Here is a 443,869-nt window from a genome sequence, read left to right on the forward strand (position 1 = left end):
GTGATCGCCCCGCTGATCGGCCCGGCCCTCGACCGGCTGCAGCGCGGCCGCCGGATCGCGCTGGCGGCGTCCTTCGCGTTGCGCACCGTCCTGGCCCTGCTGCTGGTCTTCAACTTCGACAGCTGGGCCCTGTATCCCTGCGCGCTCGGGATGATGGTGCTGAGCAAGTCGTTCTCGGTGCTCAAGAGCGCGGTCACCCCACGGGTCCTGCCACCCGACATCGACCTGGTGCGCACCAACTCGCGGCTGACGGTGTTCGGGCTGATCGGCGGCACGATCGTCGCCGGCGGCGTCGCCGGCGTCGTGGCGTTCGCGTTCGGTTCCGCCGGGGCGTTGTGGCTGACCGCCGCGATCACCGCGTTCGGCGCCTACCTGAGCATGCGCATCCCGGCGTGGGTGGAGGTCACCGAGGGCGAGGTCCCCGCGACGATCGCGTACCACGGCGACGACGCGGTCACCGAGGTCATCACCCGCGAGCAGCAGGAGGCGTTCACGCCCAGCACGCGCAGACAGCCGCTGGGCCGCGCCACCGTCACCGGCCTGTGGGGCAACAGCACGATCCGCGTCCTGACCGGATTCCTCACCCTCTACGTCGCCTTCGTCGCGAAGTCGCGCACCGAGCACGAGCCGCTCGTGCAGGCCGCGATGCTCGGCCTCGTCGGCGCGGCCGCGGCGATCGGCAACTTCGCCGGCAACGCGGCCGGCGCCCGCCTCAAGCTCGGCCGGCCCGCGGTGATCGTGCTGCGCTGCACGGCCGCGGTGACCGCGATCGCGGTCGTCGCCGCCGTCACCGACAGCCTGCTCACCGCCGCGCTGGCGACCCTGGTCGCGGCCGGGGCGAGCGCGCTGGCGAAGGTGTCCCTCGACGCGTCCCTGCAGCAGGACCTGCCCGAGGAATCCATCGCGTCCGGCTTCGGCCGCTCCGAGACGGTCCTGCAACTGAGCTGGGTGGTCGGCGGCGCGCTCGGCGTGCTGCTGCCGACGACGTACTGGATCGGTTTCACCGTCGTCTCGGTCGTGCTGGTGCTCGGCCTGATCCAGACGTACCTGACGTACCGTGGCCGCACGTTGCTGCCGGGCCTCGGCGGCAAGCGCCCCGAGCACGTCAACCAGGAAGCCCCCGTCGGCCACGGCCCGAGGCGAACCGGCTCCCGAGCCGACTGAACACCGCACCCGCCACCGCGGCGGGGACGTAGAACGAGAAACGGAATGCGATGACCCTGCAAGCCCGGACGAAGAAGATCCTCGTGATGGTGGTCGTGGTCGTGTTGATCGCGGCCGCCGGCCTCGCCGCGGTCGTCACGGTGCTCGTCCGCAACGCGCCCGAGACCCTGCCCACGATCACCGCCTACGCGCACGGCAACTCCGTCCGGGTCGACGCCGGGGTCTGCGACTCGAGCATGCGGTGTGCGGATCTCGAGGTCGCCAACCTGCCGGTCCCGCCGGGCTCCCCGCTCGAGTTGTCGCTGCCGAAGGACATCGCGGACGGCAACTGGCGGCTCAACGTCCAGTTCGGCGACCCGCGCACCGGTGAGGTGTTCGAGGGGTACCGCGACTACACGGCCGGCGAGGCGTACGCGGTGACGGTCCCCACCCGCGAGCACGAGCAGCTGCTGGGCGTGATCATCCAGCAGCCGTCGCAGCGGGACTTCGCCCCGATGTGGGCGATCCAGACGCTGCCGGAGCTGCCCGCGGTCGCGCAGTAGCGACACCGAACGCAGCGAGCCCCCGGTCACCGGACCGGGGGCTCGCTGTCGTCGGGCCTGTCGTCAGCGGTCGAGTTCGCGCGCGACGGCCCGCACCACCTCGGAGATCCGCTGCGCGGTCTTGCGGTCCGGGTACTTGCCCTTGCGCAGGTCGGGCTGGACCTTCGCCTCCAGCAGCGTGATCATGTCCTCGACCATGCCGTGCAGTTCGTCGGGGGTGTGCTTGCGGACCGTCTCGTCCCGCCGCACTGCGCCCTGACGCAGCGTCGGCGCCGGGTCGAGCACCTTCAGGCTCAGGGCCTGCGGTCCGCGACGGCCCGCGGCCATCCCGAACTCCACCCGCTGCCCGGCCTTGAGTCCCTCGACCCCCGCGGGCAGCGCGGACGACCGGACGTAGACGTCCTCCCCCTCGTCCTGGGAGAGGAAGCCGAAGCCCTTCTCAACGTCGTACCACTTCACCTTGCCGGTAGGCACTGTGTCACCTGCTCATCCATGTCCGTGTCTCACGACCCCATGGTCAATCGACCACATAAACGAACGCGCCCCACCGTGTGTGGGACGCGATGCCCCGCAGTCTACCCCCGCGTGCCCTTCACGGGCACATGGGTTTGCGGGCGATACCGTGGACATGTGGCCCCCGAAATCCCCGGCAGCGAGCCTGCCTCCGGCACCCCGTCCCCCGCCGGCGGCACCGCTCTGCTGCGCGTCGCACTCGCCCTGTTCTTCGTCGGTCTGCTCGCGATCGTCGCGATCTTCGTGGTCCACGCGACCGACCACACCCCCGGTCTCGCCCTGTACCTGGTGGCGATGGCCTGCCCGATCGGGTTCCTGCTCGGCATCGTGTCCGCCCTGCGGGCCGGGCGACGCGTTCGAGGAGAGGAGTAACAGTGAGACTGATCCTCAACATCATCTGGCTCGTCTTCGGCGGGCTGTGGCTGGCGCTCGGCTACTTCGTCGCCGGCGTGCTGTGCTGCATCCTGATCATCACGATCCCGTTCGGCATCGCCGCGTTCCGGATCGGGCTGTACGCGCTGTGGCCGTTCGGCAAGACCGTCGTCGACAAACCGACCTCCGGTGTCGGATCCCTGATCGGCAACGTCATCTGGCTGGTGCTGTGCGGCATCTGGCTGGCCATCGGACACGTGGTGAGCGCGATCGCGATGGCGATCACGATCATCGGCATCCCGCTCGCCCTCGCGAATCTGAAGATGATCCCGATCTCGCTGATGCCGCTCGGCAAGGAGATCGTCGACGTCCGGTCGACACAAGGCAGCCAACCCGGCTACAGCGCATGATCCGCCCGCCCCGCATCGTCCCGGATGCGGGGCGGACACTGCCAAGCCACCCACTGTTCCTCGGCACGCTCGCGGTCCTCGCCGCGGCCGTCGTCATCGCCCACGACCGCGTCGTCCCGCTCGGTCAGCCGCTGTGGGGGTTCTTCCGCAACGGCCTGGACCTGCTCGTCTACCGCAGCGGCGGCGCCACCGTGCTGACCGGCGCGGGACTCTACGACCACGCCCTGCACGGCGGCATGTGGTGGACCTATCCCCCGTTCTCGGCGGTGTTGTTCGCCCCGCTGCGGGTCTTCTCGCCGGAGATGACGACCCTGCTCGGCGGTCTGGTCAACTTCGCCGCCCTCTACCTCGTCGTGGTGCTGTGCTGGCGACTGCTCGGCTACCGCACCGACCGCACCCTGTACCTGGCCGGCGGCCTGCTCACCGTGATCGTGAGCTGGCTCGAGCCGGTGCGGACCACCATCTGGCTCGGCCAGGTCAACCTGCTGCTGATGCTGCTGATCCTGTGGGACCTGGGCCGACCCGAGGGCAGCAGGCTGCGGGGTGTCGGGGTCGGGATCGCGGCGGGGATCAAGCTGACGCCCGCCCTGTTCGTCGTGCACCTGCTCGTCACCCGGCAGTGGCGGGCGGCTGCGACCGCGGTCGGCGGGCTTGCCGCGACGGTGGCCGTCGGGTTCGCGGTGATCTTCTCGGACTCGCGCGCCTACTGGACCGGGACGCTCTGGCACTCGACGCGGATCGGGGAGACGGCCTGGCCGGCGAACCAGGCGGCATCGGGGGTGCTCGCCCGGTGGCTGCACACCGCCGAGCCGCCGCGACTGCTGTGGCTGGCCGTCGCCCTGGCGCTGGCCGTGCTGGGCCTGGCAGCGGCGCGTCTCGCCCACCTGCGCGGTCTGGAACTGCTCGCGACCACGCTGTGCGGTCTCACCTCCAGCGCGGTGTCGCCGTTCTCCTGGGGGCACCACTGGGTGTGGTTCGTGCCGCTGCTGATCCTGGCCGTGGACCGCGCGCTGCGGGCCGGTCGGGCGACGGCGTGGCTGCTGCCCGTCGCGATCGTCGTCCCGTTGTTGTGCTGGGCGCACCGGTTCCCGGACGGGGTCTACGCGATCGGCCTGTTCATGATTCCGACGTCGCCGACGCTGGCCCCGATCTTCAGCGCGGTGTATCCGCTGATGTTCGTCGCGGTCGCGGTCGGGACGCTGATCGCGATGGCCCGAGCGGGTCGCGCGGAGGGCCAGGTCAGCATCGACAACTCTTGTGATCTGCCTCACATAACGGTTGGATCACGGGGCGGTCTCGGACGAGCAGCGACCACCTGACCTGCGCAAACGCCACCAATCTCGGGCGAAACGCCGACGAACACGCCGGTGACGGATGAGGTGACTCACCGCGGTCGGCCACGTACGGTCATCTCCGGTCGGTGTTCCGGCCAGTCCGGACCGCCGCGCCAAACCTTGTCCCGCGGAACGGATTCCCACGGAAGAACCCAGGGACGAGGACGGGGGACCCACGTCCCCAGTGGACACCGGGAGGCGAGCAACCGGCCTTCCTTGGGGTGAAGCCGCTTTTCGCGCCGATCACGGAGCGATCACGGCCGGGCAACCTCTCAGCCCGAACCCGACAGCTGACCTCGCAGGCGCGTGCGGAGAGGAAACCTCCATGAGCGCTGGACGCCATCGCAAGCCCACGAACACTCGTAAGACCGCCGCCAAGGTCGTCGTCACCACCGCCGTGTTCGGTGCAGCGGGCGCGGCCTTCGCGGCCCCCGCAGGCGCCGCCCCGGACTCCGACTGGGACCGGCTGGCCCAGTGCGAGGCCGGCGGCAACTGGTCCATCAACACCGGCAACGGCTTCCAGGGCGGCCTCCAGTTCTCCCCCAGCACCTGGACCTCGCACGGCGGCGGCCAGTACGCCGCGACGGCCAACCAGGCCACCCGTGAGCAGCAGATCGCGGTCGCCGAGAAGGTCCTCGCCTCGCAGGGTTGGGGCGCGTGGCCGTCCTGCTCCGCCAGCCTCGGACTGACCAGCTCGCCGACCCAGCGCACCGCCCCGGCCGCGAAGGTCGAGACCCCGGCGCCGGCGCCCGCCCAGACTCCGGACGTCACCAGCGTCCCGACCACCCACGGCACCGCCGACGTGCTCGACCGGCTCGACAGCACCCTCGAGGACATCAAGGCGCGCGGCATCGCGATCGACCCGCAGATCGCCGCGATCTACGACCAGGCCAAGCTCAACCCGCAGGTCATCGACTTCCTCACGACCTACGCTCCGCTCGTCGCCCAGCGCTGAGCCCCCGAACACGGAAGAAGGGCCCCGCACCGATTCGGTGCGGGGCCCTTCTGGTCGTCGGACCGGTCGTCAGCGGTTGACGACGGTCTGGGGGTGAAGGTAGGGAAGCTCCGACACCGGCCGCGGGAACTCGGTGTCCTCACCGAACGGGGAGAGCCCACCGGAACGGGTCGAGGAGAGTTCGGTGACCGCGTGGTCCCCTTCCTCGAGGTGCTTCGGCCAGCCGGGATCAACGTACTGCTTGCTCGAATTGTTAGCCACGAGGCCATTTTGACACCGAGCCTGTATCGCGTACAGCCCAGGTCACTAATCTGAGATGCGATGACCGCCACCGATCCCTCGACCGACAGCCTGGCCACCTGGCTGAGCGCCCGCAGCGACAGCGAACTGGCGGGGCTGCTGCGGCTGCGGCCCGACCTCGCGGTCCCGCCACCGGCGAATCTGTCGGTGCTGGCGGCGCGGGCCGAGCAGCGCGCATCGGTGCTGCGTGTCGCCGACGACCTGAGCGTGCTCGAGCTCACCCTGATCGGTCTGCTCGCGCGCGAGGGGGCCGGCGAGTCGGGCGTGCGGCGGGAACAGCTCACCGATGCGGTCGCGGGCCGGGCGCCGGTCAAGGCCGTGGACCGGGCCCTGACCGTGCTGCGGGAGCGGGCACTGGTGTGGGGCACGACACTGTTGCGCGTGACGCCGGCGGCCCGGGAGGCGGTCGGGTGGCGGATCGACCCGGCGACGACCTCGATGTCCGCCGAGCAGATCTCCGCGACGCTGGCGGAGCTGACCGACGCCGAACGCCGACTGATCGACACCCTCGCGACGAGTTCTCCGATCGGCCGCACCCGCGACGCCGCACCGGGCACGCCGCCGGATCGTCCCGTGCAGCGGCTCCTGTCGCTGGGCCTGCTCTCCTGGCTGGACGAACAGACCGTCGAGCTTCCGTTCCAGGTCGGTCAGGCGCTGCGCGGCGAGACCGTGACCGATCCGACCGTGCTGACCCCGCCGCCGGTGCGCACCCACAAACACAAGACCGCCGAGACGAACGCCGCCGCGGCGGGCGAGGCGCTGGAACTGATCCGGCACTGCGAGGCCCTGCTCGCGGCCCTCGGCGACCATCCGGCGCCCGCACTCAAGGCCGGTGGGCTCGGGGTACGGGAGATCCGCCGGCTCGCGAAGGTCGCGGGCGTCGACGACACCCGGATCAGCCTGCTCGTCGAACTGCTCGCCGCCGCCGGCCTGGTGTCGAGCGGCATCCCCGAACCGCTGCCCGCCGCGGACACCGGCGACGACTACTGGGCTCCGACCTCCGCCGCCGACTCGTGGCTCGACGCATCCCCGGCGCACCGGTGGCAGCTGCTTGCGCAGACGTGGCTCGAGCTGCCACGGCGACCGTGGGTGGTGGGTCTGCGCGACCACGGGGACAAGCCGATCGCGGCACTGTCGGACGAGGTGCGCGCCTCGGGCGCCCCGCGGGACCGGCGATTCGTCCTCGACGTCGTCGCCGAGCTCGGGACGGGGGTCGGATCGGACGCGGCCGACGTCGCGGCGGTGGTGGCGTGGCGGCGTCCCCGCTGGTCGGCACGGCTGGGTGCGTCGGCGATCGAGCACACCCTCGCGGAGGCGACCGCAGTCGGGTTCCTCGGCCGGGGCGCGCTGTCGTCCCCCGGCCGCAGCCTGCTGCACGGCGCTCCCCCGGAGTCCGTGCTCGCCGAGATGACGTCGGCCCTGCCGACACCGATCGACTACGTGCTGGTGCAGGCGGACCTGACGGTGGTCGCGCCGGGGCCGCTGGTCCCGGACCTGCTCGAGCAGGTCACCCTGGTCGCCGACGTCGAGTCCGCGGGTGCCGCGACCGTGTACCGGGTCGGCGAGGCGAGCGTCCGGCGGGCCCTGGACGCAGGCCGCACCGCGGCCGAACTGCACACCCTGTTCACGACTCACTCGAAGACGCCGGTGCCGCAGTCGCTGACGTACCTGATCGACGACGTCGCGCGACGGCACGGCCGGCTGCGGGCCGGGATCGCGCGGTCGTTCGTGCGCTGCGACGACCCGGCGATGCTGGCGGAGGTGCTGGCGTCCCCGGTGGCCGAACCGCTCGCGCTGCGCGCGCTGGCACCGACGGTGGCGATCTCGCAGGCATCCCTCGGCGAGGTGCTCGACCAGTTGCGCGCCGCCGGGTTCGCCCCCGCCGGCGAGGACTCCTCGGGCGCGATCGTCGACCTGCGATCGCGGGGAGCGCGGGTGCCGAAACGCCGGTCCCGCGGTACCCGCCGGATCCCGGCGCCCCCGACCGACGAGCAGCTCGACCAGCTGGTCCGGCAGCTGCGGGCCGGCGAGCGGGCGGCGAGCACCCCCGGCGGTGTCGCGGTCCGCTCGGGCGGCAGTCGCGCAGGCAGCGCCGCGACGATGGCGTTGCTGCAGCTCGCCGTCAAGGTGAAGCGCAGTGTCCGGATCGGGTACGTCGACGCGCAGGGGGTCGCGTCGGAGCGGATCGTCGATCCGGTCAGTGTCGGCGGCGGCCAGCTCGATGCGTTCGATCCCGCCGACGGTGCGATCCGCCGCTTCACCCTGCACCGGGTGACGTCGGTGTCACTGGTCGACTGACGGCCGCGACCCGCACCCGTCGGGTTTTTTCGGGGAGTTTTTCGGCACCCCCAGCGACCGGACCAGCGCGACTGGCTTTTCCTGGGAAATGACGTATGGTCTGGGCCAGTGATTGCCACTTCGATTCCAGGAGCGACAATGGCGGACAAGAAACCCGGGAAGAGCCCGAAGAAACCATCCCAGACGATCAAGGAGCGGCGTGCGGAAAAGCGCACCCGGGAAGCCGAATCCGGCGAGCTGATCAGAAAGCGAAAAGGGCACTGAGGTGGAGGCAGGCAGCACCCTGCTCGACCACCTCCACGATGACCTCGACCGGCTGTGGAGCACGGCAGAAGCTGGTGACGACCGGTCCCGCGCCAGGCGCCACGCGCTGACCGCAGCGAAGGCGTTCGTGCTCGACGAGCGAGTCCGGCACTCCGCCCTTTCGTAGCCGACCAGAAGAGAAAGACCTGATTTCGTGAAACGAACCCTCCTCGCACTCGACCGGATCGCCGCCCGCCTGGAAAACGAGCTCGACGAAAATCCGGTGAGGTCGGAAAGGGACGCCGGATATCGCGCCGGTATTTCCGAGGCACTCTTTCAGGTAATGGATGCACGGAAATCCGTCGCCGAATTGCGGTGAGAGAAGAATGCGGTGCGGGTGTCGACAACGGCGTCGACACCCGCACCGTTTTCGCGGCGTGGTCGACCCGCGCCCCTGCTCGGTCCGGACGCGCGCGCCGAAACACGTGGACAATGGTGGGGTTGTCATCGCTAGGAGGCGCACGTGACCGACGGACCGCTGATCGTCCAGTCCGACAAGACCCTGCTGCTCGAGGTGGACCACCCGCGCGCCGACGAGGCCCGGCAGGCGATCGCCCCGTTCGCGGAACTCGAACGCGCCCCCGAGCACGTGCACACGTACCGGGTGACGCCGCTGGCGTTGTGGAACGCCCGCGCCGCCGGGCACGACGCCGAACAGGTCGTCGATGCCCTCGTCACGTACTCCCGGTTCGCGGTGCCGCAGCCGCTGCTCGTCGACGTCGTCGACACGATGGCCCGGTACGGCCGCCTGCAACTGATGAAGAACCCGGCGCACGGCCTGGTGCTGGTCAGCCTGGACCGCGCGGTGCTCACCGAGGTGCGTCGGCACAAGAAGATCGCGCCGATGCTCGGCGCCCAGATCGACGACGACACCGTCGTCGTGCACCCGTCCGAGCGCGGCCACCTGAAGCAGTTGCTGCTCAAGATCGGGTGGCCCGCCGAGGACCTCGCCGGATACGTCGACGGCGAGGCGCACCCGATCGAACTCGACTACGAGGGCGCGTTCCCGGGGTCGGCGGACGGCGGCTGGCACCTGCGCGACTACCAGGAGATGGCGGCGGACTCGTTCTGGGCCGGCGGCTCGGGGGTCGTGGTGCTGCCGTGCGGGGCGGGCAAGACCATGGTCGGGGCGGCCGCGATGGCGAAGGCGAAGGCGACCACGCTGATCCTCGTCACCAACACCGTCGCCGGGCGGCAGTGGAAGCGCGAGCTCATCGCGCGGACGTCGCTGACCGAGGACGAGATCGGCGAGTACTCGGGCGAGAAGAAGGAGATTCGCCCGGTCACGATCGCGACGTACCAGGTCATCACCCGCAAGTCGAAAGGCGAGTACAAGCACCTGGAGCTGTTCGACTCCCGCGACTGGGGACTGGTGATCTACGACGAGGTGCACCTGCTGCCTGCCCCGGTGTTCCGGATGACCGCCGACCTGCAGTCCCGGCGACGCCTCGGCCTGACCGCGACCCTGGTCCGCGAGGACGGCCGGGAAGGCGACGTCTTCTCGCTGATCGGCCCGAAGCGGTACGACGCACCGTGGAAGGACATCGAGGCGCAGGGCTGGATCGCGCCCGCCGACTGCATCGAGGTCCGGGTCACGCTGACCGACGCCGAGCGGATGGCGTACGCGACCGCCGAGCCGGAGGAACGCTACAAGCTGTGTTCGACCGCGCGCACCAAGAACGCGGTGGTCAAGTCGATCCTGGACCGGCACACCGACTCGCCGGCCCTGGTGATCGGCGCGTACATCGACCAGCTCGACGAGCTCGGTGAGGCGCTGAACGCCCCGGTGATCAAGGGGTCGACCAGGACGAAGGAACGAGAGGCGCTGTTCGACGCGTTCCGGGCCGGCGAGATCAAGACGCTCGTCGTCAGCAAGGTCGCGAACTTCTCCATCGACCTGCCCGAGGCATCGGTGGCGGTGCAGGTGTCGGGCACGTTCGGGTCGCGGCAGGAGGAGGCGCAGCGTCTCGGCCGGCTGTTGCGTCCGAAGCACGACGGCGGTCAGGCGCACTTCTACTCGGTCGTCGCCCGCGACACCCTCGACGCCGAGTACGCGGCGCACCGGCAGCGGTTCCTCGCCGAACAGGGCTACGCGTACCGGATCACCGATGCGGACGACCTGCTCGGACCGGCGATCGGGTAGGAATAGGACCGTGCGTCACTTCGAATTCCCGGTGGACAAGACCCATGCCCGTTCGGTCAACGAGACGGTCGGTGACGTGCGGCGGCTGCGGTGGTCCGCGCTGATCACCGCCCTGCTGTTCGTGGCGCTCGCGGTGTGGCTGATCGTTCTCGCGCACCCGTGGTCGTACATCCTGGGCGCGGTCGCGCTCGTCGTCGCGGCGGCCTCGGTGTGGGTGTCGTTCTGGGCGCCGCGCAAGGTCGGGTCGGTCGAGGACCTGTACGCGAACGGCGAGCTGGTTCCGGCGATCGTCGCGGTGTCACGCCCGCGCGGCGCGACGCTGCTCTCGCTGGTGAACACCGCGAAGCCCGGCGCGGAGCGGCCGCACTACGCGCTGGTCACCCGCACCGTCCGCAGCCTGCCCGGGCACTCGCTGACCAACGTCGGCGAGCGGGTGCCGTCGATCTCGGTGATGTCGGACCGCACCACCGGCTCCACCGCCGACACGTGGCAGATGGTCAGCCCGATGCCGATCGCCTGGGGCACCCGTGACCCGAAGGTCATCCGTCGCGCGATCGAGCAGATCCCGAACGCGGAGTGGAAGCTGCTGACCAAGTCGATCCCCCTCGCCGAGGACGTTCCCCGCGCGAAGGACCAGCAGATCCCGGTCGACGCCGCCGACATCCGCTAGCGCCGGCCGAACGGGGGCCAGCCCTCGGCCGGCGACCGCGGATCGGTGGGCAGCAGCCCCGCGACCCACATGTCCCGGCGGACGCCCCGCTGCAGTCCCCCGGACCGGGCGGTGCCCTCGAACCGGAACCCGACCCGCCGCGCGACCGCCGCGGACGCCGTGTTGCCGACCAGGGCCCGCCACCCGATCCGCTCGAGTGCCAGCGTGTCCGGCCGGAACGCGAAGTCGCACACCAGGGTGAGCGCCCGGGTCATCAGCCCGTGCCCGCGGGCGGCGGCGTCGAGCCAGTACCCGACCTCGGCGGCCGACGCGTCGCCGGCAGCGAGGCCGATCATCCCGACCACCGGTGCGTCCGGGTCGCGCCGCAGGGCCCAGGTGGGGCGCCGGTCGGCCCACCCCGCCGGAACGACCTCGGTCACGAACGCCTCCGCGTCGGCGCGCCGGTACGGCACCGGCATCGTCGTCCACCGTCCGATCGACGGGTCCTGGCAGCAGGCGGTGATCCGGTCGACGTCGGCGGGGGTCGGTGGCGTCAGTGCGAGTCCGGCACCGCCGAGGCTCTGGGCGAACATCACTCACCCCGCGAGAGCCGGGATCACCTCGCGTTCGAACAGCTCGATGCCGGACGTGTCGTAGGCGGCTTCGGGGAAGTAGCAGATGGCGTACCCGAGGCCCTGCTCGCGCAGGCGGCTCAGGTTCTCGACGATCTGCTCGGGGGTGCCGACGGCGGGCATGCCCCGGAAGGCCGCCATCGACGCCTCCGCGAGTTCCTCACCCGCGCACCGCGCGATCCGGGCCTTCGTCTGCGCGAGCCGCCGCTCGACGTCCGCCTCGGTGACCCCGATCGCGACGTTGTAGTTCGCCGAACGGACGATCGCGTCGAAGTCGGTCCCGACCGCCGCGCAGTGCTCGCGCAACACCGCGGACTTGTGGGTGAACCCGTCGAGCGTGCCGTCGAAGTTGGTGTACCGCGCGTACTTCGCGGCGATCTTCAGTGTCACCTTCTCGCCACCGCCGGCGATCCACAGCGGAATACCCCCGTCCTGCAGCGGCTTCGGGGCCACGATCGCACCGTCGACCCGGTAGTACCGCCCGTCGAGCGTGGCACTGCCGGTGGTCCACGCCTGCCGCAGGATCTGCACACCCTCGTCGAGCCGGCCGAGCCGCTCCCCCGCCGGCGGGAATCCGTAACCGTATGCGCGCCATTCGTGTTCGTACCAGCCGGCACCGATGCCCATCTCGATCCGGCCGCCGGAGATCAGGTCGGCGGTCGCCGCGATCTTCGCGAGGTACGCGGGGTTGCGGTAGCTCATCGCGGTGCACATCTGCCCGAGCCGGATCGTTGACGTCACCGCACCGAGCGCGGACATCAGCGACCACGCCTCATGGGTCGCCTCCTCGGTCGGCGCGGGCACGGTGTGGAAGTGGTCGTACACCCACGCCGACTCCCACGGGCCCCGCTCGGCCCGCAGGGTCACCCCCTTCATCACGCCCCAGTGGTCGGCGGGCGCGATGCCCACCAGGTCCAGCCGCCAGCCCTGCGGAACGAACATCCCGAATCGCATGCTCCCGGACCTTACCGACTCCCGGCCGCGACGACGAGCGGTCGCGGCCGGCGTGCGGGCTCAGGCACTGACGTCGGTCGCGGTGCGCGCGAAGCGGTTACCCGGATCGGCCAGGCCGTAGTGGCCGCGCAGCGTCGAGGCGGTGTACTCGGTACGGAACAGTCCCCGCTCCTGCAGGATCGGGACCACCCGGTCGACGAAGTCGTCGAGACCGCCCGGCAGGTACGGCGGCATGATGTTGAACCCGTCCGCGGCGCCCTGCTCGAACCACGTCTGCAGCTCGTCCGCGACCTGGTCGGGCGTTCCGGCGAAGGTGCGGTGCCCGCGGCCGCCACCGAGCAGGCCGATCAGCTCGCGGACCGTCCGGTCGCCCTCTCCGGCCAGGTCCTTGACGAGCTCGTAGCGGCTCTTGTTGCCCTGGATCTCGTCGACCGGCGGGAGCGGCGGCAGCGGTGCGTCGAGGGCGTGTTCGGTCAGGTCGACGCCGAGGATCGCCGACAGTTGCCGCAGCGAGTACTCGGGCGAGATCAGGTCGGTGAAGGAGCGCTCCAGCTCCTCCGCCTCGGCCCGCGTGTCCGCGATGAACGGCACGATGCCGGGCAGCACCTTCAGGTCGTCCGCCGAGCGGCCGTGCCGCACCACGCGGGCCTTGAGGTCACGGTAGAACTCCTGACCCTGTTCGAGGGTGCGCTGGGCGGTGAACACCGCCTCGGCGTACTTCGCCGCGAACTCCTTGCCGCTCTCCGACGAACCGGCCTGCACGAGCAGCGGCCGGCCCTGCACCGACCGCGGCGAGTTCAGGGGGCCCCGAACCCGGAACCGTTCGCCGGCGTGATCGACGGTGTGCACCTTCGTGGGATCGGCGAACACGCCGGAGGACGCGTCGAGTACGACGGCGCCGTCCTCCCAGCTGTCCCACAACGCCAGGGTCACGTCGACGAACTCCTCCGCGCGGTCGTAGCGTCCGCGGTGCGAGGGGATGCCGTCGATCCCGAAGTTGGCGGCCTCATCGGCCCCCGCGGAGGTGACGATGTTCCAGCCCGCGCGCCCGGCGCTGATGTGGTCGAGCGAGGTGAACTTGCGCGCCAGGTTGTATGGGTCGCCGTAGCTGGTCGACGCCGTCGCGATCAGACCGATCCTCGCGGTGGCCACCGCGATCGCGGTCAGCAGCGTCACCGGCTCGAAGATCGCCTGCGTGTTGTGCTTGATCCGCGGACCGACGGCCAAGCCGTCGGCGAAGAACACCGAGTCGAGCTTGCCGCGTTCGGCGATCCGGCCCAGTTCCTGGAAGTGCGCGACATCCAGGACGCGATGGGCCTCCGTGCGGGGGTGCCGCCACGCGGCCTCGTGGTGGCCGACGCCCATCAGGAAAGCGTTGAGGTGGAAGTGCTTGGAATCGTGTGACATTCGAGAACCTTTCGGAAAGGTCGGTCAGGGTCGCCAGCGCGAGAGCCGGCGCTCGACGAGGACGAGAAGGGCATTGAGGGTCAGGCCCAGAACCGAGATCGCGACGATCCCCGCGTACATGGTGGGGATCTGGAAGTTGTACTGCGAGGCGGTGATCAGGTAGCCGAGCCCGGCTTTCGCGCCGACCATCTCGGCGGCGATGAGCACCAGGATCGACGACGACGCCGCCATCCGGATGCCGGTGAAGACGGTCGGGACCGCCGCGGGAAGCACGACCTTCCGGAACAGCTGCACGTGCGAGAGTCCGAGTGACGACGCGGCCTTCACCAGCAGCGGGTCGACCGTGCGCACGCCGGAGATCGTGTTCAGGAGGATCGGGAACGTGGCGGCGTACACGACCAGCGCCACCTTCGACTCCTCGCCGATGCCGAGGATCAGCACGAACACGGGGAGCAGAGCGAGCGCGGCGGTGTTGCGGAGCAACTCGAGGACCGGGCTCAGGAACTCCGCGACCGGGCGGTACCACCCGATCGCGACACCCAGCGGGATCGCGAGCGCCACGGCCAGGGCGAACCCGGTCAGGGCCCGGGACAGGCTGGCGGACAGGTGTTCCCAGAGTTCCCCGCTGCGTGCGAGGTCGGCGAAGGCGCCGGCGACCGTGCTGAACGGCGGCAGGAACACCTCGTCGACGAGGCCGAGTCTCGGTGCCAGTTCCCACACCGCGAGCAACACGGCGACGGCGAGGGCGGGCTTGAGGATCCGTCGCAGCCGCCGCAGCGCCGCCGATCCGAGACGGGCCGACCGTGACCGGACGGTCGACGAATCACCGTGCAGCCGAGGGGCCTCCGGTGCGGCGACCGCCCTGTCGGGCGCGACCGGGACGGCAAGAGCGCTAGACATGGACGGACTCCCTCTCGTTGGTCCGGGCCTTCTGCACCTCGTCGTGCAGCAGGCTCCAGATGTGATGGCGGTGGTGGCGGAACCGCTCGTCCGAGCGCACATCCGCGGCGGTGCGGTCGATGTCGATGTCGACGACCGCCTTCACCCGACCCGGACGCGAGGTGAGCACCGCGACCCGCTGACCGAGGTGGATCGCCTCGTCGATGCCGTGCGTGATGAACACGATGGTCTTGCCGGTGGCCTTCCAGATCCGCAGCAGTTCGTCCTGCAGCGACTCCCGGGTCTGCGCATCCAGCGCGGCGAACGGCTCGTCCATCAGCAGCACCTCGGGGTCGAACGCGAGGCTGCGGGCGATCGCGACGCGCTGCTTCATCCCGCCGGACAGTTCGTGCGGGTACCGGTCACCGAATCCGCTCAGGCCGACCAGTTCCAGGTAGTGGTCGGCGCGCTCACGGCGCTCCGAACGCGGCAACCCCTTCGCCTCGAGCCCGAATTCGATGTTGTGCCGGGCTGTGCGCCAGGGCAGCAGGGCGTACTGCTGGAAGACGATGCCCCGGTCCAGACCCGGCCCGGTGACGGGCCGGCCGTCGAGCAGGATCCGGCCCGAGGTCGGGATGGAGAGCCCGCCGAGAAGGTCGAGCAGCGTGGACTTTCCGCATCCGCTGGGGCCGACGAGGACGAGGAACTCGCCCTCGGCGACGTCGATGGAGACGTCGTCGATCGCGGTGAACCGGTCTTGCGACCCGCGCACGTCGAACCCCTTCGTGACGTGCTCGAGCCGGAGTTTCGGAATGGTGGTCATGGCAGGGCCTCCAGTCACTTGGCCGCGAGGACCTGGCCGTCGGGGCCACTGTCCGCGGGATAGGTTCCGTTGGCGTACGGGTTGTACTCGTTGGTGTAGACGTCGGAGGTGGTCAGTGCGCCGTCCGCGAGTTCGCCGTTGCGCGTGAGCCAGTCGATCCACGTCCGGATCTCGGTGTCGGTGATCACGCCGCCCGGACCGGCGACACCGGGCGACTTCCAGTACCTGACGAGGTCGGTGTTCTCGTTGCGTCCGCGGGCGGTGACGATGTCGGTGAAACGCGCCACCACCTCGTCCCGCGGGGTGGTCTGGGTCCAGCGGATGGCGCGAGCCGTGCCCTGGACGAAGTCGGCGACCGCGTCCTTGTTCTTCGCGATGAAGTCGTCGCGCAGGAGGTACGTGCCGTAGGTGAAGCTGCCGAACAGGGACTCGTCGGTGAACAGCGGGCGGATGCCGCCCCGCTCGACGGCCTTGTCGCGGAACACGCTTCCGAGCGTGCCGACGTCGATCTGGCCCTGCCGCAGCGCCTGTTCGGTGTTGACCGGCGGCACGACGACGAGTTCGACCTGCTTGATCTCGTCCGGCGTCAGGCCCTCGCGGGCCAGCCACTCCCGCACCAGGAACTCGTGGTGAGCGCCGAGGGTGTTCATCCCGACCTTCTTGCCGATCAGGTCGCGGGCGGACCGGATCGGGCTGTCGCCCTGGACGTAGTAGCCGTTGAAGGTGTCCTTGTCCGACCCGTAGTAGCCGATCACCGCGGTGACGGGGGCCTTCGCCGCCGCCAGTTTGAGCACCGCACCGTTGAAGGCACCGCCGAAGTCGGTCTGGCCGGTGGCGGTGTTCTGAATGCTCTGCGGACCGCTGGTGGTGTCGCCGACCCAGGCCAGCTCGACCGTGTGGAAGTAGCCGAGGTCCGCGGCGAGTTCCGGGAACAGGACCTGGCCGGTGGCGCCCTCGTAGCGCAGGACGGTCTTGCCGTCGGCGCTGGTGTGGTTCTGCGAGGACGAGCAGCCTGCCGTGAGAGCGACGAGGGACAGGAGCGCGGCGCCGGCCGCGAGGGTCCGCGCGAGGCGTGGACGAATCATGACTGAGTTCCTGGGGTTTCAGGCCCGCGTACGGCGGGCGGAGAGTGCGCACGATCGACCTCGACTCGCGGGACGCGGCGAGGGGTGCGCAAGGATTCAGACGCGGTGAGCCCGTTCAGCGGTGCTGGGCAGTGCTTCAGCGGTGCCGTTCAGGGCAGGCGACAACACTCGGACATGGCGGCCTCCTCGGACCTCGGGTGTGTCGACACCGTACGACCGGCCGCGGCGAGGTGTGAACGATTACTCGCAGCCCGATTTCAATCCCGGTCGCACGTACACTGACGTCGTGCAGGACACCGCCGAGGTCGACGAGTTCGAGACGCATCGCGGGCACCTGATGTCGGTGGGGTATCGGCTGACGGGATCGGTCGCGGACGCGGAGGACGCGGTGCAGGAGGCGTGGCTGCGGCTGCACGCCGCGGACGCCGGTGCCATCGTCGATCTCCGGGCCTGGCTGACGACCGTCGTCGGGCGGATCTGCCTGGACCACCTGCGGAGCGCCGCGGTTCGACGTGAAAGTTATGTGGGACAGTGGCTTCCGGAACCGATCGTCACGCCGGTGACCGGCACGTCGCCGGCCGACCCGCTGGACGTGGTGGTCCGCAGCGAGGACGCCCGGATCGCCGCGATGGTCGTGCTCGACACGCTCGGCCCCGACCAGCGCACCGCGTTCGTGCTGCACGACGGGTTCGGGGTCCCGTTCGACACGATCGCCGAGGTCCTCGGCACGTCGGTGGCCGGCAGCAGGCAACTGGCCTCGCGCGCGCGGCGCGCGGTCGCGGCGGCGGACGTGCCTCCGCCGGATCCGGACCACGACGCCGCGGTGGGCCGGCTGCTGGTCGCGATGGCGAGCGGCGACCTGCAGGCGGTGCTCGACGCGCTGCACCCGGATGCCCTGGTGATCGGCGACGCGGGCGGCACGACGCGGACGGCGGTCAACGTCATCCACGGCGCCGACAAGTTCGCCCGCTTCTTCCTCGGCCTCGCGCGGCGGTACGGCGAGCAGTCGTTCCTGGCGTTGGAACCGGCGATGGTCAACGGCCGGCTCGGGATCTACTCGCACGGCTCGCCGGGCGACGAGACGCATCCCGGGTTCCCGCCGCGGGCCGGTGGTTTCACCGTCCGCGACGGGAAGGTCTGGGCCGCCTACGACTTCGCCAACCCGGCGAAGCTGTCCGGGGTCAGGAGGGCGAGCCCGCCGCCGTCGAATCCGCCGGTTGATCCGCCCACGGCACCCGGCACGAATCCGTGCTGAAGCCCTGGTCGACGATGCCGAGCGCCGAGTTCATCCGGGACCGCTGGTTCTCCAGCGAGATCTGGTACGTCAGCTCCACGACGCCGTCGTTGCCGAAGCGCCGCTGCAGGTCGGCGACCTGCTCGTCGGTCACCGTGGTGGGCGTGGCGGTCATCGCGTCGGCGTAGGCGATCGCGGCCCGGTCGTCGTCGCTGTAGAGCGGCGAGGTCCGGTAGTCGTCGATGTGCTGCAGCCGGTCCAGGTCCTGACCCTCCAGGCGCATCAGCATCGACCCGAAGTCGACGCACCACGAGCACCCGACGGTCCACGCGACCCGGTAGACGGCGATGTCCCGGACAGCGGCGGGCAGCACGGTCGACGCCTTCTCCGCCGCGAGCTCCGCCACCGCCGACGCCGCGAACAGTTTCCGGTGGTTGGCGACGACGGTGAACGGCTCCGGGACGGCCCCGAACCGGCGGGCGGCGTACCGGTAGGCGAGCCGCACCAGCGGGCCGGCATCGGCGGGAGCGAGGGGGGCGATGCGAGTCATGGCTTCTCCTGTTCGCGTCGGGACACCCGGTCGGGGCATCCAGGTGCCTTCGACATGTGGACGAGACAGCCCCGGTGAACGTGACAGTAGGCGCGACGGCCGGCCGCCACCGGCTCGATAGGCTGTGAGAATGCCCATTGCGCCCCGCCAGACGGTCACCCGGCTGCAGCCGTTCGCCTCGACGATCTTCGCCGAGATGACGGCGCTCGCGGTCCGCACCGGGGCGATCAACCTCGGGCAGGGCTTTCCCGACACCGACGGTCCCGCCGCGATGCTGGAGGTCGCGCGGACCGCGATCGCCGACGGCCTCAACCAGTACCCGCCGGGCCCCGGCATGCCGGTGCTGCGGGAGGCGATCGCCGCGGACCGCGCCGCGCGGTACGGACAGCGGTTCGACCCGGACACCGAGGTGCTCGTCACGGTCGGGGCCACCGAGGCCATCAGCGCCACCCTGCTCGGCCTGGTCGAGCCCGGGCAGGAGGTGGTGCTGATCGAGCCATACTACGACTCGTACGCCGCGGCCGTGGCCCTCGCCGGCGGGGTGCGGCGGACGGTCCCGCTCGTCGCGGACGGCAACGGTTTCGCCCTGGACCTCGACGCGCTGCGCGCGGCGGTCGGGCCGGACACCCGGATGATCGTGGTCAACACGCCGCACAATCCGACCGGCACCGTCCTGTCCGACGCCGAACTCGCCGCGATCGCCGACGTCGCGGTCCGGCACGACGCGCTGGTGCTCAGCGACGAGGTGTACGAGCACCTGTTGTTCGACGGGCGCACCCACACCCCGATCGGCATGCTGCCCGGGATGGCCGAGCGGACGGTGACGGTGTCGAGTGCCGCGAAGACGTTCGCGGTCACCGGCTGGAAGACCGGGTGGGCGTGCGGACCCGCGGTCCTGGTCGACGCCGTGCGCGCCGCGAAGCAGTTCATGTCGTTCGTGGCGGGCGGCCCGTTCCAGCCTGCGGTCGCGCACGCATTGCGGCACGAGATGCCGTGGGTGGCCGCGCAGCGAGAGTCGTTGCAGCGCAAACGCGATCTGCTCGGTGCGGCGCTTGCCGAGGCCGGGTTCGGGGTCCGGGACAGTGCCGGTACGTACTTCGTGTGCGCCGACATCACCGCGTTCGGCACCACCGACGGCGAGGCGTTCTGCCGGGCGCTGCCGGAACGGATCGGCGTCGCCGCAGTGCCGGTGAGTGTGTTCGCGGACCACAAGACGCCGTGGAATCACCTGGTGCGCTTCGCCTTCTGCAAGCGTGACGACGTCCTCGCCGAGGGGATCCGGCGGCTGCACACGCTCGCCGGACGGTGGTGACCGGGCGATGAGCGGGCGCACCGTTCCCGCGGACTTCGTGCGGCGCGCCGCCACCCTCGCCGCCGGCGCCGGATTCGACATGGCCGCACCACTGTCCGCGGCCGGGATCTCCCCGTCGGTGCTCGGCGAGGACGCCGGCCGCATCACCCCCGCGCAACTCACCCGCTTCACCCAGTCCGCGTGGCGGTTGACCGACGACGAACTGTTCGGGCTCGGCGCCGGCCCGGTCCCCCGCGGCACGTTCCGGCTGGTGTGCCTGACGCTGATCCACCGACCCGACCTGGGCAGCGCGCTCGAGCGGCTGGCCGACGTGGTCCCCGTCCTGCCCGGGCTGCCTCCGCTGCGACTGGAGGCCGGGTCCGAGACCACGACCCTGCACGTGCGGATGCCGCCCCGCGACACGCTGCCGCCCGAGACCGCGGATGCCGCCAACCAGCTGCTCACCGACTTCATCCTCATCCTGCTGCACCGGTTCGCCGCCTGGCTGGTCGGTCGCCGCGTGAAGCTGGTCGCGGCGCGGCTGCCCTATCCCGAACCGGACCGACTCCTCGCCCGCAGTTACGACGCGATCTTCGGGGTCCGGGTCCACTTCGGCGCGGACGACGCGGCGATCGAGCTGGACAACTCGGTGCTGCGCGCCCCGATCATCCAGACCGAGGAGACGCTCGAGGTGTATCTCCGCGAATCCCCGAATCTGCTGTTCTCCGAACGGGACTACGACAGCAGCGCGGCGGCGCAGGTGCGCAAGGCACTCGAACGCGGGGCGGCCGGCCGGGCCGCGTCCGCGGAGGACATCGCGGAGATGCTGTCGATCAGTGCCGCGCACCTGCGCCGGCTGCTGCGCACCGAGGGCACCTCCCTGAACCAGCTCCGCGAGGAGGTGCTCCGCGACGCCGCGATCTCCGGGCTCGCGCGCGGCGAGTCGGTCGACGAGCTGTCCGCCCGGCTGGGGTTCTCCGAGCCGAGTGCGTTCCGCCGAGCGTTCAAGCGCTGGACCGGCGCGACCCCCGGCACGTTCCGGTGAGCCGAGTCTCGTTCAGCTGACGCAGAACTCGTTGCCCTCCGGGTCGGTCATCGTGATCCACCGAAACGGTCCCTGGCTGCCGTGGTGCAGCACCGCCGCGCCGCGGGCGACCAGCGCGTCCGCGACCGACTGCTTGTCGTCGCCGACGCGCACGTCCAGGTGCAGCCGGTTCTTCACCGACTTGTCCTCCGGGACGAGCTGGAACAGCACCCGCGGCCGATCCGGGTGGTCGGGATCGCGGATCGCGGCGCCGACTCTCCAGACCAGCACGCCGTCGTAGACCTCGGTGTCCTCCTCCCGCGCGTGACCCGCCGCGACCAGCCCGCGGATGAAGTCCTCGTCGCTCGGTTCGACCTGCCAGCCGAGGGTCTGTGCCCACCACTTCGCCTGGTCGTGCGGCCGCCGCGAATCCACCGTCACCTGAAATTCGTAGCCCATGCCGGGACCCTACGTCGACCCTCCGACAACTCCCCGGACCCGCGGCGACCGGGCCCCGGCGTGGCTCGACCCGACACCGGGACTTGACCCTGACACTGTGTCAAGGGCTGGAGTGGTCGACGAAGGAGGTGGTTGCCTTGTACACAACCAATCCCGGTGGGCCCACTGCCCGCCTCGTCGACGCCCTGGCCGACGCCCACCCGTCGAACCGGCTCCGGGCCGCGCTCGCGGCGGGCACGGCCCGCGATTCCGGCCTCACGGAGACCCTGGTCGCGCGGTGTGCCGTCGAACCGGACTTCTTCGTCCGGGACATGCTGACCTGGGCGCTGTGCCGCATGCCCGCCGAGACCACGGTGCCGCGACTGATCGAGCAGCTCGGATCCGATGTCGAGCAGGCACGCAGCCAGGCGTTGCACACGCTGTCCAAGATCGGGGACCGGCGAGCCTGGCCTGCGGTGTCGACACTGCTGCACGACCCGCACGACGAGGTCGCGCGCAGCGCGTGGCGGGCGGCCGTCGCGCTGGTGCCGCCCGACGGCGAGGGCGAGCTCGCGGCCCGGTTGGCGACCGAGCTCGGGCGCGGTGACCACCCGATGCAGCTGAGTCTGAGCCGGGCGCTGGTCGGGCTCGGGGAGTCCGTCCTTCCGGTGTTCGGCGCGGCCGCGACGAGTCCCGATCCGTGGGTTCGCGCGCACGCCGAGGCCACCGAGCGGCTGTGCCGCGACCCCGACAGCGGGTTCACCGTCTCGCTCGAGATGGCGAAGCGGGTCGCCGCTGCCGGTCCGGACATGTGAGGAGGAGGCGGGAATGTTGATCGGCGAGGTCTCACGGCGGGCCGGCGTCAGTACGCGCATGCTGCGCCACTACGACGCGCTGGGTCTGGTGTCGCCGACCGGACGCACGTCCGGCGGCTACCGCGAGTACTCCGCCGACGACATCCGCCGCCTCTTCCACGTGGAGAGCCTGCGGACCCTGGGTCTGTCGCTGGACGAGGCCCGGCGCGCACTGGACGAGCCAGGATTCGTGCCCGCCGAGCTGGTGGGAGACCTCATCCGGCACACCCGGCTGCGAATCGCCGCCGAGGAGGAACTGCTCACGAGGCTCGGGCACGTCGACGCGGCCGCGCCGGCGGAGTGGGGCGACGTGCTGCGGATCGTCACCCTCCTCCGTGCCCTCGAATCCGAGTCCGGGGCCCGTCGGCAGCAGGCGATCCTGTCCCAGGACGGGAGTGCGGCGCTGCCCGTCGGCGCGCTGGCCGAGGCCGCCCTCGCCGAGGACGACCCCAATGTGGCGGGGGCGCTGCAGTGGTCGTTGGCGAGGGCGGCCGGCCGGGGCCTGGCGGATCTGGCCGTCGGCCTGGAGTCGGGGTCGGTGGCCGTCCGGCGCCGGGCGACGGCGGCGATCGCGGCGGTACCCGCCGCGGAGGCGACGGTCCTGCTGAGGCGGGCCCTCGCGGACGAGGACCCCGCGGTTCGCGATCGCGCGGCGCTCGCGCTCGGCTCGAGGGGAAGCTCCGACGCGATACCCACCCTCCTCGCGATGGTCGCCGAGGGGCGCAGCGACGTCGAGGCCGCCGAGTCGCTGGGACTCCTGACCGCGGTGGCGACCCCGGCCGAGGGGATCGTCGCGGCGATGGCCGCCACGCTCGACGACACGGCCGACCCGGCCACACGTCTACGGATCACCCAGGCGCTGGCCGAGATTCCCGGAGCGGCCGCACGGGAAGCCCTCGCCCGGCTGACGCACGACGACGACCGGACCGTCTCGGCCACCGCGGCGGCGATCCTGACCACACGCGACCGCGGCACGACGCCGAAGCCGCGGACCGGCAGGGCGTAGCTCCCGGTTCGCGGCTCCCGCGCACGACCGGCGTACCCGGCGCCGCGCGCTCGGTGCGACCCGCCCGCCGGGCGTCGGAACGACCGTCAGGGCCGCACCAGGATCCGGATCGGGTCGCCCTCGTGGTTCTCGAGCATCTCGATGCCCCGGTGCACCTCCTCGAGCGGGACGATCGCACTGATCGAGCGGGAGATGTCGAGACGTCCCCGGGACACCAGATTCGCGAGGGTCTCGATGTCCACGTTCTGGTAGCCGAGATGCCCCTTGACCTGCTTCTGCGACAGCCCGAACGAGGTGGTGGTGCCGAGGCTGGCCACCTGGTCGCTGAGGCCGACCTGGATCAGCCGGCCCCCGACGGCCAGGCATTCGAGCGCCTGGCTGAACGTGACCGCGAGACCGGCGGCGTCGAACGCGACGTCGAGCATGCGGCCGCCGGTGGCCTCGGCGACCTTCGCGGTGAGGTCGGCGTCGCGGGGGTCGAAGGCGTGGTCGGCGCCGAGTTCGAGTGCCCGCTCGCACACGGCCGGGTTGATGTCGAACGCGAGGATCGGGATCGCTCCGACGAGGCGGGCGAGCTGCACGATGTGGGTGCCGACGCCGCCGACCCCCCACACACCGACGGTCTCGCCTACCGTGACCTGGCCGGTGCGGACCACCGCTCCGAACGGGGTGGACACCGCATCGGCGAGGATCGCGGCCTGTTCGAACGGGACGTTGTCGGGGATTCGGGTCAGCCCGCCGGCCTGCGCGACCGTGTACTCCGCCCAGGCGCCGTCGTAGGCGAACGCCATCAGCTGAACGTTCAGGCAGTTGGTCAGGTCGCCGCGGCGGCAGTTGCGGCACACGAAGCACGGTCGGCCGGCGGACGGGACCACCCGGTCCCCGACCTGCCAACCCGTCACGCCCGCACCGAGTTTCGTGATCGTCCCGGAGGCCTCGTGGCCCTGGACGACGACCGGGACCTGTGGCGGGAACGTTCCGTTCAGCAGGCTGAGGTCGGAGTGACAGATGCCGCAGAACGCGACCTCGACGAGCACCTCGCCGGGGCCGGGTTCGGGGATCGGGACGTCCTCCAGGACGTTCTTCCCCGTGTCGGCATGGAATCGGGCAGCACGCATGGTTTCGGCCACTGTCGGCTCCTTTCCGCGGGGTCGACGCTACCTGCGGAGACACCGTTTCGCGTGCCGAGCGGTGCGCGACGGAACCCCCGCGGCCGGGTTGAGCGGGCCCCGAGTCGGGGTGTGTACTGACGACACGACTGCGCCCGTGTCACATCGGCCGGGTCACGACGGTCATCTTCGATGACAGACCGCGACGAAGGAATGTGACCGATGGACGAGAGCGAATTCATGGCACAGCAGTTCGAGGCGCACCGTCCGCACCTGCAGGCGGTGGCGTACCGGATGCTGGGTTCGGTCAGCGAGGCCGAGGACGCCGTACAGGAATCGTGGATCCGGCTCAGCCGCACCGACACCAGCGAGGTGCAGAACCTCGGCGGGTGGCTGACCACCGTGGTGGCGCGGGTGTGCCTGAACCTGCTGCAGTCGCGCCGATCCCGGCGCGAGAACCCGCAGGGCGTACACCTGCCCGACCCGATCGTCCGCACCCCGGACGACTCGGGCCCCGAACACGATGCGCTGCTTGCGGATTCGGTGGGGTTGGCGCTGCTGGTGGTGCTGGACACGCTGACACCGGCCGAGCGGCTGGCGTTCGTACTGCACGACATGTTCGCGGTGCCGTTCGACGACATCGCGCCAATCGTCGACCGCTCCCCCGCCGCGGCCCGGCAACTCGCGAGCCGCGCACGCCGGCGACTGCAGGGGGCGCCGGTGCCGGACGCGGACCTGTCCCGCCAGCGCGAGGTGGTCGACGCGTTCCTGACCGCGGCCCGCGGCGGGAGCGTCGAGCACCTGGTCGCGGTCCTCGACCCCGACGTCGTGCTCCGGGCCGACGTCGGGGCCCTGCCTGCGGGCGCGTCGACCGAGGTGCACGGCCGCGAGGCGGTGGCCGGCCGGGTGCTCGGCTTCGCCCGCCTGGCCCGCTTCGCGCACCCCGCCGTCGTGAACGGGGCGGCGGGAGCGGTGGCGATCGTGCAGGGCGAGATGCTGTCGGTGCTGGCGGTCACGATCCGGCACGACCGGATCGTGGAAATCGACATCCTCGCCGACCGGGACCGGCTCGCCGCCCTCACCGTCGAGGACTTCCGCTGAGCTCCGGTTCCCGCCGGTCGCCTTCGCCGTGCGCGTTGACGGTGCGCAGCCCGATCAGCGCCGCGGCCAGCAGGAAGACCGCACCCACGACGAGCGCCCGAGCGAACCCGGACGTGAGTGCCTCCGGGGCGGCCACACCCGACGCGCCGAGCGCGGCGGTGCGCGAGGTCGCGATCGCCGCGAAGATCGCGAGACCGAGCGCACTGCCGACCTGCTGAGCGGAATTGAGCAGCGCGGCCGCCAGGCCCGCCTTGTCCTCGGGCACACCGGCATTCGCCGCGGTCGTGACCGCGACGAACACCGCGCCGAGTCCGACCGAGACGACCATCAGCCAGGGCAGCAGGTCGTGCAGGTACGAGCCGTCCACGGCCAGGCGCGAGAGGCCGAACAACCCGGCCGACGCGATCGCCGCGCCCGACACGATCACCGGACGTGTCCCCACCCTGCCGATCAGCTGTGCCGAAACACCCGCTGCGACACCGACCCCCAGACACAGCGGCAGATACGCGGCGCCGGTCTGCATCGGCGAGAAGCCGAGGACGTTCTGCATGTACAGGGTCAGGAAGAAGAACATCGCGATCAGGCCCGCGAACACGATCAGGCCCGTGACGTTGGCGGCGGCGAGTCCCCTGATCCGGAAGATCGACAAGGGCAGCAACGGGTTTCGAGTGCGCTGCTCGCGGAGGAGGAACAGTGTCAGCAGCACGAGGGCGGCCGCGATTTCACCGACCGTGCGGACCGTTCCCCACCCACGGTCGGGCGCCTCCACCAGCGCGTGGACCAGCAGCAGCATCCCGCCGGTCGCGAGCAGGGCGCCGACGGCGTCGACGCGACCCGCACGCCCGGGGCTCCGGTCGGCGGGGATCAGGGCGAACACGGCGGGCAACACCAGCACGCAGACGAGCGGGTTGACGAACAGGACCCATCGCCACCCCGGCCCCTCGGTCAGCAGCCCACCCAGAAACACCCCGACCGCCGACGCGAGCCCGCCGACGCCGCCCCACACGCCCAGCGCGGCGCGGCGCTCGGGGCCCTCGGGGAAGGTGGTGGTCAGGATCGACAGCGCGGCCGGGAGCATCAACGCGGCGCCGACCCCCTGCGCCAGCCGGGCGGCGATCAGCAGGTCACCGGTTCCGGCGAATCCGCCGACCAGGGACGAGACACCGATCGTCACGGTGCCTGCGACCAGGACGCGGCGGCGTCCGAACAGGTCGGCGGCGCGGCCGCCGAGCAGCATGAACCCGCCGTAGGTGAGCAGGTACCCGCTCGGCACCCACTGCAGGGACTGCACGGAGAAGTTCAGGTCGTTGCGGATGTCGGGCAGGGCGATGTTGACGATCGACGCGTCCACGAAGTCGAGGAACGCGACCGCGCACAGCAGCGCGAGGGTGAGCTTGCCGAGTCCGGTCGAGAGCGACCGGCCGGTGGTGGGGGCAAGGGTCGTGGCGTTCATGGCGGAACCTTCTCTCTGTCACCCCCATGACAGATCCGGGCTCCACGATGTGACGGGGCGCAGCTCAGCGGCGGTCGATGTAGGCCTCGAGCTGGTCCCGTTCGCTCTGCAGTTCGTCGATCCTGCTCTTGACCACGTCACCGATGCTGACGATGCCGACCAGCCGACCGTCCTCGAGCACCGGTAGGTGCCGGATCCGCCGCTCCGTCATCGTCGCGGCGAGGCTGTCCACAGTGTCCCCCGGCGCGCACGTGAACACCGCCACGGTCATGATCTCGCCGACCGTGGCACTGAGTACCCCGGGCCCGCGCTCGTGAATCTGGTGCACCACGTCGCGTTCGGTCACGATGCCCACCATCGCGTTGCCCTGCATGACGACGAGTGCTCCGAGGTTGCGCCTGGTGAGTTCGCCGATCAGTGCTTCCACCGAGGTGCCGGGATCCACGGTGACGACGGCCGGCCCCTTGCCGCGCAGCACATCCGCAATTCGCATCCGGATACCTCGATCCATCCGCTCGACAGCAACATGTGATCTAGATCATAATGCCGACCCGGGCGCGCCACCCGATACGAACACGTGTTCGACAGCAGGTGTAGCATCCGAGGCGTGGACATCGCGATGCAGGCGTCGCTGTTCGACGACCCGACCGGCGGCCCGCGCCTGGAGGCGCTCGGCGGGGCGGTCCGGCGTCGCGTCCTGACCGCGGGCGCCTGGGTGGATGTGCGGCCCGGCTGGCTCACCGGCTCCGAGCAGTTGCTCGCCGACCTGGCCGACACGTCTCGCAGGAACGCCGTGCCGTGGCGTGCCGAGCGCCGCCGGATGTACGACCGCGTGGTCGACGTCCCCCGTCTGGTGAGCTTCTACGACGAGGGTGCGCCGCTGCCCGACCCGGTGCTCGCCGCGGCCCGGGACGCGCTGAGCGCGCACTACCTACCCGAACTCGGCGAGCCGTTCGCCACCGCGGGTCTGTGCTGGTACCGCGACGGGTCCGACAGCGTGGCCTGGCACGGCGACACCATCGGGCGCAGCGCCACCGAGGACACGATGGTCGCGATCCTCTCCCTCGGCGCCGCGCGGACGCTGGCCCTGCGCCCGCGCGGCGGCGGCGCCACCGTCCGGTACTCGCTCGGACACGGTGACCTGCTGGTGATGGGCGGTTCCTGTCAGCGGACCTGGGAGCACGCCGTGCCGAAGACGACGCGCCCCATCGGCCCGCGGATCAGCGTGCAGTTCCGGACGCGCGGCGTGCGGTGACGACGGCCTCGGCGAGCCGGTCCAGCTGCGCCGCGGTGGTGTTCCAGTCGATGCAGGCGTCGGTGATGGACTGCCCGTAGGTCAGCTCGTCGGCCTTCCCGAGGGTCAGGTCCTGCCTGCCGGCCTCGATGAAGCTCTCCAGCATGATGCCGACGACCCCCTTCTCACCGGCCTCGATCCGGGCGGCGAGATCGGTCACGACGTCGACCTGACGCTCGTGGTTCTTCTGGCTGTTGCCGTGGCTGGCGTCGATGACGACCCGCTCCGGCAGACCCGACTTCGCCAGGCGCGCAAGGGTGTCCGCTACCGACTCGCGGTCGTAGTTCGGGCCGGCGCTGCTGCCGCGCAGGATGACGTGGCAGTCGGGGTTGCCGACGGTGCGGATCAGCGCGGAGTGCCCGTCGAGGTCGGTGCCCGGGAAGACGTGGCTGGCGCCGGCGGCGCGGGTGCCGTCGACGGCGACCTGTACGTCACCCTCGGTGGAGTTCTTGATGCCGACCGGCATCGACAGGGCGCTGCACAGCTGGCGGTGCACCTGGCTGGCGGCGGTGCGGGCGCCGATCGAGCCGTAGCTGACCAGGTCGGCGATGTACTGCGGGGTGATCGGGTCGAGGAACTCGCAGCCGACCGGCAGTCCGATCTCGGTGATGTCGACGAGCAGCTTGCGCCCCATCCGCAGGCCGGTGTTGATGTCGAAGCTGCCGTCGAGGTGCGGGTCGTTGATCAGACCCTTCCAGCCGAGTGTGGTGCGCGGCTTCTCGAAGTACACGCGCATCACGACGTGCAGGTTGTCGCGGTGCTCCTCGGCCTTCGCGGCGAGCCGGCGCGCGTAGTCCAGCGCGGCCTCGGTGTCGTGCACCGAGCACGGCCCGACCACGACCATCAGCCGGTCGTCGCGCCCGGCGAGGATGTCGACGGTGGCACCGCGACCAGCGCGAACGGTGGCGGCCACAGCGTCAGCGGCGGGGTGCTCGTCGCGGATCTCGCGCGGCGCGGCCAGCGGAGAGATCGAGATGGTCCGCTGATCGTCGAGGTCGCGGGCGGTGTCGATCGTGAGAGTCATTCGTCGTCCTGTTCTTGGTGGCTGTTCTCGGTGGCCGACCCAGGAGACGTGAATGCATCCGCGAGCCGGTCTGTTCCGGCTCGGGGTGGAGAAGTCAGCGCGCGGTTACGCCGACCGACCCACCCAGGGCCGGCCTGCTAAACCAGAAATATGCGCGCTGCATGTCGGCCACTGTAGCAGCGGTTCGGACGGGGCTGTGAACGGCCACCGCAGGTTGGCAATTTGCCAGACCGTTGGCGCAGTGCGATCGCGCGGTTCAAACCCCGCTGACGACCTCTGTTGCGTCACCCAAAGGTGTCGGCCCGCCTGGCTGGACCGGACGACACACAAGCGGAGGGAGCGCCACCGATGGCTTCGTCTCGAAGCGACGGCGCACGTGAGTCACCATGGGGTCCGCTGGCAAGCGCGCCGGTTGCCACAGATCGCCGCACAGACGCGCCTCTTCTCGGGGTGCTGACATCGGACACACTGGGCGCGCTGAACACGTTTGCGGGCCGTTCCTTCTCGCTCGACGCATTCCGAGCCAACATGTTCGACAGGTTGACACCGCCGATGCGGTTGCTCGACGCCTACGACGTGGAGACACTGTCGCCCGGTCTGGCGTCGGCCCTGGCACTACCTGGCTCTTGTAGTCGGTGGGGCTCGAATCCGGATGGCGCGGTTGCCCACCCACGGGTGACCGCGTGTAGTGCAGGCAGCAGTATCCAGTTCAGAGCGGCGACGAGGACCGTGGCGTTGAACACCAGCACCGCAAGCCGGGGCCGGCTCGCGATCAATGGATCCACGATTTCGTTCAGCACCAGGCTGACCGGCAACACGGCGCAGTAAGTGATTGATGCCTGGCGCCAGGTTCCAGGACGAAAACGTCGTGTCACAGCGTCGCAAAGCCCTCGCGCCAGCTCGGGTGGCGCAGAACGAGGCCGTGGTCGCGGGCTCGGGAATTGGAGACCGGCCGGCCGATGTCTCCGCACACCGAAAACACCGGTTCCGGGCCTCCGAGCAGGTCAGCAAGGCGTGGCGCCCACTCTCGGCCGGCGGCCGGATCGTCGTCGACGATGTTCCAGGTTCCACTCGGCCACGCCAGCGCAGCCACGGCGGCCTGTGCGGCGTCGTGGACATGGACGAAAGATGTGACGGTCTCGGTGGCGGCCAAGGTGCCGGAGCGAGCGGCATCGCCGTGGCGACCGTCCCGCGAGTACCACGTTCCGGGGCCGTAGAACTGGCCGAATCTCAACACGGTGCCGTGCGGCAACTCCCGCACAGCATTCTCGAGCGCGTCCACTCCCATGATGGTTGTCCGACGCGGCTCTGCAGCGTCCAGGTCCAACGGCGTGGACTCCTCGGCAGTCCGCACGTCGGGTGGGTAGATCCACGAGATGCTCTCCGCGACCATTCGCGTGACGCCGGCCCGCGTGGCCGCGTCCACGAGATTGCGCGTGCCCACGGTGCGCAAGCGCGCATTGCTACTCGAGTCGCCGCTGCCGAGGTCGGTGAGCAGATGCACGACCGCGTCGGGTCCCGCCGCGGCCACCGCCCGCGTGACCGCGGACTGGTCGAACGCGTCCGCCACGACCGGCTCTGCCCCGAGGCTCCTGAGCACAGCGGCCTTGCCGGGCGAGCGAGTCATTGCGGTCACCCTGGACCCGGCCGCGATCAGCGACTGGACGACAGCGCGGCCGAGTACGCCGGAACCTCCAGCGACAAAGATATCCATCGGGTTGGTCCTTTCCGATTGCCTGGATCAACCGTAGGCACCATCTGGCCCACTCAACAGGTCCAGTCGAGCACGAGTAATCTGGTCCAGTGGACGTGGTGTTCGGACTGGACCCATCGCTGCCGAAAGGCCGCGCGGTCGAGCACGCGATCCGCGAGTCCATCGCGCGCGGCTCTCTGCCACAGGGCGCGAGGCTGCCTTCGACACGCGAACTGGCCGCCGAACTCGGCGTCGCTCGCAACACCGTCGTCGCCGCACTCGACTCTCTGATCGCCGAAGGCGTCCTCGAAACGCGCCCACGGGCCGGGACGTTCGTTGCGCGTGCTGCAGCGCAGCATCGTGAGATCAGCCGCGCGGTCTGCGAAGCGGACCCCGAGTTCGACCTGCGTCCGGGGCGCCCCGAACACGGGTCGTTCCCGACCGCACGCTGGCTTGCGGCCCTCCGACGCGCGGCATCACCGGCAGCGGCGATACGCGCTGACGCGGCCGGATCGTTGGAGCTGCGCAGACAGTTGGCCGCCTACCTCGCCCGCGCTCGGGGAGTCGAAACCGGTGCGGACCGGATCGTCATCAGCGCCGGGTTCCGCACCGCCTGCCTCCTCCTGGGAGCCGTGTTCGCTGAGCGAGGGCTGTCCAACATCGCTGTCGAAGATCCGTCGCTGCTTGGAATCGACCGGCCGTGGACGATCGCGGGCCTGACCGTCAGCGACATTCCCGTCGACGCCGACGGCGCGGATGTCAGCCGACTCGACGCCGGAACCGACGCAGCCCTCTTGACGCCCTCACATCAGTTTCCGCTCGGCGGCGCTCTCCACCCCGGCCGCCGCCAACAGGCGTGCGCCTGGGCCAGTGGTGGCGAGCGCTACATCGTCGAAGACGACTACGACGGCGAGTTCCGTTTCGACCGCCGCCCGATCGCGGCCCTGCAACGCAGTGCCCCCGAGCACGTCATCTACGCCGGAACCGTGAGCAAGGCCCTCGATCCCACTCTGCGACTCGGCTGGCTCGCCCTGCCGGCCGAACTCGTGCACCCCGTCACCGAAGCGTCATCGACACTCACCGGAGGCGTACCGCTGCTCAACCAACTCGCGCTGGCCGAGTTCATCCGCACCGGCGACTACGAACGTCACATTCGACGACAGCGGCGCGAGTACGCCCGCCGCCGTGACCTTCTGCAGCGCGCGCTCCGGGAAGCGGGCTACGAAGCACCGGGCATCCCCGCCGGACTTCACACAGTGATCCCGCTTCCGGACGAGCCACGCCCGGAACACGCAGAGGGGTTGGTCGTCGCCGGCCCTCTTGCCATGCACACCCTGGCCCGATACTCGCGCAGAGAACACGCAAGCTCGGCGCTCGTCGTCGGATTTGCCACCCCCACGCGAGCACAATTCAAACCGGCGATCGAGTCACTCATCGCCTACCTGACCCGAACTCGACCCGGTGGCAAGGATCTACCGGACAGGAACGGCGCCCGGCGTTTCTCCTGAACGGGGGTGCCGCCGTCGGAGACACTCGGTCCCGCACCGAATCCGCCACTGCGCCCGACGGCCTGATCGACCCGATGCTGCCGTCCTACGACCGTGCAGGAGGTCGTCCTTCGCAGCAAGTCGGCGGGTCGAGGGCATCGTGTACAGGTACCAGCGAGGTCGCGTGGCGGGACGTACCGGCCGAATTCGGTTCCGTGGCGAACGATCTGGCGACGTCCCCAGCGCTGATCCGGCGACGGGGCCCGGGATACGAATCCCTGCATACCTCTTGACACACATCGACACCAACGGACGCGTCGGCCGGACCGTGCCTGTGGACTCCGCGATCGCTACCCCGGCTCCGGACGGGCACTCAGCGTCCACCGGTTCGGTTCGGGTTGATTTCGGTGCGCTCGCCGAGTTCACGTGAGCCGCTCCCAGAACGTCTGCCGACCGTCCTGCCCGCCACATTCGCTCAACCGACGAACAGCCGCGAACAGATGCCGGCTTCGATGACAACGATCGCGCCCGACAATCGCAACACTGGTTGTCACACCGCAGGTCAAGGCTCCGGTCAATGACAACTGTGATGACGATTCACAGGGGCGTGCGATCGGCCCACCGCGGCCGCGGTTGGCCACCTGGTCGGTGGAGTCGTCACGCCGGGTGGCGGATCGTCACCATAGGTGGACCGACACCGCATCCGGGGCGCAGCCCGACGGCGCTCACGGGCAACAAGGAGGATTGATCCCGTGGCACACGTGAAACGTTTCGACCACATCGGCATCACCGTCGCGGACCTCGACGCGGCAACGGCGTTCTTCGTCGGATTGGGTCTCGAGGTGGAGGGCACCGGATCCGTGGAGGGCGAGTTCGTGGAGACCGTCTGCGGCATCCCCGGCGCCCGTTGTGAGATCGCCATGCTGCGGCCCCCTGGCGGAGGGGCCCGGCTGGAGCTCGCGACCTTCGTCACGCCCGACCACGTGCCCGGATCGCCAACAGCGATGGCCAACGAGCTCGGGCTCCGCAACGTGTCCTTCGAGGTCGGCGACCTCCAGGCGGCCATCGACGCGGTGGCTGCGGACGGGTACGGGCTCGTCGGCGGCATCGGCGAATACGAGAACAGCGTGCGGATGGCCTATGTGCGTGGGCCCGAAGGGATCATCGTGTCCCTGTTCGAGCAGATCGGCTGAGAAGCCGTGCGCCCGACCTGCACCGCGCACCCGATGCGATCAGCGGTGCGGGTACACGCGGACCCGACCGTCGAATCATCGACCAGCACTCGAGGCATGGGCGCACACGTCGGCGCAGGACACCGGGCGGACGACCACCCCGCAGCACCGATGAGCGCCGAGTCGCTGCGCGACCTGCCGCCCGCCCTGATCCTGACCGCGGAGGTCGACCCGATCCGGGACGACGCCGAGGCGTACGCGGCACGGCTGCGGCACGACGGCGTCCCAGTCTCGCTGACCAGGTACGACGGCGTCTTCCACGGCTTCGTCACCGAGGTCGGCGTATTCGCGCAGACGAAACAGGCGATCGACGAGGTGTGCCTGCACCTGCGCGAGGTCGCGCGGGCATGGCTCCGCGGCAGGGGCCGCGTTGCGGCGGAGGGCCGGTCGTCGATCTGCTCGGCCCGAGCTCGCAGCTCCGTCGCGCTACCGGTCGCTGCTGGTGGGGCTACCTACCGGCCGCGGTTGCCGACGGGTTGGTCGCCCTTCTCGGTGGCGATCCGGGTCGCGCGACCATGCACCCCGGCGGTGCCGACGAGGTCGTGACCGCCAACCCGATCACACGTCCACCCACCGCACGCCCGCCGGGACGAGTTCGCCTGCCCCGGCGGTGATCTCGGCGACCGCGTCGGCCAGGTGCGCGGGATCCCGGGTGGCGAGGGTGAGGGTGGCGACCGCGCCGTAGGTGGTGTCGACGACGGCAATGCCGCGGCTGCGCAGGTCGGCCTCCACCCGGCCCGCGGTGTCGTGGCCGACCTCCAGGGACAGCAGGTCGAGGCGTTCGCGGCCGACGAGTCGTGCCGCGTCGACCGCCGCCACCACCGCACCCGAGTACGCGCGCACGAGCCCACCGGCGCCGAGTTTGACGCCGCCGAAGTACCGCGTCACGACCGCCGCGACGTCGACCAGGGCGCGGGTCCGCAGCACCTGCAGCATCGGCACCCCGGCCGTTCCGCCGGGTTCCCCGTCGTCCCCCGACCGTTCGGCGCGGTCCGCGGGCTCGTTACCGGTGATGTAGGCCCAACAGTGATGTCGCGCATCGGGATACAGGCGTCGCTGTTCGTCGAGGAACTCCTGCGCCCCGGCCGGCCCGTCGACGCGCCGCAGCACCGCGATGAACCGGGAGTGCTTGACCTCGGGTTTCGGCGAGGACGTCGGAGCCCGCGGGCAGCGTGAAAGGCATGACCCATCTTCCCGCCGGGGGTTCCATCGGGTCCGCCGGGGTTTGGTTCAGGTCCGGTCGAGGACCGGCGAGGGAATCCTGCGAGGTTCGGAGTGCGACCTCCGGAGATAGGTTGCACACAACCGAGACGTGCACTACCTTTCATGGCGTGACGAACGACCTGGCACTCGACAAGCAGCTGTGCTTCGCGCTGTACGCGGCGTCCCGGGCCACGACGGCGGTGTACCGCCCACTGCTCGACGAGCTGGGCATCACCTACCCGCAGTACCTCGTGCTGCTGGTGCTGTGGGAACGCGACGGCCGCGGGGTCCGGGAGATCGGCTCCGAACTCGACCTCGACACCGGCACCCTGTCCCCGCTGCTCAAGCGGCTCGAGGCGCTGGGCCTGGTCGAACGTCGCCGGCTGCCGGAAGACGAACGCCGGGTGCAGATCCACCTGACCGACACCGGCCGCGGGCTGCGCGATCGGGCGCGGGACATCCCCCGGCGGCTGGCCGGCTGCGCCGGAATTGCACCCGGCGAGGCGGCCGAGCTGCGCTCGACGCTCACCCGCCTGACGCACGCCCTGCGCGACGCCGCGCACCACCCCCCGAGCCCCGAATGATCGACCCCGACAAGGAGACACCCATGGAAGCCATCTACACCGCCGAGGCCCTCGTCACCGGCGACGGCCGCAACGGACACGGACGCAGCTCCGACGGCCGGCTCGACCTGACCCTGGCCATCCCGGTCGAGATGGGCGGCACCGGCGAGGGCACCAACCCCGAGCAGCTGTTCGCGGTCGGGTATGCGGCCTGCTACCACTCCGCGCTGCGGATGATCGCGCGCCAGGCCGGCGCCGACGTGACCGACTCCGCGGTCGGCGCGCGGGTCGGCATCGGATCGGTCGAGGGCGGCGGCTTCGCACTCGCCGTGACTCTCGAGGTCTCGCTTCCGCACCTGCCGCACGAACTGGCACAGGAGCTCGCCGACAAGGCGCACCAGGTGTGCCCCTACTCGAACGCCACCCGCGGCAACATCGATGTGACCGTCCTCGTCACCGACGACTGAATCCGTCAGCGGCCGGCGAAGATCCGCTGCCACACCGTCGGGTCGGTACGCGGCCCGCTCGGTGTGTCCGCGCCGTACCGTTCGATCTCGGCGGCGATGTCCAACGGCCGGGTCGGCGGCATCCCGGGGACCAGTTCCTCCTCGACCCGGTCGTCGGGCACGAGCCAGCACACCTCGAACTCGATGCCGTCGGGATCGCGGGCGTACAGCGCCTTCGTGGAGCCGTGGTTGCTCGCCCCGGTCAGCGCCCCGGCGTCCGCGAGCCGCTCCCACATCGCCGCGAGATCGGCGAGAGTGCCGACCTCCCACGCGAGGTGGTACAGGCCGACGTCGCCGGGCCGGCGGACCCCAGGTCCGGTCGGGCTCTGGAACAGCCCGAGGTCGTGGTCGTTGGCCGAATCGGCCGCCTGGAGGAATGCCGCGCCGGGGAATCCACCGGGCAGCGGACGGAAGCCGAGGACGTCGCAGTAGAACGCGAGGCTGCGGTCGAGGTCGGAGACGAACAGGACGGCGTGGTTGAGCCGACGAATCACGATGTACCTACTTCCCGAACCGGTAGGTGACACCGGTCAGTCGTTCCGATTCTCCCCACAGCGATGCCGCGGCGGCGCGGTCGTGGGACTTTCCGCTCGACCCCACAACCCTCGGGTACCCCCGCTGCTCGAACGGCCCGTCCGGGCCGATGAACGTACCGGAGGACACGGAATCGACCGTGGCCGCGTACAACTCGGGGAGCGCCCCCATCTCGGCGCTCTGCGCGAACAGGTTCCCGATCCCCATGAACCGGTCCCACAGCGACTGCGTGTGCCCCTGGAGCCCGGTCGCCGCGTATCCCGGATGCGCGGCAAGTGATTTCACCGTCGACCCCGCCGCGGTCAGACGGCGGTCGAGTTCGTACGCGAACATCAGATTGGCGAGCTTCGACTGACCGTACGCGGGCCACCGGCTGTACCGGCGCCGCTCCCAGTTCAGGTCGTCGAGGTTGATGCTGCCGAACCGGTGCATCAGGCTCGACATCGTCACAACCCGGTCGGTGATCCGGTCGAGGAGCAGGCCGGTCAGCGCGAAGTGCCCCAGATGGTTCGTCCCGAACTGCATCTCGAATCCCTCGGCGGTGGTGGATTTCGGCACGGCCATCACCCCGGCGTTGTTGATCAGCACGTCGACCGAGTCGACGCCCGCGGCGAATTCGCGCACCGAGGCGAGGTCGGCGAGGTCGAGCCGACGCACCTGCGCGTTGGCGCCGATCGCCGCGGCCACGGGGGCGGCCTTGTCCACGTTGCGGCAGGCCAGGATCACGGTGGCGCCGGCGGCGCCGAGCGCCTTCGCCGTTTCGGCGCCGAGCCCGCTGTTTGCGCCGGTCACGACGACGGTGCGGCCGGTCTGATCGGTGATGTCCCGAGCGGTCCATGTGCTCATGCCGTCAGCCTACGTGGCCGATCGGACCGATGAACACGGGAAAGTTCCGGTAACCGGGAGCGGCAGCGGCTATCGTCGCCACGCATGACCGACGCCCAGGACAGCCGCCCCGCCGCACGACCCGGCCCTTCCCGCCCACTCGGGCTCGCCGTGATCGGCACCGGATTCGGCTGTATCACCCACGTACCCGCATTTCGCGACGCCGGTTTCGAGGTCCGCGCGCTGATCGGCCGGGACCGTGCGCGCACCGTGGAGCGAGCGGAGCGGTTCGGCATCCCCCACGCCGCCACCTCGCTCGCCGAGGCGCTCGCCGCGACGGACGTCGACGCAGTCACGATCGCGACTCCCCCGCACACGCACGCCGATCTGGCGATCGAGGCCGTCTCCCGGGGACTGCACGTGGTCTGCGAGAAGCCGTTCGCGGCCGACCTGTCGCAGGCCCGGAAGATGCTCGAGGCGGCCGAACGGGCGGGGGTCGTGCACCAGGTGGGCACCGAATTCCGGTACGGCACGCCGCAGGCCCTGCTGGCCCGAGAGATCGCGGCCGGGGCCATCGGCACGCCCAAGCTGGCGACACTGCTGCTGCACCTGCCGATGTTCGCCGCCGACGGCGCCGAGGCCCCGGACTGGTGGACCGACGGAACGGCCGGTGGCGGCTGGCTGGGCGCGCAGGGCACCCACATGATCGACCAGATCCGCTGCACACTCGGTGAATTCGAGACAGTCAGCGCCGGATTGCCGGTGGTCGCCGACCGCGGCCAGACCGCCGAGGACTCCTTCACGGTGCACTTCCGCACCGTGACCGGCGTGGACGGGGTGTTGCAGAGCACCGTCGGCGCGTGGGGTCCGCTGATGATGACCACGCGCATCGCAGGCACCACCGGCACACTGTGGCTCGAGGGCGACCGGGTCCGCCGCGCCGACGCCGCCGGCGAGCACGACGTCCCGGTCCCGGACGACCTGGCCAACCCCGCTCCGGTGCCGCCGCCGTTCGACTTCTTCGCCACCACCTACGACTGGCTGCACGCGACCGGGATCGACCGGGCACCGTACGCGCGGCTCGCGGACGTCTTCCGCCGCCGCATCCTCGGCGAGGAGATCGGGCCGCACGAACCGCGGCCGGCGACGTTCGCCGACGGCGTCGCCGGGCAGGCGGTGCTGGACGCGATCCGGCTGTCGGCTGCCGAGGGCCGGTCGGTGCGGCCGGCGGACCTCGCCTGACCGCCGACCACTCCGGACAGCGAAAGGGGCGCGGATCGACATGATCCGCGCCCCCTTCGGTGTTTCGTGATCCGGTCAGCCGACCTGGCTGGTGGCGCCCGACCCGGTGCTGACCGACGACGTCAGCAGCCTGAGCAGGGCCAGGATCGCGCCCGTGGGGGCGCCGCCATTGGAATCGTCGTTGGTGGTGTCGTCGGTGATGAAGCCCAGCGGCATGTCCATACTCCATTTCGTGCTGCCGATGCCACCGCGGCACCGGCATTGCCGCGGGGACGCTACCGCAGAACGGGCACCCGTCATGCGGGAATACGAGAACTGATGCGCACCAACAGTTCAGCGTTCAACACCACCGACGACGGGGAACGTCACGAAGCTCGGCTGCGCCGGATCCAGCTGCAGGTGCTGCGGCCGCAGACCGCTGTCCACGCGCATCGGCCCGAGCGGCAGGTACCGCGGCGCGCTGAGCGCGTAGACGTCGACCCGCAGCCGGTGCCCGGGGGCCAGGACCGCGTCGGTCGGGAGCATGTTCACGTCCAGCACGGTCGGCTGTCCCGGCACGGTCGGCTGCCGCGTCGCCAGTGTCAGGCTGTGGTGGGCGTCGGTGTAGTCGCCGTTGGGGGCCTTCTCGGACTTCGCGTCGTCGACGGCGCGCAGCGAGGACGTCAGCGCACCGTTGGTCAGCACCGTGGACCGGCCGTCGGGCGCGACGTCGTTGACGGTCACCGCCCAGAACCCGTCGAGGTCGTCGTGCACCGTGTTGAGGTGGACGTTGATCGGCCCGGAGAGCGCGGTCGGCTCGGTGACCGGAGCGCCGGTGAACGTCAGGCCGTCGCCTTCCTGGATCCGGGAGTCCCGGGTGCACACCGTGCCGAGCGCGACCAGGGCACCCGCGGTGCCCTGCGCGGCGTCGCGGGAGCAGAACCCGCGCACACCCGGTGCCACCGTCAGGCGCGCCACGTCGCCGGGCGCCTGCGCGACGAGGCTGCCGTCGTGGGCACTGTGCCCGGCGGTCCCGCTCGGCGCGGCGGACAGGTACAGGCGCCGATACTCGGCCCCGGCCCGCGGGAACTGGTCGGTGGTGGTCCACCCGCCACCCTGCTGCCACAGCGTCACCGGACCGTAGCGGTCGATTCCGTTGTCGATTCCCTTGAGCCACTTGTCGAACCAGGCCCGCTCGAGCACGTCGATCCGTGGCGGCGCACCCGGCTTGCCGAATCCCTGGCCCGGGTTCAGGTGGTAGGTGTCGCCCATGATCAGCTGCTTGCGGCCCGGCGGCAGGGGGATGCCGTTGTAGATCCGCGGCTCGCTGTTGGCGAAGATGTCGTGCCAGCCGCCGAACACCATCGTCGGCACCGTGATGTTGTCGAGGTCGGCCCGCCGCTGCTGGTAGAAGGCTCCGTCCTGGGCGACGTCGAGCGTCGACGGCGAGATCCGGTCGATCCGCGTCGCCGACATCGCCTGCACCAGCTCGGGAATCATGGTGTCCGGGTGCGCAAGCCGGTCCGCGAGCCACTTCTGGTCGATCGCGCCACGCAGGACGTCCTGCGCGTTCGGGACGAGCTTGAGCCCGTCGACCAGCGCCAGCCACATCGGCATGAAGCCGACCCCGAGGCCGCCTCCGGTACCGACGATGTCGCGCAGCAGGTCGTTGCCGGGCTCGACCGGGAAAATGGCCCGGAGCGCGGGCGGCCGGTGGCCGGCCGCCTGAACCGCGTTGATCGCAGAGTAGGAGACGCCGCCCATGCCGACCGCGCCGTCCGACCAGGACTGCCTGCTCGCCCAGTCGATGATCTCGACGCTGTCCTGCTGTTCACGGGGACCGAGCACCTGCCACGTGCCCTGGGAGAACCCGGTCCCGCGGGCGTCGACGACGACCTGGGTGTAGCCGCTCTGCACGAGGGAACGGTTGGCGCCGAAGGCCTTCATGCCACCGCTCGTGACCATTCCGGTCAGCTCCGTGACACCGTCGAGCGGGGTCCCGGTCAGGTTGAGTTCGTTGAGGAACGACACCAGCGTGTCACCGACACCGGGAATCGACAGTCCGGCATCCGTGACGGCGCTGATCAGCTTGGTGTACGGAGTGACGTTCACGACGGCCGGCATCGTCGCGTCGACCGCGCGGCCCTGCGCGTCGGCGGGCCGGTAGACGTTCGCGCGCAGCACGGTGCCGTCGCTCATCGTGATCGGGACGTCCCAGTCGATCGCGACACCCGGGTACCGCGGTGCCGCGTCCGCGGTGGCCTGCCACTGCTGCGCGGCCGCTCCGCCGGACGGGTCGGCCGTCGCGAGCGCGGGTGTCGCGCCCGCGCCCGTCACCACCGCCAACACGGCCGCCACCGACCCCACCAACGTCGAACCCACCCGCACCCGATTTCCCCCTCGAGTCGTGCGGCACCGGCGGTCGCCCACGTGACCGGCACCACAGAAAACCTACCGGAGGGTAGCTGTAACACCGTTTCACGGTCAACGGTGACGTTCGCCTTCCGCGGTCCGGCGGCCTACGGTTCTTCGCGTGCCCACCGCTCCGCTCCCCGTGCGTGACGGCCTCAACCCGACGCGGTTGCGGCTGCCGGGCGGCGGCGCCTGGCCGACGGTGCTCGCCTACCTGCTCGACCGCTTCCCCGCGGACGCGGACCGGCTGCGGGAGAAGGTCGCGGCCGGGGAGGTCGTGACCGGCACCGGCGACCGGGTCACGCCCGACACCACGTACCGGGCCCACTCGTTCGTCTACCTGTACCGCGATCCACCGGTGGAGCCGCGGGTGCCGTTCGAGATCGAAATCCTGCACCGCGACGACGACCTGCTCGTCGTCGACAAGCCGCACTTCCTGTCCAGCACGCCGCGCGGACGGCACGTCGTGGAATCCGCGCTGGTCCGGTTGCGCCGGGACCTCGGGCTGCCCGATCTGACGCCGGCACACCGACTGGACCGCGTCACCGCGGGCGTCCTGGTGTTCACGCTCCGCCCGGAGGTCCGCCGCGCCTACCAGGAGTTGTTCGCGGATCGGCGGGTCCGCAAGGAGTACGAGGCGATCGCCCCGTTCGCCCCCGCCCTCGACCTGCCGCGGACGGTGCGCAGCCGGATCGTCAAGCCGGCCGGCGAGCTCCGGTGCGTCGAGGTTCCCGGCGAGCCGAACGCGGAGACCCGGATCGAGCTGATCGAGAACCGGGGCACACTCGCGCGCTACCGGCTGCTGCCCCACACCGGCAAGATGCACCAGTTGCGGGTGCACCTGAACGCGCTCGGCATCCCGATCGTCGGGGACAACTTCTACCCGACGCTGTACGACGTTGCCCCCGACGACTATTCGAATCCTCTGCAGCTCCTGGCCCGGGCCGTCAGCTTCACCGACCCCCTGTCCGGACGGCCGCGAACCTTCACCAGCCTGCGACGACTGTCGTTGCCGACCTGAGCCGGCAACCCCTCTACTACATCCAGTAGTGGACTACGTCACATAATCTTGCATCTCAGATGCAAGAATAAATACCGTTCCCCCATGAGCCTCTCCGCCGCATCCACCGAAGTCATCCGCGCCACGCTCCCCGCCGTCGGCGCAGCCATCGAGGACATCACCCCGCTCTTCTACAAGAAGATGTTCGCCGCCCACCCCGAGCTCGAACGGGACCTGTTCAACCGCGGGAACCAGAAGCAGGGCCAGCAGCAGAAGGCCCTCGCCGGTTCCATCGCCGCGTTCGCGGCGCTGCAGGTCAGCGCCGACGCGCCCAACACGGACCTGATCATGTCCCGGATCGCGAACAAGCACGCCTCCCTCGGCATCACCGCCGACCAGTACAAGATCGTGCACAAGTACCTCTTCGAGGCGATCGTGGACGTGCTCAGCGACGCGGTCACCCCCGAGGTCGCGGCCGCGTGGGACGAGCTGTTCTGGCTGATGGCCGACACCCTGATCGCGATGGAGCACCGGCTCTACGCCGAGGCCGGCGTCGAGGACGGCAAGGTCTGGCGCGAGGTCACGGTCAGCAGGCGGGTGCTGCAGTCCGCCGACACCGCCTCGTTCGTCCTGAGCGCGTCCGACGGACACCCGCTGCCGGATTACCTTCCGGGACAGTACATCTCGGTCGGCGTGACACTCCCGGACGGAGCCCGCCAGATCCGGCAGTACAGCCTGGTCGGGTCGCCGACCGCAGACGACTGGCAGATCAGCGTCAAGGCGGTTCCCGCGACCGCGGACTCGCCGGCAGGCGAAGTCTCGAACTTCCTGTACGACAACGTCTTCGAAGGCGACGTCCTGCAGGTCTCGCTGCCCTTCGGCGACCTGGTGCTCGAGGAGGGCGACGCCCCGCTGCTGCTGGTCTCGGCGGGCATCGGCTGCACGCCGATGATCGGCATTCTCAACCACCTCGCCGCGACGGCCGACGCACGCCGGGTGTCGGTGCTGCACGCGGATCGCTCCCCCAGCCGCCACGCGCACCGCGCCGAGCTCACCGAGCTGGTTCAGAAGATCCCGTTCGCGACGATGCACCGTTGGTACGAGGACCTCGGCACCCGCGAGGAACAGGACACCACCCGACTCGGCCGGGCCGACCTGTCCGCCATCGACATCGAGGACGGCACCCAGGTCTACCTGTGCGGCCCGATGCCGTTCATGCTTTCGGTCCGCGAGACGCTCCTCGCTCGTCAGATGCCCGCCGACGCCATCCACTACGAGGTGTTCGGGCCGGACTCCTGGACCGCCTCGGTCTGACCCTCCACGCGGCGAGACCCCGCCGGTGAACACCCGCGGCCCCCAGCTCTGTTCGAGCCGGGGGCCGCCTCGCTTTCCGCCGGTGACACGACCAATTCGTGGCCCGTCAAAGTGTTGACTGATTCCAGAAAAGTGCCATATTGGCTATGTGTCCTCGATGCCGGACCACGCAGCGCCGCTGCGTGACGCAGGTCCACGGACGACCCCTCCACGGGTCGCGGCGATGGAGGCGGCCCCGGTACACCCGCCCACGCGGACACGCTTGTCGAAGATTCGTTCTCGTCGAGACCGCACACCTGAGCACACGTCGATTCACCCTCTCCCGGAAGGAATGCCGTGTCCGAAGAAACCAAGCCGATCGCTGAGGAACCCCGCGCCGATCGCAGCGAAAGCGAGAATCCGGCGATCCCCTCTCCCACCCCCCAGGCGCACCGACCGCAGACGAACCGGGACTGGTGGCCGAACCAACTCGACCTGCGCGTCCTCGACCGACAGACGCCCGCCGCCAATCCCCTCGGTGCGGACTTCGACTACACGGAGGCATTCGCCGGCCTCGACGTCGACGCACTCAAACGTGACGTCTTCGAGGTGATGACGACCTCTCAGGACTGGTGGCCCGCCGACTACGGACACTACGGACCGCTCTTCATCCGAATGAGCTGGCACGCCGCGGGCACCTACCGCATCGCGGACGGCCGCGGGGGCGGCGGCCAGGGCGCCCAACGCTTCGCCCCACTCAACAGCTGGCCCGACAACGCGAGCCTGGACAAGGCTCGCCGGCTGCTGTGGCCGGTCAAACAGAAGTACGGCCAGAAGATCTCGTGGGCCGACCTCCTGGTCTTCGCCGGCAACTGCGCGCTGGAGTCGATGGGCTTCGAGACCTTCGGCTTCGGCTTCGGCCGGGAGGACATCTGGGAACCCGAGGAAGTCTACTGGGGGCCGGAGGACACGTGGCTCGGCGACGAGCGCTACCACGGCGACCGGCAGCTGTCCGGACCCCTCGGGGCGGTCCAGATGGGTTTGATCTACGTCAATCCCGAAGGACCGAACGGTACCCCCGATCCGCTCGCCGCGGCCAAGGACGTCCGCGAGACCTTCGGACGGATGGCGATGAACGATGTCGAGACCGCCGCGCTCATCGTCGGCGGCCACAGCTTCGGAAAGACCCACGGCGCCGGTGACGCCGCGCTCGTCGGGCCCGAACCCGAGGCCGCCCCCATCGAGCAGCAGGGACTCGGCTGGAAGAGCGCGTACGGCACCGGCTCGGGCGAGGACGCGATCACCAGCGGGCTCGAGGTGGTGTGGACGCCGACCCCGACCAAGTGGGACAACACCTTCCTGGAGACGCTCTACGGCTACGAGTGGGAGCTGACCAAGAGCCCTGCCGGAGCCTGGCAGTACGTGGCGAAGGACGGCGCCGGTGCGGGCACGATCCCGGACCCGTTCGGTGGTCCGAGGCGGGCTCCCACGATGCTGGTCACCGACATCACGCTGCGCGTGGACCCGATCTACGGCGAGATCACCCGACGCTGGCTGGACCACCCCGAAGAGCTGGCCGTCGAGTTCGCCAAGGCGTGGTACAAGCTGCTGCACCGCGACATGGGACCGGTCACCCGCTACCTCGGCCCCTGGGTTCCCGAGCCGCAGCTGTGGCAGGACCCGGTTCCCGCCGTCGACCACCCGCTGATCGACGACCAGGACATCGCGGACCTGAAGGACAACGTGCTGCGGTCGGGTCTGTCGGTGGCGCAACTGGTGGGCACCGCATGGGCCGCGGCGGCCAGCTTCCGAGGCACCGACAAGCGCGGTGGCGCCAACGGCGCGCGGATCCGCCTCGCACCGCAGAAGGACTGGGAGGTCAACAATCCGGCCGGGCTCGCCGACGTGCTGCCCGTACTCGAGCGGATTCAGCAGGACTTCAACGGCTCGGCATCCGGTGGCAAGAAGGTGTCGCTGGCCGACCTGATCGTGCTGGCCGGATCCGCGGCCGTCGAGAAGGCGGCCAAGGACGCCGGAGTCGACGTCACGGTTCCCTTCGCGCCGGGCCGGACCGACGCCTCGCAGGACGAGACCGACGTGGAGTCGTTCGCGGTGCTGGAACCGAGGGCGGACGGGTTCCGCAACTACGCCCGGACCGGCGAGAAGGTCTCGCTGGAGCAGCTGCTGCTGGATCGGGCCTACATGCTGAACCTGACCGCTCCCGAGGCGACGGTGCTCGTCGGCGGTCTGCGCGGCATCGGCGTCAACCACGGCGGCACCAAGCACGGCGTGTTCACGGACCGGCCCGGGACGCTGAGCAACGACTTCTTCGTGAATCTCCTCGACATGGGGACGAAGTGGTCGGCCGCCGAGACCGGGGAGAACGTGTACGAGGGCCGCGATCGTGCGACGGGCGACGTCCGCTGGACCGCCACCACCGTCGACCTGATCTTCGGCTCGAACTCGCAGCTGCGGGCGGTCGCCGAGGTGTACGCCGCCGACGACGCACGGCAGAAGTTCGTGACGGACTTCGTCGCGGCCTGGACGAAGGTGATGAACCTCGACCGGTTTGACCTCGACTGATCGTCACGCGACCCACATCACCCCGCGAGGCGGCACACCTCGCGGGGCGATGTGAGGTGTGCCACGACCGGCCCGTTCGCCGTCCACGGACCCGGGAACACGAAAAAGCTCCGAAACGAGTCGCCTCGAATTCGGAGTTTGATTTCATGTGTGGTGGCCAGGGCCGGGATCGAACCGGCGACCTTCCGCTTTTCAGGCGGACGCTCGTACCAACTGAGCTACCTGGCCGGGCGGCACCCGAACCGAATGCCATCGCTTGTGAAGCGACCCTGACGGGACTCGAACCCGCGACCTCCGCCGTGACAGGGCGGCGCGCTAACCAACTGCGCCACAGGGCCTTGCTGTACTGCTCTTCTGTTGAGTTCCACTGGCTGTGGCCCTCGGTCTTGCTCGGTTTGAAACCTAGCAGGCGAACCCGCTACTTCCAAAATCCGTACCCCCTACGGGATTCGAACCCGCGCTACCGCCTTGAAAGGGCGGCGTCCTAGGCCGCTAGACGAAGGGGGCCCACCGAATCTCTCCGGCAAGTACCCTCAACGGCTGGTCCGTTGGGAGCTCGCATAGCTTAGGACAGATCTTTCGCAGAACTCAAATCGGCTGGTCACCGGACGTTTTTGACCCGTCCTCGGCGGTCTCGGCGACCATCGGGGTGAGGTCCAGCCAGCCCTCGGTGCGCCACTTCTCCAGCCACTGCTCGGACGCCATCGCCTGCAACAGGACCTCGAACGCCTCGTCGAACCGCTCGCGCAGCCCGGTGCTGTCGGCGGTCATGTCGAGCATGTAGCGCTGGCCGGCCAGGCAGGCGCCCAGCACGCGACTGAACACCGCCGGATCGGCGCCCGGCCGCAGGTGCCCCTCACGCTGGGCCCGCAACACCAGCTCGTGCGCGGTGTGCCCCCATACCTGACTGCCGCCGGCCCGGACCTCGGAGTAGAACTCCGGCTCGATGATCAGGCGGAACTCGGCCTGCACGATCACCTCGGACGCGAATCGCTCGGCCAGTTCGGAGATGATCGCGTGCAGCACCTGGAAGGGGTCGGCGTCGACACGTTTCCAGCGGTCCGTCGACTCGGTGTACCGCTCGAGCGCGGCGGTGAGCACGGCCCGGGCGAGGTCCTCTTTCGACTCGAAGTGGAAGTACATCGCACCCTTCGTGGCGTGCGAGCCTTCGAGGATGGTGTTCACCGAAGCGGCCGCGTAGCCGCGGCGCGCGAACTCGACCGCCGCAGCCTCGACGATCGCCGCGCGAGTCCGTCGCGCGCGTTCCTGTTGCCGTGCCATGTGAGCTTGTCTCGCCTCCGAAACCTGCAAGTCGTGTGTGCCCGCCCCGACAGGTCACCAGAAGACCTCGCACAACACTAACCCCGATCGACGGGATTTCGCCGCAGCACGATGCGGCGGCAGGATTCGGGTATCGTTGTTACCGGCGAGTAGGGAAGAGTCCACCGGAACACACCGGATGGTACGCTTTAACGGAGCTCGGGTGCGCCGCAGGGGGTGCGCACCCGAGTTCTCACAGCCAGTCGCGGCGCTTGAAGTTCCACCACAGGCCCACTCCCAGGCCCACCAGCAGGGCGGCACTGAACCAGAAGCCCGCGGCCTCGCCGTACCCGGGAAACGGGATGTTCTGCCCGAAGTAGCCCGTCACGCCGGTCGGAATCGCGATGATCGCGGCCCAGGCGGTCAGCTTCTTCATGATCTCGTTGAGCGAATTCCCTTGCATCGCAAGATGTGTCGCGAGGATCGACTCGATGGTGTCGCGCAGACCGTCGATCCGCTCGGTTGCGCGCAGGGTGTGGTCGTAGACGTCCTGGTAGTACGGGACCAGGCTGCCGTCGAGCACGTGCGCCCCCTGCCGCAGGAGGGCACTGAACACCTCGTTCATCGGCAGCACCGTGCGTCCGAGGTGAGCCACCGCCTTGCGGAGCACGAAGCTGCGCAGCTGAACCGCGTTCTTCGGCCCGGTACCCAGCAGCAGTGCGTCCTCGAGCGACTGGATCTGGTCGTCGAGGGCGTCGATCGCCACGAAGTACCCGTCGACGAGGTTGTCGAGCACGGCATGGAGAAGGAATCCCACCCCGTAGGCGAGCAGGTCCGGATTGTCGTCCCAGTCGCCGAGGACCGGGTCGAGAGAGAACTCGTCGTCGCGGCGGACCGTGATCAACGCCCGGGCCATCACGAAGATCGAGAGGTCGGTTCCGGACAGGCGGTCCGTCTCGGCGTCGAAGCGCACCGCCCGCGTGTGCAGCAGGCTGTGGTCGCGGAACCGGACGAGCCGGGGCCGCTGCCTGCCCGAGAGCACCCCCTCCAGGGCCAGCGGGTGCACCTCGACCTCACCCCCGATCAGCGGGGACAGCGCCACGAGGTCCGCGACCGACGGTGCGAGCAGATCCACCCAGATCAGGGCGCTCTCGTCCGTACGGTGCGCCGCGAGTTCCGCGAGGGGAAGGTCGGTGCCGGCCAGCACCCCGTCGACATAGAGGCGGTTGCGAACCGCACACGTCACCTGCACACCCGTCCCACCCGGCTGCTCCATCCGGCCCTCCCGACGTCGACGCTCCCCATCCTGGCCCGTGTCGGGCGCACTCGCCGTGAACCCACCGGGACCCGCGCGCCGCAAACTGTTCAGTTTTGCTGCCCAATATCACGGGAGTGGCGTATCAATCCAGCTGATATTCCGCATATCAATTCAGCTAGACTGAATAAATACCGCACCCCGAGACGAACGGAGGCGACGATGCCCGGAGCCGGGAACGCCGCGGACGACTTCCGCGACAACATCGGCGCGTTCCTCCGCAGGTTCCGCGAACAGCGCGCCGAACACATGCTGACGCCGTCCCAGCTGCAGGCCCTGGGCCACCTCGAACGCCACGGCCCGATGACGGCCTCGACGCTCGCCGCGCGCGAGCAGGTGACCCCGCAGTCCGTCTCCCGCACGGTCGCCCTCCTCGAGGACGCCGGCTCGATCGCCCGCACGGCCGACCCCGCGGACGCCCGCGCCAGCCTGATCAGCCTCACCGACCACGGTCGCGAGGTGCTGCTCGCGGACCGCGAGCGCCGCACCCGATGGCTCGCCGAGGCCCTCGAGACCGAGTGCACCGAGGCCGAACGGGAACTGCTGTACATCGCCGGGCGCATCCTGCGACGGCTCGGCACCGGGGAGGCTCCCCGATGACCGCGGTCGCAACCGCGCGGGAGGTCGCGGTCCCGCGGCGACTGAGCGTCGGGCTCGGGTCCGGCACGATCCTCCAGCCGCTGAACTCGTCGATGATCGCGGTCGCGATCGTCGGGATCGGCGCGCACTTCGGCTCCACCACGGGCACCGCCTGGGTGATCTCCGGGCTGTACATCGCGACCGCGGTCGCCGCACCCACCGCGGGCCGGCTCGGGTCGCTGTTCGGAGCCCGCCGCGTCTACCTCGCCGGCCTGGCCCTGATCGCGGTCGGGGCCGTCGCGGGAGCGCTCGCCCCCGGACTCGGATGGCTGATCGCCGCGCGGGTCCTGCTCGGACTCGGGACCGCGACCCAGTACCCCACCGCGATGACGATCGTCCGCGAGTACGCCGACCGCCACGACGCCGCACCCCGCACCGCCATCGCCACGCTGACCGCGTGCGCGCAGGTCGTGGTCGCACTCGGCCCGACCGTCGGCGGCCTGCTGGTCGGGGCGTTCGGGTGGCAGTCGATCATGTGGGTCAATCTGCCCGTCGTCGCGATCTCCGCGATCTGGGTGCTCGCCGTCGCGCCACCCGACTCGCCCCGCGGCGACGGCACGCGCGGGGGCGGCCTGTGGCGCTCGCTCGACCCCGTCGGGACGGCCCTGTTCGTCGTCGGGACGTCGACCCTGATGCTGTTCCTGCTGTCCCTGACCAGCACCCCGCGGTGGTGGACGGCAGCGGTGGCGGTGGCGGCGTCGGTGGCGTTCGTGATCTGGGAGACCCGGTGCGAGACGCCGTTCATCGACGTCCGCGCGCTGGCCGCCAACCGGGTGCTGACGGCCACCCTCGTGCGGACCCTGGTCACCTACACGGCCTTCTACTGCATCTTCTTCGGACTGCCGCAGTGGCTGCAGGGCGGCCGCGGGCTCACCCCCGCGGCGGCCGGACTGGTGATGCTCCCGGTCGCCGGCGTCGGCGTGGGCTCGACGATGATCGCGTCCCGCCTGTACGGCCGACACGGCGCGCGCCCGACCCTTCTCGTCGGCACCGCCGGGCTGCTGACCGGAGGACTGCTGCTGGCGCTGGCGTACGACTCCGCCACGCCCGTGTGGGCCCTGCTGCTCGTCGCCGCGATCCTCGGCATCCCCAACGGCTTCAACAACATGGCCAACCAGAACCTGGTCAACTCCTCGACCGTGGCGGCCGAGGTCGGGACCGCGATCGGGATGTACCGGACGATCCAGTACGTCGGCGCCAATCTCGCCGCGGTCGCGATCGAGGTGACGATGCAGGGCGGCCCCGGCGACGCGGGACTGCACCGCACCGGCGCGGTCATCGCCGTGATCGGCGCGACACTGCTCGCGGGGGTGCTGTTCTCGCGGTCGCTGCGGGCACACTAGACTTCGGCAACACTGCCCCTTTAGCTCAGTTGGTAGAGCTACGGACTTTTAATCCGCAGGTCCTCGGTTCGAGCCCGAGAGGGGGCACCAACCCTCACCAGGCCTCCGCCCGGTGAGGGTTTCGTGTGTGCTGGGGGTGTGCCGGCGACGCCGCAACATCGATGGGACGGCGCCGGTTTCGCCCCGGCCGCGGCGCACTTCGCCACCGCGGGAGTGCACTCGGCGCCCGTGACCAGCAATTCTGGCGAGACCCACGCAACGCCTCCACAATGGCCGCCGTGTCTGTCGCTCGCTCAGTCGATCCCGCCTTCGAGTGGGACGCGATTCCCACCGCCCGCCTCGTCCGTCCCGCGTTCCGGTGGGATGCCGTGACCGCCTGGATCCTGGAATGGGAGGTCTCGGACGACGCCGACGACGTCCTGCTCGAGCGGTGGAACGCCGACCTGGCCGAGGCCGCGACCCTGATCGACTCGAACGTCATCTGGTGCCCGCAGACCGACACCGTCACGGCACCCGCCGGCTACGACGACGACCATGTCGCCGCACTCCTGCGGCGGTGCATCGCCGGATACGCCGGCATCGACATCTGAGTTCCCGGCGACGGCGTGGCCGGACGGATGTCACCGGCGCCCGAAATGTGACAACCGTCACGATCCGTCGGCGACGCGACAGCAGACCGTTCGGTTGACTTTCCTCGCAATTCCTTGCACCGCACCGTAATCGAGCGACCGTGCCCAACCTGGCTACCGATCGGCGAATCCGTCCCGGGACTCGACTTGGTAACGCTTCGCGGAATTCCGGCGACTGGATTTTCCGAACGCGAAACCGTCTGATACCACTGGTGGGGCGGTAATCGTTGCGTAATGGCCACATCGATTAGGAGTCAACGTGATTCGTAATCGGGACCGGCCCTGTGCCGTTGTGCGCGCGTGAATTCAACGAGGCCCCCGAAAGGCGGTGAGTGGTGATGGAACACTTCGACGTCACGACCCAATCGTTTCCCCGCTCCGCGGCACTGACCCGCGCGTGTCCCGGCGAGCGCATCGCCGACTCCGCGGCCATCCGGTCGACCGACGTCGACCTCGGCCACTCGACCTTCCGGACCCTCGAGAACGCGTCGACCTCGCCGCTGAGCGAGAAGCAGGCGGCCGACCTGGGTCGGCTGGTCCGCCGGATCGTCAACAGCCCGATGGGCCTTCCCGGCGGTTTCGACACCGTCGAGGACCTGTGCCGCACCCACCTCGCCGCGCAGCTGGCCGCCCCGAGCGCCGAGCAGGCGCGGGCCGGTGTGCAGCGGACCCTCGAACGCCTCCGCAAGGGCTGACGGATCCCGATTCCCGCGATCCGGCGAACCGGACGACCGGGTGAAACCGGGTCGACACCGCGCGCAGTGCGGGATCAGAATGGTGTTCGACAGGTCCGACGCTGGGAGGTCCTCATGACTGTGAATGTCGCCGACGCGACCATGGCAGGCCCGAGCACGCGGGACTCCGAGCACCAGCGTGAGGTGCGTCGGGACATCCTCGTGGTGACGACCGGGGTCGCCCTCGTGCTGCTGAGCATGTGGGTGCCCGTCCACGGTGACGATCAGATCACCGGCGCAATACTGATCCTGGGGATCGTCGCCTACTCGGCAGGCCTGTGGGCGATGACCACCGAGTCCAGGACGAGCCACTGGGGACTGGTGATCATCGGCGCAGCGTTGCTGCTCGCCCCGCTGGCGATGGCGTTCCCGACCGGGACGACCGCCGCCGCCGCCATCGTCGTGGTCGCGGGTGTGATCATCGCGGGCGTCGGCCTCCTCGGCCTGGCCACCCGCCGCGCCGTACCGGCGGCCGCGCGACCCCGGCGACAGACCCCGTCGGAGGACCCGTGGACTCCCCACGGGTGGTGACCCCGGTCAGCGCAGGGCACCGGCGGCGGTGGACGCCCGGCCCAGCCGGGCCATCCACGTAGCGAGGCCGAACCCGGCCGCGAGCAGGATCGCGACGTACCCGACCGCGGCGGGCCACCGTCCGGCGCCGTACGCGATGCCCGCGCCCGCACCGGCCACACTCGACCCGAGGTAGTACGCGAACAGGTACAGCGCCGACGCCTCGGCGCGATGGCGCGTCGCCAGCAGGCCCACCCAGCCGCTGGCCACCGAGTGGGCGGCGAAGAAGCCCCCGGTGAACACCAGCATCCCGGCCAGCACCCACGGCAGCGACGCCGCCAGCGTGCACGCCAGGCCGACCATGGCGCACCCGATCGACGCGAGCAGCACCCGGCTCCGGCCGATCCGGTCGGCGAGCCGACCCGCCACCGACGACGTCACGGTGCCCGCGAGATAGATCAGGAACACCAGACCGACGACCGACTCGGGCAGATCGAACGGGTCGCAGAGCAGCCGGAAGCCGAGGAAGTTGTAGGCGGACACGAATCCGCCCATCAGGAGGAATCCGAGCCCGAACAGGATCCGCAGGCGCGGATCCCGCAGGTGCTCGAGCAGATTCGCCGTCAGCACCCGCGGCCCCACCGGCTGCGGACGGAACCTCCGCGACGCCGGCACCGCGCGCGCCGTGATCACCGCGAACGCCAGGGCCGTCACCGCGGCTGCCTCCATCGCCCAACGCCAGCTCGCGAGGTCGAGCACGGTTGCCGGGATCAGCCGCCCGACGAGACCACCGATCGTGGTTCCGGCGACGTACCTGCCCATCGCCGCGCCGAGGTCGTGGCCGTGCACCTCCTCCGCGAGATACGCCATCGCCACGGCGGGAACCCCCGCCAGCGTGGCACCCTGCACGGCACGGCCGGCGATCAGCACCTCGATCGACGGGCTCAGCGGCAGAAGCAGTCCGATCGCACAGGACGCGACCGCGGACACGACCATCACCCGGGTGCGACCGAACCGCTCGGACAGCGCACTCGCCGGCACGATCACCAACGCCAGCACGCCCGTGGTCGCGGAGACCGCCAGCGCGGCGGTCGCGGGTCCGACCCCGAACCCGTCGGCGAGCGCCGGGAGCAGGGCCTGGGCGGAGTACATCGAGATGAACGTCGCCAGACCCGCCGCGAACAGGGCCAGGGTGATCCGGGTGTAGCCGCGGGTTCCGCGCCGGTAGGGCTCGGTCCGCGCATCCGCGCGGAGCGTGTCGAGTGTCATGGGGCCTCCGCGCACCAGCCTGAACCCGACCCGCTTATCGACAAAATGCGGATCGATCGTCTTTTCCATGCTGAAATTGCATATGCTCAGTTCGGAGGTCCGCTGGTTCGTCACCCTCGCCGAGGAGGAGCAGGTGACGGCGGCCGCCGCCGAACTGGGAGTCGCCCAGCCGACCCTGTCGCGGCGCCTGGCCGCGCTCGAGGAACGGATGGGCGTCGCGTTGTTCGACCGTCACGGCCGCCGTCTCCGGCTCAACGAGCACGGCCGCACCCTGTTCGAGCACGCGCGGCGCGCCCTCGACGAACTCGCCGCGGCCGAGTCCCGGATCGCGGAGGCGACCAGCGCGTCGGAGGGCACCGTTCGCCTCGACTTCCTGCACTCGCTCGGCACCTGGCTGGTTCCGGCGTTGATCCGCGAGTTCCGGGTCGACGCGCCCCGGGTCAGTTTCGGCCTCCACCAGGACGCGTCGGGTCGGCTGGTGGAACGCGTCCTGGCCGGTCACAGCGACGTCGCCGTCGTCTCCCCCCGACCGCGCAGCGAGGGCGTCGACTGGCTGCTGCTCGACCACCAGCGTCTGGCGCTGGCCGTGCCGGCCGGCCACCGGCTCGCGAACCGCGCCGACATCGACCTCGCCGACGCGGCCGGCGAACCGTTCATCGCGATGCACGCCGAGGCCGGCATGCGGCGGCTCCTCGACGAGGCCGCGGCCCGTGCCGGCTTCACCCCGGAGATCGTCTTCGAGTCCAGCGAACTGGCCACCGCGACCGGACTCGTCTCCGCCGGCCTGGGCGTCGCCCTCGTCCCGGTCCGGGAGGCGACCCCGGAGCCACCGGGCGTCGCCGTCGTCCCGGTGCGGGGAGCGGAGGCCACGCGGGAGGTCGGGATGGTGTGGGCGCGTGGACGCTCCCTCACCGCCCCGGCCCGCAGGTTCCGGGACTTCGTCGCCGGCCGTGCCTGAGGACGCAGGTCAGACGGGTGGCTGCCCGTCGGCCTGCGGTTCGCTCTGCCGCTCGCCCTCCTGGCGGCGCCGGTCCTCGTCCTCGCGCAGGCGCGCCTGCTCCCGCAACGTCGACAACTGCTCCCCGCGCCGCCGGTACCGGAACACGAGCCACGCGACGATCCCGAACACCAGCGCCCCGACGATCACCCCGGCCAGCGTCGCACCACGGAACCCCGGCGCGTCGACGTCGAGGATGCGTTCCCCGGCGTGGGCGGCGGAATTGGTGCCGACGACCACCGACAGCGTCAGCAGATTCGGGGCCGCCGCCAGCACCGCGAGCAGCACCGCGGAGACCACCCACACCCGTGCGTGCCGCCACCGCCGGGCCCGCCACGCCACCACGAGCAGCAGCAGCGGGACGAAGGTGCCGACGAAGCCGTACCCGACACCCCACACGATGCCGCGGGTCATGCTCCCGGACGCGAAGGCACCCGCCTGCTGGGCCCACCACCGCGGCAGGAACGCGGCGAGGATGAAGTAGGCGATCACGAGGTCGACGAGCAGGAGCAGCCCCCAGGCCGTCCGCTTCACCCAGACGGGCATTCCCGAGCGCGGAGCAGCGGGGGCGTCGTTGGTGGTCATGCGTCAATCCTGTCTCCCGGACACGACACTCGCCACGCGACGCACAGATCCACCGCCCCGCCCGATCCGTCCCCTGTCGTGCGAGCGACCGGCGGCCTCGGCGACCTGCTCGGCGGTCTCCTGGGCGGAGGCCGCAGGTAACGAACGAACCACGACACCGGCGCCCCGCGAAGAAGCCCCCGTAACACCGGTCACTCCCGTGACGATGACCCGCGGGACCACCACCGTGCCGTGATCGAACGCCGCCGACCTCGTCGCCGAATCGACGCGATCCCGTACTTGGTTACGGTCCCGTAGGCTAGGTTGAGCCGATTCCGCGACCAATGGAGGCAAGTGATGGCCAGAGTGTTGACCCAGCTCGAGTTGTTGCAGGAGCTGGAGCCAGTGGCCGAAGCGAATCTCAATCGGCATCTCTCGATGGCCAAGGACTGGCATCCGCACGACTACGTCCCGTGGGACGAGGGCCGCAACTTCGCGGCGATGGGCGGCGAGGACTGGGAGGAGGAGCAGTCCCGTCTCGACCCGGTCGCGAAGGCGGCGATGATCACCAACCTCCTCACCGAGGACAACCTGCCCTCCTACCACCGCGAGATCGCGGAGAACTTCTCGCGAGACGGCGCCTGGGGCACCTGGGTCGGTCGCTGGACCGCCGAGGAGAACCGGCACGGCATCGTGATGCGCGACTACCTGGTCGTCACCCGCGGCGTGGACCCGGTCGCCCTCGAGGACGCCCGGATGGTCCACATGACCAACGGCTACTCCTCCCCCGGCGACACCGAGGGCCTGCTGCACTCCGTCGCATACGTGACGTTCCAGGAGCTCGCGACCCGCGTCTCGCACCGCAACACCGGCAAGGCCTGCAACGACGACGTCGCGGACCGGATGCTCGCCCGTATCGCGGCGGACGAGAACCTGCACATGATCTTCTACCGCAACATCTGCGAGGCCGCCCTCGACGTGGCCCCCGACCAGGCGATGGCGGCGATCACCGACGTCGTCTCCAACTTCGAGATGCCGGGCGCCGGCATGCCGAACTTCCGGCGCAACGGCGTCCTGATGGCCAAGCACGGCATCTACGACCTCCGCCAGCACATCGACGAGGTCGTCATGCCGGTGCTGCGCAAGTGGAAGATCTTCGAGCGCACCGACTTCACCGGTGCCGGCGAGGCCTCCCGCGAGGAGCTGTCGGCGTTCCTCGACAACCTCGGCGTGCAGGCCACCAAGTTCGAGGAGCAGCGCGACCGGATGCTCGCCCGCGAGGCCCGCAAGCGCGAGCTGGAGGAGCAGGCGTCCTGACCGGACCCCGCTGAGCGGACGGTCGACCCGACCGAACGGCTATCCTGTGCCCGGCACCGAACCTCGGTGCCGGGCACAGATCTTTTCGAGGTAACCCGATGTCATCGACTGACCATCCGCTGCGGATCGGCTCGCTGGAGCTGCGCAGTCCCGTCGTTCTCGCCCCGATGGCGGGCATCACGAACGTGGCGTTCCGCACGCTGTGCCGGGAACTCGAGCTGGCCCGGTCGGGCAGCACCTCGGGTCTGTACGTCTGCGAGATGGTCACCGCACGGGCGCTGGTGGAACGGCAGCCGGCGACACTGCACATGACCACGTTCGGACCGACCGAGACGCCGCGGTCGCTGCAGCTGTACACGGTGGACCCGGACACGACGTACGCGGCCGCGAAGATGATCGTCGACGAGAACATGGCCGACCACATCGACATGAACTTCGGCTGCCCGGTCCCGAAGGTCACCCGCAAGGGCGGCGGCGCGGCCCTGCCCTACAAGCGGACCCTGTTCGGGCGCATCGTCGCCGCGGCGGTCAAGGCCACCGAGGGCACCGACATCCCGGTGACGGTCAAGTTCCGCGTCGGCATCGACGACGAGCACCACACCCACCTGGACGCCGGGCGGATCGCCGCCGGCGAGGGCGCGGCCGCGGTCGCGCTGCACGCCCGCACCGCCGCGCAGCGCTATTCCGGCGTCGCCGACTGGTCCGAGATCGCCCGGCTCAAGGAGCACGTCACCGACGTGCCGGTGCTCGGCAACGGCGACATCTTCGCAGCCGAGGACGCGGCCCGGATGATGGCCGAGACCGGCTGCGACGGCGTCGTGGTCGGGCGCGGCTGCCTCGGGCGCCCGTGGCTGTTCGCCGAACTCAGCGCCGCACTGAACGGAACCGAGATGCCGACTCCGCCGACGCTCGGCGAGGTCGCGGCGATCATCCGCCGGCATGCCGAACTGCTCGCCGACCACCACGGCGAGGACAAGGGCATGCGGGAGCTGCGCAAGCACGTCGCCTGGTACCTGCGCGGGTTCCCGGCCGGCTCGGACATGCGGGTCGCGATGGCGATGGTTTCCACCCTCGAGGAACTGGACGGCCTGCTCGCACAGCTGCCTCCCGACGTCCCGTTCCCGAAGGACGCCGAGGGCCCCCGCGGACGGCAGGGCTCACCGGGGACGGTGGCGCTCCCCGAGGGTTGGCTCGACGACCCCGACGACTGCCTCGTCCCGGCCGGTGCCGACATCATGCATTCCGGCGGCTGACCTGCGCTGGCTCGGCCCTGCTGGAACACACAGGCCCGATCAGTATCATGTTGGCACCGTATGGCGTGATCGCGCGATGCGCAGCGCTGCCGTAACGGCCGAGAGATAGGGACACCAGTTGGGCGACGATCACGATCCGGGCACCCAGCCCGAGGGTCGCGCCCCCTGGGAGAGACCGATTTCGCACGTCAACCGGCCGACCCCCCGGCCCCGGTCGGAACCGCCCGCTCGCACCGGGCCCGCGCCGACCACTCCGGCCCCGGCCGACAGCGGACGGATCCGCGGCGGCCGCAGCGACGAGCCGAGCGACCGGCTGTCGGTGGCCGAACTGGTGCAGCGGGTCGGCCGCGACGACGCCACCGCGCCTCCCGCACCGGAACCGGAACCGGAGCCCGAACCCACGCGGTCGCGCACCGCCGGGTGGATGTACCGAGCGGCGCCGACCGCGGTCACACCCGACGGACCGACCCAGGTCGGCACGTCGCCGACGACGCGGCTCGTCGAGAGCAAGCAACGCAAGCGTCGCCGGCTCCGGGTGATCGGACGCACCGGCACCGCACTGCTCGCGGTCATGGTGCTCGCCATGACCGGCGTGGTGTGGGGGTACCTCCGCGCCACCGACAGCGGTTTCAGCCAGGTCGCGGCCCTGGACCTGGACAGCACCGACGTCGTCGACCCGGGCGGCCAGTACGGCGACGAGACCTACCTGATCGTCGGCACCGACACCCGCGCCGGAGCGAACGGCGGTGTCGGCGCAGGCACCGTCGCCGACGCCGAGGGCTCGCGCTCCGACACCGTCATCCTCGTCAACATTCCCGCCGACCGCAGTCGCGTCGTCGCGGTGTCCTTCCCCCGCGACCTCGACATCGTGCGCCCGAGCTGCCAGAACTGGGACAACGACGCCGGCAAGTACACGAGCGAGATCAATCCCGGCGCCGACAACGACAAACTGAACTCGGCCTACGCGTTCGGCGGGCCGAAATGCCTGGTCAAGGTGATCCAGAAGCTGTCCGGCCTGAAGATCGGGCACTTCATCGGCATGGACTTCTCCGGTTTCGAGTCGATGGTCAACCAGGTCGGCGGCGTCGAGGTGTGCGCCACCGCGCCCCTGATCGACGACGAACTCGGCACCGTCCTCGCCCGCCCGGGGAAGCAGACCATCGACGGCGGCACCGCGCTGAACTACGTGCGGGCCCGCAAGGTGGAGGCGGAGGGCAACGGCGACTACGGCCGCATCAAGCGGCAGCAGATGTTCCTGTCGTCGCTGCTGCGGTCCGCGCTGTCGAACAAGGTGCTGTTCGATCCCGGCAAGCTCAACGGGTTCATCAACGCGTTCACCCGGGACACGTTCGTCCAGAACGTCGACACCAAGTCGCTGGTGACGCTGGGCCGGTCGCTGCAGAAGGTGGACGCCGGCGCCGTCACCTTCCTCACGGTCCCCACGGCAGGCACGAACGAACTCGGCAACGAGATCCCGCGTCTCGACGACATCCACGGCATCTTCCAGGCGATCATCGACGACGAGCCGCTGCCCGGCGAGTCCCGCAAGCAGGACGCCGCGGCGGCCACGTCCGCGACCGCGCCCCCGGCCACCGCCGCCACCCCGCCGCCGGCGCCGGAGACGACCGCGGTCGCCCCGTCCTCGGTGTCGGTGCAGGTGTCGAACGCGTCCGGCGTCACCGGGGTCGCGGCGAAGGCCGCGGAATCGCTCGGCGCCCACGGCTTCTCGATCTACGGTGTCGGCAACTACAGCGGAACCAGCTCGGCCACGCTCGTCCGCTTCGGCCCCGGCCAGCAGGCGCAGGCCGCGACGGTCGCCGCCGCGCTTCCCGGGGCGCAGCTGCTCGAGACCAACGACCTCGACGGCATCGTCGACGTGGTCCTCGGCTCCGACTTCACCGGAACCGTCGTCGCCCCGAAGCCGGTCGGCTCGGTGCTGCACCCGAAGATCGCTCCGAAGTCGACCGTGGTGTCCGGAACGACCGTCCCCGAGCTGCCGGCCGACCTCGCGTTCACCAACGCCGCCGACGACACCTGCGCCTGACCCGCGCCGCAGGGTCCTGACGTGCGTCGACATTCATTTGGTGTTCACTTGGTCCTCGTGACTTGGCCCGGTTCGCGAACTAGGCTGTGACGTCATGCGCGTGGCTTACAACGAACAGATGACCGAACTCGCCGACATGCTCGGCGAGATGGCGGGTCTCGCGGGTACGGCGATGGAGAAGGCGACCCAGTCGCTGCTGCAGGCCGACCTGACCCTCGCCGAGGAGGTCATCAGCGACCACGACCAGATCACCGATCTCAGTGTCGCGTGCGAGGAGCGGGCGTTCGCCCTGCTCGCCCTGCAGGCGCCGGTCGCCGGTGACCTGCGGTCCGTGGTCAGTGGGATCCAGATCGTCGCCGACATCGACCGGATGGGTGCCCTCGCCCTGCATGTCGCGAAGATCGCGCGCCGCCGGCATCCGAACCACGTGCTCCCGGAGGAGGTCAACGGCTACTTCGCGGAGATGGGCCGGCTCGCCGTCGCGCTCGGCGCCGGCGCCCGGGAAGTGCTCGAGACGCGGGATCCCGAACGCGCCGCGAAACTCCGCGAGGAGGACGACGCGATGGACGACCTGCACCGGCACCTGTTCACGGTCCTGATGGACCGCGAATGGAAGCACGGTGTCGCCGCCGCCGTCGACGTCACGCTGCTCGGCCGGTTCTACGAGCGCTTCGCCGACCACGCGGTCGAGGTCGCGCGGCGCGTCATCTTCCTCGTCACCGGCAAGATGCCGGTCGACCCCGAGGACACCGGCGCACTGTCCTGACCCTGCGACCCCCGACGAACGGGCGGTTGTCCGGCGACCGCCGGACGACCGCCCGTTCTCGTCGGGGGCCTGACCGCCGGGTGATCGGTCACGAGTGGCACCGACGCTCGGCGACGTCGTGCGCGGCGGCCGGCGGCCGGCCGCCCGACGACCCACCGCACGACGACGGGAGGAACGGCCGCCGAGGTCCCCGGCCGGTGCGGGGCGGTCACGGCGACGCGGCCTGCAACGAGAACGGCACCCCGTCCACATGCGGTGGCCGGGGTGCCGTCGGGTGAGATGCGCCTATCCGAAGCGGCCGGAGATGTAGTCCTCGGTGGCCTTCTGGGACGGGTTGGAGAAGATCTTCTCGGTGTCGTCGATCTCGATGAGCCGGCCCGGCTTGCCGGTGGCCTCGAGGTTGAAGAAGGCGGTCTGGTCGCTGACACGGGCCGCCTGCTGCATGTTGTGGGTGACGATCACGATCGTGAAGTCCTTCTTCAGCTCCGTGATCAGGTCCTCGATCGCGAGGGTGGAGATCGGGTCGAGGGCCGAGCAGGGCTCGTCCATCAGCAGCACGTCGGGCGAGACGGCGATCGCGCGGGCGATGCACAGTCGCTGCTGCTGACCGCCGGACAGGCCGCCACCCGGCTTGTCGAGGCGGTCCTTGACCTCGTTCCACAGGTTCGCACCGCGCAGCGAGCGCTCGGCGACCTCGTCGAGTTCCTTCTTGTTCCGGACACCCTGCAGCTTCAGGCCGGCGACGACGTTGTCGCGGATCGACATCGTCGGGAACGGGTTCGGGCGCTGGAACACCATGCCGATGGTGCGGCGGACCCCGACGGGGTCGACCTGCGAACCGTAGATGTCCTCGCCGTCGAGCAGGATCGCGCCTTCGACACGGGCGCCGGGCGTGACCTCGTGCATGCGGTTGATGGACCGCAGCACCGTCGACTTGCCGCAACCGGACGGACCGATGAACGCGGTCACGTTGCGCGGGGGCACCGACAGGCCGACGTCCGCGACGGCGTGGAACTTGCCGTAGTAGATGTTGACGTCCTTGAGATCAAGACGCTTGGCCATGGTGGCTCCCTTGCGTGGTGGTGACTCGGGTGGCTGGAGTTCGTGGGGTCACTTGCGGACCCGGGAGAGGTGGCCGATCGCCTTCGCGGCGATGTTGAGGACCGCGATGAGCAGGATCAGGGTCAGCGCCGCACCCCAGATGCGGTTCGCGCCGGCCGGGGTCGGGTTGTTCATCTCCGCGACCATCACGCCGGGCAGCGACCCCATCTCGCCACCGAAGAGGTTGTAGTTGATGAACGGCGCGTAGCCGACCAGGATCAGCAGCGGCGCGGTCTCGCCGAGGACGCGGGCGAGGGCCAGCATGACGCCGGTGATGATGCCGGGCAGGGCGGTCGGGATGACGATCCGCATGATCGTCTTCCACTTCGGGACACCCAGCGCGTACGACGCCTCCCGCAGGTCCTGCGGGACGATCCTGAGCATCTCCTCGGTGCTGCGGATGACGACCGGCACCATCAGCAGCACCAGCGACAGCGACACCGCGAACGCCGACTTCGGGAACCCGAACGTGACGATCCACAACGCGAAGATGAACAGCGCCGCGACGATCGACGGCACGCCGGAGAGGATGTCGACCATGAACGTGGTCAGGCGGCCGAGCCGCGAGCGTCCCGCGTACTCGACCAGGTAGACGGCGACGGCCAGGCCGAGCGGGATGGAGATCACCGCGCACACCACGCCCTGCAGGATCGTGCCGACCAGGGCGTGGTAGATGCCGCCGCCGGGCGCGGCCGCGGTCAGGCCGTTGAGCGAGTTCGTGAACCAGGTGGCGCTGGTCAGCGCAGGCAGACCCTTGCGGATCACGGTGACCAGCACCCACACCAGCGGCACCAGCGCAACGAGCACCGACGCGGTGACGAGGACCCGGGCCGTCAGGTCGCTGACCCGGCGCCGGACGCTCACGCCCTGGAAGGTCGGGGCCTTGATCGGCCGATCCATCGTGGTGGTCGTCGACATGTCAGTCCTTCTTCCCGGCGACGGCGGCCCGGGCCGCGGCGTTGACCACGAAGGTCAGCACGAACAGCACCAGGCCGGCGGCGATGTAGGCACCGGCCTGGATGTCGTTGTTGAACTCGGCGTACCCGAGGGCGATCTTCGACGCGATCGTCGAACCACCGTCGAACAGCGACCACGTCGCCGCCTTCGCGGTGGTGCGCAGGATCATGTACAGCGCCATCGTCTCGCCGAGTGCCCGGCCGAGGCCGAGCATCGAACCGCTGATGAACCCGGACTTGCCGAACGGCAGGACCGTCGTCTTGACGACCTCCCACTTGGTCGCGCCCAACGCGAGGGCCGCCTCGACGTGCGCGACCGGGGTCTGGCTGAAGACCTCGCGGGTGACGGCGGTGATGATCGGCAGGATCATCACCGCCAGCACGATGCCGGCGGTGAAGATCGTGCCGCCACCCTGGATCGACCCGGAACCGGTGGCGAACAGCGGAATCCAGGACAGGTGCTCGTTGAGCCACATCGCCAGCGGCCGGATCGCCGGCGCGAAGATCAACAGGCCCCACAGGCCGTAGACGATCGACGGCACCGCCGCGAGCAGGTCGATGGCGTACGCGAGCGGCCGCGCCACCTTCGGCGGGGCGTACTCGGTCAGGAAGATCGCGATGCCCAGCGCGATCGGCATCGCCAGGACCAGCGCGAACAGCGAGACGAGGACGGTGACCTGCAGCAGGTCCAGGACACCGAACGCCAGGTGGTTGATGTCCGTCGTCACCCAGGACCGGCTGGTCAGGAAGTTGACCTCGTCGCGCGCGAGCGCCGGCACCGCGCGCCACACCAGGAACAGGCCGATCGCCCCGATCAGCACCGAGATGAACACCGCGGAACCGGTGGTCACGCCGGTGAAGATCCGGTCGCCCGGACGAACCACCGTCTTGCCGGAGGTAGCGGTCGAGGTGGGGATCGGTGCCTCCGGTGATCCGAGCGGACCGCCCGATCCGACCCCGGCAGAGCCGGGATCGGATGCGGAAGGCGCCGACTGGGTGGGCGCGTCGCTCATCTGCGCTCGCATTCTGCTAGATCCGAATATAGAGCGATCGGCCGGTCGGATGCACTCAGCCGATCGCCGCGATTGCCGCGATCGACGCGTTCAGCTTGTCCTGCACGGTGCCCGGCAGCGTCACGTAGCCCTGCTCGGCGAGGCCGGTCTGGCCCTCGTTCGCGGCGCTGGTCAGGAACGACTTCACGGCCGCCGCGGTGTCGGCGTCGTACCCCTTCGAGCAGACGATCTCGTAGGTGGCGAGCACGATCGGGTAGGCACCCGGCTCGCTCGTCGCGAAGATCGAGTTCAGGTCCAGCGTCATGTCGCCGACGGCGTCGTTCTTGAACTTCGCGCCCTCGATCGCCTTGCCCGCGGTCTCCCCGGTCAGCGCGACACCCCCGGAACCGGAGTCGATCTTCGCGGTCGACAGCTTGTTCTGGTCGGCGAAGGACTTCTCGACGTAGGTGATCGATCCCGGCGCGCCGGCCACGGCCTGCGAGACACCCGCCGAGCCCTTCGCGCCCTCACCGACGCCGCCGACGAAGTCGGATCCGGCGCCCTTGGTCCACGCGCCCTTCGAGGCGGCGGTCAGGTACTGCTGGAAGTTGTCGGTGGTGCCGGAGGAGTCCGAGCGCACGATCGGGGTGATCTTCTCGTTCGGCAGGCTGACGCCGCTGTTCAGCGCCGCGATCGCCGGGTCGTTCCAGGTGGTGATCGCGCCGGTGAAGATCTTCGCGAGGACCTCTGCGTTGAGGGTCAGGCCCTGAACACCGTCGAGGTTGTAGGCGATCGCGATCGGCCCGAACACCAGCGGCAGGTTCCAGGCGTCGCTGGCGGCGCAGCGGTCCTTGGCGGCAGTGGCCTGGTCGCCCTTGATCGCCGAGTCGGAACCGGCGAAGTCGACCTGCTTGGCGATGAATTGGGTGCGGCCGTCACCGGAGCCGGTGGGGTTGTACGCGATCTTGACGTCCTTGCCCTTGTCCTTGCAGACCGCGATGTAGGTGGCGACGAAGTTGTCCATCGCGTTCTTCTGGGCGGAGGAGCCGGCGGCCGAGAGCGACTCCTTGCCCTCGCAGGTCGCCTTCGACGCGGCGCTGTTGACGGTGGTGCCGGACGACGCCGAGTTGTTGTCGCTGCCGCACGCGGCCAGGGTCATGGCACCGACAGCCACCACACCGAGCACGGCAGCATTGCGCTTGAAGTTCACGCTGATTCCTCCGGGAGACTCGTCAAGTCCGGGCAGCACTCCGCCACCCTCGCCGTGAAAGGTAGGGGCGGGTGATGGACAGCCGGTCCCGAGCGGATGAACGCAAGGTGAACACCTGCGTGCAAGCCCCGTTGGGGCGCGTGAAATCCGCCACGTTCGAGGCGAATCCCGGTCCCGAACAGCGCGAACGCGACCTAGCTCGCCTTCGACTCCGGGACCCGGAAGTCACGGACGACGTCCGCGTTGGCGGGCGCGTTCTTCAGCGACGCCGCGTACACGTCGACGTACTCCTGGCCGGACATCCGCATCAGCTCGTACATGATCTCGTCGGTGACGGTGCGCTCGACCCACCGGTTGCCTGCCATCCCCTCGAACCGCGAGAAGTCGAGCGGCTTGCCGTACTTGACCTGCACCCGGCGGCGACGCCACCGGAACGGACCGGGCGGGCAGATCTCGTCGGTGCCGATCACCGCGACCGGAATGACCGGGATGCCGGTGGTCAACGCGAGCCGCGCCGCACCGGTCTTGCCCTTGTACAGGCGGCCGTCCGGGGATCGGGTGCCCTCCGGGAACAACCCGACGAGCTTGCCCTCGTCGAGGAGCCGGCGCGCGGTCGCGAGCGCTGCCCCGGCGGCGTCGGCGCCGCTGCGGTCGATCGGCACCTGCCCGGAACCGGAGTAGAACGCCTTCTGCAGCGCGCCCTTGAAGCCGGGGGTGGTGAAGTACTCGCTCTTGGCGAGGTACGTGATCCGTCGCGGCGACGACAGCGGCGCGAACAGCCAGTCCGCGATCGACAGGTGGTTGCCGGCCAGGATCGCCGGGCCGGACGCCGGAATGTTCTCCAGCCCCTCCACCTTCGGACGGTTGTACAGGCGGATGAACGGTCCGACGAACACGTACTTCAACAGCCAATAGAACATGACTACCCTTCGTCCCCTGCATATGCGACATCGACGTGGTACCGCTCGAAGGCGAGCCGGTGGTATGTGTGCAGCGCGGACTCGTTGTCCGCCTCGGTGTAGAGCAGCACGGAGCCCAGCCCGCGGTCCCGCAGGTACCGCAGGCCCGCGACGGTCAGCAGCCGGCCCAGACCGCGCCCCTGCGCGGTGGGCGCGATCGCGACGACGTACACCTCGCCGATCGCGGGCTCGGCGGTGTCGCCGTCGGCCGCGGGCGCCTCGACGTGCACCTTGGTCCAGTGGAACCCGAGCATCTCGCCGGTGGCGGTGTCGGCGACGACGAACAGCCCGGCCGGGTCGAACCACGGCTCGGCCACTCGTTCGTCGATCTCGCGTTGCGTCCAGGAGCCCTGCTCGGGATGCCAGTCGAAGGCCGCCGCGTTGACGCGCAGCAGTTCGCCGTCGTCGCTCGGGCCGGCGTATGTGCGCAACGTCACACCGGCGGGCACCGCCACTTCGGGCAATTCGGGCTCGTTCAGCCGGCGGCGCAACTGCAGCAGTTCGCGGGCCGGGCGCAGCCCGAGCCGGGCCGCGACGGCGCGGGCGGCGGGCAGGTCACCGTGCGCCCACACCCGGGCTCCGGGGCCGCCGCGCTCCAGTGCCGTGGACACCAGCACGCGGCCGATACCGAGCCGCCGATGATCGGGGTCGACGGCGGCCTCGACCATCGCCGGGTGGCCTTCGTGCGCGGGTTCGACACCCGCGTATCCGACGATCGAATCGTCGACGGTCCACAGCAGGTGCGCGGTCGCGGACCGCCCCGTCAGCCGATGCACCGCCTGTTCGGACACCGGTTCGGTGCCGTCGACCGCGGCCGCCCGGGCCAACAGGTCGCGGACCTGGTCCTCCTGTTCCGCGTCGAGCAGATAGAACCAGCTCATCCCCTGTTCTGCCATCTACAGGACCGTGCCGTTCGCGGTGGTGAGCGCCGTGTCGTCGGGATTGTCGCCCTCGGGTCCGAGGTCCTCCTCGTCGCCGGGCCGGGCGGCACCGGATCCGGCCTTGCGGCTCGGCCGGACCGCCTTGTACCCGACGTTGCGGACCGTCCCGATCAGTGCCTCGTACTCGGGGCCGAGTTTGGCGCGCAGCCGTCGCACGTGCACGTCGACGGTGCGGGTGCCGCCGAAGAAGTCGTACCCCCACACCTCCTGCAGCAGCTGCGCGCGGGTGAACACCCGGCCCGCGTGCTGTGCGAGGTACTTGAGCAGCTCGAATTCCTTGTACGTCAGGTCCAGCGGCCGCCCACGCAGACGCGCGGTGTAGGTGCCCTCGTCGATCACCAGTTCGCCGAGCGTGATCTTGCCGGTGGCCTCCGGGCTCGCGAGTCCGCCGCTGCGGCCGACCAGCAGCCGCAACCGCGCGTCGAGCTCCGCCGGGCCGGTTCCGGGCAGCAGGATGTCGTCGAGTCCCCAGTCGGAATTCACTGCGACCAGTCCGCCCTCGGTGAGCACCGCGACCACCGGGATCGCCGACCCGGTGCTGCCGAGCAGCCGGCACAGCCCCCGGGCGGCGGCGAGATCGGTGCGCGCGTCGACCAGGGCCACGTCCGCGGACCCGGCGTCGAGCAGCGAGGACACCTCGGTCGGTGCGGGTCGAACGGTGTGCGCGAGCAGCGCAAGGGACGGCAACACCGACTCCGGGTTCGGGTCGGAGGTCAGCAGGAGCAACTCCACGCAGCCTCCCCTTCCAGCCATTCGTGTGCGTGAGCACGGCCGACAGTGACGCCTACTACGGGGTACAGACTAGCGTGCCGTGCGTCTCCCTCCCCGACGGACAACCCGCCGTGCGGCTCGCCCCGGCCCGTCCGTCTCGGTCCGGTCGACGCCGGTCCGTCACAATGGGGCGGTGCGCAAACTGTTACTCGCCGTGGTGTGTCTGGTGGCCCTGGTCGTGATCGTCGACTTCGGTGCCGCGGCCTACTCCGAGTACCGGGTTTCGCGGAGTCTGCGCGAGGGCGCCGCGTTGAGCTCCGACCCCCAGGTGACCATCACCGGCTTCCCGTTCCTCAGCCAGGCCGCCGACGGCCGGTACCGGCACGTCGAGATCCGCACCCAGGGGGTGCCCAGTGCCGCGCTCGGCGACGTGGCGGTCGAGGCCGACCTGCACGGCGTGCACGTCCCGGCCGCCGACCTGCTCGGCGCCCGGGTGCGCACGATCCCGGTCGACCACCTCGACGGCCGGGTCAAGATCGAGGCCACCGCCCTGGGCGCCTACCTGGGCATTCCTGACCTCGAAGTGTCCGCGCCGCCCGCCGACCGCTCCGACGGCACCGGTGGCACCGGCGGCTCCGGGATGAGCACCGGCGGTGGCATCGTGCTCACCGGCACCGTGCCGGTCGGACCGCTGCGCGCGACCGTCAGCGTGACCGCGGACCTCGTGCTCGAGGGCGACGCGGTCACGATCGTGGCCACCGACCTGTACTTCGGCCCGGAGGGCAACGCCGACTTCACGGTGCCCGCCGTCCTGAAACCGGCGGTGCTGTCGCTGTTCACGAAGGAGATCGACGTCCGGCAGCTGCCGTTCGGGGTCCGGCCGACGAAGGTGTACGCGGAGGGATCGCAGGTCGCGATCGAGGGTTCGGGAGACAACGTGGTGATCAACCTCGACGAAATGCTCGCGCCGTGACCGGCATCGTCGTGCTCGGCGTGGTCCTCTGCGCCGCGCTCGTGGTCGCGCTGGTCCTGCAGGGCCGGTCCGGGAAGGTCCGTGCCACCGAGCCGGCCGCGGAACCCACCGACCACCGGCGGGCACTGCTCCGCGAGGCCGGCGTCACCGGTCCCGGACCGACGGTGCTGCACTTCTCCGCGGACTGGTGCGGCCCCTGCGCGGCGGTGCGGCGGGTCGTCGGCCAGACGCTGACGGCGCTGGACGCGCGGCTCGCCCCGGGCGTCCCGCGACCGACGGATCTCGAACTCGACATCGACGAAAACCCGGCACTGGCGCGCGAACTCGGTGTGCTGTCACTGCCCACGACGTTCGTCTACGACGGTGACGGCGTACAACGCCACCGCGTGTCGGGGGTCCCGACCTCGTCCGATCTGGAAGCGGCGCTGGTCCCACTGTGCGAACCCCAGGGTTCAAATCCGCCGGAAACCCGGTAAGCTCGCCGACGTGCACACCGCCCAGGAGCTGCTGCTCACCCGACGCCGCGCAGTCGATCTGTGCCGCCTCGGCGGTTGTTGCTGTCCCTGCTGCTGATCTTCACGGTCGCATCGCGTCCGCTCGTCCGGACGCCGTTCCCGAGAACTCATCCGTGACCGATCCGGCACGCCCGTCGACCCGGTCACACCTGTCCACGGCATCCGAGCAGGAGCACACCGCAATGCCCACCCACACCACACCCGTCAGCGCCCCCGTGACCGGTGGCGTGTCCGGCCTGCAGGTCGACGTCCGCGGCCCCCGGTTCGCGGCGTGGGTCACCACCGCCGTCCTGATCGCCGTGCTGGTGGTGTCCGTCTTCTCCCCCGTCGCCGCCGGCCTGCTGCTCGCCGTGCAGGCGGTGGTGTTCGCGATCGGCGCGGCCCTCGGTCCGCGTCGCAGCCCGTACGGCCGGTTGTTCGCGCGGTTCGTCGCGCCCAGGCTCGGCCCGGTCACCGAACGCGAGCCCGTCGCCCCGTTGAAGTTCGCCCAGCTCGTCGGCGGAGTCTTCGCGACCGTCGGCACCCTCGGGTTTCTGACGGGGCTCACGCTGCTCGGTACGATCGCCACCGGGTTCGCGCTGTTCGCGGCGCTGCTCAACGCCTCCATCGGATTCTGCCTCGGCTGCCAGATCTACCCGCTGGTGGCCCGCTTCCGGTCCTCGTCCCCGATCACGGCGTAGACCGCTCCCCGACCCACGCAAGACAAGTACCGAAAGGAAACCCATGGCTCGCTCCGACGTCCTGGTCTCTGCCGACTGGGCCGAGCAGAACCTCAACGCGCCGAAGACGGTGTTCGTCGAGGTCGACGAAGACACCTCGGCCTACGACGGCGGCCACATCGAGGGCGCGATCCGTCTCGACTGGCGCAAGGACCTCCAGGACGGTGTCCGCCGCGACTTCCTCGACCGGGAGAAGTTCTCGGCGCTGCTGTCCGCGAAGGGCGTCGACAACGACGACACCGTGATCCTGTACGGCGGCAACAACAACTGGTTCGCCGCGTACGCGTACTGGTACTTCAAGATCTACGGCCACAAGGACGTCAAGCTGATCGACGGCGGCCGCAAGAAGTGGGAGCTCGACGGCCGTCCGCTGTCGAAGGACGAGGTCGTCCGCCCGGCCACCGACTACAAGGCCGCCGAGGCCGACACGTCGATCCGCGCGTTCCGCGACGAGGTCATCTCCGCGATCGGTTCGAAGAACCTGGTCGACGTCCGCTCGCCCGACGAGTTCGCCGGCAAGATCCTCGCGCCCGCGCACCTGCCCCAGGAGCAGGCGCAGCAGCGCGGCCACGTTCCCGGTGCCATCAACATCCCGTGGAGCACCACCGCGAACGAGGACGGCACGTTCAAGTCCGACGAGGACCTCGAGAAGCTGTACGCGGCCAAGGGCTTCGACGACAGCCGGGAAACCATCGCGTACTGCCGCATCGGCGAGCGGTCGAGCCACACCTGGTTCGTGCTGCAGGAGCTGCTCGGCAAGAAGAACGTCAAGAACTACGACGGCAGCTGGGTCGAGTACGGCTCGCTGGTCGGTGCACCGATCGAGTTGGGAGCATAAGAATCATGTGTGGAGCACCTGTTCAGGGTCAGACCCTGCCCGCCGGCGTCGACGCGTCGAAGGAGACCGTGATCACCGGCCGTGTGCTGGCCGCGGACGGCCAGCCGGTCGGCGGCGCGTTCGTCCGCCTGCTCGACGGCACCGGTGAGTTCACCGCGGAGGTCGTCGCGTCCGGCACCGGCGACTTCCGCTTCTTCGCCGCCCCCGGCACCTGGACCGTGCGGGCACTGTCGAGCACCGGCAACGGCCAGAGCACCGTCAGCCCCGAGGCCAACGGCATCCACAACGTGGACATCACCGTCAGCAAGTAGTAGGCGGGACGATTCCCGGCAACAATTGGCGGCACCGCCGCGGCGACCCCGCTCTCACTTCGAGGGCGGGGTCGCTCGCATCTGCTCGATCGCACCGACGAACGCGGCCGGTTCCGAGGCCGACGTCGATCCCGCACCGCCCCGTTCGGGACGTGGGTCCTGCTGCGGTGCGACGCGATCGCTCCTGTTCTCCGCCGCGAGCGCGGTGATCCAGTCGACCAGCTTCGCCGTCTCCGGATACCGTCCGTCGAAGTTCTTCCAGTACCCCACGTGTTGAAGAACACCGAAGACGATGTAGGGCCTGGTGATCAACTCGGGCACACCGCTGTTGTCCCGAGCGAAACCCGTCAGCTCGTTGTTCACCTTCCGGCTGATGACGTCCCAGCCCGGACCCATCGCCCACTTCAGGGTCTCGCCCGGTGTGAGCTGGTTCCCGTGAGCCTTGTCGTAATCGACCCGGTACGTCTGGTCGGCGACCTTGATCAGCACGTCGAGGAGTGACTCCTCGGATTCGAACCAGTCGCCCTGCGACACGATCTCCGCCACCGCACGCTGCGCGATCGACGCCGCGGTGCGCTCGAGGTCGCTGACGGTCCCGAGCGGGTCGAGCAGGGTGAAGTGCATCTGACCGAGGACGGCGAGGGCGAGGTCGAGGATCGCAATGTTGCGCGGGGCGTCGCACGAGATGTCGTAGACCCGGCACGCCGAGACGATCTTGCCGTCCAGCGCTCCGTAGTCCCGGGCTTTCGCGGAGACGAAGCCACCGCCGGAGGGTCCGGGCGCATCCAGCGAGGGCGTGCCGGCGGCGCGGTACGGATCCCCGACCAGGGCGACGCCGGCGATGTCGTCGGCGTTGACGTGGGCACTGCCGTCTCGGTGCCCGAGTTCGACGGCGACGCGCTCGACGACCTCCGCCCCCATGCTGTAGCCGACCAGGGCGTACTTCGTCGTGTCCCCGCACGCGGTCTTGTTGCCGTCGAGAAGTCGATTGGTCGACGCGACGCCTTCCGCGATCGCCTCCTGATAGGTGGGGACCCGGCTCACCCCCAGGCCGTACGTCGAGGCGTACGGGACGTAGACCCATCCCAGCGAGCCGGGATGCGCGCTGTTCGCCGCCCCGGCGGCGACGGTCAGGTTGCCGAGACTGTTGTCGAGTGCCGCGTCGTCGTACGGATTCCGGTCCGAGCTGGAATCCGCTCCGCCGTTGACCGCGAGGATCAGGAGGTCCGGGCAGTCCGACGCATGGTTGTTCGGGTCCACCGCGGGCGGCGACGACGACCCGAACGGGTCCGCGTTCGCGACGCTCGGCAGCACCGACACGCACGCCGCCACCAGCACACCCACCGCCGCGAACCTGACAGAACCAGGACGGTGCATCGGTCCTCCCCCGAAGGCCATCGACCATGATTGGATCTGGACGGGTGAAAACGACGAGACGACGATCGGCAGAAACGTACAACACTTCCGCGATCCGGGGCGCTTCGACCGACCGGGACTCGCCGTGGGCCCGGGGGAATCGAGCGTCACCCCCCGCTGCGTCTGTCCCGAAACAGGTGGGTCTAAGCTAGCCCCGTGGTCATCTTCTTCGAGGTGCTGCTGGTTCTCGCAGCCATTCTGATTACCTGGTTCTCCCTGTACGTCGTGTACCGGCTGGTCACCGACAAGCCGTGAGCGAGTCCGGCGACGGCCGGCCCGTCGACCCCCGGGACGAGCCACCGGCTCCGTCGGGGTCACGTGATGGTGGGGACGATCCCGCGCCCGTTCGACGCGGCAGCGGCGACAAGGCCGTGGCCGATGCGATCGAACGCGCCAAGGACACCGCCGGGCTGAACATTCCGGTCCTGCCGGACCTGCCACTGCCCGAGGACACCGCGAACCTGCGCCTGGGCCCCGACCTGAACCCGGGGATGCTCGCGCTGCTGCCGCTCGTCGGTGTGTGGCGGGGCGAGGGCGAGGGGAACGACCCGGAGTCCGGGGACTACCGCTTCGGCCAGCAGATCGTCGTCTCGCACGACGGCGGCAACTACCTGAACTGGGAGTCGCGGTCGTGGCGGCTGGACGCCGACGGTCGGTACACCGGTCCGGACCTGCGCGAGAGCGGGTACTGGCGGGTCGGTGGTGACGGCATTCCCGGCAGCGTCGACGAAGAGGTCGTCGAACTGCTGCTCTCCCACGCGACCGGCGTCGTCGAGCTGTACTACGGCCAGGCGCTGACCCAGTCGAGCTGGGAGCTGGCCACCGACGTGGTGATCCGCAGCAAGAACGGCGCCCTCGTCGGCGGCGCGAAGCGGCTCTACGGCATCGTCGAGGGCGGCGACCTCGCCTACGTCGAGGAGCGGATCCTCGCCGACGGCGACCTGAAGCCTCACCTCTCCGCGCGCCTGCAGCGCTACATCGGTTAGCGCGCCTTCGCGCATCCATCCACAGGACCCTGTGGACAAGCCGGGTTCGACGGCCCGCCTGTCGGCACCCGGCTCGACGGTGCGGGCGGTGACGACCCCGCGAACCCCGCACCTCCCCGACCCCCGCACGGGCCGCTCCGCCGTGCCGTTCACTCACGGCTGCGGAGCGCAGAACGGCCCCCGAGCCGGACGGGGTGCGTCCTGGTCCGGTCGGACGAGACCGGGGCTCGGGGGCCGGGTGGCTGTCTGGGATTCGCCGGCCGCGGTGCGGTCAGGTGAATTCCTGTCAGCGTTCTGCGGCTAGCTGACAGCCACCTCACGCGTCCTGGTTGTACTCAACTTCAGACCACCTCCTTCCTCGTGTACCGCCGAACGTACGCCCGTGCCCCGGCATCGGCAACGGATTATTCGGCCGGCGAACTCAGCAGGTGGACGGGGCGGGGTCGCCGCGGAAGCGGGCGTCGAGCCAGTCCAGCGACTGCGGGAGGCCGAGGACCGCGGCGGACAGATGGTCGGGGCTCGGGGTCAGCAGGGTCTGCACCGCCACGCCGGCGTCGCAGTACCGCCGCACGGTGTTGTCGATCGAGTCGACCGGGACCAGGGTGTCGGTCGGGCTGTGCCACTCGAAGATCGGCGCGTTCGGGACGCCCGGGTACATCTCGAGGCTGTTCTCCGCCATCACCTGCCAGGCGGCCGGGTCGTCCAGGAAGTCCGGGTTGTTCGTCACCTGGTTCGCGGCCCGGCCGATGCCCCAGAACATGATCTCGTTGGTGCAGCCGTTCTGGATCATCGACAGCAGCCAGCGTCCGTTGTCGTTGAGCTGGTCGGTGACGTTCATGCGGTCCGGGTACTCGCGCTCGAGCCCGAGTGCGGCGGCCATCGCGAGCCCGAACGCTGGATGCGGATTGGTCCCGAGCGCGGACGCCATCTTCCCGAGGTTCATCGGCACCCCGCCCTCGGCGGCGCCGACGATGTTCAGTTCCGGCGCGTAGTCGGGGGCCAGCGCCGCGGCCCACGCCGTCGCCATGCCGCCACCCGAGTAGCCGCCGAGTCCGACCGGACTGTGTGCCACGAGCAGCTGCGGCACCTTCTTCACCGCGCGGATGCCGTCGAGGGTGATCTGACCGCCGAGCTTGGCCGCGCCGTACGCCATGCGCGGACCCAGGTGGTCGGGCAGGGCCACCGCCCAGCCCCGGGCCAGCGCGATGTTCAGGCCCGGCGCCTCCCGGATCTGCGTGAGCGGATCGGTCGTGTACAGCTCGGTCGCGATCTTGCACTTGTGTCCGAGCGCATTGATGATGTGCTGGTACGAGAGCAGAGGTCCGTCCGGCGTGTGGTTCGGCGGCAGCAGGAACGTGGTGTTCGCCGCGATCGGCTTGCCCTCCGAATCCGTCGTCCGGAAGAGCAGTTCCCACACCTGGCTGCCCGGGAAGTACAGGTTGGGAGGCATCTGCCGGATCTTCAGGACGTCACCCGGCTGGTGCGCCGCGACGTCCGGTGGCGCGGTGAAGAACGGATCGGGATCGGACGCCGGGTACACCGGGAGCGCCGATGCCGTCACACCGCCCGCGAAGGCGGTGCCCACTGCGAGAAGGCCGACCACGCAACCGGTGACAAGTCTGCGAATCAACGCTGCCATGAACAACTCCCGGAGTCGTATGGACGTCGGACCGAGCACTTCGACCCGCGATCATGCCAGGCCGTCGTGACACTCCCCCACGAATCGTGTCACCGCTTGGTTGCGACGTCGCAGCATTGGGTCTCGGACAGATTACGGCCTGTGCCCGGCACCCGCGCTCCGCTCGGCCGGGCGGACCACCACGACGCGGTCGGCGGCGGATCCGGTCGGCAGGTGATGCGTCACGACGACGACGGTGCGGTCCGGGTCGACGAGGCCACCCGCGCGATCGAGCAGACCGCGCAGGACGGACGCGCCTGCCTGCGCGTCGAGGTGCTCGGTGGGTTCGTCGAGCAGCAGCACCCGCGCCGGCGACACCAGCGCGCGGGCGAGCAGCAGCCGGCGGCGCTGGCCGCCGGAGACGGACCTGCCGCCGCCGGCGAGTGTGGTGTGGACGCCCTCGGGCAGCGACGTCACCCACTCCCCCAGCCCGACGGCGTCGAGCGCGGTCGATGCCTGCTGCTCGTCGAGGTCGCCGCGCGCGACACGCAGGTTCTCGAGCAGCGTCGTGTCGAAGAGGTGGGCGTCCTCGGCGAAGAATCCGACCTCGTGGCGCAGCGTGCCGGGGTCCGAGTCGTCGATCGGGACGCCGTTGACGGTCACGGTGCCCGCGACCGGGGGCAGCAGTCCGGCCAGGGTCATCAGCAGGGTGGTCTTACCGGCCCCGGACGGCCCGACGACCGCGGTCCGTGACCCGGGCGCGAGGCCGAGGTCCAGTGGCGCGTCCGACGCGGGCGACCCCGGCCAGCCGGACCGCAGGCCCGACGCCCGCAGGTGCACCGGTTCCCGGACCTCGGTGCCGCCCCCGTCGCGGGGGTTCCCGGACCGGTCGAGCAGGTCCATGATTCGGGCGGACGCCAGCCGGCCGCGGGTCAGCGCGACCGCGGCCGCGGGCAGCGCCGACGTCGCCTCGAACGCCGACAGCGGCAACAGCACCAGGATGCCGAGCGCCATCGGGGTCATCGCACCCGGCGTGCCGCCGCCCGGCCCGTAGGCGGCGATCCCGATCAGCAGCGAGCCGAGCACGCTCGCACCGATCGCGAGCGGGGTCGCGGCGGCCGCGAACGCGGACGGGACCGCGGCGCGGTCGGTCGCACGGATCGCCGCGGCGTCCCACCCGCCGGCGCGCCGGACCACGCCCTCGAGCCGACCGGCCACCCGCAGTTCGGCGGCGTGGTCGAGCGCGAGCACCGCGGTCTCCGCGTACCGCGTGACCGACTCGGATCCGGCCGCCTCGGCCAGTCGCGCGGCCCGCGCCGACAGCATCGGAGCCGCCGCGCCGGAGACCGCGAGCGCGACCGCGAGCACCAGGGCGGCGGCCGGGGAGATCAGGGCCAGCCCGCCGACCGCGGCCACCGCCATGATCAGCGCGACGGCCATCGGGACCAGCGCCCGGATCACGACGTCGCCGAGCGCGTCGACGTCGGCGCCGGTGCGCGCCAACAGGTCTCCGCGCCGCAGCCCCGCCGGGGCGGCGGGGTCGCCGGCGGCGAGGCGTCGGTAGAGATTCTCCCGGGCCGAGACGGTGCCCCGCAGCGCGGCGTCGTGGGTGGCGAGTCGTTCCAGGTACCGGAACAGTCCCCGCGAGATGCCCAGCGCACGAACGGCGACGACGGCGACCGACAGATCCAGCACCGGCGGCATCTGCCAGGCGCGGGTGATCAGCCAGGCCGACAGCGCGGCGAGCGCGAGCGCGCTGCCGAGTGTCGCGACCCCGGCGAGGACGGCGTACAGCACCCGGCGCGGGCTGAGGTCGAGCAGGGACAGTGCTCGCCACAGCGGATCCCGTGTCACGCCGGCACCTCCGTCCCGACGGTGACCACGACGTCGCCCGCGGCGAGCACCGGTGCGCGGTGCCCGACCACCAGCACCGCGCGTCCCGAGCCCGCGAGCCCCCGGATAGCGGCGAGCACCGCCCGCTCCGACTCGGGGTCGAGGTGCGCGGTGGGCTCGTCGAGCAGGACCACCGGGGCGTCGGTGAGCAGCGCCCGGGTCAACGCGAGCCGCTGCCGCTGGCCGAGGGACAGCCCCAGCCCGCCGACCCCGACGACGGTGTCCCACCCCGCGTGCAGGTCCCGCAGCACCGCGTCGAATCCGGTGGCGGCGCAGACCGACCGGAGGTCGCCGTCCGTGACGGCGACCGGGCCGGTCAGCTCGAGGTTCTCACGCAGGGTGCCGGGGACCAGCACGGGATGCTGCGGCAGCCACGACACCGACCGCCACCACGCCCGCGGGTCGAGGTCGCGAACATCGGTCCCGCCAACCAGCACCCGCCCCTCGTCGGGGGTGTCCAGACCCAGGATCAGTTGCAGCACCGTCGACTTCCCGGAGCCGTTGGCACCGGTCAGGACCGTCACCCGTCCGGGTTCGACGGTCAGGTCCAGGCCGCGTGGGGCCCACCCGGTCCGGCTGCGCATCCCGACCCCGCGGAGCACGACGGCGCCGGCCGGCACCGCGCCCTCACCGACCGGGGTCGCGGCGGCCCGCTCGTCGAGGAGACCGAATGCCTTGTCCGCGGCGGCCATTCCGTCCTCCGCCGCGTGGAACTGCGCGCCGACCGCGCGCAGCGGCAGATACACCTCCGGCGCGAGGACGAGCGCGATCACCCCGGCTCGCAGCCCCATCTCACCGAACACGAGCCGCAGGCCGATGCTGACCGCGATCAACGCGACGCACAACGTCGCCAGCAGTTCCAGCACCATCGACGAGAGGAAGGCGATCCGCAGCGAGGCCATCGCGGTCCGGCGGTGCGTGTCGCCGAGTTCGCGCACCCGCGCGGCGGGGCCGCGTTCGCGGCCGAGGGCGCGCAGCGTCGGCAGTCCCGCGATCAGGTCGAGGAGCTGCGCCGACAACTGGGTCATCGTCCGCAACGCGGCGGCGGCCTTGTCCTTGGTGAGCAGCCCGATCAGGATCATGAAGACCGGGATCAGCGGCAGCGTGATCACCACGATCACCGCCGAGGTGAGGTCGGCGCCCGCGACCGCGACCAGCGTCAGCGGGGTGACGGCGACCGCGAGCAGCAGCGCAGGGAGGTAGCCGGTGAGATACGCGCGCAGGCCCTCGATTCCGCGGGTCAGCACGGTCGCGACCTCGTCCCGCCGGGGCCCGAGATCGCGTGGCGTCAGTGCCGTCGCGGCGTCGAGGACCTCTCCGCGCAGCTCGCCGATCACCCGGGACGCGGACCGGTGCGCGTACCGGTCCGCCACCCAGGTGGTCGCGGTGCGGACCGCGACGGCCGCCGCCAGCACCGCCAGTTCGACGGTCCAGTCGCCGATCGACCGGGCGCCGGAGTCGGTGATCACCCCGGCCAGGATCGTGCCGATCATCACCGCCGACACGATCACGGTGACCGCGATCAGCAGCGAAAGGGCAACCGAGAGAACCAGGTATCCGCGCGCGGAACGCGAGTACCGCCACAGCCGGGGATCGACGGGGCCACGCCTGCGCCGGACGGGCCCGGGCGTGGCCGGCGAGTCGACGGTCATCGGGTCTTCAGCGGCAGCCCGATCGACGGCGGAATCTGCGCGGTCGAAATACGCTGCCGGAAGACCCAGTACGTCCACCCCTGGTAGATCAGGACGATCGGGGTCAGGAACGCGGCGGCCCACGTCATCACCTTCAGGGTGTACGGACTCGACGAGGCGTTGTAGATCGTCAGGCTGTACGCGTCGTCGATCGTCGACGGCATCAGGTACGGGTACAGCGAGCCGAACAGCAGTGCGACGGTGGCGATCACCGCGACCGACGTGAGCACGAAGGCCCATCCCTCGCGCGCGACCACCGTCAGCGCGACGACACCGAGCAGGGCTGCCGCGGCCACCCCGACCAGGATCCAGGTCCACCCCTTGCCGTAGGACAGCTGCGTCCACAGCACGAAGGCCCCGGCCACCACCACCGCCGGGACCGACAGTCGCGCAGCCAGTTTCACCGCGTCCTCGCGAACCTCTCCGGCCGACTTGAGCGCGACGAACACCGCACCGTGCAGCGCGAATACCAGTGCCGTGGTGACGCCGCCGAGCAGGGCGTACGGGCTCAGCAGGTCGAAGAACCCGGAGACGACCCGCTTGTTCTCGTCGATCGCCACGCCGCGCACGATGTTCGCGAACGCGACGCCCCAGAGCACCGCAGGAACCCACGAGCCGATCATGATCCCGGCGTCGCAGCGTGCCCGCCACGTGGGGTCGTCGATCTTGCCGCGCCACTCGATCGCGCAGATCCGCAGGATGAGCGAGACGAGGATCAACAGCAGCGGGATGTAGAAGCCGGAGAACAGCGTGGCGTACCACTCCGGGAAGGCCGCGAACAACGCACCGCCGCCGGTGATCAGCCACACCTCGTTGCCGTCCCAGACCGGCCCGATCGTGTTGAGCAGCACCCGCCGCCGGGTGTCGGTCCGGCCGAGCACCGGGAACAGCATTCCGACACCGAAGTCGAAGCCCTCCAACACGAAGTAGCCGGTGAACAGCACCGCGATGACGATGAACCAGAATTCCTGAAGTCCCATGGTCAAGTCCTCGACTCAGTAGGCGAACGACAGTTGCTTGGGCTCGCCCGTGTCCTCGGGCGGTGTCTCGTCGCCCGGCGGATGCGCGTCGTGCTCGGACGGTCCGGCGATCGTGTAGCGCCGGATCAGCATGAACCAGACCACGCCGAGCGCCGCGTACAGCAGGGTGAAGGTGATCAGCGACGCGACGACCAGCCCGGTCGGGTGGTCGGACACACCCTGGTCGACCATCAGGCGGATCTGGTCCACCCCCGTCGGGTTGGGCGCGACCACCCACGGCTGGCGGCCCATCTCGGTGAACACCCAGCCGGCGCTGTTGCCGAGGAACGGGGTCGGGATCATCAGAATCGACAACCAGCCGAACCACTTCTTGTCCGGCACCCGCCCACCGCGCGTCATCCACAGCCCGACCACCGCGAGCAATGCCGAACCCGCGGCCCAGCCGATCATCGCCCGGAAGGTCCAGTAGGTGACGAACAGGTTGGGCTTGTAGTTCGCGGGCCCGTACATCTGTTCGTAGCGTGCCTGGATCTCGGTGACGCCCTCGACCGTCGAGTTGAAGTCGTTGGTCGCCAGGAACGAGGTCAGCTTCGGGATCTTGATGATCTGGGTGATGCTCTCGCAGTTGTTCTGGGTCCCGATGGTCAGGATCGAGAAGTCGGCGCCGGTCTCGGTGTGGCACAGGGACTCCGCGGACGCCATCTTCATCGGCTGCTGCTCGAACATCAGCTTGCCCTGGATGTCGCCGGTGATCGCGAGGGCGACGCCGGAGGCCACCATCACCCACAACGCGAGGACCGTGACCGGGCGGAACATGGTCCGGGCGGTGGCCTCGTGCTCGGCCGCGACCGCCTGGTCGGTGGCCTCCTTGGCCTTGCGCATGTTGCGCACCATCCACCACCCGCCGATGCCCGCGACGAAGGTGCCCGCGGTCAGGAGCGCTCCGGCCACCACGTGCGGGAAGGCCGCCAGCGCAGTGTTGTTGGTCAACAGGGTCCAGATGCTGGTGAGCTCGGCGCGACCGCGTTCCTCGTTGTAGACCGCGCCCACCGGATGCTGCATGAACGAGTTCGCGGCGATGATGAAGAACGCGGACGCGTTGACACCGATCGCGACCAGCCAGATCGTGGCGAGGTGAACGAGTTTCGGAAGTCTGCCCCAGCCGAAGATCCACAGACCGAGGAACGTCGATTCCAGGAAGAACGCGACCAGACCCTCGAGCGCGAGCGGGGCCCCGAACACGTCACCGACGAAGCGGGAGTACTCGCTCCAGTTCATGCCGAACTGGAACTCCTGGACGATGCCGGTCGCGACGCCCAGCGCGAAGTTGATCAGGAAGAGCTTCCCGAAGAACTTGGTGAGCCGGTACCAGTGGTCCTTCTTCGTGACGACCCACATCGTCTGCATGACCGCGATCAGCGGCGCGAGACCGATGGTCAGCGGAACGAGAATGAAGTGATAGACCGTGGTGATACCGAACTGCCAGCGCGAGACATCCAGTGTGTCCATGGCTACTCCCAGTGCAGGGCCCGTCGGACAGGCTTGCCGGCGCTCCGGGCGTGGGCTGACACCTGGAGTTCCGGTTCAAAAGGTAACCCCCGCAGCGTGGAGCCGCAGAGCAGACTTGATCGGCAGATCCCGTCTACTACGGACAGTAGTAAAGATGTCCGGATTCGCCTACCCCCGAGCGCCCGACCGTGCCCGGACTCACAGCGGGATCAGGCGGCGTCCTCCTCCACACCGACGGTCCCGACGGCGAGGTCGACCAGCGACGACACCTCCCCGGCGATGTCCGGCTCCGGCAGCGCCAATCCGTCGAGGGTGTGCACCCGGGCCGCGAGCGTCACGCTCGACAGCAGCCAAACACCGTCCGCGGCAATCAGATCCGCGGGCCGCAGCGCCGCGACCTCACAGCGGAAGCGGTGCGAGCCGGCGATCTCGAACAGGGCCTGCTGCGTCGTGCCGGGCAGGATGCCGTGCTCGACCGGCGGGGTGATCAGCGTCCGGTCCCGCGCGACCAGCACCGTCGACCTCGGCCCCTCGAGGACGAGACCCTCGCTGCTGGTGAAGATCACGTCGTCGGCGCCCTCCGTGTGCGCGTGCCGCAGCGCCGCCATGTTGGTCGCGTACGACAGCGTCTTGGCGCCGAGCAACTGCCACGGGGCGGTCGCGGCCACGTCCACCGAGTACCCGCGCGCCAGCGTGCACACCGAGATCCCGTCCCGGCGGGCGGCGATCACCCGCTCGGCGACCGGCCCGATCGTCAGGTAGGCGGTCGGCTTGCCGCCGGACTCGCGTCCGCGGCTGTACACCAGCCGCATGATGCCCTCCCGGTCGCCGCCCCACTCGTCGGCTGCGACCGCGATCGCGGCGCGCCACGCGCCCGCATCCGGTCGTGGCAGGTCCAGTGCCGCCGCCGAGTTGCCCAGCCGCGCCAGGTGCAGTTCGAGGGTGCAGGGGGCGCCGTCCCGGATCAGAATCGTCTCGAAGACGCCGTCGCCGCGCACCGCCGCGAGATCGTCGGCGTGCAGCAGCGGGGCGTCCGGGTCGCGCACCACCCCGTCCAAGGTCACCAGCACCTGATCAGCCATACCTCCACAGTACGGGCGGACGCCCGCTCGGCAGGAGACCACTCGGGACGCTCCTACTATGGAGGCGTGTCCGAGTTCGTGCGCACCACACCGAGTCCACTGCTCACCTCGACCGGGGCGGTCCCCAACCCCGACGACTCCCCCGACGCCGGCGTCGCCTGGCACTACGGCGACCCGCTGCGCGAGCAACGCCACGCCGAGCGGTCGGCCGCGATCGTCGACCGCTCCCACCGTTTCGTGCTGTCCATCGCCGGGTCCGAGCGCCTGACCTGGCTCCACACGATCTCCAGCCAGCACGTCGCGGACCTGCCCGACGGCGCCAGCGCCGAGAACCTCAGCCTCGACCTCAACGGCCGCGTCGAGCACCACTTCGTGCTCACCGACCTGGGCGAGACCACCTGGGTGGACACCGAGCCCGGCACCGGCCCGGACCTGCTCGCGTTCCTGCAGAAGATGGTGTTCTGGGCGAAGGCCGAACCGAGGCCCGCACCGGACATGGCGGTGCTCAGCCTCCTCGGGCCGGACGTCCGCCGGCCGCGACTGCTCGGCGCGCTCGGCATCCCCGAACTGCCCGACGTGTACGGCGCGGTCCCGCTGCCCGGCGGCGGGTTCCTGCGCACGATGCCGTGGCCCGGCGAGCACGCCTGGGACCTGGTCGTCCCCCGCGACCGCCTCAGCCACTGGTGGGCCACGCTCACCGAGGCCGGCGCCGCACCGGCCGGCACCTGGGCGTTCGAGGCGCTGCGCGTCGTCGCGCTCCGGCCGCGCCTCGGACTCGACACCGACGAGCGCACCATCCCGCACGAGGTCCGCTGGATCGGCGGCATCGGCGAACACGGCGCCGTCCACCTGAACAAGGGCTGCTACCGCGGCCAGGAGACCGTGGCCCGCGTGCACAACCTCGGCAAGCCGCCGCGGCATCTGGTCCTGCTGCACCTCGACGGATCCGCGGACACCCGGCCCGAGCCCGGTGACGCCGTCACCGCCGACGGACGTGCCGTCGGACACCTCGGCACGGTGATCGACCATCACGAACTCGGCCCGATCGCGCTCGCCCTCGTCAAACGCACCGTGCCCGCCGACACCCCGCTCGTCGTCGGCGGCACCGCCGCCGCGATCGATCCCGACTCGGTGCCTCGTCACGACGAGGTCCAGCCCGGCCGGGCCGCCGTCGACCGGCTGCGCGGCCGGTGACGGCCGGCGGGCAGGGCGCGGTCGCCGTCCCGGCCGGGCCCGGGCGGGTGGAGGCCGTCTGCCGCGTCCACGCGGAGCGGGCCAGCGGAACCCGGCGGGTGCCGCGCACCGCGATCGACAAGCGACCCGTCGACGGCCCGGTCGCGGTCGGCGAGCTCGGGCTCACCGGCGACCACGTCTGCGACACCGAGCACCACGGCGGCGTCCACAAGGCGGTGTACGCGTACCAGGAGGCCGAGGCACTGTGCTGGGCGGCCGAGCTCGGGCGGGACCTGCCCGCCGGCTGGTTCGGAGAGAACCTGCGGGTGAGCGGGATCGAGACGAGCGACGCGGTGATCGGCTCGCGGTGGCGCATCGGCGACACCCTCGAACTCGAGGTCACCGGACCGCGGACCCCGTGCGGCACGTTCGGCGTCTGGTCGGGCGAACCCGGCTGGGTCAAGCGGTTCGCCGAGCGCGGTGACACCGGCGCGTACCTGCGGGTGACCCGCCCCGGGCCGGTCTCGGCGGGCGATCCGGTCGCGGTCGTGCACGTGCCCGGCCACGGCGTCACGGTGCGGGACCTGTTCACCGGCCGGGACCCGGAGGGGCTGGTCGCGTTGCTCGCGCAGCAGCCGGGCCTGTCGCCTAGTGTCGAGGACAAGGCACGCAGACGGATCTCCGGGCTGAAGGTGCGGGTGGAGCATTGAGCGTCGAACTGGTCGAGGTGGTCCGGTCCGGATTCCGCGAGTGCGTGCACCGCGGTTCGCTGGTCGTGCTGGATCCGGCCGGTGAGACCCGCATGGCGCTGGGCGAGGTGAACACCCCGATCTATCCCCGCTCGGCCAACAAACCCCTGCAGGCGGTCGCCCTGCTCCGCGCCGGGTTCGTCCCCTCCGACGGGCGCGAGGTCGCGGTGACGGCCGCCTCGCACGGCGGCGAACCCGAGCATCTCGCGGTCGTGCAGAAGATACTCGCCCGCAGCGGCATCGCCGAGGGGCGGCTGCTGTGCCCGCCGGACCTGCCGCTGGACGAGACGGCCCGCGCCCGCGTCCTCGCGACCGCGGGCCGCCCGCGCCGCATCTTCATGAACTGTTCCGGCAAGCACGCCGCGATGCTCGCGGTCTGCACGGCCAGGGACTGGCCCCTCGACAGCTACACGGACCCGGTGCACCCGCTGCAGCGCGAGGTCCTGGCGACGATCGCGGACCTGGCCGGGGAGGACGAGTCGGAGCTCGGGATCGACGGCTGTGGACTGCCGATCGTGCCGCTGTCGCTGAGCGCGCTCGCCCGCGCGTTCGCGCGGCTCGTCGCCGCCGAACCCGGCACCCCGGAACGCGTGGTCGCCGACGCGATCCGCGACCATCCGTGGATGCTGTCCGGGACCGGCCGGGACGACCTGCTGCTGATGTCCGCGGTCCCCGGCCTGCTGTGCAAGAGCGGCGCCGACGGCGTCCACGCCGGCGCGCTGCCGGACGGGACGGCGTTCGCGATCAAGATCGACGACGGCCACGAGCGGGCGCGGCTCCCGCTGACCGCCGCTCTGCTGCACCGGATCGGCGTCGAATGGACCGAGGAGCTCGCCGCTCTGGCGTCGCAGCCGGTGCTCGGCGGGGAGGTTCGGGTGGGCACCATCCGGGCCGTTCCCGGCGCGTTGCGATGAGATCGCCCGCGCGGTGAGATGAATCAGACACCCCGCCTGTGCAGGGGAAGGAGCGCGCGATGCGTTGGCACGCTAGAGTGTCTGTCAGGAAGACATAAACACTCAAACGGGGCCGCCAAAAATTCCCAGGCCGCCCCGCTTAAAGCGCGAGGGGGTTGGCCATGGGCCGCGGCCGGGCTAAGGCAAAGCAGACCAAGGTTGCACGCGAGCTCAAGTACAGCTCGCCGTCCACGAACTTCGACAGCCTCCAACGAGAACTGTCGGGTGGCTCGTCGAGCTCCCACCGGAACGGGTCCTTCTCCGACCAGAGTTCCGACGAAAGCGCTTCGCGCTGGGACGACGAGGACAACGACGACTGGCGTCGCTGACCTTCACTGAGCACCGACAATGAGGGAGAGCCCCCGCGGCTCCCCCTCATTTTCCGCATGTGTACCGGTTCCGGGCACGTGCGGCGGGACGCATACGACGAACCGCCCGGGTCCGTGAGGACTCCGGGCGGTTCGTCGGTGTTCGCGGCGGCCGTGGGCCGGGTCAGAACCGCGGGTGGTCGCCGACCAGGCGCACCAGTTCGGCGCCGTCCTGCTTGTCCGACGCCTTCGCGACGGTGCCGAGGGTCCAGCAGTCGATGTGGCGGGCGGTCAGCACCGCCAGGGCACGGTCCACGTCCTCGGGCGCGACGATCGCGACCATGCCGACACCCATGTTGAACGTCGCCTCCATCTCGGCGCGCTCGACGCGGCCACGCTGGCCGATCATCGTGAACACCGGTGCGGGACTCCACGTTCCGCGGTCGAGTTCGGCGACCAGACCCTTCGGCATCACGCGGGCCAGGTTGTTCGCCAGGCCGCCGCCGGTGACGTGGCAGAAGGTGCGCACGTCGGTCTCGGCGATCAGCGCGAGGCAGTCCTTGGCGTAGATCCGGGTGGGCTCGAGCAGCTCCTCGCCGAGGGTGCGGCCGAACTCCTCGACGTGCCCGGTCAGGGACATCCGGTCGATGTCGAGCAGCACCTTGCGGGCCAGCGAGTAGCCGTTGGAGTGCAGACCGGACGATCCCATGGCGATCACCACGTCGCCGGGCCGAACCCGGTCCGGACCGAGCAGCGCGTCCGCCTCGACGACACCGACACCGGTCGCCGACAGGTCGTAGTCGCCGTCGGCCATCACGCCGGGGTGTTCGGCCGTCTCGCCGCCGAGGAGTGCGCAGCCGGCCTGGATGCAGCCCTGCGCGATGCCGCCGACGATGTCCGCGACCCGCTCGGGAACGACCTTGCCGACCGCGATGTAGTCCTGCAGGAACAGCGGCTCCGCGCCGCAGACGACGAGGTCGTCGACGACCATCGCGACCAGGTCGAGGCCGACGGTGTCGTGCTTGTCCATCGCCTGCGCGACCGCGAGCTTGGTGCCGACGCCGTCGGTGGACGCGGCCAGCAGCGGCTCCTTGTATCCGCCCTTGAGGGCGAACAGGCCGGCGAAGCCGCCGAGCCCACCGAGCACCTCGGGGCGGCTGGCCTTCTTCGCGAGCGGAGCGAACAGCTCCACCGCCCGGTCACCTGCGGCGATGTCCACCCCCGCCGCAGCGTAGGACGCGCCGGCGGGGCGGGGGGTCTGGTCGTCGGTCATCGGGTTCTCAGCTCCAGCTGTGATCTCGCCAGTGCGCCTGGCACTGCCTGGGTCTACGGGGTGTGTCGGATGCGCCCGGTCGAGTATGCGTCCTCGCCGGCCGCTCAGGGCCGACTCAGCGCACTCGCGTTGTCGTTGTCGCTCTGCGGCGGCACACCGGCGGTGCTGTCGAGCATGCCCTCGAGCACGTTCTTGCCGATCGACGTCTCGGTCGGGAGCGCGATCGGGTACTCGCCGTCGAAGCAGGCCATGCACAGACGGGACGCCGGCTGCTCGGTGGCCGAGACCATTCCCTCGATCGAGATGTAGCCGAGCGAGTCGGCGCCGATCGAGCGACGCACCCCCTCGATCATCTCCTCGACGTTGCCGGGCTCGTGGTTGGTGCCGCCGGCGCCGTTGGCGATCAGCTCCGCGGGGGACGCGAAGTCGATGCCGTAGAAGCACGGCCACTTCACCGGCGGCGACGCGATCCGGACGTGGATCTCCAGCGCACCGGCCTCGCGCAGCATGCGGATCAGAGCGCGCTGCGTGTTGCCGCGGACGATCGAGTCGTCGACGACGATCAGCCGCTTGCCGCGGATCACCTCGCGCAGCGGGTTCAGCTTCAGCCGGATGCCGAGCTGACGGATCGTCTGCGACGGCTGGATGAACGTGCGACCCACGTAGGCGTTCTTCATCAGGCCCTGCCCGTACGGGATGCCCGAACCCTGCGCATAGCCGACCGCTGCCGGGGTTCCGGACTCCGGTACCGGGATCACCAGGTCGCCGTCGACCGGGTGTTCCTTGGCCAGCCGGCGGCCGATCTCGACCCGGGTCGCGTGCACGGACCGGCCGGAGATCGTGGTGTCCGGCCGGGCCAGGTAGACGTACTCGAAGACGCAGCCCTTCGGGGTCGGCGCCGCGAACCGGGACGACCGGACCCCGTCCGCGTCGATCGCGAGCAGCTCGCCCGGCTCGATCTCCCGGACGAACGACGCACCGACGATGTCCAGCGCCGCGGTCTCCGACGCGACGACCCAGCCGCGGTCGAGCCGGCCCAGCACCAGCGGCCGCACCCCGTGCGGGTCGCGGGCCGCGTACAGGGTGTGCTCGTCCATGAAGGTGAGGCAGAACGCGCCGCGCAGCGTCGGCAGCAGGTCCATCGCGGCCTGCTCGACCGTGCTGTCGCCGGCCGCGTGCGCGAGCAGCGCCCCGACGATGTCGGAGTCGGACGTCGCGCCGCCGGGACGCTTGGCGTTCATCAGACCCGCCGCCCGCGCCCGCTCGGCGAGCTCGGCGGTGTTGACGAGGTTGCCGTTGTGGCCGAGCGCGATCCCGGTGCCCGCGGTGGTGGTGCGGAAGATCGGCTGGGCGTTCTCCCACGTGGTCGAGCCCGTGGTCGAGTAGCGACAGTGTCCGACGGCGACGTGCCCCGGCATGGCACCGAGGGTCTGCTCGTCGAACACCTGGCTGACCAGGCCCAGATCCTTGAACACCAGCACCTGCGACCCGTCGCCGACGGCGATGCCGGCCGCCTCCTGGCCGCGGTGCTGCAGCGCGTAGAGCCCGTAGTAGGTGAGCTTGGCCACATCCTCGCCCGGAGCCCACACACCGAAGACGCCGCACTCCTCGCGGGGTGGCTGCTCATCCTGGTCGGACATGGGTGCGAGAAGGTTCGGGCTGTTGACCGACAGGTCGGCTGAAGTCACCGGGGTTGCTCCCTTGGGGATGGGTTTGGGGGGCATGCCCAGTCTACGGGCACGGACGGGACGCTCCCCTCACGGGTGCCGCGGCTGTCGCGGCCGTCACAGTGCCGCGCGGCGCGGGGTCACAACGGCAGCAGGGGCAGCCAGTGTGCGATCTCCCCGGCCCGGGTGCCCGACGCCGTGAGCGCTCCCGCCGCGACCGCGTCCGCGAACGTGGTCGTGCCGGTCACCAGCCGGAGCCAGGTGCGCGGGTCGGTCTCCACGACGTTCGGCGGCGTGCCGCGGGTGTGCCGGGGCCCGGCGACACACTGCACCGCCACGAACGGTGGCACCCGGACCTCCACCGAGGAGCCGGGCGCGACGTTCTCGAGGGTGCGGGCGCTGAGCCGGACCGCGGCGGCGATCTCGGTGCGCGCGGGTGCGGGCGCGTCCGCGTCGGCGAGCCAGTCCCGGACGGCGAGCACCGCGGCGCGCACGTCGGCGGGGTCGATCCTGCGGCGTCCGGTCACCGCCCCAACCTACCGGCCGCCAGGTCGGCGGCGACCGCCCCGCCCGCGTTGACCGTCAGGTGCAGCACCGCGGGCGCGAGGACGCTGCCGCTGCGGTCACGGAGCAGGTCGAACAGCAGCGAGGAGGCGGCCGTCAACGCCACGGTGCCGGCCACGGAGTCGCCGGCGTGGCGGGCGGGGGTCACGTGCCACAGCCCGAACGCCAGCGCCCGCAGTGCCGCCCCCGACCGCGGGAACGCGCGACGGACCAGCGCATGCAGCACCGATCGGAACGCCAGCTCCTCGGCGAAGACCGTGCCGACCGGTATGTGCACGAACACCCACTCGGTGTGGTCGGCGCGGCGGGCACCGGACGCCATCCGCGTCCGCACACCGGGTGTCGCCAGCATCACCGGATAGGCGACCGCCGGGAGCACCGACGCGGCCAGCCCCCGGCGCAGCCCCTCCCCCGGCGCCCGCCACCCCAGCTCCGCGGGCGGCACGCCGGCGGCCCGGACCACCGCGCACAGTCCGGCCGCGGCCACCGCGTTCGCGGCGGCCCGGCCCCGCGGACCGAGACCCAGCCGCGGCAGCACCGCGTTGTTCCACCCGACCAGCGCGGCCGCACACCCGAGCGCCGCCACCCCGTCCACCACCCTGCGGGCCGGGGTACGGCTCACTTCTCGGGACCCTGCGTGCCGGCGATCGCATCCAGCACGGACCGCACCCGCTCGGTGTCGGCGGACGTCCAGCCCTGCGGCGCGGCGACCGCGACGAATCCGTCGAGCACCGTGGTGCCGTAGTTGTGGCCGTGCCCGTCCGGAACACCGGCCGCGTTCGCGAGGTCGGCGGTGACCTGCCAGAACGTCACGAACGGGAACCACCGCATGGACGGCAGCCGGTCGTAGCCGGGCGGCTCGGACAGCCAGTCCGGACGATTGACGATCAGGTGCGGGCTCCACCACACCACCGGGTCGGACGGGTGCTGGATGTACAGCACCCGCGGGTACAGCCACGGCCCCGGCGGCGCGCCGATCGTGGCGCCGTCGTCGGCGAACCGCACCACGAGCCCGTCCGCGTAGACCGGCTCCACCTCGGGGCTGCCGGGATCGCGGCGGGCGACGAGGGTGCTCCACAGCGGGTTGGCGTTCGGCGGTCCCACCCACAGCACCCCGTCGACGGTCTCGCGGATGTCGGCGAGGCCGTCGAACGCGCCCTCACCCGCCTGCGAACCGAGCGACTCGCCGTAGACCAGAAGTTTCGGCCGGGTGGCCGCGGGCTCCTGCAGCCACCGGTCGTGGACCCGTCGGACGAGCGCGCGTCCGGCCTCCGCGGCCTTCTCGCGGTCGGCCAGGAACGACACCCAGCTCGGCAGGTAGGAGTACTGGCTCGCGACCAGGGCGGTGTCGCCGTTGTACACCAGCTCCATCGCGTCCGCGGCGGTCGGGTTGACCCACCCGGTGCCGGTCGTCGGAATCACGACGAGCACCTTGCGTTCGAACGCGCCGGTGCGCTCGAGTTCCCGGATCACCACGTCCATCCGGGCGTTGGTGTCGTCGGCCGTCTCGAGGCCGGCGTACACCCGGATCGGTTCCTTCGCGGGGGCGCCGTTGTAGGCGGCGAGCTGGTCCGCGTGCAGACCGCGGAAGACGAAGTCACGACCCTCGTAACCGAGACTGTCCCACGGCGCGTAGGACGCGGGACTGCCCGAGCGTTCCGGCAGCGTCGGCTGCACGACGCCGCCGCGGGTCTCGTTGTTCTGCAGACTGAACGCCGAGTTCATGAACGAGTACACGCCGTTGAACAGCACGTCCGTGACCAGCGTGTAGCTCAGGAACGCCACCACGACGAAACCGATCGGCGCGGCCGCCGACCGCGGGACCCGCAGCCACCGGACCAGGTAGCGCGCGATCAGCCGGACCAGGTCGCGCAGTACCCGCCACAGCGAGATCAGCAGCGCCGCGACCAGGATGCTCAGGGCGAGGGTGCGCAGGTATCCGGTCGTGGTGGTGCCCTCGGCCCCCATCAGCGCCGCGAGCTCGCGCTGCCAGCCCGCGGAGTACACCAGCATCACCAGCGCGGCGACGATCGAGACCAGCGGCACCGCGACCTTCACGGCCCGCAGCAGGCGTTCCGGCGGCGGCCACCAGAACAGTTTCGACAGCCAGTACCGGTGTGCGGCCCAGCCGACGGCGCACCCGACGCCGTACCCGATGGCCGCGGTGATGCCGCCGATCAGGCCCTGGAACGTCCAGTCGCGCGGCAGCAGCGACGGGGTCAGCGACCAGCAGAAGAACAGTGCTCCGAACGCGATCCCGGTGAAGTCGAGGCTGAGCAGACCCCACGCCCACACCACGAACGGGTGCTTGTCGGCGAGCCGTTCGGCGGACCACGGGGCCTCGCGGTCGGCGATCCAGCGGCGGACCCGGTCGGCCGGCGCGAGGCGGTCCAGGCGCGACGAAACCCGGGACGGATCCGCTGATTTCTGGTCCGTCCCGGGTCCCGGGGTTGCCGCCGTGTCGGTCACATGGCTATCCAAACAGGGCCGGAAGGGTTCCTTCGGACGTCGCACGCAGCGTGTCGAGGGTGACGGAGAACTGCCCCTGCACCTCGACGGAGTCGGAGCCCTCGTCGACGACGCCGATCCGCACCCACGGCAGGTTGCGGGCCGAGCACATGCCGGTGAACCGGGTCTCCTCGGTGCGCGGCACCGCGACGAGAACGCGACCGGTGGACTCGGAGAACAACGTCACGAACGGGTCGGCACCCTCGGGGAGCAGGATCCGGCAGCCGGTCTCCCCGGCGAGCGCGGCCTCGACGACCGCCTGCGCGAGGCCGCCCTCGGACAGGTCGTGCGCGGCGGAGATCAGGCCGTCCCGCGAGCCGGCGAGCAGGATGTCGGCGAGCAGGCGTTCCCGTTCGAGGTCGACCTTCGGCGGGACGCCGCCGAGGTGGTCGTGCGCGACCTGCGCCCAGATCGAGCCGTCGAGCTCGTCGTGGGTGTCGCCGAGCAGGATCAGGGTCTCGCCGGGCTCGAGGCCGAGGCCGGTGGGGATGCGGCGGTGCACGTCGTCGATCACGCCGAGGACGGCGACGACCGGCGTCGGCAGGATCGCGGTGGATCCGGTCTGGTTGTAGAAGCTGACGTTGCCGCCGGTGACCGGGATGCCGAGCTGCGCGCACCCGTCGGCGAGTCCGCGCACGGCCTGCTGGAACTGCCACATGACGCCCGGGTCCTCCGGGGACCCGAAGTTCAGGCAGTTGGAGACCGCCTTCGGGGTGGCGCCGGTGACCGCGACGTTCCGGTACGCCTCGGCCAGCGCCAGCTGTGCGCCCGCGTACGGGTCGAGCATCGTGTAGCGACCCGAGGCGTCGGTGGCGAGGGCGATACCGCGACCGGTCTTCTCGTCGACCCGGACCACGCCGCCGTCGGCGTTCTCGGCGAGCACGGTGTTGCCGCGCACGTACCGGTCGTACTGCTCGGTGATCCACTTGCGGCTGGCCAGCTGCGGGGAGCCGACCATCTCGCGCAGGGTGGCCTCGAGCTCGGCGCCGGTCTGCGGGCGCTTCAGGCCGGCGGTGGTGTTCGCGACCAGCGCGTCCTGGCTGTCGGGACGCTGCACCGGACGCTCGTAGACGGGACCCTCGTGGGCGACGGTGCGCGGCGGCACGTCGACGACGGTCTCGCCGTGCCAGTCGATGACGAGCCGCTCGCCGTCGGTGACCTCACCGATCACGGTGGCCAGCACGTCCCACTTCTTGCAGACGGCCATGAACTCGTCGACGTTCTCCGGTGTCACGACCGCGCACATGCGTTCCTGCGACTCGCTGGAGAGCACCTCGGCGGCGGTCATGCCGGTGGCGCGGGTCGGGACCTGCTCGAGGCGGATGTGCATGCCGCCGTCACCGGCCGCGGCCAGCTCGGACGTCGCGCAGGACAGCCCGGCACCGCCGAGGTCCTGGATGCCGACGACCAGCTTCTCGCGGTACAGGTCGAGGCAGCACTCGATCAGCACCTTCTCGGTGAACGGGTCACCGACCTGCACGCTCGGCAGCTTCTTCGGGCGGCCGCCGGCGGCCTCGTCGAAGGTCTCCGACGCGAGCACGGACACGCCACCGATGCCGTCGAGGCCGGTACGGGCGCCGAACAGGATGATCTTGTTGCCGGCGCCGGACGCGAACGCCAGGTGCAGGTCCTCCACGCGCATCGCGCCCGCACAGAGGGCGTTGACCAGCGGGTTGCCCTGGTAGGAGGCGTCGAAGACGGTCTCGCCGCCGACGTTGGGCAGGCCGAGGGAGTTGCCGTAGCCGCCGATGCCGCGGACCACGCCGTCGACGACGCGACGGGTGTCGGGGTGGTCGGCCGCGCCGAACCGGAGCTGGTCCATGACCGCGATCGGACGCGCGCCCATCGCCATGATGTCGCGGACGATGCCGCCGACGCCGGTCGCGGCGCCCTGGTACGGCTCGATGTACGACGGGTGGTTGTGCGACTCGACCTTGAACGTCACGGCCCAGCCGTCGCCGATGTCGACGACGCCGGCGTTCTCGCCGATGCCGGCGAGCATCGACGCCCGCATCTCGTCGGTGGTGGTCTCGCCGAAGTACCGCAGGTGCACCTTCGACGACTTGTACGAGCAGTGCTCGGACCACATCACCGAGTACATGGCCAACTCGGCGTCGGTGGGCCGGCGACCCAGGATCTCCCGGATGCGCGCGTATTCGTCGTCCTTGAGGCCCAGTTCCCGATAGGGCTGGGCGACGTCGGGGGTCGCGGCGGCGTGGGTGACGGTATCGACCTGCGGTGACACGGGGAGTCGGGTCCCTTCCCTGGAGGAGTCAGATCCGGCAGACCGGCGGGGCACTGCCAGCGCAAAGTCTAGCCGGGCCCGCCGACGGGACCCGCACTGGTGGCGCTCACGCGTGCGCCCTGCGGCCCCGGGCGCCGGCCGCGGTCACGGTCGGCGCCCGGGGCCGGCGGTCACTGTCCGGCGGGCGCGGGCCCGTCGATGACCTCGTCGCCCTCGGGGTGGTCGACACCGAGCAGCCGCGCCTGACCGGTGGTCGCCGGGTCCGGGCGGTCCGCCTGGTCGGTCGCCGCCATCTGGAGCCCGTCGAGATCGGTGCGGAAGTAGATGACGTTGTAGCGGTCCCAGGTGGTCGCGACGAACTCGAGGTACCGCCCGTCGGTCCAGGGGTGCATGAACCCGCCGTACAGCGACGGCACCAGCACTCCGGAGAGGATCGTCTGGGTGCCCGACCACGGCCCCTCGAGCCGGTCGGCCTGCCGGATCACCAGGGAGTTCGACGTGTCGGTGTACATCGCGACGTACTTGTTCAGGTAGGAGTTCCACTGCACGGACAGCTCGCTGACCGGCGACTCGATCACCGGTACCGCCTCACCGAGGTCCGCGACCCAGGTCGAGCCGTTCCAGTACCGGTAGGCGGTCAGGTCGCGGATCTGCGTGCCGGGCACTCGCGCCAGCAGCGCGCTGCCGTGCCGACCGGACGGCGTGCCGTATTCGTAGATGTAGCCGTCGTGGCCGTCGACGAAGGCGCTCATCTGGAACTTCGTGTTGCCGGGGGTGATCGCGGGGATCCCCGGGATGTCGATGCCGTCGATGCCGGCCCGCACCGTCGCCGGGTCCAGCTGCCAGTTCTCGCCGTTGTCGGTCGAGTACGCGAGCACCGAGTACAGCGTCGTCCAGTTGCCGGGAGTGTCCCAGGACCTGACGGACATCACCCGCACGTACTGGACGCCGCCGACCGCGACACCGGCGGTCGGGATGATCGTGTACTCGCCGGGGATGCCGAATCCACGGATGATCTGCTTGGAGCGGTTCGGCGCGGACAGCGGCGAGCTGTCGATCCGTATGCCGTCGGCCAGGTTGGTGTCGGAGCTGCGCAGCAGCACGTTCGAGCGCCAGTCGTCGCCGTCGGTACCGCAGTCACCGACGGTGTCGCCGAAGGCCACCAGCACGTCGTGCCGACCGTCGGCGTTCCCGTTGTCCCACATGATGCCCAGGTCGGTGCCGGACACGTTGAACCGTTTGATGGTGTCGTTCGGGCTGCCGGGGCCGGTGACCATCTCCACGGCCTTGGTGCGCCCGGTCAGCCGGGGCACGCCGCCGTCCGGCGCTCCGGTGATCCACGGGAGGGCCGTGCCGATCGACCCGGTCGCGCTTCCGGAACCGCCGAGGCTCCCCGAGCCGCCCTGCCCGCAGGGACCGCCCTCGGCCGACGCCGGGGTCACCGACGCCGCCGACAGCGCGACGGCGGCGACCGTCGCCGAGACCGCCACCGACCAAGACCGTCTCACTGCGCGCACAGGCAGAGTCCCTTCCGTTCGACACCGCTCCGTTCGACACCGCTCTGTTCGACACCACGGTGGGCGAGCGGCGCCCGGGCATTGCAGACCAGACAACCACGGGGACACCGTGACGGCAGTGACTGGTGGGACAATTGTTATGAAACGACCGAACCCGTCGAACCACGCGTTCCGGGCACGACGGTGTCCGCCCCGGAATCGTCGCGACAGTCCGCCGAACGGCAGACGACCCGGACCGACGGGGCGCGTTTCCCGAATCCGGCGGGATTCGGGCCGGATTCCCTAGTCCTCCGGGGTGAGGAACGCGGCGAGCGCGGCCGCGTACGAGGTCACGTCGGACGCCCCCATCAACTCGCGCGCCGAGTGCATCGCCAGCTGCGGGGCGCCGACGTCGACGGTGGACAGCCCGGTCCGGGACGCGGTGATCGGCCCGATCGTCGATCCGCAGGGCAGGTCGGCACGGTGCACGTACCGCTGTAGCGGGACCCCCGCGCGGTCGCAGGCCAACGCGAACTCGCCGGCTCCGGCCGCGTCGGTGGCGTACCGGAGGTTCTGGTTGACCTTGAGCACCGGTCCGCCGTTCACCGCGATGCGGTGCACCGGCTCGTGCCGGTCCGGGTAGTTCGGGTGGGTGGCGTGCGCCATGTCGCCGGACGCGCACACCGACCCCGCCATCGCCCGGAGGAAGTCCTCCCGGCCGCCGCCGCGGCCGAGCACGATCCGCTCCAGCACCGAGTTCAGCAGGTCGGAGAAGGCGCCACGGTCGGACATCGAGCCCACCTCCTCGTGGTCGAAGAGGGCCAGCACCGGGATCGCCTCGCCGGGATCCTCGGTGGCGGCGAGCATCGCCTGGGTGCCCGCGTAGCAGGTGCCCTGGTTGTCCAGCCGCGGCGCGGAGACGAGTTCGCGGTTCAGCCCGACCACCGCGCTCGGCGCGAGGTCGTGGGTCATCAGTTCCCAGCCGAGCACCGCGTCCGCGTCGACCCCGACCTCGGCGGCCAGGAATCCGAGGAAGCTGCGCGGCGAGGTCCCGACGCCCCAGACGGCGTTCACGTGCCGCTGCGGGTCCAAGGCGACGCCCTTGCGGTCGTCGGAGAGGTGGATCGCCAGCTGCGGCACGCGCAGGATCGGACGGTCGATGCGGATCAGGTGCTCGCGCAACCGATTTCCGTCACGGACGCTCAGCCGGCCGGAGATGCCGAGGTCGCGGTCGAGCCACGAGTTCAACCACGCGCCGCCGTACGGTTCGAGCCCGATCATCTGCCAGCCCGCGGACTCGAGGTCGGGATGCTGCTTGACCCGCAGGTTCGGGCTGTCGGTGTGCCCGCCGACGATCCGGAACGGCGCCGCCTCGTGGCCCGTTCCCTCGGTGCTCCACGCCACCAGCGACCCGCCCCGCACGAGGAAGTAGCGGCCGGGTGCCGTCGGCCAGCCGTCGGTCTCGCGCAGTTCGACGAACCCGGCGGCGGTCAGTTCACCGGCCACGGTCGCGCAGACGTGGAACGGGGACGGCGAGGCGTCGACGAACGAGCAGAGTCCGGACGCGGTGGCATCGGTGGGCATGGCCATGACGAGATCCTAGTGTCGCGGCGGCGCGGCGAGCGGTTCAGCGCTCCCGGCGATCGACGACTCCGCGTGGGGACGGACCGCTCGGCACCATTCGGCCGGGCCGGATCGCAGCGCTGCGCCACCGGCGCGTCGACACCGGTGACAGTGGTGCACATACGGCAACTCGCAGCTCCCCGCGACCTCGTCCGCCACTACCTTCTCCCCATTCCGACCGGCAAGTCGAAAGTCGAACGGCGAAGGGAAGAGAATGGCGATCAGCACCGCGGCCCAAGGTAGTCCGGTACGGCGCGCGCTCTGGGGCAGCGCGTTGGGTACCACTCTGGAGTGGTACGACTTTTTCCTGTACGGAACGATGGCCGTGATCGTGTTTCCGGCGGTGTTCTTTCCGGCGCAGGATCAGTTCATCGGGACGTTGATATCGGTGTCGACGTTCGGTGTCGCGTTCATTGCGCGACCGATGGGGGCGGTGTTGTTCGGTCACCTCGGTGACCGGGTCGGTCGACGGAGCGTGCTCGTGGCGACGATGGTCCTGATGGGCCTGTCCACGGCGACGATCGGGATTCTGCCCAGCTATGCGACGGCGGGGGCGCTCGCGCCGATCCTGCTGGTGTCGATGCGGGTCCTGCAGGGGTTGTCGACCGGCGGCGAGTGGGGTGGCGCCGTGCTGATGGCGGTGGAGAACTCGCCGACCCGAACGAAGTCCGGCGCCGACCGCGGCGGGCTCTACGGCGCGTTCGTCCAGGCCGCGTCGCCTGCCGGTTTGATTCTGTCGAACGCGGCGGTCCTCGCTGCCGGCCAGCTGGATCGCGACGCGTTCATCACCTGGGGGTGGCGGATTCCGTTCCTCGTGGGCGGCATCGTCGCGATCGTCGGCCTGATCGTGCGGTTCGGGGTCCCGGAGACGCGGGAGTTCGCCGACCTCAAGGGTCGGCGCAGGACTGTGAAATCGCCTGCGCGGGAAGCATTGACGCGGCACCCGAAGGCCGTCCTGTTCACCGCCTTGACCTACGCCGGCCCGGGAACGCTGTTCTACGTGGCGGTGATCTTCGGCCAGAGCTACGCGGTCAAGAGCGCGGGCATGAGCCAGAACTCGATGGTTGCGATCGTTCTCGTCTACGCCGCGGCGTCGTTCGCCGCGACGATCTTCGTCGGACGGAAGTCGGATCAGTGGGGCCACCGGCGGTCGGTGATCTGGGGATGTTCGAGTCTGGTTGTCCTGACCCCGATCTGGCTCGCCCTGTTCGCGACCGGCAACGTCGTTCTCGCGACGATCGGATTTCTGCTGCTGGTGCTGCCGTTCTCCGCGGCGTGGGCGCCGATGGCCGTGTTCTTCGCTCGCAGCTTCAGCCCGGAAGTTCGCTATTCGGGGGTGTCGCTCGGGTATCAGCTCGGCACCGTTCTGGGCGGCGCGTTGCCTCCCATCATCGCCGTCGCACTGTTCAAGTACTTCGACTCGTTGGTGGCCGTCGGCGCCTACGTCATGGTGACGCTGGTTCTGTCGGCGGTGGCCGCGGGGCGGATTCACGCGTCCGCCTCGGCGACCCCCGCCCCGGCCGAGGTGGCGACGGAGCGGGTCGCATGAGCACGGTCGCGTGCTTCGGGCTCGGCCTGATGGGAGAGCCGATCGCCCGCCGGCTCCTGGCCGCGGGTCACGAGGTCCGGGTCTGGAACGGCCGCAGTCCGGCGGCCGTCGAGCGGCTGACGGCCGCGGGCGCGGTGGCGGCGCAGACCCCGGCACGCGCCGCCCACGGAGTCGACGCCCTCGTCACGTGCCTGCCCGACGGCGACTCGGTCCGCGAAGTCCTGTTCGACGGTGCGGCGGCCGCGGCGGCGCACGCACCGGACGCGCTCGTCGTCGACCTGTCGACCGTCGGTCCGGCGGCGGCGCGGAGTCTCGGCGAGCAGGCGGCGGCCGCGGGGCTCCGCTACGTCGATGCCCCGGTGAGCGGCGGCCCGGCCGGCGCCGCGGCCGGCACCCTGTCGATCTTCGCCGGCGGCGCTCCTGCGGACCTGCGACAGGCCGAGGAACTGTGCCGGGCGTTCGCGGGCAGATTCGCCGTGATCGGCGCCGGCGGGCAGGGGCAGGTGGCCAAGATGTGCAACAACCTTCTGGTCGCCACGATCATGCTCGGCAATGCACAGGCGCTGGCTCTCGCACACCTCAACGGCATCGCGATCGCCGACCTGCTCCCGGTCCTCCAGGGCGCCAGCGGCGCGAACTGGCAGATGGACAACATCGTCACCCAGACCGTGCTCGCGGACGACTACACCGCGAGATTCGCGCTGTCGAATCTCGTGAAGGACGCGCGTTTGATCCAGGAGTCCGTGGACGCCGCGGGGATCGACGCGCCGTCGTTCAGGGCGGCCCTGCGGAACTACGAACAGGCCCTCGCCGAGTTCGGGCCGGACGCCGATTTCAGCTCCGTGTACAAGCTGGCGATCGGGCACGGGTAGCGCCGATCGGCGCTGGTTCACGAGGTTTCGTTCGTTCCGCTCGAAAGGCGTGGCGCTGTGACGGTCTGCGTGTTCGACAGGTTCTGCGCGGGTCTCGGGCCGGATCGACCGGGTCCCCCACCGGATCCGGACGTCGCGCCCCGGTCGATCACCTTGGGGCGGTCCGGATCCGGTGGCCGAGGACGAGATGATGATGATGCACCCCCGACCGTCCTCGTCCGGCATCCGAACGGACTCGGCCGCTTAGGGCTCGGTCCCGCTCACGGAGGCGTGCTCCTCCGTGAGCGGCGGGTTCGCTCTCACCGGATCGGACGCATTCGCCACGAACGCCCCACCCGGGCACGGCTCGGACGGGGCGTTCGCCTTTCGGTCCGCCGGAGGAACTGCTCGGCCTCGCCGACCGGTACGCGATGTCGGTCGCCGAGGTCGCGGTGGCGGTCCACTCGTCGGGTGCCGAGCGGGTGGACTATCCCAGTCGACGGAGCCAGTACGGGGGTGTCTGCTCGGGCGGCAGGGGCTCCTTCGACAGGCGGGCCCCGATCGCGGCCGCGGCCTGGAGGGCGTGGGTGGCAATCGATTCGACGCGGTCGGTCATGTCGACCGGCCGGCCCGCGATGGCCAGGGTCCCGACGATCTCGCGGAATCGGCCCCGGATGGGGGCGGCCACCGCGAACAGATCCTCGTGCCAGTGACCGTCCTGGACGGCGAACCCGCGTCGCCGGGCCTCCACCACGATGTTCCAGATCTCGTCCAGGGTGATCGGCGTGCGCGAGGTGTACCGAACGAGCTCGACCCGGGACAGGTCCCGGTCGAACTCGGCTCGCGTGTGGTCGATCAGATGCGCAATCCCCGCCGAGGACGCGTACAGACTCCATCGCGTTCCGGGCTGGGCGGACTCGAACCGGTAGTTCTGGGTGGCGGCCCAGATCGGCATGACCGCGGTGCCGTCGCGCACGGTGAGGTAGCACCCGAGCCGGGTGCGGGCCGACAGGGCGTCGAGAACCGGCATCGCGGCGGTGACGAAACCGAGGTCGGCGCCCCGCACACCCAGGCCGTACAGCGCCCAGGTCGAACGGTAGCCGCGGCCACCCTCGACCTTCTCCGCGAAGCCGAGTTCGCACAGAACGGCGAGGGTGCGTGACACCTGGCTCTTGTCACACCCGATGGTCCGAGCGATCTCGCTCGGACCGACCCCGTCCGCGTTCGTGTGGGAATGGATCGACAGTTCACGGAGAACCGCCATCCCCCGGCGGAGCGTCGACGCCTGCGGCGACTGAGGGGCGGATTCGGGTGTTCGGTCGGTCACTGCTCGGGCTACCTCACATCGTGAAAAGGCTCTCGGCGAAGTACGCCATTTGCAGGAGCGACACGTCCCGGCCGCGGATGGCCGCCAGCTGCAAGCCTACCGGCATGCCCGACGCCGTGGTGCCGCACGGGACCGAGATCGCAGGCCAGCCCAGCAGGTTGAACAGCAGCAGGAGCTGCATCCGCTCGCTGGACGAGGCGGGCAACGGTGTGCCGTCCGCCTGCGGTCCGACGTCGACGAACCACGATTCGCACGACTGGGCGGGTGAGACGAAGAAGTCGATGTGGTCGAACAGGTCGACCATCGCCGCGTTGAACCGGCCCCGGCGGTCCCGCGAGGCCATGAAGTCGACGAGATCGAGCCGCGAGGCCCGCTCGATCCCGTCGAGAATCCCGTCGTCGATGAGATCGAGCCGATCGAGCGAGTCCCGCAGGTCGTACAGGAGCTGGGCCGTGTAGTTGTCCTCGAAGACCTGCGACATCGACGGCGTGTCCACCTCGACCTGGACCGGTTCGCAGCCGTTCGCCACCAGGACGTCGACCGCCCTGCGCGCGGCCCGCTCGACCCCGCTGTCGACCGGGGCGCCCGCCCAGCCGGGGAAGTACGCGATCCGGGGCCGGCGCGGCGGCTCCGCACCGGCGATCGAGGCCCAGTCCACGGTCTCCCACACGGACAGCGGATCACGCGGGTCGAACCGCGCCATCCCGCTCATCGCAACGGCCACGTCGTCCACCGTCCGGCCGATCACTCCGGAGTGCGAGCGCGCGTTCCACAGATCGCTCATCGGGTACCGGGGCACCCGGCCGTAGGTCGGTTTGAAGCCGACCAAGCCACACAGCGCCGCGGGTTGGCGCGCGGAGCCGCCGCCGTCCGTCGCGTGCGCAACCCGGCAGATCCCGCCGGCGACCGCCGACGCGGCGCCCCCGCTCGACCCGCCGGCCGAGCGCCGGGTGTCGAGCGGATTGCGGCTGGTCAGGCCCAACATGTTCGTCGAGTCGTCGGTGTAGGCGAACGCACTGGTGTTGGTCTTGCCGAAGATGTTCGCCCCACTCGCCCGGATCGCCGCCGCCGTCGCGCCGTCCTCGGCGGGCACGTTGTCCGCGGTGAGCGGGGAACCGTTGGTGGTCCGCAGTCCGCGGGTGGCTTCGACATCCTTCAGCGGAAACGGCAGACCCTCCAGCGGGCCGGGCGTCCCGGCCGTGATCCGCGCCTCGGATTCCCGGGCGGCGCGCAACGCACCGCCGGCGTCGATCGTGATGAACGCCTGCAGGTGCTGCGCCGCATCGGCCGCGGCGAGGGTGTTCTCGCAGACCTCGACCGGCGAGATCTCCTTCCCGCGCATCGCACGCAGCAGCTCCCTCGCGCTGAGCTCGGCGATGTCGGTCACTTGACCTCCTGGGCGAGTTCGCCGAGGAGCTTGATGCTCTGCACCAGCTCGTCGTGCTGCGCGAAGTCGAAGTTGACGATGAGCTCGTCGATCCCGAGCGCCTGGAACTGCTTCAGGGCCGGGAGAAGCTGCTCCGGCGTGCCGAACATGCCCGGCGTCAGGTTGATGGCGGCGTCGAAGTTGTCGTAGTACTCCTCGAGGTAGGTCGGATTGGGTGTTCCGTTGCGCCGCAGCATTTCCCGCTTCATCGTGATCACCCGGTTCACGTACGGGATCAGCCCGTGCGCGACCTCGTCGCGGACCTGGTCGAAGGTGCTGGCGATGTGACCGTTCACGAGCACCCGAACCGTCTTGTCGGGCACCGCGTTCGGCAACGGCGTGCCCTCGTCCCAGGCATCGCGGTAGGCGTTGATCAGGTCCTCGAGCGCCTCCCAGTCGCTCGCGATGGCGCCACCCATCATCCCGACCTGCAGGCGCGCCGCGACCAGGGCGCTCTCCTTCGTGATACCCGAGTACGCCAGCGGCGGATGCGGCTGCTGGATCGGACGCGGGCACAGCCCGACCTCCGGAATCTTCCAGAAACGACCGTCGAAACTGAACTTCTCCTCCGTCCAGGCCTTGACGATGATCTCCAGAGCCTCGATCGTCATCGCCTCCGCGTCCGGAGTGTGCACTCCGAACACGTCCGCCGTGAGCGGCGTATTGCCCTTGCCCACACCGAATCGCACCCGGCCGTTGCTGATGATGTCGATCGCGGCCCACCGCTCGGCGGTGTGGATCGGGTGATGCACCGGCAGGACCACCACGCCGGGGGTGATGTCGATGCGCTCGGTCGCCTGCGCGACCGCCGCCATCAGGGAATCGATCGGCCCGGTCGAGTTCGTCGGGAACTTGAAGTGCTGCTCGGATACGCCGAACGAGGACAGCCCGGCCTCCTCGGCTGCGGCGGCCTCCCGGATCACCTCGCCGAACCGCTGCTGCGGGTTCGAATCGCGCCGAACGTAACCCTGGGTGAAAGCTCCGACCTTCATGTTCGCTCCTCGGGATCGATGTGTCTTCAGGCAGTGGATTCGGTTCTGCGGGACCAGACTGAACCCGGATGCGTCGGCCGACCGGTCGGCGTTGACGCAACTGCAACGGTGTTCGGCGGTGACGGTCGTCCGAAGATCACCGGCGCTCCGATCGCGCCCCACTCCGGACCGCTACCCGTGGACGAGCGGTTCCCGGGATTCTCAGCGCCTTTCACGGGCACGGCCTCGGGTGTCACGTCTCCGAGGAACCGTTGCTCATACGTCCTCGAACGGCGCGGGGGTGACCGAAGGGACCTACCGTGATCGCCCAACCGGCTGGGCTCCGGCCCGAGCCGAGCCCCGAGACGCAGAGAAGGAGTGAGCTATGACGAGGACCCCGGCATCCGGCACCCGTTCCGCCGGTGCGGAACCGATCATCCTCCACGACAGCACATTCGGACCTATCGCCGAGAACCGACCGGAGGTATCGAAGGCATGACCCCCATCAGCGCAGGCAGCCCCGCGATCGTCGGTTTCGTCCCGACGCCGTTCGGCCACGACGACGAGGTCGACGCCACCAGACTGGTGTCGCTCGCCGCGCGGCTGAGCCGCTTCGGAATCCGTCCCGCCGTGCTCGGCGGGATGGGCGAGTTCTACGCGTTGAGCCGCCGGGAGTCGCGAATCTGCATGGAGGCGGCGGTCGAGGGCTCCGACGGCCGCGAGCCGACGGTGGCGGGGATCGGCTTCGCCACCCGCGAGGCCGTCCACCTCGCCGAGGACGCCCGGGCCGCGGGCGTGCAGACGATCGTGATCAACCCACCGCATCACGCGGCACCCTCCCCCGCCGCGTACGCCGAGCACGTCCGCAGGATCACCGAGTCGTCCGGCCTGCCCGCGGTCCTGTACAGCTCCGCGAAGTACCCGCTCACCGATCGGCACCTCGACGCGTTGACGGACGTACCGGGCTTCCTCGGCGTGAAGGAGGAGTACTACGACGTGGCGGCGGCCGCGAAGCGCATCGCCGCCACCGGGGACCGCGTGCAGTGGTGGGGAGTCGGCGAGGAGAACGGCGTCCGCTACGCCGCTGTCGGTGCGACCGCCGTCACCACGTCGCTGGCGAACTTCAGCCCTGGACTCGCGCGCGACTACATCACCCAGGCCCTTGCCGGGACGCTGGATCCGCGGGTCGAGGCGGCGACCCGGGCGTGGACGGACGGTCTCGGTCGAGACGAACAGGGCGCCGCGTCGTTCCTCAAGGAGGTGATGCGGCAGACCGCGGGGTGGAATCCGGCCGTCCGCCTGCCGCTGCTCGCCTCGGGCGCCGACATCAGCGGATTCGTCGCCGACTTCGTCGAGCGGTTCGATTCCGACCGGATCGGCTCGGAAGGGGCGTATCCGTGACCACTCCCACCGCCACCGATGCGGTGCGGTCGATGAAACTCCGTGCGGCGGACCGGATCAACGCAGATCGCGCGCGGATCGCCGCACTCAGCCACGACATCCACGCACACCCCGAGACCGCCTTCACCGAGGAGTTCGCATGCGAGCGGATATCCCGTGACCTGGAATCGACGGGCTTCACCGTCACGCGGGGGGCGTACGGCGTCGCCACCGCGTTCGAGGCCGTCTACGGCACGGGCCGGTTCCGGGTCGTGCTGTGCGCCGAGTACGACGCGCTGCCCGACCTCGGCCACGCATGCGGACACAACATCATCGCCGCTGCCGCGGTCGGCGCCGCCACGGCGCTGCGCGCGAACGCCGAGCCGCTCGACCTGACCGTCGTCGTGCTCGGGACCCCCGCCGAGGAGCACGGCGGAGGCAAGGTCGCACTGCTGCGAGGCGGCGCATTCGAGACCGCCGTCATGGCCGCGATGCTGCACCCCTCGAACGCCCCGACCCCGGCGAACACCGAAGTCGTCACGATGCAGTGCGTCGACCGGATCGCGATCGAGTTCGAGGGGCGGTCCGCACACGCGGCCATCGCTCCGCACGAGGCGATCAACGCGTCCGATGCGGCACACCTGACTCAGCTCGCGATCGCGATGCTGCGCCAGCAGCTTCGCGACGGCATCCGGGTCGCGGCGGTGACGTCCGAAGCGGGCACGGTCACCAACATCATCCCTGCCCGTGCCCGGCTCGACGTCGAGATCCGCTCGCGCGACGACGCGGAGATGGTCGAGACGAAGCGCAGAGTTCTCGAATGCGCACGGGGCGCCGCGATTGCCACCGGCTGTTCTCATTCCCACCGCAGGACGGAACCCCGGTACATGAGCATCCAGCAGGATCCGATCATCGCGCGGGCGTGGAACGAGAACGTCGAGCTGCTCGGCGAGCCCTCCGACCCGCATGCCGCGGACCCGGGCGGGTCGACCGACATGGGCAACGTCTCGCGCGTCGTCCCGAGCATCCACCCGTTCCTGCGCCTGCACGGCGCGGGGGGACCACCCCACACGACGGCGTTCGCCGACGCAGCGGCCGGACCGGCCGGAATCGACTGCGCCGTCACAGGCGCGACCCTGTTGGCGTGGACGGTCCTCGACGTCGCGGCCGACCCGACGGCCTCCGCCCTGCTGCTGGACCGCCGGGCCGCTCGCCCGGCAGGGGCCACGGCACGCGACTTCGACGGAGACCGACCCCGCGGCCGGATTCGTCATCGTGCGGTTGGCGACACCGAATCGGCGTGATGCCCGCGTGTTTCCCTCTGCCGACGCAGGCAAATCCGTAGGCGGATACGTACTTCAACTGATGGCATCGGCGCAGGTGCGATCGAGAATCGATGTTCCCGCGGCGCAGCCCGTGTCCGCCCCTCACGAAAAGTGCACCGACATGACGAGCACACAGGAACCCTTCGACCAGCATGCGTTGCGGTCGTTCTACGGTCAGATGCCGAGTGGCGTTCTCGCCCTCGCGGCAATGGTCGACGGAGCACCCGTGGGCTTCGCGGTGAGCTCGTTCACCAACGTGTCCCTGGACCCACCCCTGGTCGTGGTGTCCATTCGCAACGAATCCAGCACCTGGCCCGTGCTCAGCCGGGCCGCCGTGATCGGAGCGAGCATCCTGGCCGAGCCGCAGGCGGAGTTCGGAACGCGCCTGGCGGGCCGTCACGCCGAGGGCCGCTTCGATTCCGTCGGTCACACGGTCACCGATTCGGGTGCAGTCGTCATCGACGACGCCGCGGCCTGGTTCGAGGCGACCGTCTCCGAACCAATTCCCGCCGGCGACCATTTCCTCGTCCTGTTGACGCTGCGAGCCATCTCGGAGGGCGCCGACCGGGCTCCGCTGCTGTTCTTCCGGAGCAAGTTCGCGGCGGTGCGCGATGCCTAGCCGGTCGGCCACCGGCCTCCGGGTGACGCTGTTCGTGACGGAACACGACGCGGACCCGTCGTTCGCCGCGACCGTCGCGGCCGGTGCCCTGCGTCCGTGTCTGCTCGATGCGGACAACCTGCACGACGCGGCGGTACAGACCGGCAGGCTGCACTCCGACGCGTCGAGCACATCGCCGCTCACCCTGCTGCGCATCGACACGACCGCGCCGCCGCCGGTCGCGCACACCTCGGGACGCTGCGCCCACTCGGTCCCGCCCGGGCGAACGATCGCCTTCCCCGATTCGCCGCGGCTGCTGGCGGGCCTGATCGCGGATGCCGTGCGGGTGGGCGTGGCGGACGGCGCGGTGATCGGCGTGGCGGGCGAGCCTCCGACGGCGCATCGGGTCCGCGCCGAGGTCGCCGCGCACCTCGAGCAAGCTGGCTTCGATGTCGCGTTCGACATCCCCGGCTGGGTCCTCGACGACGAGCGGGTCAGCCTGTCGGGCTGACCCGCTCCGGGACCGGATCTTTCACTCTCACCCATTGCCGTCACTCCCACACCGGAGGGAACTCGTGCCCGCATCGAGCCCGGCGATCGACGAGTTCGGGATCACGAACATGTCCGGGCCCCGGCGGTGTGCACCACGATCATCGGCGCCGACCGCGCACACCCGGTGAGTTCACTGCGCATCATCAGTGGCGGCGCTCCCCCGGCGCCGACGACGATCGCGCAGCTCGAGGCGCTCGGAATCACGGTCGTCCACGGGTACGGTCTCACCGAGGTGTACGGGCCGCACACGACCTGCGAGCACCGGATTCCTGGGACGAAGTCGCATCCGAGGATCGAGCCGCACCGATCGCCCGGCGGGGTGTCGGCATGCTGCAGGCCGAGAACCCGCGAGTCGTCGACGAGAACATGGTGGACGTGCCCGCCGACGGCGAGTCGATGGGCGAGATCGTCCTGCGGGGACACAACGTGATGCTCGGCTACTTCCGCGATCCGGAGGCGACCGCCCAGGCGTTTGCCTGCGGCTGGTTCCACACCGGCGACCTCGGCGTGATGCACCCGGACGGGTACATCCACGGTTCGCAAGTTCGAGTTGCGGGCGCGGCGGCGAGGGCCGCACCCGGCGCGGAGGTCGGCGCCGGCACCCGGTAGCGCGACAGCGGCTGCCGCTGTCACGGACCCCGGCCCGAGTGGCGATCACTCGGGCCGGGGTCCGCGCGTCACCCGAGGTTCCGGGTTGGGCGTCCGGCCCGCGGCGCGCCGCGGCGGTCAGCGCGTGGCCGCCGCGGCGCCCCGCGGCGGTCAGCTCGTGGCCGGCCCGCACCAGTCGAGCGCCAGCGCCGCGAATGTGCGTGCCGCGGTGTGCACCTCGTCGATCAGGCAGTACTCGTCGTCGGCGTGCGAGACCCGCAGGTCGCCGGGACCGTAGCTGATCGCCGGGACGCCCGCGCGGGTGAGGAACGAGCAGTCCTCCACCGCGCAGAAGCCGGCCACCGTCGCCGGGCCCGCATACGGGGTGTCCCCCGAGGCCGCGGTGTGGGCCGCCGAGACGGCCGCGGTGATGTCGGCGGCCGCGGGCCCGGGATCGTTGGCGGGCCAGTTGAGCTTCCACTCCACGGTCGGTGGGTGTTCGCGCAGCCAGCCGTCGGTCCGCGCGATCGCCTCGATCTGGGCCTCGATCTCGAGTTTGACGTTCTCCGGGTCGTCCTGGGGCGGGTACCAGACGCAGTACTCGAAGGTCACGTACTCCGACAGGAAGAACGGCACCTGGACGCCGTGCGGTCCACCGGCGACCACCCCGGGATGGATCGTGAAGTGTCCGGGGGCGAACAACGGGTGCGTCTTGGTGAACGCCCACTCCTCCTCGAGCCGCTGCAGGGCCTGGAACACGAGCACGCCCTTGTCGATCGCGTTGACGCCGACGTCCGGGCCACCGCCGCCGGCGCGGATGGTCTGGCCACGCATCGAGGAGTGGGTGGTCTTGCCGCCGACCGTGACCGAGAACCACAGCAGGCCGGGGGTGACCGGGATGACCCCGAGCCGGGTGGGGCCGCTCGGTTCCGCGACCACCGCGGCGTCGGCGCGATAGCCTCGTTCCAGGGTCGACGAGACGCCGCACTCGTGGTCCATCACCTCCTCGCCCACGACGGCCTGGATGATCAGGTCGCCCTGCAGTTGCACGCCGGCGCGGGCCAGGGCCTTGACCGCAAAGGCCTGGGCCACCAGCCCGGCTTTCATGTCGCTGGCCCCGCGACCCCAGATCCGGTCGTCGTCGATCCGGCCGGAGAACGGCGTGCCCGATTCCCACCGGTCGGTGTTGCCCGGCGGGACGACGTCGACGTGGCCGTTGAGGATCAGCGACCGCCCCCGACCACCGCGTCCCGAGATCGTGCCGACCGCGTTCGTCCGTCCGGGCTCGACCGCCCACTTCTCCACCCGTGCACCGGCATCCTGGTAGATCTCGGCGAGCAGGTCGCTGACCCGCCCCTCCTCGCCGACGACGTTGTCGTACACCTGACCGGGATACTTGGGATTGACGCTGGGAATCGCGATGACGTCGGACAGCACCGAGATCATGTCGTCGCGGAGCGCGTCGACCGCGGCGAAAACGGCCCGCCGGTCGGCCGGAGAATCCGCCTCGGCCGGGCTGATGGTGTCCGAATGATGTTGTGACATGGAACTTCTCCCGTCATTCCGGAGTCGGAGCGTGGTCCGCCGACGGCAACCGCACGGCCAGCACCCCGGCCGCGACGAGCAGCACGTATCCCGCCAGCATGAGCGCCGCGCCCAGGCGGGCATCGGCCAACCCGTCGACGAACACCGACCACGGCAGCGGTCCCTTCACCGCGAGGACGGCCACCGCCAGCTGCAGCGCGCCGGCCCCGATGCACAGTGCTGCGATCAGACGATGCCCGGTCCTGATCAGCAGGATCGCGAGCACCGTCGTGCCGAACGCGAATGCCCAGGCGAGCCAGCCGAAGTAGGTGACCTGCACGGCGGAGCTGCTGCCCGCGACGGCCGCGGAGAGCGCGGCGAACGACAGTTCCGCGGCCGGAGCGGTGCCCTGCGGCTGGGGCGGGACGTAGGTCCACGCCGGGCCGAGCAGACCGAGCCACATCGCCGCGACGGCGGCGATCGTGCAGCCGGCGACCGCGCGGCGCGCCGCGACGGCGGAATCGGTCGGTGATCGGTGTGTCTCGTGAATCGTTGTCATCGGGAGGTGCCTCTCTTCCGGGGAGGGTGAGGTGGCGACGGCCGTGTCCGCCGTCACACCGTGTCCGAGCCTGCCGAGGACGGAGGGCCGCGCGGATCCGTCATCGTGCGGACGTCGATACCGAATCGGGCGGGTGCCTCGGCGACGCAGCCGTCCGACCGGACCGGGCTCGGACGGATCCGTACCCGCATACGTATTTCGACTGATGGCATCGCGCGGGCGGCGTTCGAGAATCGACGGATTCCCACGGCGCACCCGCGTCAGCCCTCACGAAAAGTGCACCGACATGACGAGCACACCAGAACCCGCCATCCCCGGCCGGGTCCTCGACGACGAACGCCTCACCGGGTCGGGCTGAGGCCCACGCGACAGCACGGCGAACGATTGCCGCCCCCGAATCGAGGTGACACAATCGGCGTCGACGGAAGCGCAGACCTCGGCGGGGAACGGCCTCGACGACGGGAATTGCGTACTGATGCAGAGATTGTCGACTCCGAAGACCACGCGGCACAACATCCCCGCGGACGTCACCAGCTTCGTCGGGCGCAACCGAGAGCTGCGAGAGATCCGGGTGTTGCTGCCGCAGACCCGACTGCTGACGCTGACGGGAATCGGTGGAGTGGGCAAGTCGCGTCTCGCGCGATCGGCGGGGTCGGCCGCTCGCCGGGCCTTCCCGGATGGCGTGTGGCTGATCGATTTCAGTTCCGTCCAGGACCCCAGGTTCGTCCGGCAGGCGATCCAGGACTGCGTGCCGGGACCGTCGACCGTGCTGTCCCTGGCCGATCATCTGAGGGACAAGAACACCCTCCTCGTCCTGGACAATTGCGATCGGCTCGGCCAGGAGGTCGGTGACACCGTCGCGGCCCTCCTCGCGCAGTGCCCGGACGTGCGGATCCTCGCCACCAGCCGGACCCCGCTCGGCATCAGCGCGGAGAACGTGTACGTGGTGTACCCGTTCGCGGCCGGCGCCGAGGGCGGTACCGGGCGGGACGCCGCGGACGACGCGGTCCACCTGTTCCGCGACCGCGCGCGGTCGGCCGGCGCCGACCTGGAGGCCGTCACGGACACCGACGTCGGCCGACTGTGCCGTCGGCTCGACGGGGTTGCGCTGGCGATCGAACTTGCCGCGCTGCGGACCCGGACGATGACTGTCCAGGACATCGAGAGTCGTCTCGGCGACCGGTTCGAGCTGCTCAAGGGCGGACCCCGGGACCTGCATCCACGGCACCGCAGCCTGTGGGCGCTGCTCGAGTGGACCTGGGACCAGTGCGACGCCGACGAGAGGTCGCTGTGGGCGCAGTTCTCCGTGTTCGCGGGACCGGCGAGCCTGGACGCGATCCGGCACGTGTGCCGGCTCGACGGCGAGTCGATCGTCGACGACGTGGTGGAGGGTCTGGTGCAGCAGTCCATCCTGGTCGGACGGCGCTCGGGCGACACCATCCGGTTCCAGATGCTGGACACGATTCGCGAGTTCGGCCGCCTGAAGCTCGAGCGCGAGGCCGCCGCGCTCGGTCCCGGGCTGACCGCGCAGGGCCTGCGGGAACGGCACCTGGACCACTACGCCACGGTGGCGGCGGCGGCCGAGCAGGACTGGTTCGGGCCGCACCAGCCCCGGTCGATGGCGCTGATCAACGGTGAGATGCCGAATCTGCGGGCCGCGTTCGAGTGGGCCATCGACGACCGTGACCGGTGCGGGACCGGCGTGGCGATGGTGACCGATCTGTGGTTCTACTGGCTCGGATGCGGGCATCTTCAGGAGGGTCGGCTCTGGTCCGAGCACGCCTGGGACCGCGTGCACGAGTTCGGCATCCCACAGGAGGCGCGATCGCTCTGGACCCTCGGCTGGAACCTGCTGATCACCGGCGACGTCGATCGGGCGGAACGGCACCTGCGCGAGTGTCTCGACGAGGCGAGCCGGCAGGGCGACGCGCACGCGGCGTCCTTCGGTCGCGCGCTGCTGGGCGCGGTGCACTTCTTCCGCGACGACGTCGCCGGCGGTGTCGAGTTGTACACGGCCGCAATCGACGAGGCCACGCACGCCGGAGACCAGCTCGCGCGCGCGATGTTCCTGTATCAGCTCGGCGAGGCGTACTGCATCAATCGCGAGTTCGATCTCGCCGAGCAGTGCTGTCGAGAGTGCATCGCGATCTGCGAGCGGCACGGCGACCGCTGGTGTATCTCGTACGCCCAGTGGGTGCGCGCGTTGAGCGCGTACCAGCGCGGGTCGTACGACTCGTCCGCGGCGATCGCGGCCGCGGCGCTGCGCACGATGGTCACCGTCGACGACCAGCTGGGCATCGCGCTGGTCGGGGAGCTGCTCGCCTGGATCGCCACGCGGGACGGCCGCTGGCTGGACGCCGCGACGCTGTTGGGTGCCACCGGGTCCTACTGGACCGCGAGCGGGGGCACCGTGATGGGGCTGCGCCAGTTGGTGACCCTGCGCCAGGAGTGCACCGCGACGCTGCGGGCACAGCTCTCCGACCGGGACTTCGAGCGGGCGACGACGGCGGGCGCGGCGCTCGGCTTCGAGCGGATCGCGACGCTGGCGCTGGCCGAGACCACCGGCACCGGACACCGGCCCGCCGCACCGACCGCTCGTCCCGTCGCGCGCGCACCGGCCGCGGCGATGCCGGACCTGACCCCGCGCGAACTCGAGATCGCCCGGCTGGTCGCATCGGGTCTGACGAACAAGGAGATCGCCGCGAAGCTGGTGATCGGCAAGCGCACCGTCGACACCCATGTCGCCCATGTCCTCGCGAAGTGGGGTATCCGCCGCCGGTCGGAGATCGCCTCGCTGGTCGCCACGCGGGCCGACGTCTCCTGACGTCGGCCCGCGTGGCCGCACCGCTGCGGCAACCGCCCACGAGGAACCTTCAGTCCCAACGGATGTGGGCCCGAACCCGGTTGCGTTCGGCATCGGTCCAGCCCTTGCCTGCGGCGTAGTCGATCATCGCGGCGAAGGCGTTGTTCCAGTCGCCCGTGCCACGACCGTGACCTCGGAGGAAGTCCAGGTCGACCCAGAGGTGGTCCCCGTCGACCGTGCCGGCCCCGGCGGACTCGGCGGTCGCGGCCGCCGAGTCGCGGGACAGGCCGACCGCGTCGACCGCCAGCTCGGTGAAGATGTCCGGGTCGTCGAGCCGGACCGTGTTGTCGGTGATGACGATGATCATGCGTGCTCCTCGAGGTTCGTCACGTGCAGTGTCGGGCGTCGGTCCGCCCATGGTCGCGCCTGTTCGAGCTGGGCGGCCAGCGCGAGCAGCAGGTCTTCCCGGTGGATGTCGGCGCCGAACTGCACGCCGATCGGCAGACCGTCGGCCGTCGCGCCGAGCGGGAGGCTGATCGCCGGCGTGCCCGTGACGTTGTACAACGCGGCCGTCGGGTTCGGTGCGATGATGTGCCGCACCCACTCCTGCGCGGTGAACGACGGATCGTTCGCGTCGAAGAACCCCAGGTCGACCGGCGGGGTGATCGAGGTCGGCGTGACCAGGATGTCCCACTCCCCCATGAACGCCGCCAGCTGCCTGCTGATCGTGTTGTTCACCGCGAACGCACGGGCGAGGTCCATCGGGGTCATCGCGCGGCCCGCCTCGGCGGCCGCGATCGTCGAGGCCTCGAAATACGCTGAGCTCAACCCGATCCCGAGCACCTCCCCGAGCGGCACCACGTCGGCCGCGGTCCCCGCGCAGAAGGTCACGGTCAGCGCGGCCAGGAATTCCTCCCAGTCCAGCGCGGGGCGGGCCACCTCCACGTGGTGCCCCAGGTCGGCCAGCAGCCGGGCCGTCGACTCGACCGCCCGCAGCACGTCCGGGTGCACCGTTCGGTCGGTCCACGAGTCCGCGCACACCGCGATGCGCAGCGGGGTGAGGGGGCCGCCGATCTCGTCGCGGTAGGGCCGAACCGGCGTTGGCGCACTGTATTTTTCGCCGGCCAGGTTGCCGTGCACGGCGTCCAGCAGTCCGGCGGCGTCGCGGACCGTGCGGGTGATCGCGAACTCCACCACGTTGCCGTAGAAGGCCTCCTGCACACCCGGTCCGATCGGGACGCGCCCCCGACTCGGCTTGAGACCGACGGTGCCGGTGTGCGCCGCGGGGATACGGATCGATCCGGCGCCGTCGTTGGCGTGCGCGATCGGCACTGCGCCCGCGGCCACCATCGCCGCCGAACCGCCGCTGGACCCGCCGGGGCTCTTGGCCGGGTTCCACGGGTTGAGTACCGGCCCGCCGAGCAGCGGTTCGGTCGTGGGGCAGAGCGCGAACTCGGGAATTTTCGTGACGGCGACCGCGGCGAGCCCGGCCCGGAGGAACCGGGCCATCAGCTCGCTGTCGTGGTCGAACACCGTGCCGTCCGCGAGGGCGCGGCTGCCCAGGTGCAGTGGCACGCCGGCGGCATGACACAGCAGGTCCTTGAGCACGAACGGAACCCCGGTGAAGATCCCGTCGGTGGCCGCGTCCAACGGCGTGTCCCACGGCCCTTCCGCGCTCGCGTGCAACCGCTCTCCGGCCAGCCGGACGGCAGTCACGCCGGCCTCGTGGACCTCCGACGGCTTCACCTGGCGCGAGCGGACCAGCTCCGCCAGCCCGGTCGCGTCGTACGACGCGTACTCCTCGATCGTCAGCATCAGTACGACACCCCTTCCGGAACCCCGGCTCCGATGCGGGTCCAGATGTCGCGGTGCATCAACCAGATCCCGTCGTCCCCGCGGACGTGGACGACGACGTAGTTGCTGCGCGCCTCGGACCCGTCGACGAACTCGCCGACCGCGACGCCCTCCTCGACCGCGAGGGTGTCACCGACCGTCAGCTCCACCGCGTCGAGGGACTGGCCCACCATCCCCGCCGCCAGCCAGGCGCCGAACTCCTCGGCGATCGCGTTTCGGCCGCGCACGGACCGCCCGTCGGGGGTGAGCAGCATCCCCGTGTCGGTGTACAGCGACGCGAACCGCGCCGGGTCCCGCTCGTCGATGGCCCGCACCACCTCGCGGTGGGTCTCGGCGAGTTGCTCCTCGAACGTCGCCATCGTCAGCCCGCCAGTTCTTCCGTGTTCTCGTAGCTGGGCCGCTGCCGCGGGTCACCGGGCAGCATGCCGACCGGGCCGCTGCGCACCACACCGGCGGGGTTGGCGAAGTACGGGATCACGTAGCGGCCGAGGTTCTCGATCGTCGCCATCCGCTCCTCGTGTGTGCCGCCGTCGATGCGCAGCACCATCTCGTCGGCGCCCAGGTCGGCGGTGCGCTGCACCTGCTCGATGCAGTACTGCGGGTCGCCGACCAGCACGGTCGGCCCGCAGGTCCGCAGCCATTCGGCGTCGTCGACGTGCTTGCGCAGCTGCCCGATACGGGAGAACTCGCCGTACTGCTCGGGCGAGCGCTCGGCGAGCTGCACGTACACGTCGTTGATGATCATCGCCGCGAACTTCAGCAGATCCTGCTCGGCGTGCTCGAGCGCCAGGTCGGTGGTCTTGGCGCACCGCACGGACATCACGCTGCTGGCCGCGGACTTCACCGCGTACCTACCGACGGGGACGACCTCGTCCTCGGGCACCGAGTTGTACGCGTCGATGTTGGCCTGCAGCACCTCCCAGCCCAGGTAGGCGTCCGAGGTGATCAGCCCGAGTCCCTTGCGCCGGGCGTCGACGGCGGAGTCCACGGACTGCACGATCTTGTACAGCGGCGGGTGCGGCTCCTGCATCGGCTTGGGGCTCAGCCGCCGCTCCGGGATCGTGCCCCAGTGCGGACCGTCGTGGCTGAACGTGTCGTCGCTGAGCGCGCGGACGATGAGTTCGAGCGCCTCCTCGGACCTGCCCTTCGTCTCCTCCAGCGAGACACCGAATGCGTCCAGCTGCAGCAGGGTGTTGCCGCGCGCGGTGGTCAGTTCGACGCGCCCGTTGGACAGCAGATCGGTGACCGCGGTCTGTTCCGCGACCAGGATCGGGTGCACCACCGAGATCAGCCGGCTCATGTAGCGCAACCGAATCCGGTTGGTGCGCATGGCGACCGCGGTGAACAGGCACTCCGGCGACGGCGTGACGCAGAGGTCGTTGAAGAAGTGGTGCTCGGAGGTGCCCCACCCGTGGAAGCCCATCTCCTCGGCGAACACCGCCTCGTCGATCATGTCCCGGTAACGACGGTGCTGCGTCGTGCCGGGCTCGGTCGCGCATTCGCTCATCATGATGAATCTCATCGGGAGGTCCCTTCGGTTCCGGTGGTCGGCCCGCACCCTTGCGGGTACGTTCCAGCGTGCGGTGCCGAGGTTCGATGCGGATCCGTCATCGTGCGGAGCGGATACCGAACTGTGGCGTACGACCGGTCAGGCGGGCGGGCCGGAGGGGTGCCCGGCGACGCGCTCCGCGATCTGGGCCCGTGACGCGAGCCCCAACTTGTCGACGACATGCTGCACGTGCTTGCGGGCCGTGGGCCGGGCGATGCCGAGTTCGGCGGCGATCGCCGCGGTGGGCAGGCCCCGGGCCGCGAGATCCGCGACCTGCCGCTCACGCCGGGTGAGGCCGACGACCGCGCCGGGTGGCAAGGGTCCGCCCTCGGGGTCCATGCCGAGGGCGAAGCGCACGGCGGCGGCGAAACCCAGCAGGGCTCCGGCCCGTCGGGCCGCCTCGAACCGGCGCGGCCCGAGCGTCCGGCGCGTGTTCCGTTCGCACTCCTCGTGGTCGGCGGCCATCGTCGGGAACAGGAAGGGAGAGCTGCCGACGGCCCGCGCCCGCGCGTCGGCGGCGCCCAGCATCGCGGCGGCGCGTTCGCCCTCGCCCTCACCGCAGGCGATCCAGGCCAGCGCCTCGAGGCAGGCGGCGGCCATCAGCGGGTCGTCGCTGCGGTGGGAGAGCACCAACGCGTGTTCGAGCAGGTTCCGCGCGCGGGCCAGTCTGCCGCCCCGCCAGGTGATGACCGCGATCGCCCACAACACGTACGTCCGGTAGACCGACTCGCCGTGGGATTGCGTGATCGCCAGTGCCTCGTCGTGACACGCGAGTGCCCGGTTGTCGTCCCCGCGCAGCGCGTGCACCCATCCGTGCAGCATCAGCGCCGCGACGACGGCGGTGGTGTCACCGCGATCGCGGAAGACGTCGACGGCGTCGGTCAGGGCCGTGTGCGCCCGTTCGAGGTCTCCGCCGTAGAGCGCGTGATTGCCCTCGGCGAGAGCGGCATACGCGCCGGCGAGCGGGTCGGCCCCCGCGACCGCCGGAGCCCGCACCGCGTCCAGCAGGCGGGCCGCGGCGCCGACGTCACCCATCCGATCCGTCAGGGCGTTGCAGGCATAGAGCGCCTTCGCCCGCAGCGCGGGGGGCAGGTCCCGGCCTCCGGCGAGTGCTCGCTCGAGCCACCGGCGACCCTCCGCCGCCGATCCCCGGGCGAGCCAGAACGGGAACAGCGCGGTGGCGATGCGGAGGGCGGACTCCGCGCCCGCCTGGTCTCCCACCGACAGGCCGAATTCCATCGCCTCCCGCAGATTCGCCTGCTCCCGACGCAGCCGCCCGATCCATTCGAGCTGCCGGTCGGTGACCCAGTCGGCCTCTGCGGTCCGCGTCAACGCCACGCACCAGTCCAGGTGCCGCTGTCGGACCAGCTCGACCCGGCCGGTGTCACGGACCTTCTCGCGCCCGTGGTCCCGCAGCGTGTCCAGCATCCGGAACCGGACCGCCGTGCCCGAATCCTGGCGGGACAGAATGGATTTGTCCACCAGCGCGGTCAGCAGGTCGAGCAGGTCGTCGCCCGCGCCCTCGCCGCCGCACACCGCCTCCACCGCGTCGAGTTCGACGCCCCCGGCGAACACCGACAACGCGGTCCACAGCTCCTGCTCGGCCGGGGTGCACAGCTCATAGCTCCAGTCGACACAGCACCGCAGCGTCTGCTGCCGGGTCGACGACCCCCGGGCACCGTGGGTGAGCAGCGCGAAGCGGTCGGTCAGACGCTGCAGCACCTGCTCGACGGACATGGCCCGCAGTCGTGCCGCGGCCAGCTCGATCGCGAGCGGAAGACCGTCCAGCCGCGAACAGATCGACGCCACAGCAACCCGATTCGACTCGGTGATCGTGAATCCGGGCACCGTCGCCGCCGCCCGGTCGGCGAACAGCGACACCGCGTCACATCGCATCAGTTCGTCCGGATCGGCGTCCATCGGCCGGTCCGGGACCGGTAGCGGCGCGATCCGCAACGTCGATTCCCCGCCGACACCGAGGACCTCGCGGCTGGTGGCGAGCACGCTCAACGCCGGGCACGCCTGCAGCAGTGGGTCGACGAGGAGCGCCACGGACTGCACGACCTGTTCGCAGTTGTCGAGCACCAGAAGCAACTCACGCGCGCCGAGGTACTCCATCAGCACCTCGTACCGCGGGCGTGCCGAGCGGTCGCGCAACCCCAGCTCCGCCGCCACCACGTCGATCACCAGCGATTCGTCGCGCAGCTGCGCCAGCTCGACCAGCCGGACCCCGTCGCGGAATCGCGGCCCGACGTCGGCCGCCACCCGCAGGGCGAGCCGGGTCTTCCCGACCCCGCCCGGGCCGGTCAGGGTCACCAGGCTCGACGCGCTCAGCAGGTCCGCGGCGGCGGCGAGCTCGCGGTGCCTCCCGACGAACGTGGTCAGCTCCCGCGGGAGGCCGCCCGGTGTGTGCCGAGGCGTCGACGGCAACGCGGCCGGGCCGGGTGCGGCCCGCGTGTCCGGGACGGCCCGGTCGCCGTCGGCACCGGCCCCGCCGGCCGCGGACGGCACCGCGATGTCGTCGACCGGGAGACCGTGGTGCAACTGGATGCGGCGCAGGTCGTCCGCCAGTTCGGCCGCACTCGCCGGACGCGAGCGCGGGTTCGCGGACATGGCTCGCTCGATGACCGCGCTCAGCTCGTCGGGGACGCCGTCCTCGCGGAGGTCCGGAATCGGCTGGGTGCTGATCCGCAGGAACTGGGCCACGAGCCGCTCGCCGCTGCGGCGCTCGTACGCGGCGTGCCCGGTGATCGCGCAGAACAGGGTCGCGCCGAGCCCGTAGACGTCCGAGGCCACTGTCGGGTGCATGCCGCTGAGGACCTCGGGGGCGGTGAACGCCGGCGACCCGGTGATCACACCGGTGGCCGTCTCGAACCCGCCGGGGACATGGGCGATCCCGAAATCGGTGAGCGCCGGCTCGCCGTAATCGGTGACCAGGATGTTCGCTGGTTTGACGTCCCGGTGCAGGACACCGACCCGGTGTGCGGTCTCCAGCGCACCGGCGACCGCGACACCGAGGTGCAGGGTCTCCTCGACGCCGAGAGGCCCCGAGCGCCGGATCCGGGCGTCCAGGCACCCGCGGGCGTGGTAGGGCATCACGATGAACGGGCGACCGTCGGCGGTCGAGCCGACGTGCAGGGCGGTGACGATGTTCGGGTGGCCGGTCAGCCGGCCCATCGCCCGCTGCTCCCGGAAGAACCGGGCCCGCGAGTCGTCGTCGAGGCCGGCGGTGAGGACCTTCACCGCGACGGTGCGGTCGAGCGCGGGCTGGACACAGCGGTAGACGACGCCGAATCCGCCGCGCCCGATGACCTCGGCCTGCTCGAACCCGGCCGCGGCCAGCTCCGCGGTGACGTCCGGGGCGTCGTCGCGCTGCGTCCGCGCTGGATCGTCAGCGGTCATGGTTCACGTCCGTCAGGGTCGACCTGTGCGACGCCCATTGTCCACCGCAGCGCGGACGCACGTCCACGACCGGGCCCGGGCGGGTGACGCACCGGACGGGCGGGTCCCGCCTCCCGCCCGGCGCACCACCGCGTGCGTCAGTGCGGCTCGCCCGACACGCAGAACCGGTTGCCGTCCGGGTCGGTCAGCGTCACCCAGCGGAACCCGTCCATGTCGTGCCGCTCGTACTCGACGGCGCCCGCCCCGACCAACCGCGCGACCTCGGCGTCCAGGTCCGGCGCCGACAGGTCCAGGTGGACGCGGTTCTTGCCCGGCGTCGGCTCCGGCACCTTCTGGAAGGCCAGCTTCTGCGGCGCCCCCGGCACCCCGACCATGTAGAACCAGCCGTCGTTGTCGGCCTCGACGGTGCCGCCGGTCTGCTGCGCCCACCACGCGGCGAGCGGGCCCGGATCGGCGCTGTCGAACGTGATCATCCCCAGAGTCAATGTCATGGCGGCACGCTACCGCCGGGCACCGACATCCGATCCGGAGTCGGCGGCTCGGCTACGGTTGTCGATCGAGATCGTCACCGGCCACACGCATCGACCAGGGAGAGCCCCCGCATGCCCGAAACCTCGCCCGCTGCAACCACTCCCGAATCCCAGGCGGTCACGAGCCCACTGACGCCCGCGGCGATCTTCCTGGTCGCGACCGTCGACGTGGGCGGCGAGGCGGTGACCAGGGCGGTGCTCGCGGAGGCTCCGGGGCTGCGCCGCTCGGTCGGCCTCCGCGTGCCGGGTGCCGGCCTGGAGCTGATCGTGGGCATCGGCTCCGCGGCGTGGGACCGGTTGTTCGACGGCCCGCGGCCGGCGCGGCTGCACCCGTTCCCGGTCCTGCGCGGCGCCCGGCACCAGGCCCCGTCCACGCCGGGGGACCTGCTGTTCCACATCCGGGCGATGACCATGGACGCGTGCTTCGAACTCGCCCACCAGATCACCAAGCGCCTGGCCGGCGCGGCCACCGTGATCGACGAGGTGCACGGCTTCCAGTACTTCGAGAACCGCGACCTGATCGGGTTCGTCGACGGCACCGAGAACCCGAGCGGCAAGAAGGCCGTCGCCGCGGTCACGGTCGGCGCCGAGGACCCCGACTTCGCGGGCGGCTCGTACGTGCACGTCCAGCGGTACGTGCACGACATGGCGGCCTGGGAGGCGCTGGCGGTGCACGAGCAGGAGAAGGTGATCGGCCGCACCAAGCTCGAGGACATCGAAATGGACGAGGACGTCAAGCCGGCCAACTCGCACGTCGCGCTGAACGCGATCGAGGACGCCGACGGCAATGCGCTCGAGATCCTCCGAGCCAACATGCCGTACGGCCGGGTCGGGGACGGCGAGATGGGCACGTTCTTCATCGGCTACTGCAAGGATCCCGAGGTCACCGAGCGCATGCTGGAGAACATGTTCCTCGGCAATCCCCGCGGCAACTACGATCGGCTGCTGGACTTTTCGACGCCGGTGACCGGCGCGGCGTTCTTCACGCCGAGCGCCGACTTCTTCGACGCGCTGCCCGAGCCGCCGGCCGCGGGCTGACACCGACCCCCCCGATCCACGGCCCGCTCGCCGGCCGACCGATCGCGGCCGGCGCCGGCTCCCCGGAGCCGGCGACCGAGCGGTGATGCCGGCTCAGTGTCCGGGCAGCACGCACACGGAGTCGAGCCCGAGCACGTGGTTGAGCCGGCCGAACGCCAGCCACGACCCGATGCTCATCGACAACTCGACGATCTCGGCGTCGGTGTAGTGGGCCTTCATCCGCTGCCAGAACTCGTCGTCGAGGCCGTGGTGGTCGAGCGCGTACCGCTCGGCGTACTCGGCGGCGAGCCGGGTGCGGTCGTCGAATGCGTCGGTGCTTCGCCAGTTCTCGACGGCGACGTCGAAGCCGGGCTCGACCTTGACGCCGTCGCGTTCGGTGCGCCAGTCCTGGCAGAAGATGCAGCCGTTGATCTGCGCGATCCGCAGCCGGGCGGCCTCGAACTCGCGCAGCCCGAGGGTGGAGTGCTCGTACACGGAGAGCGAGAACTGGGACGCGGCGATCCCGATGCCGGGGACCATCTCGCCCCACACGTAGCCGATCGGGTCCTTGTCCTCGGGAATGTCGACGATCATGCCGTGATCCTTTCCGAACTGTGGGTGCCGAGTTTGCCGACGGCGGGGCGGATCGGGACGTCGAGCGCGTCGTACAGACCCGGCTCCGCGTCGACGAGCCAGTCGATCGCGCCGACGAGACGACCGACGGCGGTGGCGTTGCCGCCTGCGGCGCGGCTGCCGCCCTCGTCGGTGGCCTCGACCGTGACCTCGATGTGGGGCCTGCCCTCGACGATCACCCGGTGCGCGCCTGCACCGCCGTCGGGCGGGCTCGGCCAGTCCGGGGCGCAGGACGGGTGGATCCGGGTGACGTGTTCGATCACGATCCGGGGCTCGCCGCCGACGACACCCTGGACCTCGAACCGCACCGCCCCCTGGGTGCCTGCCGCGAACTCCCCCATCGTCGCGGTGGTCACGGTGGTGTCGAGGGGACGCCGGTCGAGGGTCTCCCGGATCTCGTCGAGGTCGACGCCGAGCGCGCGTGCCATCAGCCGGATCTGTCCGCCCCACACCATCGTCGGGATGCCGGGCGCGGTCATCGGCGGCTGGTAGTCCATCGGCTGCCCCATCCCGACGAGGTACCGGACCGAGTCCGGCTGGTCGTAGGTGGAGTAGTCGAAGATCTCCTGACAGCGCAGCACGTCGACCGTGGAACCGAGGCCGCTGAGCAGCAGCGGCAACACGTCGTTCCCCCAGCCGGGGTCGACACCGGACGCGAACAGCGAGCCGCCGCCCTCGTCGATCGCGGCCAGGATCGGCTCCCGAACCTCCGGCGGCGCGCTGCGGGGGTCGTACAGCGGGTACAGGGCGGGCGTGACGACCACGGCTCCGGCGCGGATCGCGGTGACGACGTCGGCGAGCGCGTCGTCGGGCCGGATGTCCCCGGAGGCCGCGTACACGACCGCGGCGGGCCCGGCGTCGAGCACCGCCTCGATGTCGGAGGTGGCCGCGACACCGAGGTCGTGGTCGAGGCCGGCGAGCGCACCGGCGTCGACTCCGACCTTCTCCGGGTTGTGGACGACGACGGCGGCGAGGTCGAGCGCCGGATGCGCGGCGACGGCACGGATTGCCGCGCGGCCGACGTTGCCGGTGCCCCAGACGACCGTGGTGATCATGGTCCGGCACGCTACCGACCGGGACCCGGTCGCGGGGCGGATCAGGACATCTCGGGTGCGGCCGGGTCGCGGCGCGCCACGTCGAGGGCGTCGTAGAGTCCGGGCTCGCGGGTGGTGAGCCACTCGATGGCCTCGACGAGCCGGTCGACCGCCGACCCGGCGCCGTCCCGCAGGCCGGGTTCGATCGTCACCTCCACCCGCGGGTCGCCTTCGACGACCACCCGGTGCGCGACCCCGCCGGCGGGCACGGTCGGCCAGTCCGGCGCACAGTCGGGGTGGATGCGGCCGACGTGTTCGACGACGACGCGCGGCTGCCCGCCGACCAGGCCCCGCACCTCGAACCGCACCGCGCCCTGGCCGCCGGCCTCGAACTTGCCCATCGTCTCGGTCTCGACGGTCACCTCGAGCTCGAGCCGCTGCAGCGTCTCCCGGATCTCGTCGAGCTCGACGCCGAGCGCCCGCGCGAGCAGCCGGACCCGGTCGCCCCACACCGCGCTCGGCATCCGCGGCGCGAGCATCGGCGGCAGGTAGTCCAGCGGTTCGCCCATGCCCATCAGGTAGCGCACGGATCCGGGGAGGTCGTACCCCGAGTAGTCGACGATCTCGCGGCAGTGGACGGAGGTGGCACCGGCGTCGAGGCCGCGGAGCAGCAACGGCAGCACGTGGTTGGTCCAGTCCGGGTCGACGTCGCAGACGTACAGCGTGCCGCCGCCCTCGGCGATCGCGGTCCGGATCTCCGCGCGGATCTCGGCGACCGCGGCGCCGTGGTCGTGGAGCGGGTGGATCGGTGGGGTCGCCACGACCGCGCCGACCCGCAGTGCGGCGACGACGTCGGCACGGGCGTCGGCGGAGCGGGTGGTACCCGACCCGGCGTAGACGACGGCCCGCGGCCGGGCCGCGAGGACCGCGGCGACGTCCGTGGTGGCGACGACCCCCAGCCGCCGACCGAGCCCGGCGAGGTCGCCGGCGTCGCGCCCGGCCCGGTCGGGACCGGAGACGAGGACGGCGGTCAGGTCGAGTCCCGGATGCGAGTCGACGGCGCGGATCGCGTCCGCCGCGATGCTGCCGTCGCCCCACACGATCGTCGAGATCATGGCCGGACGGTAGCAACACGGGGCGGACCGGAGATCTCCGGTCCGCCCCCTGTTGCCGTGTGGTGTCGGGCTCAGGCGGTGAGGACCGCGTCGAGCGCCGAGTAGAACATCCCGAGGCCGTCGTCGCTGGGGCCGGTGAGCGCCTCGGTGGCGTGCTCGGGGTGCGGCATCAGGCCGACGACGCGACCGTTCGCCGACGCGATGCCGGCGATGCCGCGCTGGGAGCCGTTGGGGTTGTCGCCGGCGTAGCGGAACACCACGCGGCCCTCCCCCTCGAGCTCGTCGAGCACCTTCTCCGACGCCTGGTAGCGACCCTCGCCGGACTTGAGCGGGATCAGGATCTCCGCACCGGCCTCGTAGCGGGCGCTCCACGCCGTCGACGTGGACTCCACCGTCAGCCACTGGTCGCGGCAGATGAAGTGCAGGCCCTCGTTGCGGGTCAGCGCGCCGGGCAGCAGCCCGGCCTCGCAGAGCACCTGGAAGCCGTTGCAGATGCCGAGCACCGGCATCCCGCCGTGCGCGGCCTCGACGACCTTGCCCATCACCGGCGCGAACCGGGCGATCGCGCCGCAGCGCAGGTAGTCACCGTAGGAGAAGCCGCCGGGCACGATGACCGCGTCGACGCCCTTGAGGTCCGCGTCGCCGTGCCACAGGCTGACGGCCTCGCCGCCGGCGAGCGTCACCGCGCGGGCGGCGTCGATGTCGTCGAGCGTGCCCGGGAAGGTGATGACCCCGATGCGGGCGCTCATGCCTGGACGTCGATTCGACGCACGGCCCAGTCCTCGATCACGGTGTTGGCCAGCAGGCCCTCGGCGATCTTCTCGAGCTCGGCGTCGTCGACGCTGCCGTCGACCTCGAGCTCGAATCGCTTGCCCTGGCGGACGTCGGACACGCCGGCGAAGCCGAGCCGGGACAGCGCCCCGACGATGGCCTGCCCCTGCGGGTCGAGGATCTCGGCCTTGGGCATGACTTCGACAACGACACGGGCCACGTGCTGCTCCTCGCTTGGTGCTCCGGTTCCGCCCGGCAGATCACGCCGGGCACCCGGCAGTTTACCGGGCTGTCCGGTTGCACCCCGCACTCGGGCGCACGCCCGGGCGGGGCGGTGTGAACCAGCGCATACTCGGGGGCATGCAGCTCACCCACTTCGGTCATTCCTGCCTGCTCGTCGAGCACCTCGGCACCAGGGTCCTGTTCGATCCGGGCAACTTCTCGCACGGATTCGAAGGGATCGCCGGACTGGACGCGATCGCGATCACCCACCAGCACCCCGATCACGCCGACCCGGCCCGGCTGCCCGCCCTGGTCGAGGCCAACCCGGGTGCCGCGCTGTATGCGGACCCGCAGACGACCGCGCAGCTCGGTGGAGAGTGGACGGCGGTGCGGCCGGGTGACGCGTTCGACGTCGGTCCGCTGCACCTGCGCGGCACCGGCGGCAGGCACGCGGTGATCCACCCGGACCTCGCGGTCGTCGACAACACCGCGTACCTGCTGGGCGACGACGAGAACCCGGCCCGGCTGCTGCATCCGGGCGACTCGCTGTACATCCCCCACGAGAACGTGGACGTGCTGGCGCTGCCGGCCGCGGCACCGTGGTTGAAGATCTCCGAGGCGATCGACTATCTGCGCGCGGTTGCCCCGAGGGTGGCGGTGCCGATCCACCAGGCGATCCTGGCGAACGAGGCCACCGGCATCTTCTACGGCCGTTACACCGACATGGCCGCGGAGGGCACCGAGTTCCGGGTGCTGCCGCTCGAGGACTCGCTCGATCTGTAGGGCGCTCAGGCCACCTCGAGGCCGCCGCCGCGCGGACGCCACCGGTAGGCGTCGGGGCGCGCCTCGTGGTGCAGTGCGATGTCGATCGCGTCGATCAGGGCCTGCCGCGGCCCGGGGTGCGCGAGTTGTTTCGCGGAGATCGCCAGCCGAACGGTGCCGCCGCGGCGGGCGGTGCGGCCCGCGCCGAGCACCAGCGCCCGGCACCACCAGGGTTCGGCACGGAATCCTTCCCCGATCCCGAGCACCCGCGCCTTCACGACGGTGTCCCGGTCGAGGTCGTGGATGCCGGTGAGCCCGGCGAGCACCCGGAACCCGGCCCGCGGCAGCGCGGTCACCGCACCCGGTGACGCCAGCCAGCGCGGCGCCGCGAAGACCCGGGTGCGCAGCCCGGTCTCCTCCATCACCCGGTCGGCGGCGAGCAGCCGCAGCATCGCCTCGTGCTGCGGCAGTGCCGCGAACTCGGCGCGGCGCTTCTTGGTGGCGGCCTGGTCGTAGCCGTGCAGCACGATCGCGTCGCCGCTGCCCTGCCGCTCGCGCAGCCAGTCCTGGGTCGGCTCGTCGCGCACGAGCCGGTACTTGTCCTTGAGCCGGGGCGCCACCAGCAGCGACAGCGGGACCTCCCGGGCGTCCGTCTCGCCCGCGAACTCGGCAACGAGCTCGCGGGTCTCGTCCCGGATCCCCGACACCGACACGATCAGCGTTGCGACCATGCCGTCAGCCTGGCACCCGAAGGTGAACGGGCGCTGACGTGCCCGTGAGCGTTGCGTTCGGATCGCCCACGGGCGCGGTGGGTGTTCCTACAGCAGGGCCTCGATCGCGGCGATCACCTCGGGGGCGTCGGGGACGGTGGTCGGGCGGAAGCGGGCGGCGACGGCGCCGTCGGGCGCGATCAGGAACTTCTCGAAGTTCCACTGGACGTCGCCGGCCGTGCCCTCGGCGTCGGCGGCAAGGGTGACCGCGGCGTACAGCGGGTGCCGGTTCTCGCCGTTGACCTCGACCTTCTCCAGCAGCGGGAAGGTGACGCCGTACGTGGTCGAGCAGAAGGTCTGGATCTCCTCGGCGGTGCCGGGCTCCTGTCCCATGAACTGGTTGCACGGCACGCCGACGACGGTCAGACCGCGGTCCGCGTAGTCCTTCGCCAGCTGCTCGAGCGCGGTGTACTGCGGGGTCAGCCCGCACTTGGAGGCGACGTTGACGAGCAGGATCGCCTTGCCGCCGAGGGCGCGCAGTGAGGTCGGCTCACCGACGAGGGTGGTGATGTCGATGTCCAGCAGTGCAGTGTTCGTCATGGCGTTCACGGTACGGGATGCGGTGCGGCGCCGAACTTTTCCGGAAGAGTGTCCCGCCGAGCGGGATCAGCACTCCCAGTCGGCGTCCTCGGTGGGCACCGGGGTGGTCACGACGTAGGCGCTGCCCGCCCCGGAGAAGAAGTCGTGGCTCTCCCCCGCACCCGGGTCGAGTGCGGCCAGGATCTCCGGGCGGACGACGGTCTCGGCCGCCGCGAAGCGCGGGCCGTAACCGAGGTTGGCCAGTGCCCGGTTCGCGTTGTACCGCATGAACGCGAGCACCTCGCCGGTCCAGCCGACCTCGTCGTACAGGTCGTGCGCGTACCCGACCTCGTTGTCGAAGAGGGCACCCAGCAGCGCGAGGGTGTAGGCGCGGTGCCGAGCTCGGGCGCCGGCGCCGGCGCGGTCCAGCCCCCGCAGGCAGGCGTGGCCGATGTAGTACCCGTGCACGGCCTCGTCGCGCATGATCAGCCGGATCAGGTCGCCGGTGTTGGTGAGCACGCCGCGGGAGGCGAAGCGCAGCGGCAGGTAGAAGCCGGAGTAGAACAGGAACGACTCGAGGAGCACCGAGGCGGCCTTGCGGGCGAGCGGGTCGTCGCCCCGGTAGCGGTCCAGCACGATGCCGGCCTTGCGTTGCAGGTGCGCGTTGCGTTCGGACCAGTCGAAGGCCTCGTCGATCTCCCTGCTCGAGCACAGTGTCGAGAAGACCGCGCTGTAGCTCTTGGCGTGCACGGACTCCATGAACGCCATGTTGGTCAGCACCGCCGCCTCCTGCGCGGTGTCGGCGTCGGCGATCATCGACACCGCACCGACGGTGGCCTGCGCGGTGTCGAGCAACGTCAGCCCGGTGAAGACCCGGATGGTCAGCCGGCGTTCGGTGTCGGTCAGCGCCCGCCACGACGGCACGTCGTTCGACAGCGGCACCCGTTCGGGCAGCCAGAAGTTCCCGGTCAGCCGATCCCACACCCGCACGTCCGTGGGGTCGGACGGCCGGGTCCAGTCGATCGCGTGCACGCGACCGGTGCCCGGGGCGCCCACGCCTCCATTGTCCCCCGGCCCGGCGGCCGGGGGCTCGACGGGAGCGCCCCTGCGGTCAGCCCAGGCCGACCGTGTCGAGCACCCACGCGTACTCGAACGCGACCTCCCGCCACTTCTCGTAGCGGCCGCTGACGCCACCGTGCCCGGCACTCATCTCGGTCTTGAGCAGCACCGGCGAGTCGCCGGTCTTGGTGGCGCGCAGCTTCGCGACCCACTTCGCGGGTTCGACGTACAGGACGCGGGTGTCGTTGATGCTGGTGATCGCGAGGATCGCCGGGTAGTCGTGCGCGCCGACGTTCTCGTACGGGCTGTACGACTTCATGTACTCGTACACGTCCCGGTCCGCCAACGGGTTTCCCCACTCGTCCCATTCGATGACGGTCAGCGGAAGGGACGGGTCGAGGATCGAGGTGAGCGGGTCGACGAACGGCACGTTCGCGAGGATTCCGGCGAACAGCTCCGGCGCCAGGTTGGCCACCGCCCCCATCAGCAGTCCGCCGGCGCTGCCGCCGTCGGCGACCATCAGCCGCGGCGTCGTGCGTCCCGTGTCGACGAGATGCCGTGCACAGCAGACGAAGTCGGTGAAGGTGTTCTTCTTCGACAGCATCTTGCCGTCCTCGTACCAGCGCCGGCCCATCTCGCCGCCGCCGCGGACGTGCGCGACCGCGAACACCATGCCGCGGTCGAGCAGCGACAGCCGGGCCACCGAGAACCCGGGGTCGGTGCTGGACTCGTAGGAGCCGTAGCCGTAGAGGAGCAGCGGGGCCGGTGTCACGGCGGCGGTGCGGCGTCGCACGATCGAGATCGGGATCCGGGTGCCGTCGTCGGCGGTGGCCCAGTCCCGGTGCTGTTCGTAGTCGGCGGGATCGTAGCCGCCGAGCACCGGCTGCTGTTTGCGCAGCAGCAGTGCACCGGTCGCCACCTCGTAGTCGTAGACCCGGCTCGGGGTGAGGAACGACGTGTATCCCAGTCGCAGCAGCGGACTTTCCCACTCCGGGTTGGAGCCGGCGCCGACCGAGTACAGCTCCTCGCCGAAGTCGAGTTCGTGGCGTTCGCCGTAGCCGTCGGCGGTCAACGGCCACACCGCGAGCCGGGTCAGTGCCTCGCGCCGGTAGCCGAGCACCAGGTGACCGGCGAACGCGTCGACCTCCTCGAGCCGGACGTCCTCGCGGTGGGCGATCAGCGTCCGCTGGTCGGTCGGGTCCGCGACGGGGGTGTCGACGAGGGTGAAGTTCTCGGCCTTGGTGCCGTCGACGACACCGTTGTGCAGGATCAGGAATCGGTCCTGTCCCGCGACGACCGCGTGCTCGACGGCGTACTCGACGCCCTCCACGCGGGGCAGCACGACCGTGAATTCGCCTTCGGGGTTCGCGGATTCGAGATACCAGATCTCGGAGGTGACCTTGGACCCGAGCCAGATCGTCAGGTACTTCTCGCTACGGGTGGAGCCGAAGCCGACCCAGTACCGCTCGTCGGGTTCGTGGAAGACCCGGACGTCCGCGGACTGGGGGGTGCCGAGCCGGTGCCGCCACACGGTGTCGGGCCGCCAGGCGTCGTCGACGGTCAGGTAGAAGACGTGGCGGTTGTCGAGTGCCCAGGTCGCGCCGGGCGCGGTACCGGGGATCTCGTCGGCCAGCAGCTCTCCGGTGTCGAGGTTCTTGAACCGCAGCGTGTACCGCTCGTCGCCGGCGGTGTCGACGGAGTACGCGAGCAGGGTGCCGTCGAGGGTCACCGACATCCCGCCGAGCGCGAAGAAGTCGTGGCCCTCGGCCAGCTCGTTGCCGTCGAGCAGCACCTGTTCGCCGGGGATCTCGGTGTCCGCGGACAGCTCCGGCGGCGTCCAGTCGTCGGGCCCGGCGATCGGGCAGCGGCAGTGCGCCGAGTACTGCTTGCCCTCGAACGAGCGCGAGTAGTACCACCACTGCCCCATCCGCGACGGCACCGACAGGTCGGTCTCCTGGGTGCGCGACTTGATCTCGGAGAAGATCGTCTCCCGCAGCGGTCCGAGGTGCTCGGTCTGCGCCTCGGTGTGGGCGTTCTCCGCCTCGAGGTGGGCGATGACCTCGGGGGCGGTCTTCTCGCGCAGCCACTCGTAGTCGTCGACGAACGTGTCGCCGTGGTGGGTGCGCTGGTGCGGGACCTTCTTCGCGACCGGGGCCGGGGTGACGGGCGAGCTCATGCCGCCACCCTATGCCCCGGCCCCCGGCCGGGGCGGTCACACCTGCCGATCGGGCCGGTTACCCGATCCAGTCGTCGAAGGACAACCCGGAGATGCGCTCGTAGGCCTCGATGTAGCGGGCGCGGGTGGCGTCGACGATGGCCTGCGGCAGCGGCGGCGGGGGCGTGTCGGAGGCGCGGTCCCAGCCGGACTCGGGGCCCGTGAGCCAGTTGCGGACGAACTGCTTGTCGAAGCTGGGCTGAACCCTGCCCGCCTCGTAGCCGTCGGCCGGCCAGTACCGCGACGAGTCCGGCGTGAGCACCTCGTCGGCGAGCACCAGGTTGCGATCGGCGTCGAGACCGAACTCGAACTTGGTGTCCGCCAGAATGATTCCGCGCTCGGCGGCGAAGATGGAGGCGCGGGTGTAGATGTCGAGGGTGTCCTGACGCAGCTTGACCGCGAGGTCCTGGCCGACCTGGTCGACGACGGTCGCGAAGTCGACGTTCTCGTCGTGGTCCCCGAGCGCGGCCTTGGTGGCGGGGGTGAAGATCGGCTCCGGCAGCTGGGAGGACTCGACGAGCCCGTCGGGCAGCGACACTCCGCAGACGGCGCCGGTGCGCTGGTAGTCCGCCAGCCCCGAGCCGGTGAGGTAGCCGCGCGCGACGCACTCGACGGGCACCATCTCCAGCTTGCGCACGACGAGGGCACGCCCGAGCACCTCGGCGGGGATCCGCTCGTCGTCCGGCACGCCGGCGAGGTGGTTGTGGCCGCCGAGCTGGTTGAAGAAGAAGACGCTCATCGCCGTCAGCACCCGTCCCTTGTCGGGGATCGGGGTGCTCAGGATGTGGTCGTAGGCGGAGATCCGGTCGCTCGCGACGAGCAGCAGGTGCTCGCCGTCGATCGTGTAGAGGTCACGGACCTTGCCGCCGGCGAGGTGGGCGTAATCGGAGAGTGAGGGACGCACGCACCCAACCCTATCGGGTGCCGCCCCGGCGGTGCCCGACGGCGGCGGGCGACCCGGACGAACCGGACAGCTGAGGCCGTGGAGGACGGGCGGCGGCCGGACTGGCAGGCTGGACCCATGGACTCACCGCGGGTGCGCATCACGTACTGCACGCAGTGCCAGTGGCTGCTGCGGGCGGCGTGGATGGCGCAGGAGCTGCTGAGCACGTTCGGCACCGACCTCGGGGAGGTCGCGTTGGCGCCGGGGACGGGCGGGGTGTTCCGGGTCGAGGTGGGCGACACGCTGGTGTGGGACCGGGCTCGCGACGGCGGATTCCCCGAGGCGAAGACCCTCAAGCAGATCGTGCGTGACGTCGTGGACCCGGCCCGGGACCTGGGTCACGCCGACCGGCCGCGGGACCCGCGCACCGGACGGGATGCGACGGGCCTGCCGGGGGCACCGGCCTGACCGACCGTCAGCCCGCGCGCGGACCGTGGGTGTCGACGAACACGATCGGCGCGTCACCGAACATCGGGTGCCGGTCGAGGGCGAGCGCGGCCGCGAAGGCCTTGGCCGTGTACACCGGGTCGAGGGTGAGGCCGGCCGCGGCGGCGATCCCGATGGCGGCGTCCGCCTCGGCGGTCCGGTGCCCGTATCCCGGCCCGAGCCAGCGCCGGGTGACGAGCAACGATCCGGGTGCCAGATCGACGGGCCCGAGCCGGGCGCCGCGGTCGCGCAGCAGTCGCTCGGTGCGACGAGCGAGGCCCAGCAGATTCCGGGCCGCGAGCGGCAGGGTGTCGTTGACCACCACCGCGACCACCCGGGTGCGCATTCCGGCGAGCCGCATTCCCAGCACCAGCCCGGCCGCCGTACCCCCGGACCCGACCGCGGTGACGACGGCCGCGGGCTCCGGCATCTCACGACGGCGCACCTGTGCGGCCAGTTCGAGCGCGGCCTCCACGTACCCGACCGTGCCCAGCGGCGTCGACCCACCGGCGGGCAGGTAGTAGGACATCGGGTGCCGGGCGAACAGCCACGGCGCCGCGGCGATCGTGCGGGCCTTGGTCCGGGTCCGGTGCACGGTCGCACCGGCGGCGTGGATGCGTGCGAGCTGGGCCCGCACGTGTTCGTCCATCGGCTGGTCGACCAGGGCCAGCTCGGTGTCGACGCCGAGGGTGCGGGCGTACCGGGTCGTCGCCAGCCCCCAGTTGGTTCCGAGGGCTCCGACGGTGAGGATCCGGCGCGCGCCCCGGGCCGTCACGTCGGGCAGGATCCACTCGAGTTTGCGCACCTTGTTCCCACCCCAGCCGCCGTCGCCGAATCCGCTGTCGTCCTTGCACCACAAGCGGTTTCCCCGACCCGGCACGGCCAACCGGGTGAGCGGGGTCGGCCGCCGGCCGAGCGGCAGGTGCGGCAGCGTGGCGGCGAGTTCCGGATACCGGAGGTGCAGCTCGGGCGGGCTCGGGTTCACGGGTCAGCCCACCTGTCGTCGTCGGCGCATCCGGGCAGACTACGCAACCCGGGGCGGTCGCGGTGCCGGATTCAGCCGGCCGTCGACGCGTTCTGCTCGGCGATCGCCTCCCGCGCCCAGCGCGGCAGGATGAAGACGCCCTCGGCCTCGACGCAGATACCGTCGGACCCCGAGATATGCCCGACGACAATGGTTTTGACACCCTCAACCCGGTCCACCCGAGCCTCGGCGTACAGATCGCCGAGCGGCGTGGGCCGGCGGTACCGCAGCGTGAGCGTGCCCGTCATCCCCGGCGTGCCGCCGGCGACCGCGGCGTCGCCGAGCACCTGGTCGAGGATCAGCGCCGACACACCGCCGTGGACCAGCCCGGCCGGGCCCTCGTACTGCGGCCCGAGGTGGAAGTCGGTCCGGGCGCGCCCGTCGGGGTCGGTGCGGATGTTCAACGGCGGCGCGACCGCGTTGCGCAGCCCGTCCGCGGCATTGCCCCAGCCCCGCTTCCTGCCGGACGCTCCCCAGCGGACGCCGTACGGGCCGGGGATGGCCTTGGCCCGCAGCAGCGACGCGGCCTCCCCGATCAGGGCGCGGGCCCGCCGGACGTCGGATTCGCCGACCTCGGTCTGCAGCGTGGCGGCGATCAGGCCGCGCACACTGTCGGTGAGCGGTCCGTAGAGGTCGGCCTCGCGCTGGATCTCCTCGTCCGACAACTGGTCGTTGACATAGAGCAGCTGCTGGTCGGAAGTCGATTCGGTCACGGTGCCTCACTCACGGTCGTGCGCGGACGCGCAAATGTGCATCGTACACACGCGGGTCGGCCGTGCCGCGCGCGGTCAGGCGCCGAGCCGCCGCCGGATCGTGCCCGCCAGGTGGTCGAGGTCCGGCCGGCGCGGCGACGTCGGCCGGCCGCGCAGACCGAACCCGTCGCCGGCCGCGCGCGGGATGACGTGCAGATGCACGTGGAACACCTCCTGGCCGGCGGCGACGCCGTCGGCCAGGAAGAAGTTGACCCCGTCGGCCCGCGGGCCGTCCTGCGGCTCCCCCGGCCGCCCGACGGAGCCGTCACGCAGCGCGGCCGCGACGCGCTGCCCGACCGCGAACACCCGCCTGCCGTCCTCCGGGTCGAGATCCGCGAGCCCGGACGCGTGCGCCTTCGGCACCACCAGCAGGTGCCCGGGCGTGAACGGGCGGATGTCCATGAACGCGAGGGTGTGCTCGTCCTCGTGGACGATGCTGGCCTCGGCGGCGCGGGCGACGATCGCGCAGAAGATGCACGTGCTCATGCCGATCGATGCTAGGCGGCGAGCACCCCGGCGACCCCACAACCCGGCCACACGTCCCGACCGGATCCGAGAACCCCAGCAGCCCAACCGGATCCGAATACCGGCCGGCGCCGTCCCGCCCACCGGGCAACACCCTTCCCCGCGACCCGACACCCACCTAGCGTGACCGGCGTCACAGTCGGTTCGACACCCCCGGACAGGAGTTCCGAATGAGCGCACACACACCCGTCACCCCCGTCGATGCCGCCGACATGGACACGTACGACCACGAGACCGACGTCCTGGTCGTCGGCTACGGCTGCGCCGGCGCGGCCGCCGCGCTGGAGGCCACCGCGACCGGCGCCGAGGTGATCGTGCTCGAGCGGCAGAGCGGGGGCGGCGGCTCGTCGGCGCTGTCCGGTGGCGAGATGTACCTCGGCGGCGGCACCCCGGTCCAGGAGGCGTGCGGGTTCGCCGACACCGCCGAGGACATGGAGAAGTTCCTGCTCGCCGCCCTCGGCCCGGACGCCGACCGGGAGAAGGTGGGCCTCTACTCCCGGGAGAGCGTCGCGCACTACCAGTGGCTGGTCGACCACGGCGTGCCGTTCAAGCCGTCCCTGTGGGACTCCCCGACCTGGGTCCCGCCGACCGACGACGGCCTGATGTGGATGGGTGAGAACTCCCACCCCTTCCGCGATCTCGCGACGCCGGCGCCGCGCGGGCACCGCGTCACCTCCGACGGGTTCGGCGGCAAGGTGCTGATGGCGGTGCTGAGCGAGGCGGTCGCGAAGACCGCGGTCGCGGTGCACACCGACACGTCGGCGCTGCGGCTGATCGTGGAGGCGGGTCGGGTCGTCGGTGTCGTCGCCCGGCACTTCAACGAGACCGTCACGTACCGCGCCCGCCGCGGCGTGATCCTGACGACCGGCGGCTTCGCCGACAACGCCGAGATGGTCGCCCAGCACGCCCCGCAGCTGGTGGGCCTCGGCGTCAACTCCGACGGCGGCGACGACGGCCGCGGCATCGTGATGGCGCAGGCGGTCGGTGCCGCGGTCAAGCACATGTCCGCCGGCCAGGTCGGCATCTCGTTGATCCCCGGGATGATGGTGCGCGGGATGATCGTCAACAGCGTCGGGCAGCGCTTCATCAACGAGGACGTCTACCCCGGACTGGTCGGGCAGGCGGCCCTGTACAAGCACGGACTGAAGGTGTGGGTGATCCTCGACGAGCAGGCGTACGAGGAGGTCCCGGAGAACGAACGCTGGGGCGTGCAGCCGCATTTCGTCGCCGAGACGCTCGAGGAGCTCGAACACGACATCGGCATGCCGCCGGGTGCGCTGCAGACCACGGTCGGCGAGTACAACCGGTTCGCCGCCGAGGGCCGGGACCCGTACTTCCACAAGGCCGAGCGCTGGCTGCGCCCCCTCGCGTCGCCGTTCGCCGCGATCGACGTGCAGCGCGGCATCGCCCCACCCGAGTACGGCGAGGCCGGTCGCGGCGGCGCCGAGGTCTTCACGATCGGCGGCCTGCACACCACCGTCGACGGCCACGTCCTAGACCTCGACGGCGACCCGATCCCCGGCCTCTTCGCGGCCGGGCGCGCGACGTCGGGCCTGCACTCGTGGGGCTACATCAGCGGCACCTCGCTCGGTGACGGCACCTTCTTCGGCCGGCGCGCCGGTGTCGCGGCCGGTTCCGGCCCGGGCGAGTAGCGCGGCATAGCGGGAGCCGAGCGCCCGCAACTCCTCGTGGGTGCCGCGCTCGGCGACGCGGCCGTGGTCGAGGACCACGATCTGGTCGGCGTCCCGGATCGTCGAGAGCCGGTGCGCGACCGCGATCGTGGTGCGTCCGGCGCTGACCACGTCCAGGGCGCGCTGCACGGCCGCCTCGGTCTCGTTGTCGAGCGCGCTGGTGGCCTCGTCGAGGACCAGGATCCTCGGGTCCCGCAACAGCGTTCGGGCGATCGCGATCCGTTGCTTCTCGCCGCCGGAGAACCGGTGGCCGCGGGCACCGACGACGGTGTCGTAGCCGTCGGGCAGGGCCGCGATCAGGTCGTGGACCTGGGCGGCGCGGGCCGCGTCCTCGATCTCGGTGTCGGTGGCGTCCGGGCGCGCGCGGCGCAGGTTCTCCCGGATCGTGGTGTGCAACAGGTAGGTCTCCTGGGACACGACGCCGACGAGTTCCGACAGTTGCGTCAGGGTGACGTCGCGCAGGTCCACCCCGTCGATCCGCACGACACCGGCGGTCGGGTCGTGCAGCCGGGCGACCAGCGACGCGAGGGTGGTCTTGCCGGAACCGGTCTCGCCGACCAGCGCCAGCGACGACCCGGCGGGGACGTCGATCGTGATGTCGTCCAACGCGTTTCGGTCCGCACCCTCGTAGCGGAAGCCGACGGCCTCGAACGTGAGGTCGCCGCGCACCCGTGCGCGCGGCATCGGGACCGGGTGCCGCGGGTCGTCGATGTCGACGGGCAGGTCGAGGTATTCGAAGATGCGACTGAACAGGGCCAGCGAACTCGTCACCGAGACACCGACGTCGAGCAGGCTCATCAGCGGCCGGAACAGCGCGGCCTGCAGGCCGGTGAACGCGACCAGGGTGCCGATCGTCATGCCGCCCGAGGTCGCGGGCAGGCCCGCGGCGAGATACAGCAGCGCGGGGATCGCGGCGAAGACGATGTTCATGGTGGCCATCCGCCACCGGCCGGACAGCTGGGCGCGCACCTCGAGGTCGGTGAGCCGCTCGGAGGTGTCGGCGAACCGCGCGGCCATCGCCGGCCCGGCACCGAGGGTCTTGCCGAGCTGCACCCCGCTGATCGACAGGCTCTCCTCGATCTGCGTCTGCAGGTCGGCGAGCACCCGTTGGCGTCGCGCGGTGATCTCGCGCCGCGTCAGCGCGACCCGGCGGGTCAGCCAGATGGCCGGCGGCAGCACCAACAGCGTCAGCAGCGAGAGCCGCCAGCTGAGCACCGCCATCGCGATCGCGGTACCCACGACGGTGGTCGCATTGGCGGCGATCGAGGTGGCGGTCGAGGTGACCACCGTCTGCATCCCGCCGATGTCGTTGGTCAGGCGGGACTGGATCTCGCCGCCGCGGGTGCGGGTGAAGAAGCCGAGCGACTGCCGCTGCAGGTGCGCGAAGACCCTGGTGCGCAAGCCGTGCATGATGCGCTGGCCGACGGTCGTCGAGATCCAGGTCTGCGCGACGCCGAGCACCGACGCGGCCAGGGTGATCGCGAGCATCCCGGCGACCGCCCAGATCAGCAGCGGCACATCCTGTTCCGGGATGGCGTGGTCGATGACCGCGCGGATCAGGAACGGATTGGCGAGGGAGATCGTGGACGAGGCCACGATCAGCGCCACCACCGCGGCGATCTGCCAGCGGTACGGCGCGAACAGGGTGCCGATCCGGCGCAGGCTGACCGGGGATTCGGCGAGCTGGGCACGGTCGGCGGGGTCGAGCCGGGGGGCGCGGGGGCCCGATCGGGACCCTCCGTCGTGGGGGATCGTCATGCAACCACCCCTCTCGGTGTGTCGGGGTCGGACATACTGAGGTTCCCTCACAATGAGGTTTCTGTCAAGGAATGGGGGCCCGAGCCCTCACCGCGGGCCCAGTTCGACGGCGATCGCGCCGGCGAGCAGGTCCCGGGCCCTCTCGACGGCGATCGACCCGCTGTGCCAGCGCCCGCTCAGCCCCTCGACCAGCGCCGTGAGGCGCTCGGCGGCATCGGCGGGCTCGGCGACCGGGTCGGCGAGGTCCTCGGACTGCGCCTGCCGGATGAGGCTCTCCACGTCGCCAACCCACGCCCGCGTGGTCGATCGGAGCGGGTCGCGCAGGTCCTCCGAGAAGACGGCGCTGGCCCGCAGCTCGCCCCAGGCGATGCTGTTCTCGCGAACCTCGGGCGCGCTCTGGAGCTCGAGCAGCAGCATCCGCTCGAGCCGCGAACGCGGGTCCGCGCCCGCGTCGACCTCCCCGGTATAGCGCTCGGCCCGGGCGTTGATGTGCTCGAGCGCCCGGCGGAGCACGCCGTCCCGATCCCGAAAGTGGTAGTAGATCAAGGCGGTTGACACGCCGGCCTCGGCGGCGAGCTTCTCCACGCGGAGGCCACGCACGCCGGATTGCGCGATCACGCGAACCGCCGCTTCCAGGATCTGGGTTTGTCGATCGGACACGGATCCTCACTCTACGAAACGCCCCGGTGGCCGCCCCCGCCCTACGCCGGCTCCTGCTGGGTGGTGCAGTGGATGCCGCCGCCGCCCGCGGCGATGGCGTCGATGCCGATCTGCACGACGCGGCGGCCGGGGAACAGGCGCGCGAGTTCCTCGCCCGCCGCGCGGTCGGCCTCGGGGTCACCGAACTCGGGGGCGATCACGGCGCCGTTGCAGACGTAGAAGTTGACGTAGCCGGCAGCGAAGTCGTCCGATTCGAACTCGGGGCGGACCGTGCCCGGCGCCTCCAGGACCACCACCTCCAGCGCGCGACCGCGCGCGTCGGTGGCCCCCTCGAGAATCTCGAGATGCCGGGTGGTGACGTCGTGATCGAAGGACTCCGGGTCCGGGTCGAATCCGGCGACGACCACACCGGGGCTCGCGAACCTCGCGTAGAAGTCGGTGTGCCCGTCGGTGATGTCCTTGCCGGCGATCCCGGGCAGCCAGATGATTTTCTCCAGCCCCAGCAGCGCCCCGAGCTCGGCCTCGACATCCGCCTTCGACCACCCCGGGTTCCGGTTGTCGTTGAGCACGCAACTCTCGGTGATGATCGCGGTGCCCTCGCCGTCGACCTCGATCGCACCGCCCTCGAGGATCAGGTCAGAGGGCAGCGACTCGACGCCGGCGCGCGCGGCGACGAGGCCCGCCACCCCCGCGTCCCGGTCGAAGTCCTGCTTCCCGCCCCAGCCGTTGAAGTTGAAGTCGATCCCCGCCCGCGTCCCGCTGCCGGTGACGAACACGGGGCCGGTGTCGCGCATCCAGAGGTCGTCGAGCGGGGCGGCGATCAGCTCGACCGAGGGACCGACGAGGCCGCGCGCCAGCTCGAGCTCCTCCGCGCGCACGAGCATCGACACCGGCTCGAACTGCGCGATCGTCCGGGCGATCGTCGCCAGGTTTCGGCGGACCTCCGGGAGCAGGGTGCTCCCCCAGATCGGCTCGCTCGCACCGAAGGCCATCCAGGTCCGCCTGTGCGGCTCCCCCTCCTCGGGCATCCGCCAGGTGCGCGGATCGTCCTCGCCACCGTCCGCATGTCCGGACCCGGTGTCGGAGCAGCCGACTGCCAGCAGGCCGCCGACCGCGACCAGGCCCGATCGCAGGAATGTGCGTCTGAGCATCATCGGGAACTCCCCGTCCTTCCTCCGCGGACGCACCGCCCGACCACGGCCGAGCGCCCGCCCGACGACCCGATCGTATCCTGACTGAAACTTCAGTCAAACTCGTCGGCGTGCGCGGGCGACGACCCCGACCGAGGTCCCGGACTTGATGAGGGTTCCTCACAATGAGGTGCGCTAGGGTCTGTGACCATGGCGCAGGACTCCCCCGAGCAGCTTCGCGACCTGGTGATGTCGGCGGCGCGGGCGCTGCGCAGGCGCTGGTTCACCGCGCTCGAGCCGTGGGGGCTCTCGCCGCACGAGTACCGGGCGCTGCGCGCGATTCACGGCGGCGATTCGCCCCGGCTCGGCGACGTCGCCAAGGCATTGCGCATCGCGCCGCGCTCGGCGACGGAGGTGGTCGACCGGCTGGAGAAGGGCGGGCTCATCGAGCGGATCCCCGACGCCTCAGACCGGCGCGCGATGTGCGTGCGCCTGACCGCGCAGGGCGGCCGGGTGATCACCGAGCTCGACGCGGCCCGCGACGCGGATGCCGCAGAGTTCTTCGCCGACCTGCCCGCGGGCGACCGGGCCGCGCTGCGCCGCATCCTCGAGGCGCTGCCGCGCCCGTGAGTCCTTGTGGCCCACAACCGGACCTACAGGACTCCCGGGCGGCGGACCCGCCTACAGGATCGGCGACGGTGCGTACTTCGCGGCCTCGGGGTACTGCTCGACGAGCAGCTCCACCCGCCGCACCACGGCCGCGGTCTGTGCCTCCGCGGCACCGATGAACGCGGACTTGTCGGCGAGCGCGGCGTCGAGGGCGGCGCGATCGAGCGGCAGCCGCACATCCGCGGCGAGGCGGTCGAGCAGGTCCGGCTCGCGCCCCTGCTCGCGCATCGCCAGCGCGACCGCGACCGCGTGCTCCTTGATGACCTCGTGCGCGGTCTCGCGACCGACCCCGGCGCGGACCGCCGCCATCAGCACCTTCGTGGTGGCCAGGAACGGCAGGTAGCGGGTCAGCTCCTTCTCGATCACGGCCGGGTACGCACCGAACTCGTCGAGGACGGTCAGGAACGTCTCGATCTGGCCGTCGATCGCGAAGAACGCGTCCGGCAGCGCGACGCGGCGCACCACCGAGCAGAACACGTCGCCCTCGTTCCACTGGGCGCCGGCGAGTTCGGCGGCCATCGACGCGTACCCGCGCAGCACCACCTGCAGGCCGTTGACCCGCTCGCAGGACCGGGTGTTCATCTTGTGCGGCATCGCCGAGCTGCCGACCTGGCCGGGCTGGAAGCCCTCGGTGACCAGTTCGTGCCCGGCCATCAGGCGGATCGTGTGCGCGAACGACGACGGTCCGGCGCCGACCTGGACCAGGGCGGACAGCACGTCGTGGTCGAGCGACCGCGGATACACCTGGCCGACGCTGGTCAGCACGTGCGCGAAGCCGAGGTGCTCGGCGACCTTCGCCTCGAGGAACTCGAGCTTCTCGGTGTCGCCGTCGAGGAGGTCGAGCATGTCCTGTGCGGTGCCCATCGGGCCCTTGATCCCGCGCAGCGGGTACCGGTCGATCAGTTCCCGCAGCCTCGTCAGCGCGACCAGCAGCTCGTCGGCCGCGGACGCGAACCGCTTGCCGAGCGTGGTGGCCTGCGCGGCGACGTTGTGGCTGCGGCCGGCCATCACCAGCGACGAGTACTGGGCGGCCCGCTCGGCGAGGCGGGCCGCGACCGCGACACCGTGCGCGTGGACGTGCTCGAGCGACCGGAAGACCTGCAGCTGCTCGACGTTCTCGGTGAGGTCGCGGCTGGTCATGCCCTTGTGCACGTGCTCGTGGCCGGCGAGGGCGTTGAACTCCTCGATCCGCGCCTTCACGTCGTGCCGGGTGACCCGCTCCCGGGCCGCGATGGAGTCGAGGTCGACGTTCTCGAGCACCCGCTCGTAGTCGGCGAGCGCCTCGGCGGGGACGTCGATCCCGAGCGACGCCTGCGCCCGAAGGACCGCCAGCCACAGCTGGCGCTCGAGGACGATCTTGTGCTCCGGCGACCACAGCGCCGTGAGGTCGGGGCTGGCGTAGCGGGTGGCAAGGACGTTCGGGATGCGGCTCACGGGCGTCCAGTTTACGGCCACGCCGAAACGATCCGGACGGCTACGCCGTCGCGAGCGGCGCGACCCTGTCGATGACCTGCAGCAGCATCTCCCGGGCCAACGCCTTCGGGTCGGCGTCGCCCTCGCTCAACGCGCCGACGACCGCGCCGTCGACGACGTACACCAGCCGGCGCAGCCCGTCCCGGTGCACCTCGCGCCCGGACCGCTGCAGCACCGAGACGATCAGGGCGTCGAGTTCGACCCGCAGGCCCCGCTGCACCGCCCGCAGTTCCGGGTGCCGGGCGAAGGCGACGAACCGTTCGTACCGGTTCACCAGTTGCTCCCGGCCGCCCTCCCCCTCGTCGAACACCCCGACCAGCATGTCGACGATCAGTTCGACGGTCGACTCCACGTCGCGCGTGTGGTGTGCCACCTCGTCGATCCGCGCCTGCATCACCCGCAGTTCGCGGATTCCGCACCGTTCGACGGCGGCGGCGATCAGGTCGTCGAGGGAGGCGAAGTAGTAGGTCGTCGACGCGAGCGGCACGCCGGCCTTCGCGGCCACCGCCCGGTGCCGGACGGCGTCGAAGCCGCCCTCGACGAGAAGGTCGGCCGCCGCGTCGACGAGGGCGAGTCGACGCTTCGCGCCCTTGGGAGTCGCCGCTGCAGTCACCCCGCCATTTTGGCAGCGCCAACGAAAACCGGTGCCAAAATGTCGAACTCGCGTCAACAACGTCCCGCAGGGTGGGAGGCCCGGTCGACGAGGTCAGCGACGGAATGCGGCGGAGCGTTCGAGACGGGCGAGCGCCTCCTCGACATCCGCCGTTGCGCCGGCGAACGAGATGCGCAGAGTCCGGTCCCCGTGGACGGTGTCGAAGTCGATGCCCGGGGCGACCGCCACACCCGTCTCGTCGAGGAGGTCCGCGCACCACGTCGTCGAGTCGTCGGTCAGGTGCCCGATGTCCGCGTAGACGTAGAACGCGCCGTCGGCGGGGGCGAGTTCGGTGACACCCAGCCGCGGCAGCTCCGAGAGCAGCAGCTCCCGGTTGACGGCGTAGCGGCGCACGTGAGCATCCAGTTCGAGCCGCGACTCCTCGGTGAACGCCGCCACCGCCGCGTACTGCGAGATCGCGGGCGGACACACCGTCATGTTCGACGAGAGCCGCTGCAGGGGACGCAGCAACGCGTCGGGGACCACCGCCCAGCCGAGCCGCCAGCCCGTCATCGAGAAGTACTTCGACACCGATCCGATGACGACGGCCTCACGGGACGTCTCCCAGGCGCACGCGGTGCGCGCCGGCGCGCCACCCGGCTCGGCCGCGCTCCCGAACTCGATGCCGTGGTAGATCTCGTCGGAGATCAGCAGGGTGCCGTGGTCCTCGCACCAGCGGGCGAGCGCGGCCAGCTCGACCGGGTCGATGACGGTGCCGGTCGGGTTGGCGGGGCTCGCGACGATCAGTCCGGCCGGCGGCTCGTCGAGCTCCGCGAGCATCGCCACGGTCGGCTGGTACCGGGTCTGCGGTCCGCAGTCGAGCTCGATCACCCGGCAGCCCAGGGCGGTGAGGGTGTTGCGGTAGGCGGGGTAGCCGGGCCGTGCCACCACGACCGTGTCGCCGAGGTCGAACGCGGCGAGGAACAACAGGGTGAACGCTCCGGAGGAGCCGGTGGTGACGACCACGTTCTCGGGGTCGACCTCGATCCCGTACCGCGACGAGTGGTAGCCGGCGACGGCCTCCCGCAGCGGGGCGATCCCGAACGTCTCGGTGTAGCCGAGCACCTGGGTGTCCACGGCCTCGCGGGCGGCCCGCAGCACCGGAGCCGGCGCCGGCGTCGAGGGCTGTCCGGCGGCGAGGGTCAGGACGTCGCCGTGGGTGCGGGCCCGTTCCGTCGCGGCCTTCCAGACGTCCATGACGTGGAAGGCGGGGATCCGGGACCGTTGGGAATCTGTGCGCACCCGTCGACGCTACCGCCCCACCCACCCGGGATCCCGCGCTACCGGCCCACCCACCCGGATCCCGCGCTACCGGCCCACCCACCCGGATCCCGATGGGAGTTCGGTGACCGTTCGTTGCGAACCCCACCACCGAACTCCCATTCGGGCGCCGCCGGTCAGTGCATGTCGGTGGCGATGATCTTGTCGATGTTGCGTTCGGCGAGCGCGGTGATCGTCACGAACGGGTTGACGCCGGTGTTGCCGGGCACCAGGGCACCGTCCATCACGTAGAGGCCGGGGTACCCGTTCAGCCGACCGTAGTTGTCGGTGGCCTTGTTCAGCACGCACCCGCCCAGCGGGTGGTAGGTGAAGTGGTCGCCCCACGTCTTGACCACGCCGAACAGGTCCGTCCGGTAGATCGTGCCCTCCTTCTGGTTGATCTTGTCGAAGACCGCCTTGGCCATGTCGATGCCCTTCTGGTTCTGCGACTGTGCCCAGGAGAGATCGACCTTGCCGGTGCCCGAATTGAACTGGAAACGAGCCCGTTCCGGGTTCTTCGTGATCGCCAGGTACAGGCTGACGTAGGTCTCGAGGCCGGCCGGGAGCGGGGCGATCTCGGCGAAGATCGGCGCCGCCGGGTCCGACCAGTTGTCGATGCCCATCGTCGGGATCGTGGCCTGGTCCTTGCCGGTGGCGTCCCACATGTGGTTGGCGCGGCCGACCATGATGTTGCCGTTGTTGCCCCAGCCCTCGCCGACCTCTCCGGACAGGTTCGGCAGGATGCCCTGCGCCTTCATCGCGACGAGCAGCTTGCTGGTGCCCACGCTGCCGGCGGCGAAGAACACCTTGTCCGCGGTGACGGTCTTGGTGGCGACGACGTTGCCCTGCTCGTCGATCTGCTCCATCGTGACGTCGTAGCCGGCGCCGGCGGCCGGGGCGACCTTGGTGACGCGGTGCAGGGTGGTGATCGTCAGCTTGCCGGTGGCCGAGGCCTGCGCGAGGTAGGTCTTGTCGAGGGACTTCTTGCCTGCGTTGTTGCCGTAGATGACCTCCCCGCCCAGGCCCGACTTGGTGACCTGCCCGGCGGCCTCCTTCTTCATGTACTCGAAGTCGTACACGTTCGGGACGAAAGTCGTTGCGAAACCGGACCGCTGGGCGGTCTTGCGGCCGGTGCGAGCGAACTGGTACCACGGCGTCGACTCGAACCAGGTCTGGTCGATGGTGTTCACCCCGAGGGTCGCGTTCGCGCGCGGGAAGAAGGTGTTGTACATCTCGTTGGAGTCGACCGACGGCAGGATCTCCTCGAACCAGGCGCGCTTCGGGGTGACGGCCATACCGCCGTTGGCGAGCGATCCGCCGCCGACGCCGCGCCCCTGGTAAACCTTGATACCGGAGAACTTCTCGGAGTCGAGCACACCGACGTACTTGTCGACGCTCTTGTTGATGCCGAAGCCCATGAAGTTGCTGACCGGCTGGTCCGTCGAGGTGGACAGCCAGGTGGAGCGCTTGTCCGGATTGAGCATCCCGCAGAAGATCTTGCCGTCCGCGCCGGGGGTGTCCCAGCTGCGACCCATCTCGACGACGTGGGTGTCGATGCCGGCCTGCGTGAGCCGCAGCGCGGTGACGGCTCCGCCGTAACCACTGCCGATGACCAGGGCGGGCACCCGGTCGCCGCTGTTCAGCGCCCGGCGCGGAGCGGCCGCGGCGGACGTCCAGGTCGAGGACAGGGCTGCGGCTCCGACCGCGAATCCCGTTGCCGCCATGAACCTTCGCCGGCTCAGTCGGGCGGATGCCAGGGAACTGGGGCGGGATGTCCGGAACTCGCTCAACGGAACCTCTTTCGGTTGCACGGCTGGGTGGTCCGAACGGTTATACACGCGCGAATCCGACGAAAACCGCCTTACCGACGAGTAATCCCTGTAGTTCGTTCGAATGATGCGAGTTGATCGAAAAGGGCCACACACCAAGACCGTTCACGTGTACCGTGCTTGCCCGCCACGCCTGCGCCGCCATCCTCGGCGGCCCGTGCCGGAACCCCGCACGGACACCGGGCCGTCCACCGCGGCCGTTGTTCCCGGTGCACCGAGGGAGCCGGCCGCGAGAACGCGGAGCCGGTGGTCACGAGTCCCCTCGTGACCACCGGCTCCGTGGCGACACCGACGTGGCGGCCGGCCGGACGCTCAGCTCGTCTCGACGACGGTGTGCACCGGCACCGGGTTGCGGGTCAGGTCCAGCACCGGGCAGTGCGCGTCCACCGTCCGCTGGAGTTCGAGATATCGCTCGCGCGGCTCGGGGCCGGTGAGCGTGACGACGACGCGGATCTCACCGAAACCGGGCCGCACCGACTCGTCGAATCCGAAGAACCCGCGGACGTCCAGATCGCCCTCGGCCCGCGCGGTGATGTCGTCGAGCGCGATGCCGAGCGTGTCGGCCCACACCCGGTAGGTCACCACCTGGCAGGACAGGAGCGAAGCGAGGTAGTACTCCACCGGGTTGGCGGCGGTGCCGGCGCCGCCGAGCGCGGCGGGCTCGTCGACCTCGACGGTGAACCTGCCGAGGTCGACGGTGCTGGCGACCGCGTCGTGGGCTCGCGCCGCCGCGGTGAAGACGACGTGCGCTTTCGCGGTGCCCTGTGCGATCGCGTCACGGTTGGCCGCGACGACGGCACCGAGGTGGGAAACGGAAGCAGTGGTCATGGTGTGAGGTCCCCTGATCTGGGTGGGCGAACGGGTGGGACCGGTGCGAGCAGACGCTCGGACCGGGACGGGTTCGATCAGGAGGCCGGACAACCGGACGTGCACACGTGCGCGAAGTCCACGTGGCGGCGCCGCGTCAGCAGCTCTCCCGCCAGGTGGTCGTCGGCCGTCGTCACGACGCCGACGTTAGCGGGCGAGGACGATTTCCTGCCATTCGACGGGAAATCGGGGTGGGCGGCCGGGGACCGCGCAGACGCCGACGCCCCCGTCGCGGATTCCGCGACGGGGGCGTCGACACGACCGTCAGATGCTGATACGGCCCTCGACCGCGGCGAGGCCGATGTCGGTACGGAAGTGCCCGCCCGGCAGTTTGATCGCGTCGAGCTTGGCGTAGGCGTCGGCCCGCGCGGCGCTCAGGTCCGCGCCCGTCCCGACCACGCTGAGCACCCGGCCGCCCGACGAGACGATCGAGTCGTCCTTGACCGCGGTGCCCGCGTGCAGGACGCCGTCGCCGTCGGCGCCGACGATCTTGTCGCCGGTGCGCGGCGTCCCCGGGTAGTTCTCCGCGGCGAGGACGACGGTGACCGCGGCGCCGTCCCGCCACTGCAACGACGGCAGCGACGCGAGGGTGCCGGTCGCGGTCGCGTTCAGCGCCGCTCCGAGCGGGGACTCGAGGAGCGCCAGCACCGCCTGCGTCTCCGGGTCGCCGAAGCGGCAGTTGAACTCGACGACGGCCGGGCCGTCCGCACCGATCGCCAGGCCGGCGTACAGCAGGCCGGAGAACCCGCTGCCGCGCTGCACCAGCTCGGCCGCGACGGGCTTGACGACGTCCTCGACGATCGCGGTGACGGTCTCGGCGGGCAGCCACGGCAGCGGGGTGTATGCGCCCATGCCGCCGGTGTTCGGACCGGTGTCGCCGTCCCCGACCCGCTTGTGATCCTGCGCGGGCAGCAGCGGGACCACCGTCTCGCCGTCGACGAGGCAGAACAGCGACACCTCGGGGCCGTCGAGGTACGACTCGAGCAGCACCGGGTGCCCGTGCTCGAGGATGTCGGCGGCGTGCGCGCGGGCCGCGGCCCGGTCGGTGGTGACGACGACGCCCTTGCCGGCGGCGAGGCCGTCGTCCTTGACGACCCAGTTCGGACCGAACCGGTCCAGTGCCTCGTCCAGCTTGGCCGGGTTGTCGACGACCTCGCTGTGCGCGGTTCGCACCCCGGCCGCGGCCATGACGTCCTTCGCGAACGCCTTGGAGCCTTCGATCCGGGCCGCGTCCGCGGACGGGCCGAAGCAGGCGATGCCTGCCGCGCGCACCGCGTCGGCGACACCGGCGACCAGCGGCACCTCCGGACCGATCACCACCAGGTCGGCCTCGACCCGCCGGGCGAGAGCGACGACGCTCTCGCCGGAGGCCGCGTCCACCGGGTGCTGCTCGGCGATCTTCGCGGTGCCGGCGTTGCCGGGGGCCGCGAAGAGCGCCGTCACTCCCGGGTCGCGGGACAGGGCGAGCAGCAGGGCATGTTCACGGGCTCCGGAGCCGATAACGAGTACGCGCACGGGCCTCAGACTACGTTCCTGCCTGCCCGGTGGGCGAGGTCAGGTCGTACAGCGTGACCCCGTCCACGGTGCGCTGGGTGAAGTTCTGTGTCACCCACTGCGAGATCTCGGACGCGGTCCCGCTGCCACCCATTCCGCCGCCCATACCTCCACCCGCGATGAAGTAGTGGATCTTTCCGTCCGCGACGTACTGCCGGAACTGGTCGAGCGTCGGCGACGGGTCGCTGCCGTTGAACCCCCCGATCGGCATCACCGGCCGCTCGGTGGCCAGCTGGTAGCCGGACGCGCTGTTGGACCCGATCGCGGCGGCGACCCAGGTGTAGCGGTCCGCACCGTCGGTGAGCAGCGCGGTCAGCTCGGCGCTCGGCCGGCTGCCGTTGAGCAGCCCTCCCGCCGCGAAGCCGCCCATGCCCACACCGCCGGGCATCTCGCCCGGGGGCAGGCCGCCGGGCGCCTGCGCGACTCCGCCCCGGCCGGCACTCGGCACCTGCCCGACACCACCCGGCACCTGCCCCATGCCACCCGGCATCTGTCCAGTGCCCCCGGGCGCCTGCCCCATACCGCCGGGCATCTGCGCACCCATACGCTGCCCGAACCCTCGACCGTCCCGCCCGGCGGGTCCACCGTGCCCACCGAACATGCCGCCGGTGTTGGGTCCGGCCGAGACGATCGCGCCCTCGTGGGGGGTCGCGACGGTGTCGATCGCATAGGCGGCGGGACCGGCGAGGGCGGTGAGGACGGCCGCAGCAGCAACGACCGAGGCGAACCTGGCCGTCGAGCGCGGCACCAGGAGCGCAGCCGCGACGACGAGGCCGGCGACGAGGATCACCCAGCGCAGCCACGGGACGAACGAAGCGCTGCGGCCGAGCAGTTCCCAGGACCACAGCGCGGTCACCAGCATCGTCACCGCAGCGGTCACACGCACCCAGAGCATGTTCCGGTGCCGCCATGCAGTGACCGCACCGGCACCGACGAGCGCCGCGACCATCGGGGCGAGTGCCACGGTGTAGTAGGCGTGGAAGATGCCGGCCATGAAGCTGAACACCAGCCCGGCGGTCAGCAGCCACGACCCGAACAGCACGAAGGTGGCCCGCTTGCGGTCGGTCCGGGCAAGGCGGCCTCGCAACACGATTCCGAGGACGCCCAGGATCAGGGCCGCCGGGATCAGCCAGGCGATCTGCCCGCCCTGCGCGGGCTCGAACATGCGGGTGATGCCGGTGCTGCCCCACATGCCGCCACCCCCGCCCGGCCCGCCGGGCGGCATCCCGCCGGGCATTCCGCCCGGCGGCATTCCCGCGGGCAGCCCGGCGGGCATCGCCCCGACCACCGTCTCGGTGGCCGAGCCGCCGAGCCCCTGGACGGCACCGCCACTGAGCCCCTGGACGGCACCGCCGCTGAGCCCCTGGACGGCACCGCCGTCGCGACCGGGAACCACGCTGCCGCGCTCGTCACCGTTGAGCCGGCCGAGCCCGTTGTAGCCGAGGGTCAACTCGAGAATCGAGTTGTTCTGCGAACCGCCGATCCACGGCCGTGAGTCCGCGGGCCACAGTTCGACGGCGAGCAACCACCACCCGGCGGAGACCACCATCGCGGCCAGCGCCGCGAACAACTGAGCGATGCGCTTGCCGAGCTTCGGCGGGCCGAACAGCAGGTAGGTCAGCGCCAGCGGGGGCACCACGAGCATCACCTGCAGTTGCTTGGTGAGGAAGCCGAGACCGACGAAGAACCCGGTGAGCACGAGCCAGCGGGTGCGGCCGTCCTCGATCGCACGCAGCAGCGCCCACGCGGCGGCGAGGGTCAGCAGCACCAGCAGCGCGTCCGGGTTGTTGAACCGGAACATCAGCGCCGCAACGGGTGTCACCGCCAGCACGAGACCCGCGAGCAGACCGGCGGCGGCGCCGAAGTAGCGGCGCACGATCGCCCACAGCAGCGCCACCGAGGCAACACCCATCAGCACCTGTGGCACCAGGATCGACCACGAGTTCAGCCCGAACGCCCGCACCGACAGCTCCATGACCCACAGCGAGGCAGGCGGCTTGTCGACGGTGATCGAGTTCGCGGCGTCGGACGAGCCGAAGAAGAACGCCTTCCACGACACCGATCCCGCCTGCACGGCGGCGGAATAGAACGAGTTGGCCCAGCCCGACGAACCCAGGTTCCACAGGTAGGCGACGGCGGTGCCGATCAGCAGCGCGGCCAGGGCCCACCCTTCCCAGCGCGGCCGGGACGGCGGCGTGGGAGCGGCGGGCTGCGCCGGCTGGTGTTCGAGAACATCGGTGGCGGTCACTGGTCGACTCCCTGGGTCGCGCTGCGGAACGTGGACTGTTGCCGGGACCCGGTGCGGTGCCGGAACACCCACCGGAGGGCGACGAAACGGGTCACGGTGGCAACGAGATTGGCGATCACGAGGACCGCGAGTTCGACGTGCCGGGACGCGTCGGGCACCCACCGGTGCAGCACGAACAGCGACCCACTGGTGAGCAGCAAGCCGAACGCGAACACCGCGAGGCCCTGCATCTGGTGCCTGGCGGCGCCTTCGGATCCGCGGATGCCGAACGTGAACGCACGGTTGGCCGCGGTGTTGAGGACGGCGGTGATCAGCAGCGCCGTGAAGTTCGCGGCCTGTGCGCCGAGTGCGGGGTGCAGCAGCAGGTACAGCACCATGTAGGCAAGCGTCGAGGCGACGCCGACGACACCGAAGCGCACCAGTTGCCCTACCATCCCGTGTGGGACCCCCACGACGAGGGGTTCACGCCCGAGGCTGGTGCGGAGCGCGGCGACCGGCAGTCTCCCGGTTGCGAGGGCCCGCCCGACCCGGACCACGCCCTTGAGGTCGGCGACCGCGGTCGCGACGATGTCGACGGTGCTGTCGGGGTCGTCCACCCAGTCGACGGGCACCTCGTGGATCCGCAGCCCGACACGTTCGGCGAGGACCAGCAGCTCGGTGTCGAAGAACCAGCCGGTGTCCTCCACGAGCGGCAGCAACTGGCGCGCGACGTCGGTGCGCATCGCCTTGAAACCGCACTGGGCGTCGGAGAACTTGGCGCGCAACGCTCCCCGGAGGATCAGGTTGTAGCAGCGGGAGATGACCTCCCGCTTCGGTCCCCGCACCACCCGCGACGAGCGCGAGAGCCGGGAACCGATCGCGAGATCGGAATGCCCGGACACCAGCGGCGCCACCAACGGCAGCAGCGCGTTGAGGTCGGTGGACAGGTCGACGTCCATGTACGCGACGACCTGCGCGTCGGACACGCTCCACACTGTCCGTAGCGCGCGGCCGCGGCCCTTCTCGTCGAGGTGCACCACCCGCACGTTCTCGAATTCGACAGCGAGCCGGTTCGCGACCGCGAGGGTGGCGTCGGTGCTCGCGTTGTCGGCGACGGTGATCCGGCTCGGATACGGGACGGCGTCCGCGAGGTACCGGTGCAGGCGGCGCACGCAGCGTTCGAGGTCGCGTTCCTCGTTGTAGACCGGGACCACGACATCGAGTGTCACGGTGTCCGCGGCTGCGACGGCGGCCTGCGGGTCGTGACGAACCAGTGACTTCGTCATGACCGCCACGGTGCTCGGTGAATCTGCACCGCCGCTGGATCGCGGCTGGCAGTTTCCTGTGTGCGCTCCGGACGGTGACGCGGAGGGTGCGGGACCTCGTGCCCACGCCACCGACGCTGGCGCATAATCGCAGCCATGGCATCCGTGTTCAGCATGATCATCGCCGGCGAGCTGCCGGGCCGGTTCGTCTGGGAGGACGACGACGTCGTCGCCTTCCTGACCATCAACCCGATCACCCAGGGGCACACGCTGGTGGTTCCGCGCGCCGAGATCGATCAGTGGCAGGACCTCGACGGCGAGGTGTTCGCCCAGTGCAGCCGGGTCGCGCAGGTGATCGGGCAGGCCGTCCGGAAGGGTTTCGGTGCACCCCGCGCCGGTCTGCTCATCGCCGGCCTGGAGGTGCCGCACCTGCACCTGCACGTGTTCCCGGCCTACAGCCTCGGCGACTTCAACATCTCCGGCGCCGATCCGAACCCGTCCGCCGAGTCCCTCGACGAGGCGCAGGCGACGATCAAGGCGGCACTGCGCGAGCTCGGGCACGGGGCCAACGTCCCCGCCTGATCCTCCCTCAGTCGGCGAGAAGGGCCGGTCGCGATGGTCCCGGCGAGCGGGACCCGGGATGCGTCCGGGTGGGGAACCCGGTTGATTGGGGTTCCCTGCCCGTCCCCTGAGGAGTTGTGACCGCCACGTGACCGCCACCGATTCCCCGCTGTACCGTCCGCTGCGCATCCGTGGGCTCGAACTGCGGAACCGCATCGTCATGTCCCCGATGACGCGCACCCACTCCCCGGGTGGCGTGCCGACCGAGGACGTCGCGCAGTACTACCGCCGGCGTGCCGAGGGCGGCACCGGTCTGATCGTCACCGAGGGCATCGGCATCGACCACCCGAGCGCGATCGACCACCCGGACGTGCCGAACCTGCACGACGCGGCGGCCCGCGACGGGTGGCGGCGGGCGGTGGACCAGGTGCACGAGGCGGGCGGCCGGATCGCGCCGCAGCTGTGGCACGTCGGTCCCCTGTTCGGCGCGATGCGGCAGGTGGACGAGGTGACGCCGATGCGCCCGTCCGGCGTGTGGGGCGAGCCGGGCGTCACCTCCTACCCGCAGGAGTACGTGGAGCGTGCGGTCGCCCCGACCGCCGCGATGACCGAGTCCGACATCCGCGACGTGATCGCCGCCTACGCCGACGCGGCACGCATCGCCGCCGATCTCGGCTTCGACGCGATCGCGATCCACGGCGGCCACGGCTACCTGCTCGACTCGTTCCTCTGGTCCTCGACGAACCTGCGCGACGACGCGTGGGGCGGGGACCTGCTGCGGCGCACCGCGTTCCCGGCCGCGGTGGTGCGGGCGATCCGTGAGGCGATCGGCGACGACCTGCCGATCGTCTACCGCTTCTCACAGCACAAGCAACAGGACTTCGCCGCCCGGATCGCGGAGACCCCCGAGGAGCTGGGCACCGTCCTCGGCGCGCTCGTCGACGCCGGCGCCGATGTCCTGGACGCGAGTTCCCGCCGCTTCGACGCCCCGGCCTTCGAGGGCAGCGACCTCTCGCTCGCCGGCTGGGCGAAGCGCACCACCGGCGCGGTCACGATGGCCGTCGGCTGCGTCGGCCTCGGCAAGTCGTTGCGGGACGGCCGGCTCGCCGGCCCGACCGTGGAGTCCGTCGACAACATCGCGGAGCTCGAACAGCGTCTGGGTGCCGACGAGTTCGACCTCGCCGCGATCGGACGCCTGCACCTGGCCGACCCGCGCATCGCCGAGACGCTGCGGGCCGGCGGACCGATCCCCGAGTTCGACCGCCGGGTCCACGAGGCCGTGCTGACGTAGGGCCGGTGTCCCGCATCGGCCGCCGGAACGGGCACCGGGAACGTCGTCCGGTGCCCGTTCCGAGACCGAATCTCGCTCAGCGGGGCCGCGATTCGGTCACGGCCGACTCCGTCCGTCTCCGCTCGATCAGGGCCCGGTCCGGCGGCTCCGCCAGTGCGGTGACGCGGTGAAATCGGGACGAGGTCGTCCCGGAGAGCGCCGGCGTCCGGCACAGTTCCGGCTTTCCCGGCCAGCGGCGGTGGACCACGGGACCGGGCGTCACCGGTCCGGGTCGGCCCGGGGCAGCGACACCCGGAACACCGCTCCCCCGCCGTCCGGGGACTCGACCGCGACGGTGCCACCGTGCGCGGCGACGAGCGCCGCGACGATCGACAGCCCGAGGCCGCTGCCACCCGAGTTCCGCGCGCGGGACGAGTCGGCCCGATAGAAGCGCTCGAAGACGCGCTCGCGCGCCTGGGCGTCGAGACCCGGTCCGGTGTCCGCCACCTCGAGCAGTGCGTCCCGCCCCACCGTGCCGACGCGCACGGTGACCGCGGCGTCGGCCGGGGTGTGCCCGAGAGCGTTGCTGACCAGGTTGGTGAGGACCTGGCGCAGCCGGGCGTCGTCGCCGAGCACCTCCGGGCGGCCCGGACCGTCGACGACCTCGAGCGTGATGGACCGGTCGGGTGCGATGGCGCGGGCGTCGTGCACCGCGTCCGCGGCGACGGCCAGCAGGTCGACGGGAACCTTCTCCAGCGGCCGCTGCGCGTCGAGGCGCGCGAGCATCAGCAGGTCCTCGACGAGCAGCCCCATCCGGGACGCCTCCGACTCGATCCGCGACATCGCCTGGTCGGTGTCGGTGACCGCGCCCTGCCGGTAGAGCTCGGCGAACCCGCGGATCGTCGTCAGCGGGGTGCGCAGTTCGTGGCTGGCGTCGGCCACGAAGCGGCGCATCTTCTCCTCGGACCGCCGGGCCGACTCCTCGGACGCCTCGGTCGTCGCGAACGCGGTCTGGATCTGTTCGAGCATCCCGTTCAGCGCCACCGTCAGCCGCCCCACCTCGGTCCGGTCCTCCCGGACCGGGATCCGTTGGTGCAGGCGCCCTTCCGCGATCGCAGCGGCCGTCTCCTCGACCTCCACCAGGGGCCGCAGGCTGCGCCGCACGACGAGGTACCCGATGCCGCCGAGCGCCACCAGCACGGCGACGCCGATCCCGATCTGCAACCCGATCAGCCGCTCCACCGTCGCGTCGACGTCGCCGAGCCGCACGGCGACGGTGACGGTGCCGTCCTGGGTCGTCGCGGTCAGTGCCCGCCAGTGCTTCCCGGGGTCGCCGACCGACCCGACGGTGACCGGCGCGGTACCGATGTTCGCGGGCAGGTCCGGTTCCACCGGGAGGTCGTTGATCACCAGCCGTGTTGCACCGTCGGGGGTTTCGCTGCGCACGTAGTACGGGCTCGGCGGGCGCGACGGCCCGGGCTCCGCCGCGGGCGGCGGCAGCGGACGCACCCGCGGCTTCGCCCAGGTCAGCGACGCGTCGCGGAGCGAGGTGTCGATGCGGGAGATCAGCGAGTTCTTCATCGCCGACGTCACCGCGACCCCGGACGCGAACAGGCCCGTGGCGGTGAGCACCAGCAACACCGCGACCAGCGTCACGCGCAGCGGCGCCCGGTGCAGCCGACCCACGGCGTTACTTCGGTTCTCGCATGACGTATCCGACGCCGCGCAGGGTGTGGATCAGGCGCGGCTCGGTGGTGTCCACCTTGCGCCGCAGATACGACACGTAGGACTCGACGACCCCGACCTCGCCGCCGAAGTCGTAGTGCCACACGTGGTCCAGGATGCGCGGCTTGCTCAGCACCACACCGGCGTTGACCATGAAGTACCGCAGCAGCGTGAACTCGGTCGGCGACAGCGACACCGGTTCGCCGGCCTTCCACACCTCGTGGGTGTCGTCGTCGAGTTCGATGTCGGCGAACGAGATCCGGGACGGTGCGGCCGTGTTCGGGTCCCGGGCGACGCGGCGGAGGATCACCCGCAGCCGTGCCACGACCTCCTCGAGACTGAACGGCTTGGTGACGTAGTCGTCGGCACCGAGGGTCAGTCCGGTCACCTTGTCTTCGACGGCGTCCTTCGCGGTCAGGAACAGCACCGGTGCGTCGACGCCGTCGGCGCGCAGGCGGCGCAGCAGCCCGAACCCGTCCATGCCGGGCATCATCACATCGAGGATCAGCGCGTCCGGGCGGAACGACTTCGCCCGGTCCAGCCCTTCCGCGCCGGTGGACGCGACCGCGACCTCGAAGCCCTGGAATCGCAGGCTCACCGACAGCAGTTCGACGATGTTCGGTTCGTCGTCGACGATCAGGACCTTCGCGTCGGTCTTCGTGGGAGTCACGCCGCCATCGTCACTCGCCTGCCTGATCTTCGGCTGACCGGTGACTGGGAGTTTCCTGTGAGTCGGCGGTCAGGTTGCTCACACCCACTCCTCCACCGATGTGAGGCGTTGCTACGGTGGGCGCGTCGAGCACGACACCCGGACGAGCGCACCGTACCCGGCCAGCGACAAGACGGTGCCTGGGAGAGATTTCAGTCATGGCATGGTTCGTCCTCGTCGTCTCCGGTGTCCTCGAAGCCGTCTGGGCGACGGCTCTCGGCAAGTCCGACGGCTTCACCCGACTCGGCCCCACGGCGGTGTTCGGTGTCGCGATCGTCGCCAGCATGGCCGGCCTCGCCTACGCGATGCGGACGCTGCCGGTCGGAACCTCCTACGCGGTGTGGGTCGGGATCGGCGCCGCGCTCACGGTCGGGTTCGCGATGCTCACCGGCGCGGAGTCCGCGTCGATCATGAAAGTGCTGCTCATCCTCGGCATCATCGGCTGTGTGATCGGGCTCAAGGCGCTGCACTGAGCGCCGGCCGCGCCGGGGCTCGGGCGGGTGTCGGACGATCCGGTGTCCGTCGGCCCCGGGTTACAGTAATCGCATGAACCTGGTGGCGATCGTCACAGTGCCGACGAGGGTGGGGCTGGCACTCGCGGACTCCGCGCTCGGTGTCGCCGAGACGGCCATCGGCGCCGCCCGCGTGGTGGTGTCCGCGTCGGCGCCCGGCAGTGCGGTCAACCTCGGCGGTCTCGCCTCGGCGAACTCGTCGGGCCCGCTCAAGCTGCTGCAGCAGATCGCCGAACTCGCCTCCGACCAGCGCCCCCTCGGGCAGGCGATGCGCCCGGGCGGCCCCCTCGACCGGCTCCTCGAGCCGGGCGGTGTCGTCGACCGGCTCACAGCGCCGGGCGGGACCCTGGAACGGATCATCGAACCGGGTGGCCCGCTCGAGCGGGTCCTCGCGCCCGGCGGCCCGGTCGACCGCCTGCTCGACGAGGACGGCCCGGTCGAACGACTGCTGGCCCGCGGCGGGCTGCTGGACCGGCTGACCGCCGAGGACGGCCCGCTCGAACGCCTCACCGCGGTCTCCGGCCCGCTCGAAACCCTCACCCGGGAGGGCGGCCTCATCGACCGCGCGCTCGAGGAGGGCGGCGTCCTCGAGTCACTGCTCGCGAAGGACGGCCCCCTCGAACGCATCATCGCCGAGGACGGCCCGCTGGACCAGATCGTGTCGCTGTCGGAGACGCTCACGTCGCTGGCTCCGAACCTCGAGCAGATGGGCGACAGCATCGAACTGCTCCGCGAGACCGTCGGCGTGCTCAGCGCCGCGGTCGGCCCGCTGGGCGAACTGGCCGGCCGGCTTCCCGGCCGTTGGCTCCGCAGCGGCCGGGGCAACGGTACCGAGCTGGCCTGACCGGCCGGTGGAGCGCCCGCCGGTTCACCGAGACGGACCGCTCACCGCCGGTCGGGAACGGCCCCGGTCGAGTTCGCCTCGCCGAGCGCACGCCGCAGCCGGTCCAGCTCGGCCTCGACCTCGACGAGCCGCCGGTGCAGTGCCTGGATGCCGGCCATGCAGACCCCGTTGGCGTCGACCCCGGCGATCGTGCGGTCCGAGGACCCGAGACCGAACGTCCCCGCGAAATCCTGCGCCATCGGGCCCAGGTGCCGGACCGATTCGTGGTCGAACCGGTAGCTCCACACGCTCAGCGGAAGGGTGGCCAGGCGCTCGAGCACCTCGTTCGCGCCGTCGGGGACCCCGGCGTCGGTGTGGACCCCACGCCGACGGCTCGCGTGCGACAGCAGCCACGCGAGCGGATGGTGTCGTTGGCGGTGGGACGGATCGTCTCCCGGATGTGTGGCCCGCGTTCGCGTCCCCCGATCGTCGGCGTCGACGTCACCTGGTGCGGCGGGCGGTCGGGTCATGTGCCGTCAGGGCCGCAGCGGGCGAATGTGACGCTTCGACCTGACGTCGCTGAGCAGGAGCCCCAGTCCGAGGCCGAGTGCTCCGAGCCCGACACTCAGCCCGACGCCGAGCGCGGCGCCGCCCAGTCCGATCGCGAGTCCGAGCATGATTCCTCCAAGGCTCTCGTCGAGTCGAATGTCGGGGCGGCCTCGGCGCGGGGCAGCCCCCACGAATGAACACCTACCACGGTTCTCCTCCCGGGCTCCGATTGCAACAGCCGTCCGGCACCGATGCCGGTGCAGATGTGCCGGTCTGATACAGATACCGGTCATGAAACGCTTCACGTTCACCATCGCCGCTCTCGCCTCCGTGTCCCTGTTCGCCGCCGGCTGCGGTTCGGACTCCGACTCGGGCGACACCGCAGCGCCGGCTACTTCGATTGCGGCGCAGTCCGGTTCGGATGCCTACGCGGAGCCCGCCGCCACCGGCGATCTCTACCTGGACACCTGCAACGGCGTGCTGAGCTACATCCAGACCCTGACCGCGTCGGGGGTCACGGGCGAGGACCGCAGCCCGCAGGCGATCGGCGCGGAATTCCTCTCGCTCGCGCAGTCGGCTCCGGACTGGGCCGGCAAGTCGGACCAGGAGAAGGCCGATTTCGAACGCGCGGTGAACGCCGGCGTCGCCGGCTCCTGCTGACCCACCGGCGCGCGCCCTTCCGGGCGCGCGCCGGCGAGGTGCCGACAACGACGGGATGCGCCTGAGCGTCGAGCACGTCAGTCAACTGTGTCGGGCACGGGCAGCCTGACGCAGGGCACCTCGACACGGGCGACCGTTCCCGAACGGGTTCCGGGCCGGACGGTGAAGCATCCTCCCGCCGCCGCCACCCGCAGTTCGTGCGACGCCAGGCCGATGTGGCCGGCGCCGAGACGATGCTCACGGACTCCGGCCTCGATGCCGATGCCGTCGTCGGCGATCTCGAGCGACGCCGATTCGCCGTTCCAGTTCAGATCCACCCGAACAGACCGGGCGGCAGCGTGTTTCACGACGTTCGACAGCAGTTCCCTCGCGGCACCGAACAGCATCGAGTCCACCGAGGTGCGCATGCCGTCCGGCCAGCCCGCGGTGTTCACCTCGACGACGAATCCGCCTCGCTCGGCCGCGGCACGAGCCAGATCGCCGAGCGCGGGAGCCAGGCCGACGTGCTCGAGGACGGCGGGATGCAGCTCGGAGGTCGTGGTGCGCAGCAGTGCCGACGACTCGCGGAGCGCCCGGTCGATCCGATCCAGCGCGGCCGGCCGGCCGTCACGGACGTCCTCGAGATCCTGTCTGGCGGCGAGCACGTACTGCAGCGCCCCGTCGTGCAGCCGTTCGGAGAGGCTCTGGCGCTCGCGTTGTTCGACGGTCATCAACTCCGTCAGAAGCGCGGTCCGGTCGCGCACCAGCGACGAAATGGTCTGCACCCGCGATCGTTGGATCCACGACAGTCCGACGGCGCCGGCACCGAGACCGGCCAGCGCCAAGGTGCTCAGCAGGATCGACGGCCACGGCTCCTGGTTCGATCCCATCGTCGCCCAGCTCGCGGTCAGGAACACCACGACCGTCGGCACGACCACCGCGGCGCACACTCCCGGGCGAAGCTGCGTACAGGCGAGCACCGGGATCACGAAGAGCGCGTTGATCAGGATGTCCGAGGTCCAGCTCTGCTGGGCGGTGACCCCCGTCACCAGGGTCAGCACGGCGACCACGGCCAGGTCGACGAACAGCGCGAGCCAGCTCGCGTCGACATGGGCACGACCGCTCCGGCGCATCCACACCGACACCGCGACCGCCCACGCCGCGTAGCAGGTGAACACCGCAATGCACACCCCGGCGTAGTGGACCGGCGGCACGACCAGCAGGGTCGATGCGACGAAGACCACCAACAGTGCGCGCACCCCGAGCTGGAGCCGAACCCCGAGGTACGCGTGGTCGACGATGATCCGGTCGACATCGGCACCCGGATCCGAGGACATCGAAGAGCTGGACACGGCACTCTCCACCACAGTCGAGGGACCACGCCGACGCAGTACTCCGACACCAACGCTCACCGGGCCGGCCAGGCGAATTGTAGCGCCGAATGCCCTGTCCGACAGGTCGCGTGCGCACCCCTCGGGCACCGCACGCCGAAGCACGGCACCAGCGCAGGGGTGACCGGCGTCGGTACCGTGCCCCGCCCCGTCCCGCCCCCGGCGGCACCCGGCGGAGCAGCCCCGATCCCTCCCACGGGCCGGCCACCCTCGTTCAAAAGAGCAGGTCAAGGCGGGTAAAGGTGCTCACCCGGCGTGGCCGGGCGTCTCCGCCGAAGCGCACAATGTGGCGGTGTCGTTCGTCGAGACCCCGCTGACGCTGTCCACTGCCGTGAGTTCGTGGCAGTGGGACCTCCCCACGCTGGCGGTCACCGGCGGACTCGCCTGGGGATACCACCGGGCACACACCCGGCAGGCCCGCCGCGGCGACGGGGTCGGGCGCGGACGCGGCTACTGCTTCCTGTTCCTCGGCTGCGCGGCGTGGGCGGTCGCCGCGACGAGCTTCGTCGGCGTGTACGCGGACACCCTGTTCTGGGTGCGGGCACTGCAGGTCGTGATCCTGCTGTTCGTGGTGCCGTTCGGACTGGCACTCGGCAGACCGGTGTCGGTCCTGCGTGGCGCCCTCGGAGCGGGCGGCGGCCGACGGCTGGACACGGCCCTGTCCGGCCGCGGGGCACGAATCCTCGCTCACCCCGCCACCACCTCGCTCGCCATGCTCGCGACCCCGTGGCTGCTGTACCTCACCGGCTGGTATCCCGCGGTCCTCGAACACCACTTGGTCGACCAGATCACCCGAATCGTCCTGGTGGTGGTCGGTTTCGGGTACTTCTATGCCCGGCTGCAGGCGGACCCGGTGCCCCGCCGCTACTCCCAGATGATCTCGATCACGATCACGTTCGTCGAGGTGATCGGTGACGGTCTCCTCGGCCTCGTTCTCTGGCTCGGACCGCTGATCGCCGCCGGCCACTACGCCGCCCGAACCTGGGGCCCGGATCCACGAACCGACCAGATCATCGGGGCAGGCATCCTGTGGATTCTCGGTGACGTCATCGGTGTCCCGTTCCTCCTCGTACTGATGCGGGCCTTCACCCTCGACGACCGCGCCACGGCGGCGGCGATCGACGCCGAACTCGACGCCGCGGAACTCGACGCCGCCCGAGGGCCCGCGCGCGCCGCCGCGGCTGCCGAGGAACACGTCTCGGAACCGCCTGCCGCACACGGACTCTGGTGGGAGAACGACCCGCAGCTGCAGGACCGCTTCCGGCGCGAGCGGTGACGGGCCGGAGGTGAGATGACACGGACGAACGACCGCCGGCAGCCCGGCACCCGGACGGGTTCGGGCACCGGCCGGCACCGCATCGACGCCCCGCGACCGCCCGCACCGCCGCGGCGAACCCGTGGGCCGAACCCGCCCCGACCGGAGCCGGCCGCCGCTCGTGGCGCCCGGACGACGAGGTGGCTGGCCACGGCAACGTCGGCCGCGGTGCTCGCCGTCACCGGACTCGGATGGGCGGTGACCTCACAGGCCACCTCCGCGCTGCACGTCTCCGACGCACTGAACGCACTCGGCGGCGGCGCGCCGAAGTCCGCGCACGGCGACGCGAACATCCTGTTGATCGGGCTCGACAGCCGCAAGGCGATGGACGGCAGCGACCTGCCCGCCCAGTTCGTCACCGACCAACTGCATGCCGGCGACAGCGACGTCGGCGGCTACAACACCAACACGCTCATCCTGCTGCACGTCCCCGGCGACGGCAGCCGGGCCACGGCCGCCGCGATCCCCCGCGACGACTACGTCAGCGTGCCCGGATACGGCATGCGCAAGGTCAAGGAAGCGTACGGACTCGCCAAGTTCGACGAGGAGACACGACTGCGGAAGTCGGGCGTCACCGATCCCGCGACACTGGAACAGCGATCGCGCGATGCAGGACGACGATCGACGCTGACCACCGTCCAGAACCTGCTGCGGGTGCCGATCGACCACTTCGCCGAGGTCAACCTGATCGGCTTCTACGACATCGCCCAGGCGATCGGCCCGATCACCGTGTGCCTGAACGCACCGGTGCACGACACCTATTCGGGCGCCGAATTCCCGGCAGGCACGCAATCGCTGGACCCGTCGAAGGCCCTGTCGTTCGTGCGGCAACGCCACGGCCTCGACAACGGCGACCTCGACCGCACGCACCGGCAACAGGCGTTCCTCTCCGCGGTCATCGCGAACCTGCGCGGCACCGGCGTGCTCGGCAACATCGGGAAGATGCGCGGCCTCCTCGACGTCGTCAAGAAGGACATCGTCATCGACGCCGACCTCGATCCCGTCGCGTTCGCGACCCAAGCGGACAACCTGACCGCCGGGAACATCGACTTCTACACACTCCCGATCGAGGGCTACGCCACCGTCGACGGCCAGGACGTGAACAAGGTGAACCCGGTCCGCCTGCGATCGGAGATCGCCACCCTGTTCGGCACGGCCACACCGACCACGACGTCACCACCGACCGGCCGCGAACGCATCGACGTGATCAACGGCACCCACCGGGCGGGTCTCGCCGCGACCACGGCCGGCGCGCTCACCGAGCGGGGCCTGCACGTCGGGGCGGTCACGAACGGCCCCGCCACCGACACCACCACCGTCACGTACGGTCCTGGAGCACAGGCGGCCGCACAGGCCGTCGCCGATGTGTTCGGCATCGCCGCCACCTCCGACGCGTCCACCCCCACGGATCGGGTCGAACTCGTCCTCGGCGCCGACAGTCCGGACACCGTCGCCGCCCCGCCCACGTCCGGGACCGCCACCACCGCAGGTGGTGCCGGCGCGACTCCCCCTCCGGCCGCGGTACCCACCACCGGCCCGCAGGGCGGCCGCGTCACGGCCGACCACGGCGCTCCCTGCGTCGACTGAAGGAGAGACCGAGCCGGGCAGTGGTCGACAACCCGTCGACGTCAGCAACGAACAGCACAGGAGTCACGGCGTGCGCAACCGCTCCTCGTCCCACACCGGTCCGACCGGCTCGGGTCCCGACCACCACGGATACGGCGACCTCCAGATCCCGCACGCCGCGGCCCGGACCCGGAAACTGCAGGCGATCCTGTGCGCGCTCGGCGAAACCGGCAGCGCCGTCGAGGACGTCGACCGGACCGCGATCCTCGGCCTCGTCCAGATCGTCGGAGAACTCGAGGCCGGACTCCGCGCCGTCATCGAGGGCGGGTAGCGGGAGTTCTTCCGCCGGCGCCACCGGAACGACCCGCCGACCTGCGCGAACTCACGCTCGCGTGTGGAGCCCCCTGTCGGGATTGAACCGACGACCTTTCGCTTACAAGGCGAGTGCTCTACCACTGAGCTAAGGAGGCGGGGAAAGCGCGCCCATCATATCCGGCTGCCCTCGACCGGCGACAAACCGACGCCCTGACGTGGGCCACCACGGGCGCTCACGTGGGCCGTTCGCGCCCGCGGCCGCAAACGGCAACCTGGACTCCACGACTCGGCTATGTTGGGTACGTCACATTCCTGGACGGGGTCGTCCGATGGATCTCAACACCGTCACCGGCGTCGTACGCCGACCGCCCGACCGACCAGGCGCGGACTGGCAAGAGGGAGACGGCTGGCTGGCCGGGGGCACGTGGCTCTTCTCCGTTCCCCAACCCGGACTGAGCCGGCTCGTCGACCTCACCGCGCTCGGCTGGCCGTCCGCCGAGGCCTGCGAGACCGGCCTGCGGATCGGTGCCACGTGCACGATCCGTGACCTCTACGAACTTGCACCCCAACTCGATTGGGGCGCGAGCACGCTGCTGCGAACCGGCTGCGAAGCGTTTCTGGCGTCGTTCAAGGTGTGGAACTCGGCGACGGTCGGCGGCAACATCTGCCTGTCGCTGCCGGCCGGGCCGATGATCACCGTGACGGTCGCGCTCGAGGCGACGTACACCCTGTGGGCGGCCGACGGATCCGAGCGCACCGTCGACGCCGCCGACTTCGTCACCGGTGACCACGTGAACATCCTCGAACCCGGCGAGATCCTGCGGCACATCGACCTCCCGGCCGACGCGCTGCGCAAGCGGTGCGTGCACCGCCGGTTCTCGCTGACCCGGCTGGGCCGCTCGACGCTGTTCATGGTCGGGACGCGCACGCCCGGCACCGACGACCTGCTGTTGACGCTGACCGCGGGAACGACACACCCGATCCGTCTGGCGTTCGACACGATGCCCGATGCCGAGACGATGCGGCGCGGCATCGATTCCGTTCCCGACGAGGCGTGGTTCGCGGACCCGAACGGCACCCCCGAACACCGCCGCCACCTGGCCCGGCACTTCGCCGAGGAGATCCGGCTCGAACTCGCGGCGGGAGACCGGCGATGACGTACACGGTGAACGGTGAGCCCTCCGACGCGGAACCACGACCCGGCCAGTGCCTGCGCACGTTCCTGCGCGAGCTCGGCCACCACGGTGTCAAGAAGGGCTGCGACGCGGGCGATTGCGGGGCCTGCACGGTGTGGCTCGACGGCGACCCGGTGCACAGCTGCATCACCCCCGCGTTCCGGGCGGAGGGCCGCGAGGTGACCACGATCGAGGGGCTCGGTTCGCCCGAGAACCTGCATCCGCTGCAGCGGCAGTTCCGTGACGCCCCCGGCTTCCAGTGCGGCTTCTGCACCGCGGGCATGATCATGACCGCGGCGACCTTCACCGACGCCCAGCGCGGCGACCTCCCCCGAGCGCTGAAGGGCAACCTGTGCCGGTGCACCGGGTACCGGGCAATCGAGGACGCGGTGAACGGAGTGACCGGGATCGAGACGGCGGCACCGGGGCGGGCCGTCGGCACCAGCATCGGTGCGCCCGCGGCCACCGACGTGGTCACCGGCCGGGCCGAGTTCACGATGGACACCGCCGTCGACGGTCTCCTCCACCTGAAGGTGCTGCACTCGCCACACGCGCACGCCCGCATCGTGTCGATCGACCGGACCGCCGCACTGGCCGTGCCCGGCGTGCACCGCGTCTACACCTGGGAGGACGTGCCACGCAAGCGCTTCACCACCGCGATCCACACCGACCACCTCGTCGATCCCGACGACACCTACATCCTCGACGACACCGTGCGCTTCGTCGGGCAGCGGGTGGTCGCGGTGCTGGCGGACACCGTCGGGGCAGCGGAGGAGGGGTGCCGCCGCGTGGTCATCGAATACGAGCCGTTGCCAGCGGTGTTCGACCCCGAGCACGCGATGGCCGACGGCGCACCCCAACTGCACGGCTCGGACGACCCGTTCGTGCGCGACCCCGTGCACAACATCCTGCTCGAGCTGCACGGGCACGTCGGCGACGTGGAGGCGGGATTCGCGGAGGCCGACGTGGTCCACGAGGGCACCTACTTCTCGCCGCGGGTGCAGCATGCACACCTGGAGACCCACGGGTCGATCGCGTGGATGGAGGACGGTCGCGTGCACGTGCGGACCAGCTCCCAGTCCCCGTCGATCGCGAAGGTCAAACTCGAGCACCTCTTCGACCTGCGGCCCGATCAGGTGCGGGTGTTCTGCAAGCGGGTCGGCGGTGGCTTCGGCGGCAAACAGGAGGTGATCGCGGAGGATCTGGTGGCACTCGCGACGCTGGACACCGGACGCCCGGTCTGTCTCGAGTACACCCGGGAGGAGGAGTTCACCACGGCGTCGCCGCGGCATCCGATGACGATCACGGTCAAGCTGGGCGCCCGGGCCGACGGCACCCTCACCGCCGTGCAGGTCCGCAACGTCTCGAACACCGGCGCCTACGGGAACCACGGCGGCGAAACGCTGTTCGCCGGTGGGGCCGCCGTGATGCTGTACCGCTGCGCGAACAAGAAGTACGACGCGTACTCCGTCTACACCAACACGGTGCCCAGCGGCGCGCTCCGCGGATACGGGATGACCCAGCCCGCGTTCGCGGTGGAGTCCGCGATGCACGAGTTGGCGCTCGCCCTCGGGATCGATCCGCTCGAGCTGCGCCGGCGCAACATCGTGCGGCCGGGGGACTCGCTCGTGGCGTTCGACGACGGACCCGACGACGTCGTGTTCGCGCAGGACGGCGTGGCGCGGTGCATCGATCTCGTCGACGAGGCCCTCGGGCACACCGACGCCGAGCCGCCCCCCGGGGACGACTGGCTGGTCGGGACCGGAACCGCGAGCTCGCTGCACGAGACCGCGCCGCCGACCGAACACCTCTCCGAGGCGTGGGCCACCCTCGGCGACGACGGTGTCTACGAGATCGCGGTCGGCACGGTCGAATTCGGCGAGGGAACCTCGACCGCTCACGTCCAGATCGCGGCGACCGTGCTCGGCACGACGCCGTCGCGGGTGCGTCTGGTGCAGTCCGACACCGATCGCACCGGATTCGACACCGGCGCATTCGCCAGCGCGGGCCTGTCCGTCGCGGGCAACGCCGTGCAGTACGCGTCGACCGCGCTGCGGGACCGCATCCTCGCGTTCGCCGCCGAGCGCGCGGGCGTCGACGGCGCCGCGTGCGCGATGGACGACGACGGGGTCGTGTGCGGCGGCACCCGGGTGCCGCTGTCCGAGCTCCTCGATGCCGCGGGCGCCCGCGGCATCCGGTTCACCGCGGCCCGCAAGGCCTACGGATCGCCGCGCAGCGTCGTGTCGAACACGCACGGCTTCCGGATCGCGGTGCACCGGGTCACCGGCGAGATCCTCATCCTGCGCAGCGTGCACGCGACCGACGCCGGGGTGATCATCAACCCGGCGCAGGTGCGGGGCCAGATCGAGGGCGGCGTCGCGCAGGGCATCGGATTCGCGACGACCGAGAACCACCACGTCGACGGGGACGGCGTGATGACCAACCCGAACCTGCGCAACTACCGCATCCCCACCTGGGCCGACATCCCGCGCACCGAGGTGCTGGTGGTCGACTCGTCGGACTCGGTCGGGCCGATGCGCGCGAAGGGGATCGCGGAATGCTGCATCAACCCGGTGGCGCCCGCCCTGGCCAACGCCGTCGAGGACGCGACCGGGGTGCGGTTCCGGGAGCTGCCGCTCACACCCGAACGCATCTATCGCCGCGTGTTCGACTCGCACGCCGGCGATCCGCGGGAGCGCCGGTAGGAGCGCGGTGCGATGGACAGCGAGGGCCCCGGCCGCGACACCGCGACAGTGATCATCGGACAGCGGGTGCGCCCCGGATTCGAGTCGGAGTTCAGGGCCTGGCAGGAGGAGATCAACGTCGCCGCCTCGCAGCACACCGGTTTCCTCGGCGCCGAGATCGCGGCCCCCACCGCGGTGCAACCCGAGTGGGTGGTGATCTACCGTTTCGACTGCGTCGCCAACGTCCAGGCCTGGCTCAACAGCGCGGCCCGGCAGGACTGGCTCGACAAGGGCAGGCACTTCCTCGACGGCCCGGCCACCCAGCAGGTCATCAGCGGCGGGTCACGGCCTGCCTCCCAGCTCGTGACGGTCGTCGTGACCCACCGCGTCAAACCCGACAACGTCGACGACTTCGTCGCGTGGCAGGAACGGATGCGGCTGGCGGAGAGCAAGTTCGAGGGATTCCGTGGATCCGAACTGTTCCGCCCCGTCGAGGGCGTGCAGGACGAGTGGACCGCCCTCTACCGCTTCGACAACGCCACGAACCTGCTCGCCTGGCTCACCTCCGACAAGCGGAGGCAACTCCTCGACGAGGGCGAGCGGTACCACGACTTCTCCTCACGCACGATCGACAGCTCGTTCGGCAGCTGGTTCTCGTTCGACGAGAAGGGAAACGAGGCGCCACCACCGTCGGAGACCAAGACCTCCATCGCTGTCTGGGTCGGCCTGTATCCGACCATCGTGCTGCTGACGCTCGCGTTGGCCCCGTTGAAGATGCCGCTGTGGCTCGGCCTGTTCGTCGGAAACCTGTTGTCCAGCTTCATCATGACGTTCGTGACCATGCCGCACTACGTGAACCCGCTGCTGGGCCGCTGGATGCGTCCGCCTCCCGACGCGCCGGCGACCCGGACGAACCTGCGCGGGATCGCCGTCGTGACCGGTGTGATGGCGTTCTGGGTCCTCGTCTTCTATCTGGTGACCAGAGTGTTCTGGACCCTGCCGTGACGACACCGCACCCCGTCCACCGCGAGCGTGCGTCGTGAGCGACGTCCTCGGCCTGCTCCTGGCCGCCGGTGCGGGGCGTCGGTACGGGTCACCGAAGGTCCTGGCGCATCGGGCTCTCTGGTTGACCACCGCGGTCGATGCACTGCGGTGTGGCGGCTGTGCGCCGGTGCTGGTCGTGCTCGGCGCCGCCGACGCGCCGCTGCCCGAGGGTGCCGAGGGCGTGTACGCGCAGCGGTGGCCGGACGGCATCGGCGAGTCGCTGCGCGCCGGACTGGCCGCGGCCGCGGCCGTCCCCGGGGCGCGATATGCGGCCGTGCACCTGGTCGACCTGCCGGATGTCACCGGCGACGTCGTGACGCGGGTGATCGGCGCCGCGACCGAGTCCCCGGCCGGACTGGCGCGCGCCTTCTTCGGCGACCGGCCGGGCCATCCCGTCGTGGTGGCCCGGCGGCATTGGACGGCCCTGTCCGACAGCGCCCACGGAGACGAAGGCGGGCGCGGGTATCTGGCGCGCCGGCGCGGGGAGGTCGTCCGCGTGCAGTGCGGCGACCTCGCCACGGGGCGGGACCAGGACGTCCCCTGACACGCAACCACCGACCGAATCGAGGACCACGAGAACCGCGCGATGCACGAGGCTGAGCCCCGTCCTCGCGGCCGCGGCACTGCTGCTCGCGGGATGCACCTCGAACAACACCACCGCCACCGCGCCGTCGACGAGTGTCGCCGTCACCGTGTCGCCGTCGTCGGCGAGTGCGGTGGCGATGCCGACGATCACCGAGGAGCAGGCGGAGCACACCGCCGCGGCGACGGTTCCGGGCGGCACGGTGGCCTCGTCCGAACTCGTCCGGCACGACGGGACGCCGGTGTGGCACGTCCACATCCGCAACGCGCAGGGCTGGGACCACGACGTGGACGTCGACGCCGTCAGCGGCGCGATCGTGCCCGAGCACCGCGACGGCGACGGCGAGAGTTCGACTCCCGCCGGCGCACCGAACGCGGCACTGACGGTCACGCGGGAACAGGCCGAGCAGACCGCGCCGGCGATTCCCCGGCGGCACGGTCGCCTCGTCCGAACTCGCCCAGCACGACGGAACGACCGTGTGGCACGTCCACATCCGCAACACGCAGGGCTGGGACCACGACGTGAACGTCGACGCCGTCAGCGGTGCGATCGTGCCCGACCGCTGACCCCGGATCCCCTGCCGGCCCTCGCGGGCGAGTGGCGCCGCGCGATCTACCTGCCGGCCAGCGGCAGCGACCCGACGGGCAGCGGGGGCAGGGTGCCGAGCAGGGTCGGCGTCACCGTGGTGGCCTGCGGCTCGGCCCGGCCGAGCCCGTACCGGCGCACCTCCGCCCCGGCCGCTCCCCCGGCGCTGACGAGCAGGTCCGCGCCGGTCGTCGTGCTGGTCGTGGCCACCTGCACCCCCGATCCGGCGAACGGGGCGAACGAGGCGATCTGCCGGAAGGCCACGTCGCTCGGGTGGTGATTCGGGCTCTCGACGTACATCCCGGGTTCGCCGTCCAGGCGGGACCCGCTCGACCACACCCGCACCGTGCCGTCCCCACCGGCCATGCCGGTCACGATGCTCTTCGCGCCGCCCTCGGCCCCGGCGACCCAGCCCGTCGACAGCGAGACGCCGCCCCGGTATCCCCCGTCGAACGCCAGGAACTCCGACGTCGTCCGAGGCTCCCGCACACCGTCGCCGTGTCCGGCGTGCCCGTCGTGCGCGGTCGCGGCGGCGGTCGGTTCGAACAGGTCGTAGCGGAAGGTCCTGATCCGTGGTTCGTCTCCCGGCCCCGGCGCCGTCACGATGCTGTCCCGGCCGGAGCCGACGTCGACCATTCCGGTCGCGACGCTCACCCCGGCGGTCGATCCCGGGTACGGCGTGAAGCGCGAGAACACCTCGGGCGCTTCGCCCTTCGCCGCAGGCAGCGTCGACGAGAAGACCTTCACCTGCGATTCCACGCCCGGACCGGTGGCCACGATGATGTTGTCGGCCAACGCGTTTCCGTCGACGTCCGCACCGGCGACCGTCACCCCGCCGCGGAACCCGGTGTCGAACGGGGCGAACCGGGCCAGCTCGGCGGTGAACGGTCCGTCCGCGCGGTCGGCGCCGTCGTAGACCACGACCTCCGGCGCCGCACCCGGCCCGGTTCCGACGATCAGGTCGAGCACCGTGTCGCCGTTCACGTCGGCCATCGCCACCGTCGGCGTGCCCTCGAACGACGGGAACGGCGTGACGAAGCCCGTGACCCGGTCGCCGTTGCCATCGTGCACCTGCACGGTCGCGGGGGCGCCCGGCGACCCGGGCACCGCGACCGCGTAGGTGGACACCTCCGGGATCACGTTGACCAGCGCCATCAAACCGTTGTCCTCGTGGTTGAGCCGGTGGCAATGGATCACGAAGGTACCCGTGTACTCGGTGAACTTCGTCCGCAGCGTCACCGAGGCCGGCACGAGCGCATTCTCGTTCGCGTCGGTGACGGGCGCCGGAACGTTGACGTTGTCGATGCCCCACGGCTGTACGCCGGTCCGGGTACCCGCGACCGGATTCGCGACGTCCATCACCTGGAAGTCGTTGACGTGAATGTGCATCGGGTGCTCGTCGTTGTTGAAGTTCGTGATCGCCCACTCCTCCACGGAGTTCAGTCGCGGCTGGATCAGCGGGATGTTCGGGAAGGTGTTGTCGTCGAACTGGTAGGTGAAGGCCTTGGGGTCGCTGCCGCTGGCCTTCTCGTTGCCGAATCCACCCGACACGGCGAGCGTGCGCGTCACGTCGGGCGTCATCACCGACGTGTCGACGAACGAGGTGTAGGCGTCGAGGTTCTGACCGGGTTCGAACGCCGTCGTCCGCCCCTGCCCGCGGCCGGGTGTCACGTGCAGCAGCGTCTGGGTCGGGAACGTGAAGAAGCCGTCGGCGTAGCTGATCACCGACGGGTCGACGGTGACCGTTCCCAGCACGGCGGGCGGGTTCTCCGTGCCGTTGTTGGTGTAGAGCACACCGGGATTCGCGACCGGCTTCGCACCCTCGAGCGGCGGCATGTCGAGGACGAGGTCGCCGGTCTCCGGCATGGTCACCGCGATCGCGTACCGCGACGCGGGCGGGATGACCAGCCGGGTGCCGTCGCCGTCGACCGGTCGCTGCACCCGGGTGAAGGGATTGCCGTCCTGGCCGACGATCTCGAACTTCGGGTGGGTGCCCGTCGCGGTCTCGGTCAGCCGGACCGGCATGTACGCGATGTCGCTGATGTTCGCGAGCACCCAGATCTCGGTCTGGCCGGGCGCGAGCTTCAGCTCCGGCTGGAACTGTCCGTTGATCGTGAACTGCACGTCACGCTCGTTGTCGGGCAGGGCCGGGTCCGCGGGGACGCTGACCGACTCGCCGGCGAAGGACTGCAGGTTCCCGGGCACGAACTGGTTCTGGCCGCGGTGATTGGCGGGCGAGAGCGGCCCCGCGTACCAGTTGGTGACGTACTGCGCCCCCTTCGTCGTCTCGGAGAAGTTCACCGGGGCCAGGCTCGGCCGGTAGGTGCCGTCGGCGAGCTGCGACCCCGTCGGCGGGGTCAGCGTGCTGACCCACTGCGGCCAGGTGGGGTCGTTCAGCCGGTGGCCGGCGCCCTTGCGGTCGAACACGTAGTTGTACTGGAGGGCCATCGTCCGGATCGGTACGCGATCACGCGTCACCGCGGGCAGGTTCCCGTCGGGACGACCGATCTCGAGGAGGCCGGCCAGCCCGAGGTAGGTCTGCTGCGCGGTGAGCGTGTGGCGGTGGCTGTGGTACCAGTACATTCCGTTCGGCATGTCCGTCGGGACCGCGTAGTCGTAGACGTTGCCCTGGCCGGCGGGAATGTCGAGGAGGACGTTGTCCGCGTTGCCACCCGGGCTCACGTGAACGCCGTGGGTGTGCAGGTTCAGCGGCGCCGACGTCAACGCCGGCGGGTAGAGCGGCACGTCACCGCCGGCCGGGGTGAAGGCGGGGTCGTAGAAGTCCTCGATCGTCAGGTCCTGCAGGTCGTTGTCGTAATGGACGATCAGGCGCTGACCCGGATCGACCCGCAGCGTCGGCGCGGGATAGAGGTTGTCGCCCTTCGTGGACCCGTCCGAGGCCGTCCCCCGGATGACCTCGTATCCGAAGACCAGGAAGTCGGACACCGGTCGGGAGACCGTGTCGAGGGACACCGTGCCCTGGTGCGCGGACAGCCGCACCTCGAGCACGCCGTCCCTGCTCGACAGCGTGACCGGCTCCCGGTACGCGACCGGGTGCCCGTCGGGGCCGGCGTTGACCCCGGGGCGGGCGCCGGTCCCCGATCCTCCGGACGCGCATCCGGACAGGACCAACGCCACCGACGCGACCAGGCACGCGAGGACCGTGAGCGGTCTGCTGCGATTCACGACCATCGGGCTGCCCCGTTCCGGAATCAGAAGACGTGGGCGCGGCATCGTCTGCGCCCTCGCAGCTTAATTCCTGCGATCCCGACACCGCCGCGGATCGTGCGTCGCGGGCACCCCGGGACGCCCCGGAACCGATAGCGTTGATCCCATGAGCACATCCGAGATCGCCACCGTCCTGGCGTGGCACGACGCGTTGAACTCCTCCGACATCGACACCCTGCTCGCGCTGTCCAGCGACGACATCGACATCGGCGACATGCAGGGTGCGGGGCAGGGTCTGGCCGCGCTGCGGAATTGGGCGACCACGGCCGGCGTGACGCTGACACCGGGCCGCATGTACGTGCACGAGGGTGTCGTGGTGGTCGAGGAGGAAACCCGGGTGGCGGCGAGTCCGGACGACGTCACCACGACGGCGTCCGCGTTCCGGGTCGTGCACGACCAGGTGACGTCGGTGTTCCGGCACGGCGACCTGGCCTCGGCGCTGGCCGCGACGGACCTGACCGAGGCGGACCTGGTCAGCTGAGGCGCAAACGGGCAGGCGCTCCGGTGCCCGACCGCAGGGTCGGGCACCGGAGCGCCTGATTCGAAATCCGGGGGGCTAGCCGTTGCCGGCAGCCTTGTCCTTCTCCATCGCCTCACGCAGGCTCTTCGGCCGCATGTCGGTCCAGTTCTGCTCGACGTACTCGACGCACGCCTGGCGGGTGTCCTCGCCGAAGACCACGCGCCAGCCCTGCGGCACCTCGGAGAACGTGGGCCACAGCGAGTGCTGGTCCTCGTCGTTGACGAGAACATAGAAACGACCGTCTTCGTCGTCAAAGGGATTCGTGCTCATCAGGCCTCGCTTGTCGCATATTCGTTCGTCATGCTCTCCACCCCTGTGGAAGCCTCGACCCTATCAACTTCGCGCCTCGCGGACCGATTTACGACGATCGAAGTGAGAATCTCTCCGGCGCGGACCGCGACGTTCGACAGCAGGGACGCGGTGAGCCCGTGGGTCTTCTCGGTGCCGCCCTGGAGGTAGATGCCGCCGCGGATCTCCGGCGCCGTGGCCAGCCGGTAGTCGCGCGCCACCTCGGTCACCACGTCACCCTCCGGCGCCAGGTCGCCGAGCAGTTCGCGCAGCGGGGTCGGGGTGAAGCCGGTCGCGAGCACCAGTGCGTCGCAGGTCAGGGTGTCGGTCAGCCCGTCGAGGTTGCTGCGGACACCGATCTCGATGCCGTCCTCGTTCTCGTCGACCGACACGATGTCCGAGGCGCGGCGCATGAACAGCCGCCGCTGTCCGCGCACCAGTTCCTGGTACTCGGTGGTGTACAGCTCGTTGATCAGTTCGATGTCGACGACCGAGTAGTTCGTGCTCTTGTGCAGGGCGAGCAGCCGCTCGCGTTCCGCGGGGCTGGCGCCGTGCAGTTCGTCGACGGTGCCGGGGTCGAAGATCCGGTTCGCGTACGGGCTGTCGTCGGCCGGGCTGTACCCGTACCGCGAGAAGACGCTGTGCACCTCCGCCTGCGGGTAGTTCCGGTGCAGGTACTGCACGACCTCGGCGGCGCTCTGGCCGGCACCGAGGACCACGAACCGCTGGTGGCGCAGTTCGGGCAGGTCGTCGATGTGGAAGAGGAACCGATGGTTGTGGAAGCAGCGCCGCGACGGCGTCGCCCATTCCGGCAGCCGCTCCCGCAGCCCGGCGCCGACCGCGATGTTGCGTGCCCGCAGGACCTCACCGTCGGCGGTCTCGACGGCGAATTCGTCGACCGCGCCGTCCGCGGACCGCACGCCGGTGATCCCGGTGACCGCGACGCCGTAGCGGACGTCGGCGTCGACTCGGCCCGCCGCCCACTGCAGGTAGTCGTTGAACTCGTGGCGGGTCGGGAAGAAGGTCTGATGGTTGACGAAGTCGACCAGCCGCCCCTTGTCGAACAGGTAGGAGAAGAAGCTGTAGGTGCTGGCCGGGTTCCGGAACGTCACCAGGTCCTTCGGGAACGCGATCTGCATGGTCGCGCCGTCCAGGAGCATGCCGGGATGCCAGACGAAACGGTCCTGGCGTTCGACGAACGCGGCACGGATCCGCTCCTCGGGTGCGCAGGTCGCGTTGTGCTCCTCGATCGCGATCGCCAGCGCGAGGTTGGAGGGACCGAATCCGACCCCGATGATGTCCAACGCATCGGACTGCGAATCCTCGGTCGTCCGAGTCGAATTCATGGCAGTAGTCCATCCTCGCCGCGAGACGCGGCGGTCCCGTGTTCCGTCACCGGGCCCCGGGAACACCGAGACCAATTAGTAGCGCAGCCTACCCTAACACCCGTCCGGTTCATGCGGTCTCCGTTCCCCCGATCGGCGCCGACTCGTCCGCGCACGCCGCGACCAGAACCTCCCGGACCCGCGCGACCAGGGCCGCGGCCGCCGCCGCTTCCAGGGCGTCGGTCCGGTAACCGAGGTGGGCGTGCACCGGACCGGCGCCGACGGGCTCGTAGAAGCTCAGGGTCAGGTCGGCGGCGGGCACCCCGACCGGCACCGGCACCAGCGCGCCGAACACCCCGTCGACGGCCCCGAGGCGGGCCTGCTCGTGGTGCACGACCGTCACCGCGGGGAACCGGTCACCGAGGCCCAGCCCGGTTGCGACGGAGTCGAACCCGATGTCCTGGTGATCGAGCGCCGCGAGGTTCGAGGCACGGACCCGGGACAGCAGGTCGGCGAAGGTCGGCTCCCCGGAGGTGTCGGTGCGCAGCACGACCGTGTCGAAGAAGCACCCGATCAGCGGGGACAGGGCCTCCTCCGTCCGGCCGGCGACCAGTGCGCCGATCGGCAGGTCGGTCCCGGCGCCCGCCTCGGTCAGCGCGACCGCCAGAGCGGACTGCAGCACCATGAACATCGACGTCGAGGTCCGCCGGGCCAGCGCGTCGATCTGGGCGTGCAGTTCGGCGTCGATCGGCAGCACGACCAGGTCACCGCGCGGCGGGCCGTCGGTCCGCGGTGCGGGCAGCGCGACCGGGCCCGGCAGGTCCGCCAGTCGGTCACGCCAGTAGCCCAGCTGCCGCGCGTACCGGCTCTCCGGGTCGGCCGGGTCGCCGAGCACATCCGACTGCCAGGTCACGTAGTCCCGGTATCCGACCGGCAGCTCCGGCAGGTCCGGTGCCCGTCCCTCGGTGCGGGCCTGGTAGGCGACGAGCAGTTCGCCGAGCAGCGGCACCACCGACCACTCGTCGACGGCCAGGTAGTGCATCACCAGCAGCAGGGCCTGCTCGCCGCCGTCACCGGAGACGAGGCACACCCGCAGCGGGGCAGCGGCGCCGACGTCCATCGGCCGCTGCGCCAGCTCGAACACCCGGGCGCGCAGGTCGCCCCCGGTCGCGTCGACCGACTCGACCGCGGGCGCCGCGGCCGGCACCCCGACCACTGCGCCGTCGCGCTCGACGTACGCGGTGCGCAGCGGCTCGTGCCGCCGGGTCACGTCCGCGAGCGCGGCACGCAGGCCGGCGACGTCCAGCGGGCTCGTCGGGTACAGCGAGAGCGCGTGGCTCGCGGTCCCCGACACCTGCCGCCACTGCCTGCGCTGCGGGGCCGACAGCACCACCCCGGCACCGGTGGCCGGTGTCCGCACCAGCGGCGGACGGCCACCGTCCGCGCGCTCGGTCAGCTCCGCGAGTTCGGCGACGGTGGGTGCGTCGAACACCTCGCGGATGCTCAGCTGCGCACCGAGCCGCGCCCGTACCCGGCCGATCAGCTGCATCGACGCCATCGAGTGGCCACCGAGGTCGAAGAAGTTGTCGTGGACACCGACCGACGGCAGGTGCAGGATGTCCGCGAACAGTTCCGCGAGCACCGCCTCCCGCTCGGTCCGCGGCGCGACGTCCCCGGTCAACTCCGACCAGTCCGGCGCGGGCAGCGCCTTGCGGTCGAGTTTTCCGTTGGGGGTCAACGGCAGCGGTCCGTCCAGCACGAGGACCACCGACGGCACCATGTAGTCCGGCAGCGACGCGGCCACGTGCGCCCGCACCTGCACCGGATCGACCGACTCCCCGGCCGCCGGCACCACGTACCCGATCAACCGGGCGATCGACCCGTCCCGGTCCGCGATCACGGTGGCCTGGTTGACGTTCAGGGCGTCCGCGAGTGCGGCGACGACCTCGCCGAGCTCGATCCGGAAGCCGCGGATCTTGACCTGGTCGTCGACACGGCCGAGGAAGTCGACGTTGCCGTCGGCCCGCCACCGCGCCAGGTCGCCGGTGCGGTACATCCGCCCCGGCCCGAACGGGTTTGCGACGAACCGGCCGGCGGTGAGGGCCGGCTTGCCGAGGTAACCGCGGGCCAGGCCGCGGCCGGCGATGTACAGCTCGCCGGCGACCCCGACCGGGACCGGGCGCAGCTGCGCGTCCAGGACGTAGGCCTGCTCGTTCGGGTCCGGGACACCGATCGGGACGGCCTGGGTCCAGCCGGGCTGCGCCTGCCACAACGTGTTGTTCACCGTCGCCTCGGTGAGGCCGTAGGCGGCGAGCAGATTCAGGCGCTGCGCCCACCGGCCGATCAGGTCCGGCGGCACCGTCTCGGTGCCGACGAGCACCGTGCAGCCCTCGGGCACCAGGCATCCCGGCGGCAGCGCCGCCATCAGCGACGGCGGGATGATCGCGTGGGTCACCGCATGCGCGTGCATGAAGTCGGTGAGCTCCGGTCCGGCGACCCGGGAGTGTTCCGGCACGATCACCAGACGCGACCCGGTGCACAGCGCCATCGACAGCTCGAACACCGCGACGTCGAAACCGACGGACGCGAACTGCATGACGACCGATCCGGGCACCAGGCGCATCCGGTCCTCCGCGGTGGCGACCAGCGAGGAGATGCCCTCGTGCGAGACCACGACACCCTTCGGCCTGCCGGTGGAACCGGACGTGTAGATGACGTACGCGGCATGGTCGACACCGTCCGGCACCCGGCGCACCGGCGGCGTCGCCACGGCCGGCTCCGCCTCGACCCGCGGGTCGTCGAGCAGGACCCGCGGCAGCCCGGGCGACACGATGCGTGCGGACTCGGCGACGGTGCTCAGCAGCACCGACGCGTTCGAGTCGTCGAGCATGTAGGAGATCCGGTCCTCCGGGTGGCTCAGGTCCAGCGGCAGGTAGGCCGCGCCGCGCTTGAGCACCGCGAGCACCGCGGCGACCATGTCCACGGACCGCGGAACCGCAAGGCCCACCACAGATTCCGCACCGACACCGCGGTCCGCGAGGACCGCGGCGATCCGGTCGGACCGGGCGTCGAGCTCGGCGTAGGTCGCCCGGTCGTGCTCGTCGACGACCGCGACCGCGTCCGGGGTCGCGGTCACCCAGCGAGCGAAGGCCGCGTCGAGGGTCTCGTCCTCCACCGGGCGGTCGGTGTCGTTGAACGCCACCAGCACCCGGTCCCGTTCACCGGGCAGGAACACGTCGATCGAGCCGAGCCGCCGCTGCGGATCGCGGGCGACGGCAGCGAGCAGCGCCAGCTGCCGGTGCGCGATCGCGTCCGCGGTGGAGCGGTCGAACAGGTCGGCGCCGTACTCGAGCCGCAACCGGATGCGTCCGGTTGCGTCGTCGCCGACCGGCAGGAACTCCGTGTAGTTGAACACGAGGTCGAACTTCGCGGTCCGCTCCGCCGTCGTGACCGGTTCGAGGGTGATCTCGCCGAGGTCGGTGACGTCGGGGGTGCGACTGTGGTAGCCGACCATCACCTGGAACAGCGGGTTCCGGGCCAGCGTCCGGGCCGGATTGACCCGCTCCACAACGGATTCGAACGGCACGTCGGCGTTCGCGAACGCCGCGAGGTCCAGGTCGCGCACCCGCGTCACCAGGTCTCCGAACACCGGGTCGCCGGACGTGTCGGTGCGCAGCACCAGCGTGTTGACGAAGAACCCGACGAGGTCGTCGAGACCCTGCTCGGTGCGGCCGGCGACCGGCGCGCCGAGCGGCAGGTCCTCACCCGCACCGATCCGGGTCAGCAACGCCGCGGTCGCGGCGTGCAACACCATGAACATGCTCGCGCCCGACGCGGCGGCGAGCGCCCGCAGCGACCGCGTGGTGTCCGCGTCGAGGTCCAGTTCGATTGCGCCGCCTGCGAAACTGGGCCGTGCGGGGCGGGCCCGGTCGGCCGGCAGCACCAGCTCCTCCGGAGCACCGTCGAGCTGCCGCTGCCAGAACGCGAGCTGCCGCCCGGCGACCGAGCCCGGGTCGCCGGAATCACCGAGAACGGCGTGCTGCCACAGCGTGAAGTCGGCGTACTGCACCGGCAGCGGCTCCCAGCCGGGGACCCGACCGTCGCGTCGCGTCGCGTAGGCGAGCATCAGGTCCCGCAGGAACGGCCGGTCCGACCACTCGTCGGTGGCGATGTGGTGCAGGACCAGGGCCAGCACCTGATCCCCGCGACCGTCGGCACCGGCACCGAGCCGGATCACGGTGCCGCGCACCGGGATCTCGCGGCTCAGGTCGAACGGACGCAGCACCGCCTCCCGGATCAGGTCCGTCACCGCGGTCTCGGCGGCACCCGCGGCGTCGACGACCGCGAACTCGGGCGTGACCCCCTCGAGGATCCGCTGCACCGGGACGCCGTCGGCGGTGTCGAACACCGTCCGCAGCGCCTCGTGCCGGGCCACCACGTCGCCGAGGGCCGCCGCGAACGCGTCGGTGTCGAGGTCGCCGCGCAGCCGCAGGACGATCGGGAAGTTGTACGCGGCGGATCCCCGGTCCATCTGCTGGATCAGCCACAGCCGCTGCTGCGCCGCCGACAGCGGGATCCGCTCGGGCCGCTGCGCGGGCACCAGCGCCGGCCGGACCGCGTCGCCGCGGCCGCGGACCCGCTGCGCGAGTTCCGCGACGGTCGGGGCCTCGAACAGGTCCCGCAACGTCAGTTCGGTCGCGAGCGCGGTGCGGGCCCGGCTGATCACCCGGGTCGCGAGCAGCGAGTGACCGCCCAGGTCGAAGAAGTTGTCCTCGGCCCCGACCTCGGCGACGCCGAGCACGTCGCCGAACGTCTCGCACAGCACGGTCTCGACGTGGTCGGCGGGCGGACGGGAGCCGCCGCCGACCGTCTCCGGCACCGGCGGCAGCGCCCGCACGTCGAGCTTGCCGTTGACGGTCATCGGCAGGGTGTCGGTCGCGACGAACACGCTCGGCACCATGTACTCCGGCAGCACCGCGCGCAGCGCCGGTGAGTGGTCGGGTGTGGAGCCCGCGGAACGACCCGGCGACGCGTCGCCCGCACCGGGGTGAGATTCACTCGCAGACGACGCCGCGACGACGTACGCGACGAGCCGCTTGAGCCCGCCGGGGCCGGGCGCGGCGATCACCGCACACTGCTTGACCCCGTCGAGGCCCGCGAGCACCGACTCGATCTCGCCGAGTTCGATGCGGTGGCCCCGGATCTTGACCTGATCGTCGGTGCGGCCGAGGTAGTCGAGGTTCCCGTCGGCCCGGCGCCGCATCAGGTCACCGGTGCGGTACATCCGCTCCCCCGGTTCGAACGGGTTCGCCACGAAGCGTTCCGCGGTCAGCGCGAACCGGTCCAGGTAACCCCGGGCGAGTCCGACACCCGCGATGTAGAGCTCGCCCGGCACCCCGTCCGGGACCGGCCGCAGCCAGCCGTCGAGAAGGTACGCGCGGGTGTTCCAGATCGGGGTTCCGACGGTCGGGGTCGCCGAGTCGTCGGTGCCCGCACCGAGGGTGTTGATCGTGTACTCGGTCGGTCCGTACAGGTTGTAGCCGACCGTTCCGTCGGTGTCGCGCAACCGGTTCCACACCGAGTCCGGCACCGCCTCGCCGCCGAGCAGCACCAGCGGCGGCCGGTGCGCACCCGAACCGTCGTCGAGCAGACCGGCCTCGAACAGGTGCTGTGCGTAGGTGGGGGTGACGTTGACGACGTCGATCGCGTGCGCGTCGCAGTACCCGACGAGCGAGTCGGCGTCGCGACGCAGGTTCTCGTCGCAGATGTGCACCTCGTGGCCCTCGACGAGCCACAACAGTTCCTCCCAGGACATGTCGAACGCGAACGACACGGTGTGCGCGATGCGCAGGGTGCGGTCGCCGGTCATCGAGACCGACGACCCGCTTGCGGGGTCGAGCATCTGTACCGTCGGCGCGAAGATGGCCTCGCGGTGGTTGAACTGCATGTTGGTCAGGCCGCGGTAACCGGTGACGACGCCCTTCGGCTTGCCGGTCGAACCGGACGTGTAGATCACGTACGCCGGGTGGTCGAGGCGGCCCGGGGTGCCCGGCGCGAACGCGCCGAGCTCGGCGTCGGTCAGCGGCGCCGACGACCAGGTCCGCGGAGCCGGGGTGTCGAGGAGCACCGCGTCACCGGTCCAGGCGGACAACGTGCCCCGCACCCCGGTGGTGGTCACCAGGGTCACCGGGCGCGCATCGTCGAGCATCCCGACGAGTCGCTCGGCCGGGTGGTCGAGCTCCAGCGGCAGGTAGGCCGCACCGGTGCGGAGCACCGCGAACAGCACGACCACGGTCTCCACCGAGCGCGGCAGCCCGAGGGCCACGATGCGTTCCGGGCCGGCGCCGGCGGCGAGCAGGCGGCGGGCCAGGGCGTTGATCCGGCCGTCGAGGTCACGGTAGGTGACCCGCTCGTCGCCGAAGACGAGCGCGACCTGGTCCGGGGTGCGCTGCGCCGCGGCCGCGAACAGGTCCGCGATCGTCTCCTCGGGCAGCTCGCGGTCCGCGGGGCCGGTCGTCAGCGCCGCCCGCTCGGCGGGCGTGAGCAGGTCGAGGGAGCCGATCACCGCGTCGCCGTCCTCCGCGATCAGCTCGAGCAGCCGGACGAATCGTGCCAGCATCGCCGCCACGACCTCGGAATCGACGGATTCGGACCGGAACTCGAACTTGACCTTCACCCGGGTTCCCGGGGTGACCACGACGGTCAACGGGTAGTGGGTGTGGTCGATGCTGTCGCCGCCGCTGATGTCGTGGGCGGCGTTGAGGGCCGACACCTGGTTCTCGTCGACGAAGTTCTGCAGCACGTACAGCACGTCGAACAGCTGCCGGTGCTCGGACTCGCGGCCGATCGTCGCCAGCCCGAGGTAGTCGTGCGGGGTCAGGTCCAGCCGCTCGGACTGGCTGCGCCGCAACAACTCCGAGACCGTCTCGTTCGGGCGGAGCACGGTCCGCACCGGCACGGTGTTCAGGAACAGGCCGGCGACCGTGTCGAGACCCTCGACCTCCGGGGGCCGGCCGGCGACGGTGGTGCCGAACACGACGTCGTCACGTCCGGTCGCCGCGCCGAGCACCAGCGCCAAGGCGCCGGACAGGACCGCGTTGAACGTGACCCCCGCCGCCGCGGCCCGATCCCGAAGGCGCTGACCGAGTTCCGCGGACAGGACCGCGTCGTGACGGCCGGGCAACGCGACCGGCCCGGGCATCGGGGCGCCGAGCAGAGTCGGCTCCGCCAGCCCGGCGAGCGCCGCCCGCCACCGGGCCCGGCTCGCGTCCACGTCGTGCTCGGCCAGCCAGGCCAGGTAGTCGACGAACCCACCGGTCGCCGCCGGCAGTGCGGTGTCGTCGCCGGCGGAGTCGTACAGCGCGAGCAGCTGGCTGACGACGATGCCGTTGGACCAGCCGTCCCACAGCAGGAACTGGCGGTTGACGACGAGGCGGTCCCGGTCGTCGTCGAGGCGGATCACCATCACCCGCCACAGCGGCGGCGCGGTGAGGTCGAACGGCGCGCGCCGGTCGGTCGCCATCAGCGCCGCCGCGTACCCGTCCCGCTCGTCCGCGTCGAGCTCCCGCAGGTCGTACTCGGTGACCGGGACGTCGCAGTCCGCGGTCACGAACTGAACCGGCTGCGGCAGCCCGGCGCTGACGAATCCTGCTCGCAGCGTGGGGTTGCGGCGCTGCAGGGTGCGCAGCGCGGCGGCGAGCCGGTCCAGGTCGAGGCGGTGCTGGAAGTCGAGCGTGAACTGCGCGGTGTAGATGTCGGCGGCGTCGCCGGACGCCTCCGGCGCCGCGTCGAAGGTGGCCTGGAAGTACAGGCCCTCCTGCAGCGGGGACAGCGGCCACACCGCCTCCACCCCGGCCGGGGCGTACCCGGTGATCGCGTCGAGGTCCGGCTGCGTCAGGTTCACCAGCGGGACGTCGGACGGTGTGAGGACCGCGCCGCCCTCGTGTGCCCGCGCGACCGCGACGAGGTCACGGAGCGCGGCGGCCCAGCCCTCCGCCAGCGCACGGCCGTCGGATTCGCTCAGCCCGAGGTCGGAGTGCGCGAACACCGCGGAGAGCACCGGCCCGTCGACGGTGTCCTCGCACAGCGCGTTGACGATCAGTCGGTACGGGCCGCCCATGTCGTCGTCGGGATCCGTTGCGAGCACGCCGGATTCCGGCGCCGGCGTCCACGCCGCATCGACACCCGGAACCGTCGACGGCATCCTGCCGAGATAGTTGAACAGCACCTGGGACGGCTCGCCGCCCGCGAGCACGCGCGTGGTGCGGGCGTTCGCGTGGCGCAGCATGCCGTAGCCGACTCCGCCGTCGGGTGCGTCCCGCAGCCGCTCCTTGACGTCCTTGAGGACGGACAGCGGGTCGGCCCCGGCCCGCAACCGGACCGGGCTGATGTTGGTGAACCAACCGACGGTGCGGGACAGGTCGATTCCGGTGGCGAGTTCCTCACGGCCGTGCCGTTCGAGGTCGACCAGCAGGTCGCCCGCGTCGACACCGGTCTCCCCGTGCCAGCGGGTCACCGCGATCCGCAGTGCACCGACCAGGACGTCGGTGACGTCGGCGCCCGCGAGGGCAGGCACCGCGGTCAGCACCGCGGTCGTGTCGTCCACCGACAGCCAGACCCGGTGCCGGGCACCGGTTCCGACGGTCGCCTCGCCGCTCTCGCCGGGCACCAGCGCAGCGCCGGGTGCGGTCGTCGCCGTCCAGTGGGCGAGTTCGCCGAGCCGGGTCGTGCTCTGCGCCTGCTCGGCGACGAGGGCACCGAAGCGGCGCAGCGACGTGCCGACCGGGTCGAGTGCGGGACGCTCCCCGGCGGCGACCGCGACCGCGGCCATCGCCAGGTCCTCGAGCAGGATCCGCCACGACACCCCGTCGACGACCAGGTGGTGCGCGACGATCAGCAGTCGCCCGGCGGTGTCCGGTCCGGCGTCGAAGTGCACGACCTGCACCATCGTCCCGGCCTCGGGGTCCAGGCGCGCGGTCGCGGCGTCCGAGTGCTCGGCCACCGCGGCGGGCAGCGCGTCCGCGTCGACCGCGACGGTCGTCGTCAGCGCGGCGGCGTCGACGGTCCCCGGGTCGGTGGTGTGCACCGACCAGACGCCCGGGGCGTGCCGGGTCAGGACCGCGCGCAGTCCGTCGTGGTGGTCGAGCACGGCCTGCAGCGCCGCCGTCAGCGTCGCGGTCTGCGCGCCGGCCGGGGTGTGCACGAGCGCGGCCTGGTTGAACCGGTCGGTGCCGCCGGACCACTCGGACAGCCGGTGCACGACCGGCAGCGAGATCAGTTCGCCGACACCGTCGTCCACGGCCTGCGACGCGACCGGTGCGTCCGGCGCGGTGCCTGCGGTCTCGCCGAGGAGCCGCGCGATCGCGGCGGGAGTGCGCAGTTCGAAGATCTGCCGCGGCGTCAGCGTCAGCCCCGCCTTGCGGACCACGTTGACCAGGCGGATCGCGAGGATGCTGTCGCCGCCGAGGGTGAAGAAGTCGTCGTCGGCGCCGACGCGGTCGAGGCCGAGCACCTCCGCGAACATCGCCGACAGACGCTCCTCGCTGCCGCTGCTCGGGTCCCGCTCGGACACCGCCGCCGAGAAGTCCGGCGCCGGAAGCGCCTTGCGGTCCAGCTTTCCGCTCGGGGTCAGGGGCAGCGCGTCGAGTTCGACGAACGCGCTCGGCACCATGTGCGCCGGCAGCGTGGCACGCAGCGCCCGCGAGTGGTCGGGAGTGGAGCCCGCGGAACGACCCGGCGACGGTTCACCCCGGTGAGAGCGACGATCACTCGCGGGCGCGGAGCGCACCACGTACGCGACGAGCTGCTGGTGACCGGGCCGGTCCTCCCGCACGACGACGGCGGCCTGCGCGACGTCGGGGTCGCGCAGCAGCACCGCCTCGATCTCGCCGAGCTCGATCCGGAAGCCGTGCAGCTTGACCTGGTCGTCGGCGCGACCGACGTACTCGAGCTCACCCCGGTTCAGCCGCACCAGGTCCCCGGTGCGGTACATCCGCTCCCCCGGGACGAACGGATCGGCGACGAACCGGTCCGCGGTCAGCGCCGCGCGGCCGAGATAGCCGCGGGCCAGCTGCGGTCCCGCGAGATACAGCTCGCCCTCGGATCCGGGAGGCACCAGGCCGAGGTAGCGGTCGAGCACGTAGAGCCGGGCGTTGGCGACCGGACGTCCGATCGGGACCGAGGGTGCCTGCGCGGTCACGGTCTGCGCGCCGAAGTGGTGCGTCACCTCGACCGCCGCCTCGGTCGGCCCGTACAGGTTGTCCAGCCGGGCGTGGGGCAGCACCTCGGCGAAGCGGCGCGCGGCCTGGGTCGGCAGCGCCTCCCCGGAGCAGGACACGATCTGCAGCGAGCGACACTGCGCGGCAGCCGGTTCGGCGAGGAACAGGTCGAGCATCGACGGCACGAAATGCGCCCGGGTGACGGCCCGGTCCGCGATCAGCGCGGCCAGGTAGGCGGGGTCCCGGTGGCCGCCGGGCCGGGCGAGCACCACGGTGGCGCCGGCGATCAGCGGGCCGAAGAACTCCGGCACCGACACGTCGAAGCTGGACGGGGTCTTCTGCAGCACCCGGTCCCCGACCGTCAGCGGCTGCTCCGACTGCATCCACCGCAGCCGGTTCACCACGCCGCGATGCGGGACCACGACGCCCTTGGGCCGTCCGGTGGAGCCGGAGGTGTAGATGACGTACGCCGGGTGGTCCGCGGTCACCGGGCGCGCCGGCGCATCCGAGTCCCCGTGCGGCGCGGACAGGTCCACGACGATCCGCGGTACGTCGGTGTCGAGGCCGCCCGGGCCGGTGAGCACGCACACCGGGTCCGCGTCGTCCAGCATCAGCGCGATCCGCTCGGCCGGGTAGTCGAGGTCGAGCGGCAGGTAGGCGCCGCCCGCCTTGCCGACGGCCAGCAGGGCCACCATCAGTTCCAGCGACCGCCCGAGTGCGACCGCGACGACCGACTCGGGGCCCACGCCGTCCTCGACGAGCTTGTGCGCCAACCGGTTCGCGTGGGCGTGGAGTTCGGCGTAGGTGAGCGTCCGGCCCTCGAACTCGGCGGCCACCGCGTCGGGGGTCGCCGCCGCCTGCGCGTCCAGCAGCTCCGGCAGGGTCGCGTCGCTGACGTCGCGCGCGGCGGCGGCCCAGCTGTCCTCCAGCTCGGCCCGCTGCCGGGCCGAGACCAGGTCCAGCGCCGAGACCGGGCGGGCGTCCTCCGCGAGCAGCTGCTCGAGCAGCGAGATCATGCCGTGCGCGAGCGACGACGCGGTCGCCGCGTCGACCACCGACGTCTGGTACTTCACCTCGAGACGCAGCTCGTCGCCGGGCGCGACGAGGAGGGTGACCGGGTACGGCGGGTTCTCCTCGAACGTGATGCCGGTGACCTCGACCCGGCCGGCGGCGTCGGTGACGGCGCCGTGTCCGATCGGGTAGTTCTCGAACACGACGAGCGTGTCGAACAGCTCCTGCAGCCCGGTCAGACGCCGCAGCTCGCTCAGCCCGAGGTACTGGTGGTCGAGCAGTTCGGACTGCTCGCCCTGCCAGCGGGTGAGGGCCGCGACGGCGGATTCGTCCGGGCGGAAACGCATCCGGGCCGGGACGGTGTTTATGAACAGGCCGACCATCGTCTCGATGCCGGGCAGGTCGCCGCCGCGGCCGGACACCGTCGACCCGAACAGCACGTCCTGGCGTCCGGTGAGCCGGCCGAGCAGCAGACCCCACGTGCCGTGCACCAGGGTGCTGGTCGTCAGCCCGTGGGCGCGGCCGAATGCGACCAGATCGGCGGTCCGGCCGGCAGGCAGCCGCACCTCGACGGACGCGACACCGGCGGCGCCGATCGGTGCCGCGGACGCGACACCGGTCGGCTCGTCGACACCGGCGAGGGCGGCGCGCCACAGCTCGACGGACGCGTCGCGGTCACGGGAGGCCAACCAGGCCAGGTAGTTCCGGTACGGAGCGGGTTCGGGCAGCGCGGGCGTGTCCCCGTCCGGGGCGTAGAGCGCCAGCAGTTCCCGGAGCATCACCGGGACCGACCAGCCGTCGGCGACGACGTGATGGACGGACTGCAGCAGCAGGTGGGAGTGCTCGCCGGTGCGCACCAGCACGTACCGCACGAGCGGCGGTCGCTCGAGGTCGAATCCGCGGACCCGGTCCTCGTCGAGCAGCGCCCGGACCCGGGACGCGACGTCGTCGGCGGCGAGCCCGGACAGGTCGACGAAGCCCATCGGGACGGGCAGCCCGGTGGCGACGACCGCGGCGACCCGGCCGTCGGACAGCGCGTGCAGCCCGGTGCGCAGTGCGGCGTGGCGGTCCACCAGCGACTGCAGCGCGACCGCGAAGGGCGCCGGCTCGACGGGTCCGGTCAGCTCGACGACCTGTTGCACGACATAGGGATCGAGGCGCTCCTCCTCGAACGCGCTGTGGAAGTAGATGCCCTCCTGCAACGGTGTCAGCGCGAGGATGTCGGCGACGCCGGGCACTGCGCCCTCGAGCTGGTCGACGTCCTCCTGCCGCAGCCGGGCTGCGGGGAAGTCCGACGGGGTGTGCCCGCCGTGGGCGGCGACACCGGACACCGCGGTGAGCGCGGCGGTCCACTCGTCGGCGAGGGCCCGAGCCCGGTCCCGGCCGAGCACGCCGGACGGGAACGTGATCGTCGTGTGCAGGGTCGGCCCGTCGGGCCCGCCCTGCGCGACCGCGTCGAACGTGAGGGCGTGCCCCATCGGGGCGTCCGGGTCGGCGGCGCCGGCCATCGCGGCCGGCATCCAGTCGCCGGTCGCGTCGGCGGTTCTCCCCAGGTAGTTGAACAGCACCTGCGGCTCGGTGGCCGGATGCAGGTCGGCGTCGGCGAGGTAACGCAGTGCGCCGTAGCCGATTCCGTTGCCGGGCACCGCACGCAGCTGCTCCTTGACCGCCTTGACGGCGGCCGCGAGGTCGGGACCGGCGGGGTGGCAGGCGCCCGCGTCGAGCCGGACCGGGTACACGCTGGTGAACCAGCCGACCGTGCGGCCGAGGTCGACGCGACGCCCCGCGGCCGCCTCCTCGCGGCCGTGCCCCTCGAGGTCGATCAGGACACCGGTGTCCCCGGTGTCCCGCCACCGGGCGAGCGCGACGGCCAGCGCGGTCAGCAGCACGTCGTTCACGTGCCCGCCGAACGCCGCCGGCACCGCCGTCAGCAGCGCAGCGGTCGATGCCGCATCCAGTTCCGCGGTCACCGTGTCCGCGGTCGCCCAGGTGTCGACGGCCGGGTCGAGCGGCCGGTCGCCCAGCGCCGGCTCGGCGGTCGCGGTCACCGCACGCCAGTGGTCGAGTTCGTCGTCGAACGCTCCGGCGGCGGCCCGCTCGGTCAGCAGCTGCGCCCACCGGCGCAGGGACGTTGCTCCGCCCGTCGGCGCGAGGGTCTCCGGCGCGGTCGCCGCCCGCGCCAGGTCCTCGATCAGCAGGCGCCACGACACGCCGTCGACGACGAGATGGTTGGCGACGAGCAGCAGCCGCCCGCCGTCGGCGCCGCCGTCGAACCACACCGCCTGCACCATCACACCGGCGTCGGGGTCGAGTCGCCCTGCCGCGGCGTCGGTTTCGCGTGAAACCATCGCGTCGTGCCCGACCTCCGCGGGAAGGGCCACGGTGCGCAGGACGTCCACGGAATCCGAGAGCGGCGCCTCAGGCACGTCGAGCACCCAGCGGTCGCGACGGTCGAGCCGGGCCCGCAACGCCGGATGCCGGTCGAGCACCGCCCGCAGCGCGCCGCGCAGCGTGTCCGCGGTCAGTCCGGCCGGGGTGCGCAGCAGCACCGACTGGTGGAACCGGGACACGGCGTCCCCGGCGCCCTGGGTGCGGGCGACGATCGGGGTCGTGGGGATCTCCCCGAACGCGACGTCCTCCTCGTCGACCTCGGCGGCGGCCCGGCCGTCGAGCTCGCGGGCCAGCGCCGAGACCGTCCGCAGCGCGAACACCTCGCGGGCACTGACCTCCAGGCCCGCGGCCCGCGCCTGGTTGACGACCTGGATCGCGACGATGCTGTCGCCGCCGAGCGCGAAGAAGTCGTCGGTGACGCCGACCGACTCGAGCCCGAGAACGGCCGCGACGATGGTCGCCAGGGTGCGTTCGAGCTCGGTGCGCGGCGCGACGGACTCGAGCCCGGCACGCAGATCCGGCTCGGGCAGGGCCCGGCGGTCCAGCTTGCCGTTGGCGGTGAGCGGGAACTCGCCGAGCACGACGACCGCGGTCGGCACCATGTACTCGGGCAGCTGGGTCGACGCCCAGTCCCGCACCTCGACACCGTCCAGTCCGGCGTGGTCGCCGTCCGGAACCACGTACGCGGCAAGGTATTTCGCCGCCCCACTGCCGCGGACCCGGACCGCGGACTGGCGCACGCCCGGGTACCGGGCGATCGCCGACTCGACGTCCTCGAGTTCGAGCCGCATGCCGCGGATCTTGACCTGGTTGTCGGCGCGGCCGACGAAGTCGAGAGTGCCGTCGTCCGCCCACCGTGCCAGGTCACCGGTGCGGTAGAGCCGGGAACCGCTCTCGCCGAACGGGTTCGCGACGAACCGGGACGCGGTCAGCCCGGGAGCGGACACGTAGCCGCGTCCGAGCAGGTAGCCGCCGGCGTACAACTCACCCAGGGCGCCGGGCGGTACCGGGCGCAGCTGCGCGTCGAGCACGTACAGCTGGGTGTTCGGGTTCGGCCGTCCGATCGAGGTGGCGATCCGCTCGGCCTGGTCGCGGTAGACCACGTGGGAGACACCGATCGTCGCCTCGGCCGGCCCGTACCCGTGATAGAGCGTGGTGCCGAGCTGCCTGCGGAACCGGTCGAACAGGTCGGGGGTGAGCACCTCCCCGCCGCACCACACGTGACGCAGCCCGTCCAGCGCGGGGGTGCCCTCGGCGAGGTCGAGCAGCACCGAGAGCATCGACGAGACCAGGTAGACGAACGTCACCCGCTCCCGGTCGATCAGGTCGAGCAGGTAGTGCGGGTCGCGTTCGCCGCCGGCCTCGGCGACGACGAGGCGGCCGCCGGAGACGAGCGGGAGCAGGATCTCGTTGACGGAGATGTCGAACGACAGCGGCGCCTTGAACAGCGACGCGTCGCCGGCGCCGAACCCGAGGATGTCCTCGATCTGCCAGGTGAGCCGGGCGCAGATCGCCTCGTGCCGGATCATCGCCCCCTTGGGGCGGCCCGTGGATCCGGACGTGAAGATGACGTAGGCCAGCGACCGGCCGTGCAGCGGCACCCGCACCGGCGCGTCGGAGAGGTCCGCGTACGCCCAGTGGTTCAGGTCCACCGGCACCGCGGTCCCGGCGTCGGCGTCGACCCCGCCGGGACCGGTCAGCACCAGCCGGGCCCCGGCGTCCGCGAGCACCTGGGTGCGCCGGTCCGCCGGCCACGCCGGGTCGAGCGGCACGAACGCGCCACCCGCCACCATCACGGCGAGCAGGCCGACGACCATCTCCGCGGACCGCGGAAGCCCCACCGCGACAACCTCTTCCGAACCCAACCCGCGTTCGGCCAGGTGCCGGGCGAGCTGGCCGACCCGGGCACCGAGTTCACGGTAGGTGAGCCGGGTGTCGCCTGCGACGAGCGCCTCCGCGTCCGGGGTCGCCGCGACCTGGGCGGCGAACAGCTCCGGAACGGTGCGGCTCGGCTGCGGGCGGGCGGTGTCGTTCCACTCGACGAGGATCCGCTCACGCTCCTCGACGGACATCACGTCGAACGCGGACACCGGCGACTCGGGCGACGCGGCGAGCTCTCGCAGGAAGTGCGTCAGCTGCGCCCGGTGCCGTTCGAGGTGGTCCTCGAGCCCGGCGCCGACCCGGATGTCGATCCGGATGGGTTCGTCGCCCTGTCCGCCCTGGACGGTGAAGTCGAGCTCGTTGATCGCACCGGTGACCAGGTTCCGGACCCGGACCGGGCTGCCGCCGAACGTCATCGAATGTTCGAACATCAGGATGTTGAGCCCCGGACCGAACACCCGCCGCGACGGATCGACGGCCCGCAGTTCGCGCGCGAGGTCCTCGCCACGGAACCGGCCGTGCCGCAGCAGCGAGATCAGCCCCCGGTCGATGCGGGTCGCGAGCTCGGCGAGGGTGCTCGCACCGTCCACCTGCAACCGCATCGGCAGGATCGTCGAGGCCATCGACGGCAGGTGCCGCATCGCCCGACCCGCGCGTCCGGTCAGCGGCACCGACAGCATCAGGTCCGTCCGGCCGCTGACCCGGTGCAGGTAGGCGGCGAGCATCGCGAACGGGATCCGGGTCCGGCGGATGCCCGCGGCGTCGGCGAAGCGGTACAGGCCCGCGACGGTGTCGGGGTCGAGTTCGACGGTCGCCTGGATCGGCGGCGCGGCCGGGTCCGGCGCGGGCGGCAACAGCACCGGCGGCTCGGGGGCGTCGGCGAGCGCGGCGAGCCAGTGGTCGCGGTCCGCGGCCAGGCGCGGCGATGTCCGGTACGCGACGTCGGCGTCGATCGCGGACTGCAGGGACCAGTCCTTCTCGTCGGTCCCGAGATCCTCCCGTTCCTGACGGCCGACGACCTCCTCGACGAGCAACGCCATGCCGTAGCCGTCGATGATGCTGTGGTGGTAGCGCTGGTACCACCAGGTGATGCGGTCACCGATCCGCAGGATCGCCTGGCCGAACAGCGGCTCGTCGCTGCCGAGGCGGGCGACGGTCGTCATGTCACGCGCGATCCACGCCTCCGCGGCGGCGACGGGGTCGGCCTCGGCGCGCAGGTCGATCACGTGCAGGGTCCACGCGTGCGGATCGCGCCGCTGCTGCCGGAGCACCTTGTCGTCGCCGAGCTCGAACCGCACGTGCAGCGCCTCGGCGCGGCGGATCGTCAGGTACACGGATTCGACGGCCCGGGCGATGTCGAGCGGTCCCGTCACCTCGACGGTCATCGAGATGTTGTACGCAGGGCTCGCCGGGGCGAGTTGCTGGGCAACCCAGACCTCCGACTGCGCGGCGGTGACCGGCAGCCAGGTGCCGGTCGAGTGCTCGTGGGCCGTCGAATCCGAGAGCGAGGTCATGCAGGTCCGATCATCGTCGCGCGACGTCCGCTGGGCGGCGTCGAAGGTCGGACCTTAGGATAGGCTATCCCGCATTAGGGTAGCCAAACCACCTCGACGTCGGCGTCCGGGCGGCGATCAGGCCCGCAGGAAGTCGAGGATCGCCGAGTTCACCGCGTCGGGCCGCTCGAGGTACCCGTAGTGACCGCAGTCGGCGAGCTCGACGTACTGCGCGCCGGGAATGGCCTTCGCGACCTCGGCCGCGAGGGTCGGCGGCACCAGCCGGTCGTCCGCGAACCCGACCGCCATGCACGGCACCGTGATCCGCCCGTATGCGGACAACCGGTCGCCGAAGTCGTCGAGGTTCTGCTGGGCCCGGACGCCGGGCGAGGTCTCCCCCTTGGAGAACGCGAAGATGTCGAGCCAGTCCTGCGCAGCCATCGGGTCCACCAGCGACGCCGGCGACAGGTTCAGCACGGCCGTGACCGCGGCCCGATACGAGTCGGGCAGCGTGATGCCCTGACGGTCCAGCTCGCGCTCCCCCTCCGACAGCGTCTTCTGCAGCGTGTCGCGTCGCCCGTGGGCCGCGAGGAAGACGCCCTTGCGGACGAGGTCGGGCCGCGCCAGTGACAGCTCCTGCGCGATCCGGGCGCCGAGCGAGGTGCCGACGACGTACGCCGGACCACCGAGATGCTCGATCAGCGCGGCGGTGTCCGCGACCATCTCCTCGATCGTGATCCCGTCCGCGCACTCGTCGGTCGGCGCGATGCCGCGATTGTCGAAGGTGCACACCCGGTAGCCGGCCGCGACGAGCGCGGGCACCTGGTGCAGGTCCCACACGCGGCCGGGGCTGCCCGTCCCCATGATCAGCACGACCAGGTCTCCGGAGCCCTTGACCTGGTAATTCAGCTGAATCCCGTTGATCGTGGCGAGCGGCATGAGGCGACCTTTCTCATCGGTGACGGAAACCCTGGCCCACCATCCGAGGCATTTGGGTAGCCTAAGCTAGCCTCTTGTCGACCCGTTGACGGCGCACCAGCGCCCACCCAGGAGGAACCCGTGAGAGTCGCAACGCTCGGATATCAGACCTGGGGTCACCGTACCCTCCAGGCGCTTCTCGATTCCAAGCACGAGGTGGTGCTCGCGGTGACCCACCCGAAGAGCGACCACGCGTACGAGAAGATGTGGGCCGATTCCGTCGCGGACCTCGCCACCGATCACGGGGTGCCGGTGCACATCGCGACCAAGCCCGACGACGGGTTCAAGGCCGCGCTCGCCGACGCGGATCCGGACATCATCGTCGCCAACAACTGGCGGACCTGGCTGCCGAAGGACGTGTTCGACCGGCCGCCGCACGGCACGCTGAACATCCACGACTCCCTGCTGCCGAGGTACACCGGCTTCTCGCCGCTGATCTGGGCCCTGATCAACGGCGAATCCGAGGTCGGGCTGACCGCGCACATGATGGACGAGGAACTGGACGCGGGCCCGATCGTCCTGCAGCGGTCCACGCCGGTCGAGCCGAAGGACACCGTCACCGACCTGTTCCACCGCACGGTCGACATGATCGGCCCGATCGCGGTCGACGCCCTCGACCTGATCGAGTCCGGTCGCGCCGAACTCACCCCGCAGGACCGGTCCCTGGCCACGTTCTTCCACAAGCGCGCCCCCGAGGACAGCCGCATCGACTGGACCTGGCCGGCCGAGGTGATCGAGCGACTCGTGCGCGCCCAGTCCGACCCGTACCCCAACGCGTTCACCACGTTCAACGGGCAGCGCATCCGGGTGATCCGGTCGTCGGTGTCGACGGGCCACTACGGCGGCACCCCGGGCCGGGTGTTCATCCACGAGGGCGACGGCATGGTCATCGTCGCCGGACCCGACGCGTGGAGCGGCCGGAACCGCGGCCTGTCGATCGAGCGGGTGCGTCTCGACGACGGCACCGAGATGACCGGCCGCGAGTTCTTCCCCCACGGGGGCGGCTACCTGGGCACCTAGGACGGGACGGAAACCGAACGCATGACCGGAAAACGGGTACGGACGGCGGCGCGCCCTTGTAGCCTCGCAGCGACTTTCGCGGGCGGCGACGGCCACCCGGTTTCCGGTCCACGAGGAGCACGATGAGTTCAGCGCGCGCGACCCGCAGGCACGTCCGGTCGATCGGCATCGGTCTCGCGGCAGCGATCGCGCTCGCCCCGGCCACGCTCGCGCCGGGTTCGGCATACGCGGCATCGAGCGACCTGCCCTCGGTGTTCGGGGGTCTCGGTTCGACCGGAGAACAGCCGACCCTGCCGGAGGTGCCCCCACCGTCGGCGGCCGCGATCCGCCTCGACGGCGCGAAGAACTTCCGGGACATCGGCGGCTACCGGACCGCCGACGGCCGGACCGTGCGCACGGGCCTGGTGTTCCGCTCCAACAAGCTCAGCACCCTCACCGACGCCGACCAGGCCAAGCTGACCGCGGCGCGGGTCACCCTCGATGTCGACCTGCGCAACGCGTCCGAGCGCAAGGAGGCGCCGGACCGGATGCCCCCGGGCGTCCGCTACCAGGTCGCAGACGTCGTCGGCCTCGACGCCGGCATCGCGTTCCACGAGGCCGTGCCCGTGACCCTCGGCCGGGCGCTGATCGACGCCGCGATCAACGGGTCCTCGGACATCGGCCAGAGCATCGGCTACCCGTTCATGGTGAACTACCGCGGCTCGGACGTCGCGTTCCGCGACCTGCTGACCGCGATCGCCGGCAACCCGGACGGCGCCACCGTCTACCACTGCAGCGCAGGCAAGGACCGCACCGGCTGGGGCACCGCGATCCTGCTGACCGTCCTCGGCGTCCCCCGCAACGTGGTCAGCGCCGACTTCATGGCGTCGAACGCCTACCTCGGTCGTGAGGACGCGGTGGAACTGTCCTGGCTCAACGCCGCTTTCGCGCAGGTCGACCGGCTCTACGGCGGCATGGACGCGTACGTGCGCGACGGCCTCGGGGTCGACCAGGCCACGATCGACACCCTGCGCTCGACGCTGCTGGCGTAGCGCGGCCGCATGGTGGCGGCGGGTGACGACACGTCCCCACCCGATTCACGACCGGCCGGACAACGAGATCCGTTCGCAGCCACGCTGATCGAACCTCACCGCCGGACGTCGCCGACCACCTCGACACCGGGTGCAGCGCACCGGGATTCGGTCACACCGACCGGACGTCGCCCGGCAGTTGCCCGATGGCCTGGACCAGGGGCGCGAGTGCGGGATCCGCGGCCGCCTGGTCGAGGGCCTCGCGCAGAGCGGCGTTGTGGGTGGGACGGGCCTCCTCGAGCAGGCGGCGGCCGTCGTCGGTGACGTCGGTGTAGATGCCACGACGGTCGGTGGGACACAGGTAGCGCGCGAGCAGCCCCCGATCCTCCATCCGGGTGACCAGCCGAGTGGTGGCGCTCTGACTGAGGACGACGGAGTCGGCGACCTGCCGCATCTGCAGATGCCCACCCTCCCCGTCGTGCTGGCGGCTCAGCACGTCGAGCAGCGAGTACTCGCGGGCGCTCAGCCCGTGTCCGGCCTGAAGGGCACGTTCGACCCGGCTCTCGATGCGCCCGTGCAGCACAGAGAGCGCCGACCAGCTGTGCGCGAGTGCGGTCATCGTCGGGTCGGTGGCGGTCATCGTCGGCTCCCTCCGTCGGTCGGACGAGCAGCGAGACCCCCTCGGCCCACTTGCTGTCACCGACCTCACTATACCCGCGCTTGCAATTAGCCCGCGTCTGCAATTATTGTCAACGCCTGTAAAGCGCACTAGCGCATTGTCGCCTCGCAGATCAAAGGATCGTCCTCATGCCGCTCGCACTGGTGGCCCTGGCCATGGGAGCCTTCGGAATCGGCACCACGGAGTTCGTGATCATGGGGCTGTTGCCCCAGGTGGGTGCGGACCTCGGCGTGTCCGTGCCGACGGCCGGCTTCCTGGTCACCGGCTACGCACTCGGCGTCATGGTCGGCGCACCGATCATGACCGTTCTCGGCACCCGGATCACTCGCAAGAACATGCTCATGCTGTTGATGGGCCTGTTCATCCTCGGCAACCTCGTCACCGCCGTCGCTCCGGTGTTCGCCGTCGTGCTGATCGGCCGGGTCGTGGCCTCGCTGGCCCACGGCGCCTTCTTCGGCATCGGCTCCGTCGTCGCCGCCGAACTGGTGGCCCCGGAGAAGAAGGCCGCAGCCATCTCCATGATGTTCACCGGCCTGACCGTGGCCAACGTCGTCGGTGTCCCCATGGGCACCTTCGTGGGTCAGACCGCCGGCTGGCGCGTGACCTTCCTGGTCGTCGCCGCGCTCGGCGTCCTCGGGCTGGCCGGCGTCGCCAAGTTCATCCCCGACCTGCCCGAGCCGGCGGGCGTGCGGCTCCGGCACGAGGTGGCCGCCTTCAGGAACACCCAGGTCGTCCTCGCGATGGCCATGACGGTCCTCGGCTTCGGGGGCGTGTTCGCGGCGATCACGTACATCGCCCCGATGACGACCGAGGTCGGCGGCTTCGCGGAATCCTCCGTCACCTGGTTGATGGTGGTGTTCGGGCTCGGCATGGTGGTAGGCAATCTCGTCGGCGGTCATTTCGCGGACCGCAAGCTCATGCCGATGCTCTACACCGCACTCGGAGGCCTGGCTCTGGTCCTGGTGCTGTTCGCCTTCCTGGCCTCCGACAAGGCCGTGTCCGTCGTGTCCGTCTTCCTCATCGGTGCACTCGGCTTCGCGACCGTCCCGCCGCTGCAGAAGCGCGTCCTCGACCACGCCCACGGCGCGCCCACGCTGGCCTCGGCCGCCAACATCGGCGCGTTCAACCTGGGCAACGCGCTGTCCGCCTGGCTCGGCGGTCTGGTGATCTCCGCCGGCCTCGGCTACACCGCACCCAACGCCGTCGGCGCGATCCTGGCCGCCGCCGCGCTGGTGCTCGCCGTACTCTCGCACCGGCTCGAGCGGCGGTCCACCCGCACCACCGCGGCCCCCGCCCCGGCGACCCCCGACCTCGTCGCGCCCGTGCGCTCCTGATTTCCGGACCCGCCGGCACCCCCGACCCGGCCGCACCTCCACCTCCGCAGTCCGTCGGCGGCCACCGGCCGCCCCCCTTCCGCCCCGATGGAACCCCACCGAAAGGAACCCCCGATGACTTCCGTGCCGAACGTGACCCTGAACAACGGTGTGACCATGCCGCAGTTGGGATTCGGCGTCTTCCAGGTCCCGGACGACGAGACCGCCGCGGCGGTCGCCAACGCCCTGGAGGCCGGCTACCGCAGCATCGACACCGCCGCCGTCTACGGCAACGAACGCGGTGTCGGCAGGGCCGTCGCCGCCTCCGGGATCCCCCGCGAGGAGCTCTTCGTCACGACCAAGCTGTGGAACGAGGACCAGGGACGCGACCGGACCCTCGCCGCGTTCGACGCGTCTCTCGACAAGCTCGGCCTCGACCATGTCGACCTTTACCTCGTCCACTGGCCCGCACCGGCCCGCAACCTGTTCGTGGAGACCTACCGGACCCTCGAGACGATCCTCGCCGACGGGCGGGCACGGGCCATCGGTGTGTCGAACTTCCAGATTCCCCACCTGACACAGCTGCTGGAGCGCACCGGCATCACCCCGGCGGTCAATCAGGTGGAGCTGCACCCGGGCCTGCAGCAGGCCGAGCTGCGCGCCTTCCACGCCAAGCACGGTATCGCCACCGAGGCCTGGAGCCCGCTGGCCCAGGGCGCGGTCCTCACGGACCGGGCGGTCAGGACGATCGCCGAGGCACACCGCGTGACGCCGGCGCAGGTAGTGCTCCGCTGGCATCTACAGACCGGGAACGTCGTGATCCCCAAGTCCGTCACCCCGGTCCGCATCCGACAGAACCTCGACGTCTTCGGCTTCGAGCTCACCGGCGCCGACATGGCCGCTCTCGCGGGCCTCGACCGGGGCCTGCGCACCGGCCCGGATCCCGACACGCTCGACTGACCCGACGGCGGCACGGGCGGTGCAGGTGGACCCGCCCGACCGGCCCCCGGTGCAGCTCACCGGCTACGACGCGGTCCTGTGACGGCACGTGCGTGCTGCCGCGCAGGGACCCGGCCCGGCAGACGAAACGTGAGGCCACGTCACGCCTTGACCGCGTAGCCCATGTAGGAGATCGCCGTGCTCCGGGTGCGGCCGAAGTCGAAGCGCCGGCTGGCCTCACCCCAGGTGAGCCGCCCGTGCGCCGCGCGCGCCATGTCGAGGACCCGCAGCGGATTCCACGACCGCGGCCCGAGCCCGACGACCTCTCGGACCCGCAGTCCGTGCCGGTCGAGGACACCGGTCAACTCGCCGGGCCTGATGCACATGGACCAGTCGTGCAACTCGGTGTCGAACAGCCGCGTCAGCCGCCACTCCTGCATGATCTTGATCGCGACCAGCTTGCTGACCCGGGTCCGGTTGATGGTGTCGAAGAGATACACACCCCCCGGCTTGAGGGCGCGCGCGGCCTCGGCCACGACCGCGTCCAGGTCGGACACGTGCTCGAGCACGTCGCAGCAGTACACGACGTCGAACGCGATGTCCGGCACGGGCAGCCGCTCACCCACGCCGACCCGATAGCCGATGTCGAGGCCGCCGGCCACGGCGTGGCTGTGCGCCGTGGCGAGCGACACCGTGGACGGGTCGACGCCGACGACGCTGAATCCGACTCGAGCGAACTCCTCGGCGAGAAAACCTCCGCCGCAACCGACGTCGAGGGCCCGCAGGCCCGTGAAGTCACGGCCCACCTGCTGTCGGAGCACGTCCCGGAAGTACGCGAACCGGCCCGGGGTCAGACTCCCGTGCAGCAGGTTGAGCGGGTTGTCCTCGTCCCACCAGGTCTCGCCCACCCGGTTGTACACGTCGTTGTCGATGGGCACCGGCATCACCTGCGCATCCCTGGGGGGGCGGATTCTCGCTCCGGCCACCATCGCACGATCGAGGGCCGACCGCCATCCCGCGTCACATCAGGCGGGCCGTCGCGTCACCGGCCCGACCACGCGCGCCACAGCCGCGCGTAGCGCCCGTTCGCCGCGACCAGCTCGTCGTGGCGGCCCTGCTCGACCACGACGCCGTGTTCGAGGACGAGCACCCGGTCCGCGGCCGCGGCCTGGGTGAGCCGGTGCGCGACAACGAGAGTCGTGCGACCCCGGGTCGCCGCGTCGGCCGCGTCCTCGAGATCGCGCGCACCGGCGCTGCCTGCCTCGGCGGTGGCCTCGTCGAGCACCGCGACGGGCGGGTCGACGAGCACCAGCCGGGCCAGCGCCAGCTGCTGCGCCTGCGCCGCGGTCAGGGGTTGTCCGCCCTCCCCGACGACGGTGTCCAGGCCCGACTCGAGCGACTGCGCCCAGCCGAGGGCGCCGACGACGTCGAGCGCCGCCTCGACCTCGGCGTCGGTGGCGGACGACCGGGCCAGCCGCAGGTCCCCGGCCAGCGGCCCGGCGAACACGTGCACTTCCTGACTGACGACGACCACCTGCTCCCGGAGCCGGCCGCCGAGGTCGGCGAGAGGGACCCCGCCGATCGTGACGGTGCCCGCGGTCGGGGTCAGCGACCCCGCCGCGATCGCCGCGAGAGTGCTCTTGCCGGCCCCGGTCGAGCCCACCAGCGCGACCCGCTCACCGGGCGCAACGCGAATGTCGATGCCCCGCAGCACCTCCCGCGCCCCGTCGTAGCTGTGCCGGATCCCGGCCAGCCGCAGTTCCGCCGACGCCGATTCGGCGCCGCCGTCCGCGGCCCGGGAGGCCGGCATCGTCACCACCCCGACGAGCCGGGCGAGGCTGGCCCCGGCCGACTGCATCTCGTTGAACGTGTACATCAGCATGCCGATCGGGTTGAACAACCGGTGGAACAGCAGGGCCGCCGCGGTGGCGTCGCCGACCGTCACCAGGTCCTGCCGGACCAGCACGAACCCGGCCACCAGGATCGTCGAGAGCCCGACGAACTCGGCCCGATTGCCCCGTCCCACGAAGCGGGTGAACAGGGTGAACACCCCGACGGACAGGTCGCGGGCGCGTCCGGAGGCCCGGTCGATGTCGGCGAGGTGCCGGTCCTCGAGTCCGTAGGCGCGCACCGTGCGGACCCCGGTCATGCTCGCGATCAACGCCTGCGACCGCTCCCCCATCGCGACCCGCTCGGCCGCGAAGATCGGTCCGGACCGCGGCAGGTACCAGCGCAGCGCGAGCCCGTACATCGGCAGTGCGACCGCGCCGGCGAGCCCGAGGCGCCAGTCGATCCCGACCATCGCGGCGAGGCTGAGCACGACCAGCAGCACCGCGGACACCAGGTTCGGCACGACGTCGGCGACCGCCTTGCCGATCACCGCGACGTCGTCGCCGACCCGGGAGAGCAGATCTCCCTTGCCGACCCGCTCGACGGTGGCGACCGGCAGCGTCAGGGCGCGGGCGACGGTCCGTTCCCGGAGTCGGGCGAGGACGGTCTCGGCCAGACGGGAGATCAGCACCGACGCCCACCCGGCGAACACGCCGCCGACGACCGCGGCGACCGCGATCACCGCGACCACGCCGACGATCGTCGACACCGGGGCCTGGTCGCGCACCCGGTCCACGAGCACCCCGAAGACCTGGATCGGCACCAGCGAGATCCCGGCACCGACCGCGGCGACGGCCACGGTGGACGCGGTCAGCGCCCACCGCCGCCGGAACTCGCCGTACAGCCAGCGCCGGGTCGCGGACGCGGACGCGATCGGCAGCCGCTCGGCTGCCGCCGTCGAGGCGCTCACCGCAGCACGACCTTCCGGTAGTTCTCGTCGACCTCGGCGAGGTCGCCGTGCGTGCCCTCCCCGACCACGCGGCCGTCGTCGAGCACGAGCACCCGGTCCGCGACGGCGAGCAGCGCCGGACTGCTGGTGATCAGCACCGTGGTGTGGGCCCGGCTCCGCCCCTCGGCCGCGGCGTGCCGGAGGCCCGAGATGCCTTCGGCGATCGCCTGTTCGGTGACCGCGTCGACAGCGGTGGTCGGATCGTGCAGCACCAGCACCGGCGCCGCGGCGGCGAGGGCCCTGGCCAACGCGACCCGTTGCCGTTGCCCCCCGGACAGATTCGCGCCGCGATCGGCGACCTCGAGGTCGACACCGTGCGGGTGGGCGTCGACGACCTCGGCGGCCGCCGACGCGACCAGCGCCTGCCGCACCGCGTCCGGGTCCGTCCCGGCGGCCGCGACATTGGAGCCGACGCTCCCGGCGAACAGGTCGGTGTGGTGCGGCTCGACCAGGAGCGCCCTGCGCGCATCGGTGTACTCGATGTCCCCGAGCGGGACACCGCCGACCGTGACCGTGCCGAGGTAGTCCTGCGGCGGCACGTGCCCCGACAGCAGCAGCGCCAGCGCCTCGCCGTCCTGCGGCCGGTGCGCCAGCACGCCGATCAGTTCACCGGGGCGGGCGCGCAGGGTCAGCCCGTCCAGCGACCGGAACGCGACGTCGCGCAACTCGAGGTCGCACGTCGCCGGCACGGACCGGGTGCCGGCGGGCAGCACCGGCTCGGCGCCGAGAACCAGGGCGAGCCGATCCGCGGACGCGCGCGCGGTGGCCAGGTCGCCGGGCGTGTGCGAGAGCATCCCGAGCGGTTCGATGATGAACTGGGACAGCCCCACCACGGTGATCAGTTCGCCGACGCCGATCCGCCCGTCCAGGGCGAACCAACCGGCGAGCCCGGCCACGCCGACCGCCAGCAGCGCGCTGACGGTGACCGAGACCCCGAGGAAGGTGCCGCGGGCGCGGGCGGCCCGGAGGGTGGCGGTCAGGGCAGTCTCGCTCGCGTCCCGGTACCGCTCGGTCGCCGCGTGCTCGGCACCGAGCCCGCGCAGCGGCCGCAGTCCGGCGACCAGGTCGGTCGCCATCGCCGCGGCCCGGGCCGTCGCCTCCTGCTGCGCGGTGGCACGGCGGGTGATCAGCGGGGCGGCGAGCTGCATCGCGCCCAGGATCACCGGCGTCCCGATCAGCACCGCCAGCCCGAGTGGGACGTCGATCACGAGCAGGGCCACCGCCGACACCGTCGCCGCGGTCAGCGCGGACACGACCCGGGGGATCACGTCGAGGATCCACGCCTCCCGCTCGGCGTCGGAGGTCGCGATCGTCAGCAGCTCTCCCGACCGCAGGTCGGTACGCGCCCCGCGCGGATGCAGGATCCGGCCGGCAACCTCGACACGGAGCAGGTGCGCTTCCTGCTGCATCGCGCGGGTGATCAGGCGAGCCCCCACCCGCCACGCGGCGGTGAGCACGAGAAACAGTGCGGCGAGCGCGGCGATCGACCAGATCAGCGCGGCGCTCGACCCGGGCGCGATCGCCCGCCCGACGATGGCTCCGATCGCGATCGGCACCATCGTCTCGGCGAGCATGTGCACCGCCAGCAGCGCGGTTCCGCCGCCCAGCCGGCGACGGTGCCGCCGGATCGTGCGGCGCAGGATCGCCCCGCCGTCGTGGCGGGTGGGTGGGTTGGACATCGGTCTCCCGTCCGGTGAGGTTAGTGAACCCTAAACCAGGAGGAAGTGGCGCCGGACAGCCCGGTTCTCCTAGAGTCGCGGGCAGCAGTCACGCTGTGCGTCGCGCAGCATCCGTCCTGGAGGAATCGGCACTATGGCCACCAAGACCACCGCAGAGAACGACATTCCCGACGAGGAGCTCGAACCGGTCACCGACGAGACCGCCCGCCAGGCCCAGCGCGTTGTCGCGGCATATGCGGCAGATGCCGACGAATGCCGCATGTTGCTGTCTATGCTCGGCATCGGCCCCTCGGCCAAGATCGACTAGGTCGCCGACGCTGACCCGCAACGGCAGCGCGGCGGGGAAGACAGGTACACAGTGGGCGCAGCCGCCTCGGAGTTCGTCGTCGTCGCCAACCGGCTACCCGTCGACCTCGAGAGGCTTCCCGACGGGACGACACGCTGGAAGCGGAGCCCCGGCGGCCTCGTGACCGCACTCGAACCCATCCTCCGCGGCAACAGCGGGGCATGGGTCGGGTGGCCCGGAGTAGCCGACACCGCCCTCGAACCGAGTGTCGAGGACGGCATCGACATGCATCCGGTGGCGCTGAGCGCCCAGGAAGTCGCCGACTACTACGAGGGCTTCTCGAACGCCACCCTGTGGCCGCTGTACCACGACGTCATCGTGCGCCCGGAGTACCGGCGCGAATGGTGGGACGCCTACGTCGAGGTCAATCGCCGGTTCGCCGAGGAGACCGCCAAGGCCGCGGCGGAGGGTGCGACCGTCTGGATCCAGGACTACCAGCTCCAGCTGGTGCCCAAGATGTTGCGGATGCTCCGACCCGACCTGACGATCGGGTTCTTCCTGCACATCCCGTTCCCGCCGGTCGAGCTGTTCATGCAGATGCCGTGGCGAACGGAGATCGTCGAGGGACTCCTCGGCGCCGACCTGATCGGCTTCCACCTGCCCGGCGGCGCCGAGAACTTTCTGTTCCTCGCGCGCCGGCTCCTGGGCCACCAGACCTCCCGCGGCACCGTCGGTGTCCGGTCGAGGCTCGGCGTGGTGCAGGTCGGGTTCCGCACCGTGCGGGTCGGCGCGTTCCCGATCTCCATCGCCTCCGGCAGCCTCGACGAGCTGTCCCGCCGGAAGTCGGTTCGCGATCGGGCCAAGCAGATCCGCAGGGAACTCGGCAACCCGAAGAAGGTCATGCTCGGTGTCGACCGGCTCGACTACACCAAGGGAATCGACGTGCGGCTCGACGCCCTGCACGAACTGATCGCCGAGGGCCGCGTCGATCCGGCCGAGACCGTGATGGTCCAGCTGGCGACGCCGAGCCGCGAACGCGTCGAGTCGTACGTGCAGATGCGCGGCGAGATCGAGATGACGGTCAGCCGGATCAACGGCGAGTACGCGGAGGTCGGGCGGCCCGTCGTGCACTACATCCACCGGCCCATCCCGCGCGAGGAACTGATCGCGTTCTTCGTCGCCGCCGACGTGATGCTGGTGACGCCGCTGCGGGACGGCATGAACCTGGTCGCCAAGGAGTACGTGGCCTGCCGCAGCGACCTCGGCGGAGCGCTGGTGCTCAGCGAGTTCACCGGCGCCGCAGCCGAACTCCGTCAAGCCTTCCTCTGCAATCCGCACGACCTCGAGGACGTCAAGGACAAGATGGAGGCGGCGCTGGACCAGCCGCGTGAGGACGGCCGCAGGCACATGCGTGCGATGCGCCGCCAGGTCCTCACCCACGACGTCGACCGCTGGGCGAAGGCCTTCCTGACCGCCCTCGCCCGCGATTCGGTCGCCGGCGCCGCGCTGATGCCCGCGGACCCCCGGGACTGACGAGCGGCCTGACACGACAGCGGGGCGCCCCGGGATCGGTCTCCCGGGGCGCCCCGCTGTCGATCGTCAGGGGAACCGCTACACCGGCGTGAGCCGACCGGTGAGCCAGCGGTCGCCGTCCTTGTGCATCTCCATCCGCACCCGGCTGCCGGTGGTCGCGGCGTCGGGCACGTCCGAACTGGTCGTGACCTGGTTGACGAACAGCAGCACCACCGCGTCGTCCGGGGTCGCGGAGACGATCGAACCGGCCTGCACGGTGGCCTGCACGGTCAGCTTCTTCTCCTTGGCGCCGGGCGCGATGGTCCCCTCCACCAGCTTCGTGTACTCGTCCCGGAAGTCGCCGGTCAGCCCGTCCGCTGCCGCGGCCAGCTGCTGGTCCACCTCGTTGTAGTTGTACGACAGCATCTTCGCGGCCTGATCGCTCGCCGCCGCGACCGCGTCGGTGCGGGCCTGTTCGGTCGCGCGGTCGGTCAGGTACCCCTTCAGCAGCAGCCCGACCCCGATCGCCAGGGCCAGCACCAGGATCCCGACAACGACCGCGAGCACCCGCGTACGTGAATCACCCTTCGGTGCAACGGCTTCGGTCACGGAAAGGTCGACGGCTCCGACGTGTGCCGCGGCGGCCGCCTCGTCGCCGTTCACCGACTTGTCTGCTTCTTCACTCATGGCACGAACTCCACCTTCGACGCCGTCATGGTGCCCCCGTCGTCGGTCACGGTCACCCGCATCCGGAAGTCCCTCGGTCCGTTCTGGGTTCCGTCGGGCGTGCTGACGTCCGCGCGCGCCGCGACGAGCACCTTGGCGGTGTTGCCGTCCTGGCTCTCGAAGCCCGACTCGAGGATCTTGCCGACGGTGGTCACGCCGGCTTGCTTCACGACCCCGACGAACGGGTCCTCGCGACCGTCGAACTCGGATTTGAACTCGCCGCTCGCACCGGCGAGGATGCGGTCGACGTCCTCCTTCGCGGTGTCCGGCTTGATCGTCGTCAGATTGAGCACCGTCTGACGGGCCGTCTGCACGAAGGCGTTTCGCTGTTCGTCCCGCTGGGCGGCGTTGTTGCGCTGGATCAGCAGCGCCACCGCGGCGGCGACCAGCGCGACGACGAGAACGAGCGTGAGGATCCATCCGACGAGGGCGCGGCGACTGCCCGCCCGGGCGTCGGGCGCCTCGTCCGCGTCCTCGGCGACGGGTTCGGGTGCCGCACTGGTGGACTCGCCGGCATCCGGCTCGGGCGCCCCCGCACCCGCTTCCTTCACCGCCGTCGCGACCGTGGCCGATGCGGGTGCATCGACCGGGTCCGTCGGCTCCGCCGGGGATGTCGTCACCGGCTCCACGGGCGGGCCGGCACTGCGGCTGGCCCGCCGACGAGCCGGCAGGCCCGTCGACTCGGCCGTCAGCCCTGCTGACGTGTCATCATCGTCTGCCACGTCGTGTCCTCTCTTGGTGTTCCTCCCGACGCCAGCGCAGGCTGGGCGTACAGGCGACCGTCGGGGCCGGTGTACTTGCCGGTCGTCGGGTCGTACGGGCGCGCCGTGGCGGGCACTCCCGAGGCTCCCCCGTAGGAGGCCGGAGCCGTTGTGTACGAGGGTACAGACGCATCCTGGACGGGTCCGTTGGGCGGATTGTTGCCCTCCGGGACGTACCCGGTGCGGCAGGCGTCCGGCGACGGTCCACGCCGACCCGGGTACTCCATGCAGGGGTAGTTGCGGGCACCGCGGACCGCGCTCGGATCGTTCGGTGCGACCTTGCAGAAGATGTCCGACGGGGTGTCCGGGGTGGACACCTCGTTACCGGCACGCCACTGGTCTGCCGGCACGAAGCCGGTGGTGCACGGCGGCGGATCGTTGACCTCGAGAGCGAAGTTCACGATTGCACCTTCGTCGCGGGGCCCCTTCAAGGCCGCGGTCATCAGTGCGGAGGTGATCGGCGGATACAGCACCAGCACCTGCTCGATGCTCTTGTTGTAGATAACGCCGACCTCACCGACGCTGACCAGGTTTGCGAGCAGGACGGGCAGGGTGGGCTGCAGCTCCTGGAAGAGCTCGGTCGCCTCCGCCGCGGCCTCGGGTCCCTTCTCGAGCAGATTCCGGATCCGCGGATCGCTCGCCCGCAGCTGGTCCGTGAAGACCACCAGGTCCCGGGTCCAGGACCGGATCGCGTCGCTGGTGACCACCTGGGTGTCGAGCAGCGCCCCGGCCTGGTCGATCAGGGTCTTGGTGGCGTCGACGTTGGCGTTGGCCTCCTGGACGAACAGGCGGGCGGAGTCGATCAGTCGCTGCAGGTCCGGACCGGCCCCGTTGAACGCCTTGAAGGATTCGTCGACGACGGTACGCAGCTGCGTGTTCGAGATGCTCTTGACCAGCGTGTCGGCCTGGTCCAGCATCGCGCCGACATCCTGCGGCACCGACGTCCGATCCATCGGGATCACGTCCCCGTCGGCGAGGTACGGCTCGGAGTCGTCGCGGGGAATCAGATCAACGTACTGCTCACCGATCGCCGACACACTCTTGACGGCGGCGTCCAGGTCGGCCGGGATGTCGTATCCGCTGTCGATCGAGAGTTTCGCATCCACACCGCTATCAGTGAGGGTCACCTCCTCCACCTTGCCGACGTTCGTGCCGCGGAAGGCGACGTTGGCGTGCGGGTACAGCCCACCGGTCGACGGCAGCTGCACGGTGACACCGATCTGCCCGATCCCGAACAGCGCGGGCACCCGCACGTACTGGGTCGCCATGACCACCAGTCCGACGACGGTCAGGATCGAGAAGATCACCAACTGGGCTCGGACGAACTTCGTGAGCATCATCGCGTCGGCGCTCCTAGCTGCGGCAGGCCGGGGATCTGGATCTGAGGAAGGCCCGGGATAAGCGGTGCCGCCGCAGGTTTCGGCTCGGACTGGACGATGTCGGGTCGCTTCGCCGCGGGTACCTTCAGCGGGTCGGCCGCCTGGCCGGCAACGCCGGCCGCCTTCCCGAGCGCACCCTCCACACCGCCGAGCGTGCCGGCCAGGCCGGCCCCGGCCAGGAAATTCTGATCGAGTCGCTGGTTGGTCAGGTCGATCGTCATCATCAGGTTCGCGTAGTCACCCCGAACAACCTGGTCGAGGTTCTTCATCGGGAACGGATAGGTCAGCGCCAACGTGAGCACATTCGTCAGCGCGGTCCCGGTACCGGCAAGCTGGGTCAGCAGCGGCGCCAATGACGCCAGGTTCGCCTGCAGGTCATCGCCGCTCTCGTTGATGACCCGGGTCGCGGTGTCACTGAAATTACCCAGTGCGACAAGAGCATTGGTGAGGTTCTGACGCTGACCCACGAGGACCTCGAGGGCGGGCGGTATCCCGTCGAGCGCCGCGGTGAGGGTCTCGGTCTGCTGGTTCACGGTGCTCGCGAGCCGGTCGATGCCCGACATCGCGGAGATGATCTCGCCGCGCTGCTTGTCGAGGCTGCCGACCAGACTGTCCAGCTGCGGCAACAGGTCCCGAACCGAGTCGGTGCGTCCGTCGAGCGCCGCGTTCAGTTCCCGGGTGATGTCGTTGATCTGGGCGAGCCCACCGCCGTTGAGCACCACCGACAGCGACGACAGGGTCTGCTCGGTGGTCGGGTAGGCACCCGCTCGATCGAGCGGAATGACGTCACCGTCCTTCAACGCGCCTTCCGGCTTGACGCCGAGGGGCGGGGCCAGTTCGAGATGCTGCGATCCGAGCAGGCTGGTCTGACCGATCTTCGCGGTCGCGTTGGCGGGCAGCTGCACCCCCGGGTTCAGCGACACCGTGACGAGCGCGTGCCAGCCGTCCACCTCGATGCCGGTGACGGTACCCACGGTCACGTCGTTCACCCGGACCGGCGAATTCTGTGACAGCGTCGTCACGTTCGGCATTTCGATCTGGACGGTGTAGGAGCCGTCCTCCGTACCCTGGGTTCCGGGCAGCGGAATCGAGTTCAGGCCGTTCCACTCGCACCCGGTCAGCGTCAGGGTCAATCCGACCGCGACCGCGGCGATCGCTGCCTTGCGCCAGCCGCGTCCACGCGCGGTCATCGTCCACCTCCGGGGTTGAGCAGTGCCCCGAGATCCTTGGGCACGTTCACAGTGGGCATCCCGGCGAGCGGGCCCGCGATCGGCTTGGGCTCACGCGACGCAACCTGACCGGCCAGACTCGGTGGCGAGTACACGATCTGGTTCGGGTACGCGGAAACACCGACGGCAGGGTTGGTCAGGAAGCCCGGGTAGTTCATGGCAACCGAATTCAGCACCGGCCCGAGGTACTGCTTGCACAGATCGGCGCTCTTGCCCGAATCGTTCGTCTCGAGTGCGGAGATCAGTCCACACACCATCGTGATCGGGTTCCCGGCGTTGGCCCCCGCGATCGCACCGTTGAGCGACCCCTGGGCCGGGCTGTAGATGTTGTTGAAGTTCGCCAGCGCGTTGGGAGCCACGTGCAGGACGCGCTCGATCTCCGGCCGCTTCTGCGCGAGCACCGTTGTCGCGTCCGCGAGCCGGCCGACCTGCTCGGTGAGTGCCGAACTGTTCTCGTTGACGAAGCGCTGCACGTCACCCACCGCGACGTCGAGGTCCGTCAGCGCGGTGCCGAGCTCGTCGCTGGTGTCCGCCAGCAGCGACGACACCGACTGCAGGCGTCCGCCGAACTGCACGATCTGCTGGTTGCTCGCCGACAGCGTGGTGACGAACGCCTGCAGGTTCTTGATGGTCCCGAACAGGTCCGTTCGGCCGTCCGAGAGCAGCTTCATCGTGTCCGAGAGCTCACGCAACGTCGCGCGCAGCGCCTCACCGTTGCCGTCGAGGTTCGCGCCTGCGGTGTCGATGAACCGGCCGAGGGAGCCCTGGTCGGCGGCGCCCTGCGGCCCCAGCGCATCCGACAGCCTCGTCAGCTCGGTCTTGATCTCGTCCCACTCGACCGGAACCGCGGTGCGCTCCACCGGGATCTCGGCGCCGTCGCTCATCGCGTCACCGCCGGTGTAGACCGGCGTGAGCTGGACGAAACGCGCGGCCACCAGGCTCGGTGCCACGATCACGGCCTTGGCATCGGCCGGAATGTCCACGGAGCGATCGACGTTCATGACGACCGTCGCGCCGGCGCCGCTCGGGTCGATGCTCCCGATGGTGCCGACCTTCACGCCCAGCACCCGCACGTCGTCGCCCGCGTACAGGCCGGTCGTGGTCGGGAACTCCGCCGTGATCGTGGTCTTTCCGATGCCGGGGAAGAAGTACAGCACCCCGGCGACCAGCGCCGCGACCACCACGGCGGCGCCGCCACCGATCAGCCACTTCTTGTTCGAGTTCGCTTCGGCGCTCATCGGTTCGGGTCCTTGAGCTCGGTCGTCAGGGGCGGGAACTGCTGGAGGTCCTTCGGTACGTGCTCGGGCCAGAGCAGCGAATCGACGAATGTCTGGGTCATTGCTCCGACCTGGAAGTTCGCGACGTACGCCATGAAGAACGGTCCGCTGCTGACGGATTCGCCGAGAGCTGTCGCGTACGGCCCGAGGCCGTCCAGCGCCTGGCCGATGTTGTCCTTGTTGCGCTGCAGGATGTCGACCGTCGCGTTGAGCTTGTCCAACGTCGGTTTCATCTGCTGCTCGTTGTCCTGGACCAGACCAGTCAGCTGCCGCGACACCGCGGAGATGTTGGTGATCAACTCGCTGATCGCGTTCCGTCGCCGGTCGAGCTCACCGAGCAGCTGATTGCCGTCGACCACGAGAGCGTTGATCTGGTCGCTGCGGTCCGCGAGGATCTTCGTCACGCTCTCGGCACGCGCCAGCAGGTCCCGCAGCGACTCGTCCCGCGCGTTGATGCTGGCCGAGAGCCGGCTGATCCCGGTCAGTGCCGTACGCAGCTCGGGCGGGGTGTCGGCGAGCGCGTCGGACATCGCGTTCAGCGAGTTGTTCAGCTGATCGGTGTCGAGTTCGGAGACCGTGGTGCTCAGGTCCCCGAGGGCGTCGTTGAGCGAGTACGGGGAGTTGGTGCGGTCCAACGGAATCGAGCTGCCGACCGGCATGATCTCGGCACCCTCGGGCGTCACCTCCAGCGACTTGCGTCCGAGGATCGTGTTCGTCTTGATGTCGGCACGAGTGCTGTCGCCGAGCTGGATGCCCTCGTCCATCGAGAACCCGACCCGGACGTCCGCGCCGTCGAGTTCGACCTTCTCCACCTTGCCGACGTTGACTCCGGCGACGGTCACGTAGTCACCGGTCAGCAGACCACCGGCATCGGCGAAGTACGCCTGGTAGCGGACGCCGCCTGCGATGAACTGCAGCCGGTCGTACTGCAGTCCGGCCACGACGAGTGCTGCCGCTACGACGAGTCCGATGATGCCGATCTGCACGGGATTTCGTTCGCGCTTGCTCACTGGAACGCGCACCTCCCTGTCGTCTGCTCGGGAGTGGTCGGAAGGTCGACCCGCAGGTCCTTGCCGTCGGGTCCGGAGAACTTGAACGCGACCTGGCAGGTGTAGAACTGGAAGAAGCTGCCGTAAGCACCGACCCGAATCAACTTCTTGTACGTCGAGGGCAGGCGCTCGAGCACCCAGTCGACGGTGTCCTGTCCCGCGACCAACTGCGTGGCCACCTTGTTCGCCTCTGTGACCGTCGTCTGCAGATCGGGGCGCACGCCCTCGAGCAGCTGCGCGAGGTCACCGGTCGCCGTGGCAATCTTCGGAATCGCGGCGCCGATCGGATCCCGATCCTGCGCCAGGCCGCTGACCAACTGCTGGAGCTGGTCGATGGTGGTCGAGAACTGATCGCCCTTGTCGTTGATCGTGGTCAGGGTGGTGTTGAGGTTGGTGATGACGTCGCCGATCAGCTTGTCCTGGTCCGCGAGCGTGTTCGTGAACGAACCGGTGCTGCCGAGCAGCGACACCAGTGTCCCGCCCTGCCCCTGGAACACCTGGAGCAGCGCGCCGGTCAGGTCGTTGACCTGGTTCGCGTTCAGACCACGCAGCAACGGCTTGAAGCCACCGAGCAGCAGGTCGAGGTCGAGCGCCGGCGAGGTCTGCGACGGCGGGATGGTGCCGCCGTCGGATAACGGCTCGGACGACCCTGCGCCCTCGAGCAGCTCCAGGTAGCGGTCGCCGACGAGGTTCTCGTAGCGAACGGTCGCCCGGGTGCTCGCCAGCAGTGGGTACTTGCTGTCGACGTCGAAACTCACGTGCGCGAGGTCGTCCGAGCCGACCTCGACACCGGTGACCGAGCCGACCGGTACACCCGCGATCCTCACCTTGTCGCCGGACTTGAGTCCGGACGCGCTGGTGAACTCCGCGCGGTAGGCGTCGCTGGAGCTGAACCGGACCTGGCTGAACACGATCGCCAGTCCCGCGAAGATCAGCGCCATCACGGTGGTGAAGGCGAGCAACTTGATCGTGGTCGGCCGCATCACTTCTGCCCTCCCTGCGGCGCGACGCCGGCATACAGCCACTGGAACATCTTGGGCACGTTCAGCGCGGTCTTCGTGGACGGCACGTACGGCACGGTGCCGGTGTCCGCAACGACGAACGGCGCGTTCCCGTCCCGCTTCGGATCGAACGTCGGCAGCCCCCAGCAGTTCGGTCCACCGCTGGCGTTCACCTTCGGCAGGTCCTTCGGGTAGGTGTACGGAGCGGCGCCCGGGATGAAGCTGGCGCTCAGCGCGACGCCCGGCTGCAGACCACCGAAGATCTCTTCCGCCGCAGGCAGGGTGCCGCTGAGCCCCGTGATCAGGCAGGCAATGCTCGGTGAGTATTCCCCGAGCAGCCCGGTGGTCGGCTTCAGCAGCTCCAGCGACTTCGTCAGGTTCGCCTCGTTCTCAGTGAGCAGCTGGTTGCCGGTGTTCGCCAGTCCGGTGACGTTCATCAGCAGCAGGTTCAGGTTGGCCTGTTCCTCGACGATGGAGCCGCTGGTTGCGGTGGCGTTGTCGAGCAGCTTCATCAGGTCCGGGGTCACGTCCGCGAAGGTGTTGGTGACGGTTGCCGCGGCCGCGAGGTCCTTCTGCAGTTGCGGCAGTGTCGGGTTCATCGTCTGCAGGTACGCGTCGGTGTCCTCGAGCAGCTGCCCGAGCTCGTCACCACGGCCGTTGAGCGCCGACGAGATCGCACCGAGGGTCGCGTTGAGCTTCTCCGGCTCGATCTGCTGCAGCAGCTGCGAGAGGTGCTGGAACAGGGTGTTGAACTCGACGGTCACGGAGGTGGCCGCGATGTTGGTACCGGGCGCCAGCGACTGCGACGACGGATGCTCGGGCACCACGAAGTTCACGTACTTGGCACCGAACACGGTGGTGGACTTGATCTCCACCGTCGAGTTCGACGGAATCAGGTCCAGCTGAGACGGATCCATGTCCAGGTGCAGGACGGCCTGCCCGTCGACCTCGTCGACGGACGCCACGCGCCCGACCTCGACGCCGCGCATCTTCACCTTCGCCTGCGGATCCATCACGAGACCGGAACGCTCTGCGGTCACGGTCACGGGTTCGGTGTCCTTGAAGCCGCCGGCGAACATCGTCAGCGCGACGACGACGACCGCAACCAGGGTGCCGACGAGGATCAACGCGGCGAGCTTCTTCTTCCACGTGGAATCGGTCATTCGCGCTATCCCGAGAGGTTGAAGTTGCCGGACCCGCCGTACACGGCGAGGGAGATGAGCAGGGTGACGGTGACGACCGCGATCAGCGAGGTGCGCACGGCGTTGCCCACCGCCACACCCACGCCGACCGGGCCGCCGCTGGCGTTGTAGCCGTAGTAGGTGTGGATCAGCATGACCGCCACACCCATGACGATCGCCTGCGCGAACGACCACAGGATGTCGGTCGGGATCAGGAACGTCGAGAAGTAGTGGTCGTAGACACCGGGCGACTGGCCGTTGATCACCACCGTCGCGAAGCGGCTGGCGATGAACGACGCGACGACCGCGAGCGAGTACAGCGGGATGATCGCGATCATCCCGGCCATCACGCGGGTACTGACCAGGTACGGGATCGACGGGATCGCCATCACCTCGAGCGCATCGATCTCCTCGGAGACACGCATCGCGCCCAGCTGTGCCGTCGAGCCGGCGCCGATCGTGGCGGCCAGGCCGATGCCCGCGATGACCGGGGCGGCGATACGCACGTTGATGAACGCGGAGAAGAAGCCGGTCAGTGCCTCGACACCGATGTTGCCGAGCGAGCTGAAGCCCTGCACCGCGATCACTGCACCGGAGAACAGCGTCAGGAAGGCGACGATGATGACGGTGCCGCCGATGACGGCGAGCGCGCCGGTACCCATGCTGATCTCGGCGATCAGCCGGATGGTCTCCTTGCGGTAGTGGATCACCGCGCGCGGTCCCCACACCAGGGCCCGCCAGAAGAACAGCGCCTGCTCGCCGATGCTGTCGATGCCCTGCGACAACTTGTGGACACGGCGGCGGGTGCCCCGGAACTTTCCGGTCAGTGCGAATGCCATGCCGTCACCCCGCCGTCAGCTTGATGCCGATCGCGGTCACCAGGACGTTGACGACGAACAGGGCCATGAAGGCGAAGACGACGGTTTGGTTGACGGCGTCACCCACGCTCTTGGCACCACCCTTCACGTTGAGGCCGAGGTAGCAGGCCACCAGGCCCGCGATCATGCCGAACAGGCCGGCCTTCAGCTGCGAGATCATCAACTCTCCGAAGCCGGTCAGCAGCGTGATGCCGTTGACGAACGCGCCGGGGTTCACCCCCTGCAGCAGGACCGAGAACGCGAACCCACCGACGATGCCGATCGTGCTGACGAGGCCGTTGAGCAGCAGCGCGATCACGGTCGACGCCAGCACCCGCGGCACGACCAGCCGCTGGATGGGGTCGATGCCGAGCACCCGCATCGCGTCGATCTCCTCGCGGATGGTGCGGGCCGCGAGGTCCGCGCAGATGGCGGTCGCACCGGCGCCAGCGACGATGAGCACCGTCACCATCGGGCCGACCTGGGTGACCGCGCCCAGGGCAGCGCCGGCGCCGGACAGGTCGGCCGCGCCGATCTCCCGGAGCAGGATGTTGAGCGTGAAGCTCACCAGGACGGTGAACGGGATCGCGACGAGCACGGTGGGCACCATCGACACCCGGGCGACGAACCACGACTGGTCGACGAATTCGCGTCCCTGGAAGGGGGGTCGCACCATGGCGCGGAAGACTTCCGCGGTCATCTGGAAGAAGCCGCCGACCGCCCGCAGCGGCACGGCAAGGAGGTCGTTCACCATTCCTCCTCGTCAGGGTTTGTGCGCGTGGCGCGGTGTGCGCACACTGCGCCCGGAGAGACGTGTAGATTCCCCCCGGAGTCTGTGATCCGGGTCATAATAATTAGAACGTGTTCCGGTGTCAAAGGCCGACACCGTTCGAGGCATATCCGCTGGTCAACGCCGCAGTCGCGTATCGAGACCGCTCGTCTGCCCCGCTCCCGTTCATCGGGACGCCGCCTCCGACCGCGGGCCCGTCGACGCGTACCACGCCGAGGACGGCACCGAAGTAGGCCATCCTGCGGAACACCCTCGAACGACTCACGTTGCCTGCCTTCACCTTTCGACGAGGACACCGTGGCATGCCGTCGCGGCGTCCACGTTCGCGGGAACGACGAGGGCGGAGGAGCCCCCGCTCCTCCGCCCTGCGCCGCAAACACTCCGCTCACGCCGTCGGACGGCAGCCCCCCGGTGCCCCTTGGGGTGGGAACCTGTCGAACATGCGCTCACGCCGGGGCCGAGACTGCTTCCATTCGGACCCATCATGGCCGGTCAGGCCGACCCTCGGTGGCGAAATCGCACAACTGCTTTTCACTGCAAACGAAACGATCGCCGACGGACGTCGACGCGGGATTCACCCGAGCGACTTGACGGCCTCGGTCGCGGCGAACATCCGGCCGGGGTCGCGGCCGTCGAAGTATCCACCCAGCGAATCCGCGAGCGCGGCCGGGCTCCACTCGGCGCCCGGGGCGTCGAACCGCTGCTCGACGACCGGCGCGGCCATCAACGCGACCATCGGCCCGTAGACGATGAACACCTGGCCGTTGATCGCGTCCGCAGCCGGGGATGCCAGGTAGGAGACGAGGTTGACGACATGCTCGGGCGAGAGCGGATCGGTGCCGTCGGCAGGCGCGTCACCGAAGACGTTCTCGGTCATCGCGGTACGAGCGCGGGGGCAGATCGCGTTGGCGCGGACGCCGTACCGCTCCAGGCCGCGCGCGGCGGACAGGGTCAGGGCCGTGATGCCGGCCTTCGCGGCACCGTAGTTGGGCTGCCCGGCCGGACCGAGCAGGCCCGCCTCGGAGGAGGTGTTGATCAGGCGGCCGTAGACGGGCGCACCCGCGGCCTTCGACTCCGCACGCCAGTGCACCGCGGCGTTCCGGCACAGCAGGAAGTGACCCCGGAGATGGACCTTGAGCACCAGGTCCCACTCGTCGTCGGACATCGAGAACAGCATCTTGTCGCGGACGATGCCGGCATTGTTGACGACGATGTCGACCCCGCCCAGCTCCTGCGCGACGGACATCAGCGCGTCCGCGGTGGCCCGCTCGCCGATGTCACCGGGGACGAAGACCCCCTTGCCGCCGAGGGCACCGATCTCGTCGAGCAGGGCGTCTGCCTGCTCCCCCGCGGCGAGGTCGTTGACGACCACGTTCGCGCCGGCCCGGACGAGGCCGAGGGCCTCGGCCTTGCCGAGACCCGAGGCCCCTCCGGTGACGATCGCCACCTTGCCGTCCAGACCTACCTCGCGACTAGCCAATCTCACCACTGCCTTCGTGAATCGATACGGAATCGGCGGCGAGGTCGTACGCGAGCACCCGCCCCATTCGTGACGCCAGTCACTTTAGAACGTGTTCTCGTTTGCGGCAAGGACGGTCCGCCCTCAGCGGGCGAGCTTGAGCGCAGCGCGCGGGCACTGCGAGACGGCTTCCTCCATCAGCGCCACGGTCTCCGCGTCGTCACCCACGGGCTGGGTGACGATCAGGTTGTCGTCGTCGTCGAGATCGAAGACGTCAGGCGCGATACCGACACACACGCCATTGGCCTCGCACCGATCAAAATCGACCTTGACCTCCATTGATGAACCTCTTTTCTGATGAGTGGAAGGCGTCAGCACCCGCGAACCAAGGGCTGGGTCCACGGGCAGATCCACCATAAGACTAGAACCCGTTCCACACCTGTGCAATGATGCGGAAAACCCGACGTGACGGGCGCAAACCACGCCAACCACCTGCGGCTCACCGCAACGTGTCGGACACGGACCTCAACCACTAGAACCTGTGTCAAACCGGAGAGGGATCGATGCACATCACCTACACCGCGGAGCAGCAGAAGCTGCGGGAGGAGCTGCGCGCGTACTTCGCGAAGCTCATCACTCCCGAACGCCGCGAAGCACTGGCCGCCCAGACCGGCGAGTACGGCTCCGGCACCGTCTACCGCGACGTCGTTCGCGAGATGGGCCGGGACGGCTGGCTCACCCTCGGGTGGCCCAAGGAGTACGGCGGCCAGGAGCGGTCGCCGATCGACCAGCTGATCTTCACCGACGAGGCCGCGATCGCCGGCGCCCCGGTGCCGTTCCTCACGATCAACTCGGTCGCGCCGACGATCATGCACTACGGCTCCGAGGAGCAGAAGAAGTTCTTCCTGCCCAAGATCTCGTCGGGCGAGCTGCACTTCTCGATCGGGTACTCCGAGCCCGGCGCGGGCACCGACCTGGCCAGCCTGCGGACCACCGCGGTCAAGGACGGCGACGACTACGTCATCAACGGCCAGAAGATGTGGACCAGCCTGATCGCCTACGCCGACTACGTGTGGCTCGCCGTCCGCACCGACCCGACCGCGAAGAAGCACAAGGGCATCAGCATGCTGATCGTCCCGACCACCGCCGAGGGCTTCTCCTACACCCCGGTGCACACGATGGCCGGTCCGGACACCAGTGCCACCTACTACCAGGACGTCCGGGTGCCGTCGTCCGCACTGGTCGGCGAGGAGAACGGCGGCTGGGCGCTGATGACCAACCAGCTCAACCACGAGCGGGTCGCACTGGTCTCGGCCGCCCCGATCCAGGGCGCGCTGCGCGACACCATCGAGTGGGCGCAGAACACCAAGATGGCCGACGGCCGTCGCGTCATCGACCAGGAGTGGGTGCAGATCAACCTGGCCCGCGTGCACGCGAAGGTCGAGTACCTCAAGCTGCTGAACTGGGAGGTCTCCGCCGTGGACGCCCCGAGCAAGGGCGACGCCTCGGCCTGCAAGGTGTTCGGCACCGAGTTCGCGACCGAGGCATACCGGCTGCTCATGGAGGTCCTCGGACCGCTGGCCTACCTGCGCCAGGACTCCACGGGGGTCGCACTGCGCGGCCGCGTCGAGCGCATGCACCGCTCCTCGCTGATCCTCACCTTCGGTGGCGGGACCAACGAGGTGCAGCGCGACATCCTCGCGATGACCGCGCTCGGCCTGCCGCCCGCGAAGCGCTGACTCCCCCACCACCCGGCGCCGACTCGCGCGAGCAAAGGAATCTTCAATGGACTTCACCCACACCGAGGCCCAACAGGACCTCGAACAGCTCACCCGCAGCATCGCGGAGAAGCTGACCACCCCCGAGCGGCTCAAGGAACTCGACTCCGCCGAGGACCGCTTCGACGACAAGCTGTGGAAGGCGCTCGCGGACGCGGGCGTGCTGGCCGCGGCCCTGCCGGAATCGGTCGGCGGCGGCGGGTTCGGCATCCTCGAGCAGTGCTCGGTGCTGCAGCAGCTGGGCCGCCCGCTCTCCCCCGTGCCGTACCTGAGCTCGATCGTGCTGGCCGCAGGCGCGCTTGCCGAGTTCGGCGACGAGGGGCAGCGCGAGCTCGCCCGGCGCGCCGGGGCGGGCGAGGCGATCCTCACCGTCGCCCTTGCCGAGGAGCTCAACCTCGACCCCGCCCAGCCGGTCACCCGGGCCGAGCGCAGCGGCGACGGCTGGTCGATCACCGGCACCAAGATCACGGTGCCCGCGGCCACCCTCGCGGACGCGATCCTGGTTCCCGCCGCGACCTCCGACGGCGTCGCCGTGTTCGTCGTCGATCCGTCGGCACCGGGCGTGACCGTCACGCGCCAGCTCACCACCGACTTCAGCGCGGAGTCGATGGTGGACCTGGCGGGCGTGAGCACCACCGAGGTGCTCGGCGGCGTCGAGCGCGGCGCCGAGGTCGTGGACTGGATCCTGGCGCGGGCCGCAGTCGGTCTGACCGCCCAGCAGCTGGGCACCCTCGAGCGCGCGCTCGAGCTGGTCGCCGAGTACGCCCGCGAGCGGGTCCAGTTCGATCGCCCGATCGGCAGCTTCCAGGCGGTGGCCCAGCGCCTGGCCGACGGCTTCATCGACGTCAAGGCCGTGCGCTCGACCCTGTGGCAGGCGGCCTGGCGGCTGAGCGAGAACCTGCCCGCCGAGGAGGAGATCCGCACCGCGAAGTTCTGGGCGGCGGACGCCGGACACCGCGTCTCGCACACCGTGATCCACGTGCACGGCGGCGTCGGCCTGGACCGGGACCACCCGGTGCACCGGTACTTCCTGGCGGCCAAGCACAACGAGTTCGCGCTCGGCTCGGCCACCGAACAGCTCCGCAGACTGGGACAGTCGCTGGCCGACGTGCCCGCCTGATCCCTACACTCCCGCCATGACCACTGCCGCTGCCACCGTCACCGATCTGCTCCTACACCTGCGTGACGACGACGACCACGGAATCCTCTTCGAGGACACCAGGATTCCGTGGTCGGAGCACGTCGCTCTGTGTACCGACACGGCGGCGGCCCTGGCGTCGCTGTTGGACCCGGCAGCACCCCCTCACGTGGGGGTGCTGCTGGACAACGTCCCCGAGTTCTCCCTTCTGCTCGGCGCCTCCGCCATCGGCGGTACCGTTCTCGTCGGCCTGAACACCACCCGCCGCGGCGCGGCCCTCGCCGGTGACGTCGCCCGCGCGGACTGCCAGATCGTCGTCACCGACTCCGACAAGGCCCGACTGCTCGAGGGCCTCGACCTAGGCGCCACCCGCGTCGTCCTCGTCGACAGCCCGCACTGGCGCGATCTGCTCGCGGCGCACCGCGACAGCGCCACACCGGACGTGGCCGCCGGCCCGGACGACCTGTTCATGCTGATCTTCACCTCCGGCACGAGCGGCGACCCGAAGGCCGTGCGGGTCACCCACCGGATGGTCGCGGGCCCCGGAGCCATGCTCGCCGACCGTTTCGGGCTGTCCAGCGACGACACCGCGTACGCCTCGATGCCGATGTTCCACTCCGGCGCCGTCATGGCCTGCTGGGCCGTCGCCCTGGCGGCCGGCGCGAACTTCGCTCTGCGCCGGAAATTCTCGGCGTCCGGATTCATCCCGGACGTCCGCCGGTTCGGCGCGACATACGCACACTACGTCGGCAAGCCCCTCGCCTACGTGCTCGCCACACCCGAGCAGGCCGACGACGCCGACAACACGCTGAAGATCCTGTACGGCAACGAGGGCGCGCCGTCCGCGATCGACGAGTTCTCACGCCGGTTCGACGTCCGGGTCGTCGACGGCTTCGGGTCCACCGAGGGCGGAGTGCTGATCTCGCGCACCCCCGGTACGCCGCGCGGTGCGCTCGGGATGCTGCCCGCAGGCATCGCGGCGCTCGATCCCGACACCGGGCAGCCCTGTCCCACCGCCGAATTCGACGCATCGGGACACATCGTCAACGCCGACGTCGCGACCGGCGAGCTGGTGAACACGGCCGGCACCGGCAGCTTCGCCGGGTACTACAAGAATCCGCACGCCGATGCGGAGCGGGTCCGCGACGGACAGTACTGGAGTGGTGACCTCGGCTACGTCGACGCAGACGGCTACGTGTACTTCGCCGGCCGCAGCTCCGGCTGGATGCGCGTGGACGGCGAGAACCTGGGCACCGCACCGATCGAGAACGTCCTCGCCCGGCACCCCCGGATCGTCGAGGTCGCGGCCTACGCCGTTCCCGATCCGCAGGTCGGCGACCGCGTCGCCGTGGCCGTGGTCGCCGCTGACGGGTTCGACATCGACGAGTTCGCCGAGTTCGTATCCCAGGCACCGGATCTCGGCCCGAAGCAGGTGCCCTCGTTCGTCCGCGTGACGACCGATCTGCCGAAGACCGCGACCTACAAGGTGCTCGGGCGGTCGCTGAGCGCACAGCGCTGGAACTCCGCCGACCCCACCTGGTTCCGCGCCGCCGGGGCGACGAGTTTCGTTCCCGTCACCTCGGACCTGGCCGCGAAGCTGGACGCCGAACTCGACCGCTGACACCGGATCCTGCCGACGACAGGGCGGCGGCTGCCCGCTCGTCACCGAGCCGGGGCCGTCGGCCTGCCGCCCTCCTGGCGGCCTCGACACATGCTGCCGGACAGGCGAGTACACCACTGCCGTTCCCACGGGTGCGGATGACGAAAGCCGGGCACGACTCCCGTCGTACCCGGCTTTCGGTGGTGGCCCTGCGTGGGGCGCGGCGTCAGCCTCCCAGGTTGTTCAGTCGAGCGACCGTCGCCTCGAACTCGGCGACCAGATCCCCCATCGTGTCCGCGACCGGACGAATCTCGTTCATCCGACCCACGATCTGACCGGCCGGCATCGCGACGACGTCGGGGTTCTCGGACGCGACGATCCGCTGGTGCGCCTCGGCGACCAGCAGGTTCTGCAGCGGCATCGGCAACGCCTCCGGCGCACCCGGCTGCGACCACGCCTCGGTCCACTTCGTCTTCAGCAGACGCGCAGGCTTGCCCGAGTAGATCCGGGAGCGAACGGTGTCGCTGGAGGTCGCGGCGAGCAGTGCGCGCTGAGTGGCCGACGTGCCGTCCGCGGCGCTGCCGAGCCGGTACTCGGCGGCCGTGAGCCAGTACGAGCCCATCCACACACCCTCCGCTCCGAGCGCCAGCGCGGCCGCGATCTGTCGACCGCTGCCGATGCCACCCGCGGCGAGCACCGTGGAGGAATCACCCACGGCGTCGACGATCTCGGGCACCAGCACCATCGAGGCGATCTCCCCGGTGTGCCCACCGGCCTCGTAGCCCTGCGCGATCACGATGTCGATGCCGTTCTCGACATGGCTGCGCGCGTGCGCCACCGCGCCCGCCAGCGCCGCCACCGGCACGCCGTGCGAGTGCGCCTCGTCGATGATGTCCTTCGGCGGCGAACCGAGCGCGTTGGCGATCAGCGCCGGGCGGTGCTTGAATGCCACGTCCAGCTGCGCCCGGGCGACCGAGTGCAGCCAGCCGAGCACACCGGTCGCGTGCTCGACGTCGTCCGACAGCGGCGGCACGCCGAGCTCGTCGAGCGTGCGGTTGACGAAGGCGCGGTGCTCGGCCGGGATCAGCTTGTCCAGGTCGACGGCGGTGCCCTCGGTGGGGACCTTGGCCGGCATCACGACGTCGACGCCGTACGGCTTGCCGTCGGTGTTCTCGTCCATCCAGTTCAGGGTGGCGTCGAGTTCCTCGGGATCGTTGAAACGCACGCACCCGAGCACGCCCAGCCCGCCGGCACGCGACACCGCAGCGGCGACGTGCTCGGACGGGGTGAACGCGAAGATCGGGTACTTGATGCCGAACTTCTCGGCGAGAGCGTTGTGCATCAGACGTTTCCGCTCGTGTAGTGATCGTCCGCGTCGCGCTCCTCGGTCTGCTGCTTGGCCCACTTGTAGTCCGGCTTGCCGGCGGGCGAGCGCTTGATCTCGTCGACGAACCAGACGCTGCGCGGCACCTTGTAGCCCGCGATCTCCTTGCGGGCGGCCGCGACGAGGTCGTTCATGCTCGGGCGCGCTCGGTCCCGAGTCGCGACGACGGCCACGACGCGGTTACCCCAGCGCTCGTCCGGCACGCCGACGACGAGGGCGTCGAAGACGTCGGGGTGCGTCTTGACCGCGCCCTCGACCTCCTCCGGGTAGATCTTCTCGCCACCGCTGTTGATCGACACCGATCCGCGGCCGAGCATCGTGACGGTGCCGTCCTCCTCGACCGTCGCGTAGTCGCCGGGGATGGAGTAGCGGATCCCGTTGAAGACCTTGAAGGTTTCGGCGGTCTTCTTCTCGTCCTTGTAGTAGCCGAGCGGGATGTGACCGCTGCGTGCGAGCAGACCGACCTTGCCGGACCCGGGCTCGACCGGGTTGCCCTCGTCGTCGAGGACGACGGTCGCGGCATCGATCTTCACCCGCGGGCCGCCGGTGTGCTCGAAGCCCTTGGTAATGGTCGCCAGGCCGCCGAAGCCGGTCTCGGACGAGCCGATGGAGTCGGTGATCAGACGGTTCGGCAGCAGGTCGAGGAACTCCTCCTTGAGCGCCGGCGAGAACAGCGCCGCGCTGGAGGCCATGACGTACAGCGACGAGAGATCGTACGGCTCGCCGGTCTCCGGGTTGCCCTCCTTCAGCGCGTCGAGCATCGGCCGCGCCATCGCGTCACCGGTGATGAAGATGAGGTTCACCTTGTGCCGGTCGATGACCTGCCACACGGCGTGGCCGTCGAACTCGGGGTGCAGGGCCAGCGTGCCGCCGCCGAACAGGCTGTGGAACACCGCGGACTGCGCGCCGCCGTGGATCATCGGCGGAATCGGGAACCGCACCATCGCCGGGTTGGCGGCGCCGACCTTCGCGAGCTCCCACTCGTCCTCGACGCGCTCGCCGGTGACGAAGTTGACGCCGCCACCGAGCACGCGCCACCAGTCCTCGTGCCGCCACATCACGCCCTTGGGCATGCCGGTGGTACCACCGGTGTAGAGCATGAAGATGTCGTCGGGGCTGCGCTCACCGAAGTCACGCTCGGGCGAGGACTCGGCGAGGGCCTGCTCGTACTCGACGCCGTCGAACGAGGCGTAGTCGACGTCGGTGCCGTCCTCGACCACCACGACCGTCCTGACCAGCGGGGTGTTCGGCAGCACGTTCGCGACCTTGTCGGCGTAGCGGCGCTCGACCACGAGCGCGACCATGTCCGAGTTCTCGAAGATGTACTGCAACTCGTTCTCGACGTAACGGTAGTTGACGTTCACCATCACGGCGCGCGCCTTGAACACCGCCACCATCGCCTCGATCGCCTCGACGGTGTTGCGCGAGTAGATGCCCACCTTGTCGCCCGGCTTGACGCCGTGATCCAGCAGGTAGTGCGCCAGACGGTTGGTCCGGTCCTCGAGCTGTGCATAGGTGAACTCGCGACGGCCGTCCAGCAGCGCCACGCGCTCGGGATTCAGGTCGATGGAGTGCTCAACGAAGTCTGCGATGTTAAGGGCCACGACCAACAAAGTAGAACGTGTTACCGTTCCTGACAAGACCCACTCTGAGACCCACTTCACAGCACTCGGGAGCCATCAGTGTCCTCCACCACCGCCGAAGTTTCCGACATTTCGGAACAGTCCCCGCACTGCCTCGTCGAGAAGCGGGGCCACGTCCTGATCGTCACGATGAACCGACCGGAGGCCCGCAACGCCCTTTCCGGCGAGATGATGGCGATCATGACCGAGGCCTGGGACCAGGTCGACAACGATCCCGACATCCGCGTCGCGATCCTGACCGGCGCCGGTGGCACGTTCTGCGCGGGCATGGACCTCAAGGCGATGAACAGGAACGCCCCCGGTGACACGTTCGCCAAGGGCGGCATGGACCTGACCAAGCTGCCCGCGCTGCTCAAGGGTCGCCGGCTGACCAAGCCGCTGATCGCCGCGGTCGAGGGTGCGGCCATCGCCGGCGGCACCGAGATCCTGCAGGGCACCGACATCCGTGTGGCCGGCGAGAGCGCCAAGTTCGGCGTCTCCGAGGCACGGCTCGGATTGTTCCCGCTCGGCGGTTCCGCGGTCCGCCTGGTCCGCCAGATCCCCTACACCGTCGCCGCCGAGATCCTGCTCACCGGCCGGAACGTCCCGGCGCCCGAGGCCAAGGAGCTCGGCCTGATCGGCCACGTCGTCCCCGACGGGCAGGCGCTGGCCAAGGCGCTCGAGATCGCCGACGCCATCGCCGCCAACGGCCCGATCGCCGTGCAGGCCATCCTCAAGACCATCCGCGTCACCGAGGGCATGCACGAGGAAGAGGCCTTCCAGCTCGAGGCCGAGATCGGCGCCGAGGTCTTCAAGAGCGACGACGCGAAGGAGGGGCCGCGCTCGTTCGCCGAGAAGCGCCCTCCGAAGTTCCAGGGCAAGTAGGCAAGTAGTCCGTCACCGCAATCGGCCCGCCGTCGCGCACGCGACGGCGGGCCGATTGCGTCGGATCAACCGCCGACACGGAACAATCTCGACGTCCCGCGGGTTGTCGCCGACATGCCCGCCGACGCCGACTCCCGGCTACTCGATCTCCTGTCCACGCACACCCGAGGAGTGCTGACCACTCTCAAACGCGACGGCCGACCGCAGTCGTCGAACGTGATCTACGCGTGGGACCCGGCCACCCGAACCGCCCGGGTGTCGGTGACCGCGGACCGCGCCAAGACCCGCAACGCCGCCCGGGATCCCCGCGTCTCGCTGCACGTCAGCGCCGCCGACTTCTGGTCGTACGCCGTCGCCGAGGGAGACGCCGAGTTGAGCCCGGTCGCCGCCGACCCACACGACTCCACGGCGGACGAACTGGTCGACGTGTACCGACAGGCCACCGGAACCGAGCACCCCGACTGGGCAGAGTTCCGCCGCGCGATGGTCGCCGAACACCGGCGGGTGCTCCGCATCCGCACCCACCGCGTGTACGGCATGGCCGAACTCCCCCGGCCCTGACCTTCGGTCAGGCGGGGTTGACCGCCGCGGACAGCTGCCGCATGTGCTCGACGTCCCGGCAGGTCACCAGCAGCATCGTCACGCCGGCGTCCTCCCACACCTTCACCTGCTGACGGACCTCGTCGAGGTTGCCGATGATCATGGTGTCGGTGACCATCTCGTCCGGCACCGTCGCGATCGCCTCCTCCTTGCGACCGGACAGGAAGAGCCGCTGGATCTCCTTGACCTCCTCGCCGTAGCCCATCCGGGTGTACACCTGCGCGTGGAAGTTCAGCTCGGCCGCGCCCATGCCGCCGACGTACAGCGCGGTGTAGGGCTTGAGCCGGGCGATCTCCGCGGCCCGGTCGTCGGTGACGACGACCTGGCAGGTCGCGGCGATCTCGAAGTCCTCGCGGCTGCGGCGGGCGCCGGGACGCGCGAACCCCTCGTCGAGCCACTCGTTGTACATCGGCGCCAGCCGCGGCGTGTAGTAGATCGCGAGCCAGCCGTCGGCGATCTCCGCGGTCAGCGCGACGTTCTTGGGCCCCTCGGCGCCGAGCCAGATCGGCAGGTCGGCGCGGAGCGGGTGGGTGATCGGCTTGAGCGGCTTGCCGAGACCCATGCCGTCCTCGCCGCGGTACGGCAACGGGTAGTGCGGGCCGTCGTTGGTCACCGCGGCCTCGCGCGCGAGCACCTGCCGGATGATCGAGACGTACTCCCGGGTGCGAGCGAGGGGCTTCGGGAACGGTTGCCCGTACCAGCCCTCGACGACCTGCGGACCGGACACTCCCAGCCCCAGGATCGCCCGCCCGCCGGACAGATGGTCGAGGGTCAGCGCGTGCATGGCGGCGTTCGTCGGGGTCCGTCCGGACAGCTGTGCGACGGACGTGCCGAGCCGGACCCGGTCGGTGCTCGACCCCCACCAGGCGAGCGGGGTGAACGCGTCGTTGCCCCACGACTCCGCCGAGAACACGGCATCGAAACCGGAGCGGTCGGCTTCTGTAACGAGTTCAGCAGCATTGGCCGGCGGCTGCGCGCCCCAGTACCCGAGTTGCAACCCCAACTTCATTTGCGTGCCTCCGTATTTTCCCATATCCGCCGCACTACGACAGTGACTCTTGCCACGTTAATAAGAACCTGTTCTACTCGAATCCGTGACCCCTGAAAAGACCCAACCGGCAGACCAGCCGCTGAGAGCACCACTTAATCTCAAATTCGACTACACGCGCTCGTTGGGGCCGACGATCGGCGCCTTCGTGACCGGCCTGCGCGACCGGAAGGTCGTGGGCGCCCGCGGGTCCGACGGCCGCGTCCACGTGCCGCCGCCCGAGTTCGATCCGGCGACCCACGAGCCGATGACGGACTTCGTCGACGTCTCCGACACCGGTTCTGTCGTCAGCTGGACCTGGATGCCGGAGCCCATCGAGGGCCAGCCGCTGAGCCACCCGTTCGCGTGGGCGCTGGTCAAGCTCGACGGCGCCGACACCTCGATCCTGCACGCCGTCGACGCCGGGTCCCCCGACGCGATGAGCACCGGGATGCGGGTCCGGGTCCGCTGGGCGGACGAGCGCACCGGCCACATCCGCGACATCGCGTGCTTCGAGCCCGGCGAGGGCGGTTCCGCTCCTGCGCCGTCCGGCGGCGAGCCCGTCACCGACATCGTCACCCCGATCGATCTGCACTACACGCACACCGCGTCGTTCGAGGAGACCTACTACCTGCTCGGCCTGATGGAGGGCAAGATCATCGGCGGGCGCACCGACGCGAACGGCAAGGTCTACGTGCCGCCGCGCGGCGCGAACCCCACCGACGGCATGCCCACCAAGGAGCAGGTCGAGGTGTCCGACAAGGGCACCATCACCACGTTCTGCATCGTCAACGTGCCGTTCCTGGGTCAGCAGATCAAGCCGCCCTACGTCGCGGCCTACGTCCTGCTCGACGGCGCCGACATCCCGTTCCTGCACCTGATCCTGGACGTCGACGCGTCCGAGGTCCGGATGGGCATGCGCGTCGAGGCCGTGTGGCGGCCGAAGGAGGAGTGGGAGTACTCGCTGCGCAACATCTCCCACTTCCGCCCGAGCGGTGAGCCGGACGCGGACTACGACACCTACAAGCACCACCTCTAGGAGCCTGTAAGACCATGACAGACATTGCAGTCGTCGGCTTCGCACAGGCCCCCCATGTGCGTGAGACCACCGGCACCACCAACGGTGTCGAGATGCTCGTCCCCTGCTTCCAGCAGCTGTACGCGGAGCTCGGGATCACCAAGTCCGACATCGACTTCTGGTGCTCCGGATCCTCCGACTACCTGGCCGGCCGGTCCTTCTCGTTCATCTCCGCGATCGACTCGATCGGCGCCGTGCCGCCGATCAACGAGTCGCACGTCGAGATGGACGCCGCCTGGGCGCTGTACGAGGCCTGGGTCAAGATCATGACCGGCGAGGTCGACACCGCCCTGGTGTACGGCTTCGGCAAGTCGTCCGCGGGCAACCTCCGGCAGATCCTCGCGATGCAGACGGACCCCTACCTGGTTGCCCCGTTGTGGCCGGACTCCGTCTCGATGGCCGGCCTGCAGGCCCGGCTCGGGCTCGAGGCCGGTAAGTGGACCGCCGAGGACATGGCGAAGATCGCCCAGCGCAGCCGCGCCGCCGCCAAGGACAACCCGAACGCGCAGCTCTCCGGCGACGTCGACATCGACGCGCTGCTTGCATCGGAGTACGTCGCGGACCCGCTGCGCGCGCACGACTGCGCGCCGATCACCGACGGTGCGGCCGCGATCATCCTGGCCCGCGGCGACCGTGCCCGCGAGCTGTGCGAGCGGCCGGCGTGGATCACCGGGATCGAGCACCGCATCGACTCCCCCGTCATCGGGTCGCGCGACCTGACGGTGTCCCCGTCCACCGCCGCCGCCGCACGCGCCGCGACCGGTGGCGACGTGTCGAACATCGACGTCGCCGAGCTCCACGCCCCGTTCACGCACCAGGAGATCATCCTGCGCGAGGCGATCGGTCTGACCGACGCCACCACCATCAACCCGTCGGGCGGCCCTCTCACCGGCAACCCGATGTTCTCCGGCGGCCTCGAGCGCATCGGCTACGCCGCACAGAAGATCATGAGCGGTGACGCACAGCGCGTCCTCGCCCACGCCACCAGTGGCCCTGTGCTGCAGCAGAACCTGGTCGCCGTCATGGAAGGACGCAACTGATATGGCCAAGCAACTCGCCGCGGTCCTCGGCACCGGCCAGACGTACTACGTCGCCAAGCGCCACGACGTGACGATGGCCGGCATGATCCGCGAGGCGGTCGACCGCGCGATGGCCGACGCCCACGTCGGCTGGGACGACATCGACGCCATCGTCATCGGCAAGGCCCCCGACCTGTTCGAGGGGTCGATGATGCCGGAGCTCGCGATGTCGGATGCCCTGGGCGCCAACGGAAAGCCGTTGCTGCGCGTGCACACCGCCGGATCGGTCGGCGCCTCGACGGGCAACGTCGCGGCCAGCCTCGTGCAGTCCGGCGTGCACAAGCGGGTCCTTGCGGTGTCGTGGGAGAAGCAGTCCGAGTCCAACGCGATGTGGGCGCTGTCCACGCCGGTGCCGTTCACGATGCCGGTCGGCGCGGGCGCGGGCGGGTTCTTCGCGCCGCACGTGCGCTCGTACATCCGCCGTTCCGGCGCCCCCGACCACATCGGGGCGATGGTCGCGGTCAAGGACCGCCGCAACGGGGCCATGAACCCGTACGCGCACCTCAAGCAGCCCGACATCACCGTCGAGTCGGTGCAGGCCTCCCAGATGCTGTGGGACCCCATCCGTTACGACGAGACGTGCCCGTCGTCCGACGGCGCCTGCGCGATCGTGATCGGTAACGAGGACGCCGCGAAGGAGATCCTGTCCGAGGGCCGCAAGGTGGCCTGGATCCACGCGACCGCGATGCGCACCGAACCGCTCTCCTACGCCGGCCGCAACGTCGCGAACCCGCAGGCCGGACGCGACGCCTCCGCAGCGCTGTGGAAGGCCGCGGGCATCACCGATCCGCTGAACGAGATCGACGAGGCCGAGATCTACGTGCCGTTCTCCTGGTTCGAGCCGATGTGGCTCGAGAACCTCGGGTTCGTGCCGGAGGGCCAGGGCTGGAAGTTCACCGAGGCCGGCGAGACCGCGATCGGCGGTCAGCTGCCTGTGAACGCGTCCGGCGGCGTGCTCTCGTCGAACCCGATCGGCGCCTCCGGCATGATCCGCTACGCCGAATCGGCGATGCAGGTGATGGAGCGGGCGGGTGACCACCAGGTCGACGGTGCCCGCAAGGCGTTCGGTCACGCGTACGGCGGTGGCTCGCAGTACTTCGCGATGTGGGTGGTCGGCTCCGACCGTCCGACCAACTAGGAGAGGGCGTTTGCCGTGAAGTTCACCGTCGGAATCGCCATGAGCCCGATCGACCAGCTGGTCGGTCTGGCCCAGACCGCTGAGGAGTGCGGCTTCGCGAACATCGCGTTGCCGGACTCGCTGTTCTACATGGAGACCGCCGCCGCGGACTACCCGTACACGCCCGACGGCTCGCGGATGTGGAACGCGGAGACCCCGTGGGTGGACCCTCTGATCGCCGCAGCGGCGATGGGCACGGCGACCAGCACGATCGGCTTCTACACCAACGTGCTCAAGCTCGGCTCACGCAACCCGCTGCTGCTGGCCCGCCAGGTCGGCTCGGTGGCGAACCTGACCGGCAACCGCTTCGGGTTCGGTGTCGGGATCGGCTGGGCGCCGGAGGAATTCGAGTGGTGCGGGGTGCCCTACAAGCGCCGCGGGGCCCGCGTGGACGAGATGATCGAGGTCATCAAGCTGGTGCTCGCCGGCGGGATGGTCGAGTTCCACGGCGAGTTCTACGACTTCGACCGCCTGCAGATCAGCCCGGCGCCGAGCAAGCCGGTGCCGTTCTACGTCGGTGGGCACACCGATGTCGCGCTGCGCCGCGCCGCACGGGTCGGCGACGGCTGGACGTCGGCGATGATGAAGTTCCGGGATCTCGTCGAGACCAAGCTCAAACTCGACGATCTCCGGGCCGAGTACGACCGGGCCGACCGGCCGTTCGAGATCCAGGCCGTGTGCATCGACAGGTTCGGCAAGGACGGCTACGCCGAGATGGCGGAGGCGGGGATCACCGACTGCATCGTGGTGCCGTGGATCTTCGACGGCCTCGGCTTCGACGCCCCGCTCGAGGCCAAGCAGGACTCGCTGCGCAAGTTCGCCGATCAGTACGTCAAGTAGGGAGATGCCATGACGGCCGAGACCACCACCGATCACCCCGCGCGCATCGCCTCCCGCGCCTCGCAGGCGGCCGCGAGCGGCAAGCGCAAGGAAGAATGGCTCGACCTGTTCGCCGAGGACGGCTGGGTCGAGGATCCCGTCGGCCCTTCGGGTTTCGACCCGGAAGGCAAGGGCCACCACGGCCGCGAGGCGATCTCGAGGTTCTACGACATGACGATCGCGAACACCGACTCGCTCGAGTTCATCATCGACGACTCGCTGCTGTGCGGTGACGAGGTGGTCAACATCGGCAAGATCCGGACCACCATGGCCGGTGCCCGGATCGACGCCGAGGGCGTGTTCGTCTACCGCGTCAACGCGGAGGGCAAGCTGCAGTCGCTGCGTGCCTTCTGGGAGGTCGATCGTGCGATGAAGACCCTGAAGAAGCTCTAGCCGAGCTCCCGGAAAAGTACAGGGGCCGCACCTCGTCGAGGTGCGGCCCCTGCGCTTTTCCACGACTTCGTGTTTCCCACCGCGCCCGGCACTCGGGTCCACGTGTCGGGCGCGAACACAACAGCGCCGGCGGAACCATCGGTTCCGCCGGCGCTGTCTCGCGCACTGGGCAGCCGCCCCTCAGCCAGCTGCTAGTGCGCGACCGGGCAGCCCCCACCGCTGCCCTGGGTCCGGTAGTCCACCTGGTACTCCTTGAGCCCGTTGAGCCAGCCCGAGCGCAGGCGACGCGGGTTCGCGACCTCGACGATGTCCGGCAGGAAGTCCGCGATCGCGTTGAAGATCAGGTCGATCTCCATGCGGGCCAGGTTGGCGCCCAGGCAGTAGTGGGCACCGGTGCCGCCGAAGGACAGGTGCGGGTTCGGGTCGCGGAGGATGTTGAACTCGTGCGGGTTCTCGAAGACTTCCTCGTCGAAGTTCGCCGACACGTAGCTCATCACCACGCGCTGGCCCTTCTTGATCGCCACACCGCCGATCTCGGTGTCCTCGAGCGCGGTGCGCTGGAACGAGGCGACCGGGGTGGCCCAGCGGATGATTTCGTCGGCCGCGGTCTTCGGACGCTCCTTCTTGAACAGCTCCCACTGCTCGGGGTTGTCCATGAAGGCCTTCATGCCGTGCGTGGTGGCGTTGCGGGTGGTCTCGTTGCCGGCCACCGCGAGCACGATGACGAAGAAACCGAATTCCTCCGCGCTGAGCTCGTCGCCGTCGACGTCGGCCTCGATCAGGGTGGTGACGAGGTCGTCGCCCGGGTTCTGCTTGCGCGCCTCGGCCAGCTGGTACGCGTATCCGAGGATCTCCATCGACGCGGCCGCCGGATCGATGTCCGCGAACTCGGGGTCGTCGTAGGAGGTCATCTGGTTGGACCACTCGAAGACCTTGCCGCGATCCTCCTGCGGCACACCGATCAGCTCGGCGATGGCCTGCAGCGGCAGCTCCGCCGCGACCTGGGTGACGAAGTCGCCCTTGCCCTCCGCCGCGGCGGCCTTGACGATCTTCTCGGCGCGGTCCTGCAGCTCGTCCTTGATGCCGTTGATCGCGCGGGGGGTGAAGCCGCGGGAGACCAGCTTGCGCAGCTTGGTGTGCTCGGGCGCGTCCTTGTTCAGCAGCACGAACCGCTGCAGCTCGATCTGCTCGCGCTTCATGTCGTCGGCGAAGCGCGGGATCGCGGTGTTCTCCCAGGTGGAGAACACATCGCTGCGCTGCGACACGTCCCGAATGTCCTCGTGCCGGGTCACCACCCAGTAGCCACCGTCGTTGAAACCGCCGACACCGTCGGGCTGCTCGACCCAGTACACCGGCTCGGTCTTGCGGACCTCGGCGAGCTCTTCCACCGGCAGTCGGTGCGCGTAGATGTCGGGATCCGTAAAGTCGAATCCCGCGGGAATGTTGGGCTGTGCCACTGCTGTCTCCTGCCCTCGCGAACTATGCCGCAAAGTGGTCTGTAACACGTTCTATCGACATTGAATCACAGCCCCTTGGTCTCAGGGAAGATCTCCCACCAGAGTCCTTGCCGCACCAGGGAACCTGTTCTACTTTTTGAGATACACGTCGAAAGGAGCCCGCAGTGGGCACACCAGTAATCGTCGAGGCCGTCCGCACGCCGATCGGCAAGCGTGGCGGCTGGCTCTCCGGCCTGCACGCCTCCGAGACCCTCGGCGCCGCACAGACGGGCCTGATCGAGCGGGCCGGCATCGACCCGCTCCTCGTCGAGCAGGTCATCGGCGGCTGTGTCACGCAGGCCGGCGCGCAGTCCAACAACGTCACCCGGACGGCCTGGCTCGCAGCCGGGCTGCCGTGGCAGGTCGGCGCCACCACCATCGACTGCCAGTGCGGCTCGGCCCAGCAGGCCAACCACCTCATCGCCGGCCTGATCGCCACCGGCGCCATCGACGTCGGCATCGCCTGCGGTGTCGAGCAGATGAGCCAGGTGCCGCTCGGCGCGAATGTCGGCACCGAGGCCGGCCCGCGACGCCCCGCGTCGTGGGACATCGACATGCCCAACCAGTTCGAGGCCGCCGAGCGCATCGCGAAGCGGCGCGGCATCACCCGCGACGACATCGAGGCGCTCGGTGTCCGTTCGCAGGCGCTGGCCAAGCAGGCCTGGGCCGAAGGCCGTTTCGACCGCGAGGTGCTGCCCGTGACGGCCCCGGTCATCGGCGAGGACAAGCTGCCCACCGACGAGACCACCGTGGTCACCCGGGACCAGGGCCTGCGCGACACCACGCTCGAATCGCTCGCCAAGCTCAAGCCGGTCATCGAGGGTGGCATCCACACCGCGGGCACCGCCTCGCAGATCTCCGACGGCGCGGCCGCGGTCCTGCTGATGGACTCCGACCGCGCCCTCGCGCTCGGGCTGAAGCCGCGCGCCCGCATCGTCTCGCAGGTCCTGGTCGGCGCGGAGCCCGAGTACCACCTCGACGGACCGGTCCAGGCGACGGCGAAGGTGCTCGAGAAGGCCGGCATGAAGATCGGCGACCTCGACCTGTTCGAGGTCAACGAGGCGTTCGCCTCCGTGGCGCTGTCGTGGGCCCAGGTGCACGGGCCGGACATGGACAAGGTCAACGTCAACGGCGGCGCGCTCGCGCTCGGCCACCCGGTCGGCAGCACCGGCTCCCGACTGATCACCACCGCCCTGCACGAGCTCGAGCGCCGGGACGGCTCCACCGCCCTGATCTCGATGTGCGCGGGTGGCGCGCTCGCCACCGGCACCATCATCGAGCGGATCTGACGCCGCGATGAAGCGCCCCCCGCTGCTCGACACGAAGCTCACCCGCGTCGTCATCAAGTGGATGTCGAAGTCGAACGTGGTCGCGTACCGGGCGACGGGCGGGCGCATCGGCGGCAAGTGGCGGGTCGGCAGCGCCGCGAAGAACGGGCTGCCGATCTGCCTGCTCACGACGACCGGCCGCAAGTCCGGTGAACCGCGAGTGAGCCCACTGCTGTTCCTCGAGGACGGCGATCGCGTCGTCCTCGTCGCCTCCCAGGGCGGCCAGCCGAAGAACCCGCTGTGGTACCTGAACCTCACGTCCGACCCGAACGTGACGATCCAGATCCGTTCGCGGACACGCAAACTGGTCGCCCACGTCGCCGACGACGAGGAACGGGCGCAACTCTGGCCCAAGCTGGTCGCGATGTATCCCGAGTTCGACGACTACCAGTCCTGGACCGACCGGAAGATCCCCGTCGTGGTGTGTGCGTAGCAATTCGACTGCGGGTGGCCGACAATGCGAGGGGGAACGCATCGTCGGCCACAGGCGGTGATGCGCTCCCTCGTCCGCGTGAACGACGTTGCACGCCGAACGGTGCCCGCACACACAACGGATAGGGAGATTCGTCATGACGGCCCCCCAAGACCAGATCCTGGACCGACGCGAACTCGCGGCCTCGCTGCTAAAGGCACTGGAGATGCGGCACGAGGTACTCGACGCGATCGTCGACAGCGACGACCACGCCGCCGCGGTGCGGGCCGTCAGCGGGTTGCTCGACACCACCGACGCCAACGCCGAGGTCGTGCTGGCGCTCCAGCTCGGCCGTCTGACGCGGCTCGAGCGGGACCGGCTGCGTGACGAACTCACCAATCTCGACTCGACACTCAAGTGGCTGCCCGAACAGCGACCGGCCGCGACCGGCACCGGAGTGCGACTGCGTCCGTTCAGCACCAGCACCGCCGACGCCGACCTGTTCCGGTTGCGTTCCGCGGAGCAGACCGGTGACGACGGGAAGCCGTGGTCGGCGGAGCGGGTGGAAACCGAGCGGGCCGAGGGCATGCGCCGCGTCGACGACGAGTCCGCGGCGTGGTTCGTCTGCGAGGACGTCAGCGGAGACACGCCCCGCAGCGTCGGCCTGGTGTTCGGCGAGCTGACCGGCCAGGAGGTCGACATCGCGGTGTGGGTGGCGCCGCGGTCCCGGAAGCACGGATACGGCACCGCCGCGCTCAAGCAGTCACGCAGCGAACTGGCCGCCTACTTCCCCGGCACCGTCGTCGTCGTCCGCACGCCCGCCGGCGCATGACGCCGCGGTGCGGTTACGGAGGTCACGCCGTCCGTAACCGCACCGCCGAGTGGTTGCCTACGCGCCGTAGACCGGGGTCGGGGTCTCGGCCTTGGCCAGCAGGTCCGCGACGACCGGGCCGAGCTCCTTCGGATCCCAACGGTCACCCTTGTCCTGGGCGGGACCGTGCCGCCAGCCCTCGGCGACGGTGATCTTGCCGCCCTCGACCTCGAACACCCGGCCGGTGACGTCCTTGGCCTCGGCGGAGGCCAGCCACACGACCAGCGGCGAGATGTTCTCCGGCGCCATCGCGTCGAAGCCCTCGTCCGGGGCGGCCATCGCGTCGGCCATCGCTCCGCCGGCGCCCAGGGTCATCCGGGTGCGGGCGGCCGGGGCGATCGCGTTCACGGACACGCCGTAGTTCTTCAGCTCGGCCGCGGCCTGGATGGTCATCTCGGCGATGCCGGCCTTTGCGGCCGCGTAGTTGCCCTGGCCGATGCTGCCCATCAGGCCCGCACCGGAGCTGGTGTTGATGATGCGGGCGTCGACCGGACGGCCGGCCTTCGCCTCGGCGCGCCAGTAGGCGGCGGCGTGGCGCAGTGGGGCGAAGTGGCCCTTGAGGTGCACGCGGGTCACCGCGTCCCACTCCTCCTCGCTCATGCCGACGAGCATCCGGTCACGCAGGAAGCCGGCGTTGTTGACCAGCACGTCGAGGCGCCCGAAGTTGTCGAGCGCGGTCTTGACGAGGTTCTGCGCGCCCTCCCAGTCGGCGACGTCGTCGCCGTTGACGACGGCCTCGCCGCCGGCGGCGATAATCTCCGCGACGACCTGCTCGCCGGGGCTCTCACCGGTGGCGGCGCCGTCGCCGCCGACACCGATGTCGTTGACGACGACCTTCGCACCCTCGGCCGCGAACGCCAGCGCGTGCGCCCGCCCGATGCCGCGACCCGCGCCCGTCACGATGACGACGCGGCCGTCTACCAGTCCGCTCACTTCTTCTCCTCTGTTTCTGCCGCCGCCAGGAAGGCGGGGCGCTCGCCGCCGCCGTGGACGGTCAGGGTCGAACCGCTGACATAGGACGCCAGCGGTGATGCCAGGAATGTCGCACAGTTGCCGATGTCCTCGGGCCGCGCCATCCGGCCCAGCGGGACCGTTTCGCTCACCGCGGCCAGGCCCGCCTCGCCGCCGTAGTGGAGGTGGCTCTGTTCGGTCTCCACCAGCCCGACCACGATCGAGTTGATGCGAACCTTCGGCGCCCATTCCACCGCCAGGCTGGTTGCCAGGTTGTCGATGCCGGCCTTGGCCGCACCGTACGCCGCCGTTCCGGGCGACGGGCGGCTGCCGCTGACGCTGCTCACCATGACGATCGAACCGCCGGTCTCCTGCTTCTGCATGACGGCGTTCGCCGCCTGCGAGATCAGCAGCGGCGCAAGCAGGTTCAGCTCCACAATCTTCGCGTGGAAGCGCGGGCTGGCCTCGGCGGCGAGCGCGTGAGGCGCGCCTCCGGCGTTGTTGACGACGGTGTCGAGGCGGCCGTGGGTGGCCACGATCTGCTCGACCATCGACTGCACCTGCTCGGGGTCACGCACGTCGCAGGCGATGAAGTCGACACCGCGGCCGTCGACCTCGATCGGCTCGTCCGCGGGACGCCGGGCACACGTCACCACCGTCGCCCCCGCGCGCAGGAAGGCGCGGCTGATGCCCGCCCCCACGCCGCGCACGCCGCCGGTGACGAGCACGACGTTGCCGTCCAGACCTAGATCCACCAGTACCTCCGCTGCCGAAAGAGAGTCACTGCGAGGCGAGGGTCACCGCCCGTTCGACCAGGAACGAACTCCAGCTCGACCCGCAGGTGTGCTAACTTACCAAGCAATCGCTTGGTTTGGCGACCTACCTAAGGAAACACGATGGGAATCACCTCCACTTCCGATGGGGCCGGCATCACCACGGTCACCGTCGACTACCCGCCCGTGAACGCGATCCCCTCGAAGGGATGGTTCGAACTGGCAGACGCGATCCGCGAGGCCGGCAAGGACATGAGCACCCACGTGGTGATCCTGCGAGCCGAGGGACGCGGCTTCAACGCCGGCGTCGACATCAAGGAAATGCAGGCCACCGAGGGCCACGGCGCCCTGATCGAGGCGAACCACGGCTGCGCGGCCGCGTTCTCCGCCGTCTACGACTGCGAGGTTCCGGTCGTCGTCGCGGTCAACGGCTTCTGCGTCGGCGGCGGCATCGGTCTGGTCGGAAACGCGGACGTCATCGTCGCGTCCGACGACGCGGTCTTCGGACTGCCCGAGGTGGACCGTGGCGCGCTCGGCGCGGCCACCCACCTCGCCCGCCTGGTCCCGCAGCACATGATGCGGACCCTCTACTACACCGCGAAGAACGTCGACGCCCACACGCTCAAGCAGTTCGGCTCGGTGTGGGACGTCGTCCCGCGGGACGAACTCGACGCGGCCGCACTGAAGATCGCCGGCGAGATCGCCGCGAAGGACACCCGGGTGATCCGTCGCGCCAAGGAAGCGATCAACCGCATCGACGTGCAGGACGTGCACAACAGCTACCGGCTCGAGCAGGGCTTCACGTTCGAGCTGAACCTCGCCGGCGTCGCCGACGAGCACCGCGACGAGTTCGTCGCGACCGGCAAGCCGCGCGCGAACAAGTAGGGAGTGAATGACTATGGCTGACAAGAGGAAGTCGCTCGACGAGGTCGTCGGCGAACTGCGCAGCGGCATGACCATCGGCCTCGGCGGCTGGGGCTCGCGCCGCAAGCCGATGGCGTTCGTCCGCGCGATCCTGCGCTCGGACGTCAAGGACCTGACCGTCGTCACCTACGGCGGACCCGACCTCGGCCTGCTGTGCTCGGCGGGCAAGGTCAAGAAGGCCTACTACGGTTTCGTCTCTCTCGACTCGGCGCCGTTCTACGACCCCTGGTTCGCCAAGGCCCGCACCTCCGGCGAGCTCGTCGCCCGCGAGATGGACGAGGGCATGGTCAAGTGCGGGCTCGAGGCCGCCGCCGCGCGTCTGCCGTTCCTGCCGATCCGCGCCGGCCTCGGCTCGGACGTGCAGACCTTCTGGGGCGACGAGCTCGAGACCGTCACCTCCCCCTACGCCGACGAGTCCGGCAAGCACGAGACGCTGATCGCGATGCCGGCGCTGAACCTGGACGCCGCGTTCGTGCACCTGAACATCGGCGACGCCCGCGGCAATGCCGGATACCAGGGCGTGGACCCCTACTTCGACGACCTGTACCTGATGGCCGCCGAGAAGCGCTACCTCTCGGTCGAGAAGGTCGTCGAGACCGAGCAGCTGGTCAAGGAGGTGCCGCTGCAGCAGCTGATCGTCAACCGGATGATGGTCGACGCCGTGGTCGAGGCCCCGAACGGCGCCCACTTCACCCTCGCCGGCGAGTCCTACGGCCGGGACGAGAAGTTCCAGCGGCACTACGCCGAGGCCGCCAAGACCCCCGAGTCCTGGCAGGCCTTCGTGGACCGCTTCCTGTCCGGTTCCGAGGACGACTACCAGGCCGCCGTCAAGAAGTTCGCAGAGGAGCAGGCATGACCTCCACCGACAACGCCACCACCGTGACCCGCGCCGAGTACTGCGCGGTCGCGTGCGCCGACCTGTTCGCCGGCGCCGGTGAGATCATGGCCAGCCCGATGTCGACGATGTCGCAGCTCGGCGCCCGCCTGGCCCGGCTCACCACCGAGCCGGACCTGCTGATCACCGACGGTGAGGCCCTGATCCTGGCCGACACCCCGGCCGTCGGCAAGACCGGTCCGGTCGAGGGCTGGATGCCGTTCCGCAAGGTGTTCGACGTCGTCGCCTCCGGTCGCCGCCATGTCGTCATGGGCGCCAACCAGATCGACAAGTACGGCAACCAGAACCTGTCCGCCTTCGGTCCGCTGCAGCAGCCGAGCCGGCAGATGTTCGGTGTCCGCGGCGCCCCGGGCAACACGATCAACCACGCCACCAGCTACTGGGTCGGCAAGCACACCTCGCGCGTCTTCTGCGACAAGGTCGACGTCGTCTCCGGTGTCGGCTACGACAAGGTCGATCCGGAGAACCCGGCGTACAAGTACCTGGGCGTGCACCGCGTCGTCACCAACCTCGGCGTCTTCGACTTCGGTGGGCCGGGTCGCACGATGCGCGCGCTGACCCTGCACCCGGGCGTCACCGCCGAGGAGGTCGCCGAGAACACCTCCTTCGAGGTCGCCGGACTCGCCGAGGCGGGTGTCACCCGCGAGCCGACCGCCGAGGAGCTGCGCATCATCCGCGAGGTGCTCGACCCGAAGAACTTCCGCGACCGCGAGGTCTCGGCGTGAGCGCGCAAGTGCTCCGCACCCCGCTGACCGAACTGGTCGGCATCGATCACCCGATCGTGCAGACCGGCATGGGCTGGGTGTCGGGTCCGCGTCTGACCGCGGCCACCTGCAACGCCGGCGGTCTGGGCATCCTCGCGTCCGCGACGATGACCTACGACGAGCTCGAGGCGGCGATCAAGAAGACCAAGCAGCTCACCGACAAGCCGTTCGGCGTCAACATGCGCGCCGACGCGTCGGACGCCGGGCAGCGGTGCGATCTGCTGATCCGCGAGGGTGTCAAGGTCGCCTCGTTCGCGCTGGCGCCGAAGAAGGACCTGATCGCCAAGCTCAAGGACAACGGCATCGTCGTGGTCCCCTCGATCGGTGCCGCCAAGCACGCGGTCAAGGTCGCCTCGTGGGGCGCGGACGCGGTGGTCGTGCAGGGCGGCGAGGGCGGCGGTCACACCGGTGGCGTCGCGACGACGCTGCTGCTGCCGTCGGTGCTGGACGCGGTCGACATCCCGGTGATCGCCGGCGGCGGGTTCTTCGACGGTCGCGGCCTGGCGGCGGCGCTGTCCTACGGCGCGGCCGGTGTCGCGATGGGCACCCGCTTCCTGCTCACCAGCGACTCCGCGGTGCCGAACTCGGTCAAACAGGAGTACCTCAAGCGCGGCCTGCAGGACACCACGGTGTCCGTGAAGGTGGACGGCATGCCGCACCGAGTGCTCAACACCGACCTGGTGAACAGCCTCGAGAAGTCCAGCTACGCAAAGGGACTCGTCGCCGCCGCCAAGAACGCGATGAAGTTCAAGTCGATGACGGGCATGAAGTGGTCGACGCTCGCCAAGGACGGCCTGGCGATGAAGAAGTCCGGTGACCGCACCTGGCAGCAGATCATCATGGCCGCCAACACCCCGATGCTGCTCAAGGCCGGCCTGGTCGAGGGCAACACGGAAGCGGGCGTGCTCGCGTCCGGTCAGGTGGTCGGCATGATCGACGACCTGCCCAGCTGCCAGGAGCTGATCGACCGCATCGTCGCCGACGCGGTCAAGCGGATCGACGCCGTCGGCGCGTTGAAGGCCTGATCCCCCCCAGCTCCACCCGAAGGGCACCGTCGCTCGGCCTGACCGAGCGACGGTGCCCTTCAGCCGTTTCGGGCTGCGGGCACCTCCCGCTCGCGGGCGACGATCCGGGCGCGCACCTCGGGTCGGCGCAGGGGCGGCACGGTCGGCGGCGGCTGGCGACGCTCGGGCAGCGACGCGAGCAACCGCTCGGTGGCCGCCGCGACCTCGGCGACCGCCCGCTCGAACGGCTCCCGGGTGGCGTCGGACAGCTTGTGGATTCCGCTGACCTTCCGGACGTACTGGACCGCGGCGGCCTCGATCTCCTCCGCGGTCGCGGCCGGTTCCAGCCCGCGCAGCTCGGTGATGTTTCGGCACATGCCCCGACCCTAGCCGCGCAGCGCCCCGTCCGACGAGGTCTGCGTGGGGCCGAGCTCGACGACCGGGGCGAGCACTCCGGCGAGGGTGCGCAGGCACAGCTCACGCAGTTCGTCCGCCGAGACCACAGGCCGGTCGATCCAGTCCACACAGACCGCACGGACGAACGCGATCCAGCCGTGGACCCCGATCGCGGCGATCGCCCGCGCCTCCGGATCGAGGTCGAGGGCGTCGAGGATGCGCTCCTGCTGCGTGGCGAGTTCGTCCTCCACCGTCGCCCGGATCTCCGGATCGGCGGACAGCGCCCCGTGGCTGACCGCGCGGACCCCGTGCCTGCGCGTCACGACGTGCTGGATGTACGCGTCGAGTCCCCGCGCGATCTGCACCGCGACGGGCTCGTCGGGGTCGGGTTCCGTTGCCGCCAGGAGCTCGTCGGCGGAGCGCTTGACGATCGCGGCGAAGAAGTCTCGTTTGGTCGGGAAGTAGTGGTACATCAGGCCGCGGGAGACTCCCGCGAGCTCGGCGATCTCTTCGATCCACACCTCGTCGTACGGCCGTTCCGCGAACAGCCGGGCGCCGATGTCGAGCAGTTGGGCACGGCGTTGCTCGGGGGCGAGACGTCGGCGTGGGGCACCCATGTTCCCCAATCTACTTGACACGAGTTCAACAAGGCGTAGGTTGCCTTACTGGACACGGATTCAGCAGGGGGCACGAATGACCGTCGAACTGTCATCGCAGGGCACACTCGCCATCCCGCATCCACGCCGGCGCGTCCCGATCCTCGGCGACGTGCTGGGCGTCGACCCCGGCACCCCGGTGCAGGACTCGATGCGGCTGGCCACCGAACTCGGGCCGATCTTCGAGCGGAAGGTCCTGGGCAAGCGGTTCGTCATCGTCTCGGATCCGGACATCGTCGCCGAACTCGGCGACGAGGCGCGGTTTCGCAAGCACCTGTCGCCGGCCGTCGCGGCGTTGCGCGCGATCGGCGGCGACGGCCTGTTCACCGCCTACAGCGACGAACCGAACTGGCGCCGGGGACACAACCTCCTCGCCCCCGCGTTCACGCAGTCGGCGATGCGCCGCTACCACGAGTCCATGGTCGATGTCGCCGCCGAACTCGGCGCGCACTGGGATCGCTCCGCCGGCTCCCCCGTCGACGTCTCCGCCGACATGACCAAGCTGACGCTCGAGACCATCGGCCGCACCGGGTTCAGTTACTCCTTCGACTCCTTCGACCGCGACCAGCCGCACCCGTTCGTCGCGTCGATGGTCCGGGCGCTGACCGACGCGCAACAGCGGGTCAGTCCGCTGACCCTGCTGACCGGGCGCCGCCGCCGGCGCAGTCGTGAGGCCGATGCCGCCCATCTGGCCGAGGTGGTGGACGCGGTGATCCGGTCGCGCCGCGACGCCGACGGCGGGGACGCGCCCGACGACCTGCTCGAGCTGATGCTGCGGGCGCAGCGCGAGCAGGATCCGAACCGGGTCGACGACCTCAACGTCCGGCACCAGGTGATCACGTTCCTCGTCGCGGGTCACGAGACGACGTCCGGTGCGCTGTCCTTCGCGCTGTACCACCTGTCGCGGCACCCCGAGGTTCTCGCTCGCGCCCAGGAGGAGGTGGACCGGGTGTGGGGGCCCGACGCCGACGTCCGCCCCACCTACGAACAGATCGCGAAGCTGCGGTACGTGCGGCGCGTCCTCGACGAGTCGCTGCGGTTGTGGCCGACGGCACCGGCCTACGCACGCGAGGCGGTCGAGGACACCACGTTGCGCTGCGGTCACCGGATGGCGGCCGGCGACTGGATGCTGGTGCTGATTCCGGCACTGCACCGGCACCCGGTGTGGGGCGACGACGCGGACCGCTTCGACCCCGACCGCTTCCTGCCCGAGCGGATGCGCGGCCGGCCCGCCCACGCGTACAAGCCGTTCGGGACCGGTGAACGGGCGTGCATCGGACGGCAGTTCGCGGTGCACGAGGCGGTCCTCGTGCTGGGGACCGTCCTGCACCGCTACGACCTGCGCGGTGAGCCCGGATATCGGCTCCGCGTGCAGGAGCGTCTGACCATGATGCCGACCGGGTTCTCCCTGTCGGTGACCCGTCGTCACCGAACGGACCGGCCCGGTCGGGGCGTCCCGCTGCTCGGGTAATGTCGCCTTGTGAAGCTGTCGCGTGAACGTGTGGAGACCACCGGGCCGGGACGCCCTCGAGATCCCCAGGTCGACCGCGCGGTACTGGCAGCCACCGTCGAACTGCTCGTCGAAGCCGGCTACCAGAAGACGACGATCCAGGCGATCGCCCGCCGCGCCCAGGTGAGCGCGCCCGCGATCTACCGCAGGTGGGCGACCCGCGAAATGATCATCGAGGACGCGATTTTCGGCCTTCAGGAGGGCGACGACGTACCGGTTCCGCCGGCGACCGACGACCTGCGGGCCGACCTGCTGGCCTGGACGCGCAAATTCCTCGATCGCACCGCCCACCCGGCGGCACGCTCAGCGATCCCGGGGCTGCTCTCCGCCTATCACCACCACGACGGTGTGCACGAGCGGCTCGTCCAGCGCGCGGAGGCGCCGGCCCGCGCCGCCCTCGTCGCGCGGATTCTCGACGCGGTACCGAACCCCGACGCGAACGCCGAGGACACCGCGGGGATCGTGTTCGACATGCTGGTGTCGTCGACGATGATCCGTGGTGTGTCCCGTGGCCACGAGGACGCCGACGAATGGTGCCTGCACTTCGCGGACGCCCTCTACGCCCTGATCGGCACCCTGAAGTGACCCGCCGGAACGCGTGAAGGGCGCCGCCGGCCGGTCGAACCGGACGAGGGCGCCCTTCGGGCGATCGCGGAGCTGCTAGTCGAGGCGCTCGATGATCGTGACGTTCGCGGTGCCGCCACCCTCGCAGATGGTGAGCAGGCCGTAGCGGCCGCCGATGCGCTCGAGCTCGTTCAGCAGCGTCGCCATCAGCTTCGTGCCGGTCGCGCCGAGCGGGTGGCCGAGGGCGATCGCGCCGCCGTTGACGTTGACCTTGGCCGGGTCGGCGCCGATCTCCTTGATCCAGGCGAGCACGACCGGGGCGAAGGCCTCGTTGATCTCGACGACGTCGATGTCGTCGATGGTCAGACCGGTCTTGGCGAGCGCGTGCTGGGTGGCCGGGATCGGGGCGCTGAGCATGAAGATCGGGTCGTCGCCGCGGGCGCTCATGTGGTGGATGCGGGCGCGCGGCTTCAGGCCGTGCTTCTGGACGGCCTCCTCCGACGCGAGCAGCAGCGCGCTGGCGCCGTCGGAGATCTGGCTGGCGACGGCGGCGGTCATCTTGCCGCCCTCGACGAGCACGTTCAGCGAGGCCATCTTCTCGAGGCTGGTCTCGCGCGGCCCCTCGTCGGTGGTGACGTCACCGAACGGGACGACCTCGTTGTCGAAGCGGCCCGCGGCGATCGCGGCCTTGGCGCGCTCGTGGCTCTGCAGGGCCCACTTCTCGAGCTCCTCGCGGCTGATGTCCCACTTGTCGGCGATCATCTCGGCGCCCTTGAACTGGGACACCTCCTGGTCGCCGTAGCGGTCGGTCCAGCCCTTCGACTCCGCGGTCGGGGTGCTGAAGCCGTACTGCTCCCCGACCAGCATCGCGGCCGAGATCGGGATCTGGCTCATGTTCTGCACGCCACCGGCGACGATCAGGTCCGCGGTGCCCGACAGGATCGCCTGGGCGCCGAACTGGATGGCCTGCTGGCTCGACCCGCACTGGCGGTCGACGGTCACACCGGGCACGTGCTGCGGCAGACCGGCCGCCAGCCACGACAGGCGGGCGATGTTGCCGGCCTGGCCGCCGATCGCGTCCACACAGCCGAACACGACGTCGTCGACCTCGGACGCGTCGACCCCGGTGCGGTCGACGAGAGCCTTGATGATGTGCGCGCCCAGGTCGATCGGATGCACGCCGGCCAGGCCGCCGTTCTTCTTGCCGATCGGGGTGCGGATGGCGTCGACGATGTATGCCTCAGACATGGTGGATCTCCCTACGGGTCAGGGCCGCGACTGGGGGCTCGAGAGCCCGTCGAGGACGATGGCGAGGTACTGCTTGGCTACGGTTTCAGCGGTCATCGGTCCGCCCGGGCGGTACCACCGGACCGCGACCCACACGGTGTCTCGCATGAAGCGGTACACCAGCTCGACGTCGATGTCGGGACGGAAGCTCCCGTCGGCGATCCCGGATTCGAGCACCGAGACCCACAGGGTCCGGAACTCCCGGTTGCGATCGCCGATGTACGCGAACCGCTCGTTGCCGACGAGGTGCTTGGCCTCGTCCTGGTAGATCGCGACGGCGGGGTGGGAACTGTCGATCGCCTCGAACGAGGCGATCACCAGGGCCTCGAGCGTGGCGCGGGCCCCGAGCCCGGATTCGGTGATGGTCCGGTAGCGCCCGAACAGCTCGTCGAGGAATCCGCGGAGGATCTCGTCGACCATCGACTCCTTGGAGTCGAAGTGGTGGTAGAGGCTGCCGGACAGGATGCCGGCGGCGTCCGCGATGTCGCGGACCGTGGTCGCACGCATGCCGCGTTCGGCGAACAGCGACGCCGCGAGGTCGAGCAGCTCTGCGCGGCGTCCGGACTTGGTGCCGGACTCTTCGGCGCGGGACGGTGGGGTCACACCGCCATGGTACACAACCAAGCGCTTGTTAGGGTACGGGGTTCCCTGATGTCACCGGCCACCACGTGGCGAAACCCAATGTGACATCAGGGAACTCCGAATGGTTCTACGCCCGCTGGCTGGAGATGGAGACGATCTCGCCGGTGAGGTAGGTGGTGTAGTCGCTGGCGAGCATCGCGATGGTCGCGGCGATCTCCCACACCTCGGCGGCGCGGCCGTAGGCCTCGCGCGACGCCAGGTTGTCGAGCAGCTCGTCGCTGGTGACCTTCGCCAGGAACGGGTGGCGGGCGATGGACGGCGCGACGGCGTTGATCCGGACGCCGTACTCGGCGGCCTCGATCGCGGAGCAGCGGGTGAGCGCCATGACGCCGGCCTTCGCGGCGGCGTAGTGCGACTGCGAGTGCTGCGCACGCCAGCCGAGGACCGACGCGTTGTTCACCAGCACGCCGTTGTGGTCGACGCTCTTGAAGTAGCGCAGCGCCGCGCGGGTGGCGCGGAAGGTGCTCGTCAGCGTGATGTCGACGACGCGGTCCCACTGCTCGTCGGTCATGTCGACGATCGGGGTCTCGCCGCCGAGCCCGGCGTTGTTGACCAGGACGTCGATCCGGCCGAGCTTCTCGGCCGCGCCGGCGATCAGCGCGTCGACCTGCTCGGTGCTCGACACGTCGCACACGAACGACTCGACCTGCTGGCTGCCGAACTCGGCCGACAGCTTCTCGACGGTCTCACCGAGACGACGCTCGTGGAAGTCCGAGACCAGGACGTCGGCGCCCTCGAGCAGCGCGCGACGGGCGGTGGCGAAGCCGATGCCGGTGCCCGCCGCGGCGGTCACGACCACCTTCTTGCCCTTGAGCAGGTTGTGGCCCTCGATCTCCTCGGGGGCGACGGCGAGCGGGGACTTGACGGTGGCGGTCACGGGCGTGCCTCTCGGGGAAGGCCGAGCACGCGCTCGGCGATGATGTTGCGCTGGATCTCGTTGGATCCGCCGTAGATGGTGTCGGCGCGGCTGAACAGGAACAGCCGCTGCTCGTCACTGAGGTCCGCGTCCGCGCCGAACGGGCCGTCACCGGCGAGCAGGCCCTCGGCACCGGCGACCTCCATCGCGAGCTCACCGAGTCCGCGATGCCAGTTGGCCCACAGCAGCTTCGCCACCGACGCCTCGCCACCGTTACCGGTCGCGTCGACCGAGGACAGGGTTCGCATCGCGTGGGCCCGCATGACCTGCAGGCCCATCCAGGCGCGGGTGAGCTTGTCCTTGATGACGGGATCCTGCGCGGCACCGTTGCGCTCGGCCTGCTCGACGATCGCGGCGAGCTCCTTGGCGAAACCGACCTGCTGACCGAGGGTGGAGATGCCGCGCTCGAAGGTCAGGGTGCCCATCGCGACCGCCCAGCCCTGACCGACCTCGCCGACCACCAGGTCGGCGTCGGTGCGGGCGTCGTCGAAGAACACCTCGTTGAACTCGGAGGTGCCGGTGAGCTGCAGGATCGGCCGGACCTCGATGCCCGGCTGGTCCATCGGCACGAGGAGGTACGAGAGGCCCTTGTGCCGCTGCGAGCCCGGCTCGGTGCGGGCCACCACGAAGCACCACTGGGCGACATGGGCGAGGGAGGTCCACACCTTCTGCCCGTTGATGTGCCACTGGTCGCCCTCGAGGCGCGCGGACGTGGTGACGCCGGCGAGGTCGGAGCCGGCGTTCGGCTCGGAGTACCCCTGGCACCACAGTTCGGTGACGTTGTTGATGCCGGGCAGGAATCGGCGCTTCTGCTCCTCGGTGCCGAACGCGATCAGCGTCGGCCCGAGCAGCTCCTCACCGAGGTGGCTGACCCGCGCGGGTGCGCCCGACCGGGCGTACTCCTCGTGGAAGATCACCTGCTGGCTGATCGTGGCGTCGCGGCCGCCGTACTCCTTGGGCCAGCCGAGGCAGGTCCACCCGGCCGCGGCGAGGTGCCGGTCCCAGGCGAGCCGTTCCTCGAACGCCTCGTGCTCACGGCCGGGCCCACCGAGTCCACGGAGGCCGGCGAACTCACCGGTCAGATTGTCGGCCAGCCACTCGCGGACGGTGGCGGCGAACTTCTCGTCGTCTACTGCTGTTCCCAGCCCCTGGATTGCATCCACACCGGTAGAGTAACCTACCAAGCACTTGCTAGGTAGAGGAGTCCAGTGACCACTGATGTGAAGACAACACCCGCGGCGCTCACGCGGGCCGCTCGCGAATTCGGTGAGGACGAGGCCATCGCCGACGGCGACGTCCGGCTCAGCTACACGAACCTCCTCGACCACGTGCGCACGACGGCACGGGCCCTGATCGCACGTGGCATCGAGCCCGGCGACCGGATCGCGATCTGGGCCCCGAACACCCACCACTGGGTGATCGCCGCGCTCGGCGCCCAGTACGCGGGCGCCGTCATCGTGCCGATCAACACCCGCTACACCGGCAGCGAGGCCCTCGATCTCGTCGTCAGAACCCAGGCCAAGGCGTTGTTCGTCGTCGGCCCGTTCCTGAAGTCGGACCGGTGGAGCGAGCTGCAGAGGGCCGCCGGTGACGGCGACCTCGACACCCTGCACACGGTGATCCGGGTGCCGTTCGATCCTGCCGAACCCACCGACGGCGTCGTGGAATGGTCCGAGCTGGACGCCCTCGCCCAGTCGGTCGGCGTCGAGGAGGCCGACGCACGCGCCGCGGCGGTGGGCCCCGACGACCTCGCCGACATCCTGTTCACGTCCGGCACCACCGGCAAGAGCAAGGGCGTGATGACCGCGCACCGGCAGACGGTCGGCATCGCCGACGCGTGGGCCACCTGCGCCGAGGTCACCAAGGCCGACAGCGAGCTGCTGATCAACCCGTTCTTCCACACCTTCGGCTACAAGGCCGGGATCATGGTGTGCGTGCTGCGCGGCGCGACGATCGTGCCGATGGCCGTCTTCGACGTCCCCGCGGTGACCGAGAAGATCGCCAAGGAACGTGTGAGCATCCTGCCCGGGGCGCCCACCATCCACCAGTCGATCCTGGACTTCCCGACCCGCGACGAATACGACCTGTCCAGCCTGCGGATCGCCGTCACCGGCGCCGCGGCCGTGCCGGTGACCCTCGTCGAGCGGCTGCAGTCCGAACTCGGTTACGACGCCGTTCTCACCGCCTACGGGCAGACCGAGGCCGTGGTGGTGACGATGTGCCGCACCGACGACGACCCGGTCACGGTCTCGACCAGCTCCGGCCGCGCCATCCCCGGCATGGAGGTCCGGATCGGCGACCACGGCGAGATCCTCGTGCGCGGCGAGAACGTCATGCTCGGGTACCTCGACGATCCCGAAGCCACCGCCGCCACGATCGACCCGGACGGCTGGCTGCACACCGGCGACGTCGGCGTCCTCGACGACCGCGGCTACCTCGACATCACCGACCGGCTCAAGGACATGTACATCTCCGGCGGATTCAACGTCTATCCCGCCGAGATCGAGAACACCCTGGCCCGGCTCGACACGGTGGCCGAGTCCGCCGTGATCGGCGTGCCGGACGAGCGGATGGGCGAGGTGGGCCGGGCCTACATCGTCCCGAAGCCGGGGCGCACCGTCACCGAGGAGGAGGTGCTCGCGTTCGCGAAGGAGCACCTGGCGAACTTCAAGGTGCCGCGGCAGATCCACATCGTCGACGGCCTGCCGCGCAACCCGTCCGGCAAGGTGCTCAAGAACGACCTGCGAGGACAGAAGTCATGACGCTTCCCCACGAGGACGATGTCGTCACCTACGAGGTCCGCGACCGGGTCGCGGTCGTGACGATGAACCGTCCCGGCTACCGCAACGCCCAGAACTCGGTGATGACCTACGCGCTCGACTCCGCGTTCCAGCGGGCGGTGGAGGATCCCGAGGTCGGCGTGATCGTGCTGGCCGGCAACGGTGAGCACTTCAGCGCCGGCCACGACATCGGCACCCCCGGTCGCGACCACCACGTGACGTACGAGAACAAGGCCGTCATGTGGTGGGACCACGTGGACCGTCCCGGCGGCGACCAGCGGTACGCCCGCGAGATGGAGGTCTACCTCGGGATGTGCCGGCGGTGGCGCGAGCTGCCCAAGCCGACCATCGCGATGGTGCAGGGCGCATGCATCGCGGGCGGGCTGATGCTGTCCTGGGTGTGCGACCTGATCGTGGCTTCCGAGGACGCGTTCTTCGCGGATCCGGTCGTCCGCATGGGCATCCCGGGCGTCGAGTACTTCGCCCACCCGTGGGTGCTCGGTACCCGCGGCGCGAAGGAGATCCTCTACACCGGGGACCGCTTCTCGGCCCAGCGCGCCTACGAGTGGGGCATGGTCAGCCGGGTGGTCCCGCGCGAGGACCTCGAGTCCACCGCGATGGAGTTGGCGGGCAGGATCGCCGCGATGCCCCAGTTCGGGCTGGCCCTGACCAAGAGGGCCGTGAACCAGTGCGAGGACCTGATGGGCATCCGCGCGGGCATGGATTCCGTGTTCGGGCTGCATCATTTCGCGCACGCACACAATGCCGAGGTCGGCTCCGGCCCCCTGGGCGGCATGGACGCCAAAACGATGAAGAAGGCTGGAGAGAAGTAGTGGATCTCGAATTCGACGACGCCACAGTCGCTTTCCGCGACGAAGTACGCGCGTTCCTGAAGGCCAACGTGCCCGCGGAGCCGCTTCCGCACATGGACACGGCGGAGGGCTTCGAGGCACACCGGCAGTGGGAGCGCACGCTCGCGGAGGCGCGCCTGTCGGTGGTGTCCTGGCCCGCCGAGTACGGCGGGCGCGACGCGACCCTCGAGCAGTGGGTGATCTTCGAGGAGGAGTACTACCGGTCCGGGGCGCCCGGGCGGGTCAGCCAGAACGGCATCTTCCTGCTGGCACCCACGCTGTTCGAGCACGCGAACCCGGAGCAACTGGCCCGGATCATGCCGCGGATGGCGCGCGCCGACGACATCTGGGCCCAGGCCTGGTCCGAGCCGGAGTCCGGGTCCGACCTCGCCAGCCTGCGCGCGACCGCGACCCGGGTCGACGGCGGCTGGCTGCTCAACGGCCAGAAGACGTGGAGCTCGCGCGCGGCCTTCGCGGACTGGGGCTTCGGCCTGTTCCGCTCGGACCCGGAGGCGCAGCGCCACAAGGGCATCACCTACTTCATGTTCGACCTGAAGTCGAAGGGCGTCACCGTGCGTCCGATCGACCAGCTCGACGGCCTGCCCGGCTTCGCGGAGGTGTTCCTCGAGGACGTGTTCGTCCCGGACGATCCGGCCAACCCCGGCGAGTCCGGCGTGATCGGGTCGGTCAACGAGGGCTGGCGGGTCGCGATGAGCACCGCGAGCAACGAGCGGGGCCTGTCGCTGCGCAGCCCGGGCCGCTTCCTGGCGGCCACCGACCGGCTGGTGGCGCTGTGGAAGCGCCACGGCGACGCCACCGACACCGCTCTGCGGGATCGTGTCGTCGACGCCTGGATCGGTTCGCGCGCCTACGAACTGAGCACCTGGGGCACCGTCACCCGACTGGCCGACGGCGGCCAGCTCGGCGCCGAGTCGTCGATCAACAAGGTGTTCTGGTCGGAGTGGGACGTGGCCACCCACGAGACCGCGCTCGACCTCCTCGGCCCCGATGCCGAGCTCGCCGACACCTCCTGGATGGACGGCTACCTCTTCTCCCTCTCCGGTCCGATCTACGCCGGCACCAACGAGATCCAAAAGAACGTCATCGCCGAGCGGCTGCTCGGCCTACCGAAGGCGGACCGATGAGATTCGCGCTCGACTCCTCGCACACCGACTTCGCGGACAGCATCGACTCGCTGCTCGCCAAGTCCGACATGCCGGCCGTGATCCGGTCCTGGAACGCCGGTGACACCGCTCCCGGCGTGAAGGTCTGGCAGCGGCTGGCCGAGACCGGCGTCAACGGCCTGCTGGTCGACGAGGCCCACGACGGTCTCGGCGCCGACGCGATCGACCTGATCGTCGCCGTCGAGCAGCTGGGCCGCCACGCGGTTCCCGGCCCGGTCGCCGAGACCCTCGCCGTCGCACCGACCCTGCTCGCCGACGCGGCGCCCGACCGCCTGTCCGCGCTCGCCGAGGGATCGCTGGCCACCGTCGCCGCGCCGCCGCGGGTTCCGTTCGCGGTCGACGCCGACACCGCCGACCTGGTCCTGGTCGCCGACGGCGGCCGGGTCTCGACCGGCGTCGCCGGCGAGCGGCACGACTCGGTCGACCGTTCCCGGACGCTGTTCTCCGTCACGGCCGGCGAGACGCTCGGCGACGCGGACACCGAGCGCGCGTTCGACATGGGCGCGCTCGCGACCGCCGCGCAGCTGCTGGGCCTCGGCGGGACGATGCTCGACATCTCCACCGAGTACGCGAAGCAGCGCAAGCAGTTCGGCAAGGCGATCGGCAGCCAGCAGTCGATCAAGCACCACCTCGCCGGTGCCGCGATCGCGCTCGAGATGGCCCGCCCGCTGCTGTACGGCGCGGCGCTGGCCGTGAGCACCGGCTCGGCCGACGCCCGACGGGACGTCTCGGCGGCGAAGGTCGCCTGCGGTGACGCGGCGTACCGGGTCTCGCGGATCGCCCTGCAGGTGCACGGCGCCATCGGCTACACGATGGAGCACGACCTGTCGCTGTGGCTGACCAAGACGCGCGCCCTGCTGACGGCCTGGGGCACCCCGGCCGAGCACCGCGGACGAGTGATGGAGGCGCTGTGAGCGTGACGGCGGTCGGTGCATTCACCGACGAACAGCTCGAACTGCGCAAGACCGTGCGGGCCCTGCTGGCCAAGCACGCCGACCCCGCGGCGGTCCGCAAGGCCGCCGAGTCGGAGCGGGGTTACGACGCGGCACTGTGGGAGCTGCTGTGCCAGCAGGTCGGCGTCGCGGCGCTGGCGATTCCCGAGGAGTTCGGCGGCATCGGTGCGACCGCCGTCGAGACCCACGTGGTGTTCGAGGAACTCGGCCGGACCCTGGCACCGACGCCGATGCTCGGCTCCGTCGTCCTCGCCGCGCAGGCGATCCTGGCGTCCGGTGACACCGACGCCTGCGAGCGCCTGCTCCCGGGCATCGCCGAGGGCACCTCGGTCGCCGCGCTGTGCTGGACCGGCGCCGAGGGCAGCTGGGACACCGACAACGTCGGAGTCACGGCGCAGGGCGACGTCCTCACCGGCTCCAGCCATTTCGTGCTGGACGGGTCGTACGCGGACGTGCTGGTCGTGGCCGCGGCCGTGGACGGCGTGGTCGCGCTGTTCGAGGTCGATCCCGCCCAGGACGCGGTGACCCGGCGTCGCGTTCCGACGATGGACCCGACCCGCACCCTGGCGGTCGTCGAGTTCGCCGGAGCGACGGGCCGGCTGCTCACGTCGGACGGCGCGGCCGCGCTCGAGCGGGTCCGCGAGATCGCCTGTGTCGCACTGTCGGCGGAGCAGGTCGGTGCCGCCGAGCAGGCCCTCGCGAACACCGTCGAGTACAGCAAGTCGCGCGTGCAGTTCGGGCGCCCGATCGGCAGCTTCCAGGCGCTCAAGCACCGGATGGCCGACCTGTACTTCCTCGTCGAGACCGCCCGCTCCGCGTCGTACGCGGCGGTCGCCTCGCTCGCCGAGGCGTCCGAGTCGGCGGCCTCGGACGCCGCGGTGGCGAAGGTGTACTGCTCGGAGGCGCTGCAGTCGGTGACGGGTGATTCGATCCAGCTGCACGGCGGGATCGCGATCACCTGGGAGCACGACGCACAGCTGTTCTTCAAGCGCGCGCACGGCAGTGCCCAGCTCTTCGGCCAGCCGCGGGCGTACCTGACGTCGATGAAGTCGGCTGCGGGCCTGACCGCCTGATTCCTGCTTCGCACACGAGGCCGGCCCGGATGATTCCGGGCCGGCCTCGCTGTGTCGAATGGCGAGAACCGGCCACGCCGAACAGCTCACGGTGCGATGCTTCGCGCATGGACCTGGCCGCGATCGAGGAAATCCGACAGCTCAAGTACCGCTACTTCCGGACCCTGGACCTCAAACTGTGGGACGAGTTCGCGGACACGCTCGCCGAGGACGTCGTCGCCGAATACGGCACGCACGCACTCACCGACCCGCTGGTGTTCGAGGGTCGCGACGCGCTGGCCGGGTTCATGCGTCAGACGCTCGGCCCGTCGATCACCACGGTCCACGTCGCCAGTCATCCGGAGGTCACCGTGACAGGCGACTCGGCGGGCGGGTCGTGGTTGTTCGAGGACACCGTGATCGTCCCGGGCGCCAACAGCCAGATCCGCGGTGCCGGGTACTACCGGGACGGCTACCGTCGCGACAGGGACGGTCGCTGGCGGATCACCCGCACGTCGTACACGCGGATCTACGAATCGCTGATCTCGCTCGACGACGTGCCGAGCCACCGGTTCCTGTCCCACATGTGGGCGGATCGGCCGGTCGCCGACGGCTGATCACGAACCCGTCCGGGTCACGGGCCCGTCAGGTTGTCCCGCGCCCAGGACGCGATCGCGTCGAGCGCGGGGATCAGGGCCTTGCTCGCCTCGGTCGCGCTGTACACCACCGTGATCGGAGGCCCCTCGTCGACCGTGCGCTGAGCCAGTCCCGCCGCGGTGAGTTCGGTCAGCCGCTCGGAGAGGACCGAATCGCTGATTCCAACGACGGCACGTTTCAGCTCGGAGAACCCGGCCGGCCCCTGCACCAGGGTGCCGATCAGCACACCGTTCCAGCGTTTGCCGAGGAACTTGAACGCCTGGGTCAGCCCGGCGTCGCACTCGCGCGGCTCGTGACGGACGGCGTCCTTCTGCATGCTCCCACCCTACCAATCGACTCCAGCACCAATAGTTGCTAGCTTTTTCGAAGTGCGCTAGCTTCTTAGCTGTCACTAGTTTTTCCGAAGGGGCCGACGAGCGCCGGCACCGATCCACAAGGAGTCAGCCCATGTTCATCGCCGCCGCCATCGTGTCCGTGCTGCTGGCCCTCGTCCTGGTGTTCTCCGCCGTCGGCAAGCTGACCAAGAATCCCCAGCAGGTCGAGAGCATGACCAGTGTCGGCTTCCCCGTCGACAAGATGTGGTTGCTCGCGCTCGCCGAACTCGCCGGCGCAGTGGGCCTGATCGCCGGGCTGTTCTGGTGGCCGATCGGCCTCGCCGCCGCGATCGGTGTGGTCGCCTACTTCCTCGGCGCGGTCCTCATGCACCTGCGCGCGAACGACAAGACCATCGCCCCCGCCGGCGTGCTGATGCTCGTCGCGGTCGTGGCCGCGATTCTGGTGCCGGTCGCCGCCTGAGTGCCCCGCTGACGGGCCCGCCGGGAGCGAACCGGTCAGACCCGGCGGCCCGCGATCTCCTCGAGGTACCGCGCGACCCCGTCGTCGTCGTTGGAGGGCAGCACCCGATCGGCGAGCGCGCGGACCTCGGGCAACGCGTTGGCGGGTGCCAGCGCGGTGCCGGCCCAGCTCAGCATCGGCACGTCGTTGACCGCGTCACCGATGACGGCGACCTCGTCGACGCCCACCCCCTTGCTGTCACACAGTCGCTCGAGCGCACTGGCCTTCGACACCCCGGACGCGGCCATCTCGACGTACGGCGCACCCGAGTGGGTCAGCTCGACGCCGTCGACTCCCGCCCCGGCAGCGAGGCGATACAGTTCGCCGCTCGACACCTCGGGATGACGAGCGACGATCTTGACCATCTGCTCCCCGGCCAGCGGAAGCCGCTCGGCGAGAACCATCTCGTGCGGGTGCCGGTGGTGGTCGGTGTAGTCGCACAGCGCCGCATATTCGGGCTCGGCCACGAATGTCGTCGCGCCGACGTTGGCGAACACCACGCCCGGCGCCAGGGTGCGGACCCGTTCCATCGCGGCCAGGGCCTCGGCGACCTCGATCGACACCGTGCCGGTGATCTCCGGGGTGCCGTCGGCGAGGTCGAGGGTGACGGCACCGTTCGCGCAGATCGCCGCTCCGCGGAATCCGCACGATCGAGCCAGCTCGTCGACCGAGTGCCTGGCCCGGGCCGTTGCCCACACCACCTCGATGCCTGCATCGCGCGCGGCCGCCATCGCCGCCGCCGTGCGGGGCGACACCGTCCGGTCGGACCGCAGCAGGGTTCCGTCGAGATCGGATGCCACGAGTCTGATTCGCTTCACCCCTCGATGATCCCAGGAGCCACCGAACGTCCGGCGGGTCCCGTCACCAGCGAACCGGCATCTCCTCGATACCCGTGACGAAGTTCGCGGGCCGGCGCGGCAACGGCGCATCGGTGGCGAGTTCCATCATGGGGATACGCTCGAGCAGCCGGTCGAACATCAACCGGCCCTCGAGGCGCGCCAGCTGGTTCCCGAGACAGAAGTGCGAACCGAACCCGAAAGCGATGTGCGGGTTCGGGTTCCGGGTGACGTCGAAGAGCTCGGGATCCTCGAACACCGACTCGTCGAAGTTGGCCGCCTCGAACAGCAGCATGATCTTCTCGCCCTCCCGCAGGCGTGTGCCATGGAAGTCGACGTCCCGGGTCACGGTGCGGCACATGTTCTTCACCGGCGACACCCACCGCAGCATCTCCTCGAGCGCCTCCGGGACCAGGGACCGGTCCGCGACCAGCTTGTCGCGCTGTTCCGGATGGCGAAGCAGCTGCTCCATCCCACCGCTGAGCACGTGTCGCGTGGTCTCGTCCCCGCCGATCAGGATCAGCAGCGTCTCGGCGACGATCTCCTCGTCGCCGAGACGGCGCCCGTCGATCTCCGCGTGGACGAGGACGCTGGTCAGGTCCTCGGTCGGCGCGCTCCGCCTCTCCCGGATCGTCCGCATCGTGAAGTCGACGAACGAGACGTACGCCGACATCATCTTGGCGATCATCTCCTCGGACGCGTTGCTGCCCTGCGCCTTGACGAGATCGTCGCTCCATTCGAGGAACATCTCGCGCTCGTGCGGGCGGACCCCGAGCATGTCGCCGATGACGGCCATCGGCAGCGGCGCGGCCAGATCTCGGACGAAGTCGCACTCCCCCTTGTCGACGACGGCGTCGATCAGTTCGTCGCAGATGCGCCGGAGGTCGTCGATTCTCGCCTCGACGCGCTTCCGGGTGAAGCCGGTGTTGACGAGCTTCCGCCGGTGCAGGTGCTCGGGATCGTCCATGTCGATCATGTGCGGCAGCGGACCGACGTCGGGCCGGATACCGCCGGCGTTGGAGAACAGCCGGGCATCTCGTTCGGCGTCGACCACCGCGGCGTGACTCGCCGCTGCGGCCATCCCGTTGCGGTCCCGGAACACCGGCTCGTTGGCCCGCATCCACCCGTAGGCCGACCTCGGGTCACCGAGCTCGCCGGCGTAGAACCTCCCGTCCAGCAGGTCGATGTCGGGTCGCATCCGCTTGTCGCCCCCTCGGTCGGCGCTGACACATTCTCACGACACGCTTCGGCCCGAGCGTAGGCGCTTCCCTCCCGTTGCATGTCCAAAACCGGGCCGCGATGGTAGAACGAGTTCCACCAAGTCGGAGGGGAGCGCGCGGTGGACACGAACGACCCGGGTGGCATGCGGGGCAAGTCGGTGCTGGTCACCGGTGGCGGCAGCGGAATCGGGCTCGGGGTCGCGGACCTGCTCGCCCGGTCGGGTGCACACGTGACGATCGTCGGACGCACCGAGGACAAGCTGGTCGCGGCCGAGGCGACGATCATGCCGGAGCAGGGCGGCTCGATCACGCACCGCACGGCCGACGTCACCGTCGAAGCACAGGTCGCGGACGCGGTCGCCGCGGCGACCGCCGTCACGGGACGCCTCGACGGCGTGGTCGCGTGCGCGGGCGGCAACGAGACCATCGCACCGGTCACCCAGCTCGACGTCGACGCGTGGCGTCGCACCGTCGAGCTGAATGTCACCGGCACGATGCTCACGCTCAAGCACTCGGCCCGGGAACTGGTGCGCGGCGGGGGCGGCTCCTTCGTCGCGATCTCCTCGATCGCGAGCAGCAACACCCACCGCTGGTTCGGCGCCTACGGGGTGTCGAAATCCGGTGTCGACCATCTCGTCCAGCTCGGCGCCGACGAACTCGGTGCGAGCAACGTTCGCGTCAACTGCATCCGCCCGGGCCTGACCCGGACGGACCTCGTCGCGGTCATCACCGAGGGCGGCCCCCTGCTCGACGACTACCGGGCGTGTACCCCGCTTCCGCGGATCGGGGAACCCGAGGACGTCGCCCGGCTCGCGCGGTTCCTGCTCGGGGACGAGTCCACCTGGATCACCGGGCAGATCATCAACGTCGACGGCGGCCAGATGCTGCGCCGCGGACCGGATTTCAGCTCGATGCTCGAACAGGTCTACGGAGCCAACGGACTGCGCGGGGTGGTCGCGCCGTGACCAGCCACGACGTCCTCGGCAGGCAGGTCGAGATGCCGGTGCAGATCCGGCAGGCGACCGCGTTCATGGCGATGTACTCGGTCCCGGCCGCTGCGGCGCAGCAGCTGATCGACGACACCGGACTCGAGATCCTGCGGTTCCGGCCCGGCCGGGGTCTGTGCGGCCTTGTCTTCGTCGACTACGTCGACGGAGATCTCGGCCCCTACAACGAGTTCGGCGTCACGTTCATGGTGCGCGACCATCGCAGCCGCGGCGGGTCCGTTCTCGGCGACCTGGCCGCGCTGGCCCGGGGCAGGTCGGGCACCCTGATTCACCGGCTGCCCGTCGACGGCGAGTTCACGCTCGCCGCCGGCCGTGGGATCTGGGGATTCCCCAAGGTGCTGGCCGATTTCGACGCCGATCACGCGCCCGACGTCAAGCACGCCTCGGTCGGCGTGAACGGCACTCTGATCGCGGACCTGACGATCAGACCCGGGCTACGGATGCCGGCCGCATCCCGGAGCACCACGATGGCGGCGTACTCGCATCTCGACGGGATCACCCGCCGCACCGCCTGGGACATGCGTCCCAGCGGCATTCGGATGCGACTCGGCGGTGCCCGACTCACCCTCGGCTCACATCCGATCGCCGAGGAACTGCGGTCGCTCGGGATGCCGCGCCGAGCGTTGCTGACGACGTCGATCCCCGACCTGAGGATGACGTTCGGCGATGCAACGGCCGTGCGCTGACTAGCCTTCCAGGACGGTCTTGGCCTTCTCGAGGTTGCCTCGCACGTCGTGCGCGAAGAGTCTCTGGACGATCGGATCGGCGAACTTGAACAGACCCGTCCCCGCCTCCGCCTCCATCAGGTAGGTCACCCGAGTGCCGTTGCCGTCGGTCGCGAAGTCGAGCGCACGCTCGTAGCCGATCCTGGACTTCTTCGAGCGGAAGCCCAGGTGCTTGTTCGCCTCGTACTCGGTGAGTTCCTCGGACGCATCGAGCCGCACGCCGGCGACCTTCACGGCGAACGACGTCACCGAGCCGATCTCGTCGGGCTTGCCGGACTCCTGGGTGTAGTCGACGAGGTTGCTGTTCCACTCGGCGGCGTTCTCCGGGTTCGACATGTAGTCGAACACCGCGTCGACCGGCCGTGCGATGGTGATCGACTCCTCGGTTCTCATTGTGTTGGCCATGACGAGTCCTGCCTCGAGTTGCGCGCGTGCGCCCGCGCACACGCGATTGTGTGCGACCTCCAGCCGGATGTCCGGCGGCAGAATCTCCGCGAAAGTCGCGCGACACAGCACACCACCGCGACGGTCACGTCGCTCGGCGCATGCGCGATTGGCTCCCCGACTGCGATCTTCCTGGCGTACCCATGGTAGTCCGGGACGGAACCGGACAGAAGTCCCGTACGGGTCTTGCCAATTCGCGCCCGGTCGTGTGTGCTGTCATCTGGACACTTGACCAGTTTGCCTTTTCGACCTCCGTGCAAAGGAATTCCGCAGTGACGATCAGTCGACGCAGCGTGCTCGCCGGCGCCGCGGCCGCGCCGGTGCTCGCGGCCGCCGCCGGTTCGACCGCCTCGGCCCAGACCCGCTCCGCCTCCACGCCCGTCCACCGCGCGCCGGCGCGCGGATTCCGCGTCGGGGTGGGCCGGTCCGACATGACAGGGCCGGTCGCCGAGAACGGCATGATGGGCTACTCGCAGTTCGACCAGAGGGCCGAGGGGCTGCATCAGCGGACCCGGGTGCGGGCGTACGTGTTCGCCGACGCGGACGACAACCGCGTCGTCTACACGTGCGCGGACACCTGCATGGTCTTCCAGTCCGTGCACGACGCCGTGCTGGCCCGGCTCGCCGAGCGATACGGCACCCTCTACACCGAGAAGAACGTGATGCTCACCGCGGTGCACTCGCACGCCGCGTGCGGTGGCGCATCGCACGACTACGCGTACAGCCTTGCGACGCTGGGCTTCCAGCCGCTGGTGTTTCACGCCGAGGTCGACGGCGTGGTCGAGGCGATCGTCGCCGCGCACGACAACCTCGCCGCGGGCACCGTCTCGTACGGGCGCAGCGAACTCACGAACGCCAGTGTCAACCGTTCCCGGGTCGCGTTCGACCGGAACCCACAGCGGGACAAGGACTACTACCCGCTCGGCATCGACACCGCGATGCGGGTGCTCAAGATCGGTCAGGACGGCGAGAACGTCGGCGCCATTGGCTGGTTCCCCACCCACGGGGCGTCACTCACCAACGAGAACCACCTGATCTCCGGCGACAACAAGGGCGCCGCCGCCTACTTCTGGGAGCACGACGTCGCGGGCGTCCGCTATCTCGACGGCGCAGCCGGATTCGTCGCCTGCTTCCCGCAGACCAACACCGGGGACATGTCCCCGAACCTGGATCTGAAGCCGGGCCACGGACCCACCGCCGACGAGTTCGAGAACACCCGGATCATCGGCGAGCGTCAGGTGGCGGCCGCACGCCAGGCGTTCGCGAATGCGCAGCCTCTGTCCTCGACCACCGTCGACAGCCGGATCATGTACCTGGACATGGCAAATCAGGTCGTGGACGGCAAGTACACGCCGGACGGGCAGACCCGCCGCACCGCCCCGGCGTGCATCGGCGCCGCGATGGCCGCGGGCAGCACCGAGGACGGCCCCGCAATCGAGATCTTCTCCGAGGGCACCCGCAACCCGATGATCGACGCTCTCGGCGGCATCGACACCCCCACCCCGCAGTGGCTCGCCGACGCGCAGGCACCCAAGCTGGTGCTGGTGCCCGTCGGGCTGCTTCCCCCGGACGGCTGGGTTCCGCACGTGCTCAAGATCCAGATCGTCCGGATCGGCGACGTCTACGTCGTCGGCGGTCCGGCCGAGTTCACGATCGTGTCGGGCCTGCGAATCCGCCGCACCGTGGCCGAGGAACTCGGCGTCCCGCTGGAGAACGTCATCTTCCAGGGCTACGCGAACGCCTACTCGAGCTACTGCACGACTCCCGAGGAGTACGAGGCGCAGGAGTACGAGGGCGGCTCGACACTGTTCGGCCGCAACACGCTTCCCGCCTACCAGCAGGGCTACGCGCGCCTCGCGGCCGCGATGCGCGACCGCGCCGACGTACCGCGCGGACCCGCGCCGCGCGACCTGTCCGGCTTCCAGCCCGGCTTCGCGCCGGACGTTCCGGCCGACACACCCGTGCCCGGTCGCCAGTTCGGGGACGTGCTCGTGCAGCCCGCGGCGCGGGCCGGCGCGGGCACCCAGGTGGTCGCCGAGTTCGTCACCGGGCACCCGAAGAACAACCTGCACCGCAGCGGCACCTTCCTCGAGGTGCAGCGACTCGCCGACGGTCGCTGGGTCCGGTACGCCGACGACGGCGACTGGTCGACCAAGTTCCACTGGCGCCGCGAGGGTTCGAGCGCGTCGGTCGCGCGCATCACCTGGGACGTCCCGGAGGGCACGCCGGCCGGCCGGTACCGGATCCAGCACTTCGGCGACCGGAAGAACCCCGACGGATCCGTCGCCCCGTTCACCGGCACCTCCGGGGAGTTCGAGATCTGAGACCGGAGTGTGTGGCCGGCGGCCGAATCCGCCGGCCACGCACTCCGCACACCGTCGCCACACCGAACACCAAAAGGGCCCGCCCACACGATCTCTCGTGTGAGCGGGCCCTTCGTCGCCCCTCCGGGTCTGTGGTGGCGCAGGACCGGTCCTACAGCCAGGTGTCCTCGGTCGTCGCGGTGAGGAACGCCTCGAGGTCGTCGCGCCACGGCGCCGGAACGGTCTTCTCCGGCTCGATGGCGGTGTACTGGCCACGGTAGAACAGCAGTGGCCGCTCGGTCTTGATCTCGCTCATCGAGTGCACCCGGCCGAAGACCACGAAGTGGTCGCCGCCGTCGTGCACGGTCTCGACGGTGCAGTCGATGTGCGCGAGCGAGTTCTCGATGATCGGAGAACCCAACGGCGACGGCTCCCAGCCGATTCCGGCGAACTTGTCCGGCTCACGCGAGCCGAAGCGGGCACACACCGACTGCTGCTCCTCGGCGAGCACGTTCACGCAGAACCGGCCGGTCCGCTCGATCGCCGCCCAGGACCGCGAGCCCTTGGTCGGACAGAACAGCACCAGGGGCGGATCCAGCGACAGCGCCGCGAAGGACTGGCAGGCGAACCCGATCGGCTCGCCGTCGTCCACCGTGGTGATGATCGTGACACCGGTGCAGAACTGGCCGAGCACGGTGCGGAACTGACGCGGGTCGATCGTCGCACCCGTCTCTGATTCCACCTCGGACGAGCTCACTACTTCATTCCCACCGTGAAGTCGTGACCCCACAGGCTCACTGCGGTGCTCTCCCGCGCGATCCAGTTCTCGTCCTCGACCTCGAGTCCCTCACAGCCGAACTCGACGTCGAACCCGCCCGGGGTCTTCATGTAGAACGAGAGCATCAGGTCGTTGACGTGCCGGCCGAGGCTGGCCGACATCTTGACCTTCTTGCGCAGCGCGCGGTCCAGGCACAGGCCCACGTCGTCCGAGTTCTCCACCTCGACCATCAGGTGCACGATGCCGGTCGGGTTCGGCAGCGGCAGGAACGCGAGGCTGTGGTGACGCGGGTTGCAGCCGAGGAAGCGCAGCCAGGCCGGCTCGCCGTCGGCCGGGCGGCCCACCATCTGCGGAGGCAGTCGCATCGAGTCGCGCAGCTTGAAGCCCAGCACGTCCCGGTAGAACCGGAGCGAGGCCTCGTCGTCGTTCGTGGTGAGCACCACATGCCCGAGACCCTGCTCGCCGGTGACGAACTTGTGCCCGTACGGGCTCACGATCCGGCGGTGCTCGAGCGCGGCACCGTGGAACACCTCGAGGGTGTTGCCGGAGGTGTCCTCGAAGGTGATCAGCTCGACGACGCGACGATCCGCCAACTGGTCGGCGGTGCCCTCCTTGAACGGCACCCCCGCGGCGGTCAGGTTGTCCCGAACCTCCTGCAGGCCGGCCGCATTGGCCGTCTCCCAGCCGGACACCTGCAGCCGGTCCTTCTCACCCGGCACGATCACCAGGCGGGCCGGAAAGTCGTCCATGCGCAGGTACAGGGCGTCCGGGTTGGTGCCCTTGCCCTCGATCATGCCGAGAACCTTGAGACCGTACTCGCGCCAGGCCGCCATGTCGGTGGCCTCGATGCGCATGTACGCGAGCGAACGAATACTCACTACTTACCCCCGTCCAAGAGGAAATCGGAAGCCAGCCGGTTGAACTCGTCGAACTTCTCGAGCTGCGCCCAGTGGCCGCAGCCGCCGAAGACGTGCAGCTGCACCCGCGGGATCATCTTGAGGGCGACGAGCGCACCGTCGATCGGGTTGACCCGGTCCTCGCGGCCCCAGATCAGCAGCACGCGCTGGCGCAGCTTGTAGGCGTCGCGCCAGAGCATGCCGAGCTCGAACTCCGGTCCGGAGAAGGACTTCCCCATCGCCTTGGCCGCCGCCAGCGACTCCGGGGTGCTCGCCGCGGCGAACCGGTCGTCGATCAGTTCCGGGGTGATCAGCGACTGGTCGAACACCATGATCCTGAGGAAGGCCTCGAGGTTCTCACGCGTCGGCTGGTAGCTGAACTTGCCGAGATTCTTCACGCCCTCGGTCGGGTCCGGCGCGAACAGGTTGACGCTGAGCCCACCCGGGCCCATCAGCACGAGCCGGCCGGCCCGGTCCGGATAGTCCAGGGCGAAGCGCACCGCGGCGCCGCCGCCGAGCGAATTGCCCAGCAGGTGAACGCGTTCGGTGATGCCGAGGGTGTCGAGCAGATCCTTCAGCGCCGAGGCACTGTGCCGGAAGTACTGCGGATGCTCGGTCGGCTTGTCCGACTTGCCGTATCCCGGCTGGTCGACGGCGAGCACGTGGAACTGCTGCGCCAGCACGGGAATGTTCCTGGCGAAGTTCGACCACGAGGACGCGCCCGGGCCGCCGCCGTGCAGCAGCACGATCGTCGGCCCGTTGCCGACGCCGGCCTCGTGGTAGTGCAGCTGCAGGTCGGGCCGAACCTGAGCGAAGCGGGAGGTGGATTCGTAGGTGAGTTCTTCGGTTGCCGTCATCGACTCTCCCCTAGACCATCGTGTCCGTGAGCGGCAGGCCGAACTCGGCGCCACCGAACATCACGTACGCGCGCTCGGCGTCGTTCGCGGCGTGCACGCGACCGGCGTGCGCGTCGCGCCAGAAGCGCTGGATCGGGGTGCCGTTCGCGAGGGCCGTCGCACCGGAGTTCTCGAAGAGCAGATCGATCGAGGCGATCGCGCGACCGGTGGCTCGCACCTGGTCACGACGGGCCCGCAGGCGCAGTTCGAGCGGCACCTCCTCCCCGGCCAGCAGGTGGGCGTACTCGTCGGCCACGTTGCCGGACAGCTGGCGCCAGGCGGCGTCGATGTCACTGGAGGCCTCCGCGATCCGCACCTTCGCGAACGGGTCGTCCTTGGCCTTCTCACCCGCGTACGCGGCGCGCACCCGCTTGCCCTGGTGCTCGACGTGGGCGTCGTAGGCGCCGTATGCCATCCCGACGATCGGGGTGGAGATGGTGGTGGGATGGATTGTGCCCCAAGGCATCTTGTAGACCGGCGCGGTGTTCTGCTGGAGACCGGGAGCGGTCAGGTCGCTCATCGCCTTGAAGCTCAGGAAGCGGTGACGCGGCACGAAGACGTCCTTGACGACCACCGTGTTGCTGCCGGTGCCGCGCAGGCCGACGACGTTCCACACGTCGTCGATCCGGTAGTCCTCGCGAGGGATCAGGAAGCTGCCGAAGTCGACCGGGCGGCCGTCCTTGATGACCGGACCACCGACGACGACCCAGGTGGCGTGGTCGCAGCCCGAGGACCAGGCCCAGGCGCCGTTGACCTTGTAGCCGCCGTCGACGACCTCACCGGCGCCCATCGGCGCGTAGGACGAGGAGATCCGCACGTCGGTGTCCTGACCCCACACGTCCTCCTGCGCCTGCTGATCGAACAGCGCCAGGTGCCAGTTGTGGACGCCGATGATGCCGGAGACCCAGCCCGTCGAACCACACGCGCTGGCGATGTTGCGCACCGCCGTGTAGAAGGTGACCGGATCGGCCTCGTAGCCACCCCACTGCTTCGGCTGGAGCAACCGGAAGAACCCGGCCTCCTGCAGCGACTTGATCGAGTCGTCCGGGATGCGACGCAGATCCTCGGTCTCCTGTGCACGCTCGCGGAAGGTCGGCAGTAGCTCGTTCAGCTTCTCGATCACCACGTGACTCTCGTGCTCACCCACTGGTCGCTCCCTTGTGTGTCGATCTCTGTGTTCGGTGGTTCACCTTTGCACCTGAGACTAGAACACGTTCCCATTTGTGTCGAGAGCGGTCGTTTTCCCCAGTTCAGGCGCCCAAAATGGGAGCGGCTCGGCGTGAAATCTAGCAAAATGCTCCCGACTTCTATAACGTGTTCTAGTACAGGAGACGAAGGGATGTGAGGGCACAGATGACGCAGACGAGCGGCGCTCCCGCCAACCGCAAGGTTCGTGAAATCGACGTGGGAACGACGCCGACGCGGTTCGCCCGTGGATGGCACTGCATCGGCCTCGAGAAGGAGTTCCTGGACGGCAAGCCGCACTCCGTGGAGGCGTTCGGAACCAAGCTCGTCGTCTTCGCCGACAGCGAGGGCAAGCTGAACGTCCTGGACGCGTACTGCCGGCACATGGGCGGCGACCTGAGCCAGGGCACCGTCAAGGGCGATTCGGTCGCCTGCCCGTTCCACGACTGGCGCTGGGGCGGCAACGGCAGGTGCACCGGCATCCCGTACGCCCGCCGCGTCCCGCCGCTGGCCCGTACCCGCTCGTGGACAACGCTGCAGCGGAACAAGCAGCTGTTCGTCTGGCACGACCCAGAGGGCAACCCGCCGCCGGAGGACGTCACGATCCCGGAGCTGCCCCAGGTCCTCACCGACGAGTGGACCGACTGGGAGTGGCACCGCCTCGAGGTCAAGGGCTCCAACTGCCGCGAGATCGTCGACAACGTCGTCGACATGGCGCACTTCTTCTACGTGCACTTCGGGTTCCCGAAGTACTTCAAGAACGTCTTCGAGGGCCACGTCGCGACCCAGTACCTGCAGAACCACGGCCGGCCCGACGTGCAGAACATGGGCACGCAGTACGGCGAGTCCGTCCTGGACTCCGAGGCGTCGTACTTCGGCCCCTCGTACATGATCAACTGGCTGCACAACGACTACAGCGGGTACAAGGTCGAGAGCGTCCTGATCAACTGCCACTACCCGATCACGCACGACTCGTTCATGTTGATGTACGGCGTGAGCGTCGAGAAGCCGAAGGGTCTGGACGAGGCCACCACGGCCAAGCTGGCTCGCAAGTTCACCCAGGGCGTCACGATGGGCTTCGAGCAGGATGTCGCGATCTGGAAGAACAAGACCAAGATCGAGAACCCCCTGCTGTGCGAGGAGGACGGCCCGGTCTACCAGCTGCGTCGCTGGTACGAGCAGTTCTACGTCGACGTCGCGGACGTCGACGAGAAGATGACGCAGCGGTTCGAGTTCGAGATCGACACCAGCAAGGCGATCGAGGCCTGGCAACGTGAGGTCGACGAGAACCTGGCCCGCCAGGCGGAGGAGAAGGCGGCGGCCGCCGCCGAGAACAAGACGGGCGTGTGACGATGACCTCGACCTGGTCCAAGGCCCCGGATTTCGCCGACAGCCCGGCCCGGGTCGAGGCAGTCCGCGCACAGACGGCCGTAGACCTGCACACCTACCTGGAGGACGGCCTCCAGGAGGTGGAGTGCCGGGCGTGCGGCACCTGTGTGCTCGTGCGCAAGAACAGCTACAAGCACACCAGCATCCAGTGGCAGGCCGACCCGGCGTCGGCCTGCCCGGAGTTCACCCGCTCCGGCGGGCGGACCGGTTCGCCGCAGACCTGTCCGCGACTGCTGGCCAGCATCAACCACGCCGTGATGGAGGGCATCATCGAGGTGCGCGACACCGAGGCGTAGCGACAACCGAACAACGAACGAGGGCGCGCATCCATCCGGATGCGCGCCCTCGTTCGCCCTCCCGGCCGGGAAGCCGCGCGGACACCCCGGGCTGGTTGAAACGAATTCCGGTGAGAGGACCGGTGTCCTGCCACACCGCCTCGCTCGCGCGCACGCCGGGTCACCGCCTCGCGACGTCGTCCCGGTACGGGCGTGGCGAACTACCCGACCTGTTCGGGCGAGGTGTCCCGCGACCGGTTCCGGCGGCCGGCATCCGCGGCGGCACGGCGACCGGAGAAGACGGCGTCGGCGAGCGACAGGCCGCTGACGTAGGAGTTCGAGCAGATGCCGACGGCGGTCCGCCCGGCCGCATACAGGCCGGCCACGGGCGCGCCGCTGCCGTCGAGGACCGCGCCGGTGTCCTCGTCGACCACCAGTCCGCCGAGCGTGAGCATCGGCAGCGGATTGGTCAGGCTCTTCTTCAGCGAGACGTCGAACAGCGAGTACGGACCGGTGCGCAGCGGACGCCGGAAGTCGTCCGGCTTGCCCATCGGGTCCGGTTCGCCGGCGGTGATCGCGTCGTTGTGGGCGGCGACCGTCGCCGCGAGACCGGCCGGGTCGACCCCGACCTCGGCCGCGACCTCGGCGAGGGTCGGTGCGGTCGTGCCGTCCACTCGCATCATCGTTTCGGCCTGGATCCGCTGGAACCAGTTGGTCTGGTCGCCGAGCTGGGCGCGAGCCTGCGCGACCAGTTCGGCGTCGGCGAGGAGCCAACCCTCCCGGTTCCGCTCGGCGATCATCGCGTGTCCGAGTGCGGCGCCGTACCGCGACTCGTCGACCATCCGGTTCCCGTTCCGGTCCACCAGGATCGAGCCGAGGAACGCGCTCGGCGGAACGATGAACCGCCACGCCGAGACGTGGGAGAGCTTGTCGGTGGCACCGCCGGCCTCGACGCCCAACGCGATACCGCTGCCGTCGTCGCCCGGGGTGCCCAGCGGAAGCCCGCCGAGGTAGCGCGGCGCGTGTTCGGCGACCATCGCGCGGTTCGCGATGAACCCGCCCGCACTCAGAATCACTCCGGAGCGCGCCTCGATCCGGATCGGCCGGGCGTACCGATCCTCGATGCGGCGGACCTGCTTGTCCAGCGCGCGGCGCATCGGCGGGTAGTAGATGCCCGGCTTGGCCGACAGCGAGGCGAGGCGGGCGTGGCGGGCGCGCACCTGTCGCGGCGCGTCGCGGAGGCTCAGGCACTCGACGCCGACCACGGCACCCGTGCCGTCCGTGACGAGCCGGGTCGCGCGGGTTTGCCGCTCGAACCGCAGGCCCTTCGCCAACGCCGACTCGATCAGCGGCCGGTACAGCTGCTTCCCCGAGGTGCCGCGGCCCTTCGCCCGATGGCCGCGCGGCGCGGGCGGCGCGACGTCCCGGAATCCCCCGGCCGCCTCGCTGCCGGAGTAGTACAGATAGTGCCGATCCGTCGGATACGACGTCTTGTACGGGCACAGCGAGCCCTCGAACGGCACGCCGTTGCGCATCAGCCAGTCGACGGTCGCCGAGCTCTCCTCGCAGAACCGGCGCAGCGTCGCGGGGCGCACCGCGTCGCCGACCTCGCGAGCGAGGTACGCGTACATGGCGTCGACCGTGTCCTCGACGCCCGCCTCGCGCTGGACGGCGGTGCCGCCGCCGGCGTAGACGATGCCGCCGGAGATGGTGCTGGTACCGCCGCCCCCGAACCGTTCGAGGGCGATCACGTCGGCACCGGCGTCGAGCGCTTCGATCGCGGCCGCGGCACCTGCCACCCCGGCGCCGACCACCACCACGTCGGCGGACAGATCCCAGGACACCGAACACCACCTTCCGTGATCACTGAACGTGTTCCGCTTCAGCCCACAGCGTTGAACAGCATCCAGGAATACTTCCTGGCAGAAAGCATGGACTGACCCCTACATCATTCTATAACGTGTTCTACATGAGCAAGCAGGAATACGACGTCGTCGTTGTCGGAAGCGGTGCGGCGGGCATGACCGCCGCCCTGACCGCCGCCCACCAGGGACTGAGCGTGGTCATCGTCGAGAAGGCCGCCCACTACGGCGGCTCCAGCGCCCGCTCGGGCGGTGGAGTCTGGATCCCCAACAACGAGGTGTTGCAGCGGGACGGCGTCACCGACACCGTCGAGGACGCCCGCAAGTACCTGCACAGCATCATCGGTGACGTCGTCGCACCGGAGCGGATCGACACCTACATCGACCGCGGCCCGGAGATGCTCTCCTTCGTGCTCGCGAACAGCGCGCTCGAGCTGCAGTGGGTGCCCGGGTACTCCGACTACTACCCGGAGGCCCCCGGCGGCCGTCTCGGCGGACGCTCCGTCGAGCCGACCCCCTTCGACGGCAACCGGCTCGGCGCCGAGCGCAAGAACCTCGAGCCGGACTACGTCAAGGCGCCGAAGAACTTCGTCATCACCCAGGCCGACTACAAGTGGCTCAACCTGCTGATGCGCAACCCCCGCGGCCCGCTGCGCGCGATGAAGGTCGGGATCCGCTTCCTCGCCGCGAAGATCACCGGCAAGGACCTGCTGGTGCGCGGCCAGGCCCTGATGGCCGGCCTGCGCCTGGGCCTGCAGGACGCCGGCGTCCCGATCCTGCTGAACACCCCCCTCACCGAACTCCACACCGAGGGAGACGCCGTCACGGGCGTCAAGGTCCTCGTCGACGGCACCGAGCAGGTCATCCACGCCCGCCACGGCGTCGTCCTCGGATCCGGCGGCTTCGAGCACAACGACGAGATGCGCAAGAAGTACCAGCGCGCCCCGATCGGCACCGAGTGGACCGTCGGCGCGAAGGCGAACACCGGTGACGGCATCCTGGCCGGCCAGAAGCTCGGCGCCGCAGTCGACTTCATGGACGACGCGTGGTGGGGCCCGTCCATCCCGCTGACCGGTGGACCGTGGTTCGCACTGTCGGAGCGGACCCTGCCCGGCTCGATGATGGTCAACACCCGCGGCAAGCGGTTCGGCAACGAGGCCGCACCGTACGTCGAGGCCACCCACATGATGTACGGCGGCAAGTACGGTCAGGGCGAGGGGCCGGGCGAGAACATCCCGACCTGGATGATCCTCGACCAGCGCTACCGCAACCGGTACACCTTCGCGGGCATCACCCCGCGTTCGCCGTTCCCCGGCCGCTGGCTCAAGGCCGGGATCGTGGTGAAGGCCAACACCATTGCCGAACTCGCGGAGAAGACCGGCCTGCCCGTCGACGCGCTGACCGAGACCGTCGAGCGGTTCAACGGCTTCGCCCGCACCGGCAAGGACGAGGACTTCGGTCGCGGCGACAGCGGATACGACGCCTACTACGGCGACCCCCGCCTGAAGAACCCGAGCCTCGCCGAGATCAGCAAGGCCCCGTTCTACGCGATCAAGATGGTGCCGGGCGACCTGGGCACCAAGGGCGGCATCCAGACCGACGTCGACGGTCGCGCGCTGCGCGAGGACGGGACGGTCATCGAGGGCCTGTATGCCGCGGGCAACGCCAGCGCACCGGTGATGGGCCACACCTACGCCGGACCGGGCGCCACGATCGGCCCCGCGATGACGTTTGCGTACCTCGCCGTCCTCGACATCGCCAAGCGCGTCAAGGCCGGCGCGCAGGCCGGCGACGTCGTCGCCAACTGACCCTCCCCCACACGGCGCCGTGCTCCCGGTCCGCCTCCGCGGACGGGGCGCACGGCGCACCGGCACCACGAGAGAACAGGATCCATCCGTGCCCATCGATCCCGGCGTCGCCATCGGAGCCGAGCTGCCGGCCCAGGAGTTCACCTGGACCGCCTCGGACGTCCAGCTCTACCACCTCGGCATCGGCGCGGGCTCGCGCCCCCTCGACCCGCGGGAACTGCGTTATCTCGACGACGTCGCGCCGCAGGTGCTGCCGACGTTCGCGACGGTCGTCGCGAACATCCACGCCACCGAGGCCCCGAAGGTCTCGTTCCCCGGCGTGGAGATCGACCTCGCGAAGGTCGTGCACGGGAGCCAGGAAGTGACCGTGCACCAACCGATTCCGGCCGCGGGCACCGGTCGTACCACGACCCGGATCGCCGAGGTGTGGGACAAGGGCAAGGCCGCGGTGATCGTCCAGGAGTCGGTGACCACCGACGGCGACGGAAACCCGCTGTGGACGGCGCGGTCGTCGATCTTCGCGCGCGGTGAGGGCGGATTCGGTGGCGAACGGGGTCCCTCCGAGTCCGTTCCGCTGCCCGAGCGGGCGCCCGACCACGAGGTCGAGGTACCGACGCTGCCGCAGCAGGCGCTGCTGTACCGGATGTGCGGCGACCGCAACCCTCTGCACTCGGATCCCGACTTCGCCGGAGGGGCCGGGTTCCCGGCACCCATCCTGCACGGGCTGTGCACCTACGGCGTGGTGTGCAAGGCCGCCGTCGACACCGTGCTCGAGTCCGATGCGAGCCGGGTGCACGGCTACCGGGCTCGTTTCGCGGGCGTGGTGTACCCCGGCGAGACCCTCCTCGTCCGGATCTGGGAGGAGCCGGGGCGCCTGCTGATCTCGGCATCCGTGCCCGCGCGCGAGAACTCTCCCGCATTGGCTGACGTGGTCCTGACGCTCGCCTAGACTTCCGGACCACTCGTCCAGTACTGCTCTGCACTGCTCTGCACTGCTCTGCTTCACTTCCCCCATTTCTCGTCACGACTGGAGTTACGCATGCCGAAATCGGCCAACACGAACGGGTTCTCCCGGCGGGGCTTCCTCGCCGCGGGTGCCGGTGCCCTCGCGGCCACCGCGGTGGGCGGGTGGACGCCCGTCTACGCCCTCCCGCTCGACACGGGGTCCCTGGGCTCCGGCTCCGGCACGGGATCCGCCGGAGGCGCGACGCTGCCCGCGCCGCCGAACTTCCCGACCGACATCGAACTGGCACAGCAGGCCTACCAGAACTGGTCCAAGGAGATCATGCTGGACTCGGTCTGGACCGCCACGCCGAAGAACTCCGGCGACGTCGTCCGCCTGACCAACTGGGCGCACGCCAACAACTACACGTTGCGTCCCCGCGGCGCCTCGCACGGCTGGACCCCGCTGACCGTGGTCAACGGTGCGTCGGTCGACAAGGTCATCCTCGTCGACACGACGAAGCACCTGAACGGAGTGGTTGTCAACGCCGCCGGCTCCCCGGCCACCGTGACCGCGGGCCCCGGCGCCACCCTCGACGCCATCACCTCCGCGCTCCAGGAGAAGAACCTCGGCTGGGCGAACCTGCCCGCTCCCGGCGTCCTGACGATCGCCGGCACCCTCGCGGTCGACGCCCACGGTGCCGCGCTTCCCGCCGACGGGCAGTCGGCCCTGCCCGGCCACACGTACGGTTCGCTGTCGAACCTCGTCACCTCGCTGACCGCGGTGGTGTGGACCGGCACCGAGTACGCCGAACGGACCTACTCCCGTAACGATCCGAAGATCAAGCCGCTGCTGACCTCCCTCGGTCGCACCTTCATCACCTCGGTGACCATGCAGGCCGGCCCGAACTTCCGGATGCGCTGCCAGAGCTACACCGACATCAAGTGGCAGGAGATGTTCGCCCCCAAGGGCGCCTCGGGCCGCACCTTCGAGAGCTACGTCAAGTCCAACGGTGGCGTCGAGGCGATCTGGTACCCCTTCACCGAGAAGCCGTGGCTGAAGGTGTGGTCGGTCGCTCCGACGAAGCCGGGCGGCTCGCGCGAGGTCACCGGTCCGTACAACTACCCGTTCTCGGACAACCTGCCCGAGACCGTCACCGACCTGCTCGGGAAGATGAACTCCGGCGCGCCGGGCATCGCGCCGCTGTTCGGCCAGACGATGTACTCCACCACCGTCGCCGGTCTCGCCGCCACGAACGCGTCGGACATCTGGGGCTGGTCGAAGGACATCCAGTTCTACATCAAGGCCACCACGCTGCGCCTGACCGAGGGCGGTGGCGCCGTCATCACCAGCCGGGCCAACATCGGCCAGGTCATCCACGACTTCGCTCAGTGGTTCAACGAGCGGATCGAGTTCTACAAGGCGAAGGGCCAGTACCCGCTCAACGGTCCGGTGGAGATCCGGTGCTGTGGCCTCGACCAGGCGGCCGACGTCAAGGTCGGCTCGGCCGGTGCGCCCACCATCTCGGCGATGCGTCCGCGTCCGGACCACCCCGAGTGGGACACCGCGATCTGGCTGAACGTGCTCGGCGTCCCCGGCACCCCGGGCATGTTCGCGTTCTACCGCGAGATGGAGCAGTGGATGCGCTCGCACTACACCGGCGCGGACTACACCTTCCGCCCGGAATGGTCGAAGGGCTGGGCGTTCGGTCCGGACAAGCCGTACACCGACGGCGGGATCATCAGCGGCGCCCTGCCGCAGAGCTACCGGGACGGCCTGCCCGCGGACGACAACTGGGACACCGCGCGCGCCGTCTTCAACGAGCTCGACCCGCACCGGGTCTACAGCAACACCTTCATGGATCAGCTGCTGCCGTAACAGCTCCCGCGGCGGGGCGGCTCAGGACGCCCCGCCGCGGTGACCCACCCGCGAGAAGATCCGGTCGCCCTTCGGGGCGGCCGGATCTTCTCGCATGTTCGGACCCGTTCTGCGGTCAGGACCGGAGCGGCAGCAGCGCGACCAGCACCGCCGCGAACGCGACCGCCGCACCCACCCAGTACAGGGTGGTGAAGGCCGCGAGCGTCGGCACCGTGACACCGGCGACGGTCACCGTGGAGCCGGCGAGGACGGCCGCACCGACGGCGCTCGCGGTCGAGGTCCCGACGGAGCGGAGGAGGCTGTTGACCCCGTTCGCGGTCGCGGTCTGGTCCATCGGCGCGGCGTCGGTGATCAGCACCGGCATCGCCGCCAGCGCCAACGCCACACCGCCGGAGATGATCGCGGCGCTGGCGGAGATGTTCGGCACCGTCGATCCGAGCACCGCCCGCAGTGCGTAGCCGACCGCGATGACCGCCGCACCCGCGACGAGGGTGACCGGCGCGCCTCGGCGGCGGGTCAGCCGCGCAGACAGCGGCGCGAGGATCACCATCAGCAGGCCGCCCGGCATCATCGCCATACCGGCGGACGCCTCGGAAAGCCCCGGGCCGTATCCGGTTTCGGGCGGGGCCTGCAGCTCCTGGGTGGCGGTGTAGGCGCTGAGGAACATCGCGAACCCGAGCAGCACGGCGCAGACGTTGGAGATGAGCACCGGACGCAGGACCGACGTCCGCAGGTCCACCAGCGGATCGCGGGTGCGCAGCTCGAACCGGCCCCACGCCGTCAGCCCCAGGATGCCCAGCACGCCACACGAGACCGTCGCGGCACCGGCCCATCCCCACTGCCCGCCCTTCGAGATCGCGAGCAGGGAGGCCGTCAGTGCAACGGTGAGCAGTGCCGCTCCCACGTGGTCGAACCGGCCGCGTGCCCGGACCGGGGACTCCGGGACGACGAGCAGCAGCACGGCGAGCACCGCGCCGGCGGCACCGGACAGCCAGAACAGCGCCGGCCAGCCGAGGTGGCCGTACACGACCCCGGCGAGCGGCATCCCGACCATCCCGCCGATGCCGAGCGTCCCGCTCATCAGTGCGACCGCCGTGCCGAGGCGCTCGGGCGGGAGCACGTCGCGCAGCAGGCTGACACCGACCGGCAGCAGCGCCATCGCGAAGCCCTGCAGCACCCGCCCGGCCACCACGACGGGGAATGCCTGCCCGAGCGCCGCGACGACCGATCCGGCGACCATGATCGTCAGGCACACCAGCATCATCGCCCGCTTGCCGGTCAGGTCGGCGAGACGACCCACCAGCGGCGTGGCGACGGCCCCGGTCAGCAGCGTCGCGGTCACCAGCCACGAGGCGGTGGTCGGCGAAACACCCAGCGCAACACTGAAGTCCGGAAGTATCGGCACCACCAAGGTCTGTTGCAGGGCCACCACGACCCCGCAGAGGCTCAGCACCGCGACGATCAGCCGCTGCCGTCCCGGGGCGAGGACGACCCCGCCCGTCGGCGACGTCGCCACGAGGTCGGTCGCCTCGCCCGTGCTCACCCGGTGACGCGGGCCGCGTTGCCGGCGTCGATCGGCAGCACGGTGCCGCTCACGTGCGCGGCGGCCTCGGCCGCGAAGAACAGGACGGCGCGGGTGATCTCCTCCGGCTCGAGCCAGGGCACCGGCTGCGCGTGCAGCGACTGGAAGACCGGCGCGACGTCGTCCCGGGTCGGGGAGTCGAGGTCCGGACGCATCATCGCGTACAGCGCGTCGTTGTGGATCATCCCGGTCGAGATGTTGCCCGGTGCAATGGCGTTGACGGTGATCCCGTTCTGCGCGAGATCCAGCGCCGCGCTCTTGGTCAGCCCGATCACGCCCCACTTCGACGCCGCGTACGCAGCCATGTTGGTGCTGCCCGCGCGACCGAGCATCGAGGAGATCGTGACGATGCGGCCGTATCCGCGGGCGACCATGCCGGGCGCGACGGCGCCGACGGTGTTGAAGACGCCGGTGAGATTGCTCGCGATCGCCTCGGTCCACTGGGCCGTCGTCATCGACTGGATCGGAGCGGCCACCGACACGCCTGCGTTGGCAACCGCGATGTCGACCCGGCCGAACTCGCTCTCGGCCTGCGCGACGAGGGCGTCCATCGCGGGACGGTCGGCGGTGTTCGCCTTGACGGCGATGCAGCGGCGGCCGGTGGCCTCGACGAGGCGAACGGTCTCGGCCAGGTCCTCCTCGGTGGCCAACGGATAGAACACGACGTCGCTGTCCTCACAGCGATCACAGATCACCACGTCCGCCCCGCGCTCGGCGAACGCCACCGCGTGGGCTCTCCCCTGCCCCCGGGCACCACCCGTGACCAGCGCCACCTTGCCGTCGAATTCGCCCATGCCGTCCTCCTCGCTCGTGGTTCGGATCCATCCCTACCCCGCCGCGTCCACCTCGTGGCGGAGAATCCCGGCCAGCGGTACGAACCCGCGAACCGTCCGGTTCCACGGTCGTCCCGCGACGACGGCCGCGAGCACCACGACCCCGGGGCAGGCAGCGGCACGGTCACGTCCCCCGCGCCCGGGTGCACTCGTGCGCGAACCTCGGCACCGGATCTCGACGGCCTCGGCCTCGGACTCGGCTCAGCGTGGGACGTCACCGAGGATCGCCACACGCTCCATCACGCGACGATGCGGGAAGTAGTCACTGGCGGCGTAGTGCTGCGTCGCCCGATTGTCCCAGAAGGCAATCGAATTCGGCTGCCACCGGAACCGGCACTGAAAATCGGGGACCTTGGCCTGGTCGAACAGGCGCTGCAGCACTCGCGCGCCCTCCACCGGGTCCAGGTCCGGAATGTGCGTGGTGAACAGGCTGTTGACGAACAGCGTCCTGCGTCCGGTCTCGGGATGGGTCCGCACGATCGGATGCCGCACCGGCGGATACTGCTCCTGCATCCGCTCCTGCTGCTCGGGAGACATCGAGCGCCCGAACGAGGGCATGAAGTCGTGCACCGCCTCCAGGCCGTCGATCGCGGCCTTGACCTCGTCGGACAGGCAGTCGTAGGCGTTGCCCATGTCGGACCAGAGAGTGTCCCCGCCGGCGGCGGGCACGTCGATCGCCCGCAGCACCGACCCGAGCGGGGGCCGCTGCTGCCACGTCACGTCGACGTGCCAGATGTTCTCGGTACCGGGACTGTCCTCCCCGCGCTCGAACCGGACCACCGAGGGCACCTCCCCCTGCGGCAGCAGGGGATGCACCTCGAGTTCGCCCCAGTGCTGGGCGAAGTCTCGATGCTGCTCGCCGGTGATGTCCTGATCCCGGAAGAACAGCACCTTCCACTCCAGCAGAGCGGTCTTCAGTTCCGCGATCACGTCGTCGCCGGGTTCGCGGAGATCCACTCCGCGAACCTCGGCCCCGATGAACGGAGTCACCGGCGTCAACTCGATCGCCCGATACGGGGCCGGCTCGAACCCCTCGGGGTTCCTGCGCATACCGCGCGGACCGAATTCGATTGTATGATCGCCGATTTCAACTGTCCTCGACGAAGTTCCCGTGTTCATGTCCGCCCTTCGGGTAGATGGTCAATGTGCGGCCGCGGCGCGCCGCCGGCGTCCGGCCTTGGAGTCCGCGGCTTCCAGGGAACCCACCGCCATGTCGATCAGATGGTCAACCGTCTCGGCGAAGGTGGCCTGCACGACCGGCAAGCCCTCGGCCCGTCGCTGTTCGTAGACGGCGAGCGCGGAGACGACCATGTTGTACATCAGGTCCACGCGTTCGTACGCGACCCGTCGGGACAGATGCCCCAGCGTGCGCACGAGGCGGGCCACGACCTCGCTGTTGGCATCCCTGATCTCTTCCAGTGCCCCGCCGACGAAATCCACGGACGGCGCCACCCTCGCGATGAACCTGGCGTAGTGACTGCCTTCGGGTTCCGATCCGAGAAACTCTGCGAGCGGCCGGATTCCGGCCTCAACCAGGGCGCGGAGGTCATCGCCACGCCCCTGCCGGTCGATCTCCTCCAGATACCGGCGCCGCGCGTCGTTGACGTCCGCCATCCGGTATCGGAAGACGGCGAGGAGCAGGCCGTCGCGGCCGCCGAAGTGGTACTGGACGGCGGAGTTGTTGCGTTGCCCCGCCGCTGCCGCCACGTCGCGCATGGAGACACCGTCGATGCCACGCTCGGCGTACATGCGTTCCGCCGCCTCGATCATCGCGGACTTCGCATTGTCGGAAGCTGCCATGCAAGCACGATATAAGTCATTGACTTAGCCGTCAAGACACTGCCTTAATAGTCCAATGATGCTTGTTCACTGCACTGTTCGCTGACGCGATCGCGCCGGAGCCGGCGTCAGACGAGACGGGTCTCGATCAACGGGACCACTGTTGCGTCGCAGCCGAACGTGACTACCGTCACTGTCCCGAGCTCCGGGCCCACTCGCCGCCCGTTCACGAGCTCGTTCGATTCGCCTCCCACCCACCCGGCCGCGGGTAGCCGCTCACCCGGGAATCCCACTAGCAAAGGACCACGATGGCGCTCGACCTGAACCCAGACCACGGCCCCGTGCCGAAGAGTCGACTGTTCGCCGTGCTCGCGGTGATCATCCTCTTCTCGGAGATCGCAACCTTCGAAATCCTGATGGTGTACCCGGCGTTGCCCCACATGGCGTCGGCATACCGGACCCTCGACATCGCCTGGGTGGTGTCCATCGTGACCCTGACCGGCGCCACCCTGATGCCGTTGATCGGCAAGGCCTCCGACAAGTGGGGCAAGAAGCGGATCATCCTGTGTCTGGGCGCGGTGTTCATTGTCGGCAGCATCGTGTGTGCACTGTCGACCTCGTTCTCGTGGCTGCTCGCGGGGCGCGCCATGCAGGGCGTGCTGGTCGGGATCGTCTCGCTCTCGTACAGCCTCGTGCGCGACATCATGCCGCGCGAGTTCGTGCCGATCGCGCTCGGCATGGTGGCCACCGGCATCGGCATGTCGGCCGTCGCCGGTCCGTTCATCGCGGGTTGGCTGATCGACGGGTTCGGCTTCGCGGGCATCTTCTGGTTCATGGCGATCTACCTCGGGGTGCTGATCCCGGTCTACTGGCTGGTGATCCCCGAGAGCTCGGTCCGCACCGATCGGCCTGTCGACTACCTCGGCACCGCACTGCTCGGCCCCGGCGTGGCCGTCCTGTTGCTCGCGACCACGAAGGGATCCGGGTGGGGTTGGGGCTCGATCCACACGCTGTCCGTGTTCGCGATCGGCGTCCTGATGCTGGCCTGCTTCGTGTCGTGGCAGCGCGTCGCGCCGCACCCGCTGATCGACCTGCGGATCCTCTTCGGTCGCCGGTTCGGACTCACGATCCTCGCCGTCGCCTGCGTGTCGTACATGATGAACGCGCACTCCATGCTGATGCCGACTCTGCTGCAGACTCCGGGAAACCTGCCCGGAATCAGCTACGGAGCCGGCCTGTCCGCCACCCAGTACGCGTTGTGGACCTGCCCGCTCGGCATCACCGCCATGGCCGCCGGACCCCTCGGCGGGTGGCTCGCGAAGCGATTCGGTGCACGCCATGTGCTGCTCTCGGCCGCCGTCCTGTTCGTCGGGGTGATGGCCCTCGGCGCCCAGCTCTTCACGCTGCAGTGGCAGGTCGGCCTCCTGAGCATGATCGCCGGGTTCGCCGTCGGCTTCCTGCACTCCTCGAACGCCAACCTCGTGCAGGACTCCCTGCCCGCCGCGAGCAGCGGTGTCGGTACCTCCATCGCCGGCGTCACGATGCAGCTCGTCTCCGCGGTCGCGGTCACCCTCACCGGCGTCGTGATGTCCCGGCACGTCGCCGCGGTCAACCCGAAGACGCACGCGGTCCTGTATGCGGACAGCGCGCTGACGAACGGGTTCATGGTCGCAGGCCTGGTCGGCCTCGTCGGCGTGGTCATCGCGGCGCTGATGCGCCACGGTCGTACCCCGGCGACGGGTGGCCTGCTCGAACCGGCGGACGACAGCGCCGCGATCGCCGGCGCCACGGTCGCCGCACATTAGTCGATCTCGGATCTTTCCGTACCACAGGAGTTTTCATCGATGAACCGCCACTCGATCCCGATCATCCGCACCGAGCCGCAGGTCGCGGCCGCGGTCAACCACTGCGACCAGCAGCAACTGTTCACACGGCAGGGGCCGGTCCGCCCACCCGCCGGGGCACCGAACGTTCTGCTCGTCATGCTCGACGACGTCGGATTCGGCGCGTCGTCCGCGTTCGGCGGGCCGTGCCGCACACCCACCGCCGAACGCCTCGCCGCCGATGGCGTCAAGTACACCCGCTTCCACACCACCGCCCTGTGCTCCCCTACTCGCGCCGCGACCCTCACGGGTCGCAACCACCACAGTGTCGGTATGGGCGTCATCTCCGAGATGGCCAGCGCCGCACCGGGGTACAACGGCACACGGCCCGATTCGGCGGCGACCGTCGCCCGGGTCCTGCAGGGGAACGGTTACGCCACCGGCGCATTCGGCAAGATGCACCAGACCCCGACGTGGGAGGTCACCGAGGCCGGGCCGTTCGACCGCTGGCCGGGCCGCGAGGGCTTCGACAAGTTCTACGGATTCCTCGGCGCCGAGGCCGACCAGTTCACCCCGGTCCTGTACGAGGACTACACGGTGGTCGATCTGCCGAGGAGTCCGCAGGAGGGCTACCACCTGAGCGAGGACCTCGTCGACCGTGCGCTGCAGTGGATCGAGGGCGTGTCCACGATGGACCCCGACAAACCGTGGTTCTGCTACCTGCCGTTCGGCGCGTGCCACGCCCCCCTGCAGGTGCCGGACCGCTACCTCGACAAGTACCGCGGCGAGTTCGACCACGGCTGGGACCGGCAGCGCGAGATCACCCTCGATCGTCAGAAGCAGCTCGGTGTCGTCGCACCCGAGACCGTCCTCGCGCCGTGGTGCGGCGATTTGCCGCACTGGGATTCGCTCAGTGCCGACCGGAAGAAGGTCTCCGCCCGGTTGATGGAGCTGTACGCCGCGTTCCTCGAGCACACCGACGACCAGGTCGGCCGCATGACCGATCGGCTACGCGAGGGCGGCATGCTCGACAACACGCTCGTCATCTACATGCTCGGCGACAACGGTGCATCCGCCGAGGGCGGTTTCGAGGGCTCGTTCAACTACCTCGCCGGGCTGAACGGCTACCAGCAGACCACCACGGAAGTGCTCGAGCGGTTCGACGAGCTCGGCACCCCGACCAGCTACCCCCACTATCCGGCGGCCTGGGCACAGGCGCTCGACACCCCCTATCAGTGGGCCAAGCAGGTCGCCTCCCACTACGGCGGGACACGTAATGGCCTGATCATGCACTGGCCCAACGGAATCACCGAGACCGGCGGCGTCCGAAATCAGTGGCACCACTGCGTCGACATCACCCCGACGATCCTCGAGGCCGCAGGCATTCCGGCCCCGCACACGGTCGACGGCGTACCGCAGAAGCCGATGGAAGGCGTGGCGATGAACTACTCGTTCAACGATCCGGCCGGCGAGGAACGGCACACCACGCAGTATTTCGAGATCTTCGGGAACCGAGGGATCTACGACCACGGCTGGACCGCGGTCACCGCGCACCGCGCGCCCTGGCTGATGGCCGCACGCGACCTGGAGCTGCCCAGCATGGACGAGGACCGGTGGGAGCTCTACGACACCACCACCGACTGGTCCCAGGCGTGCGATCTCGCGGACGTGTACCCGGACAAGCTCGAGAAGCTCAAGCAGAAGTTCCTCGTGGAAGCCGCCCGGTACCAGGTGCTTCCGCTCGACGACCGCACCGTCGCCCGGCACGCGACACCGGAGTCCCGGCCGCCGCACCCGCTGCGGGGCCGGCAGACCATCACGCTGTATCCGCACATGAACGGCCTGGTCGAGAAGGCCGCACCGTCGTTCTTCAACCGCTCGTACACGATCACCGCCTACCTCGACACGGCCGGGCGGCCGTGCGAGGGAATGCTCGTCGGACTCGGCGGCCGGTTCGGCGGGTTCGCGCTGTACGTCCTCGATTCGCTGCCGACGTTCTGCTACAACTTCAGCGGCGGCGGCCGGACGTACCTGCGCGGCACCGATCCGCTCACCGCCGGCACCCGGGAGGTGTCCGTCGAATTCGTCTACGACGGAGGCGGGATCGGGAAGGGCGGAACGGCGATCCTGTCGGTGAACGGCGTCGAGGCTGCGCGGGAGAGGATCGAGCAGACCACGCGTGCCATCTTCAGCATGAACGAACAACTCGACGTCGGCGTGAACCGCGGCAGCCCGGTGTCCGAGGAGTTCGCCGATCGCGGCCGCTTCGCGTTCGACGGCCGGCTCACCCGCGTGCGGATCGACCTTCCGGACGGCGGCCACGGGGTGAATGCGGACGAACGACGGCGGATCGCGCTCGCCACCCACTGACGGTGCGTGGGTGATTCCCGGGCCCGCTCTCGCCGGGACGGGCCCGGGGTCGCCTGCTCGCGCGCGTTCGCCCGGCGCCGTGCTCGCGGTCGCCCTATATTCGACGGATGGGATCAGCGACGACGTCGGTCGTCGAGGTCGACAACCTGACCCGCCGGTTCGGCCCGCGGCGGGGGATCACCGACGTCTCGTTCACGATCTCGTCGGGAGAGGTCTTCGGCTTTCTCGGCCCGAACGGCGCCGGAAAGTCCACGACGATCCGGCTCCTGTTGGGGTTGTACCGACCGACCTCCGGTCGGATGCGGCTGTTCGGCCTGGACCCGACCCGCGACGGCGTGCGGATCAACCGCCGCGTCGGCTACCTGCCCGGTGAACTCGCGTTGTACCTCAAGATGACAGGTGCGCAGCACCTGGATCGGTACGCTCGCATCCGCGGCCTCACCGATCGCACCTACGCCGACCACCTGGTCCAGCGGTTCGGCGCCCAGCTCGACCAGCCGATCCGGACCCTGTCCAAGGGAAACAGGCAGAAGATCGGACTGGTGCTGGCGTTCATGCACCGCCCCGAGCTGCTCGTGCTCGACGAGCCGACGTCGGGTCTGGATCCGTTGATGCAGGACGAATTCGCGCGGCTGATCCGTGAAACCGTGGACGACGGTCGCACGGTGCTGCTGTCTTCGCACGACCTCGAGGAGGTGCAGCGGCTCGCGGACCGGCTCTCGATCATCAAGGAGGGCCGGATCGTCGTCACCGACAGCGTCGACGGCCTGCGCCGCAGCGCCCCGCGCACCGTCGAGTTCCGGTTCGACCGGGCCGTCACGGCCGCAGACTTCGACCACCTCGACGGCGTCGCGGTGCGCGAGTGCACGGGCGGCCGGGTGACCCTGTCGGTGACCGGACCGGTCGCCGACCTTCTGGCCCGCGCCGGGAGCCTCGGCGCGGTGGACGTCTCGGCCCGCCGCGCCGATCTCGACGAGCTGTTCCTGAGCTTCTACCGCGACGAGCCGGCGACCGAGGAGGCGGAGGTACCCGATGCACACTGAGCCCACGGCAACCGGCTCACTGCAGGTGGCGGGCATCGACCTGCTCCTGCGACGTCGGTCGATGATCTGGTTCGCCGTCGGGATGGGCGTCTACGCCCTGGTCGTGATCGCGCTGTACCCGACGTTCAAGGACGACTCCGGGCTCGACGCCTTCGCCTCGAACAGCGAGACCATGGCCGCACTGTTCGGGATCAGCGGCTCACTGACCTCACCGGTGGGATGGCTGAACGCCAACATCTACAGCAACTTCCTGCCACTGATCGTGCTGCTCGTGACCATTGGCTACGGCGGGGCCTGCCTCGCCGGACAGAACGAGGACGGCACCCTCGGGCCGGTCGTGGCCTCGCCACTGTCCCGGCGCACCATCGCCGTGCAGAAGTTCGTCGCGATGACCCTGCTGGCGATCCCGGTGTGCGTGATCACCGCACTGTGCGTCGTGGTCGGGCGCAACTTCGAACTGACCGTCGACTACGGCGCGCTCGCCGGGACCACGGTGGCCCTGGTGCTGCTCGGCATGGTGTTCGGCGGGCTCGCGATGGCCGTCGGCGCCGCGACCGGCAGTCGCGGCGCGGCGGTCGGTATCACCTCCGCGGTCGCGGCCGCCGCGTACCTTCTCAATTCGCTTGCTCCCGTGGTGCACTGGCTGCACCCGGCCCGGTTCGCGTCGCCGTTCTTCTACGCCATCGGCGACAACCAGCTCGAGGACGGCCTGCCGCTCGCGTGGGCGGGGATCCTTCTCGGGCTCGCGGCCGCGACCCTCCTCGCCACCCTCGCGGCGTTCACCCGGCTCGACGTCGACTAGTCGACCGCGCGCCAAGATCGGCGGGCCGCACTGGCCTGTACGGACTTTCAACGAAGGAGACATCTTGAGCGACCACGAAGTGAAGATGATCGTGCTGACCACAGACGATCTCGACGAGTCGATCGGGTTCTACAGCGACACCCTTGGCATGCCGTTGAAGTTCCGCGACGGCGCTCATTTCGCCGCCCTCGACGGTGGCGGTGTGACCCTTGCGCTCGCGACCGCGGTCGATCATCCGATCCACGGTCAGGTGGTCGTCGGCATCAAGACCGCCGACGTCGACGCCGCCGCGAAGGCGATCGCGGAGGCCGGCGGCGGGATCGTGAAGGGCCCGTACGACGACGCGCACGAACGCCGCGCGGTGGTGTACGACAACAAGGGCAACGGACTGGTGTTCTACAGCCCGCTCGAGCGGTGACCGGCGCCTGATCGCCGCTTCCCCGATCGGCTGAAGATCACCTTCATGCGCTCGGATCGCATGAAGGTGACCTTCAGCCATGGCGGGGACGAGCGTCAGGCCGTGAGCACCAGACCCGAGGTCGGGACGCCGGTGCCTGCGGTGACGAGCACGTTCTGCACGTCGGGCACCTGGTTCACCGAGGTGCCGCGGATCTGGCGCACGCCCTCGGCGATGCCGTTCATGCCGTGGATGTAGCCCTCCCCGAGCTGACCGCCGTGCGTGTTCAGCGGCAGCCGCCCGCCGAGTTCGATCGCGCCGTCGGCGATGAAGTCCTTCGCCTCGCCGCGACCGCAGAACCCGAGCTCCTCGAGCTGCATCAGCACGTACGGGGTGAAGTGGTCGTAGAGGACCGCGGTCTGCATGTCCTCCGGCCGCAGACCCGACTGCGCCCACAGCTGGTCGCCGACCAGCCCCATCTCCGGCAGACCGCTCAGGCCGTCCCGGTAGTAGCTGGTCATGATGTACTGGTCCGCCCCGCTGCCCTGCGCGGCCGCCGCGATGATCGCCGGCTTGTTCGGCAGATCCTTGGCCCGTTCCGGCGAGGTCACCACGATCGCGATGCCGCCGTCGGTCTCCTGGCAGCAGTCCAGCAGGTGCAGCGGCTCCGCGATGAACCGCGAGTTCTGGTGGTCCTCGATCGTGATCGGCTTGCCGTGGAAGAAGGCGTTCGGGTTCGTCGCCGCATGCTTGCGGTCGGCGACCGCGACCGCTCCGAAGTCCCGGCTGGTGGCGCCGTACACGTGCATGTACCGCTGCGCGATCATCGCGACGAACGACGCCGGGGTGCTCAGGCCGTGCGGGTAGGAGAACGCGTTGTCGGTGCCCGACGAGTTCACCTGCTGCACGAGCGCGGAATTCACCTGGCCGAACCGCATTCCCGAGCGTTCGTTGAACGCACGGTAGGCGACGACGACGTCGGCGACGCCGGTGGCCACGGCCATCGCCGCCTGCTGGATCGTCGCGCAGGCCGCGCCGCCGCCGTAGTGGATGCGGGAGAAGAACTTCAGGTTCGGGATGCCGACCGAACGGGCCACGGCCACTTCGGTGTTGGTGTCCATCGTGAACGACGTCAGGCCGTCGACGTCGGACGGGCTCAGACCCGCGTCGGCGAGTGCGGCGGTGACCGCCTCCGCCGCGAGCCGCAGCTCGCTGCGACCGGAGTCCTTGGAGAAGTCGGTGGCGCCGATGCCGACGATCGCGGCCTTGCCGGACAGCTCGCTCACTGGGCTGCTCCATCCATCACGAGGGTGACCGTCGACTTGATGTGGTCACCAAGGGAATCCTTGCCGACGATGTCGAGGGTGACGAGGCCGTCCTCGACCGCCGCGACCGTGCCGGTCAGGGTCAGGGTGTCGTAGGCATACCAGGGCACGCCGAGGCGCAGCTTGATCGACTTGATCACCGCGCGCGGGCCGGCCCAGTCCGTGACGTACCGCTGCACCAGGCCGGTGTCGGTGAGGATGTTGACGAAGATGTCCTTGGACCCGCGCTGCTGCGCCTTGTCGCGGTCGTGGTGGACGTCCTGGAAGTCCCTGGTGGCCAACGCCGTCGACACGATGAACGTCGGGTCGCCGTGAATGGACAGGCTCGGCAGGCTCTCCCCCACCGACACCTGGAGGGTGCTGGTCATTACGACTCCTTCACAGGACGCCACGCGTACAGCGTCCACGGCTTCTGGTCGGTCTCCTCGTCGCCGGGCAGGTCGAGGAACTCGACCTGCACCCGCTGGCCGATCCGGACCTCGGCGGGGTCGATGCCGCGCAACTCGCCGAGCATGCGGACACCCTCGTCGAGCTCGACGAGCGCGACGACGAACGGCAACGATCGACCGGGCACCTTCGGGGCGTGGTGCACCACGTGACTGAACACGGTGCCCAGACCGGACGCGACCACGAAGTCGGTGCGTTCGGTCTTGTCCTTCCACAACGCCGGGACCGGCGGGTGCTGCAGCGACCCGTCCGGACGCTGCTGGATCCGCAGCTCGTGCGCGGCCACGCCCTCCCAGAAGAACTCGGTGTCCCGCGACACCGACGGGCGCAGCATTCGCGCCGGGTTCAGGTCGTCGAGCGAGCCACCGAGGCTCGAACTCGCCTCGGTGCGAACCGGTTCCGTGTCGGCCTTCGCCGGCGGCGCGAACTTGAGGATCCGGAACAGCATCTCGGCGACCACCTCGTCGCCGACCTTCCAGTAGTTGCGGGTGGTGAAGAACCAGCCCTCACCCAGGCCCGTCTTCTTCGGCCCCACAACGTCTTCGAGGACGGACTCGATCGTCACCTCCTCGCCCGGCCGGACGTAGCGGTGGTAGGTCTGGTCGCAGTTCGTCGCGACCACCGAGGTGTAGCCGGCCTCGTCGAGGATCTCGGTCATCCGGCCGAGCGGGTCGTCCTCCTCGCGCACCGCACCGAGACCGCGCATCGTCCACACCTGGGCCATCGCCGGCGGTGCCACGATGCCGCCGTGGCCGGCGGCGATCGCCGCGTCCTCGTCGACGTAGATGGGGTTCTCGTCGCCGATCGCCTCGACCCAGTTGCGGATCATCGGCATGTTGATCGGGTCACGACCGGCCCGCGGCTTGCTGGCGCCGCCGTCCCGGACCCGCTGCGCCGCAGCGAGAATGGCTTCGCTCTTCGCTGATTCGCTCATCGCCGCGCCACCTTCGGCAGACCCAGACCGGCGGTGGAGATGAGGTCGCGCATGACCTCGTTGACGCCGCCACCGAAGGTGATGACGAGGTTGCGCTTGGTCTGCGCGTCCAGCCACTTCAGCAGGTGCCCGGTCTCCGGGTCGGCCGGGTCGCCCCAGCGCCCCACGACCTCCTCGGCGAGCCGGCCCATCCGCTGGATCTGCTCGGTGGCGAACACCTTGGTCGCCGACGCGTCGGCCATGTCCAGCGCTCCGGTGCCCGAGGCGACCTGCCAGTTGAGCAGCTCGTTGAGGCGGTAGATCGCGCGGATCTCGCCGAGGACGCGCTGCACCTCGGGCTGGGTGGCCAGCGGCTCGCCGTCCGGACCGGGACGGGTGGCCCACTCGCTGATGTGGTCGTAGAGCCCACCGACGCGGCCGGAGGGTCCCAGCATGACGCGCTCGTGGTTGAGCTGGGTGGTGATCAGCTTCCAGCCCTCGTTCTCCTCACCCACCAGCATCTCGACCGGCACGCGCACGTTCTCGTAGTACGTGGCGTTCACGTGGTGCGCGCCGTCCGCGGTGATGACCGGCGTCGAGGAGAAGCCCGGGTCCGTGGTGTCGACGATCAGGATGGAGATGCCCCGGTGCCGATCCTCGGTGGTGCCGGTCCGGACTGCGAGCCAGATGTAGTCGGCGGCGTGACCGCCGGTCGTGAAGTACTTCTGGCCGTTGACGACGTAGTGGTCGCCGTCGCGGACCGCGGTGGTGCGCAGCGACGCCAGGTCGGTGCCCGCTTCGGGCTCGGTGTAGCCGATGGCGAAGTGCACCTCGCCGGTGAGGATGCCAGGCAGGAACTTCCGCTTCTGCTCCTCGGTGCCGTACACCTGCAGGGTGGGGCCGACGGTCTGCAGCGTCACCGACGGCAGCGGCACGTCCGCGCGGACGGCCTCGTTGGTGAAGATCTGCTGCTCGATCTCGCCGAATCCCTTGCCGCCGAACTCGGTCGGCCAGCCGACGCCCAGCCAGCCGTCGCGACCCATGCGACGGATGACCTCGTGGTAGACCGGGCCGTGCCGGTCGGTGAGCATGATCTCCGCCTCGTCCGGCGAGATCAGGTCCGCGAAGTACTTGCGCAGTTCCGCCTGGAGCTTCTTCTGCTCGGGGGTCAGATCGATGAGCATGCTGCCTCCACACCGAGGTCGCGGGCGCCGAGGGCGCCGAGGATGGTCAGACGGGACGACGGGCCGCCGACGAGCCGGACGAAGTCCTTGGTCTGCTCGTAGTACAGGTGCGCCGGGTAGGTCACGTCGGCGCCGAGGCCGCCGTGCACGTGGCTGCACTGCTGCATCGACACCGGCAGCTGCTCGGCCAGCCAGTAGGCGGCGACCGCGGTGTCCTCGGTGGCGTCGAGGCCCTCCGCCAGCCGCCAGCAGGCCGAGGTCGCGGCCAGCTCCAGCGTGCGCGCGGTCACGTACGAGTCGGCGAGCTGCTGCGAGACGGCCTGGAAGGCCGCGATCGGCTTGCCGAACTGCTCGCGGGTGCTCACGTGCGTGGCGGCCAGGTTCGTCATCCCGGCACCCAGGCCCGCGGCCTGCGCCGCGACGGCGGCGAGCGCGATCCGGTAGAGGCTCTCCACCGGCGCGGCGGTGAGCAGCGCACCCGCATCGACGCGCACGCCGTCGAGCGCCATCGTGTACTCGGGGGCCAGTGACGCGGTGAACGTCCGGGTGAGGGTGACGCCCTCCGCGTCGGGCGCCACGACGGCCACGCCGGCCGACGTCGGAACCAGCACGAAGGCCGCCTGCTCGGCGTACCGCACACCGACCTTGCGGCCCGTGACGACGAATCCGTCACCGTCGGCGGTCGCCGTGGTCGCAGGGACGGCAGGCAGCGGCGCGCCCGGCTCGCTGAGCGCCGCGGTGAGGATGGCACCCCCGGCGACGCCGGCGAGGAACCGCTGCGGATCCGCACCCAGCGCGAGCAGCGGCAGCACGCCGAACGCGAGGGTCTCGAGCACGGGCACCTGCGCCGCCGCCCGGCCCACGTGGTTCAGCAGCACGCCGATCTCGGCGATGCCCAGATCGTCACCGCCGAGGGATTCGGGCAGGGGCAGCGAGAGCACGCCCTCCTCGGCCAGCCGCTGCCACAGCGTGGCGTCCCAGACGGGCGCCTCCCTGTCCATGGCCGCGAGCGTCTCGGCGCTCGCCGCCGTCTGCAGCACGGCGGAGGCCACCTCGGCCACCGCCTGCTGCTCACTGCCAAGAGTGAAGTCCACCTGAGAATCCGTCCTGTCGAGTCCGTGAAATCTGTGCACGTGTGGGCGGTCCGCACGGACCACCGGTTCCGCGGCCGTGCTCCCGCTGTCGCCGCTAGCCGCGCGGCAGCCCGAGCAGGTGCTCGGCGGCGACGGTGAGCAGGATCTGCTCGGTGCCGCCCGCGATCGACAGGCACCGGGTGTTGAGGAACTCCCGCGACAGCGGACCCTCGACCGCGCCGCCGACACCCGCGCACTCGAGCGCGAACTCGGCGACCGCCTGCCGGTGCCGCACACCGACCAGCTTTCGCACACTCGACGCCGGACCGGGGTCCTGACCGTCGAGCTGGCGGAGCGTGGTGCGGTGCTCGAGCAGCGACCCGACCAGGGCGTCACCGACGAGGTACCCGATCCGGTCCTCGGTCACCGGGTCCGTGCCGCCGCGACCGGCGAGGTCCAGGAGCTCCTCCATCGCCTTGCCGAGCGACGAGCCGCCGCTCATCGCGACCCGCTCGTTGGCGAGCGTGGTGCGGGCCAGCCTCCAGCCGCCGTTCACCTGCCCGACCACGCACTCGTCGGGGACGAACACGCCGTCGAGGAACACCTCGTTGAACAGCGCGTCACCGGTGATCTCCCGGAGCGGGGAGATGCGGATCCCCGCACTGCGCATGTCGACGAGGAAGTAGGTGATGCCCTTGTGCTTGGGCGCGTCCTTGTCGGTGCGGGCCAGGCAGATCGCCCAGTCCGCCTCGCGGGCGAGCGAGGTCCACACCTTCTGACCGTTCAGGACCCAACCGCCGTCGACCTTCTCGGCGGTGGTGCGCAGGGACGCGAGGTCGGAGCCGGCACCGGGCTCGGAGAACAGCTGGCACCAGATCAGGTCACCGCGCAGGGTCGGCATCGCGAACCGCTCCACCTGTTCGGCGGTGCCGTGCTCGAGGATCGTCGGCACGGCCCACCAGCCGATCACCAGGTTCGGTGTCTCGAGCCCCGCCCGCACCAGCTCCTCGCCGATCAGGATCTGGTCGGCGGCCTTTGCGGACTTGCCGTACGGGGCGGGCCAGTGCGGGGCCAGGTAGCCGGACTCGGCGAACGCGACGCGGCGCTCCGCCTCGGGCAGGGCGACGATCGCCTCGATCTCGGTGCGCACGGACGCCCGCCGCGACTCCAGGTCACCGAGGTCGACGGTCAGGTGCCGGCGGGCCCCGGCCCTGGTCAGCTCCGCGACCCGGGCACGCCAGGCGGCACCGCCGCCGAGCAGCTGCCGCAGCGACGTGACCCGGCGCAGGTAGAAGTGGGCGTCGTGCTCCCACGTGAAGCCGATGCCGCCGAGGACCTGGATGCAGTCCTTGGCGGTGTCGACCGCGGCATCGAGTGCGACCGCCGCCGCGACGGCCGCCGCGATCGGCAGTTCCTCGCCGGACTCGGCCGCGACCGCCGCGTCCCACGCCACCGCGCGGACCTGCTCGACCCGGCACAGCATCTCGGCGCACAGGTGCTTGACGGCCTGGAACGAGCCGATCGGCTTGCCGAACTGCTCGCGGATCTTCGCGTACTCGACGGCCGTGGTCAGGCACCAGCCGGCGACGCCGGCGGCCTCCGCGGCGGCCAGCGTCGCGGCCAGGTCGCGCACCAACCCGGGGCGCACACCGGACAACACCCGGTCCGCGGACACCCGCAGGTTCTCGCAGGTCACGGATGCGAGGGGGACGCTCACGTCGACGTTCTGCACGGACTCGACAGCGAGGCCCGGCGCCCCCGCCTCGACGAGGCACCAGACCGTGTCGTCACCCCGGGTCGCGGACAGCAGGACCCCGAGGTCGGGCGCGCCACCGAGCGCGAACCCCGCCGATCCGTTGAGCACCAGCGTCCCGTCGGTGTCGACGTCGGCGACGGCCGCACCGTCGAGCGCGACGCCGACCGGCAGCGCGCCTTCGGCGAGTTCCGGCCCCCACTGCTTGGCCGCGGGCTCGCCGCTGCGGCCGACGACCAGCGCGGCGAGCGCGGTCGACAGGACCGGGCCGGCAGCGAGGGCGGTGGCCGCCTGTTCGAGCATCGCGGCGAGGTCGACGATCTCGCCGTCGGCACCACCGACCTCCTCGGCCTGCGCGACCATGAAGAGACCGAGTTCGGCGAGCGCACCCCAGTGCTCCCGCCACGAGTCCACCGGACCCTGGCGCAACGTCTCGATCGGGGTCGCCGATCGGGCCCAGGACTGGATCGATTCCTGGACCGCACGCTGCTCGTCTGTCGTGGCAATCGTCACAAGCCTGGCCACCCTTTCGATACTGACAAAACCTTGTAGAACGTGTTCTAATCTCTTAGTCGGCTCACAGTCAAGGCCGGACACGAAGCGCACATGGATCCCTCAGCCGAAATCAAGGAAGTTCGTAGATGACGTCCTCGTCTCGTACTCGCTCCGCGGCCAAGGCCGCCACCGCCAACGGTGCGGTGACGACTCTGTCGGACGACGACCTCAGTTCCAACGCGCAGCGTGAGCGCCGCAAGCGCATCCTCGACGCGACCCTCGCGCTCGCGTCGAAGGGCGGCTACGAAGCCGTGCAGATGCGCGCCGTCGCCGAACGCGCCGACGTTGCCGTCGGCACCCTCTACCGCTACTTCCCGTCGAAGGTGCACCTGCTCGTCTCCGCGCTGGCGCGCGAGTTCGAGAAGATCGACTCCCGCCGGAAGATGCCGCCCGGCGACAGCCCGATCGAGCGCATGCACCTGATCCTCGGCCAGATCACCCGGGCCATGCAGCGCGACCCGCTGCTCACCGAGGCGATGACCCGCGCGTTCATGTTCGCGGACGCCTCCGCGGCCGCGGAGGTCGACCAGGTCGGCCGCCTGATGGACTCGCTGTTCGCCCGCGCGATGAGCGACGGCACCCCGACCGAGGAGCAGTTGCAGATCGCCCGGGTCATCTCGGACGTGTGGCTGTCGAACCTGGTCGCGTGGCTCACCCGACGCTCGTCGGCCACCGATGTCGCCAAGCGTTTGGAATTGACCGTCGAACTGTTGCTCGGTGGCTACAAGGATCCGGCCGATTCCTAAGTAGACTCTGCGCAGTGAGTGCGCAGGATCTACCAGTCGAGCTCCGACGGCGTCTCGTCTCGATCGCGAGGACGCCGCGTCTTCTCGTGGCGTCCGACTACGACGGCACGATGGCGCCGATCGTCTCGGACCCGTCGAAGGCGTTCCCCCATGCGGACGCGGTGCGCGCCCTGCGCGCGCTGGCGATCCTCCCCGGCACCACCTCCGCGGTGATCTCCGGTCGCGCGTTGCGAGACCTGGCGATGTTGTCGCGGCTGCCGGTCGAGGTCCAACTCGTCGGCAGCCACGGCTCCGAGTTCGACGTCGGGTTCGTGCACGAGATCAGCGACGACGCCCGCCGCCTCCTCCGCGAGCTCACCGCCGAACTGCAGACCATCGCGACCGAGAGCCCCGGCGTCGCGGTCGAGATCAAGCCGGCCAGCGCCGCGCTGCACGTCCGCAACGCGAGCCCCGAGGTCGGTCACGCGGCCCTCACCCGCGTCCGTGACGGCGCGGCCAAGTGGAACGGCGTGCAGGTCACCGAGGGCAAGGCCGTGATCGAACTGGCCGTCATCGTCACCGACAAGGGCGAGGCGCTCGACATTCTCCGACACCGCGAGGGCGCCTCGGCGACGGTGTTCTTCGGCGACGACGTCACGGACGAGAAGGCGTTCGCGCGGCTGCAGGGCCCCGACATCGGCGTCAAGGTCGGCGACGGCGAGACACTCGCCGAGTTCCGGATCGACCGCACCGAGGACGTGGGCGCCGCGCTGGCGTTCCTGCTCGAGGAACGCCGCACCTGGTTGCACGGCGAGAACGCCCCGCCGATCGAGCGACTCACGATGCTGGCCAACCCGCGGACGGTGGCACTGCTGACGCCCGACGCGACCCTGACCTGGCTGTGTCACCCCGAACCCGACTCGGCCGCGGTGTTCGCGCACCTGCTGGGCGGGGTCGGCGCCGGCCACTTCACCGTCGAACCGTTCCGGGCGGGACTGCCGCTGAGCCAGAGCTACGTCGACGGCACGATGACCGTCCAGACCCGGTGGGCGAGCCTGCAGGTCACCGACTACCTTCCGCACGACGTCCCGGTCGGACGCACCGAGCTGACCCGGGTGATCACCGGCCAGGCGAAGGCCGTCGTGACGTTCGCGCCGCGCCCCGAGTTCGGACAGGTGCAGGTGCACCTCGAACCGGAGGAGGACGGTCTGCGGGTGTACGGCACCAGCGACCCCGTCGTGCTGCGCTCCCCCGGTGTCGAGTGGGAGATCGCCAGCGACGGTGTCCAGCAGACCGCCAGCGCGGTCGTCGACCCGTCTCGCGGTCCGGTGGTCCTCGAATTGCGCTGCGGCACCACCGATCTCGGTCCGTCTTCGACCCCGGAGCCGGAACGCCGGACGCAGAGCGAGTCGTACTGGCAGGACTGGGCGGACACGCTGGAGTTGCCGGCACGCAAGCGCGGCCTGATGAAGCGGTCCGCGTTGACCCTGCGCGGGCTGGTGCACTCCGACAGCGGGTCGATCCTCGCGGCGGCGACCACCTCGCTCCCGGAGGACCTCGGCGGCGTCCGCAACTGGGACTACCGTTACTGCTGGCTCCGCGACGCGGCGATGACCGCGTCCGCTCTGGTCGCGCTCGGGTCGCTCGGCGAGGCCGAGGGGTTCCTCGAGTGGGTGCACCGGGTGCTCGAGACCATTCCCGGCCCCGAACTGCTGCACCCGCTGTACACGATCCACGGCACCAACCTGCCGCCGGAGGCCGTGATCGACTCCCTGCCCGGGTACGGCGGATCCCGTCCGGTCCGCGTCGGCAACGCGGCGAACTCGCAGGTCCAGCTGGACGTGTTCGGGCCGATCGTGGAGCTGATCGCGCAGGTCGCACAGGCCCGGAAGAAGGAGGGCGTCGCCGAGCCGCTGACCGACCGGGACTGGGAGCTCGTGCTCGCGATGGTGTCCGCGGTGCAGCGTCGATGGTCCGAGCCCGACAACGGCATCTGGGAGATCCGCGGCAACCCGCGGCACCACGTGTACTCGAAGGTCATGTGCTGGGTGACCGTGGACCGGGCGCTGACCCTGGCGGCGGACTTCGGCCGCCGGGCCGGATCCGACTGGGAGATGCTGCGGACCGAGATCGCCGACGAGGTCAAGGACCGCGGCTGGAGCGACCGCGCAAACTCCTACACCGCCGCGTACGAGGGCACAGACCTGGACGCCGCGACCCTGCACATCGGCCTGTCCGGGCTGATCGACCCGTCCGACCCCCGGTTCGCGGCGACCGTCACCGCGACGGAGGCCGAACTGCGCAGTGGCTCCACCGTCTACCGATACCACCACGACGACGGACTGCCCGGCGGCGAGGGCGGTTTCCACCTGTGTGCGGCCTGGCTGGTCGAGGCGTACCTGCTGATCGGCCAGCGCTCCGACGCCGAGGCCCTGTTCGCACAGCTCGTCGCGGCCGCCGGACCCACCGGGCTGCTCGCCGAGGAGTACGACCCGGTCGCCGAGCGCTCGCTGGGCAATCACCCGCAGGCCTACAGCCACATCGGTCTGCTGCGCTGCGCCCAACTGCTCAGCTAGGCAGCTGGGCAGCTGCGCCGCCTGTGTGGGTTCGGGTGGGCCACACGGGCGGGGTCCGGCCCCTCCCTGGTCCTGGTGACGCCCCGGTCTATTCGGCTGGACCGCGGGGCCACGTGCGCGGTGGCGCCGACGTGCGGCCACGCAGCAGCTCGGTGTCGAGCATCTCGACGGTCGCGATACCCGAGTGCGACGGCCGCAGCAGCAGTGCCCCGGCGCGGCGGCCCTTCTCCTCGGCAGGCTGCTGGACCGTGGTCAGTCCCACCCGGAGCGCCTCCGGCACACCGTCGAACCCGGTGACGGACAACTCCGCCGGGACGTCGATGCCGCGCCAGCGGGCGAATTCCAGTGCGCCGAGGGCCAATACGTCGGTCGTGCACACCAGCGCCGTGGTGCGCGGGTTGATCGCCAGGGCCCGCTCGGCCGCCGCATGGCCGGCGCCCGTCGTGTGTTCGGAGCTCTCGACGACCGTCAGCGACTGCGGATCCAGCCCGGCCGCGATCAACGCATCCTGCACCCCCGCGATGCGTTCGCGCTGGACGGGGAAGTCCGGCGACCGGAGCCGCTCGGCGTCGGCGGGACCGTTGCGCGCGTCGCGGCCGAGCCTCATGCACAGCACCCCGATCTCGGTGTGGCCCAACGAGATCATGTGCTCGGCCAGCTCGCGCATCGCGCCGCGATCATCGATGCCGACCAGGGACGCGCCGGCGATCTGGCGGGGCTGGTCGCACACCACCATCGGCAGGCGCCGCTCCACCACCGCGGCCAGGTGCGGATCGTTGTCGGCCACGGAGTAGACGACGAACCCGTCGACACCGGCCTGCTGGACCACCGCCGCCGCGTCGACGTCGTCCCGCCCCGGACCGGCGGGGACCAGCAGCAGCCCCTCCCCCGCCTCCTCGCACGATTCACTGAGCCCGGCCAGGAAACTCATCGCGGCCGGGTCCCGGAACGAGTAGCTCAGCGCCTCGGTCAGCAGGAGACCGACCGCCCCGGCCTTGCGGGTGCGCAGCGAACGCGCCACCGGATCGGGCCCGGGGTAGCCGCGCCGCTTCGCGGCCTCGAGGACCCGGGCGCGCAGTTCGGCGGAGAGTTGGTCGGGCCGGTTGTATGCGTTCGAGACCGTGGTGCGCGACACCTTGAGCTCCGCCGCGAGCGACGCCAGGGTCGCCTGTCGGCGCGGCTGACTGGAGCGGGGCATAACGGGACGGTACTGGGTGCCGGGGTGGGTGTGAGCACGACCCCACCAATGGACAACGGAAACGGTTTCCATTAAGGTTTTGGGCATGCCCTCAGTACCCGTGCCGTTCCGTCGCGACCGCTCCCGAATCCGGGCGCGCCGAGCGCGCGGAACCGGGGCTGCGATCGGCCTGGCCGCCGTCGCCGCACTGAGCCTCGGCGCCTGCTCCACAGCCCCCTCGGATCCCGCCCACGACGGACGCCTGTCCGTCGTGGCCTCGACCAACGTGTGGGGTTCCGTCGCCGCGGCCGTCGCCGGCGACCACGCGGACATCACGTCGATCGTCACCGGGCCCTCCGCGGACCCGCACTCCTACGAGGCCAGCCCGCGCGACGCCGCCGCACTCACCGACGCCGACCTGGTCGTCTACAACGGCGGCGGCTACGACGGGTTCCTCGACGACATCCTCGACAGCATGCGCGGCAAGCCGACCGTCAACGCGTACGACCTGCACGACACCGAGTCCGACCTGCACGCCGGCCACGAGGAGCACGGCAGCGACACCGGGCACGTGGCCGACGTGGCCGCGGAGGGGACACACGCCGGCCACGGACACGACCACGGCGGGGCGAACGAACACGTCTGGTACGACCTCCCGACCGTCGACACCGTCGCACACCGGATCGCCGCCGAACTCTCCGCGCTGGACCCCGCGAACGCCGACGCCTACACCGCGAATGCCGAGGCGTTTCACGGGAAACTGCACCAGGTCGCCGACATCACCGCGGGCATCGCCGCGGCGCACCCGCAGACCGCGATCGCGCAGACCGAACCCATCGCGCACTACCTGCTCGCCGCCGCCGACCTGCAGGACCGGACGCCCACCGACTTCACCCGGGCCATCGAGGAGGGCAACGACCCGCCGCCGGCCGCCATCGCCGCGACCCGGGATCTGCTCAGCGGCAAGAAGGTCGGCGTCCTCGTGTACAACACCCAGACCGAGGACAAGGTGACCCTCGACATCCGCTCGGTGGCCGAGTCCGCCGGGATCCCGGTCGTCGAGGTCACCGAAACGCTGCCCGACGGCGTCGACTATGTGCAGTGGCAGACCGCCACCGCGGAACGCCTCGCGTCCGCGATCGACACCGCCGCGGGCAGGCCGGCCGCGTGAGCGCCGGAAGCACCGCGCCCGCAATCGAACTGAGCGGCGCAGCACTCGCCTACGGGGACCGCACCCTGTGGACCGGGCTCGACCTGACCGTCGCGCCCGGCGAGTTCCTGGCGGTCCTCGGCCCCAACGGATCCGGCAAGACGTCCCTGCTGAAGATGCTGCTCGGCCAGGTCCCGCTCAGCGCAGGCACCGCGCGCATCGCGGGCAGCCCGGTCCGCACCGGCAATCCGGCCGTCGGCTACATCCCGCAGCAGAAGACGATGGACGAAGGTCTGCCGCTGCGTGGCCGCGACCTCGTCGGCCTCGGCGTCGACGGGCACCGCTGGGGCACCGGTTTCCGCGGCCGCCGCGCCCGCCGCGCGATCGTCGACGACGCGATCGCCGAGGTCGGCGCGCAGTCCTACGCGAACGCCCCCGTCGGCGCGCTGTCCGGCGGCGAGCAGCAACGACTGCGGGTCGCGCAGGCGCTCGTCGGCGACCCCACGGTGCTGCTGTGCGACGAACCGCTGCTCAGTCTCGACCTCGCGAACCAGCACCGCGTCTCCGACCTGATCCACCGGCGCCGGCTCCGGCACGACACCGCGGTCCTGTTCGTCACCCACGAGATCAACCCGATCCTGCCGCTCGTCGACCGCGTCCTCTACCTCGTCGACGGCCGGTTCCGGATCGGCACCGCCGCCGAGGTGATGACCTCCGAGGTGCTGTCCGAGCTGTACCGCACCGAGGTCGAGGTGCTGCACGTCCGAGGTCGCCTCGTCGTCGTCGGAACCGGCGACGCGATCGACGCCCTCGGCGGTGCCGGCGAACTGAGCACCGACTGCGCGCACCACGAGGACCACGAATGAACGACAAACTCTCGGACGCCCTGTCGAACCTCCTCGACTGGCAGACGACGGTCAACCTGCTGCACTACGACTTCGTGCAGCAGGCCCTCCTCGCGGCGGCGATCCTCGGCCTGTTGGCCGGCGCGATCGGCCCGCTGATCATCAGCAGGCAGATGTCGTTCGCGGTCCACGGCACCAGCGAGTTGTCGCTGACCGGCGCGTCCGCCGCGCTGCTCGCCGGGATCAGCGTCGGCCTCGGCGCGATCATCGGATCGGTTGTCGCGGCGGTCCTGTTCGCGCTGCTCGGAAGCAAGGCCCGAGAACGCGACTCGGTGATCGGCGTGATCATGTCGTTCGGCCTCGGCCTGTCGGTGCTGTTCATGTGGCTCTACCCCGGCCGCACCGGCACCAGCTTCTCGCTGCTCGTCGGTCAGATCGTCGGCGTCGGCAACAGCGGGCTGCAGCTGCTTCTCGTGTGCGCGGTGATCGTGCTGGCGGTGCTGGTGCTGGTGTACCGGCCCCTGCTGTTCGCGAGCACCGACCCCGACGTCGCCCGGGCCCGCGGGGTCCCGGTGCGCGGGCTGGCGCTGGTGTTCGCGGTCCTGGTCGGCGTCGCCGCGGCCCTCGGGGTGCAGATCGTCGGTGCGCTGCTGGTGTTGTCGCTGCTGATCACCCCGGCCGCCGCGGCCGCCCGGGTGACCTCCAGCCCGCTGAAGAACACCCTGCTGTCGATCCTGTTCGCGGAACTCGCCGCGGTCGGCGGGATCCTGCTGTCCCTCGCGCCCGGTGTGCCGGTGTCCACGTTCGTCACCACGATCTCGTTCGTGATCTACCTCGTGTGCCGGGCGATCGGGTCGCGGCGCCGCGCGAATTCCGGGCGGATCACCGTCACTGCATAGGATTGGCCTGCGATCGTTCGCGATGGGAGAGCCGTGACTGCTGTGCGTTGGGAATTCTGGATCGACCGTGGAGGCACGTTCACCGACATCGTCGGCCGCCGACCCGACGGCGCCCTGATCACCCACAAGCTGCTCTCGGAGAACCCGGCGCGGTACCCCGACGCGGCCGTCGCCGGCATCCGCGCGCTGCTCGGGCTCGGCGCGGACGAGGCCGTGACCGCGGACCGGGTGGAGCAGGTCCGGATGGGCACCACGGTGGCCACCAACGCACTGCTCGAACGCACCGGGGCACGCACGGCGCTGGTCGTCACGAAGGGATTCGGTGACGCGCTGCGGATCGGCTACCAGAACCGACCGCGCATCTTCGACCGGCACATCGTCCTGCCCGAGCTGCTGTACGAGCGCGTCATCGAGGTCGACGAGCGTGTCATGGCCGACGGAACCGTCCTGCGCGCACCGGATCTCGACGCCCTGGCCGACGAGCTGACGCGGGCGCACGAGGGCGGGATCGGCGCGCTGGCGGTCGTGTGCATGCACAGCCACCTGTATCCGGAGCATGAGGCGGCGATCGGCGAGCTGGCGGCGCGGATCGGATTCCCCCAGATCTCGCTGTCGAGCGTGGCGAGTCCGCTGATGAAGCTGGTGCCGCGCGGGGACACCGCGGTCGTCGACGCCTACCTCTCCCCGGTGCTGCGCCGTTACGTCGACCTGGTGACCGAGCAGCTGCCGGGCGTGCGGCTGATGTTCATGCAGTCCAACGGCGGCCTCGCCGAGGCCGGTCACTTTCGCGGCAAGGACGCGATCCTCTCCGGCCCGGCCGGCGGCATCGTCGGCATGGTGCGCATGTCCCAGATGGCCGGTTTCGACAAGGTGATCGGCTTCGACATGGGCGGCACGTCGACCGACGTGTCGCACTTCGCGGGCGAGTACGAGCGCGTGTTCGACACCCAGGTGGCCGGAGTCCGGTTGCGGGCGCCGATGCTCGACATCCACACCGTCGCCGCAGGCGGCGGCTCGATCCTCCACTTCGACGGCAGCCGGTACCGCGTCGGTCCGGACTCCGCGGGCGCCGATCCGGGTCCCGCCTGCTACCGCGGCGGCGGGCCGCTGACCGTCACCGACGCGAACGTGATGCTCGGCCGCATCCAGCCCGAGCACTTCCCGCGGGTGTTCGGACCGGACGGCGACCAGCCGCTGGACGGGGACGTCGTGCGCAGCCGATTCACCGAGCTGGCCGCCGACATTCGCGCGCGGACCGGGGACGACCGCTCACCCGAACAGGTCGCCGCGGGCTTCCTGCGCATCGCGGTGGCGAACATGGCCAACGCGGTCAAGCACATCTCGGTGCAGAAGGGCCACGACGTCACCGAGTACGCGCTGACCACGTTCGGCGGTGCCGGCGGCCAGCACGCGTGCGCGGTCGCGGACTCGCTGGGCATCCACACCGTGCTGGTTCCGCCGATGGCCGGTGTCCTCTCGGCGCTGGGCATGGGTCTGGCGGACACCACGGTCATGCGGGAACAGTCGGTCGTCACGCCGCTGGGGCCGGACACCCTGCCCCGGATCCTCTCCGTCGCCGGGGCGCTGGAGTCGGCGGCCGTCGGTGAGCTACGCGAGGAGGGGGTCCCGGCGGACCGGATCCGGGTGACCCGGCGCGCGCACCTGCGCTACGACGGCACGGACACCACCGTGTCGGTCGACCTGACCGAACCCGAGACCATGACCGCCGACTTCGAGGGCGTGCACCTGCGCACGTACTCGTTCCTGATGGATCGACCGCTCGTCGTCGACGCGGTGGCCGTCGAGGCGACCGGGCTGACACACCACCCGGACCTGTCCGGTGTCGCGACCGCGACCGACGATCCGGCCGACGCGGCCGACGCGACCCCCGACACGGTCCGCATGTACCACGACGGCGCCTGGCACGACGCGCCGCTGTACGAACGGGCACGGATGCGGTCCGGGGACGCGGTGACCGGTCCGGCGATCCTCGCCGAGGCCAACTCCACCACCGTGGTGGACCCGGGCTGGCGCGGCACGCTCACCGAGGGCGGGCACCTGCTGCTCGAACGGGTGACCGCTCGGGGCGAGACGGAGGTCGGCACGCAGGCCGACCCGGTGATGCTCGAGATCTTCAACAACCTGTTCATGTCGATCGCCGAGCAGATGGGCGCCGCCCTGGAGTCGACGGCGCAGTCCGTGAACATCAAGGAGCGACTCGACTTCTCGTGCGCGCTGTTCGATCCGGACGGAAACCTGATCGCCAACGCTCCCCACATCCCGGTCCATCTCGGCTCGATGGGCAGCAGCGTCAAGGAGGTGATCGCACGCCGCCGGGACGGCATGCGGCGGGGTGACGTCTACGCCGTCAACGACCCGTACCACGGCGGAACCCATCTCCCCGACATCACCGTCATCACACCGGTTTTCGACGAGACCGGTGCCCGGATCCTGTTCTACGTCGCGTCCCGCGGGCACCACGCGGAGATCGGCGGGATCACCCCCGGATCGATGCCGGCCACCAGCCGCGAGATCGACGAGGAGGGGGTGCTGTTCGACAACTGGCTGCTCGCCCGCGACGGCCGCCTCCGCGAAGCCGAGACCCTCGACCTGCTGACCGGTGCGCGGTACCCGTCCCGGAATCCGGACACCAACCTCGCCGACCTCCGCGCCCAGATCGCCGCGAACGCAAGGGGCGTCGACGAGGTCGGGAAGATGATCGACCACTTCGGACTCGACGTGGTCGAGGCGTACATGCGGCACGTGCAGGACAACGCCGAGGAGGCGGTGCGCAGGGTCGTCGACTCCCTGACCGAGGGCTCCTACCGGTACGAGACGGACTCCGGCTCGGTGATCGCGGTGCGGGTGAGCGTGGACCGGCAGGCCCGGTCGGCGACAATCGATTTCACCGGAACCTCGCCGCAGCTCGAATCGAACTTCAACGCGCCGTCGTCGGTGGCCACGGCGGCCGTGCTCTACGTCTTCCGCACCCTCGTGGCCGACGAGATCCCGCTCAACGACGGCTGCCTGCGGCCCCTGCACATCGTCATCCCCGAGGGGTCGATGCTGGCGCCGGGCCATCCGGCGGCGGTCGTCGCCGGGAACGTGGAGACGTCGCAGGCGGTGACCGGCGCCCTGTACGGCGCGTTGGGCGTGCAGGCCGAGGGGTCCGGGACGATGAACAACGTCACGTTCGGCAACGACCGGCACCAGTACTACGAGACGCTCGGATCCGGGTCCGGTGCCGGCGACGGGTTCGACGGGTCGTCGGTCGTGCAGACCCACATGACGAACTCCCGGCTGACCGATCCCGAGGTGCTCGAGTGGCGGCTTCCGGTTCTTCTGGAGGACTTCGCAATTCGGCGCGGCAGCGGCGGTGACGGACGCTGGCGCGGCGGTGACGGCGCGGTTCGCCGGCTCCGGTTCCGGGAGCCGATGCTGGTGAGCACCCTGTCCGGTCACCGCCGTGTGCCCCCGTACGGGATGGCCGGCGGCTCCCCCGGCGGGCTGGGCAGCAACCGGGTCGAACGAGCGGACGGAACGGTGGTGCGGATGGCCGCCTGCGACTCGGTGGACGTGCAGCCGGGCGACGTCCTGGTCGTCGAGACGCCGGGCGGCGGCGGGTACGGCACCCCGTAGCGCCGGAGCCGGGCACGGGGTCGAGTCAGGCGCGGTGTCGGCTCGCCCGGATCGCCGTCAGCACACCGAGCCCGGCGATCGCGGCGAACACCGCGAACAGCAGCCGCGCCGACCCGGTCGGCGATCCGCCGAGGTTGACCAGCACCCCGGCGACCGCCGAGCCCACCGCGTTCGCCATCAGCTGCACCGTGTTGATCGCGGCGGCGGCCCGGTCCGCCTCGGCCGGGTCCGCCGACGCGCCCATCGCGGACGCGGACAGATGCGGCCAGCAGACACCGACCCCGGTCCCGACCAGCAGCAGTCCGAGCACCCACGGCACCACCGGCGCATCCGCCGTCCGGGCCAGGATCGCGAACCCCGCCACCACGGCCGCCGTGCCCCCGACGAGCACCGCCCGGACCGCCCGAGCGCCGGCGGCACCCGCGCTGGACACCTCGCCGAGCGTCCACCCCACCGCAAGCACCGCGCCGAGGAATCCGGCCGCGAGTGGCGCGAGCCCGCCCAACCGCTGTCCGAACAGCGGCACGAACGCGTCGGCGGTCGAGACGGCCGCGAGCACGGCGATCGTCAGGTACGTCCAGGCGAGGGTGCCGCCCACGGTGAACGTGACGGCAGGGAGCACCCGGCCACCCGTGCGGTGTTCGTGAGCCACGAACACCGCGATCAGTGCCCCGGCCGCGGCGAGCGCCGTCGCGGTCCACCCACCGGTCGGCGCGACCGACGCGACGCTCACCAGCAGGGCGGCCGCCGCGAGCGCGAGCATCGACAGGACGGGCACGGACGGCGGCGGCGTGCCCGGGCGGCCGCCGGCGAGGTAGCGCGGCACCAGGGCGCCGACCGCGATCCCCGCCGCGGCGAGGGCCACGAACGCCAGGCGCCAGGCGCCGATCTGGGCGAAGGCGCCGCCGAGCGCCGGCCCGACGAACACCCCGACCGCCCACGTCCCGGACACGAGCGCCGACGCCCGCGTCCACAGCTGCTTCGGCAGCTGTGACCGGATCAGCGCGTACCCGAGCCCGCTGAGCAGGCCGCCGCCCGCACCCTGCAATGCCCTCCCCGCCAACAGAACCGGCATCGTCGCCGCGGCCGCGCACACCAGCGTTCCGGCGGTGAACCCGCCGATCGCGACCAGGTATGCCGTGCGAGACCCGGACACGGTGAGGAGCCGGCTGACCAGTGCCGCCGAGATCACCGACGCGACGAGGAAGACCGTTGTCGCCCAGGCGTAGAACCGCTCGCCGCCGATGTCCGCGACCGCGGACGGCAGCACGGCGGCGGTGAGGTGGACGTTGGTCGCGTACAGTGCCACCCCGCCCGCGAGCACCACGATCGACCCGACGTGGTCGGGTCCGAGCAGGGCCCGCCACCCGCGCCGCCCGGCGTCGAGGTCCGTGTGGTGCATGCCGCCACGCTAGAACTTCGAGCACACTTCAGGTCAAGGTCAGCCGCCGAGCGCGAACGCGACCACGAAGCCCAACGCGGTCGAGAGGCCGACCCACCAGCCACCCTCCCGGTACGCCTCCGGCATCAGCGAATCCGCGAGCACCGCGATCGTCGCGCCGCCGGCGAACGCCTGGATCACCGCGATCCGGTGCGGTGGGATCGTGTCGGCCGCGGCGTACGCGCCGACCACCACCAGCACGAGCACGACGGCCGTGACGGTCCACAGCAGCGCCGCCCGGCGGCGGTCGAAGTTCGGCTGCTTGCGCATCGACGCCGCTCCCGCGACCGCCTCCGGAACGTTGCCGACCGCGATCGCCACCAGCAGGACGAGGCCGCCCTCGACTCCCAGGGAGACACCCAGGGCGGTGTTCTCGGGAATCCCGTCGAGCAGTGCGCCGAGCATCAACGCCCAGCCGAGGGCGGCGGGTCCGAGCTTCTTCTCGATCAGGTGGTCGGCGACCACGTAGACGAGTGCGCCGAGCATCAGCGCGGTGCCGGCGGCCACGACGCCCTCCGCCTCGAACGCCGGCTGGAACAGTTCGGTGGACACCGCGGCCACCATCGCCCCGGCACCGAACGCCATCAGCCCGGCCAGCAGCGGCCGCGGCAGGTCGTAGCGCAGGCCGACGAACGCGCCGAGGAGCATCGGCAGCGCGGTCCCCAGACCGTAGAGGAGGGCGGTCGACATGCGGCGATGGTACGACGAACCGCCGGCTCCGCCCGGGTGCGCGGGGCGGGGTGTCGGTGCGGCCGTCAGCCGCAGACGCCGGCGCCGCGCAGCCGCTCGGCGAGAACCAGCACGTCGAGGTCGCGCCCGCGCGGGCCGACGACGCACAGTCCGATCGGGACCCCCGTCGGCAGCGGCACGCTCACCGCGCAGCGGCCCGTCGCTCCCGCGATGCAGGTGAGGGCGAACGTCGCCGCGCGGGCCGCCTCGATCACCGGTCCGCCGAGCGTCGAGTCGCCGCGTTCCGGCGCCGCCGAGGACGCCGACGGCACCAGCAGCAGGTCCTCACCGAGCAGGTCGTCGACCTCGGACACGAAGCGTCGCAGCCGGTTCCGGGCCCGGTCGTGGTCGGCTGCCGTGTACCCGGCGGCCGTGTCGAACCGGGCCCCGACGTCGGGGTTCAGCGTGTCGCGGTGGCCGGCGACCCAGGAGCCGTGCGCCCGCCACGCCTCCCAGCCCTGCATCGTCCGGAACGCCTCGAGGGCGTCGGGCAGTGTGCTCGTGTCGAACCCGGTCGGTTCGATCGACGGCAGCCGCGGGTCGGCCCGCCACCGCCCGGTCGCCGCGTCGACCGCGTCGCGAACCTCCCCGGACGCGAGCGCGACCAGCGCATCCGACACCAGCGCGCGCGGGAAGGAGCGCACCGGCCGTGCCGGCAGCAGCACCCGGCCGACCGCGAGCGCGGCGGCCGGGTCGCGCGTCAGCCACCCCACGGCGTCGAACGACGGCGCGAGCGGCACCACCCCGGCGGTCGACACCGCACCGTGGCTGGTGCGAATGCCGTACAGCCCCTGGTAGGACGCGGGAACCCGGATCGATCCGGCGGTGTCGGTGCCGAGACCGACGGTCGCCTCGCCGAGCGCCACCGCGGCCGCGGGACCGGAACTCGACCCACCCGGGATCCGTTCGGGTGCAGCGGGATTCGGCGGTGTGCCGTAGTGACGGTTGGTGCCGGCGAGGCTGTAGGCGAACTCGTCCGTGCGGGCGATGCCCGCGACCGCCGCCCCGGCGGCCAGCAACGCGGCGACCGCCGGGGCGGTCACGGTCTCCGGTGCCGCCTCCGCCAGCCGGGCGGGGTTACCGGCACCGACGCGGTGCCCGGCGACGGCGTAGAGGTCCTTGACCGCCACGGTCGTGCCGTCGAGCGGTCCCGCGCCGGTGGCTCCGACGAGCGGGCAGCCGAATTCGCGCCACACCGTCGAGTCCACGAGACCCCCTGGTCACCTCGCCGGCTGCGCCGCCGCTAACTCCTCCGCTGGCGGGCGATGTCGGCGAGCACGACACCCGCGGCGACGGAAGCGTTGAGCGACTCGACGGGCCCGGCCATCGGGATGCTCAGGATGGTGTCGCAGGTCTCGCGGACCAGCCGCGACAGGCCCTTGCCCTCGGACCCGACGACGATCACGACCGGACCGGTGCCGTCGTACTCGTCGAGGGTGGTGTCGCCGCCGGCGTCGAGACCGACGACCTGCACACCCTTCGCGGCCCAGTCCTTGAGGGTGCGGGTGAGGTTGGTGGCCTGCGCGATCGGCAGGCGGGCCGCGGCGCCGGCGCTGGTGCGCCACGCGACGGCGGTCACCGCCGCGCTGCGACGCTGCGGGATCACGACGCCGTGACCGCCGAACGCGGCGACGGACCGCACCACGGCGCCAAGGTTGCGGGGGTCGGTGATGTTGTCGAGGGCGACCAGCAGCGGCGCCTCGTGATGTTCCCGCGCGGCGGCGATCAGGTCGTCCGGGTGTGCGTACCGGAACGGCGGCACCTGCAGCGCGACGCCCTGGTGCAGGCCGTTGGCGCTCATCCGGTCCAGGTCCGTGCGCGGCACCTCGAGGATCGAGATGCCCGCGTCCGCGGCGATCTGAACGCTCTCCGAGAGCCGGTCGTCGTTCTCGGTGCCGACCGCGACGTACAGCGCGGTCGCGGGCACACCGGCACGCAGGCACTCGAGCACCGGGTTGCGCCCGAGCACGTTCTCCGGCCCGTCCGTGCCCTTGCGCGGTGCCCCACCGCGGCCGCCGCCCGGGTGGCGGTCGGCGGCCTTGGCGGCGGCACGGGCGCGCTTGGCCGCGGGGTGCTTGGTGCGCATCTCCGCGGGCGGGGTGGCACCGCGGCCCTCCAGCCCCCGGCGTCGCTGCCCACCCGAGCCGACGACCTGGCCCTTCTTGGTGCCCGACTTGCGGATCGCGCCGCGCCTGCTCGAATTGCCTGCCATCTCTACCCTGCTTCGTTGCGGTTCTTGTCGAGGGACCACTCGGGTCCGTCGGGGGTGTCCGTGACCGCGATGCCCGCCGCCGCGAGCCGGTCCCGGATCGCGTCGGCGGCCGCCCAGTCCTTCTCGGCCTTCGCCTGCTGCCGTGCCTCCAGAGTGGCACGAACCAGCACGTCGAGCGCGTCGTGCGCCGCGGATGCGTCGCTGGACTCGCTCGCCCAGTGCGGGTCGAGCGGGTCGACGCCGAGGATCCCCGTCATCGCGCGCACCTGCCCGGCGATCTGGACGGCGGTGCCGAGGTCGCCCGCGGCCAGTGCCCGGTTGCCCTCGCGCTGGCGGCCGTGGATCTCCGCGAGCGCCTTCGGCACCCCGAGATCGTCGTCGAGCGCGGCGGCGAACGCCTCGGTCCACGTGCCGATCGGGACGTCCCCGGCCCGCTCGGCGGTCTTGAGCACGAACGCCTCGATGCCGCGGTAGGTCTCGGCGGCCGCGGCGAGCGCGTGGTCGGAGTACTCCAGCATCGAACGGTAGTGCGCCCCGCCGAGGTAGAACCGAAGTTCTTGTGGGCGGACCTTCTTGAGCACGTTCGGCACGGACAGCACGTTGCCGAGCGACTTCGACATCTTCTCGCCGCCCATCGTGACCCAGCCGTTGTGCAGCCAGTACCGGGCGAAGCCGTCCCCGACGGCACGGCTCTGCGCGAGCTCGTTCTCGTGGTGCGGGAACACCAGATCCAGTCCGCCGCAATGGATGTCGAACTCCGACCCGAGGTAGGTGCCGGCCATCGCGGAGCACTCGAGGTGCCAGCCCGGGCGGCCGCGTCCCCACGGGGTCGGCCACGCCGGCTCACCCGGCTTCTCCGCCTTCCACAGCGTGAAGTCGCGGGGATCGCGCTTGCCCTCGGCCGCACTCTCCCCCTGGTGCACGTCCTCGAGCTTGTGCCCCGACAGCACCCCGTAGTTCTTCCAGCTGAGCACGTCGAAGTACACGTCGCCCGCGGCCGCGTACGCGTGGCCCGCGTCGATCAGGCGCTGCATCAGCTCGACCATCTGGGTGACGTGACCGGTCGCGCGCGGCTCCACCGACGGCGGCAGCACCCCGAGCTGGTCGTACGCCCACGTGAAGGAACGTTCGTAGGTCGTCGCCCACTCCCACCACGGACGACCGGCGTCCTTGGCCTTGTTCAGGATCTTGTCGTCGATGTCGGTGATGTTCCGGACGAACGCGACGTCGTAGCCGTGCGCGAGCAGCCACCGGCGGAGCACGTCGAACGCGACGCCGCTGCGCACGTGGCCGATGTGCGGCTCACCCTGGACGGTGGCCCCGCACAGGTAGATCGACGCGCGTCCGGGGGCCAGCGGAACGAAGTCACGCAGGGCCCGCGCCTCGGTGTCGAAAAGTCGCAGGGTCACGACGGGCGATCCTACCGGTCCGCCCCGGCAGTGATCACCAGCGCGGTCGCGACGGCGGCGATGCCCTCACCACGCCCGGTCAGACCCAACCCGTCGGTGGTGGTGGCCGACACCGACACCGGCGCGCCGAGCACCGCCGACAGCGTCTCCTGCGCCTCGGCCCGCCGAGGCCCGATCTTCGGCCGGTTTCCGATCACCTGCACGGCGGCGTTGCCCACCGCCAGGCCGTCGCCCTCGAGCATCCGCCGCACCTCGGCGAGCAGGGTGGCGCCGCTGGCCCCCGACCACTCCGGCCGGCCGGTCCCGAACACGGATCCGAGGTCACCGAGCCCGGCCGCGGAGAGCAGCGCGTCGCACAGTGCGTGGGCGGCGACGTCGCCGTCGGAATGACCCGCGCAGCCGTCCTCGCCTTCGAACAGCAGGCCCGCGATCCAGCACGGACGCCCGGTTTCGATCGGATGAACGTCCGTTCCGATGCCCACTCGCACAGCCTCGGTGCTCCTATTCGTTGGTGTCGGGGTCCGTCAACGCCCGCGCCAACGCGAGGTCGAGGGGGGTGGTGATCTTGAAGGCGAGGGGCTCGCCGGCGATGGTGCGCACCCGCGCGCCGGTCCGCTCGACCAGCCCCGCGTCGTCGGTGGTCACGACGTCGGTGGTGTCGTAGGCGCGCCGCAGCAGCGCCGCGTCGAAACCCTGCGGGGTCTGCACCGCCCGCAGCTCCGACCGCTCGGGGGTGCCGGTGACGACTCCGAGGAGGTCCACCGACTTGATCGTGTCCGCGACCGGCAGGGCGGGGACCACGGCCTCGCGCCCGGCCCGCAGCTCCGCCACCACTCGGGCGATCAGTCGCGGCGGGGTCAGCGCCCGCGCCGCATCGTGCACGAGCAGCAGGTCCGCGTCCCCGGCGGCGGTGATGCCCGCGCGCACCGAGTCCGTCCGTTCCGTGCCGCCGGCGACCACGTCGACACCGTCCGGCAGATCCGCGCCGACCGCCGCGACCCGGTCCGGCGGCACGATCACGATCACCCGGTCCACGACACCGGAGTCGAGCAGCCCGTCGACCGACCACTGCAGCAGGGTGCGGCCGCGCAGCGTCACGAACGCCTTGGGGACCCCTTCGCCGAGTCGGGTGCCCTGCCCCGCCGCCGGCACCAACGCGACGACCCGGCCTCCGCTGCGTGCGTCGGCCGGGTCGGTCGCGGTGTTCATCTGTGTCGTGTCCACGCCGGGCGTCAGGACGCCGCCGCGAGGACCTCGTCGAGGATGGTCTCTGCCTTCTCGTCGTCGGTGCCCTCGGCGAGCGCGAGCTCACCGACGAGGATCTGACGGGCCTTCGCGAGCATCCGCTTCTCCCCCGCGGACAGGCCTCGGTCCTGTTCACGACGCCACAGGTCGCGGACGACCTCCGCAACCTTGTTCACGTCGCCGGACGCCAGCTTCTCCAGGTTCGCCTTGTAGCGCCGCGACCAGTTGGTCGGCTCCTCGGTGTGCGGCGCGCGCAGCACCTGGAAGACCTTGTCGAGCCCTTCCTGGCCCACAACGTCGCGAACGCCGACGTATTCGGCGTTCTCTGCAGGGACCCGGACGGTGAGGTCGCCCTGAGCGACCTTCAGTACGAGATATTCCTTCTGTTCACCCTTGATGGTGCGAGTTTCGATTGCCTCGATCAGCGCCGCTCCGTGGTGGGGGTATACGACGGTGTCTCCGACCTTAAAAATCATCTGTCCCGTGCCCCTTTCGATCTGCCCAGTTTATCACGGGTTCTCACCACCCCGGTTCCAACGTCGCTGGTCAGACCCACCGCGAGCAGATCACAGGGGTTGACACCAGGTCACGAACCTGCATCGACACCCCGATGATCCGCCCGTGCCGCAGCGGATTTCACGGCCCCGACCACGGACACACGGCTCACCAACGCCGACCCGGGAGCACCCGGCCGCGACATGACTACTACTCTGCCTAGTTGAGTTACGACCCGACGCCGTGGAGGACACCCCCGTGACAGCACTGAATGCGTCGACTCGCCGAGTCGCCACCGCCGTTGCCCTGGCCGCAGCCGCTGCCATCTCGCTGTCCGCCTGCAGCGCGGGCCAGATCACCCAGACCGCCACCCAGGTCGCCGCGGTCAACGGCAACTACGCCAACCAGGGCGACATCTCGCTGCGCAACGTGCACATCGTGTACCCGAACAGCGCGGAGTACAGCCTCGAGCCGGGCGGCAAGGCCGCCCTGGCGTTCACCGCGATCAACGAGAACGAGTCCAAGGCCGACCGGCTGGCCAAGATCTCCACCGACAAGGCCAAGTCCGTCACCATCGCCGGCGAGGTCGGCGGCCGCATCATCGAGCCGCAGACCGCGATGGGCGCAGGCGTCCCGGACGTGACCGTCACCGACGACGGCAAGAAGCTCGAGACCGACCTGGTCGCGGTCGTCCTCAACGACATCGAAGAGGGCGTCTACCCGGGCCTGACCGTGCCGATCACCTTCACGTTCGAGCGCGCCGGTGACATCACCGTGCAGGTTCCCGTCGACGCGGGTCCGACCCGCGAGCGCCACGAGTCCGCCAAGTCCGGCAACGCCGGCGCCGAGCCGCTCGGCGGCGGGGAGGCCGGCGGGCACTGACCCGTCGCGACAGCCACCGCGAGCGGCCCCCGACCTCACCGGTCGGGGGCCGCTCGCCGTTGGATGCCCCGCGGAAGCGGAATGCGGGGCCGTGCGATCCTGCTACCGAGCCCGCACGATGCCCCCTTCAGGAGGATGCGACATGACCGGACCGCACGTGGTGTCCCTCGGCGACGCGACGCCGACCCTCGCCGACTCGGCGTGGCTGGCCCCGACCGCGACCGTCATCGGCTCGGTGACGCTGGGCGAGGAGACCGGCATCTGGTACGGCGCGGTCGTGCGGGGCGATGTCGAGTCGATCACCGTCGGTGCGGGCAGCAACGTCCAGGACAACGTGACGATGCACGCGGACCCCGGGTTCCCGCTGACGGTCGGCGCGAACGTCAGCGTCGGGCACAACGCGGTCCTGCACGGCTGCACCGTCGGCGACGACTCGTTGGTCGGAATGGGTGCGGTGATCCTGAACGGCGCCCGTCTCGGCGCCCGGTGCCTCGTCGCGGCCGGTGCGGTGGTGCTCGAGGGCACCGAGATTCCGCCGCGTTCACTCGTCGCCGGAGTGCCGGCGAAGGTGCGGCGCGAGCTCACCGACGACGAGATCGCCCAGATCGAACACAACGCCGAGGTCTACCGGGCGCTCGCCGGAAAGCACCGCGCCGCAACGCCCTACTGAGCCGCGCGCGTCGGATCAGTCCTTGACGTCGGATCCGTGCCGCGTCAGCGGGGTCACCTCGATGTCCATGTACGGGAACAGCGGCAGGTTGAACAGGATCTCGTGCAATTCGTCGGCCGACTCGACGTCGAAGATGCTGAAGTTGCTGTACTGGCCCACGATTCGCCAGATCTGCGGCCACTTGCCTGCCCGCTGCAGCTGCTGCGAGTACGCCTTCTCCCGGGCGACCGTCTCCGCGCGGACGTCGGGGTCGAGGTCGAGTGGGATGTGGACGTCCATCCGCACGTGGAACAGTGCCATGTCGGTTTCCTTCTCGTCGATCGTGTTCAGTCGCGGGCGAGGTGCTTGACGACGTCCAGGTCGAGTTCGACCCCGAGGCCGGGCCCCTGCGGCAGGTGGACCTGGCCCTCGGAGTAGTCCAGCGGGGTCTGCAGCAGTTCGACGGCGAACAGCTGCGGGCCGAACAGTTCGGTGCCGAAGTTGATTCCCGGCTCGGCGCAGGCGAAGTGGATCGACGCGGCGGTCCCGATGGGTCCCTCGATCGACGTGGCGCCGTGGCAACGGATCCCGGCGGCCTTCGCGACCGCGACGACCTCCTTGCTGCGTTGCAGCCCACCGCATTTCGTTGTCTTGAGTGCGATGACGTCCGCGGCACCGATCCGCGCGACCTCGAGTGCGTCGTGCGGCGTCTGCACGGACTCGTCGGCCATCACCGGCGCGGACACGAGATGGTTGAGTTCGGCGAGCACCTCGAGCTGCTCGGCCGGGGTGGGTTGTTCGACGAGTTCGACTCCGCCGTCGACCAGTTCGGGTACGTGCCGCAGTGCGGTGAACCGGTCCCAGCGGGCGTTGACGTCGATGCTCACGCCGGCCCTGCCCTCGAGGGCCCGGGCGATCGTCACGACGCGCGCGGTGTCGACGGCCGGGTCCAGCGCGCCCATCTTGAGCTTGAAGGCGAAGTTGAGGCGCGCCTCCATCCTGTGCGCGACCTCCTCGAGGATCTCCTCCACCGGTGCCGCGCCGAGCGCCCAGCGGACGTCGACGCCGGTGCGGAAGGCCCCACCGAGCAGGGTGTGCACACCGACGCCGAGGCTGCGTGCGTACGCGTCGTGCAACGCGACGTCGACGGCCGCCTTCGCGAACCTCGCGTTCGCGACGATTCGTTCGAGATCGACCATGATGCCGGTGATCTGGTCGACACCGCGGCCGATCACGTACGGGGCGATGTACCGGTCGACGATCGCCTTCATCGTCTCGACGGATTCGCCGCCCCACCAGGGACCGCCGGGGACGACGCCCTCGCCGTAGCCGGTGACGCCGCCGGCGGTGCTGATCGCGACGAGCAGGATCGGCTGCGTCTCGGCGGTGGTGGTGGCGAACTTGTGCGGACGCACCAGGGGCACGTCGATGATGGTCGTCTCGACGGAGACGATCGCGAGATCGGAGTCGGACATCGAACAGCTCTCTATCGAATCGGAAGATGCGCAATGCCGGCGCCCTTGGGGGACACCGGCATTCGCCTGGGCTCAGGCCTCGGGGTCGAGGGTGAAGTTGTAGGTCACGTGGTTCTTGCCGTCGTCGCCCGCCTTCGGGTCGAGGATCAGCTCCGGCTTGGTCGCGGTCGCGACGTCGTTCTCGACCCATTGGCCGCCCGCGAAGTACAGCTGGGTCGTGATCGTCCGCTTGCCGGGCGCCTTCACCATCAGGTGCAGGTGGGCCGGGCGCCACGGGTGGCCGCCGTAGGACTCGATGAACCAGCCGGTCGGGCCGTCGTGCGGGATCTGGTAGGGCGCGGGCTGCAGCGTGGTGATCTCGTAGCGGCCCTCGTCGTCGCAGACGATCGTGCCGCGCAGGTTCCACTCGGGCAGGTTCGGGGCGAACTGCGAGTAGAAGCCGTCCTCGTCGGCGTGCCACAGTTCCACGGTGGCGCCGGCGAGCCCGTTGCCGTCCAGATCGACGACCTGACCGGAGAACACGAGCGGGGTCGCCTGCCGGTCCTTGTCGGTCATCGGCATCGTGCACGTCGACGGCAGCTTCGGCGAATTCGCCACGTAGTACGGGCCCTCGATGCTGCCCTTCGTGCCGGTGAGCGCGTTGCGGCTGTAGTTCACGTCCTCGATCTCGTGCTCGACGAACACGTCCAGCCACAGCGGCCACTCGCCGTACTCGCCGACGTCGATGACCCACTGCTTGAGCACGCGGTACTCGTCGTAGGTCACCTCGTGCTTGTGGATGACGTCCGCGAACGCCTTCAACACGTCTTGGTAGATCGCGGCGGCACGCTCCGGCGAGGTGTCGGCCGACACGCGCTCGGACTTGAACTTGTCGGTGGCGGCATTGCCCGACGCGTGCGCGGTCGCCGTTTCGGTGCTGGTCATGGGGTCCTCCTCATCGAGGCTCGAACGCGGGCGGTCGAGGAATGTCGTGGCGGCGGTCGGTGCGGGGCTGGCCCGCCACCTTCCGGCGGTGTACGCTGTGCGTACATATGATTCGCAGTGCGTACACACACTGTGCGTCGAGTCACAGCGGTTGTCAACACCCGGACCGGGACCGTCCCCGAACATGCAGGTAGGAGCGCTCGATGCCGAACGAAGACCGGGATTTCATCCAGAGCATCGAACGGGGCTTCGCCGTGCTCCTCGCGTTCGACGAGCGGCACCCCACCCCGTCGCTCGCCGAACTCGCCACCAAGACCGACCTGTCCCGCCCGGCGGTGCGCCGCATCCTGCTCACGCTGCAGAAGCTCGGCTACGTCGCCGCGAACGGCAGCCGCTGGTCCCTGACCCCCCGTGTGCTCAGCATCGGCCAGCACTACTCCGCATCGCACGCGCTCGTCGAGACCGCGATGCCGAGGCTCGTCCAACTGTCCGAGCGCACCCACGAGTCCGCTTCCCTCGGCGTGCTCGACGGCGCCGACGTCGTGTACGCCGCCCGGGTTCCGGTCCGCCGGATCATGAGCATCAACGTCTCGGTCGGCACCCGCGTGCCGGCCTACGCGACGTCGATGGGACGGGCGCTGCTCGCCTGGGCGCCCGCGGAGACCGTCGAGCGGGTGATCGCCGAGTCCCGGTTCGAGAAGCTCGCGACGGCGACGGTCACCTCGGCCGACGCCCTGCGAGCGGAGCTGGACCGGGTACGCGAACAGGGTTACGCGCTGACCTCCGCCGAACTGGAAGAGGGCCTGATCTCCCTGGCCGCACCGGTTCGGGACGCGACCGGCGCCGTCGTCGGCGTGCTCGCCTGCTCCACGTCCTCCGGCCGACACACCCCGGAGGAGTTCCGCGCCGCCGCGGCCGGACACGTGGTCGACAGCGCCGACGCCCTCAGCGCGGACCTCGGCTCCCCCACCCGCTGACGCGGGCACCCCGTTGCGTCGGATCGCCGTGCGGCCGGCCGTGTGACGGCACGAATGCGGGCGGAAGCTGTGACCCTGAACGTTTCGGGACCCCGGCTTCCGCCCACCGAGCGGATCGGGTCAGGCAGCCGACGAAGTGGCCACGGCCGCCGCGCCGCCCACCAGAGCGACCGCAGCCGCAACAAGTCCGGCGACTGCCGCGATCCGGCCGAGGCCTGTTGCGGAGGAACCCGCGCGAATCTCCTTGCGTCAGAGCACTTTCGGGAGACCCGACAGTCCCGGTCCGCTCCGACGCGCCGAAGCCGCCGGCGACGCCCACGCGCCGTTCGGCGGCGTCGGCGCGTCCGGCCACCGTGCCGGACTTCGGCATCCAGAGCAGCTGGGACGAATTCACGCAGCGGCAGACGGGCCCGCGCGTCGCAGAGCACGTCCCGTTCCGAGCCGGTCCCGACGAACCACACACCGGCCCCCGCGCAGGCTCCCGGGGGTCCTGGCCGGAACTAGGCATTCGCCTGGTGTGACTGGCACCACACCGTGCCAGTCTGAAACGCAGAGCCGTGGCCGCCGGCATTCCCCCCGCCGCCACGATGATCGAGAACTGGAGCACCCCATGACCGACACCCTCGACAGCATGGCCGCGACACTCGCCGACGCACTGGTGGAAGACCCCGAATCGGGGCGCCACCAGGTTCGCCGGAGCATCTTCACGGACGCGGAGATCTTCGAACTCGAGATGAAGCACATCTTCGAGGGCAACTGGGTGTATCTCGCGCACGACAGCCAGATCCCGAACGTCGGCGACTACTTCACCACCCACATCGGACGGCAGCCCGTCGTGATCAGCCGCAGCAAGGACGGCGAGCTGAACTGCCTGATCAACGCCTGCAGCCACCGCGGCGCGATGCTCTGCCGCCGCAAGACCGACAACCGTGCCAACTTCACCTGCCCGTTCCACGGCTGGACGTTCAACAACAAGGGCAAGTTGCTCAAGGTCAAGGACTCTCGCGACGCCGGCTATCCGGAGCAGTTCAACACCGACGGCAGCCACGACCTGCGCAAGGTCGCGAAGTTCGCGAACTACCGCGGCTTCCTGTTCGGCAGCCTGAACGAGGACGTCGTGTCCCTCGAGGAGCACCTCGGTGACACCACCAAGATCATCGACATGATCGTCGACCAGTCCCCCGAGGGACTGGAGGTGCTGCGCGGATCCTCCACCTACACCTACGACGGGAACTGGAAGCTGCAGGCCGAGAACGGCGCCGACGGCTACCACGTGTCGGCGACGCACTGGAACTACGCGGCCACCACCGCGCGCCGCACGTCCGGCGAGTCCGCCAACGAGACGAAGGCGATGGACGCGGGCACCTGGGGCAAGCAGGGCGGCGGCTACCACTCGTTCGACCACGGCCATCTGCTGCTGTGGATGTGGTGGGGCAACCCGCAGGACCGCCCGCTGTACCCGCGCAAGGAGGAACTCGCCGCCGAGTTCGGCGAGAAGAAGGCCGAATTCATGGTCGGCGCGTCCCGCAACCTGTGCCTGTACCCGAATGTCTACCTGATGGACCAGTTCTCGTCGCAGATCCGGCACTTCCGTCCGATCTCGGTGGACAAGACCGAGGTCACCATCTATTGCATCGCCCCGAAGGGCGAGAGCCCGGAGGCCCGGGCGAACCGGATCCGCCAGTACGAGGACTTCTTCAACGCGACCGGCATGGCCACCCCCGACGACCTCGAGGAGTTCCGGTCCTGCCAGAAGACGTACCTGGCCACCGCCGCACCGTGGAACGACCTGAGCCGCGGCGCCACCCACCAGGTGAACGGACCCGACCAGGTCGCCACCGACTTGGGCATGACGAGGGTGCTCTCGAGCGGGGTGAAGACCGAGGACGAGGGGCTGTACCCGATCCAACACGGCTACTGGCTCGAGAGCATGCGCAGGGCCGTCGCGGCCGAGGCGGCGGCCCCCGACCACACCACCTCCGGCACGCCCGGCTGCGGACACTAGAAAGGCCGAGATCCCATGACCGCCATCGCAGAACTGACCCAGACGGACATCGAGGCCTTCCTCTACCGGGAGGCCCGGCTGCTCGACGACCGCGAGTTCGAGAAGTGGCTCGACTGCTGGCATCCCGACGCCGAGTACTGGATGCCGGCGTGGGACGACAACGGGGAGACCACCGAGGACCCGCAGACCGAGATCTCGCTGATCTACTACCCGAACCGGGGCGGCCTCGAGGACCGGGTGTTCCGCATCCGGACCGACCGGTCGTCGGCGACCTCCCTCCCCGAGCCGCGAACCGGCCACAACATCACGAACGTCGAGGTCCTCGCGCGCCGCGGCACCGAGATCGACCTGAGACACAACTGGTTCTCGCTGTACTACCGGTACAACACCACCGACACGTACTTCGGGACCAGCTACGTCACCCTCGACGTCTCCGGCGCGGCGCCGGTGATCCGGAAGAAGAAGATCGTCCTCAAGAACGACTACATCCACCACATCGTGGACGTCTACGTCGTCTGAACCACCCCCGAATCACGAAAGAAGGCACAGGCCATGAGTTTCCAGGTGGCATTGAGCTTCGAGGACGGGGTGACCCGCTTCGTCAAGTGCGGACCGAACGAGACGGTCGCCGACGCGTCGTACAAGGCACGCATCAACATCCCACTGGACTGTCGCGACGGCGCCTGCGGCACCTGCAAGGCGCTGTGCGAGTCCGGCAGCTACGACGGCGGCGACTACATCGAGGAAGCGCTGACCGACGACGAGGCCGAGCGCGGCTACTGCCTGCCGTGCCAGATGGTGCCCGAGTCGGACCTGGTGCTCCAGATCGCCTCGACATCGGAGGTCGCGAAGACTTCCGCCGCAACGTATTCCGCCACGATCACCGAGATCCGGCGACACTCCCCCAGCACCGTCGGGTTCACCGTCGAGATTCCCAACCGCGACGACCTGGTGTTCCTGCCCGGCCAGTACGTGAACATCACGGTGCCCGGCACCGATCAGACCCGCTCGTACAGTTTCAGCACCGGGCCGACGGACTCGGCGCTGGCGTTCCTCGTGAAGATCACGCCGGGCGGACTGATGTCGGACCACCTCACCGACCACGCGCAGGTCGGTGACACGCTCGAGTTCACCGGCCCGTTCGGCAGCTTCTTCCTGCGCCAACGCAAGCGCCCCGCACTGCTGTTGGCGGGTGGCACCGGCCTGGCACCGCTGCTGTCGATCCTGGCCACGATGCAGACCGAGGACACGGACCTGCCGGTGCACCTGATCTACGGTGTCTCCTCCGACCAGGACCTGGTCGAACTGGACACGCTCGAGGCGTACACGCGGTCGCTGCCGAGCTTCACGTTCGACCACTGCGTGTCCGATCCGAACTCGTCCGCCGCCAACAAGGGCTACGTGACGTCGCTGTTCGAGCCACGGCACCTGAACGACGGCGACGTCGACGTCTACCTGTGCGGGCCGCCGCCGATGGTCGAGGCGGTCCGCACGCACCTGGGCACCGAGGGCATCACGCCGGTGAACTTCTACTTCGAGAAGTTCAACAACTCGGCGACCGCCGCCGCTGCACCGGAACCCACCGAGGCCGAGCTCGCCGCGGCCGAGCGGGCCTCCGCCACAACCGGGCTGCCCGTCGCAGTCGCGACCGTGACGGTCGACGCCGGCTACGAGATCGGCGAGGAGCACGCGCCGGTCGCCGAGTCGGACGCCCAGTTCGACGCACGGATGGCCCTGGAGCTCGGTGCGCTCGAACTGACGATCCGCCGGCTGACCCCCGAGCAGCTGGTCGAGTACCGCATCCTCGCGGAGGCGTCGACCGCGTCGATCGACCGGGACCACTTCACCGACGCGGGCGCGTTCACCGACACGAACGCCGCGTTCCACGACTTCCTGTTCCGTTGCTGCGGCAACCCGGTGCTGCTCGAGGCCTACCACCGGCTCGAGGTCACCCGCCTGATGCGGGAGGTACTGCGCACCGCCTCGTGGGTGGACGAGCAGGTTCCCCACGACCATCTCGCGATCGTGAGGGCGTTCGAGAAGGGTGACCGGGCCGCCGCCCGCGACCTCATCGTCAGCCACGCGGAGCACGCGAAGGCCACGATGCGCCGGGCGATCGCGGACTCCGCAGCGGTGGGAACCCGATGAGCCCCGCGGTGTTCGCCGGCCGGTTCGACGACCGGGCCGTCGCCGTCACCGGCGCGGCGCAGGGCATCGGGCGGACCGTCGCGACCCGCATCGCCGCCGAGGGCGGCGCGGTGGTGCTGATCGACCGATCCGAGATCGTGCACGAGGTCGCGAAGGAACTGCGGCGCAGCGGTTTCGATGCGCACTCGGTGACGGCGGACCTCGAGACGTTCACCGGAGCGCAGGCCGCGATCGACGAGGCGCGTGCTCAGCACGGCCGGATCGACGTGCTGATCAACAACGTCGGCGGCACCATCTGGGCCAAGCCCTACGAGCACTACACCCCCGAGCAGATCCAGGCCGAGGTACAGCGGTCGCTGTTCCCGACACTGTGGACCTGCCGCGCGGTGCTGCCGCACATGATCGCGCGGTCGGCCGGCACCATCGTCAACGTGTCGTCGGTGGCGACCCGCGGCGTCAACCGCGTCCCGTACGCGGCTGCGAAGGGCGGGGTCAACGCGATCACCGCGTCGCTCGCGCTCGAGGTCGCGCAGTACGGGATCCGCGTGGTCGCCTCGGCACCCGGCGGCACCGACGCTCCCCCGCGGCGCGTGTCCCGCGGACCCGCCGCCCAGGACGAGCAGGAGGTCGCCTGGTACCGGCAGATCGTGGACCAGACCGTCGACTCGTCCCTGCTCAAGCGGTACGGATCACTCGACGAACAGGCCGCCGCGATCACCTTCCTCGCGTCCGACGAGGCGTCCTACATCACCGGCACGGTCCTGCCCGTCGCCGGCGGCGATCAGGGCTGACGCCCCGCCCACCATCCGGGCCTCACCGACAGGCCGTGCCCCTGCCGGTGAGGCCACCTTTCTGCCCCGTTTCAGATGTGACCCCACTCACAGACCGGAGCTCTCCATGACCGACACCACCACCTGGGCCGGTGCCCGACACCGGCGCAGCGTCACCTGGATCGTCGCGCTCGCCGCGCTCGCGATCGTGTTCGACGGATACGACCTCGTCGTCTACGGCACGATCGTGCCGACCCTGATGGCCGATCCCACCCAGATCGGCGAGGTCTCCGCGCAGCAGGCCGGTGTGCTCGGCTCGTACGCCCTCGTCGGCGTGATGGTCGGCGCCCTGGTCACCGGCGCGTTCGGCGACCGGGTCGGCCGCCGAAAGACGATGCTGGTCAACATCGTCTGGTTCTCCGTCGGGATGGGCGCGACCGCGACATCCACCAGCGTCACCTCGTTCGGGATCCTGCGGCTGCTCACCGGCATCGGCGTCGGCGGCCTCGTCGCGACCGCAGGCGCCGTGGTCGCCGAATTCGCCCCCGCAGGCAAGCGCAACCTCTACAACGCGATCGTCTACAGCGGTGTCCCCGCCGGTGGTGTGCTCGCGTCCCTGCTCGCCATCGGCCTGCGCGACGTGATCGGCTGGCGCGGGCTGTTCTGGATCGGTGCACTGCCGCTGTTGATCCTGCTGCCGCTCGCGCTGACGAAGCTGCCCGAGTCACCGCAGTGGTTGCTCAGCCGCGGCCGCCGCGAGGACGCCACCGCGGTGTCCGAGAAGTTCGGGATCCCACTTCCGACCGAGACCCCGGCACCAGCCGAGAAGGTCGGTTTCGCCGCTCTTGCGACCAGGCGGTACGCGGTCGGCACCGCGCTGCTCGGGCTGATGAGCTTCGCCGGCCTGCTGCTGACGTACGGCCTGAACACCTGGCTGCCGAAGATCATGGCGGACGCCGGGTACGACGCGAAGGGCTCACTGTCGTTCCTGCTGGTGCTCAACGGCGGCGCCATCGTCGGCGGTCTGATCGCGTCCCGCTTCGCCGACCGCTCCGGCCCGCAGCGGGTCATCGCCACCACCTTCGTCCTGGCGGCCCTGTCGCTGGTGCTGCTGACCGTCGGGTTCCCACCGTCGGTGCTGATGATCGCCGTCGCCGTCGCCGGTGTCGGAACCATCGGCACGCAGGTGCTCGTGTACGGATTCGTCTCCAACTACTACGAGACCTCCGCCCGCGCGGCCGGCGTCGCATGGTGCGCCGGATTCGGGCGCCTCGGCGGCATCGTCGGCCCTCTCGTCGGGGGCCTGCTGATCGGCGCCGGACTGAGCAACGACGTCAACTTCCACATCTTCGCCGTGATCGCCGTGGCCGGGGCCCTGGTGACGATCCTCGTCCCGGCCTCCCGGACCGACACGACAGTCCCGGACACACGCCCGGCCCGGGCTACCGTGGACGTGTGACGGCGCACTCGATGTTCGTCGGACGCGACCGGGAGCTCGCCGAGCTCGATCAGCTCCTCGACGAGGCGAGCACGGGCACCCCCGTGCTCGCCCTCGTCGAGGGGCCGTCCGGAATCGGAAAGAGCGCCCTCGTCGAGCAATTCGTGGGCCGGTTGGACGGCTGGGCGATCCACGCCGCCACCGGTGTGTCCTGGGAGGCAGCCCACCCCTGGGGAGTGGCCGAGCAGTTGCTCCGCAGTCCCGTGTCCGCGACCGATCCCGTCGACGTGGCGCACGACCTCCTCGCCCGGACCGTGACACCCACCGTGCTGGTCGTCGACGATGCGCACCTGTCCGATTCGGTGTCGCTCCAGGCGCTGGTGTCGGCGGTGCGCCGGGCCCACGCCCGGGCACTGCTCGTGTTGCTGGTGGTGCCCGACGTGCTGGGCGAGGACGTCGACCCGGCCACCCGGCGGCTACTGGTCGGGCTCCGTCCCCCATCCGTGTCAGTCGGACCCGTCGACGTCGAGACGATCACCCGACTCGCGCTCGGCAAGCTGGGCGCCGACCTCGAAGCGTGGACCGCCCGCCGGCTGGCCGAGCACACCGGCGGGAATCCCCGTGCGGTGCTGCAACTCCTCGAGGAGGTGCCGCGGCACCGCTGGCTCGGGTGGCAGGCGCGGTTTCCGGCACCCCGCGAACTGGCCGCCACGGTCGCGCGCACACTCGCCGCGTGTCCCCCCGGCACCCGAGCGCTCGTCGAGGCCGTCGCCGTCCTCGGGGACGACTGCTCGTCGTCCCGGGCCGCGGCGCTGGCCGGCCTCGACGATCCCGTCGCGGCCCTGGATTCGGCGCACCGGGCCGGACTGCTCGTGATCCGCTCCCAACTCGGCGACGTCACCCTCGCGTTCCCCGACCCGATGACCGCCGTCGCCGTCGCCGACGGGATCGGCCCCGCCCGGTGGTCCGAATTGCACACTCAGGCAGCCGCAATCGCCGAAGACACCGGTGCGGCCCTGTTCCACCTGGTGTCCGCCACGATGACCGACGACGCCGAACTCGCGGACCGGCTCGAAGGGTATGCCGACAGCAGGGCCGCGGACGGTGCCTGGTCCGACGTGGCCCGGGCCCTGATCACGGCCAGTCGTATCACCCCGGAACATGGCGTCCGTGCGGGCCGGCTTCTCCGTGGCGTCGACGCGCTCACCGGAGCGGCGGACCTGCCCCAGGCTCTGACGTTCCTCCCCGAGATCGAGAACCTGCCTGCCTCTCCGAAACGCGACGCGGTGCTCGGCTATCTCGCCATCCAGCGTGGGCGCCCCGCGGAGGCACACCAGTTCCTCACGCGGGCATGGGAAAGCGGTGACGACGACCCCTCGGTCGCGGCGCTGGTCTGCCAGCGGATGGTGCTGCACTCGCTGTGCCGCCTTCGCGGCGGCGAACTCGTCGAGTGGGCCGACCGCGCCCGCGCACTCGCCGGCGAGGCCACACCCGCTGCCGTCGAAGCCGCCGCGATCCGCGGGCTCGGGCTGGGGATGAGCGGGTCGGCCGAATCCCGAACCTTCTACACGGATCTGCCCGGCTACATGCGACTGGGTGCGCAGGGCCAGCGTGTCAGGATGGCGGAGGGGTGGCTCGCGCTGGCACTCGACGACCCCGACACCGCCCGCACCGAACTCGAGAGCGCCGAACCCACGGAGTTCCGTGGCGGGTCGCTGCGAATCTCGTTGTGGGCGCAGGCCTGGCTGGCCCGCACCCAGTTCGCCCTCGGCGCATGGGACGAGACCATCCGCACCGTGGACCGGGCGGCGGCGCTGCTGGAGCTGTCCGGGCTGGACCTGGTGCGCCCCCTGGTGCACTGGACCGGAGCGCAGGTGCACGCGCTCCGGGGGAACTGGACCGCGGCCCGCCGACACCTGCGCCGGGGGCGCGCCGGCGGCAACGACTACCCGATCATGCTCGTGCCGTCCTGCCTCGCCGCCGCGCAGTGCGCCGAGGTCGCCGCCGACTACGACGGCGTCCTGCGGCACCTCGAACCGCTGGTGGCCCTGCGCGACCAGGACGCGCTCGACGAACCCGGATTCTGGCCCTGGCCCGATCTGTACGCCAACGCGCTCGTCATCACCGGGCAGGTGGACCGGGCCGACGAATTCCTCGTCCCCCACGAGGCGCGGGCGACCGAACGCGGTCACCGCTCGGCGATGGCACGGCTCGGATACGTGCGCGGCCGGATCCTGGGTGCCCGCGGTGACATCGCCGCCGCGCGTGAGACCTTCGAGGGCGCGTTGAGTCATCTGGCGGCGCTCCCGCTCCCGTACGACCGCGCCCGCGTCAACTATGCCTACGGCCAGACCCTGCGCCGGGCCGGGCGCCGCCGCGAGGCCGACGCGGTGATCCGCACGGCCCGCGAGCTGTACGCGACATTGGGTGCGGCGGCCTACGTGGCACGCTGCGACCGCGAACTCAAGGCCGGCGGCGTGCGGACCGCCGAGCCGGCACCGGACCGCCCGACGTCCGACGTCGGATCCCTGACCCCGCAGGAACGCGCGGTCGCGACACTCGTCGCCGCGGGCAAGAGCAACAAGGCCGTGGCCGGAGAGCTGTTCCTGTCCGTCAAGACCGTCCAGTACCACCTGACCCGGATCTACGCGAAGCTCGGCATCCGCTCCCGCGGCGAACTGGCAGCCCGTTTCCGAGAACACGATTGAGGATCACCCACGTCATGACCATCGTCGACGACCCGGCGGCCACGACCGGGACACACCGGCTGGAGCGCCCCGCCCGCCCCCGGACCAGCCTCCGGAGGTTGGTCCGCGACGTCGGACCCGGATACGCCGCCAACGGCCTGATCGGCCTGATCTTCTCGTGCACCGGCCCCGTCGCGGTGATTCTCGCGGCAGGCGCCGCCGGCGGGCTGAGCGCCGCGGACATCGCGTCCTGGATCTTCGGCGTGTTCGTGCTCAACGGGATCCTCACCATCGCAATGAGTCTCGCCTACCGGCAGCCGCTGGCGTTCTTCTGGACCATTCCGGGCACCGTCGTCGTCGGAGGGTCGCTCGGGCACCTGAGCTGGCCGGAGGTGATCGGCGCGTTCCTCGTCACCGGCGCGCTGATCCTGCTGCTCGGCGCGTCGGGGCTGGTGCGCCGCGTGATGGCGGCGCTGCCGATGCCGATCGTGATGGCGATGGTGGCCGGTGTGTTCCTGAAGTTCGGGGTCGACCTGGTGAGCGCCCTCGGTGCGGACGTCGCGATCGCCGCACCGATGGTCGCGGTGTTCCTGGCGTTGAGCGCGTGGGTCCGGGCCGGGAAGTGGATGCCCCCGATCCTCGGCGCGCTGCTGGCCGGGGTGGTCGCGGTCGCCGCGTCGGGACGATTCGCACCCGCTCCCGGATCGGGCGCGATCCTGGCCGCGCCGGTGTTCACGGCACCGGTCTTCACCTGGTCCGCGATCGCGGAACTGGTGCTGCCGCTGGCGATCACGGTGCTGGTCGTGCAGAACGGGCAGGGCGTGGCGGTGCTGGCTGCCGCCGGTCACCGGCCCCCGGTCACGGTGTCGACGATCGCCTGCGGGCTGTGGTCCCTGGCCGCGGCCTGCGTCGGCGCGGTGTCGACCTGCCTGACCGGCCCGACCAACGCGTTGCTCGTCGCGTCCGGGGACCGCGGGCGGCAGTACACCGCCGCGGTGACGTGCGGCGCCCTGGCGATCGTGTTCGGCTCGTTCGCCCCGGTGTTCGTCCGCGCGATGACCGCGGCCCCGGTCGCGTTCGTCGCGACCCTCGGTGGACTGGCCATGTTGCGCGCACTGCAGGGGGCGTTCGTGGCCGCGTTCGGCACCAGGCACACGATGGGGGCACTGGTGGCGTTCGTCGTCACCGCCGCAAACGTGACGTTCCTGAACATCGGGGCGGCGTTCTGGGGTCTGGTGGCCGGGATGACGGTGTCGTGGATGCTCGAACGCGACCAGTTCAGGCGCTCGGGCGATCCCGGATCCGCGGCGTGACGTGGTCGGGCGGGCACCTCACGCCACGTCGACGGTGGCGGTCTCCGCGGCCAGCACGTCCGCGAGGAAGGACGTCGGGACCCGCGCCCATTCCGGCGGCCACCGACCGGCGAGACGGTCGTCGCGCAGGTCGACGACGAGATCCCGGACGTAGAGCGGACTGTCGAGCAGGTACCGGGTCATGCCGAGCTCTGCGCACTGCGCGGCGATCGAGGCGAGCAACCTCTTCGCCTCGTCCGTACGTCCTGCCGCCGCCAGGCAGACCACGAGCAGGCGTTTGGCCTGCATCAGGGCCCGGCGCCGCCCCGAACCCTCCAGCATGTTCGCCCATTCCTGCGCCCAGGTGCAGGCGAGCCGACCCGATTCGGGGGAGTTTTCCGCCACCAGCAGCCTGATGGCGGTGTCCTCGTCGAATTGTGCGGTGATCGCGTCGATGCCCTCGACGGGGCGCGGACGTCTCGCGTACTCGACCCGGGACGGCGGTCCGAGCCCGGGAGTCGGGGGCAGGCCCAGCCGGATCCGTTCGTTCTCGATCCTGGCTCGCAGTCGTGGCAGGTCCAGCGTCGCCGCCGTCCGGGCGCCCTCGTCGAGGCGCTGTGCCGCCGTGGTCCGGTCTCCGCGGACCGCCTTGATCCGGGCTCCGGATGCGTACCGGGCGAGCTTGAAATCGACCAGTCCACCGCCCGCGCCGAGCTCGCCGGCCTCGTCGAGCAGTCGTTCCGCCTCGTCGAGCCTGCCCTGCTCGTACAGCAGTTCGCCGAGCATCGACCCGGCCAGCCGCGCGACGAACGAGTGGCTCCCGCCCGATCGCCGGGCAACCCGCACGGCCTTCCGGAAGCTGTCCTGAGCCTCGCGGACATCGAGGCGTTCGCTGGCGACAATTCCGACGAAACAGTGTCCGTGCATCGCGCCGTACGGACCGATGTTCCGTGCGTGGTAGGGAGCGGCCCACTGCTGCAGTCGGAGCGCCTCGGCGAAGTCGAACCGGTAGATCGCGGCGAAGGAGGCAATGTTCGCAGCCGAGGACACGACGAACGGCCGCAACATGTCCGGGCGCGCGAGAGCCGCCTGGACGAGGTCATCGATGCCCTCCACCCGGTCTGCGCGAGCCGCCACCACGGCCTTCGCCACGTCGACCTCGGCCCGCATCTCGGCCTTCTCGTCGGCGGTCGGCGAGCCGTGGTCGAGCGTGGACTCGACCAGGTCGAGTGCTCGCCGCGTGGGCTCGGCACGATGCAGCAGGATGTTCGCCCACGCCACCGCGAGCTGTAATCGGGGGCGGGACACCACGATGTGCGGCGGAAGCTTCGCCACGAACCCGAGCAGGGTCGACATCTGGGCATGCTCGAGGAGATGCACGCCGTCGCGTTCGACCAACTCCACTGCCTGCTCCTCGTCACCTGCCGCCATGGCATGGTCAACGGCCTCGCTGATCAGCTTGTGCTCAGCGAACCACCGGGAGGCGATCCGGTGCAGTTCGGCGATCCGCTCGGGATCCTCGCGTTCGAGCCGTTGCTGCAGGAACTGCGCGAACAGCGGGTGGTAGCGGAACCACTCCCGGTTCTCGTCCATGGCGCGCAGGAACAGATCTCGCTCCTCGGCCCGCTCGAGCATCATCTGCCCGGGGCCGACGCCGGCCAGTGCGGAGGCCAGGTCGCCGGAGAGTCGCCCGGCCACGGAGGTCGTGAGCAGGAAGTCGAGCATGTCCGGTTCCAGGGTGCCCAGCACGTTCTCGGTGAGGTATTCGCCGATGGCGCGGTGCCGTCCCGACAGCGACCCGATGAACTGCTCGCGGTCGTCGCTGTTGCGCAGCGACAACGACGCCAGCTGCAGGCCCGCCGCCCACCCCTCGGTTGTCGCGGTGAGCTCGTCCACTCCGTCCTGGTCGAGGGGCAACCCCCCCAGCTCGACGAGCAGGTCGTGGGATTCCGCGGCGTCGAACCGGAGGTCGGTCGAGTCGATCTCGACCAGGTCGTCGCGCACTCGCATCCGGCTCAGTGGAAGTCCGGAGCGCCGCTGAGTGGTCACGACGACCTGGAGGTGGTGGCAGGCGTTGTCGAGCAGGAACTCCATCGCGGCGACGGTCGCGGCATCGTCGACGCGGTGCCAGTCGTCCAGGACGAGCACGACGGGTTCGTCGGCCTCGTGGATCTCGTTGATCAGCGCGGTCAGCACGTATCGGTCGGCCCCGTCACCGTGATGCTCGAGCTCCTGGTCGAGCTCCCGGACCAGGGCGGGGCGCACCCGCCGGATCGACTCCAGGAGATGCCCCAGGAACCACACCACATCGTTGTCGTCACGATCGACGCTCAGCCAGGCGACGGCCCGCCCCTCCCCGGCCAGCAGGTCGCGCCACTGGGTGGCGAGCGTGGTCTTGCCGAAGCCCGCCGGCGCGTCGATGACGGTCAGCAGCCGCCCGTGACCGGCCCGCAGCAGCTCGATCAACCTGTCACGACTCACCGGCGTCCGGATCGGCGCCGACGGATGGAACCGAGTCTCCGGGACGACCGGGACGGGGGTGCGGGCCGATGCCCCCCGCTGGGTGCCGCGCCGGCCCGTGCCGGACCGGCCGGTGTGTTCGTCGGCACGGGCGAGCTTCGGGTCCGGCGGCAGCGGCAGGTCGTCGACGACCAGGCCGTGGCGGTCCTGGATCGTTCGCAGGTTCTCGCCGAACTCGGCGGCGGTCCCGGGCCGATCGGCCGGGTTTCGGGCCATGGCCGCTTCGATGACGGCGCACAGGTCGTCGGGGATTCCCTCATCCCGCAGGTCCGGAACCGACTGCGTGGTGATGCGCAGGAACTGTGCCACCAACCGCTCGCCGCTGCGGCGTTCGAACGCCGCATGCCCGGTGATGGCACAGAACAGCGTCGCACCCAGCCCGTAGACGTCCGACGCGGCGGTCGCCGACCGTCCTTCCAACACCTCCGGGGCGGTGAACGCCGGCGACCCGGCCACCGTGCTCGTGGTGGTCTCGAAACCACCGGTGACACGCGCGATGCCGAAGTCGGTCAGCTGCGGCTCGCCGTAGTCGGTGATCAGGATGTTCGCCGGCTTGACGTCGCGGTGCAGGGTACCGATCCGGTGTGCGGTTTCCAGCGCGCCCGCCACCTTGACGGCGATCCCGAGCGCCTCGCTCCAGTCGAGCGGGCCGGAACGTCGGATCCGAGCCTCCAGCGAATCGCGCGAATGACACGGCATCACGATGTACGGCCGCCCGGACGGCGTGGTGCCGACCTGCAGGATGTTGACGATGTTCGGGTGGCCGGACAGCGCGCCCATGGCACGCTGCTCACGCAGGAATCGCTCGAGATTGTCCGGATCCAGATCCGACGTGAGCACCTTGATCGCGACCGTCCGGTCGAGGGCACGCTGCAGGCAACGGTAGACGACGCCGAAGCCACCCCGCCCGATCTCGTGGGCGTCTTCGAATCCGGCCTCGGCCAACTCCGCCACGATCCCGGGAGTCGGACCACGCTGCGTTATCAGCGGATCGAATTCGGCCATCACCTTCGACCCCGACACTTGAGGTCCACACCCACGCGATCACTTCACGACCACGTGATCCCGAGCATAGTCGGCCGCAGGAGAGTCCGGGGCGTCGGCACGCTCGGCGGTGACTGCACCGAAGCGAAACGCGACATCGCCGCGGCACGGCGGGCAGCACAGTCCTCGGGGTCAGCCCCGCAGCGTCGACGAGGGCGAGACCCCGTACTTGCGCCGGTACGACGCGGCGAAACGGCCGGTGTGGGTGATACCCCACCGCAACGCGACCTCGGTGACCGACGTGTCGGACGGATCGCCCGCGACGAGCTCCTCGTGGATCCGCTCGAGCCGTAGATCCAGCAGGTGATCGCGGGGACACACGCCCAGGTACTCGCGGAAGCCCTCCTGCAGTCGGCGCACGCTCACCCCCGCGACCTCCGCCATGTCCGCGGACGTCCACGGCTGCGACGGGTCCTCCTGGAGACGGTCGAGGACTCGCTTGACGATGCGGGGACGGGCCGCGCCACCGGCGTCGTCCGGCATGACCGCCAGCACGAACGCGGCGGTGAGCGCACCCGACAGCTGCTCGGCGACAATCGGGTTGCGCCACAGGGTTTCTCCGCCACGCACCCCCTCCATGACCGAGCGGAGCAGCGCCATCCAGCTCTCCCCCTCCGGTGTGGACAGGTCCACCTGGTCGGGGAGCCGGCGGTCGGGGCGTCCCAGGATGCGCGCCATCTCCCGCCGCAGGTGGTCCCGGTCCAGCTTGACGCCGACGATCTCGCAGTCGTCGGTCCAGCGGGTGATCACCGCGTCCGTGTCGGGCGGGAACACCGACGCCTGACCCGGCAGTGACACCACCCGGCGACCCTCGGTCACCGATTCGATCCGCCCCGACAGCGGGATGTTCACGGCGAACGCTCCGGGATGCCGGGACTCGACGGAAACCTCTCCGCCCCAACCGATCCGCGCGAGCCGCAGCTCGCCGAGCTGCAGCGCCCGGACGTCGAGGTGTGGCTCCGAGCCGGCGGCCAACGGCGTCAGGACGTGCGGGAAGTACGCGTCCGAGACCGCGTGTTCGGCTTCGCCCCAGTCACCCGGACCGGCCGCCGTGTCCGTCGCCGTGCGCACCGCACCCTCCTCGCCCGTCCCGATCGGGACCTTCGACCCCAGTGTGATGGGCGACACGTCCGGTGGCAACAACGCCCGGACGGGTTCGCCGCGCAAAACGGATAGTCGGACCGCTCAGCGGATCGCCGACCCTCGTCCACCGCGCCTATGTTCTACGTCACACCTACCCGAACCCCCTCACACGGAGCACGCAATGGACTCACGCCGACTCCGAAACATCTTCGGACAGTTTGCAAGTGGCGTCACCGTCATCACCTGCGCGAAGCAGGACGGCACGCCCCACGGGGCCACGGTGACCGCGTTCACCGCGGTCTCGCTGGAGCCGCGCCTGTGCCAGGTGACGCTGACCCGGGCGTCGAAGGCGTGCAGCTTCCTCGCGGGCGCACCGTTCGCGGTGAACATCCTCGCGGCGGACCAGATGGACGTCGCGCTGCACTTCGCCGGACGCCCGGCCTCACCCGAGCCGGTCTGGGAACCGGGTCCGACCTCCCCGGTCCTCGCCGGCACCGCCGCCACCCTGTCCTGCATCCCGTGGCGCGAGTACGACGGCGGCGACCACGTCATCTTCATCGGGGAGATCGTCGACGCGCAGTGCCGCGACACCTCGCCCCTGCTCTTCTACCGCAGCGCCTTCCACGACCTCGGCGCGCCGAGCGGTGCCGCCGCCTGGAACGGCTCGATGGACGACCCGCACAGCGGCTGGTTCGACGCGGGCACCAGCTTCACCCCGCTGCACCTGGCCACCGCCACCCGCTGACCATCCCCACGATCATCCGAATCCTGTTTCACCCCAAGGAGATCTCATGACCACCACCGAGTCCCGGCCCACCGACAACGTCACCGACCGTTCCACGGTCAACCCCGCCGCGGACGCGCCGGCGAACACGCGGCAGAACTTCGCCACCCGCCCGATGACCGGCGACGAGTACATCGAGTCGATCAAGGACGGTCGCGAGATCTACCTGCACGGCGAGCGGGTGCGGGAGTTCTGGAACCATCCGGCGTTCCGCAACTCCATCCGGATGACCGCACGCCTGTACGACGCGCTGCACACCGGCGACCACGTCGACACGCTCACCTGCCCCACCGACACCGGCAACGGCGGCGTGACGATGCCGTTCTTCAAGACCCCCACCAGTTCCGACGACCTGCTGCGTGAACGCGACGCGATCGCCACCTGGGCGCGGATGACGTACGGCTGGATGGGCCGCAGCCCCGACTACAAGGCCAGCTTCCTCGGCACCCTCGACGCGAACAGCGAGCTGTACGCCCCATTCCAGGACAACGCGAAGCGCTGGTACCGCGAGTCGCAGGAGAAGGTCCTGTACTGGAACCACGCCATCATCAACCCGCCGGTGGACCGCCAGCTGCCGCCGGACCAGGTCGGCGACGTGTTCATGAAGGTCGAGAAGGAGACCGACGCGGGCCTGATCGTCTCCGGCGCGAAGGTCGTCGCGACCGGCTCCGCGATCACCAACTACAACTTCATCGCCCACTACGGCCTGCCGATCAAGAAGAAGGAATACGCCCTGATCTGCACGGTGCCGATGGACGCCCCGGGCATCAAGCTCATCTCGCGCGCCTCGTACTCGCAGAACGCCGCGGTCGTCGGCTCCCCGTTCGACTACCCGCTCTCGTCCCGGATGGACGAGAACGACGCCATCTTCATCTTCGACAAGGTGCTGGTGCCGTGGGAGAACGTCTTCATGTACGGCGACGTGGAGAAGATCAACGCCTTCTTCCCGCAGTCCGGCTTCCTGCCCCGCTTCACGTTCCAGGGCTGCACCCGCCTGGCGGTCAAGCTCGACTTCATCGCCGGCCTGCTGCTCAAGGCGCTCGACGCCACCGGCGCCGGCGGCTTCCGCGGCGTGCAGACCCGGGTCGGCGAGGTCATCGGCTGGCGCAACCTGTTCTGGTCGCTCACCGAGTCGATGGCCCGCGACCCCGAGCCGTGGATCGGCGACACCGTCATCCCGAAGCTCGAATACGGCCTGACGTACCGGATGTTCATGATCCAGGGCTACCCGCGGATCAAGGAGATCATCGAGCAGGACGTCGCGTCCGGCCTGATCTACCTGCCGTCCTCGGCGGCCGACTTCAAGAACCCCGAGGTCCGCCCCTACCTCGACAAGTACGTCCGCGGCAGCGACGGCATCACCGCCGTCGACCGGGTGAAGACCATGAAGGCCCTGTGGGATTCGATCGGATCCGAGTTCGGCGGCCGCCACGAACTGTACGAGCGCAACTACTCCGGCAACCACGAGAACGTCAAGGCCGAACTGCTGTTCGCCGCCGAGAACCGTGGCGTCGTCGCCGGGATGCGCGGTCTCGCCGAGCAGTTCATGGGCGAGTACGACCTCGACGGCTGGACCGTTCCCGACTTGATCGGCAACGACGACGTGACCGCGTACTACAAGAAGTGACCGAACCGCCGCGCGCGGGTGGGCCCCGGCTCACCCGCGCGCGGCGCGTGTCGGTCCCCGCACCTAGGGTTTCCCACCGTGGCGAAACCGAAATCCAGCTACCGATGCACCGCCTGCCAGTACACCGTGGCGAAGTGGGTCGGTCGCTGCCCGGAATGCGGCGAGTGGGGTTCGGTCGAGGAGGCCGCACCGGTGCTGGCGGCCGTCGCCAACCGGCCGGGCGCGACCGCGGCCAGGGCCGGCGCGGCGCTGATCCCCAACTCCCCCGCGACCCCGCTGTCGGAGGTCAGCGCGACCATCAGCCGCGCGAAACCGACCGGGATCCCGGAACTCGACCGGGTCCTCGGCGGCGGGATCGTGCCGGGGTCGGTGGTTCTGCTCGCCGGCGAGCCGGGCGTCGGCAAGTCGACGCTGCTGCTCGAGGTGGTGCACCGGTGGGCGCGGCGCGGCCCCGAGGACCGCTCGCTCTACGTCACCGGTGAGGAGTCCGCCGGTCAGGTCCGGCTGCGGGCCGACCGCACCGGCGCCGTCCACGAACGGGTGTACCTGGCCGCCGAATCCGACCTCGCGACCGTGTTCGGCCACGTCGACCAGGTCAAGCCGACACTGTTGATCGTCGACTCGGTGCAGACGATGCTCGCCGCCGACGTCGAGGGGGTCACCGGCGGCGTCACCCAGGTCCGGGCGATCACCGCCGCGCTGACCACCCTGGCCAAGACCAGCGGCATCCCGGTGCTGCTGATCGGGCACGTCACCAAGGACGGCGCGGTCGCCGGCCCGCGCGCGCTCGAGCACCTCGTCGACGTCGTGCTGCACTTCGAGGGCGACAAGCACTCGACGCTGCGGATGCTGCGGGGCGTGAAGAACCGCTTCGGATCCGCCGACGAGGTCGGCTGTTTCGAACTGCACGAGGACGGCATCGAGTGCGTCGCCGACCCGTCCGGACTGTTCCTGCACCACCGCGAGGACACCGTCCCCGGCACCGCGGTGACCGTCACGATGGACGGCAAACGTGCGATGCTCGGCGAGGTGCAGGGCCTGGTGGTGACCACCCAGAACCCGTCCCCGCGGCGCGCGGTCAGCGGGATGGACGCGTCCCGGGTCGCGATGGTGCTCGCGGTGCTCGCCAAACACGGCAACGTCCGGACCCACGACAAGGAGGTGTACGCGGCGACCGTCGGCGGCATGCGCGTCACCGAACCGTCCGCGGACCTGGCGCTGGCGCTGGCGATCGCATCGGCGTACCGCGACACCTCCCTGCCGTCCGGCCTGGTCGTACTCGGCGAGGTCGGCCTGGCCGGCGAGGTCCGGCGCGTCACCGCCGTCGGGCGCCGACTGTCCGAAGCCGCCCGACTGGGGTTCACCCACGCGGTCGTTCCCCACGGCTGCGGGCCGCACCCGGCCGGAATCAAGGTGACCGAGGTCGGCAGCCTGCAGGAGGCGTTGCGGGTGCTGCCGCGCAGGCTGCGCCCCGTGCCGGAGTGAGCCGGGCGTTACAGGGTCGAGTCGCCGAACGTCGGCAGCCCCGTCGGCTGGCCGTCGACGAACTCCTGCATCGGGGTGAAGTGCTCGGGCTTGATCTTCAGGAACAGGCCGCGCGAGGTCGCGACGATCTCGTCGCTCGCCGCCGCGCCCTCGACGATGCGGACCTCCGAGCTGGTGTACACCTTCCGCCGGATCATGCCGTCGATGCGGGCCCGGAACTCGAGCACCGAACCGAGCGGGATCGGGCGGGCGAAGTCGATCTGCAGGTGACCGGTGACCACCGCGGTTCCGAGCAGCATGCAGGCCATGCCCTGCGTCTCGTCGAACGCGGTCGTCAGGATGCCGCCGTGGATCACACCCGGTCCGCCCTGGTAGCGCGATTCGGCGGTCAGCCTGCCGACGACCTCGATTCCCTCGGTCGCGGTGAAGTGCATGGAGACCCCGGTCGGCTGGTCGTCACCACACCCGAAGCACTTGGCCCAGTGCTGGGGCAGCGCAGCGCCGGGGGCCGGGAAGGAGTCCGGCCGGGTCGGGATTTCGAGATCTTCAGGCAAAGTCCAGGTACCGCTCACGCCTGGGTAATCTAGTCGGCACACATCCGCGCGGGACGAGGGCCTCCCGCGCATCGGCACTGCGCCACGCGTGTTCGGCGAGGCAGCGCGTTCGACGAAGCAGGGGGGACGGCGATGGACGGCACCGCGGCCACGCTCCGCGAGACCATTGCCCGGTTGGCGCCGGGAACCGAGCTCCGGGACGGACTCGAACGGATCCTGCGGGGACGCACCGGCGCCCTGATCGTGCTCGGCTACGACGACGAGATCGAGGAGCTCTGCGACGGCGGCTTCGAGCTCGACGTCGAGTTCGCACCGACCCGGCTCCGAGAACTGTCGAAGATGGACGGTGCGGTCGTCCTGTCCACCGACGGCACCCGGATCGTCCGCGCGAACGTGCAACTGGTGCCGGACTACAAGATCCCGACCGTCGAGTCCGGTACCCGGCACCGCGCCGCGGAACGTACCGCGATCCAGACCGGCTACCCGGTGGTGTCGGTGAGCCAGTCGATGAGCATCGTGTCCGTGTACGTCGGTGGCGTCCGGCACGTGCTGGAGGGGTCGCCGACCATCCTGTCGCGGGCCAACCAGGCGGTGGCCACCCTCGAGCGCTACAAGTCGCGGCTCACCGAGGTCACCAACGCCCTCTCGGTCGTCGAGATCGAGGACTTCGTCACCCTGCGCGACGCGCTGACGGTGACGCAGCGACTGGAGATGGTGCGGCGCGTGTCGGTGGAGATCGAACGTGACGTGCTCGAACTCGGCACCGACGGCCGGCAGTTGGCGCTGCAGCTCGAGGAACTCGTCGGCGACAACGACCAGGCCAGGCAGCTGGTGGCGCGGGACTACCTGGCCGGACCCGGGCAGCCGGCCACCGAGGCGGTCGAGGACACCCTCGCCCGGCTCGACAAGCTCACCGATGCGGATCTGCTCGACCTCACCACCCTCGCACGGGCGTTCGGCTACCCGGCGACGATCGAGGCACTCGACGCGCCGATGAGTCCGCGCGGCTACCGGGTCCTCGCGCGGGTGCCGCGCCTGCAGTTCCACCAGGTGCACCGCCTGGTCGCCTCGTTCGGCACCCTGCAGGGCCTGCTCGCGGCGACCGCCGCCGACCTGCAGGCCGTCGACGGGATCGGTGGGCTCTGGGCCCGGCACATCCGGGAGGGTCTCTCCCGGCTCGCCGAGACGTCGATCACCGGCCCGTTCGACTAGTCAGCTCAGGTTGAACGGCTCCGGCGAACTGCGCAGGTTGCCGAGCTGGCCGACGACCGTGTACGCACCGGCGCCGACCGGGTCGCGGGGCGCGGTGCACCCGGGAGCCGACGTCGCGCCCGACCACTTGACCGTGAACGCCGCCTGCTCGCCCGGCGCGAGGGTGCGGGGGTCGGGGGTCGAGTTCGGGTAGCAGTCGACGTTCGACCACAGCCGCTTCTGCCCGTCGAGCGTGTAGACCAGGACCTGTTGCATCCCCGCGCCGAGGTCGCGGTCGCAGGCGGTGTTGCCGATGTTCGTGATGACGATCCCGAACTCGGGCTCCTGCCCCGCCGGATACGTCGACTTGTCGGCGCTCACCTTGATGGCCAGCGAGCTGTCGGGGCACTGCCCCGGCGCGGGAGCGGCGGCCGCCGTCCCGGATGCCGACGCCGACGCGGACCCGGACGCGCCACCTCCCCCGCCGCCGCTGCCGGCCCCGTCCGACGGTGCAGCGGTGCCGGTCGCGGTGGCCGAGGTGGTCGACGTCAGGGACGAACTCGCGGCCGCCGCGTCGGCGGACGGGTCATCGCCGCCCCCACGCAACGCGGAGACGATCCAGACGACCAGGATCAGTGCGACCACCGCGGCGCCGATGGCAAGCCACCGGCGGCGCCAGTAGATCTCGGGGGGCAGCGGCCCGGACGGTTCCATCACGGATACCACGGTAGGTGTCCGCGGTATCCGCACCGCCCACCAGGTCCGGCGTGTCGCTCACGCGAGGCGTGTCAGAGCGCGTCCCGCTCGTCGACGACCTCGCCGATCTCACCTTCCACACCGCGCAGCTTGATGCCGCCGTCGGCGAGGGTGTAGGTGACGCCGACGATCGCGCAGGTGCCGTCCGCGACCTTGTCGGCGATGATCCGGGACCGGTCCATCAGCAGCCGGCCGGTCTCCACGACGTGTCGTCCCTCGAGCTCGTCGACGGTGCTCAGGCCCTCGTTGCGGCCCACCAGGATCGACGGCGCGACCCGCTCGACGATGCTGCGGATGAAGCCGCCGGGCACCTCGCCCTTGTCGAGTGCGGTGAGTGTCGCTGCGACCGCACCGCAGCTGTCGTGGCCGAGCACCACGATCAACGGCACGTTGAGGATGTCGACGGCGTACTCGATGGACCCGAGGACCGAGCTGTCGATGACGTGACCAGCGGTACGCACGACGAACATGTCGCCGAGCCCCTGGTCGAAGATGATCTCCGCGGCGACACGTGAGTCACCGCATCCGAACAGCACCGCGGTGGGGTGCTGTCCCTGGACGAGTTTGGCCCGGTCGGCGATGCCCTGACTCGGGTGCAGCGAGTTGTCGCTGACGAACCGCTCGTTACCCTGCTTGAGGGCTTTCCAGGCCGAAATGGGGTTCGAATTGGGCATGCCTGCCATTGTGCACCCGACCCCGAATCGGGCATCGCAGCGACCTGGTGAAACGACGAAGGACAGGTGTGACGATCGGATGAATTCCTCCGCACTGATCGGCTGGTACGAGCGCCAGGCCCGGGACCTTCCGTGGCGCCGGGACGGGGTCACGGCCTGGCACATCCTGATGAGCGAGATCATGCTGCAGCAGACCCCGGTGGCGCGCGTCGCGCCGATCTGGGAGCAGTGGGTGGCCCGGTGGCCGGTGCCGTCGGCGATGGCCGCGTCGAGCCAGGGCGAGGTGCTGCGGGCGTGGGGCAAGCTCGGCTACCCGCGGCGGGCGCTGCGACTGCACGAGTGCGCTGGTGTGCTGGCCGGCGACCACGACGACATGGTGCCCGCGGACGTGGACGTGCTGCTGACCCTCCCCGGCATCGGCGCCTACACCGCGCGCGCCGTCGCCTGCTTCGCCTACGGGCAGCGAGTTCCTGTGGTGGACACCAACGTTCGGCGCGTGATCGCCCGCGCCGTCCACGGGTCCGCCGAACCGGGGAATCCGTCCACCAAGCGGGACCTCGGCGACGCGGAAGCGCTGCTGCCCCGCACGCGTGACCGGGCGGCGATGTTCTCCGCCGCACTGATGGAACTGGGCGCCACGGTGTGCACCGCACGCACACCGGACTGCGCACGCTGCCCGCTCGACGACTGCGCGTGGGTCGCGGCCGGACGGCCCGCGTACACCGGGCCGGCACGGAAGGTGCAGAAGTTCGCCGGCACCGACCGGCAGGTTCGCGGCCGCCTGCTCGACGTGCTGCGAAACGGCCACGGACCGGTGGAACGCGCACTGCTGGACCAGGTCTGGCTCACCGACACCGCGCAGCGGGACCGGGCCCTGGACTCGCTGCTCGTCGACGGGTTGATCGAACAGACCGACGACGGACTGTTCGCGCTGGCCGGCGAGGGCTAGTCGAGGTCCAGTTCCAGTTCGCCGGCGCGGGTCAGCGCCGCGCCGAGGGCGTCCGCGTCCGTCACCAGGACGTGGAGTGCTTTCGCCGCGACGAGCAGGGCGTCGACGTCATTGCCGTAGACGCTGACCATGCCGGCTTCGGGATCGAAGCCGACCGCCGCGAGGACGTCCGGAGCCCGGTCCGTGAGCACCGCGAGGAGCGCACCGGAGAACTCGTACCCGGAACCCTCGATTCCGTGCGCCTCCAACGCCGATCGGTGCTGGTGCCACTCGGGACCACCGGGCGAGTAGATGACGCTGGAACCACTGCCGCCGGAGACGAGTCGGACCGGCTCGAGTGCGTCGAAGTCGCTGGGAGTTGCCATGCGGCAGACCGTAGCGAGGGCGTCCGACAGGACCGCGATCAACCACCGCGAGCGGGTACCTCCGCCCGAAGGTCGCGGCGCAAGGACTCCACCGCCGTCCGGTTCGCCGCGCGTCAGGCGATCGGCTGCTACAACCTGGCGGTGCCCAGTTCACGTCGCCACTGCAAGGGTGTGGTCCCGCGCCAACGGCGAAACGCGCGGGTGAGTGCGCTCTGATTGCCGTATCCCAGCAATCGGCTGATCTCGACCAGCGGCAGGTCGGTCTGAGACAGGAGCTGCTCGGCGAGCCGGTGCCGGGTCTGGTCGACGATCTCCTCGAAGGTCGTACCGCCCCGGGCCAGATGGCGATACAGCGTGATCCGGTGCACGGCGAAGAACTGCGCGATGCGATCGACGCTGCAGTCGCCGGACGGCAGCATCGACTCGACGACCCGTCGCACCTGGCCGACGATGTCGTCGACCGCACCGGTCTGCAACTGCTGGAGGTGCCCGTGGAAGAACTGACGGAGCTCCGGGTCTGTTCCCGAAACACGCTGCTGTAGAAGCTCTTCGGGAAACAGCACCTCGTGCCTCGGCTCGTTGAAGTGCACGGGCGCACGGAAGAAGCGACGGTAGAGCTCGGACGACGCAGGCTCGCGGTAGGAAATCCGCACCAACGTGGGTCGCCAGGATCGGGCCAGCAGCAGCTCCACGATCTTGACGTGGGCGACGAGGTAGGCCGTCAACAGCTGGTCGCTGCCCGGGAACGTGCCGTCGACGATGATCGACCGGGCGACGTAGCCGTCCGCAACGCTGATCGTCGACGCGATCCCCCGGTACCAGATTGGGCTGAACCGGCCGACCGCGTCCAGCGCCTCGCCCACCGTGCCCGCGTTCACGACGAGAAAGCGCAGCGGCCCGGTGTTGCCGAGCGAGGCGTACTGGCCGAGCAGCAACCCGAGGTGATCACAGGCCGTCGCCGCCGCAACGGTGTCGACGATCCGCCCGTGCACCTCGATCGGCAACGGCGTCAGCGGATTGTGTTCGAGGAGTTCCGGGGTCACCCCGTGCGCCTCGAGCACCGGCCACGCGTCGACCCCGAATCGCATCGCCACCGCGGGGACGTTCGCGAGTACGCCGGCCGGCAGCAACCTCGCGGTGAGCCCGCTCCCCGACTTCGCCATCGACGGCCACCTCCTGCAACGTGAAGACAAATTCTTGTTACCCAAGGATAAATCCTTGCATGTGATGCGCATTACTTTCGAAGTCGCACGAGGCGGGGACCACCGAGAACCGCCGGGATCCGAAGGTAGGCGACATGCACTTTCTCGACGACAGTCTGTACCCGGAGAATCAGGAGAAGCTGGTCATCCAGGTAGCGCCGTACGGCCCGCAGTGGCTGCCGAGCGATTCCGACGACATCGCGGTGTCGATGGACGCCCAGATCCAGAAGGCCGTCGACTGCTGGAACGCGGGTGCGTCCGTGCTGCACGTGCACGTCCGCGAGGAGGACGGGAAGGGCTCGAAGCGGCTCTCGAAGTTCAACGAGATGATCGGCCTGCTGCGCGAGGCGGTTCCCGAGATGGTCCTGCAGGTCGGCGGATCGATCTCGTTCGCGCCGGAGGACGAGGGCCAGGCAGCCACCTGGCTCGACTACGACACCCGCCACATGCTCGCCGAGCTGGACCCGGCACCCGATCAGGTCACGGTGGCGATCAACACCAGCCAGATGAACATCGTCGAGATGCTCACCAAGGACGACGTGCGGGGCACGATCCTGGAGAAGCCGGAGTACGTGAAGGCGTACACCGAGATGGTCTCCGACGCCCGGCCGTCGTTCTACATCGAGCACCTCGAGCGGCTCGCGAAGTCGGGCATCCAGGCCCACTTCATGCTCGGCCACGTGCATCAGCTCGAGACGGTCGAACGCCTGATCCGCAAGGGCCTGTACACGGGTCCGCTGATCCTGAACTACGTCGCGATCGGCGGCGGCGCGGCGGGCTTCAACCCGTCCGATCTGATCGAGTTCGTCCGCCGCACACCGGACGGCGCGGTGCTGACGATCGAGAGCGCGATGCGCGCGGTGCTGCCGATGAACACGATGGCGATCGCCATGGGCCTGCACGTGCGGGTCGGCATCGAGGACAACCTGTGGGGCCGCAAGGGCGAGCGGATCACCTCGGTCCAGCAGGTCGAGCAGACGGTGCGCCTGGCCCGGGAACTCGGCCGCGACATCGCCGACGGCACCGAGGCGCGCCGGATCTACAAGATCGGCGAGATGTACTCCAGCGTCGACGAGACCATCGCCAATCTGGGGATGGCACCGAACCGGCGCATCGGCCAGCGGGGCTTCACGGTCCCCGGCGTCGCCTGAGCGGGCGGAGCCCGGCCATGCAGAGCCAGATCGATCCGGACGTGCTCGACCCGAAGCTCGTCGCGTTCATCCGATTGAAGATCGACGTGTCGGCCACCCACATGTACGCCCCCGGCGTGCGCAGGCACATCGCGACGGCCATCGAACTCGGGGCCACCCGGGAGGAACTGCTCGAGGTCATCAAGATCTCCGCGGTGATCGGTATCCACGCGTGCGCCACGGGTGTGCCGATCCTCGCCCAGGAACTCGTACACGCGGGGCGGCAGTCCGGCCCGCGCGAGGCCACCACACCGACACCGGTGATCGACGGCCTTCTCGAACGCGGACAGTTCAACCCGCTGTGGGAGACGCTGCACAACTGGGACCCGGACTGGCTCGAGGCGTTCCTCGCGATGGGCGCGGGCATCTGGAGCGACCATGTCCTGCCCCCGCTGTGGATCGAACTGCTCTGCATCGCCGGCGACGCGGCGCTGACCCACATGTACGAGCCCGGCACCCGCCGGCACATCGCCGCCGCCCTCGAACTCGGTGCCAGCCGGGAACAGATCGACGCGGTCCTACGGATCGTCGCCGATCAGGGCCGCGAATGCTACGAGTTCGCGCTGCCGATCCTCGAGCACGAACTGAGCGGAATCGCGGCGCACCGCTGATCCCGCCGCCGAACCGGCACCCCACCTGAAGCGCTCGAACGAGCAGCGAAAAGAGGCAACATGGACACCAAGCGAACGAGCGACGACGTCGTTTCGGACACGCACCCGGGCGCTCCGGGCGGGGGTCAGGAGTCGGGCGCGACGACCCGTGAACTGGACGGGCTCTACCGCAGGATCGCACTGCGGCTGCTGCCCTTCCTGTTCCTCGCCTACGTCATCAATTCGATCGACCGCGCGAACATCTCGTTCGCGAAGCTGCGGATGGTCGACGACCTCGGGCTGAGCAACGCGACCTACGGGCTGGGCGCGTCGTTGTTCTTCGTCGGTTACGTGCTGTTCGAGGTGCCGAGCAACCTGTACATGCAGCGGGTCGGCGCCCGCCTGACCGTCATGCGCATCATGATCCTGTGGGGCCTGATCACGGTGGCCACGGGGTTCGTGAACACCCCGGGACAGCTCTACGTGCTGCGGTTCCTGCTCGGCGTCGCCGAGGCCGGGTTTTTCCCCTGCATCATTCTCTACCTGACCTACTGGTTTCCGGCGGCACGGCGCGGTCGGATCACCTCGATGTTCATGCTGGCGGTTCCGGCCTCGGGCCTGATGAGCGGCCCGCTCGCGGCCTGGATCATGACCGCCTTCGACGGCACCCACGGGATGCAGGGCTGGCGAGTGCTGTTCATCTACGAGGGCATCCCCGCCGTCGCGCTCGGTGTGGCGGCCTGGTTCCTGCTCCCCAACGGACCGCAGACCGCGGACTGGCTCGACACCCGCGAGCGAGACCTCGTGACGGCCGCGGTCGCGGCGGAGGACGAGCGCCCCGACGCCACCGTGAAGGGCGCGCTGCGCCGGGTGGTCACCGACGGCCGGGTCTGGCTCGCGGGATTCGTGTTCTTCGCGATGTACGCCGGTTTCAACGTCCTCGCCTACTGGGCGCCCACCCTGCTGCACGATCTCGGAGTCACCGACCTCACCACGATCGGCCTGCTCACCACCCTCCCCTCGATCGGTGCGGTGATCGGCATGCTGGTGGCCGGCCGCAGCTCCGACCGAACCATGGAACGCCGTTTCCACGTTGCCGTCCCGCTGACTGTCTCCGGAATATGTTTTGCTGCAATGACATTGACCTCATCGAACCTGCTGCTGTCGATATCCCTGCTGACCATCGCCGCGATGATGTGCTTCGGCGCGTTGCCGGTCTTCTGGACCATTCCGCCGTCCTATCTGGCCAAGGCGAGCGCCGCCGGCGGCATCGCGTTCATCAGCAGCCTGGGCGGGGTCTCCGCCTTCGTCACCCCGAACATCATCGGTCAGATCGCGACCAGGACCGGAAGCATGGACAACGCGATGTACTTCGTCGCCGGAATCCTGCTCGTCGCCGGAGTCGTGATCGTCAAGGGCATCCCCGCCGCCGCGCTGGGGGAACGCCGACTGCGCCCCACCACCAACTCTGACCTGTAAGGACCCGTGCCCCATGCTCGCCCACAACCCGAACGCCACACTCTCCCTCGCCGCCGTGCCCGCCGAGTCCGCCCGCAAGTACCCCGACAAGGTGGCCGTCGTCGACGGCGCCGTCCGGCTCACCTACCGCCGGTTGTGGGAGCGGGCCCGCTCGGTCGCCGCGGGTCTGCACGCGCACGGCGTACGCCCCGGCGACCGCGTCGCCCTGATGATGGGCAACGTCGCGGACTTTCCGGTCAACTACTACGGAATCCTCGCCGCCGGAGCGGTCGTCGTCCCCGTGCACCTGCTCCTCACCGCGACGGAAGTAGCATTCGTGCTGCAGGACAGCGACGCGAAGCTCGTCGTCTGCCACGAGCCCACCGCATCGGTGGCCGGGCCCGCCGCGGCCGAGGCCGGCGTCCCGGTCGCGACGGGTGCCGATATCGAAGGCGCCGAACCGATTCCCCACCACGTCACGCGCAGCCCGGACGATGCGGCCGTGATCTTCTACACCAGCGGAACGACGGGCACCCCGAAGGGGGCGGTGCTCACCCACCTGAACATGGTGATGAACGCGACCGTCGCGGCGGTGGATGCGCACGACGTCCGATCGTCCGACGTGGTGCTCGGCTGCCTGCCCCTGTTCCACGCATTCGGGCAGACCGTCAGCATGAACGCCACCTTCCGGATGGGTGCCACTGTGGTTCTGCTGACCCGTTTCTCGGGTGACGGCGTGATCGAGACGATGGTCCGGGAGGGTGTCGACGTCTTCCACGGCGTGCCGACGATGTACATCGCCCTGCTCGAAGCCACCCGCACCTCACGCTCCCTCCCGGTGCTGCGCAACTGCCTCTCCGGTGGAGCGTCGCTGCCGGTGACCGTGCTCGAGGCCTTCAGCACCGCGTTCTCCGCCACCGTGTTCGAGGGCTACGGGCTGTCCGAGACCGCGCCGGTGGCCTGCGCGAATCAGGCCGCGTTCGGTGCGCGTGCCGGCACGGTCGGGCAACCGATCTGGGGCGTGGACGTCGAGATCGCCGACGCCGAGACCGAGGAGGCCATCGTGGCTCAGCCCCCGGACACGCTCGGGGAGATCGTTATTCGCGGCCACAATGTCTTCTCCGGCTACCTGAATCGGCCCGGCGCGACCGCGGAGGCGCTGGTCGACGGCTGGTTCCGCACCGGCGACCTCGGCACCAAGGACGCCGAGGGCTTCGTCACGATCGTCGACCGCAAGAAGGACGTCATCATCCGCGGCGGCTTCAACGTCTACCCACGCGAGGTCGAGGAGGTGCTGGCCACCCATCCCGCCGTGGCGCAGGTCGCCGTCATCGGACTGCCCGACCCGGTCCGCGGCGAGGAGGTGTGCGCGGTGATCGTGCCTGCCGAGGCCGCCACCGTGCCGGACTCCGACGACCTGATCGCGTGGTCCAGGGAGCGTCTCGCCAAGCACAAGTACCCGCGGCGGGTGCACGTCATGGACGCGCTGCCGATGGGACCGAGCCACAAGGTGCTCAAACGCGAACTGCGCCTGCTCCTCTCGCCCGAGAACGCCGCCGCGCCCACCCACTGACCGCCACGGACACCCCCGTGTCCACCACACACCCGAGGAGAATCGCCATGCGTATGAAGGACAAGGTCGCGCTCGTGACCGGCGTCGGCCCCGGCCTGGGCAAGGCGATCGCCGTCACGTTGGCCCAGGAGGGCGCGCGGGTCGTCGTCTGCGACGTGAACGAGACCGCGCTGGCCGAGGCGCGTGACGCCGTCGAGGAGGCCGGCGGCACCTGCCTCGCGGTCCGCTGCGACGTCTCGTCCAGCGCGCAGGTGCGTGAGATGTTCGCGGCCGCAGTTGACCGGTTCGGCACGGTGCACGCACTGGTCAACAATGCCGCGCTGACCCCGAACACCCCGGTCGACACCGAGCGCCGAAACCGGCTCTACTCCTACATCCAGACACCGGTCCCCCGTGAGTCCCTGGGCTTCACCAGCAGCATCGGCGACGACGAGTGGCTGCGATTCTGGGGCGTCAACGTGCACGGGGTCTTCTACTGCACCCGCGAGGCGCTGCGGCTCATGGAGCCGCAGGGCTACGGACGCATCGTCAACATCGCGTCGATCGCCGGCATCTCCGCCCGTAGCGCCCACAGCCCGCACTACAGCGCCACCAAGGGCGCGGTGGTCGCGTTCACCCGGTCCGTGGCGTTGGAGGTCGCGGGCGCCAACATCTTCGTCAACGCGATGGCCCCGGGCGGAGTGGCCACCCCGGCCTTCAACGGGTACCTGGACCAGATCGGCGAGGACGGCCGCAACCGGCTGTGGCAGAGCTGTCCGGCGGGCCGATTCGGCGGGGTCGACGAGTACGCTGCGACCGTCCTGCACCTCGCGAGCGACGAGCACTATCTGGTCGGGCAGGTGATCAGCCCGAACGGCGGTTCCGCGATCTGAGCGCCGTACGGTTCAGAGGGACTCCAGGAAGTCCTCGACTGCCTTGCGGTACTCCTCGGGCCGGTCGTCGTGGACCAGATGCCCGGCGCCGGCGACCCACTCGTAGCGGGTCTCCGATTCTCGTGGCGTGCGGGCCATCTCCCGCATCTGCCCGGGTGGCGTGATGGTGAACTCCCCCTCCAGAAGCAGGGCGGGTGCCCGCACCGCGGCCCACTGACTCCAGAAGTCGCGGGTGCCCCACTCCTCGGAGATGTCGCGCCAGACGGGCACCTCACCGTGCAGGTGGTAGCCGTCGTCGCGCAACTCGAACGAGTCCATGAAGTACTGCGCCGCAACGGGCCCGAAGAACTCGACCATGTGCTGCTCGTCCCGGAACGGCGTCGGCCAGGACCCGATCATCGCGGCCCAGTCCGCCGCGGTTCGACCACGGAAATCCGGGGCCATGTCCTCGACGACGAGCGCGCGAACCCGGTCCGGGTGGGCGGCGGCGAAACACCAGCCGTGCAGGCCGCCCATCGAGTGGCCGATCACGACCATCGGCTCCGCGATCGGGTCCAGCGCTGCCGCGAGGTCGGCGACGAACGCCTCCGTGGTCAACCGGGCCGGCGCGGGCCGGCCGTGCCCGGCGGCGTCGAAGGTGTACACGTGCCCGTGCTCACGCAGCCACGGCACGTGCCTGCGCCACGTGCGCGCGCTGCCCATCAACCCGTGAAGCAACAGAATCGGCTCGCCCGTCCCACCCTCGTCATGCAGCACGGCACCGAGGTTAGCCGTCCGGGCCCGTGCCTGCGGTGACCGATGGGGACGCATCCGCGCGCGTGCGGCACGGCGCCCCCGGGCACCGTGCCGCACGCGCGACGGGTGGTCGGGTCAGGCCCGCCGGGGCGCGGGGACCGCGGTGTACCGCCGGCGGCCGCGGATCAGCGGCACGACCGTGATCGCCAGCCCGACCAACGCCACTCCGGTCACCAGGACTAGTCCGGGGCGGAACTGCTCGAACCCGGTGGCGACCGGCCCGGCGGCGTGCGAGCCGGCAGTGACCAGCGCGGTGGTCAGGGCGAGCACGAGGGCCGCGCCGACCTGGGAGGAGGTCTGCACGAGACCCGACGCCAGCCCCTGTTCGGCGTCGTCCACGCCCGCGGTGGCCTGAGCCATGATCGAGGTGAAGCCGAGCGCGAACCCGATACCGAGCAGGATCGTCGCGGGCAGGATCGCGACCACGTAGGACGGCTGGTCGCCGCCGGCGAACAGGAACCACAGGTAGCCGAGGGTGAGCGACGTGAGCGCGGCCAGGATGATCCGCGAGGTGCCGAACCGGTCGATCGGCCGACCCACGAACGGCGACGTCACCGCCACGATCAACCCGGTCGGGAGCAGCGCGAGCGCCATCTTCAGCGGGGTCCAGCCCAGCACCGACTGCAGGAAGATCGTCATCATGAACTGGAAGCTCAGGTAGGAGCCGAACAGCGCGACGATGCTCAGGTTCGCCCGCACGATGGTGCCGACCCGCAGGATGCCGAGCCGGACCAGCGGGTGCGCGACCCGGTTCTCGACCACGAAGAACGCGGCCAGCAGTGCCGCGGCGAGCACGAAGGATCCGAGCGTGAGCGGGTCGGCCCAGCCGCGCGACGGCGCGGAGACCACCGTGTAGACGGTGAGCATCATCCCGGCGACCAGGGTGACCGCGCCCACGAGGTCGTGGCCGCCCTGCCCCGCCGGTTCGTCACGCGGGATCAGCGCCCACGCGGCGACCAGTGCGGCGATCGCGAACGGCGCCGGCATCAGGAAGGTCCACCGCCAGCCCGCGCTGGTGAGCAGGCCGCCCAGGATCAGCCCGGACGAGTACCCACTGGCGCCGAACACCGAGAAGATCGACAGCGCCCGGTTGCGGGACGGCCCCTCCCTGAAGGTGGTGGTCAGGATCGACATCGCGGTCGGGGCCGTGAACGCCGCGGCGAGGCCCTTCACGAACCGCGTCACGATGAGCAGGGTGCCGCTGTCGACGAGGCCACCGACCAGCGAGGCCGCGGCGAAGACGGACAGCGCGACGAGGAACACCCGTCGTCGGCCGAGCAGGTCGGCGGTGCGCCCGCCGAGCAGCAGCAGGCCACCGTAGCCGAGCACGTAGCCGTTGATGATCCACTGCAGGGAGGTGGTGTCGAGCCCGAGTTCGGTGCCGATCGACGGGAGCGCGACTCCCACCATCGAGACGTCGAGCCCGTCGAGGAACATCACGACGCAGAGCACCGCGAGGATCCCCCACAGGCGGCCGGTCCAACCCCGTTGCGGGGCTGGGGAATCCGACGCGATTGTCAGGTTCGGGGTGGTTTCGGTGATAGTCACGTCGACGACAGTAGTTGCACGTGCATTCAATGCGCAAGCATTAATTCTCATTGCATTTATTTTGCTTGCACCGATCGGAGGGGCGAACTACGATGCGGCCATGACGTCGGACGCGGAACTCCGCAACACCTGGAGGGCCCTGCTGACGAGGTACAACGGCATCGCCTGCGAACTCGACCGGCAGATGCAGAGCGCACACGGTCTGAGCATGAGCGACTTCGAGACGCTCGACCGGCTCGTCGCGGTGACCTGCGAGCACCCCCGCATGCAGGAGCTGGCCGCCGACATGTACCTCAGCCCGAGCGCCCTCTCCCGCAGCGTCGCCCGACTGGAGAAGGCCGGCCTGGTGACCCGCTCCCTGTGCGAGTCCGACCGTCGCGGGGTCTTCGTCGACGTCACCGACGCGGGCCGGAACGTCCACGCCGACGCGAGCAAGATCCAGTTGGCGGTGCTGACCGCGCATCTCGGCGACCCCGACGCCCCCGCCGCCGCGCGCTGAGCCCGCCGGAGCGACGTCGATCGGGAGTACCCTCGCGGCCATGGCAGTCGTGAAGATCAACGCAATCGAGGTGCCCGCGGGCGCCGGCCCCGAACTCGAGAAGCGGTTCGCGCAGCGTGCGGGCACCGTCGAGAACTCCCCCGGATTCCTCGGATTCCAGTTGCTGCGCCCGACGAAGGGCGAGAGCCGCTACTTCGTCGTGACCCAGTGGGAGTCCGAGGAGGCGTTCGCCGCCTGGCGCGACGGCGACGCCCGCGCCGCCCACGCCGGCGAGGCCAAGCAGCCGGTTGCGACCGGCGCGTCGCTGCTCGAGTTCGAGGTCGTGCTCGACGTCGCGGCGAAGCAGGGCTGACCCCTCCCCCCACCGACGGCGCCGGCCGACGCGCTCGCGACGGCCGGCGCCCCGTCAGTCCCCGAACCGGCGCAGCACCTCCGCGGTCCCGGCGTCGGCGGCATGGAATGTCTCGATCGCCAGCTCGGCCACGGTGACGTCGAGCGGGGTCCCGAACACCGTCGTCGTACTGAGGAACGCCAGTTCGCCCGCGTCCGTGCGGATTCGGATCGGCACCACCAGCTCGCCCGGATCGGTGTCGACGGCGTCGGCACAGGGGTAGGCCGCCAGTTCGGCGGTGAGGTCACCGAGCACCGGATCCCCGGTCGCGGCGATCTGGTGCCCGAGGCGGTGCAGCAGATGCGCCCGCCACTGACCGAGATTCACGATCCGCGGGGCCATACCCTCCGGGTGCAAGCTCAGCCGCAGCACGTTGACCGGGGGTTCGAGCAGCTCCGCGGCACACCCGTCGGTGAGCAGCGCGACGGCGGCGTTGCCGTCCACCAGGTGCCAGTGCCGGTCGACGACCACCGCCGGCGAGGGCAGGAGTGCGGTGAGGATCTGCCCGATCGCCCGCGCCACCGCCGCCATCGGGACGTCGCCCAGCGCGTGCTCCGGATACGCGGGCGCGAAGCCGGCGGCGAGGAGAAGCGAATTACGTTCCCGCAGTGGAATGTCCAGCTGATCGCTCAATCGCAGCAGCATCGCCCGGGTGGGGCGCGAGCGTCCCGTCTCGAGGAAGCTGACGTGCCGCGCCGACACCTCGGCCCGACCGGCGAGTTCCAACTGACTCATCCGGCGGCGTTCCCGCCACTGGCGCAACAGGTCCCCGACCGGCCGATCCCGTTCCACGAGGGTGGTCATCGCCCGAGCCTAGGCGCCGGCGGGGAAGCGGATCCATTACCCGCGAGGTAATCGACGTCCGGCCGCGCCGGCCGCACAGTTGTCTCGTCGACCGGCCACCCGGGCCGGCACCCACGGATCGGAGAGACGACATGAGCGACTTCGACACCCTCGCCGCCAGGTACATCGCGGTCTGGAACGAGACCGACCCCGCCGCGCGGCGCACCGCGATCGCATCGCTGTGGACGCCGGACGGGCGTTACGTCGACCCGGCTGTGGCGGCATCCGGCCACTCGGAGATCGACGCCACGATCGGCGCGGTCCAGGGGCAGTTCCCCGGGATGCGCTTTCGGCTCCGCGGCCCGGTGGACGGCCACCACGAGCAGGCCCGCTTCGGCTGGCAGCTCGGGCCCGCGGGCGCCGAGGACCTCATCGAGGGCTTCGACGTCGTCGAACGTGACGGATCCGGGCGCCTGGTGCACGTGCTCGGATTCCTCGACAAGGTGCCCTCCTGACCTCCCGCGCCGGTGCCCCGATGTGGGTCGCCGGGGCATCGGCGCGGGATCCCGGCGAACCCGGCCCGATTGACACCGCGGGTGCGCAGGTGCGACAGTGCGCAGGTTAGAGCGATGGTTCGACGGGAATCCGGTGTGAGTCCGGAGCGGTCGCGCCACTGTGTTCGAGGACGACTCGACAGCCAGACACCGTGACCATCGCCAGGACTTTTGCGGACGCGTCATCCCAGGAGGAACCGTGGCTCTCGTTCACACCCCCGGCAAGGCAACCGATTCCCTCGGCATTGCGCTGATCATCGCGGGCGTTGTCCTGCTCGCGATGCTGACCCTGTACCTGGTCGGGTTCGACCAGGGCGCGGTCTCGCGCACCGGCATGTACATGCACGAGCTGATGCACGACGGTCGCCACCTGCTGGGGCTGCCGTGCCACTGACCGACACCTTCACCAAGCTCCTCGTCCGCGGTCTGCTGGCCGGCCTCGTTGCCGGTCTGCTGGCCGGTGCCGTCGCCTTCGTGATCGGCGAACCGCACATCGAGGCGGCCATCGCGATCGAGGAAGCCGCCTCCGCCCCGGCCGAGCACGCACACGGCACTGCGGAGCCGGAGGAGCACGCGCACGACGCCGGGACCGACGTACAGGGACACGGCGAGTCCGAGGCGGCCGCCTCGGAGGGCCACTCGCACGGCGACGATGCCCTCGTCAGCCGGGACGGGCAGCGGGTCGGGCTGTTCCTCGCGACGACCCTCGCGGGGCTGGCACTGGGCGCGATCTTCGCGGTCGTCGCGCACTATGCGCGGCGGGTCACCGACGTGGCCGGCCCGGTGCTCGCGCTGACCCTGGCCGGACTCGGCTGGCTCGCGATCGAGGCCGTGCCCTTCTTCAAGTACCCCGCCAATCCACCGGCGGTCGGCGACCCGGACACGATCAACCAGCGCACCTGGTTGTGGCTGGCCGCGGTGGTGCTGGGACTGTTCGCGGTCGCGGTCGCGACGTACGTCGCCCGCCTCGTCGCCGCGACGGGCTACCTGTCGGTGCGGGTCGCTGCGCCGGTGCTCGCGTTCCTGGTGATCGTCGGGATCGGCTACGTCGCGATGCCCGGTGTCAACGAGGTCGGCCCCGACTTCCCCGCGACGCTGCTGTGGGAGTTCCGGATCTCCTCGCTGGCGATCCAGGCGACGCTGTGGCTGGCCCTCGGGCTCGGCTTCGCCTTCCTGACCGAACGAAGCGGCAAGCAGGCAGAACGAGCCCTCGCGTTCAGGTGACCACGAGTCGAACGAGAAATGCCGCACCGCGTACCTGGTGCGGCATTTCTCGTTCGACGCTGCCCTCTTCCGGTTCCCTGATGTCACAGTGGGGAACGTCAGGTGAAGGTGTGTGGCATTGGGGAACCCCGCAGAGGTGGGGGCCGCGCGCGAGGGCGACGGCGTTCGCCGCACCCCGGCGTCAGTGATCACGCGCCGAGGTTGCGAAGGATGTCGTTCAGGGCCCGGCCCTGGGCGCGGTCGACCGCGCACGCCGCGAGGATCTGGCGCAGTCGCCGCTGATACCGGTCCGCGGTCATCCCGAAGGTGACGAACACCTCGCCCGGCGGCGCACCGCCGAACGGCGCCCAGGCCGCCGCGAACCGGACGAGCTCTCTGTCCTCCTTGTTCATCCGACGCCGCCCTCACCCGATCAGGTTGCCCTCGGGGTCGATGGCCCTGAGGTAGTCGAGTTCCGCCGCGCTCGGCGCCGCCAGCTGCTCGGCGTCCGGCGCGAGCCGGACGTCCCACCCGGTGGCCGCGCGGATCCGCGCCAGCGCGTCGTCCGCGCCCGCCGCAACGTCCTTGAACCAGGCCGACAGCACGTAGCCGTCGTCGCTGCGGCTCAGGTGACCGACATCGGTGGCGATGACCGCGACCTTCGCGCCGTGGTAGCTGACGAACTCCGCCGTGTCGACGAACTTCCGGGGGTCCGCGGCGACGACCGCCACCGTGGGTACCCGCGAGGCGATGTCGGTGCTCCCCCCGCTACCCACGAGGAAATGTCCGGACGGCGTGCGGTTGCTGTTGGCGCTCCCGTGGCTGTCGAGCACGCCCGCCGACAGCACCGCGATCGTGCTGTCGGGGGTGGCGGGCAGCAGCATGCCGAGCACCTCGAGCGTGCTGCCGAGGTGACGGGCGGTGGGCAGGTTGCGGGTGTTCGAGAGCGTCGCGTCGTGGGGTCGGGGGATGTACCCGACCACGCCGCTCTCGAAGACCAGGTCCACGACGTACCCGTCGTCGAGCAGCGTCGTCCGTCCCAGCGCGGCCGCCAGATGTGACAGTCCGGCACCCGCGACGACGGTCCGGGCACCGGACCGTCGCGCCAACGTCTGCATCGCCCGCGCACCCGAGATCGCGAGGCGCTCGCCGAGGGTCACCGAGTCCACGTCCGCGGGGATCGGCTCGGCGTCGAGTTCGTCGATCCGCCACGACTCGTCGAGGTCCATTGCGACGAGGTGTTCGATGCGCTCGCGGCCGAGCCGGCCGAGGTAGCTCGCGCGGGCCGGTGGGTCGATCCAGCGGCGACTGAACGACTCCGCCTCCTCGAGGGTCCGCAACCGTCCCAGTTCGGCCAGGAACCGGTAGTCCTCGCCGTAGCCGGCCGCACCATCCACCCGCACCGGCACGGGCGACGCCGACGGATGCGCGCCGAACGACACCTGTGCGAGCCCGACGACGCGCGCGGCGGGGACCCGGACGTGGCCGGCCCAGCGCCGCAGTTCGTCCGGCGCGACGATGTGGTCCGCGGTGAGGATCACGCCCTTGCGTGCCGCGTACACGGTGTGCAGGTCCTCCGCGAACGGCGGGAACACGACACCGTTGCCGTGCCAGTCCGCGACCGGGCAGTGGATGAGCGCCACGTCCGGGTGCAGCGCCGGCATCACCGTGCACTCCGCTTCGCCGAACGGATCGAGGACGGTTCGCACGGGCCGCGCCCCCGCGGCGACGGGCAGGTCCGTGCCGTCCATCGTCGCGGCGGGCACGAACGGCCACCCGAGCGCACCGGCGAGCACCCGCTGGATCAGCGCCAGGATGGACCATTCCTCGACCTCCAGCGATCCGTCCCGGATCGCCTGGGCGAGAATCGTGTTCGGACGCACCGCCGGATACGTGGTCGCGGCGAAGGAGGTGACGAGTTTGTCCACGCCGCCGGAGGCGACCAGCAGGCCCACCTCCGCGCGCAGCGAGGCGGAGATGACGGTCAAGCCACGCAGCCGGCCCGATCGCGCCTGTCGGACCACCTCGAACAGCGCCGCGTAGGCCCGAGTCGAGAGCCACGGGAAGTGGATCTGGTCGCCCGATTCGACTGTCGCACGGACGATCTCCTCGAGCGCGCGTACCCGCGAGGGCGCGGAGGCGGTCGCCACCGCGTCGTACCGGAAGCCGTCGGGCGCCCGCAGCGCCCGACCGACGTCGGGAAAGGTGATGGGTTCCACCCGGATTCCAATCTGTAGGGGTCGACCAGGAACTGCCCGGCGTCAGAGATCGAGGACCAGTCGCTCGGACCTCGAGCGCCCCACGCAGATCATCATCCGGTCGCCGCACGCGCGTTCCTGGTCCGAGAGCAGCAGGTCGTGATGGTCGGGCTCGCCTTCGAGCACGCGCACCTCGCATGCGCCACAGAAGCCCTCCTCGCAGTCGGACAGGAAGTCCGGGATCGAGTCGCGGACCACGTCGAGCAGCGTTCGGTCGGCCGGCACGTCCAGGACCGCGCCGGTGCGGCGCAACTCGACCTCGAACGCCGTGTCCTCGGGCCGCTCCGGGGCCGCGGCCACGGCGCCCGGGACGACGGAGGCCCCGAAGCGCTCGACGTGCAGCGCATCCGGCGCGAAGCGCGAATCGACCCGCTCCTCGACGGCGCGGATCAGGCCCTCGGGCCCGCAGCAGTAGACCGCGGACCCGGCGGGTTCATCGGCGAGGACGGTATCCAGGTCGAGCATGCCCCGCACGTCCTGGGGGACCACCTCGACCTTCCCGGAACCGATCCGGTCCAGTTCGCCGAGAAACGCCATCGAGGTCCGGCTCCGGCCGCCGTAGACCAGCCGCCAGCGCATCCCGCGACGTTCGACCTCGCGGGCCATCGCGAGCAGCGGCGTGATTCCGATGCCTCCGGCGACGAACAGGTACGAGGGGGCGTCGTCGACCAACCGAAAGTGGTTGCGCGGCCCCCGGACCGACAGCGTCCGCCCGACCAGCGCACCGTCGTGGATCTCTCGTGAGCCGCCGCGTCCCTGCTCGTCGCGGAGCACCGCGACCGTGTACGCCGAGCGATCCGCGGGATCGCCGCACAGCGAGTACTGCCGCACCTTCCCGGAGGGAAGGACGAGATCCAGGTGTGCACCGGGCGCCCAGGCCGGGAGCTCGGAGCCGGTCGGATCGATCAGCCGGATCGAGACGACATCCTCTGCCTCCCAGGTGACCTGTTGCACCAGCAGCGGGTACACGCGCTGCGGATCGATGTCGAGGTGTGTCATTCCATTCATCCGTTCGAAATGTGTTCGTCGTTCGTGTCATTCGCGCCGGGCCCGGTGTCCGCGGCGCCGGGGAACCGCCAGTCCCCCGGCGCCGCGCTGCGCCCCGGCCGGGGTGTTACCCGGGGATCTGTCGATCGCTGATCTGCTGGGTCCAGGTGAACTCGAGCAGGCCCTCCATGCCCATCTCACGCCCGTAACCGCTCGCCTTCACCCCGCCGAACGGTGCCCCCGGATCGAAGGCCGCCATGCCGTGCTTGTTGATGAAGGTCACGCCCGCGTCGATCTCGCCGGCCATGGCCCACCCACGGTTCGGATCGGACGTCCAGACACTCGACGTGAGGCCGTACGGGGTCGAGTTCACCAGCTCGACTGCCTCCCTCTCGGTGCGGAAACCGAGAATGGGCAGCGCCGGGCCGAACTGTTCCTCGGTGACGATGCGCTCCCGCGCCCCGACCCCCGTCACCAGCGTGGGCAGGTGGAAGTACCCACCCTCCCAGCCCGCCTTGTCGCGCATTCGACCGTACGATTTCACCTGCGCACCAGAGGATTCCGCTTCAGCCAGCAGTCCGGTGAACCGCGTGAACTGCCGTTCGTTGGCGAGAGGACCCATGGTGACGTCGGGGTCGAGCCCGTCACCGACGACGATGTCGTGGAGGGCATCGCCGAGACGGGCGGTGACGTCGTCGAGCAGCGATTCGTGGACGTACAGCCGCTTGACCGCGAAGCAGACCTGGCCGGAGGTGACGGCGAAGGCCGCCACCAGCCTGCGGATCAGGTCGTCGTCGACGACGACGTCGTCGAGCAGGACGGCGGGGTCGTTGCCGCCCAACTCGAACACACCCCGCCGCAGACGCGATCCGAGTGCCTGCGCGACGGCACGTCCCGCCTCCGGCCCGCCGGTGAACGCGATCATGTCGACGTCGGGATGGGCACTGAGCGCGGCGCCGACCCGGTCGCCCGCGCCGGTGACCACGTTGACCACGCCCGGGGGCAGCGCAGCACCAATCGCCTCGATCGCCTTGAGCACCCCCAGCGAGGCGAACGGGGACGGGACCGCGACCACCGTGTTCCCGGCCAGCAGTGCCGGCCCGAGTTTGACGCCGAGCAGCGCGATCGGCCAGTTCCACGGGACGATCGCCCCGACGACGCCCACCGGACGGCGCCGGACCTCGAGCCGGCCGGTGTCGTCGAACCGGCTGTCGGTGAGGATCCGGTCGAGTTCGTCGAGGTTGTCCAGGTAGTGCGACCACGCCCAGGGCGGGGACTGGAAGTCCATCGTGGACTCGGCCAGGATCTTGCCCATCTCCCTGGTCAACGCCTCCGGGCCGGACGGGTCGATCGCCGCGAGCCGCGCACCCGCGTCGGCCACCATCGCGGCCCGCTCGGTCAGCGACAGGCGCGACCAGCCGCGCTGGGCGGCCTTCGCGGCCGCCACGGCGAGGTCGACGTCACCGGCCGTGCCGTCGGGAATCGACCCCGCCGGTTCCGCGGATCGGGCCGGGTTGGCCACCTGGATCCGCCCGCCGGAGGCCGCGTCCCGCCAGCGACCGTCGATGTACATCTGCATGTCCAAACCGGTCACAGCAGCACCACACCCTTCGTGATCTCGTTGGCCGCGAGCTGATCGAGCGCCTTGGGGACGTCGTCGAGTGCATAGGTCGCGTCGATGATCGAGTCCAGCGGCAGCCGGCCGTCCATGTAGAGGTCGACGAACGCGGGGATGTCCCGCTGCGGGATGATCGATCCGGCATACGTGCCCGTCAGCTGCTTCTGCATCAGGAATGCGAACAGGTCGGACGTGGCGGTGACCGCGGCGTCCATGACCCCGATCGCGACCGCCAGCCCGCCCGGACGGATGCCCTGCAGCGCGGTCTCGAGGGTGCCCCGCGCCCCCACCGCGTCGAATCCGTAGTCCGCGCCACGGCCGCCGGTCAGTTCGCGGATGGCCGCCACCGCGTCCTCTCCCGATACCGAGAGCGTGTGTGTCGCCAGCCCGAGCTCCTCGGCCCGGGCCAGCTTGTGTTCGGCGAGGTCGACGGCGATCACGGACGTCGCGCCCATCGCCCGAGCGCCCATCATCGTGGCCAGACCGACTCCGCCGGCGCCGATCACGACGACGCTGCTCCCGGGCCGGACCTCCGCCCGCACGATCGCGGCCCCCAGACCGGTCGACCACGCGCACCCTAGCCCGGCCAGCTTCTCGAGCGGCGCGTCGGGCCGGATCCGCACCGCCGCCGAGGCCGGCACCACCGCGTACTCGGCGAACGAGCCCTGACAGAACAGGGTGTGCACGTCCTCCCCCGCCGACTCGAGCCGGGTGGTGCCGTCGAGCATGGTGCCGGAGAACCCGACCGCACGTTCGCAGAGCACGTATTCCCCACGCTGACACTGGAAGCACGAGTGACACGAGGTGATGATCGAGCAGATCACGTGGTCGCCGACCGCGAAGTGGTCCACTCCCGGACCGACCTCGTCGACGATGCCCGCACCCTCGTGTCCGAGCACGATCGGGCGAGGTGACGGAAGGTGCCCGGCCAGTACCGAGACGTCGGTGTGGCAGATGCCCGAACTGACGAGGCGAACCCGAACCTCGCCGGCCCGCGGCCGGGGGTCCGGCAGCTCCTCGATGACGATCTGGCCGACTCCGCGGCTCACTGCGGCTCTCATACGAACCTCCTGCAGGTGGTGGGATGTGTGCCCGGCTTCCGGCAGCACGGGCGGGGACTGGTCATCGCTGCGGGGTGAAGATGATCGGAAGCGTTCGGATCACGCGGGTCTGGCCCTCGGAGATCCGAACCGAGGTCGGATCCACGAGCCGGTAGTCCGGAATCCGGGCCAGCACTTCCTCGACCATGATGCGCAGTTCGAGCCGGGCCAGCGGGGCACCCGGGCAGCGATGTACACCCGCACCGAACGCCAAGTGCCGGTTCGGCTTCCGATCGAGGACGATCTCGGACGGGCGCTCGAACACCGCCTCGTCGCGGTTGGCCGACAACCACGACATCCACACTCGCTCCCCCTCCGGGATCACCGTCCCGGCGACTTCGACCGGGCAGGTGGTGGTCCGGGCGAATCCGGGAACGGGCGTGACGTAGCGCAGGAATTCCTCGAGCGCGGAGGTCATCAGCTCCGGATGCGCGAGGAGCTGCTCACGGAGCTCGGGGTGCCGGTCCAGCAACGTGAAGATGTGATTGGCCGCCGCGGCGGTCGTCTCGCCACCGGCGCCCGTCAGCGAGAGGTAGATGTCGAGCACTTCCTCCTCGTCCACGGGGCGATCGTCGATCGTGGACGCGAGCAGGTGGCTGGCCAGGTCCCCGGTGGGGTTCGCGCGCCGTGCGGCGATGTGGCCGATGTAGTAGTCCCGGATCTCCATCTGCAGCGCGAGTCCCTCTTCCGGCGATCCGACCGAGACCAACCCCAGGGACCACTCGTTGAAGCGGGCGACGTCCTCGTCCGGGATCCCGAGCAGCCAGGTGATCACCCGGGAGGTCAGCGGGAAGGCCAGGTCCCGTGCCAGGTCCGCCTCCCCGGCGCCCGCGAACCGCTCGACCAATTCGACTGCGTGCTTGCGGATCTCGCCCTCGAGCTCGGCGAACCGCCGGGCGCTGAACACGACGTTGAGCAGCGACCGGTACTTGGCATGCTCCGGTGGGTCGGATTCCATAGGGATGAACGGCCGGGGCGCGCCGACCGACGGCAGGGTGATGGTCGGAAGGGACGAGAACCGCGCGGTGTCCCGGGTGGCGGGCTCGACCTCCGCATAGCGCGTCAGTGCCCAGAAGCCACCGTGCTGTGAGCTGTGCTCGACCGGGCACTGTGCCCGCATGACGCGGTGGATCTCGTCGGGATCGTCAAGAGTGGCGACGTGGCGGTTGTCGTAGTTGCTGTTGCTGATGTCCACTGCTCCCCCAGAATGGGATGGGCGCGAAGCCGGTGATTGTGTGCCCCGTGATCGGGCGGTGGAGACGAGACTAAAACCTTCCGATCGGAAGGTCAATGATGTTCTTCGCGAGTTCCACGGAGTTGAAACCTCGCCGTGCGCGGCGCTCCCGCCACGGAATACCGGGCGCCCGGTATCGAAAGGCCCTCGGGTCTCGACGGCCACGTCACGGATCGGGTGACGCCATCCGGTAACCGACGAGACGTGACGGCATGCACACACTCGACCGGGTCCGCTCGCCCGCCGACCCAGAACCCGCCGGTCCGGGAGTCCTGCGGGCGGCCACGGAGATTCCCCTCCGGCGCTGATGCTGCCATGACCGAGCCCGATCCTCCACCACTCCACCGTGATCCGACGACGGACATCCCTGAGGATTCGGCTGCGGCCGGATTCGAGGACGCCCACGCGGTTGCACCAGGTGGGTTCGGGATCGTCTATCGCTGCCGCCGGCGCGCACTCGACCGCACCGTTGCCGTGGAGGTCCTCTCCGCCGATCCGAACTCGGAGAATCCGGACCGTTTCCTCCGCGAGCAACGTGCAATGGGGCGACTGTCCGGAAACCCGAACATCGATCGAATCCTCCAGGTGGGGACCATGTCCTGGGGACGGCCCTACATCGTGACGGAGTTCCACCCGCACGATTCGCTCGATACGCGCAGTCGCCGATCCGGTCCGCTCCCCTGGCGCGACGCTGTGCGACTCGGAGAGTCAAGATCGCCGGCGCCCTCGAGGCCGCGCACCGAGCGGGAGCCCTGCACCGAGATGTGAAGCCGGGCCAACATCATTCTCACCGAAAACGGTGACGCGGCGCTGACCGACTTTGGTATCGCCCGGATCGTCGGCGGCTTCGAGACATCCACCGGTGCCGTGACGGGGTCGCCGGCCTACACCGCACCCGAGGTTCTCCGTGGCGCACCGACTCCGGCATCGGACGTCCACGGCCTCGGGGCCACGCTGTTCTGCGCGATCACCGGACATGCGGCTTTCGAACGACGCAGCGGCGAAAAGGTTGTCGCCCAGTTCCTGGGCATCACCATCGAGCCCATCCCGAACCTGCGCGGCGGGGACTCGGCGAGACGCTCGAGGAGCACGGCGACGATGCGGAACGGTTCGTGCTGACGTCGCTCGGCAACGAGACCCAGGAGCGCGACGAGCGGGTCGCCGTTGTCGTCGACGACTGGCATCGGGTGTCGAGCACCGCGACTCTCGGAGCGATGGAGTTCGTGATCGACAGCGGCTGCCATCACCCCAGATTATCGTCACGAGCAGAAGCCGCTCCGGGCTCCCGTTGAGCCGTATGCGGATACGCGACGAACTCATCGAAATCGACTCCGTAGAACTGTGATTCGACATCACCGAGACTCGATCACTGCTCCTCGAGCTGTCCGGGGGCGCACCTGACCGAGTCGGACGTCGTCGAATCCACCGATTCGACTTGACCGCCGCGCGCCGCTTGCAGGCGTGGGCCGCGCCCTACCACCACCGGACGAGCGACCCCTACTACCCGCCGCCCGACGCGGCGGCCGCTCGGTGACGGACCGAGCGCCGATTCCGGAATCCTTCCTGGCGGACGTGCTCGGCTCCGCGGAGTGGTCGGAAAGGCGTCCTGCTTGCTCAGGCGGATTGACGGCGAATCGAGTACGCGAGCGCGCGCCGAGCCGCCTGTGCAGACTCCCGAACGTAACCCGCGAACACCGGATTCTGGACCTCGGCAATTGGTCCGCACAACGAGATTGCGGACGTCGCGACTGCGGCCACCTGGACGGGCGCTGCGACACAGCCGAAACCGATGGTGAGCTCCTGGCGGTCGAAAGCCAGCCCGCGCTGGCGAATTGTGGTGATCTCGCGGTCGAGTTGTGCCCGCGACACGACCGAATGCGCGGTCCGGCGCGGCAGCGGGCCGGAACCGAGCGCACCCAGTTCCGCCGGGCTCGCGCAACTCAGCAGCGCCTTTCCGAGGCCGGAACAATGCGCGGGAAGTCGGCCTCCGACTCGGGTCGGGACCGCGGCGGCCGACCGACCGCCGATCTTCTCCAGGCACACGATGTCTGGGCCGTCGAGCACGGCGAGGTGCACGAGAAGCCCGGTTTGCGCATGCAGGTCATGGAGGTACGGCAGGATGACGCGGTGCAGCCGGGCCTGGTGGATCGCGAGCGCGCCGAGCTCCGCCAGCCGGATGCCGAGCTCGTATCGGTGCCCGTCCCGACGAACCCATCGAAGCTTGACCAGACTGTCGAGCATGCGGTGCGCCGACGAGCGCGGTATCCCGGCGTGTTCCGCGACCTCGGTCAGCGTGAGCTGACCGTGGCCGTCGAACGCGTCGATCAGCGTCGTGATCCGGCTCAACACCTTCGTCGGTGGCTTGGATTCGAAATGTCCGGTCATGTCCTCTCCCTGGCCGACGGCCACGGCCGCCCCCGATTCGTCGGACCGGATCACCGCGGGCGCGACAATCCTGCTCGCCCGCGGTGTCCTCTCGTCAGCGGTCGATCTCGGCCGGGTCCGACTCGGCCGCGATGTCCTCAAGTGACCTGTTGCTGGTCCGCTCGCCGAGACTCGACAGCACCAGCCCGAGAGCCAATCCGACGACCGCCAGGTACGCGAACACCGCGCCGAAGTCGAATGCGTTGTACACCGCGGCGACGATGAACGGACCGGCGATTCCCGCGATCCGGCCGACGCTGTTGACCACCCCGTTCCCGATCCCACGCAGGTGCGTGGGAAAGACCTCTGGGGCGTACGTGTACACGGCGGTCAGCAGCGCCTGAATCAACATCGAGATCACGAATCCCGTGACGAGCATCACCGGCCGGCTGTCGGAAAGGGCGAATGCGAACAGCACGACCGACAGCGCACTCGTCAGAACGAGGATGTAGTTCTTGCGATCCCACCTGTCGATGACCAGGGAGGAGGAGAACGCCCCGAGTACCGACGCGATCCCGAGCACCGACACGAACGTCAAGGCCTCAGCCTGGGTGTATCCCCGCGCGGTGAGCAGGGAAGGCAACCACGGCGACCATCCGTAGGCGACCAGCACGAAGCATGCCATCGCCACGCAGGCGACCGCAGTGCGTTTGACGTAGCGCCGCGCCATCAGCTCGCGCACCGACCCCGTGCGAATCAGCGGCTCGGGGCCCGGCAGCGGCAGCGGCCCACCGGTCGCGTCCTCCGCCTCCGCCTCGAGTTTCGCGACCAGACTCTCGGCCAGATCGGCGCGACCACGCGTGACCTGCCACCGGGGCGACTCGGGCAGGCGCCGGTATCCCGACACCACACCCAGGATCCCCAGCGCGCCGAACACGTACATCCACCGCCAGGCCGATTCGCCGAGCGGCACGACCAGTCGGGAGATCAACGCCGTGACAGGGACGGCCACTGCGCCGATCGCCGCGATGATCGCGAGGTAGCGCCCCCGCACGTGCCGCGGCAGCAACTCGCTGGCGTACACCATCACCGCCCCGGTCAGGGCCTGCAGGCCCAGCCCGGTCAGTCCTCTCAGGACCACGACCGCCTCGTAGCTGGGCGCGAATGCCGTTGCGAACGAACAGATCGAGTACATCACGGTGGCGCCCAGGACGACCGGTCTCCGCCCGAATCGGTCCGCGAGCTGACCACCGACGACGGCACCGACGAACATTCCGACGAACGGGGCGGCCGAGCCCCACGCGATGTCGGTGACGCTCAACCCCCATTCCGCGCGCATCGCCGGGGCCGTGTTGCCGAACACCACGATGTCCACAGCGTCGAACAGGTAGAAGAATCCGACGACGACCATCATCGACCGGAGCGTTCGCGTCACGACCGGTAGCCGATCCAGACGGGCGCCGAGCCCCGGAGTGCCTGCTGCACGAGATGCATCAACAGTCATGCCTTGTCCATTTCTTCGAAGGGTGGCAGGGAGGTGCGACGGGGAGTCGGCGTCAGCGCCAGCGCGAGTAGTCGGCCGGACGCTTCTCCAGGAACGCGTCGCGCCCCTCGTCCACGGATTCGGCGGGAACGCCCATCGCGATCATGTCGAGACCGTTGACCATCGTGTCGTAGGAGTAGTTCCACCAGACGTTGCTGCCGGCCTTGGCGATCTGGAGCGACTGCGGATGCAGTGCGAGCAACCGCTCGGCCCATTCCCGCGTGGTCGACTCCAGGTCCGCGTCGTCGACCACCGCGTTGACCCACCCCCACTCGAATGCCTGCTCTGCCGAGACCTTCTCGCTGAAGAAGACGATCTGCTTCGCCCTCTTCTCGCCGATTTGCAGCGGAAGGACGTTCGTGCCGCCGAGGACGGGGCAGGCGCCGATCATCGTGCCGGCCTGACCGAGTCGGGCGCTGCGCGCCGCAATGGCGAGGTCGGCGGCGATCACCAGCTCGTTGCCACCTCCGACCGCGATCCCGTTGACCATCGCGATCACGGGCTTGCGGCAGGACCGAATGGACGTCATCGCGCGAATGGCGTACACGCCGGTGTCGACCAGCCCCTTCTTGGTGAACTCCCGCACGTCACCGCCGGCCGAGAACGCCCGGCCGTTGCCGGTCAGCACCACGACACCGACGTCGGGGTTGACCGAGACCCCGTCGAGCAGGTCGGCGAGCCGATGGAACTGGGCCGGGCCGAACGCGTTCAACGCCTCCGGACGGTTGAAGGTGATCCAGGCGATCCGATCCTCGATCGAGAGCAGGATGTCGTCCTCCGAGCCGTGGTATCCGTTCATTGACATTGGGTGAATTTCCTTTCGTGTCTGGGTGTTCACCGAACGATGCGGGCGTTCGACCGCACTGCTAGTCCCACCACAACGTGCGAGCCGAGACCGCCTCGGCGAGCAGGTTCTTCTGGATCTGACTCGTGCCCTCGACGATGGTGAGCTGCTTCGCGTCGCGGTAGTACATCTCGACCGGGTGGTCCTTCATGTATCCGGCCGCGCCGAGAAGCTGGACAGCGGTCCCGGAGACCTTCACTGCGGTCTCGGTCGCCACCAGCTTCGCCATCGAAAGTTGGGGAACGGCGGACTTGTCGAAAGCTCCCGCGTCGACCATGCTCGCCGCGCGGTAGGTCAGCAGACGCGCTGCCTCGATCTCGGCGGCATGCTCGGCAACCATCCAGCCCAGGCCCTGTTGGGAAGTCAGCGCCGCTCCGAAGGCCTGACGGGAGCGCATGTAGTCGACCGCATACATGAGCGCACCCTCCGCCAGACCCAGGCCGCGCGCCGCGACGATCGGACGCATCGAGTTCAGCGACAGCATCGCCAGTTTGAATGCCTGGTCAGGCTCGCCGATCAGCGCAGAGTCGGACACCCGGACACCGTCGAGGCGCAACTCGCCGGTGTTCACGCCGCGCACACCCAGCTTGTCGTCGACGCGGGCGACCGAGACGCCCGGCAGGGCGCGATCGACGATGAAACAGCTGAAGCCGTCCCCACCGGTACGGGCGAACACCGTGTAGAAGTCCGCCTGCTCGAGCCCGGACATCCAGCACTTGGATCCCGTGATCACCCAGTCGCTTCCGTCGCGGACGGCGCGGGTGCGCATACCCTTGAGGTCGGATCCGGCCTGCGGTTCGGACAGCCCGAACGATGCGCGCCGGTACCCGGTCGCGATGTCGCGCACGTAGGTGTTCTTCTGTTCCTCGGTGCCGCCGATGAGGATCGGCAACGCGGGCAGCCGGGTGAGCAGGAGCATCAACGCGACGGTGTTGGAGTATTTCGCCACCTCCTCGATGGCAATCGTCAGCCCCATCGTGCCTGCCCCAGAGCCTCCGTACTCCGACGGCGTCGCCAGGCCGAGCAGGTCGGCGGCGAGCAGCGCCTTGAAGATGTCCTCCGGGTACTCGTTGAGGCGGTCGATCTCGATGGCCCGCGGCTTGACGACGGACTGCGAGAAGCGACGCACGGACGCCTGGAGCTCGACGTACTCGTCCGGCAGGGCTGCAAACATTTGGTTCTCCGATCGGGTGTGGTGGTGTGGATCAGGCGGGAAGGCGCCACTGGGCGAAGCACATTCCGACGCCGTAGCCGGACTGGGTTCGGTACGCCGGCACGTAGTCGACGATGTCGGCGGGCGCCTGTGCGCAGGCGTCGGCGATGATCCAGTCGGTGATCTCCGCCGTCCCGTTCAGTCGCAGTGGCAGGTCGTACTTCTCGTGGGCGAGCCGCAGTTCGTCGTCCGCGATGGCCCCCCAGGTGGCGAGGTCGTCCGACCGCAGGGCGGCCACTACCCGGGAGTCGAGCTCCTCGTCCAGCACGAGGTGGCTCAACCCGCCCGACGCGAGCACCGCGACGCGGGACGAGGATGGGGCGGTGTCGATCGCGCTGCGCAACGCCTGGCCGAAAGCCACACACCGCGGCACGCTCGGGATGTTCGGGGGGTTCCACACGTTGGTCACCACCGGCAGTAGCTCGAGCCCGGAATCGGCGAGGTCGAGGAAGCGCATCGGCCAGGTCACCGCGTGACCGATGCCGTACTCGTCGGAGGGCTCCGACGTGTGCCCGACATCGAATCCGTTGTCGCACAGATACCGCAGGACCTCGAGGCCGAGTTCACGGGCGACCGGCACGGAGATCCGGAACAGGTCGGGACCCTCGTCCCGCCGATTCGCCGCACTCGCATCGACCCGCTCGCCCAGGAACATCTCGAACACGGGTGCGGATCGGGGACCGAAGTTCTCCCCCTGGTCGCTGCCGACGATCAGCAGGACGTCGGGCTCCGCGGCCAGAACGGCCGACCGCAATGCCGTCGTGGCGGCGTCGAAGCGCGCCTCGTGCTCGGCCCAGTGGTCGCGGACATCGCCGGCGAGCCGGTCCAGGGACGGTCGCGCGATGTTCGGCTCCAAGGCCGGCCAGTCGGACATGGGCGCGATCAGTGCGGGGCTGTGGGAGGTCCCGAAAACACCTACGAGTTTTGCCATTTGGGTTTCACACTCCAGTTCTGACGACGCGATTGCACTGTCGGCCCAGCCCCGTGATCTCGCTCTCGAGCACGGATCCAGGTTCGAGCCACTGTTGGGGTGTCCGGGCGAGCCCGACTCCGGCCGGGGTGCCGGTACTGATGACGTCGCCAGGCTCGAGCGTCAGAGCGCGGCTCAGATCCGCGATCAACGACGCGACGTCGTTGATCATCAGCTTGGTGGTGGAGCGTTGCATCTCGACGCCGTCGACCCGGCAGGTGAGCTCCAGATCCTGGGGGTCGGGGATCTCGTCGGCGGTCACGATGAAGGGCCCGAACGGCGACGACCCCTCGATGCTCTTTCCCTTCCACCATTGGTTCCGGGACAGCTGGACATCCCGGGCGCTGACATCGTTGAACACTGCGTACCCGAAGACGTGCCCCAGCGCATCGGCTGGTCGAATGTCGCGGCCGGCGCGCCCGATCACCACGGCCAGCTCGACCTCCCAGTCGAGTTGCACACTCACCGAGGAGTCCCAGCCGATGTCGTCGAACGGACCGCAGACGCTGCGCACGTCCTTGGTGAAGTACACCGGTGCATCCGGCACGTCGATCTCACCGACGGCACGCTCGGACTCCTCGATGTGCTCCCGGTAGTTGACGCCGACACAGATCACGTTGCGCGGCAGCCGACCCATCGGCGCGAGCAACGTGAGCTGGTCGACGTCGCCCACGATGTGGTCCGACGAGGACTCCGCGCAGAGTCGACGCAACTGGTCGATCCCGGCCGAGCCGAGATCGACCCATCCCGCCATCGTCCGCGGGAGATCGTCGCCTCGGTCCGCGACGATCCGGGTCACGTCGACGACCGAATCATCGTCGGCGACGACACCGACGTGGGCGTGCCCCTCGGACAGGAACGAACACAATCGCATGAGAAGATGCCTCTCGGAATGGGTGGCGGGGCCAGGCCCTCGTTTCGAATATGACGAACTGTTGGGACCCCTGACCTTGAGCAGTCCGCAATCCGTCCAACGCGGTGCGTCGATCCCCGGGCCATGATCGCCGCACGCCTCCTGCGCTTCCTCGAGGCAGTCCACGGGTGTTCCCCCGCGGAAAAGCCCTGTGAGCCAAGAGATTGCGCTATTGCCTCCTGCCGAATCGGACGGCTGCTCAGGAATGAGGGTGGCCATCCTGTCGATCACGGTCCGTGTCACCGCCCCCCACCGCTCGAGTCCGGACCTCGAAAGCCGCGTCGACAGCCGACAGCGCAATGACAACCGGACCGCCGAGCCACAGTGGAATCCGCATGACTCCTCCTCGGGGTTGATCACTTGTGAAACAGGCCTACTGCGCGCCGGGAATCCGCGTGACGCCGAGAGTTCGCAGTTGCTCGCGCAGCTCAGGCGACAGGCCCGGCCACCGGCCGGCGGCAATGTCCGTCAGCAGCAGAGATTCCCGTTCGACTCGGGCCTTGCCGCGGGCGAGGACCTCGTCGGCCGACGCGACGGGCACCACGACGACTCCGTCGTCGTCCGCGACCACGAGGTCCCCGGGCCGCACGGTGGCCCCGCCGGCGACCACTGGGCTGTTCACCCAGCCCGGGCCGCCCTTGGTGGTGCCCATCGCCGAGACGGTCTTCGACCAGACGGGCAACGGGAGCCGGCGCAGCTCCCGCACGTCACGGACGCCGCCGTCGACGACCAGACCCGCCGCACCGCGCGCGACCAGGATGCTGCAGATGATCTCGCCGACCATGCCGGCGGTCGACGGGGCCAGGTTGCCGACCACGAGGACGTCGCCCTCCCGACACAGGTCCAGCGCGGCCAACAGCATCAGGTTGTCGCCCGGATGATTCAGGCACGTCACCGCCGGCCCCGCTGCGCGCGAGCCCGCGACGAGTGGCTTGATCGCGGGATCCATGAGCCCACTGCGGCCCTGTGACTCGTGCACCGTCGCGACGCCGAGCTCGGCGAACTCCGCCGAGTGCGCACCGGCGCGCCGGTCCACGTGGTCGACGATCGTCGGGTCGATCAGCTGGTTCTCCATCAGAACAGGCCCCCGGCCGCGGGCAGGAACCGCTCGAACGCCTCGGCGTGGGTGACCTTCCGGTCCAGCAGCAGCCCCGCCATGATTGCCCGGTAGCGAGCCCGCTGCTCGTAGACCTCGATCATGAACTGCTGCACCTGCGAGCACTGCATCATCTCGAGCTTCTGGTCGGCGACGTCACTGATGTCGATGTAGGTGTCGGGCTGGAAGTCACAGAACTCGGGGAATTCCGGTTCGTAGCCGTGGATCTGGCGAACGACGAATCGCTCCGACTCCGGCAGCCGACCGTGCGCGCGGGCCCAGATGGCGGCGTCCTCGACGACCCGGGCCGTCGCCACGTGATCCGGGTTGTTGGGGTCGCGGCGCCCGTGCGTCAGTACGACGTCCGGACGGAGCTCCCGCAGCAGCCGGACCATCTCGAGCCGGCGCTCGTCGTCGATGACCATCGGATAGTCGCCCCAGTCGTAGGTCCGCAACTCGACGCCCGCCACTGCGGCCGCCTTCTCGGCCTCGGACAGGCGGAGCGCCCGCACCCGGTCCGCAGACTGGTTCGGCTCGGACCACGCCGATGCCGACTCGCCGCGCTCGCCCATCGACAGGCAGACGACGGTCACCTCCGCTCCGGCCTTGACGTACTTGAGAATGGTGCCGCCGGTACGCCACACCCAGTCCATGCCGTGGGCGCTGACAACTGTCACCTTGGTCATGTGTCTCTCCTTCTGATGGTGGTTCGCGACCGTGTCGCGCTGCTAGGGGTGAGATCCGGTCGGGGGCAGATCGCGCACGTAGCGGCTGTCCACCCCGACGGGTCCGATGTTTCGCGCGCCGCCCGGCGACCCGATCGGGTCGTCTCGTCCCGGCAGCACGGAGTGGAAGAACTCGGCGGTGTCGGCGACGAACGGCTCGAAGTCCTCGTCCCCGTCCCGATCGGAGACGATCGCCTCCACCGGACACGCCGGCTCGCAGGCACCGCAGTCGATGCACTCGGCCGGGTTGATGTAGAGCTTGCGGGCTCCCTCGTAGATGCAGTCGACCGGGCACTCCTGCAGACACGATCGATCCATCACGTCGACGCACGGGGCTCCGATGACGAAACTCATTGCGCCACTCCTTCCATCCGCGGTTCGGTTTCGACGGCGCGGCGAGCGGTGAGGTGACGGCCCGCGGCGTACCCGAACACCAGGGCCGGGCCGATCGTCGCGCCGGCCGCCCAGTAGCCCTGGTTCGACGGTGACGCGGCGCAGTTGCCGACGGCGTAGAGCCCGCCGACCGGGGTGCCGTCGGCGCCGAGCACCTGCCCGGCGGCGTTCGTACGTGGGCCACCCTTGGTATCGAGAGTGCCCAGCCCGATCAGGACGGCGTAGTACGGTCCGTGCTCGGCGAACGGGGCCATGACCGGGTTCGGCCCGCCACCGGCGCGTCGCTCGCCTGTGAAGAACGCCTCGATCGGCTCCGTCCCGCGACCGTGGTCGGAATCGACACCCGCGTGCGCCAGCGTGTTGAATCGCGCAATCGTCGCAGCCAGGTTCGATCCGAATTCGCCGGTCAACCGCGCGCCGCCGGTCACCGGCTCGAGCGAGCGCAACCGGGCGGTGAGGTTGTCGGCCAACTCCGTCCAGCTGTCGCCGACGACCAGGTGCGAGCGCGACTCCCCCGGCGGTGCCAACGGATAGGCGAACGGCTCGGCCGAGAAGAGCTCCTCGGTCCGGCTGTCGAAGATCAGGACCAGCAGTTCCGGTGCGCCCGGGCCGATGTGGATCCTGGCCCGATCGCTGTAGAACCGCTTCTCGTTGCCGACACGGCGCCCGGCGAGGTCCACGATCAGCGACGAGTCCCCGGGAGCGACCCACATGCCGGCCCGCGTCTCGGTGGCCCCGGCCCGGGTGTGTTCGACGGCGACCTGATCCCACCAGGCGCAGTCCATGTTGTGCAGGGGCACGCCCAGCTCCTCCAGCGCGGGCAGCGCGTCGCCGGTGTTCGTGCCTGCCGCGCACCCGCCCCACACCCGCGCGGGCAGATGGCGCGTCCGGCGTTCGGCATCGTGGGTGAATCCGCCGACCGCCAGCACCACACCCAGCTCCGCGCGGACGGTGACGTCGCGCCCGGCCTCCAGATCCCGCACCACGGCACCGATCACCCGCCCGCCGTCGACCTCTGGCCTCACGAAGGCGTGCCGGGTCGCGATCCGGACCTTGTCGCGCACCGCGGCCGCCGCCAACTGGCGGATCAGCTCCTCACCGCCGGCCGGTCGGCCGTGCTCGTCGGCCGGACACAGTGCCCGCCCGAACACTCCGCCCTGCTCGGGCAGGTTCATGTGGTAGTCGGGGAACCGCAGCGCCATCTCGATCGTCGACCGGAGCGCGCCGATGCCGTCGAGGAATTCGAGCGCCTCGGGCGCGAGCCGGCAGTAGCCCGTGAGCAGGTCGTGTTCCCACTCGGTCAATCCGAGCAGCGGATCGTCGGCGCGGTAGCGCTCCGGCGCGCTCACCCTCGCCATGTACCCGAGCGCCCCGCCCTCGGGATCCGCCACACCGTGCTCCCGCATCAGGTGGTTGTCGGGAATCCAGTACACACCACCCGATTTCGCGGTCGTGCCGCCGAGGGTCGCGGCCTTCTCGCACAGCAGCACCTCGGCTCCGGCGTCCGCCGCGGCGAGCGCCGCCGCGAGTCCCGCCGCACCCGACCCGAACACGACCACGTCCGCGGCAGTGCCGGCGCCGGCGTCCGGTTCGTGGGCGAATCGCTCTGCTCCGGAGGTCATGTCGGTTCTCCCGGGGTGTAGCCGAGGCGGTTGTCCAGCTCGACGAGCCGGTGCTCGAAGCGCCACCCGTCCGGTGTGCGCACCAGGCTGTCCGCGTAGCGGCCGGTCGCCATCAGCGTCGGCCGCTCCCGGTTCTCGTGGCGCCTGAACATCACCAGGTTGCAGCGCTGTTCGGCGCGGCCACCCGTAACGGTGACCTCGGGGTCGAGGGTCATGTGCAGGATTCCCCAGCCCCGGGACCGGCAGAATTCACGCAGCTCCTGGTGGCCGGTGTAGGCGACGCCCTCACCGGCGACCTCGAGCCGGCCCGTGTCGACGAAGGTGCCGGCCCAGCCGTCCGCGTCCGACTTGTCGAAGCAGCGGTTGTAGATCGCGGTGAGCGTGCGGATCGACTGCCAGTCCGCAAAGTCGGCCGGGCTCGGGCTAGACATAGCGTGCCTCCCCCGACGCGGTGGTGCGCCAGTCCTCGGTGGCCGCGATCGTCATCGCGACGCCGGCCGTGTCCGGCCCGGCGAGCGGATCCTGCCGGCCGAACACCGCACCGCTGTTCTCATGTGCCCGAACGGAACCGAGCAAAAGCCGGCGCGTCTTGACGACCGCGATGTCGCTGGTGCCGAGCTTCTCCCGGGAGCGATCGACGATCGGGCCCTGACTCTCCTGGATCGCGACGTCCTCGAGGACGAGGTTCGTGAACCCGGAGAAGTGTCCGTCGGACATCAGCGCCCGGTCCTGGCCCCAGTTGTCCTTGCCCCGGACCAGAGCGGTGAAGTCGTCCGGGGCGACCGTCAGATCGTGGTACCAGAAGTGCGTGTCGGTGTCCTCGGTGAGCGGATGGTCGTCGTTCCACCGGATGAACCACTGCCGAGAGTGCTCGTCGTCGATCGGGGTCCCGATGATCGCGATCCGATCCTCGTCACCGGTGGGGATGTAGGCCGTCCACGGCATCACGAACTCCGTCACTCGAACGTGCAGGTGGTCGTCGCCCGAGTGCCGGATCGCGGCGAATCGGATGCCGTAACCTGTCTCGTCCGATTCGTAGCGCGGCGCGGAGTCCTGCGCGGTCTCGCCGAGGCTGCCGCTGCTGCTCCCGAGCCAGGACTGGTGCAGGATCGACACGTGCGAGGAGTCCAACGTGCCCTCGACCGCCTGCAGCCAGTTGCAGTGCGTCTCCGCGGCCAGCACCCGCACGTGATCGGCCGAGAGCCCGTCGTACGGGAGCCGCGGGAACGGCGGCGGATCGCCGTGCACTCCCAGGTACACCCACACCACGCCCCCGGCCTCACGGGCGGGATACCGGTCGATCGCGATCTTGTCGGCCATGTCCGCCTGCCGGTCGGCGGGTTCGGAGGGCACCTCGACGACGGTGCCCGAAACGTCGATCTTCCAACCGTGATAGATGCACCGGAGCGCGCAGTCCTCGTTTCGGGCCAGCGCCAGCGACGCCCCCCGGTGCGGACACGCCTCGTCCACGAAGCCGACCCTGCCGTCGGTCGCGCGGAAGGCCACGAAATTCTCTCCGAACAGCCGGACCCTCACGGGAGCACCATCGGCGACGAGCCGCTCGGACCGAACCGCGGGCGTCCAGTGCTCACGGAGATACGCGCCCATCGGCGCTCCCCCGCCCACCCGGGTCAGGAGTTCATTGTCTTCATGCGACAGCATGCGGATCCTCCATTGTCGACGCCACGATTCGGCGGACTGAAACATCCTCGGAGTCAATCTCTTTCAGATAGAGATGAAGCCGCTCCGGGATTCTGACTGTTATCCTGTCGATTGGAAGGTTAACGTCGATGCCGGGACGAATCAAGACCTGGATCACATTCCGTTCACGACGTGGCACAGACCACCGAGCCTGGATCGAGGCCTGCGCCGCGTCACTCACATCGCCGAGCCGCCCGCACCTGTCGGACGTGGGCACGACACAAGGAGATCGACATGGAAATCGACGGCGCAGTCGCCGTGGTCACCGGCGCCGCAGCAGGATTGGGCGCGGCCACCGCCGATATGCTCGCCCGGCGTGGCGCCCGGGTGACGGCACTGGACCTCGAGGTACCGCCGGGAGCACCGAGCTCGACCTGGCTGCCACTCGCCGCCGACGTCGCCTCAGCCGACGCGGTCGATGCCTCGTTCGACGCCGCGATTCACACCTTCGGCCGGGTGGACGTCGTCGTACACTGCGCGGGCGTGGCGGGCGGATTTCGGCTCATCGGCAGGGACGGACCGGCCGATCCCGAACGGTTCAGCAGGGTGATCGACGTGAACCTGCTGGGTACGTTTCACGTTCTGCGCGCGGCGGCCTGGCGAATGAGCAGGAACCGGAGATCCGACGGCGAGAACGGGGTGGTGGTGACCACCGCGAGCATCGCCGCGTTCGAGGGGCAGCAGGGCCAGGTGGCGTACTCGGCGTCCAAGGCCGGCGTCGTGGGGATGACCCTGCCTGCCGCACGGGAGCTTGCTCAGTTCGGAATTCGTTGCGCCACCATCGCACCCGGAGCTTTCGAGACAGCGTTGACGACGGATCTGCCGTCGGGGCTGCAGGACCAACTGACCGCGTCCGTTGCCTTCCCGCGACGTCTCGGCCGGCCCCGGGAGTTCGCCGACCTCGCGTGCGCGGTGATCGCCAACGAGATGCTCAACGGCGAGGTGATCCGGCTGGACGCAGGGGCCCGGCTCGCTCAACGCTGAACAACCGACCGGGAGCGGACGTCAGCCGCCCGCTCCCGACCGTCGGCTCGTTCGACGGGCCGGTTTCGGCCGCAGCCCGTCGAACGCCATGTCGATGATGCTCTCGACCAGCGGACGCAACGGCCCGTGATCCTGCTCGTTGTACCAGAATGCGCACCAGCTCATGCTGCCCATCAGGCCGTTCACCGTGAGCTCCGGATCGACATCGCGGAACACTCCGGCGCGCGAGCACTCCGCGACGACGTCTTCGAAGGTGCGCTGGTACTCACGAACCACCGCCGGCTGGTGCCGCCCGCCCGGCGACGACGGCGAGGTCCACAGCTGCATGAAGCCCACGAGCACGGGTGACGACACGCGCAGGGTGCAGTGCTCGGCGTGGAAGTAGAGGAGCTCGCGCAGTCGCTGGTCGGGTGTGAGGTCGGTACGCTGCGCGATCCTGGCCAGTTCGTGCTCGGCCACCTCGGTGAACCGCGCCTGGATCAACTCGACCAGTTCCTCCTTGGAGGAGAAGTACGTGTTGAGACTGCCCTTCTTGATCCCCACCGCATCCGCGATGTCCTGCAGGCTCGTGCCGTCGATACCCTTCTGGCGGATCAGCCCGATGGCCGCGTCGAGGACCTCGGCATGCCGCTCGGCGGAGCGCTTGGGTGGCACGGGCTTCCTTCCGGTGGACAGGCGTGCCCCGCGCTCACCCCAGCCGTGGCTCGTCGCCCGCTGAGGCCCGCAGGGCGGGAACAATCACCCTACCGAACGTCTGGATGGCTTCGAGCACCGTGTCGTGCGGCATGTACGGGTGATACAACCGGAAACAGAGGTGGGAGTCGGTTCGGCCGGCGAACCTCCGCTCGTACGGCCGGAGTGCCGCGGTGACCTCGTCCGGGTTGCCGATCAGGTTGTACTGCCGCACCGCATCCTCCGAGGAGAGGCGCGCGTCCGCCGGGAGCGGATCGCCGGCCTCCTCCGCCGCCCACCGGGCGTGCACGTCCATCGTGTACGTCATGCCGCGTCCGGCAATCTTCCAGCCGAGTTCGGGATCGTCCGCGATGAAGCCCGACCTGAGCTGACCGAAGGCGAAGGACGCACGGCGCTCGGCGGGCACCGTCTCCAGCACCCGCGAGTACGTCGTCATCGCCTCGTCGAACGGGGTGCACACCCCGAAGTATCCGTCGGCCAATCGTCCGGCGCGGGCCAGCGCCCTCGGGCCGGTTCCGCCGAGCCAGATCGGCGGGCCACCGGGCGTGAAGGGTTCGGGCCTCACGACCGCGCTGTCGATCCGGTGCACCCGCCCCTCGAATCCGAATCGCCTTCCCTGCCAAGCAAGTCGAAGAATCCGGACCGTCTCCTCCAGGGCGCGCCCGCGGGTGGACATGTCCGCGCCGAACGCACGAAACTCGCTGCGCCGCCATCCCGTTCCCATCCCGAGGATGAACCGTCCTCCGGACATCTGGTCGAGGACGGCAACGTCCTCCGCCAACCTGAGCGGGTTGTGGAACGGCGCCAGCAGCACCGCTGTCCCCACCACCAGTCGCTTCGTGGCGGCGAGAACGGCCGCGGCGATCGGCAGCATCGAGGGCAGGTAGCCGTCGGCCGCCCCGTGATGTTCGCTCAGCCAGATCGAGTCGAGCCCCGACTCCTCGGCCAGCTTCGCCTGCTCGATGATCCTGGCGTACTCGTCGCGGAACCCGATCTCCTCACCCGGCGGCACCTGTCCGGTGTACAGCCCAATTCCGTACTGCATCGCTCACTACCTCCACGGTCCGAATACTGTTGTCACGGGCTACTTCGACGGCGGGAGCGTGACCCACCCGCCGCCGTGCACCAGGATCTCCGCGCCGCTTACATAGGAGGCATCGGGCGAGCAGAGGAAGGCGACCACGGCGGCGACCTCGTCGGGATCGCCTCCCCGCCGCGCGGCAATGGCGGCAATGTTGGCCTCGAGCACCGCGGGATCGACCTCGCTGACGATGTCCGTGAGAATCGTCCCCGGCAACACCGCGTTGGACGTGATGTTCCGGCGAGAGATCTCCTGCGCCAGGCTCTTCGACATCGCGAGCAGAGCGCCTTTCGACGCGCCGTATCCGGTGTCTCCGGGTCCGCCGGTGGCGCCGAGAACCGAGCTGACGAACACCACTCGTCCCCAGCCGGCGTCGTACATGTGGGGCAGGGCGGCGCGCGTGACCGACCACGCCCCGCGGACATTCGTGTCGATCATCTCGTCGAACTCGTCCCGGTGCTGTCGGATCATCGCCCGAGACCGTTGCACCCCGGCGTTGTTCACGACCACCTGGGGCGGACCGAGTCGATCCGCCGTCGCGTGCACGAGTTCCTCGCCCGCACCGTCCTCCGACACGTCCGCTCGAATCGCCACCGCGCGTCCGCCGTTCGCGTGGATCTGCTTCACGACCGACTCGGCGTCGTGCGAGGAGCGCGCGTAGTTGACCGCGACGTCGTACCCCTGCGCCGCGAGCCGCAACGCGCACGCCGCGCCGATCCCGCGGGAGGCACCGGTCACCAGCGCGACCTTGGGCCGTCGATCGTCCGATGTGGTCATGAGACGCCCCTTTCGAGCATCGCCCAGTGCGGACGACGCAGTGCCAGCTTGTCGATCTTTCCGGGTCCGGTACGCGGAAGCTGGGTGTGGAATTCGTACGAGCGAGGGATCTTGTAGCCCGCGATCAGGGCCCGGCAGTGCCGGTCGAGATCCGACTCGGTCGTCGCCGATCCCGGGCGAATCACGACCGCGGCGTGCACCTGCTCGCCCCACTGGGATGACGGGACCGCGATGACCGCGGCCTCGACCAGGTCCGGGTGCTGCGCGAGCACCGCCTCGACCTCGGTGGCATAGACGTTCTCGCCGCCGCTGATGATCGTGTCGCCGGCCCGGCCGACGATGTACAGGTAGTGGTCCTCGTCGCGGTACGCCAGGTCACCCGACCAGTACCAGCCGCCACGGAAACGCTCGCGCGTGACCTCGGGCTGTCGCCAGTACCCGCGTGCGAAGTTCGGCCCGCGCCCGACGATCTCACCGGTCTCACCGACTTCGCAGTCGGTGCCGTCCGGCCGCACCACCCGGACCTCCACACCGACGACGGGGCGCCCGGCGGAGCGCAGAACGCGGCTGCCGAGCAGCCGGTCCTCCCCCGGCAGGAAGCTCAGGATCGGTCCCGCCTCGGTCATCCCGTACGACTGGGTGAAGGAACAGCCCAGTCGTTCCATCGCTCGGTTCAGCAGGGTCGGCGCGATGGGCGCTCCGCCGTGCACCACCAGTCGCAGTGAGGACAGGTCCGGGTTCGAGTCCGTCCGGTCCAGGTACTCGAGCAGCAGGGTGAGCATGGTCGGCACCAGGAAGGTGCAGGTCACACCCTCGGCCTCGATCGCCTGGACGACCGCGGCCGGATCGAATCGCGGCACCACCACGTGCCGGCCGCCGACCCAGGTCATCGGGTGAGCGGACATCCCGTCACCGAGATGGAACATCGGCGAGCAGTGCAGATAGACGTCGTCGGCCGAGTATCCGAGGCCCGCGATCATGTGCTGCGCGTTCGCGGCGAGATTCCCGTGGGTGAGCATGGCCCCCTTCGCGCGACCGGTCGTGCCGCCCGTGTAGAAGATCGCCGCGAGAGCGTCCGAACCCACGTCGGCGCCCGCTGCCGGATCGACGCGTTCGATCGGATCGTCGAGCAGGTGGCCGAAGTCCACGACGACCGCGGGCGTCGACTCGCAGAGCGACTCGGCTCGGGTACGGTGCGCCTCGTCCACCAGGACGACCGCCGGCTCGCAGTCGTCGATGACCGAGGCCAGTTCGACGTCGGCGAGACGGGCGTTGAGCGGAACCAGCACGAATCCGGCTGCAGGGACCCCGAAATAGGCGGCGAGGTACTCGGCGCTGTTGGCCCCGAGCACCCCGATCCGGTCGCCGCGGACCGCGCCGCGCCGGGCCAGTCCCGCGGCGATGCGGTCGGCCCAGGACCGGAACTCCTCGTAGCTCAGCCGTGTCGCGCCGTCGACCACCGCGACCGATCTGCCGTACATCCCGACCGCCCGGCGCAGCGGCCACACCAGATCTTGTGCCGCGGTGGCACCGTCGCCCCCCTCCGAGGCCGATGACCACGTCGCGGGAGCCGCGGCGCTCTCGTGTGTCGGCATCCGATGTCCTTCCGGGCTCGTCATCGTGAGTAGCTGAAGAAGCCGCGGCCGGTCTTCTCGCCGAGAAACCCGGACTCGACCATGCGCAGCAGCAACGGCGGCGGCGCGAACCCGGGATCCCGGAACTCCTCGTACATCGAGGTCGAGGCGGCCAGCAGGATGTCGAGTCCGACGAAGTCGGCAAGGGACAGCGGGCCGATCGGGTGCGCGCAGCCCTCGACCATGCCCCGGTCGATGTCCTCGGCCGACGCGAAACCCGCCTCGAGCATCCGCACCGCGGACAGCAGGTACGGGGTCAGGAGTGCATTCACCACGAATCCGGCGCGATCCTGCGACCGGATCACGAGTTTGCCCAGATCCTCGGCCGCGAACCGCTCGATCCGATCGGCCGTCTCCGCCGCGGTGTGCAGCGTCGGGATCAGCTCCACGAGGCGCAGGGCGGGAACGGGATTGAAGAAGTGCAGGCCGACGACACGTTCCGGACGCGTCGTGGCCGCGGCGATCTTCGTGATCGAGATGGACGACGTGTTCGAGGCCAGCACGGCGGTGGGCGCGGAGACCACCTTGTCGAGGGCCGCGAACAGGTCCGCCTTGGCGCGTTCGTCCTCGACGATGGCCTCGACGACCAGTTCGCGGTCGGCGAGGTCCTCGAGCGATGCCGTGAACCGGAGCCGCGACAGTGCGCCGGCGCAGTCGGCGTCGGCGATCTTGCCCGCGGCCACGGCGCGACGCAGTGAGCTCTCGGTTCGCGCTCGCGCGGACTCCGCCCGGGCCGCGTCCGCCTCGCAGATCACGACGTCGGCCCCCGCGAGTGCGCAGACGCGCGCAATCCCCGTTCCCATGAGGCCGCCGCCGACGACGCCTACCTGATCGATGATCAATTCCTTCTCCTTCGTGTGGTCGTTGTTGCAGAGGTGATGCCGTGGCGGCTAGTCCCGCGAAGTCACCCGCCACGTGTCGCCGCCGGCGACGATCGCCGACAGATCGGGCGCAGGGTCGTCGGCCCGGGCCCGCAGCAGCTGGTCGTTGACCAGATCGTCGTACGCGGGCCGATCCACGGCGCGGAAGATGCCCAGCGGGACGACGCCTCCGGGTCGCTCGGGCAGGCGTGCGAGCATGTAGGCGATCGACGAATCCTCGTCGTGGACATCGTGAACCAGTAGGGAGTCCGCGGACGCCCCGTCGAGTGGCACGATCTCGAGACCGCCGCGCGAGGCGATCCGCACGCCCTTCGGGTTCTTCGTTCCGAACGTGACCGGTTCGCCGTGTCGCAGCCGGACGGTGGCGTCGTCGCGTGTCTCCGGATCCTTCAGCTCCGAGAAGGCACCGTCGTTGAAGATGGTGCAGTTCTGCAGGATCTCGACCAGAGCCGTACCGCGATGCCGCGCCGCCTCACGCAGGACCGCGGTCAGGTGCTGACGATCCGAGTCCACCGTCCGCGCGACGAACGTGGCTTCGGCACCCAGCGCCAAGGCGATCGGGTTCACCGGCTGGTCCACCGAGCCGCCCGGGGTCGACTTGGTGACCTTGCCGGCCTCGCTCGTCGGCGAGTACTGGCCTTTGGTCAGGCCGTAGATCCGATTGTTGAACAACAGGATCTTCAGGTTCACGTTCCGCCGGAGTGTGTGAATCAGATGGTTGCCACCGATCGACAGCGCGTCACCGTCACCGGTGACGACCCACACCGACAGGTCCGGTCGTGCCGTCGCCAGCCCGGTCGCGATCGCAGGAGCGCGGCCGTGAATCGAGTGCATGCCGTAGGTGTTCAGGTAGTACGGGAACCGGGACGAGCACCCGATCCCGGAGACGAAAACGATGTTCTCGCGGGCCAGTCCGAGCTCGGGCAGCAGTCCCTGGACCGCGGCCAGGATCGCGTAGTCGCCGCATCCGGGACACCACCGTGCCTCCTGATCGGTCTTGAAGTCGTCGGATGACAGGCCGCCGGGCGAGGGTGGGTGCAGCATCGGCGCCGCGGGCAGAAGAAGGTTGTCGACCATGTCAGATGAGCTCCTCGATTCGCGCCGCGAGCTCCGCCGAGTCGAACGGCAGGCCGCGTACTCGGTGGTGTCCGACCGCGTGCACGTCGAATCTCGCCTTGATCAGCAGCAGCAGTTGGCCGAGGTTGAGCTCCGGGACGACCACCGTGCGGTACCGGTCGAGAACGTCACCGGTGTTGGCGGGAAAGGGATTCAGGGAACGGAGGTGCGCCTGCGCCACCCGGCCTCCGCGTTCACGGACCGCACGAACCGCGGCGCGGACCGCACCGTAGGTCGAGCCCCAGCCGAGGACGAGCACCTCCGCGGCGTCGGGGTCGTCGACCTCGAGCGGCGCCACGTCGGTCGCGATCCCGGCGATCTTGGCGTCCCGGACACGCACCATCGCCTCGTGATTGTCCGGGTCCGAGGAAATGCTGCCGCGGCCGTCCAGCTTCTCCAGCCCCCCGACGCGGTGTTCGAGGCCGGCGGTACCGGGCACCGTCCACGGCCGCGCCATCGTCACGGGATCCCGGAGGTACGGCCAGAACTCGTCGCCGTGATTCGGTTCGGTGGTGAACCGGACCCGGATGTCGGGCAACCGGTCCAGATCGGGCAACCGCCACGGCTCTGCACCGTTCGCCAGATGGGCGTCCGACAGCAGAACCACCGGTGTCCGGTACTTCGTCGCGATCCGGACCGCCTCGAATGCGGCCTCGAAGCAGTCGGAGGGCGACCGGGGCGCCAGGATCGGAACGGGCGATTCACCGTTGCGGCCGAACATGGCCTGCAGCAGATCCGCCTGCTCGGTCTTGGTCGGCATGCCGGTGGAGGGTCCCGCCCGCTGGATGTTGCACACCACGAGCGGCAACTCCAACGCGATCGCCAGCCCCAGCGCCTCCGCCTTGAGCGACATCCCGGGGCCGCTCGTCGCGGTGACACCCAGGTGCCCGCCGAAGGATGCTCCGACCGCGGCGGCGATCGCCGCTATCTCGTCCTCGGCCTGGAAGGTCCGGACTCCGCTCGCCTTGTGGCGGGCGAGTTCGTGCAGCAGGTCGGAAGCGGGCGTGATCGGGTACGCGCCGAGGAACAGCGGGACGCCGGCGCCTCGAGCGCCGGCCAGCAGGCCGTAGGTGAGCGCGAGGTTCCCGGAGATGCTGCGGTATCGCCCTGGCGGCAGTTGGGCCGCGGGCACCTGGTAGCGCGAGGCGAACGATTCGGTGGTGTCCCCGAACGCGTATCCGGCCCGAAACGCGGTGACGTTGGCGTCCGCGAGTTCCGGCTTCGTGGCGAAACGCCGGCGCAGGTATCGCTCGGTCGACTCCGTCGGCCTGTCGTACATCCAGCAGAGCAGGCCGAGGGCAAACATGTTCTTCGCGCGCTCGGCGTCCCTGTTGCCGATCGGCGCGTCCCGAAGTGCGGTGACGGTGAGCGAGGTCAGCGGGACGGCGTGCAGTCGGTAGCCGTCGAGGCTGCCGTCCTCCAAGGGATTCGAGGTGTACCCCAGCCGCTTGAGGCTGCGGCGCTTGAACTGGTCGCTGTCGGCGATGATCTCCGCACCGGGAGGGAGATCCCCGAGGTGCGACTTCAGCGCGGCGGGGTTCATCGCCACGAGGACGTCCGGCCGGTCTCCCGCCGTCTCGATGCGGTGGTCGGCGAAGTGCAGCTGGAACGACGAGACACCAGCGAGGGTTCCTGCAGGAGCGCGGATCTCGGCGGGAAAGTCCCGCAGTGTGGAAAGGTCGTTTCCGAACAGTGCCGACTCCCCGGTGAATCGGTCACCGGTCAGCTGCACGCCGTCGCCGGAGTCTCCGGCGAATCGAATGACGACGCTCGACAACCGTGTGGTGCCAACAGAACTGACGCCCATGAGTGGAACACTCCTCGTTCCGAGTTACCAACGACGGCACGCAGCGACGCAGTGCCGGCATCGGGCCCGACCCCGGAAACGGATCGGCTTGTCCGAGGAATTTAATCCCTTACGATCGGAAGGTCAATAGACTCCGGTCTCGACCTCGGGTTCACGGGCCGCCACCCCGGTCAGTGCCCGCCGGCACTCCACTGATCGCGGAGGAAGACACGGGAATGGATCGCTGTTCGCACCTATCACGCAGATTCCCAAGAGAATTCGCGCACCGCCTCGCATCGGCGAGGTCGAATCGGGGCGGCCGGCCTCCTCGCCGCCGGGCGGTGCCGCCCCGGTCGGCACACAGATTCGTTCCGGGGCGAGCTACAACGCAATCGCGGCGCGCGGCGGAGGAGCCCAGTCGGGGCACAGCATCGGGAACTCGGTCACAGGGCGTCGTCGGAGGAGTTCGGGAGCGGGAACCGATGGCCTCAGCGACGACTGGTGCGTGGAGTCGGGACCCGGGATGTGTGGGTCCACAGTGGTTCCCCAATGTCACAGTGGGGAACGTCAAGTGACCCGATGTGACATTGGGGAGCCCAGCAGGGGTGGGTCAGACGGCGCAGGCGCCGTCGGTGCAGGCGCCGTCCGCGTCGCCGGTGAGGGTGACGATCGGTCCGGCGTCCGCGTAGGCCTTCTCGAGCAGCTGGGTGAACACGTCGACCGGCTGCGCGCCGGAGACCCCGATCGCGCGATTGGCGACGAAGAACGGGACCCCGGAGATGCCGAGGGCCCGTGCCTGGGCGAGGTCGTCGCGGACACGGTCGGCCTCGGCGTCCGAGTCGAGGGCGGCGCGGACGCCGTCGGCGTCGAGCCCGGCCTCGGCGGCGATCGCGACGAGCTCGTCGCGGTCGTCGACGACGCGACCCTCGGAGAAGTGGGCGCGGAACAGTGCCGCCATCACCTCGTCCCCGCGGTCGCCGGCGATGTGGACCAGCCGGTGGGCGTCGAACGTGTTCGCCGCGATCACGGTGCCGAAGTCCATCGTCAGCCCGTCCGCGGCGGCGGTGCGGGCGACGTGCGCGAACATCTGCTGGACCTGCTCGGCGGGCATGCCCTTCATCTCGACGAGCGCCTCGACCTCGGGGCGCCGCAGCCCGGCCGGGGTCTCCGGGGAGAGCTGGTAGGACCGCCACACCACCTGCACCCGATCGCGGTGCGGGAACTGTGCGAGGGCGGTCTCGAAACGCTTCTTGCCGATGTAGCACCACGGGCAGGCGATGTCGGACCACACCTCCACGACGACGGCGGCGGCGGCGGACTGGTCAACGGATTCGATGGGCACGAACAGTTGAAACGTCCACCACCGCCGGTCTTGTTCCCGGTCAGGCTCGCGCCCGTCCCAGCTGCCGGATCCAGGCCCGCGACTGCGCCGGGTCGATCACGTCGTCGAGCTCGAACGTGGTGCCGGCGTGCAACGCCTTGCCCTGCTGATAGGCCTGCTCGACCAGCGCCGCGAACAGGGCGTCGCGCTCCGCCGGGTCCGCGGCCGCGTCGAGCTCCTTGCGGAAGCCGAGCCGCACCGCGCCCTCGAGTCCCATCGGGCCGATCTCACCGGTCGGCCACGCGACGGTGAACTCCGGCGCGTGGAACGATCCGCCGGCCATCGCCATCGCGCCGAGGCCGTAGCCCTTGCGCAGGATGATCGTGCCGAACGGGACCGTCAGCCGGGCACCGGCGACGAACAGTCGGCCGAACCGGCGCACCGTCGCGTCCTTCTCCGACTCCGGGCCGACCATGAAGCCGGGGGTGTCGCAGAGGGTGAGCACCGGCAGCCCGTGCGCCTGGCACAGCGTCAGGAAGTCGGCGCCCTTGTCGGCCGCCTCGGCGTCGATCGCGCCGCCCAGGTGGTGGCTGGAGTTCGCGAGCACGCCGTACGCGACGCCCTCGACACGGACCAGGGCGGTCACCATGCCCCGCCCGTAATCGGGCTGCAGTTCGAGCACCGACCCGACGTCGGCGATCGCCGCGACGGCCTCGTGGACGTCGTAGGCACGCAGCCGGTTCTCCGGCACCACGTGCCGGGCGAGCCGCTCGTCGGGCGCGGTCCAGTCGGTGAGGGTGCCCTGGAAGTACGAGAGGTACCGCTTCGCCAGCTCCACCGCATGGGCTTCGTCGCGGGCCACCAGGTGTACGACACCGTTGCGGGTCTGGACGTCGATCGGCCCGATGTCCTCCGGGCGGTGGACGCCGAGGCCGCCGCCCTCGACCATCGCCGGACCGCCCATGCCGATGTTGGCGTCGGGGGTGGCGATCAGCACGTCGCACGCGCCGGCGAGCGCGGCGTTGCCGGCGAAACAGCGGCCGGACACGACCGCGACCGTCGGCACCACACCGCGCAGTCCGGCCATCGCCCGGAACGTGCCCAGCTCCAGGCCCGCGGCACCGTTCGCGTCGGTGTCACCGGGCCGTCCGCCGCCGCCCTCCGCGAACAGCACCAACGGAATCCGCTTGCGTGCGGCCACGTCCAGCATCCGGTCGGTCTTGACGTGGTTGCGCATGCCCTGCGTCCCGGCGAGGACCGTGTAGTCGTACGAGATCACGACGGCCTCCGCGGCGGCCGGGCCGAACGTGTCGGCCCCGATCGTCGCGACCCCGGCGATCAGGCCGTCGGCGGGGGTGTTCTCGATCAGGTCCTGCTCGGTGCGCCGGGTCCGCTGCGCGGCCAGCGCCAGCGCGCCGTACTCGACGAGGCTGCCCTCGTCGACGAGGTCGGCGATGTTCTCCCGCGCGGTGCGACGACCGACCCTGTGCCGCTTCGCGACCGCGGCCGGGCGGCCGGAGTCGAGGGTGACCTCGTGCCGGGCCAGGACCTCGGCGAGGTCGGGGCGGATGTGATCGAGGTCGAGTGCGTCGGCGGCGGAGGTCTGCGCGCCGGCTCCGGTGGCGCGGACGACGACCAGCGGGTCCCCGACGTTCACGGCCCGTCCGGGCTCGGCCAGCACCCGCACCACCCGCGAATCCTCCTGCGCGGCGAGCACGTGCTGCATCTTCATGGCCTCGAGCACGACCAGCGGGGTCCCGCCCGCGACGGTGGCGTCGACGTCCGCCACCTCCACCACGACGCCGGTCAGCTCGGCCCGCACCACCTCCTCGCCGTCGGCGAGCGCGATCTCGGCGGCCGGGCGCGGCGGCCGGGTCGCGGACGCGGTCGTCGCCGTCTCGGACGCCTTCTCCTCGGCGATCTCGACCAGGTCCGCGATCCGCTCCCCCAGGTACGCCGTGTCGACGACGCCGGAGCCGAAGTCCTTGTCCGACAGCACCGCCCGCAGGAAGGCGATGTTGGTGGCCACGCCCTCGACGGTGAACTCGCGCAGCGCGGCGTCGGTCTTGCGTACCGCCGCCGCGAAGCCCTCGGCCCGGGTGTGGGTGATCACCTTCGCCAGCAGCGAGTCGTAGCGCGGGCTGGTGGTCAGGCCCGGCCGGCCGTAGGTGTCGACGCGGACGCCCGGGCCGGTCGGGGCGCTGAACACGGTCAGGGTGCCCGCCGCGGGAACGGTGCGGCCGTCCGCGGCCATCGACTCCGTGTTCACACGGGCCTGGATCGCGACACCCCGCGCGCGGGCCGGTGATCCGGTCACCTCACCGGTGTGCGCCACGACGCCGTCCGGCAGCCCGAGGTCGGCGAGCGTCGCGCCGCGGGCGATGTCCAGGCCGACCGCGACCAGATCGGTGCCGGTGACCTCCTCGGTGATCGTGTGCTCGACCTGGATCCGCGGGTTGACCTCGAGGAACACGAAGTCCTCACCGGTGACGAGGAATTCGACCGTGGCCAGGCCGCGGTAGCCCTGGTCCGCGCACAGCCGGGCGGCGGCACGGTGCAGCCCGAGACGGGTCCGGTCGCTCAGCTGCTGGGCGGGCGCCACCTCGATCAGCTTCTGGTGCCTGCGCTGCACGCTGCAGTCCCGGTCACCGAGCGCCAGCGCCCGGGTGGTGCCGTCGCCGTCCGGGGCCGCGACGATCTGCACCTCGATGTGCCGGGCACCCTCGCACAGCGCCTCCGCGAACAGCGCGGGATTGCCGAACCCGAGCTCGGCCTCCGCTGCGCAGGCCCGGTAGGCGTCGGCGACCTCGTCGGCCGCGCGGACCGGACGCATACCGCGCCCACCACCCCCGGCGAGCGCCTTGATCATGATGCCCCGCGGATGCGCGACCAGGAACTCGCGCGCGTGCTGCTCGCTCACCCCTCCTTCGGTGGCGGCGAGCACCGGCACGCGCGACGCGACCGCCGCGGCGCGCGCGGACGCCTTGTCGCCGAACGTGTCGAGCACCCCGGCGTCCGGGCCGACGAACGTCAGCCCCGCCGCCGCGCAGTCGCGCGCGAAATCCGCGTTCTCGCTGAGAAACCCGTACCCGGGATGCACCAGGGTGGCACCGGTGACCGCGGCCGCGTCCAGCATCGCCCGCCGGTCCAGGTAGGCGGCGGGCCCGGAGGCGGCCAGGGCCACGGAGGTGGTCGCCGCAGCGACGTGCGGCGCGTCGACGTCGTCGGCGGCGTACACCGCGACGGTGTCGAGGCCGAGCTCGGTCGCCGAGCGGATGATGCGCAGCGCGATCTCACCCCGGTTGGCCACCAGAACGGTGGTCGTCGACGTCTCGGTCATCGTCAGCGCCCCTCCGCCATCGCGAACAGGTCACCCTTGCGGACCTTACCGGTGGCGGTCATCGGCAGCGCGTCGAGGATCTCGATCTCCGGCACCTTGTACGCCGCCATGTTCCCTCGCGCCCACTCGACCAGGTCCGCGGCGACGGTCTCCTCGCCCTCCACCAGTTGGACGAACGCGAACGCGACCTGACCCCGGTCGCGGTCCGGTTTCGGGACCACGGCGGCCCTCTCGATCGCCGGGTGCAGCATCAGCAGCGACTCGACCTCGGACGGGAACACGCTCATCCCGTTCGTCTTGATCATCTCCTTGTTGCGCGCCAGGTAGTGCAGGGCGCCGCGGTCGCTGAACTTGCCGAGATCACCGGTCTGCAGCCAGCCGTCCCGCAGCGCGTCCTCGGTGGCGGCGGGGTTGCGGTGGTAGGCGGTCATCACCGAGGGACTGCGCACGATGATCTGACCCTGCTCCCCCAGCGGGACCGGGTTCCCGTCGGGGTCGACGATCAGGACGTCGGTTCCGGGCACCGGTAGACCACAGAACACCGGGTCGCCGGCCAGGTCGTGGTCGCCGTCCTGGAAACCGAGGGTGATGGTGTCGGCGGTGTGCGTCTCGGTCATGCCGTAGCTGGCCTCCCGCAACACGTTTCCGGTCGCCTCCCGCCACCGCGCGCGGGTCGCGGAGTCGAGCTTGAGGACGAAGGAGACGGCCATCGGGTTGTCCAGGCTGGTGAGATCGCGGTCCGCGAAGCCGGGGGTGTCCATCAGCTCGACGTAGTTGTCGACGGTGCCGACCATCGAGGTGACGTGGTACCGCTCGATCTCCGCGAGCGCGACCCGGGCGTCCCAGCGGGTCATCAGCACCACCGTGCCGCCGTTCACCAGCGGCAGCAGGATGCCGAAGTCCTCTCCGGCGATCCAGAACACCGGCAGGAACACCAGGGCGGTCGGCGGGTTCTCGCCGACCTGACGGCCTGTCGCGACGGTCGCGGTGGCGGCGGTGTACACCATGTGGCGCTGGGTGTGCTCGCAGCCCTTCGGCAGACCGGTCGTGCCGCCGGTGTAGTTCAGCGCGGCGAGCGCGTCGGGGTCGGTCGGAATCGCTTCGGCGCGAGGGCTTCCCATGATCGTGTGCCAGTCCGTGGCCGTCGGGTCGGCGACCTCGAACGGCGCCCCGGCTGCCGGACCGGTCAGCATGTCCGACAGGTCGGTCGTCGCGACCAGCCGCACCGGCGTCCGCTCCCGCACCGACTCGACGAACGGCGCCAGCGCCGGCTGGGTCAGCACGATGGTCACACCCGCATCCGAAAGCTCATGTGCGAGTTCGTGTTCCCGCAGCATCGGGTTGACCGGCACGTGCACGGCCCCGATCTTGAGGATGCCGAGCATCGCGATGTGGAACTGCGGACAGTTGCCCAGGTTCACACCGATGCGATCGCCCGCCACGGCGCCGTTCGCGAGGAGCCAGCCCGCGAAACGGTCGGAGAGTTCGTCGTACTCGGCGTAGCCGATCTCGCGGCCGTAGAACGCGATGGCCACCGTGTCGGGACGCTCGGCGGCCCAGTGCCGCAGGTGGTCGACCAGGCCGTGGCTGCCGATCGGGTCGCGCACCTCCCGGGGAATCGCAGCAGGCCAGTTGGCCTGCTGCACCTGCCGCACCTCCGCGAGCGCGGCCTCGAGCACCGACGATGCCACCGTGGTCATGGGGGAACTCCACTTCTCTTCGTCGCCCTGAGGCGTCAGGAAAATCCGATCAGCCGTTCGGACATCGCGACCATGTCCGAGATGTACCGGGACCGCTCGCCCTCCGAGGCGGCCGACAACCGGGCCGCCCCGACGAACTGCGCGTCGGCCAGGGCCTGGGCCACCGCGGCCGGCGGCGCGCAGGGCGTCACCTCTCCGGCATCGTTGATGCGTTCGATGAACCGGACGTAGCGAGCGACGAGCCTGCCGCGCACGGCGGCCCACAGCTCCGCGATCTCGGGGTCGAGCTGGGCGCGGTGGTCGATGAGGCCGACCAGCGACCCGTGCTCGAAGATCAGCTCGACCACCGCGGCGGTGGTCGCGTGCAGCACCTCGCGCAGGTCGTCGACGATCGGCCCCTCGAGATGCTGTGCATCGAGAAACTGCTGGCAGACCCGTTCGGTGACCGCGCGGAACACCTCTTCCTTCGAGGAGAAGTAGGCGTAGAACGTCGCCCGCGAGACTTCGGCGCGGGCCGTGACCGCCTGCGCGGTCGTCGCCTCGTAGCCGAGCTCGGTGAAGCACTGCGCGGCCGCGGACAGCAGGTCCCGGCGGCGCCTGCCGTCGGACGCCCGGCGCGCCGAGCGCGCCTGCTCCTGCTGCTCGCTGGTGGTCACGGTCACAGTATGTGTTGACGTTGACGTCAACGTCAACACCCGGCTTCCGTGCGGGAAGTGGGGTGGATGCACGTCGACCCGGGGGTGCGAGCACCCCCGGGTCGACCGGGTATGAGCATGAAGTTGTCGTTCAACCCCCCTCGACTGCGCCTACTTGGGGTCGGGGCAGTCCTTCACCCACTTCACGTTTCCGCCGAAGTTGCAGCTGCCGGGATGGGTGCCCGCCGCGAACGCCTGCCCAACGGAGAGGCCGAGAGGAAGCGCAACGAGTGCGCCGGTCAGAGCGAGCTTGGCGACAAAGCGGCTTGCGGGTGCCTTGAGGGAGTTGGTCACAGTGGTCGATCCTCACTTCGGCGGCAATCGTCAACCAGCGGCTGCGGCGGTTCGCCGGAACCTCGTTGATGTGCCATTTTTCAAGGGGAATTCCGCACCCATCGGCGTGTCACGCATTGGTGCGGCGAAATCCATGATAAGGGACCCGCCGTTGATAAGCCAGGGTAAATTTCCGGCGGCACACCATAGCGCCGGCGTCGCGAACCGGACGACCCGCGACAGCGCGGCGTGCATCGGCACACCACGCCGTCGCGGGTCGGCGTCGGACGTCAGACGAGGGCGGCGTCGAGGGTGATCTCCACGCCGGTCAGCGCCTTGCTGACCGGACAGGTCTCCTTCGCGGCGCGTGCGGCCTGCGCGAACGCGTCGGCGTCGAGACCGTCGACCTCCGCGCGCACGGTCAGCGTGATCCCGGTCAGCTTGAACCCGGGATCGTCCGGACCGAGGCCGACGACCGCGGTCACCTCGAGGCTCTGCGGCACCCCGCCGGCCTCGCCGATCAGCGCCGAGAGCTGCATCGCGTAGCACGCGGAATGGGCCGCGGCGATCAACTCCTCCGGGCTGGTGGCGCCGTTCGCCTCCTCCGCGGCACGTTTCGGGAACGACACGTCGAACGTCGCGAGGCCCGAGCTGGTCAGCTCGGTCTGACCGGCCCCTTCCTGGAGGGTTCCGTTCCACGCGGTTCGTGCGGTGCGAGTGGGCATGAGCGATCCTTCCGATGCGACAAGGCGAACCCGACGGGATACCGCTCTCAGTCTTCCCCTCCGGCACCGACCCGGCACGGCGAACGCGACGACGCCGATCACCGGTCGGCGGGTGTCCTGTCGCCGTCGCTCGCCGAGTCCTCGGCCTCGTACCGCGCGAGCAGGGCACGCTCGCCGTCCCGTCCGGGGAACGCGAAGTACACCAGGGCCGCACCGATCAGCACGATCCCGATCGCCGCGGCGTACGCGCGGCTGTCGCCGTCGAGGAAGGCCGAACGGGCCGCGGCGATGATCGCCTGCGCGTACTGCGGATAGCGCTCCGCGATGTCCACCGCACCGGCGAACGACTTCTCCAGGGCCGCCTGTGTCTGCTCGCTGACCTCGGAGGCCTGCGGGGTCGCCGCGATGGTCGACGCGAACGAGGCCGTGTACCCGGCGGTGAGCAGCGCACCGAGCACCGACTGCACGATCGCACCACCGAGATCACGCTGGAGATCCGCTGTGCCCGACGCCATTCCGGCACGAGACACCGGAACCGACCCGGTCAGCGAGTGCGAGGCGGGGGTGCCGGCCAGCCCGACGCCCGCCCCCAGCAACATGAAGCCGAGCGCGACCGTCCAGTACTCGGCGCCCTCGCCCCACCACAGCAACGCCACCACCAGACCCGCCACGATCGCCAGGTAGCCCGACAACAGGGTGAACCGGGAACCGCGGGATTCCACCAGCCGCGCGGACCGGGGCGCGACCAGCACCATGACCAGCGCGGCCGGCAACGCCGCCGACCCCGCCGCGAGGGTGGAGTAGCCGAGCACGTTCTGCAGGTACTGCTGGCTGATGTACATCGTGCCCATCAGGGTGCCGAACACGATGATGCCCGCGACCGCTGCCACCCAGAAGATCCGGCGCCGCGCGATCCGCAGGTCGAACAGTGGATTCCGGGCACGCAGTTGGCGGAGCACGAACACGACGCCGGCGGCGAGGGCGATCACCAGCGCGGAGACCGCGACGGCCGCCATGCCGTCGACCGGCGCGAAGTTGATGCCCAGCACCAGCGCCCCGACCAGGACCACCGACACGATGCCGCCGAAGTGGTCGACGGGGTCGGTGGACTCGTTCACGTGACTCGGTACGTACGCCAGCGTCATCAGCAGCGCCAGCAGTGCGAGTGGGATCGTCACCAGGAACACCGATCCCCAGTCGAACCCCTCGAGCAGCGCCCCGGCCACCAGCGGGCCCAGCGCGGTGAGACCACCGCCGATCGAGGACCACAGCGCGATCGCCCGCGTCCGCGCGGCCCCCGCCCACAGCGCGGTGATCAGGGCCAGCGTGGTCGGGTACGCGAGACCCGCCGACACCCCCCCGACCACCCGTGCCACGAACAGCACCTCCGCGTTCGGCGCGAACCCGGCCACCAGCGACGCGGGCAGCGACAGCAGCATGCCAAGCACCAGCATCGTCTTGCGTCCGTATCGGTCACCGACCGCACCCAGGTAGAGCACCGAGGCCGCCAGGCCCACCGAATACCCGACCGCAATCAGGTTCAGCTCCGTCTGGCTGGCGTCGAACGCCCGCCCGATGTCGGGCAGCGCGACGTTCGCGACCGCGAGGTTCAGATTCGCCACCGCCGCAACGAGAATCAGCGCGGCCAGCACGAACCGGGAACGCGCCGGGCGGGCATCGCCTTGGGTTGCCACCGTACAAGTGGACACCACGCCGCCGACCGCCGCCACCCGGCACGCACGGGAAAGACCCGGGAGGCGTTCCGTTTACGGTGTAGCCTCGAATCCGCGTACCCCGTCAGTGTTGAATCGCGACGACATGCTGTTCCCCAGGAGGAACCATGGCAGTAGTCCATTCACCCAGCAGCACGGCACAATCCGTCGGCGCGGCCCTCGCGGCTCTGGGCATCGTCCTGTTCGCCCTCCTCGCGCTCTACCTGGTCGGGTTCGATCAGGGCGCACTCTCCCGCACCGGCATGTACATGCACGAACTGATGCACGACGGCCGGCACCTGCTCGGCCTGCCGTGCCATTGACCTGAGCCCGCCGGACGGCGATCGGTCACACCGGCGGGACTGCACGAGCACTCTCGAAGGACTCCCATGAGTTCACCGGACACTTTCGACGACCTGCAGGGGCGCGTCGCCGGCCTGTCACCGGCGGTCCGCACCCGGCTCGACTCCCCGTACGTGATCTCCAACGACCTGTTCGGCGCGCTACGCCACGTCCTGCACGACGTCGGCGGGCAGCTCGACCTCCCGGTCGAGTTCCGCGAGAAGGTCGAGGAGCGCTGGGAGATGAACACGTACGTCACCTGCGAATGCCTCGGGTGGCGCGGGGTGTGGAACTCCGAGGAACGTCGCCGCGCCGAGAACGACCTCGGTGCCACCTTGTACTTCGGCCTGCCCTACTACGCGCGGTGGGCGACCGTGGCCGCGAAGACGCTGATCAACAAGGGATTGATCACCCCGGACGAACTGTCGGCCAAGTTGGACGAGGTCCGGTCCCGACTGATCGCGGCACAGGAGGGTCCGTCGTCATGACGAGGTACCGGATCGGCGATCGCGTCACCGTCCGCGACGCCACCACGATGTTCCACACCCGCACCCAGGCGTACACCCGCGGGCGCACCGGAGTCGTCGTCGAGCACCGACCCGAATGGGTGATCCCCGAGGACGAGGCGTGGGGCCGCGAGGACGGGCGCACGGAGCCGTTCTACGTGGTCCGGTTCCGGCAGCGGGACCTGTGGCCCAACTACACCGGATGCGACGCCGACACCCTCGAGACGGAGTGCTCGGAACGCTGGCTCGAACCCGCACAGGAGGAAGCGAAGTGAGCGATTCGCAGGACGCGCACGCGCCGATTCAGGAGTCCCCCGAGATCAGCGAGTTCGAGGTCCTCGAGACCGCGATCCGCGAACTGGCGATCGAGAAGGGCCTGTTCTCCCACGAGGACCACCGGCGCTTCTCCGAATGGGCGGAATCCATCGGGCCGGCGGCCGGGTCCCGGCTGGTCGCGAAGGCCTGGACGGATCCGGAGTTCAAGGCACGCCTGCTCGCCGACGGCACCGAGACGTGCAAGGAGATCGGCATCGACTGGCGCGACCCCACCGGGTCCGGCACCCCGAGCGACTACACCTGGTTCTACGTCCTGGAGAACACCCCCGCCGTCCACAACGTGATCGTGTGCACGCTGTGCTCGTGCTATCCGCGCCCGGTGCTGGGAATGTCCCCGGACTGGTACCGCACCCCGAACTACCGCCGCCGCCTGGTCCGCTGGCCCCGCGAGGTCCTCGGCGAGTTCGGCCTGCACTTTCCGCCCGAGGTCGAGGTGCGGGTGCACGACTCGAACCAGAAGTCGCGGTTCATGGTGATGCCGATGCGCCCCGAGGGCACCGAGGGCTGGACCGAAGACCAGCTGGCGGCGATCGTCACCCGCGACACGATGATCGGTGTCGCGCTGCCGCAGGCCGACTGGACCGCCACCACCGCCCCGTCGGGAGCGACGCGATGACCCGCCCCGGATACGAGGTCCTGCTCGCGACCCTCGACCCGGACGGCCGCCGCGAACGCTCCCTGCCCGAACTGGACGGCAAGCCCGCCCCGTGGGAGTCGAGCATGCAGGCCACCTGCGAGTGCCTGTCCTGGCGCGGCGCACTCGACAACCTCGAACGGCGGCACGCCGAGGACACACTCGGCGAGTCCGTGTACGTCGACTTCCCGGTCCGGGCGCGGTCGGCGATCGTCACCGCGCACACGCTGCTCGACCGCGGCGTGATCACCGAGGACGAGCTGCGCGCGAAGATGGTCGCGGTACGCGACCGTTTCGAACGGGAGTGACCCGCCGGCCGCTGTCGATCCCGGTCCGGCGGGACGGTGATCAACGACGCGAGAGCCGGGACGACGCGTCGGTCCGTGTGCGCCGGCGAGGCACTCGACGCGGTTCAGGCCCGGGTCAGCACCCGGGGACCGATCTGGTGGGCGAGTTCGAGAGCGAGCTCGATCGCCAGCCGACGTTCGCCGGGGTGGTGACCGAGGAGCTCGGTCGCGCGGGCGACCCGCTGCAGCACCGTGTTGCGGTGGGTGTGCAGGCGGGCGGCGGCGCGGGGTGCGTTCTCGGCTTCGTCGAGGAACACCCGCAGGGTCTCCCGGAGGCGCCCCGCACCCGGGGTGTCCGCGGCGAGCGGACCGAGTGTGGCGGCGACGAATTCGGCCGCCCGGTCGTGGTCGTGGGCGGCCAGCGCGGTGACCTCCAGATCCCGGTAGAGCGCGAGCCGTGCGCCACCCGGATGCCCGGCGAGCAGACTCTGGATCGCCAGCGCCGCTTCGTGGGAGCGGCGGAAGCCGGCGATGCCGGGGCGGGTGGGGCCGACGGCGACGCGGACGTTGGACCCGGCCTGGCCGATCGCCCCGCGCAGCGCGTCCAGTTCCGGGCCGGCATCGGTGCCCAGCCACGCCCACAGCGTCGAGGTTCCGACGGACAGCGTCAGCGGCGGGCGAGCACCGGCGGCCCGTGCCAGGACGGCTGCGGCGGACTCGAGGGCGCCCTGGACCCCACCGGGCGGCTGGGCCCACAGCACCAGAGCGGTGTGACGCCGGGCGAGGTCGTACCCCAGCCGATCACCCGCCCGGCGGCCGTCGATCGGGGCGCCGTCGAGGATCAGCCGGACCGTCTCCGCGCGGCGCGCGAGCGCGCCGCCGAGCACCTCCTCGCGCTCGCGCTGCGCGGCCGCGATGACGGCGCCGATCACGTGGTCGACGTACTCGAACATGCGCTGAGAAGAGACCTCCAGCAGCTGAACGAGCAGCGGGACCGACGTGACGACGCGGGTGGCGTGCGCCAGGTAGTGCTGCCACGCGACGTTCTGCCCGCGGCGGTAGGACTGGAAGATCACGTCGAGGTCGATGCCGCGGCGCGCAACGGTACGGGCGACGTCGAGCGCCTCGGGCGGGACGTCGATCGGCGCCGGCCTGCCGTCACGGCGGGCGAACAGGGCGAGCAGGCGTGCGGCGTTGGCCCGGTTGCTCGCCGACACGTCCGCAACGAGCGCCGCGTCGGCACCCACCATCGGGGTCAGGTCGACCTCGGCGGCGTCCATCTCGGCGACGAGCTGGTCGAGGTCGGCCAGCATCAATTCCGCGACGTCGCCCATGAGGTCGACGATCTCGGGTGGCGGCGCCTCACCCTTCATGGACCAAGTGTGCCAGCGCACATATGGCAGCGCAAAGCCTGGGCACGAGGACATGTCACGCCGGCACGTCCGGCTCTACCGTGAAACACATCACACCCCCGCTCGATCGCGGCCCAGGAGACAGCAGTGACGATCACGACCACCAGTCAGACGCAGACCACGGATTTCGACGTGCTGATCATCGGCGCCGGCATCTCGGGTATCGGCGCGGCCTACCACCTCCGGACGCGCCGCCCGGGCACCTCGTTCGCGGTCCTGGAAGGCCGCGACTCGATCGGCGGGACGTGGAGTCTGTTCCGGTACCCCGGTATCCGATCGGACTCGGACATGCCCACCTTCGGATACAACTTCAAGCCCTGGACCCACCGCAAGGCGATCGCCGACGGGCACGTCATCATGGACTACCTGCACCAGACCGTCACCGAGAACGGATTGGCCGAGCACATCCGCTTCGGCCACCGGGTGCGCAGCGCGGAGTTCTCCTCGTCGGACGGGAAGTGGACCGTCACCGCGGAGCACTCCGGCACCGGCGAGGAGGCGCTGTTCACCGCGCGATTCCTGTTCCTGGGCACCGGATACTACGACTACGAGTCGGGCTTCACGCCCGAGTTCGCCGGTGTCGAGGACTTCGCGGGCCAGGTGGTCCACCCGCAGCACTGGCCCGACGATCTGGACTACACGGGCAAGCGCGTGGTCGTGATCGGCAGCGGCGCAACGGCCGTCACGCTCGTCCCGTCCATGGCCGACCGGACGAGCCACATCACGATGCTGCAGCGCTCACCGAGCTACGTGTTCTCGATCCCGGCCGAGGATCCGTTCGCGAACACGCTCAACAGGCTGCTCGGCCACGACCGCGCGCATCGGATCATCCGGCGCAAGAACATCATGCTCAGCCGCGGGATCTTCAAGGCCTGCAAGCGCGCCCCGAACCTGATGCGCACGCTGCTGATCGCCAACGTGCGGCGGCAGTTGCCGAAGCACTACGACGTCGACACCCATTTCACCCCGCGCTACAACCCGTGGGAGCAACGGCTGTGCATGGTGCCCAACGGTGATCTGTTCAAGGCGATCTCGGCCGGAAAAGCCTCGGTGGTCACCGACCGCATCGCACGGTTCACCCCGACGGGCATCCTGCTCGAGTCCGGACAGGAGCTCGCCGCCGACATCATCGTGACCGCAACCGGACTCACCATGCTGCCCCTCGGCAGGATCGCGCTCGCCGTCGACGGGCGGCAGGTCCATCTGCCCGACACGACCGCCTACAAGGCGATGATGCTCTCCGGTGTACCCAACTTCGTGTTCGCCGTCGGCTACACGAACATCTCGTGGACCCTCAAGGTCGATCTCGTCTGCGAGCACTTCTGCCGCCTGCTCGACTACATGGACGCCCACGGCCACGGCACCGTCGAGCCGGTGCTGGACGATCCGGCGATGGACCGGGTGCCGATCATCGACATGCAGGCGGGCTACGTGCAGCGGGGCATCGCACAGTTCCCGCGGGCGGGAACGACCGGCCCGTGGAGCGTCGAGATGGCCTACGAGAAGGACGTCGAACGATTGCGTGAGGGTCCGGTCGCGGACGGCGCCCTCACGTTCACCTCCGCCAAGCCGGCCGTTCCGGCGTCCCGACCGAAAGCGACACGATGATTCGCGAGATCACCTTCCCCAGCCACGGCGTCCGCTGCGCCGCCTGGCACGTGTCGGCCGACACCGGTACGTCCACCGGCCCGGCCGGCCGGCCGTGCGTGGTGATGGCACACGGCTTCGCCGGCACCCGCGACACCGGTCTGCTCGGCTTTGCCGAGCCCTTCGCCGCGGCCGGAATCGACGCGTTCGTCTTCGACTACCGCGGCTTCGGCGACTCCGAAGGCACACCCCGCCAGGATGTGTCGTACCGGCGCCAGCGGCAGGACTACCACGCGGCCATCGCGGTCGCCCGGCACCTGCCCGGCGTCGATCCGGACCGGATCGTGCTGTGGGGGACGTCGTACTCCGGCGGTCACGTCGTCGCGGTCGCGGCGCAGGATCGACGCGTCGCGGCGGTCGTCTCGATGACACCGGCGACGGACGGCCTCGCGACGCTGGCGCAGATCGCGCGCTACGCCGGGGTCGGTCAGCTGGTGCGCGCGACCGGACACGGGTTGCGGGACCTCGCGCACGCCCTGACCGGGCGGGCGCCGCATCACGTTCCGGTTGTCGGGCGGCCCGGGTCGACGGCGATGATCAGCACCCCGGGCGCCGAGGAGCTCTACGCCTCGATGGCCGGACCGACGTGGCGCAACGAGGTGTGTGCGCGCACCGCACTGGAGGTCGGGATGAACCGGCCGATCGCCTTCGCCGGGCGGCTGACGTGCCCGATCCTGGTGCAGGTCGGCGCGAACGACCGGGTCGCGCCGCCCGGCGCGGCCCGCCGGACCGCGCAGAAGGCGGGCCGGTGGGCCGAGCTGCGCGAGTACCCCGTCGACCATTTCGACGTCTACGACGGTCCGTGGCAGCGCCGGGCGCTCGCCGACCAGCTCGACTTCCTCGCACGCGTCCTCGGTCGCGCGGCCGTCGTCTCGCCGCCGGCGTCCTGAGGACCTCCCCGGCCCCCGCATACCCCGCCCGCGGGGAGCGCACCGCCGATCCTCGGCGTGAGGTGCGATCGCAGGCGGGGCGACAACCAGTGGGTCGAGCCCATCGCAGGCCGGATCCGAACACGACGACGCCCCGCACGCTGCTGCGTGCGGGGCGTCGTCGGTGTCGCGGTGGTCACTCGCCGGCGGCGTCACTCTCACCGGCGCCGGCCAGCGCCTCGGCCGGCGAATCGGGAACCTTGACCGGCTTCGGGGTTCCGGTGAACGTGAACTTCGCGTTCTCCCCGGCACCCTCGCCGTCCCAGCCCTCGACGTCGACCAGCACGATCTGACCGGGAACCAGCTCGTTGAAGAGGATCTTCTCCGACAGCTGGTCCTCGATCTCGCGCTGGATGGTGCGACGCAGCGGCCGCGCACCCAGCACCGGATCGAAGCCGCGCTTGGCGAGCAGCGACTTGGCCTGCTCGGTCAGCTCGATCTCCATGTCCTTGTTCTTCAGCTGCTTCTCGACACGGCCGATCATCAGGTCCACCATCTCGATGATCTGCTCCTGGGTGAGCTGGTGGAAGACGATGATGTCGTCGATGCGGTTGAGGAACTCGGGCCGGAAGTGCTTCTTCAGCTCGTCGTGGACCTTGAGCTTCATCCGCTCGTAGTTCGACTCGCTGCCGGAACCGGACGTGAAGCCCAGCCCGACGGCCTTCGAGATGTCGGCGGTGCCGAGGTTCGAGGTGAAGATCAGCACGGTGTTCTTGAAGTCGACCGTGCGCCCCTGACCGTCGGTGAGGCGGCCGTCCTCGAGCACCTGCAGGAGGGTGTTGTAGATCTCCTGGTGCGCCTTCTCGATCTCGTCGAACAGCACCACCGAGAACGGCTTGCGCCGCACCTTCTCGGTGAGCTGGCCGCCCTCCTCGTAGCCCACGTAGCCCGGAGGGGCACCGAACAGCCGCGAGGCGGTGAAGCGGTCGTGGAACTCGCCCATGTCGATCTGGATCAGCGCGTCGTCGTCGCCGAACAGGAAGTTCGCCAGCGCCTTGGACAGCTCGGTCTTACCGACACCGGACGGGCCGGCGAAGATGAACGAACCCGACGGACGCTTCGGATCCTTCAGGCCGGCGCGGGTGCGGCGGATCGCCTTCGAGACCGCCTTGACCGCGTCCTCCTGGCCGATGATCCGCTTGTGCAGCTCGTCCTCCATGCGGAGCAGGCGGGTGGTCTCCTCCTCGGTGAGCTTGAACACAGGGATGCCGGTCCAGTTGCCCAGGACCTCGGCGATCTGCTCGTCGTCGACCTCGGCGATGACGTCGAGGTCGCCGGAGCGCCACTGCTTCTCCCGCTCGCCACGCTGCGCGACCAGCTGCTTCTCCTTGTCGCGCAGGCTCGCTGCCTTCTCGAAGTCCTGCGCGTCGATCGCGGACTCCTTCTCCCGGCGCGCGTCGGCGATCTTGTCGTCGAACTCGCGCAGGTCCGGCGGCGCGGTCATCCGGCGGATGCGCATCCGGGCACCGGCCTCGTCGATCAGGTCGATCGCCTTGTCCGGCAGGAAGCGGTCGTTGATGTAGCGGTCCGCGAGGGTCGCGGCCGCGACCAGCGCACCGTCGGTGATCGAGACGCGGTGGTGCGCCTCGTACCGGTCGCGCAGGCCCTTGAGGATCTCGATCGTGTGCTCGACCGTCGGCTCGCCGACCTGCACCGGCTGGAACCGGCGCTCGAGGGCGGCGTCCTTCTCGATGTACTTGCGGTACTCGTCGAGGGTGGTCGCACCGATGGTCTGCAGCTCGCCGCGGGCCAGCTTCGGCTTCAGGATCGAGGCCGCGTCGATCGCGCCCTCGGCCGCGCCGGCACCGACCAGGGTGTGCAGCTCGTCGATGAACAGGATGATGTCGCCTCGGGTGTTGATCTCCTTGAGGACCTTCTTCAGGCGTTCCTCGAAGTCACCGCGGTAGCGGCTGCCCGCGACCAGGGACCCCAGGTCGAGGGTGTACAGCTGCTTGTCCTTCAGGGTCTCCGGAACCTCGCCGTTGACGATGGCCTGCGCGAGACCCTCGACGACGGCGGTCTTGCCGACGCCGGGCTCGCCGATCAGCACCGGGTTGTTCTTGGTGCGACGGCTGAGCACCTGCATGACCCGCTCGATCTCCTTCGAGCGACCGATCACCGGGTCGAGTTTGCCCTCGAGCGCGGCCTGCGTCAGGTTGCGGCCGAACTGGTCGAGGACCAGCGACGTGGAGGGCGTGCCGGCCTCGCCGCGGCTGCCGCCGGACTCCGCGGGCTCCTTGCCCTGGTACCCGGACAGCAGCTGGATCACCTGCTGGCGGACCCGGTTCAGGTCCGCACCGAGCTTGACCAGCACCTGGGCGGCGACGCCCTCGCCCTCACGGATGAGGCCGAGCAGAATGTGCTCGGTCCCGATGTAGTTGTGGCCGAGCTGCAGCGCTTCGCGCAGGCTCAGCTCCAGCACCTTCTTGGCGCGCGGGGTGAACGGGATGTGACCGGACGGGGCCTGCTGGCCCTGGCCGATGATCTCTTCCACCTGGCTGCGCACGCCCTCGAGGGAGATACCCAACGACTCCAGCGACTTCGCCGCCACACCCTCACCCTCGTGAATGAGGCCGAGCAGGATGTGTTCCGTGCCGATGTAGTTGTGGTTGAGCATCCGGGCCTCTTCCTGGGCCAGGACAACAACGCGCCGTGCGCGGTCGGTGAACCTCTCGAACATCGCTCTCCCTCACGTTCTTTATGGGTAGATCCCCAGCGGGATTTACGAGCCGCACCTCCACTCTAGTGGCCGGTGATGCGACCTGCGCCGCCTCCATCCCATTCCGACGGGGACAGTCTGCATGCTTACCTGTCACAACGCGGCAGCCAGGTCTTTCGTTTCCGTTTGCCGCTTCGCCAGCAGCGAACACGGTCATCGGCGTCCGATCCGGCCCCGAACGGCGTCTCTCCCCCGCATCGCGCGGCGACATCGGGACCTACGGCCCTAGTCCCGGCGATCCGACCCGTTCGACACTGGTACCCGAGAGACCAATCGTGAGGACACGGCCATGGACGCCACCATTCCCGACACCGACGTCGTACGCACCATCGTGGACCTGGCGTGCCGGGCCCCGTCCGTGCACAACAGCCAGCCGTGGCACTGGCGTTACGAGGGCGGCCGCCTCGAATTGCACTCGGACCCCGCCCGGCTGCTGGCGGCCGCGGATCCCCGGGGCAGGCAACTGCTGATCAGCTGCGGCGCCGCCCTCGGCCATCTGACGGTCGCGTCGACGGCCCTGCGGTGGCGCACCCACATCGACCTGCTGCCCGACCCCGCCCGGCCACACCTGGTGGCGTCGATCCGGTTCAGCCGCGACGCCCGACCCCGGTCGCACGACTTCGACCTGCTCGCCGCGATCCGGCGGCGGCGCACCGACCGCACCGCGTTCGCACCGCTGCCCGACAACCCGATCCTGACCGAGCTGCTGCGGAGCGCCGTCGGCTCCGACGTGGTGCTGACCGTGCTGCCCGCCGACGCCCGGCCGACCCTCGCGGAGGCGACCGCGCTCAGCTCGGCGGCCCGCCGCTACGACTCGTCCTACCAGGCCGAACTGCACTGGTGGTCCGGCCACAGCTTCGACGTCGAGGGCATCCCCGAGTCCGCCCTGGCGACCCGCGCGCAGCGGGCGAAGGTCCCGATGGGGCGGGAGTTCCCCGACCCGCACACCCGGATGGGCGCCGACGACGGCCCGGCGGACGCGTCGACGGTGCTGGTGCTGAGCACCCCGGGCGACACGGCCGCCGACTGGATCCGGTGCGGGCAGGCGCTGTCCGCGGTCGCGCTCGAGGCGACGGTCCAGCGGCTCGCCACGTGCCCCCTCACCCACCTGACCGACATCGAGGCCAGCCGCGACCTGATCCGGGTCCTCGCCCCGCGGGCGGGGGTGCCGCAACTGCTGGTCCGGGTCGGTGTCGCCACCCATCCGGCGCCGCTGAACGACACCCCGCGCCGACCGGTCGCCCAGGTGCTCAGCTTCTCCTGAGCGTCACCCGACCACCGGCGGCACGAACACGCACGGCACCGGCCGCGGGTGGGCGGGATCGAGCGCGTTGAGGACGATCGTCGCCGCGACCGGCTCGCCGGCGATCGACAGGTGGTCTCCGTAGTCGCGGTCGCAGTGGTCCTGGACGAACACGTTGGTCGTGTTCGGCCCCTCCTCGAAGCCGCTCGTGTACGGGATCACCAGTTCGTCGTAGCGGGTGATGACGTTGGTGTAGGTGATCCCCGGCACGTAGACGCCGCCGGCGCGCATCTGCGCCATGAAACGCGAACCCGCGACCATCTGCCCGCAGGCCCCGCACAGCGGCGCCATCATCGGCCCGACCACGTCCAGGCCCTGCGACCGGAGCGCCGCCAGGTTCCTGTCCAGCTCGACCGCGCCCCCACCGTGCCACAGGGGCGCCAGCGAGATGTACTTGCTCACCTTGTCCGCGCCGCCGAGGAACTTCACCCAGTACGTCGGCATCAGGGTGCCCTGCGAATGCCCGACGATGTCGACCTTCGAGGCGCCGGTCGCGGCGAGCACGCGGTCGACGAACGCACCGAGCTCGGCGGCGCTCTCCTCCATCGGGGCCATCGCGCCGATCGCGCTGATCGGCCAGGGCAGCTCCTCGTGGGCGCCGTACGTCAGCGCGAACACGCAGTACCCCTCGTTCGCGAGCAGCGGCGCGTACGTCGCCCAGTTGGTCTGCCGGTTCCCACCGGTCCCGTGTACCAGTACGACCGGTTCCGGATGCTGCGCGGTCGGCTTGCACGACCAGTCGTTCGACCCCGGCGCGGAACCTCCCGGATTGCCGAGTTCGAGTGGAACCCCGGCCAGGAACTGATACGGCACGGGCAGCGGCGCGGCGCCCGCATTGCCCGCCCCGAGAAATAGCGTCGCGACCCCCGCCAATGCCGCCAGGACATTTCGTACACGCATGACGCCCCCCCATTGTTCTCGTTGTGTCCACCTGTCCGCGCAGGCTAACAGCGCAGGTGCGCGCGGACAGGTGAAACGAACGAAAACAATTCCGGTGGGTCAGTTTGCTTTGTGGTACAGCTCGGTGATTTCCGCGGAGATACGACCCCGCGCCGACACCGGGTGACCGTTGCGCCGCGCCCACTCCCGGATCGCGGCGCTCTGCTCACGATCGACCGCGACACGCGACTTGCCTGCGGCAGGCGCGGCCTTTCCGCGACGACGGCCGGTCGAGCGACGAGCGTGAGAAACCCAGACCTCGAGCTGCTCACGCAACTGTGCGGCATTGTCGGAGGACAGGTCGATTTCGTAGGTGACGCCGTCGAGCCCGAACTCGACGGTTTCGTCGGCAGCCGACTCCTGATCCACGTCGTCGATCAGAGTGACGGTGACCTTCTTCGCCATGAGCCGCATTCCCTTCGAACAAATCGCCATTCCGGGCCCGTGCACCGGATTCGCCGAGTCTACCCCGAAACCGAAGTTACCGAATACCGGAGAAACGAAATGGCTTTTCGAATGGGATCAGCGCGCGGCGGGCCGAACAATTGGGAACAGGATGGTTTCCCGGATTCCGAATCCGGTCAATGCCATCAACAGCCGGTCGATGCCCATACCGGTACCCGTGGTCGGCGGCATGCCCTGCTCCATCGCGGCCAGGAACTCCTCGTCGAGCGCCATGGCCTCGTCGTCACCCGCCGCGGCGAGCCGCGCCTGGTCGACGAATCGGTCCCGCTGGATCACCGGGTCGACGAGCTCCGAGTAACCGGTGGCCAGCTCGAAACCGCGCACGTAGAGGTCCCACTTCTCGGTCACGCCGGGCAGCGAGCGGTGCTGCCGGGTCAACGGCGACGTCTCCACCGGGAAGTTGCGCACGAAAGTGGGCTCGTGCAACTGGTCGCCGCACTGATGTTCCCAGAGCTCCTCGACCAGCTTGCCGTGCCCGTAGCCCTTGTCCTTCGGCACCTCGAGCCCGACCTTCGCGGCGAGGGCGAGCAGCTCCTCCACCGAGGTGTCCGGGGTGACCTCGACCCCGATCGCCGCGGACAGCGAGGGGTACATCTCCATCGTCTTCCACTCGCCGCCGAGGTCGTACTCGGTGCCGTCCGGCAGCGTCACGACCTGGGTGCCGAGCGCGTTCTGCGCGACCTCCTGGATCAATTCCCGAATCATCGTCGCGGACTCGTCGTACGTGCCGTACGCCTCGTACGTCTCGAGCATCGCGAACTCGGGAGAATGCGTCGAGTCGGCGCCCTCGTTGCGGAAATTGCGGTTGATCTCGAATACCTTCTCGATTCCGCCGACGACGCACCGCTTGAGGAACAGCTCCGGCGCGATCCGCAGGTACAGGTCGATGTCGAGCGCGTTCGAGTGCGTGACGAACGGCCGTGCCGCCGCGCCGCCGGCCACCGTCTGCAGCATCGGGGTCTCGACCTCGAGGAAACCGCGCCGCTCCAGCGCGTTGCGGAGTTCGCGGACGACCGCAACCCGCGTGCGGGCCATCTCCCGGGCCTCCGGCCGCACGATCAGGTCGACGTAGCGCTGCCGGACCCGGGACTCCTCGTTCATCTCCTTGTGGGCGACCGGCAGCGGTCGCAACGACTTGGACGCCAGCTGCCAGGAGTCGGCCATCACCGACAACTCGCCACGACGGGAGCTGATCACCTCGCCGTGCACGAACACGTGGTCGCCGAGGTCGACGTCGGCCTTCCACCGGGCGAGGGACTCCGCGCCGACGTTCGCGAGGCTGAGCATCGCCTGCAGCTGGGTGCCGTCACCCTCCTGCAGCGTCGCGAAGCACAGCTTGCCGGTGTTACGGACGAAGATCACGCGTCCGGTCACGCCGACCTGCTCGCCGGTCGCGGCATCGGGCTCGAGGTCCGGGTACTTCGCCCGGATCTCGGCGAGGGTGTGGGTGCGCGGCACCGAGACGGGATACGCCTCGAGTCCCTCCGAAAGGATCCGCTCCCGCTTCTCTCGGCGGATGCGAAGCTGCTCGGGGGTGTCGTCGTGCTCGGTTGCTACATCACTCACGATTGACCAGGGTAATGCGGTCAGTGCGCGGCGGCCGCCTCGGTGTCCCGTACCAGGTGCCGAGACCGGGTCGCGACCCCGAGCAGGCCCGCTGCGCGGATGGCCCGGTACCCGCCGACGAGGTCCGTCGCACGGCGCAGACCCAGCTCCTGCAGTGCCGCGGCGGCCAGGCTGGAGGTGTATCCCTCCGAGCAGACGACGATCCACTCGACGTCGTGGTCGACCGCGAGGGCGATCCGGGCGCCGCTGGCCGGGTCCAGCCGCCACTCGAGCACGTTGCGCTCGATCGCGAGCGCCCCGGGCAGGGTGCCCTCGCGGTCGCGCTGGGCCTGCGGGCGGATGTCGACGATCATCGCCCCGCGGGCGACGGCGGCCTCGAGCTCGAACACGGTCGTCCGCCGGTAGCTGTTGCGGGCGTTCTCCAGCATCTCGTCGATGGTCATGCCGGCTGTCCTTCCGGGAGATCGGTCAGCTCGGTGCGGGTGCGGCGCAGGCTGCCGTGATCGGTGACCTCGTAGTACGACATCGCGGTCAGGGGCGGTGAGTAGGCGTGCACGCTGAGCGTCGGGCGGTCCGGCCCCGCGGTGGTGTCGGGGGCCTGCATCACGTCGTGCACCCAGCCGAGCGGAAACGACGCCTGGTCACCGGCCGCCAGTGTGCGGAACTTGAGTTCCGCTCCACCCCAGCGATATTCGGCGAGGGTGCCGCTGAGGACGGTGAGTGCGCCGAGGGAGCCGGCGTGGTCGTGCAGCTCGGTGGCCTCACCGGGTACCCAGCTGATCAGCCACACGTCGACGTCGTCGTCCGCGTGCAGCCGGACCGACCAGCGTTGCGCGACCGGGAACCGGCCGCCGGCGGGAAGGCGGTCGGCGAACCGGCCGTCGAGCACGTCCTGTGCACCCTGATCGGTGATGCGCAACAGGTCCGCCGGACGCAGTCGGCTCGGCGACACCGACGGTCGCCGCGAGGAATGGGGTGCAACAGGAGACACCACAGAAGTGGAAAGCATGGAAAACGCTCCAGGAGTGTGAAAACGGTCGAGGCATTGGGCGTGCCTCGACGGGTCGAGGCGGTCAGCCTCGACAACACTCCTGAGCAACCATGCGAGCAATCACGTCGACCAGTGTGACACAGATTGCGAGCTCGGCAAAGGGTCGGATTGCTGCGACCCCGGTCACTCCACCGGTGGACGCTTCGCGGCGCGGCGAGCCTGGTTGCGCTCGTACACGATCCGCAGCCCCTCGAGCGCGAGGTCACGCTCGAGCCGGGCGATGGTGTCCGACTCCGGCATCACCAACGGCGCACTGTCGCCGGTCGCGATCACCGTCACGTCGTCGCCGGCGAACCCCGGCACCTCGGCCCGCACCCGGCGCACCAGGCCGTCCACCAGCCCGGCGAACCCGAAAACCGCACCGGCCTGCATGCATTCGACGCTGTTCTTGCCGACGACGGTTCGCGGCCGCACCAGCTCGAACTGACGCAACGCGGCCGAGTGCGACGCGAGCGCGTCGGTGGAGGTCTCGAGCCCCGGCGCGATCGCCCCGCCGAGGAACTCCCCCTTGGCCGACACGACGTCCACACACGTCGCCACACCGAAGTCGACGACGATGCACGGACCACCGTGGAGATGGTGCGCGGCAAGGCTGTTCACGATCCGGTCGGCGCCGACCTCCTTGGGGTTGTCGACCAGCAGCGGCACCCCGGTGCGCACCCCCGGCTCGACCACGACATGGGGAACGTGGTCCCAGTACCGGGTCAGCATCACCCGGAGCTCGCGCAGCACCGACGGCACCGTGGACAGCGCCGAGACCCCGACGATCTGGTCGGTCCGCGACCCCAGCAGCCCGCGCAGCATCAACGCCAGCTCGTCCGCGGTGACCCGCGGTTCGGTGCGCACACGCCAGTCCTGCACCAGCCGGGCGTGTTCGCCGAGGCCGGCGAACAGGCCGAGCGAGATGGTGGTGTTGCGGACGTCGACGGCCAGCAGCACGGCTACACCAGCGCCGAGGTGTTCTCCAGGGTGGAGAGCATGCGTGGCGTGATCAGGCCCGACCCCTCCGGCGCGTGCGCCGGATCCGACCCGAGCTCGACCTGACGGTTGTCCGCATCCACGAACACGACGCGCGGGTTGTAGTCGCGGCACTCCTGCTCGTCCATCACGCCGTACGCGATCAGGATGACGAGGTCGCCGGGATTGACGAGATGCGCTGCGGCACCGTTGATCCCGATCACACCGCTGCCACGCTCACCGGCGATGACATAGGTCTCGAGCCGCGCCCCGTTGTCGATGTCGACGATGCACACCTGCTCACCCTCGAGCAGGTCGGCGGCGTCCATCAGGTCCTGGTCGACGGTCACCGAGCCGACGTAGTGCAGGTCGGCGTGGGTGACGGTGGCGCGGTGGATCTTCGACTTCATCATCGTGCGAAACATGTGCTGCCCCTTACGGTCTAACGGGAAATCTGGTGGTCGGCGGCGGCCGGGGTGGACTGCGTGCGGGGGTCGGCGTCCCGCTCCAGGAATCCGGTGCCGACTGCGACACCGACGTTGTCGATCAGGCGGGTGGTGCCCACCCGGGCCGCGACGAGCAGGCGCCCGTCGCCGCGCTCCGGCGCGGGACCGAGGTCCACGCCGCGCACCTCGAGGTAGTCGACGACGATCTCCGGAGTCGTCGCCAGCACCTCGCGTGCGGTCGCGAGGATCCCCTCGACGCCCCCGGCGGCGGCGTGCGCCCCGGCGACGAGGGCCGCGGAAATCGTTGCGGCCGCGGCCCGCTGCGCCTCGTCGAGGTAGCGGTTGCGGGAGGACAGGGCCAGCCCGTCCTGCTCCCGCACCGTCGGCACCCCGAGGATCTCGACATCGAAGTTCAGGTCCCGCACCATCTGCCGGATCAGCGTCAGCTGCTGGTAGTCCTTCTCGCCGAAGTACGCGGTGTTCGGGGCCACGATCTGCAGCAACTTCGCGACCACCGTCAGCATTCCCGCGAAATGGGTTGGGCGGCTCGCCCCTTCGAGCTCGGCGCCGAGCGGACCCGGGTGCACCATCGTGCGCTGCCCGTTCGGGTACATCGCGGACACCGGCGGCGCGAACGCCAGTTCCACCCCCTCGGCCCGCAGCAGGTCGAGGTCCGCGTCGAGGGTGCGGGGGTAGGCGTCGAGGTCCTCCCCCGCGCCGAACTGCAGCGGGTTGACGAAGATCGAGACGACCACCACCGCGCCGCGCAGCCTGGCCTGGCGGACGATCTCGAGGTGCCCGGCGTGCAGGGCGCCCATCGTCGGCACCAGCGCGACCTGCCGGCCCACCCCGCGCAGGGCCTTGGTGACCTTCGTCAGCTCCGCGGGGTCGTGGTGCACGGTCAGTTCGCCGCGCGTGTAGCCGTTCACGATTGGTCCTCCAGAATTTCGATCAACGCCGGGTCCGCCCCGGCGATCTGCGCCGAACGCAACGACAGTGCCCGGTAGCCGGCGGCCAGTTCCGTGTCCACCTCACCGAGGACCCGGAGGTGGGTCACGACCGCGGCCCGGTCGCCGCGCGCCACCGGCCCCGTCAACGCCGCCGGGCCGCGGCGCAGCGCGTTGTCGAGCGCCGCCGACAGCAACGGCGCCAGCACGCGTTCGGCCACCCCGTTCGGGTCGCTGTCGACGCTCTGCTGGCCGTACAGCTCGTCACCGGAGAGCGCGACCCGCAGCGCCGCGACCGCGTCGGCGACGAGCGTGACCAGGTGATTGCTCCCGTGCGCCAGCGCGGCGTGGTACAGCGGCCGGACCTCCTCCCGGACCCGCACCGGCTCGCCGCCGATCTCGAGCACCAGGGACTGTGCGATCGCGTATCCGATCTCGTCGGCGGCGGTGATCCCGAAACAGGCCGACGCCAGCCTCTCCACGTCCTCGTCGTGGCCGGTGAAGGTCATCGCGGGGTGGATCGCGAGCGGCACCGCCCCGACGTGCGTCAGCGGGGCCAGCACGCCGATCCCGTTCGCGCCGGACGTGTGCAGGACGATCGTGCCGGGCCGCACCGCGCCGGTCGTGGCCAGACCGTGCACGAGGTCCGCGAGTTCGTCGTCGGGAACGGCCAGGATCAACAACTCGGCACGGGATGCGACATCCGACACCGGCAGAATCTCGGTGTCGGGAAGACGCTGCTCGGCACGTCGCACCGAGGCGTCGGAAACTGCTGAGCACGCCACCACGAGGTGGCCGACTCGTTCGAGTGCCGCACCGAGTGCGGTGCCGACGCGTCCCGCCGAGACGATTCCCACCGCCAGTCGTGCGGGCGCCGGATCCGGAAAGGATCCGTCTCGAGTGATCTCGGATGAGGTCACCGTTGTTCCTCTCGTTCGTTCCAGTCCCGCATCGCGGGTACCGGACGTTCAGAGCGAGAATAGTCGGCCTCGTGGACGCGCCGCCACGGTCAAAAAAGTGATCTACGGCTCACTCGCGGCGGCGGCGGCCCGACCGGGCACCACCCGCGCCCGGGGTCGCGGCCTGCATGTTCGCCATGATCTCGGCGACGGTGAGCCCATTGGAGTGGGCACCGGAATCCTCGACGCCGTCCTGCTCGACCACCTCCGCACGTCGGCGCGACCGCCGCGGCGCCGAGGTGGGCCCGTCCGCGTCCCCGGCCGTGTCGCCGGACCGCCCGGCCGGCTCCGGCACGATCGTGACCTCGGATTCGGGGGTCCCGGTCGTCGGCTCGGGCGACGCCGACACCGGGGCCTCGGGCGGCGCCGACGCGGGTGCCGAGGCCCCGGGCGGTGCCGACGCGGGCGCCGGGGCCTGCGCCCGTCGGGATCCGGTTTCCGCCGCCGGGGTGTCGACCCGCCCTGTGCGCACGGCGCCGGGCTCGACCCGCCGGGCCACGGGAGCCGAGGCCGGCACCCTGGCCGCCGCGTCGGCGGCCGACCGGGCGTCGGCCTCGTCGTCGACGAGGGAGACCTCGGCGGTCACCGGTTCGTCGAACGGCGTCGCGAACGTCGGTCCCGAGGCCGGGTCGGCGTAGGCGGGCCGCGGCGCGAACGGCACCGGCGGGCGGACCGCGGCGGTGCGCGAAGGCGCCGCGGGGCCGAGCTCGCCGATCCGGGCCGCGTCGGCCGCGATGGCCAATCGATCGACGGGCATGCGGCCGTCGAACAGGATCTCGAGGCTGCCGCGCAGGGCCGCGAGCTCGGCGCGCAGCGCGGCGATCTCGGTCACGTCGACGTTCAGTTCGCTGCGCACCCGCGCCTCGACCCCGGCCTCGTACTCGCGGCGGGCGCTGACCTCACGCTCGAGCTGCAACTCGTAGACGGTCTGCAGGTCCCGCACCTTCGCCTTGTCGGCGGCCGACTCGCGCCGGTACTTCGTCATCGCGATCGCCCCGATCACGGCGGCCCACAGCGCGGCCATCAGGCCGATCCGCAGAACCTGGACACTGTCGCTGAAGATCAGGAACAGGCTTGCGACCACCGCGAGCACGACCAGACCGGCCACGATCATCTGGCTCGCGCTGCGCTTGTTCCTGCGAATGGAGGCGGCGCGACCAGGAAGCGTCATGGGGCCAGGATAGCCGCCGCCGCCGACTGGTCACGGATGCCCGACCGGCGATCCCCCTTCCCGACGGTCAGACCGCGGGCTCGTCCGGCGGCTCGTCGGGTGTCTTGCAGCAATGTTCCAGCCACAACGCGGCCGCGGCGAGCGCGACGCCGCCGACCAGGCCGATCAGCGCGCCGGTGGTGTCCTGGGCGGCCGCGGTGACGTCCGCGCGCTTGGGCAGCAGGAACAGCAGCAACCCCAGCCAGACACCGGCACTCGCGGCTCCGACCAGCGACGAAGCCTTGGCCAACGCGACCGCTCGGGCGGCGGTGATCGGGTGCAACTGCTGCGACCCGACGCCGATCCGATGCTCCTCGACGCGGGCCCGGATCACGAACGCGAGGACGGCCTCGATCGCGGCGACAGGATACAGCGAAGCACCCGCAAACCCGGTGATCGGCGGCAGCGACCCGTAGAACACGCGCACGAGCAGCCACGTCGCGATCGCGGCGAACGCCGTCAGACCGACGAGGTCACGCACCCGCGTCGCTTTCACTGCGCCACCACCAGGGTCGCCCCGGTGCGACGCACCCCGTCGACCTCCGACCGGTCCAGCCCGGCCAGCAGATCCCGCACCGCAACCACGGACCCGTCCACGGTCAGCACCGCGTCGGGCTCGACCTCGAGCCACGGCACCAGCACGAACGCCCGCAGATGCGCCCGCGGGTGCGGCAGCGTGAGCTCGGGGTCCGCGCTGACGACACCGTCGCAGTCCACGACGTCGACGTCGAGACTCCGTGGGCCCCAGCGCACCTCGCGGACCCGGTCCGCCTGTTCCTCGAGCCGCTGACCGAACCGGAGCCACCCCCGGCAGTCCAGATCCGGGTCCCGCGCGATCAGCGTGGCGTTCAGGAAGTCCTGCTGCTCCACCCCACCCCACGGCGCGGTGGCGTAGACCCCGGAGACCGCGACCACCCGGGAGCCCAGCGCGTCGACCACCGACCGCAGGTTCGCGAGCGGGTCACCGAGGTTGGATCCGATCGACAGCACCACCCGGCTCATCCGCGCCCCTCAGCCCCGAGCCGTCTTCCGGGACCGACGAGCGACGACGGCGACGTCCGCGAACGTCAACGGGATCGGCGCCGACGGCTTGTGCACGGTCACCTCCACCGCGTCGACCCGGTCGTCACGCAGGACCGCGTCCGCGATCTCGCCGGCGACCGTCTCGATCAGGTCCCGCGCCGGCCCGGCGACGATGTCGGCGGCGGTCTGCGCCAGTTCGCCGTAGTGCAGCGTGTCGGCCAGGTCGTCGGAGGCCGCGGCGGGGGCGAGATCCAGCCACACCGTGATGTCGACGAGGAAGTCCTGGCCGTCGCGCTTCTCGTGGTCGAACACCCCGTGATGGCCGCGCACCCGGAGCCCGCGCAGTTCGATCCGGTCAGCCACGTCCAGCCTCCTCCGCCGCCGCCCACGCCTGGGCGACCGCAATCGCGTCGCGCGTCCCGCGGACGTCGTGCACCCGCACACCCCATGCGCCGCCCCGTGCGGCGAACGCCGACACCACCGCCGTCGCGACGTCGCGCTCGGCCGGCGCGCGGTCGCCCGCCGCGTCCGCGAGCAACGCCCCCAGGAACCGCTTGCGGGACGCCCCGATCAGAACGGGGAACCCGAGCGCGTTCAACCGCGGCAACGCCCCCAGCAACGCCCAGTTGTGGTCGGCCGTCTTCGCGAAACCTAGACCCGGGTCGAGGATGAGCTGCGACGGCTCGACACCCGCCGCGATCGCGGCATCCACCGACTGCATCAGCTCGGCGCACACGTCGGCGACGACGTCGCCGTAGTGCAGGACCCCGCCCGCGTGCACGTACCCGCCGACCGACCGCCAGTGCATCAGGATCCACGGCAGCCGGGCCTCGGCCATCACCGCGGCCATCGCGGAGTCGGCGCGACCGCCGGAGACGTCGTTGACGATGCTCGCGCCCGCCTCGATCGCGGCCGCCGCGACCGACGCCCGCATCGTGTCGACGCTGACCGGGATTCCCTCGGCGACCAGATCCGCGATCACCGGCGCCACCCGCCGCGCCTCGACGGCGGCATCGACCCGCTGCGCGCCCGGCCGGGTCGACTCCCCGCCCACGTCGACGACGTCCACGCCGAGATCCCGCAGTTCGAGCCCGTACGCGATCGCTGCGTCGCGGTCGAGGTACCGGCCGCCGTCCGAGAACGAGTCGCTGGTCACGTTGAGCACGCCCATCACGACCGGGCGGCCCGCCGCCTCGAGCACGGTCACCTGCGAACGATGAGATCCAGGGCCTCGGCACGCGAGGCGGCACTGGACTGGAAGATCCCCCGGACCGCGGAGGTCGTGGTGCTCGCACCGGGTTTGCGGATGCCGCGCATGGCCATGCACAGGTGCTCCGCCTCGACCACGACGATGACGCCCCGGGGATCGAGCTTGCGCACGAGCGCGTCCGCGATCTGGCTGGTCAAGCGCTCCTGCACCTGGGGGCGCTTCGCGTACAGGTCGACCAGACGGGCCAGCTTCGACAGCCCGGTCACCCGGCCGGTCGGGCCCGGGATGTAGCCGACGTGCGCGACGCCGTGGAACGAGACCAGGTGGTGCTCGCACGTCGAGTACATCGGAATGTCCCGGACCAGCACCAGTTCCTGGTGCCCCTCGTCGAAGGTGGTGTCGAGCACCGCGTCCGGGTCCGTGTACAGACCGGCGAACACCTCTCGGTACGCGCGCGCGACGCGACCCGGGGTGTCGAGCAGCCCGGGCCGCTCGGGATCCTCACCGACGGCGATCAGCAGCTCACGAATCGCCGCCTCTGCCCGCGGTTGGTCGAAGACGCGACCGGATTCGATCGACCGCAGCACCTCGGCAGCCGCATCGGTACCCGAACCACCGAGTTGATGAACCGACACCTGATCGCACCTCCACTTCCATCGGACATTCCGTCGCGGACCCACCCGCACGGACTGCCCCAAACACTAGGCACCGAAGCCTACTGCTGACCGTTCGGCCCTTCCCAACGCTGCGTGGAGACGTCCTTCTCCTCGGCCGGCGGGTGCGGAGCCTGCGGCTGCGGCGGCGGGTTCCACTGCGGGTATCCGGCGTACGGGTTCTCCGCCTGCTCCGGGTACGGGCTGCCTGCGGGCCGCGCATGCTGGCCCTCGGTCCGCGGCGGCCACCCCGGGGCCGACCAGCCGGCCGGGGCACCGTAGTCCGGCACCGATCCCTGCGGTTGCTGCGGCGGGTACGGCTGGTAGCCGGGCGCCGGCGGCATCTGGTAGCCGTTCTGCGGCGGCGCCGGCGGACCCGCGTTCTGTGTCGGCACGGCGGCGACGGACTCGCGGTGCCCGAACGTCGGGGTGCGGGCGGGCTCCTCCGGCCACGGCTCACCCCGCTCGATCGCCAGCTCCCGCGGGGTCTTGATCGGCGGCTTCTCCGACGGCGTGCGCTCACCGAAGTCGTTGAACGCGGTGATCCGCGGACGCTTCTCGACGCTGGTGAAGATCTTCTCCAGGTCCTTGCGGGTCAGTGTCTCGTGCTCGAGCAGCTCCGCCGCCAGGACGTCGAGGACGTCGCGGTACTCGTTGAGAATCGACCAGGCCTCGGTGTGCGCCGCCTCGATCAGGTTGCGCACCTCCTCGTCGATCTCCCGGGCCACCTCGTGCGAGTAGTCCGACTGCTGGCCCATCGACCGGCCCAGGAACGGATCGCCGCCCTCCTGCCCGTACCGGACCGCGCCGAGCTTCGCGCTCATGCCGTACTCGGTGACCATCGCGCGGGCGATCTTCGTGGCCTGGTCGATGTCCGAGGACGCGCCGGTCGTCGGCTCGTGGAACACCAGCTCCTCGGCCGCGCGGCCACCCATCGCCATCACCAGCCGGGCGATCATCTCCGACCGGGTCATCAGGCCCTTGTCGTCCTCGGGGACGGTCATCGCGTGGCCACCGGTCCGCCCGCGGGCCAGGATCGTCACCTTGTAGATCGGCTCGATGTCCGGCATCGCCCATGCCGCGAGCGTGTGACCGCCCTCGTGGTAGGCGGTGATCTTCTTCTCGTGTTCGCTGATGATCCGGCTCTTGCGGCGCGGACCGCCGATGACACGATCGACCGACTCCTCGAGCGCGGCCTCGGTGATCACGGCGCCGTTCTCCCGCGCGGTCAGCAGCGCCGCCTCGTTGACGACGTTCGCCAGGTCCGCGCCGGACATGCCGACCGTGCGCTTCGCCAGCCCCTCGAGATCCGCGTGCTGGTCCAGCGGCTTGCCCTGCGAGTGCACCCGCAGGATCGCCCGCCGGCCCGCCAGGTCGGGGTTGGTCACCGGGATCTGCCGGTCGAACCGGCCCGGGCGCAGCAGCGCCGGGTCCAGGATGTCGGGGCGGTTGGTGGCCGCGATCAGGATGATGCCGGTGCGGTCACCGAAACCGTCCATCTCGACCAGCAGCTGGTTGAGGGTCTGCTCGCGCTCGTCGTGGCCGCCGCCCAGACCGGCGCCGCGCTGGCGTCCGACCGCGTCGATCTCGTCGACGAAGATGATGCACGGGCTGTTCTGCTTGGCCTGCTCGAACAGGTCGCGGACCCGGGACGCGCCGACACCGACGAACATCTCGACGAAGTCCGAACCGGAGATCGTGAAGAACGGCACCCCGGCCTCGCCCGCGACCGCGCGCGCCAGCAGCGTCTTGCCGGTGCCGGGCGGGCCGTACAACAGCACACCCTTCGGGATCTTCGCGCCCAACGCCTGGTAGCGGGCCGGGTTCTGCAGGAAGTCCTTGATCTCGTACAGCTCTTCGACGGCCTCGTCCGCGCCGGCGACGTCCGCGAACGTGGTCTTCGGCATGTCCTTCGACAGTTGCTTGGCCTTCGACTTCCCGAAGCCCATCACGCCCCCGCGGCCACCGCCCTGCATCCGGCCCATCACGAAGACGAACAGACCGAGCAGGATCACCATCGGCAGCACGAACAGCAGGATCTGCGTGAACCAGCCCTGCTGGGTGATCTTGGTGTTGTACTTCTCGAGCCCGGCCTTCTGGACCTCGTTGAAGATCTGCTCGGAGGCCGCGCTCGGGTACTTGGCGATGATCTGCGTCGAGTTGTCCGTCGCCTCGTTGCCCTGCTTGAGGGTCAGCCGGATCTGCTGCTCACGGTCGTCGATCTGGGCGTCGGTGACGTTCTTGGCGTCCAGCTGCGCGATCGCGACCGAGGTGTCGACGCTCTTGTACCCGCGCGTGTCGTTGCCGAAATAGCTGAACGCGTAGATGATCAGCAGGATGCCGGCGACGATCGCCAGGTTGCGAAACACTGTCTTACGGTTCATACAGGTTCAGCCGCTGCGGGCCAGTCCTTTCCAGTTCCGGTCGAGCCTTCCAGCTCGGGTCGAGCTCGGTGCGCCGGTGTTCCGGCTGCTTACCGGACAATCAAGAGATTACCGCGAACGTCGCTGGTGATCTCGGCCAGCACGCCCACGTCGATGCACGTTCGACATGCTCAACGAGCGAAACGCGCGGAAGGTTCCGCCTCCCCGATCCGCCGGACCGCGACCACTACCCTCGACGCCCGTGACCCTGTCGTATACGGAGGTCGTCGACCTCGTCGCGCAGTCCCAGGCCCGGGTCGAGGCGACCCTGGCAACGCTGACCGAATCGCAGGCGCGCGGGGCGTCCGCCCTGCCCGGATGGAGTCGCGGACACGTCGCGACCCACCTCGCCCGCAACGCCGACGGGCTCCGCCGGTTCACGATCGGGGTCGCGGCCGGCACGCCCCGCGAGATGTACCCGGGCGGTCCCGACGCCCGGGCCGCCGCGATCGAGGAGGGCGCGGACCGCCCGGTCGACCTGCTCACCGCCGACGTCCGGTTCGCGGGCCGCCGGCTCGTCGACGACCTGCGCGGCCTCGACGCCGACCTCCTCGACACCCCGGTCCCGTGGCGCAAGCCCGTCAGGGCCCGTGACCTGCCGGTGCTGCGGTGGCGTGAGCTCGAGATCCACCACGTCGACCTCGACCTGGGCTACGGCTGCGCGGACTGGCCGGCCGAGTTCGTCGAGTCCACCCTGGGCAGCCAGCTCCCCGAACTCGCGGCGGTCGCACCCGAGGTCGAGGTCCCCGACCTGCCGCGCGCCGAGCTGCTGTCCTGGCTGATCGGCAGGCCGACCCGGCCCGGCCTGCCCGGACTGCCCGGCTGGCCGTTCTGACGTCGCCCCCGGGGATATCCTGAAGGACGGGATCACCGTCCGACTCACGTCATGCCCGCACCCGGTAGGTGTCCATGACACAACGCCACTCGCGAACCACACCCGATGATGCGACGGTCGCGGCCGACGCATCGCAGACCGCTGCGGCGTTCACCCGGCAGGCCAACGAGTTCTCCCGCGAGATGCCCGAACGGTCCGCCGAACTCGAGGACCTCATGACCGGCACCGCCCGCGACCCGGCGCACCCGGACGACCTGCCGACCGTGGCCGCCCGCCCGGGGGAACGACGCACCATCGACGACCTCGACGTCGGTGACCGGGTCGACGACTTCGACCTCCTCGTCGCGCTCGGGCGCGGCGCCTTCGCCCGGGTGTTCCTGGCCCGCCAGCGGTCGCTGCAGCGCATCGTCGCGGTGAAGATCTCCCGCGACCACGGCACCGAGCCGCAGACCCTCGCCCAGCTCGACCACGACTACATCGTGCGGGTCTTCGACCAGCGTCTCGTCCCCGACCAGGAGATGAAGCTGCTGTACATGCAGTACGTGCCGGGCGGCACGTTGCTCGGTGTCCTGCGCCGCGTCCGCGACACGCCGGCCGAGACGCGTTCCGGGGCGCTGCTGCTCGCGGCGATCGACGCCACCCTCGAGGCGAGGGGTGCGATCCAGCCCACCGACTCGAGCCTGCGCGACGAGATCGCCGCCCTGTCGTGGCCGGAAACCGTGGCCTGGCTCGGTCGCCGTCTGGCCGAGGCACTCGACTATGCGGGCAGGCACGGGGTACTGCACCGCGACGTCAAACCCGCCAACGTGCTGCTGACCGCGGAGGGCGTTCCGAAGCTGGCCGACTTCAACATCAGTTTCAGCGACCAGGTGGCCGGGACCAGCCCGGTCGCCTACTTCGGTGGTTCGCTCGCCTACATGTCGCCCGAACAGCTGCGGGCCTGCCATCCGCGACTGGCGGGCACCGCCGCCGACCTCGACACCCGCAGCGACATCTACGCGCTCGGGGTCGTGTTGTGGGAACTGCTCACCGGGCACCGGCCGTTCCCCGACGTCGATGCCGACGACCCGGAGGCGCTCGACCGGATGCTCGCGCTGCGCGAGGCCGGGGTCGGGCCCGACGCGGAGGGCACCCTGCCGCCGGACTGCCCGGCCACGCTGCGCCGCGTCCTGCACACCTGCCTCGATCCCGACCCGGACCGGCGCTGGCCGAGCGGCGCCGAGCTGGCCCGGCAGTTCGAGCTGTGCCTGGACGCCCACGCCCGCGACCTCGTCGACCCGCCGCCGAACAGCCGTCGCCCGGCCCTGCAGCGCTGGACGGTCCCGATCATCGTCGCCGCGAGCCTGATCCCCAACATGCTGGCCGGTGCCTACAACTACCACCACAACAAGACCCTCATCATCGACAACCTCGCACCCCTCGTGCAGCGGCACTTCGATCAGATCCAGTACGTGATCAACGCGGTCGCGTTCCCGACCGGCGCGATCGTGCTGGTGTTCATGTGCCGGTATCCGCTGACCGTGCCGCGCGGACTGCGCCGGGGTCGCCGCTACGACGCGCAGACCCTCGCCCGCGCCCGCACCGACACGCTGCTGCTCGGTGACCGCATCGCGGCCGTCGTGTTCGCGCTGTGGGCGATCGCGGGACTCGTCTACCCGGTGACGCTGGAGATCATCGCCGGCGGCATCCCCACGGGGGCCTACGTGCACTTCCTCGGGTCCCTGATCGTGTGCGGCGCGATCGCGGTCACCTATCCGTTCTTCCTCGTCACGTTCTACGCGGTCCGGTACATGTACCCGGTGCTGCTCCCGCTCGGCATCACCAGCAGCGACGACGACCGCAACCTCCGCGGTCTCGGCCGCCGCAGCACGCGCTATCTCGCGGTCGCGGCGTCGGTTCCGTTGGTCGCGGTTGCGGGCGTGACGTTCCTGTCCCCCGAGCAGATTCCGCAGGTCATCGGCGCGGTCCGGGTCCTGTCGGTCGGTGCGATCTTCGCGTTCGTCGGCGCCTACTGGCTGTTCCGGCAGTTGGAGACCGACCTGCAGGCACTCGAGCGGGTGGTGTCGAACGAGCCCGCGTCGCGCACCGGGTGACGGCTCAGGCGCGGTCGTAGTTCAGCACCATCGTTCCGCCCGTGAACGTGCGCGAGCCGGTCAGTGTGAACAAGGTGGGCCGGAACCCGCCCGCGAAGACCGGGACGCCGGCGCCCGCGACCACCGGGTACAGCTTGAGGATCATCTCGTCGATCTCCGGGAGCAGCGCCGCCGCCAGCCGGCCGCCGCCGGCGAGGTAGATGTCGCGGCCGTCCTCGGCCTTGAGCCGGCGCACCAGCGCGACCGGGTCCTCGGAGACCACCTCGACGTCGGGGTGGTCGACCGCGCCGAGCGTCGTGGAGACGACGTACTGCCGCAGCGGCGAGTAGGGGCTGGCGATGCCGAGGTCGAGGGCGGGTTCGTAGGTGCCGCGTCCCATGATCAGCGTGTCGTAGCGGACCGGGTCGGCCTCGAGCCCGATCGCCGCCCGGACGTGGGCCGGCACGACCTCGGGGAACTGGGTGTTCATGTAGGCCATCAGGTCGTCGCCCACCGGGTAGAAGTCCCACTCGCCGTCGGGGCCCGCGATGTAGCCGTCCAGGGAGACGCCGACGTAGTAGACGAGCTTTCGCATGCGCGACTCCATCCGTAGTACTCTGCTTGAAGTGGTTTGAACGTAGTACTACAACCGGAGTGGTGTCAATGGCGAGACAGAACCCACAGCGGCGCGCAGCGCTCGTGGATGCGGCGATCGAGGTCCTGGCCCGGGAGGGTGCGCGCGGACTCACGTTCCGCGCCGTCGACACCGCGGCCGCGGTGCCCACCGGTACCGCGTCGAACTACTTCGCCAACCGCGACGACCTGCTCACCCAGGCCGGCGGCCGGATCTACGAGCGCCTGCAGCCCGACGCGACCACGATCGCCGCCGGTGTGGCCGGACCGCGGAACCGGGCGCGCGTCACCGAACTGATGCAGGACCTGGTCGACCGGATCAGCGCCTTCCGCACCGGCTACCTGGCACTGCTCGAGCTACGACTCGAGGCGACCCGGCGGCCGGAGCTACGGGCGGTCCTGACCGAGCGGATCCGCGCCGACGTCGACGCGAACGTCGCCTACCACCTCGACTCGGGTCTCCCCGGTGACGCGACCTCGGTGGTCACGCTCTACCTGGCGATGAACTGGCTGATCGTCGAGCACCTCACCCTCCCCGACGTCTTCCCCCCGGAGGACATGCGCGGCCTGATCGCCGCGGTGGTCGACCGCGTGCTCCCGCCCGACTGACCCGCCGCAGCGCCCCGCTGCCGCTCACACCGCAGCGACCCGCTGCCATGGAAGCAGCCGCTCCAGCTGCGCCGCCACCGCCAGGATCCGCGCCTCCCCACCGGGAGGCGCCGCGATCTGCACCCCCAGCGGGGTGCCGGTGGCCGGGTGGATTCCGGCGGGCACGCTCGCCGCCGGCCAGCCGGCGAAGTTCCACAGCGACGGGAACGGCGCGTACCGCACGTTCGCGACCAGGTTCGCGGGCCACGACCGCGCACTCCACCGCGCGGCGGCCAACGGCGTCGTCGCCAGCGTCGGTGTGATCACGACATCGTGCTCGGTGAAGTACCGGTGCAGCCGCTGCCGGAGCCGCGCGACCTGCTCGGGCCGGACGTACCGGGACAGCACCCGGCCGGCCGCGACGTGGCCGCGGGTGCGCCCCTGCAGCAGCGTCGCGTCCAGGCCCGCCGCATCGGCCGCGGTCCCGGCCGTCCAGCGGGCCATCAGCGGCAGCGGATTCGCCGGATACGGCAGCGGTGCCGTCGTCACGTGGTGCCCGGCCCCGCCGAGCGCGGCCGCCGCCCGCTCCGCCGCAGCCCGCCAGTGCGAGTCCACCCGGACCAGTGGCAGCGGCGACCGGACCGACACCGCGATCCGCAGCGTCCCCGGATCCGCGACGGCCGCGAGGTCGGGGCGGCCGGCCATCACCGACAGCAGCAGCGCCGCGTCCGCGACGGTCGTCGCCATCGGCCCGTTCTCCGACATGCCGAACCAGGAGTCCACGCCGAGTTCCGCGGGCACCAGGCCGCGGCCCGGTTTGATGCCGAACACCCCACACGCCGCGGACGGGATGCGGATCGACCCCATCCCGTCGGCGCCGTGCGCGGCCGGCACCATGCCCGCGGCCACGGCGACCGCGGACCCACCGGACGACCCGCCCGAGGTGATGCCGGGATTCCACGGGTTGCGGGTGATCGTGTCCGGAGTGTCGGTCGCGCCCCACACGCACAGTTCGGGGACCGCGGTCAGCCCGACGACGACCGCCCCGGCGTCGCGGAGCCGCCGGACCACCGGGTGGTCGGCGGTGGCCGGCGCAGCGGGGCTGGCGTGGGACCCGTTGCCCAGCCGGTGGCCGGCGACCGGGACGTTGTCCTTGACCGCGATCGGCACCCCGGCCAACGGCAGGGACGACAGGTCCGGACGGGCCGCGACCGCGGCGGCCTCGGTGCGGGCCTGCGCGGACCGGACCGTGACGAACGCCCCGAGCCGCGGGTCGCGCGACGCGATGCGGGACAGCGCGTCGTCGACCGCGTCGGTCGGGGTCAGGGCGCCCGATCGAACCCGGGCGGCGATGGAGACGGCGGTGAACTCCGGGTCCATCCGTCGATTATGCGCCGCCGGGAAACCGACCGGTCAGCCGCCGTAGACGTGCGGTTCGAGGGTGCCGATGTACGGCAGGTCGCGGTAGCGCTCGGCGTAGTCGAGTCCGTAGCCGACGACGAACTCGTTCGGGATGTCGAAGCCGACCCATTCGACGTCGACGTCGATCTTCGTGGCCTCCGGCTTGCGCAGCAGCGTGACGACCGACAGCGACGCCGGGTTGCGGGTCGACAGGTTCCGCATCAGCCACGACAGCGTCAGCCCGGAGTCGATGATGTCCTCGACGATCAGCACGTGCCGGCCGGCGATGTCCTTGTCGAGGTCCTTGAGGATCCGCACGACACCGGACGAGGAGGTCGACGAGCCATACGAGCTGACGGCCATGAACTCCATCTGGGTGGGAATCGGCAGCGCCCGCGCGAGGTCGGTCATGAAGAAGATCGCGCCCTTGAGGACGCCGACCAGGAGCAGATCGCCCTCCGGCTGCCCCTCCGGGAACTTCTCCGCGATCGCGGCGGCCAGCTCGGCCGTCTTGTCGCGAATCTGGTCTTCGGAAATCAGAACCGATGCGATGTCGCCTTCGTACACGGCGCTAGCCCCTTTGTTGATCCACTGGACCGGCTCCTTCACCCGCCCGATTGGCTCGTGACGAACCCGACCGACAGCCTGCCACGTCGGCGGGACAGCACCAACCTCGCGTCCCGGCGTCCGCCACCGAGCGCGACGCCACCCTGCCCGCGCCAGCGCCCAACGAGGTCGTCGGCGGTCCGCAACTGCGTGTCGGTCAGTCCGCTCACTCCCCTGACCTGCAGCCATTCCCGCAGTGCACGCCGGCGGACGGCGGGCGGCGCCGCCGCGAGGACCTCGGTGTCGAGTTCGTCACCCGTGGTCGCGGCGCGGCGCAGGTCCGTCGCCACCGCGTCGAGCACGTCGCCGTCCTCCCGGACCTGGTCCGCGGTCCGGGCCAGTGCCTGCGCGACACCGCCCCCGAGGATCTGCTCGAGCAGCGGCAGGGCTTCGGTGCGCAACCGCACCCGGGTGAACGCCGGACTGAGGTTGTGCGGGTCGCGGTACGGCTGCAGCCCGAGCTCGCCGCAGGCACGTTCGGTGACGGCGCGGCGCACCCGCAGCAACGGCCGACCCCACGGGCCGTCCCGGTCCCGCATGCCGGCGATCGACCGCGGGCCGGACCCGCGGGCCAGGCCGAGCAGCACCGTCTCCGCCTGGTCGTCGAGGGTGTGGCCGAGCAACACCGGGCGACCCGCGCGCGCGGCGTCGAGCGCCGCGTACCGGGCACTGCGGGCGGCCGCCTCGAGCCCGCCCGGCCCGTCGACCCGGACCGGCAGAACGCGCGCCGACGCGCAGCCGAACGCGAGGGCCCGGTCCGCGGCCCGCCGCGCGACCTCGTCGGAGCCCTCCTGCAACCGGTGGTCGACGACGAGGGCGTGCACGGGACCCGCTTCTGCGACGGCCGCCGCGGTCAGTGCGAGGGAGTCGGCGCCGCCCGACAACGCGACCGCGACACCGTCGCCGGACGGGTGGGCGGCGGTCCAGCGCCGGACGGCGTGCCGGATCTCGAGCAGCGCGGGCCCCTCCGGGAGCCGCGGCGGCGGGCCGCCCGTCGAATACGGCGGCGGGCCGCCCGTCGAATACGGCGGCGGGCCGCCCGTCGGCTCCGGCGGGGTCGTCATCCGAGCACCCGGTCGATCCACGCCTGCGGGGTGTCGATCTCCCCGACCAGCGGCAACGTGTCCGGTCCGGTCCAGATCGTGTTGAACTCGGCCATCCCGACCGTCTCGACCACCGCGTCGACGAACGCCTTGCCGCGCACGTACTGCGCCATCTTCGCGTCCATGCCGAGCAGGGCCCGTACGAGCCGCTGCAGCGGGTTGGACCGGTTGGCGCGCCGTTGGTCGAATGCGTGGCGGATCCGGGCGACGGACGGGACGATGTCGGGTCCGACCGCGTCCATCACGTGGTCGGCGTGCCCCTCGAGCAGGGTGCCGAGCATCAGCAGCCGATCCAGCGCCTCACGCTGCGGCGGCGCCTGCGTGGCGCGCAGCAGGCCGACGATCCCGCGCTCCTCGGGGGCCAGCTCCTGTCCGGAACCGCGGCCGCGCAGCACGGTGGTCAATCGGCCCATCATGTCGGTGATCGAGTCCTCGTCGACCTCGCCGAGGGTCGCGACCGTCTCGCGCATGTAGTCGGCGATCCACGGCGCCGACGAGAACTGCACGCGGTGGGTCACCTCGTGCAGGCACACCCACATCCGGAAGTCGCGCGGCGGCACCTTCAGCGCCCGCTCGACCCCGACGACGTTCGGCGCGACCAGTAGCAGGGTCCCGTGTTCGCCGGTGAACGGGTCGTACTGGCCGAGGATCGCCGACGACAGGAACGCCAGCATCGCCCCGGCCTGCAGTCCGGCGGGTCGGCCGGCGAGGAACCGCTTCTCGGTGCCGGTGTCCCCGCCGGTCAGGTTCGCCATCGAGGCCGCGGCGGCGCGGATCCAGCCGCCGCGGTCCACGATCCGGGCCGCCGGGACGGGCTGGCCGTCGGCGAGCCCGGTGACGTCCCGGACGGGTCCTTCGGCGCGGACCGAGGCGTCGGCGAGATCGGCGACGACCGCCTCCGCGGACCACCGGGTGGTGCTGGGTCCGGGGCGGGCCAGCCGGACACCGGTCCGCGCGGCCAACTCCCAGTCGACCGCGCCCGCCAGTGCGCTGGGCCGCTCGCCGGTCATGTGCACCCGCAGGACCGCAGTGTCGAGGCGATCGCGTCGAGCGCGGGCCTGCTGACGTCCGGTGAGCGGTCGTTGGACATCAGCGCGAAGGTCAACACCCGGTTGCCGACGTCGGTGACGTATCCGACGAGGGCGCTGGCCTGCGAGAGGGTGCCGGTCTTGGCCCGAACCCAGCCTGCGGCGCCGCCGGTTGCGTACCGGTCGGACAGCGTGCCGGTCGCGCCGGCGACGGGCAGGTAGTCGAGCATCGGGCGCAGTTTCGGCTGGGCGTCCCCGGTGGCGGCCGTCAGGATCTGGTCGAGCAGGCGGGCCGGGATGCGGTCGTCCACGGACAGCCCGCTCGCGTCGTGGAGTGTGACGCCGCTCAGGTCGAATCCGGCGCCGCCGAGGACCTGGGTGATCGCGGCGTCCGTGCCGGCGAACGAGGGGTCGGCGCCGACCTGGCTCGCGACCTCGCGGCCGATGGCCTCGGCGAGGACGTTGTCCGAGTGGCTCATCATCTGTCCGAGCCGGTCCCGCAGCGGCGCCGACTCGACTGACGCCAGCGGCGCGGCACCCGGCGGTGCGGCGCCGACGGTGACCCGGTCGGGTGCGACGCCGAACGCGGCCGCCAGCGCGCGGCCCGCGTCGAGCGCAGGCGTCGCGCTGCGCGGTGACTCGTCCTGGTGCGGGTCCAGGCGGGCGCCGTCGAGCATCACGGATTCGATCGGTGCGATGAACCCGCCGGCGATGTCGCTCGGCATCCAGCCCTGCGCGAGTGCCGGGCCGGTGTAGGCGCCGGTGTCCACGACGACGGACTGGACGGTCGCGCCGGCGCCCCGGATCTGCGCGACCAGGTCGTCGAGTCGCGGGCCGCCGGGGTAGGCGCCGGTCTGCCCGGCGGGCAGAGCGGTCAGTGTCGGGTCGCCGCCGCCGACCAGCACGATCTGCCCGGGCTCGGCGCCCTGCACGACGCGGGTCGCGACGCGGTGCTCGACCGGCAACGCGAGCAGCGCGGCGGCGGACGTGAGCACCTTCGTCGTCGACGCCGGGATCATCGGCGTGTCGGGGCCCTGACTCCACAGCACCGCGCCGGTCTCCGCGTCGGAGACGACGCCGGTGAACGTGCCCAGCGCGGGGTTGGCGAGGGCGGGCGCGAGCGCGGCGGACACGCCCGCGGGCGTGGGCGCAGGCGCGTCGGCGGGGACCGGTGCGACCTGCGGTGTGGCCACGACCGGCGGCGGCGCGGGGACGGTCGTCGTGGTGGCCGCGCCGGCACCGAAGCCGAGGTCGGGGCCCTGCACGACGAGCACCGCCGCGACCGTGCCTGCGGCCGCGACCGCGACAGCGCCGAGCAGGAGCCGGACCCGTTTGCGCCGTCGCGCGGCCAGGGACCCGAGTTTGCGGTCCTTCGCCCCTGCCTTCGCCAACATCCCTCCGATGGTCGTAGTTCTCCGCCATTATCGCCGACCGGCTACCCTGTCCGTCGCACCAACCACTTCAGACGAAGCGAGGAAGACGCGTGTCGTTCGACGTCACCATCGAGATCCCCAAGGGTCAGCGCAACAAGTACGAGGTCGACCACGAGACCGGCCGCGTGAAGCTGGACCGCTACCTCTACACCTCGTTCGGCTACCCGGCCGACTACGGCTACATCGAGAACACCCTCGGTGAGGACGGCGACCCGCTGGACGCGATGGTGCTGCTGCCCGAGTCGGTGTTCCCCGGTGTGATCGTCGAGGCCCGCCCGGTCGGCATGTTCAAGATGGTCGACGAGGCCGGTGGCGACGACAAGGTGCTGTGCGTGCCTGCCGGCGACCCGCGCTGGGACCACGTCAAGGACATCACCGACGTCTCGCAGTTCGAGCTGGACGCGATCAAGCACTTCTTCGTCCACTACAAGGACCTCGAGCCGAACAAGCACGTCACCGGCGCCGACTGGGTCGGACGCGAGGAGGCCGAGAAGGTCATCGCCGAGGCGTTCGCGCGCCACGAGAGCAACCACGGCCACTGAGCCACCGGCGGCGGGTCCCCGCCGAACGGAGCTTCCCACGAGTGTGGGGTTTCCCCGATTCCGGGTGAGACCCCACACTCGTGTCGTTTCGGCGACCGCGGGCGGCGGCGTCAGCCGGACACCGCGCGCAGACCACCGGGACGCCGGCCCACCAGCCGGTCCAGTGCCTCGGCGGTGGCGGGGTCGGCGGGCAGGTGCACGAGCAGGCGCTGGTCGTCGTCCGCGGACAGCTCCAGCACCTCGAAGACCAGCCGGAGTCGACCCGCCTCGGGGTGGTGCAGCCGGCGGGTGCCGTTGGCCTCCGGCAGGCCGGGAATTCGTCCGAGCCGGTCGGTGAACTCGGCACCGGCCGTGACCGTCAGCTCGTCCACCAGGGCGGTGGTCTCCGGATCGGCGAGGTACGGCCCCTGCTTCAGGGTGGCGACGGTCTTGTCCGCGACGTGGTCCCAGTCCGGGTACACGGTCCGGGCGCGCGGGTCGGTGAACACGTGGCGGACGACGCTCGCGGGCAGACCGCCGTCGAGCAACCCGGTCGGCCCCATCACGCGCTGGTAGCCGTCGGTGCAGGCCAGCACGTCGCCGAGCCGGTTGACCACCGCGGCCGGCGCCGGTTCGAGTTGATCCAGGACGGCGCGGACGCCGGGGCGCACCACCGGGTTCGGGGCCGTGGTGCCGCGGCAGGTGAAGCCGGGGTCCGCGGACTTGACCAGCCGGTGCAGGTGCACCCGCTGGCTCGGCGTCATGCGCAGCGCGTCGGCGAGCGCGGACAGCACCGTCGGCGAGGGATGCCGGTCACGGCCCTGCTCCAGGCGGGTCAGGTATTCGACGCTCACCCCGGCCAGGGTCGCCAGCTCCGCGCGGCGCAGGCCGGGCGTGCGGCGGCGCGGACCGGCGGGCAGGCCGACCTCGGCCGGGGTGACCCCCTCGCGCCGGGTGCGCAGGAACAGACCCAACTCGTTGTCGCTCACGGTGCGAACGTACCGCGCTCGCGCGCGCCGATCGTGGCCCTGCGGGTACCACTCTCACGGCGGACTCCCCCCGCGTCGCGGCGGGCAGCAGAGTCGACACCAACGGCCGCGGAGGCCGTCCACACAGACTCGAAGGAGACCGACATGTCCGACACGGTGCGACTCGCGGTGATCATCGGCAGCGTCCGGGAGGGCCGGTTCGGCCCGGTGGTGGCGAGCTGGTTCGCCGAGCAGGCCCGCGGGCACGGCGGCTACGAGATCGAGGTGATCGACCTCGCCGATGTGACGCTCCCGCACGAACTTCCGGCGATCTCGCCGATGATCGATCCCAACCCGCCGCGTCCCGAGGGGATGGCCGGCCTGACCCGCGGCCTCGACCGGGCCGACGCCGTGGTCGTCGTCACCCCCGACATGAACCGCAGCTACCCGGCCTCGCTGAAGACCGCCGTCGACTGGCACTTCTCCCAGTGGGACCGCAAGGCCATCGGTTTCGTCGGCTACAGCGGCGCCAGCGGCGGGCTGCTCGCGATCGAGCACCTGCGCCAGGTGTTCAACGAACTGGGCGCCGACACCATTCGCGAGTACGTCTCGTTCCCGCGCTACTTCGAACTGTTCGACGCGGACGGCACGCTGCGCGATCCCGCCCACCCGGAATCCGCCGCGGAGAAGATGCTGAACCAACTGCACTGGTGGGCAAGCACTTTGACGGCGGCCCGGGAGTCCGTGCCGGCCGCCTGAGCGATCGGCACCGCGGCCTGCGTTCGTCCGGAGGGGAGGCGGCCGGACGCGGGCGGCGGGCACCGCGCCCCGGATGTCGGTGGTCACCACTACCATTCGCCGCGTGACCGGATACGACGACACCGACCTGTTCGAGGGCCTCGACACCTCGACGTTGCCTCCCCGCCAGCAGCGGATCCTCGCGACCATCCGGGACTGGGCCGTCGAGTACGGACACTCCCCGAGCACCCGGCAGATCGCGGACGCCGTGGGCCTGCAGTCGACGTCGTCGGTGTCCAGGCATCTGAAGGCCTTGGAGGACAAGGGTTTCCTGCGCCGGAGCGACGCGGTGTCGCGGCCGATCGACGTGCGGCCGTTTCTCCACGGGTCGGGGCCACGGACGTCCGCGGAGGGCTCGGTGACGGTGCCCGTGGTCGGCGACATCGCCGCCGGCGCCCCGATTCTCGCGGAGGAGCACGCCGACGACGTGCTGACGCTGCCGCGTGAGCTGGTCGGGTCGGGCACCGTGTTCGGGCTACGGGTGCGCGGCGAGTCGATGGTCGACGCCGCGATCTGCGACGGCGACATCGTGGTGGTCCGCAGGCAGCAGGAGGCCCACTCCGGTCAGATCGTCGCCGCGATGATCGACGGCGAGGCGACCGTGAAGGTGTTCCGGCGCCGGGGCAGGCACGTCTACCTCGAACCGCGCAACCCCGCCTATTCCGTCATCGACGGAGACGAGGCCGTGGTGCTGGGCAAGGTCGTCTCGGTGATGCGCCGGGTCTGATCCCGCGCTGCCGGCCCGCCGGTGAGCTCCGGATCGGTGAGCAGGTCGGCGAGCCCGCGGGCGGCGCCGCCGGCGAACTCGTCGTCGAACACGTTCCGGGGCAGCAGTTCCAGGATCGCGGACTCGATCCGATCCACGTCGCCCCGCTCGGCCGGGGGCAGGGGCCGGCCCACCGACAGCCGGGTCGCCGCTGCCGTTCCGAGCAACCGTCCGGCGACCTCGGGACGGCCGGCCACCGCGTGGGCGCCCGCGATCCCCTCGAGTGCCAGCGCGAGCGCGCGCGGATCACCCGTCTGTCCGATGGCTGCCAGGCCCTCCCGGTGCAGCGCCAGCGCGAGCTCGCCGTCGCCGCGCTGCTCGGCGATGAAGCCGAGCTCGGCGAGGATGAGCACCACCCCGTAGAACGGTGCCCCGTGCGCGACCTCGAGCCGGCGGTTCCACTCGAGCCAGCGCTGCAGGTGCGCCTGGGCCGTATCCAGGTCTCCGCGCCTGCGGGCCACCAGGGCGAGGCCCACCTCGGCGAACTGCTCGGCGAAGCGGTGTGACTGCTCCGCGGCCACCCGCAGTGCGCGCCGGTGCAGCGCGGCGGAATCGTCGAAATCACCCGTGAGCAGGGCGATTCGCCCCAGACCCGACAGCCGGTAGGACAGGTCGACCCACAGCCGGAGGTCCTCGGCGAGCCGGATCCCCGCCCGGTGCAACCGGGCCGCCTCCGGGTAGTCACCCTCGATCTCCGCAAGCGTGGCCAGCACATCGGTGGCCTGCGCCTGCCCCCACCCGTCGCCCAGCTCGGCGAATCCGGCCGCGCCCGCAGCGCCGTGCCGCGCGACCGCGCCGAGCTCACCCCGGAAAAGCGCCACGGTTGCCAGCGCGTTCTCCGATGCCGCGATGCCCCAGCGGTCGCCGAGCTCGCGGAACACCGCGCCCGCGGCATCGTTCAGCTCGGAGCCCGCGCTCGGGTCGCCGAGCCGCAGATGGACGTAGGCCAGGAACCACTGCGCCCGAGCCCGCCCGGCCGGGTCGTCGACATCGTCGAAGGGGCGTAGGGCGGCCCGGCTGCGTTCGGCCGGCCCGGTCCCGTCCCCGGCGGCGCCGACCAGCATCGAGAACCCGGCCGCCCAGGCGGTCACCCTGGCCGACCGCATCGCCTGCGCGCCCCCGGCCGCCAGCGACCTCTGCAACGCGCGCCGCCCGATGGCGAGCCGGCCGCGCAGGAACCAGTACCACGCCAGCGCCTCGGCGATCCGCTGAGCGAGGTCGCCGTCGCCGCGCTCCACGCAACGGTCGAGCGCGGCGCCGAGGTTCCCGGATTCGGCGTCGAGCCGGCTCAGCCAGGCCTGCTGGGTGCCCTCGCGCAGCCGCGGTGCGGCCAGTTCGGCGAGCTCGGCATAGAAGAGACCGTGCCGCAGCTGGATTCGTTCGAACTCCCCCGATTCGTGGAGCCGCTCGAGACCGTACATCCGGACGGATTCGAGCAGACCGTATCGCGGCTCCCCGTCCTCGCCGGAGACCGTGACGAGCGACCGGTCGACCAGCCTCGTCAGCAGATCGAGCACCTCGACCGCATCCGCGCCCTCTTCACCACAGACCGACTCGACGGCGGCGAGGGTGCAGCCACCAGCATGGACCGCCATGCGCCGCAGCATGATCTGCGCCGGCTCGTCGAGCAGTCCCCAGCTCCAGTCGATCACCGCACGCAGCGTCTGCTGCCGCGCGGGGGCGGACCGTCGACCGGAGGCCAGCAACCGGAACCGGTCATCGAGCCGGTCCACCAGTCGGTGCACCCCCAGTGCCCGGACCCGGCCGGCCGCCAGCTCCAGCGCCAGCGGGATCCCGTCCAGCCGGCGGCAGATCGCGGCGACGCTGTGCGCGTTCTCCGCATCGAGGACGAACCCGGGTGCGGCGGCCGCGGCCCGGGCCACGAAGAGCTGCACGGCGGCCGACGCTTCGACCCCGCGAAGATCCGCCTCCGCCGCGGCACCGGGCAGCCCGAGCGGGGCGACCTCCCGCAGCACCTCCCCGTCGACGCCGAGCGGCTCCTGGCTGGTGGCCAGCACCCGCAGCCCGGGGGCGCGTCGCAGCAGCAGTTCCACCAGGGCCGCGGTGGCGTCCACCACGTGCTCGCAGTTGTCCAGCACCACGAGCGACTGCCGGGCCTCGAGCGCGCCGGCGAGAACCTCCGCGGTGTCGGTGGGCTCGACCGGCCGATGCGGTCCGACGGCGGCGTCGTCGCGGATCCCGAGCACCGCGGCGACCGCCGCCGCCACCTCCCGCACGGAGCTCGCCGCCGACATGTCAGGCCGGCGCAGCTCGGCGAGTTCGACCAGCCACACCCCGTCGGGGAAGCGGTCTGCCGCCGCTTCCGCCGCGGCCAGCGCCAGCCGGGTCTTCCCGACGCCACCGGTGCCGGTCAGAGTGACCAGTCGGGCGGCGGCCAGTTCGCCTCGTACCGAGGCCAACTCGGGTTCGCGGCCGATCAGGGTGCTCAGGGCGGCGGGCAGGTTGCCACGGGCGGGGAGACGCGCCGCCGGTGCCGCGCTCAGCGCGGGGTCCTGCTCCAGGATCGCCTGGTGCAGCGCGACCAGCTCCGGCCCGGGGTCGACGCCGAGTTCCTCGGCCAACATCGCACGCAGTTGCCCGTAGCCGGCCAGCGCCTCGCTCTGTCGGCCGGCCGAGTAGAGGGCCCGAACCTGGGCCGCGCGGAGCCGCTCGCGCAGCGGGTTCGCCGCGACCACCGCGCCCAGCTCGTCCGCCAGCACGTCGTGCTCGCCGAGTTCGAGACGGGCCTCGGCCTGGTCCTCGATGGCGGTCAGCCGCAACTCCTCGAGACGGGCGATCGCCTCGCGGGTGAAGTCGTCGTCGGCGAGGTCGGCGTAGGCGGGACCACGCCACAGCGCCAGCGCCTCCGCGAACAGCGCGGCCCGCTCCCGGGGCGCGCCGGTCGCCCGTGCGCGCGCGGTCAGCGCCACGAACTCCCCGGCATCCACCGCGTCCGCATCGACCAGCAGCTGGTAGCCGGGTGCGCGATATCGGACGAGATCACGGCCGCCCGGGTCCGCGCCGTCCAGCGCCCGGCGCAGCTGGGACACCTTGGTCTGCAGCGTGTTCGTGGGGTTGCCGGGCGGATCGGCGCCCCACAGGTCGTCGACGAGCCGCGCCGGGGTGACCGGCCGCCCCAGGTGGATCAACAGGTCGGCGAGCAGGGCGCGGACCTTCGCCTCCGGGACCCGCACCGGGGAGCCATCGGCGGCCCACACGGCGAGCGGACCGAGCACCCCGAAACGCATTTCGCCACAGTAGCCCGCCGTGCGTGACCCCCAGCGAACCCCCAGCCGATCGTGCGAGCCCGTCGGCACAGTGATCTCCATCGGGGCCGGCACGACCGCAGGCCCGACCGTCGACACAGGAGGACCACCATGAACCCGATCGCCGCCGCCTCGCTCACCGGCCGCGAGATCCGCCTCGCCTCCCGCCCCATCGGCGAGCCGGCGCGGGACGACTTCGAACTGGTCGAGACCGCGGTGCCCGAGCCCGCCGAGGGCCAGATCCTGGTCCGCAACACCTGGATGTCCGTCGACCCGTACATGCGCGGACGGATGGACGACGCCGAGTCGTACATCCCGCCGTTCGCGCTCGGCGCAGCCCTCGACGGCGGCGCGGTCGGCGAGGTGATCGCCTCACGCTCCGACTCGGTGCACGTCGGGGCGACCGTGTCGCACTTCCTCGGGTGGCGCGAGTACGCGGTTCTCGACGCGACCGATGCCACCGTCGTCGACACCACCCTCGCCCCGGCCCAGGCCTACCTCGGGGTCCTCGGCACCACCGGTCTGACCGCGTACACGGCGCTCACCGAGATCGCCCCGGTCCGGGAGGGTGATGTCGTGTACATCTCGGGTGCCGCCGGCGCGGTCGGCACGGTGGCCGGCCAGATCGCCCGCAAGCTCGGCGCCGCCACCGTGATCGGCTCGGCGGGCGGGCCCGACAAGGCCCGCAGGCTCACCACCGACTTCGGCTACGACGTCGCGATCGACCACCGCGAGGGCAAGCTCGCCGAGCGGCTCGTCGACGCCGCCCCGGACGGCATCGACGTCTACCTCGACAGCGTGGGCGGCGATCACCTCGAGGCCGCCATCGCCGCGGCCCGCATCGGTGGCCGGATCGCGATGGTCGGCGCGATCAGCACCTACAACGCCACCGCGCCGGTTCCGGGACCCACCAATCTGTTCCAGGCCGCGGCGAAGGAGCTCACCCTGCGCGGGATGCTCGTCAGCTCGTACCTCCACCTGTTCCCCAAGTACGTGCCGCTCGCCGCCGGCTGGCTCGCCGCCGGGACGCTGACCACGGAGGAGACCGTGGTCGAAGGCATCGAACGGGCACCCGACGCCTTCCTGGGCGTGCTGCGCGGCGCCAACACCGGAAAGATGCTCGTCCGCCTCCGCGGCTCGGCGCGCCCCGACGGACGGGCCTAGTCCGGCGATCCGTCCGATTCCTGTCGCGCCGCCGCGAGTCCGCCGGCGGTGCGCAGCGGCACCTCCTTCCAGAACGCGACGAGAACCAACGCGAGCAGCGCGATCACGGTGACCGTCAGGAACACCACCGACATCGAGTCCGCGAACCCGACCTTGAACGGCTGGGCCAGGATGGGGCTGAGCTGCTGAATCACCGAGCTGTCCTGGAGCACGCCGGCCGCGGCCGAGGTGTCGTGAGTCGCCAGGCCGGTGGCCAGCGCGACGTCGGCGGGGTTCGTGCTGTGCGCACCCGCGACGACCGCCTGCTGGAAGGCCGGATCCTGTGCAGCGGACTGCAACTGGCTGGTGATGTTCGGGGTGAGCTGCGCGAACAGGATCGACAGGAACACCGCGACACCCAGGGTGCCGCCGATCTGCCGGAAGAACGTCGCGGCGGCGGTGGACACACCCATGTCCTGCGGGGGCAGCGCGTTCTGGATGGCCAGGGTCAGCGGCTGCATCAGGTTGCCGAGCCCGAAGCCGGTGATCACCATGAACATCATCACCACCGGCAGCGGCGAGTCCGCCTGCACGAAGTGCAGCAGGAACATGCCGAGCGTCAGCATGCTCGCGCCGACCAGCGGGAAGATCCGGTAGTGCCCGGTCTTCGCGATGAGCTGACCGGAGGTGATGGATCCGATCATCAGTCCGAGCACCATCGGCAGCATCTGCAGCCCGGCGAGGGTCGGACTGGACCCGCGGACCACCTGCAGGTACTGCGGCAGCAGTGAGATGCCGCCGAACATGGCCGCGCCCACCACGATCGAGATCACCACGCCGAGCGCAAAAGTGGAGTTGCGGAACATCCGCAGCGGGATCAGCGCCGCGTCGCGCATGCTCTTCTCGACGAACACGAAGCCGATCACACCGACGGCGCCGATCACGTAGCAGCTCACCGATGCGGTGCTCCCCCACCCCCATTCGCGGCCCTGCTCGGCCACGATCAGCAGCGGGACGATGCCGATCGCGAGCACCAGCGCGCCCCACCAGTCGATCCGCACGCCGGGCTTGTGCACCTTGGGCAGGTGCAGGACGCGATAGACCACGGCGAGTGCGAACATGCCGATCGGGACGTTCACCAGGAAGACCCAACGCCAGCCCTCGATGCCGAGGATCGAGTCCTGGCCGGCGAGCAAGCCGCCGAGCACCGGGCCGAGCACGCTGGAGGTGCCGAAGACGGCCAGGAAGTAACCCTGGTACTTCGCGCGATCACGCGGACCGACGATGTCGCCGAGGATGGCCAGCGCCAGCGACATCAGGCCGCCGGCGCCGAGACCCTGGAACGCGCGGAACGCCGCGAGCATGTACATGGTCTGGGCCATCGTGCACAGCAACGAGCCGAGCACGAAGATGATGATCGCGGCCATGAAGAACGGCTTGCGGCCGTACATGTCGGAGAGCTTGCCGTACAGTGGCGTGGCCAGTGTCGCGGTGATCAGGTACGCGGTGGTCACCCAGGCCTGCAGCGAATAGCCGTTGAGGTCGTCGGCGATCGTCCGGATCGCGGTGGAGACGATCGTCTGGTCGAGCGCCGCGAGGAACATGCCCAGCATCAGACCGGAGAGGATCACCAGGATCTCCCGGTGGCTGAACACCCCCTCCTGCCGGACGTTCTCGACGTTGGTGCTGGGGGTGGCGTGGCTCATCGGGGGGCCCTCGTTCCGGGTTCCGTGGCGGCGAACGTCGGACGCGCGAGTTCGTAGTCGGAGACGAACCGGTCCATCAACCGCGCGAATTCCTGGAGATCCTGCAGTGGCCAGTCGGCGAGCAGCCAACCGAGCTTCTCGTTGCGCAACGCGCGGATCCGGCCCGCGGCCGCGCGGCCCGAGTCGGTGACGGCGAGGACGCTGGCCCGGCCGTCCGTCGGGTCGGCCCGACGCTCGACGTGACCGCGGTCGACCAGCTGCGCGACCTGCCTGCTCACCGTCGACGGGTCCGAGTACATGGCCTCGGCGAGCGCCCCGGATCGCATCGGGCCGTCGTTGATCAGCCGGAACAGGCAGGCGTATGCGGCCGGGTCGATGCCGTCGGTGGCCTTGGCGTGTGCGATCGTCCGGTCGCGCACCCGTTGCAGGCGGACCAGGTAATTGCCGATCTCGTCCGCGAGAGGTTCCACCTCTTCGGGCGTCATGGTCGACTCCTTGCGTGCGTCATTCAACTACTTGATGCCCGCAAGTATGTCCGTGATGCGGCCGCTCGGGCAACCGAGAACGCGGCGTTTACCGTCCCTTTGGCCGCCCGGCCCCCGACGGGGGGAAGCCTTCACCGGCCGGCCCGGTCGAAGGCTCCCCCCTCGTCACGATCGGTGTCCGGTCAGCGTCCCTTGAACTCGGGGTCACGCTTCTGGAACACGGCGGCCATCGCCTCGCCGATGTCCTCCGACGGCAGGAACGCCGCGTTCCACGCCGCGACGTAACGCAGGCTGTCGTCGACCTCGGCGCTGCGGCTGTGGTCGAGCACGTCCTTGATGCCCTGCACCACCAGCGGCGGGTTGGCGGCGATCTCGGCGGCCGTGGCGTGCGCGGCCTCGAGCACCGCGTCCGCGTCGGCGTACACGTCGTTGACAAGGCCGATCTTCTCCGCGCGGGCGGCGTCGACGTCCTTGCCGGTCAGCGCGAGCTCCCGCAGGTGACCGTCGCCGATGATGCGGGGCAGGCGGGCGAAGCTGCCCATGTCGGCGACGATCGCGACCTTGACCTCACGGATGCTGAACTTGGCGTCGGCGCTGGCGTAGCGGATGTCGGCCGCGGAGATCAGGTCGACGCCGCCGCCGATGCACCAGCCCTGGATCGCGGCGACGACCGGCTTGCGGCAGTCGGCGACCGCGTTGATGCCGCGCTGCATGTCCTTGATGTTCCCGTGGAACGTGGTGCGCGGCGCGGCCTGGGCCTTGTCCCCGAGCACCGGCGCCATCATCGGGGCCATCGCCGGGAGGTCCAGACCGAACGAGAAGTTCCTGCCCGCGCCGGCGAGCACGACCGCGCGGACCTCGGGGTCGGCGTCGAGCTCGGTGAACAGCGGCCCCAGTTCGCTCCAGAAGTCGGGGCCCATCGCGTTGCCCTTGCCGGGACCGATCAGCGTCACCCGGGCGACGTGGTCCTTGATTTCGACGGTGAAGGCCTTCCAGGCATCTCGAGTCATTACTCGAGAGTAACCGCACCGTGCGGCGTCCGGCTTCCCCGCGGTCGAGTCAGTCGCGGGCGAAGGCGCCGGCGAAGAACCCGGACACCGCCGTCTGCACGGCCCGCTGGTCGACCTGCTCGGGGTCGACGGCGTGCTCGAGCATCAGCCCCGAGATCAGCGCCATCAGGGCGATCGCGACGGTGCGGGCGTCGACCCGGTCCGCGATGCCCCACTCGGCCGCGCGCTCGGCGACGAGGTCCTCGAGTTGGGCGCGCAGGGCGCGTCGTTCCCGCAGGTACGCCTCGGCGATCCGGGGTTCGCGGGCGGCCTGGACACCGAATTCGAGGACCAGCAGCGCCCAGCCGGGGTCACCGACCAGCCAGCTGCTGATCGTCGCGCCGCTGCGGCCCGCCGCGTCGGTGACGTCGAGGCCGGCGATCTCGCCGAGCACCCGGCCGGCGACCTCGAGGGCGCGTTCGGTGAACAGTTCGGCGAACAGGTCCTGCTTGGACTCGAAGTTGGAGTAGACGGCACCCTTGGTGAAACCGGCCCGGCGGGCGATCTCGGTGAGCCGGGCGGCGACGAAGCCGTGCTCGGCGAACTCCTCGGCCGCGGCGTCGAGGAGACGGCGCCGGACCTCGCCCCGGGACGGACGCGACAGCACGGCCCGATCCTCCTGTGACGCCGGCACCGGACCCGCCGCCGGTGTTGCGTTCGCCTCAGATTCCACGTCGAACCTCCCATCTCCGATACCTACGGTATTCAATACTCTGGGTATCGACAACCGCGCGACAGGGAGAACAACCCGCATGACCATCACCGATGTCGACGCTCCGGCCGCCGACGCGGCCGGGCCCGAGCCGCACCGGTCCACCAGTCCGACCGACCGCTACAGCACGCGTCAGCTCCTGATCGCGGTCACGGTCGGGGTCCTGCTGCTCCAGCTCGGCTTCATCACCAGCTACGTCGCCGCCTTCCACCAGCCCACCCCGCGCGACATCCCGATCGCGGTCGTCGCCGAGCCGGGGCTGCCGGCCGGGGTCGACCAGCAGGTCGTCGACCGGCTGAACGGGATCGACGGTCATCCCGTCTCGGCCCGGGTCGCCGCGAACACCTACGAGGTGCGCACCCTGATCGCGGACCGTCAGGTCATGGGCGGATATGTCGTGGCCGGCTCCGGCCCCGACACGTTGATCACCGCGAGCGCGGCGGGCAGTTCCGCGGCGACCGCACTCGAGGGCACCTTCACGGCGGCCGGTGCGACCACCGGGCGCACGTTCGTGGTTCGCGACGAGAAACCGGTCGGCATGCACGACAACCGCGGCCTGTCCGGGTTCTACCTGTCGATCGGCTGGGTGGTCGGTGGGTACCTGCTGGCCGCCGCGATCGGCTTGGTGATCGGGGCGCCGCGCACGCTGCGCGAGGCCGGGGTGCACACCGCGCTGATGGCCGGTTACGCGGCCGCGTCGGGGTTCCTCGGCGCGCTGATCGCCACGCAGCTGCTCGGCACCTTCACCGGACACCTGCTGCCGTTGTCGCTGCTCGGCGCCGGTGTGGTCTTCGGGACCGGCATGTTCACGATGGGGTTGCGGGCGGCGCTCGGCATCCTCGCCGTCCCGCTCGCGATCCTGCTCTTCGTGGTGCTCGGAAATCCCAGTGCCGGTGGGGCGTTCGGGTCCAACGTGCTGCCCACGTTCTACGCGGCGATCGGCCGGTGGATCACCCCCGGCGCGGGCACCGAGGGCGTGCGCAGCATCGTCTACTTCCACGGCACGGGCGCCGGACAGCCGATCGGCACGCTGCTGCTCTACGCCGCGGTCGGCCTCGCGCTCGTGTTCGGCTGCACCGCCCGCCACCGCGCGCGCCGCGCCGGGTGAGCGGCGCGGCCGGCGGCGCCGAGTGATCGTGGCCGTATGCCGAGCGAACGACGCCGCCCGGTCATATGGTGAGTCATGGCGAGGACACTGCATCCGAACGCGGCGCACGTCGCGAGGACGCTGATCGCGCGGGGCCACCACGGGGTGGTGGTCACGCAGGACCAGCCCACCCACACGGCCGCCGAGGCGGCCGCGGCACTCGGCGTCGAGGTCGGCGCGATCACGAAGTCGCTGGTGTTCCTGCTCGACGACGAACCGGTGCTGCTGTTGGTGTCGGGCGCCCACGAGGTCGACACCGAGCGCACCGGCAAACGCCTCGACGGCACGTTGACGCGGGCGCCCGCGGACGTGGTGCGGGAGGTCACGGGCCAGCCCCTCGGCGGGGTCGCGCCGGTCGGACATCCGACGAACCTGTCGACGTTCGTCGACACCGCGCTGGAGGCGTACCCCGAGCTGTGGGCGGCGGCGGGCCACCCGAACACGGTGTTCCGGACGACGTTCCGCGAGCTGGTGCGGATCACGGCCGGTCTCGAGATCGACGTCGAGTGACCCGGCCGGGCGACGGGGCACCCACCGGAGGTGCCCCGCCCCCGGATGTCAGGAGGCGAGCAGTGCGACCGACAGCCCGAACCGTCCGAGGACCTCGCCGAGCACCGCGGACGGCCGGGTCACGCCGGCGTCGTGCAGCACGGGGAGCACGTCGTCGACGACCCGGTCGAGCACCTTCGGCAGGACCAGCGGCAACAGGGTGGCCCCGTCCGCGACCCCGGCCGCGCGGATGTCGGCGAGCAACCCGGCCAGCCCCGCCGCGGTTCCCGTGTACGAGATCGACTCCGGGACACGGGGTTCGGCAAGGCCGGTATCGAGCCGCGCCAGCTCGAGCCGGGCCGCGCGGTGATCGTCGGCGAGCAGCACCTCGACGTCGAGCAGAACGGAGATCGTGTCGGGGTCGCGCCCGTCCCGCGCGGCGCGGGCGCGGGCGGCATCACGCGCGCGCCGCGCCTGACCGAGATCGGTGGCGCGGGTCCGGACCACCGAGCCCGGGGCGTCGAGGTCGAGCGCGGGGCCGGTGAGCTGGACCCAGTAGTCGCTGAGCCCGGGCGGGACGCGGAAATCGGTGTGCGACGCGGCGGCCGGGTGGTGGCCGGCGCCGGAGAGTTCGACGGCCACGTGCAGCGGCCGGGTGCTGATCTGGGACATGACTGTACCTCGGATGTGGTGCGGGTGAACGGGTCTGGTGTGACGTAGGTCAGACCGGACACGCACACGACGCGGTGCGGCAGAGGTCGACGTGCCGACGGGACCAGTGCCCGCCTGCCGCCGCTGCCGTCGCCGAAGTCATGGCATCGATGCTAGCGCGGGTCGCCCGCCGCACGCCCGCGAACGAACTCGGCGACCGCGGCGATCAGCCGGTCGACGTCGGCGCCGCTGCTGCCGAGGCCGAGGCTGGCCCGCACCGCACCCTCGACGTGCCCGAGCCGCGACAGCAGCGGGTGCGCGCAGAACCGGCCGTCACGGACGCCGATCCCGTACCCGTCCGACAGGAACGTCGCGACCTCGCGCGGTTCGGCTCCCGCGACCGTGAAGGTCACGATGCCGACGGAGTCCGGGGAGTCCGGCCAGATGCGCAGCACCTGGACGCCGTCGACGGCGCCGAGGCCCGCGGTGAGCCGGTCGCACAGTTCCCGCTCGTGCTGCTGCGCGGCGACCGCGTCGAACCCGGCGAGCGCCTCGCATGCGGCGGCGATCGCGACGGCACCGAGCACGTTCGGGGTGCCCGCCTCGTGCCGCTGCGGGGCGGCGGCCCACTGCACGGAGTCGATCTCGACGTTCTTGGTGGCGCCGCCGCCGGCGAGGTAGGGCTCGGCGGCGTCGAGCCAGTCGGCGCGACCGACGAGCGCACCCGCACCGAACGGGGCGTACAGCTTGTGACCGGAGAACGCGAGGTAGTCGACGCCGAGTTCGGCGATGTCGACGCGACGGTGCGGCAGCAGCTGGGCGGCGTCGACGAGGATCCGGGCGCCGCACTCGTGCGCGATCCGGGCCAGGCGGGCGATCGGCAGCACCTCGCCGGTGACGTTCGACGCCCCGGTGACGGCGAGCAGTGCGGCCGGACGCGTGCAGAGTTCCGCGACGATCCGCTGGATCGTCTCCTCGACGGTCCCGGCAGACTCGACGACCCGGGCGCCGTTTCGCTTCCACGACAACAGGTTCGCGTGATGCTCGATGTCCAGGACGACGGTCTCGCCGGGCACGCACGACGCGAGCAGGTTCAGCGCGTCGGTGGTGTTGCGGGTGAAGACCACGACGTCGTCGGCGCGGGCACCGACGAAGTCCGCGACCACGTCGCGGGCACCCTCGTACCGTTCGGTGCACACCTGGGAGGCGTAGCCGGCGCCGCGGTGCACGCTGGCGTAGAACGGCAGCAGCGACTGGACCCGCTCCGCGACCGCGGACAGGGCAGGCGCGCTGGCGGCGTAGTCGAAGTTCGCGTAGGTGACGGTCGTTCCGTCGCGCAGCGGCGCGCGCAGGTCGGAACCACACACTGGAGCGAAAGGACCTGTGCTGGAACAGCTCTCAGCGCGGACGTCGACGGAGGCGAGGGTGGTGTCGAGTACAGCGGTCATGGCGTCATCCCTTACGTCAAGGGACCCGTGCGTGAGGAGGTGGTGCATCGAGTCCGCGCTTGCCGTGCCCGGAGTTGGAATCACGGCCAGGTCGTCACCCGGGGCACCCCACCGCGGCGGAGGGTTGCCGGCCAGCAAGCCGGGGCTACACGCTGGCACTCATAACCTGCAGCGAGAATGGCAGACCGGTCGCCGCGATGTCAAACCCACCGGCTCCGCGAGTCCCCGAGCAGGGACCACCCCCTCCCCCGGGTCTCACCGAGACTCTCGCCGGAGCCGCGGCAACCTTGATCTGAATCCGCTGTGCAGCAACATTCTTCACAGATCCGCACCGCTCCGGGAAGATCGCGGCCGGGTCGGCTCCGACGGTCCGCGAACGCGACCGGCCGCTTCTCGAGGAAGGCCGTCACGCCCTCGTGCGCGTCGCTGCCCGCTCCCGGCGCGGCCGTCCCGCGCGACTCGGCGATCAGCCCGCGGCGGCGGGGTCCGGTGCCGCCCCGCGACGTTCGCGCAGCACAACTTCCTGGGTGGTCGTCGCGATCAGCTCGCCCTGCCGACTCCACATCTCGCCGGTGCTCAGTCCTCGCCCGTCACCGGACGCGCGGCTGCTCTGGGTGTAGAGCAGCCACTGGTCGGCACGGCACGGACGGTGGAACCAGATCGCGTGGTCGAGCGAGGTGGTGAACATCGTCGACGGGTCCCGCGCCGCCGCGGGTGAATGAGCGACGGCCGCGGTCCGCGCCAGGGCCATGTCCGACAGGAAGGTGAGGGCGCACGCGTGCGCGCCGGGATCGGCGCCCAGCTGCCCGGCGGCCCGGACCCAGAGGGAGCGCCGGGACTCGCCGGGCACGCCGGACCCGGAGCCGGTGTGAACGGGCCGGAACACGACGCCCCGGCCGACCGCGGAGCGCTCGCCGACGTTCGTCCAGGTCCGATCGGGTCCGGCACCGCGCTCGGCGAGCAGATCGGGCGGGGGCGTGTCCGGCATCGGTGCGTGCCGGGGCGGGCCGTACTCCGGCACCTTGAACGATGCCGTCATCGTGAAGACGGCGTCCGACTGCTGCCAGGCGGTGACCTCGCGCAGGTCGTAGGATTTTCCGTCCCGGAGCCGCCGCACGACGTACCGGACCTCGGCCTCCGGACGGCCCGGGCTCAGGAAGTAGCCGTGCAGCGAGTGCACCGCCCGGCCCTCCCGGACGGTGCGCTGGGCGGCGGCCAGCGCCTGCGCGGCCAGGTGACCACCGTAGGCCCGACCGGGCGAGCCCTCCGCGCACCGGCCCCGGAACTCGTCCGGGCCGACCGTGTCGATGTGCAGTAGTTCGTGCATGTCGTTCCTCACGTGTCGACCAGAGGGTTCGGGATGACCGCCCTGATCACCTCGCCCGGCACTGCCGCGGAACCCGCAGACGTGGCCTCGGACCGTCCGCGACCGCGACCGCCGCGGCGATCGCCACGGACGGCGGGCCATTCGAGCAGGAACTCGTCTGCCACGAAACCGCGTCCGGTCGGCGAAGTCCAATATCGAATGCCGAACAGGGTGATCGGAATTCGCGATCAATGGACCGGCACGCCGGCCCGCCCGGGTGCGATACGCGCGACGCGCGTATCGCACCCGGGCGCGGTCGTGCGCCCGCCCCACCGACCGTCCCGAGGCCGGATGCACCGGGCTGCGGGCCGGTGGCCGAAACATCTGGGCCGGGTGCGCCGATATCCTGGTGGTATCCGACGTGCGGGGCATCGTGTCCGCTCGTATTTCGAGGAGGCATGATGATTGCGCGCCTGCGGCGCTCCCTGGTCGTGAGCTGCGTCCTGGCGACGATGCTGGCGGTGGGAGGGTGCACGATCTCGTCGGGCGGTCGGACCGACGGCAGTGCGGGCCCCGTGTCGACCACCCGGACGTCCGCGGCGGCGATCGGCTTCACCCCGGCCGACACGACGGCGCCGGTGAACCCGCTGAGCCCGATCCGCGTCGACGTCACGCAGGGAACACTGACGTCGGTCACGCTGACCAATCCCGACGGCAAGGTCGTCACCGGCATCACCACGCCCGACCGGACGTCGTGGAAGCCCGGCGAGCCCCTCGGCTACGGCAAGACCTACCACCTGGTCGCGGAGGCGGTCGACGCGCAGGGTCTGACGACGACGAAGGACACCACCTTCACCACCCTCGCGCCGAACAACCAGACCCGGGTGTACCTGAACACCACCGGCGGGCAGTCGATCTCCGACGGCGGAACGTACGGCGTCGGGCTCGTCGTCGTGGCGCACTTCGACGAGGAGATCGGCGACCGCGCCGCCGCCGAGAAGGCGATGACGGTCACCACCACTCCCCCGGTGCAGGGGTCCTGGTACTGGCTCGACGACCAGAACGCGCACTGGCGGCCGCAGCAGTACTACGCGCCCGGCACGACGGTGTCGGTCGACGCGAAGATCTACGGCACCCAACTGGGCAAGGGCCTGTACGGCCAGCAGGACGAGAAGGTCTCGTTCCGGATCGGCGACTCGCACGTCTCGATCGCCGACGACAACACCAAGATGGTCACCGTCTACGAGAACGGCCGGGTGGTGCGGGAGATGCCCACGTCGATGGGCCGTGGAGGCACCGAGACGATCGGCAACACCACGCTCTCGTTCTGGACGCAGCCGGGCACCTACACGGTGATGGACAAGTCGAACCCGGTGATCATGGACTCCTCGACCTACGGTCTGCCGATCAACTCGCGGCTCGGCTACAAGGAGTCGATCAACTGGGCCACCCGGATCAGCACCGACGGCATCTACCTGCACGAGCTCGCGTCGACGGTGTGGGCGCAGGGCAACACGAACGTCTCCCACGGCTGCCTGAATCTGAGCCCGTCGAACGCCCAGTGGTTCTTCAACTTCGCGCAGCCCGGCGACGTCGTCGAGGTCCGCAACACCGGCGGCGCGCCGCTCGAGGTGTGGCAGAACGGCGACTGGGGCGTGCCGTGGAACACGTGGCTGGCGGGCAGCGCGCTGCGGTAGAGCGGTTCGGCATGCGGGTAGCGTGGCGGGCGATGTCGCGAACTCCTGCGGGAAGGGAACGCTCATGGCACGCGTGGTCGTCATCGGTGGGCACGGCAAGGTGGCCCTGCACCTGGAGCGGATCCTGAGCGGACGCGGCGACGACGTGACCGCACTGATCCGGACTCCCGACCATGCCGCGGACGTCGAGGCCGCCGGTGCGCACGCGGTCGTCGCGGACGTCGAGTCCCTGTCCGCCGACCGGATCGCCGACGTGCTGCGCGGGCACGACGCGGTCGTGTGGTCCGCCGGCGCCGGCGGCGGCAACCCGGCCCGCACCTACGCCGTGGACCGCGACGCCGCGATCCGCTCGATGGACGCCGCCGCGGCTGCCGGGGTGCGCCGGTACGTGATGGTCTCGTACCTCGGATCGCGACCCGATCACGGTGTCCCGAAGGACAATTCGTTCTTCGCGTACGCGGAGGCGAAGGCCGCGGCGGACGAGCACCTGCGCGGCACCGAGCTGGACTGGACGGTCCTCGGCCCCGGCACCCTGACCCTCGAATCCGGCACCGGCCACATCGAGGTGGCCCCGACGCCCGCGGAGACGTCGGTGACCCGCGAGGACGTCGCGCTGGTCGTCGCCACGACCCTGGCCGATCCCGGCACCGTCCGCCGGACCATCCCCTTCAACAACGGCGCGACCCCGATCTCCGAGGCGCTTCGCGCCGGTGTGTGAGTGCCACCCCCATCGGGGTGACACTCACACACGCGTGGCGGATGCGACGAACTCCGGCTGGTCGAGGACCCGCAGCCAGCTGCCGTCGGGCTGACGCCGGACCACCTGGGCGCGGGCGCCCGTCCCGTCGCGTGGCGGGGTGGACGTCAGGGCGAGATCGCCGCTGACCAGCGTCGGCAGGGGCGCCTCGGGCTCGAAGTGCGGCCGTGAGGCCAGCACCCTTTCCCACAGCGCGCGGATCGCGTCGCGGCCGACGGTGACGCTGCCGGGCGGGTACGCCATCACCGCGTCCTCCTCGTACAGCGCGGCCACCCCGGCGGCGTCGCCGGCGTTGGACCGCTCGACGAACAGTCGCGTGATGTCCTCGGGATGCATGGCCTTCTCGTACACGGTTCTCCTCCTCGGTTGCGGACGACATCAAGCGTGCGCGGGGGCCGACGAGAAGTCCAACAGCTGGTTCTGATCGAAACTAGAATCTTCAGTCATGGATCTGAGGCAGCTGGAGTACTTCGTCGCGGTCGCCGAGGAGCGCAACTTCACCCGTGCGGCCGAGCGCGTGCACATCAGCCAGTCGGGCGTCAGCGCACAGATCCGGGCGCTCGAACGCGAGCTCGGTGCCGAACTGTTCGACCGCTCGACCCGGACCGCGACCCTCACCGTCGCGGGCAAGGCCGCCCTCGAACACGCCCGTGCCGCGCTCGCCTCGGCCGAGGCGCTCGGTCAGGCCGTCGGCGAGGTGACCGACCTGATCCGCGGGCAACTGACCGTCGGGATGGTCGTCGGCTGCACCGTCACTCCCCTGTTCGACGCACTGGCCGCGTTCCACGCCGCCCACCCGGGCGTGGAACTGGCCCTGCGGGAGGACAATTCGGATCTCCTGCTCGACGCGGTGCGGGCGGGCTCGCTGGACCTCGCCCTGGTCGGTGCCGCGGCCCGGCCGGCCGGTCTGGAGTTCCGCACGCTCGTCCGCGACCGCCTCGTCGTCGCGGTCCCCGCCGCACATCCGCTGTCGCGATCACCGCGGGTCACCCTGCGCGCCGTCTGCGGATATCCGCTGGTGTGCATGCCCCCGGGGACCGGCCTGCGCGCCGTCTTCGACACCGCCTGCGCCGCGCAGGGACTCACGCCCCGGCCCGCGCTGCAGGCGGGCGCGGCCGCCGCCGTCGCCGACCTCGCCGCGCGCGGGCTCGGGGTGGCGGTGCTGAGCGAGTCGATGGTCACCGACCGACCCGACCTCGTCGCGCGCACGCTCGACGACGTGACGGCCGCCGCGCTGCTCGGCCTGGCCTGGAAGGACGCCGGCCGACCCGCGCTCCGCGAACTGCTGGCGCACTGCCGCCGGGCGTTCGGGTGAGCCCCTAACCGAGCCGTTCCAGCAACCGCACCGTCACCGCGTCGCCGGCCTGTTTGCCGATCGCGTCCCGGACCGCGGCCTTGACCGGCAGCTTGTGGGTGCCGTCCCCGAGAGCCATGAACGAACTCTCGAACGGGTGACCGTCGACGGTGCCGCGGACCTTCACCAGGCCGCGGGTACCGAAGTACTCCACCGACCCCGGCCACACCAGGTAGGTCCAGCCGCCCTTGTTCGGGCTCTTGACCAGGGTTGCGACGAATTCCACATCCAGTGCAGTGTCCACGACCCGCCTCCTCGTACGAGTGTGCCCCCTGCAGGTTGGACTCCGCGCGGGCGGCGAACTCATCGCGCGGGGCGTGCGGGTCACCGACCGCGGCGCAGCCGCTGGGTCAGCACGTGCGCCTGCCGCAGCAGCAGTTCCCCGAGTTCCCCGAGCCGGTCGGGCGGGAAGCGGCTCTCGACCCCGGTCAGGCTCAGCGCCCACGCGGGCGCTCCCGCGGCGTCGAAGACGGCGGCGCCCATGCCCCAGCTGCCCTCGACCAGCAGTCCGGGGTTGACGCAGTACCCGGTCAGGCGGGTGGCGGCGACCCGCTCGCGGATGCCGTCGCTGCTGTGTTCGGCACCCCAGGCGGGGGTCAGGTCGCGCCTGCCCAGGTACTCGGCGATCTCCCGGTCGGGCAGGTGCGAGAGGATCACCAGTCCCGCGGACGCGACCCCGAGGGGCAGGCGGAGGCCGACGTGCAAAACGTGGGAGCGCAGCGGGAAGCTGCCCTCCTCGCTGGCGATGCACACCGTCTCGTCACCACGGCGGGCCGAGAGGAAGGCGCTCTCGCCGCTCTCCCGCGCCAGGTCGCGCAGGATGTCGCGGGCGAGGTCGCTGATGTCGTACCGGGTGGCCGCCTGCGCCCCGAGCAGGTACAGCTCCGGGCCCAGCGACCAGCGTCCGGTCCGCTGGTCACGGTCCACGAGGCCCTCCTCGCCGAGGGAGGTCAGCAGTCGGTGCGCCGTCGGCCGGGCCAGGCCGGTCGCGCGGGCCAGGTCGGACGTCGACGCACCGGCGGGATCGGCCGCGGCGATCGCCCGCAGCAGTGCGCCGACCCGACGGACGACGTGCGGTTTCGGGCTGTCCTCCACTCCCCCAGCATACGTCCACTCTGTGAACGCACGGGCGTGAGAAGTCCGGACCGCGAGCAGTTCCCGTCCCGACGCGCTCACACCTTGAACCCCGGTCACCTGCACAGTTAACTGGGTCCCAGCGTCCTCCCCCGCGAGATTCGCCGCGCCAACCGGCGTCCGACCAGCGAACCAGGGGCGACACCAAGCGAAAGGACACCGGATGGGTACGACAGTGTTCGCGACACCGGCCGAGGCGATCGCCGACATCGGCGGCGGCGCGACGATCGCCGTCGGCGGGTTCGGGCTGTGCGGAATCCCCGACGCCCTGATCGCGGCGCTGGCCGAATCCGGGGTCGGCGACCTCGAGGTGTTCTCGAACAACTGCGGCGTCGACGACCACGGCCTCGGAATCCTGCTCGGCGCCAAGCAGATCAGCCGCGTCACCGCCTCGTACGTCGGCGAGAACAAGGAGTTCGCGCGCCAGTACCTCTCCGGTGAACTCGAGGTCGAACTGACCCCGCAGGGCACCCTCGCCGAGCGCCTCCGCGCGGGCGGCGCCGGCATTCCCGCGTTCTTCACCCCCGCCGGGGTCGGGACCCCCGTCGCGGACGGCGGCCTGCCCTGGCGCTACCACCCGGACGGCTCCGTCGCGGTCGCGTCCCCGGTCAAGGAGACCCGCGAGTTCGGCGACAAGCGGTACGTGATGGAGCACGGCATCACCGCCGACTTCGCCCTCGTGCACGCGGTCCGCGGCGACACCGCCGGCAACCTGGTCTTCGACAAGACCGCCCTGAACTTCAACCCCCTCGCGGCGATGGCGGGCAAGGTCACGATCGCGCAGGTCGAGGAACTCGTCCCCGCCGGCGACCTCGATCCCGCCCAGGTGCACCTGCCGGGCGTGTTCGTCCAGCGGATCGTGCACACCGGACCACAGAACAAGCGCATCGAGAAGCGCACCGTCACCGCCACCCAAGGAGTTTCGGCATGAGCACCGGCTGGACCCGCGACCAGATGGCCGCCCGCGCGGCCGCGGAGATGATCGACGGCGAGTACGTCAACCTCGGCATCGGCCTGCCGACCCTGATCCCCGGCTACCTGACCGACGACGTGCGGGTCACCCTGCACTCGGAGAACGGGATCCTCGGCACCGGCCCGTACCCCACCGAGGACGCGGTCGATCCGGACCTGATCAACGCCGGCAAGGAGACCGTCACCGTCAATCCCGGTGCCGCTTTCTTCGATTCGGCATTGTCGTTCGGCATGATTCGCGGCGGACACATCGACACCGCGGTGCTCGGCGGGATGCAGGTCTCCGCGACCGGCGACCTCGCGAACTGGATGGTGCCCGGCAAGATGGTCAAGGGCATGGGTGGCGCGATGGACCTCGTGCACGGCGCGAACCGGGTCATCGTCGTCATGGAACACACCGACCGCGACGGCAATCCGAAGATCGTCGCCACCTGCAGCCTGCCGCTGACCGGGCAGGGCGTCGTCAACCGCATCATCACCAACCTCGCCGTGATCGACGTGGTCGGCGAGGGCACCCTCGCCCTGGTCGAGCTCGCGCCCGGCGTCACGGTCGACGACGTCACCGCCGCCACCGGCGCCCCCCTCGACATCCGAATCCCCGAACTCGTCTGAGCCGCTCAATCATTCGAAAGGAGACCGTCATGACGGAAAACGTCTCGGTCATCGTTGCCGGAGCGCGTACGCCGATGGGGCGTCTGCAGGGCTCGCTGAAGGACTTCTCGGGATCC

Annotated in this window: 400 protein-coding genes, 5 tRNA genes, 5 pseudogenes and 4 riboswitches (1 of these 414 cut by a window edge); of the genes and pseudogenes, 177 read left to right on the plus strand and 233 right to left on the minus strand. The window is 70.4% G+C overall.

Annotation, left to right across the window (positions count from 1 at the left end; translation table 11 throughout):
* Together ABD951_RS25510 and ABD951_RS25515 are read left to right on the plus strand one after the other, a co-directional pair.
* Positions 1-1,164 carry the 3' portion of an MFS transporter gene (locus tag ABD951_RS25510; protein WP_345352224.1) on the plus strand. 540 nt of this gene lie to the left of the window's left edge, so 1,164 of the gene's 1,704 nt are visible here — the last part of the coding sequence; its start codon lies off the left edge, out of view; it ends in the stop codon at positions 1,162-1,164.
* A gap of 50 nt (positions 1,165-1,214) precedes the next feature.
* Positions 1,215-1,706, plus strand: coding sequence for a DUF2771 family protein (locus tag ABD951_RS25515; RefSeq protein ID WP_345352227.1), 492 nt, complete (start codon positions 1,215-1,217; stop codon positions 1,704-1,706).
* A 63-nt stretch (positions 1,707-1,769) separates the two neighbouring features.
* Here the strand turns inward: ABD951_RS25515 and ABD951_RS25520 are convergent, their stop codons facing one another.
* A complete protein-coding gene (locus ABD951_RS25520; protein WP_345352230.1) occupies positions 1,770-2,180 on the minus strand; it encodes a cold-shock protein in 411 nt (136 codons plus the stop codon).
* Between the two features lie 156 nt (positions 2,181-2,336).
* On the opposite strand from ABD951_RS25520, the gene ABD951_RS25525 reads away from it, so the two are divergent.
* The 4 genes from ABD951_RS25525 (at position 2,337) to ABD951_RS25540 (ending at position 5,290) form a co-directional block, all read left to right on the plus strand.
* Positions 2,337-2,591, plus strand: a complete 255-nt coding sequence (locus tag ABD951_RS25525) for a hypothetical protein (RefSeq protein WP_425569962.1) — start codon at positions 2,337-2,339, stop codon at positions 2,589-2,591.
* Positions 2,592-2,593: 2 nt separating this feature from the next.
* Positions 2,594-3,001, plus strand: coding sequence for a YccF domain-containing protein (locus tag ABD951_RS25530; protein WP_345352233.1), 408 nt, complete (start codon positions 2,594-2,596; stop codon positions 2,999-3,001).
* Positions 2,998-4,320 (plus strand): glycosyltransferase 87 family protein, encoded by a 1,323-nt coding sequence (locus ABD951_RS25535; RefSeq protein WP_345352236.1) that lies wholly within the window; start codon positions 2,998-3,000, stop codon positions 4,318-4,320. Before ABD951_RS25530 ends, ABD951_RS25535 begins: the two co-directional genes overlap by 4 nt.
* 131 nt (positions 4,321-4,451) lie before the next feature.
* Positions 4,452-4,656, plus strand: a riboswitch (cyclic di-AMP (ydaO/yuaA leader).
* A 4-nt stretch (positions 4,657-4,660) separates the two neighbouring features.
* The gene (locus ABD951_RS25540) at positions 4,661-5,290 is read left to right on the plus strand and encodes a resuscitation-promoting factor Rpf1 domain-containing protein (RefSeq protein ID WP_345352239.1); all 630 of its coding nucleotides are present in this window, start codon (positions 4,661-4,663) and stop codon (positions 5,288-5,290) included.
* A gap of 69 nt (positions 5,291-5,359) precedes the next feature.
* Here the strand turns inward: ABD951_RS25540 and ABD951_RS25545 are convergent, their stop codons facing one another.
* Positions 5,360-5,551, minus strand: coding sequence for a hypothetical protein (locus tag ABD951_RS25545; RefSeq protein WP_345352242.1), 192 nt, complete (start codon positions 5,549-5,551; stop codon positions 5,360-5,362).
* A 60-nt stretch (positions 5,552-5,611) separates the two neighbouring features.
* Between ABD951_RS25545 and ABD951_RS25550 the strand changes: the two genes are divergently transcribed.
* From ABD951_RS25550 to ABD951_RS25575, 6 genes are all read left to right on the plus strand, one after another.
* Positions 5,612-7,888, plus strand: a complete 2,277-nt coding sequence (locus ABD951_RS25550) for a helicase-associated domain-containing protein (RefSeq protein WP_345352245.1) — start codon at positions 5,612-5,614, stop codon at positions 7,886-7,888.
* A gap of 138 nt (positions 7,889-8,026) precedes the next feature.
* A complete protein-coding gene (locus ABD951_RS25555; RefSeq protein ID WP_345352248.1) occupies positions 8,027-8,152 on the plus strand; it encodes a hypothetical protein in 126 nt (41 codons plus the stop codon).
* A 1-nt stretch (position 8,153) separates the two neighbouring features.
* Positions 8,154-8,318 (plus strand): hypothetical protein, encoded by a 165-nt coding sequence (locus ABD951_RS25560; protein WP_345352251.1) that lies wholly within the window; start codon positions 8,154-8,156, stop codon positions 8,316-8,318.
* A 27-nt stretch (positions 8,319-8,345) separates the two neighbouring features.
* The gene (locus ABD951_RS25565) at positions 8,346-8,510 is read left to right on the plus strand and encodes a hypothetical protein (protein WP_345352254.1); all 165 of its coding nucleotides are present in this window, start codon (positions 8,346-8,348) and stop codon (positions 8,508-8,510) included.
* Between the two features lie 144 nt (positions 8,511-8,654).
* The gene (locus tag ABD951_RS25570; protein ID WP_345352257.1) at positions 8,655-10,334 is read left to right on the plus strand and encodes a DNA repair helicase XPB; all 1,680 of its coding nucleotides are present in this window, start codon (positions 8,655-8,657) and stop codon (positions 10,332-10,334) included.
* Positions 10,335-10,344: 10 nt separating this feature from the next.
* Entirely contained in the window at positions 10,345-11,004 is a 660-nt protein-coding gene (locus ABD951_RS25575) for a DUF3239 domain-containing protein (RefSeq protein ID WP_345352260.1), read from the plus strand.
* Here ABD951_RS25575 and ABD951_RS25580 read toward each other — a convergent pair.
* Genes ABD951_RS25580 through ABD951_RS25605 form a run of 6 tightly spaced genes read right to left on the minus strand, consistent with a single transcriptional unit; the run spans position 11,001 to position 16,763 of the window.
* A complete protein-coding gene (locus ABD951_RS25580) occupies positions 11,001-11,576 on the minus strand; it encodes a GNAT family N-acetyltransferase (RefSeq protein WP_345352263.1) in 576 nt (191 codons plus the stop codon). The genes ABD951_RS25575 and ABD951_RS25580 overlap by 4 nt on opposite strands.
* Positions 11,577-11,579: 3 nt before the next feature.
* Complete coding sequence (locus tag ABD951_RS25585) at positions 11,580-12,569, minus strand: LLM class F420-dependent oxidoreductase (RefSeq protein WP_345352266.1); 990 nt, start codon at positions 12,567-12,569, stop codon at positions 11,580-11,582.
* A gap of 60 nt (positions 12,570-12,629) precedes the next feature.
* A complete protein-coding gene (locus ABD951_RS25590) occupies positions 12,630-13,976 on the minus strand; it encodes an LLM class flavin-dependent oxidoreductase (RefSeq protein ID WP_345352269.1) in 1,347 nt (448 codons plus the stop codon).
* A 24-nt stretch (positions 13,977-14,000) separates the two neighbouring features.
* A complete protein-coding gene (locus ABD951_RS25595; RefSeq protein ID WP_345352272.1) occupies positions 14,001-14,876 on the minus strand; it encodes an ABC transporter permease in 876 nt (291 codons plus the stop codon).
* Positions 14,869-15,678, minus strand: coding sequence for an ABC transporter ATP-binding protein (locus ABD951_RS25600; protein ID WP_345352275.1), 810 nt, complete (start codon positions 15,676-15,678; stop codon positions 14,869-14,871). Before ABD951_RS25600 ends, ABD951_RS25595 begins: the two co-directional genes overlap by 8 nt.
* 14 nt (positions 15,679-15,692) lie before the next feature.
* Positions 15,693-16,763, minus strand: a complete 1,071-nt coding sequence (locus tag ABD951_RS25605; protein WP_345352278.1) for an ABC transporter substrate-binding protein — start codon at positions 16,761-16,763, stop codon at positions 15,693-15,695.
* A 286-nt stretch (positions 16,764-17,049) separates the two neighbouring features.
* On the opposite strand from ABD951_RS25605, the gene ABD951_RS25610 reads away from it, so the two are divergent.
* Positions 17,050-18,018 (plus strand): sigma-70 family RNA polymerase sigma factor, encoded by a 969-nt coding sequence (locus ABD951_RS25610; protein ID WP_345352281.1) that lies wholly within the window; start codon positions 17,050-17,052, stop codon positions 18,016-18,018.
* Here the strand turns inward: ABD951_RS25610 and ABD951_RS25615 are convergent.
* Positions 17,945-18,547 (minus strand): carboxymuconolactone decarboxylase family protein, encoded by a 603-nt coding sequence (locus tag ABD951_RS25615; RefSeq protein ID WP_345352284.1) that lies wholly within the window; start codon positions 18,545-18,547, stop codon positions 17,945-17,947. The two genes, ABD951_RS25610 and ABD951_RS25615, sit on opposite strands and share 74 nt — an antisense overlap.
* A 130-nt stretch (positions 18,548-18,677) precedes the next feature.
* Here ABD951_RS25615 and ABD951_RS25620 point away from each other — a divergent pair, with 130 nt between their 5' ends.
* Both ABD951_RS25620 and ABD951_RS25625 read left to right on the plus strand, forming a co-directional pair.
* Complete coding sequence (locus tag ABD951_RS25620; RefSeq protein ID WP_345352287.1) at positions 18,678-19,859, plus strand: pyridoxal phosphate-dependent aminotransferase; 1,182 nt, start codon at positions 18,678-18,680, stop codon at positions 19,857-19,859.
* 7 nt (positions 19,860-19,866) lie between these two features.
* Positions 19,867-20,883: an AraC family transcriptional regulator gene (locus tag ABD951_RS25625; RefSeq protein WP_345352290.1), complete on the plus strand. Its 1,017-nt coding sequence runs from the start codon at positions 19,867-19,869 to the stop codon at positions 20,881-20,883.
* 12 nt (positions 20,884-20,895) lie between these two features.
* Here the strand turns inward: ABD951_RS25625 and ABD951_RS25630 are convergent, their stop codons facing one another.
* Complete coding sequence (locus ABD951_RS25630; RefSeq protein WP_345352293.1) at positions 20,896-21,321, minus strand: VOC family protein; 426 nt, start codon at positions 21,319-21,321, stop codon at positions 20,896-20,898.
* A 128-nt stretch (positions 21,322-21,449) separates the two neighbouring features.
* Here ABD951_RS25630 and ABD951_RS25635 point away from each other — a divergent pair, with 128 nt between their 5' ends.
* Positions 21,450-22,115, plus strand: coding sequence for a HEAT repeat domain-containing protein (locus tag ABD951_RS25635; RefSeq protein WP_345352296.1), 666 nt, complete (start codon positions 21,450-21,452; stop codon positions 22,113-22,115).
* Between the two features lie 13 nt (positions 22,116-22,128).
* Positions 22,129-23,160: a MerR family transcriptional regulator gene (locus tag ABD951_RS25640; protein WP_345352299.1), complete on the plus strand. Its 1,032-nt coding sequence runs from the start codon at positions 22,129-22,131 to the stop codon at positions 23,158-23,160.
* Positions 23,161-23,246: 86 nt separating this feature from the next.
* Here ABD951_RS25640 and ABD951_RS25645 read toward each other — a convergent pair whose 3' ends face one another.
* Positions 23,247-24,290, minus strand: a complete 1,044-nt coding sequence (locus ABD951_RS25645; protein WP_345352302.1) for a zinc-binding dehydrogenase — start codon at positions 24,288-24,290, stop codon at positions 23,247-23,249.
* Between the two features lie 201 nt (positions 24,291-24,491).
* On the opposite strand from ABD951_RS25645, the gene sigJ reads away from it, so the two are divergent.
* On the plus strand, positions 24,492-25,370 hold the full coding sequence (gene sigJ / locus ABD951_RS25650; protein ID WP_345352305.1) for an RNA polymerase sigma factor SigJ: 879 nt from the start codon (positions 24,492-24,494) through the stop codon (positions 25,368-25,370).
* On the opposite strand, the gene ABD951_RS25655 is transcribed toward sigJ, so the two are convergent.
* Both ABD951_RS25655 and ABD951_RS25660 read right to left on the minus strand, forming a co-directional pair.
* On the minus strand, positions 25,348-26,823 hold the full coding sequence (locus ABD951_RS25655) for an MFS transporter (RefSeq protein ID WP_345352308.1): 1,476 nt from the start codon (positions 26,821-26,823) through the stop codon (positions 25,348-25,350). The two genes, sigJ and ABD951_RS25655, sit on opposite strands and share 23 nt — an antisense overlap.
* Positions 26,824-26,887: 64 nt before the next feature.
* Positions 26,888-27,316 carry a CBS domain-containing protein gene (locus ABD951_RS25660; RefSeq protein ID WP_345352311.1) on the minus strand — a complete coding sequence of 143 codons (429 nt, stop codon included), beginning with the start codon at positions 27,314-27,316 and terminating at the stop codon, positions 26,888-26,890.
* A gap of 126 nt (positions 27,317-27,442) precedes the next feature.
* Here ABD951_RS25660 and ABD951_RS25665 point away from each other — a divergent pair, with 126 nt between their 5' ends.
* The gene (locus tag ABD951_RS25665; protein ID WP_345353239.1) at positions 27,443-28,078 is read left to right on the plus strand and encodes an alpha-ketoglutarate-dependent dioxygenase AlkB; all 636 of its coding nucleotides are present in this window, start codon (positions 27,443-27,445) and stop codon (positions 28,076-28,078) included.
* On the opposite strand, the gene ABD951_RS25670 is transcribed toward ABD951_RS25665, so the two are convergent.
* Together ABD951_RS25670 and ABD951_RS25675 are read right to left on the minus strand one after the other, a co-directional pair.
* On the minus strand, positions 28,044-29,141 hold the full coding sequence (locus ABD951_RS25670) for a 3-deoxy-7-phosphoheptulonate synthase (protein ID WP_345352315.1): 1,098 nt from the start codon (positions 29,139-29,141) through the stop codon (positions 28,044-28,046). The two genes, ABD951_RS25665 and ABD951_RS25670, sit on opposite strands and share 35 nt — an antisense overlap.
* A gap of 871 nt (positions 29,142-30,012) precedes the next feature.
* Positions 30,013-30,855 (minus strand): NAD-dependent epimerase/dehydratase family protein, encoded by an 843-nt coding sequence (locus tag ABD951_RS25675; protein ID WP_345352317.1) that lies wholly within the window; start codon positions 30,853-30,855, stop codon positions 30,013-30,015.
* 89 nt (positions 30,856-30,944) lie between these two features.
* On the opposite strand from ABD951_RS25675, the gene pdxR reads away from it, so the two are divergent.
* The 3 genes from pdxR to ABD951_RS25690 all read left to right on the plus strand — a co-directional run bounded on the left by pdxR (position 30,945) and on the right by ABD951_RS25690 (position 34,099).
* Positions 30,945-32,342 carry a MocR-like pyridoxine biosynthesis transcription factor PdxR gene (pdxR, locus tag ABD951_RS25680; RefSeq protein ID WP_345352320.1) on the plus strand — a complete coding sequence of 466 codons (1,398 nt, stop codon included), beginning with the start codon at positions 30,945-30,947 and terminating at the stop codon, positions 32,340-32,342.
* A 731-nt stretch (positions 32,343-33,073) separates the two neighbouring features.
* Positions 33,074-33,514 (plus strand): VOC family protein, encoded by a 441-nt coding sequence (locus ABD951_RS25685; RefSeq protein ID WP_345352323.1) that lies wholly within the window; start codon positions 33,074-33,076, stop codon positions 33,512-33,514.
* Between the two features lie 33 nt (positions 33,515-33,547).
* Entirely contained in the window at positions 33,548-34,099 is a 552-nt protein-coding gene (locus ABD951_RS25690; RefSeq protein WP_345352326.1) for an alpha/beta hydrolase fold domain-containing protein, read from the plus strand.
* A gap of 12 nt (positions 34,100-34,111) precedes the next feature.
* Here ABD951_RS25690 and ABD951_RS25695 read toward each other — a convergent pair.
* A pseudogene (locus ABD951_RS25695) lies at positions 34,112-34,736 on the minus strand (IMPACT family protein).
* 148 nt (positions 34,737-34,884) lie between these two features.
* On the opposite strand from ABD951_RS25695, the gene ABD951_RS25700 reads away from it, so the two are divergent.
* Both ABD951_RS25700 and ABD951_RS25705 read left to right on the plus strand, forming a co-directional pair.
* Entirely contained in the window at positions 34,885-35,340 is a 456-nt protein-coding gene (locus tag ABD951_RS25700) for a MarR family winged helix-turn-helix transcriptional regulator (protein ID WP_345352329.1), read from the plus strand.
* A 23-nt stretch (positions 35,341-35,363) separates the two neighbouring features.
* Positions 35,364-35,786 carry an organic hydroperoxide resistance protein gene (locus ABD951_RS25705; protein WP_345352331.1) on the plus strand — a complete coding sequence of 141 codons (423 nt, stop codon included), beginning with the start codon at positions 35,364-35,366 and terminating at the stop codon, positions 35,784-35,786.
* Positions 35,787-35,791: 5 nt separating this feature from the next.
* Here ABD951_RS25705 and ABD951_RS25710 read toward each other — a convergent pair whose 3' ends face one another.
* Complete coding sequence (locus tag ABD951_RS25710; protein WP_345353241.1) at positions 35,792-36,322, minus strand: VOC family protein; 531 nt, start codon at positions 36,320-36,322, stop codon at positions 35,792-35,794.
* 4 nt (positions 36,323-36,326) lie between these two features.
* Positions 36,327-37,205 (minus strand): oxidoreductase, encoded by an 879-nt coding sequence (locus ABD951_RS25715; RefSeq protein ID WP_345352333.1) that lies wholly within the window; start codon positions 37,203-37,205, stop codon positions 36,327-36,329.
* Positions 37,206-37,289: 84 nt separating this feature from the next.
* Here ABD951_RS25715 and ABD951_RS25720 point away from each other — a divergent pair, with 84 nt between their 5' ends.
* Positions 37,290-38,426, plus strand: coding sequence for a Gfo/Idh/MocA family protein (locus ABD951_RS25720; protein WP_345352335.1), 1,137 nt, complete (start codon positions 37,290-37,292; stop codon positions 38,424-38,426).
* Between the two features lie 75 nt (positions 38,427-38,501).
* Here the strand turns inward: ABD951_RS25720 and ABD951_RS25725 are convergent, their stop codons facing one another.
* Together ABD951_RS25725 and ABD951_RS25730 are read right to left on the minus strand one after the other, a co-directional pair.
* Positions 38,502-38,642 (minus strand): hypothetical protein, encoded by a 141-nt coding sequence (locus ABD951_RS25725; RefSeq protein ID WP_345352338.1) that lies wholly within the window; start codon positions 38,640-38,642, stop codon positions 38,502-38,504.
* A 117-nt stretch (positions 38,643-38,759) separates the two neighbouring features.
* Positions 38,760-40,787 (minus strand): CocE/NonD family hydrolase, encoded by a 2,028-nt coding sequence (locus ABD951_RS25730; RefSeq protein ID WP_425569963.1) that lies wholly within the window; start codon positions 40,785-40,787, stop codon positions 38,760-38,762.
* Between the two features lie 151 nt (positions 40,788-40,938).
* On the opposite strand from ABD951_RS25730, the gene ABD951_RS25735 reads away from it, so the two are divergent.
* The 3 genes from ABD951_RS25735 to katG all read left to right on the plus strand — a co-directional run bounded on the left by ABD951_RS25735 (position 40,939) and on the right by katG (position 45,693).
* Positions 40,939-41,838: an RluA family pseudouridine synthase gene (locus ABD951_RS25735; RefSeq protein ID WP_345352341.1), complete on the plus strand. Its 900-nt coding sequence runs from the start codon at positions 40,939-40,941 to the stop codon at positions 41,836-41,838.
* 84 nt (positions 41,839-41,922) lie between these two features.
* Positions 41,923-43,131 carry a globin domain-containing protein gene (locus tag ABD951_RS25740; RefSeq protein WP_345352344.1) on the plus strand — a complete coding sequence of 403 codons (1,209 nt, stop codon included), beginning with the start codon at positions 41,923-41,925 and terminating at the stop codon, positions 43,129-43,131.
* 336 nt (positions 43,132-43,467) lie between these two features.
* Positions 43,468-45,693: a catalase/peroxidase HPI gene (gene katG, locus ABD951_RS25745; RefSeq protein ID WP_345352347.1), complete on the plus strand. Its 2,226-nt coding sequence runs from the start codon at positions 43,468-43,470 to the stop codon at positions 45,691-45,693.
* 151 nt (positions 45,694-45,844) lie between these two features.
* Here katG and ABD951_RS25750 read toward each other — a convergent pair.
* From ABD951_RS25750 to ABD951_RS25770, 5 genes are all read right to left on the minus strand, one after another.
* Positions 45,845-45,921 (minus strand) — tRNA-Phe (locus ABD951_RS25750).
* A gap of 36 nt (positions 45,922-45,957) precedes the next feature.
* Positions 45,958-46,031, minus strand: a tRNA-Asp gene (locus tag ABD951_RS25755).
* A gap of 96 nt (positions 46,032-46,127) precedes the next feature.
* Positions 46,128-46,200 (minus strand) — tRNA-Glu (locus ABD951_RS25760).
* 81 nt (positions 46,201-46,281) lie between these two features.
* Entirely contained in the window at positions 46,282-46,974 is a 693-nt protein-coding gene (locus ABD951_RS25765; protein WP_345352350.1) for a ScbR family autoregulator-binding transcription factor, read from the minus strand.
* Positions 46,975-47,206: 232 nt separating this feature from the next.
* Positions 47,207-48,229, minus strand: a complete 1,023-nt coding sequence (locus tag ABD951_RS25770) for a magnesium transporter CorA family protein (RefSeq protein ID WP_345352353.1) — start codon at positions 48,227-48,229, stop codon at positions 47,207-47,209.
* A gap of 201 nt (positions 48,230-48,430) precedes the next feature.
* Between ABD951_RS25770 and ABD951_RS25775 the strand changes: the two genes are divergently transcribed.
* From ABD951_RS25775 to ABD951_RS25800, 6 genes are all read left to right on the plus strand, one after another.
* Positions 48,431-48,868, plus strand: coding sequence for a MarR family winged helix-turn-helix transcriptional regulator (locus ABD951_RS25775; RefSeq protein WP_345352356.1), 438 nt, complete (start codon positions 48,431-48,433; stop codon positions 48,866-48,868).
* A complete protein-coding gene (locus ABD951_RS25780) occupies positions 48,865-50,250 on the plus strand; it encodes an MFS transporter (protein WP_345352359.1) in 1,386 nt (461 codons plus the stop codon). Before ABD951_RS25775 ends, ABD951_RS25780 begins: the two co-directional genes overlap by 4 nt.
* A 14-nt stretch (positions 50,251-50,264) precedes the next feature.
* A tRNA-Lys gene (locus ABD951_RS25785) sits at positions 50,265-50,340 on the plus strand.
* Between the two features lie 188 nt (positions 50,341-50,528).
* On the plus strand, positions 50,529-50,840 hold the full coding sequence (locus tag ABD951_RS25790; protein WP_345352362.1) for a hypothetical protein: 312 nt from the start codon (positions 50,529-50,531) through the stop codon (positions 50,838-50,840).
* Between the two features lie 377 nt (positions 50,841-51,217).
* Positions 51,218-51,574 (plus strand): hypothetical protein, encoded by a 357-nt coding sequence (locus tag ABD951_RS25795; RefSeq protein WP_345352365.1) that lies wholly within the window; start codon positions 51,218-51,220, stop codon positions 51,572-51,574.
* A 114-nt stretch (positions 51,575-51,688) separates the two neighbouring features.
* The gene (locus ABD951_RS25800; RefSeq protein WP_345352368.1) at positions 51,689-52,144 is read left to right on the plus strand and encodes a hypothetical protein; all 456 of its coding nucleotides are present in this window, start codon (positions 51,689-51,691) and stop codon (positions 52,142-52,144) included.
* Between the two features lie 6 nt (positions 52,145-52,150).
* Here ABD951_RS25800 and ABD951_RS25805 read toward each other — a convergent pair whose 3' ends face one another.
* Complete coding sequence (locus ABD951_RS25805; RefSeq protein WP_345352371.1) at positions 52,151-53,392, minus strand: MFS transporter; 1,242 nt, start codon at positions 53,390-53,392, stop codon at positions 52,151-52,153.
* 67 nt (positions 53,393-53,459) lie between these two features.
* Between ABD951_RS25805 and ABD951_RS25810 the strand changes: the two genes are divergently transcribed.
* Positions 53,460-54,350 carry a LysR family transcriptional regulator gene (locus ABD951_RS25810; RefSeq protein WP_345352374.1) on the plus strand — a complete coding sequence of 297 codons (891 nt, stop codon included), beginning with the start codon at positions 53,460-53,462 and terminating at the stop codon, positions 54,348-54,350.
* 9 nt (positions 54,351-54,359) lie between these two features.
* On the opposite strand, the gene ABD951_RS25815 is transcribed toward ABD951_RS25810, so the two are convergent.
* Positions 54,360-54,974: a DUF485 domain-containing protein gene (locus tag ABD951_RS25815; protein WP_345352377.1), complete on the minus strand. Its 615-nt coding sequence runs from the start codon at positions 54,972-54,974 to the stop codon at positions 54,360-54,362.
* Positions 54,975-55,310: 336 nt separating this feature from the next.
* Here ABD951_RS25815 and ABD951_RS25820 point away from each other — a divergent pair, with 336 nt between their 5' ends.
* The 4 genes from ABD951_RS25820 (at position 55,311) to phoU (ending at position 60,333) form a co-directional block, all read left to right on the plus strand.
* Positions 55,311-56,270: an acyl-ACP desaturase gene (locus tag ABD951_RS25820; RefSeq protein ID WP_345352380.1), complete on the plus strand. Its 960-nt coding sequence runs from the start codon at positions 55,311-55,313 to the stop codon at positions 56,268-56,270.
* 98 nt (positions 56,271-56,368) lie between these two features.
* Positions 56,369-57,523 carry a tRNA dihydrouridine synthase DusB gene (dusB, locus tag ABD951_RS25825; RefSeq protein ID WP_345352383.1) on the plus strand — a complete coding sequence of 385 codons (1,155 nt, stop codon included), beginning with the start codon at positions 56,369-56,371 and terminating at the stop codon, positions 57,521-57,523.
* 118 nt (positions 57,524-57,641) lie between these two features.
* Entirely contained in the window at positions 57,642-59,567 is a 1,926-nt protein-coding gene (locus ABD951_RS25830; RefSeq protein ID WP_345352386.1) for an LCP family protein, read from the plus strand.
* Between the two features lie 94 nt (positions 59,568-59,661).
* Positions 59,662-60,333, plus strand: coding sequence for a phosphate signaling complex protein PhoU (gene phoU, locus ABD951_RS25835; protein ID WP_345352389.1), 672 nt, complete (start codon positions 59,662-59,664; stop codon positions 60,331-60,333).
* Positions 60,334-60,618: 285 nt separating this feature from the next.
* On the opposite strand, the gene pstB is transcribed toward phoU, so the two are convergent.
* The 7 genes from pstB to ABD951_RS25870 form a co-directional block, all read right to left on the minus strand.
* The gene (gene pstB / locus ABD951_RS25840; protein WP_345352392.1) at positions 60,619-61,395 is read right to left on the minus strand and encodes a phosphate ABC transporter ATP-binding protein PstB; all 777 of its coding nucleotides are present in this window, start codon (positions 61,393-61,395) and stop codon (positions 60,619-60,621) included.
* Positions 61,396-61,443: 48 nt separating this feature from the next.
* Positions 61,444-62,352, minus strand: coding sequence for a phosphate ABC transporter permease PstA (pstA, locus tag ABD951_RS25845; RefSeq protein WP_345352395.1), 909 nt, complete (start codon positions 62,350-62,352; stop codon positions 61,444-61,446).
* A 1-nt stretch (position 62,353) separates the two neighbouring features.
* Positions 62,354-63,403, minus strand: a complete 1,050-nt coding sequence (pstC, locus tag ABD951_RS25850; RefSeq protein ID WP_345352397.1) for a phosphate ABC transporter permease subunit PstC — start codon at positions 63,401-63,403, stop codon at positions 62,354-62,356.
* 55 nt (positions 63,404-63,458) lie between these two features.
* On the minus strand, positions 63,459-64,592 hold the full coding sequence (gene pstS / locus ABD951_RS25855) for a phosphate ABC transporter substrate-binding protein PstS (RefSeq protein WP_345352400.1): 1,134 nt from the start codon (positions 64,590-64,592) through the stop codon (positions 63,459-63,461).
* Between the two features lie 194 nt (positions 64,593-64,786).
* Positions 64,787-65,512 carry a lysophospholipid acyltransferase family protein gene (locus ABD951_RS25860; RefSeq protein ID WP_345352403.1) on the minus strand — a complete coding sequence of 242 codons (726 nt, stop codon included), beginning with the start codon at positions 65,510-65,512 and terminating at the stop codon, positions 64,787-64,789.
* 2 nt (positions 65,513-65,514) lie between these two features.
* Entirely contained in the window at positions 65,515-66,447 is a 933-nt protein-coding gene (gene mshD / locus ABD951_RS25865; RefSeq protein ID WP_425569964.1) for a mycothiol synthase, read from the minus strand.
* A complete protein-coding gene (locus ABD951_RS25870; RefSeq protein ID WP_345352406.1) occupies positions 66,448-67,224 on the minus strand; it encodes a winged helix-turn-helix transcriptional regulator in 777 nt (258 codons plus the stop codon).
* 172 nt (positions 67,225-67,396) lie between these two features.
* On the opposite strand from ABD951_RS25870, the gene ABD951_RS25875 reads away from it, so the two are divergent.
* From ABD951_RS25875 to ABD951_RS25895, 5 genes are all read left to right on the plus strand, one after another.
* Positions 67,397-68,176, plus strand: a complete 780-nt coding sequence (locus ABD951_RS25875) for an LmeA family phospholipid-binding protein (RefSeq protein ID WP_345352409.1) — start codon at positions 67,397-67,399, stop codon at positions 68,174-68,176.
* A complete protein-coding gene (locus ABD951_RS25880; RefSeq protein WP_345352412.1) occupies positions 68,173-68,652 on the plus strand; it encodes a thioredoxin family protein in 480 nt (159 codons plus the stop codon). The genes ABD951_RS25875 and ABD951_RS25880 overlap by 4 nt, the downstream gene beginning before the upstream one ends.
* A 221-nt stretch (positions 68,653-68,873) precedes the next feature.
* On the plus strand, positions 68,874-69,371 hold the full coding sequence (locus ABD951_RS25885) for a DUF4395 domain-containing protein (RefSeq protein ID WP_345352415.1): 498 nt from the start codon (positions 68,874-68,876) through the stop codon (positions 69,369-69,371).
* A gap of 43 nt (positions 69,372-69,414) precedes the next feature.
* Positions 69,415-70,248, plus strand: coding sequence for a sulfurtransferase (locus tag ABD951_RS25890; protein WP_345352418.1), 834 nt, complete (start codon positions 69,415-69,417; stop codon positions 70,246-70,248).
* A gap of 5 nt (positions 70,249-70,253) precedes the next feature.
* Positions 70,254-70,559: a DUF1416 domain-containing protein gene (locus tag ABD951_RS25895; RefSeq protein ID WP_345352421.1), complete on the plus strand. Its 306-nt coding sequence runs from the start codon at positions 70,254-70,256 to the stop codon at positions 70,557-70,559.
* 54 nt (positions 70,560-70,613) lie between these two features.
* On the opposite strand, the gene ABD951_RS25900 is transcribed toward ABD951_RS25895, so the two are convergent.
* Positions 70,614-71,903 carry a cutinase family protein gene (locus tag ABD951_RS25900; protein WP_345352424.1) on the minus strand — a complete coding sequence of 430 codons (1,290 nt, stop codon included), beginning with the start codon at positions 71,901-71,903 and terminating at the stop codon, positions 70,614-70,616.
* A 443-nt stretch (positions 71,904-72,346) separates the two neighbouring features.
* Between ABD951_RS25900 and ABD951_RS25905 the strand changes: the two genes are divergently transcribed.
* Positions 72,347-72,961, plus strand: a complete 615-nt coding sequence (locus ABD951_RS25905) for a heme-binding beta-barrel domain-containing protein (RefSeq protein WP_345353247.1) — start codon at positions 72,347-72,349, stop codon at positions 72,959-72,961.
* A gap of 421 nt (positions 72,962-73,382) precedes the next feature.
* Here the strand turns inward: ABD951_RS25905 and ABD951_RS25910 are convergent, their stop codons facing one another.
* The 6 genes from ABD951_RS25910 to ABD951_RS25935 all read right to left on the minus strand — a co-directional run bounded on the left by ABD951_RS25910 (position 73,383) and on the right by ABD951_RS25935 (position 81,734).
* Positions 73,383-74,600: a lipase family protein gene (locus ABD951_RS25910; protein ID WP_345352427.1), complete on the minus strand. Its 1,218-nt coding sequence runs from the start codon at positions 74,598-74,600 to the stop codon at positions 73,383-73,385.
* Positions 74,601-74,732: 132 nt separating this feature from the next.
* Complete coding sequence (gene cydC / locus ABD951_RS25915; RefSeq protein ID WP_345352430.1) at positions 74,733-76,433, minus strand: thiol reductant ABC exporter subunit CydC; 1,701 nt, start codon at positions 76,431-76,433, stop codon at positions 74,733-74,735.
* Positions 76,430-78,124, minus strand: coding sequence for a thiol reductant ABC exporter subunit CydD (cydD, locus tag ABD951_RS25920; protein WP_345352433.1), 1,695 nt, complete (start codon positions 78,122-78,124; stop codon positions 76,430-76,432). Before cydD ends, cydC begins: the two co-directional genes overlap by 4 nt.
* Positions 78,121-79,143 carry a cytochrome d ubiquinol oxidase subunit II gene (gene cydB / locus ABD951_RS25925; protein WP_345352436.1) on the minus strand — a complete coding sequence of 341 codons (1,023 nt, stop codon included), beginning with the start codon at positions 79,141-79,143 and terminating at the stop codon, positions 78,121-78,123. The genes cydD and cydB overlap by 4 nt, the downstream gene beginning before the upstream one ends.
* 15 nt (positions 79,144-79,158) lie before the next feature.
* The gene (locus tag ABD951_RS25930) at positions 79,159-80,652 is read right to left on the minus strand and encodes a cytochrome ubiquinol oxidase subunit I (RefSeq protein WP_345352443.1); all 1,494 of its coding nucleotides are present in this window, start codon (positions 80,650-80,652) and stop codon (positions 79,159-79,161) included.
* A 209-nt stretch (positions 80,653-80,861) separates the two neighbouring features.
* Positions 80,862-81,734 carry an aminodeoxychorismate lyase gene (locus ABD951_RS25935; protein ID WP_345352446.1) on the minus strand — a complete coding sequence of 291 codons (873 nt, stop codon included), beginning with the start codon at positions 81,732-81,734 and terminating at the stop codon, positions 80,862-80,864.
* A gap of 66 nt (positions 81,735-81,800) precedes the next feature.
* On the opposite strand from ABD951_RS25935, the gene ygfZ reads away from it, so the two are divergent.
* From ygfZ to ABD951_RS25955, 4 genes are all read left to right on the plus strand, one after another.
* Positions 81,801-82,928 (plus strand): CAF17-like 4Fe-4S cluster assembly/insertion protein YgfZ, encoded by a 1,128-nt coding sequence (gene ygfZ / locus ABD951_RS25940; protein ID WP_345352449.1) that lies wholly within the window; start codon positions 81,801-81,803, stop codon positions 82,926-82,928.
* Positions 82,925-83,617, plus strand: coding sequence for an MOSC domain-containing protein (locus ABD951_RS25945; protein WP_345352452.1), 693 nt, complete (start codon positions 82,925-82,927; stop codon positions 83,615-83,617). The genes ygfZ and ABD951_RS25945 overlap by 4 nt, the downstream gene beginning before the upstream one ends.
* Entirely contained in the window at positions 83,614-84,570 is a 957-nt protein-coding gene (locus ABD951_RS25950) for an asparaginase (protein WP_345352455.1), read from the plus strand. The genes ABD951_RS25945 and ABD951_RS25950 overlap by 4 nt, the downstream gene beginning before the upstream one ends.
* A 161-nt stretch (positions 84,571-84,731) precedes the next feature.
* Positions 84,732-84,938, plus strand: coding sequence for a DUF3073 domain-containing protein (locus tag ABD951_RS25955; protein ID WP_345352458.1), 207 nt, complete (start codon positions 84,732-84,734; stop codon positions 84,936-84,938).
* A 163-nt stretch (positions 84,939-85,101) separates the two neighbouring features.
* Here the strand turns inward: ABD951_RS25955 and purM are convergent, their stop codons facing one another.
* From purM to ABD951_RS25995, 8 genes are all read right to left on the minus strand, one after another.
* Entirely contained in the window at positions 85,102-86,190 is a 1,089-nt protein-coding gene (purM, locus tag ABD951_RS25960) for a phosphoribosylformylglycinamidine cyclo-ligase (protein WP_345352461.1), read from the minus strand.
* A 104-nt stretch (positions 86,191-86,294) separates the two neighbouring features.
* On the minus strand, positions 86,295-87,878 hold the full coding sequence (gene purF, locus ABD951_RS25965) for an amidophosphoribosyltransferase (protein WP_345352464.1): 1,584 nt from the start codon (positions 87,876-87,878) through the stop codon (positions 86,295-86,297).
* Between the two features lie 119 nt (positions 87,879-87,997).
* Positions 87,998-88,384, minus strand: coding sequence for a sterol carrier family protein (locus tag ABD951_RS25970; protein WP_345352467.1), 387 nt, complete (start codon positions 88,382-88,384; stop codon positions 87,998-88,000).
* Positions 88,381-89,043: a CPBP family intramembrane glutamic endopeptidase gene (locus ABD951_RS25975; RefSeq protein WP_425569965.1), complete on the minus strand. Its 663-nt coding sequence runs from the start codon at positions 89,041-89,043 to the stop codon at positions 88,381-88,383. The genes ABD951_RS25970 and ABD951_RS25975 overlap by 4 nt, the downstream gene beginning before the upstream one ends.
* Positions 89,040-90,776: an alpha/beta hydrolase gene (locus ABD951_RS25980; protein WP_345353251.1), complete on the minus strand. Its 1,737-nt coding sequence runs from the start codon at positions 90,774-90,776 to the stop codon at positions 89,040-89,042. Before ABD951_RS25980 ends, ABD951_RS25975 begins: the two co-directional genes overlap by 4 nt.
* A gap of 118 nt (positions 90,777-90,894) precedes the next feature.
* Positions 90,895-93,174, minus strand: coding sequence for a phosphoribosylformylglycinamidine synthase subunit PurL (gene purL, locus ABD951_RS25985; protein WP_345352470.1), 2,280 nt, complete (start codon positions 93,172-93,174; stop codon positions 90,895-90,897).
* A 170-nt stretch (positions 93,175-93,344) separates the two neighbouring features.
* A complete protein-coding gene (locus tag ABD951_RS25990) occupies positions 93,345-94,664 on the minus strand; it encodes a glycoside hydrolase family 183 protein (RefSeq protein ID WP_345352473.1) in 1,320 nt (439 codons plus the stop codon).
* A gap of 309 nt (positions 94,665-94,973) precedes the next feature.
* The gene (locus ABD951_RS25995) at positions 94,974-96,260 is read right to left on the minus strand and encodes a M18 family aminopeptidase (protein WP_345352476.1); all 1,287 of its coding nucleotides are present in this window, start codon (positions 96,258-96,260) and stop codon (positions 94,974-94,976) included.
* Positions 96,261-96,507: 247 nt separating this feature from the next.
* On the opposite strand from ABD951_RS25995, the gene ABD951_RS26000 reads away from it, so the two are divergent.
* Complete coding sequence (locus ABD951_RS26000) at positions 96,508-97,842, plus strand: MFS transporter (protein WP_345352479.1); 1,335 nt, start codon at positions 96,508-96,510, stop codon at positions 97,840-97,842.
* The gene (locus tag ABD951_RS26005) at positions 97,839-98,714 is read left to right on the plus strand and encodes an NAD(P)-dependent oxidoreductase (RefSeq protein WP_345352482.1); all 876 of its coding nucleotides are present in this window, start codon (positions 97,839-97,841) and stop codon (positions 98,712-98,714) included. Before ABD951_RS26000 ends, ABD951_RS26005 begins: the two co-directional genes overlap by 4 nt.
* Before the next feature lie 466 nt (positions 98,715-99,180).
* Here the strand turns inward: ABD951_RS26005 and ABD951_RS26010 are convergent, their stop codons facing one another.
* The 3 genes from ABD951_RS26010 to ABD951_RS26020 all read right to left on the minus strand — a co-directional run bounded on the left by ABD951_RS26010 (position 99,181) and on the right by ABD951_RS26020 (position 102,438).
* Entirely contained in the window at positions 99,181-99,957 is a 777-nt protein-coding gene (locus tag ABD951_RS26010) for an IclR family transcriptional regulator (protein WP_486374953.1), read from the minus strand.
* 76 nt (positions 99,958-100,033) lie between these two features.
* Positions 100,034-101,407, minus strand: a complete 1,374-nt coding sequence (locus ABD951_RS26015) for an amidase (RefSeq protein ID WP_345352488.1) — start codon at positions 101,405-101,407, stop codon at positions 100,034-100,036.
* The gene (locus ABD951_RS26020) at positions 101,404-102,438 is read right to left on the minus strand and encodes an LLM class flavin-dependent oxidoreductase (RefSeq protein ID WP_345352491.1); all 1,035 of its coding nucleotides are present in this window, start codon (positions 102,436-102,438) and stop codon (positions 101,404-101,406) included. The genes ABD951_RS26015 and ABD951_RS26020 overlap by 4 nt, the downstream gene beginning before the upstream one ends.
* A 474-nt stretch (positions 102,439-102,912) precedes the next feature.
* On the opposite strand from ABD951_RS26020, the gene ABD951_RS26025 reads away from it, so the two are divergent.
* The 5 genes and pseudogenes from ABD951_RS26025 to ABD951_RS26045 form a co-directional block, all read left to right on the plus strand.
* The gene (locus tag ABD951_RS26025; protein WP_345352494.1) at positions 102,913-103,818 is read left to right on the plus strand and encodes a dihydrodipicolinate synthase family protein; all 906 of its coding nucleotides are present in this window, start codon (positions 102,913-102,915) and stop codon (positions 103,816-103,818) included.
* On the plus strand, positions 103,815-105,101 hold the full coding sequence (locus ABD951_RS26030) for an amidohydrolase (RefSeq protein WP_345352497.1): 1,287 nt from the start codon (positions 103,815-103,817) through the stop codon (positions 105,099-105,101). The genes ABD951_RS26025 and ABD951_RS26030 overlap by 4 nt, the downstream gene beginning before the upstream one ends.
* Positions 105,102-105,243: 142 nt before the next feature.
* A complete protein-coding gene (locus tag ABD951_RS26035; protein ID WP_345352500.1) occupies positions 105,244-105,741 on the plus strand; it encodes a flavin reductase family protein in 498 nt (165 codons plus the stop codon).
* A complete protein-coding gene (locus ABD951_RS26040) occupies positions 105,734-106,231 on the plus strand; it encodes a hypothetical protein (protein ID WP_345352503.1) in 498 nt (165 codons plus the stop codon). Before ABD951_RS26035 ends, ABD951_RS26040 begins: the two co-directional genes overlap by 8 nt.
* Before the next feature lie 82 nt (positions 106,232-106,313).
* Positions 106,314-106,803, plus strand: a pseudogene (locus ABD951_RS26045) (AMP-binding protein); the annotation flags it as partial.
* A 228-nt stretch (positions 106,804-107,031) separates the two neighbouring features.
* Here ABD951_RS26045 and ABD951_RS26050 read toward each other — a convergent pair.
* On the minus strand, positions 107,032-108,405 hold the full coding sequence (locus ABD951_RS26050; protein WP_345352506.1) for an ArgE/DapE family deacylase: 1,374 nt from the start codon (positions 108,403-108,405) through the stop codon (positions 107,032-107,034).
* 13 nt (positions 108,406-108,418) lie between these two features.
* Positions 108,419-108,943 (minus strand): hypothetical protein, encoded by a 525-nt coding sequence (locus ABD951_RS26055; RefSeq protein WP_345352509.1) that lies wholly within the window; start codon positions 108,941-108,943, stop codon positions 108,419-108,421.
* A 484-nt stretch (positions 108,944-109,427) separates the two neighbouring features.
* Between ABD951_RS26055 and ABD951_RS26060 the strand changes: the two genes are divergently transcribed.
* Positions 109,428-111,767 (plus strand): ATP-binding protein, encoded by a 2,340-nt coding sequence (locus ABD951_RS26060; RefSeq protein ID WP_345352512.1) that lies wholly within the window; start codon positions 109,428-109,430, stop codon positions 111,765-111,767.
* 49 nt (positions 111,768-111,816) lie between these two features.
* Here the strand turns inward: ABD951_RS26060 and ABD951_RS26065 are convergent, their stop codons facing one another.
* The 6 genes from ABD951_RS26065 to ABD951_RS26090 form a co-directional block, all read right to left on the minus strand.
* Complete coding sequence (locus ABD951_RS26065) at positions 111,817-112,113, minus strand: hypothetical protein (RefSeq protein WP_345352515.1); 297 nt, start codon at positions 112,111-112,113, stop codon at positions 111,817-111,819.
* Positions 112,110-113,561 carry an amidase gene (locus ABD951_RS26070; RefSeq protein WP_345352518.1) on the minus strand — a complete coding sequence of 484 codons (1,452 nt, stop codon included), beginning with the start codon at positions 113,559-113,561 and terminating at the stop codon, positions 112,110-112,112. Before ABD951_RS26070 ends, ABD951_RS26065 begins: the two co-directional genes overlap by 4 nt.
* On the minus strand, positions 113,561-113,959 hold the full coding sequence (locus ABD951_RS26075; protein WP_345352521.1) for a YybH family protein: 399 nt from the start codon (positions 113,957-113,959) through the stop codon (positions 113,561-113,563). The genes ABD951_RS26070 and ABD951_RS26075 overlap by 1 nt, the downstream gene beginning before the upstream one ends.
* Positions 113,960-113,961: 2 nt before the next feature.
* Positions 113,962-115,122, minus strand: a complete 1,161-nt coding sequence (locus tag ABD951_RS26080; RefSeq protein WP_345352524.1) for an LLM class flavin-dependent oxidoreductase — start codon at positions 115,120-115,122, stop codon at positions 113,962-113,964.
* Positions 115,123-115,248: 126 nt separating this feature from the next.
* Positions 115,249-118,551, minus strand: coding sequence for a protein kinase domain-containing protein (locus tag ABD951_RS26085; protein WP_345352527.1), 3,303 nt, complete (start codon positions 118,549-118,551; stop codon positions 115,249-115,251).
* 137 nt (positions 118,552-118,688) lie between these two features.
* Positions 118,689-119,042: a VOC family protein gene (locus ABD951_RS26090; RefSeq protein ID WP_345352530.1), complete on the minus strand. Its 354-nt coding sequence runs from the start codon at positions 119,040-119,042 to the stop codon at positions 118,689-118,691.
* Between the two features lie 111 nt (positions 119,043-119,153).
* Here ABD951_RS26090 and ABD951_RS26095 point away from each other — a divergent pair, with 111 nt between their 5' ends.
* A complete protein-coding gene (locus ABD951_RS26095; protein WP_345352533.1) occupies positions 119,154-120,119 on the plus strand; it encodes a Dyp-type peroxidase in 966 nt (321 codons plus the stop codon).
* Between the two features lie 93 nt (positions 120,120-120,212).
* Here ABD951_RS26095 and ABD951_RS26100 read toward each other — a convergent pair whose 3' ends face one another.
* The 5 genes from ABD951_RS26100 to purS all read right to left on the minus strand — a co-directional run bounded on the left by ABD951_RS26100 (position 120,213) and on the right by purS (position 123,871).
* Positions 120,213-120,692 (minus strand): carboxymuconolactone decarboxylase family protein, encoded by a 480-nt coding sequence (locus ABD951_RS26100; protein WP_345352536.1) that lies wholly within the window; start codon positions 120,690-120,692, stop codon positions 120,213-120,215.
* Positions 120,689-121,786, minus strand: coding sequence for an NAD(P)H-dependent amine dehydrogenase family protein (locus ABD951_RS26105; protein WP_345352539.1), 1,098 nt, complete (start codon positions 121,784-121,786; stop codon positions 120,689-120,691). Before ABD951_RS26105 ends, ABD951_RS26100 begins: the two co-directional genes overlap by 4 nt.
* Positions 121,787-121,827: 41 nt before the next feature.
* Positions 121,828-122,880 carry a dihydrodipicolinate reductase gene (locus ABD951_RS26110; protein WP_345352542.1) on the minus strand — a complete coding sequence of 351 codons (1,053 nt, stop codon included), beginning with the start codon at positions 122,878-122,880 and terminating at the stop codon, positions 121,828-121,830.
* A 71-nt stretch (positions 122,881-122,951) separates the two neighbouring features.
* Entirely contained in the window at positions 122,952-123,629 is a 678-nt protein-coding gene (gene purQ, locus ABD951_RS26115) for a phosphoribosylformylglycinamidine synthase subunit PurQ (protein WP_345352545.1), read from the minus strand.
* On the minus strand, positions 123,626-123,871 hold the full coding sequence (gene purS / locus ABD951_RS26120) for a phosphoribosylformylglycinamidine synthase subunit PurS (RefSeq protein ID WP_345352548.1): 246 nt from the start codon (positions 123,869-123,871) through the stop codon (positions 123,626-123,628). The genes purQ and purS overlap by 4 nt, the downstream gene beginning before the upstream one ends.
* A gap of 140 nt (positions 123,872-124,011) precedes the next feature.
* Between purS and ABD951_RS26125 the strand changes: the two genes are divergently transcribed.
* Positions 124,012-124,656, plus strand: coding sequence for an MBL fold metallo-hydrolase (locus ABD951_RS26125; RefSeq protein WP_345352551.1), 645 nt, complete (start codon positions 124,012-124,014; stop codon positions 124,654-124,656).
* Between the two features lie 5 nt (positions 124,657-124,661).
* Here the strand turns inward: ABD951_RS26125 and ABD951_RS26130 are convergent, their stop codons facing one another.
* The 5 genes from ABD951_RS26130 to ABD951_RS26150 all read right to left on the minus strand — a co-directional run bounded on the left by ABD951_RS26130 (position 124,662) and on the right by ABD951_RS26150 (position 130,102).
* Complete coding sequence (locus ABD951_RS26130; protein WP_345352554.1) at positions 124,662-125,366, minus strand: DUF2334 domain-containing protein; 705 nt, start codon at positions 125,364-125,366, stop codon at positions 124,662-124,664.
* Positions 125,367-125,453: 87 nt separating this feature from the next.
* Positions 125,454-125,945, minus strand: a complete 492-nt coding sequence (locus ABD951_RS26135) for a glutathione peroxidase (RefSeq protein ID WP_345352557.1) — start codon at positions 125,943-125,945, stop codon at positions 125,454-125,456.
* 66 nt (positions 125,946-126,011) lie between these two features.
* Positions 126,012-126,980, minus strand: coding sequence for a class 1b ribonucleoside-diphosphate reductase subunit beta (nrdF, locus tag ABD951_RS26140; RefSeq protein WP_345352560.1), 969 nt, complete (start codon positions 126,978-126,980; stop codon positions 126,012-126,014).
* Between the two features lie 55 nt (positions 126,981-127,035).
* The gene (locus ABD951_RS26145; RefSeq protein WP_345352563.1) at positions 127,036-129,159 is read right to left on the minus strand and encodes a S9 family peptidase; all 2,124 of its coding nucleotides are present in this window, start codon (positions 129,157-129,159) and stop codon (positions 127,036-127,038) included.
* 58 nt (positions 129,160-129,217) lie between these two features.
* Positions 129,218-130,102: a phosphoribosylaminoimidazolesuccinocarboxamide synthase gene (locus tag ABD951_RS26150; protein WP_345352566.1), complete on the minus strand. Its 885-nt coding sequence runs from the start codon at positions 130,100-130,102 to the stop codon at positions 129,218-129,220.
* Positions 130,103-130,219: 117 nt separating this feature from the next.
* Between ABD951_RS26150 and ABD951_RS26155 the strand changes: the two genes are divergently transcribed.
* Positions 130,220-130,549: an Rdx family protein gene (locus ABD951_RS26155; protein ID WP_345352569.1), complete on the plus strand. Its 330-nt coding sequence runs from the start codon at positions 130,220-130,222 to the stop codon at positions 130,547-130,549.
* A 7-nt stretch (positions 130,550-130,556) separates the two neighbouring features.
* Here the strand turns inward: ABD951_RS26155 and ABD951_RS26160 are convergent, their stop codons facing one another.
* The 3 genes from ABD951_RS26160 to ABD951_RS26170 form a co-directional block, all read right to left on the minus strand.
* Entirely contained in the window at positions 130,557-131,552 is a 996-nt protein-coding gene (locus ABD951_RS26160; protein ID WP_345352572.1) for a pyridoxal-phosphate dependent enzyme, read from the minus strand.
* Between the two features lie 71 nt (positions 131,553-131,623).
* A complete protein-coding gene (locus tag ABD951_RS26165; RefSeq protein ID WP_345352575.1) occupies positions 131,624-132,304 on the minus strand; it encodes a PaaI family thioesterase in 681 nt (226 codons plus the stop codon).
* A gap of 75 nt (positions 132,305-132,379) precedes the next feature.
* Positions 132,380-132,829 (minus strand): HIT family protein, encoded by a 450-nt coding sequence (locus tag ABD951_RS26170; protein WP_345352578.1) that lies wholly within the window; start codon positions 132,827-132,829, stop codon positions 132,380-132,382.
* Positions 132,830-133,080: 251 nt separating this feature from the next.
* On the opposite strand from ABD951_RS26170, the pseudogene ABD951_RS26175 reads away from it, so the two are divergent.
* Positions 133,081-134,442: pseudogene (locus ABD951_RS26175) on the plus strand (FAD-dependent oxidoreductase); the annotation flags it as partial.
* Here ABD951_RS26175 and ABD951_RS26180 read toward each other — a convergent pair.
* From ABD951_RS26180 to ABD951_RS26190, 3 genes are all read right to left on the minus strand, one after another.
* Complete coding sequence (locus ABD951_RS26180; RefSeq protein WP_345352581.1) at positions 134,362-136,317, minus strand: ABC transporter ATP-binding protein; 1,956 nt, start codon at positions 136,315-136,317, stop codon at positions 134,362-134,364. The pseudogene ABD951_RS26175 and the gene ABD951_RS26180 overlap by 81 nt on opposite strands.
* A gap of 87 nt (positions 136,318-136,404) precedes the next feature.
* On the minus strand, positions 136,405-136,977 hold the full coding sequence (locus ABD951_RS26185; RefSeq protein ID WP_345352584.1) for a TetR/AcrR family transcriptional regulator: 573 nt from the start codon (positions 136,975-136,977) through the stop codon (positions 136,405-136,407).
* A 41-nt stretch (positions 136,978-137,018) separates the two neighbouring features.
* Complete coding sequence (locus ABD951_RS26190) at positions 137,019-138,128, minus strand: agmatine deiminase family protein (protein ID WP_345353253.1); 1,110 nt, start codon at positions 138,126-138,128, stop codon at positions 137,019-137,021.
* A gap of 189 nt (positions 138,129-138,317) precedes the next feature.
* Here ABD951_RS26190 and ABD951_RS26195 point away from each other — a divergent pair, with 189 nt between their 5' ends.
* Complete coding sequence (locus ABD951_RS26195; RefSeq protein ID WP_345352587.1) at positions 138,318-138,737, plus strand: MarR family winged helix-turn-helix transcriptional regulator; 420 nt, start codon at positions 138,318-138,320, stop codon at positions 138,735-138,737.
* 51 nt (positions 138,738-138,788) lie between these two features.
* Here ABD951_RS26195 and purB read toward each other — a convergent pair whose 3' ends face one another.
* The 8 genes from purB to ABD951_RS26235 form a co-directional block, all read right to left on the minus strand.
* Positions 138,789-140,210 carry an adenylosuccinate lyase gene (gene purB / locus ABD951_RS26200; protein ID WP_345352590.1) on the minus strand — a complete coding sequence of 474 codons (1,422 nt, stop codon included), beginning with the start codon at positions 140,208-140,210 and terminating at the stop codon, positions 138,789-138,791.
* Between the two features lie 40 nt (positions 140,211-140,250).
* On the minus strand, positions 140,251-140,862 hold the full coding sequence (locus ABD951_RS26205; protein ID WP_345352593.1) for a TetR/AcrR family transcriptional regulator: 612 nt from the start codon (positions 140,860-140,862) through the stop codon (positions 140,251-140,253).
* Positions 140,863-140,955: 93 nt separating this feature from the next.
* Positions 140,956-142,143 (minus strand): pyridoxal phosphate-dependent aminotransferase, encoded by a 1,188-nt coding sequence (locus ABD951_RS26210; protein WP_345352596.1) that lies wholly within the window; start codon positions 142,141-142,143, stop codon positions 140,956-140,958.
* Positions 142,144-142,298: 155 nt separating this feature from the next.
* Entirely contained in the window at positions 142,299-143,885 is a 1,587-nt protein-coding gene (locus ABD951_RS26215) for a GMC oxidoreductase (RefSeq protein WP_345352599.1), read from the minus strand.
* A gap of 417 nt (positions 143,886-144,302) precedes the next feature.
* Positions 144,303-144,818, minus strand: a complete 516-nt coding sequence (locus tag ABD951_RS26220) for an OsmC family protein (protein ID WP_345352602.1) — start codon at positions 144,816-144,818, stop codon at positions 144,303-144,305.
* A gap of 303 nt (positions 144,819-145,121) precedes the next feature.
* On the minus strand, positions 145,122-146,372 hold the full coding sequence (gene purD / locus ABD951_RS26225) for a phosphoribosylamine--glycine ligase (RefSeq protein WP_345352605.1): 1,251 nt from the start codon (positions 146,370-146,372) through the stop codon (positions 145,122-145,124).
* Between the two features lie 10 nt (positions 146,373-146,382).
* Complete coding sequence (locus ABD951_RS26230) at positions 146,383-148,659, minus strand: glycosyltransferase family 39 protein (RefSeq protein ID WP_345352608.1); 2,277 nt, start codon at positions 148,657-148,659, stop codon at positions 146,383-146,385.
* Positions 148,656-149,924 carry a bifunctional glycosyltransferase family 2/GtrA family protein gene (locus ABD951_RS26235; RefSeq protein ID WP_345352611.1) on the minus strand — a complete coding sequence of 423 codons (1,269 nt, stop codon included), beginning with the start codon at positions 149,922-149,924 and terminating at the stop codon, positions 148,656-148,658. Before ABD951_RS26235 ends, ABD951_RS26230 begins: the two co-directional genes overlap by 4 nt.
* Positions 149,925-150,059: 135 nt before the next feature.
* Between ABD951_RS26235 and ABD951_RS26240 the strand changes: the two genes are divergently transcribed.
* Entirely contained in the window at positions 150,060-150,485 is a 426-nt protein-coding gene (locus ABD951_RS26240) for an HIT family protein (RefSeq protein ID WP_345352613.1), read from the plus strand.
* Positions 150,486-150,612: 127 nt separating this feature from the next.
* Positions 150,613-151,755, plus strand: coding sequence for an oxidoreductase (locus ABD951_RS26245; protein ID WP_345352616.1), 1,143 nt, complete (start codon positions 150,613-150,615; stop codon positions 151,753-151,755).
* Between the two features lie 258 nt (positions 151,756-152,013).
* Here the strand turns inward: ABD951_RS26245 and ABD951_RS26250 are convergent, their stop codons facing one another.
* Together ABD951_RS26250 and ABD951_RS26255 are read right to left on the minus strand one after the other, a co-directional pair.
* On the minus strand, positions 152,014-153,420 hold the full coding sequence (locus tag ABD951_RS26250; protein WP_425569966.1) for a sensor histidine kinase: 1,407 nt from the start codon (positions 153,418-153,420) through the stop codon (positions 152,014-152,016).
* 4 nt (positions 153,421-153,424) lie between these two features.
* Entirely contained in the window at positions 153,425-154,129 is a 705-nt protein-coding gene (locus ABD951_RS26255; protein WP_345352619.1) for a response regulator transcription factor, read from the minus strand.
* Between the two features lie 119 nt (positions 154,130-154,248).
* A riboswitch (guanidine-III (ykkC-III) riboswitch) is annotated at positions 154,249-154,311 on the plus strand.
* Positions 154,312-154,326: 15 nt separating this feature from the next.
* Between ABD951_RS26255 and ABD951_RS26260 the strand changes: the two genes are divergently transcribed.
* Together ABD951_RS26260 and ABD951_RS26265 are read left to right on the plus strand one after the other, a co-directional pair.
* Positions 154,327-154,641 carry a DMT family transporter gene (locus ABD951_RS26260; RefSeq protein WP_345352621.1) on the plus strand — a complete coding sequence of 105 codons (315 nt, stop codon included), beginning with the start codon at positions 154,327-154,329 and terminating at the stop codon, positions 154,639-154,641.
* A gap of 73 nt (positions 154,642-154,714) precedes the next feature.
* Complete coding sequence (locus tag ABD951_RS26265) at positions 154,715-155,524, plus strand: ABC transporter (protein ID WP_345352624.1); 810 nt, start codon at positions 154,715-154,717, stop codon at positions 155,522-155,524.
* Between the two features lie 41 nt (positions 155,525-155,565).
* Here ABD951_RS26265 and ABD951_RS26270 read toward each other — a convergent pair whose 3' ends face one another.
* Positions 155,566-156,033: a tail fiber domain-containing protein gene (locus ABD951_RS26270; RefSeq protein WP_345352627.1), complete on the minus strand. Its 468-nt coding sequence runs from the start codon at positions 156,031-156,033 to the stop codon at positions 155,566-155,568.
* A gap of 6 nt (positions 156,034-156,039) precedes the next feature.
* Positions 156,040-156,180 carry a hypothetical protein gene (locus ABD951_RS26275; RefSeq protein ID WP_345352630.1) on the minus strand — a complete coding sequence of 47 codons (141 nt, stop codon included), beginning with the start codon at positions 156,178-156,180 and terminating at the stop codon, positions 156,040-156,042.
* A 163-nt stretch (positions 156,181-156,343) separates the two neighbouring features.
* Here ABD951_RS26275 and ABD951_RS26280 point away from each other — a divergent pair, with 163 nt between their 5' ends.
* Positions 156,344-156,712, plus strand: coding sequence for a hypothetical protein (locus tag ABD951_RS26280; RefSeq protein ID WP_345352633.1), 369 nt, complete (start codon positions 156,344-156,346; stop codon positions 156,710-156,712).
* A gap of 77 nt (positions 156,713-156,789) precedes the next feature.
* Here the strand turns inward: ABD951_RS26280 and ABD951_RS26285 are convergent, their stop codons facing one another.
* Positions 156,790-158,043, minus strand: coding sequence for a sensor histidine kinase (locus ABD951_RS26285; RefSeq protein WP_425569967.1), 1,254 nt, complete (start codon positions 158,041-158,043; stop codon positions 156,790-156,792).
* Positions 158,044-158,368: 325 nt separating this feature from the next.
* Here ABD951_RS26285 and ABD951_RS26290 point away from each other — a divergent pair, with 325 nt between their 5' ends.
* The 3 genes from ABD951_RS26290 to ABD951_RS26300 all read left to right on the plus strand — a co-directional run bounded on the left by ABD951_RS26290 (position 158,369) and on the right by ABD951_RS26300 (position 161,294).
* Complete coding sequence (locus tag ABD951_RS26290; RefSeq protein WP_425569968.1) at positions 158,369-159,358, plus strand: cytochrome c oxidase assembly protein; 990 nt, start codon at positions 158,369-158,371, stop codon at positions 159,356-159,358.
* 15 nt (positions 159,359-159,373) lie between these two features.
* A complete protein-coding gene (locus tag ABD951_RS26295; protein WP_345352636.1) occupies positions 159,374-160,984 on the plus strand; it encodes an LCP family protein in 1,611 nt (536 codons plus the stop codon).
* A 70-nt stretch (positions 160,985-161,054) separates the two neighbouring features.
* Positions 161,055-161,294 carry a hypothetical protein gene (locus ABD951_RS26300; protein WP_345352639.1) on the plus strand — a complete coding sequence of 80 codons (240 nt, stop codon included), beginning with the start codon at positions 161,055-161,057 and terminating at the stop codon, positions 161,292-161,294.
* 64 nt (positions 161,295-161,358) lie between these two features.
* Here ABD951_RS26300 and ABD951_RS26305 read toward each other — a convergent pair.
* Positions 161,359-161,433 (minus strand) — tRNA-Thr (locus ABD951_RS26305).
* 174 nt (positions 161,434-161,607) lie between these two features.
* Here ABD951_RS26305 and ABD951_RS26310 point away from each other — a divergent pair.
* The 6 genes and pseudogenes from ABD951_RS26310 to ABD951_RS26335 all read left to right on the plus strand — a co-directional run bounded on the left by ABD951_RS26310 (position 161,608) and on the right by ABD951_RS26335 (position 167,330).
* Positions 161,608-162,435, plus strand: coding sequence for an FAD binding domain-containing protein (locus ABD951_RS26310; RefSeq protein ID WP_345352642.1), 828 nt, complete (start codon positions 161,608-161,610; stop codon positions 162,433-162,435).
* On the plus strand, positions 162,432-165,158 hold the full coding sequence (locus ABD951_RS26315; RefSeq protein ID WP_345352645.1) for a molybdopterin-dependent oxidoreductase: 2,727 nt from the start codon (positions 162,432-162,434) through the stop codon (positions 165,156-165,158). Before ABD951_RS26310 ends, ABD951_RS26315 begins: the two co-directional genes overlap by 4 nt.
* Before the next feature lie 12 nt (positions 165,159-165,170).
* Complete coding sequence (locus ABD951_RS26320; RefSeq protein ID WP_345352648.1) at positions 165,171-166,142, plus strand: antibiotic biosynthesis monooxygenase; 972 nt, start codon at positions 165,171-165,173, stop codon at positions 166,140-166,142.
* Between the two features lie 34 nt (positions 166,143-166,176).
* Positions 166,177-166,725: a nucleotidyltransferase family protein gene (locus ABD951_RS26325; protein ID WP_345352651.1), complete on the plus strand. Its 549-nt coding sequence runs from the start codon at positions 166,177-166,179 to the stop codon at positions 166,723-166,725.
* A gap of 178 nt (positions 166,726-166,903) precedes the next feature.
* Positions 166,904-167,020 (plus strand): annotated as a pseudogene (locus ABD951_RS26330) (PepSY domain-containing protein); the annotation flags it as partial.
* A 220-nt stretch (positions 167,021-167,240) separates the two neighbouring features.
* A complete protein-coding gene (locus ABD951_RS26335) occupies positions 167,241-167,330 on the plus strand; it encodes a hypothetical protein (RefSeq protein ID WP_345352654.1) in 90 nt (29 codons plus the stop codon).
* 46 nt (positions 167,331-167,376) lie between these two features.
* Here the strand turns inward: ABD951_RS26335 and ABD951_RS26340 are convergent, their stop codons facing one another.
* A complete protein-coding gene (locus ABD951_RS26340) occupies positions 167,377-170,541 on the minus strand; it encodes a multicopper oxidase family protein (RefSeq protein ID WP_345352656.1) in 3,165 nt (1,054 codons plus the stop codon).
* A gap of 142 nt (positions 170,542-170,683) precedes the next feature.
* Between ABD951_RS26340 and ABD951_RS26345 the strand changes: the two genes are divergently transcribed.
* A complete protein-coding gene (locus ABD951_RS26345; protein ID WP_345352658.1) occupies positions 170,684-171,058 on the plus strand; it encodes a nuclear transport factor 2 family protein in 375 nt (124 codons plus the stop codon).
* Between the two features lie 75 nt (positions 171,059-171,133).
* On the opposite strand, the gene ABD951_RS26350 is transcribed toward ABD951_RS26345, so the two are convergent.
* From ABD951_RS26350 to ABD951_RS26365, 4 genes are all read right to left on the minus strand, one after another.
* Positions 171,134-171,367 (minus strand): MbtH family protein, encoded by a 234-nt coding sequence (locus tag ABD951_RS26350; protein WP_345352661.1) that lies wholly within the window; start codon positions 171,365-171,367, stop codon positions 171,134-171,136.
* A complete protein-coding gene (locus ABD951_RS26355; RefSeq protein ID WP_345352664.1) occupies positions 171,367-172,731 on the minus strand; it encodes a lysine N(6)-hydroxylase/L-ornithine N(5)-oxygenase family protein in 1,365 nt (454 codons plus the stop codon). The genes ABD951_RS26350 and ABD951_RS26355 overlap by 1 nt, the downstream gene beginning before the upstream one ends.
* 109 nt (positions 172,732-172,840) lie before the next feature.
* Positions 172,841-189,724, minus strand: a complete 16,884-nt coding sequence (locus ABD951_RS26360) for an amino acid adenylation domain-containing protein (protein WP_345352667.1) — start codon at positions 189,722-189,724, stop codon at positions 172,841-172,843.
* A gap of 117 nt (positions 189,725-189,841) precedes the next feature.
* A complete protein-coding gene (locus ABD951_RS26365) occupies positions 189,842-190,642 on the minus strand; it encodes an alpha/beta fold hydrolase (RefSeq protein WP_345352670.1) in 801 nt (266 codons plus the stop codon).
* A gap of 120 nt (positions 190,643-190,762) precedes the next feature.
* On the opposite strand from ABD951_RS26365, the gene ABD951_RS26370 reads away from it, so the two are divergent.
* Positions 190,763-191,701 carry a methionyl-tRNA formyltransferase gene (locus ABD951_RS26370; protein ID WP_345352673.1) on the plus strand — a complete coding sequence of 313 codons (939 nt, stop codon included), beginning with the start codon at positions 190,763-190,765 and terminating at the stop codon, positions 191,699-191,701.
* Positions 191,702-191,823: 122 nt separating this feature from the next.
* The gene (locus tag ABD951_RS26375) at positions 191,824-192,732 is read left to right on the plus strand and encodes a tyrosine-protein phosphatase (RefSeq protein WP_345352676.1); all 909 of its coding nucleotides are present in this window, start codon (positions 191,824-191,826) and stop codon (positions 192,730-192,732) included.
* Positions 192,733-192,883: 151 nt separating this feature from the next.
* Here ABD951_RS26375 and ABD951_RS26380 read toward each other — a convergent pair whose 3' ends face one another.
* Complete coding sequence (locus tag ABD951_RS26380; RefSeq protein WP_345352679.1) at positions 192,884-193,351, minus strand: MarR family winged helix-turn-helix transcriptional regulator; 468 nt, start codon at positions 193,349-193,351, stop codon at positions 192,884-192,886.
* Positions 193,352-193,518: 167 nt separating this feature from the next.
* Between ABD951_RS26380 and ABD951_RS26385 the strand changes: the two genes are divergently transcribed.
* Both ABD951_RS26385 and ABD951_RS26390 read left to right on the plus strand, forming a co-directional pair.
* A complete protein-coding gene (locus ABD951_RS26385) occupies positions 193,519-194,724 on the plus strand; it encodes an MFS transporter (protein WP_345352682.1) in 1,206 nt (401 codons plus the stop codon).
* Positions 194,725-194,838: 114 nt separating this feature from the next.
* Complete coding sequence (locus ABD951_RS26390; protein ID WP_345352685.1) at positions 194,839-195,663, plus strand: aldo/keto reductase; 825 nt, start codon at positions 194,839-194,841, stop codon at positions 195,661-195,663.
* A gap of 140 nt (positions 195,664-195,803) precedes the next feature.
* Here ABD951_RS26390 and ubiG read toward each other — a convergent pair whose 3' ends face one another.
* The 3 genes from ubiG to ABD951_RS26405 all read right to left on the minus strand — a co-directional run bounded on the left by ubiG (position 195,804) and on the right by ABD951_RS26405 (position 200,160).
* Positions 195,804-196,580, minus strand: coding sequence for a bifunctional 2-polyprenyl-6-hydroxyphenol methylase/3-demethylubiquinol 3-O-methyltransferase UbiG (gene ubiG / locus ABD951_RS26395; RefSeq protein ID WP_425569969.1), 777 nt, complete (start codon positions 196,578-196,580; stop codon positions 195,804-195,806).
* A 104-nt stretch (positions 196,581-196,684) separates the two neighbouring features.
* Positions 196,685-198,442, minus strand: a complete 1,758-nt coding sequence (locus ABD951_RS26400) for an ABC transporter ATP-binding protein (protein ID WP_425569970.1) — start codon at positions 198,440-198,442, stop codon at positions 196,685-196,687.
* Positions 198,439-200,160 (minus strand): ABC transporter ATP-binding protein, encoded by a 1,722-nt coding sequence (locus ABD951_RS26405; protein ID WP_345352691.1) that lies wholly within the window; start codon positions 200,158-200,160, stop codon positions 198,439-198,441. The genes ABD951_RS26400 and ABD951_RS26405 overlap by 4 nt, the downstream gene beginning before the upstream one ends.
* Before the next feature lie 133 nt (positions 200,161-200,293).
* Here ABD951_RS26405 and ABD951_RS26410 point away from each other — a divergent pair, with 133 nt between their 5' ends.
* Together ABD951_RS26410 and ABD951_RS26415 are read left to right on the plus strand one after the other, a co-directional pair.
* Positions 200,294-200,467 (plus strand): hypothetical protein, encoded by a 174-nt coding sequence (locus ABD951_RS26410; protein ID WP_345352693.1) that lies wholly within the window; start codon positions 200,294-200,296, stop codon positions 200,465-200,467.
* A 51-nt stretch (positions 200,468-200,518) separates the two neighbouring features.
* Entirely contained in the window at positions 200,519-201,979 is a 1,461-nt protein-coding gene (locus tag ABD951_RS26415) for an alpha,alpha-trehalose-phosphate synthase (UDP-forming) (RefSeq protein WP_345352696.1), read from the plus strand.
* 78 nt (positions 201,980-202,057) lie between these two features.
* Here ABD951_RS26415 and ABD951_RS26420 read toward each other — a convergent pair whose 3' ends face one another.
* The 12 genes from ABD951_RS26420 to ABD951_RS26475 all read right to left on the minus strand — a co-directional run bounded on the left by ABD951_RS26420 (position 202,058) and on the right by ABD951_RS26475 (position 214,006).
* Entirely contained in the window at positions 202,058-202,645 is a 588-nt protein-coding gene (locus ABD951_RS26420) for a h domain protein (RefSeq protein ID WP_345352699.1), read from the minus strand.
* Positions 202,642-203,304 carry a hypothetical protein gene (locus ABD951_RS26425; protein WP_345352702.1) on the minus strand — a complete coding sequence of 221 codons (663 nt, stop codon included), beginning with the start codon at positions 203,302-203,304 and terminating at the stop codon, positions 202,642-202,644. The genes ABD951_RS26420 and ABD951_RS26425 overlap by 4 nt, the downstream gene beginning before the upstream one ends.
* 68 nt (positions 203,305-203,372) lie before the next feature.
* Entirely contained in the window at positions 203,373-204,785 is a 1,413-nt protein-coding gene (locus tag ABD951_RS26430) for an MCE family protein (RefSeq protein ID WP_345352705.1), read from the minus strand.
* Positions 204,782-206,014 carry an MCE family protein gene (locus tag ABD951_RS26435; RefSeq protein ID WP_345352707.1) on the minus strand — a complete coding sequence of 411 codons (1,233 nt, stop codon included), beginning with the start codon at positions 206,012-206,014 and terminating at the stop codon, positions 204,782-204,784. The genes ABD951_RS26430 and ABD951_RS26435 overlap by 4 nt, the downstream gene beginning before the upstream one ends.
* A complete protein-coding gene (locus ABD951_RS26440; protein WP_345352710.1) occupies positions 206,011-207,291 on the minus strand; it encodes an MCE family protein in 1,281 nt (426 codons plus the stop codon). Before ABD951_RS26440 ends, ABD951_RS26435 begins: the two co-directional genes overlap by 4 nt.
* Complete coding sequence (locus ABD951_RS26445) at positions 207,288-208,340, minus strand: MCE family protein (RefSeq protein WP_345352713.1); 1,053 nt, start codon at positions 208,338-208,340, stop codon at positions 207,288-207,290. Before ABD951_RS26445 ends, ABD951_RS26440 begins: the two co-directional genes overlap by 4 nt.
* Positions 208,337-209,362 carry an MCE family protein gene (locus tag ABD951_RS26450; RefSeq protein ID WP_345352716.1) on the minus strand — a complete coding sequence of 342 codons (1,026 nt, stop codon included), beginning with the start codon at positions 209,360-209,362 and terminating at the stop codon, positions 208,337-208,339. The genes ABD951_RS26445 and ABD951_RS26450 overlap by 4 nt, the downstream gene beginning before the upstream one ends.
* Positions 209,362-210,543 carry an MCE family protein gene (locus ABD951_RS26455; RefSeq protein WP_345352718.1) on the minus strand — a complete coding sequence of 394 codons (1,182 nt, stop codon included), beginning with the start codon at positions 210,541-210,543 and terminating at the stop codon, positions 209,362-209,364. The genes ABD951_RS26450 and ABD951_RS26455 overlap by 1 nt, the downstream gene beginning before the upstream one ends.
* A gap of 5 nt (positions 210,544-210,548) precedes the next feature.
* On the minus strand, positions 210,549-211,400 hold the full coding sequence (locus ABD951_RS26460; protein ID WP_345352720.1) for an MlaE family ABC transporter permease: 852 nt from the start codon (positions 211,398-211,400) through the stop codon (positions 210,549-210,551).
* 4 nt (positions 211,401-211,404) lie between these two features.
* On the minus strand, positions 211,405-212,169 hold the full coding sequence (locus tag ABD951_RS26465) for an MlaE family ABC transporter permease (protein ID WP_345353263.1): 765 nt from the start codon (positions 212,167-212,169) through the stop codon (positions 211,405-211,407).
* Between the two features lie 613 nt (positions 212,170-212,782).
* Complete coding sequence (locus ABD951_RS26470; protein WP_345353265.1) at positions 212,783-213,688, minus strand: 3-oxoacyl-ACP reductase; 906 nt, start codon at positions 213,686-213,688, stop codon at positions 212,783-212,785.
* Positions 213,689-213,811: 123 nt separating this feature from the next.
* A complete protein-coding gene (locus ABD951_RS26475; protein ID WP_345352722.1) occupies positions 213,812-214,006 on the minus strand; it encodes a ferredoxin in 195 nt (64 codons plus the stop codon).
* A gap of 224 nt (positions 214,007-214,230) precedes the next feature.
* Between ABD951_RS26475 and ABD951_RS26480 the strand changes: the two genes are divergently transcribed.
* Genes ABD951_RS26480 through ABD951_RS26490 form a run of 3 tightly spaced genes read left to right on the plus strand, consistent with a single transcriptional unit; the run spans position 214,231 to position 218,204 of the window.
* The gene (locus ABD951_RS26480; protein ID WP_345352724.1) at positions 214,231-215,406 is read left to right on the plus strand and encodes an acyl-CoA dehydrogenase family protein; all 1,176 of its coding nucleotides are present in this window, start codon (positions 214,231-214,233) and stop codon (positions 215,404-215,406) included.
* A 46-nt stretch (positions 215,407-215,452) separates the two neighbouring features.
* The gene (locus tag ABD951_RS26485) at positions 215,453-216,565 is read left to right on the plus strand and encodes an acyl-CoA dehydrogenase family protein (protein WP_345352727.1); all 1,113 of its coding nucleotides are present in this window, start codon (positions 215,453-215,455) and stop codon (positions 216,563-216,565) included.
* 16 nt (positions 216,566-216,581) lie between these two features.
* Positions 216,582-218,204 carry a long-chain-fatty-acid--CoA ligase gene (locus ABD951_RS26490; protein WP_345352730.1) on the plus strand — a complete coding sequence of 541 codons (1,623 nt, stop codon included), beginning with the start codon at positions 216,582-216,584 and terminating at the stop codon, positions 218,202-218,204.
* Positions 218,205-218,409: 205 nt separating this feature from the next.
* Here the strand turns inward: ABD951_RS26490 and ABD951_RS26495 are convergent, their stop codons facing one another.
* Together ABD951_RS26495 and ABD951_RS26500 are read right to left on the minus strand one after the other, a co-directional pair.
* Entirely contained in the window at positions 218,410-219,525 is a 1,116-nt protein-coding gene (locus ABD951_RS26495) for an NAD(P)H-dependent flavin oxidoreductase (RefSeq protein WP_345352733.1), read from the minus strand.
* Positions 219,525-221,171: an acyl-CoA synthetase gene (locus tag ABD951_RS26500; protein WP_345352735.1), complete on the minus strand. Its 1,647-nt coding sequence runs from the start codon at positions 221,169-221,171 to the stop codon at positions 219,525-219,527. Before ABD951_RS26500 ends, ABD951_RS26495 begins: the two co-directional genes overlap by 1 nt.
* 78 nt (positions 221,172-221,249) lie before the next feature.
* Between ABD951_RS26500 and ABD951_RS26505 the strand changes: the two genes are divergently transcribed.
* Together ABD951_RS26505 and ABD951_RS26510 are read left to right on the plus strand one after the other, a co-directional pair.
* Complete coding sequence (locus tag ABD951_RS26505) at positions 221,250-222,074, plus strand: crotonase/enoyl-CoA hydratase family protein (protein WP_345352737.1); 825 nt, start codon at positions 221,250-221,252, stop codon at positions 222,072-222,074.
* A gap of 114 nt (positions 222,075-222,188) precedes the next feature.
* Positions 222,189-222,635, plus strand: a complete 447-nt coding sequence (locus tag ABD951_RS26510; protein WP_345352739.1) for a PPOX class F420-dependent oxidoreductase — start codon at positions 222,189-222,191, stop codon at positions 222,633-222,635.
* Positions 222,636-222,642: 7 nt separating this feature from the next.
* On the opposite strand, the gene ABD951_RS26515 is transcribed toward ABD951_RS26510, so the two are convergent.
* Positions 222,643-223,683, minus strand: a complete 1,041-nt coding sequence (locus ABD951_RS26515; protein ID WP_345352741.1) for an LLM class F420-dependent oxidoreductase — start codon at positions 223,681-223,683, stop codon at positions 222,643-222,645.
* An 85-nt stretch (positions 223,684-223,768) separates the two neighbouring features.
* Between ABD951_RS26515 and ABD951_RS26520 the strand changes: the two genes are divergently transcribed.
* Genes ABD951_RS26520 through ABD951_RS26540 form a run of 5 tightly spaced genes read left to right on the plus strand, consistent with a single transcriptional unit; the run spans position 223,769 to position 228,307 of the window.
* Positions 223,769-224,740: a Zn-ribbon domain-containing OB-fold protein gene (locus tag ABD951_RS26520; RefSeq protein WP_345352743.1), complete on the plus strand. Its 972-nt coding sequence runs from the start codon at positions 223,769-223,771 to the stop codon at positions 224,738-224,740.
* 14 nt (positions 224,741-224,754) lie between these two features.
* Positions 224,755-225,819 (plus strand): thiolase domain-containing protein, encoded by a 1,065-nt coding sequence (locus ABD951_RS26525; protein ID WP_345352747.1) that lies wholly within the window; start codon positions 224,755-224,757, stop codon positions 225,817-225,819.
* A 1-nt stretch (position 225,820) separates the two neighbouring features.
* A complete protein-coding gene (locus ABD951_RS26530; RefSeq protein WP_345352748.1) occupies positions 225,821-226,996 on the plus strand; it encodes a thiolase domain-containing protein in 1,176 nt (391 codons plus the stop codon).
* 15 nt (positions 226,997-227,011) lie between these two features.
* Positions 227,012-227,875 (plus strand): TIGR03619 family F420-dependent LLM class oxidoreductase, encoded by an 864-nt coding sequence (locus ABD951_RS26535; RefSeq protein ID WP_345352750.1) that lies wholly within the window; start codon positions 227,012-227,014, stop codon positions 227,873-227,875.
* Positions 227,876-227,884: 9 nt separating this feature from the next.
* Positions 227,885-228,307: a nuclear transport factor 2 family protein gene (locus tag ABD951_RS26540; protein WP_345352751.1), complete on the plus strand. Its 423-nt coding sequence runs from the start codon at positions 227,885-227,887 to the stop codon at positions 228,305-228,307.
* Between the two features lie 191 nt (positions 228,308-228,498).
* Here ABD951_RS26540 and ABD951_RS26545 read toward each other — a convergent pair whose 3' ends face one another.
* Entirely contained in the window at positions 228,499-229,764 is a 1,266-nt protein-coding gene (locus ABD951_RS26545) for a cytochrome P450 (protein ID WP_345352754.1), read from the minus strand.
* Between the two features lie 164 nt (positions 229,765-229,928).
* On the opposite strand from ABD951_RS26545, the gene ABD951_RS26550 reads away from it, so the two are divergent.
* The 3 genes from ABD951_RS26550 to ABD951_RS26560 all read left to right on the plus strand — a co-directional run bounded on the left by ABD951_RS26550 (position 229,929) and on the right by ABD951_RS26560 (position 232,375).
* Positions 229,929-231,092: a steroid 3-ketoacyl-CoA thiolase gene (locus tag ABD951_RS26550; RefSeq protein ID WP_345352757.1), complete on the plus strand. Its 1,164-nt coding sequence runs from the start codon at positions 229,929-229,931 to the stop codon at positions 231,090-231,092.
* A 7-nt stretch (positions 231,093-231,099) separates the two neighbouring features.
* A complete protein-coding gene (locus ABD951_RS26555; protein WP_345352760.1) occupies positions 231,100-231,564 on the plus strand; it encodes a nitroreductase family deazaflavin-dependent oxidoreductase in 465 nt (154 codons plus the stop codon).
* 136 nt (positions 231,565-231,700) lie between these two features.
* Positions 231,701-232,375 carry a GNAT family N-acetyltransferase gene (locus tag ABD951_RS26560; protein WP_345352763.1) on the plus strand — a complete coding sequence of 225 codons (675 nt, stop codon included), beginning with the start codon at positions 231,701-231,703 and terminating at the stop codon, positions 232,373-232,375.
* 57 nt (positions 232,376-232,432) lie between these two features.
* Here ABD951_RS26560 and ABD951_RS26565 read toward each other — a convergent pair whose 3' ends face one another.
* Together ABD951_RS26565 and ABD951_RS26570 are read right to left on the minus strand one after the other, a co-directional pair.
* Entirely contained in the window at positions 232,433-233,347 is a 915-nt protein-coding gene (locus ABD951_RS26565; RefSeq protein WP_345352765.1) for an SDR family oxidoreductase, read from the minus strand.
* Positions 233,344-234,120 (minus strand): SDR family oxidoreductase, encoded by a 777-nt coding sequence (locus ABD951_RS26570; RefSeq protein ID WP_345352767.1) that lies wholly within the window; start codon positions 234,118-234,120, stop codon positions 233,344-233,346. The genes ABD951_RS26565 and ABD951_RS26570 overlap by 4 nt, the downstream gene beginning before the upstream one ends.
* A 141-nt stretch (positions 234,121-234,261) precedes the next feature.
* Here ABD951_RS26570 and echA20 point away from each other — a divergent pair, with 141 nt between their 5' ends.
* Genes echA20 through ABD951_RS26590 form a run of 4 tightly spaced genes read left to right on the plus strand, consistent with a single transcriptional unit; the run spans position 234,262 to position 237,746 of the window.
* A complete protein-coding gene (gene echA20, locus ABD951_RS26575) occupies positions 234,262-235,023 on the plus strand; it encodes a (7aS)-7a-methyl-1,5-dioxo-2,3,5,6,7,7a-hexahydro-1H-indene-carboxyl-CoA hydrolase (RefSeq protein ID WP_345352770.1) in 762 nt (253 codons plus the stop codon).
* A gap of 13 nt (positions 235,024-235,036) precedes the next feature.
* A complete protein-coding gene (gene ipdA, locus ABD951_RS26580; RefSeq protein WP_345352773.1) occupies positions 235,037-235,918 on the plus strand; it encodes a cholesterol ring-cleaving hydrolase subunit IpdA in 882 nt (293 codons plus the stop codon).
* A complete protein-coding gene (locus tag ABD951_RS26585; RefSeq protein ID WP_345352776.1) occupies positions 235,915-236,682 on the plus strand; it encodes a CoA-transferase subunit beta in 768 nt (255 codons plus the stop codon). Before ipdA ends, ABD951_RS26585 begins: the two co-directional genes overlap by 4 nt.
* Positions 236,679-237,746 (plus strand): NAD(P)H-dependent flavin oxidoreductase, encoded by a 1,068-nt coding sequence (locus tag ABD951_RS26590; RefSeq protein ID WP_345352779.1) that lies wholly within the window; start codon positions 236,679-236,681, stop codon positions 237,744-237,746. The genes ABD951_RS26585 and ABD951_RS26590 overlap by 4 nt, the downstream gene beginning before the upstream one ends.
* A 59-nt stretch (positions 237,747-237,805) precedes the next feature.
* Here ABD951_RS26590 and ABD951_RS26595 read toward each other — a convergent pair whose 3' ends face one another.
* On the minus strand, positions 237,806-238,102 hold the full coding sequence (locus ABD951_RS26595; protein WP_345352781.1) for a DUF2277 family protein: 297 nt from the start codon (positions 238,100-238,102) through the stop codon (positions 237,806-237,808).
* A 9-nt stretch (positions 238,103-238,111) separates the two neighbouring features.
* Positions 238,112-238,738 carry a TetR/AcrR family transcriptional regulator gene (locus ABD951_RS26600; protein WP_345352784.1) on the minus strand — a complete coding sequence of 209 codons (627 nt, stop codon included), beginning with the start codon at positions 238,736-238,738 and terminating at the stop codon, positions 238,112-238,114.
* Positions 238,739-238,814: 76 nt separating this feature from the next.
* Here ABD951_RS26600 and ABD951_RS26605 point away from each other — a divergent pair, with 76 nt between their 5' ends.
* Positions 238,815-240,248, plus strand: coding sequence for a cytochrome P450 (locus tag ABD951_RS26605; protein WP_345352787.1), 1,434 nt, complete (start codon positions 238,815-238,817; stop codon positions 240,246-240,248).
* A 9-nt stretch (positions 240,249-240,257) separates the two neighbouring features.
* Positions 240,258-240,872: a TetR/AcrR family transcriptional regulator gene (locus tag ABD951_RS26610; RefSeq protein ID WP_345352790.1), complete on the plus strand. Its 615-nt coding sequence runs from the start codon at positions 240,258-240,260 to the stop codon at positions 240,870-240,872.
* A gap of 75 nt (positions 240,873-240,947) precedes the next feature.
* Here the strand turns inward: ABD951_RS26610 and ABD951_RS26615 are convergent, their stop codons facing one another.
* From ABD951_RS26615 to ABD951_RS26630, 4 genes are all read right to left on the minus strand, one after another.
* Positions 240,948-242,099: an acetyl-CoA C-acetyltransferase gene (locus ABD951_RS26615; protein WP_345352792.1), complete on the minus strand. Its 1,152-nt coding sequence runs from the start codon at positions 242,097-242,099 to the stop codon at positions 240,948-240,950.
* Positions 242,100-242,117: 18 nt separating this feature from the next.
* Positions 242,118-242,741, minus strand: a complete 624-nt coding sequence (locus ABD951_RS26620) for a TetR/AcrR family transcriptional regulator (RefSeq protein WP_345352795.1) — start codon at positions 242,739-242,741, stop codon at positions 242,118-242,120.
* Between the two features lie 106 nt (positions 242,742-242,847).
* On the minus strand, positions 242,848-243,657 hold the full coding sequence (locus ABD951_RS26625) for an SDR family oxidoreductase (protein ID WP_345352798.1): 810 nt from the start codon (positions 243,655-243,657) through the stop codon (positions 242,848-242,850).
* Entirely contained in the window at positions 243,654-244,859 is a 1,206-nt protein-coding gene (locus tag ABD951_RS26630; RefSeq protein WP_345352801.1) for an acyl-CoA dehydrogenase family protein, read from the minus strand. The genes ABD951_RS26625 and ABD951_RS26630 overlap by 4 nt, the downstream gene beginning before the upstream one ends.
* A gap of 45 nt (positions 244,860-244,904) precedes the next feature.
* Between ABD951_RS26630 and ABD951_RS26635 the strand changes: the two genes are divergently transcribed.
* The 6 genes from ABD951_RS26635 to ABD951_RS26660 all read left to right on the plus strand — a co-directional run bounded on the left by ABD951_RS26635 (position 244,905) and on the right by ABD951_RS26660 (position 251,133).
* Positions 244,905-246,458 carry a FadD3 family acyl-CoA ligase gene (locus tag ABD951_RS26635; RefSeq protein ID WP_345352804.1) on the plus strand — a complete coding sequence of 518 codons (1,554 nt, stop codon included), beginning with the start codon at positions 244,905-244,907 and terminating at the stop codon, positions 246,456-246,458.
* Entirely contained in the window at positions 246,455-247,309 is an 855-nt protein-coding gene (locus ABD951_RS26640; RefSeq protein WP_345352807.1) for an enoyl-CoA hydratase, read from the plus strand. The genes ABD951_RS26635 and ABD951_RS26640 overlap by 4 nt, the downstream gene beginning before the upstream one ends.
* Complete coding sequence (locus ABD951_RS26645; RefSeq protein WP_345352810.1) at positions 247,309-248,472, plus strand: acyl-CoA dehydrogenase family protein; 1,164 nt, start codon at positions 247,309-247,311, stop codon at positions 248,470-248,472. The genes ABD951_RS26640 and ABD951_RS26645 overlap by 1 nt, the downstream gene beginning before the upstream one ends.
* Positions 248,469-249,425, plus strand: a complete 957-nt coding sequence (locus tag ABD951_RS26650) for an acyl-CoA dehydrogenase family protein (RefSeq protein ID WP_345352813.1) — start codon at positions 248,469-248,471, stop codon at positions 249,423-249,425. The genes ABD951_RS26645 and ABD951_RS26650 overlap by 4 nt, the downstream gene beginning before the upstream one ends.
* Positions 249,422-250,537, plus strand: coding sequence for an acyl-CoA dehydrogenase family protein (locus tag ABD951_RS26655; RefSeq protein ID WP_345352816.1), 1,116 nt, complete (start codon positions 249,422-249,424; stop codon positions 250,535-250,537). The genes ABD951_RS26650 and ABD951_RS26655 overlap by 4 nt, the downstream gene beginning before the upstream one ends.
* A gap of 107 nt (positions 250,538-250,644) precedes the next feature.
* Positions 250,645-251,133: a nuclear transport factor 2 family protein gene (locus ABD951_RS26660; protein WP_345352819.1), complete on the plus strand. Its 489-nt coding sequence runs from the start codon at positions 250,645-250,647 to the stop codon at positions 251,131-251,133.
* 17 nt (positions 251,134-251,150) lie between these two features.
* Here ABD951_RS26660 and ABD951_RS26665 read toward each other — a convergent pair whose 3' ends face one another.
* Positions 251,151-251,489, minus strand: coding sequence for a winged helix-turn-helix transcriptional regulator (locus ABD951_RS26665; RefSeq protein WP_345352822.1), 339 nt, complete (start codon positions 251,487-251,489; stop codon positions 251,151-251,153).
* Between the two features lie 131 nt (positions 251,490-251,620).
* On the opposite strand from ABD951_RS26665, the gene ABD951_RS26670 reads away from it, so the two are divergent.
* Entirely contained in the window at positions 251,621-251,968 is a 348-nt protein-coding gene (locus ABD951_RS26670; RefSeq protein WP_345352825.1) for a DoxX family protein, read from the plus strand.
* Positions 251,969-252,003: 35 nt separating this feature from the next.
* Here ABD951_RS26670 and ABD951_RS26675 read toward each other — a convergent pair whose 3' ends face one another.
* Both ABD951_RS26675 and ABD951_RS26680 read right to left on the minus strand, forming a co-directional pair.
* Positions 252,004-252,825, minus strand: a complete 822-nt coding sequence (locus ABD951_RS26675; protein WP_345352828.1) for an HAD family hydrolase — start codon at positions 252,823-252,825, stop codon at positions 252,004-252,006.
* A gap of 43 nt (positions 252,826-252,868) precedes the next feature.
* A complete protein-coding gene (locus ABD951_RS26680) occupies positions 252,869-254,041 on the minus strand; it encodes a cytochrome P450 (RefSeq protein ID WP_345352831.1) in 1,173 nt (390 codons plus the stop codon).
* Positions 254,042-254,206: 165 nt separating this feature from the next.
* Here ABD951_RS26680 and ABD951_RS26685 point away from each other — a divergent pair, with 165 nt between their 5' ends.
* Both ABD951_RS26685 and ABD951_RS26690 read left to right on the plus strand, forming a co-directional pair.
* On the plus strand, positions 254,207-255,028 hold the full coding sequence (locus ABD951_RS26685; protein ID WP_345353267.1) for an SDR family oxidoreductase: 822 nt from the start codon (positions 254,207-254,209) through the stop codon (positions 255,026-255,028).
* On the plus strand, positions 255,025-255,756 hold the full coding sequence (locus tag ABD951_RS26690) for an acetoacetate decarboxylase family protein (RefSeq protein WP_345352834.1): 732 nt from the start codon (positions 255,025-255,027) through the stop codon (positions 255,754-255,756). The genes ABD951_RS26685 and ABD951_RS26690 overlap by 4 nt, the downstream gene beginning before the upstream one ends.
* Here ABD951_RS26690 and ABD951_RS26695 read toward each other — a convergent pair whose 3' ends face one another.
* Entirely contained in the window at positions 255,757-256,200 is a 444-nt protein-coding gene (locus ABD951_RS26695) for an SRPBCC family protein (RefSeq protein ID WP_345352837.1), read from the minus strand.
* Positions 256,201-256,511: 311 nt separating this feature from the next.
* Between ABD951_RS26695 and ABD951_RS26700 the strand changes: the two genes are divergently transcribed.
* Positions 256,512-258,563, plus strand: a complete 2,052-nt coding sequence (locus ABD951_RS26700) for a neutral/alkaline ceramidase (protein WP_345352840.1) — start codon at positions 256,512-256,514, stop codon at positions 258,561-258,563.
* Positions 258,564-258,714: 151 nt separating this feature from the next.
* On the opposite strand, the gene hsaB is transcribed toward ABD951_RS26700, so the two are convergent.
* Genes hsaB through hsaA form a run of 4 tightly spaced genes read right to left on the minus strand, consistent with a single transcriptional unit; the run spans position 258,715 to position 262,259 of the window.
* On the minus strand, positions 258,715-259,284 hold the full coding sequence (hsaB, locus tag ABD951_RS26705) for a 3-hydroxy-9,10-secoandrosta-1,3,5(10)-triene-9,17-dione monooxygenase reductase subunit (RefSeq protein WP_425569971.1): 570 nt from the start codon (positions 259,282-259,284) through the stop codon (positions 258,715-258,717).
* Positions 259,285-259,298: 14 nt separating this feature from the next.
* Entirely contained in the window at positions 259,299-260,198 is a 900-nt protein-coding gene (hsaC, locus tag ABD951_RS26710; RefSeq protein ID WP_345352846.1) for an iron-dependent extradiol dioxygenase HsaC, read from the minus strand.
* Complete coding sequence (gene hsaD / locus ABD951_RS26715) at positions 260,198-261,073, minus strand: 4,5:9,10-diseco-3-hydroxy-5,9,17-trioxoandrosta-1(10),2-diene-4-oate hydrolase (protein WP_345352849.1); 876 nt, start codon at positions 261,071-261,073, stop codon at positions 260,198-260,200. The genes hsaC and hsaD overlap by 1 nt, the downstream gene beginning before the upstream one ends.
* 10 nt (positions 261,074-261,083) lie before the next feature.
* A complete protein-coding gene (gene hsaA, locus ABD951_RS26720) occupies positions 261,084-262,259 on the minus strand; it encodes a 3-hydroxy-9,10-secoandrosta-1,3,5(10)-triene-9,17-dione monooxygenase oxygenase subunit (protein WP_345352852.1) in 1,176 nt (391 codons plus the stop codon).
* Positions 262,260-262,465: 206 nt separating this feature from the next.
* Here hsaA and ABD951_RS26725 point away from each other — a divergent pair, with 206 nt between their 5' ends.
* The gene (locus ABD951_RS26725; protein WP_345352855.1) at positions 262,466-263,647 is read left to right on the plus strand and encodes a 3-ketosteroid-9-alpha-monooxygenase, oxygenase component; all 1,182 of its coding nucleotides are present in this window, start codon (positions 262,466-262,468) and stop codon (positions 263,645-263,647) included.
* Entirely contained in the window at positions 263,644-263,982 is a 339-nt protein-coding gene (locus ABD951_RS26730) for a hypothetical protein (protein ID WP_345352858.1), read from the plus strand. The genes ABD951_RS26725 and ABD951_RS26730 overlap by 4 nt, the downstream gene beginning before the upstream one ends.
* A 200-nt stretch (positions 263,983-264,182) precedes the next feature.
* On the opposite strand, the gene ABD951_RS26735 is transcribed toward ABD951_RS26730, so the two are convergent.
* Entirely contained in the window at positions 264,183-265,805 is a 1,623-nt protein-coding gene (locus tag ABD951_RS26735) for an FAD-binding protein (protein WP_345352861.1), read from the minus strand.
* 125 nt (positions 265,806-265,930) lie between these two features.
* Between ABD951_RS26735 and kstD the strand changes: the two genes are divergently transcribed.
* The 3 genes from kstD to ABD951_RS26750 all read left to right on the plus strand — a co-directional run bounded on the left by kstD (position 265,931) and on the right by ABD951_RS26750 (position 270,452).
* Positions 265,931-267,631, plus strand: a complete 1,701-nt coding sequence (kstD, locus tag ABD951_RS26740; RefSeq protein ID WP_345352864.1) for a 3-oxosteroid 1-dehydrogenase — start codon at positions 265,931-265,933, stop codon at positions 267,629-267,631.
* A gap of 88 nt (positions 267,632-267,719) precedes the next feature.
* On the plus strand, positions 267,720-268,580 hold the full coding sequence (locus ABD951_RS26745; RefSeq protein ID WP_345352867.1) for a MaoC/PaaZ C-terminal domain-containing protein: 861 nt from the start codon (positions 267,720-267,722) through the stop codon (positions 268,578-268,580).
* 90 nt (positions 268,581-268,670) lie between these two features.
* Positions 268,671-270,452, plus strand: a complete 1,782-nt coding sequence (locus ABD951_RS26750; protein ID WP_345352870.1) for a cholesterol oxidase substrate-binding domain-containing protein — start codon at positions 268,671-268,673, stop codon at positions 270,450-270,452.
* A gap of 115 nt (positions 270,453-270,567) precedes the next feature.
* Here the strand turns inward: ABD951_RS26750 and ABD951_RS26755 are convergent, their stop codons facing one another.
* The 4 genes from ABD951_RS26755 to ABD951_RS26770 all read right to left on the minus strand — a co-directional run bounded on the left by ABD951_RS26755 (position 270,568) and on the right by ABD951_RS26770 (position 274,667).
* Positions 270,568-271,995 (minus strand): MFS transporter, encoded by a 1,428-nt coding sequence (locus ABD951_RS26755; protein ID WP_345352873.1) that lies wholly within the window; start codon positions 271,993-271,995, stop codon positions 270,568-270,570.
* Positions 271,992-272,828 (minus strand): mycofactocin-coupled SDR family oxidoreductase, encoded by an 837-nt coding sequence (locus tag ABD951_RS26760; protein WP_345352876.1) that lies wholly within the window; start codon positions 272,826-272,828, stop codon positions 271,992-271,994. The genes ABD951_RS26755 and ABD951_RS26760 overlap by 4 nt, the downstream gene beginning before the upstream one ends.
* Before the next feature lie 240 nt (positions 272,829-273,068).
* The gene (locus tag ABD951_RS26765; protein ID WP_345352879.1) at positions 273,069-273,986 is read right to left on the minus strand and encodes a TauD/TfdA dioxygenase family protein; all 918 of its coding nucleotides are present in this window, start codon (positions 273,984-273,986) and stop codon (positions 273,069-273,071) included.
* 21 nt (positions 273,987-274,007) lie between these two features.
* The gene (locus tag ABD951_RS26770; protein ID WP_345352882.1) at positions 274,008-274,667 is read right to left on the minus strand and encodes a TetR family transcriptional regulator; all 660 of its coding nucleotides are present in this window, start codon (positions 274,665-274,667) and stop codon (positions 274,008-274,010) included.
* Between the two features lie 287 nt (positions 274,668-274,954).
* Between ABD951_RS26770 and ABD951_RS26775 the strand changes: the two genes are divergently transcribed.
* The 5 genes from ABD951_RS26775 to ABD951_RS26795 all read left to right on the plus strand — a co-directional run bounded on the left by ABD951_RS26775 (position 274,955) and on the right by ABD951_RS26795 (position 281,102).
* Entirely contained in the window at positions 274,955-276,451 is a 1,497-nt protein-coding gene (locus ABD951_RS26775; protein ID WP_345352885.1) for an MFS transporter, read from the plus strand.
* 39 nt (positions 276,452-276,490) lie between these two features.
* The gene (locus tag ABD951_RS26780; protein ID WP_345352888.1) at positions 276,491-278,839 is read left to right on the plus strand and encodes an arylsulfatase; all 2,349 of its coding nucleotides are present in this window, start codon (positions 276,491-276,493) and stop codon (positions 278,837-278,839) included.
* A 107-nt stretch (positions 278,840-278,946) separates the two neighbouring features.
* Positions 278,947-279,882, plus strand: coding sequence for an ABC transporter ATP-binding protein (locus tag ABD951_RS26785; RefSeq protein ID WP_345352891.1), 936 nt, complete (start codon positions 278,947-278,949; stop codon positions 279,880-279,882).
* On the plus strand, positions 279,872-280,684 hold the full coding sequence (locus tag ABD951_RS26790; protein WP_345352894.1) for an ABC transporter permease: 813 nt from the start codon (positions 279,872-279,874) through the stop codon (positions 280,682-280,684). The genes ABD951_RS26785 and ABD951_RS26790 overlap by 11 nt, the downstream gene beginning before the upstream one ends.
* Positions 280,685-280,748: 64 nt before the next feature.
* The gene (locus ABD951_RS26795; RefSeq protein WP_345352897.1) at positions 280,749-281,102 is read left to right on the plus strand and encodes a VOC family protein; all 354 of its coding nucleotides are present in this window, start codon (positions 280,749-280,751) and stop codon (positions 281,100-281,102) included.
* Positions 281,103-281,197: 95 nt separating this feature from the next.
* Here ABD951_RS26795 and ABD951_RS26800 read toward each other — a convergent pair whose 3' ends face one another.
* The 6 genes from ABD951_RS26800 to ABD951_RS26825 form a co-directional block, all read right to left on the minus strand.
* Entirely contained in the window at positions 281,198-282,367 is a 1,170-nt protein-coding gene (locus tag ABD951_RS26800; RefSeq protein WP_345352900.1) for a lipid-transfer protein, read from the minus strand.
* Positions 282,364-282,774, minus strand: coding sequence for a MaoC family dehydratase (locus ABD951_RS26805; protein WP_345352903.1), 411 nt, complete (start codon positions 282,772-282,774; stop codon positions 282,364-282,366). The genes ABD951_RS26800 and ABD951_RS26805 overlap by 4 nt, the downstream gene beginning before the upstream one ends.
* Positions 282,774-283,787 (minus strand): bifunctional MaoC family dehydratase N-terminal/OB-fold nucleic acid binding domain-containing protein, encoded by a 1,014-nt coding sequence (locus ABD951_RS26810; protein WP_345352906.1) that lies wholly within the window; start codon positions 283,785-283,787, stop codon positions 282,774-282,776. The genes ABD951_RS26805 and ABD951_RS26810 overlap by 1 nt, the downstream gene beginning before the upstream one ends.
* Positions 283,784-284,950: an acyl-CoA dehydrogenase family protein gene (locus tag ABD951_RS26815; RefSeq protein WP_345352909.1), complete on the minus strand. Its 1,167-nt coding sequence runs from the start codon at positions 284,948-284,950 to the stop codon at positions 283,784-283,786. Before ABD951_RS26815 ends, ABD951_RS26810 begins: the two co-directional genes overlap by 4 nt.
* The gene (locus tag ABD951_RS26820; protein WP_345352912.1) at positions 284,935-286,044 is read right to left on the minus strand and encodes an acyl-CoA dehydrogenase family protein; all 1,110 of its coding nucleotides are present in this window, start codon (positions 286,042-286,044) and stop codon (positions 284,935-284,937) included. Before ABD951_RS26820 ends, ABD951_RS26815 begins: the two co-directional genes overlap by 16 nt.
* A 94-nt stretch (positions 286,045-286,138) precedes the next feature.
* Positions 286,139-288,289 (minus strand): acyl-CoA dehydrogenase family protein, encoded by a 2,151-nt coding sequence (locus ABD951_RS26825; protein WP_345353269.1) that lies wholly within the window; start codon positions 288,287-288,289, stop codon positions 286,139-286,141.
* A 128-nt stretch (positions 288,290-288,417) separates the two neighbouring features.
* On the opposite strand from ABD951_RS26825, the gene kstR reads away from it, so the two are divergent.
* Together kstR and otsB are read left to right on the plus strand one after the other, a co-directional pair.
* Positions 288,418-289,077: a cholesterol catabolism transcriptional regulator KstR gene (gene kstR, locus ABD951_RS26830; protein ID WP_345352915.1), complete on the plus strand. Its 660-nt coding sequence runs from the start codon at positions 288,418-288,420 to the stop codon at positions 289,075-289,077.
* Positions 289,078-289,091: 14 nt separating this feature from the next.
* Positions 289,092-291,632 (plus strand): trehalose-phosphatase, encoded by a 2,541-nt coding sequence (gene otsB / locus ABD951_RS26835; RefSeq protein ID WP_345352918.1) that lies wholly within the window; start codon positions 289,092-289,094, stop codon positions 291,630-291,632.
* 88 nt (positions 291,633-291,720) lie between these two features.
* On the opposite strand, the gene ABD951_RS26840 is transcribed toward otsB, so the two are convergent.
* Entirely contained in the window at positions 291,721-292,830 is a 1,110-nt protein-coding gene (locus tag ABD951_RS26840; protein ID WP_345352921.1) for a LacI family DNA-binding transcriptional regulator, read from the minus strand.
* Positions 292,831-292,915: 85 nt separating this feature from the next.
* On the opposite strand from ABD951_RS26840, the gene ABD951_RS26845 reads away from it, so the two are divergent.
* The 4 genes from ABD951_RS26845 to ABD951_RS26860 are packed head-to-tail and all read left to right on the plus strand — an operon-like array spanning position 292,916 to position 299,342.
* Positions 292,916-293,980: a metal ABC transporter solute-binding protein, Zn/Mn family gene (locus ABD951_RS26845; RefSeq protein ID WP_345352924.1), complete on the plus strand. Its 1,065-nt coding sequence runs from the start codon at positions 292,916-292,918 to the stop codon at positions 293,978-293,980.
* Entirely contained in the window at positions 293,977-294,825 is an 849-nt protein-coding gene (locus tag ABD951_RS26850) for a metal ABC transporter ATP-binding protein (RefSeq protein WP_345352927.1), read from the plus strand. The genes ABD951_RS26845 and ABD951_RS26850 overlap by 4 nt, the downstream gene beginning before the upstream one ends.
* Positions 294,822-295,703, plus strand: a complete 882-nt coding sequence (locus tag ABD951_RS26855) for a metal ABC transporter permease (RefSeq protein ID WP_345352930.1) — start codon at positions 294,822-294,824, stop codon at positions 295,701-295,703. Before ABD951_RS26850 ends, ABD951_RS26855 begins: the two co-directional genes overlap by 4 nt.
* A 33-nt stretch (positions 295,704-295,736) precedes the next feature.
* The gene (locus tag ABD951_RS26860; protein ID WP_345352933.1) at positions 295,737-299,342 is read left to right on the plus strand and encodes a hydantoinase B/oxoprolinase family protein; all 3,606 of its coding nucleotides are present in this window, start codon (positions 295,737-295,739) and stop codon (positions 299,340-299,342) included.
* A gap of 25 nt (positions 299,343-299,367) precedes the next feature.
* On the opposite strand, the gene ABD951_RS26865 is transcribed toward ABD951_RS26860, so the two are convergent.
* From ABD951_RS26865 to carD, 8 genes are all read right to left on the minus strand, one after another.
* Positions 299,368-300,744, minus strand: coding sequence for an MFS transporter (locus ABD951_RS26865; protein WP_345352936.1), 1,377 nt, complete (start codon positions 300,742-300,744; stop codon positions 299,368-299,370).
* Positions 300,745-300,783: 39 nt separating this feature from the next.
* A complete protein-coding gene (locus ABD951_RS26870; protein ID WP_345352939.1) occupies positions 300,784-301,473 on the minus strand; it encodes a ZIP family metal transporter in 690 nt (229 codons plus the stop codon).
* Between the two features lie 65 nt (positions 301,474-301,538).
* Entirely contained in the window at positions 301,539-302,720 is a 1,182-nt protein-coding gene (locus ABD951_RS26875) for an amidase family protein (RefSeq protein WP_345352942.1), read from the minus strand.
* A gap of 35 nt (positions 302,721-302,755) precedes the next feature.
* Positions 302,756-303,724, minus strand: coding sequence for a 23S rRNA (guanosine(2251)-2'-O)-methyltransferase RlmB (gene rlmB / locus ABD951_RS26880; protein ID WP_345352945.1), 969 nt, complete (start codon positions 303,722-303,724; stop codon positions 302,756-302,758).
* Positions 303,725-303,726: 2 nt separating this feature from the next.
* Positions 303,727-305,133: a cysteine--tRNA ligase gene (gene cysS, locus ABD951_RS26885; RefSeq protein WP_345352948.1), complete on the minus strand. Its 1,407-nt coding sequence runs from the start codon at positions 305,131-305,133 to the stop codon at positions 303,727-303,729.
* A gap of 11 nt (positions 305,134-305,144) precedes the next feature.
* Complete coding sequence (ispF, locus tag ABD951_RS26890) at positions 305,145-305,621, minus strand: 2-C-methyl-D-erythritol 2,4-cyclodiphosphate synthase (RefSeq protein WP_345352951.1); 477 nt, start codon at positions 305,619-305,621, stop codon at positions 305,145-305,147.
* Between the two features lie 13 nt (positions 305,622-305,634).
* On the minus strand, positions 305,635-306,342 hold the full coding sequence (gene ispD / locus ABD951_RS26895) for a 2-C-methyl-D-erythritol 4-phosphate cytidylyltransferase (protein WP_345352954.1): 708 nt from the start codon (positions 306,340-306,342) through the stop codon (positions 305,635-305,637).
* A gap of 23 nt (positions 306,343-306,365) precedes the next feature.
* Positions 306,366-306,854: an RNA polymerase-binding transcription factor CarD gene (gene carD, locus ABD951_RS26900; protein WP_345352957.1), complete on the minus strand. Its 489-nt coding sequence runs from the start codon at positions 306,852-306,854 to the stop codon at positions 306,366-306,368.
* Between the two features lie 277 nt (positions 306,855-307,131).
* On the opposite strand from carD, the gene ABD951_RS26905 reads away from it, so the two are divergent.
* Entirely contained in the window at positions 307,132-307,755 is a 624-nt protein-coding gene (locus ABD951_RS26905; protein ID WP_345352961.1) for a copper chaperone PCu(A)C domain-containing protein, read from the plus strand.
* 142 nt (positions 307,756-307,897) lie between these two features.
* Positions 307,898-308,425 carry a gamma carbonic anhydrase family protein gene (locus tag ABD951_RS26910; protein ID WP_345352964.1) on the plus strand — a complete coding sequence of 176 codons (528 nt, stop codon included), beginning with the start codon at positions 307,898-307,900 and terminating at the stop codon, positions 308,423-308,425.
* Between the two features lie 15 nt (positions 308,426-308,440).
* Here ABD951_RS26910 and catC read toward each other — a convergent pair whose 3' ends face one another.
* From catC to catA, 3 genes are all read right to left on the minus strand, one after another.
* Positions 308,441-308,725: a muconolactone Delta-isomerase gene (gene catC / locus ABD951_RS26915; protein ID WP_345352967.1), complete on the minus strand. Its 285-nt coding sequence runs from the start codon at positions 308,723-308,725 to the stop codon at positions 308,441-308,443.
* 26 nt (positions 308,726-308,751) lie between these two features.
* Positions 308,752-309,879, minus strand: coding sequence for a muconate/chloromuconate family cycloisomerase (locus ABD951_RS26920; protein WP_345352970.1), 1,128 nt, complete (start codon positions 309,877-309,879; stop codon positions 308,752-308,754).
* Between the two features lie 72 nt (positions 309,880-309,951).
* Entirely contained in the window at positions 309,952-310,803 is an 852-nt protein-coding gene (gene catA / locus ABD951_RS26925; RefSeq protein ID WP_345352973.1) for a catechol 1,2-dioxygenase, read from the minus strand.
* A 203-nt stretch (positions 310,804-311,006) separates the two neighbouring features.
* On the opposite strand from catA, the gene ABD951_RS26930 reads away from it, so the two are divergent.
* From ABD951_RS26930 to ABD951_RS26965, 8 genes are all read left to right on the plus strand, one after another.
* Complete coding sequence (locus ABD951_RS26930; protein ID WP_345352976.1) at positions 311,007-311,780, plus strand: IclR family transcriptional regulator domain-containing protein; 774 nt, start codon at positions 311,007-311,009, stop codon at positions 311,778-311,780.
* 610 nt (positions 311,781-312,390) lie between these two features.
* Entirely contained in the window at positions 312,391-313,785 is a 1,395-nt protein-coding gene (gene benA, locus ABD951_RS26935) for a benzoate 1,2-dioxygenase large subunit (RefSeq protein WP_345352979.1), read from the plus strand.
* A gap of 15 nt (positions 313,786-313,800) precedes the next feature.
* Complete coding sequence (gene benB, locus ABD951_RS26940) at positions 313,801-314,304, plus strand: benzoate 1,2-dioxygenase small subunit (protein WP_345352982.1); 504 nt, start codon at positions 313,801-313,803, stop codon at positions 314,302-314,304.
* A 33-nt stretch (positions 314,305-314,337) separates the two neighbouring features.
* Positions 314,338-315,933: a benzoate 1,2-dioxygenase electron transfer component BenC gene (gene benC / locus ABD951_RS26945; protein ID WP_345352985.1), complete on the plus strand. Its 1,596-nt coding sequence runs from the start codon at positions 314,338-314,340 to the stop codon at positions 315,931-315,933.
* Positions 315,930-316,724: a benzoate diol dehydrogenase BenD gene (gene benD / locus ABD951_RS26950; RefSeq protein ID WP_345352987.1), complete on the plus strand. Its 795-nt coding sequence runs from the start codon at positions 315,930-315,932 to the stop codon at positions 316,722-316,724. Before benC ends, benD begins: the two co-directional genes overlap by 4 nt.
* A 106-nt stretch (positions 316,725-316,830) precedes the next feature.
* The gene (locus tag ABD951_RS26955; protein WP_345352989.1) at positions 316,831-318,162 is read left to right on the plus strand and encodes an MFS transporter; all 1,332 of its coding nucleotides are present in this window, start codon (positions 316,831-316,833) and stop codon (positions 318,160-318,162) included.
* Between the two features lie 11 nt (positions 318,163-318,173).
* The gene (locus tag ABD951_RS26960) at positions 318,174-320,849 is read left to right on the plus strand and encodes a helix-turn-helix transcriptional regulator (RefSeq protein WP_345353271.1); all 2,676 of its coding nucleotides are present in this window, start codon (positions 318,174-318,176) and stop codon (positions 320,847-320,849) included.
* A 14-nt stretch (positions 320,850-320,863) separates the two neighbouring features.
* The gene (locus ABD951_RS26965; protein ID WP_345352991.1) at positions 320,864-322,141 is read left to right on the plus strand and encodes a benzoate/H(+) symporter BenE family transporter; all 1,278 of its coding nucleotides are present in this window, start codon (positions 320,864-320,866) and stop codon (positions 322,139-322,141) included.
* A gap of 18 nt (positions 322,142-322,159) precedes the next feature.
* Here the strand turns inward: ABD951_RS26965 and ABD951_RS26970 are convergent, their stop codons facing one another.
* The gene (locus ABD951_RS26970) at positions 322,160-325,645 is read right to left on the minus strand and encodes a protein kinase domain-containing protein (protein ID WP_345352993.1); all 3,486 of its coding nucleotides are present in this window, start codon (positions 325,643-325,645) and stop codon (positions 322,160-322,162) included.
* A 171-nt stretch (positions 325,646-325,816) separates the two neighbouring features.
* The gene (locus tag ABD951_RS26975) at positions 325,817-326,755 is read right to left on the minus strand and encodes an AraC family transcriptional regulator (RefSeq protein ID WP_345352995.1); all 939 of its coding nucleotides are present in this window, start codon (positions 326,753-326,755) and stop codon (positions 325,817-325,819) included.
* Positions 326,756-326,948: 193 nt separating this feature from the next.
* Between ABD951_RS26975 and ABD951_RS26980 the strand changes: the two genes are divergently transcribed.
* The 3 genes from ABD951_RS26980 to radA all read left to right on the plus strand — a co-directional run bounded on the left by ABD951_RS26980 (position 326,949) and on the right by radA (position 330,663).
* Positions 326,949-327,512: a flavin reductase family protein gene (locus ABD951_RS26980; protein ID WP_345352997.1), complete on the plus strand. Its 564-nt coding sequence runs from the start codon at positions 326,949-326,951 to the stop codon at positions 327,510-327,512.
* A 46-nt stretch (positions 327,513-327,558) separates the two neighbouring features.
* Complete coding sequence (locus tag ABD951_RS26985; protein ID WP_345352999.1) at positions 327,559-329,178, plus strand: 4-hydroxyphenylacetate 3-hydroxylase family protein; 1,620 nt, start codon at positions 327,559-327,561, stop codon at positions 329,176-329,178.
* Positions 329,179-329,256: 78 nt separating this feature from the next.
* Entirely contained in the window at positions 329,257-330,663 is a 1,407-nt protein-coding gene (radA, locus tag ABD951_RS26990) for a DNA repair protein RadA (RefSeq protein WP_345353001.1), read from the plus strand.
* 8 nt (positions 330,664-330,671) lie between these two features.
* Here radA and ABD951_RS26995 read toward each other — a convergent pair whose 3' ends face one another.
* Complete coding sequence (locus ABD951_RS26995; protein ID WP_345353004.1) at positions 330,672-331,235, minus strand: PaaI family thioesterase; 564 nt, start codon at positions 331,233-331,235, stop codon at positions 330,672-330,674.
* A gap of 114 nt (positions 331,236-331,349) precedes the next feature.
* Between ABD951_RS26995 and disA the strand changes: the two genes are divergently transcribed.
* Complete coding sequence (gene disA, locus ABD951_RS27000; RefSeq protein ID WP_345353006.1) at positions 331,350-332,429, plus strand: DNA integrity scanning diadenylate cyclase DisA; 1,080 nt, start codon at positions 331,350-331,352, stop codon at positions 332,427-332,429.
* On the opposite strand, the gene ABD951_RS27005 is transcribed toward disA, so the two are convergent.
* Both ABD951_RS27005 and ABD951_RS27010 read right to left on the minus strand, forming a co-directional pair.
* Positions 332,430-333,125 (minus strand): DUF4232 domain-containing protein, encoded by a 696-nt coding sequence (locus tag ABD951_RS27005; protein WP_345353008.1) that lies wholly within the window; start codon positions 333,123-333,125, stop codon positions 332,430-332,432. It abuts the gene before it with no gap.
* Positions 333,126-333,196: 71 nt separating this feature from the next.
* Positions 333,197-333,838, minus strand: a complete 642-nt coding sequence (locus ABD951_RS27010) for a carbonic anhydrase (RefSeq protein WP_345353010.1) — start codon at positions 333,836-333,838, stop codon at positions 333,197-333,199.
* A gap of 79 nt (positions 333,839-333,917) precedes the next feature.
* Here ABD951_RS27010 and ABD951_RS27015 point away from each other — a divergent pair, with 79 nt between their 5' ends.
* Positions 333,918-334,787 (plus strand): HhH-GPD family protein, encoded by an 870-nt coding sequence (locus ABD951_RS27015; protein ID WP_345353012.1) that lies wholly within the window; start codon positions 333,918-333,920, stop codon positions 334,785-334,787.
* On the opposite strand, the gene ABD951_RS27020 is transcribed toward ABD951_RS27015, so the two are convergent.
* Positions 334,784-335,152, minus strand: coding sequence for an Imm51 family immunity protein (locus tag ABD951_RS27020; RefSeq protein ID WP_345353014.1), 369 nt, complete (start codon positions 335,150-335,152; stop codon positions 334,784-334,786). The genes ABD951_RS27015 and ABD951_RS27020 overlap by 4 nt on opposite strands.
* 128 nt (positions 335,153-335,280) lie before the next feature.
* Positions 335,281-336,315: an AraC family transcriptional regulator gene (locus tag ABD951_RS27025; RefSeq protein ID WP_345353016.1), complete on the minus strand. Its 1,035-nt coding sequence runs from the start codon at positions 336,313-336,315 to the stop codon at positions 335,281-335,283.
* A gap of 134 nt (positions 336,316-336,449) precedes the next feature.
* On the opposite strand from ABD951_RS27025, the gene ABD951_RS27030 reads away from it, so the two are divergent.
* Genes ABD951_RS27030 through ABD951_RS27050 form a run of 5 tightly spaced genes read left to right on the plus strand, consistent with a single transcriptional unit; the run spans position 336,450 to position 342,037 of the window.
* Positions 336,450-337,505 carry a beta-keto acid cleavage family enzyme gene (locus tag ABD951_RS27030; protein WP_345353018.1) on the plus strand — a complete coding sequence of 352 codons (1,056 nt, stop codon included), beginning with the start codon at positions 336,450-336,452 and terminating at the stop codon, positions 337,503-337,505.
* Between the two features lie 17 nt (positions 337,506-337,522).
* Positions 337,523-338,155 carry a carboxymuconolactone decarboxylase family protein gene (locus ABD951_RS27035; RefSeq protein ID WP_345353020.1) on the plus strand — a complete coding sequence of 211 codons (633 nt, stop codon included), beginning with the start codon at positions 337,523-337,525 and terminating at the stop codon, positions 338,153-338,155.
* 60 nt (positions 338,156-338,215) lie between these two features.
* Positions 338,216-339,613, plus strand: coding sequence for an MFS transporter (locus ABD951_RS27040; RefSeq protein WP_345353022.1), 1,398 nt, complete (start codon positions 338,216-338,218; stop codon positions 339,611-339,613).
* 13 nt (positions 339,614-339,626) lie between these two features.
* The gene (locus tag ABD951_RS27045; RefSeq protein WP_345353024.1) at positions 339,627-341,165 is read left to right on the plus strand and encodes a long-chain-fatty-acid--CoA ligase; all 1,539 of its coding nucleotides are present in this window, start codon (positions 339,627-339,629) and stop codon (positions 341,163-341,165) included.
* Positions 341,166-341,212: 47 nt separating this feature from the next.
* On the plus strand, positions 341,213-342,037 hold the full coding sequence (locus ABD951_RS27050) for an SDR family NAD(P)-dependent oxidoreductase (protein ID WP_345353026.1): 825 nt from the start codon (positions 341,213-341,215) through the stop codon (positions 342,035-342,037).
* A 12-nt stretch (positions 342,038-342,049) separates the two neighbouring features.
* Here ABD951_RS27050 and ABD951_RS27055 read toward each other — a convergent pair whose 3' ends face one another.
* Entirely contained in the window at positions 342,050-342,847 is a 798-nt protein-coding gene (locus ABD951_RS27055) for an alpha/beta fold hydrolase (RefSeq protein WP_345353028.1), read from the minus strand.
* 60 nt (positions 342,848-342,907) lie between these two features.
* Positions 342,908-344,380 (minus strand): MFS transporter, encoded by a 1,473-nt coding sequence (locus ABD951_RS27060; protein WP_425569972.1) that lies wholly within the window; start codon positions 344,378-344,380, stop codon positions 342,908-342,910.
* 100 nt (positions 344,381-344,480) lie between these two features.
* Here ABD951_RS27060 and ABD951_RS27065 point away from each other — a divergent pair, with 100 nt between their 5' ends.
* Together ABD951_RS27065 and mhuD are read left to right on the plus strand one after the other, a co-directional pair.
* Positions 344,481-344,879, plus strand: coding sequence for a MarR family winged helix-turn-helix transcriptional regulator (locus ABD951_RS27065; protein ID WP_345353030.1), 399 nt, complete (start codon positions 344,481-344,483; stop codon positions 344,877-344,879).
* A gap of 40 nt (positions 344,880-344,919) precedes the next feature.
* Positions 344,920-345,231 (plus strand): mycobilin-forming heme oxygenase MhuD, encoded by a 312-nt coding sequence (gene mhuD, locus ABD951_RS27070; protein ID WP_345353032.1) that lies wholly within the window; start codon positions 344,920-344,922, stop codon positions 345,229-345,231.
* Positions 345,232-345,285: 54 nt separating this feature from the next.
* On the opposite strand, the gene ABD951_RS27075 is transcribed toward mhuD, so the two are convergent.
* On the minus strand, positions 345,286-346,074 hold the full coding sequence (locus tag ABD951_RS27075; RefSeq protein ID WP_345353034.1) for a helix-turn-helix domain-containing protein: 789 nt from the start codon (positions 346,072-346,074) through the stop codon (positions 345,286-345,288).
* A gap of 131 nt (positions 346,075-346,205) precedes the next feature.
* Between ABD951_RS27075 and ABD951_RS27080 the strand changes: the two genes are divergently transcribed.
* From ABD951_RS27080 to ABD951_RS27090, 3 genes are all read left to right on the plus strand, one after another.
* Complete coding sequence (locus ABD951_RS27080) at positions 346,206-346,568, plus strand: nuclear transport factor 2 family protein (protein ID WP_345353036.1); 363 nt, start codon at positions 346,206-346,208, stop codon at positions 346,566-346,568.
* Between the two features lie 98 nt (positions 346,569-346,666).
* A riboswitch (cobalamin riboswitch) is annotated at positions 346,667-346,782 on the plus strand.
* A gap of 24 nt (positions 346,783-346,806) precedes the next feature.
* Positions 346,807-347,001, plus strand: a complete 195-nt coding sequence (locus tag ABD951_RS27085) for a CbtB domain-containing protein (RefSeq protein ID WP_345353038.1) — start codon at positions 346,807-346,809, stop codon at positions 346,999-347,001.
* On the plus strand, positions 346,992-347,831 hold the full coding sequence (locus ABD951_RS27090; protein ID WP_345353040.1) for a CbtA family protein: 840 nt from the start codon (positions 346,992-346,994) through the stop codon (positions 347,829-347,831). Before ABD951_RS27085 ends, ABD951_RS27090 begins: the two co-directional genes overlap by 10 nt.
* A 188-nt stretch (positions 347,832-348,019) precedes the next feature.
* Here the strand turns inward: ABD951_RS27090 and ABD951_RS27095 are convergent, their stop codons facing one another.
* The 6 genes from ABD951_RS27095 to ABD951_RS27120 form a co-directional block, all read right to left on the minus strand.
* The gene (locus ABD951_RS27095; protein WP_345353042.1) at positions 348,020-348,223 is read right to left on the minus strand and encodes a hypothetical protein; all 204 of its coding nucleotides are present in this window, start codon (positions 348,221-348,223) and stop codon (positions 348,020-348,022) included.
* 12 nt (positions 348,224-348,235) lie between these two features.
* Positions 348,236-350,029 (minus strand): CoA-transferase, encoded by a 1,794-nt coding sequence (locus tag ABD951_RS27100; RefSeq protein ID WP_345353044.1) that lies wholly within the window; start codon positions 350,027-350,029, stop codon positions 348,236-348,238.
* A gap of 42 nt (positions 350,030-350,071) precedes the next feature.
* Positions 350,072-351,076, minus strand: a complete 1,005-nt coding sequence (locus tag ABD951_RS27105) for a PDR/VanB family oxidoreductase (protein ID WP_345353046.1) — start codon at positions 351,074-351,076, stop codon at positions 350,072-350,074.
* Positions 351,077-351,182: 106 nt separating this feature from the next.
* Entirely contained in the window at positions 351,183-352,649 is a 1,467-nt protein-coding gene (locus ABD951_RS27110) for an aldehyde dehydrogenase family protein (RefSeq protein WP_345353048.1), read from the minus strand.
* Positions 352,646-353,734, minus strand: a complete 1,089-nt coding sequence (locus tag ABD951_RS27115) for an alcohol dehydrogenase catalytic domain-containing protein (RefSeq protein WP_345353050.1) — start codon at positions 353,732-353,734, stop codon at positions 352,646-352,648. Before ABD951_RS27115 ends, ABD951_RS27110 begins: the two co-directional genes overlap by 4 nt.
* Positions 353,735-353,795: 61 nt before the next feature.
* On the minus strand, positions 353,796-354,968 hold the full coding sequence (locus tag ABD951_RS27120) for a cytochrome P450 (RefSeq protein WP_345353052.1): 1,173 nt from the start codon (positions 354,966-354,968) through the stop codon (positions 353,796-353,798).
* Positions 354,969-355,322: 354 nt separating this feature from the next.
* On the opposite strand from ABD951_RS27120, the pseudogene ABD951_RS27125 reads away from it, so the two are divergent.
* A pseudogene (locus ABD951_RS27125) lies at positions 355,323-356,126 on the plus strand (serine/threonine-protein kinase).
* Between the two features lie 495 nt (positions 356,127-356,621).
* Here the strand turns inward: ABD951_RS27125 and ABD951_RS27130 are convergent.
* The 12 genes from ABD951_RS27130 to ABD951_RS27185 all read right to left on the minus strand — a co-directional run bounded on the left by ABD951_RS27130 (position 356,622) and on the right by ABD951_RS27185 (position 368,352).
* A complete protein-coding gene (locus tag ABD951_RS27130; protein ID WP_345353054.1) occupies positions 356,622-357,392 on the minus strand; it encodes an IclR family transcriptional regulator in 771 nt (256 codons plus the stop codon).
* A gap of 94 nt (positions 357,393-357,486) precedes the next feature.
* Positions 357,487-358,806 carry an MFS transporter gene (locus ABD951_RS27135; protein ID WP_345353056.1) on the minus strand — a complete coding sequence of 440 codons (1,320 nt, stop codon included), beginning with the start codon at positions 358,804-358,806 and terminating at the stop codon, positions 357,487-357,489.
* Between the two features lie 121 nt (positions 358,807-358,927).
* Entirely contained in the window at positions 358,928-359,719 is a 792-nt protein-coding gene (locus ABD951_RS27140) for an enoyl-CoA hydratase/isomerase family protein (protein WP_345353058.1), read from the minus strand.
* Positions 359,720-359,780: 61 nt separating this feature from the next.
* The gene (locus ABD951_RS27145; RefSeq protein WP_345353060.1) at positions 359,781-360,932 is read right to left on the minus strand and encodes an acyl-CoA dehydrogenase family protein; all 1,152 of its coding nucleotides are present in this window, start codon (positions 360,930-360,932) and stop codon (positions 359,781-359,783) included.
* A 31-nt stretch (positions 360,933-360,963) separates the two neighbouring features.
* The gene (locus tag ABD951_RS27150; protein ID WP_345353062.1) at positions 360,964-361,845 is read right to left on the minus strand and encodes a DODA-type extradiol aromatic ring-opening family dioxygenase; all 882 of its coding nucleotides are present in this window, start codon (positions 361,843-361,845) and stop codon (positions 360,964-360,966) included.
* A gap of 64 nt (positions 361,846-361,909) precedes the next feature.
* Positions 361,910-362,815: a fumarylacetoacetate hydrolase family protein gene (locus ABD951_RS27155; protein WP_345353064.1), complete on the minus strand. Its 906-nt coding sequence runs from the start codon at positions 362,813-362,815 to the stop codon at positions 361,910-361,912.
* Positions 362,816-363,227: 412 nt separating this feature from the next.
* Positions 363,228-363,929, minus strand: a complete 702-nt coding sequence (locus ABD951_RS27160) for a 4-carboxy-4-hydroxy-2-oxoadipate aldolase/oxaloacetate decarboxylase (RefSeq protein WP_345353066.1) — start codon at positions 363,927-363,929, stop codon at positions 363,228-363,230.
* Positions 363,929-364,636, minus strand: a complete 708-nt coding sequence (locus ABD951_RS27165; protein ID WP_345353068.1) for a PIG-L deacetylase family protein — start codon at positions 364,634-364,636, stop codon at positions 363,929-363,931. The genes ABD951_RS27160 and ABD951_RS27165 overlap by 1 nt, the downstream gene beginning before the upstream one ends.
* A gap of 42 nt (positions 364,637-364,678) precedes the next feature.
* Positions 364,679-365,029, minus strand: coding sequence for a ferredoxin (fdxA, locus tag ABD951_RS27170; RefSeq protein WP_345353070.1), 351 nt, complete (start codon positions 365,027-365,029; stop codon positions 364,679-364,681).
* Positions 365,026-366,690, minus strand: coding sequence for an FAD-dependent oxidoreductase (locus ABD951_RS27175; RefSeq protein ID WP_345353072.1), 1,665 nt, complete (start codon positions 366,688-366,690; stop codon positions 365,026-365,028). Before ABD951_RS27175 ends, fdxA begins: the two co-directional genes overlap by 4 nt.
* On the minus strand, positions 366,687-367,121 hold the full coding sequence (locus tag ABD951_RS27180) for a nuclear transport factor 2 family protein (RefSeq protein ID WP_345353073.1): 435 nt from the start codon (positions 367,119-367,121) through the stop codon (positions 366,687-366,689). The genes ABD951_RS27175 and ABD951_RS27180 overlap by 4 nt, the downstream gene beginning before the upstream one ends.
* A complete protein-coding gene (locus ABD951_RS27185) occupies positions 367,114-368,352 on the minus strand; it encodes a Rieske 2Fe-2S domain-containing protein (RefSeq protein WP_345353075.1) in 1,239 nt (412 codons plus the stop codon). The genes ABD951_RS27180 and ABD951_RS27185 overlap by 8 nt, the downstream gene beginning before the upstream one ends.
* A gap of 273 nt (positions 368,353-368,625) precedes the next feature.
* On the opposite strand from ABD951_RS27185, the gene ABD951_RS27190 reads away from it, so the two are divergent.
* Positions 368,626-369,375, plus strand: coding sequence for an SDR family NAD(P)-dependent oxidoreductase (locus ABD951_RS27190; RefSeq protein ID WP_345353077.1), 750 nt, complete (start codon positions 368,626-368,628; stop codon positions 369,373-369,375).
* 21 nt (positions 369,376-369,396) lie between these two features.
* On the opposite strand, the gene ABD951_RS27195 is transcribed toward ABD951_RS27190, so the two are convergent.
* The 14 genes from ABD951_RS27195 to ABD951_RS27260 all read right to left on the minus strand — a co-directional run bounded on the left by ABD951_RS27195 (position 369,397) and on the right by ABD951_RS27260 (position 387,091).
* A complete protein-coding gene (locus tag ABD951_RS27195; RefSeq protein ID WP_345353079.1) occupies positions 369,397-370,029 on the minus strand; it encodes a TetR/AcrR family transcriptional regulator in 633 nt (210 codons plus the stop codon).
* Positions 370,030-370,063: 34 nt separating this feature from the next.
* On the minus strand, positions 370,064-371,113 hold the full coding sequence (locus tag ABD951_RS27200) for an LLM class flavin-dependent oxidoreductase (protein WP_345353081.1): 1,050 nt from the start codon (positions 371,111-371,113) through the stop codon (positions 370,064-370,066).
* A gap of 39 nt (positions 371,114-371,152) precedes the next feature.
* Positions 371,153-371,926, minus strand: coding sequence for an SDR family NAD(P)-dependent oxidoreductase (locus ABD951_RS27205; protein ID WP_345353083.1), 774 nt, complete (start codon positions 371,924-371,926; stop codon positions 371,153-371,155).
* Positions 371,923-373,521, minus strand: a complete 1,599-nt coding sequence (locus tag ABD951_RS27210; protein ID WP_345353085.1) for a class I adenylate-forming enzyme family protein — start codon at positions 373,519-373,521, stop codon at positions 371,923-371,925. Before ABD951_RS27210 ends, ABD951_RS27205 begins: the two co-directional genes overlap by 4 nt.
* Positions 373,522-373,541: 20 nt before the next feature.
* Positions 373,542-374,402 (minus strand): 3-hydroxybutyryl-CoA dehydrogenase, encoded by an 861-nt coding sequence (locus tag ABD951_RS27215; RefSeq protein WP_345353087.1) that lies wholly within the window; start codon positions 374,400-374,402, stop codon positions 373,542-373,544.
* Between the two features lie 48 nt (positions 374,403-374,450).
* Positions 374,451-375,518, minus strand: a complete 1,068-nt coding sequence (locus ABD951_RS27220) for a 2-oxoacid:ferredoxin oxidoreductase subunit beta (protein WP_425569973.1) — start codon at positions 375,516-375,518, stop codon at positions 374,451-374,453.
* Between the two features lies 1 nt (position 375,519).
* The gene (locus ABD951_RS27225; protein ID WP_345353089.1) at positions 375,520-377,364 is read right to left on the minus strand and encodes a 2-oxoacid:acceptor oxidoreductase subunit alpha; all 1,845 of its coding nucleotides are present in this window, start codon (positions 377,362-377,364) and stop codon (positions 375,520-375,522) included.
* 589 nt (positions 377,365-377,953) lie between these two features.
* Entirely contained in the window at positions 377,954-378,685 is a 732-nt protein-coding gene (locus ABD951_RS27230; RefSeq protein WP_345353091.1) for a DsbA family oxidoreductase, read from the minus strand.
* Between the two features lie 40 nt (positions 378,686-378,725).
* The gene (locus ABD951_RS27235; RefSeq protein ID WP_345353093.1) at positions 378,726-382,004 is read right to left on the minus strand and encodes an acetyl-CoA carboxylase family protein; all 3,279 of its coding nucleotides are present in this window, start codon (positions 382,002-382,004) and stop codon (positions 378,726-378,728) included.
* A gap of 2 nt (positions 382,005-382,006) precedes the next feature.
* Positions 382,007-383,704, minus strand: coding sequence for an AMP-binding protein (locus tag ABD951_RS27240; protein ID WP_345353095.1), 1,698 nt, complete (start codon positions 383,702-383,704; stop codon positions 382,007-382,009).
* Between the two features lie 35 nt (positions 383,705-383,739).
* Complete coding sequence (locus tag ABD951_RS27245; protein ID WP_345353097.1) at positions 383,740-384,366, minus strand: TetR/AcrR family transcriptional regulator; 627 nt, start codon at positions 384,364-384,366, stop codon at positions 383,740-383,742.
* Positions 384,367-384,510: 144 nt separating this feature from the next.
* Positions 384,511-384,693, minus strand: a complete 183-nt coding sequence (locus ABD951_RS27250; RefSeq protein ID WP_345353099.1) for a hypothetical protein — start codon at positions 384,691-384,693, stop codon at positions 384,511-384,513.
* Positions 384,694-384,962: 269 nt separating this feature from the next.
* Positions 384,963-385,397: an OsmC family peroxiredoxin gene (locus tag ABD951_RS27255; protein WP_345353101.1), complete on the minus strand. Its 435-nt coding sequence runs from the start codon at positions 385,395-385,397 to the stop codon at positions 384,963-384,965.
* A gap of 98 nt (positions 385,398-385,495) precedes the next feature.
* On the minus strand, positions 385,496-387,091 hold the full coding sequence (locus ABD951_RS27260; RefSeq protein WP_345353103.1) for an MFS transporter: 1,596 nt from the start codon (positions 387,089-387,091) through the stop codon (positions 385,496-385,498).
* Positions 387,092-387,237: 146 nt separating this feature from the next.
* Here ABD951_RS27260 and ABD951_RS27265 point away from each other — a divergent pair, with 146 nt between their 5' ends.
* The 5 genes from ABD951_RS27265 to ABD951_RS27285 all read left to right on the plus strand — a co-directional run bounded on the left by ABD951_RS27265 (position 387,238) and on the right by ABD951_RS27285 (position 389,235).
* The gene (locus ABD951_RS27265) at positions 387,238-387,432 is read left to right on the plus strand and encodes a CbtB domain-containing protein (protein WP_345353105.1); all 195 of its coding nucleotides are present in this window, start codon (positions 387,238-387,240) and stop codon (positions 387,430-387,432) included.
* Positions 387,433-387,498: 66 nt separating this feature from the next.
* Positions 387,499-387,939: a hypothetical protein gene (locus ABD951_RS27270; protein ID WP_345353107.1), complete on the plus strand. Its 441-nt coding sequence runs from the start codon at positions 387,499-387,501 to the stop codon at positions 387,937-387,939.
* A complete protein-coding gene (locus ABD951_RS27275) occupies positions 387,936-388,232 on the plus strand; it encodes an SH3-like domain-containing protein (RefSeq protein ID WP_345353109.1) in 297 nt (98 codons plus the stop codon). Before ABD951_RS27270 ends, ABD951_RS27275 begins: the two co-directional genes overlap by 4 nt.
* Positions 388,229-388,909 carry a thiocyanate hydrolase subunit gamma gene (gene scnC, locus ABD951_RS27280; protein ID WP_345353111.1) on the plus strand — a complete coding sequence of 227 codons (681 nt, stop codon included), beginning with the start codon at positions 388,229-388,231 and terminating at the stop codon, positions 388,907-388,909. The genes ABD951_RS27275 and scnC overlap by 4 nt, the downstream gene beginning before the upstream one ends.
* Positions 388,906-389,235, plus strand: a complete 330-nt coding sequence (locus ABD951_RS27285) for a ScnB (protein ID WP_345353113.1) — start codon at positions 388,906-388,908, stop codon at positions 389,233-389,235. Before scnC ends, ABD951_RS27285 begins: the two co-directional genes overlap by 4 nt.
* Before the next feature lie 104 nt (positions 389,236-389,339).
* Here the strand turns inward: ABD951_RS27285 and ABD951_RS27290 are convergent, their stop codons facing one another.
* Positions 389,340-390,587: a PucR family transcriptional regulator gene (locus ABD951_RS27290; RefSeq protein ID WP_345353115.1), complete on the minus strand. Its 1,248-nt coding sequence runs from the start codon at positions 390,585-390,587 to the stop codon at positions 389,340-389,342.
* 126 nt (positions 390,588-390,713) lie between these two features.
* On the opposite strand from ABD951_RS27290, the gene ABD951_RS27295 reads away from it, so the two are divergent.
* Together ABD951_RS27295 and ABD951_RS27300 are read left to right on the plus strand one after the other, a co-directional pair.
* Entirely contained in the window at positions 390,714-392,234 is a 1,521-nt protein-coding gene (locus ABD951_RS27295; protein ID WP_345353117.1) for a flavin-containing monooxygenase, read from the plus strand.
* A complete protein-coding gene (locus tag ABD951_RS27300; RefSeq protein WP_345353119.1) occupies positions 392,231-393,163 on the plus strand; it encodes an alpha/beta hydrolase in 933 nt (310 codons plus the stop codon). Before ABD951_RS27295 ends, ABD951_RS27300 begins: the two co-directional genes overlap by 4 nt.
* A 175-nt stretch (positions 393,164-393,338) precedes the next feature.
* On the opposite strand, the gene ABD951_RS27305 is transcribed toward ABD951_RS27300, so the two are convergent.
* On the minus strand, positions 393,339-395,882 hold the full coding sequence (locus ABD951_RS27305) for an ATP-dependent Clp protease ATP-binding subunit (protein ID WP_345353121.1): 2,544 nt from the start codon (positions 395,880-395,882) through the stop codon (positions 393,339-393,341).
* A gap of 328 nt (positions 395,883-396,210) precedes the next feature.
* Here ABD951_RS27305 and ABD951_RS27310 point away from each other — a divergent pair, with 328 nt between their 5' ends.
* A complete protein-coding gene (locus tag ABD951_RS27310; RefSeq protein WP_345353123.1) occupies positions 396,211-397,185 on the plus strand; it encodes an Acg family FMN-binding oxidoreductase in 975 nt (324 codons plus the stop codon).
* Between the two features lie 3 nt (positions 397,186-397,188).
* On the opposite strand, the gene ABD951_RS27315 is transcribed toward ABD951_RS27310, so the two are convergent.
* From ABD951_RS27315 to ftsH, 16 genes are all read right to left on the minus strand, one after another.
* A complete protein-coding gene (locus ABD951_RS27315) occupies positions 397,189-398,124 on the minus strand; it encodes an esterase/lipase family protein (protein ID WP_345353125.1) in 936 nt (311 codons plus the stop codon).
* A gap of 99 nt (positions 398,125-398,223) precedes the next feature.
* A complete protein-coding gene (locus tag ABD951_RS27320; RefSeq protein WP_345353127.1) occupies positions 398,224-398,568 on the minus strand; it encodes a histone-like nucleoid-structuring protein Lsr2 in 345 nt (114 codons plus the stop codon).
* A gap of 117 nt (positions 398,569-398,685) precedes the next feature.
* Positions 398,686-400,194: a lysine--tRNA ligase gene (gene lysS / locus ABD951_RS27325; RefSeq protein WP_345353129.1), complete on the minus strand. Its 1,509-nt coding sequence runs from the start codon at positions 400,192-400,194 to the stop codon at positions 398,686-398,688.
* 20 nt (positions 400,195-400,214) lie between these two features.
* Entirely contained in the window at positions 400,215-400,637 is a 423-nt protein-coding gene (locus ABD951_RS27330; protein WP_345353131.1) for a rhodanese-like domain-containing protein, read from the minus strand.
* The gene (locus ABD951_RS27335) at positions 400,634-401,203 is read right to left on the minus strand and encodes a cysteine dioxygenase (RefSeq protein ID WP_345353133.1); all 570 of its coding nucleotides are present in this window, start codon (positions 401,201-401,203) and stop codon (positions 400,634-400,636) included. The genes ABD951_RS27330 and ABD951_RS27335 overlap by 4 nt, the downstream gene beginning before the upstream one ends.
* A gap of 165 nt (positions 401,204-401,368) precedes the next feature.
* Positions 401,369-402,184, minus strand: a complete 816-nt coding sequence (locus tag ABD951_RS27340) for a type III pantothenate kinase (RefSeq protein ID WP_345353135.1) — start codon at positions 402,182-402,184, stop codon at positions 401,369-401,371.
* Positions 402,185-402,186: 2 nt separating this feature from the next.
* Positions 402,187-402,627 (minus strand): aspartate 1-decarboxylase, encoded by a 441-nt coding sequence (gene panD, locus ABD951_RS27345; RefSeq protein ID WP_345353137.1) that lies wholly within the window; start codon positions 402,625-402,627, stop codon positions 402,187-402,189.
* A 17-nt stretch (positions 402,628-402,644) separates the two neighbouring features.
* Positions 402,645-403,577 carry a pantoate--beta-alanine ligase gene (panC, locus tag ABD951_RS27350; RefSeq protein ID WP_345353139.1) on the minus strand — a complete coding sequence of 311 codons (933 nt, stop codon included), beginning with the start codon at positions 403,575-403,577 and terminating at the stop codon, positions 402,645-402,647.
* Positions 403,574-404,515: a Rossmann-like and DUF2520 domain-containing protein gene (locus tag ABD951_RS27355; RefSeq protein WP_345353141.1), complete on the minus strand. Its 942-nt coding sequence runs from the start codon at positions 404,513-404,515 to the stop codon at positions 403,574-403,576. The genes panC and ABD951_RS27355 overlap by 4 nt, the downstream gene beginning before the upstream one ends.
* A gap of 109 nt (positions 404,516-404,624) precedes the next feature.
* A complete protein-coding gene (locus ABD951_RS27360) occupies positions 404,625-405,725 on the minus strand; it encodes a DUF6779 domain-containing protein (protein WP_345353143.1) in 1,101 nt (366 codons plus the stop codon).
* A 67-nt stretch (positions 405,726-405,792) separates the two neighbouring features.
* Entirely contained in the window at positions 405,793-406,260 is a 468-nt protein-coding gene (locus ABD951_RS27365; RefSeq protein WP_345353145.1) for a DUF3180 domain-containing protein, read from the minus strand.
* A complete protein-coding gene (gene folK / locus ABD951_RS27370; RefSeq protein ID WP_345353147.1) occupies positions 406,257-406,766 on the minus strand; it encodes a 2-amino-4-hydroxy-6-hydroxymethyldihydropteridine diphosphokinase in 510 nt (169 codons plus the stop codon). The genes ABD951_RS27365 and folK overlap by 4 nt, the downstream gene beginning before the upstream one ends.
* 9 nt (positions 406,767-406,775) lie before the next feature.
* The gene (gene folB, locus ABD951_RS27375; RefSeq protein WP_345353149.1) at positions 406,776-407,150 is read right to left on the minus strand and encodes a dihydroneopterin aldolase; all 375 of its coding nucleotides are present in this window, start codon (positions 407,148-407,150) and stop codon (positions 406,776-406,778) included.
* Positions 407,143-407,958 (minus strand): dihydropteroate synthase, encoded by an 816-nt coding sequence (gene folP / locus ABD951_RS27380; protein ID WP_425569978.1) that lies wholly within the window; start codon positions 407,956-407,958, stop codon positions 407,143-407,145. The genes folB and folP overlap by 8 nt, the downstream gene beginning before the upstream one ends.
* Before the next feature lie 32 nt (positions 407,959-407,990).
* Complete coding sequence (gene folE, locus ABD951_RS27385; RefSeq protein ID WP_486374954.1) at positions 407,991-408,584, minus strand: GTP cyclohydrolase I FolE; 594 nt, start codon at positions 408,582-408,584, stop codon at positions 407,991-407,993.
* 128 nt (positions 408,585-408,712) lie between these two features.
* The gene (ftsH, locus tag ABD951_RS27390; protein WP_345353155.1) at positions 408,713-411,034 is read right to left on the minus strand and encodes an ATP-dependent zinc metalloprotease FtsH; all 2,322 of its coding nucleotides are present in this window, start codon (positions 411,032-411,034) and stop codon (positions 408,713-408,715) included.
* 241 nt (positions 411,035-411,275) lie between these two features.
* On the opposite strand from ftsH, the gene ABD951_RS27395 reads away from it, so the two are divergent.
* A complete protein-coding gene (locus tag ABD951_RS27395) occupies positions 411,276-411,908 on the plus strand; it encodes a maleylpyruvate isomerase family mycothiol-dependent enzyme (RefSeq protein ID WP_345353157.1) in 633 nt (210 codons plus the stop codon).
* A 74-nt stretch (positions 411,909-411,982) separates the two neighbouring features.
* Positions 411,983-414,001, plus strand: coding sequence for a serine/threonine-protein kinase (locus tag ABD951_RS27400; protein ID WP_345353159.1), 2,019 nt, complete (start codon positions 411,983-411,985; stop codon positions 413,999-414,001).
* Positions 414,002-414,005: 4 nt separating this feature from the next.
* On the opposite strand, the gene ABD951_RS27405 is transcribed toward ABD951_RS27400, so the two are convergent.
* Complete coding sequence (locus ABD951_RS27405) at positions 414,006-414,575, minus strand: dihydrofolate reductase family protein (protein WP_345353161.1); 570 nt, start codon at positions 414,573-414,575, stop codon at positions 414,006-414,008.
* Positions 414,576-414,643: 68 nt separating this feature from the next.
* Between ABD951_RS27405 and ABD951_RS27410 the strand changes: the two genes are divergently transcribed.
* Positions 414,644-415,222, plus strand: coding sequence for a TetR/AcrR family transcriptional regulator (locus ABD951_RS27410; protein ID WP_345353163.1), 579 nt, complete (start codon positions 414,644-414,646; stop codon positions 415,220-415,222).
* Positions 415,223-415,246: 24 nt separating this feature from the next.
* Here ABD951_RS27410 and ABD951_RS27415 read toward each other — a convergent pair whose 3' ends face one another.
* Genes ABD951_RS27415 through dacB form a run of 5 tightly spaced genes read right to left on the minus strand, consistent with a single transcriptional unit; the run spans position 415,247 to position 420,733 of the window.
* A complete protein-coding gene (locus tag ABD951_RS27415; RefSeq protein ID WP_345353165.1) occupies positions 415,247-416,581 on the minus strand; it encodes an amidase in 1,335 nt (444 codons plus the stop codon).
* Between the two features lie 33 nt (positions 416,582-416,614).
* Entirely contained in the window at positions 416,615-417,169 is a 555-nt protein-coding gene (hpt, locus tag ABD951_RS27420) for a hypoxanthine phosphoribosyltransferase (RefSeq protein WP_345353167.1), read from the minus strand.
* 38 nt (positions 417,170-417,207) lie between these two features.
* Positions 417,208-418,272, minus strand: a complete 1,065-nt coding sequence (tilS, locus tag ABD951_RS27425; RefSeq protein ID WP_345353169.1) for a tRNA lysidine(34) synthetase TilS — start codon at positions 418,270-418,272, stop codon at positions 417,208-417,210.
* On the minus strand, positions 418,269-419,321 hold the full coding sequence (locus tag ABD951_RS27430) for a zinc-dependent metalloprotease (RefSeq protein WP_345353171.1): 1,053 nt from the start codon (positions 419,319-419,321) through the stop codon (positions 418,269-418,271). The genes tilS and ABD951_RS27430 overlap by 4 nt, the downstream gene beginning before the upstream one ends.
* Positions 419,318-420,733 carry a D-alanyl-D-alanine carboxypeptidase/D-alanyl-D-alanine endopeptidase gene (gene dacB / locus ABD951_RS27435; protein ID WP_345353173.1) on the minus strand — a complete coding sequence of 472 codons (1,416 nt, stop codon included), beginning with the start codon at positions 420,731-420,733 and terminating at the stop codon, positions 419,318-419,320. Before dacB ends, ABD951_RS27430 begins: the two co-directional genes overlap by 4 nt.
* A gap of 89 nt (positions 420,734-420,822) precedes the next feature.
* On the opposite strand from dacB, the gene ABD951_RS27440 reads away from it, so the two are divergent.
* Positions 420,823-421,314, plus strand: a complete 492-nt coding sequence (locus ABD951_RS27440) for an inorganic diphosphatase (RefSeq protein ID WP_345353175.1) — start codon at positions 420,823-420,825, stop codon at positions 421,312-421,314.
* Between the two features lie 110 nt (positions 421,315-421,424).
* Here the strand turns inward: ABD951_RS27440 and ABD951_RS27445 are convergent, their stop codons facing one another.
* Positions 421,425-422,282: a helix-turn-helix domain-containing protein gene (locus ABD951_RS27445; RefSeq protein WP_345353177.1), complete on the minus strand. Its 858-nt coding sequence runs from the start codon at positions 422,280-422,282 to the stop codon at positions 421,425-421,427.
* Between the two features lie 144 nt (positions 422,283-422,426).
* On the opposite strand from ABD951_RS27445, the gene ABD951_RS27450 reads away from it, so the two are divergent.
* Entirely contained in the window at positions 422,427-423,020 is a 594-nt protein-coding gene (locus ABD951_RS27450; protein WP_345353179.1) for an NADPH-dependent FMN reductase, read from the plus strand.
* A gap of 73 nt (positions 423,021-423,093) precedes the next feature.
* Entirely contained in the window at positions 423,094-423,786 is a 693-nt protein-coding gene (gene lexA / locus ABD951_RS27455; protein WP_345353181.1) for a transcriptional repressor LexA, read from the plus strand.
* On the opposite strand, the gene ABD951_RS27460 is transcribed toward lexA, so the two are convergent.
* A complete protein-coding gene (locus ABD951_RS27460) occupies positions 423,717-427,073 on the minus strand; it encodes an AfsR/SARP family transcriptional regulator (RefSeq protein WP_345353183.1) in 3,357 nt (1,118 codons plus the stop codon). The genes lexA and ABD951_RS27460 overlap by 70 nt on opposite strands.
* 129 nt (positions 427,074-427,202) lie before the next feature.
* Between ABD951_RS27460 and ABD951_RS27465 the strand changes: the two genes are divergently transcribed.
* Positions 427,203-428,255 (plus strand): NADP-dependent oxidoreductase, encoded by a 1,053-nt coding sequence (locus ABD951_RS27465; protein ID WP_425569974.1) that lies wholly within the window; start codon positions 427,203-427,205, stop codon positions 428,253-428,255.
* Here ABD951_RS27465 and ABD951_RS27470 read toward each other — a convergent pair.
* The 4 genes from ABD951_RS27470 to ABD951_RS27485 form a co-directional block, all read right to left on the minus strand.
* Entirely contained in the window at positions 428,252-429,940 is a 1,689-nt protein-coding gene (locus tag ABD951_RS27470) for an MDR family MFS transporter (RefSeq protein WP_345353185.1), read from the minus strand. The two genes, ABD951_RS27465 and ABD951_RS27470, sit on opposite strands and share 4 nt — an antisense overlap.
* Positions 429,937-430,425 (minus strand): MarR family winged helix-turn-helix transcriptional regulator, encoded by a 489-nt coding sequence (locus ABD951_RS27475; RefSeq protein ID WP_345353187.1) that lies wholly within the window; start codon positions 430,423-430,425, stop codon positions 429,937-429,939. The genes ABD951_RS27470 and ABD951_RS27475 overlap by 4 nt, the downstream gene beginning before the upstream one ends.
* A gap of 182 nt (positions 430,426-430,607) precedes the next feature.
* A complete protein-coding gene (locus ABD951_RS27480) occupies positions 430,608-431,435 on the minus strand; it encodes a crotonase/enoyl-CoA hydratase family protein (RefSeq protein WP_345353189.1) in 828 nt (275 codons plus the stop codon).
* Between the two features lie 49 nt (positions 431,436-431,484).
* A complete protein-coding gene (locus ABD951_RS27485; protein ID WP_345353191.1) occupies positions 431,485-432,081 on the minus strand; it encodes a TetR/AcrR family transcriptional regulator in 597 nt (198 codons plus the stop codon).
* Between the two features lie 145 nt (positions 432,082-432,226).
* Here ABD951_RS27485 and ABD951_RS27490 point away from each other — a divergent pair, with 145 nt between their 5' ends.
* Positions 432,227-433,294 carry a hypothetical protein gene (locus tag ABD951_RS27490; protein WP_345353193.1) on the plus strand — a complete coding sequence of 356 codons (1,068 nt, stop codon included), beginning with the start codon at positions 432,227-432,229 and terminating at the stop codon, positions 433,292-433,294.
* Positions 433,295-433,369: 75 nt separating this feature from the next.
* A complete protein-coding gene (locus ABD951_RS27495; protein ID WP_345353195.1) occupies positions 433,370-433,843 on the plus strand; it encodes a YbaK/EbsC family protein in 474 nt (157 codons plus the stop codon).
* Between the two features lie 48 nt (positions 433,844-433,891).
* Here ABD951_RS27495 and ABD951_RS27500 read toward each other — a convergent pair whose 3' ends face one another.
* The 4 genes from ABD951_RS27500 to ABD951_RS27510 form a co-directional block, all read right to left on the minus strand.
* The gene (locus ABD951_RS27500) at positions 433,892-434,494 is read right to left on the minus strand and encodes a hypothetical protein (RefSeq protein WP_345353197.1); all 603 of its coding nucleotides are present in this window, start codon (positions 434,492-434,494) and stop codon (positions 433,892-433,894) included.
* Positions 434,495-434,543: 49 nt separating this feature from the next.
* Entirely contained in the window at positions 434,544-434,636 is a 93-nt protein-coding gene (locus tag ABD951_RS28765; RefSeq protein WP_425569975.1) for a putative leader peptide, read from the minus strand.
* A gap of 10 nt (positions 434,637-434,646) precedes the next feature.
* Positions 434,647-435,921: an aminotransferase class V-fold PLP-dependent enzyme gene (locus ABD951_RS27505; protein WP_345353199.1), complete on the minus strand. Its 1,275-nt coding sequence runs from the start codon at positions 435,919-435,921 to the stop codon at positions 434,647-434,649.
* A gap of 50 nt (positions 435,922-435,971) precedes the next feature.
* Positions 435,972-436,088: riboswitch (SAM riboswitch) on the minus strand.
* A gap of 299 nt (positions 436,089-436,387) precedes the next feature.
* On the minus strand, positions 436,388-437,248 hold the full coding sequence (locus ABD951_RS27510) for an acyl-CoA thioesterase (RefSeq protein ID WP_345353201.1): 861 nt from the start codon (positions 437,246-437,248) through the stop codon (positions 436,388-436,390).
* 440 nt (positions 437,249-437,688) lie between these two features.
* Between ABD951_RS27510 and ABD951_RS27515 the strand changes: the two genes are divergently transcribed.
* The gene (locus ABD951_RS27515; protein WP_345353279.1) at positions 437,689-438,924 is read left to right on the plus strand and encodes a L,D-transpeptidase; all 1,236 of its coding nucleotides are present in this window, start codon (positions 437,689-437,691) and stop codon (positions 438,922-438,924) included.
* Positions 438,925-438,988: 64 nt separating this feature from the next.
* Positions 438,989-439,642 carry an SDR family oxidoreductase gene (locus tag ABD951_RS27520; RefSeq protein WP_345353203.1) on the plus strand — a complete coding sequence of 218 codons (654 nt, stop codon included), beginning with the start codon at positions 438,989-438,991 and terminating at the stop codon, positions 439,640-439,642.
* A 24-nt stretch (positions 439,643-439,666) separates the two neighbouring features.
* Here the strand turns inward: ABD951_RS27520 and ABD951_RS27525 are convergent, their stop codons facing one another.
* Positions 439,667-440,017 carry a YybH family protein gene (locus ABD951_RS27525; protein WP_345353281.1) on the minus strand — a complete coding sequence of 117 codons (351 nt, stop codon included), beginning with the start codon at positions 440,015-440,017 and terminating at the stop codon, positions 439,667-439,669.
* 109 nt (positions 440,018-440,126) lie between these two features.
* Between ABD951_RS27525 and ABD951_RS27530 the strand changes: the two genes are divergently transcribed.
* A complete protein-coding gene (locus tag ABD951_RS27530; RefSeq protein ID WP_345353205.1) occupies positions 440,127-440,996 on the plus strand; it encodes a LysR family transcriptional regulator in 870 nt (289 codons plus the stop codon).
* A gap of 4 nt (positions 440,997-441,000) precedes the next feature.
* On the opposite strand, the gene ABD951_RS27535 is transcribed toward ABD951_RS27530, so the two are convergent.
* Together ABD951_RS27535 and ABD951_RS27540 are read right to left on the minus strand one after the other, a co-directional pair.
* Positions 441,001-441,279 carry a DUF1905 domain-containing protein gene (locus ABD951_RS27535; protein ID WP_345353207.1) on the minus strand — a complete coding sequence of 93 codons (279 nt, stop codon included), beginning with the start codon at positions 441,277-441,279 and terminating at the stop codon, positions 441,001-441,003.
* An 80-nt stretch (positions 441,280-441,359) separates the two neighbouring features.
* Positions 441,360-442,130: an IclR family transcriptional regulator gene (locus ABD951_RS27540; RefSeq protein ID WP_345353209.1), complete on the minus strand. Its 771-nt coding sequence runs from the start codon at positions 442,128-442,130 to the stop codon at positions 441,360-441,362.
* 202 nt (positions 442,131-442,332) lie between these two features.
* Here ABD951_RS27540 and ABD951_RS27545 point away from each other — a divergent pair, with 202 nt between their 5' ends.
* Positions 442,333-443,100 carry a CoA transferase subunit A gene (locus tag ABD951_RS27545; RefSeq protein WP_345353211.1) on the plus strand — a complete coding sequence of 256 codons (768 nt, stop codon included), beginning with the start codon at positions 442,333-442,335 and terminating at the stop codon, positions 443,098-443,100.
* Positions 443,097-443,753 (plus strand): 3-oxoacid CoA-transferase subunit B, encoded by a 657-nt coding sequence (locus tag ABD951_RS27550; protein WP_345353213.1) that lies wholly within the window; start codon positions 443,097-443,099, stop codon positions 443,751-443,753. The genes ABD951_RS27545 and ABD951_RS27550 overlap by 4 nt, the downstream gene beginning before the upstream one ends.
* The last annotated feature ends 116 nt before the right edge of the window (positions 443,754-443,869 follow it).

It is taken from the genome of Rhodococcus olei (genome assembly GCF_039540555.1).
GTDB lineage: Bacteria > Actinomycetota > Actinomycetes > Mycobacteriales > Mycobacteriaceae > Rhodococcus_G > Rhodococcus_G olei.

Coding starts and splice junctions, on each gene's coding strand:
- ABD951_RS25515 (WP_345352227.1), top strand. CDS start 1,215: ATGACCCTGCAAGCCCGGACGAAGAAGATCCTCGTGATGGTGGTCGTG.
- ABD951_RS25535 (WP_345352236.1), top strand. CDS start 2,998: ATGATCCGCCCGCCCCGCATCGTCCCGGATGCGGGGCGGACACTGCCA.
- ABD951_RS25540 (WP_345352239.1), top strand. CDS start 4,661: ATGAGCGCTGGACGCCATCGCAAGCCCACGAACACTCGTAAGACCGCC.
- ABD951_RS25550 (WP_345352245.1), top strand. CDS start 5,612: ATGACCGCCACCGATCCCTCGACCGACAGCCTGGCCACCTGGCTGAGC.
- ABD951_RS25555 (WP_345352248.1), top strand. CDS start 8,027: ATGGCGGACAAGAAACCCGGGAAGAGCCCGAAGAAACCATCCCAGACG.
- ABD951_RS25580 (WP_345352263.1), bottom strand. CDS start 11,576: ATGTTCGCCCAGAGCCTCGGCGGTGCCGGACTCGCACTGACGCCACCG.
- ABD951_RS25585 (WP_345352266.1), bottom strand. CDS start 12,569: ATGCGATTCGGGATGTTCGTTCCGCAGGGCTGGCGGCTGGACCTGGTG.
- ABD951_RS25590 (WP_345352269.1), bottom strand. CDS start 13,976: ATGTCACACGATTCCAAGCACTTCCACCTCAACGCTTTCCTGATGGGC.
- ABD951_RS25595 (WP_345352272.1), bottom strand. CDS start 14,876: ATGTCTAGCGCTCTTGCCGTCCCGGTCGCGCCCGACAGGGCGGTCGCC.
- ABD951_RS25600 (WP_345352275.1), bottom strand. CDS start 15,678: ATGACCACCATTCCGAAACTCCGGCTCGAGCACGTCACGAAGGGGTTC.
- ABD951_RS25605 (WP_345352278.1), bottom strand. CDS start 16,763: ATGATTCGTCCACGCCTCGCGCGGACCCTCGCGGCCGGCGCCGCGCTC.
- ABD951_RS25615 (WP_345352284.1), bottom strand. CDS start 18,547: ATGACTCGCATCGCCCCCCTCGCTCCCGCCGATGCCGGCCCGCTGGTG.
- ABD951_RS25620 (WP_345352287.1), top strand. CDS start 18,678: ATGCCCATTGCGCCCCGCCAGACGGTCACCCGGCTGCAGCCGTTCGCC.
- ABD951_RS25625 (WP_345352290.1), top strand. CDS start 19,867: ATGAGCGGGCGCACCGTTCCCGCGGACTTCGTGCGGCGCGCCGCCACC.
- ABD951_RS25630 (WP_345352293.1), bottom strand. CDS start 21,321: ATGGGCTACGAATTTCAGGTGACGGTGGATTCGCGGCGGCCGCACGAC.
- ABD951_RS25640 (WP_345352299.1), top strand. CDS start 22,129: ATGTTGATCGGCGAGGTCTCACGGCGGGCCGGCGTCAGTACGCGCATG.
- sigJ (WP_345352305.1), top strand. CDS start 24,492: ATGGACGAGAGCGAATTCATGGCACAGCAGTTCGAGGCGCACCGTCCG.
- ABD951_RS25655 (WP_345352308.1), bottom strand. CDS start 26,823: ATGAACGCCACGACCCTTGCCCCCACCACCGGCCGGTCGCTCTCGACC.
- ABD951_RS25660 (WP_345352311.1), bottom strand. CDS start 27,316: ATGCGAATTGCGGATGTGCTGCGCGGCAAGGGGCCGGCCGTCGTCACC.
- ABD951_RS25665 (WP_345353239.1), top strand. CDS start 27,443: ATGCAGGCGTCGCTGTTCGACGACCCGACCGGCGGCCCGCGCCTGGAG.
- ABD951_RS25670 (WP_345352315.1), bottom strand. CDS start 29,141: ATGACTCTCACGATCGACACCGCCCGCGACCTCGACGATCAGCGGACC.
- ABD951_RS25675 (WP_345352317.1), bottom strand. CDS start 30,855: ATGGATATCTTTGTCGCTGGAGGTTCCGGCGTACTCGGCCGCGCTGTC.
- ABD951_RS25690 (WP_345352326.1), top strand. CDS start 33,548: ATGCGATCAGCGGTGCGGGTACACGCGGACCCGACCGTCGAATCATCG.
- ABD951_RS25705 (WP_345352331.1), top strand. CDS start 35,364: ATGGAAGCCATCTACACCGCCGAGGCCCTCGTCACCGGCGACGGCCGC.
- ABD951_RS25715 (WP_345352333.1), bottom strand. CDS start 37,205: ATGAGCACATGGACCGCTCGGGACATCACCGATCAGACCGGCCGCACC.
- ABD951_RS25720 (WP_345352335.1), top strand. CDS start 37,290: ATGACCGACGCCCAGGACAGCCGCCCCGCCGCACGACCCGGCCCTTCC.
- ABD951_RS25725 (WP_345352338.1), bottom strand. CDS start 38,642: ATGCCGCTGGGCTTCATCACCGACGACACCACCAACGACGATTCCAAT.
- ABD951_RS25740 (WP_345352344.1), top strand. CDS start 41,923: ATGAGCCTCTCCGCCGCATCCACCGAAGTCATCCGCGCCACGCTCCCC.
- ABD951_RS25765 (WP_345352350.1), bottom strand. CDS start 46,974: ATGGCACGGCAACAGGAACGCGCGCGACGGACTCGCGCGGCGATCGTC.
- ABD951_RS25770 (WP_345352353.1), bottom strand. CDS start 48,229: ATGGAGCAGCCGGGTGGGACGGGTGTGCAGGTGACGTGTGCGGTTCGC.
- ABD951_RS25775 (WP_345352356.1), top strand. CDS start 48,431: ATGCCCGGAGCCGGGAACGCCGCGGACGACTTCCGCGACAACATCGGC.
- ABD951_RS25780 (WP_345352359.1), top strand. CDS start 48,865: ATGACCGCGGTCGCAACCGCGCGGGAGGTCGCGGTCCCGCGGCGACTG.
- ABD951_RS25795 (WP_345352365.1), top strand. CDS start 51,218: ATGGAACACTTCGACGTCACGACCCAATCGTTTCCCCGCTCCGCGGCA.
- ABD951_RS25800 (WP_345352368.1), top strand. CDS start 51,689: ATGACTGTGAATGTCGCCGACGCGACCATGGCAGGCCCGAGCACGCGG.
- ABD951_RS25805 (WP_345352371.1), bottom strand. CDS start 53,392: ATGACACTCGACACGCTCCGCGCGGATGCGCGGACCGAGCCCTACCGG.
- ABD951_RS25810 (WP_345352374.1), top strand. CDS start 53,460: ATGCTGAAATTGCATATGCTCAGTTCGGAGGTCCGCTGGTTCGTCACC.
- ABD951_RS25815 (WP_345352377.1), bottom strand. CDS start 54,974: ATGACCACCAACGACGCCCCCGCTGCTCCGCGCTCGGGAATGCCCGTC.
- ABD951_RS25820 (WP_345352380.1), top strand. CDS start 55,311: ATGGCCAGAGTGTTGACCCAGCTCGAGTTGTTGCAGGAGCTGGAGCCA.
- dusB (WP_345352383.1), top strand. CDS start 56,369: ATGTCATCGACTGACCATCCGCTGCGGATCGGCTCGCTGGAGCTGCGC.
- phoU (WP_345352389.1), top strand. CDS start 59,662: ATGCGCGTGGCTTACAACGAACAGATGACCGAACTCGCCGACATGCTC.
- pstB (WP_345352392.1), bottom strand. CDS start 61,395: ATGGCCAAGCGTCTTGATCTCAAGGACGTCAACATCTACTACGGCAAG.
- pstA (WP_345352395.1), bottom strand. CDS start 62,352: ATGTCGACGACCACCACGATGGATCGGCCGATCAAGGCCCCGACCTTC.
- pstC (WP_345352397.1), bottom strand. CDS start 63,403: ATGAGCGACGCGCCCACCCAGTCGGCGCCTTCCGCATCCGATCCCGGC.
- ABD951_RS25860 (WP_345352403.1), bottom strand. CDS start 65,512: ATGTTCTATTGGCTGTTGAAGTACGTGTTCGTCGGACCGTTCATCCGC.
- mshD (WP_425569964.1), bottom strand. CDS start 66,447: ATGGCAGAACAGGGGATGAGCTGGTTCTATCTGCTCGACGCGGAACAG.
- ABD951_RS25885 (WP_345352415.1), top strand. CDS start 68,874: ATGCCCACCCACACCACACCCGTCAGCGCCCCCGTGACCGGTGGCGTG.
- ABD951_RS25890 (WP_345352418.1), top strand. CDS start 69,415: ATGGCTCGCTCCGACGTCCTGGTCTCTGCCGACTGGGCCGAGCAGAAC.
- ABD951_RS25895 (WP_345352421.1), top strand. CDS start 70,254: ATGTGTGGAGCACCTGTTCAGGGTCAGACCCTGCCCGCCGGCGTCGAC.
- ABD951_RS25910 (WP_345352427.1), bottom strand. CDS start 74,600: ATGGCAGCGTTGATTCGCAGACTTGTCACCGGTTGCGTGGTCGGCCTT.
- cydD (WP_345352433.1), bottom strand. CDS start 78,124: ATGACCGTCGACTCGCCGGCCACGCCCGGGCCCGTCCGGCGCAGGCGT.
- cydB (WP_345352436.1), bottom strand. CDS start 79,143: ATGGGACTTCAGGAATTCTGGTTCATCGTCATCGCGGTGCTGTTCACC.
- ABD951_RS25930 (WP_345352443.1), bottom strand. CDS start 80,652: ATGGACACACTGGATGTCTCGCGCTGGCAGTTCGGTATCACCACGGTC.
- ABD951_RS25935 (WP_345352446.1), bottom strand. CDS start 81,734: ATGGCTGATCAGGTGCTGGTGACCTTGGACGGGGTGGTGCGCGACCCG.
- ABD951_RS25955 (WP_345352458.1), top strand. CDS start 84,732: ATGGGCCGCGGCCGGGCTAAGGCAAAGCAGACCAAGGTTGCACGCGAG.
- purM (WP_345352461.1), bottom strand. CDS start 86,190: ATGACCGACGACCAGACCCCCCGCCCCGCCGGCGCGTCCTACGCTGCG.
- ABD951_RS25995 (WP_345352476.1), bottom strand. CDS start 96,260: ATGGCCATGCCCACCGATGCCACCGCGTCCGGACTCTGCTCGTTCGTC.
- ABD951_RS26000 (WP_345352479.1), top strand. CDS start 96,508: ATGGCGATCAGCACCGCGGCCCAAGGTAGTCCGGTACGGCGCGCGCTC.
- ABD951_RS26005 (WP_345352482.1), top strand. CDS start 97,839: ATGAGCACGGTCGCGTGCTTCGGGCTCGGCCTGATGGGAGAGCCGATC.
- ABD951_RS26010 (WP_486374953.1), bottom strand. CDS start 99,957: ATGGCGGTTCTCCGTGAACTGTCGATCCATTCCCACACGAACGCGGAC.
- ABD951_RS26020 (WP_345352491.1), bottom strand. CDS start 102,438: ATGAAGGTCGGAGCTTTCACCCAGGGTTACGTTCGGCGCGATTCGAAC.
- ABD951_RS26025 (WP_345352494.1), top strand. CDS start 102,913: ATGACCCCCATCAGCGCAGGCAGCCCCGCGATCGTCGGTTTCGTCCCG.
- ABD951_RS26035 (WP_345352500.1), top strand. CDS start 105,244: ATGACGAGCACACAGGAACCCTTCGACCAGCATGCGTTGCGGTCGTTC.
- ABD951_RS26040 (WP_345352503.1), top strand. CDS start 105,734: ATGCCTAGCCGGTCGGCCACCGGCCTCCGGGTGACGCTGTTCGTGACG.
- ABD951_RS26050 (WP_345352506.1), bottom strand. CDS start 108,405: ATGTCACAACATCATTCGGACACCATCAGCCCGGCCGAGGCGGATTCT.
- ABD951_RS26055 (WP_345352509.1), bottom strand. CDS start 108,943: ATGACAACGATTCACGAGACACACCGATCACCGACCGATTCCGCCGTC.
- ABD951_RS26065 (WP_345352515.1), bottom strand. CDS start 112,113: ATGATCATCGTCATCACCGACAACACGGTCCGGCTCGACGACCCGGAC.
- ABD951_RS26070 (WP_345352518.1), bottom strand. CDS start 113,561: ATGCTGACGATCGAGGAGTACGCGTCGTACGACGCGACCGGGCTGGCG.
- ABD951_RS26075 (WP_345352521.1), bottom strand. CDS start 113,959: ATGGCGACGTTCGAGGAGCAACTCGCCGAGACCCACCGCGAGGTGGTG.
- ABD951_RS26080 (WP_345352524.1), bottom strand. CDS start 115,122: ATGAGATTCATCATGATGAGCGAATGCGCGACCGAGCCCGGCACGACG.
- ABD951_RS26085 (WP_345352527.1), bottom strand. CDS start 118,551: ATGACCGCTGACGATCCAGCGCGGACGCAGCGCGACGACGCCCCGGAC.
- ABD951_RS26090 (WP_345352530.1), bottom strand. CDS start 119,042: ATGACATTGACTCTGGGGATGATCACGTTCGACAGCGCCGATCCGGGC.
- ABD951_RS26095 (WP_345352533.1), top strand. CDS start 119,154: ATGCCCGAAACCTCGCCCGCTGCAACCACTCCCGAATCCCAGGCGGTC.
- ABD951_RS26100 (WP_345352536.1), bottom strand. CDS start 120,692: ATGATCGTCGACATTCCCGAGGACAAGGACCCGATCGGCTACGTGTGG.
- ABD951_RS26105 (WP_345352539.1), bottom strand. CDS start 121,786: ATGATCACCACGGTCGTCTGGGGCACCGGCAACGTCGGCCGCGCGGCA.
- ABD951_RS26110 (WP_345352542.1), bottom strand. CDS start 122,880: ATGATCTCGACGATCGTGTGGGGCGACGGCAGCATCGCGGCGGACGCG.
- purQ (WP_345352545.1), bottom strand. CDS start 123,629: ATGAGCGCCCGCATCGGGGTCATCACCTTCCCGGGCACGCTCGACGAC.
- ABD951_RS26125 (WP_345352551.1), top strand. CDS start 124,012: ATGCAGCTCACCCACTTCGGTCATTCCTGCCTGCTCGTCGAGCACCTC.
- ABD951_RS26130 (WP_345352554.1), bottom strand. CDS start 125,366: ATGGTCGCAACGCTGATCGTGTCGGTGTCGGGGATCCGGGACGAGACC.
- ABD951_RS26135 (WP_345352557.1), bottom strand. CDS start 125,945: ATGACGAACACTGCACTGCTGGACATCGACATCACCACCCTCGTCGGT.
- ABD951_RS26145 (WP_345352563.1), bottom strand. CDS start 129,159: ATGAGCTCGCCCGTCACCCCGGCCCCGGTCGCGAAGAAGGTCCCGCAC.
- ABD951_RS26155 (WP_345352569.1), top strand. CDS start 130,220: ATGGACTCACCGCGGGTGCGCATCACGTACTGCACGCAGTGCCAGTGG.
- ABD951_RS26170 (WP_345352578.1), bottom strand. CDS start 132,829: ATGAGCACGTGCATCTTCTGCGCGATCGTCGCCCGCGCCGCCGAGGCC.
- ABD951_RS26180 (WP_345352581.1), bottom strand. CDS start 136,317: ATGACGATCCCCCACGACGGAGGGTCCCGATCGGGCCCCCGCGCCCCC.
- ABD951_RS26190 (WP_345353253.1), bottom strand. CDS start 138,128: ATGCTCAGACGCACATTCCTGCGATCGGGCCTGGTCGCGGTCGGCGGC.
- ABD951_RS26195 (WP_345352587.1), top strand. CDS start 138,318: ATGGCGCAGGACTCCCCCGAGCAGCTTCGCGACCTGGTGATGTCGGCG.
- ABD951_RS26215 (WP_345352599.1), bottom strand. CDS start 143,885: ATGGCGGCAACGGGATTCGCGGTCGGAGCCGCAGCCCTGTCCTCGACC.
- ABD951_RS26220 (WP_345352602.1), bottom strand. CDS start 144,818: ATGACCACTGCTTCCGTTTCCCACCTCGGTGCCGTCGTCGCGGCCAAC.
- ABD951_RS26235 (WP_345352611.1), bottom strand. CDS start 149,924: ATGACGAAGTCACTGGTTCGTCACGACCCGCAGGCCGCCGTCGCAGCC.
- ABD951_RS26240 (WP_345352613.1), top strand. CDS start 150,060: ATGGCATCCGTGTTCAGCATGATCATCGCCGGCGAGCTGCCGGGCCGG.
- ABD951_RS26260 (WP_345352621.1), top strand. CDS start 154,327: ATGGCATGGTTCGTCCTCGTCGTCTCCGGTGTCCTCGAAGCCGTCTGG.
- ABD951_RS26265 (WP_345352624.1), top strand. CDS start 154,715: ATGAACCTGGTGGCGATCGTCACAGTGCCGACGAGGGTGGGGCTGGCA.
- ABD951_RS26270 (WP_345352627.1), bottom strand. CDS start 156,033: ATGACCCGACCGCCCGCCGCACCAGGTGACGTCGACGCCGACGATCGG.
- ABD951_RS26275 (WP_345352630.1), bottom strand. CDS start 156,180: ATGCTCGGACTCGCGATCGGACTGGGCGGCGCCGCGCTCGGCGTCGGG.
- ABD951_RS26280 (WP_345352633.1), top strand. CDS start 156,344: ATGAAACGCTTCACGTTCACCATCGCCGCTCTCGCCTCCGTGTCCCTG.
- ABD951_RS26295 (WP_345352636.1), top strand. CDS start 159,374: ATGACACGGACGAACGACCGCCGGCAGCCCGGCACCCGGACGGGTTCG.
- ABD951_RS26310 (WP_345352642.1), top strand. CDS start 161,608: ATGGATCTCAACACCGTCACCGGCGTCGTACGCCGACCGCCCGACCGA.
- ABD951_RS26315 (WP_345352645.1), top strand. CDS start 162,432: ATGACGTACACGGTGAACGGTGAGCCCTCCGACGCGGAACCACGACCC.
- ABD951_RS26320 (WP_345352648.1), top strand. CDS start 165,171: ATGGACAGCGAGGGCCCCGGCCGCGACACCGCGACAGTGATCATCGGA.
- ABD951_RS26340 (WP_345352656.1), bottom strand. CDS start 170,541: ATGGTCGTGAATCGCAGCAGACCGCTCACGGTCCTCGCGTGCCTGGTC.
- ABD951_RS26345 (WP_345352658.1), top strand. CDS start 170,684: ATGAGCACATCCGAGATCGCCACCGTCCTGGCGTGGCACGACGCGTTG.
- ABD951_RS26350 (WP_345352661.1), bottom strand. CDS start 171,367: ATGAGCACGAATCCCTTTGACGACGAAGACGGTCGTTTCTATGTTCTC.
- ABD951_RS26355 (WP_345352664.1), bottom strand. CDS start 172,731: ATGAATTCGACTCGGACGACCGAGGATTCGCAGTCCGATGCGTTGGAC.
- ABD951_RS26360 (WP_345352667.1), bottom strand. CDS start 189,724: ATGACCTCGCTCTCGGATTCGACGGCCCACGAGCACTCGACCGGCACC.
- ABD951_RS26365 (WP_345352670.1), bottom strand. CDS start 190,642: ATGCCGCTCGCCACGATCAACGGGATTCAGCTGAATTACCAGGTCAAG.
- ABD951_RS26375 (WP_345352676.1), top strand. CDS start 191,824: ATGAGTTCAGCGCGCGCGACCCGCAGGCACGTCCGGTCGATCGGCATC.
- ABD951_RS26380 (WP_345352679.1), bottom strand. CDS start 193,351: ATGACCGCCACCGACCCGACGATGACCGCACTCGCGCACAGCTGGTCG.
- ABD951_RS26385 (WP_345352682.1), top strand. CDS start 193,519: ATGCCGCTCGCACTGGTGGCCCTGGCCATGGGAGCCTTCGGAATCGGC.
- ABD951_RS26390 (WP_345352685.1), top strand. CDS start 194,839: ATGACTTCCGTGCCGAACGTGACCCTGAACAACGGTGTGACCATGCCG.
- ABD951_RS26405 (WP_345352691.1), bottom strand. CDS start 200,160: ATGTCCAACCCACCCACCCGCCACGACGGCGGGGCGATCCTGCGCCGC.
- ABD951_RS26410 (WP_345352693.1), top strand. CDS start 200,294: ATGGCCACCAAGACCACCGCAGAGAACGACATTCCCGACGAGGAGCTC.
- ABD951_RS26420 (WP_345352699.1), bottom strand. CDS start 202,645: ATGAGTGAAGAAGCAGACAAGTCGGTGAACGGCGACGAGGCGGCCGCC.
- ABD951_RS26430 (WP_345352705.1), bottom strand. CDS start 204,785: ATGATGCTCACGAAGTTCGTCCGAGCCCAGTTGGTGATCTTCTCGATC.
- ABD951_RS26435 (WP_345352707.1), bottom strand. CDS start 206,014: ATGACCGCGCGTGGACGCGGCTGGCGCAAGGCAGCGATCGCCGCGGTC.
- ABD951_RS26440 (WP_345352710.1), bottom strand. CDS start 207,291: ATGAGCGCCGAAGCGAACTCGAACAAGAAGTGGCTGATCGGTGGCGGC.
- ABD951_RS26450 (WP_345352716.1), bottom strand. CDS start 209,362: ATGCGGCCGACCACGATCAAGTTGCTCGCCTTCACCACCGTGATGGCG.
- ABD951_RS26455 (WP_345352718.1), bottom strand. CDS start 210,543: ATGACCGATTCCACGTGGAAGAAGAAGCTCGCCGCGTTGATCCTCGTC.
- ABD951_RS26460 (WP_345352720.1), bottom strand. CDS start 211,400: ATGGCATTCGCACTGACCGGAAAGTTCCGGGGCACCCGCCGCCGTGTC.
- ABD951_RS26475 (WP_345352722.1), bottom strand. CDS start 214,006: ATGGAGGTCAAGGTCGATTTTGATCGGTGCGAGGCCAATGGCGTGTGT.
- ABD951_RS26480 (WP_345352724.1), top strand. CDS start 214,231: ATGCACATCACCTACACCGCGGAGCAGCAGAAGCTGCGGGAGGAGCTG.
- ABD951_RS26485 (WP_345352727.1), top strand. CDS start 215,453: ATGGACTTCACCCACACCGAGGCCCAACAGGACCTCGAACAGCTCACC.
- ABD951_RS26490 (WP_345352730.1), top strand. CDS start 216,582: ATGACCACTGCCGCTGCCACCGTCACCGATCTGCTCCTACACCTGCGT.
- ABD951_RS26495 (WP_345352733.1), bottom strand. CDS start 219,525: ATGCACAACGCTCTCGCCGAGAAGTTCGGCATCAAGTACCCGATCTTC.
- ABD951_RS26510 (WP_345352739.1), top strand. CDS start 222,189: ATGCCCGCCGACGCCGACTCCCGGCTACTCGATCTCCTGTCCACGCAC.
- ABD951_RS26515 (WP_345352741.1), bottom strand. CDS start 223,683: ATGAAGTTGGGGTTGCAACTCGGGTACTGGGGCGCGCAGCCGCCGGCC.
- ABD951_RS26525 (WP_345352747.1), top strand. CDS start 224,755: ATGACAGACATTGCAGTCGTCGGCTTCGCACAGGCCCCCCATGTGCGT.
- ABD951_RS26530 (WP_345352748.1), top strand. CDS start 225,821: ATGGCCAAGCAACTCGCCGCGGTCCTCGGCACCGGCCAGACGTACTAC.
- ABD951_RS26540 (WP_345352751.1), top strand. CDS start 227,885: ATGACGGCCGAGACCACCACCGATCACCCCGCGCGCATCGCCTCCCGC.
- ABD951_RS26555 (WP_345352760.1), top strand. CDS start 231,100: ATGAAGCGCCCCCCGCTGCTCGACACGAAGCTCACCCGCGTCGTCATC.
- ABD951_RS26560 (WP_345352763.1), top strand. CDS start 231,701: ATGACGGCCCCCCAAGACCAGATCCTGGACCGACGCGAACTCGCGGCC.
- echA20 (WP_345352770.1), top strand. CDS start 234,262: ATGGGAATCACCTCCACTTCCGATGGGGCCGGCATCACCACGGTCACC.
- ipdA (WP_345352773.1), top strand. CDS start 235,037: ATGGCTGACAAGAGGAAGTCGCTCGACGAGGTCGTCGGCGAACTGCGC.
- ABD951_RS26585 (WP_345352776.1), top strand. CDS start 235,915: ATGACCTCCACCGACAACGCCACCACCGTGACCCGCGCCGAGTACTGC.
- ABD951_RS26595 (WP_345352781.1), bottom strand. CDS start 238,102: ATGTGCCGAAACATCACCGAGCTGCGCGGGCTGGAACCGGCCGCGACC.
- ABD951_RS26600 (WP_345352784.1), bottom strand. CDS start 238,738: ATGGGTGCCCCACGCCGACGTCTCGCCCCCGAGCAACGCCGTGCCCAA.
- ABD951_RS26605 (WP_345352787.1), top strand. CDS start 238,815: ATGACCGTCGAACTGTCATCGCAGGGCACACTCGCCATCCCGCATCCA.
- ABD951_RS26615 (WP_345352792.1), bottom strand. CDS start 242,099: ATGTCTGAGGCATACATCGTCGACGCCATCCGCACCCCGATCGGCAAG.
- ABD951_RS26640 (WP_345352807.1), top strand. CDS start 246,455: ATGACGCTTCCCCACGAGGACGATGTCGTCACCTACGAGGTCCGCGAC.
- ABD951_RS26650 (WP_345352813.1), top strand. CDS start 248,469: ATGAGATTCGCGCTCGACTCCTCGCACACCGACTTCGCGGACAGCATC.
- ABD951_RS26660 (WP_345352819.1), top strand. CDS start 250,645: ATGGACCTGGCCGCGATCGAGGAAATCCGACAGCTCAAGTACCGCTAC.
- ABD951_RS26665 (WP_345352822.1), bottom strand. CDS start 251,489: ATGCAGAAGGACGCCGTCCGTCACGAGCCGCGCGAGTGCGACGCCGGG.
- ABD951_RS26670 (WP_345352825.1), top strand. CDS start 251,621: ATGTTCATCGCCGCCGCCATCGTGTCCGTGCTGCTGGCCCTCGTCCTG.
- ABD951_RS26680 (WP_345352831.1), bottom strand. CDS start 254,041: ATGCGACCCGACATCGACCTGCTGGACGGGAGGTTCTACGCCGGCGAG.
- ABD951_RS26685 (WP_345353267.1), top strand. CDS start 254,207: ATGCGGGGCAAGTCGGTGCTGGTCACCGGTGGCGGCAGCGGAATCGGG.
- ABD951_RS26695 (WP_345352837.1), bottom strand. CDS start 256,200: ATGGCCAACACAATGAGAACCGAGGAGTCGATCACCATCGCACGGCCG.
- hsaD (WP_345352849.1), bottom strand. CDS start 261,073: ATGACGGCAACCGAAGAACTCACCTACGAATCCACCTCCCGCTTCGCT.
- ABD951_RS26725 (WP_345352855.1), top strand. CDS start 262,466: ATGACGCAGACGAGCGGCGCTCCCGCCAACCGCAAGGTTCGTGAAATC.
- kstD (WP_345352864.1), top strand. CDS start 265,931: ATGAGCAAGCAGGAATACGACGTCGTCGTTGTCGGAAGCGGTGCGGCG.
- ABD951_RS26750 (WP_345352870.1), top strand. CDS start 268,671: ATGCCGAAATCGGCCAACACGAACGGGTTCTCCCGGCGGGGCTTCCTC.
- ABD951_RS26760 (WP_345352876.1), bottom strand. CDS start 272,828: ATGGGCGAATTCGACGGCAAGGTGGCGCTGGTCACGGGTGGTGCCCGG.
- ABD951_RS26765 (WP_345352879.1), bottom strand. CDS start 273,986: ATGAACACGGGAACTTCGTCGAGGACAGTTGAAATCGGCGATCATACA.
- ABD951_RS26770 (WP_345352882.1), bottom strand. CDS start 274,667: ATGGCAGCTTCCGACAATGCGAAGTCCGCGATGATCGAGGCGGCGGAA.
- ABD951_RS26775 (WP_345352885.1), top strand. CDS start 274,955: ATGGCGCTCGACCTGAACCCAGACCACGGCCCCGTGCCGAAGAGTCGA.
- ABD951_RS26780 (WP_345352888.1), top strand. CDS start 276,491: ATGAACCGCCACTCGATCCCGATCATCCGCACCGAGCCGCAGGTCGCG.
- ABD951_RS26785 (WP_345352891.1), top strand. CDS start 278,947: ATGGGATCAGCGACGACGTCGGTCGTCGAGGTCGACAACCTGACCCGC.
- ABD951_RS26790 (WP_345352894.1), top strand. CDS start 279,872: ATGCACACTGAGCCCACGGCAACCGGCTCACTGCAGGTGGCGGGCATC.
- ABD951_RS26805 (WP_345352903.1), bottom strand. CDS start 282,774: ATGACCAGCACCCTCCAGGTGTCGGTGGGGGAGAGCCTGCCGAGCCTG.
- ABD951_RS26810 (WP_345352906.1), bottom strand. CDS start 283,787: ATGAGCGAATCAGCGAAGAGCGAAGCCATTCTCGCTGCGGCGCAGCGG.
- ABD951_RS26815 (WP_345352909.1), bottom strand. CDS start 284,950: ATGCTCATCGATCTGACCCCCGAGCAGAAGAAGCTCCAGGCGGAACTG.
- kstR (WP_345352915.1), top strand. CDS start 288,418: ATGACGTCCTCGTCTCGTACTCGCTCCGCGGCCAAGGCCGCCACCGCC.
- ABD951_RS26840 (WP_345352921.1), bottom strand. CDS start 292,830: ATGCCCCGCTCCAGTCAGCCGCGCCGACAGGCGACCCTGGCGTCGCTC.
- ABD951_RS26845 (WP_345352924.1), top strand. CDS start 292,916: ATGCCCTCAGTACCCGTGCCGTTCCGTCGCGACCGCTCCCGAATCCGG.
- ABD951_RS26855 (WP_345352930.1), top strand. CDS start 294,822: ATGAACGACAAACTCTCGGACGCCCTGTCGAACCTCCTCGACTGGCAG.
- ABD951_RS26865 (WP_345352936.1), bottom strand. CDS start 300,744: ATGCACCACACGGACCTCGACGCCGGGCGGCGCGGGTGGCGGGCCCTG.
- ABD951_RS26870 (WP_345352939.1), bottom strand. CDS start 301,473: ATGTCGACCGCCCTCCTCTACGGTCTGGGGACCGCGCTGCCGATGCTC.
- rlmB (WP_345352945.1), bottom strand. CDS start 303,724: ATGGCAGGCAATTCGAGCAGGCGCGGCGCGATCCGCAAGTCGGGCACC.
- ispD (WP_345352954.1), bottom strand. CDS start 306,342: ATGAACACCGCGACCGACCCGGCCGACGCACGCAGCGGAGGCCGGGTC.
- carD (WP_345352957.1), bottom strand. CDS start 306,854: ATGATTTTTAAGGTCGGAGACACCGTCGTATACCCCCACCACGGAGCG.
- ABD951_RS26910 (WP_345352964.1), top strand. CDS start 307,898: ATGACCGGACCGCACGTGGTGTCCCTCGGCGACGCGACGCCGACCCTC.
- catC (WP_345352967.1), bottom strand. CDS start 308,725: ATGGCACTGTTCCACGTGCGGATGGACGTCCACATCCCACTCGACCTC.
- ABD951_RS26920 (WP_345352970.1), bottom strand. CDS start 309,879: ATGTCCGACTCCGATCTCGCGATCGTCTCCGTCGAGACGACCATCATC.
- catA (WP_345352973.1), bottom strand. CDS start 310,803: ATGACCAGCACCGAAACGGCGACCGCGCACGCGTCGGGCAATGCCGCC.
- ABD951_RS26930 (WP_345352976.1), top strand. CDS start 311,007: ATGCCGAACGAAGACCGGGATTTCATCCAGAGCATCGAACGGGGCTTC.
- benA (WP_345352979.1), top strand. CDS start 312,391: ATGACCGACACCCTCGACAGCATGGCCGCGACACTCGCCGACGCACTG.
- benB (WP_345352982.1), top strand. CDS start 313,801: ATGACCGCCATCGCAGAACTGACCCAGACGGACATCGAGGCCTTCCTC.
- benC (WP_345352985.1), top strand. CDS start 314,338: ATGAGTTTCCAGGTGGCATTGAGCTTCGAGGACGGGGTGACCCGCTTC.
- benD (WP_345352987.1), top strand. CDS start 315,930: ATGAGCCCCGCGGTGTTCGCCGGCCGGTTCGACGACCGGGCCGTCGCC.
- ABD951_RS26955 (WP_345352989.1), top strand. CDS start 316,831: ATGACCGACACCACCACCTGGGCCGGTGCCCGACACCGGCGCAGCGTC.
- ABD951_RS26960 (WP_345353271.1), top strand. CDS start 318,174: ATGTTCGTCGGACGCGACCGGGAGCTCGCCGAGCTCGATCAGCTCCTC.
- ABD951_RS26965 (WP_345352991.1), top strand. CDS start 320,864: ATGACCATCGTCGACGACCCGGCGGCCACGACCGGGACACACCGGCTG.
- ABD951_RS26970 (WP_345352993.1), bottom strand. CDS start 325,645: ATGGCCGAATTCGATCCGCTGATAACGCAGCGTGGTCCGACTCCCGGG.
- ABD951_RS26980 (WP_345352997.1), top strand. CDS start 326,949: ATGGACTCACGCCGACTCCGAAACATCTTCGGACAGTTTGCAAGTGGC.
- ABD951_RS26985 (WP_345352999.1), top strand. CDS start 327,559: ATGACCACCACCGAGTCCCGGCCCACCGACAACGTCACCGACCGTTCC.
- disA (WP_345353006.1), top strand. CDS start 331,350: ATGGACGGCACCGCGGCCACGCTCCGCGAGACCATTGCCCGGTTGGCG.
- ABD951_RS27010 (WP_345353010.1), bottom strand. CDS start 333,838: ATGCCCAATTCGAACCCCATTTCGGCCTGGAAAGCCCTCAAGCAGGGT.
- ABD951_RS27015 (WP_345353012.1), top strand. CDS start 333,918: ATGAATTCCTCCGCACTGATCGGCTGGTACGAGCGCCAGGCCCGGGAC.
- ABD951_RS27020 (WP_345353014.1), bottom strand. CDS start 335,152: ATGGCAACTCCCAGCGACTTCGACGCACTCGAGCCGGTCCGACTCGTC.
- ABD951_RS27025 (WP_345353016.1), bottom strand. CDS start 336,315: ATGGCGAAGTCGGGGAGCGGGCTCACCGCGAGGTTGCTGCCGGCCGGC.
- ABD951_RS27030 (WP_345353018.1), top strand. CDS start 336,450: ATGCACTTTCTCGACGACAGTCTGTACCCGGAGAATCAGGAGAAGCTG.
- ABD951_RS27035 (WP_345353020.1), top strand. CDS start 337,523: ATGCAGAGCCAGATCGATCCGGACGTGCTCGACCCGAAGCTCGTCGCG.
- ABD951_RS27040 (WP_345353022.1), top strand. CDS start 338,216: ATGGACACCAAGCGAACGAGCGACGACGTCGTTTCGGACACGCACCCG.
- ABD951_RS27045 (WP_345353024.1), top strand. CDS start 339,627: ATGCTCGCCCACAACCCGAACGCCACACTCTCCCTCGCCGCCGTGCCC.
- ABD951_RS27050 (WP_345353026.1), top strand. CDS start 341,213: ATGCGTATGAAGGACAAGGTCGCGCTCGTGACCGGCGTCGGCCCCGGC.
- ABD951_RS27055 (WP_345353028.1), bottom strand. CDS start 342,847: ATGCGTCCCCATCGGTCACCGCAGGCACGGGCCCGGACGGCTAACCTC.
- ABD951_RS27065 (WP_345353030.1), top strand. CDS start 344,481: ATGACGTCGGACGCGGAACTCCGCAACACCTGGAGGGCCCTGCTGACG.
- mhuD (WP_345353032.1), top strand. CDS start 344,920: ATGGCAGTCGTGAAGATCAACGCAATCGAGGTGCCCGCGGGCGCCGGC.
- ABD951_RS27075 (WP_345353034.1), bottom strand. CDS start 346,074: ATGACCACCCTCGTGGAACGGGATCGGCCGGTCGGGGACCTGTTGCGC.
- ABD951_RS27080 (WP_345353036.1), top strand. CDS start 346,206: ATGAGCGACTTCGACACCCTCGCCGCCAGGTACATCGCGGTCTGGAAC.
- ABD951_RS27095 (WP_345353042.1), bottom strand. CDS start 348,223: ATGAACAAGGAGGACAGAGAGCTCGTCCGGTTCGCGGCGGCCTGGGCG.
- ABD951_RS27105 (WP_345353046.1), bottom strand. CDS start 351,076: ATGAATGGAATGACACACCTCGACATCGATCCGCAGCGCGTGTACCCG.
- ABD951_RS27115 (WP_345353050.1), bottom strand. CDS start 353,734: ATGAGAGCCGCAGTGAGCCGCGGAGTCGGCCAGATCGTCATCGAGGAG.
- ABD951_RS27130 (WP_345353054.1), bottom strand. CDS start 357,392: ATGACCGGACATTTCGAATCCAAGCCACCGACGAAGGTGTTGAGCCGG.
- ABD951_RS27140 (WP_345353058.1), bottom strand. CDS start 359,719: ATGTCAATGAACGGATACCACGGCTCGGAGGACGACATCCTGCTCTCG.
- ABD951_RS27145 (WP_345353060.1), bottom strand. CDS start 360,932: ATGTTTGCAGCCCTGCCGGACGAGTACGTCGAGCTCCAGGCGTCCGTG.
- ABD951_RS27150 (WP_345353062.1), bottom strand. CDS start 361,845: ATGTCCGACTGGCCGGCCTTGGAGCCGAACATCGCGCGACCGTCCCTG.
- ABD951_RS27155 (WP_345353064.1), bottom strand. CDS start 362,815: ATGCGATTGTGTTCGTTCCTGTCCGAGGGGCACGCCCACGTCGGTGTC.
- ABD951_RS27160 (WP_345353066.1), bottom strand. CDS start 363,929: ATGGAGAACCAGCTGATCGACCCGACGATCGTCGACCACGTGGACCGG.
- ABD951_RS27165 (WP_345353068.1), bottom strand. CDS start 364,636: ATGACCAAGGTGACAGTTGTCAGCGCCCACGGCATGGACTGGGTGTGG.
- fdxA (WP_345353070.1), bottom strand. CDS start 365,029: ATGAGTTTCGTCATCGGAGCCCCGTGCGTCGACGTGATGGATCGATCG.
- ABD951_RS27175 (WP_345353072.1), bottom strand. CDS start 366,690: ATGACCTCCGGAGCAGAGCGATTCGCCCACGAACCGGACGCCGGCGCC.
- ABD951_RS27180 (WP_345353073.1), bottom strand. CDS start 367,121: ATGTCTAGCCCGAGCCCGGCCGACTTTGCGGACTGGCAGTCGATCCGC.
- ABD951_RS27185 (WP_345353075.1), bottom strand. CDS start 368,352: ATGCTGTCGCATGAAGACAATGAACTCCTGACCCGGGTGGGCGGGGGA.
- ABD951_RS27190 (WP_345353077.1), top strand. CDS start 368,626: ATGGAAATCGACGGCGCAGTCGCCGTGGTCACCGGCGCCGCAGCAGGA.
- ABD951_RS27200 (WP_345353081.1), bottom strand. CDS start 371,113: ATGCAGTACGGAATTGGGCTGTACACCGGACAGGTGCCGCCGGGTGAG.
- ABD951_RS27205 (WP_345353083.1), bottom strand. CDS start 371,926: ATGACCACATCGGACGATCGACGGCCCAAGGTCGCGCTGGTGACCGGT.
- ABD951_RS27210 (WP_345353085.1), bottom strand. CDS start 373,521: ATGCCGACACACGAGAGCGCCGCGGCTCCCGCGACGTGGTCATCGGCC.
- ABD951_RS27220 (WP_425569973.1), bottom strand. CDS start 375,518: ATGGTCGACAACCTTCTTCTGCCCGCGGCGCCGATGCTGCACCCACCC.
- ABD951_RS27225 (WP_345353089.1), bottom strand. CDS start 377,364: ATGGGCGTCAGTTCTGTTGGCACCACACGGTTGTCGAGCGTCGTCATT.
- ABD951_RS27235 (WP_345353093.1), bottom strand. CDS start 382,004: ATGACCGAGACGTCGACGACCACCGTTCTGGTGGCCAACCGGGGTGAG.
- ABD951_RS27240 (WP_345353095.1), bottom strand. CDS start 383,704: ATGACCACGGTGGCATCGTCGGTGCTCGAGGCCGCGCTCGCGGAGGTG.
- ABD951_RS27255 (WP_345353101.1), bottom strand. CDS start 385,397: ATGCCCACTCGCACCGCACGAACCGCGTGGAACGGAACCCTCCAGGAA.
- ABD951_RS27265 (WP_345353105.1), top strand. CDS start 387,238: ATGGCAGTAGTCCATTCACCCAGCAGCACGGCACAATCCGTCGGCGCG.
- ABD951_RS27270 (WP_345353107.1), top strand. CDS start 387,499: ATGAGTTCACCGGACACTTTCGACGACCTGCAGGGGCGCGTCGCCGGC.
- ABD951_RS27275 (WP_345353109.1), top strand. CDS start 387,936: ATGACGAGGTACCGGATCGGCGATCGCGTCACCGTCCGCGACGCCACC.
- ABD951_RS27285 (WP_345353113.1), top strand. CDS start 388,906: ATGACCCGCCCCGGATACGAGGTCCTGCTCGCGACCCTCGACCCGGAC.
- ABD951_RS27290 (WP_345353115.1), bottom strand. CDS start 390,587: ATGAAGGGTGAGGCGCCGCCACCCGAGATCGTCGACCTCATGGGCGAC.
- ABD951_RS27300 (WP_345353119.1), top strand. CDS start 392,231: ATGATTCGCGAGATCACCTTCCCCAGCCACGGCGTCCGCTGCGCCGCC.
- ABD951_RS27305 (WP_345353121.1), bottom strand. CDS start 395,882: ATGTTCGAGAGGTTCACCGACCGCGCACGGCGCGTTGTTGTCCTGGCC.
- ABD951_RS27310 (WP_345353123.1), top strand. CDS start 396,211: ATGGACGCCACCATTCCCGACACCGACGTCGTACGCACCATCGTGGAC.
- ABD951_RS27315 (WP_345353125.1), bottom strand. CDS start 398,124: ATGCGTGTACGAAATGTCCTGGCGGCATTGGCGGGGGTCGCGACGCTA.
- ABD951_RS27320 (WP_345353127.1), bottom strand. CDS start 398,568: ATGGCGAAGAAGGTCACCGTCACTCTGATCGACGACGTGGATCAGGAG.
- ABD951_RS27330 (WP_345353131.1), bottom strand. CDS start 400,637: ATGACCATCGACGAGATGCTGGAGAACGCCCGCAACAGCTACCGGCGG.
- ABD951_RS27335 (WP_345353133.1), bottom strand. CDS start 401,203: ATGCTTTCCACTTCTGTGGTGTCTCCTGTTGCACCCCATTCCTCGCGG.
- panD (WP_345353137.1), bottom strand. CDS start 402,627: ATGTTTCGCACGATGATGAAGTCGAAGATCCACCGCGCCACCGTCACC.
- ABD951_RS27360 (WP_345353143.1), bottom strand. CDS start 405,725: ATGACGCTTCCTGGTCGCGCCGCCTCCATTCGCAGGAACAAGCGCAGC.
- folK (WP_345353147.1), bottom strand. CDS start 406,766: ATGAGCCGGGTGGTGCTGTCGATCGGATCCAACCTCGGTGACCCGCTC.
- folP (WP_425569978.1), bottom strand. CDS start 407,958: ATGGGCGTGCTCAACGTGACCAGCGACTCGTTCTCGGACGGCGGCCGG.
- ftsH (WP_345353155.1), bottom strand. CDS start 411,034: ATGAACCGTAAGACAGTGTTTCGCAACCTGGCGATCGTCGCCGGCATC.
- ABD951_RS27400 (WP_345353159.1), top strand. CDS start 411,983: ATGACACAACGCCACTCGCGAACCACACCCGATGATGCGACGGTCGCG.
- ABD951_RS27405 (WP_345353161.1), bottom strand. CDS start 414,575: ATGCGAAAGCTCGTCTACTACGTCGGCGTCTCCCTGGACGGCTACATC.
- ABD951_RS27410 (WP_345353163.1), top strand. CDS start 414,644: ATGGCGAGACAGAACCCACAGCGGCGCGCAGCGCTCGTGGATGCGGCG.
- ABD951_RS27415 (WP_345353165.1), bottom strand. CDS start 416,581: ATGGACCCGGAGTTCACCGCCGTCTCCATCGCCGCCCGGGTTCGATCG.
- tilS (WP_345353169.1), bottom strand. CDS start 418,272: ATGACGACCCCGCCGGAGCCGACGGGCGGCCCGCCGCCGTATTCGACG.
- ABD951_RS27430 (WP_345353171.1), bottom strand. CDS start 419,321: ATGACCGGCGAGCGGCCCAGCGCACTGGCGGGCGCGGTCGACTGGGAG.
- dacB (WP_345353173.1), bottom strand. CDS start 420,733: ATGTTGGCGAAGGCAGGGGCGAAGGACCGCAAACTCGGGTCCCTGGCC.
- ABD951_RS27450 (WP_345353179.1), top strand. CDS start 422,427: ATGTCCGACACGGTGCGACTCGCGGTGATCATCGGCAGCGTCCGGGAG.
- lexA (WP_345353181.1), top strand. CDS start 423,094: ATGTCGGTGGTCACCACTACCATTCGCCGCGTGACCGGATACGACGAC.
- ABD951_RS27460 (WP_345353183.1), bottom strand. CDS start 427,073: ATGCGTTTCGGGGTGCTCGGTCCGCTCGCCGTGTGGGCCGCCGATGGC.
- ABD951_RS27465 (WP_425569974.1), top strand. CDS start 427,203: ATGAACCCGATCGCCGCCGCCTCGCTCACCGGCCGCGAGATCCGCCTC.
- ABD951_RS27470 (WP_345353185.1), bottom strand. CDS start 429,940: ATGAGCCACGCCACCCCCAGCACCAACGTCGAGAACGTCCGGCAGGAG.
- ABD951_RS27475 (WP_345353187.1), bottom strand. CDS start 430,425: ATGACGCCCGAAGAGGTGGAACCTCTCGCGGACGAGATCGGCAATTAC.
- ABD951_RS27480 (WP_345353189.1), bottom strand. CDS start 431,435: ATGACTCGAGATGCCTGGAAGGCCTTCACCGTCGAAATCAAGGACCAC.
- ABD951_RS27490 (WP_345353193.1), top strand. CDS start 432,227: ATGACCATCACCGATGTCGACGCTCCGGCCGCCGACGCGGCCGGGCCC.
- ABD951_RS27495 (WP_345353195.1), top strand. CDS start 433,370: ATGGCGAGGACACTGCATCCGAACGCGGCGCACGTCGCGAGGACGCTG.
- ABD951_RS27500 (WP_345353197.1), bottom strand. CDS start 434,494: ATGTCCCAGATCAGCACCCGGCCGCTGCACGTGGCCGTCGAACTCTCC.
- ABD951_RS28765 (WP_425569975.1), bottom strand. CDS start 434,636: ATGACTTCGGCGACGGCAGCGGCGGCAGGCGGGCACTGGTCCCGTCGG.
- ABD951_RS27505 (WP_345353199.1), bottom strand. CDS start 435,921: ATGACCGCTGTACTCGACACCACCCTCGCCTCCGTCGACGTCCGCGCT.
- ABD951_RS27510 (WP_345353201.1), bottom strand. CDS start 437,248: ATGCACGAACTACTGCACATCGACACGGTCGGCCCGGACGAGTTCCGG.
- ABD951_RS27515 (WP_345353279.1), top strand. CDS start 437,689: ATGATTGCGCGCCTGCGGCGCTCCCTGGTCGTGAGCTGCGTCCTGGCG.
- ABD951_RS27520 (WP_345353203.1), top strand. CDS start 438,989: ATGGCACGCGTGGTCGTCATCGGTGGGCACGGCAAGGTGGCCCTGCAC.
- ABD951_RS27525 (WP_345353281.1), bottom strand. CDS start 440,017: ATGCATCCCGAGGACATCACGCGACTGTTCGTCGAGCGGTCCAACGCC.
- ABD951_RS27530 (WP_345353205.1), top strand. CDS start 440,127: ATGGATCTGAGGCAGCTGGAGTACTTCGTCGCGGTCGCCGAGGAGCGC.
- ABD951_RS27545 (WP_345353211.1), top strand. CDS start 442,333: ATGGGTACGACAGTGTTCGCGACACCGGCCGAGGCGATCGCCGACATC.
- ABD951_RS27550 (WP_345353213.1), top strand. CDS start 443,097: ATGAGCACCGGCTGGACCCGCGACCAGATGGCCGCCCGCGCGGCCGCG.